Annotated in this window: 450 protein-coding genes, 1 tRNA gene, 3 rRNA genes, 1 other RNA gene, 6 pseudogenes, 6 riboswitches and 3 other annotated features (2 of these 470 running past the window's edge); of the genes and pseudogenes, 115 read left to right on the forward strand and 346 right to left on the reverse strand. The window is 38.9% G+C overall.

Annotated elements, in window-relative coordinates; genetic code table 11:
* The 34 genes from pyrC to KFZ56_RS11900 form a co-directional block, all read right to left on the reverse strand.
* A protein-coding gene (gene pyrC / locus KFZ56_RS11735; RefSeq protein WP_222642108.1) for a dihydroorotase crosses the window boundary here: on the reverse strand, positions 1 to 662 show its 5' portion. The gene continues 643 nt to the left of window position 1, outside the view; 662 of the gene's 1,305 nt are visible here — the first part of the coding sequence; it begins with the start codon at positions 660 to 662; the stop codon falls past the left edge of the window.
* A complete protein-coding gene (locus KFZ56_RS11740) occupies positions 616 to 1,545 on the reverse strand; it encodes an aspartate carbamoyltransferase catalytic subunit (protein ID WP_222642109.1) in 930 nt (309 codons plus the stop codon). Before KFZ56_RS11740 ends, pyrC begins: the two co-directional genes overlap by 47 nt.
* Before the next feature lie 13 nt (positions 1,546 to 1,558).
* Complete coding sequence (locus KFZ56_RS11745; protein ID WP_222642110.1) at positions 1,559 to 2,929, reverse strand: solute carrier family 23 protein; 1,371 nt, start codon at positions 2,927 to 2,929, stop codon at positions 1,559 to 1,561.
* Positions 2,930 to 3,080: 151 nt separating this feature from the next.
* On the reverse strand, positions 3,081 to 3,623 hold the full coding sequence (gene pyrR, locus KFZ56_RS11750; RefSeq protein ID WP_222642111.1) for a bifunctional pyr operon transcriptional regulator/uracil phosphoribosyltransferase PyrR: 543 nt from the start codon (positions 3,621 to 3,623) through the stop codon (positions 3,081 to 3,083).
* 154 nt (positions 3,624 to 3,777) lie between these two features.
* Positions 3,778 to 4,689, reverse strand: coding sequence for an RluA family pseudouridine synthase (locus KFZ56_RS11755; RefSeq protein WP_222642112.1), 912 nt, complete (start codon positions 4,687 to 4,689; stop codon positions 3,778 to 3,780).
* Positions 4,686 to 5,162 carry a signal peptidase II gene (gene lspA / locus KFZ56_RS11760; RefSeq protein ID WP_222642113.1) on the reverse strand — a complete coding sequence of 159 codons (477 nt, stop codon included), beginning with the start codon at positions 5,160 to 5,162 and terminating at the stop codon, positions 4,686 to 4,688. Before lspA ends, KFZ56_RS11755 begins: the two co-directional genes overlap by 4 nt.
* A gap of 404 nt (positions 5,163 to 5,566) precedes the next feature.
* Complete coding sequence (gene ileS / locus KFZ56_RS11765; RefSeq protein WP_222642114.1) at positions 5,567 to 8,323, reverse strand: isoleucine--tRNA ligase; 2,757 nt, start codon at positions 8,321 to 8,323, stop codon at positions 5,567 to 5,569.
* A 48-nt stretch (positions 8,324 to 8,371) separates the two neighbouring features.
* Positions 8,372 to 8,593: a binding site (T-box leader), on the reverse strand.
* A 59-nt stretch (positions 8,594 to 8,652) separates the two neighbouring features.
* Positions 8,653 to 9,156, reverse strand: coding sequence for a DivIVA domain-containing protein (locus KFZ56_RS11770; RefSeq protein WP_222642115.1), 504 nt, complete (start codon positions 9,154 to 9,156; stop codon positions 8,653 to 8,655).
* Between the two features lie 106 nt (positions 9,157 to 9,262).
* Positions 9,263 to 10,036 (reverse strand): YlmH family RNA-binding protein, encoded by a 774-nt coding sequence (locus KFZ56_RS11775; protein ID WP_222642116.1) that lies wholly within the window; start codon positions 10,034 to 10,036, stop codon positions 9,263 to 9,265.
* Positions 10,037 to 10,048: 12 nt separating this feature from the next.
* The gene (locus KFZ56_RS11780; RefSeq protein WP_222642117.1) at positions 10,049 to 10,315 is read right to left on the reverse strand and encodes a YggT family protein; all 267 of its coding nucleotides are present in this window, start codon (positions 10,313 to 10,315) and stop codon (positions 10,049 to 10,051) included.
* Positions 10,316 to 10,321: 6 nt separating this feature from the next.
* Positions 10,322 to 10,750: a cell division protein SepF gene (locus KFZ56_RS11785; protein ID WP_222642118.1), complete on the reverse strand. Its 429-nt coding sequence runs from the start codon at positions 10,748 to 10,750 to the stop codon at positions 10,322 to 10,324.
* Between the two features lie 21 nt (positions 10,751 to 10,771).
* The gene (locus tag KFZ56_RS11790) at positions 10,772 to 11,440 is read right to left on the reverse strand and encodes a YggS family pyridoxal phosphate-dependent enzyme (protein WP_222642119.1); all 669 of its coding nucleotides are present in this window, start codon (positions 11,438 to 11,440) and stop codon (positions 10,772 to 10,774) included.
* Positions 11,441 to 11,464: 24 nt separating this feature from the next.
* The gene (pgeF, locus tag KFZ56_RS11795; RefSeq protein WP_222642120.1) at positions 11,465 to 12,274 is read right to left on the reverse strand and encodes a peptidoglycan editing factor PgeF; all 810 of its coding nucleotides are present in this window, start codon (positions 12,272 to 12,274) and stop codon (positions 11,465 to 11,467) included.
* A 61-nt stretch (positions 12,275 to 12,335) separates the two neighbouring features.
* A complete protein-coding gene (locus KFZ56_RS11800; RefSeq protein ID WP_222642121.1) occupies positions 12,336 to 12,608 on the reverse strand; it encodes a YlmC/YmxH family sporulation protein in 273 nt (90 codons plus the stop codon).
* Between the two features lie 133 nt (positions 12,609 to 12,741).
* A complete protein-coding gene (ltrA, locus tag KFZ56_RS11805; RefSeq protein WP_222640737.1) occupies positions 12,742 to 14,001 on the reverse strand; it encodes a group II intron reverse transcriptase/maturase in 1,260 nt (419 codons plus the stop codon).
* Positions 14,002 to 14,767: 766 nt separating this feature from the next.
* Positions 14,768 to 15,550: an RNA polymerase sporulation sigma factor SigG gene (gene sigG, locus KFZ56_RS11810; protein WP_222642122.1), complete on the reverse strand. Its 783-nt coding sequence runs from the start codon at positions 15,548 to 15,550 to the stop codon at positions 14,768 to 14,770.
* 124 nt (positions 15,551 to 15,674) lie between these two features.
* Entirely contained in the window at positions 15,675 to 16,394 is a 720-nt protein-coding gene (gene sigE / locus KFZ56_RS11815; protein WP_255585128.1) for an RNA polymerase sporulation sigma factor SigE, read from the reverse strand.
* Positions 16,395 to 16,408: 14 nt separating this feature from the next.
* The gene (spoIIGA, locus tag KFZ56_RS11820; protein ID WP_222642124.1) at positions 16,409 to 17,329 is read right to left on the reverse strand and encodes a sigma-E processing peptidase SpoIIGA; all 921 of its coding nucleotides are present in this window, start codon (positions 17,327 to 17,329) and stop codon (positions 16,409 to 16,411) included.
* An 858-nt stretch (positions 17,330 to 18,187) separates the two neighbouring features.
* The gene (ftsZ, locus tag KFZ56_RS11825) at positions 18,188 to 19,330 is read right to left on the reverse strand and encodes a cell division protein FtsZ (protein ID WP_222642125.1); all 1,143 of its coding nucleotides are present in this window, start codon (positions 19,328 to 19,330) and stop codon (positions 18,188 to 18,190) included.
* Between the two features lie 102 nt (positions 19,331 to 19,432).
* Complete coding sequence (gene ftsA, locus KFZ56_RS11830) at positions 19,433 to 20,713, reverse strand: cell division protein FtsA (protein ID WP_222642126.1); 1,281 nt, start codon at positions 20,711 to 20,713, stop codon at positions 19,433 to 19,435.
* Positions 20,714 to 20,962: 249 nt separating this feature from the next.
* Entirely contained in the window at positions 20,963 to 21,721 is a 759-nt protein-coding gene (locus tag KFZ56_RS11835) for a cell division protein FtsQ/DivIB (RefSeq protein WP_222642127.1), read from the reverse strand.
* Between the two features lie 191 nt (positions 21,722 to 21,912).
* Positions 21,913 to 23,025, reverse strand: coding sequence for a stage V sporulation protein E (gene spoVE / locus KFZ56_RS11840; RefSeq protein WP_222642128.1), 1,113 nt, complete (start codon positions 23,023 to 23,025; stop codon positions 21,913 to 21,915).
* Between the two features lie 79 nt (positions 23,026 to 23,104).
* Positions 23,105 to 24,454, reverse strand: a complete 1,350-nt coding sequence (gene murD, locus KFZ56_RS11845; protein ID WP_222642129.1) for a UDP-N-acetylmuramoyl-L-alanine--D-glutamate ligase — start codon at positions 24,452 to 24,454, stop codon at positions 23,105 to 23,107.
* Complete coding sequence (gene mraY, locus KFZ56_RS11850; protein WP_255585339.1) at positions 24,451 to 25,416, reverse strand: phospho-N-acetylmuramoyl-pentapeptide-transferase; 966 nt, start codon at positions 25,414 to 25,416, stop codon at positions 24,451 to 24,453. The genes murD and mraY overlap by 4 nt, the downstream gene beginning before the upstream one ends.
* A 57-nt stretch (positions 25,417 to 25,473) precedes the next feature.
* Positions 25,474 to 26,832 carry a UDP-N-acetylmuramoyl-tripeptide--D-alanyl-D-alanine ligase gene (locus KFZ56_RS11855; protein ID WP_222642131.1) on the reverse strand — a complete coding sequence of 453 codons (1,359 nt, stop codon included), beginning with the start codon at positions 26,830 to 26,832 and terminating at the stop codon, positions 25,474 to 25,476.
* 2 nt (positions 26,833 to 26,834) lie between these two features.
* Positions 26,835 to 28,310, reverse strand: coding sequence for a UDP-N-acetylmuramoyl-L-alanyl-D-glutamate--2,6-diaminopimelate ligase (locus tag KFZ56_RS11860; protein ID WP_222642132.1), 1,476 nt, complete (start codon positions 28,308 to 28,310; stop codon positions 26,835 to 26,837).
* 104 nt (positions 28,311 to 28,414) lie between these two features.
* A complete protein-coding gene (locus tag KFZ56_RS11865; RefSeq protein ID WP_222642133.1) occupies positions 28,415 to 30,352 on the reverse strand; it encodes a stage V sporulation protein D in 1,938 nt (645 codons plus the stop codon).
* 87 nt (positions 30,353 to 30,439) lie between these two features.
* Entirely contained in the window at positions 30,440 to 32,632 is a 2,193-nt protein-coding gene (locus tag KFZ56_RS11870) for a penicillin-binding transpeptidase domain-containing protein (protein WP_222642134.1), read from the reverse strand.
* Between the two features lie 16 nt (positions 32,633 to 32,648).
* Complete coding sequence (gene ftsL / locus KFZ56_RS11875; RefSeq protein WP_222642135.1) at positions 32,649 to 33,026, reverse strand: cell division protein FtsL; 378 nt, start codon at positions 33,024 to 33,026, stop codon at positions 32,649 to 32,651.
* On the reverse strand, positions 33,026 to 34,003 hold the full coding sequence (gene rsmH / locus KFZ56_RS11880; protein WP_222642136.1) for a 16S rRNA (cytosine(1402)-N(4))-methyltransferase RsmH: 978 nt from the start codon (positions 34,001 to 34,003) through the stop codon (positions 33,026 to 33,028). Before rsmH ends, ftsL begins: the two co-directional genes overlap by 1 nt.
* A gap of 54 nt (positions 34,004 to 34,057) precedes the next feature.
* Positions 34,058 to 34,489, reverse strand: coding sequence for a division/cell wall cluster transcriptional repressor MraZ (gene mraZ, locus KFZ56_RS11885; protein WP_222642137.1), 432 nt, complete (start codon positions 34,487 to 34,489; stop codon positions 34,058 to 34,060).
* A 205-nt stretch (positions 34,490 to 34,694) separates the two neighbouring features.
* Positions 34,695 to 36,314: a bacillithiol biosynthesis cysteine-adding enzyme BshC gene (gene bshC, locus KFZ56_RS11890; protein WP_222642138.1), complete on the reverse strand. Its 1,620-nt coding sequence runs from the start codon at positions 36,312 to 36,314 to the stop codon at positions 34,695 to 34,697.
* A 91-nt stretch (positions 36,315 to 36,405) separates the two neighbouring features.
* Positions 36,406 to 36,786 carry a DUF3397 domain-containing protein gene (locus KFZ56_RS20070; RefSeq protein ID WP_222642139.1) on the reverse strand — a complete coding sequence of 127 codons (381 nt, stop codon included), beginning with the start codon at positions 36,784 to 36,786 and terminating at the stop codon, positions 36,406 to 36,408.
* Positions 36,787 to 36,788: 2 nt separating this feature from the next.
* Positions 36,789 to 37,664, reverse strand: coding sequence for a 2-dehydropantoate 2-reductase (locus KFZ56_RS11900; protein WP_222642140.1), 876 nt, complete (start codon positions 37,662 to 37,664; stop codon positions 36,789 to 36,791).
* Between the two features lie 165 nt (positions 37,665 to 37,829).
* Here KFZ56_RS11900 and KFZ56_RS11905 point away from each other — a divergent pair, with 165 nt between their 5' ends.
* The gene (locus tag KFZ56_RS11905) at positions 37,830 to 38,312 is read left to right on the forward strand and encodes an N-acetyltransferase (protein WP_222642141.1); all 483 of its coding nucleotides are present in this window, start codon (positions 37,830 to 37,832) and stop codon (positions 38,310 to 38,312) included.
* Positions 38,313 to 38,420: 108 nt separating this feature from the next.
* Here the strand turns inward: KFZ56_RS11905 and KFZ56_RS11910 are convergent, their stop codons facing one another.
* The 3 genes from KFZ56_RS11910 to KFZ56_RS11920 form a co-directional block, all read right to left on the reverse strand.
* Positions 38,421 to 38,903, reverse strand: coding sequence for an RsfA family transcriptional regulator (locus KFZ56_RS11910; protein ID WP_222642142.1), 483 nt, complete (start codon positions 38,901 to 38,903; stop codon positions 38,421 to 38,423).
* 680 nt (positions 38,904 to 39,583) lie between these two features.
* On the reverse strand, positions 39,584 to 39,757 hold the full coding sequence (rpmF, locus tag KFZ56_RS11915) for a 50S ribosomal protein L32 (protein WP_222642143.1): 174 nt from the start codon (positions 39,755 to 39,757) through the stop codon (positions 39,584 to 39,586).
* 45 nt (positions 39,758 to 39,802) lie between these two features.
* On the reverse strand, positions 39,803 to 40,330 hold the full coding sequence (locus tag KFZ56_RS11920) for a YceD family protein (RefSeq protein WP_222642144.1): 528 nt from the start codon (positions 40,328 to 40,330) through the stop codon (positions 39,803 to 39,805).
* Between the two features lie 196 nt (positions 40,331 to 40,526).
* Here KFZ56_RS11920 and KFZ56_RS11925 point away from each other — a divergent pair, with 196 nt between their 5' ends.
* Positions 40,527 to 41,738, forward strand: a complete 1,212-nt coding sequence (locus KFZ56_RS11925; protein WP_222642145.1) for a nucleotidyltransferase — start codon at positions 40,527 to 40,529, stop codon at positions 41,736 to 41,738.
* 35 nt (positions 41,739 to 41,773) lie between these two features.
* Here the strand turns inward: KFZ56_RS11925 and KFZ56_RS11930 are convergent, their stop codons facing one another.
* A complete protein-coding gene (locus KFZ56_RS11930) occupies positions 41,774 to 42,799 on the reverse strand; it encodes a SepM family pheromone-processing serine protease (protein WP_222642146.1) in 1,026 nt (341 codons plus the stop codon).
* Positions 42,800 to 43,012: 213 nt separating this feature from the next.
* Here KFZ56_RS11930 and KFZ56_RS20170 point away from each other — a divergent pair, with 213 nt between their 5' ends.
* Positions 43,013 to 43,627 carry a nucleoside recognition domain-containing protein gene (locus KFZ56_RS20170; RefSeq protein WP_309228293.1) on the forward strand — a complete coding sequence of 205 codons (615 nt, stop codon included), beginning with the start codon at positions 43,013 to 43,015 and terminating at the stop codon, positions 43,625 to 43,627.
* Positions 43,591 to 44,232, forward strand: coding sequence for a hypothetical protein (locus KFZ56_RS20175; protein ID WP_309228294.1), 642 nt, complete (start codon positions 43,591 to 43,593; stop codon positions 44,230 to 44,232). Before KFZ56_RS20170 ends, KFZ56_RS20175 begins: the two co-directional genes overlap by 37 nt.
* 27 nt (positions 44,233 to 44,259) lie before the next feature.
* Here the strand turns inward: KFZ56_RS20175 and coaD are convergent, their stop codons facing one another.
* From coaD to KFZ56_RS11970, 7 genes are all read right to left on the reverse strand, one after another.
* The gene (gene coaD, locus KFZ56_RS11940; RefSeq protein ID WP_222642147.1) at positions 44,260 to 44,742 is read right to left on the reverse strand and encodes a pantetheine-phosphate adenylyltransferase; all 483 of its coding nucleotides are present in this window, start codon (positions 44,740 to 44,742) and stop codon (positions 44,260 to 44,262) included.
* A 16-nt stretch (positions 44,743 to 44,758) separates the two neighbouring features.
* Complete coding sequence (rsmD, locus tag KFZ56_RS11945) at positions 44,759 to 45,313, reverse strand: 16S rRNA (guanine(966)-N(2))-methyltransferase RsmD (protein WP_222642148.1); 555 nt, start codon at positions 45,311 to 45,313, stop codon at positions 44,759 to 44,761.
* 381 nt (positions 45,314 to 45,694) lie between these two features.
* A complete protein-coding gene (locus tag KFZ56_RS11950; protein ID WP_222642149.1) occupies positions 45,695 to 45,970 on the reverse strand; it encodes a YlbG family protein in 276 nt (91 codons plus the stop codon).
* A gap of 38 nt (positions 45,971 to 46,008) precedes the next feature.
* Positions 46,009 to 46,446, reverse strand: a complete 438-nt coding sequence (locus tag KFZ56_RS11955) for a YlbF/YmcA family competence regulator (protein ID WP_222642150.1) — start codon at positions 46,444 to 46,446, stop codon at positions 46,009 to 46,011.
* A gap of 61 nt (positions 46,447 to 46,507) precedes the next feature.
* Positions 46,508 to 46,741 carry a YlbE-like family protein gene (locus KFZ56_RS11960; RefSeq protein ID WP_222642151.1) on the reverse strand — a complete coding sequence of 78 codons (234 nt, stop codon included), beginning with the start codon at positions 46,739 to 46,741 and terminating at the stop codon, positions 46,508 to 46,510.
* A gap of 11 nt (positions 46,742 to 46,752) precedes the next feature.
* Positions 46,753 to 47,139, reverse strand: a complete 387-nt coding sequence (locus KFZ56_RS11965) for a YlbD family protein (protein WP_222642152.1) — start codon at positions 47,137 to 47,139, stop codon at positions 46,753 to 46,755.
* Between the two features lie 112 nt (positions 47,140 to 47,251).
* Positions 47,252 to 48,307, reverse strand: coding sequence for a CAP domain-containing protein (locus KFZ56_RS11970; RefSeq protein ID WP_222642153.1), 1,056 nt, complete (start codon positions 48,305 to 48,307; stop codon positions 47,252 to 47,254).
* Between the two features lie 313 nt (positions 48,308 to 48,620).
* Between KFZ56_RS11970 and KFZ56_RS11975 the strand changes: the two genes are divergently transcribed.
* Entirely contained in the window at positions 48,621 to 48,986 is a 366-nt protein-coding gene (locus KFZ56_RS11975; protein ID WP_222642154.1) for a YugN family protein, read from the forward strand.
* A gap of 144 nt (positions 48,987 to 49,130) precedes the next feature.
* Positions 49,131 to 50,189 (forward strand): sporulation integral membrane protein YtvI, encoded by a 1,059-nt coding sequence (ytvI, locus tag KFZ56_RS11980; RefSeq protein WP_222642155.1) that lies wholly within the window; start codon positions 49,131 to 49,133, stop codon positions 50,187 to 50,189.
* 38 nt (positions 50,190 to 50,227) lie between these two features.
* On the opposite strand, the gene KFZ56_RS11985 is transcribed toward ytvI (KFZ56_RS11980), so the two are convergent.
* The 7 genes from KFZ56_RS11985 to cyoE all read right to left on the reverse strand — a co-directional run bounded on the left by KFZ56_RS11985 (position 50,228) and on the right by cyoE (position 56,755).
* A complete protein-coding gene (locus KFZ56_RS11985) occupies positions 50,228 to 50,683 on the reverse strand; it encodes a DUF420 domain-containing protein (RefSeq protein WP_222643978.1) in 456 nt (151 codons plus the stop codon).
* A gap of 67 nt (positions 50,684 to 50,750) precedes the next feature.
* Positions 50,751 to 51,647 carry a cytochrome c oxidase assembly factor CtaG gene (gene ctaG, locus KFZ56_RS11990; RefSeq protein ID WP_222642156.1) on the reverse strand — a complete coding sequence of 299 codons (897 nt, stop codon included), beginning with the start codon at positions 51,645 to 51,647 and terminating at the stop codon, positions 50,751 to 50,753.
* Positions 51,648 to 51,857: 210 nt separating this feature from the next.
* A complete protein-coding gene (gene ctaF, locus KFZ56_RS11995) occupies positions 51,858 to 52,175 on the reverse strand; it encodes a cytochrome c oxidase subunit IVB (RefSeq protein WP_222642157.1) in 318 nt (105 codons plus the stop codon).
* Positions 52,176 to 52,178: 3 nt separating this feature from the next.
* Positions 52,179 to 52,799: a cytochrome (ubi)quinol oxidase subunit III gene (locus KFZ56_RS12000; protein ID WP_222642158.1), complete on the reverse strand. Its 621-nt coding sequence runs from the start codon at positions 52,797 to 52,799 to the stop codon at positions 52,179 to 52,181.
* 1 nt (position 52,800) lies between these two features.
* A complete protein-coding gene (gene ctaD / locus KFZ56_RS12005) occupies positions 52,801 to 54,651 on the reverse strand; it encodes a cytochrome c oxidase subunit I (protein WP_222642159.1) in 1,851 nt (616 codons plus the stop codon).
* A gap of 51 nt (positions 54,652 to 54,702) precedes the next feature.
* Positions 54,703 to 55,755 carry a cytochrome c oxidase subunit II gene (coxB, locus tag KFZ56_RS12010; RefSeq protein WP_222642160.1) on the reverse strand — a complete coding sequence of 351 codons (1,053 nt, stop codon included), beginning with the start codon at positions 55,753 to 55,755 and terminating at the stop codon, positions 54,703 to 54,705.
* 61 nt (positions 55,756 to 55,816) lie between these two features.
* A complete protein-coding gene (gene cyoE / locus KFZ56_RS12015; RefSeq protein WP_222642161.1) occupies positions 55,817 to 56,755 on the reverse strand; it encodes a heme o synthase in 939 nt (312 codons plus the stop codon).
* A gap of 424 nt (positions 56,756 to 57,179) precedes the next feature.
* Between cyoE and KFZ56_RS12020 the strand changes: the two genes are divergently transcribed.
* On the forward strand, positions 57,180 to 58,133 hold the full coding sequence (locus tag KFZ56_RS12020) for a COX15/CtaA family protein (protein WP_222642162.1): 954 nt from the start codon (positions 57,180 to 57,182) through the stop codon (positions 58,131 to 58,133).
* Between the two features lie 246 nt (positions 58,134 to 58,379).
* Here KFZ56_RS12020 and pyc read toward each other — a convergent pair whose 3' ends face one another.
* From pyc to KFZ56_RS12035, 3 genes are all read right to left on the reverse strand, one after another.
* A complete protein-coding gene (gene pyc / locus KFZ56_RS12025; RefSeq protein ID WP_222642163.1) occupies positions 58,380 to 61,823 on the reverse strand; it encodes a pyruvate carboxylase in 3,444 nt (1,147 codons plus the stop codon).
* Positions 61,811 to 63,010 carry a putative lipid II flippase FtsW gene (gene ftsW, locus KFZ56_RS12030; protein ID WP_222642164.1) on the reverse strand — a complete coding sequence of 400 codons (1,200 nt, stop codon included), beginning with the start codon at positions 63,008 to 63,010 and terminating at the stop codon, positions 61,811 to 61,813. The genes pyc and ftsW (KFZ56_RS12030) overlap by 13 nt, the downstream gene beginning before the upstream one ends.
* Before the next feature lie 220 nt (positions 63,011 to 63,230).
* Positions 63,231 to 63,512, reverse strand: coding sequence for an Fpa/YlaN family protein (locus tag KFZ56_RS12035; protein WP_222642165.1), 282 nt, complete (start codon positions 63,510 to 63,512; stop codon positions 63,231 to 63,233).
* A 165-nt stretch (positions 63,513 to 63,677) separates the two neighbouring features.
* On the opposite strand from KFZ56_RS12035, the gene KFZ56_RS12040 reads away from it, so the two are divergent.
* A complete protein-coding gene (locus KFZ56_RS12040; RefSeq protein WP_222642166.1) occupies positions 63,678 to 64,157 on the forward strand; it encodes a hypothetical protein in 480 nt (159 codons plus the stop codon).
* A 153-nt stretch (positions 64,158 to 64,310) separates the two neighbouring features.
* Here KFZ56_RS12040 and KFZ56_RS12045 read toward each other — a convergent pair whose 3' ends face one another.
* Together KFZ56_RS12045 and KFZ56_RS12050 are read right to left on the reverse strand one after the other, a co-directional pair.
* Positions 64,311 to 64,922, reverse strand: coding sequence for a YhcN/YlaJ family sporulation lipoprotein (locus KFZ56_RS12045; RefSeq protein ID WP_222642167.1), 612 nt, complete (start codon positions 64,920 to 64,922; stop codon positions 64,311 to 64,313).
* A 307-nt stretch (positions 64,923 to 65,229) separates the two neighbouring features.
* Positions 65,230 to 65,469 (reverse strand): YbyB family protein, encoded by a 240-nt coding sequence (locus tag KFZ56_RS12050; protein ID WP_222642168.1) that lies wholly within the window; start codon positions 65,467 to 65,469, stop codon positions 65,230 to 65,232.
* A gap of 130 nt (positions 65,470 to 65,599) precedes the next feature.
* Here KFZ56_RS12050 and KFZ56_RS12055 point away from each other — a divergent pair, with 130 nt between their 5' ends.
* On the forward strand, positions 65,600 to 65,803 hold the full coding sequence (locus tag KFZ56_RS12055; RefSeq protein ID WP_222642169.1) for a YlaI family protein: 204 nt from the start codon (positions 65,600 to 65,602) through the stop codon (positions 65,801 to 65,803).
* A gap of 14 nt (positions 65,804 to 65,817) precedes the next feature.
* On the opposite strand, the gene KFZ56_RS12060 is transcribed toward KFZ56_RS12055, so the two are convergent.
* The gene (locus KFZ56_RS12060) at positions 65,818 to 66,141 is read right to left on the reverse strand and encodes a YlaH-like family protein (RefSeq protein WP_222642170.1); all 324 of its coding nucleotides are present in this window, start codon (positions 66,139 to 66,141) and stop codon (positions 65,818 to 65,820) included.
* Between the two features lie 170 nt (positions 66,142 to 66,311).
* On the opposite strand from KFZ56_RS12060, the gene KFZ56_RS12065 reads away from it, so the two are divergent.
* The gene (locus tag KFZ56_RS12065; protein WP_222642171.1) at positions 66,312 to 66,491 is read left to right on the forward strand and encodes a DUF5325 family protein; all 180 of its coding nucleotides are present in this window, start codon (positions 66,312 to 66,314) and stop codon (positions 66,489 to 66,491) included.
* A gap of 8 nt (positions 66,492 to 66,499) precedes the next feature.
* Here KFZ56_RS12065 and KFZ56_RS12070 read toward each other — a convergent pair whose 3' ends face one another.
* Both KFZ56_RS12070 and KFZ56_RS12075 read right to left on the reverse strand, forming a co-directional pair.
* Positions 66,500 to 67,309 carry an inositol monophosphatase family protein gene (locus KFZ56_RS12070; RefSeq protein WP_222642172.1) on the reverse strand — a complete coding sequence of 270 codons (810 nt, stop codon included), beginning with the start codon at positions 67,307 to 67,309 and terminating at the stop codon, positions 66,500 to 66,502.
* A 142-nt stretch (positions 67,310 to 67,451) separates the two neighbouring features.
* Positions 67,452 to 67,643 (reverse strand): YkzI domain-containing protein, encoded by a 192-nt coding sequence (locus KFZ56_RS12075; RefSeq protein WP_222642173.1) that lies wholly within the window; start codon positions 67,641 to 67,643, stop codon positions 67,452 to 67,454.
* Positions 67,644 to 67,849: 206 nt separating this feature from the next.
* Here KFZ56_RS12075 and KFZ56_RS12080 point away from each other — a divergent pair, with 206 nt between their 5' ends.
* Positions 67,850 to 68,467, forward strand: coding sequence for a YktB family protein (locus tag KFZ56_RS12080; RefSeq protein ID WP_222642174.1), 618 nt, complete (start codon positions 67,850 to 67,852; stop codon positions 68,465 to 68,467).
* A 32-nt stretch (positions 68,468 to 68,499) separates the two neighbouring features.
* On the opposite strand, the gene KFZ56_RS12085 is transcribed toward KFZ56_RS12080, so the two are convergent.
* The 3 genes from KFZ56_RS12085 to KFZ56_RS12095 form a co-directional block, all read right to left on the reverse strand.
* A complete protein-coding gene (locus tag KFZ56_RS12085) occupies positions 68,500 to 68,769 on the reverse strand; it encodes a UPF0223 family protein (RefSeq protein ID WP_222642175.1) in 270 nt (89 codons plus the stop codon).
* Positions 68,770 to 68,975: 206 nt separating this feature from the next.
* Positions 68,976 to 69,080, reverse strand: coding sequence for a GapA-binding peptide SR1P (locus tag KFZ56_RS12090; RefSeq protein ID WP_222642176.1), 105 nt, complete (start codon positions 69,078 to 69,080; stop codon positions 68,976 to 68,978).
* 163 nt (positions 69,081 to 69,243) lie between these two features.
* Entirely contained in the window at positions 69,244 to 70,101 is an 858-nt protein-coding gene (locus tag KFZ56_RS12095) for a polysaccharide deacetylase family protein (RefSeq protein WP_222642177.1), read from the reverse strand.
* Between the two features lie 446 nt (positions 70,102 to 70,547).
* On the opposite strand from KFZ56_RS12095, the pseudogene KFZ56_RS12100 reads away from it, so the two are divergent.
* Positions 70,548 to 72,139: pseudogene (locus KFZ56_RS12100) on the forward strand (BCCT family transporter).
* A 63-nt stretch (positions 72,140 to 72,202) separates the two neighbouring features.
* Here the strand turns inward: KFZ56_RS12100 and KFZ56_RS12105 are convergent.
* From KFZ56_RS12105 to KFZ56_RS12130, 6 genes are all read right to left on the reverse strand, one after another.
* Entirely contained in the window at positions 72,203 to 73,399 is a 1,197-nt protein-coding gene (locus KFZ56_RS12105; protein ID WP_222642178.1) for a DUF4317 domain-containing protein, read from the reverse strand.
* Positions 73,400 to 73,655: 256 nt separating this feature from the next.
* A complete protein-coding gene (gene lpdA, locus KFZ56_RS12110; protein ID WP_222642179.1) occupies positions 73,656 to 75,062 on the reverse strand; it encodes a dihydrolipoyl dehydrogenase in 1,407 nt (468 codons plus the stop codon).
* 4 nt (positions 75,063 to 75,066) lie between these two features.
* Entirely contained in the window at positions 75,067 to 76,350 is a 1,284-nt protein-coding gene (locus KFZ56_RS12115) for a dihydrolipoamide acetyltransferase family protein (protein WP_222642180.1), read from the reverse strand.
* A 24-nt stretch (positions 76,351 to 76,374) separates the two neighbouring features.
* Entirely contained in the window at positions 76,375 to 77,352 is a 978-nt protein-coding gene (locus KFZ56_RS12120; RefSeq protein ID WP_222642181.1) for an alpha-ketoacid dehydrogenase subunit beta, read from the reverse strand.
* A gap of 3 nt (positions 77,353 to 77,355) precedes the next feature.
* Positions 77,356 to 78,438 carry a pyruvate dehydrogenase (acetyl-transferring) E1 component subunit alpha gene (pdhA, locus tag KFZ56_RS12125; RefSeq protein ID WP_304956687.1) on the reverse strand — a complete coding sequence of 361 codons (1,083 nt, stop codon included), beginning with the start codon at positions 78,436 to 78,438 and terminating at the stop codon, positions 77,356 to 77,358.
* A gap of 390 nt (positions 78,439 to 78,828) precedes the next feature.
* Positions 78,829 to 79,533, reverse strand: coding sequence for a YkyA family protein (locus KFZ56_RS12130; RefSeq protein WP_222642182.1), 705 nt, complete (start codon positions 79,531 to 79,533; stop codon positions 78,829 to 78,831).
* A 166-nt stretch (positions 79,534 to 79,699) separates the two neighbouring features.
* Here KFZ56_RS12130 and def point away from each other — a divergent pair, with 166 nt between their 5' ends.
* Entirely contained in the window at positions 79,700 to 80,257 is a 558-nt protein-coding gene (gene def, locus KFZ56_RS12135; protein WP_222642183.1) for a peptide deformylase, read from the forward strand.
* A 49-nt stretch (positions 80,258 to 80,306) separates the two neighbouring features.
* On the opposite strand, the gene KFZ56_RS12140 is transcribed toward def, so the two are convergent.
* The gene (locus KFZ56_RS12140; RefSeq protein ID WP_222642184.1) at positions 80,307 to 81,080 is read right to left on the reverse strand and encodes a Cof-type HAD-IIB family hydrolase; all 774 of its coding nucleotides are present in this window, start codon (positions 81,078 to 81,080) and stop codon (positions 80,307 to 80,309) included.
* A 493-nt stretch (positions 81,081 to 81,573) separates the two neighbouring features.
* Here KFZ56_RS12140 and KFZ56_RS12145 point away from each other — a divergent pair, with 493 nt between their 5' ends.
* Complete coding sequence (locus KFZ56_RS12145; RefSeq protein ID WP_222642185.1) at positions 81,574 to 81,783, forward strand: DNA-dependent RNA polymerase subunit epsilon; 210 nt, start codon at positions 81,574 to 81,576, stop codon at positions 81,781 to 81,783.
* Between the two features lie 4 nt (positions 81,784 to 81,787).
* A complete protein-coding gene (gene rnjA / locus KFZ56_RS12150; protein ID WP_222642186.1) occupies positions 81,788 to 83,455 on the forward strand; it encodes a ribonuclease J1 in 1,668 nt (555 codons plus the stop codon).
* Between the two features lie 231 nt (positions 83,456 to 83,686).
* Here the strand turns inward: rnjA and KFZ56_RS12155 are convergent, their stop codons facing one another.
* The 5 genes from KFZ56_RS12155 to cbpB form a co-directional block, all read right to left on the reverse strand.
* Complete coding sequence (locus KFZ56_RS12155; protein WP_222642187.1) at positions 83,687 to 84,352, reverse strand: potassium channel family protein; 666 nt, start codon at positions 84,350 to 84,352, stop codon at positions 83,687 to 83,689.
* 83 nt (positions 84,353 to 84,435) lie between these two features.
* The gene (locus tag KFZ56_RS12160; protein WP_222642188.1) at positions 84,436 to 86,265 is read right to left on the reverse strand and encodes an ABC transporter ATP-binding protein; all 1,830 of its coding nucleotides are present in this window, start codon (positions 86,263 to 86,265) and stop codon (positions 84,436 to 84,438) included.
* Positions 86,266 to 86,285: 20 nt separating this feature from the next.
* Entirely contained in the window at positions 86,286 to 88,034 is a 1,749-nt protein-coding gene (locus KFZ56_RS12165; RefSeq protein ID WP_222642189.1) for an ABC transporter ATP-binding protein, read from the reverse strand.
* Positions 88,035 to 88,201: 167 nt separating this feature from the next.
* Positions 88,202 to 88,654, reverse strand: coding sequence for a redoxin domain-containing protein (locus tag KFZ56_RS12170; RefSeq protein ID WP_222642190.1), 453 nt, complete (start codon positions 88,652 to 88,654; stop codon positions 88,202 to 88,204).
* 233 nt (positions 88,655 to 88,887) lie between these two features.
* Positions 88,888 to 89,331 carry a cyclic-di-AMP-binding protein CbpB gene (cbpB, locus tag KFZ56_RS12175; protein WP_222642191.1) on the reverse strand — a complete coding sequence of 148 codons (444 nt, stop codon included), beginning with the start codon at positions 89,329 to 89,331 and terminating at the stop codon, positions 88,888 to 88,890.
* 224 nt (positions 89,332 to 89,555) lie between these two features.
* On the opposite strand from cbpB, the gene KFZ56_RS12180 reads away from it, so the two are divergent.
* The 6 genes from KFZ56_RS12180 to KFZ56_RS12205 all read left to right on the forward strand — a co-directional run bounded on the left by KFZ56_RS12180 (position 89,556) and on the right by KFZ56_RS12205 (position 93,398).
* Complete coding sequence (locus KFZ56_RS12180; RefSeq protein WP_222642192.1) at positions 89,556 to 90,455, forward strand: cation diffusion facilitator family transporter; 900 nt, start codon at positions 89,556 to 89,558, stop codon at positions 90,453 to 90,455.
* Between the two features lie 177 nt (positions 90,456 to 90,632).
* Complete coding sequence (locus tag KFZ56_RS12185; RefSeq protein ID WP_222642193.1) at positions 90,633 to 91,487, forward strand: metallophosphoesterase; 855 nt, start codon at positions 90,633 to 90,635, stop codon at positions 91,485 to 91,487.
* 113 nt (positions 91,488 to 91,600) lie between these two features.
* Entirely contained in the window at positions 91,601 to 92,173 is a 573-nt protein-coding gene (locus KFZ56_RS12190) for an SCO family protein (protein WP_222642194.1), read from the forward strand.
* A gap of 25 nt (positions 92,174 to 92,198) precedes the next feature.
* On the forward strand, positions 92,199 to 92,525 hold the full coding sequence (locus KFZ56_RS12195) for a hypothetical protein (protein ID WP_222642195.1): 327 nt from the start codon (positions 92,199 to 92,201) through the stop codon (positions 92,523 to 92,525).
* Between the two features lie 120 nt (positions 92,526 to 92,645).
* Positions 92,646 to 93,122, forward strand: coding sequence for a YkyB family protein (locus tag KFZ56_RS12200; RefSeq protein WP_222642196.1), 477 nt, complete (start codon positions 92,646 to 92,648; stop codon positions 93,120 to 93,122).
* 60 nt (positions 93,123 to 93,182) lie between these two features.
* A complete protein-coding gene (locus KFZ56_RS12205) occupies positions 93,183 to 93,398 on the forward strand; it encodes a hypothetical protein (RefSeq protein WP_255585130.1) in 216 nt (71 codons plus the stop codon).
* Positions 93,399 to 93,436: 38 nt separating this feature from the next.
* On the opposite strand, the gene KFZ56_RS12210 is transcribed toward KFZ56_RS12205, so the two are convergent.
* Positions 93,437 to 93,775 carry a hypothetical protein gene (locus KFZ56_RS12210; protein WP_222642197.1) on the reverse strand — a complete coding sequence of 113 codons (339 nt, stop codon included), beginning with the start codon at positions 93,773 to 93,775 and terminating at the stop codon, positions 93,437 to 93,439.
* A gap of 142 nt (positions 93,776 to 93,917) precedes the next feature.
* Here KFZ56_RS12210 and KFZ56_RS12215 point away from each other — a divergent pair, with 142 nt between their 5' ends.
* Positions 93,918 to 94,817 carry a DMT family transporter gene (locus tag KFZ56_RS12215; protein ID WP_222642198.1) on the forward strand — a complete coding sequence of 300 codons (900 nt, stop codon included), beginning with the start codon at positions 93,918 to 93,920 and terminating at the stop codon, positions 94,815 to 94,817.
* Here KFZ56_RS12215 and KFZ56_RS12220 read toward each other — a convergent pair.
* Together KFZ56_RS12220 and KFZ56_RS12225 are read right to left on the reverse strand one after the other, a co-directional pair.
* The gene (locus KFZ56_RS12220) at positions 94,814 to 94,960 is read right to left on the reverse strand and encodes an FbpB family small basic protein (protein WP_222642199.1); all 147 of its coding nucleotides are present in this window, start codon (positions 94,958 to 94,960) and stop codon (positions 94,814 to 94,816) included. The genes KFZ56_RS12215 and KFZ56_RS12220 overlap by 4 nt on opposite strands.
* 360 nt (positions 94,961 to 95,320) lie before the next feature.
* On the reverse strand, positions 95,321 to 95,491 hold the full coding sequence (locus KFZ56_RS12225) for an aspartyl-phosphate phosphatase Spo0E family protein (RefSeq protein ID WP_222642200.1): 171 nt from the start codon (positions 95,489 to 95,491) through the stop codon (positions 95,321 to 95,323).
* A 154-nt stretch (positions 95,492 to 95,645) separates the two neighbouring features.
* On the opposite strand from KFZ56_RS12225, the gene lepB reads away from it, so the two are divergent.
* Positions 95,646 to 96,170: a signal peptidase I gene (lepB, locus tag KFZ56_RS12230; protein WP_222642201.1), complete on the forward strand. Its 525-nt coding sequence runs from the start codon at positions 95,646 to 95,648 to the stop codon at positions 96,168 to 96,170.
* A gap of 265 nt (positions 96,171 to 96,435) precedes the next feature.
* Here lepB and KFZ56_RS12235 read toward each other — a convergent pair whose 3' ends face one another.
* Together KFZ56_RS12235 and KFZ56_RS12240 are read right to left on the reverse strand one after the other, a co-directional pair.
* Positions 96,436 to 97,800 (reverse strand): TrkH family potassium uptake protein, encoded by a 1,365-nt coding sequence (locus KFZ56_RS12235; protein WP_222642202.1) that lies wholly within the window; start codon positions 97,798 to 97,800, stop codon positions 96,436 to 96,438.
* Between the two features lie 52 nt (positions 97,801 to 97,852).
* Positions 97,853 to 98,275, reverse strand: coding sequence for a YwpF family protein (locus KFZ56_RS12240; RefSeq protein ID WP_222642203.1), 423 nt, complete (start codon positions 98,273 to 98,275; stop codon positions 97,853 to 97,855).
* A gap of 242 nt (positions 98,276 to 98,517) precedes the next feature.
* Between KFZ56_RS12240 and nfsA the strand changes: the two genes are divergently transcribed.
* The 8 genes from nfsA to KFZ56_RS12280 all read left to right on the forward strand — a co-directional run bounded on the left by nfsA (position 98,518) and on the right by KFZ56_RS12280 (position 103,091).
* Positions 98,518 to 99,261: an oxygen-insensitive NADPH nitroreductase gene (nfsA, locus tag KFZ56_RS12245; RefSeq protein WP_222642204.1), complete on the forward strand. Its 744-nt coding sequence runs from the start codon at positions 98,518 to 98,520 to the stop codon at positions 99,259 to 99,261.
* A 133-nt stretch (positions 99,262 to 99,394) separates the two neighbouring features.
* Entirely contained in the window at positions 99,395 to 99,601 is a 207-nt protein-coding gene (locus tag KFZ56_RS12250; RefSeq protein WP_222642205.1) for a DUF1657 domain-containing protein, read from the forward strand.
* A 77-nt stretch (positions 99,602 to 99,678) separates the two neighbouring features.
* Positions 99,679 to 100,125, forward strand: a complete 447-nt coding sequence (locus KFZ56_RS12255; RefSeq protein ID WP_222642206.1) for a hypothetical protein — start codon at positions 99,679 to 99,681, stop codon at positions 100,123 to 100,125.
* A 19-nt stretch (positions 100,126 to 100,144) separates the two neighbouring features.
* Positions 100,145 to 100,624, forward strand: a complete 480-nt coding sequence (gene spoVAC, locus KFZ56_RS12260) for a stage V sporulation protein AC (protein WP_222642207.1) — start codon at positions 100,145 to 100,147, stop codon at positions 100,622 to 100,624.
* On the forward strand, positions 100,624 to 101,640 hold the full coding sequence (gene spoVAD / locus KFZ56_RS12265) for a stage V sporulation protein AD (protein ID WP_222642208.1): 1,017 nt from the start codon (positions 100,624 to 100,626) through the stop codon (positions 101,638 to 101,640). The genes spoVAC and spoVAD overlap by 1 nt, the downstream gene beginning before the upstream one ends.
* Complete coding sequence (gene spoVAE / locus KFZ56_RS12270; protein WP_222642209.1) at positions 101,637 to 101,987, forward strand: stage V sporulation protein AE; 351 nt, start codon at positions 101,637 to 101,639, stop codon at positions 101,985 to 101,987. The genes spoVAD and spoVAE overlap by 4 nt, the downstream gene beginning before the upstream one ends.
* Positions 101,988 to 102,000: 13 nt before the next feature.
* Positions 102,001 to 102,198 carry a DUF1657 domain-containing protein gene (locus tag KFZ56_RS12275; RefSeq protein ID WP_222642210.1) on the forward strand — a complete coding sequence of 66 codons (198 nt, stop codon included), beginning with the start codon at positions 102,001 to 102,003 and terminating at the stop codon, positions 102,196 to 102,198.
* A 35-nt stretch (positions 102,199 to 102,233) separates the two neighbouring features.
* The gene (locus KFZ56_RS12280; protein WP_222642211.1) at positions 102,234 to 103,091 is read left to right on the forward strand and encodes a DUF421 domain-containing protein; all 858 of its coding nucleotides are present in this window, start codon (positions 102,234 to 102,236) and stop codon (positions 103,089 to 103,091) included.
* 266 nt (positions 103,092 to 103,357) lie between these two features.
* Here the strand turns inward: KFZ56_RS12280 and KFZ56_RS12285 are convergent, their stop codons facing one another.
* From KFZ56_RS12285 to KFZ56_RS12320, 8 genes are all read right to left on the reverse strand, one after another.
* Positions 103,358 to 104,338: a zinc-binding dehydrogenase gene (locus KFZ56_RS12285; protein ID WP_222642212.1), complete on the reverse strand. Its 981-nt coding sequence runs from the start codon at positions 104,336 to 104,338 to the stop codon at positions 103,358 to 103,360.
* A gap of 5 nt (positions 104,339 to 104,343) precedes the next feature.
* Entirely contained in the window at positions 104,344 to 105,276 is a 933-nt protein-coding gene (locus tag KFZ56_RS12290) for an ArsA family ATPase (RefSeq protein WP_222642213.1), read from the reverse strand.
* A 30-nt stretch (positions 105,277 to 105,306) separates the two neighbouring features.
* A complete protein-coding gene (locus KFZ56_RS12295; protein WP_222642214.1) occupies positions 105,307 to 105,564 on the reverse strand; it encodes a cory-CC-star protein in 258 nt (85 codons plus the stop codon).
* Between the two features lie 66 nt (positions 105,565 to 105,630).
* On the reverse strand, positions 105,631 to 107,364 hold the full coding sequence (locus KFZ56_RS12300; protein ID WP_222642215.1) for a carbon starvation CstA family protein: 1,734 nt from the start codon (positions 107,362 to 107,364) through the stop codon (positions 105,631 to 105,633).
* A 211-nt stretch (positions 107,365 to 107,575) separates the two neighbouring features.
* Entirely contained in the window at positions 107,576 to 108,997 is a 1,422-nt protein-coding gene (locus KFZ56_RS12305) for a hypothetical protein (protein WP_222642216.1), read from the reverse strand.
* Positions 108,998 to 109,219: 222 nt separating this feature from the next.
* Positions 109,220 to 109,792 carry an energy-coupled thiamine transporter ThiT gene (gene thiT, locus KFZ56_RS12310; RefSeq protein WP_222642217.1) on the reverse strand — a complete coding sequence of 191 codons (573 nt, stop codon included), beginning with the start codon at positions 109,790 to 109,792 and terminating at the stop codon, positions 109,220 to 109,222.
* A 95-nt stretch (positions 109,793 to 109,887) separates the two neighbouring features.
* Positions 109,888 to 109,989, reverse strand: a riboswitch (TPP riboswitch).
* 75 nt (positions 109,990 to 110,064) lie between these two features.
* Entirely contained in the window at positions 110,065 to 111,849 is a 1,785-nt protein-coding gene (locus KFZ56_RS12315) for a M3 family oligoendopeptidase (RefSeq protein ID WP_222642218.1), read from the reverse strand.
* A gap of 111 nt (positions 111,850 to 111,960) precedes the next feature.
* A complete protein-coding gene (locus KFZ56_RS12320; protein ID WP_222642219.1) occupies positions 111,961 to 112,203 on the reverse strand; it encodes a phage holin in 243 nt (80 codons plus the stop codon).
* A gap of 367 nt (positions 112,204 to 112,570) precedes the next feature.
* On the opposite strand from KFZ56_RS12320, the gene KFZ56_RS12325 reads away from it, so the two are divergent.
* The gene (locus KFZ56_RS12325) at positions 112,571 to 113,107 is read left to right on the forward strand and encodes a YceI family protein (RefSeq protein WP_222642220.1); all 537 of its coding nucleotides are present in this window, start codon (positions 112,571 to 112,573) and stop codon (positions 113,105 to 113,107) included.
* Positions 113,108 to 113,370: 263 nt separating this feature from the next.
* Positions 113,371 to 115,329 (forward strand): aconitate hydratase, encoded by a 1,959-nt coding sequence (locus KFZ56_RS12330; protein WP_222642221.1) that lies wholly within the window; start codon positions 113,371 to 113,373, stop codon positions 115,327 to 115,329.
* A 123-nt stretch (positions 115,330 to 115,452) separates the two neighbouring features.
* Here the strand turns inward: KFZ56_RS12330 and KFZ56_RS12335 are convergent, their stop codons facing one another.
* From KFZ56_RS12335 to KFZ56_RS12350, 4 genes are all read right to left on the reverse strand, one after another.
* Entirely contained in the window at positions 115,453 to 116,328 is an 876-nt protein-coding gene (locus KFZ56_RS12335; RefSeq protein ID WP_222642222.1) for a VanW family protein, read from the reverse strand.
* A 222-nt stretch (positions 116,329 to 116,550) separates the two neighbouring features.
* On the reverse strand, positions 116,551 to 116,799 hold the full coding sequence (locus KFZ56_RS12340; RefSeq protein ID WP_222642223.1) for a hypothetical protein: 249 nt from the start codon (positions 116,797 to 116,799) through the stop codon (positions 116,551 to 116,553).
* A gap of 263 nt (positions 116,800 to 117,062) precedes the next feature.
* Positions 117,063 to 118,277, reverse strand: a complete 1,215-nt coding sequence (locus tag KFZ56_RS12345) for an NAD(P)/FAD-dependent oxidoreductase (RefSeq protein WP_222642224.1) — start codon at positions 118,275 to 118,277, stop codon at positions 117,063 to 117,065.
* Between the two features lie 218 nt (positions 118,278 to 118,495).
* A complete protein-coding gene (locus tag KFZ56_RS12350; RefSeq protein WP_222642225.1) occupies positions 118,496 to 119,200 on the reverse strand; it encodes an SDR family oxidoreductase in 705 nt (234 codons plus the stop codon).
* An 878-nt stretch (positions 119,201 to 120,078) separates the two neighbouring features.
* On the opposite strand from KFZ56_RS12350, the gene KFZ56_RS12355 reads away from it, so the two are divergent.
* Positions 120,079 to 120,579 carry a class I adenylate-forming enzyme family protein gene (locus KFZ56_RS12355; RefSeq protein ID WP_222642226.1) on the forward strand — a complete coding sequence of 167 codons (501 nt, stop codon included), beginning with the start codon at positions 120,079 to 120,081 and terminating at the stop codon, positions 120,577 to 120,579.
* Between the two features lie 277 nt (positions 120,580 to 120,856).
* Here the strand turns inward: KFZ56_RS12355 and KFZ56_RS12360 are convergent, their stop codons facing one another.
* Complete coding sequence (locus KFZ56_RS12360) at positions 120,857 to 123,010, reverse strand: type IA DNA topoisomerase (protein ID WP_222642227.1); 2,154 nt, start codon at positions 123,008 to 123,010, stop codon at positions 120,857 to 120,859.
* A gap of 296 nt (positions 123,011 to 123,306) precedes the next feature.
* Positions 123,307 to 123,771, reverse strand: coding sequence for a flavodoxin domain-containing protein (locus KFZ56_RS12365; protein WP_222642228.1), 465 nt, complete (start codon positions 123,769 to 123,771; stop codon positions 123,307 to 123,309).
* A gap of 204 nt (positions 123,772 to 123,975) precedes the next feature.
* Here KFZ56_RS12365 and KFZ56_RS12370 point away from each other — a divergent pair, with 204 nt between their 5' ends.
* On the forward strand, positions 123,976 to 125,064 hold the full coding sequence (locus KFZ56_RS12370; RefSeq protein WP_222642229.1) for an NADH:flavin oxidoreductase/NADH oxidase: 1,089 nt from the start codon (positions 123,976 to 123,978) through the stop codon (positions 125,062 to 125,064).
* A gap of 75 nt (positions 125,065 to 125,139) precedes the next feature.
* Here the strand turns inward: KFZ56_RS12370 and KFZ56_RS12375 are convergent, their stop codons facing one another.
* The 21 genes from KFZ56_RS12375 to citZ all read right to left on the reverse strand — a co-directional run bounded on the left by KFZ56_RS12375 (position 125,140) and on the right by citZ (position 151,391).
* Positions 125,140 to 126,297 carry an MFS transporter gene (locus KFZ56_RS12375; RefSeq protein WP_222642230.1) on the reverse strand — a complete coding sequence of 386 codons (1,158 nt, stop codon included), beginning with the start codon at positions 126,295 to 126,297 and terminating at the stop codon, positions 125,140 to 125,142.
* A 71-nt stretch (positions 126,298 to 126,368) separates the two neighbouring features.
* Complete coding sequence (locus KFZ56_RS12380) at positions 126,369 to 126,911, reverse strand: TetR/AcrR family transcriptional regulator (RefSeq protein WP_222642231.1); 543 nt, start codon at positions 126,909 to 126,911, stop codon at positions 126,369 to 126,371.
* 137 nt (positions 126,912 to 127,048) lie between these two features.
* Positions 127,049 to 128,530 (reverse strand): Msr family ABC-F type ribosomal protection protein, encoded by a 1,482-nt coding sequence (locus KFZ56_RS12385; protein WP_222642232.1) that lies wholly within the window; start codon positions 128,528 to 128,530, stop codon positions 127,049 to 127,051.
* Between the two features lie 438 nt (positions 128,531 to 128,968).
* Positions 128,969 to 129,013, reverse strand: a complete 45-nt coding sequence (locus KFZ56_RS20080) for an erythromycin resistance leader peptide (protein ID WP_222643981.1) — start codon at positions 129,011 to 129,013, stop codon at positions 128,969 to 128,971.
* A gap of 96 nt (positions 129,014 to 129,109) precedes the next feature.
* The gene (locus KFZ56_RS12395) at positions 129,110 to 130,999 is read right to left on the reverse strand and encodes an ABC transporter permease (RefSeq protein ID WP_222642233.1); all 1,890 of its coding nucleotides are present in this window, start codon (positions 130,997 to 130,999) and stop codon (positions 129,110 to 129,112) included.
* The gene (locus KFZ56_RS12400; RefSeq protein ID WP_222642234.1) at positions 130,974 to 131,738 is read right to left on the reverse strand and encodes an ABC transporter ATP-binding protein; all 765 of its coding nucleotides are present in this window, start codon (positions 131,736 to 131,738) and stop codon (positions 130,974 to 130,976) included. The genes KFZ56_RS12395 and KFZ56_RS12400 overlap by 26 nt, the downstream gene beginning before the upstream one ends.
* A 111-nt stretch (positions 131,739 to 131,849) precedes the next feature.
* Positions 131,850 to 132,851: a sensor histidine kinase gene (locus KFZ56_RS12405; RefSeq protein ID WP_222642235.1), complete on the reverse strand. Its 1,002-nt coding sequence runs from the start codon at positions 132,849 to 132,851 to the stop codon at positions 131,850 to 131,852.
* Positions 132,848 to 133,555, reverse strand: a complete 708-nt coding sequence (locus KFZ56_RS12410) for a response regulator transcription factor (protein WP_222642236.1) — start codon at positions 133,553 to 133,555, stop codon at positions 132,848 to 132,850. The genes KFZ56_RS12405 and KFZ56_RS12410 overlap by 4 nt, the downstream gene beginning before the upstream one ends.
* Before the next feature lie 228 nt (positions 133,556 to 133,783).
* Positions 133,784 to 134,968, reverse strand: coding sequence for a cation:proton antiporter (locus tag KFZ56_RS12415; RefSeq protein WP_222642237.1), 1,185 nt, complete (start codon positions 134,966 to 134,968; stop codon positions 133,784 to 133,786).
* Positions 134,969 to 134,988: 20 nt separating this feature from the next.
* Positions 134,989 to 136,404, reverse strand: a complete 1,416-nt coding sequence (locus tag KFZ56_RS12420; RefSeq protein ID WP_222642238.1) for a sodium/glutamate symporter — start codon at positions 136,402 to 136,404, stop codon at positions 134,989 to 134,991.
* 209 nt (positions 136,405 to 136,613) lie between these two features.
* Positions 136,614 to 138,680 carry a catalase gene (locus KFZ56_RS12425; protein WP_222642239.1) on the reverse strand — a complete coding sequence of 689 codons (2,067 nt, stop codon included), beginning with the start codon at positions 138,678 to 138,680 and terminating at the stop codon, positions 136,614 to 136,616.
* A gap of 259 nt (positions 138,681 to 138,939) precedes the next feature.
* Entirely contained in the window at positions 138,940 to 139,971 is a 1,032-nt protein-coding gene (locus KFZ56_RS12430) for a glyceraldehyde-3-phosphate dehydrogenase (RefSeq protein ID WP_222642240.1), read from the reverse strand.
* A 426-nt stretch (positions 139,972 to 140,397) separates the two neighbouring features.
* Positions 140,398 to 140,997: a dephospho-CoA kinase gene (gene coaE, locus KFZ56_RS12435; protein WP_222642241.1), complete on the reverse strand. Its 600-nt coding sequence runs from the start codon at positions 140,995 to 140,997 to the stop codon at positions 140,398 to 140,400.
* A gap of 14 nt (positions 140,998 to 141,011) precedes the next feature.
* Complete coding sequence (gene mutM, locus KFZ56_RS12440; RefSeq protein ID WP_222642242.1) at positions 141,012 to 141,839, reverse strand: DNA-formamidopyrimidine glycosylase; 828 nt, start codon at positions 141,837 to 141,839, stop codon at positions 141,012 to 141,014.
* A 14-nt stretch (positions 141,840 to 141,853) separates the two neighbouring features.
* A complete protein-coding gene (gene polA, locus KFZ56_RS12445; protein ID WP_222642243.1) occupies positions 141,854 to 144,493 on the reverse strand; it encodes a DNA polymerase I in 2,640 nt (879 codons plus the stop codon).
* Between the two features lie 128 nt (positions 144,494 to 144,621).
* Positions 144,622 to 145,995, reverse strand: coding sequence for a two-component system histidine kinase PnpS (gene pnpS / locus KFZ56_RS12450; RefSeq protein ID WP_222642244.1), 1,374 nt, complete (start codon positions 145,993 to 145,995; stop codon positions 144,622 to 144,624).
* Positions 145,992 to 146,684, reverse strand: a complete 693-nt coding sequence (locus KFZ56_RS12455; protein WP_222642245.1) for a response regulator transcription factor — start codon at positions 146,682 to 146,684, stop codon at positions 145,992 to 145,994. The genes pnpS and KFZ56_RS12455 overlap by 4 nt, the downstream gene beginning before the upstream one ends.
* A gap of 122 nt (positions 146,685 to 146,806) precedes the next feature.
* Positions 146,807 to 147,292, reverse strand: a complete 486-nt coding sequence (locus tag KFZ56_RS12460; RefSeq protein WP_309228295.1) for a MaoC/PaaZ C-terminal domain-containing protein — start codon at positions 147,290 to 147,292, stop codon at positions 146,807 to 146,809.
* Between the two features lie 655 nt (positions 147,293 to 147,947).
* Positions 147,948 to 148,886 (reverse strand): malate dehydrogenase, encoded by a 939-nt coding sequence (gene mdh, locus KFZ56_RS12465; RefSeq protein ID WP_222642247.1) that lies wholly within the window; start codon positions 148,884 to 148,886, stop codon positions 147,948 to 147,950.
* A 22-nt stretch (positions 148,887 to 148,908) separates the two neighbouring features.
* A complete protein-coding gene (gene icd, locus KFZ56_RS12470; protein WP_222642248.1) occupies positions 148,909 to 150,180 on the reverse strand; it encodes an NADP-dependent isocitrate dehydrogenase in 1,272 nt (423 codons plus the stop codon).
* A gap of 92 nt (positions 150,181 to 150,272) precedes the next feature.
* A complete protein-coding gene (citZ, locus tag KFZ56_RS12475; RefSeq protein ID WP_222642249.1) occupies positions 150,273 to 151,391 on the reverse strand; it encodes a citrate synthase in 1,119 nt (372 codons plus the stop codon).
* A 295-nt stretch (positions 151,392 to 151,686) separates the two neighbouring features.
* Here citZ and ytvI (KFZ56_RS12480) point away from each other — a divergent pair, with 295 nt between their 5' ends.
* On the forward strand, positions 151,687 to 152,793 hold the full coding sequence (gene ytvI / locus KFZ56_RS12480; protein ID WP_222642250.1) for a sporulation integral membrane protein YtvI: 1,107 nt from the start codon (positions 151,687 to 151,689) through the stop codon (positions 152,791 to 152,793).
* A gap of 3 nt (positions 152,794 to 152,796) precedes the next feature.
* Here the strand turns inward: ytvI (KFZ56_RS12480) and KFZ56_RS12485 are convergent, their stop codons facing one another.
* The 8 genes from KFZ56_RS12485 to dnaE all read right to left on the reverse strand — a co-directional run bounded on the left by KFZ56_RS12485 (position 152,797) and on the right by dnaE (position 163,447).
* Positions 152,797 to 153,186, reverse strand: coding sequence for an FxsA family protein (locus tag KFZ56_RS12485; protein ID WP_222642251.1), 390 nt, complete (start codon positions 153,184 to 153,186; stop codon positions 152,797 to 152,799).
* 76 nt (positions 153,187 to 153,262) lie between these two features.
* Positions 153,263 to 155,023: a pyruvate kinase gene (gene pyk, locus KFZ56_RS12490; protein ID WP_222642252.1), complete on the reverse strand. Its 1,761-nt coding sequence runs from the start codon at positions 155,021 to 155,023 to the stop codon at positions 153,263 to 153,265.
* A 36-nt stretch (positions 155,024 to 155,059) separates the two neighbouring features.
* On the reverse strand, positions 155,060 to 156,019 hold the full coding sequence (pfkA, locus tag KFZ56_RS12495; RefSeq protein ID WP_222642253.1) for a 6-phosphofructokinase: 960 nt from the start codon (positions 156,017 to 156,019) through the stop codon (positions 155,060 to 155,062).
* 157 nt (positions 156,020 to 156,176) lie between these two features.
* Positions 156,177 to 157,136, reverse strand: coding sequence for an acetyl-CoA carboxylase carboxyl transferase subunit alpha (gene accA, locus KFZ56_RS12500; RefSeq protein WP_222642254.1), 960 nt, complete (start codon positions 157,134 to 157,136; stop codon positions 156,177 to 156,179).
* Positions 157,133 to 157,993, reverse strand: a complete 861-nt coding sequence (accD, locus tag KFZ56_RS12505) for an acetyl-CoA carboxylase, carboxyltransferase subunit beta (protein ID WP_222642255.1) — start codon at positions 157,991 to 157,993, stop codon at positions 157,133 to 157,135. Before accD ends, accA begins: the two co-directional genes overlap by 4 nt.
* A gap of 98 nt (positions 157,994 to 158,091) precedes the next feature.
* Positions 158,092 to 158,724, reverse strand: a complete 633-nt coding sequence (locus KFZ56_RS12510) for a FadR/GntR family transcriptional regulator (protein WP_255585132.1) — start codon at positions 158,722 to 158,724, stop codon at positions 158,092 to 158,094.
* Positions 158,725 to 158,736: 12 nt separating this feature from the next.
* Positions 158,737 to 159,978 (reverse strand): NADP-dependent malic enzyme, encoded by a 1,242-nt coding sequence (gene ystJ / locus KFZ56_RS12515; protein ID WP_222642256.1) that lies wholly within the window; start codon positions 159,976 to 159,978, stop codon positions 158,737 to 158,739.
* 118 nt (positions 159,979 to 160,096) lie between these two features.
* Entirely contained in the window at positions 160,097 to 163,447 is a 3,351-nt protein-coding gene (dnaE, locus tag KFZ56_RS12520; RefSeq protein ID WP_222642257.1) for a DNA polymerase III subunit alpha, read from the reverse strand.
* Between the two features lie 142 nt (positions 163,448 to 163,589).
* Between dnaE and ytrH the strand changes: the two genes are divergently transcribed.
* Together ytrH and ytrI are read left to right on the forward strand one after the other, a co-directional pair.
* Positions 163,590 to 163,925, forward strand: a complete 336-nt coding sequence (ytrH, locus tag KFZ56_RS12525; RefSeq protein WP_222642258.1) for a sporulation membrane protein YtrH — start codon at positions 163,590 to 163,592, stop codon at positions 163,923 to 163,925.
* Positions 163,925 to 164,431, forward strand: a complete 507-nt coding sequence (gene ytrI, locus KFZ56_RS12530; RefSeq protein WP_222642259.1) for a sporulation membrane protein YtrI — start codon at positions 163,925 to 163,927, stop codon at positions 164,429 to 164,431. Before ytrH ends, ytrI begins: the two co-directional genes overlap by 1 nt.
* Positions 164,432 to 164,486: 55 nt before the next feature.
* Here the strand turns inward: ytrI and KFZ56_RS12535 are convergent, their stop codons facing one another.
* Complete coding sequence (locus KFZ56_RS12535; protein WP_222642260.1) at positions 164,487 to 165,434, reverse strand: DHH family phosphoesterase; 948 nt, start codon at positions 165,432 to 165,434, stop codon at positions 164,487 to 164,489.
* Positions 165,435 to 165,526: 92 nt separating this feature from the next.
* Between KFZ56_RS12535 and KFZ56_RS12540 the strand changes: the two genes are divergently transcribed.
* On the forward strand, positions 165,527 to 165,817 hold the full coding sequence (locus KFZ56_RS12540; protein WP_222642261.1) for a YtpI family protein: 291 nt from the start codon (positions 165,527 to 165,529) through the stop codon (positions 165,815 to 165,817).
* Positions 165,818 to 166,124: 307 nt separating this feature from the next.
* Here the strand turns inward: KFZ56_RS12540 and KFZ56_RS12545 are convergent, their stop codons facing one another.
* The 4 genes from KFZ56_RS12545 to KFZ56_RS12560 form a co-directional block, all read right to left on the reverse strand.
* On the reverse strand, positions 166,125 to 167,432 hold the full coding sequence (locus KFZ56_RS12545) for a DRTGG domain-containing protein (RefSeq protein WP_222642262.1): 1,308 nt from the start codon (positions 167,430 to 167,432) through the stop codon (positions 166,125 to 166,127).
* A gap of 72 nt (positions 167,433 to 167,504) precedes the next feature.
* Positions 167,505 to 167,732, reverse strand: coding sequence for a hypothetical protein (locus KFZ56_RS12550; protein WP_222642263.1), 228 nt, complete (start codon positions 167,730 to 167,732; stop codon positions 167,505 to 167,507).
* 73 nt (positions 167,733 to 167,805) lie between these two features.
* The gene (locus tag KFZ56_RS12555; protein ID WP_222642264.1) at positions 167,806 to 168,558 is read right to left on the reverse strand and encodes a prepilin peptidase; all 753 of its coding nucleotides are present in this window, start codon (positions 168,556 to 168,558) and stop codon (positions 167,806 to 167,808) included.
* Between the two features lie 304 nt (positions 168,559 to 168,862).
* On the reverse strand, positions 168,863 to 169,027 hold the full coding sequence (locus KFZ56_RS12560; protein ID WP_255585133.1) for a hypothetical protein: 165 nt from the start codon (positions 169,025 to 169,027) through the stop codon (positions 168,863 to 168,865).
* 295 nt (positions 169,028 to 169,322) lie between these two features.
* On the opposite strand from KFZ56_RS12560, the gene KFZ56_RS12565 reads away from it, so the two are divergent.
* Complete coding sequence (locus KFZ56_RS12565; RefSeq protein WP_222642265.1) at positions 169,323 to 170,723, forward strand: DHA2 family efflux MFS transporter permease subunit; 1,401 nt, start codon at positions 169,323 to 169,325, stop codon at positions 170,721 to 170,723.
* A 70-nt stretch (positions 170,724 to 170,793) separates the two neighbouring features.
* Here KFZ56_RS12565 and KFZ56_RS12570 read toward each other — a convergent pair whose 3' ends face one another.
* Together KFZ56_RS12570 and KFZ56_RS12575 are read right to left on the reverse strand one after the other, a co-directional pair.
* Positions 170,794 to 172,083 (reverse strand): nucleobase:cation symporter-2 family protein, encoded by a 1,290-nt coding sequence (locus KFZ56_RS12570; protein WP_222642266.1) that lies wholly within the window; start codon positions 172,081 to 172,083, stop codon positions 170,794 to 170,796.
* Entirely contained in the window at positions 172,080 to 172,670 is a 591-nt protein-coding gene (locus KFZ56_RS12575; protein ID WP_222642267.1) for a xanthine phosphoribosyltransferase, read from the reverse strand. The genes KFZ56_RS12570 and KFZ56_RS12575 overlap by 4 nt, the downstream gene beginning before the upstream one ends.
* A 196-nt stretch (positions 172,671 to 172,866) precedes the next feature.
* Positions 172,867 to 172,971: riboswitch (purine riboswitch) on the reverse strand.
* Positions 172,972 to 173,141: 170 nt separating this feature from the next.
* On the opposite strand from KFZ56_RS12575, the gene guaC reads away from it, so the two are divergent.
* A complete protein-coding gene (guaC, locus tag KFZ56_RS12580; RefSeq protein WP_304956688.1) occupies positions 173,142 to 174,119 on the forward strand; it encodes a GMP reductase in 978 nt (325 codons plus the stop codon).
* A 50-nt stretch (positions 174,120 to 174,169) separates the two neighbouring features.
* On the opposite strand, the gene KFZ56_RS12585 is transcribed toward guaC, so the two are convergent.
* Positions 174,170 to 174,850: a metal-dependent hydrolase gene (locus tag KFZ56_RS12585; protein WP_222642269.1), complete on the reverse strand. Its 681-nt coding sequence runs from the start codon at positions 174,848 to 174,850 to the stop codon at positions 174,170 to 174,172.
* A 60-nt stretch (positions 174,851 to 174,910) separates the two neighbouring features.
* Entirely contained in the window at positions 174,911 to 175,579 is a 669-nt protein-coding gene (locus KFZ56_RS12590) for a PspA/IM30 family protein (protein ID WP_222642270.1), read from the reverse strand.
* Between the two features lie 130 nt (positions 175,580 to 175,709).
* Between KFZ56_RS12590 and KFZ56_RS12595 the strand changes: the two genes are divergently transcribed.
* Positions 175,710 to 176,807, forward strand: a complete 1,098-nt coding sequence (locus tag KFZ56_RS12595; protein ID WP_222642271.1) for a M24 family metallopeptidase — start codon at positions 175,710 to 175,712, stop codon at positions 176,805 to 176,807.
* 74 nt (positions 176,808 to 176,881) lie between these two features.
* On the opposite strand, the gene ald is transcribed toward KFZ56_RS12595, so the two are convergent.
* On the reverse strand, positions 176,882 to 178,006 hold the full coding sequence (ald, locus tag KFZ56_RS12600; RefSeq protein WP_222642272.1) for an alanine dehydrogenase: 1,125 nt from the start codon (positions 178,004 to 178,006) through the stop codon (positions 176,882 to 176,884).
* A gap of 154 nt (positions 178,007 to 178,160) precedes the next feature.
* Complete coding sequence (locus KFZ56_RS12605; RefSeq protein WP_222642273.1) at positions 178,161 to 178,316, reverse strand: hypothetical protein; 156 nt, start codon at positions 178,314 to 178,316, stop codon at positions 178,161 to 178,163.
* Positions 178,317 to 178,437: 121 nt separating this feature from the next.
* On the opposite strand from KFZ56_RS12605, the gene KFZ56_RS12610 reads away from it, so the two are divergent.
* On the forward strand, positions 178,438 to 178,866 hold the full coding sequence (locus tag KFZ56_RS12610; RefSeq protein ID WP_222642274.1) for a universal stress protein: 429 nt from the start codon (positions 178,438 to 178,440) through the stop codon (positions 178,864 to 178,866).
* A 69-nt stretch (positions 178,867 to 178,935) separates the two neighbouring features.
* Here KFZ56_RS12610 and KFZ56_RS12615 read toward each other — a convergent pair whose 3' ends face one another.
* The 5 genes from KFZ56_RS12615 to KFZ56_RS12635 all read right to left on the reverse strand — a co-directional run bounded on the left by KFZ56_RS12615 (position 178,936) and on the right by KFZ56_RS12635 (position 182,908).
* Positions 178,936 to 180,120, reverse strand: coding sequence for an acetate kinase (locus KFZ56_RS12615; protein WP_222642275.1), 1,185 nt, complete (start codon positions 180,118 to 180,120; stop codon positions 178,936 to 178,938).
* A complete protein-coding gene (locus tag KFZ56_RS12620; RefSeq protein WP_222642276.1) occupies positions 180,113 to 181,120 on the reverse strand; it encodes a class I SAM-dependent methyltransferase in 1,008 nt (335 codons plus the stop codon). The genes KFZ56_RS12615 and KFZ56_RS12620 overlap by 8 nt, the downstream gene beginning before the upstream one ends.
* Positions 181,121 to 181,253: 133 nt before the next feature.
* Positions 181,254 to 181,754, reverse strand: coding sequence for a thiol peroxidase (gene tpx, locus KFZ56_RS12625; protein WP_222642277.1), 501 nt, complete (start codon positions 181,752 to 181,754; stop codon positions 181,254 to 181,256).
* Between the two features lie 108 nt (positions 181,755 to 181,862).
* Positions 181,863 to 182,318 (reverse strand): GerW family sporulation protein, encoded by a 456-nt coding sequence (gene ytfJ, locus KFZ56_RS12630; protein ID WP_222642278.1) that lies wholly within the window; start codon positions 182,316 to 182,318, stop codon positions 181,863 to 181,865.
* 20 nt (positions 182,319 to 182,338) lie between these two features.
* A complete protein-coding gene (locus tag KFZ56_RS12635) occupies positions 182,339 to 182,908 on the reverse strand; it encodes a DUF2953 domain-containing protein (protein WP_222642279.1) in 570 nt (189 codons plus the stop codon).
* A gap of 128 nt (positions 182,909 to 183,036) precedes the next feature.
* Between KFZ56_RS12635 and KFZ56_RS12640 the strand changes: the two genes are divergently transcribed.
* A complete protein-coding gene (locus KFZ56_RS12640) occupies positions 183,037 to 183,837 on the forward strand; it encodes an NAD kinase (RefSeq protein ID WP_222642280.1) in 801 nt (266 codons plus the stop codon).
* Between the two features lie 155 nt (positions 183,838 to 183,992).
* On the opposite strand, the gene KFZ56_RS12645 is transcribed toward KFZ56_RS12640, so the two are convergent.
* The 5 genes from KFZ56_RS12645 to refZ form a co-directional block, all read right to left on the reverse strand.
* Entirely contained in the window at positions 183,993 to 184,196 is a 204-nt protein-coding gene (locus KFZ56_RS12645; RefSeq protein WP_222642281.1) for an alpha/beta-type small acid-soluble spore protein, read from the reverse strand.
* 104 nt (positions 184,197 to 184,300) lie between these two features.
* The gene (gene thiI, locus KFZ56_RS12650) at positions 184,301 to 185,503 is read right to left on the reverse strand and encodes a tRNA uracil 4-sulfurtransferase ThiI (protein ID WP_222642282.1); all 1,203 of its coding nucleotides are present in this window, start codon (positions 185,501 to 185,503) and stop codon (positions 184,301 to 184,303) included.
* Between the two features lie 6 nt (positions 185,504 to 185,509).
* Positions 185,510 to 186,649: a cysteine desulfurase family protein gene (locus KFZ56_RS12655; RefSeq protein WP_222642283.1), complete on the reverse strand. Its 1,140-nt coding sequence runs from the start codon at positions 186,647 to 186,649 to the stop codon at positions 185,510 to 185,512.
* Between the two features lie 106 nt (positions 186,650 to 186,755).
* Entirely contained in the window at positions 186,756 to 188,459 is a 1,704-nt protein-coding gene (gene ezrA / locus KFZ56_RS12660; protein ID WP_222642284.1) for a septation ring formation regulator EzrA, read from the reverse strand.
* 175 nt (positions 188,460 to 188,634) lie between these two features.
* Positions 188,635 to 189,264: a forespore capture DNA-binding protein RefZ gene (refZ, locus tag KFZ56_RS12665; RefSeq protein WP_222642285.1), complete on the reverse strand. Its 630-nt coding sequence runs from the start codon at positions 189,262 to 189,264 to the stop codon at positions 188,635 to 188,637.
* A 276-nt stretch (positions 189,265 to 189,540) separates the two neighbouring features.
* On the opposite strand from refZ, the gene msrC reads away from it, so the two are divergent.
* The 3 genes from msrC to KFZ56_RS12680 all read left to right on the forward strand — a co-directional run bounded on the left by msrC (position 189,541) and on the right by KFZ56_RS12680 (position 191,773).
* Positions 189,541 to 190,026 (forward strand): free L-methionine (R)-S-oxide reductase MsrC, encoded by a 486-nt coding sequence (msrC, locus tag KFZ56_RS12670; RefSeq protein WP_222642286.1) that lies wholly within the window; start codon positions 189,541 to 189,543, stop codon positions 190,024 to 190,026.
* Positions 190,027 to 190,337: 311 nt separating this feature from the next.
* On the forward strand, positions 190,338 to 190,940 hold the full coding sequence (gene rpsD / locus KFZ56_RS12675) for a 30S ribosomal protein S4 (RefSeq protein WP_222642287.1): 603 nt from the start codon (positions 190,338 to 190,340) through the stop codon (positions 190,938 to 190,940).
* Between the two features lie 404 nt (positions 190,941 to 191,344).
* A complete protein-coding gene (locus KFZ56_RS12680; RefSeq protein ID WP_222642288.1) occupies positions 191,345 to 191,773 on the forward strand; it encodes a GlcG/HbpS family heme-binding protein in 429 nt (142 codons plus the stop codon).
* Between the two features lie 534 nt (positions 191,774 to 192,307).
* On the opposite strand, the pseudogene KFZ56_RS12685 reads toward KFZ56_RS12680, so the two are convergent.
* The 3 genes and pseudogenes from KFZ56_RS12685 to tyrS all read right to left on the reverse strand — a co-directional run.
* Positions 192,308 to 192,715: pseudogene (locus tag KFZ56_RS12685) on the reverse strand (PTS transporter subunit EIIC); the annotation flags it as partial.
* A 75-nt stretch (positions 192,716 to 192,790) separates the two neighbouring features.
* Complete coding sequence (locus tag KFZ56_RS12690; protein ID WP_222642289.1) at positions 192,791 to 193,291, reverse strand: PTS sugar transporter subunit IIA; 501 nt, start codon at positions 193,289 to 193,291, stop codon at positions 192,791 to 192,793.
* Positions 193,292 to 193,501: 210 nt separating this feature from the next.
* Positions 193,502 to 194,773, reverse strand: a complete 1,272-nt coding sequence (gene tyrS, locus KFZ56_RS12695; protein ID WP_222642290.1) for a tyrosine--tRNA ligase — start codon at positions 194,771 to 194,773, stop codon at positions 193,502 to 193,504.
* Between the two features lie 56 nt (positions 194,774 to 194,829).
* Positions 194,830 to 195,033, reverse strand: a binding site (T-box leader).
* Positions 195,034 to 195,148: 115 nt separating this feature from the next.
* Here tyrS and KFZ56_RS12700 point away from each other — a divergent pair.
* The 4 genes from KFZ56_RS12700 (at position 195,149) to KFZ56_RS12715 (ending at position 200,339) form a co-directional block, all read left to right on the forward strand.
* Positions 195,149 to 197,737, forward strand: a complete 2,589-nt coding sequence (locus KFZ56_RS12700; protein ID WP_222642291.1) for a transglycosylase domain-containing protein — start codon at positions 195,149 to 195,151, stop codon at positions 197,735 to 197,737.
* A gap of 143 nt (positions 197,738 to 197,880) precedes the next feature.
* Complete coding sequence (locus KFZ56_RS12705) at positions 197,881 to 198,534, forward strand: GNAT family N-acetyltransferase (protein WP_222642292.1); 654 nt, start codon at positions 197,881 to 197,883, stop codon at positions 198,532 to 198,534.
* On the forward strand, positions 198,535 to 199,185 hold the full coding sequence (locus tag KFZ56_RS12710) for an acetoin utilization AcuB family protein (protein WP_222642293.1): 651 nt from the start codon (positions 198,535 to 198,537) through the stop codon (positions 199,183 to 199,185). It abuts the gene before it with no gap.
* Positions 199,182 to 200,339, forward strand: a complete 1,158-nt coding sequence (locus KFZ56_RS12715; protein WP_222642294.1) for an acetoin utilization protein AcuC — start codon at positions 199,182 to 199,184, stop codon at positions 200,337 to 200,339. Before KFZ56_RS12710 ends, KFZ56_RS12715 begins: the two co-directional genes overlap by 4 nt.
* 639 nt (positions 200,340 to 200,978) lie before the next feature.
* On the opposite strand, the gene ccpA is transcribed toward KFZ56_RS12715, so the two are convergent.
* The 10 genes from ccpA to KFZ56_RS12765 form a co-directional block, all read right to left on the reverse strand.
* On the reverse strand, positions 200,979 to 201,974 hold the full coding sequence (gene ccpA, locus KFZ56_RS12720) for a catabolite control protein A (protein ID WP_222642295.1): 996 nt from the start codon (positions 201,972 to 201,974) through the stop codon (positions 200,979 to 200,981).
* 126 nt (positions 201,975 to 202,100) lie between these two features.
* Positions 202,101 to 203,177: a bifunctional 3-deoxy-7-phosphoheptulonate synthase/chorismate mutase gene (locus KFZ56_RS12725; RefSeq protein ID WP_222642296.1), complete on the reverse strand. Its 1,077-nt coding sequence runs from the start codon at positions 203,175 to 203,177 to the stop codon at positions 202,101 to 202,103.
* A gap of 238 nt (positions 203,178 to 203,415) precedes the next feature.
* Positions 203,416 to 203,868, reverse strand: coding sequence for a YtxH domain-containing protein (locus KFZ56_RS12730; protein ID WP_222642297.1), 453 nt, complete (start codon positions 203,866 to 203,868; stop codon positions 203,416 to 203,418).
* Between the two features lie 28 nt (positions 203,869 to 203,896).
* The gene (locus tag KFZ56_RS12735) at positions 203,897 to 204,301 is read right to left on the reverse strand and encodes a DUF948 domain-containing protein (protein WP_222642298.1); all 405 of its coding nucleotides are present in this window, start codon (positions 204,299 to 204,301) and stop codon (positions 203,897 to 203,899) included.
* 278 nt (positions 204,302 to 204,579) lie between these two features.
* A complete protein-coding gene (murC, locus tag KFZ56_RS12740) occupies positions 204,580 to 205,884 on the reverse strand; it encodes a UDP-N-acetylmuramate--L-alanine ligase (RefSeq protein ID WP_222642299.1) in 1,305 nt (434 codons plus the stop codon).
* Positions 205,885 to 206,014: 130 nt separating this feature from the next.
* Positions 206,015 to 207,127, reverse strand: coding sequence for a nicotinate phosphoribosyltransferase (locus KFZ56_RS12745; RefSeq protein WP_222642300.1), 1,113 nt, complete (start codon positions 207,125 to 207,127; stop codon positions 206,015 to 206,017).
* 65 nt (positions 207,128 to 207,192) lie between these two features.
* Positions 207,193 to 209,403 (reverse strand): DNA translocase FtsK, encoded by a 2,211-nt coding sequence (locus tag KFZ56_RS12750; RefSeq protein WP_222642301.1) that lies wholly within the window; start codon positions 209,401 to 209,403, stop codon positions 207,193 to 207,195.
* A gap of 127 nt (positions 209,404 to 209,530) precedes the next feature.
* The gene (gene ytpR, locus KFZ56_RS12755; protein ID WP_222642302.1) at positions 209,531 to 210,136 is read right to left on the reverse strand and encodes a YtpR family tRNA-binding protein; all 606 of its coding nucleotides are present in this window, start codon (positions 210,134 to 210,136) and stop codon (positions 209,531 to 209,533) included.
* Between the two features lie 5 nt (positions 210,137 to 210,141).
* Entirely contained in the window at positions 210,142 to 210,957 is an 816-nt protein-coding gene (locus KFZ56_RS12760) for a DUF1444 domain-containing protein (protein WP_222642303.1), read from the reverse strand.
* Between the two features lie 22 nt (positions 210,958 to 210,979).
* Positions 210,980 to 211,297, reverse strand: coding sequence for a thioredoxin family protein (locus KFZ56_RS12765; RefSeq protein WP_222642304.1), 318 nt, complete (start codon positions 211,295 to 211,297; stop codon positions 210,980 to 210,982).
* Between the two features lie 264 nt (positions 211,298 to 211,561).
* On the opposite strand from KFZ56_RS12765, the gene KFZ56_RS12770 reads away from it, so the two are divergent.
* Positions 211,562 to 212,002 carry a YtoQ family protein gene (locus KFZ56_RS12770; RefSeq protein ID WP_222642305.1) on the forward strand — a complete coding sequence of 147 codons (441 nt, stop codon included), beginning with the start codon at positions 211,562 to 211,564 and terminating at the stop codon, positions 212,000 to 212,002.
* Positions 212,003 to 212,041: 39 nt separating this feature from the next.
* Here KFZ56_RS12770 and KFZ56_RS12775 read toward each other — a convergent pair whose 3' ends face one another.
* The 3 genes from KFZ56_RS12775 to KFZ56_RS12785 all read right to left on the reverse strand — a co-directional run bounded on the left by KFZ56_RS12775 (position 212,042) and on the right by KFZ56_RS12785 (position 215,646).
* Positions 212,042 to 212,545 carry a DUF84 family protein gene (locus tag KFZ56_RS12775; RefSeq protein WP_222642306.1) on the reverse strand — a complete coding sequence of 168 codons (504 nt, stop codon included), beginning with the start codon at positions 212,543 to 212,545 and terminating at the stop codon, positions 212,042 to 212,044.
* Positions 212,546 to 212,797: 252 nt separating this feature from the next.
* The gene (locus KFZ56_RS12780) at positions 212,798 to 214,294 is read right to left on the reverse strand and encodes a peptide MFS transporter (RefSeq protein ID WP_222642307.1); all 1,497 of its coding nucleotides are present in this window, start codon (positions 214,292 to 214,294) and stop codon (positions 212,798 to 212,800) included.
* Positions 214,295 to 214,578: 284 nt separating this feature from the next.
* Positions 214,579 to 215,646 carry a M42 family metallopeptidase gene (locus tag KFZ56_RS12785; protein WP_222642308.1) on the reverse strand — a complete coding sequence of 356 codons (1,068 nt, stop codon included), beginning with the start codon at positions 215,644 to 215,646 and terminating at the stop codon, positions 214,579 to 214,581.
* A gap of 177 nt (positions 215,647 to 215,823) precedes the next feature.
* Between KFZ56_RS12785 and KFZ56_RS12790 the strand changes: the two genes are divergently transcribed.
* Positions 215,824 to 216,138, forward strand: a complete 315-nt coding sequence (locus tag KFZ56_RS12790; RefSeq protein ID WP_222642309.1) for a PepSY domain-containing protein — start codon at positions 215,824 to 215,826, stop codon at positions 216,136 to 216,138.
* Between the two features lie 225 nt (positions 216,139 to 216,363).
* On the opposite strand, the gene trmB is transcribed toward KFZ56_RS12790, so the two are convergent.
* Entirely contained in the window at positions 216,364 to 217,002 is a 639-nt protein-coding gene (trmB, locus tag KFZ56_RS12795; RefSeq protein ID WP_222642310.1) for a tRNA (guanosine(46)-N7)-methyltransferase TrmB, read from the reverse strand.
* 79 nt (positions 217,003 to 217,081) lie between these two features.
* Here trmB and KFZ56_RS12800 point away from each other — a divergent pair, with 79 nt between their 5' ends.
* Positions 217,082 to 217,369, forward strand: a complete 288-nt coding sequence (locus KFZ56_RS12800) for a YtzH-like family protein (protein WP_222642311.1) — start codon at positions 217,082 to 217,084, stop codon at positions 217,367 to 217,369.
* On the opposite strand, the gene KFZ56_RS12805 is transcribed toward KFZ56_RS12800, so the two are convergent.
* From KFZ56_RS12805 to KFZ56_RS12820, 4 genes are all read right to left on the reverse strand, one after another.
* The gene (locus KFZ56_RS12805) at positions 217,356 to 218,174 is read right to left on the reverse strand and encodes a phosphotransferase family protein (protein WP_222642312.1); all 819 of its coding nucleotides are present in this window, start codon (positions 218,172 to 218,174) and stop codon (positions 217,356 to 217,358) included. The genes KFZ56_RS12800 and KFZ56_RS12805 overlap by 14 nt on opposite strands.
* A gap of 235 nt (positions 218,175 to 218,409) precedes the next feature.
* Entirely contained in the window at positions 218,410 to 218,991 is a 582-nt protein-coding gene (gene thpR / locus KFZ56_RS12810; protein ID WP_222642313.1) for an RNA 2',3'-cyclic phosphodiesterase, read from the reverse strand.
* Positions 218,988 to 219,722, reverse strand: a complete 735-nt coding sequence (locus KFZ56_RS12815; protein ID WP_222642314.1) for a pseudouridine synthase — start codon at positions 219,720 to 219,722, stop codon at positions 218,988 to 218,990. The genes thpR and KFZ56_RS12815 overlap by 4 nt, the downstream gene beginning before the upstream one ends.
* A 14-nt stretch (positions 219,723 to 219,736) precedes the next feature.
* The gene (locus KFZ56_RS12820; RefSeq protein ID WP_222642315.1) at positions 219,737 to 221,356 is read right to left on the reverse strand and encodes a putative polysaccharide biosynthesis protein; all 1,620 of its coding nucleotides are present in this window, start codon (positions 221,354 to 221,356) and stop codon (positions 219,737 to 219,739) included.
* Between the two features lie 149 nt (positions 221,357 to 221,505).
* Here KFZ56_RS12820 and KFZ56_RS12825 point away from each other — a divergent pair, with 149 nt between their 5' ends.
* Positions 221,506 to 222,756 (forward strand): BaiN/RdsA family NAD(P)/FAD-dependent oxidoreductase, encoded by a 1,251-nt coding sequence (locus KFZ56_RS12825; RefSeq protein WP_222642316.1) that lies wholly within the window; start codon positions 221,506 to 221,508, stop codon positions 222,754 to 222,756.
* Positions 222,757 to 223,000: 244 nt separating this feature from the next.
* On the opposite strand, the gene KFZ56_RS12830 is transcribed toward KFZ56_RS12825, so the two are convergent.
* Positions 223,001 to 223,558, reverse strand: coding sequence for a GNAT family N-acetyltransferase (locus KFZ56_RS12830; protein WP_222642317.1), 558 nt, complete (start codon positions 223,556 to 223,558; stop codon positions 223,001 to 223,003).
* A 278-nt stretch (positions 223,559 to 223,836) separates the two neighbouring features.
* Between KFZ56_RS12830 and KFZ56_RS12835 the strand changes: the two genes are divergently transcribed.
* Entirely contained in the window at positions 223,837 to 224,025 is a 189-nt protein-coding gene (locus KFZ56_RS12835; RefSeq protein ID WP_222642318.1) for a hypothetical protein, read from the forward strand.
* Positions 224,026 to 224,748: 723 nt separating this feature from the next.
* Here the strand turns inward: KFZ56_RS12835 and rrf are convergent.
* The 4 genes from rrf to KFZ56_RS12855 form a co-directional block, all read right to left on the reverse strand.
* Positions 224,749 to 224,864, reverse strand: a 5S ribosomal RNA gene (rrf, locus tag KFZ56_RS12840).
* A gap of 190 nt (positions 224,865 to 225,054) precedes the next feature.
* A 23S ribosomal RNA gene (locus KFZ56_RS12845) occupies positions 225,055 to 227,973 on the reverse strand.
* Positions 227,974 to 228,147: 174 nt separating this feature from the next.
* Positions 228,148 to 229,719: ribosomal RNA gene (locus KFZ56_RS12850) — 16S ribosomal RNA — on the reverse strand.
* Together the 16S, 23S and 5S rRNA genes form the textbook arrangement of a ribosomal RNA operon.
* A gap of 595 nt (positions 229,720 to 230,314) precedes the next feature.
* Positions 230,315 to 230,623 (reverse strand): rhodanese-like domain-containing protein, encoded by a 309-nt coding sequence (locus KFZ56_RS12855; protein ID WP_222642319.1) that lies wholly within the window; start codon positions 230,621 to 230,623, stop codon positions 230,315 to 230,317.
* 107 nt (positions 230,624 to 230,730) lie between these two features.
* On the opposite strand from KFZ56_RS12855, the gene KFZ56_RS12860 reads away from it, so the two are divergent.
* The gene (locus tag KFZ56_RS12860; protein ID WP_222642320.1) at positions 230,731 to 231,477 is read left to right on the forward strand and encodes a YybI family spore inner coat protein; all 747 of its coding nucleotides are present in this window, start codon (positions 230,731 to 230,733) and stop codon (positions 231,475 to 231,477) included.
* A 50-nt stretch (positions 231,478 to 231,527) separates the two neighbouring features.
* On the opposite strand, the gene leuS is transcribed toward KFZ56_RS12860, so the two are convergent.
* Positions 231,528 to 233,942 (reverse strand): leucine--tRNA ligase, encoded by a 2,415-nt coding sequence (gene leuS / locus KFZ56_RS12865; RefSeq protein ID WP_222642321.1) that lies wholly within the window; start codon positions 233,940 to 233,942, stop codon positions 231,528 to 231,530.
* 45 nt (positions 233,943 to 233,987) lie between these two features.
* Positions 233,988 to 234,203 (reverse strand) — a binding site (T-box leader).
* Between the two features lie 107 nt (positions 234,204 to 234,310).
* Between leuS and mnmM the strand changes: the two genes are divergently transcribed.
* Positions 234,311 to 234,871 carry a tRNA 5-(aminomethyl)-2-thiouridylate-methyltransferase MnmM gene (gene mnmM / locus KFZ56_RS12870; protein WP_222642322.1) on the forward strand — a complete coding sequence of 187 codons (561 nt, stop codon included), beginning with the start codon at positions 234,311 to 234,313 and terminating at the stop codon, positions 234,869 to 234,871.
* Positions 234,872 to 234,952: 81 nt separating this feature from the next.
* Here mnmM and KFZ56_RS12875 read toward each other — a convergent pair whose 3' ends face one another.
* Entirely contained in the window at positions 234,953 to 236,017 is a 1,065-nt protein-coding gene (locus tag KFZ56_RS12875; protein ID WP_304956689.1) for a tetraprenyl-beta-curcumene synthase family protein, read from the reverse strand.
* 71 nt (positions 236,018 to 236,088) lie between these two features.
* Between KFZ56_RS12875 and KFZ56_RS12880 the strand changes: the two genes are divergently transcribed.
* The gene (locus KFZ56_RS12880) at positions 236,089 to 236,604 is read left to right on the forward strand and encodes a gamma carbonic anhydrase (protein WP_222642323.1); all 516 of its coding nucleotides are present in this window, start codon (positions 236,089 to 236,091) and stop codon (positions 236,602 to 236,604) included.
* Positions 236,605 to 236,850: 246 nt separating this feature from the next.
* Here the strand turns inward: KFZ56_RS12880 and KFZ56_RS12885 are convergent, their stop codons facing one another.
* Both KFZ56_RS12885 and metK read right to left on the reverse strand, forming a co-directional pair.
* Positions 236,851 to 237,261: a DnaA N-terminal domain-containing protein gene (locus KFZ56_RS12885; RefSeq protein ID WP_222642324.1), complete on the reverse strand. Its 411-nt coding sequence runs from the start codon at positions 237,259 to 237,261 to the stop codon at positions 236,851 to 236,853.
* A 528-nt stretch (positions 237,262 to 237,789) separates the two neighbouring features.
* The gene (metK, locus tag KFZ56_RS12890; protein ID WP_222642325.1) at positions 237,790 to 239,001 is read right to left on the reverse strand and encodes a methionine adenosyltransferase; all 1,212 of its coding nucleotides are present in this window, start codon (positions 238,999 to 239,001) and stop codon (positions 237,790 to 237,792) included.
* A 206-nt stretch (positions 239,002 to 239,207) separates the two neighbouring features.
* Positions 239,208 to 239,313: riboswitch (SAM riboswitch) on the reverse strand.
* 192 nt (positions 239,314 to 239,505) lie between these two features.
* Between metK and pckA the strand changes: the two genes are divergently transcribed.
* The 4 genes from pckA (at position 239,506) to KFZ56_RS12910 (ending at position 243,985) form a co-directional block, all read left to right on the forward strand.
* Positions 239,506 to 241,092, forward strand: coding sequence for a phosphoenolpyruvate carboxykinase (ATP) (pckA, locus tag KFZ56_RS12895; protein WP_222642326.1), 1,587 nt, complete (start codon positions 239,506 to 239,508; stop codon positions 241,090 to 241,092).
* A gap of 280 nt (positions 241,093 to 241,372) precedes the next feature.
* Positions 241,373 to 242,362 (forward strand): ABC transporter substrate-binding protein, encoded by a 990-nt coding sequence (locus KFZ56_RS12900; RefSeq protein ID WP_222642327.1) that lies wholly within the window; start codon positions 241,373 to 241,375, stop codon positions 242,360 to 242,362.
* Between the two features lie 16 nt (positions 242,363 to 242,378).
* Positions 242,379 to 243,179 (forward strand): ABC transporter ATP-binding protein, encoded by an 801-nt coding sequence (locus KFZ56_RS12905; protein WP_222642328.1) that lies wholly within the window; start codon positions 242,379 to 242,381, stop codon positions 243,177 to 243,179.
* Positions 243,179 to 243,985, forward strand: a complete 807-nt coding sequence (locus tag KFZ56_RS12910; RefSeq protein WP_222642329.1) for an ABC transporter permease — start codon at positions 243,179 to 243,181, stop codon at positions 243,983 to 243,985. Before KFZ56_RS12905 ends, KFZ56_RS12910 begins: the two co-directional genes overlap by 1 nt.
* A gap of 155 nt (positions 243,986 to 244,140) precedes the next feature.
* Here KFZ56_RS12910 and ytkD read toward each other — a convergent pair whose 3' ends face one another.
* The 5 genes from ytkD to KFZ56_RS12935 form a co-directional block, all read right to left on the reverse strand.
* Positions 244,141 to 244,638, reverse strand: a complete 498-nt coding sequence (gene ytkD / locus KFZ56_RS12915; protein WP_222642330.1) for an RNA deprotection pyrophosphohydrolase — start codon at positions 244,636 to 244,638, stop codon at positions 244,141 to 244,143.
* Between the two features lie 18 nt (positions 244,639 to 244,656).
* A complete protein-coding gene (locus KFZ56_RS12920) occupies positions 244,657 to 245,166 on the reverse strand; it encodes a hypothetical protein (protein WP_222642331.1) in 510 nt (169 codons plus the stop codon).
* A 96-nt stretch (positions 245,167 to 245,262) separates the two neighbouring features.
* A complete protein-coding gene (locus KFZ56_RS12925; RefSeq protein WP_309228298.1) occupies positions 245,263 to 245,586 on the reverse strand; it encodes a hydrolase in 324 nt (107 codons plus the stop codon).
* A 348-nt stretch (positions 245,587 to 245,934) separates the two neighbouring features.
* Positions 245,935 to 246,762 (reverse strand): ABC transporter ATP-binding protein, encoded by an 828-nt coding sequence (locus KFZ56_RS12930; protein WP_222642332.1) that lies wholly within the window; start codon positions 246,760 to 246,762, stop codon positions 245,935 to 245,937.
* Between the two features lie 189 nt (positions 246,763 to 246,951).
* Positions 246,952 to 247,902, reverse strand: coding sequence for an iron-hydroxamate ABC transporter substrate-binding protein (locus KFZ56_RS12935; protein WP_222642333.1), 951 nt, complete (start codon positions 247,900 to 247,902; stop codon positions 246,952 to 246,954).
* An 89-nt stretch (positions 247,903 to 247,991) separates the two neighbouring features.
* On the opposite strand from KFZ56_RS12935, the gene KFZ56_RS12940 reads away from it, so the two are divergent.
* From KFZ56_RS12940 to KFZ56_RS12950, 3 genes are read left to right on the forward strand one after another with little or no spacing between them, the layout of a single operon-like run.
* Positions 247,992 to 249,008 carry a FecCD family ABC transporter permease gene (locus KFZ56_RS12940; protein WP_222642334.1) on the forward strand — a complete coding sequence of 339 codons (1,017 nt, stop codon included), beginning with the start codon at positions 247,992 to 247,994 and terminating at the stop codon, positions 249,006 to 249,008.
* On the forward strand, positions 249,005 to 250,030 hold the full coding sequence (locus tag KFZ56_RS12945; RefSeq protein WP_222642335.1) for a FecCD family ABC transporter permease: 1,026 nt from the start codon (positions 249,005 to 249,007) through the stop codon (positions 250,028 to 250,030). The genes KFZ56_RS12940 and KFZ56_RS12945 overlap by 4 nt, the downstream gene beginning before the upstream one ends.
* A 23-nt stretch (positions 250,031 to 250,053) precedes the next feature.
* Positions 250,054 to 251,067, forward strand: a complete 1,014-nt coding sequence (locus tag KFZ56_RS12950) for an NAD(P)/FAD-dependent oxidoreductase (RefSeq protein ID WP_222642336.1) — start codon at positions 250,054 to 250,056, stop codon at positions 251,065 to 251,067.
* 112 nt (positions 251,068 to 251,179) lie between these two features.
* Here the strand turns inward: KFZ56_RS12950 and KFZ56_RS12955 are convergent, their stop codons facing one another.
* The 16 genes and pseudogenes from KFZ56_RS12955 to KFZ56_RS13025 form a co-directional block, all read right to left on the reverse strand.
* Positions 251,180 to 252,106: an aldo/keto reductase gene (locus tag KFZ56_RS12955; protein ID WP_222642337.1), complete on the reverse strand. Its 927-nt coding sequence runs from the start codon at positions 252,104 to 252,106 to the stop codon at positions 251,180 to 251,182.
* 229 nt (positions 252,107 to 252,335) lie between these two features.
* Entirely contained in the window at positions 252,336 to 252,464 is a 129-nt protein-coding gene (locus tag KFZ56_RS19590) for a hypothetical protein (RefSeq protein WP_255585134.1), read from the reverse strand.
* A gap of 53 nt (positions 252,465 to 252,517) precedes the next feature.
* Positions 252,518 to 252,691: a hypothetical protein gene (locus KFZ56_RS12960; RefSeq protein WP_222642338.1), complete on the reverse strand. Its 174-nt coding sequence runs from the start codon at positions 252,689 to 252,691 to the stop codon at positions 252,518 to 252,520.
* A 60-nt stretch (positions 252,692 to 252,751) separates the two neighbouring features.
* Positions 252,752 to 252,943 carry a DUF6366 family protein gene (locus tag KFZ56_RS12965; RefSeq protein ID WP_222642339.1) on the reverse strand — a complete coding sequence of 64 codons (192 nt, stop codon included), beginning with the start codon at positions 252,941 to 252,943 and terminating at the stop codon, positions 252,752 to 252,754.
* Between the two features lie 159 nt (positions 252,944 to 253,102).
* Entirely contained in the window at positions 253,103 to 254,116 is a 1,014-nt protein-coding gene (locus tag KFZ56_RS12970) for a C45 family autoproteolytic acyltransferase/hydrolase (protein ID WP_222642340.1), read from the reverse strand.
* 147 nt (positions 254,117 to 254,263) lie between these two features.
* The gene (locus KFZ56_RS12975; protein ID WP_222642341.1) at positions 254,264 to 254,431 is read right to left on the reverse strand and encodes a hypothetical protein; all 168 of its coding nucleotides are present in this window, start codon (positions 254,429 to 254,431) and stop codon (positions 254,264 to 254,266) included.
* Positions 254,432 to 254,582: 151 nt separating this feature from the next.
* Complete coding sequence (locus KFZ56_RS12980; RefSeq protein WP_309228352.1) at positions 254,583 to 255,449, reverse strand: GNAT family N-acetyltransferase; 867 nt, start codon at positions 255,447 to 255,449, stop codon at positions 254,583 to 254,585.
* A gap of 257 nt (positions 255,450 to 255,706) precedes the next feature.
* Complete coding sequence (locus KFZ56_RS12985) at positions 255,707 to 256,447, reverse strand: class I SAM-dependent methyltransferase (protein ID WP_222642343.1); 741 nt, start codon at positions 256,445 to 256,447, stop codon at positions 255,707 to 255,709.
* A 132-nt stretch (positions 256,448 to 256,579) separates the two neighbouring features.
* A complete protein-coding gene (locus KFZ56_RS12990) occupies positions 256,580 to 257,167 on the reverse strand; it encodes a GNAT family N-acetyltransferase (protein WP_222642344.1) in 588 nt (195 codons plus the stop codon).
* A gap of 152 nt (positions 257,168 to 257,319) precedes the next feature.
* The gene (locus tag KFZ56_RS12995; protein ID WP_222642345.1) at positions 257,320 to 257,673 is read right to left on the reverse strand and encodes a VOC family protein; all 354 of its coding nucleotides are present in this window, start codon (positions 257,671 to 257,673) and stop codon (positions 257,320 to 257,322) included.
* Entirely contained in the window at positions 257,670 to 258,827 is a 1,158-nt protein-coding gene (locus KFZ56_RS13000; protein ID WP_222642346.1) for a trans-sulfuration enzyme family protein, read from the reverse strand. Before KFZ56_RS13000 ends, KFZ56_RS12995 begins: the two co-directional genes overlap by 4 nt.
* Positions 258,828 to 259,044: 217 nt before the next feature.
* Entirely contained in the window at positions 259,045 to 260,490 is a 1,446-nt protein-coding gene (locus tag KFZ56_RS13005) for an o-succinylbenzoate--CoA ligase (RefSeq protein WP_222642347.1), read from the reverse strand.
* A gap of 70 nt (positions 260,491 to 260,560) precedes the next feature.
* Positions 260,561 to 261,379, reverse strand: coding sequence for a 1,4-dihydroxy-2-naphthoyl-CoA synthase (menB, locus tag KFZ56_RS13010; protein WP_222642348.1), 819 nt, complete (start codon positions 261,377 to 261,379; stop codon positions 260,561 to 260,563).
* A 28-nt stretch (positions 261,380 to 261,407) separates the two neighbouring features.
* A complete protein-coding gene (menH, locus tag KFZ56_RS13015) occupies positions 261,408 to 262,214 on the reverse strand; it encodes a 2-succinyl-6-hydroxy-2,4-cyclohexadiene-1-carboxylate synthase (RefSeq protein ID WP_222642349.1) in 807 nt (268 codons plus the stop codon).
* Between the two features lie 4 nt (positions 262,215 to 262,218).
* Positions 262,219 to 263,958, reverse strand: a complete 1,740-nt coding sequence (gene menD, locus KFZ56_RS13020; protein ID WP_222642350.1) for a 2-succinyl-5-enolpyruvyl-6-hydroxy-3-cyclohexene-1-carboxylic-acid synthase — start codon at positions 263,956 to 263,958, stop codon at positions 262,219 to 262,221.
* Positions 263,958 to 265,348 (reverse strand): annotated as a pseudogene (locus KFZ56_RS13025) (isochorismate synthase). Before KFZ56_RS13025 ends, menD begins: the two are co-directional and overlap by 1 nt.
* A 167-nt stretch (positions 265,349 to 265,515) precedes the next feature.
* On the opposite strand from KFZ56_RS13025, the pseudogene KFZ56_RS13030 reads away from it, so the two are divergent.
* The 3 genes and pseudogenes from KFZ56_RS13030 (at position 265,516) to KFZ56_RS13040 (ending at position 267,233) form a co-directional block, all read left to right on the forward strand.
* Positions 265,516 to 266,450 (forward strand): annotated as a pseudogene (locus KFZ56_RS13030) (1,4-dihydroxy-2-naphthoate polyprenyltransferase).
* 15 nt (positions 266,451 to 266,465) lie between these two features.
* Positions 266,466 to 266,852, forward strand: a complete 387-nt coding sequence (locus tag KFZ56_RS13035) for a hotdog fold thioesterase (protein ID WP_222642351.1) — start codon at positions 266,466 to 266,468, stop codon at positions 266,850 to 266,852.
* Between the two features lie 15 nt (positions 266,853 to 266,867).
* Entirely contained in the window at positions 266,868 to 267,233 is a 366-nt protein-coding gene (locus KFZ56_RS13040; protein ID WP_222642352.1) for a TraR/DksA C4-type zinc finger protein, read from the forward strand.
* A gap of 276 nt (positions 267,234 to 267,509) precedes the next feature.
* Here the strand turns inward: KFZ56_RS13040 and KFZ56_RS13045 are convergent.
* The 3 genes and pseudogenes from KFZ56_RS13045 to KFZ56_RS13055 all read right to left on the reverse strand — a co-directional run bounded on the left by KFZ56_RS13045 (position 267,510) and on the right by KFZ56_RS13055 (position 274,770).
* Positions 267,510 to 268,093: pseudogene (locus KFZ56_RS13045) on the reverse strand (ECF transporter S component).
* Positions 268,094 to 268,259: 166 nt separating this feature from the next.
* Positions 268,260 to 268,407: riboswitch (FMN riboswitch) on the reverse strand.
* Between the two features lie 329 nt (positions 268,408 to 268,736).
* Positions 268,737 to 273,125 carry a S8 family peptidase gene (locus KFZ56_RS13050; protein ID WP_304956690.1) on the reverse strand — a complete coding sequence of 1,463 codons (4,389 nt, stop codon included), beginning with the start codon at positions 273,123 to 273,125 and terminating at the stop codon, positions 268,737 to 268,739.
* Between the two features lie 586 nt (positions 273,126 to 273,711).
* A complete protein-coding gene (locus KFZ56_RS13055) occupies positions 273,712 to 274,770 on the reverse strand; it encodes a M20/M25/M40 family metallo-hydrolase (RefSeq protein WP_222642353.1) in 1,059 nt (352 codons plus the stop codon).
* Positions 274,771 to 274,888: 118 nt separating this feature from the next.
* Here KFZ56_RS13055 and KFZ56_RS13060 point away from each other — a divergent pair, with 118 nt between their 5' ends.
* From KFZ56_RS13060 to KFZ56_RS13080, 5 genes are all read left to right on the forward strand, one after another.
* Complete coding sequence (locus tag KFZ56_RS13060) at positions 274,889 to 275,443, forward strand: thioredoxin family protein (protein ID WP_222642354.1); 555 nt, start codon at positions 274,889 to 274,891, stop codon at positions 275,441 to 275,443.
* Positions 275,444 to 275,608: 165 nt separating this feature from the next.
* Positions 275,609 to 276,607, forward strand: a complete 999-nt coding sequence (locus tag KFZ56_RS13065; RefSeq protein ID WP_222642355.1) for a potassium channel family protein — start codon at positions 275,609 to 275,611, stop codon at positions 276,605 to 276,607.
* A 169-nt stretch (positions 276,608 to 276,776) separates the two neighbouring features.
* Positions 276,777 to 277,142 (forward strand): S1 domain-containing post-transcriptional regulator GSP13, encoded by a 366-nt coding sequence (gene yugI, locus KFZ56_RS13070; protein WP_222642356.1) that lies wholly within the window; start codon positions 276,777 to 276,779, stop codon positions 277,140 to 277,142.
* 110 nt (positions 277,143 to 277,252) lie between these two features.
* A complete protein-coding gene (locus tag KFZ56_RS13075) occupies positions 277,253 to 278,599 on the forward strand; it encodes a glucose-6-phosphate isomerase (protein ID WP_222642357.1) in 1,347 nt (448 codons plus the stop codon).
* Between the two features lie 198 nt (positions 278,600 to 278,797).
* The gene (locus KFZ56_RS13080) at positions 278,798 to 279,964 is read left to right on the forward strand and encodes a MalY/PatB family protein (protein ID WP_222642358.1); all 1,167 of its coding nucleotides are present in this window, start codon (positions 278,798 to 278,800) and stop codon (positions 279,962 to 279,964) included.
* 62 nt (positions 279,965 to 280,026) lie between these two features.
* Here the strand turns inward: KFZ56_RS13080 and KFZ56_RS13085 are convergent, their stop codons facing one another.
* Together KFZ56_RS13085 and KFZ56_RS13090 are read right to left on the reverse strand one after the other, a co-directional pair.
* Positions 280,027 to 280,572, reverse strand: coding sequence for a superoxide dismutase family protein (locus KFZ56_RS13085; RefSeq protein WP_255585343.1), 546 nt, complete (start codon positions 280,570 to 280,572; stop codon positions 280,027 to 280,029).
* A 265-nt stretch (positions 280,573 to 280,837) separates the two neighbouring features.
* Positions 280,838 to 281,035 (reverse strand): hypothetical protein, encoded by a 198-nt coding sequence (locus tag KFZ56_RS13090; protein WP_222642359.1) that lies wholly within the window; start codon positions 281,033 to 281,035, stop codon positions 280,838 to 280,840.
* A gap of 124 nt (positions 281,036 to 281,159) precedes the next feature.
* Between KFZ56_RS13090 and kapB the strand changes: the two genes are divergently transcribed.
* The gene (gene kapB / locus KFZ56_RS13095) at positions 281,160 to 281,552 is read left to right on the forward strand and encodes a kinase-associated lipoprotein KapB (protein ID WP_222642360.1); all 393 of its coding nucleotides are present in this window, start codon (positions 281,160 to 281,162) and stop codon (positions 281,550 to 281,552) included.
* Positions 281,553 to 281,714: 162 nt separating this feature from the next.
* On the opposite strand, the gene KFZ56_RS13100 is transcribed toward kapB, so the two are convergent.
* Together KFZ56_RS13100 and KFZ56_RS13105 are read right to left on the reverse strand one after the other, a co-directional pair.
* Complete coding sequence (locus KFZ56_RS13100) at positions 281,715 to 281,978, reverse strand: phosphocarrier protein HPr (protein WP_222642361.1); 264 nt, start codon at positions 281,976 to 281,978, stop codon at positions 281,715 to 281,717.
* Between the two features lie 184 nt (positions 281,979 to 282,162).
* Positions 282,163 to 282,327: a hypothetical protein gene (locus tag KFZ56_RS13105; protein ID WP_222642362.1), complete on the reverse strand. Its 165-nt coding sequence runs from the start codon at positions 282,325 to 282,327 to the stop codon at positions 282,163 to 282,165.
* A 398-nt stretch (positions 282,328 to 282,725) separates the two neighbouring features.
* Between KFZ56_RS13105 and deoD the strand changes: the two genes are divergently transcribed.
* The 3 genes from deoD to KFZ56_RS13120 all read left to right on the forward strand — a co-directional run bounded on the left by deoD (position 282,726) and on the right by KFZ56_RS13120 (position 284,684).
* On the forward strand, positions 282,726 to 283,433 hold the full coding sequence (gene deoD, locus KFZ56_RS13110; protein ID WP_222642363.1) for a purine-nucleoside phosphorylase: 708 nt from the start codon (positions 282,726 to 282,728) through the stop codon (positions 283,431 to 283,433).
* Between the two features lie 82 nt (positions 283,434 to 283,515).
* Positions 283,516 to 284,109: a biotin transporter BioY gene (locus KFZ56_RS13115; protein ID WP_222642364.1), complete on the forward strand. Its 594-nt coding sequence runs from the start codon at positions 283,516 to 283,518 to the stop codon at positions 284,107 to 284,109.
* 101 nt (positions 284,110 to 284,210) lie between these two features.
* Complete coding sequence (locus KFZ56_RS13120) at positions 284,211 to 284,684, forward strand: divergent PAP2 family protein (RefSeq protein ID WP_222642365.1); 474 nt, start codon at positions 284,211 to 284,213, stop codon at positions 284,682 to 284,684.
* Between the two features lie 201 nt (positions 284,685 to 284,885).
* Here the strand turns inward: KFZ56_RS13120 and spsC are convergent, their stop codons facing one another.
* The 3 genes from spsC to KFZ56_RS13135 form a co-directional block, all read right to left on the reverse strand.
* Positions 284,886 to 285,566 (reverse strand): stationary phase survival protein SpsC, encoded by a 681-nt coding sequence (gene spsC, locus KFZ56_RS13125; RefSeq protein ID WP_222642366.1) that lies wholly within the window; start codon positions 285,564 to 285,566, stop codon positions 284,886 to 284,888.
* Between the two features lie 58 nt (positions 285,567 to 285,624).
* Positions 285,625 to 285,936, reverse strand: a complete 312-nt coding sequence (locus KFZ56_RS13130; protein WP_222642367.1) for a YuiB family protein — start codon at positions 285,934 to 285,936, stop codon at positions 285,625 to 285,627.
* A gap of 99 nt (positions 285,937 to 286,035) precedes the next feature.
* Positions 286,036 to 287,253, reverse strand: a complete 1,218-nt coding sequence (locus tag KFZ56_RS13135) for an NAD(P)/FAD-dependent oxidoreductase (RefSeq protein ID WP_222642368.1) — start codon at positions 287,251 to 287,253, stop codon at positions 286,036 to 286,038.
* Between the two features lie 314 nt (positions 287,254 to 287,567).
* On the opposite strand from KFZ56_RS13135, the gene KFZ56_RS13140 reads away from it, so the two are divergent.
* Positions 287,568 to 288,554, forward strand: a complete 987-nt coding sequence (locus KFZ56_RS13140) for an NAD(P)/FAD-dependent oxidoreductase (protein WP_222642369.1) — start codon at positions 287,568 to 287,570, stop codon at positions 288,552 to 288,554.
* Positions 288,555 to 288,714: 160 nt separating this feature from the next.
* On the opposite strand, the gene KFZ56_RS13145 is transcribed toward KFZ56_RS13140, so the two are convergent.
* From KFZ56_RS13145 to KFZ56_RS13190, 10 genes and pseudogenes are all read right to left on the reverse strand, one after another.
* On the reverse strand, positions 288,715 to 289,071 hold the full coding sequence (locus tag KFZ56_RS13145) for a HesB/IscA family protein (RefSeq protein WP_222642370.1): 357 nt from the start codon (positions 289,069 to 289,071) through the stop codon (positions 288,715 to 288,717).
* A 122-nt stretch (positions 289,072 to 289,193) separates the two neighbouring features.
* The gene (locus tag KFZ56_RS13150; RefSeq protein ID WP_222642371.1) at positions 289,194 to 289,802 is read right to left on the reverse strand and encodes a hypothetical protein; all 609 of its coding nucleotides are present in this window, start codon (positions 289,800 to 289,802) and stop codon (positions 289,194 to 289,196) included.
* Positions 289,799 to 290,575, reverse strand: coding sequence for an ABC transporter ATP-binding protein (locus tag KFZ56_RS13155; RefSeq protein WP_222642372.1), 777 nt, complete (start codon positions 290,573 to 290,575; stop codon positions 289,799 to 289,801). Before KFZ56_RS13155 ends, KFZ56_RS13150 begins: the two co-directional genes overlap by 4 nt.
* A gap of 173 nt (positions 290,576 to 290,748) precedes the next feature.
* Complete coding sequence (locus tag KFZ56_RS13160) at positions 290,749 to 290,937, reverse strand: hypothetical protein (RefSeq protein WP_222642373.1); 189 nt, start codon at positions 290,935 to 290,937, stop codon at positions 290,749 to 290,751.
* Positions 290,938 to 291,014: 77 nt separating this feature from the next.
* On the reverse strand, positions 291,015 to 291,281 hold the full coding sequence (locus KFZ56_RS13165) for a TIGR04104 family putative zinc finger protein (RefSeq protein ID WP_309228300.1): 267 nt from the start codon (positions 291,279 to 291,281) through the stop codon (positions 291,015 to 291,017).
* Between the two features lie 97 nt (positions 291,282 to 291,378).
* Positions 291,379 to 292,344 (reverse strand): S66 peptidase family protein, encoded by a 966-nt coding sequence (locus KFZ56_RS13170; RefSeq protein ID WP_255585138.1) that lies wholly within the window; start codon positions 292,342 to 292,344, stop codon positions 291,379 to 291,381.
* A gap of 171 nt (positions 292,345 to 292,515) precedes the next feature.
* Positions 292,516 to 292,911, reverse strand: a pseudogene (locus KFZ56_RS13175) (VOC family protein).
* A gap of 82 nt (positions 292,912 to 292,993) precedes the next feature.
* Positions 292,994 to 293,293 carry a TIGR04104 family putative zinc finger protein gene (locus tag KFZ56_RS13180; RefSeq protein ID WP_222642375.1) on the reverse strand — a complete coding sequence of 100 codons (300 nt, stop codon included), beginning with the start codon at positions 293,291 to 293,293 and terminating at the stop codon, positions 292,994 to 292,996.
* A 676-nt stretch (positions 293,294 to 293,969) separates the two neighbouring features.
* Positions 293,970 to 294,146, reverse strand: a complete 177-nt coding sequence (locus tag KFZ56_RS13185; RefSeq protein WP_222642376.1) for a hypothetical protein — start codon at positions 294,144 to 294,146, stop codon at positions 293,970 to 293,972.
* 326 nt (positions 294,147 to 294,472) lie between these two features.
* On the reverse strand, positions 294,473 to 294,802 hold the full coding sequence (locus tag KFZ56_RS13190; protein ID WP_222642377.1) for a YuzD family protein: 330 nt from the start codon (positions 294,800 to 294,802) through the stop codon (positions 294,473 to 294,475).
* A gap of 151 nt (positions 294,803 to 294,953) precedes the next feature.
* Here KFZ56_RS13190 and KFZ56_RS13195 point away from each other — a divergent pair, with 151 nt between their 5' ends.
* Entirely contained in the window at positions 294,954 to 295,178 is a 225-nt protein-coding gene (locus tag KFZ56_RS13195) for a NifU family protein (protein WP_222642378.1), read from the forward strand.
* Positions 295,179 to 295,263: 85 nt separating this feature from the next.
* Here the strand turns inward: KFZ56_RS13195 and KFZ56_RS13200 are convergent, their stop codons facing one another.
* Both KFZ56_RS13200 and KFZ56_RS13205 read right to left on the reverse strand, forming a co-directional pair.
* Positions 295,264 to 296,226, reverse strand: a complete 963-nt coding sequence (locus KFZ56_RS13200; protein ID WP_222642379.1) for a 2-hydroxyacid dehydrogenase — start codon at positions 296,224 to 296,226, stop codon at positions 295,264 to 295,266.
* 24 nt (positions 296,227 to 296,250) lie between these two features.
* Positions 296,251 to 297,228 (reverse strand): YutH/CotS family kinase-like spore coat protein, encoded by a 978-nt coding sequence (locus KFZ56_RS13205; protein ID WP_255585139.1) that lies wholly within the window; start codon positions 297,226 to 297,228, stop codon positions 296,251 to 296,253.
* Between the two features lie 87 nt (positions 297,229 to 297,315).
* Between KFZ56_RS13205 and KFZ56_RS13210 the strand changes: the two genes are divergently transcribed.
* The gene (locus tag KFZ56_RS13210) at positions 297,316 to 297,828 is read left to right on the forward strand and encodes a phosphatidylglycerophosphatase A family protein (protein ID WP_222642380.1); all 513 of its coding nucleotides are present in this window, start codon (positions 297,316 to 297,318) and stop codon (positions 297,826 to 297,828) included.
* Between the two features lie 32 nt (positions 297,829 to 297,860).
* Here the strand turns inward: KFZ56_RS13210 and nucF are convergent, their stop codons facing one another.
* The 3 genes from nucF to KFZ56_RS13225 form a co-directional block, all read right to left on the reverse strand.
* Positions 297,861 to 298,631 (reverse strand): 5' nucleotidase NucF, encoded by a 771-nt coding sequence (nucF, locus tag KFZ56_RS13215; protein WP_222642381.1) that lies wholly within the window; start codon positions 298,629 to 298,631, stop codon positions 297,861 to 297,863.
* Between the two features lie 409 nt (positions 298,632 to 299,040).
* Positions 299,041 to 299,481: a DUF86 domain-containing protein gene (locus tag KFZ56_RS13220; protein WP_222643988.1), complete on the reverse strand. Its 441-nt coding sequence runs from the start codon at positions 299,479 to 299,481 to the stop codon at positions 299,041 to 299,043.
* Positions 299,482 to 299,730: 249 nt separating this feature from the next.
* Positions 299,731 to 300,231 (reverse strand): hypothetical protein, encoded by a 501-nt coding sequence (locus KFZ56_RS13225; RefSeq protein WP_222642382.1) that lies wholly within the window; start codon positions 300,229 to 300,231, stop codon positions 299,731 to 299,733.
* A gap of 302 nt (positions 300,232 to 300,533) precedes the next feature.
* On the opposite strand from KFZ56_RS13225, the gene KFZ56_RS13230 reads away from it, so the two are divergent.
* Entirely contained in the window at positions 300,534 to 300,809 is a 276-nt protein-coding gene (locus KFZ56_RS13230; protein WP_222642383.1) for a hypothetical protein, read from the forward strand.
* Between the two features lie 28 nt (positions 300,810 to 300,837).
* Here the strand turns inward: KFZ56_RS13230 and KFZ56_RS13235 are convergent, their stop codons facing one another.
* Positions 300,838 to 301,113 carry a YutD family protein gene (locus KFZ56_RS13235; protein ID WP_222642384.1) on the reverse strand — a complete coding sequence of 92 codons (276 nt, stop codon included), beginning with the start codon at positions 301,111 to 301,113 and terminating at the stop codon, positions 300,838 to 300,840.
* A 140-nt stretch (positions 301,114 to 301,253) separates the two neighbouring features.
* On the opposite strand from KFZ56_RS13235, the gene KFZ56_RS13240 reads away from it, so the two are divergent.
* Together KFZ56_RS13240 and KFZ56_RS13245 are read left to right on the forward strand one after the other, a co-directional pair.
* Positions 301,254 to 301,811, forward strand: coding sequence for a YhcN/YlaJ family sporulation lipoprotein (locus tag KFZ56_RS13240; RefSeq protein ID WP_222642385.1), 558 nt, complete (start codon positions 301,254 to 301,256; stop codon positions 301,809 to 301,811).
* Between the two features lie 49 nt (positions 301,812 to 301,860).
* Positions 301,861 to 302,805, forward strand: coding sequence for a M23 family metallopeptidase (locus tag KFZ56_RS13245; protein WP_222643989.1), 945 nt, complete (start codon positions 301,861 to 301,863; stop codon positions 302,803 to 302,805).
* Positions 302,806 to 302,898: 93 nt separating this feature from the next.
* Here the strand turns inward: KFZ56_RS13245 and KFZ56_RS13250 are convergent, their stop codons facing one another.
* The 5 genes from KFZ56_RS13250 to KFZ56_RS13270 form a co-directional block, all read right to left on the reverse strand.
* Positions 302,899 to 304,458, reverse strand: a complete 1,560-nt coding sequence (locus KFZ56_RS13250; RefSeq protein ID WP_222642386.1) for a Na+/H+ antiporter NhaC family protein — start codon at positions 304,456 to 304,458, stop codon at positions 302,899 to 302,901.
* 140 nt (positions 304,459 to 304,598) lie between these two features.
* Positions 304,599 to 304,778, reverse strand: a riboswitch (Lysine riboswitch).
* Between the two features lie 45 nt (positions 304,779 to 304,823).
* Positions 304,824 to 305,600 (reverse strand): sporulation protein YunB, encoded by a 777-nt coding sequence (yunB, locus tag KFZ56_RS13255; protein WP_222642387.1) that lies wholly within the window; start codon positions 305,598 to 305,600, stop codon positions 304,824 to 304,826.
* 102 nt (positions 305,601 to 305,702) lie between these two features.
* Entirely contained in the window at positions 305,703 to 306,014 is a 312-nt protein-coding gene (locus KFZ56_RS13260) for a YunC family protein (RefSeq protein ID WP_222642388.1), read from the reverse strand.
* Positions 306,015 to 306,074: 60 nt separating this feature from the next.
* Positions 306,075 to 307,478, reverse strand: a complete 1,404-nt coding sequence (locus KFZ56_RS13265; protein ID WP_222642389.1) for a bifunctional metallophosphatase/5'-nucleotidase — start codon at positions 307,476 to 307,478, stop codon at positions 306,075 to 306,077.
* Positions 307,479 to 307,490: 12 nt separating this feature from the next.
* The gene (locus tag KFZ56_RS13270) at positions 307,491 to 308,309 is read right to left on the reverse strand and encodes a sulfite exporter TauE/SafE family protein (protein ID WP_222642390.1); all 819 of its coding nucleotides are present in this window, start codon (positions 308,307 to 308,309) and stop codon (positions 307,491 to 307,493) included.
* Positions 308,310 to 308,725: 416 nt separating this feature from the next.
* Here KFZ56_RS13270 and KFZ56_RS13275 point away from each other — a divergent pair, with 416 nt between their 5' ends.
* Together KFZ56_RS13275 and KFZ56_RS13280 are read left to right on the forward strand one after the other, a co-directional pair.
* Positions 308,726 to 309,895, forward strand: a complete 1,170-nt coding sequence (locus KFZ56_RS13275; protein ID WP_222642391.1) for a hypothetical protein — start codon at positions 308,726 to 308,728, stop codon at positions 309,893 to 309,895.
* Positions 309,896 to 309,982: 87 nt separating this feature from the next.
* Positions 309,983 to 311,344 (forward strand): M20/M25/M40 family metallo-hydrolase, encoded by a 1,362-nt coding sequence (locus tag KFZ56_RS13280; RefSeq protein WP_222642392.1) that lies wholly within the window; start codon positions 309,983 to 309,985, stop codon positions 311,342 to 311,344.
* A 485-nt stretch (positions 311,345 to 311,829) separates the two neighbouring features.
* On the opposite strand, the gene KFZ56_RS13285 is transcribed toward KFZ56_RS13280, so the two are convergent.
* The 19 genes from KFZ56_RS13285 to KFZ56_RS13375 form a co-directional block, all read right to left on the reverse strand.
* Complete coding sequence (locus tag KFZ56_RS13285; protein WP_375540700.1) at positions 311,830 to 312,723, reverse strand: macrolide 2'-phosphotransferase; 894 nt, start codon at positions 312,721 to 312,723, stop codon at positions 311,830 to 311,832.
* Positions 312,724 to 313,233: 510 nt separating this feature from the next.
* Entirely contained in the window at positions 313,234 to 314,631 is a 1,398-nt protein-coding gene (sufB, locus tag KFZ56_RS13290) for a Fe-S cluster assembly protein SufB (protein ID WP_222642394.1), read from the reverse strand.
* 64 nt (positions 314,632 to 314,695) lie between these two features.
* A complete protein-coding gene (gene sufU, locus KFZ56_RS13295) occupies positions 314,696 to 315,118 on the reverse strand; it encodes a Fe-S cluster assembly sulfur transfer protein SufU (RefSeq protein ID WP_222642395.1) in 423 nt (140 codons plus the stop codon).
* Entirely contained in the window at positions 315,115 to 316,335 is a 1,221-nt protein-coding gene (locus tag KFZ56_RS13300; RefSeq protein WP_222642396.1) for a cysteine desulfurase, read from the reverse strand. The genes sufU and KFZ56_RS13300 overlap by 4 nt, the downstream gene beginning before the upstream one ends.
* Entirely contained in the window at positions 316,335 to 317,642 is a 1,308-nt protein-coding gene (gene sufD / locus KFZ56_RS13305; protein ID WP_222642397.1) for a Fe-S cluster assembly protein SufD, read from the reverse strand. The genes KFZ56_RS13300 and sufD overlap by 1 nt, the downstream gene beginning before the upstream one ends.
* A gap of 17 nt (positions 317,643 to 317,659) precedes the next feature.
* Complete coding sequence (sufC, locus tag KFZ56_RS13310) at positions 317,660 to 318,451, reverse strand: Fe-S cluster assembly ATPase SufC (protein WP_222642398.1); 792 nt, start codon at positions 318,449 to 318,451, stop codon at positions 317,660 to 317,662.
* A 261-nt stretch (positions 318,452 to 318,712) separates the two neighbouring features.
* Positions 318,713 to 318,877: a YuzK family famiily protein gene (locus KFZ56_RS13315; protein ID WP_222642399.1), complete on the reverse strand. Its 165-nt coding sequence runs from the start codon at positions 318,875 to 318,877 to the stop codon at positions 318,713 to 318,715.
* Positions 318,878 to 319,200: 323 nt separating this feature from the next.
* Complete coding sequence (locus KFZ56_RS13320; RefSeq protein WP_222642400.1) at positions 319,201 to 320,028, reverse strand: MetQ/NlpA family ABC transporter substrate-binding protein; 828 nt, start codon at positions 320,026 to 320,028, stop codon at positions 319,201 to 319,203.
* Positions 320,029 to 320,507: 479 nt separating this feature from the next.
* The gene (locus tag KFZ56_RS13325; protein ID WP_222643990.1) at positions 320,508 to 321,176 is read right to left on the reverse strand and encodes a methionine ABC transporter permease; all 669 of its coding nucleotides are present in this window, start codon (positions 321,174 to 321,176) and stop codon (positions 320,508 to 320,510) included.
* Positions 321,166 to 322,194, reverse strand: a complete 1,029-nt coding sequence (locus tag KFZ56_RS13330) for a methionine ABC transporter ATP-binding protein (RefSeq protein ID WP_222642401.1) — start codon at positions 322,192 to 322,194, stop codon at positions 321,166 to 321,168. The genes KFZ56_RS13325 and KFZ56_RS13330 overlap by 11 nt, the downstream gene beginning before the upstream one ends.
* Before the next feature lie 99 nt (positions 322,195 to 322,293).
* Positions 322,294 to 322,405, reverse strand: a riboswitch (SAM riboswitch).
* A gap of 79 nt (positions 322,406 to 322,484) precedes the next feature.
* Positions 322,485 to 322,799, reverse strand: a complete 315-nt coding sequence (locus KFZ56_RS13335; protein ID WP_222642402.1) for a thioredoxin family protein — start codon at positions 322,797 to 322,799, stop codon at positions 322,485 to 322,487.
* Positions 322,800 to 322,809: 10 nt separating this feature from the next.
* On the reverse strand, positions 322,810 to 323,163 hold the full coding sequence (locus KFZ56_RS13340; RefSeq protein WP_222642403.1) for a toprim domain-containing protein: 354 nt from the start codon (positions 323,161 to 323,163) through the stop codon (positions 322,810 to 322,812).
* A 219-nt stretch (positions 323,164 to 323,382) separates the two neighbouring features.
* Complete coding sequence (gene gcvH, locus KFZ56_RS13345) at positions 323,383 to 323,772, reverse strand: glycine cleavage system protein GcvH (protein ID WP_222642404.1); 390 nt, start codon at positions 323,770 to 323,772, stop codon at positions 323,383 to 323,385.
* An 87-nt stretch (positions 323,773 to 323,859) separates the two neighbouring features.
* Positions 323,860 to 324,216: an arsenate reductase family protein gene (locus KFZ56_RS13350; protein ID WP_222642405.1), complete on the reverse strand. Its 357-nt coding sequence runs from the start codon at positions 324,214 to 324,216 to the stop codon at positions 323,860 to 323,862.
* 293 nt (positions 324,217 to 324,509) lie between these two features.
* The gene (locus KFZ56_RS13355) at positions 324,510 to 326,294 is read right to left on the reverse strand and encodes an acyl-CoA dehydrogenase FadE (protein ID WP_222642406.1); all 1,785 of its coding nucleotides are present in this window, start codon (positions 326,292 to 326,294) and stop codon (positions 324,510 to 324,512) included.
* A gap of 47 nt (positions 326,295 to 326,341) precedes the next feature.
* Positions 326,342 to 327,517 carry an acetyl-CoA C-acetyltransferase gene (locus KFZ56_RS13360; RefSeq protein WP_222642407.1) on the reverse strand — a complete coding sequence of 392 codons (1,176 nt, stop codon included), beginning with the start codon at positions 327,515 to 327,517 and terminating at the stop codon, positions 326,342 to 326,344.
* Between the two features lie 18 nt (positions 327,518 to 327,535).
* Positions 327,536 to 329,935, reverse strand: a complete 2,400-nt coding sequence (locus tag KFZ56_RS13365) for a 3-hydroxyacyl-CoA dehydrogenase/enoyl-CoA hydratase family protein (protein WP_222642408.1) — start codon at positions 329,933 to 329,935, stop codon at positions 327,536 to 327,538.
* A gap of 350 nt (positions 329,936 to 330,285) precedes the next feature.
* Positions 330,286 to 330,492, reverse strand: coding sequence for a copper ion binding protein (locus KFZ56_RS13370; RefSeq protein ID WP_222642409.1), 207 nt, complete (start codon positions 330,490 to 330,492; stop codon positions 330,286 to 330,288).
* Positions 330,493 to 330,563: 71 nt separating this feature from the next.
* A complete protein-coding gene (locus KFZ56_RS13375) occupies positions 330,564 to 330,722 on the reverse strand; it encodes a hypothetical protein (protein WP_222642410.1) in 159 nt (52 codons plus the stop codon).
* Positions 330,723 to 331,227: 505 nt separating this feature from the next.
* Here KFZ56_RS13375 and KFZ56_RS13380 point away from each other — a divergent pair.
* Genes KFZ56_RS13380 through KFZ56_RS13405 form a run of 6 tightly spaced genes read left to right on the forward strand, consistent with a single transcriptional unit; the run spans position 331,228 to position 334,968 of the window.
* Positions 331,228 to 332,187, forward strand: coding sequence for a metal ABC transporter solute-binding protein, Zn/Mn family (locus KFZ56_RS13380; RefSeq protein ID WP_222642411.1), 960 nt, complete (start codon positions 331,228 to 331,230; stop codon positions 332,185 to 332,187).
* Positions 332,188 to 332,200: 13 nt separating this feature from the next.
* Positions 332,201 to 332,956, forward strand: coding sequence for a metal ABC transporter ATP-binding protein (locus KFZ56_RS13385; protein WP_222642412.1), 756 nt, complete (start codon positions 332,201 to 332,203; stop codon positions 332,954 to 332,956).
* Positions 332,957 to 332,970: 14 nt separating this feature from the next.
* On the forward strand, positions 332,971 to 333,822 hold the full coding sequence (locus KFZ56_RS13390) for a metal ABC transporter permease (protein ID WP_222642413.1): 852 nt from the start codon (positions 332,971 to 332,973) through the stop codon (positions 333,820 to 333,822).
* The gene (locus KFZ56_RS13395) at positions 333,819 to 334,232 is read left to right on the forward strand and encodes a Fur family transcriptional regulator (RefSeq protein WP_222642414.1); all 414 of its coding nucleotides are present in this window, start codon (positions 333,819 to 333,821) and stop codon (positions 334,230 to 334,232) included. Before KFZ56_RS13390 ends, KFZ56_RS13395 begins: the two co-directional genes overlap by 4 nt.
* Positions 334,229 to 334,618 carry a fluoride efflux transporter CrcB gene (crcB, locus tag KFZ56_RS13400; RefSeq protein WP_222642415.1) on the forward strand — a complete coding sequence of 130 codons (390 nt, stop codon included), beginning with the start codon at positions 334,229 to 334,231 and terminating at the stop codon, positions 334,616 to 334,618. The genes KFZ56_RS13395 and crcB overlap by 4 nt, the downstream gene beginning before the upstream one ends.
* The gene (locus tag KFZ56_RS13405) at positions 334,615 to 334,968 is read left to right on the forward strand and encodes a fluoride efflux transporter FluC (RefSeq protein ID WP_222642416.1); all 354 of its coding nucleotides are present in this window, start codon (positions 334,615 to 334,617) and stop codon (positions 334,966 to 334,968) included. The genes crcB and KFZ56_RS13405 overlap by 4 nt, the downstream gene beginning before the upstream one ends.
* Before the next feature lie 34 nt (positions 334,969 to 335,002).
* Here the strand turns inward: KFZ56_RS13405 and KFZ56_RS13410 are convergent, their stop codons facing one another.
* A complete protein-coding gene (locus KFZ56_RS13410; RefSeq protein WP_222642417.1) occupies positions 335,003 to 335,791 on the reverse strand; it encodes a VLRF1 family aeRF1-type release factor in 789 nt (262 codons plus the stop codon).
* Positions 335,792 to 336,113: 322 nt separating this feature from the next.
* Between KFZ56_RS13410 and KFZ56_RS13415 the strand changes: the two genes are divergently transcribed.
* Complete coding sequence (locus KFZ56_RS13415) at positions 336,114 to 336,698, forward strand: YitT family protein (RefSeq protein WP_222642418.1); 585 nt, start codon at positions 336,114 to 336,116, stop codon at positions 336,696 to 336,698.
* 407 nt (positions 336,699 to 337,105) lie between these two features.
* On the opposite strand, the gene KFZ56_RS13420 is transcribed toward KFZ56_RS13415, so the two are convergent.
* Together KFZ56_RS13420 and KFZ56_RS13425 are read right to left on the reverse strand one after the other, a co-directional pair.
* Positions 337,106 to 337,966 (reverse strand): EamA family transporter, encoded by an 861-nt coding sequence (locus KFZ56_RS13420; protein WP_222642419.1) that lies wholly within the window; start codon positions 337,964 to 337,966, stop codon positions 337,106 to 337,108.
* 666 nt (positions 337,967 to 338,632) lie between these two features.
* Positions 338,633 to 340,093 carry a C40 family peptidase gene (locus KFZ56_RS13425; protein ID WP_255585141.1) on the reverse strand — a complete coding sequence of 487 codons (1,461 nt, stop codon included), beginning with the start codon at positions 340,091 to 340,093 and terminating at the stop codon, positions 338,633 to 338,635.
* A 403-nt stretch (positions 340,094 to 340,496) separates the two neighbouring features.
* On the opposite strand from KFZ56_RS13425, the gene KFZ56_RS13430 reads away from it, so the two are divergent.
* Entirely contained in the window at positions 340,497 to 341,504 is a 1,008-nt protein-coding gene (locus KFZ56_RS13430) for an aromatic acid exporter family protein (protein ID WP_222642420.1), read from the forward strand.
* A gap of 345 nt (positions 341,505 to 341,849) precedes the next feature.
* Here the strand turns inward: KFZ56_RS13430 and KFZ56_RS13435 are convergent, their stop codons facing one another.
* From KFZ56_RS13435 to KFZ56_RS13465, 7 genes are all read right to left on the reverse strand, one after another.
* Positions 341,850 to 342,482 (reverse strand): response regulator, encoded by a 633-nt coding sequence (locus KFZ56_RS13435; protein WP_222642421.1) that lies wholly within the window; start codon positions 342,480 to 342,482, stop codon positions 341,850 to 341,852.
* A complete protein-coding gene (locus tag KFZ56_RS13440) occupies positions 342,475 to 343,518 on the reverse strand; it encodes a sensor histidine kinase (protein WP_222642422.1) in 1,044 nt (347 codons plus the stop codon). Before KFZ56_RS13440 ends, KFZ56_RS13435 begins: the two co-directional genes overlap by 8 nt.
* Positions 343,515 to 344,246 (reverse strand): cell wall-active antibiotics response protein LiaF, encoded by a 732-nt coding sequence (gene liaF, locus KFZ56_RS13445; RefSeq protein WP_222642423.1) that lies wholly within the window; start codon positions 344,244 to 344,246, stop codon positions 343,515 to 343,517. The genes KFZ56_RS13440 and liaF overlap by 4 nt, the downstream gene beginning before the upstream one ends.
* 91 nt (positions 344,247 to 344,337) lie before the next feature.
* Positions 344,338 to 344,970: a PspA/IM30 family protein gene (locus KFZ56_RS13450; RefSeq protein ID WP_222642424.1), complete on the reverse strand. Its 633-nt coding sequence runs from the start codon at positions 344,968 to 344,970 to the stop codon at positions 344,338 to 344,340.
* 15 nt (positions 344,971 to 344,985) lie between these two features.
* Positions 344,986 to 345,339 carry a lmo0954 family membrane protein gene (locus tag KFZ56_RS13455; RefSeq protein ID WP_222642425.1) on the reverse strand — a complete coding sequence of 118 codons (354 nt, stop codon included), beginning with the start codon at positions 345,337 to 345,339 and terminating at the stop codon, positions 344,986 to 344,988.
* Positions 345,340 to 345,514: 175 nt separating this feature from the next.
* The gene (locus KFZ56_RS13460; RefSeq protein ID WP_222642426.1) at positions 345,515 to 346,516 is read right to left on the reverse strand and encodes an LLM class flavin-dependent oxidoreductase; all 1,002 of its coding nucleotides are present in this window, start codon (positions 346,514 to 346,516) and stop codon (positions 345,515 to 345,517) included.
* A 21-nt stretch (positions 346,517 to 346,537) separates the two neighbouring features.
* Positions 346,538 to 347,116, reverse strand: a complete 579-nt coding sequence (locus tag KFZ56_RS13465) for a DUF1836 domain-containing protein (protein ID WP_222642427.1) — start codon at positions 347,114 to 347,116, stop codon at positions 346,538 to 346,540.
* 139 nt (positions 347,117 to 347,255) lie between these two features.
* Between KFZ56_RS13465 and trhA the strand changes: the two genes are divergently transcribed.
* On the forward strand, positions 347,256 to 347,903 hold the full coding sequence (gene trhA, locus KFZ56_RS13470) for a PAQR family membrane homeostasis protein TrhA (protein ID WP_222642428.1): 648 nt from the start codon (positions 347,256 to 347,258) through the stop codon (positions 347,901 to 347,903).
* A gap of 699 nt (positions 347,904 to 348,602) precedes the next feature.
* Here trhA and KFZ56_RS13475 read toward each other — a convergent pair.
* The 6 genes from KFZ56_RS13475 to pgsB form a co-directional block, all read right to left on the reverse strand.
* Positions 348,603 to 349,739: an ABC transporter permease gene (locus KFZ56_RS13475; RefSeq protein ID WP_222642429.1), complete on the reverse strand. Its 1,137-nt coding sequence runs from the start codon at positions 349,737 to 349,739 to the stop codon at positions 348,603 to 348,605.
* Positions 349,729 to 350,445, reverse strand: a complete 717-nt coding sequence (locus KFZ56_RS13480) for an ABC transporter ATP-binding protein (protein WP_222642430.1) — start codon at positions 350,443 to 350,445, stop codon at positions 349,729 to 349,731. Before KFZ56_RS13480 ends, KFZ56_RS13475 begins: the two co-directional genes overlap by 11 nt.
* A 105-nt stretch (positions 350,446 to 350,550) precedes the next feature.
* The gene (locus tag KFZ56_RS13485; RefSeq protein ID WP_222642431.1) at positions 350,551 to 352,353 is read right to left on the reverse strand and encodes a gamma-glutamyltransferase family protein; all 1,803 of its coding nucleotides are present in this window, start codon (positions 352,351 to 352,353) and stop codon (positions 350,551 to 350,553) included.
* Positions 352,350 to 353,624 (reverse strand): CapA family protein, encoded by a 1,275-nt coding sequence (locus KFZ56_RS13490; RefSeq protein ID WP_222642432.1) that lies wholly within the window; start codon positions 353,622 to 353,624, stop codon positions 352,350 to 352,352. The genes KFZ56_RS13485 and KFZ56_RS13490 overlap by 4 nt, the downstream gene beginning before the upstream one ends.
* Before the next feature lie 160 nt (positions 353,625 to 353,784).
* Positions 353,785 to 354,234, reverse strand: coding sequence for a poly-gamma-glutamate biosynthesis protein PgsC (gene pgsC, locus KFZ56_RS13495; protein ID WP_222642433.1), 450 nt, complete (start codon positions 354,232 to 354,234; stop codon positions 353,785 to 353,787).
* A gap of 138 nt (positions 354,235 to 354,372) precedes the next feature.
* A complete protein-coding gene (pgsB, locus tag KFZ56_RS13500) occupies positions 354,373 to 355,641 on the reverse strand; it encodes a poly-gamma-glutamate synthase PgsB (RefSeq protein ID WP_222642434.1) in 1,269 nt (422 codons plus the stop codon).
* 207 nt (positions 355,642 to 355,848) lie between these two features.
* Between pgsB and KFZ56_RS13505 the strand changes: the two genes are divergently transcribed.
* The gene (locus KFZ56_RS13505) at positions 355,849 to 356,103 is read left to right on the forward strand and encodes a hypothetical protein (protein WP_222642435.1); all 255 of its coding nucleotides are present in this window, start codon (positions 355,849 to 355,851) and stop codon (positions 356,101 to 356,103) included.
* A 178-nt stretch (positions 356,104 to 356,281) separates the two neighbouring features.
* Positions 356,282 to 356,542 (forward strand): hypothetical protein, encoded by a 261-nt coding sequence (locus tag KFZ56_RS13510; RefSeq protein WP_222642436.1) that lies wholly within the window; start codon positions 356,282 to 356,284, stop codon positions 356,540 to 356,542.
* A 146-nt stretch (positions 356,543 to 356,688) separates the two neighbouring features.
* On the opposite strand, the gene KFZ56_RS13515 is transcribed toward KFZ56_RS13510, so the two are convergent.
* Positions 356,689 to 356,817, reverse strand: a complete 129-nt coding sequence (locus KFZ56_RS13515; protein WP_222642437.1) for a sporulation histidine kinase inhibitor Sda — start codon at positions 356,815 to 356,817, stop codon at positions 356,689 to 356,691.
* 553 nt (positions 356,818 to 357,370) lie between these two features.
* Between KFZ56_RS13515 and KFZ56_RS13520 the strand changes: the two genes are divergently transcribed.
* Positions 357,371 to 357,457 (forward strand): YjcZ family sporulation protein, encoded by an 87-nt coding sequence (locus KFZ56_RS13520; protein WP_255585351.1) that lies wholly within the window; start codon positions 357,371 to 357,373, stop codon positions 357,455 to 357,457.
* A gap of 71 nt (positions 357,458 to 357,528) precedes the next feature.
* Here KFZ56_RS13520 and ssrA read toward each other — a convergent pair.
* From ssrA to secG, 6 genes are all read right to left on the reverse strand, one after another.
* Positions 357,529 to 357,896, reverse strand: a transfer-messenger RNA (tmRNA) gene (gene ssrA / locus KFZ56_RS13525).
* 179 nt (positions 357,897 to 358,075) lie between these two features.
* Complete coding sequence (gene smpB / locus KFZ56_RS13530; protein ID WP_222642438.1) at positions 358,076 to 358,540, reverse strand: SsrA-binding protein SmpB; 465 nt, start codon at positions 358,538 to 358,540, stop codon at positions 358,076 to 358,078.
* Positions 358,541 to 358,618: 78 nt separating this feature from the next.
* On the reverse strand, positions 358,619 to 359,422 hold the full coding sequence (zupT, locus tag KFZ56_RS13535) for a zinc transporter ZupT (protein ID WP_222642439.1): 804 nt from the start codon (positions 359,420 to 359,422) through the stop codon (positions 358,619 to 358,621).
* Between the two features lie 172 nt (positions 359,423 to 359,594).
* Complete coding sequence (rnr, locus tag KFZ56_RS13540; RefSeq protein ID WP_222642440.1) at positions 359,595 to 361,784, reverse strand: ribonuclease R; 2,190 nt, start codon at positions 361,782 to 361,784, stop codon at positions 359,595 to 359,597.
* A gap of 37 nt (positions 361,785 to 361,821) precedes the next feature.
* Positions 361,822 to 362,568 carry an alpha/beta hydrolase gene (locus KFZ56_RS13545; protein WP_222642441.1) on the reverse strand — a complete coding sequence of 249 codons (747 nt, stop codon included), beginning with the start codon at positions 362,566 to 362,568 and terminating at the stop codon, positions 361,822 to 361,824.
* Between the two features lie 114 nt (positions 362,569 to 362,682).
* Positions 362,683 to 362,916, reverse strand: coding sequence for a preprotein translocase subunit SecG (gene secG / locus KFZ56_RS13550; RefSeq protein ID WP_222642442.1), 234 nt, complete (start codon positions 362,914 to 362,916; stop codon positions 362,683 to 362,685).
* A 261-nt stretch (positions 362,917 to 363,177) separates the two neighbouring features.
* Between secG and ptsP the strand changes: the two genes are divergently transcribed.
* The 5 genes from ptsP to KFZ56_RS13575 all read left to right on the forward strand — a co-directional run bounded on the left by ptsP (position 363,178) and on the right by KFZ56_RS13575 (position 369,221).
* Complete coding sequence (gene ptsP / locus KFZ56_RS13555) at positions 363,178 to 364,893, forward strand: phosphoenolpyruvate--protein phosphotransferase (protein ID WP_222642443.1); 1,716 nt, start codon at positions 363,178 to 363,180, stop codon at positions 364,891 to 364,893.
* A 156-nt stretch (positions 364,894 to 365,049) separates the two neighbouring features.
* Complete coding sequence (locus KFZ56_RS13560; RefSeq protein WP_222640277.1) at positions 365,050 to 366,276, forward strand: ISL3 family transposase; 1,227 nt, start codon at positions 365,050 to 365,052, stop codon at positions 366,274 to 366,276.
* Positions 366,277 to 366,551: 275 nt separating this feature from the next.
* Positions 366,552 to 367,322, forward strand: coding sequence for a hypothetical protein (locus tag KFZ56_RS13565; RefSeq protein ID WP_222642444.1), 771 nt, complete (start codon positions 366,552 to 366,554; stop codon positions 367,320 to 367,322).
* A 20-nt stretch (positions 367,323 to 367,342) separates the two neighbouring features.
* Entirely contained in the window at positions 367,343 to 367,819 is a 477-nt protein-coding gene (locus KFZ56_RS13570) for a hypothetical protein (protein ID WP_222642445.1), read from the forward strand.
* On the forward strand, positions 367,806 to 369,221 hold the full coding sequence (locus KFZ56_RS13575) for an FMN-binding glutamate synthase family protein (RefSeq protein ID WP_255585143.1): 1,416 nt from the start codon (positions 367,806 to 367,808) through the stop codon (positions 369,219 to 369,221). The genes KFZ56_RS13570 and KFZ56_RS13575 overlap by 14 nt, the downstream gene beginning before the upstream one ends.
* 27 nt (positions 369,222 to 369,248) lie before the next feature.
* Here KFZ56_RS13575 and ftsW (KFZ56_RS13580) read toward each other — a convergent pair whose 3' ends face one another.
* Genes ftsW (KFZ56_RS13580) through KFZ56_RS13590 form a run of 3 tightly spaced genes read right to left on the reverse strand, consistent with a single transcriptional unit; the run spans position 369,249 to position 372,232 of the window.
* A complete protein-coding gene (ftsW, locus tag KFZ56_RS13580; protein ID WP_222642446.1) occupies positions 369,249 to 370,385 on the reverse strand; it encodes a putative lipid II flippase FtsW in 1,137 nt (378 codons plus the stop codon).
* A 22-nt stretch (positions 370,386 to 370,407) separates the two neighbouring features.
* Positions 370,408 to 371,571: a rod shape-determining protein RodA gene (gene rodA, locus KFZ56_RS13585; protein WP_222642447.1), complete on the reverse strand. Its 1,164-nt coding sequence runs from the start codon at positions 371,569 to 371,571 to the stop codon at positions 370,408 to 370,410.
* Between the two features lie 4 nt (positions 371,572 to 371,575).
* Complete coding sequence (locus KFZ56_RS13590) at positions 371,576 to 372,232, reverse strand: helix-turn-helix domain-containing protein (RefSeq protein WP_222642448.1); 657 nt, start codon at positions 372,230 to 372,232, stop codon at positions 371,576 to 371,578.
* Between the two features lie 335 nt (positions 372,233 to 372,567).
* Here KFZ56_RS13590 and KFZ56_RS13595 point away from each other — a divergent pair, with 335 nt between their 5' ends.
* Entirely contained in the window at positions 372,568 to 372,720 is a 153-nt protein-coding gene (locus KFZ56_RS13595) for a hypothetical protein (protein ID WP_222642449.1), read from the forward strand.
* 272 nt (positions 372,721 to 372,992) lie between these two features.
* On the opposite strand, the gene eno is transcribed toward KFZ56_RS13595, so the two are convergent.
* The 9 genes from eno to KFZ56_RS13640 form a co-directional block, all read right to left on the reverse strand.
* Positions 372,993 to 374,279 carry a phosphopyruvate hydratase gene (eno, locus tag KFZ56_RS13600; RefSeq protein WP_222642450.1) on the reverse strand — a complete coding sequence of 429 codons (1,287 nt, stop codon included), beginning with the start codon at positions 374,277 to 374,279 and terminating at the stop codon, positions 372,993 to 372,995.
* Between the two features lie 288 nt (positions 374,280 to 374,567).
* The gene (gpmI, locus tag KFZ56_RS13605) at positions 374,568 to 376,106 is read right to left on the reverse strand and encodes a 2,3-bisphosphoglycerate-independent phosphoglycerate mutase (protein ID WP_222642451.1); all 1,539 of its coding nucleotides are present in this window, start codon (positions 376,104 to 376,106) and stop codon (positions 374,568 to 374,570) included.
* A complete protein-coding gene (tpiA, locus tag KFZ56_RS13610; RefSeq protein ID WP_222642452.1) occupies positions 376,103 to 376,861 on the reverse strand; it encodes a triose-phosphate isomerase in 759 nt (252 codons plus the stop codon). Before tpiA ends, gpmI begins: the two co-directional genes overlap by 4 nt.
* Positions 376,862 to 376,879: 18 nt before the next feature.
* Positions 376,880 to 378,061, reverse strand: a complete 1,182-nt coding sequence (locus tag KFZ56_RS13615; RefSeq protein WP_222642453.1) for a phosphoglycerate kinase — start codon at positions 378,059 to 378,061, stop codon at positions 376,880 to 376,882.
* A 118-nt stretch (positions 378,062 to 378,179) separates the two neighbouring features.
* Positions 378,180 to 379,187, reverse strand: a complete 1,008-nt coding sequence (gene gap / locus KFZ56_RS13620) for a type I glyceraldehyde-3-phosphate dehydrogenase (RefSeq protein ID WP_222642454.1) — start codon at positions 379,185 to 379,187, stop codon at positions 378,180 to 378,182.
* Between the two features lie 32 nt (positions 379,188 to 379,219).
* Positions 379,220 to 380,251, reverse strand: coding sequence for a sugar-binding transcriptional regulator (locus KFZ56_RS13625; RefSeq protein ID WP_222642455.1), 1,032 nt, complete (start codon positions 380,249 to 380,251; stop codon positions 379,220 to 379,222).
* A gap of 263 nt (positions 380,252 to 380,514) precedes the next feature.
* Entirely contained in the window at positions 380,515 to 380,757 is a 243-nt protein-coding gene (locus tag KFZ56_RS13630) for a glutaredoxin family protein (RefSeq protein ID WP_222642456.1), read from the reverse strand.
* Positions 380,758 to 380,770: 13 nt separating this feature from the next.
* Positions 380,771 to 382,048 carry an RNA polymerase factor sigma-54 gene (gene rpoN, locus KFZ56_RS13635; RefSeq protein WP_222642457.1) on the reverse strand — a complete coding sequence of 426 codons (1,278 nt, stop codon included), beginning with the start codon at positions 382,046 to 382,048 and terminating at the stop codon, positions 380,771 to 380,773.
* A 92-nt stretch (positions 382,049 to 382,140) separates the two neighbouring features.
* The gene (locus KFZ56_RS13640) at positions 382,141 to 382,413 is read right to left on the reverse strand and encodes a hypothetical protein (protein WP_309228302.1); all 273 of its coding nucleotides are present in this window, start codon (positions 382,411 to 382,413) and stop codon (positions 382,141 to 382,143) included.
* A 151-nt stretch (positions 382,414 to 382,564) separates the two neighbouring features.
* Here KFZ56_RS13640 and KFZ56_RS13645 point away from each other — a divergent pair, with 151 nt between their 5' ends.
* Positions 382,565 to 382,957 carry an RNase H family protein gene (locus KFZ56_RS13645; protein ID WP_222642458.1) on the forward strand — a complete coding sequence of 131 codons (393 nt, stop codon included), beginning with the start codon at positions 382,565 to 382,567 and terminating at the stop codon, positions 382,955 to 382,957.
* A 406-nt stretch (positions 382,958 to 383,363) separates the two neighbouring features.
* On the opposite strand, the gene KFZ56_RS13650 is transcribed toward KFZ56_RS13645, so the two are convergent.
* Positions 383,364 to 384,302, reverse strand: coding sequence for a fumarylacetoacetate hydrolase family protein (locus KFZ56_RS13650; protein WP_222642459.1), 939 nt, complete (start codon positions 384,300 to 384,302; stop codon positions 383,364 to 383,366).
* Between the two features lie 265 nt (positions 384,303 to 384,567).
* Here KFZ56_RS13650 and KFZ56_RS13655 point away from each other — a divergent pair, with 265 nt between their 5' ends.
* Positions 384,568 to 385,026: a FixH family protein gene (locus KFZ56_RS13655; protein ID WP_222642460.1), complete on the forward strand. Its 459-nt coding sequence runs from the start codon at positions 384,568 to 384,570 to the stop codon at positions 385,024 to 385,026.
* 237 nt (positions 385,027 to 385,263) lie between these two features.
* Here KFZ56_RS13655 and nikC read toward each other — a convergent pair whose 3' ends face one another.
* From nikC to KFZ56_RS13680, 5 genes are all read right to left on the reverse strand, one after another.
* Positions 385,264 to 386,193: a nickel transporter permease gene (nikC, locus tag KFZ56_RS13660; protein ID WP_222642461.1), complete on the reverse strand. Its 930-nt coding sequence runs from the start codon at positions 386,191 to 386,193 to the stop codon at positions 385,264 to 385,266.
* An 11-nt stretch (positions 386,194 to 386,204) separates the two neighbouring features.
* On the reverse strand, positions 386,205 to 387,206 hold the full coding sequence (locus KFZ56_RS13665) for an ABC transporter permease (protein ID WP_222642462.1): 1,002 nt from the start codon (positions 387,204 to 387,206) through the stop codon (positions 386,205 to 386,207).
* A gap of 312 nt (positions 387,207 to 387,518) precedes the next feature.
* Complete coding sequence (locus tag KFZ56_RS13670; RefSeq protein ID WP_222642463.1) at positions 387,519 to 389,219, reverse strand: ABC transporter substrate-binding protein; 1,701 nt, start codon at positions 389,217 to 389,219, stop codon at positions 387,519 to 387,521.
* 34 nt (positions 389,220 to 389,253) lie between these two features.
* Positions 389,254 to 390,231, reverse strand: coding sequence for an ABC transporter ATP-binding protein (locus KFZ56_RS13675; RefSeq protein ID WP_222642464.1), 978 nt, complete (start codon positions 390,229 to 390,231; stop codon positions 389,254 to 389,256).
* Complete coding sequence (locus KFZ56_RS13680; RefSeq protein WP_222642465.1) at positions 390,206 to 391,228, reverse strand: ABC transporter ATP-binding protein; 1,023 nt, start codon at positions 391,226 to 391,228, stop codon at positions 390,206 to 390,208. The genes KFZ56_RS13675 and KFZ56_RS13680 overlap by 26 nt, the downstream gene beginning before the upstream one ends.
* Positions 391,229 to 391,441: 213 nt before the next feature.
* Between KFZ56_RS13680 and KFZ56_RS13685 the strand changes: the two genes are divergently transcribed.
* Positions 391,442 to 391,990, forward strand: coding sequence for a shikimate kinase (locus KFZ56_RS13685; protein WP_375540701.1), 549 nt, complete (start codon positions 391,442 to 391,444; stop codon positions 391,988 to 391,990).
* A 77-nt stretch (positions 391,991 to 392,067) separates the two neighbouring features.
* Here the strand turns inward: KFZ56_RS13685 and KFZ56_RS13690 are convergent, their stop codons facing one another.
* The 6 genes from KFZ56_RS13690 to KFZ56_RS13715 all read right to left on the reverse strand — a co-directional run bounded on the left by KFZ56_RS13690 (position 392,068) and on the right by KFZ56_RS13715 (position 397,927).
* On the reverse strand, positions 392,068 to 392,850 hold the full coding sequence (locus tag KFZ56_RS13690; RefSeq protein WP_222642467.1) for an ABC transporter ATP-binding protein: 783 nt from the start codon (positions 392,848 to 392,850) through the stop codon (positions 392,068 to 392,070).
* Between the two features lie 298 nt (positions 392,851 to 393,148).
* Positions 393,149 to 394,681 (reverse strand): solute symporter family protein, encoded by a 1,533-nt coding sequence (locus tag KFZ56_RS13695; protein WP_222642468.1) that lies wholly within the window; start codon positions 394,679 to 394,681, stop codon positions 393,149 to 393,151.
* A 4-nt stretch (positions 394,682 to 394,685) separates the two neighbouring features.
* The gene (locus tag KFZ56_RS13700; RefSeq protein ID WP_222642469.1) at positions 394,686 to 395,033 is read right to left on the reverse strand and encodes a DUF485 domain-containing protein; all 348 of its coding nucleotides are present in this window, start codon (positions 395,031 to 395,033) and stop codon (positions 394,686 to 394,688) included.
* A 216-nt stretch (positions 395,034 to 395,249) separates the two neighbouring features.
* The gene (locus KFZ56_RS13705) at positions 395,250 to 396,302 is read right to left on the reverse strand and encodes a dipeptide epimerase (RefSeq protein WP_222642470.1); all 1,053 of its coding nucleotides are present in this window, start codon (positions 396,300 to 396,302) and stop codon (positions 395,250 to 395,252) included.
* A gap of 55 nt (positions 396,303 to 396,357) precedes the next feature.
* Entirely contained in the window at positions 396,358 to 397,515 is a 1,158-nt protein-coding gene (locus tag KFZ56_RS13710) for a DUF819 family protein (RefSeq protein ID WP_222643995.1), read from the reverse strand.
* A 79-nt stretch (positions 397,516 to 397,594) separates the two neighbouring features.
* Positions 397,595 to 397,927 (reverse strand): DUF3870 domain-containing protein, encoded by a 333-nt coding sequence (locus KFZ56_RS13715; protein ID WP_222642471.1) that lies wholly within the window; start codon positions 397,925 to 397,927, stop codon positions 397,595 to 397,597.
* Between the two features lie 516 nt (positions 397,928 to 398,443).
* On the opposite strand from KFZ56_RS13715, the gene KFZ56_RS13720 reads away from it, so the two are divergent.
* Entirely contained in the window at positions 398,444 to 398,644 is a 201-nt protein-coding gene (locus KFZ56_RS13720; protein WP_222642472.1) for a hypothetical protein, read from the forward strand.
* A 131-nt stretch (positions 398,645 to 398,775) separates the two neighbouring features.
* On the opposite strand, the gene KFZ56_RS13725 is transcribed toward KFZ56_RS13720, so the two are convergent.
* Positions 398,776 to 398,849, reverse strand: a tRNA-Arg gene (locus KFZ56_RS13725).
* A gap of 216 nt (positions 398,850 to 399,065) precedes the next feature.
* Here KFZ56_RS13725 and clpP point away from each other — a divergent pair.
* Positions 399,066 to 399,662 carry an ATP-dependent Clp endopeptidase proteolytic subunit ClpP gene (gene clpP / locus KFZ56_RS13730; protein WP_222642473.1) on the forward strand — a complete coding sequence of 199 codons (597 nt, stop codon included), beginning with the start codon at positions 399,066 to 399,068 and terminating at the stop codon, positions 399,660 to 399,662.
* Positions 399,663 to 399,696: 34 nt separating this feature from the next.
* Here the strand turns inward: clpP and KFZ56_RS13735 are convergent, their stop codons facing one another.
* The 33 genes from KFZ56_RS13735 to KFZ56_RS13895 all read right to left on the reverse strand — a co-directional run bounded on the left by KFZ56_RS13735 (position 399,697) and on the right by KFZ56_RS13895 (position 437,490).
* Positions 399,697 to 399,951: an HPr family phosphocarrier protein gene (locus tag KFZ56_RS13735; RefSeq protein ID WP_255585145.1), complete on the reverse strand. Its 255-nt coding sequence runs from the start codon at positions 399,949 to 399,951 to the stop codon at positions 399,697 to 399,699.
* A gap of 116 nt (positions 399,952 to 400,067) precedes the next feature.
* The gene (gene whiA / locus KFZ56_RS13740) at positions 400,068 to 401,021 is read right to left on the reverse strand and encodes a DNA-binding protein WhiA (RefSeq protein WP_222642475.1); all 954 of its coding nucleotides are present in this window, start codon (positions 401,019 to 401,021) and stop codon (positions 400,068 to 400,070) included.
* 19 nt (positions 401,022 to 401,040) lie between these two features.
* Complete coding sequence (gene mgfK / locus KFZ56_RS13745; RefSeq protein ID WP_222642476.1) at positions 401,041 to 402,006, reverse strand: gluconeogenesis morphogenetic factor MgfK; 966 nt, start codon at positions 402,004 to 402,006, stop codon at positions 401,041 to 401,043.
* Positions 402,007 to 402,008: 2 nt separating this feature from the next.
* On the reverse strand, positions 402,009 to 402,893 hold the full coding sequence (gene rapZ / locus KFZ56_RS13750) for an RNase adapter RapZ (RefSeq protein ID WP_222642477.1): 885 nt from the start codon (positions 402,891 to 402,893) through the stop codon (positions 402,009 to 402,011).
* 644 nt (positions 402,894 to 403,537) lie between these two features.
* Complete coding sequence (gene trxB / locus KFZ56_RS13755; protein ID WP_222642478.1) at positions 403,538 to 404,491, reverse strand: thioredoxin-disulfide reductase; 954 nt, start codon at positions 404,489 to 404,491, stop codon at positions 403,538 to 403,540.
* 86 nt (positions 404,492 to 404,577) lie between these two features.
* Entirely contained in the window at positions 404,578 to 405,570 is a 993-nt protein-coding gene (locus KFZ56_RS13760) for a tetratricopeptide repeat protein (RefSeq protein ID WP_222642479.1), read from the reverse strand.
* Between the two features lie 96 nt (positions 405,571 to 405,666).
* The gene (locus KFZ56_RS13765; protein ID WP_222642480.1) at positions 405,667 to 407,331 is read right to left on the reverse strand and encodes a glycerol-3-phosphate dehydrogenase/oxidase; all 1,665 of its coding nucleotides are present in this window, start codon (positions 407,329 to 407,331) and stop codon (positions 405,667 to 405,669) included.
* A 208-nt stretch (positions 407,332 to 407,539) separates the two neighbouring features.
* Positions 407,540 to 408,085, reverse strand: a complete 546-nt coding sequence (locus KFZ56_RS13770) for a glycerol-3-phosphate responsive antiterminator (RefSeq protein ID WP_222642481.1) — start codon at positions 408,083 to 408,085, stop codon at positions 407,540 to 407,542.
* 10 nt (positions 408,086 to 408,095) lie between these two features.
* Complete coding sequence (locus KFZ56_RS13775) at positions 408,096 to 408,617, reverse strand: acyltransferase (protein WP_222642482.1); 522 nt, start codon at positions 408,615 to 408,617, stop codon at positions 408,096 to 408,098.
* Positions 408,618 to 409,191: 574 nt separating this feature from the next.
* Positions 409,192 to 409,830 carry a pyrophosphatase PpaX gene (gene ppaX, locus KFZ56_RS13780; RefSeq protein ID WP_222642483.1) on the reverse strand — a complete coding sequence of 213 codons (639 nt, stop codon included), beginning with the start codon at positions 409,828 to 409,830 and terminating at the stop codon, positions 409,192 to 409,194.
* Positions 409,805 to 410,764 carry a nucleoside recognition domain-containing protein gene (locus tag KFZ56_RS13785; protein ID WP_222642484.1) on the reverse strand — a complete coding sequence of 320 codons (960 nt, stop codon included), beginning with the start codon at positions 410,762 to 410,764 and terminating at the stop codon, positions 409,805 to 409,807. The genes ppaX and KFZ56_RS13785 overlap by 26 nt, the downstream gene beginning before the upstream one ends.
* Positions 410,765 to 410,871: 107 nt before the next feature.
* Complete coding sequence (gene lgt, locus KFZ56_RS13790) at positions 410,872 to 411,762, reverse strand: prolipoprotein diacylglyceryl transferase (protein ID WP_222642485.1); 891 nt, start codon at positions 411,760 to 411,762, stop codon at positions 410,872 to 410,874.
* Positions 411,763 to 411,773: 11 nt separating this feature from the next.
* Positions 411,774 to 412,712, reverse strand: coding sequence for an HPr(Ser) kinase/phosphatase (gene hprK, locus KFZ56_RS13795; RefSeq protein ID WP_222642486.1), 939 nt, complete (start codon positions 412,710 to 412,712; stop codon positions 411,774 to 411,776).
* 136 nt (positions 412,713 to 412,848) lie between these two features.
* On the reverse strand, positions 412,849 to 413,205 hold the full coding sequence (locus KFZ56_RS13800; RefSeq protein WP_222642487.1) for a phage holin family protein: 357 nt from the start codon (positions 413,203 to 413,205) through the stop codon (positions 412,849 to 412,851).
* Positions 413,205 to 413,402 (reverse strand): PspC domain-containing protein, encoded by a 198-nt coding sequence (locus KFZ56_RS13805; protein ID WP_222642488.1) that lies wholly within the window; start codon positions 413,400 to 413,402, stop codon positions 413,205 to 413,207. The genes KFZ56_RS13800 and KFZ56_RS13805 overlap by 1 nt, the downstream gene beginning before the upstream one ends.
* A 270-nt stretch (positions 413,403 to 413,672) precedes the next feature.
* Complete coding sequence (gene bshB2, locus KFZ56_RS13810; RefSeq protein ID WP_222642489.1) at positions 413,673 to 414,335, reverse strand: bacillithiol biosynthesis deacetylase BshB2; 663 nt, start codon at positions 414,333 to 414,335, stop codon at positions 413,673 to 413,675.
* A gap of 18 nt (positions 414,336 to 414,353) precedes the next feature.
* The gene (locus KFZ56_RS13815; protein WP_222642490.1) at positions 414,354 to 414,707 is read right to left on the reverse strand and encodes a YojF family protein; all 354 of its coding nucleotides are present in this window, start codon (positions 414,705 to 414,707) and stop codon (positions 414,354 to 414,356) included.
* 144 nt (positions 414,708 to 414,851) lie between these two features.
* Complete coding sequence (gene uvrA / locus KFZ56_RS13820) at positions 414,852 to 417,740, reverse strand: excinuclease ABC subunit UvrA (RefSeq protein WP_222642491.1); 2,889 nt, start codon at positions 417,738 to 417,740, stop codon at positions 414,852 to 414,854.
* 7 nt (positions 417,741 to 417,747) lie between these two features.
* Positions 417,748 to 419,730, reverse strand: a complete 1,983-nt coding sequence (gene uvrB, locus KFZ56_RS13825) for an excinuclease ABC subunit UvrB (protein WP_222642492.1) — start codon at positions 419,728 to 419,730, stop codon at positions 417,748 to 417,750.
* A gap of 220 nt (positions 419,731 to 419,950) precedes the next feature.
* Positions 419,951 to 421,147: a PDZ domain-containing protein gene (locus KFZ56_RS13830; protein ID WP_222642493.1), complete on the reverse strand. Its 1,197-nt coding sequence runs from the start codon at positions 421,145 to 421,147 to the stop codon at positions 419,951 to 419,953.
* A 259-nt stretch (positions 421,148 to 421,406) separates the two neighbouring features.
* Positions 421,407 to 422,870, reverse strand: coding sequence for a S41 family peptidase (locus tag KFZ56_RS13835; protein ID WP_222642494.1), 1,464 nt, complete (start codon positions 422,868 to 422,870; stop codon positions 421,407 to 421,409).
* A gap of 159 nt (positions 422,871 to 423,029) precedes the next feature.
* On the reverse strand, positions 423,030 to 424,484 hold the full coding sequence (locus KFZ56_RS13840) for a murein hydrolase activator EnvC family protein (protein ID WP_222642495.1): 1,455 nt from the start codon (positions 424,482 to 424,484) through the stop codon (positions 423,030 to 423,032).
* 60 nt (positions 424,485 to 424,544) lie between these two features.
* Entirely contained in the window at positions 424,545 to 425,438 is an 894-nt protein-coding gene (ftsX, locus tag KFZ56_RS13845; RefSeq protein WP_222642496.1) for a permease-like cell division protein FtsX, read from the reverse strand.
* Positions 425,428 to 426,114: a cell division ATP-binding protein FtsE gene (gene ftsE / locus KFZ56_RS13850; protein ID WP_222642497.1), complete on the reverse strand. Its 687-nt coding sequence runs from the start codon at positions 426,112 to 426,114 to the stop codon at positions 425,428 to 425,430. The genes ftsX and ftsE overlap by 11 nt, the downstream gene beginning before the upstream one ends.
* A gap of 306 nt (positions 426,115 to 426,420) precedes the next feature.
* Positions 426,421 to 426,750 (reverse strand): cytochrome c551, encoded by a 330-nt coding sequence (cccB, locus tag KFZ56_RS13855; protein ID WP_222642498.1) that lies wholly within the window; start codon positions 426,748 to 426,750, stop codon positions 426,421 to 426,423.
* Positions 426,751 to 426,926: 176 nt separating this feature from the next.
* A protein-coding gene (gene prfB / locus KFZ56_RS13860; protein WP_222642499.1) for a peptide chain release factor 2 occupies positions 426,927 to 428,028 on the reverse strand; the annotation gives its coding sequence in 2 pieces (ribosomal slippage) (positions 426,927 to 427,955 and positions 427,957 to 428,028; 1,101 coding nt in all).
* A gap of 92 nt (positions 428,029 to 428,120) precedes the next feature.
* The gene (gene secA, locus KFZ56_RS13865) at positions 428,121 to 430,634 is read right to left on the reverse strand and encodes a preprotein translocase subunit SecA (RefSeq protein ID WP_222642500.1); all 2,514 of its coding nucleotides are present in this window, start codon (positions 430,632 to 430,634) and stop codon (positions 428,121 to 428,123) included.
* A 178-nt stretch (positions 430,635 to 430,812) separates the two neighbouring features.
* Positions 430,813 to 430,974, reverse strand: a complete 162-nt coding sequence (locus tag KFZ56_RS13870; RefSeq protein WP_222642501.1) for a hypothetical protein — start codon at positions 430,972 to 430,974, stop codon at positions 430,813 to 430,815.
* A 317-nt stretch (positions 430,975 to 431,291) separates the two neighbouring features.
* Complete coding sequence (hpf, locus tag KFZ56_RS13875; protein WP_222642502.1) at positions 431,292 to 431,855, reverse strand: ribosome hibernation-promoting factor, HPF/YfiA family; 564 nt, start codon at positions 431,853 to 431,855, stop codon at positions 431,292 to 431,294.
* 168 nt (positions 431,856 to 432,023) lie between these two features.
* On the reverse strand, positions 432,024 to 434,120 hold the full coding sequence (locus KFZ56_RS13880; protein WP_222642503.1) for a DEAD/DEAH box helicase: 2,097 nt from the start codon (positions 434,118 to 434,120) through the stop codon (positions 432,024 to 432,026).
* Between the two features lie 83 nt (positions 434,121 to 434,203).
* Positions 434,204 to 435,046 (reverse strand): fatty acid kinase binding subunit FakB, encoded by an 843-nt coding sequence (locus KFZ56_RS13885; protein ID WP_222642504.1) that lies wholly within the window; start codon positions 435,044 to 435,046, stop codon positions 434,204 to 434,206.
* A gap of 537 nt (positions 435,047 to 435,583) precedes the next feature.
* Complete coding sequence (locus tag KFZ56_RS13890; protein WP_222642505.1) at positions 435,584 to 436,276, reverse strand: response regulator; 693 nt, start codon at positions 436,274 to 436,276, stop codon at positions 435,584 to 435,586.
* Between the two features lie 77 nt (positions 436,277 to 436,353).
* A complete protein-coding gene (locus KFZ56_RS13895; RefSeq protein ID WP_222642506.1) occupies positions 436,354 to 437,490 on the reverse strand; it encodes a sensor histidine kinase in 1,137 nt (378 codons plus the stop codon).
* Positions 437,491 to 437,624: 134 nt separating this feature from the next.
* Here KFZ56_RS13895 and KFZ56_RS13900 point away from each other — a divergent pair, with 134 nt between their 5' ends.
* Positions 437,625 to 438,275 carry a YigZ family protein gene (locus KFZ56_RS13900; RefSeq protein WP_222642507.1) on the forward strand — a complete coding sequence of 217 codons (651 nt, stop codon included), beginning with the start codon at positions 437,625 to 437,627 and terminating at the stop codon, positions 438,273 to 438,275.
* 135 nt (positions 438,276 to 438,410) lie between these two features.
* On the opposite strand, the gene nagB is transcribed toward KFZ56_RS13900, so the two are convergent.
* Together nagB and nagA are read right to left on the reverse strand one after the other, a co-directional pair.
* Positions 438,411 to 439,136, reverse strand: a complete 726-nt coding sequence (gene nagB / locus KFZ56_RS13905; RefSeq protein ID WP_222642508.1) for a glucosamine-6-phosphate deaminase — start codon at positions 439,134 to 439,136, stop codon at positions 438,411 to 438,413.
* A 6-nt stretch (positions 439,137 to 439,142) separates the two neighbouring features.
* Positions 439,143 to 440,321 carry an N-acetylglucosamine-6-phosphate deacetylase gene (nagA, locus tag KFZ56_RS13910; RefSeq protein ID WP_222642509.1) on the reverse strand — a complete coding sequence of 393 codons (1,179 nt, stop codon included), beginning with the start codon at positions 440,319 to 440,321 and terminating at the stop codon, positions 439,143 to 439,145.
* 156 nt (positions 440,322 to 440,477) lie between these two features.
* Between nagA and KFZ56_RS19600 the strand changes: the two genes are divergently transcribed.
* A complete protein-coding gene (locus KFZ56_RS19600) occupies positions 440,478 to 440,606 on the forward strand; it encodes a hypothetical protein (protein ID WP_255585146.1) in 129 nt (42 codons plus the stop codon).
* 114 nt (positions 440,607 to 440,720) lie between these two features.
* Here KFZ56_RS19600 and KFZ56_RS13915 read toward each other — a convergent pair whose 3' ends face one another.
* The 6 genes from KFZ56_RS13915 to KFZ56_RS13940 all read right to left on the reverse strand — a co-directional run bounded on the left by KFZ56_RS13915 (position 440,721) and on the right by KFZ56_RS13940 (position 444,394).
* Positions 440,721 to 440,885, reverse strand: coding sequence for a hypothetical protein (locus KFZ56_RS13915; RefSeq protein ID WP_222642510.1), 165 nt, complete (start codon positions 440,883 to 440,885; stop codon positions 440,721 to 440,723).
* 306 nt (positions 440,886 to 441,191) lie between these two features.
* Positions 441,192 to 441,515: a helix-turn-helix domain-containing protein gene (locus KFZ56_RS13920; RefSeq protein ID WP_222642511.1), complete on the reverse strand. Its 324-nt coding sequence runs from the start codon at positions 441,513 to 441,515 to the stop codon at positions 441,192 to 441,194.
* 83 nt (positions 441,516 to 441,598) lie between these two features.
* Positions 441,599 to 441,730 (reverse strand): anti-repressor SinI family protein, encoded by a 132-nt coding sequence (locus tag KFZ56_RS13925; RefSeq protein WP_222642512.1) that lies wholly within the window; start codon positions 441,728 to 441,730, stop codon positions 441,599 to 441,601.
* A gap of 324 nt (positions 441,731 to 442,054) precedes the next feature.
* Positions 442,055 to 442,621, reverse strand: a complete 567-nt coding sequence (gene sipW, locus KFZ56_RS13930) for a signal peptidase I SipW (RefSeq protein WP_222642513.1) — start codon at positions 442,619 to 442,621, stop codon at positions 442,055 to 442,057.
* Positions 442,622 to 442,899: 278 nt separating this feature from the next.
* Positions 442,900 to 443,466: a TasA family protein gene (locus tag KFZ56_RS13935; protein WP_222642514.1), complete on the reverse strand. Its 567-nt coding sequence runs from the start codon at positions 443,464 to 443,466 to the stop codon at positions 442,900 to 442,902.
* A 358-nt stretch (positions 443,467 to 443,824) separates the two neighbouring features.
* Positions 443,825 to 444,394 (reverse strand): TasA family protein, encoded by a 570-nt coding sequence (locus KFZ56_RS13940; RefSeq protein ID WP_255585147.1) that lies wholly within the window; start codon positions 444,392 to 444,394, stop codon positions 443,825 to 443,827.
* Positions 444,395 to 445,101: 707 nt separating this feature from the next.
* Here KFZ56_RS13940 and KFZ56_RS13945 point away from each other — a divergent pair.
* Both KFZ56_RS13945 and KFZ56_RS13950 read left to right on the forward strand, forming a co-directional pair.
* Complete coding sequence (locus KFZ56_RS13945) at positions 445,102 to 446,046, forward strand: LCP family glycopolymer transferase (protein WP_222642515.1); 945 nt, start codon at positions 445,102 to 445,104, stop codon at positions 446,044 to 446,046.
* Positions 446,047 to 446,145: 99 nt separating this feature from the next.
* On the forward strand, positions 446,146 to 448,170 hold the full coding sequence (locus KFZ56_RS13950) for a penicillin-binding transpeptidase domain-containing protein (RefSeq protein ID WP_255585148.1): 2,025 nt from the start codon (positions 446,146 to 446,148) through the stop codon (positions 448,168 to 448,170).
* A gap of 65 nt (positions 448,171 to 448,235) precedes the next feature.
* Here the strand turns inward: KFZ56_RS13950 and aldA are convergent, their stop codons facing one another.
* From aldA to KFZ56_RS13985, 7 genes are all read right to left on the reverse strand, one after another.
* The gene (aldA, locus tag KFZ56_RS13955) at positions 448,236 to 449,678 is read right to left on the reverse strand and encodes an aldehyde dehydrogenase (protein WP_222642516.1); all 1,443 of its coding nucleotides are present in this window, start codon (positions 449,676 to 449,678) and stop codon (positions 448,236 to 448,238) included.
* 276 nt (positions 449,679 to 449,954) lie between these two features.
* Positions 449,955 to 450,389: an IDEAL domain-containing protein gene (locus tag KFZ56_RS13960; RefSeq protein ID WP_222642517.1), complete on the reverse strand. Its 435-nt coding sequence runs from the start codon at positions 450,387 to 450,389 to the stop codon at positions 449,955 to 449,957.
* Positions 450,390 to 450,521: 132 nt separating this feature from the next.
* Positions 450,522 to 451,562, reverse strand: coding sequence for a hypothetical protein (locus tag KFZ56_RS13965; RefSeq protein ID WP_222642518.1), 1,041 nt, complete (start codon positions 451,560 to 451,562; stop codon positions 450,522 to 450,524).
* A 408-nt stretch (positions 451,563 to 451,970) separates the two neighbouring features.
* On the reverse strand, positions 451,971 to 452,333 hold the full coding sequence (locus KFZ56_RS13970) for a DUF779 domain-containing protein (protein WP_222642519.1): 363 nt from the start codon (positions 452,331 to 452,333) through the stop codon (positions 451,971 to 451,973).
* 78 nt (positions 452,334 to 452,411) lie between these two features.
* Entirely contained in the window at positions 452,412 to 453,932 is a 1,521-nt protein-coding gene (gene exaC / locus KFZ56_RS13975; protein WP_222642520.1) for an acetaldehyde dehydrogenase ExaC, read from the reverse strand.
* Positions 453,933 to 454,255: 323 nt separating this feature from the next.
* Positions 454,256 to 454,438, reverse strand: a complete 183-nt coding sequence (locus KFZ56_RS13980; protein ID WP_222642521.1) for a cold-shock protein — start codon at positions 454,436 to 454,438, stop codon at positions 454,256 to 454,258.
* A 112-nt stretch (positions 454,439 to 454,550) separates the two neighbouring features.
* A complete protein-coding gene (locus KFZ56_RS13985) occupies positions 454,551 to 455,456 on the reverse strand; it encodes a LysR family transcriptional regulator (RefSeq protein ID WP_222642522.1) in 906 nt (301 codons plus the stop codon).
* Between the two features lie 162 nt (positions 455,457 to 455,618).
* Between KFZ56_RS13985 and KFZ56_RS13990 the strand changes: the two genes are divergently transcribed.
* Positions 455,619 to 456,632: a YeiH family protein gene (locus KFZ56_RS13990; protein ID WP_222642523.1), complete on the forward strand. Its 1,014-nt coding sequence runs from the start codon at positions 455,619 to 455,621 to the stop codon at positions 456,630 to 456,632.
* A gap of 291 nt (positions 456,633 to 456,923) precedes the next feature.
* On the opposite strand, the gene KFZ56_RS13995 is transcribed toward KFZ56_RS13990, so the two are convergent.
* From KFZ56_RS13995 to pxpB, 5 genes are all read right to left on the reverse strand, one after another.
* Positions 456,924 to 457,664 (reverse strand): Cof-type HAD-IIB family hydrolase, encoded by a 741-nt coding sequence (locus tag KFZ56_RS13995; protein WP_222642524.1) that lies wholly within the window; start codon positions 457,662 to 457,664, stop codon positions 456,924 to 456,926.
* A gap of 77 nt (positions 457,665 to 457,741) precedes the next feature.
* Complete coding sequence (locus KFZ56_RS14000) at positions 457,742 to 458,251, reverse strand: DUF1648 domain-containing protein (protein WP_222642525.1); 510 nt, start codon at positions 458,249 to 458,251, stop codon at positions 457,742 to 457,744.
* Between the two features lie 43 nt (positions 458,252 to 458,294).
* A complete protein-coding gene (locus tag KFZ56_RS14005; protein ID WP_222642526.1) occupies positions 458,295 to 459,242 on the reverse strand; it encodes a 5-oxoprolinase subunit C family protein in 948 nt (315 codons plus the stop codon).
* A gap of 51 nt (positions 459,243 to 459,293) precedes the next feature.
* Positions 459,294 to 460,052 (reverse strand): LamB/YcsF family protein, encoded by a 759-nt coding sequence (locus KFZ56_RS14010; RefSeq protein WP_222642527.1) that lies wholly within the window; start codon positions 460,050 to 460,052, stop codon positions 459,294 to 459,296.
* Between the two features lie 33 nt (positions 460,053 to 460,085).
* On the reverse strand, positions 460,086 to 460,775 hold the full coding sequence (gene pxpB / locus KFZ56_RS14015; protein WP_222642528.1) for a 5-oxoprolinase subunit PxpB: 690 nt from the start codon (positions 460,773 to 460,775) through the stop codon (positions 460,086 to 460,088).
* A gap of 175 nt (positions 460,776 to 460,950) precedes the next feature.
* On the opposite strand from pxpB, the gene KFZ56_RS14020 reads away from it, so the two are divergent.
* Positions 460,951 to 461,373 carry the start of an SLC13 family permease gene (locus KFZ56_RS14020; protein ID WP_222642529.1) on the forward strand. 1,227 nt of this gene lie beyond the right edge of the window, so 423 of the gene's 1,650 nt are visible here — the first part of the coding sequence; the start codon lies at positions 460,951 to 460,953; the stop codon falls past the right edge of the window.

Here is a 461,373-nt window from a genome sequence, read left to right on the forward strand (position 1 = left end):
TCAGCAAGTAACGCATCTCGTGCGATTTGTATGGATTCACTTACGGAGGGGATTCCTGGTAATCCTAATTTTTCGCTTACTTTCCCATCATGGACGACACCTCCATAAACAATCGAGTTGTCCTCACAATGTGCTATGATTGGCATATTACAGGCTGCTGCTTGTTTCATCGCTTGCAACATTAAGTCGGCACTTTGGATTCCTACTCCATCATCCGTAAAAGCAAACACTCCCTTGTCAGCGATTTCCGGTATATTCGTTAATGTCTCACCTTGTAAATGGTTCGTAATGGCTGCATAGGGGATCACTCGCACAACAGCATGCTGATTGATTTTTTCCAAAAGTGCTTCTACTGTAGATACATGATCTGGTACTGGATTTGTATTAGGCATTGCACAAACAGTTGTAAAACCACCACGAGCAGCTGCTTTTGTACCAGAAGTAATGGTTTCTTTATGCTCCCCACCAGGTTCACGTAGATGGATGTGTACATCAATAAATCCAGGCACGATCAGATTTTCTTTACAGTCAATCATATTGTCGGCTTCCGCTGGAATAGATGCAGCTATCTGCTTGATTTTCTTTCCTTCAATCAATATGTCACATATTTCCGTTTCACCTGTTGCTAACAGTCGTTTTGCATTCTTCAATATAGTTTTCACTCGTAATCCCCCATTCTTGTAACATGTTCGTGATAAGCGCCATTCTTAAATAAACGCCATTTTCCATTTGCTTAAAAATACGTGATCGCTCACACTCTACTAAATCAGAATCTATTTCAATTCCCCTGTTTACTGGTGCAGGGTGAAGAATAATGGCATGCTTTTTCATTTGTTTTTCCCGATTTTTGGTTAAACCATAGTTTTCCAAGTAGCTCTGGTTTACCGTTGAACTTTCCTGATGCCGTTCATGTTGAATACGTAAAAGCATAAGCGCATCACAACTATTTACAGCTTCGTCGATCGAAATATATGGAAAACCAAGGGAATAATCTTCAAAGCCTGGAGCCGCACTTAACCAGACTGTTGCGCCTAAGGCTTTTAACGCGTATGCATTGGAACGGGCAACACGGCTATGTTTAATATCACCTGCAATAACAACCTGCAAATCGTTGAAACTTTGAAATTCTTGGTAAATGGTTAGCATATCTAACAAACATTGTGTCGGATGTTCCGCTTTTCCTGCCCCCGCATTGATAATTGGTATAGAAATATGATCTCTGAGCTGCTCGAACCAGGTGTCAGAGCAGTCACGAACGGTAATTAAATCTGCACCCAATGCTTCAAAGGTTTTTACCGTGTCATACAACGACTCCCCTTTTTCCGTACTAGAGGTTGTAGCATGAAAATCCAGTACCTCCATTCCAAGTTTCCGCTCAGCTATAATAAAGCTGCTTTTTGTCCTTGTACTTGGTTCGAAAAATAAATTTGCAGCAAATCTCTGTTGCTTCAGCTTATAACCAGTATGACGATACCTATCAGCCGTTTTTAAAAGACGCATCATTTCGTCTGCAGTTAATTGGTTAACCGATATAAAGTGTCGCATCATTACCTCCTTGTTAAGATACATGCTTTTGATCATCCGGAACCTCCGTACTTTCAAACAATGCACCATTACCATATCCACTTTCTCTGCCGGGTAAGATAAGATTTAGAATAACTCCAATGATTGCGGATAAGGCCATCCCGGCAATTTCCAGTCCGTCATATACTTCAATGTAAGCTCCACCAACTCCGATAACCAGTATGACAGAGGCGATAATTAAATTGCGATTGTTCCCTAAATCTATTTGATTATCAATGAGCATTCGCAGTCCATTAGAGGCGATGATACCAAATAATAGAATGGATACCCCTCCCATAACAGCAGTGGGAATGGAACTAATCGTCACTGTAATAATTCCTATAAACCCAAATAATACCGCAAGTACGGCTGCGCCTCCTATAACAAACACACTAAACACTTTAGTAATAGATAATACGCCAATATTTTCACCATACGTTGTGTTTGGTGGCCCTCCGATAAAAGAGGCAATCACTGTCGCCACCCCGTCTCCTAATATAGAGCGATGCAGTCCGGGATTTTTCAAGAAATTGCGCCCTGCAACTTTGGATAAAACCATCTGATCCCCTATATGTTCAGCAATGGTTACTAGTGCTACAGGAACCATTACTGCTACGATTTGCAGATTCATAATATCCAACGGAGTATAGTCAACAAATGGAATGATAAATTCCGGCATTTGAAAAAAGGCTCCCAAAAATTCTCCAACCGAATTCGATGACAGCATGGCATTCCATTCTGCTTGAATTGGTGCCGTATCAACAATCCCCTGTATAAGAGCAAATAGATAACCACCTACAATTCCAATTAATATGGGAATAAGTCCAAAAAAACCTTTAAAGAAAATATTAGCAATAATGGTAATAATCAACGTCACTAACGCTACGGTTACATAGGTCCCACTATAAACCTCGTCATCGAACATAGCCATATCAATCGCAGTGGGAGCTAAACCCAATCCAATTACGATAATGACTGGACCGACTACAACCGGGGGAAGTATCCGCATAAGCCAATTGGTACCAAGGAATGTAATGAGTAAGGCGACCATTCCGTAGACAATTCCTGCTAAGAAGCTTCCTATCATCGCACCAGCCGGGCCTACCCCAGCACTTGCAGCAATAATGGGCGCAATAAATGCGAAACTGGATCCCAGATATGCCGGTATTCTCCCTCTTGTGATTACTAAATACGCCAGTGTACCAGTCCCGCTTGATATTAGTGCCACAGCAGGGGATAAATCGGTAAGAAACGGTACTAAGATCGTAGAGCCAAACATTGCAAATAAATGTTGAATGCTGAGTAAAAGCCATTGTCCGATTTTTGGTACTTCATTAACATCCATTGACATTTTTTTCGTTGTCATTTTTTATACCTCCATGTTTAGAAGACGTTTATGTCCATTAAAAAAGCCTCTTTGCTAAAGGCTGCAAAGAGGCACACGTGTATAGCTTTCTACCCACGTTTCCTTAAACAACCTTGTAAATCTCGCTGGATTTCATTAAAGGTTTTGCTATTTATTTATCATAAATGGATACTTGATCGATCTCGTCGGATTCTGCCAATTGGACCACAACAATTTCTTTTTCAGATGTTGGAATGTTTTTACCTACGTAATCTGCCCGTATCGGTAATTCTCTATGGCCTCTATCAACGAGGACACCCAATTGAATCTGTGATGGCCTTCCAGTATCCATCACCGCATCCATTGCTGCTCGTATGGTCCTGCCGGTATAAAGTACATCATCTATGAGTATCACTTTTTTCCCTGTTACATCTATATCAATTTTTGTGGATTTCAGTTGTGGATCATTACTATTAGTTGCCATTTCCAAATCATCTCGGTATAACGTTATATCCAATTCACCTGTTGGTAGATCCAGTCCTTCAATTTGTTTTATTCTATCCTGTAATCTGTTCGTTAACGGTACTCCCCTCGTTTTCACCCCAACTAAGACCAGATTTTCCCCACCTTTATTTTTTTCAACGATTTCATGAGCAATTCGGGTTAATGCCCGGTTAATTGCCGGCTGATCCAATATGTCTGTTTTCTTTTGCAAGATCTCACCACCAGATATTAAAAATCCCTTCTCTCCGCAAGGAAAAAAGGGACGTTGGACACGTACATTCTCGAATTCCTTTTCAGCCTCGCGGGACTATATTAAAGGGTCACTTGTTTATTTCTTTTAATTATTTCAGAGTCAACGGTTATTGTCAATACAATTTTTCTATATTGGATAAAATCGCCTCAAAATAGGCAGGAGCTTTCACTTCAAATTCCATCCATCTATTCATATTTGGGTGCATAAAACCGAGCACACCGGCATGTAACACTTGGCCATTTGTTTCCATTGTTTTCCGGCGACCATATTTAGGGTCACCAACAAGGGGATAACCAATATATTTCATATGTACACGGATCTGATGTGTTCTTCCTGTCTCTAATTGACATTTTACATATGTATAATCAGGGTAGCTTTTTATCACATTAAAATGTGTCACGGCAGGTTTTCCATCATCGACTATCCCCATTCGCTGGCGATCTTTCGGATCTCTCCCAATCGGGGCATCAATCATCCCCGTTTCATGCGGAATTTTTCCATGAACAATGGCGGTATATACTCGTTTAACTTCTTTTGTTGATAGTTGATCGGATAGATGTGCATGTACTTGATTATTTTTTGCAACAACTAATAACCCACTTGTATCCTTATCAATTCGATGGACAATACCAGGTCGCTGCACACCATTTATACTGGATAGGTGATCACAATGATAAAGAAGTGCGTTAACAAGTGTACCGCTCGTATGTCCTGGAGACGGATGAATGACCATTCCCTTTGGCTTGTTAACTACCAATAAATCGCTGTCCTCATATACAATGGATAACGGTATATCCTCTGCAACGATTTCAAGCGTCTCTTCCTTCGGGATTGACCACTCTATAACATCACCTATCTGACACTTATCATTTGATTTTACGTACTCCTTATTAACGGTTACAAGCCCCTTTACAATCCATGATTGCACCTGTGAACGGGATGCTTCCGGATTTAGTGCAGCAAGTACTTTATCAATTCGTTGTTTTTCCTGCAATTCGTTAACAGTATGATAAAATAACGTCATTTTTCTGCTTTTCCTTTCTTCGCTTTTGTTTCATCGATGATGGTAATGATAAGAATAAATATAACCCCAACTGTTAAAGCAGCATCAGCTATATTAAAAATAGGAAAATTATAATGAAAGATGATAAAATCAAAGAAATCCACGACTTCTTGGTGGAAAAGACGGTCAATAAAGTTACCAATGGCTCCCCCCAGTACCAAGCTTAAGCTAATGGCTAACCCTCTATTTTTCTTTGCATATGCCTGCATGTAATAAATAATCCCTATAACGACAATGACTGTCACAAGATAGAAAATCAGCATCTGCCCCTCCAATATCCCCCACGCAGCACCGCTATTGCGATGTGATGTAAGATAAAAGAAGTTTTCTATAATTGTCATTTGTTCTCCAAGCTCCATTGCTCGGACAACCATCCATTTCGTCACTTGGTCAATGGCAATAATAACTAGTGCAATAATATAGTACACATACATCCCATGTCCCCCGTTTTCTACTCTAAGTCTTATTTATCTTAAACGTTAAAGCAATATTTTTCAAGAACAATGAAAGATCGGTATACATTATTATCAAAAAAACGACTCATGTTCAAGTGAACGTAAGTCGTCTTTTATACAAATCATTGAACTTGTTAAAATGGGCAACACCAAAATCAATGGCTGAAATACATGAATAAATATGGGGACAACTAGGTGCTGTAGATAAAAGTTTCATAATCAAAGGAAATTCCGGACTTGATACTAATTAAAAGCCGCCCGCGGAAAGCGTGGTGTTTTTTCCGCAGCGACGGCTGCCTTTACAATTTTAGCCTAGTTTATCAACCATTAATTTTGGTGAAGATCCGTTAAAACTAATACAATCTTAAGTGTCCTTCAGCTAGTTATGCCGTGTAATGCTCTTTTACAACACTCGCGCAACGGCTACATAATCCAGGATGTTCCGCATCTTCTCCAACTGTTTCCGATGCTACCCAGCAACGTTCACATCTTTCTCCGGGATGTTTCTCGACGAAAACATCCACATACTGATATTCCTTTGCTTCTGAACTACTATCGCGAATAATCGACTCTGATACGATTAAATATTGATGCAGATAATCAAATGTTTGTAATACTTCTTTGGTTTGATCATCTTTTGGCACAAGTGTAACTTTTGCTTCTAGCGATTTCCCGATTACTTTTTCATTCCTTGCTTCTTCCAGTGCTTTTAAAACATCATCACGAATATTCATGAAATGATCCCATTTTGGTTCCAGAACAGCCATACCTGCAATTTCATGTGTATTGGGGATATCTGTTAACTGTACACTCTCTTCTTCTACACCAGGAATATATTCCCATACTTCATCCGTCGTATGCGGAATGATAGGTGTCAATAATTTAACCAGTGTCGTTAAAATTTCATAATAGCCTGTTTGAATACTACGGCGACGCTTATTATCCTTTGCCTCGATATATAGTATATCTTTAGCAAAATCCAAATAGAATGAGCTTAAATCAACCGCACAGAAGTTGTGGATTTGATGGAAAATCGGTGCATATTCAAATTGCTCGTAGTTCTCCTTAACATTACCTAACATCTGCTGTAGGCGATGGATCATATAACGATCCACTTCTTCCATTTCCGCTTCCGGGACTCTGTCCATGTTTGGATCAAAGTCTGCTAAGTTTGCTAACATAAAACGAATCGTATTTCTAATTTTTCGATATGCTTCAGATGTTTGTTTAAGAATTTCCTGCGAAATACGTACATCTCCCTGATAATCAACAGAAGATACCCATAATCGTAAAATATCGGAACCTAATTGCTTTTGCACTTTGGAAGGTATCATGACATTTCCCAGAGATTTACTCATTTTCCGTCCATTACCATCTAATACAAAACCATGGCTAATGACATTTTCAAATGGTGCTTTTCCTGTCACTGCCACAGATGTAGATATGGAGGAATTGAACCAGCCACGGTATTGGTCACTGCCTTCCAAATAAACATCTGCCGGGCGTCTATGATACGGGCGACCTTCCAGTACAGCCTCATGGGATGATCCTGAATCAAACCATACATCCATAATATCTGTTTCTTTTGTGAATATTCCATTTGGACTATGTTCGGAAGTAAAACCTTCAGGCAATAAATCTTTAGCTTCCCATTCAAACCATACATTGGAACCATGTGCTTTAAATAAGTTAGCTACATGCTCAATAGTTTCATCATTAATAATAGGTTTATTATCTTCCCCGTAGAATACAGGCATTGGAACCCCCCACGTACGCTGACGCGAAATACACCAATCTTCCCTATCTCGGACCATGTTGTGAAGACGAGTCTCTCCCCATGATGGATACCAGTTAACGCGACTGATTTCATCCAGAATATCCTGACGAAAATCCTTAATGGATGCAAACCACTGCGATGTCGCTCGGAAAATTGTCGGTTTCTTCGTCCGCCAATCATGTGGATAAGAGTGTGTGATGAACGAAAGCTTGAGCAAAGCTCCTACTTCTTCCAGTTTTTCTGTAATAGACTTGTTCGCTTTATCATAGAATTGTCCTTCAAATCCAGGTGCTTCGTTTGTAAAGACGCCCCTATCATCAACAGGAGACAATGGGTCAATACCATAACTTCGAGCTACAACAAAGTCATCTTCCCCATGTCCTGGTGCTGTATGAACGCAACCAGTACCTGCATCTGTTGTTACATGTTCACCAAGCATAATGAGTGATTCACGATCATAAAATGGATGTTTAACGACAATTCTATCCGCTTCTTTTCCTTTAAATGATTTTATCACTTGTGGGTCTTCCCATTCCAATTCCTCCGCAACAGATTCAAGCAAGGAACGGGCGATAATATATTTTTCCTGGTTCACTTCCACAACCACGTATTCCAGATCAGGATGTAGACTAATTCCCAAGTTAGCCGGGAGGGTCCATGGCGTTGTTGTCCAAATAATAAATTTCTCTCCGCCTTCGAGTAAACCTTTTCCATCTATGACGTCAAAGGCAACGTAAATGGAAGGAGAGCGTTTATCATGATATTCTATTTCAGCCTCAGCTAGGGCAGATTCAGATGATGGTGACCAATAAACTGGCTTTAATCCCTTATAGATATAGCCTTTTTTGGCCATTTCTCCAAAGACCTTGATTTGGGCAGCCTCATAATCCTTTGTTAATGTAACATATGGATGATCCCAATCACCACGAACACCAAGAGATTTAAATTGCCTGCGTTGATTGTCCAATTGGTCCAACGCATATTCAGCACATAACTGTCTGAACGCCGCAATACTCATTTCTTTTCGTTTTACTTTTTTATTTTTCGTTAATGCCGTCTCAACCGGTAATCCATGTGTATCCCAACCTGGAATATATGGCGCATGATAACCAGTCATTGACTTATAACGGGTAATAAAATCCTTCAAAATTTTATTTAATGCATGGCCAATATGCAAATCACCATTTGCATATGGAGGGCCATCATGCAAAATAAACAATGGTCTTCCTTTCGTTCTTTCCTGGACTTTGTCATATAAATTTGCCTCATCCCAATGCTCTTGCCTTTTTGGTTCTTTATTCGGCAAATTACCACGCATTGGAAAGGACGTTTTCGGCATCAACAATGTATCTTTATAATCCATCCATGCTTCCTCCTTCATGTCTCTAAATAAAAAAGTCCCCTACATCCCAAAAGGGACGAGAAGACTCGTGTTACCACCCTTATAAATGCAAACTCACACATGTTTACATTCACTCGATATTCGTAACGGGAATAAATCGTCCATTCCTACTGAAATTCAGAATGGATGCTCAAGAGTGATTTTCTAAAGGCAATACTGTATCGGGCTTTCACCATCCCCCGATTCGCTAATCAGGACAAACCTTTATACTAGCTCTTTCGATGCAGGCATTTATGAATTAGAACTCTATGTGTATGAATTATATGTAAAATTTCACAAGACGTCAAGATCTATGAATTATTTTCTGCCAGATCAAGGTCTTCACCCAATTCTTCATCAAATAAATCTTCCCAATCGTTTGTGTCAATCATATCCAGTTGCGCTTCAACCAACATTTTCAAACGTGTTCGAAATACCTTAGCCTGTTTCTTTAACTCTTCCACATCCATAGATATGCGGCGTGACTTACTTAATGCATCATTAATGATGCGATCGGCATTTTTTTCTGCTTCTTTGATAATTAATTTAGATTCCTTTGTCGCACTCCCTTTCACTTCTTCAGCAGTCTCCTGCGCAACTAAAATGGATTTGTTTAATGTTTCTTCAATATTGGTAAAGTGTCCAAGCTTTTCCTCCAATTGATCCACTTTTTCCTTTGCATCTTTCTTTTCTCTGATTACTGTCTCATAATCTTTAATGATCTGATCTAAGAATTCATTTACTTCGTCTTCATTATATCCTCGAATACTTCTTGTAAACTCTTTATTATGAATATCTAATGGTGTTAATGGCACATTGGCCACCTCCTTAGGGGAAATTATCAACAATAACGTTCATGATGAAAAATACATTAAACACGTATTCGACATAAATCAATTAATTCCTGCATGTGGTAAAAATTTATTTTAATATAGCGGTGGTTATCCGCCACTTGTTCTTTTTTGTTTGTCCATTTACGGATACGAGTTTACTCCTTCCTTTTCCACGGACGGAAAGTAAATCACCCTCCTGTAAAAGGAACTTAGCATCGTCAACCACCTTAAAATTCACTTTAACTTGAAGTTTTTTTATAAATTCCGCAGCATCTTTTCTAGAGATATTATAAATTACTGTTAACACAGCATCTAATCGTAATGAGGATACAGTTTGATCTGTTTCCATCCACGTTATATCCTTTTCCATTAATGCAGTGAAAGGTTTTTCCACAAGCTTTACGTTAGCTTTTTTAATGGCCGTCAGGTTAGCTAATACAAATGGGGCAATTTCTTTGGCCATAACAATTTGAATGACCCCATCCTCAACAATGATATCACCAAGCTTTTTTCGTTTTATTCCCAGCGATAAAAAAGCTCCCATCACGTCACGATGTTCCAATGATATGAACTTGCTTTGAAACGCTGCCTGTACCAACGTAAGCTGAAAGACTTCTTCAGCTATCTCTTCATATGGAGGAAGTATGACAGCACGCTTTCTTTCCGCATACGGGCCGCCACCACATAAATGGATGCTAACATCACTGTTTTCTCCAACTAATAAGTGCATTATTTGCTGTTCTCTTGGATCAAGGAAATCAGTTACTCTCAATTGGTACGTTGCTTCAACCTGCTCCACCCAAGCTAATACCTTGTCAATAAATGGCTGCTCTTCTTTTCGAAAATGTTGATAAATATCCATTCCATTCCCTCCTTAGAAGAACAGCATGAAAAATAATTCACGTAGTCCCATTTTGGCAAATTGTATCACAAAAATAGCTACAATTGGGGATAAATCAATCATACCTAATGGTGGAATAAATCGGCGGAATATTTCCAGGTACGGTTCGCAGATATTTGCTAAAAAGACACCGAAAGATGATTCCCGCGCCCCCGGGAACCATGACATAAAAATATAAATAAGTAAGGCAAAACTGTAAATCGTTAAAGCAGTATCTAATAAATTAAGTAACTGGATCATTGATTACTACCATCCTTTTTCAAATTCATCTTCCTCCACATAACTTTCGGATATTGTTCCGGATACATCGACATTATCAGGGGTGCATAGAAATGTTTCAGATCCGAGTTTTTGAATATCACCGTTCACAGCATAGACGGTGCCACTAAGAAAATCAACCACCCTCTTCGCTTGTGTGCTCTCCAAACGTTGCAGATTAATAACAACAGCTCTCCTATTTACAATATTATCTGCTATTTCCTGTGCTTCATTATAGGTTCTTGGCTCATAAAGCACAACCTTCGATGAGGGCTGTTGCAAGCTTGTTAAATTGACTACATTTTGATTTTTCTGATCCACATTTGGCTTGCCTGCACCATCTACTTCTTCTGTATACTCGTATTCATATTCGTCATCCATCGTAAAATAATTTTTGATTTTATTTTTAATGCTCATATAAGCACCTCACTTCTATTATTATCCTACTAGATTTGAACCGATCCGTATATGCGTCGCTCCCTCTTCAATTGCTACTTCATAATCATTACTCATTCCCATCGATAAAAATTCACAAGGAGCGTTAGCCAAATTTTCCTGTTGAACTGTCTTTCGTAATAACGCTAGTCTTTTAAAAATACCCCTCAAACGTTCGTTATCTTCCAGATGTGGCGCCATTGTCATCAATCCTACAACGCGAACGTAGTTATACTTCTGAACCTCTTTAATAAAAGGGATAACATCTTCCGGTTGCAATCCATGTTTTGATTCTTCTCCACTTACATTCACCTGAACAAAACAATCGATTTGTTTACTTGCCCGCTTATTTATTTCTTTAGCAAGTGATAGGCGATCCAAAGAATGGATAGCATCTACTTTATCGACAACATCTTTTACTTTTCTTGATTGCAACGTACCTATAAAATGCCATTTCACATCACTGTCAATATGATTGTATTTTTCCAGAAATCCTTCCGAACGATTTTCGCCAAGGTTTTTAATCCCTGTATTTATGGCTTCTTTTGTTCGTTCTATTGTAACATATTTCGTAACGCCTATAACTGTTATTTCATTTGGATGTCGATTACTTTTTTCACAAGCTTGTCCAATATTGCTTTGAATCATCGTTAGATTTGTTGCTACATCCATTATTACCAACACTCCTCTTACGTATTAGGTTGTAAATCCTATAAAACCTAACATTCTCCCTGTATTTCCTTTGTCTCGTCGATGTGAAAAAAATAACAAATGATCTTGAAACGTGCAGTAATTTGTTACACCTATATTATTACGTAATACACCACATTGCAAAAGAATTTCTACATTTAGCTGTTTTAAATCTAACAAATAACGATTATTTTCTCTAGATAGGACTGTTTTTTTCTTATCATGTGTCGTTAGATGCCCGATAACATTTTCATCAACTTCATAATACTGTTGAGATATACAAGGACCGATGGCTACTAAAAGATCAGCAGGATTCACTCCCACCGCTTGCAATTCCTGAACCATTTGTTCACCAATACGATTGACGGATCCCTTCCAGCCGGCATGCGCTATCCCAATGTATTCGGATACCGGATCATAAAAGAATAAAGGGACACAATCAGCAAAAAAAGCAGTACATAATATTCCTCGCTCCTTTGTAATTAGACCATCTGTTTTTTTAATAGAACTTTGATAGGAAGCAGCCCCTTTTCCTTTATCTTCAGAATGGACCATTTTCACCATTGTTTGATGTGTCTGTTCTCCTGCCACCCAATTTTTCAAAGGGATCGACAAATGATTGGCTAAAATTTCTCGATTTGCGATGATTTGATCGTATTGGTCCTGTACATGCAATCCACAGTTTAATGTATCAAAAGGAGGCTGGCTTAATCCCCCATTTCTGGTTGTAAATCCAACATGCAGCTTTGGATTTCGTTTTTGCCATTCTTCTATATGTAAATAAGATTCATTTGTTTGTTTAAATGGTTCAGGCATTGCATTACAGCCTCCCTTAAAATTCTACTTGTACCATTTTACCATAATCTGCATTCATTTTTTATTCATTTACAAAAGGTTCCGCATACAATTTTGGCTCTTGGACCTCTTTGACCAGAATGACATCCGAGCCAACCCTTACAATTTGATCCCAATGAATGATCAATTCATCCGGTTTTCCAAACATTCCACCTTTCTTTTCCTTTTCAATAACAATAATAGCAAGTATTTTTCCTTTATCTTTATCAATTTCCAAATCGGATATATGTCCCAGTCGACTTCCATCATCAATAACAATTATTTCTTTTGTTTGCAATTCAGATAATTTTATCATTCCACTCACACCACCTTACTTTATACATATGCGTGAGTTTAAAATTAAAAACAAAAAAATCGAGTAGGAGGAGGTGACTAACCTCCGACCTCTCACACCACCATACGTACGGTTCCGTATACGGCGGTTTCATTTATGTCCAACGCTTCGTTAGATAGCTATTAGTTAGACTCTTCAAGCCTTGTTCTGACCAGTATTGGTCACCAAGTGCTCTATGCAAGATAGGGCTATTGGCGGTTCGCCAATAGCTCTTTCTTGTGTTTGCCCATTCCCACGCTTTTCCTTTCTTGATTCCTTGTTTCACAAGATTCTTGTGTTTCGTTTTCACTTTCTTCCACTCTTTCCAACGTATCATTCGTAGACGTCTTCGAATCCATCCGTCGAGTTCCTTGAATATCGTAGGTGTTTCTGCTAACTGGTAGTATCCCAGCCAGCCTGCGAGATATTGATTCAGTTTCTCGATTCTGTCCCCCATATTCATGGATTTCTTTCGAGACGTTAATTCTCGGATTCGTCGCTTGAAACGTTTGATGCTCTCTTTCGCAATCCGTATCTTGGGATTTTCCTTATGAAAGGTGAATGAGAATCCAAGGAATTTACGTTTCCATGGGCGGTCTACCGCACTTTTCTCTTTATTGACTTCCAATTTCATCTTCTTCTCTATAAAGTTGGTGATACTTTCCATTATTCGGTGTCCTGCCCTTTTCGAACGGACATAAATATGAAAGTCATCCGCATAGCGCACGAAATGGAGTCCTCTTTTCTCTAACTCTTTGTCCAGTTCATCCAGGACAATGTTTGAGAGAAGCGGACTTAACGGTCCGCCCTGAGACGCTCCTTCTGTATTCGGATGTACCACTCCGTCTTCCATGATTCCTGCTTGCAGGAATCTGCGGATAAGCTGAAGGACTTTCGGGTCTTTGACCCTCCGACTTAGCGTCCGCATCAAACGGTCGTGGTTTACTTTATCGAAGAATTTCTCTAAATCCATATCAATCACCCAGCGATATCCGTCCTTCATGTATGCCCTAGCTTTCCTTACAGCGTCGTGACCTCGACGCTTTGGGCGGAAGCCATAGCTATTTTCCGAGAAGGTCGGGTCATATATCGTGGTGAGCACTTGTGCGATGGCTTGTTGGATAAATCGGTCTAACACGGTGGGAATACCCAGTTTCCTCATACCGCCGCCTTCTTTACGGATTTTGTAATGGCGGACAGGCTGAGGATAGTAGGTTCCTGTTTCCAGTTGTTCCCGAATAGAAGCCCAGTGTTCAACGATATGCGCTCGTAAGTTTTGTACGGGCATTCCATCAACTCCGTGACTTCCTTTATTGCGCTCTACACGATGCAGAGCTGTCATTAAGTTTTCCCGTGATAGGATTTGTTCCAACATGTTATCTAACTCCTGCGTGAATTGTCCTTTCTTCTTGTGTGGCAATGTCTCTCAGCCCTTCTAATGTCCCCCGCGGGATTCACCGCTTCTTCCATTAGGAAGGTTTTCATGTTTCTGCTTCTTCGAGTATTGCGTACGCAAAGTGGCAATTCTCCTTAAATGATTCAGCCCTTCCCAGATATTCTAGAAGTATCTGGTACTACGGCTTCGGCTGACTTCTGATAGTTCAGTGAACATTCGCATGTTCAGTTACGGCATGTGTACCGCGTTTCTATCAGACCTCCCAGGGTAAGTACACACTCTTCCTCCCCATATCCCTTCTTCATTTACTCTATGCACCCTTTGGCAGTAAGGGCTTTGACTTGTTATGCAGTCTCACCCAAGTACATCTAGCCTTCTATGAAGTTCGTGTTCCTAAGGGCGGGGATTTGCCGCCGACTTCCTTCAGATTCTGGGTCACCCCAGACACCCTTGTCTTGAGCTAACCACTACTACTGCCTTCGTGATTCGGGACTTTAACCCTAGAGAATGTGCACATGCCTGGCACACATACAAAAGGAATGGTTTTCAAGTACCCATTCCTTTTGTTCTAGATCTTACACTTTTTTCCCTTATTAGCTACGTCCGGCTCCAGCGCCCAGCAACTAGCAAACTTCACATTCCTCCATTACGATAAGTCAACATCGGTTCACTTGTCAGCTCACCGTGTTTCCTTTATCTCACTCCAGTTTGTACGTTGCTAACCGGGCGTTTCCGCCTTTGTTATTTATTCAAACATTTCCTTATTCATCTGACTAATGGCAGCTTTTTCCAGGCGAGATACCTGGGCTTGTGAAATACCTATTTCATCGGCTACTTCCATTTGTGTTTTCCCTTGAAAAAAACGCTTATTTAATATCATCTCTTCTCTTTCGTTTAACTGGTACATCCCTTCCTTTAAGGAAAGTTTATCTGCCCATGTGGAATCCTTATCTTTCTCATCACTAATTTGATCCATTACAAATATGGGATCTCCTCCATCATTATAAATTGGTTCAAATAATGATACCGGATCTTGAATGGCATCCATGGCAAACACAATGTCGGAATGCGGAATTCCCATTTCTTCCGCAATCTCCATCGGTGTAGGTTCTTTCGACGTTTTACTAATTAATTTCTCCCTTACTTGCAGGGCTTTATAAGCTATATCACGTAAGGATCTTGAAACCCGAATCGGATTGTTATCTCTTAAATAACGTCTTATCTCGCCGATAATCATTGGAACAGCATATGTTGAAAATCTAACATTATGTGATAAGTCAAAATTGTCAATGGATTTCATCAAGCCAATACAGCCAACTTGAAATAAATCATCAACATATTCACCACGATTATTAAATCGTTGAATGACACTTAATACGAGACGCAGGTTTCCATTTACCAGTTCCTCACGTGCAGATTCCCCGTCTCCTTCTTGCATTTTCACAAATAACTTACGCATTTCTTCGTTTTTTAATACAGGTAGTTTCGATGTATCAACACCACATATCTCAACCTTATGCCTTGTCATCTATGTTCAACCCTCCCAGTTGGTGATGCTGTTCATGGACAGTATCTCCCCCTGGGAAAATTTTTATGCAGGAAAGTTCATTCGAAAAAAATGTAAAAACGCGTCGATTCTTAGAGAAACAAGGCTAAACCATTTTATTAAATTCTTTTTTTAGTCGCCTGATAATCTTTTTTTCTAAACGTGAAATATATGACTGTGAAATACCTAACATATCCGCTACATCCTTCTGCGTTTTTTCTTCCTCTCCAATCAATCCAAATCGCAATTCCATAATTTGCTTTTCACGAGCATTCAATTGGGACAAGGCATCCTTAAGTAAGCTTTTGTCCACTTTTGTTTCCAGATTTTTGGTAATAATATCCTCATCTGTTCCAAGAACATCTGATAATAATAACTCATTCCCATCCCAGTCTATGTTTAAAGGCTCATCAAAGGATATTTCAGATTTTAATTTATTATTTCTCCGTAGGTACATTAAAATTTCATTCTCAATACATCTGGATGCATACGTAGCCAATTTGATTTTTTTCTCCGGATTAAACGTATTAACACCTTTTATAAGTCCAATGGTACCTATACTTATCAGATCTTCTATGTTTATACCCGTATTTTCAAATTTCCTGGCAATATAAACAACCAGACGTAAATTTCGCTCAATTAACAATGCCCTTGCGGCTTGATCACCTTTAGGTAGTAATTCCAGCAATTCTGCTTCTTCTTCTTTGGAAAGTGGTGGAGGCAAAGCTTCACTTCCGCCTATATAATAAATCTCCTCAGACTTAACACCGAGTTTGATTAGCATATTATACCACTGTAAGCGCAGATGTAATTTCCAAGATTTCAACATTTATCTCTCCCTTATGCAGAATGCACAACTGCCTTTGTAATAATTTGCGGTTGAAGTAAACAATGATAACTGCGATCTTTCGTTAACGCTTCAAACTGAATGCCAATGACGAGTTTCCTTGTTATAATTTTCTGTTCCCCGTAGTATACAATGAGCTGATCAGGCCGTATGGCAAACAAAAAATTATTACCACCTTGTACGCCTCGATATGGCACAATTTGAATAGAATTTTCCCATTTTTTAGGTATTTTTTCCAAATCAAGTTCTTTATGAGCAGTTTTTAGTAAATTCCAGTCGGCTTCCGTAAACCATTGTTTTAAAAAAAGTTCATCACAAATAATGACCGGGTTTTTGGTTAATGGATCAATCAATTGATTTCCACTATCAATATATCCAGTTGTTGAATAACTCCTATTTTTTAATTGAATGGTTACTGGATAGATCTGGTCGTATCGAATTTTATCCACGACATGCTTGTCCATACGTCCTTTCGTAAATAACCACACCAAAGGGAATCCTATAACAACAAAGATCCAGCTTATTGAATCACCATAGCCGCTATTAAACGTTAAAATACCATTTGTAGAGACACCTAACGGACTTTGTAATAGAAAATGTAGTGCTATTAATCCACCTCCTATTGCAAAAGTAGTGAAATAAAATAACAGGAGCATTTTCATTATTCGATAGATACTAAAAAACCCAAACGTGCATAAAATAATAATGACAGAGTATAGAAGCTTTCCAATAACACTGTTAAAAAAAGAATCTGGAAAATAGATGGTTATTGGTACAAGCAGTGAAGCAATAAAAGCTCCAATTATTATTCTGCGTTTCCTTGTGCTGTCTCTTGCTAAAGCTTGTGTGAGCATTAAAAGCATCATGTCCAGAAAAAAATTCAACGTCCAGACAGCATCAAGATAGATGGTCACTACATTCTTCCTTTCCAAAAAATTACTATTAGATTCATAGATAAGATGATGTAAGAGAAGTATATCTAAGTTTATAAGCAAAGTCTGTCACATTTTGTGCGCATATTGGGGCTAATTTTAACTAGTTATTAGGGAGTTTGTCGCAGTAGTTATTTTACAAGAGGTGGAAATTCTATCTTTGTACGCAAAGGATGCTTTCTAAAAGATTGAGACTGTACCAAAGGTTCGTCCTACCAAAACCATTTGTTGTTTTTGACACAACAGATAGAAACTGCGACGTAAGTGTGGAATTCTCTTTGCGAACGATGGTTGAGTGCTTGGATGCCGCTACGGAAACACATTTCGCTTTCCGCGGGGGCTGATGAGCCACCTCGTGCTAGCGCACTTCGGCGTCTCATCTAGGCCTTTGCTCCCGCAGGAGTCTACATGTGTTTCCTCCGCTGGTGGTCCAGTTCCTACCATTAGACTGTATTTGTAAGCCATATTCAACATACCGAAGCGCCTAACCACTTCAGTGTTGAATAAATTTAGCGCCAGAAACTGTAACATTAGCGGAGGAAATACACGGAAACTCCAGCGGGATCAAAGGCATCGGTGAGACCCAGGAGTGCGCACGTCAGGAAGGGGCTCACCAGCCGCCCTAAGGTGCGCGAAGTGTATTTCCGGAGCGGTATCCCTACGCTCAACTATCATTAGAACGAGAACCTTCTCATAAAGTTACTTTCACTACGTCGCAGTTTCTACCAACGGCGACGATGTAAAGGCAACCGTATATGGAAATGATTCTACGCAAAAAAGCAAACAAATAACACAAGGGCTATTTGTTTGCTTTTTTATCAATATAGGATTATTTAACTTTTATCTTCTCCGATTGCGATTTCGTAGAAAGGTAGGTATATCCAACGTTTCTTCCTCTTGTTTTGGACGCTGTTGCTGCTGCTGTTGTTGCTGATTTGGTTCTTTCTGCACGTCATCATTATCCCTGGTAGCTGCTTGCTGTTTGTGATTGATGACAGGACGTTGCTGCTTCCTATCTTCTTTTTGCGTAGTTTCATCAAATCCTGTCGCAATAACTGTTACAATAATTTCATCATTTAAGTTTTCATTAATAACGGAACCGAAGATAACATTGACTTCATTATCTGCTGCAGAGGTTACTAAATCAGCAGCTTCCTGCACTTCATACAGGCTTAGGTTTGTGCCGCCTGTAATATTCATTAAAATACCATGTGCTCCATCAATAGATGTTTCCAATAATGGTGATGAAATTGCTTTTTTCGCAGCTTCAGAGGCTCGTGTTTCTCCAGTTGCAATACCAATTCCCATCAATGCTGACCCTTTATCCGTCATAATTGTTTTTACGTCTGCAAAGTCAACATTAATCAAGCCTGGTTTAGCAATGAGATCGGAAATGCCCTGTACACCTTGCCTAAGGACATTATCGGCTTCACGAAATGCTTCCAACATTGGTGTATTTTTATCAACGATTTCAAGTAGACGATCATTCGGTATTACAATTAATGTATCGACACTGCTTTTCAATTCATCAATTCCAGCAATAGCTTGTGTGGAACGTCTTCTTCCTTCAAAGGAAAATGGTCGTGTTACTACTCCAACTGTCAGGGCTCCCAGATCTTTAGCAATTTGAGCAATCACAGAAGCGCCACCAGTTCCTGTACCTCCTCCCATTCCAGCTGTAACAAAGATCATATCCGCACCTTGTAATACTTCCTCCAGTTGTTCTTTACTTTCTTCAGCAGCTTTTTTCCCAACATCTGGGTTAGCTCCTGCACCTAAACCTCGGGTTAACTTACCGCCTATTTGCACTTTCACTTCCGCTTTTGATAGATTTAAAGCTTGTGAATCTGTATTGACAGCGATAAATTCAACGCCTTCAACGCCATGCTCAATCATACGGTTGACTGCATTATTGCCGCCCCCGCCTACACCGATTACCTTAATTGAAGCTAGTTCTTCCATATTTGTATCAAACTCTAACATATTTCGTTCCTCCTAATATGCAAAATAACAAGAGTACCAGAAGCTAATACGTCAATGACTCAAGGATAAATATATCAATTGAGTCACCATGATTAAACAGGTTTAGTCAAAAAAATATTTAAACAAATTAGCAATTCCGGATTCCTTTTTCTTTTTTTCCTTTGGTTCATTCGATTTTGGTTGTTTTTTGGTTCGTTGCGGTCTCTGTTCATTGGTATTTTCAATAACAGAAGGGAATAATTCTTTACCTTGTATTTTCGCATTACGATAAGCAAATTGCAATATCCCTACCCCAGCTGTAAACTGAGGTTCTCTTACACCAATATAATCTGGGATCGCAATACGTACATTTGATTGAAATAAATCCTGAGCAAGCTCGGAAACACCAGGCATTGCCATTGTACCACCTGTTAGCACATATCCACCAGGTAATTCCTGGTAGCCCATTTTCCGTATTTCTCTTTCTGCAAAAGCATAGATTTCTTCCATTCTTGCTTCAATCATATCAGATATTTGCAGTTGATTATAGGTTTCTCTCGTATTACTTCCAATAATAGATGCTTCAAATGTTTCATCTTCCCTGGCCGTATCATAAAATGCATGTCCATAGTTGAGTTTTATGTCCTCAGCTTCTTCCGTAGATGTTCGCAGGCCAATAGATAAATCTTTCGTTATATTATCCCCACCTAAATTAACAACACTTGTAGACGCTAAATGATCATTTCCAAAGACAGAAACAGTAGAACATCCTCCACCAACATCGATTAATGCCACACCCATATTCTTCTCGTCGTCAGACAAAGCAATTGTTCCTGCTGCAAGGGGCTGCAAGCAAATGTCAGACACTTGTAAATTCGCACGTTCAACACATTTTAATGTATTATGTAAAACTGTTTTAGAACAGGTAATGATCGTGCCTTCCATTTCTAAACGAACGCCGATCATGCCTCTTGGATCATTGATTTCATCCAATCCATCAACGATAAATTGTTTAGGTATGACATCAATAATTTCCCTTTCCGGTGGTATGGACACAACTTGTGCTCCATCTATTACCCTTGTGATATCTTCATCATCAATTTCTCGATTTTCACTTTGAACAGCTACCACCCCATGACAGGATTGCAATTGAATATGGCTTCCATTAATACCTACCACGACACGGTCAATCTGCATTCCTACCATTCGTTCCGCCTGCTCTACTGCATTTCTGATCGAGTGTACTGTTTGGTCAATATCAACAATAGCACCTTTTTTCATACCATTGGACTTGGCAGTACCAACACCAATAATATTCAGTGAATCATTTAAAACTTCTCCAATAATTACTTTGATTTTTGTTGTCCCTATATCAAGACTAACTAGTACGTCACTGTTATTCAAAGAAAGGCACCTCCTAATTCAGCAGCACCTGATTAAATCAGATGTCATTTTTACAATTTCTATGGTTCTACTATAATTAATTATTTTAGAGGAAATTACGTAAAAAAGAAAATATATATAGGTAATTCTACAAAAAACAGTCAATCCCCTTTATTTTATTCCATTTTTACTATAAAATTCGTTATCTTCTTCCCATATATGGCTTTCGTTACTAAATTCATGGTTTGAACTTAATTGTAGTAACAGCCTCTATTCATCTTCATCATCAAATGATTCAAAATAAGCACCAACACCAATATGAATAATCCCTTCACTTTCCGGGTCCAACTGAGAAACAATAGAAGGATAAACCTGCATTTTATCAGCAAAATCTCTGATTGTCCCACTCACCAGGAATCCATCATTCATATAAAGCAGTATTTCATTCTGATTATCATCTGTTGGTTTCCAATGTATTTCCGAAATTAAATTTAAGATAGTATCAGGCAATTCCTGGAGTTCCCCTGTCATCCTATGTAAATATTCTTCTTCCGTAAAGTCTACAATCAGAGGAGCATCACCATTGATATTATCTTGTTCTATCTCTTGTAGCGTTGTTCCATTTCCTAAAATCGGATAGTAATTGTTTTCCTCTTTCACATATCCTACTCTCTCGTATTCCTTCAATTGAATATCTACTGTCCATGGGAGGTTTCTTTTCACCTCAGCAGATTCAATGACCGGATTATCCGTTAATGTTGCTGTTATTTCTGATTTGTTAATGGTCCAAATGTTCGTATTTGTTGTTAACCCACTTTGTTCCATAATTTCTTCATCTTCCAAAAACGAATTTCCTGTTACATGGATTGTTTTAATATGGCTCAAAGGTGATTGCAGATAGACAATAATGGAAATTAAAATGAAAAAAATAGATAAATAGAATATTAAACGTCGATTTGCCTTTTTTTTGCGTGCTTGTTTTAATTTTGGAATACGATCTTCAATTGAAACAACTTTCTTTTTGTTCATCTCCATTTCTTCCCTTATAAAAATATTATCAGAAATAAAAACGGCATAAAATTATGCCGCTATTTTTATGTTATATGAATTATATCATATAATGCACCCTAACATGTAGTACACATTGCATAGTTTATTTAGTTTTTTAGTGGAAAATTTTATAAATATTTACCAGCAGCTAAATTGGGATAAATGATTCGTTAAATTTTTGAATAGTAGCTAATATTCAGTAGAACACCTACCGAACATAATGTTAAGGTTAAAGAGGAACCGCCATAACTTAAAAATGGTAATGTAATCCCAGTTACTGGAATCAATCCAATAACAACACTAATATTTATCATGACCTGAATAATTAACATGGATACAATACCCAGTGCAAGGAAGCGCCCAAATAAGTCAGGTGCATCGAGTGAAATTTTAACACCACGCCATAACAACAAAAGAAATAGCCCAATGACAATCGTTCCGCCAATAAAACCAAGTTCCTCCCCCAATATGGCAAATATAAAATCGGTCTGTGGTTCGGGCAAATAGAAATATTTCTGCAAGCTTTCTCCTAAACCGACTCCCATTAACCCACCTGGTCCGATAGAATAAAGGGATTGAATAATCTGAAATCCATCTCCCAAAGGGTCTTCCCATGGATTTAGATAAGCTGTAATTCGACTGATCCGGTAAGGTGCCGAAATAATAAGAAATACAAATCCGGCAAGTCCTATAGCAGCTAGTCCGAGAAAATGGGATAGTCTTGCCCCAGCGACAAAAATCATAAGCATACATGTAAGTACAAGTACCATCCCTGTCCCTAAATCAGGTTGCAGCATAATTAATCCAAATGCAGTAAATACAAGTATAATAGAAGGAAAAAATCCTTTTTTAAATGATGTGATATATTTTTGGCCTGTAGCTAGATATGCCGCTAAAAAGAAAATTAATCCCAGTTTCATAAATTCGGAAGGCTGAATGCTAAATGCACCAACACCTATCCAGCTCTGTGCTCCTCCACGAACCATGCCGATCCCTGGTACCAACACAAGAAATAATAATATAAAACAACCTATTAACATAACTTTAGCATATTTTTTCCATGTGTTATATGGAATGAGCATGAAAAAAAACATTGCAATCACACCCGCACCTGCAAAAAGTAGTTGTCTTTTTACATAATACAATGAATCTGCAAATTTATATTCCGACCAAACGTAGGAAGCACTATAAACCATAATAATACCTGCAATTAATAAAATAAAAACGACGGCTAATAATATATAATCAGGTTTTTTTTGGTCTTTAACTAACCGTTGAAACAAAAAAACACCCCTTTTCCATTTTTTGGAAGAGGGGCCCTTTGCGTGTCAACATATTTATGACTATTTAAAAACAAGCCCCCTACATTAGTGTATGCACAGCTTGTATAAACATGTCACCTCTCTCTTCAAATGTTCTGTACTGATCCCAGCTCGCACAGGCAGGTGATAATAAAATTACATCTCCTTCTTCTGAGAATTGATAGGCTTTCAATGTTGCACTTGTTACATCTGAGGCATTCTTAATCACTGGGATACCTATACCTTCAGCTAAACTTTTCCATTTATCGGCAGTCTCTCCAAACGTTATCAATCCTTTGACATTTTTGAGAAAAGGGATTAAATCAGTAAATTCATTTCCGCGGTCAAGCCCTCCCGCTAATAGAATGATTGGCTGATGAAAAGAGGAAAGTGCTTTTTGTGTTGCTAATATATTCGTTGCTTTTGAATCATTATAAAAAAATCGACCGTTTAATTTATCAACAAATTGCAATCGGTGTTTTACACCCGAAAACGTTGCTAGTACTTCCTGTATACCCTTATTCGAAGCCCCGCTCAACTTAGCTGCTGCAACAGCTGCCAGAATATTCTCCAGATTATGCGTACCTACCAGTACAACCGATTTTCGATTCATAATTTTTTCATCTTTAAAGTAGATATTTTCATCATCTATCCATGCTCCATCCTCGCATTTTCGATTCACTGAAAATGGAACCTTTTTGGATTTTGCATATTTTACACCATCCATCACATTGGAATCATCAGCATTATAAACCAGATAATCTTCACTTGTTTGGTTCTTAAAAAGAGCATATTTGGCATTTCTATAGTTGTCAAATGTTTTATGATAGTCTATGTGCGCTTCATATATATTTAACAAAACAGCGATTTTGGGCTTAAATTTCTCAATCCCTAGTAATTGAAAGGAAGAAAGCTCTAAAACCAGTTTTTCCTCTTTAGCTAGAGATCCAGCAACATCCGTAGCAACTGTACCAATATTACCGGCCACTTTTACCGGCTGATTACTGGCAGCTAACATTTTTTCGGTAAGTGTTGTCGTTGTCGTTTTACCGTTGGATCCGGTAATTCCAATAATGGATTCCTCCACTAATCTTCCGGCAAGCTCAATCTCGGTAATAATCGGTATATTTCTATTTTGCGCTTCTAAGACAATCGGATTTTCATAGGATATCCCGGGATTTTTAACAATTACTTCAATATCAGCCAGAACGGCAAGCGGGTGGGAGCCAACAACCACTTCTGCTCCGATAGATACCAGCTCTTGCACAATAGCATCGTCCTCACTAGTCTTCATGTCATTTACCCGTACGTTTTTATTATTAGCCAAGAGCAGTTTAGTTGCTGCTGTTCCACTCTTCGCCAATCCCAGAACTAACACATGTGTATAATTGAAATCTGTTAATTTTTTCAACCTAAGCCCACCTCAATATAGATGCCAAGAGCGGCAAAAACGAGTCCGATTAACCAGAATGTTGTTACTACCCGCCATTCAGACCAGCCCATTAATTCATAATGATGATGCAAGGGGCTCATTTTAAACACTCTTTTGCCTGTTGTTTTAAAAGAAATAACCTGAATAATAACAGAAAGTGTTTCCATGACGAAAACTCCACCAACAATCACTAAAATAATTTCCAGTTTTGTTAAAATAGCTATTGCAGCTATAGATCCACCTAACGCAAGCGAACCGGTATCCCCCATAAACACTTTTGCAGGATGTGCATTAAATACGAGAAATCCAAGTAATGCACCAACAGCAGCTAAAGCAAAAATAGTTACTTCAGACGACGCGAGACCATACCAAGCTAAAATGCCGAAAGCTCCAAAAGCAATAGCAGCAGTTCCGGCTAATAACCCATCAAGCCCATCCGTTAAATTAACTGCATTGGATGAGCCAACCAACATTACAATAATGAGTAGTGCATACCCCCATCCGAGCTCCCACCGAAATTCCGTTCCAGGCACTTGAATATAAGTAGGGAAATCCTGACTACGTAAAATAAAATAAAATACAAGTGCAATAACAACCTGTCCAACCAATTTCTGCTTCGATGTTAATCCTAAATTCCGTTTCATTACTACTTTAATAAAATCATCAAGAAACCCTAATGTTCCATATCCAACTAAAACTAATAATAATAACCAAAGCTGATAACCAATCCCATCTTCGCCTGCTTTGCTCACCATGATAATTGATGTAATAATTATGCCAACAACAATGATGAGTCCACCCATGGTAGGAGTACCGGTTTTTTTCAAATGGGATTGCGGTCCTTCTTCCCTAATGCTTTGTCCAAACTTTAAACGTCTTAAAAATGGGATGAATATTGGAGACAAAAGGACGGTAATCAAAAATGCTATAGCGATTGTCATCAATAATACAAATATATTCACGTCTTATCCTCCTTGTACAGTAACCGTCCATAAAGCTTATGAATGAGTTATTTCATTAATAAACGATTCAAATTGTAAACCTCTTGAAGCTTTGAATAAAAGTAATGCGCTGTCTTGCAAATAGGGTTGCAGTGCATGTATGAGATCTTCCTTTTCTGTAAAATGCATGCAATAAACGGCATTGTTATTTTCTTTAACCGCGGTTGATATATATTTAGATTCATTGCCATATGTGAATACCGCTGTAATTGGATCCTCAATTACAGTTGCAATAGATTGGTGCATAACTGGAGAATATTCACCTAGTTCCAGGATATCACCAAGAATCAGTACCCTTTCCGTAAAATTATCCATTTGTTTCACTACTTCAATCGCTGCTTTCATGGAAGTAGGTGAAGCATTATATGCATCATTAATAATAGATACATCATTTATTCCTTTTATCATTTCAAAGCGCATTCCTGTTAGCTCTAAAGAACACAACGCCTGTCTTCTTTTTTCTATATCAATTCCCAGCCGCTCTCCAATCGCAATCGCAAAAGTCGCATTTAACGCATGATGTCTTCCCAATAGCGGAATCGTGTAACTAACACCATCTCCTAATTGAAACTTTGTTTGACGAGGCATAACATCTACATTGTTAATCGTGATATCATTCCCAGGTTGAAAACCGCAGGTGATGCAATTTTGTACATGGACCTGATTTAATAACGCCTCATCACCATCAACGATAATCAGTCCATTTTCCTTCATGCCATTTGTTATTTCCAGCTTAGCTTTTGCTATTCCTTCGCGAGAGCCTAGATATTCAATATGCGATTCACCAATATTGGTAATAATGACGTGATCCGGCCGGGCAATCCTGGATAATAAATCAATTTCTCCAAAGTCACTCATTCCCATTTCAAGCACCAGCATGTCAGTATCTCTTGGCATGGATAGAATGGTTAATGGTAACCCGATATGGTTATTATAATTCCCATCTGTATAATGCGTTCGATACGCTGTCTTTAGCATAGCTGCCACAAGATCTTTGGTCGTTGTTTTTCCGTTTGATCCGGTGATTCCAATGACAGTCGGGGCAATTTCATTTCTGTAATGAGCAGCTAACTGCTGTAGTGCTTCTACCGTATTATCTACAAAAAATACTGGAAAATCTTGCTGCAAAAATGTCGGCAGGCTTTTTTGCCGACTCCATAAAACAGCTGCGGCACCATTTTCAAAAGCCTGCTTAACGTAGTCATGCCCATCAAAATTTTCTCCGACTATCGGAACGAACAAAGCGTTCGTCACTTTTGTACGACTATCAGTAAATACTTCTTCAATTGCAATAGGCTCACCCTTTCCACTAAAGTCAGTGAAAAAATGGGATAACCATTCCGTAGTAAATAACATTCCTATTTCTCCTTAGCTTGGATTGCTTTGCGCGCAATTTTTCGATCATCAAAGTCATATTTCACATGCCCAATCTGCTGATAGGTTTCATGGCCTTTACCAGCGATTAATACAACATCTTCAGCCTGAGCATGTTCTATCGCCTGACAAATCGCCTTTTCCCGATCCACAATCACTTCATATTGTTCTCTACTTCTCTCTAAACCGGCAGTCATATCATCTAAAATGGCCTGCGGGTCTTCTGAACGTGGATTATCTGATGTAAATATTACATGATCCGCGTATTTTAATGCAATACCTGCCATAAGTGGTCGTTTTGTCCGATCGCGATTGCCTCCACACCCAACCACGACATGTACTTGTTTTCGGGCGAATCCTTTCACTGTTTGTAACACATTTTCCAGTGAATCAGGCGTATGCGCATAATCCACGATGACGGCATATGATTGATCACTGGTAACCGCCTCAAATCGTCCGTCTACGCCAGGTATACGCTCAAGTGCATGTTTAATGACATGTAATGGTACATCCCAGGCCATTGCAGCAGTACTTGCCGCTAACATATTATAAACGTTAAACATTCCGATCAGCCTACTCGTGATCGAAACGGTTCCTACGGGTGTCTTTAGCCTGAAAAACGTTCCTTTAGCATCCAGTTTGATATCTTCAGCCATTACCTGAGCCTTATTCTGACAACCATACGTTATAACATGCTGTGCTGTACTTTTTTTAATATATGTGCTTGAAGGTTCATCCTCATTAATAACAGCAAATTTCGGATCACCTTCTTTATAGGTATTCCCTAATTGAGCAAACAAAAGACTTTTTGCACGTAAATAATCATCTATATTTTTATGATAGTCCAAGTGGTCCTGGGAAAGATTCGTAAAAACAGCAACGTCATAATCACAACCATAAACCCTGCCAATATCGAGCGCATGAGAGGAAACCTCCATAATCGCTTGCTCTACATTCTGATCAAGCATCTGTTGAAAGGACTTTTGTAGCCATAATGAATTTGGTGTTGTATTGTTAATCGGATACGTATTTTCCCCTATTTGCATTCTTATAGTGCCAATGACCCCTGTCTTTTTCTTATTTTGCTTAAAAATCGTCTCCAATAAATAGCTTACAGTCGTTTTCCCATTTGTACCAGTAACTCCTATAAGCGGAATTTTATTTGTCGGATTGTTATAAAAATTAACTGCTATCATCGCTAGGGCTCTGGAAGTATCGGAGACAGTAACAACAGGCACAGAAGATGTCACCGTTTTTTGAGTAAGAATTGCAGCTGCACCGTTGGCAATGGCTTGATGTACATAATTATGACCATCCACCGTGAAGCCATCTATACATACAAATAGACTTCCCGATTTAACATTTCGTGAATCAATTTCTATATTCTGGATATCAATGTCTTCTAAAGATGATGCAGTTTCATAGAACGGTATGCCTGAAAGAATATTTGTTAATTTCATGAACAACATCCTATCTATAAGAATATCCGACATATGTACTTTTTTTAAGAGGGTGAAAGAATGCACCCTCTTCTATTTCTTTTACATTATAGCAAACTTTATCTTTATTCACGATCATTTTCATCAGATAAGAAAATTCGCATTGTTGAGCCTTCCTCAACTTTAGTTCCAGGACTTGGCGCTTGATCAATGATATAATCCCCCGATCCATTTGTTTCAATGGATAAATTTGTCATATATTCTGTTAGTTCATCCTTTGATAGTCCGAGCAAATCAGGAACTTCTACTTTCGGTTGTTCTGGCCATTGAACATCCTTTTCCGGGCCACTTGTCCGCGGTTCAACCTCCAACGCGCGCAAGCTATCATCTATAATTGTTCCGGCTATCGGGGCAGCTACCACACCACCGAACTGAACCGTATCTTTAGGATTATCAATAGCAACATATACAACTATTTCTGGATCATCTGCCGGGGCAAAACCCATAAATGATACCACATAATTATTTTCCATATAACCTCCATCAGGACCAACTTTTTGTGCTGTTCCTGTTTTTCCACCCACTCGATATCCATCAACATATGCAGGTCTACCTGTCCCTTGTGCAACAACACTTTCTAATGCATAACGAATTTCTTCTGAAGTGGATTCTGAGATTACCCGTTCTTTTACCTCTGGTTCAAACTCTTCTACTGTTTCTTCCGTTTGCGAATCAACCCATTCCTTGGCAATGTGAGGTTCGTATAAATAACCGCCATTTATGCTGGCTGCTACAGCCATCACTTGCTGAATAGGCGTCACGGAAACTCCCTGACCAAAAGAAGTAGTTGCTAATTCAACCGGACCGATGTCTTCGGGATTGAACAGGATCCCATTTCCTTCACCCTGTAGATCAATACCTGTTTTTTTACCAAAACCAAAGTTTCGAATATAGCTAAACAGTTTTTCTTCTCCAAGTTTTTGTCCTAACGCAACAAAACCAGGGTTAGAGGAATTTCGAACAACTTCTAAGAAGGTTTGCTCCCCATGCCCACCTTTTTTCCATGAATTAATTCTAACGTCATCAACCATAATATAACCTGGATCATAGAATGTATCTTCCTCTAAATCTACAATATTTTCCTCTAAAGCTGCAGCTAAGGTTATAATTTTAAAGGTTGATCCCGGCTCATATGTGCTCCAAATAGGCAAATTTCGATCAAATATAGAAGCATCCACTTCTTGATAGTTTTCTGGATTGAATGTAGGTCTTGACGACATTCCTAAGACTCCACCTGTTTTCGGATTCACAGCAATAGCAAGCGCTTGATCTGGATTGTATTGAGATTCAGCCAAGTCAAGTTCACGCTCGATAATGGTTTGTACCTTTGAGTCAATGGTTGTTTTTAAATTTAAGCCATCTTTGGGTGACGTATAACTATCCGCAAGCTGATCCAATCTTCCACCTTTAGCATCGGAATAATAAGACAAGCTTCCTTCTTCCCCACTTAGGTTATCATCGTAGTAAAGCTCCAGCCCCATCAATCCTTGATTGTCAATACCTGTAAACCCTAAGACATGTGCTAGGTTATCATCATATGGATAATGACGCTTTGAATCTTTGGCTAGATAAATACCATCAATATTAAGTGTTCGAAGTGCTTCTTCCTGAGTTTCGGAAATCTTCCTTCCTTCCGGGTGGATACGAACAATGTTTTCATTTTCCGTAAGATATCCGTAAGCTTCATCTACAGACAAGCCTAAAATGTCTGCCAGTTCCTCTGCTGTTTCTTCCGGGTTCTCTATTTGTCTTGGTACTACCATAACAGAAGGGGCTGACACATTCTCTGCCAAAACATCTCCAGTTCTGTCAAGTATATTACCACGATCAGCCTCAAAAGTTATATCTCTGCTCCATGATTCGTCCGCTTTTTCCATTAGTTCCTCGCCGAGCACAAATTGAACATACCCTAAACGGAAAACAATAACACCTACTAATAATAGACCAAAAAGAAAAACAGTAACGATTCGTTTTTTTACAGTGATAGTGGATACACGCTTCATTCTTCATCCCCTTTTCATAGGTAGGCTTGTATCCACTATATGAATTTTAAAAACGGAATAGAACACTGTTATTACCTGTTACTTTATTTATTCATCGTCACTAGTATCCTCATTCGGGGGAGTTAATTCCACTCCAAGATAGTCGTCTTTTTTAAGTAACGTACCCTCTTCAATATTTTGTGTTTCAACATACCCATTGCCAAATGTTTCTATTTTTAAGTCTGTTAAATCTGCCAGTTCCTGCACTTCTCTCAATGACCAACCCGTTATATTTGGCATTGTCGGTTCATCTGTAACTAAAAGAATACGGTCATTTGGAAGCACCTCATCTCCTTCTTGTACATTGGCAGCTACGACTTCACCTGATCCTATTGTTGTAACCTTTAAGTCTTGATCAGTTAACGCTTCTTCCGTTTGTGAAGCATCTGTCCCTACTATTTGTGGTAGTGTAACATGCTCTACGGAATAATCCTCATCTTTGTCAGGATCGATATTCAAATAGTGTAAACTACTTTCCATAACATTATTAAATACAAACGAAACAGGATCCGTACCTGACTCATCATCCTCCAATTCGGGTTGTTTGACGGATACATACATCATTAGCTCCGGATCGTCTATAGGAGCCATCCCCAAAAATGAAAATACATGATCTTCACGTCCATTTGCATAACCAGACCCATCAGGATTAGGTATCTGCGCAGTACCGGTTTTGCCTCCAACTGTATAATCCTTCAGTTTGTATTTTTCGCCGGTTGCGTCTTCTCCATTCACAGCAGAATCAAGTAAATTTCTAACATGCTCGGAAGTATCCTCAGAGATTGGTTCACCTACAACATCCGGTGATTTCTCTGTAATCACTTCTCCTGTTGATGGATCCACAACTTCTTGAACTACGTATGGTTGAAGCATTTTTCCGCCATTTGCAATGGCTGTTGCAGCTTTCATTTGCTGAATTGGAGTCACAGTACTACCTTGGCCAAACGAGGTGGTGATTTTCTCCAACGGCCAATTATATAGAATTTCACCTGAAACTTCACCGGGTAAATCAATTCCTGTTTCCTTATCCAAATCAAATGCATCTATATAGTCTAAGTACTTTTCTGCTCCAAGCTTCTCCCAGAGTAAATTGGCAGTAGCTACGTTTGATGAACGTCTAAATCCTTCATCATAAGAGATGGTTCCCCATCCCTCCCCGTGGTTGTGATCATGTACCGGAGCTATTTTTTCATTAGGACGGTACGTACCTGACTTATATTCTTCATCCCCGTTATAGACGTCTTCCTCGATTGCGGCAGCCCATGTAAACATTTTAACGGTAGACCCTGGTTCAAACGGATTTGAAACCACATCATTATACCAATTTTCCACATCTGTCGGGTTATTGGGATTATAACTTGGTCGATTACTCATCGCTACAATTTCACCCGTTTTCGGGTCCATCACAACTGCTGTCATACGTTCCGGATCGTACTCCTCCTCTACTTGAGACAACGTATCCTCGAGTAAGGTCTGTATCTTCTGATCAATGGTTAAATAAACATCATCACCATCTTCAGGCTTTTGAATCACCTCGTTTGGATCCAATAGCTTTTTATTATACTTGTCACGGTGATAAGATATATACCCATCTTGGCCACTTAATAATTCATCCATTTCTTTTTCCATACCAACTTCACCGGTGATTTCTCTCACGGTTTCTCCTTCGTCTGTTTCTCTTTCCGCATCTCTGGCAAATCCTATAATATGAGAGGCAAACATTCCATTTGGATAATAACGAAGGGCTTCTTTTTCAAATTTAATTCCCGGTAAATCCATTTCCTCAATCTCATCTTTTTCTTGCTGTGATAGTTCCTTTCCTGCGTTGCCAAACTCTACTTGAAACTGCTCCCCATCTATACCACTTTGCAGCTGGTCTAATACGGTACTCGCCTCCATATCTAATATGGGAGCCAGTAATTCAGCCGTTTTCTGGGGATCTGTTACATGATCCGGAGATTCTAAGTCACTTGAATAAGCTTCATCAACGATTGCGTATAATCGATATGTTGGTCTGTCATAAGCTAAGGTCATTCCATTTTTATCAAAAATTTGTCCTCGTTCTGCTTCTAACAGATAAGCCGATGTTCGCTTTTCATCAGCCCAATCTTCTAATGAAACATCATCAATTTCACCAGTTGCCTGTATATACAAGAACCTGCCTGTTATAACTAGAAAAACGGCAACAAAGAATAGGATTAAAATTCCTGCCATGAGGTGAGTTGTTTTATTTTTTCTCATAACATGTGCCCCTTGATTAATTCGTTGAAGCTGCGTTTGCTTGCATTACTTCCGCATCCTGTATTTGTAATCCATTTTCTTTTGCGATATGTGTAATTCTTTCTGGTCTGCTTAATTCTTTCACCTCAAATAGAAGGGCTTCATTTGTTACTTCTTGGTTTTGCACGGTTTGTTCTAATGTTTGCATTTCTCGATTTAATGTATCCGTAGATGATGAGAAGGAAACCATACCTATCCCGGCAAATATTAAACAAGCAGCTACTACCGAATATATAATTTTTTCACCTTTGGTTATCCATCCTTGTTTTCGTACTTTAACAGCAACCTGCCGTTCTTTATTTGGTGTTTGTATCGGTTCTGTCTGTTCCCAACTTCTGGCTTGATTTGCACTCATCATTTTGTCCACCCTTCCCCATAGGTAAATTCTTCATTCCATTCCTTGACTTTTTCACTAATACGCAATTTTGCCGATCTTGACCGTCGATTCGTTTCCAACTCAGTGTGACTTGCCTCAATGGGCTTCCTGGTAATTTGTTTAAAAGGAGGTTCATGACCCTTAGGGATTACTGGTAAATTTCTTGGCATCTCCTTTGGCGTACTCCATTTTTTAAACGCTTGTTTACACAGTCTATCTTCAAGAGAGTGAAACGTAATGACGACGATTCTTCCATGTATATCAATTGCTTTTGCAGCTTGATGGAGCGCATCATTGAATGCGTTCAATTCATCATTCACTGCAATGCGTAATGCTTGAAAAATGCGTTTTGCAGGATGACCACCTTTCCTTCGTGCCGGAGCAGGTATCCCGTCTTTAATAATCTCCACTAATTGGTATGTGGTATGGATTTGTTCTGTCTTTCTATATGCTTCTATCTTTCGCGCAATTTGTTTCGAAAACTTTTCTTCTCCATATTTAAAAAATATGGATACCAAATCATTATAGGACCAGTAATTTACGATCTCAAAAGCGGTAAGATCCTGAACTTGATTCATTCGCATATCAAGTTTGGCATCATATTGATAACTAAAGCCTCTTATACGTTCATCCAATTGTGGTGAAGATACACCAAGATCAAATAATATTCCATCCACATGACTAATATGGTGCCTGTCCAATTGCTCTTGCAAACATCGAAAATTAGCGTGGATAAAAACAATTCGATTTTGATATGGTTCTAATCTTTTCTTGGCAGCCTCTAATGCCTCCAAATCCTGATCAAATGCAAGCAGTAAACCACTCTCATCCAATTGAGAAGCAATTTGTTCAGCATGACCGCCGCCACCTAATGTGCAATCTACATATGTACCACTTGGATCAATATCCAGCCCTTTTATCGATTCATCTCTTAATACACTATAATGTTCAAACATCCATACACCTACTTCTGATATCTTCCTATCCCTACATTAGATTGCTGTCTGGCTTCAAATATCAAAGTCCATTAAGTTTTCAGCAATCTCAGCGAAAGATTCCTCGGAATCATTGAAGTAATCTTCCCAATTCTCGCTTGCCCAAAATTCAATTCGATTCGATACACCTATGACGACACATTCTTTATCTAGTGCCGCGTAATTTCTAAGGGATTGTGGAATGTTTATTCTTCCCTGTTTATCTACTTCGCATTCCACTGCTCCGGAGAAGAAAAAACGTGTGAATGCCCTAGCATCTTTTTTGGTTAACGGTAGTTTCTTTAGTTTTTCCTCTAGCATTTTCCATTCATTCATCGGATAAGCGAACAGACATTTATCAAGTCCACGGGTCACAACAAAAGACGCACCAAGCTCTTCACGAAACTTGGAAGGGACAATAATTCTACCTTTTGTATCAATGTTATGTTGGAATTCACCCATGAACATATAGTCCGCCCCACTTTCTATTTTTTATGTTACCACATTCCCCCACTATTCACCACCATAAATTCAAAAAAAATAAAATCCATTAATAACCATGTGTTTCAATTTCTTTTTAGAAACATAAAAAAAGCTGTCTTTTCAACGAAAGACAGCTCCTGAAACTATTTTATTAAATTGTGGTGGAAAGTGGGTGCTTTTGAACACACACTCACATATAAACAAGATAATGATCATGTTCAAATGAACAGGATGCGTTTGTTATCTTTTTTATAAAATCAATTCCATATGCATTGACCAGGGGAAAGGGATTCCAGATTCGCTCCTGCAGACCATCATAAGGTCGCAGTACATTATTAATATGATCGAATTCATATAATTCCTTTGCATACTTTTCCTGAAGTGCTTTCAAAATTCGATCTTCAAGGTATTCAATATCACGATAAAGATAATATAAATTCTTATCTGCTAACTCACCTAAATCGGAGCGGGTGTCCCTAGCAATATCTCTTAAGGGAGCATGAGCTTTATCGATAGTGGCTTTGATTTCATTGGCCACTTGTTCAACCGGTGGATTGCACTTTGACGCAAGCCAATGACCTTTTATATCCTTTATACCTTGGTTGACAGCTTCTACTGCAGGAATGTCAAATCGCTTTAAGGACTTTTCTACATTCCTATCGATATATGTCATCGAAAGTCTCGGTAATACAGGAGGCATTTTCATATTTAAAGCATGAAAAGCAGGTTTTAATGCAGCCCAATAGCTTATCTCTCCAGGTCCGCCTATAAACGCTAATGAGGGAAATAGCAATTCCTGCATCAAAGGTCGGGTTACAACATTATTACTCAAGTGCTCAGGATGCGTTTTTGCAATGGTTATTAATTCCTCCGTTGTAAGACGGACTTCATTTTGCTTTCCTACCCATTCCCCGTCATTATTTCGCATAAGCAATATTCGTTCATTATTTTTATGATAAAAAAGATGCCCATCAGTAGGATCTGCATCCAGCGATAGGGAATAACCTTTTTGCTGTAATTGAGAAAAGGCAGTATACACACCTTCACTTATCATGTTTTGGTTTTCAATTAATTGAATAAAATAACTGCTTTCTAATTGACGGACTTTCGGATCTGCAGAATCAATTAGCACTAAACCCTCTTCGGTAAATAATTGATAAATAACACGTGCAAAGAAATCCACATAAGTAGTAGATTTATCCAAACATCCTTTGATTGTTTCATATAACTCTTTCGTATATTGTGTTTCTGTCAATTGCTCAAACAGATCATTTAGCCATGCATTACTCTCCGCCGCATCCATATGTATATGTGATACAGAATGCTTCTCAAACCCGTGTTGAATAAGTTTATGTTTTTTCATTTTTGTTGCTTCCGGCAGGTATATATGATTGATTTCATCTAAATCATGATCCTCTCCAGCAATCCAGAATACGGGAATCACAGGAATATCTAGATTAGCTTCCTGTTGTCTGGCAAATTGGATGATGGAAATAATTTTATTAATCGTATACATCGGCCCTGTCATTAACCCAGCCTGCTGTCCGCCTATAACAACAACGCTATTATCTTCTTTTAATCGTTCTATATTATGATAGGTTGAATCAGGAGCTTCCCACTGCTCATTCATTGCATGTAATACCTCTACTAATCCCACGCGGTCAAAGACGCGATTTTCCAAGTCATTTATTCGCTGTTCACTGCTTCCAAAAGGCATATAGTCAAAAAAATAACTTATTTGACCACTTGTGTTTCGATAATCATATATCAGTTGGTTTTGTTTATATAATTGCACCGGATCGATCCGCATAGAACTCATGCTCCTTCTATTCATAATGTCCACCATGTATTGTACATAAAATCAACTTGAATTTCACCAAATCTGTTTTAAGGAGATTATGCTATACAATAATCCGTTGCACTATCCCTATCAACACAAAACAAATGTAGGAAAACGAGAAGAGTAAAAAACACAACCGCCAAAGGATTTTCAGAGCTTTGGTCAGTATTATCTCTGTTCTCATTTTCCATTGTAGAAAGATAATGCCGGCAAGCATACTTAAAAGCAATATGAGCAAAATGCCAGAAAATTCCCGGTCAAAGATGTTAGATACAAGTATCAGAACAGCTACCATATAGAAAACTGTTGTCCAACTAACGGAAATATGGATCGCCTTCCATGGATGACCATATAATTTTAAGGATATTTTATATATAATCATCGTCGCTAGAAAGGGAAAGGTAATAAAAAAAGCAATGAAATAAATAATAATATTCCCCATACCTAGTTAATTCCTTTCTTCATTTCCAATGCTTTTATACAGTTATAGACAAATGATGTATATGGAAGTTCTTTATCTGTATTCTTTCGTAAATAACCGGATATGGCCTCTATTTCCGTCATCTGGCTTTCCCTTATATCTTTCAGCATGGAAGATATATTTTTCCCTGTGCTGAACGTTATCTTTTCGACTCGATCCCACTGCTCTGAATAATTTAACCCCAATACCAACGCTGCTTCTTTACATAATTCATTGGCAAGTTTACGTATATAGGGATTACGTAATACATCTTCATTTAAACAACCGAATAAAGCTGTTAAAGGGTTGATAACAGCGTTAATTATCAATTTTTCAGCTAGAAGTTGCGACCAATCCTCAGCGATTTCTACGGGGAAACCATTCTGGTTTAATTGGCTTGCAAGCTCATACAGATTTAGACCACAATTAGAAAAAGATGCCAATTTAACTTTACCTTCTCCAGTGTGCTCAACAGTTGTATCACTCAGCCTGCGTGCTCCGTGCTCAATAACTCCAAGAAAAACGGGTTGCGTCCTGTTTTTAATACTATCTATGTGCCCCATCCCATTTTGCAGAAAGATTAAAGGAATACGTGCATTCACAGTAGGTATCAATGAAATAACACCAGAAACATGTGGTTGTTTAACACAAATAATTAGACAGTCTTCGCTTTTCATTTCTTCTATAAGCATTGATTTCACTGGAAAGGATTTATGGTAATGGGAGAAAAACAATCCATTTTTATTTATTTTTTCTTTTTGTTCCTTACGTCGGACATAAATAGTTATATGATGGACCGAACTCAACCATCCACTTATAAATAAACCAATGGACCCTCCACCGATAACACCGATTTTCATTGTTCATTGTACCCCTCTCTTTTTTCTCTGGGTTATATTGTATCAAACAGATTCCCTTTTGGCTTTTCTTTTTATAAATATTAGCTCTTTTATTTCATTCTGCTTTTATTTATAATATAATAAGTGTTAGAGATAATTCTGACATCAAAAGGGGGAAGCGTTACCATGCCAAATGTAAATATTGAAAAGCTTTTAATAAATTATAAAACATTGGAAGAATTTAAGCATTTTAAGGAATACGGAAATCAAGAATTATCCATGGTAGAAGACTTGCAAAATAATATCGTGGAAAATGACAGTGAATCTCCATTTTACGGAATTTACTATGGTAATAATCTTGTAGCTAGAATGAGTTTATATAGGGTTAAGGCCAAATATGATGCTTATTTCGAGCCGCCTCAAGACTACTTAACATTGTGGAAGTTAGAGGTTTTACCTAGTTATCAAGGTAAGGGATACGGGAAAGCATTGGTTGATTTTGCGAAAGACCATAAACTACCTATTAAAACAAACCCTCGTATTAACTCTCATGGTTTCTGGGAGAAAATGGGCTTTCAAAAAGCACATTATGATATGGAAAGAGACCTAGGAGAAAACCCGTTAATTTGGCTTCCGGAAGGCGTTCAAGAACAAGAAACTACCAATTAAAAACGAAAAATGAATGGTAAAAATTAAAGCTTTTGCCAGCCGGCAAAAGCCTTCGTTCCACTGCTGCAAATAAGGAAGTTTTTGACTACTTTCTTATTTGCAAAACTTTCATTCTTTATGGTTCTTCTTCACCCATCCCCATAATTTTCCTATCTCCCCCCAAGCACTATCATAACGCAGAAGTTGCTGTTTTAGCTGTTCGTTCTCCTCTTTTAATTGATTTATTATTTTTCCTTGCTCTTGTTGGATTATGTTATTTTCATCCGGGTAATTTGATTTTATTTTTTCCAATAATCCAATAGCTGTTTCTATCGTATCTCTTTCTTGTGTGTTTGATTCTGTGAAACTCCAGATATCTTTCCTACCATTTTGTTTTCTTTCTTCTTTCGCTAGTTGAACACGGTCCTGATAATGTTTGCGAATAGTTGCATTCCATCTGAATCCACATGCAGCTGATGTACGTGATAGTTGTTCTGCCACTTCTTTAAACGCTTCCAGCTGCGTTTTACCATCCCGGATATAGCGCAATACAGTTTCAGCTAAAATAATATCCTCATCTTTTGTCCAAGCATCCTGACGGGTTGCGTTCATATCATCCCTCCTTATATGTTTGCTATCAATTGTATGCAAAAAATAGGAGTGATAGAATAAAATCTTTATGCTTTTCAATCGAAAATTACTCAGACCACCTTTTTATTTTCAGCACGAAGACTTAGGGACGCCCGGTTAGCAACATGCGAACTGCGCGCAGCGCTGCTGGTGGTTCAGGTGTGCTCAGTAAAGTGGCGATCTTAGTTGAACTTCCCACCAGCAGGTGAGATTAGATGAACTTGACTTATCGCCAGTATTCTTGATGAATCAAAGTGAACCTTATACTTGGAAAGCGAAAAAGAAACATCCACCCCCTGCATCAGGGGATAGTGCGTTGGCCGGCAAAGCCGCTCTTAGTCGGCCTCCCTTTACTAAGTGAGCCGATGCTCGCTTACACTTCAAGGGTATAAATTGAAACTAAGCCTCTGCGAAACCAATCAGTAAGTCTTCTTTATGATAATGAGGAAGTGTGAAGTTTGGGACTGCGCTAAAAGCTCGTCCCACCGAAAGACCTGGGACTGCGCTGATGCTCGTCCCACCGAAAGACCTGCTAGTTGCTGGCGCTGGAGTCAAATGTGGCTACTTTCGGTAATGAACTTATACACAAAGCAAGTAATAACTTCCTATGTAATTAAAAAACAGATCACCTCGTAGTGACCTGTCCCTAAAATATAAATCCATTAGCTACTTACAACTTCCTTACCGTCATAATGTCCGCATGATTTGCAAACATGATGTGGCTTTGTTAATTCACCACAGTTGGAACACTCTACCATACCAGGTACGTGTAATTTTTTATGTGTACGGCGTTGGTTTTTCACTTTTTTAGAAGTTCTTCTTTTTGGTACTGCCATGACTTACACCTCCTTTTATATTGCGAAAGCTTAACATTCAAATCTTCACTCTTGCTTTGTATCATCATCTGTAAGCAAAGATTCCAGCTTTTTCAAACGTGGATCGACCTTCTTTTCATCAGATTCCTGTGAAACAAATTCCCATCCTTCGCCTTTAACAGGAGCTGTTTCCTGGTCAACTTTTGAAAATACTCGAAATGGAACTTCCAACAAAATATTTTCTTTAATATATGGGGTTAAATCAAGTATTTCTCCATCTACCGGATGAATTTCATTTTCCTCTTCTTCCTCCCCATAATATGGTGACGTTGAAAATACCTCAACCACTTTTATCTCAAAGGGATAGGGAACATCCACCAATGTACGAGCACAAGGTAAAATCATTTCTCCTACAATTGTAAAAGTGAAAATGATCTGCTCACCCTGATAGATATAGTTACCATAAACCCGAACAGGCTTTATTTCACGTATATCATTTTTCATTGTTTCCAGTTCAGAAACATCCACCTCATCATCGAAGGGATACGGTTCATCATTAGCATTTTTTCTAATTTGACCTAAAATAAATTTCATTACGATCACCTCAAGGCAACATGAATTATTCTAAAAGAAAAGGAGCGTTTTGTCAACATTTTTCTTTCTTCAGATATACGGATAGCTTTCCCATTCTAGATGACAGTAACCTCTTTTTTTTTTTGATGTAATCGTGCATATAATGGGTTTTTTTGATACAATAATGACCATCTTTACCTAATAGGAGATGGAACCCATGAAGGCTTGTGGTCTAATTGTTGAATACAACCCATTACATAATGGACATCTATACCATATGAAGGATGCAAAAGAAACTTCCGGAGCTGATTGCATCATTGCTGTTATGAGTGGTTCTTTTTTGCAAAGAGGAGAGCCTGCCATTATCGATAAGTTTTATCGTGCGCGTGCTGCACTTCAATCAGGCGTAGACATCGTTTTGGAATTGCCGTACCCTTATGCCGTTCAAAGCAGTGACAACTTTGCAGCGGGAGCTGTTCATACATTGCACCAAATAGGAGTTTCCAGTATTAACTTTGGCAGTGAATCCGGCAATATTTCTCATTTTATAACAAGTTATAAAACCTTTAAAGAAAAAGAAACTATTTTTAAACAAAAACTGAAATCTCAGCTGGACCAAGGTGTATCCTTTCCGGAAGCAAGTAGATCCGCCTATCAGCAAATTGGTTTAACAAGTGGTACGATGGATTTGGCAAAGCCAAACAATATACTCGGGTTCAGCTATGTTAAAACAATCCTGGAAAACAACCTGCCAATTCAGCCATTAACCACACAACGCACAAACAGTGGCTACCATGATCAAACGATTACTAACTCTATTGCAAGTGCCACAAGTATTCGGAAGACATTATTTGAAAATGGGATTATAACATCGAAAGTTGCTAAAACGATTCCCTCGGTAACATATCGACAACTTGAACAATATAAAAGTGAAGCTACTTCATGGCATACATGGGAAAAATATTTTCCACTGATTCATTACCGGGTGATGACGATGACACCAAAAGACCTTGCCGCAATCAGCGGGGTAGATGAAGGACTGGAATATCGAATTAAAAAAACAGCTAAACATGCCACATCTTTTACAACATGGATGGAAGCAATTAAAACAAAAAGATATACATGGACAAGGCTGCAGCGTATGTTTGTCCATATTTTAACAAATACCACCAAAAACGAAATGAAGGATATGCTGGAATCCCCTTGTGTCCCGTACATACGGTTACTTGGGTTAAATCAAACTGGAAGATCCTATATAAATCAGATGAGGAAAAAAGTGGACGTCCCCATTATCGATAAATTAAGTCGAAATACCCATGTCATGTTAACTAACGAAGAAAAGGTCAGCGATGCTTATTACAGCATCCTACCACCAAGACAAAAAAATCAACTTCGCAAACAGGAAATAGAGCCACCAATACGAATATAAAAACAGACCTCCTTATGTATGAAGGTCTGTTTTTCTCATTTGTTTGTGTTGATCTCTTGTAAATAAGTCAATGCATCCTGAAAAGTGTCCACAGGAACAATTTTCATATCTGCATCAATCTCTTCAGCTGCCTCTAATGCAACTTGATAATTGGAATCTTCAGCCCCATTTTCATTTGGAGCAAAGAATATATCAACACCTTCCCGGTCAGCTGCTACAATTTTTTTGTCTATCCCACCTATTCGTAATACATTTCCATCATAATCAACCTCACCTGTACCAGCGACTTCATATCCTTTTGTTATATCAGTTTCCGTCAGTTGATCATATATTTCCAATGAAAACATCAATCCTGCACTTGGCCCGCCAATGCTACCACTGGAGAAGTTCACTTCTGGATCAACCGTAACGTCGCGATCTGTTACTAAGCTAATTCCAATTCCTACTTTGTTATCTGCATCACTAAATTCTTCTAATGTAACATCTTCTGTTAGCGTTTCTTCATCGCGTACAACTTCAAGGGTGATTGTATCATTCGCTTCTTTATCTTCAACATAGTTAATTAGGTCCTCTGCCTCATGCATATCCATACCATCTATTTCAATAATACGATCTCCTATTTGAAGTTTGCCATCCGCTGGCATTCCTTCAACAACGGACACTACATAGATACCATCATAATCAATCGTAATATCTTCATTCGCTGCTTCATAAGCAACAACTGTTGATGCTTCCTGTGAACTTTCCATCATTTGTAGTTGAGCTTGCATATATTCGTCTTCTGTAATACCCTCAGGGCGAACTTGATCAAGTGGTACAATTTCACTATGCGGCAAAATCATCGCCCAAGCATATTGAATAGGTGTCGCCTGTCCACCACTGATTGTAACAAGATGCATGTCTCCCTCGCTCCCATAGCCTCCCTCTACTTCGACAATAGGATTTAAAGCATCTGCTGTACCAGGTTTTTGAATATAGTAGTCAAGCTGATATGCAGCAAGAAAATAAGCCACAATAACAACAACTACCAAAGAAATTATATGTTTTTTTGTAAATCTCATCAGTAAAGGGCCCCTTCCATATCCTACGATGCTCCAACATAAATAATGCAGCTGTAAAAAAAGTGTATGGCATAAATAGGATGTGTATGTGCGTATATTTATAGGGAGTTGTACCAAAAGCACATCAAAATTTAAACTAACAAACTAAAATTATTCTACTACTATCTACTTAAGATGTACAGAGCAAGGGGCACTTACTAGGAGGCTTTACTATTGAAACCAATAATGAAAACGATACTCTTATCGGGGATTACAAGCTTTTTTGCATTTGCTTTGCTAAAGTTTCCTGATCAAGCATTAGAAGCCAGCATTCGCGGATTAAACATATGGTGGGAAAGCGTCTTTCCGTCTTTACTTCCTTTTTTCATTACTGCTGAATTATTGACAGGATTTGGTGTTGTAAAATTTATCGGCGTATTGTTTGAACCAGTCATGCGTCCGTTATTTAATGTTCCGGGGGTGGGGAGTTTCGGATGGATGATGGGAATGTCAAGCGGTTATCCAACCGGAGCCAAAATTGCTGCAAGGCTTCGCGAAAAGAAACAACTCTCACAGATAGAGGCAGAACGACTTGTTTCTTTTACAAATGCGTCGAGCCCGTTATTTATTTTTGGTGCGGTATCCATCGGTTTTTTTCATGATGCTAAATTGGGCGTTTTACTTGCAACATGCCACTATTTGGGCAATGCAATTGTTGGGATCTGCATGCGGTTTTACCGACATAAAGAAGACAAGCAAGTCACACTTGCGAAAGAAAAAATAAAGTATCTGTTGTGCGGGCTTTCAAAGAAATGCATCAAACACGCTTACAAGATGAACGTTCGTTAGGCGAAATTCTCGGCGACGCTGTTCTAAACTCCATTAAGACCTTAATTATGGTTGGTGGTTTTATTGTTCTTTTCTCTGTGATTACAAAATTACTGTTCTTAATTGGTATATCTTCTACCATAGCTACCTGTGTTGGATATGTATTCCAACTACTCACATTACCAGTTGACGCAGCTTTACCTTTTTTATCAGGATTATTCGAGATAACGATCGGAGCACAGGGCCTGTCCCAACTAACAATAGATGCATTCCTACCAGTAGCGATTCTTATAAGTTTTATTTTAGGTTTTAACGGCTTTTCCGTTCAAGCACAAGTTGCAAGCATATTAGCTAAGACGGATATACGCTTTAGCCCATATTTTTTTGCACGGCTTTTACATGGTATTATTTCCAGCATATTGACCATTATTTTGTATAAACCTTTGTATCTGGATAAACAAGCCTTTGAAATGGATGATATCCCTGTTTCACAGGAGGCAAGCCAAAGCTTCTGGGTCACGATCTTAGATATGGCAAAACAAATAGGACCGTTAGTCACAATTGGCTTTTTGGGGATAGCTGTATTTATCATATATAGACGAAGTTTAAAGAACGATGCTACGTAACATGTTACGTAGCATCCGTTCAACCATTTAACGACTAAACTTTTCCTTTAAAGCCTTTCCCACAACATCGGGGACGAGATCGGAAACATTTGCATTATATTTAGCTGCTTCTTTAACAATACTAGAACTCAGGAATGAATACTGATTATTTGTCATCATATAAAATGTCTCAATATCCGGATTAAGCTTTCGATTCATGGATGTTAGTTGCAGTTCATATTCAAAATCACTCACAGCACGCAGACCTCGTATGATTGCATCTGCATTTTTTTCAGTTGCATAATCCATTAATAAATATTCAGAAGAATTCACACTAACATTTGGCAAATCTTTTGTAGCTTCCTCTATCAGTTCCATTCTTTCCTCAACGGTGAATAACGGGGCTTTCGATTGGTTATTAAAAACAATTACTTCTACATGCCCAAATATCTTCGCACCACGTTGAATAATATCTAAATGCCCAAGTGTAATTGGGTCAAAGCTCCCCGGACAAATCGCTAATTTGCTCATGATAGGGCTCCCTTCCTTACATCTTTTTGTAAATGGTAATACCGATTGTTTCGCCATAATTTGTTTGTTTCATTACAGAAAAATACGCATGATGTTTGGGGAGGTTTTCAGAAACATCATGTTCACAATAGATGAAACCGCCTTTTTTTAATAAACGGAGTTGTACAATCTCATTTAAATACGTCTCATAATCTACTGTCTTATAGGGGGGATCCAATAAAATCAGATCAAACTGTAAGCCTCTTTTGGCAGCGGCATGCAATGCACGAAATGCTTCTGTTTTAAAAACCTCCGTTTGTTCCCCCAGTTTCAATGCTCCTACATTCGCATTAATGATATGTATTGCTTTTGGATGCTTATCCACAAAAATCGCCCGGTCCATTCCTCTACTCAATGCTTCAATGCCTAATGATCCGCTTCCTGCAAATAGATCCATGACAGCTCCACCTTGGAAATATGGACCGATAACCTGAAATAAAGCCTCTTTCACTTTATCGGTTGTAGGTCTAGTAGAGTTTCCGGAAACAGCTTTTAATTGTCTACCTTTATATACTCCTGAAATTACACGCATCAATCCACCTCTATTTACGCTACTTGCCATTAATCCTACCATAAAAACAGCAAACTCAGGTAATAAATTGATCAAAAAGTTAGCATGGAATGTATATTATTTTTTTCATTGTACATACTTACCTAATGAGGCAACTAATTATTAGCTTGGTTGTTTCAAAACTCGGAGAAGACTTAAACTTCCCCATAAGTTCTTCCTCCGGTTTCTCCTCTCCCTTTGCCTTTTGTTTTTATAAAAGGGTCCTGCAGAAATTATTTCTGCAGGTATTTTTTTGCCATATGCTAGGTGATAGTTGATTAAAAGGGAATCACCATAATTAGCTTTATACCATATTTCCCATTAAAAAACCTTGCGAATATCTACGCAAGATTCGCAAGGCTATTAAATACCCATTTTATAATCATATTGTTTCGCCTTATCCGGCTTTGTATTTTCATAATTGGTTTGGAGAAAAGGCTTATGCGATCGGTCTACTTTAGAAATAAACGAAAGCTTCAGTAGTTTTTGCTCTATATTTTCCAGTTCCGATTGATCAACATAGATAACTGCATATTTTAATTTTTTTGATGTATAAATCAGGTTTCCATATCGCTTAATTTGCTTAATATTTTTCATATGTTGAAACCAAACGATAATGCCTTGCCGATTCATTCTCATAGCACGCCCTCACTAACGTTTTATTTAGCATTCTATATTTAAGATGCACAACCACAAGTGCCACCGCTTCCACAGCCACAGCCACTATCCGTCAAAGCGGCGCCATCTTTGGGAGCTTTAATATCTTTACTGGTACTTAATGCTACTAACTCACTAATTTCATCCAGTAACTTCTGTAAGTTACGTTCAGCTATTTTAAAAGAAGCAACCTTATCGTTCATATCCATCTCACGCTTGGAAGCACGAACTTGTTTCATTATTTCATTATAATCCGGATGATACCTTCCAAATCGTTGGACATCTTCATAATGACGTTTTATATCGTTAAACTTTTTAATTAGTTTCTGTGCTTCATTATCTTCATTCAGTTCTTTTTGTGAATGGTTATATGCTTTCATGACATCTGAGTCTAATACCATTTTACCCAATAGTTCTGAGTGGTCAAGTATATCTACATATTCCATCGTACCTATCATGATATAAACACCTCCACCATTATCATAGCATTTTATGAATCAGATGAAAATGGAAAAAGTATTAATCTTTCATTTCCTCAGCAAATCGCATAAGCATTCCAAACATTTGTACTTGATTATTTATTTTTTCCAATTGCTGTGGGAACGTTTTTCCGTAAAACTTTTTTGCCTCCTTTTCAATCTCATTAATTCGCTCTGGTTCTCTAGACAAATATCGGTACCAGATTGGGTTATAACGAACAAACATCGCCATTCTAGGATTATTTGCTAAATAGTTATAGCTGGTAGAATCCATTTTTCTCCTCCTTAATCCCGAAACCAATTAAACGGTTCTTTAGGTGTAGAATTTGCCTTTTTATTTTCCTGAAACTGATTAATTCCTCCTTGTATCATGGAAATCGTATTGTTTAAGTGATGTACCTGTTCTTGTACTTTGTCTAAATCCATATTTTTTGTGAGTTTCACCAATTGGTTGAATAATTCCGTATGCTTCTGTTCTTCCTTTGCTTGGGATTTATTAGCGTTCTCACGGTATTGCTCCCAAAAAGGGTCATCTTCACCAAGTAGTACCCATTTTTCATAATACTCCTGCCACGATCTCCCGTTCTTTCTTACTTCCTCAAGTAAAACCGGATGTTTATTCATGAATTCTTTGAATTCTAACACGGTAGGATGCAATTCACCCCTACTCATATGATTCACCTCATCCATATAGTCATTAGTCACTAATTAATTTATGTAAATTTATGCATACCGTGCGAAATCATAGTGAAAAAGCACGCAGGCGAATTCGCTTACGTGCCTTTTACGGTTTTTCCAGGAAATTTTGCGTGTAGTAAAAACGGTAAACGCCAACACCTAAATGGGTATAATCACCATTTAATAACGCTTCACGATGCCCTTCACTATTCAACCAACCTTCCATTGCTGCTGGTGCATCCGGATATTGTGCTGCGATATTTTCTCCTGCTGTAACATATGATATATCATCGAAGGATAATCGTTCCTTTAATCCATCACCATTTTGGCTATAATGAGAAAAATAATCATTTTCCGCCATATCTTTACTATGGGAAAATGCTACTTCACTAACAGTATCTTCCCAAGTCAATTTTGATTGCTCATGCTGATTTCGCATAACATTCGTTATATCAAATAGTTGTTTTTCCATCCCTTCTTCAACCTTTGCCCATTGTTCATCCGTTAGTTCGGGTTCGTCCGGTAGATCACCACGGTATTCCAATTCATATGGGCGATGTCTAAGCAATGTATCAGCTGTTAAAACACGTATGGAAGATAATTTTTCTGTAAATGTATCAAAATAAACTTGCATAAATACATCATCTGAAATTTTGATTAATGGACGTGTTTTCAAGTCATCTTGATTCAATTGGAAAGTATAAGAAGAAAAGCCCGGATTGTATGTTACTTCACTTACAAATGACAATTGTTCATCTACGTCGTCGTATGGTTGTCCTACTTGAATCGGTTCTGTATCCAGCTCACTTCCAGTTGCGTAAACGGTTATAATTTCATTATCCTGTATACCAAATTGGGTATACGTGCTATTATCTGTATATACCCACCATGTGTATTCGTAAGCGCTCAAATCTTTACGCTGTGGTTCACCTAAATTCTCAACTAATGATTGCTGAGACTCGCCTATCCACTGAAATAAACCTTCTTCCATTGGCTGGGGTTCTTTCTCAGGAGCTGTTTTTCTTTCAATCCGGCTTTCCCTTTCTACTACATCACTTGTGCTATCCATTGCTTTCTCAGGAGAGGAAGCATCTAGTTCTAATAAATAGAACCCCCCTATTCCAAGTAAAGCCAGTATAACTATATTTCGAATGACCCGCATAACACTACCCATCCCTTTACATATTTTAGATATATACTTCAACCTATGTTTTCACATAAGTATCCATTCTTTTTTATCTATTATTCCATATGATTTTAAGGCATTAGAAAATTCTTCCAAATTTGCTCCCTTTCCTAGAAACCTATATATGTTAGCATCCAAGTCCTAGTCGAAGCGACTTCGTTGTATTTAAGCAGATATGTATACTTATTTCTTTGTCAAGAAAGAAACAAAGCATATTATCTTTTCAATTGCAAGTTACCTCATTTCGTATTATTATAGGATAGTGAGGATAAATATGCGAGGTGATAAAATGAGATTAGAAAATACTGGGATAGAAGATGTTATAATTGAAGTTAAACCTCTGGATCATATTACCGGATTGCATGCTTTTATTCGTGCTGAGCAATGGGATTATGAACGAGTCACATATGATTATAGAATTGATTCGAAGGAAAAGAACATTACATACTATATTCGTGTCCAAGGATATGCAATCGAAGGAGATGTAGATCGCGGAAACGCTGTAATCAAGCTATTAACTCCGTTACTCGGGAAACACTATTACCCCCACGGTGTTGAATATGGAGAAGATGAAAATTTTCCAGAAAACCTCGTCGAGCGAGCAAACAATTTGGTAACAAAATTAGCAGAAGAAATTGACCAGTATAAGAAATAAGTATACGTATGAAACCAACTGCTGCATCCGTCCATAATCACAAAGCAGTTGGTTTTTTTATCAAGATTATGAAATCCGATCTAATCACTATCATGATTATACATCACATCAGTAAATTACTATGAAAGGAGATATCGTATAAACTTGCTTCGTTCTATTTCAAAACGTCAATGGTCGCTTATTTTTCTATTTATAATACTTTTATTATTTATCATCTTTGTATTGCCCGTATCCATTCCTTTAATTATTGCATTAATCACGGCGCTGGCACTTAATCCGCTTGTTCGGTTCATACAACGAAAAGGGAAAATGAGCCGAAAAATATCCGTAATTATTGTTTTTCTACTTTTTTTGATCATAATGGGAGTAGCAGGAACATTTGCAATAACAAAAGCAACAACCCAGGTTGTAAATTTCGTGGAAAATGTCCCCACCTATTTTAATGAGTTAAATGACATCTATCAGGATTGGGAAAGAAACCTTCAACAATATACCAACAATTTGCCCCCTGAATTTGTTAACCAAGTATCAAACAGCATTGAGGACAACTTAACCGCATTAAGTGAAACCGCAAGAGAAACGATTACATTAGATAATATAGCACAGGTATTTGCTAAGGTTCCATCCTTTTTAATCAGCTTTATTGTATATTTAATTGCTTTATTTTTATTTATGCTTGAATTACCAGTGCTAAAATCAAAGACATATCGTTTATTTACAAAAGAAACGGCCGAAAAAGTTTCCTTTATGAATAAGCGATTAACCGATGTTCTTTTAGGTTTTTTCAAAGCTCAATTTCTTGTGAGCCTTATTATACTTGCAGTCACGTTAATCGGTTTATATCTGATCATTCCGGAAGTAGCATTAATCATGTCATTGATTATATGGATCGTCGACCTTATCCCGATTATTGGTTCGATCGCCATATTAGGACCATGGGCATTATTCATGTTGTTAAGTGGAGACACTACGATGAGCGTACAATTAGCTGTATTGGCAATTATACTGCTTGCTATAAGACGAACAATAGAACCAAAAGTAATGGGACAGCATATAGGTTTATCACCGCTGTCAACATTAATTGCTATGTTTCTCGGCCTGCAGCTACTGGGTTTTCTAGGTTTCATTTTAGGACCCTTGTTTGTTATTGCATTTAATTCAGCAAAGGAAGCCGGCATTATAAAATGGAAAATTAAAATTTAATTCGAAAATGGGTGAGCAGCGATATGCTCACCCTTCTTCTATGTTCCTAATATAGCTTTCATTAAACTTGTTGTTTGTCCCCCATCAAAGAAAACATACAATAACAGATAAACCATAACTCCGGTTATCGCACTGAAAAACCATATAATACTTGTGTACGGCCCCAGTTTCCTATGTTTGATAATTTTTCGTTTAAACGCTAATGTCAACGAAATAACACCAAATACAGCGCCAATTGTTGCTAATGTAATATGAAAAATAAGAAATATCGTATAATAAATCTCTAATTCCTCAGGTCCACCAAAGCTTGTATTTCCAATAAAAATAGTTCTGGATATATAAATAATGAAAAACAAAAGAGCACTAATAGCAGCAGCTATCATCGTTTTCTTATGCGCTTCTGCCTTGCCCTTGCTTATAAATCTCCAACCAAACGCTACCAAAATAGCGCTTAGTAAAATAAAAAAGGTGCTTAATGTCGGTAAAAAAGGCATTTTTTTCTTCACATATCCTTTCTAATTGAGAAAACGTCAACAATGCATGAAACTAACGGTTTTAATATTAATGTATCTCCGCTGGTAGAGGATCTATTTTTTTATTTTCTTTACTAACCCACTTAAAGAAAATACGAGCCAGTAAAATTCCATACGTAATTTCTTGCACGACTTTCATAATAATGCCACCTAGCTGCTGGTCGTTCATGGTACTCAAAGATGTAAACATCTCCGGTCCGGTAAGAGGAGAAGAGAAGCCTTGTAAAACATCTCCAGGTACACATAGAGAAAGTGCCTGCATCCATGCGCCATCTTGTGTGTAAGCCGCGAACAATGGATGGTCTGCGAATATAATTAATGCACAAGCCGGCGTTATTAACACACTATTAGCAAGTATATAACCCATTTTTAAAATGGGGCTCATCGTATCAAATTCTTTAAGTGGTGACAATACTGGAAACCATACGATAAAAGCTGCAATCAATATAATAATGGAAGTGGATGTATGTGCAATCAATGATGATTTCGAAAAGTCAAATACAGCAGGGATATGGTAAAGAGAAAAAAGTGTGTTAAACAGCAACAAAGAAATAATAGGTTTTGTTAAAAGTTTTATAACCGGTTTAACCACCGGCGCATAAACAACCTTGCTCCAAATCCATGCTGGTATTCCCTTAATAATCAACATTGGAAATACAAGGTAATAGATAGCCATTTGAATCATGTGTGCAGTTAAAGTTATGTGTGACAATAAATCAATTGGGGCACCTTTTACAATATATAATAAAAGTAAACCCGAATAAAAGCAGATTTGCTGCCAGCCGCTTGGCTTTTCCGTACCTCCGAATTTATGACGATAAGGACCTGTTATTAAAAAGTAAAGCAAAGCCAAAATCAAAACATATGTTAGAAAATACGGACTCCATAGCGCACGGAATCCAAATATTTGTAGTTCCAGCCACATAATAATCCACCCTTAGAAAAACATGACTTATCACCAATCATTGGCGAAAGCCTCTTCTTATTTTTAACCATTAAACGCTATTTTATCTACTGCCATTCCTTTTTATATTATAACGCAAAACATCAACTTGTACATCTCTATATTGTGACGATTTTAGCAAAAAGTAAACGAAGAAAAAAGACCGGGAAACGTATTCCCGATCTAATCCAATCACCACCAGGTGATAACAAGTAAGGCTGCAAGAATCAGAAAAGTGACGAAAACACCACCATAAATAAATGCTGCTGGCATTTCATTCCCTTTGTCTTTCAGGTGCATAAAGTAATAAAACTGAAAGCCAACTTGAATCACCGCTAAAATAATCAGCACTGGTATGATAAACATACTTTCCATTGCACCTGTTGCAACAAGAGAGAAAGCAATTATCGTAAGACCGATCATTAAGACAAATGAAATTAACTGTTTCTTCATTTCCTCTTTCTTTTTCTGTTTTTGGAAGGTATTCATTTTATTGGTATCCTCTGCCATAAATTACACCATCCCCATTAAGTATACAACTGTGAAAATAAATACCCATACAACATCAATGAAGTGCCAGTATAGACTGAATGTATTAAACTTTGGAGCATTATATAAATTCAAGCCTCTTTTAGCATTACGAACCATTAACGTAATCAGCCAGCTCAAACCAAAGGCTACGTGGCCTCCATGAAATCCAACCAATGCGTAAAAGGCAGAGCCAAAAGCTGACGAACGGAAAGTGAAACCATAATCCGTAATATAATGGGCAAACTCATAGACCTCACATGCCAGGAAACCAATTCCAAGCAGAGCTGTTATTCCCAGCCATAGCTGCATCTTTTTAAAGTTATTATTTTTCATATGATACATTGCATATACACTAGTTAATGAACTTGTTAGTAGCATGACAGTCATAAGGAAAACGAGTTCCAAACCAAATATGTCATGTGAAGACGGCCCATCCGCCGTTGAGTTATTCAACGCGAGATAGGTCCCGAACAAACTTGCGAAAAGAACTGTTTCACCGCCAAGGAAGAACCACAAACCCAAAAATTTATTTCTTCCCTCAAGAGTAGCCTTTTCTGGTTCTTGTGGCATTGTTTCTGGATTTAAGGAATGATCGTGACTCATCTTAGTCAGCCTCCCTTTCTAGTTCTTCTTTTGTAATATGGTGTCCATGATCATCTTTCAACGATCTAAACGCCATAGCGCCAAGTGCTATTGCCATACCAACATAAACCGCACTTAGCCATGCACTATGATCCACTTGATAAATAAATCCGAAACCGGCGATAAAGAATCCAACTGACATAATAAATGGTACTATGGTCGAATTCGGCATATGGATATCATCTAATGGCTCTGCAGCGGTCATTTTACCTTTGCCCTCCATTTTTTCAATCCATAAAGGATCCAGTCCACGGACCAACGGTTCTTGTTTAAAGTTATAGTGTGGCGGTGGCGATGGTATGGACCATTCCAGCGAACGACCATCCCAAGGATCAGCTGGTGCTTTTTTGGATTTTATAGTGTAAAAAATATTAATTAAAAATACAATTACACCAATGGACATTAAAAATGCACCAATCGAACTGACTAAGTTACCAGTGTCTAATCCTTGCTCTTCTAGAAACACCCAATAACGACGAGGCATCCCCATTAATCCAAGGAAATGCTGAACGAAAAATGTCAAATGAAACCCAATAAAGAATGTCCAGAACGTGATTTTGCCCATACCTTCATGCAGAATTCTTCCAAACATTTTAGGCCACCAGTAATGCAGTGCGGACATAATTCCAAATACTGTACCACCAACCATTACATAGTGGAAGTGGGCCACAACAAAGTATGTGTCATGATATTGATAATCTGCTACAGCAGATGCAAGCATAACACCCGTCATACCACCAATCGTAAATGTAGGTATGAACCCTAAAGCCCAAAGCATAGAAGAATTAATTGTAATACTTCCACCCCACATGGTTGCCAACCAGTTAAAGATTTTAATTCCTGTAGGTACTGCAATAGCCATTGTTGCAATCGCAAAAATGGAGTTTGCTACAGGGCCCAATCCAACTGTGAACATATGGTGCGCCCATACCATGAATCCTAAAAATGCAATCAACACTGTCGCAAACACCATTGCTGTATAACCAAATAATCTTTTCTTGGAAAATGTTGAAAATACATCACTGAATAAACCAAACGCAGGTAATATTAGAATATAAACCTCAGGGTGACCAAACAGCCAGAACAAATGCTGCCAAATCACTGTATTTCCACCTAAAGCTACATCAAAGAATGCCGAACCAAACATACGGTCAAACATTAATAGAAATAAGTTAACTGTTAATGCAGGGAACGCAAATAATATTAATACACTTGTAATAAATGTAGCCCAAGTAAATAGTGGCATACGCATATAGGTCATTCCCGGCGCACGCATCGTAACAACCGTAACCAGGAAGTTTATACCACCAATTAATGTTCCTGCACCGGAAAGCTGCAATCCCATTACATAAAAATCAATACCGTGTCCCGGTGATTGTAATGATAACGGAGCATATGCAGTCCATCCCGAATCAGGAGCTCCGCCCAAAAACCAACTACAGTTTAACAACACTCCACCAAATATAAATAACCATAAGCCTAATGAATTTAAAAACGGAAATGCGACATCTCTCGCTCCGATTTGGAGTGGCATAATATAGTTCATTAGACCGATCAATAATGGCATTACTGCCAGGAAAATCATCGTTGTCCCATGCATGGTAAACATTTCATTGTAGAAACCTGCACTGATGAAATCATTTTCCGGTACTAATAGTTGAATACGTACAAACAAAGCTTCCAATCCACCGATCAGGAAAAAGAAACCACCGCCTATTAAATACAATATACCAATTTTTTTATGGTCTACAGTGGTTAAATAATCCCATAGCACAGCACCGAAGCCTCTTTTCTGAGTAGCTGCTATACTCAATACTTAAACCTCCCTTTTTCATCTTCCATCCCAATAATGTAAATTATGAAATTAATCTCCAGCACTTTCCGGTGTTACTTCAGAAGGCTGCAGTTGCATTAAATATTCTGCAATACTATCTGCTTCCTCTTCAGAAAGATCCGGATAATTACCAGTCATTTTGTTTCCAGGCTTAATTGATTCAGGATCCATAATCCAATCAACCAAATTTTCTTTTGTTGGTTCAAGAATACCTGCAATTTGAGAACGATCTCCAAATGCTGTTAAATTTGGTCCTACTTGCGCTGGTGAAGAACCAATTGCGTGACAACCCATGCAACTATTTTCTTCAAATGCAGCTTTTCCATCCTGCGCGACAGAATCTTCCGGCTCTTCATCAGGGTCAACACTTTGCATGTCATCAACCCATTGATCAAACTCTTCAGGACTGACTGCGATTACTTTAAAGTCCATCAATGAATGTGATGGTCCACAAAGTTCAGCACATTTGCCCCAGTAGACGCCTTCCTCATGGGCTTCAATGTACATATTATTTTCGTTTTCAGGGTTTGCATCCATTTTTCCTGAAAGTGATGGAACCCAGAATGAATGGATAACATCAGAGGATACCATATTCAAATGTACTTCTTCACCAACAGGAATGTACATATCCTGACTTGTCTGAATTTCCTGCCCCTCATAGTTAAAATGCCACCAGTATTGATTACCGGTAACTTCTATATTCAAACCATCCTCTGAACCTGTTTCATTCGCTAAATCGAATGTTGCTACTACTGTTGGTACAGCAAGTATTATAACCAAAATGATCGGAATAACCGTCCAAATAGTTTCAAGTGTCTTATTTCCTTCAACTTGTCTCGGTATATAATCTTCTTGCCCCTTCTTTTTACGGAAGCGTGATAAAACTACAACGTATACGAGCATGACAACGATAAACACAAATGTCATAATTATAATGGAAAGAATAATTAAATTCATCGATGAATCGGCACCGTAACCTTTTGGCCTGAGGGCTGATAAATTTTCTTTTCCACAACCGGCCAGAATTAGTGCTAATGAACCTAACAGGAATATAACTTTCGATTTTCCCATCCAACCTTTCATCTATTCATACCTCTCTTTCTCCTTATTGATTTTCTTTAAGCATGTTAGTTGAACTATTTATTTAAGAAAACATGGGTAAGGTTACAACAACCATCATTAGAAAAAGTATCGTTAAGTAATTTATCGAATAAACAAAAATCGTATTTGCCCATTTAAGATTATCTTTTACAAACAGACCTCTTAATCCAATAACGAGCCAACCAATATTAAGTAACGTCGCAATCACAATAAACGTTGTACCAAGCGACGCTAAAAAAAACGGTAACGGTAATAAGCACGCTGTATATACAACAATTTGCCGTTTTGTAAACTCAGATCCATGTACTACAGGTAACATCGGAATCCCAGCAGTTTTATATTCCTTTGTCTTTTTCATTGCTAGTGCCAGAAAATGCGGTGTTTGCCAAATAAACATGATCAAAAACAGCACTAAAGGTACGACATGGAAATGAGGATCAATCGCTGCCCAACCAATTAAAGGTGGTACCGCCCCTGAAAAACTGCCAACAATTGTATTTAACGTATATTTTCGTTTTGACCACATCGTGTATAAAACTACATATACGAACCAGCCAAACAACGCAAGCAATGCGGCTTCCACTGTTGTGAAAAGCAGTAGTAGTAATCCAAGTGCAGTGGCTCCGAGCCCCAGCCCCATAACTGTATGTAGTGAGAGTTTCCCAGTTACAGTAGGTCGATTCTTTGTCCTTGACATCACCTGATCAATATCAGCATCATACCAATTATTTAGTATACACCCACCGGCAATAACAAATGCAACACCTGCCATTGTTAATAAAAATATGTCCCAATGCGTGAACAGTGAAGAATTGGTAAAATAGAGTGCTAACCAAAAGCCCGCAAATGCAGTAATTAAATTAGAATTTATAATACCAATTTTAACCAATGCTTTAAGATCAGAGAATAGTGTTGTTTTTTGTGCTTTCGGGACAGTCTCTCCGTTAACCATTTGTGACGAAGGTGTCTCTATGTTGTCCATCTTGTGTCCCCCCTTCTAATTCCACCGAAAGCATTATAATATCAAGTATACATTTTAACGCTTAAGATTATACGCTTATGCATACTGATAATTATTTTTAATTGTATCATGGAATTGTATTACAATCTAATTAATTACATAACATTATTTTACTATATCGAAGCACTTACCTGACAAAGTAACGCAGATCATAAGGCAAATGTCCCTATATTATTTCTAGCAAACAAAACAGCACAATGCAAGGGTTTTCTATATTTTATACGATCAAAATAGTAATAATCCCTGAGACTCTAACAATTTTGTGTCATTTGTCATATTTTAAAGGTATTTCATTGCATTGTGTCATGGAAAAATACTATTATTAATTTGTCCATTGTACTTGTAAAGAATAATTTTACTTATATACGTGAAGTGAGGATGTATTATGATTAAGATATTAAAATGGTTATCTGTTATCTCCACCATAGGAATGACATTCATTTTACTTGGTGGAGCTTTAGTTACAAAAACAGACTCTGGAGATGGATGTGGCGATAGTTGGCCATTATGTGAGGGGCAGTTTTTACCATCAGCAATTTCGCCTGAACTCGTCATTGAATTAAGTCATAGGTTGGTTAGTGGAACTGTTGGTATTACTGTTCTGGCTTTAGCTATTATTGCGTGGAAATATATTGGACATATTCGTGAAGTGAAATTCCTGTCTCTATTATCTGTTTTCTTTTTGGCTCTGCAAGCCTTTGTAGGAGCAGCTGCGGTAATGTGGGGACAATCTGACTTCGTTTTGGCTGCTCATTTCGGTATTTCGCTGATTTCATTTGCAGCGGTTTTTTTACTAACACTACTCATATTTGAAATCGACAGGAAGTTCGATGCTACATCTCTATTCATTCAAAAAAAACATCGAATCGAAATTTATGCTCTAACTGTATATACGTTGATAGTTGTTTATACTGGAGCTTTAGTACGGCATACCGAAGCAAATTTGGTTTGCGGAGATTGGCCTTTCTGCTCAAATACATCACCATTCGCTTTTGCAGATTATAATTTCGAGCAATGGGTACAGATGGGACATCGCTTAGCTGCGGGCATTCTTTTCATTTGGACGATTGCTTTATTTATAAAAATGATTAAAAATTATAGGCAGCACAGAGTAATGTATTGGGGATGGATTGCTGCATTAGGGTTGATTGCTGCACAGGTATTTTTTGGGGCTATGATTATTTTCACCAGATTAAATTTGGGAGTTGCCTTATTACATGCGTTTATCATCTCCTGCTTCTTTGGAATGCTGAGTTATTTCATTCTCCTATCGTCTAGAAGTTCTAAGTATGAAAAAGAACTGCCTATAAAAGAAGATAAGCCCGTTTCCGGAAAATAATAGAGGCTGGGATGGAACCCGGTATGAATTAGGATTTGCCCTTATTCGTTATAGCAGTGATTCTCGGAGGATCACTGTCTCTACCATCTTTTTTATGTATATATATAATTCCAAAAAAGAGGAACGTCACATCGAGTTTCGATGTGACGTTCCTCTTTTTCTTTCTTTTGGCTAGTTATGTCCCGGTCTCCATGTAGTCTAGAATATTATAGAATCATGCGTATGCGGATAATTCAGTAGCCAACTTTATTCAAATTCAATTAATAAATCATCAACTGCAATGGACTGGCCATTTTCTACATGGATGTCTTTAATGACACCCTCGTATGGTGCTTGAACGGTTGTTTCCATTTTCATCGCCTCAGTTGTGAGGAGATAATCTCCTTTATTTACCTTATCTCCCTTTTTACTAATTACTTCGATTACGGTTCCAGGCATAGTAGCGCCTATATGTTTGTCATTAGATTTATCAACCTTAGGTGTTGTTGCCACCGTTGCTTTAACACTCTCGTCAGTAACGACAACTTCACGGGCCTGACCATTCAATTCAAAATAAACGACACGGGTTCCATCTGCTTTTGCTTCCGATATGGAAACTAATTTTACAATTAATGTTTTCCCTTGTTCGATTTCAACTTCTATTTGCTCACCCAAACTCATACCATAGAAAAATGTCGGTGTATTCAGAACGGACATATCCCCATACATTTCACAAAATTTATGGTGATCCATGAAGACCTTCGGATATAATGCATAGGATATAAGGTCAAAACTTGTTACCTGACGATCTAATGAAGTAAATAAAGTCTCTTTTAATTGGGTGAAATCAACTGGATCCAGTAATTCACCAGGCCGTACCTCAATTGCTTCTTTTCCTTTTAAAATAATTCGTTGTAACTTTTCCGGAAAACCTTGATACGGTTGTCCAATATATCCTTGAGCAAATTCAACAACAGAATCCGGAAAATCTATTGACTCCCCACGTTCATAGATATCATCTTCTGTTAAATTGTTTTGAACCATAAATAGGGTCATATCACCTATAACTTTGGAAGATGGTGTAACCTTCACAACATCTCCGAACATATCATTTACCTGACGATACATTCTTTTCACTTCATTCCATCGATCTCCCAGACCTACAGATTTAGCTTGTTGCTTTAAATTACTATATTGACCACCAGGCATTTCATGTAAGTAGATTTCAGTATGTGGTGCTTTCATGCCACTTTCAAAGTCCTTATAATACTCTCTTATCCCTTCCCAATAATGGGAAAGTTCTTCGTAGGCATCTACATCAATGTTTGGCTGCCGCTTGCCGCCTTCAAGAGCATGATATAATGTCTGTGCACTAGGTTGAGATGTCAGGCCTGCCATTGGACTTGCGGCGACATCCACTGCGTCCACTCCGGCATCAATTGCACGGAAATACGTATGAATACCATTACCACTTGTGTCATGTGTATGGAGATGAATAGGTATATTTATTGTTTCCTTTAAATTAGATATTAACTGATATGCTGCCTCAGGCTTAAGTAGGCCTGCCATATCCTTAATGCCCAGAATATGAGCGCCAGATTGTTCAAGCTGTTTTGCCAGATTTAAATAATAGGACAAATCATACTTCGAACGGCCAATATCCAATATGTTACCTGTGTAACACATAGAAGCTTCAGCGATTTTTTTATTCTCTCTAACAGATTCAATTGCCAGCTGCATTCCTTCAACCCAATTTAGACTATCAAAAATTCGGAAAATATCTATTCCTGCATTAGCACTCTTTTCAACAAATTCCTGTATAACATTATCGGGATAATTTTTATAACCTACAGCATTATTGGACCTAAGTAACATTTGCAGTAGAAGATTAGGCATTTTTTCACGCAATTTTAATAACCTGTCCCATGGATCTTCTTTCAAAAACCGGTATGCCACATCAAATGTTGCTCCACCCCACATTTCCACAGAGAAAAGATTCGGTAACATCCGGGCAGTTGGTTCAGCTATTCGATCCAAATCCTTCGTTCTCACCCTTGTAGCTAATAAGGATTGATGGGCGTCACGAAAAGTTGTATCCGTCAGCATGACTTCCTTTTGTTCCTTGAGCCATTTTGCTAATCCTTCCGGCCCTCGCTTATCTAAAATTTGCTTCGAACCATTAGGAATTTCTGTTAAAATGTCTGTCTTGGGTACAGTAAGAGCTGAAAAATCGGGTTTTTCCTTTTTTTCCACCCCTTCCATACCATTCACTGTTGTATGACCAATGTATGCAAGCATTTTTGTACCGCGATCTTTGCGCTTTGGAAATACGAACAGCTCAGGAGTTTCATCAATAAACGTCGTATTGTATTGCGCAGATAAAAATTTATCATGCAAGATAACGTTTTCTAGAAAAGGTATATTCGTTTTAATTCCGCGAATTCTGAATTCTTTTAAGTTTCGGACCATCTTTTGTGCTGCTTGCTCAAATGTTAGTGCCCATGTAGAAACCTTAACTAGTAATGAATCGTAATGTGGGGAGATTTCTGCACCCTGAAATCCATCTCCGGCATCCAAGCGAACACCAAAACCGCCACCTGTCCGGTAAGCCATTATTCTTCCTGTGTCAGGCATAAAATTGTTTAATGGGTCTTCTGTTGTGACACGAGATTGAATAGCATACCCATTCACAGTGATCTTATCCTGTCTTAAATTGCCGATTGAATTATCAAGTAAACTACGCCCTGCAGCAATTTTCAGCTGTGTTTGAACAATATCCACACCCGTAATCATTTCTGTAATCGTGTGTTCCACCTGTACACGTGGATTCACCTCAATAAAATAATAGGCATCATCCGTTACTAAAAATTCAACCGTACCAGCATTTAGATAGTTTACATTTTTCATTAATTGTACTGCAGCATTACATATTTCCATTCGACGACTGTCCGATAATGATAGACTTGGTGCAACTTCTACAACCTTTTGATGTCTGCGTTGTACAGAACAGTCTCTTTCGTACAAGTGAACAATATTTCCTTCTTCATCACCAATAATTTGAACTTCGATATGTTTTGGATTTTCAATTAATTTTTCCAGATAAATTTCGTCATTGCCAAATGCTGACTTTGCTTCTGATTTCGCCCGATCATAGGCCTCTGGGATTTCTTCTTCACTACGGACGATCCGCATACCACGGCCGCCTCCACCCAAGGATGCTTTAATAATAATTGGAAAACCATGCTTTCTTCCAAAAGCTTCTACTTCACTAGCAGAATGAACAGGTCCATCACTACCAGGTATTACCGGTAAATCAGCATTAACAGCCTGTTCCCTTGCCTTCACTTTGTCGCCAAACATATTCAAATGCTCACTTGTGGGGCCGATAAAAATAATTCCTTCTTCTTCACAGCGCTTTGCAAAATCGATATTTTCCGATAAAAATCCATACCCCGGATGAATGGCATCTACACCCACGCTTTTTGCTAGTTTAATAATCCCTTCGATATCCAGGTAAGCATCTATTGGCTTCTTATCTTCTCCTATCAAATAAGATTCATCTGCTTTATAGCGATGATAGGATCCTGAATCTTCTTTGGAATATATAGCAACTGTACGAATATCAAGTTCCGTACAAGCCCTGAATACCCGAATAGCAATTTCTCCTCGATTAGCAACCAATACCTTGTTTATCTGTTTTAATTCATCCATGTTCTTCCTCCTCTAGCATTAAATATATTTCTTTCAGATATAGATTGTGCGTTTTCTGGTTCTGTTTCTGCTTCTGACTCCCGTTCCTGTTTCTTTACTGACATTGCAATGTTATTTAATATCCCCATCGAAATCAGTAATATAAGCAGGGACGACCCGCCATAACTAACAAATGGTAAAGGAACCCCTGTAATTGGCAAGAGTCCACTTATTGCTCCAAGATTAATAAGTGCTTGTATTCCTACCATTGCAGATATACCTATCGCTAATAAGGCGCCAAAGCTATCTCTTGATTTTCTTGAGATAAAAATCCCTCGTAAAACAATTGTAGCAAGCAATCCTATAACGATGATCACACCTATAAAACCTAGTTCTTCTGCAATAATTGCCATAATAAAATCGGTGTGAGCTTCCATCAAATAACCTAACTTTTGTACACTTTGTCCAAGACCTTCACCAGTCAATCCTCCACCGCCGATAGCAAGGTAAGATTGGATTAATTGATAACCACCTGAATCCGGCGCCTGAAACGGCTGAAAGGCTCCTGTAAACCTTGCAATCCTAATATCTGTAACCATATTTGGAGCAGCAATTGCAAATATTACTACCCCTATAGAGATAAGTATAAATAGGTGTTTAAAACGAATTCCAGCACTAAAAATCACGGTACATGCTATAAGAAAGATAATCGCCGCTGTTCCAATATCCGGCTGCATCACGATTAACCCCAAGATAACCCCGGTCAAAATTAAGGGTGGTAATACACCTTTATTGAACTCACTAATATAGGCTTGCTTTTTTGAATAAACTGAAGCTAAATAAAGGATAAGGCCTAATTTTGCAAATTCAGCAGGTTGTAAACTTATTGGTCCAATCACGAACCATGACTGCGCATTATTAATGTTAATCCCGATAACCAGTACACCAATTAATAGTAAAATTACGCAGAAAATGATAATTTTCATGAACCTCTGGTAATATCTGTATGGAAAGATACTGCAAAATACAAATCCTATCATACCAGTACCAAACCAAGACGCTTGCCTGGTGAGATAATACGTACTTTCATTTCCTTCTACAACAGCAATTACCATACTTGCACTATAGATCATGACTAATCCAAAAGCTGTTAAAAGTATAGGTGTAATCATTAATGTAAAGTCATAATCTTTTAATCTCTTTATCATCTTACTTCTCCCCACTATATGTAAGATAATTACAGATGAAATAGAATTATTAAGTAGTATAACATAGTTTTAGACTAAAAATATTTCAATTTTTCATCTTTGCTCTTTTATAAAACTTTTCCTGTCAAACAAACGTAAACAAAAAAACCTTGCCACCGTAGTATGCAGGCAAAGTTTTTGCTGTGTTACATGACGTCACGAATGCGATCAACATTATGAATCACACAGACTTTTGCGTTGCTTCATGCAGTATATTTAGCTTCATCTCTAAATTTTCGAGAAGTTCTTTACCTTCATTTTCGCTGATCAAATTCAATCGCACAGCAAAGTCGATCTCCCGGGAGAGGCCAAACATTTGTGTATCCAGCACATCTTCATATACAGGACATTGTGGCATTGTTAAATTTTCAATTTGAACTTCTATCAGGCGTAAAATTTTATCAGCATCAGCCTTAAGAAGGGCATGGGCTTCTTCACTATAATTTGCAGTCACCTCAGGCATCAAACTTATCCCCTCCACTAAAAAAAGACTTCTTCTATACTTATAGTATCGTTACCTATAAGAAATTGCAAACATTTTTGTTATAAAAATGTTAATCACTAACAAGTGAAATATTAGATATTGTCTGCTATTCTTAGTGAAGATACATTGTGAGGGGGGAAAATCATGATAATACCAATAATTGGAAATGTCACTTACTCTATTACGTTAGATCCAACTGTCTGGATTTTTGATGACAGGAAAATATTACTAGAAGAAGCATTTACAAGTAAAGAAGATCAAGATGAACCAGAAGATGAGCTGAAAAAGGCTTCCGAAATATGGGATCGTGCTATTGAAAAAGCCCCACCTGTGAATAGAAGTATCTCACGGATGGAGGGGAATCAACTATTAGAAAATTCTTATGTCATGCCAATTCATTACTTTTTGGATAATGCAGAAATAAATCCCAAAGCTGAAACAGCAATACTTGTAACAAATCATGAAGATGTGGAAATACCACTTCAGGATCTTTATAACAGTTATTTCCTATTTTCGGTAGAAGGAAAGCCACTAAAAGAAGATGGTCCTGTTCATCTATACTATATGGATGGTTCCAACAAGGAAGAACCAATCAAAAGTGTTACCAAAATAATTATTAATTAACCGTTAATATTGACGAGCTCATCGCGTATTGGATTGACTTCTACATTGATTATTGATGTAAGTGTTTTTTTGGAAAAATCTTCCCTATAGAGTGTCATTATTACCGAGTTTTTGAACAACCTCTAAAAAGGTGATTCCCCAACCAAACAGGGATCACCTTTTTTCATTGTTCCCTTCTCTTTCAGGGTGGGACTGTTCTTCTTCAATATCTTCTAATTGTTGTTTATCTTCCTCAGGCATGATCTCTTTGTTCTGGTCAGGTTCCTGGGGCTGATCCTCACTTATAGGAAATTCAGGCATATACCTCCCTACAATTGCAGCGACTTCATCTACAACACCATCGACAGGATGACCCTGTCTTATTTTATTTCCCATACCGCGAATTCTTTCCATCACATCTGCATCCGCTACGACAACTGCTGTTTTCCCGTATGGATCATGCTGTAATGCTTCCGTGACAGAATATTTGATGGTGCCAACTCTAGAACGATCTAAATCCTTGTCAACATCAATTCCTACAACTGTGTAAGGCCCTGCAACAACTGCTGCTGAATCATGGACATTGGGTACATCACTTGCTACATTAGCTAAATGATCGGCGATTTCACTATTATTTAAATTTGTTCTTTCTGCTGGATCCGAGTTTTCCACTTGTGTTATTTTATTATTTTGTTCTTGCTCATTTGCTAAAGGTTCTTCTTCCTGTTGGCAGCCAGCGATAATAAATACACTAATTAAAAACAATATAGCTATTCGTACATTCATGCAGTATTCCTCCTAAATAATACTCAACTTAAGATTATTTTGGATGGAATACGAAAAAATATACAAAAAACTCATACAGCATGTTATAACAGCTTTAAAAGAACGTAATTTGCGTTACGAGAGAATATTCAAAAGGTCCATTCGACGCACAAGACGTGCTAATATCAACACTACACACGTTTTCGCTGGGACGAGGATTTACCAGCAATCCGCCACTATTTTGGTGCAACGAGCAATTTAGCACAGTCCTTAGATATAACTACCTTGACCGACGCGGACCTTTTTATCCATCTTTTAAATGATCTTTTTAGTTTGCATTTTCTTCCTGTACTTCATTATAATATTGGACACCAAATTGCGAACCTTCGGAAACCATTTTTGCGTTATCCCGTTGCGCAGGACTACTATTCGCTAATTGATCCGGAATTCCGGCATCTTCTAATAATGTATCCGATTCCTTTTTATTCGTTTTAAATTTACCTGTTAACAAATAACCTGTTACAGCAGCTCCGATGGCTCCTGCTGATAAAATATACCTTTTTTTCATCAAATCGACCTCCCCTATTTATTAATTACTATTTTCCCCTATCAAAACTGTTATAAACATCCATGGATTTTTAAGAAGCGCTTTCTGTGTTATAGTATGTATAGGCATTATAGTTTTGAGGTGAAAATTTATGCAGGTAAAATGCGTTATTTGTGATACAATAGAAACATTAGAAGATCATTCTCCTGAAGCAAAACGGCTAAGAAACCGCAGAGTTCATATGTATTTATGTGAAACATGTTACGAGCGAATTGGATATAAAACGATACAACGCCACTCAACAGGCAACTTTCACTTATATAGAAAGAAAAAACAAAAAAGGGATTTGATTTAAATCTAAAAAACGCCTTATTCAGGCGTTTTTTCATAGCTGTTATTCCTTTTTCTTTGCCTATGCAATCTGAATCGGTAAATCGCAAGCACGAGTGAAATAATTATGAGACTTTCTGTGATTGGCATTTGGAAGATGCTAAATATGGTAATAATGTATGTACCAACTGCAAGCATAACATATACAAAAATCGTTTTTAAAAGTGGTAGTTTTCTTGCAAATCCTAACTTAAAAGCAATAGCTCCAAAAATCAAATTAAGTACATAAAAAATCCAAAACAAATAATTGGGATAATGATTTAATACAAAATCGAAAATAGGACTAACATTGGTGGCATCCATTGGTCTTCCCCCATCGCTGCTGTTAATAATATTACGCTTTCTTCAATTCTTTCACCATCATACTAAATATTTATGCTTCATGCCAGTCATTCATTTGTTCGTCCCTTTGATTAGAACATTAAGTCATTTTGCTATATACTAATCTAAAGAGAGAAAGTAGAGGTGGTTCTATGAAAAACATTAACTTTCCCATGTTATTATTAGCTATACTTGTCATTTCTTTATTTGCTGCTGTAGGAGTTGCTATCGCCCTGCGCAATATTTGGCTAATATTCCTTTTTATCATCGCTGGATCCCTGGTCATGGGATATGGTATATCATTGAAACGAAAAAAAAGTGACTCCGTTTAAAGTGGACGTCACTTTTTTCCTGTTTGTAAATAATCGGCTATGATCCTCTTCTGAATGGTTGGGTTGCAAGTCAGAATGGAGCTCTTATCTAGCATATTCACTGGTACTCCATCTATATCCGAAGTAATGCCGCCTACTTCACCTACAATAACAATACCCGCTGCTACATCCCAAGGGGCAAGATTCATAGATAAGTAACCGTCCATTATTCCTTCCGCTACATACGCTAATTCCAGTGCTGCGGAACCATACGTTCTGGATCCTCGAATTGTTTTCACAAAATCTTGCATCCGTCGCTCATCAACCAAACGGTTTTCACATAACCAAAAATGATTTAAGCCAAATATGGCTTCCTCAAATTTTAAATTCGGATTTAAAGGAGCTAATCTCACATTATTTTTATATGCCCCTTCATTTCTTTTCGCGTAAAACAGGATGTCTGCCATTACATCATATATGATCCCTATTTCACCAATACCATCATGATATATACCTATAGATATAGCAAAGTTTCTTTTCTGATGTACGAAATTCATTGTGCCATCAATTGGATCAATTATCCATACTGTTCCATTTAATGTTGTTAAATGATCACCATATCCCTCCTCACTTAAAATTAAATGTTCAGGGTACGAGGCTCTTATATTTTTTATAAAAAAAGACTCTGTTTCTTTATCCATTGATGTTACAAGATCGTTCGCATCTGATTTTGTACCGATATCTAAAGGGTCATTTATCTTATTTCGAATAGTAGCTCCTGCTTCTAGCACCCATGCTTTAGCCTGATCAAAAAGGCTATCACGAAACGTTTTATTCATATGCTTTCCCCCATTTATTCTGTTTATTACTCATATTATCAGATTGAAAGATCGCAGTCATGAAATATGGATTGCTTTTGTTAATAAATAATCCCCATTAGGTTATTGTTAATATACCTAATGGGGATCGAATGTGCGCTTATTATTCATATGCAGCTTTCTGTAATTGTAATCTTAGTTGCTCTAATCGTTCTTTTGCTTTTATAATTTCTACGTTATCATTCGCTTTTAATGCGTCATGAAGTGTTACAAGTTCATAATCAATTTCCATACGTATAACTGGAAGCTTTTCCTGGGCCTCTTTACGTCTGATTGCCTCCATTACATATTTCAAACCATTCACGCCCTCTCAGAACACTTTTAATATATTTATGTTTATTTTTCCATTTTGGTACAGCACTTAACTTAAAATGAATCATTCATTTATTCTAATTTCCCCGAAGCTCTTAATTTTTAAACATGTTTTTTTCTGTACATTCCTTGACTAAAATGTAATAATTAATATCAATTATATGTCTGACATATGGAAAGGATGGTAACATGTCATTTGAAGGTTTTACGAAGCATGATTTTAACTCATTTTTAATACATGATTTGGACGGGCGAATGGAAGCAATTCAAACACGTATCCAACCAAAATTTCAGGAAATAGGAAGTTACCTTGCTGATTATTTATCTGCTGAACTAGGCAATGAAATGTATTTACATATTGCAAAACATGCGAGAAGAACCGTTAACCCACCAAACGATACATGGTTGGCAATTGCCGATAATAAACGAGGGTATAAAAAGCATCCGCATTTTCAGGTTGGTTTATTTGATGATCATGTTTTCATTTGGCTGGCTTTCATTTATGAACTAGACCATAAACCCGCAATAGCTCAAAGCTTTATAGACGATTTTGAAAATATAAAACGACTTCCTAATAATTATGTCATTTCGCTGGATCATATGAAAAAAGATGCCATAAAACTGAAAGACCTGCAATTAAAGGATGTGGAGCGGTTTCGTGACGTGAAAAAAGCAGAGTTTCTCATAGGCCAGCATTTACCTGTTGATGATCCTCGCCTAACAAATGGTGATACATTTTTAGAGACGGCTAAAGAGACATACCATAAATTATTGCCTTTTTACAAAAAAGCAATGGCAGCTAAATAAAAAGAAGAGGCAGCACGACTGAAGGTGCTGCCTCATTTCATTGAAATGGAATTCGCTTTTGATTCTTTTGCCTTTTTAACTACACGATAGCTTGTATAGCCTGAAGCTGTTTCAAACTCCTTAAATAAGGTTTTTTCTTCACTTTTTGATGGCACAACTTGCTTAAATTTATTATATCCGGCAAGTAATTCATCACGCTTCACTTGCTGCTCATATGCCTGTTCAATTAAACTGAAAAACTGAACGACAGCAACTATTTCCTTTTTCCCCCAACTTTCATCAATGGGATAATGATAATTCATTTATCAATCACCTCACATTTGGACTTGTTGATGATACATTTTATTTGTTCACCACTTATAACATTCGTTAGTAATCATCCACTTAGTCCCTTTCTCTATACCCAATAGGATAAATTAATAAATATATATTATCATTAAATGATGAATGGTGCTATCGATCAGAAATAGAGAAGAGCTACGTCGCAGCTCTTCTCTATTTCTGATCTTTATTTTTCATTACAAGTAGGACATGTTCCATATAGGGTAGTTACTTTTTCTTCATCATATGACTCAATTACTTTATGACAATCCTGACAAATTATCGTTCCCATTGGACCAGCTCCTTTTTATTTTATAATGTGTTATTCTAATTACATTATAATATGACACATTAAAAGTTACAACCCCAAATTAGAATAACATTATTTTAGATATGTTATATTTAAATATTAAAAAACAGCTAACCAATTGGCTAACTGTTCTCTAATTCCCCTTTTACTCTGACTGCTTTTGTATTAAATCCGGATCAACCGGTTCAAATCCTTTATCACGTAATCCATTAACAATATCACTTAAAGCTGCTGCTGTCCATTCCCGGTCATGCATTAATAAATTCGAACCATTGCCTAAAAATTCGGTATTAACCATAATATCTGCAAGTGCATCTTTATCCATATATTGTTCATCCCAATCATAGCCATAAGACCAATTCATTACTGTCATACCTTCATCTTCAACTACCTGTGTAGAGTAATCTGTATTCGCACCATGTGGAGCTCGGAAAAAGGATGGGCGCTCACCAATGATTTCCTCTACGCGATCATTTAAACTTACAATTTCCTCTTTTTGTTCTTCTTCCGATAACTCAGGTAACGTAGCATGACTATATGTATGATTCCCAATTGCAAATCCCATGTCATGAATTTCGTTGAGCATCTCTTCCTCTTCCGTTGTCTCCAAAAAATGCCCATTCACGAAAAAGATTGCATCTGCGTCCATTTCGTCTAATGTTTCAGCCATTTCTAATGCGTGTTCATCCGGTGCATCATCTATCGTTACAAGCACAACTTCTTCATTTGCATCATCTATCGGCACAACAGACCAATCCTCAGAAATTTTATATTCAGGCTCTTCCGATTCGGCAGCAATTTCCTCCTTTTCATCAGCCTCTTCTTGTTCTTCTGTATCTTCTTCCTTATTTTCCTGATTATTATCCTCTGTCTGTTCTTCCCTATTTTCATTTTCCTGCTCGTTAGATGAATCTGTATCCCCAGAAGCAGTTTCATCATTTCCGCCACATGCAGACAAAACGAATAATAGTGCAATGACCATGTAAATTAGCCTTTTTTTCATTTTATGTAATTCCCCCCTTGTACATATATGTCATTATTCATTATAATAGATGAATATAGAAAATCCTACCCTAAATACCAATTTAAGGGTTTAGCTTTATTTTTATCGGGAATCCCAAATATAATAGTGGTTAGAATTTTTGATCTGGTACAAACTAAAGATAATTTACCACCCGAAAATGGTTGAAACACCAAAATAGATACAACGGAAAACATGTTAATGGCTCAAGAAAAATGTTAAGATTAGGGAGGGATCAACCAAAGCCGATGCAAAACGATCATTCAGGGAAATACCTAAGGTAGAAGATGGGCATTATTCATGATTAATCAATGTCGATAAAATTGACATGGTGTCTACTTATGTTACACTATAAGAGTTTTGACAGAAAATTGTAGGGAGGTCTTATTATTAAATTCAAATCAATTACACCTGTTTTTTGGGTGTCTATGGCTCTAGTAACTGTATTTATCATTTGGGGAGCCTTTTTTCCGACAAATGTAGAATATGTATTAGGTTTGATTGATAGTTTTATTTCAGAAACATTTGGCTGGTTTTACCTATTAGTTACGACAGGATTTGTATTACTTGCCTTGTTTTTGATTTTCGGACCATATGGAAAAATCAAGCTTGGAAAGCCTGACGATAAGCCAGAATATAGTTATTTTACCTGGTTTGCTTTTTTGTTCACTGCTGGTATGGGAGTCGGACTCGTATTCTATGGAGTAACAGAACCTTTAACGCATTTTTATACTCCTCCTTCTGCTGATCCCGAAACAACAGCAGCCGCAGAAGAAGCCATGCAGTACACGTTATTCCATTGGGGGCTACATCCATGGGCTACATATGCTGTGCTTGCATTGACTCTAGCTTATTTTAAATTCCGTCACCGGGCACCTGCCTTGATTAGTTCTGCTTTTGCGCCACTTTTTGGCGACCGCGTTAAAGGTCCTTTGGGAATTGGTATTGATACACTCGCCGTTTTTGCTACTGTATTTGGTATTGCGACATCACTTGGTCTCGGCGCAACGCAAATCACTGCCGGGTTGAGCTTTACCTTTGAAGCAATTCCAAATACACTTACAGTTAATTTAATTGTCATTTTCGTTGTCACTGTACTATTTATCCTTTCAGCTACTACTGGAATCAACCGAGGCATTCGTTACCTGAGCTGGGCAAATATTGTTCTTGCCATTGCATTAATGGTCTTTGTATTTATTCTTGGGTCTTCTGTACAGATGATCGAGTCTTTTACAACAACCATGGGTAACTATTTGCAAAATCTTCCAAGTATGACATTAGGTATGAATGCATTTACCGGTGATAGAGAATTTCTTAATGCATGGACACTATTTTACTGGTCTTGGTGGATCGGCTGGTCCCCATTTGTCGGAACCTTTATCGCTCGAGTTTCCAGAGGAAGGACCATTCGAGAATTCGTCATCGGAGTAACTGCTGTGCCAGTTGTATTCAGCGCCCTATGGTTCTCTATTTTTGGTGTTGCCGGACTGGAAATGGATGCAGCTGAAGGCGGCATTATCCATCAGTTAATGAATGAGCTGGGAAATGAGGTAGCTTTATTTGCATTTCTTGAGTCACAGCCTATGGCAGCCGTTGTTATCGGTGTCGCAGTGCTCTTGATTTCCTCCTTCTTTATTACATCTGCTGATTCCGGTACATTTGTGCTTAGTATGTTGACAACCGGAGGGAGATTAAATCCTGGCATGGGGATTAAAGCTGTCTGGGGATTATCCTCGCCGCAATCGCTGCTGTTCTACTGTGGTCCGGGGGATTATCGGCACTTGAAATGGCCATGTTGATTGCTGCTTTCCCATTTGGGATTTTAATGATCTTTATGTGTATTTCCCTTTTCAAAGCACTGAAAAGCGAACATGGTATTTTGCTAATGGAACACAAGCAGCGCGAACATGATCCGAAATTCCGAGAAAAACAGAAAAAAGAACTAAGAAAAATGCGCAAAGGATTTGAAGAAACACTTCCTGATGCTGAAGATGCTGATGAAGAAGAAAGAGAATCTTAATGAGAAAAGCTGTCCAGAAAAAGTGATTGAGTCTCACTCTGGACAGCTTTTTGTTAGTAAATATTAGTTCTCCTCATCATCCGGCGCTTTTTGAAATAAGGCTTCCGGGACCATTTCAAAGCCTTCAATCACTGTGTTTTCTTCTACTTCCATCATCAAGTAACGTTTCCCATTGAAATGGACTTGACGAACATAACTTAAGTCTTGTGGACTTATGGAGATATTTGCTATTTTCGTTTCTATTTTGATCGACTTTGAATTATAGTTTGGTACGATATTATTGGCTTTAAACTCATACTTTTCATCATCAATCACCGTTTTAAAAGCGGATTCTACCTTTTCCGTATTAACCTCTTCTATTCCACTACTTGTTAAGATGTCTTCAACATCTTTATAGTCTAATTTCGGTGTATCCTCTTCTTCATTCTCTTCTGCGACCCGATGAATTTCATCATATACATTCGAAAGTGTGGACGTATTGATTGCCTGATCACCGGCTACTTTTTTCACAACCTCCTCAAAGACCAATTTATCTTGTGCAGCCGTCATGATCTCTTCTGCATTCAAGACTTCTTCTATAAAATGATAATCGGGTTCATTCTTCTTCCCTGACGTATAAAGGACATGATTTACGTCCTGCGCATTATCCGTAATAGAAGGAAATAAAAATCCGGATATAGGAGATTTCAAGTTGATAATAGGATCTACAACAATATTATATTTAAATTCCTTTTCAACATAATCAAACAATAATTCTTTTTTCGGATCCTGCGTTTTATTTATGCTGCATAAAATAAAAGGATGGGAATAAACGGTATCACGTTCACTTTCCTCCGCCTCGTCACTTTTGTTCTTCATCGGTTTCATATATTCTCCCCGAATAAAACTTATAACAATATCCATTTCATATTGTTTATCTTTCAGCATCTTTTCTACAAGCCTAAGCATATACTCCTTCCATTCCTCTGTATCATTACTCAAAAGGCCTTGATGGAGAATGAGTTGACTGCTGTCCTCCACATCACGCTGAAACTTTAATTCAAATAATTTTTCATCCAATTGACCAGATAGTACTTTCTTAAAGTTATCCATAAACAATTCTTGTTGCTCCGTCTCCAGTATTTCAAATCGTGAGCTCTGGTGATGATAAATATCACTGGATTCTTTCATGATATACACATTAAATATTTCATGTATTTTCAATAAATCATTATCCACTTTAAATTGTCTGCGGATAGTTGCTATGTCATTTTTGTCCAAAGTTGTTTCACTCCTAAATTGGGTTATCTGCATGGATTTTTCATACACGCATATTCTATTATTTTATCATAGAATAGAACTTTTTTTCCTATCGTTTAATCATTTGCTACTGTCCTTTAGATTAAATGAGTTATTACTATTTTCTTAATAAATTCTCATTCGAATTAAATACCGATAAAAGAACACTGAAATTCATAAGCATTAAAAAACTCCCTGCTGGTAGATAACCAGCAGGGAGTTTTTTACACAAAACCTTTTACATAGTATGAATTGGGGTTCCTAAAGCTACTTCTGCAGCTTCCATCGTAATCTCACCAAGTGTTGGATGTGCATGAACGGTTAAGGAAATATCTTCAGCAGTCATACCTGCTTCAATCGCCAATCCGACCTCTGCAACCATATCACTTGCATTCGGTCCGGCAATTTGAGCTCCAATCACTAATCCATCCTCTTCACGTGTTACTAGTTTCATGAAACCATCGCTATCATTTAGTGATAAGGCACGTCCGTTGGCTGCAAATGGGAATTTAGATGCTTTTGCTTTATATCCAGCATCTTTCGCTTCTTTTTCAGTATAACCTACAGATGCAAGTTCAGGGTCTGTGAACGCAACAGCAGGCATTCCAATATAGTCAACTTCGGATTTTTCACCACTGATCACTTCAGCTGCTATTTTTCCTTCATAAGAAGCTTTATGCGCAAGCGGTGAGCCTGGTACGATATCACCAATTGCATAGATGTTATCGATATTTGTACGGCTTTGCTTATCCACTTTTACTAAACCTTTGTCGTCAGTTTCAATACCTACTTGCTCTAAACCAATTTCCTCTGTATTTGGACGACGACCTACTGTAACTAATACGTAATCTGCTTCGATCGTTTCTTCTTTACCGTCAACTTCATAGCTAACAGTTACGCCATCTTTGGATTCCTCGGCACCTTTAGCCATTGCTTTCGTGACAACTTTGACATCTTTTTGCTTCAGACGTTTTTTAACAACTTGTTTCATTTGTTTTTCAAAACCACCAAGTATATCGTCAGCACCTTCTAAGATGGTAACGTCTGTCCCGAAGTTCGCATAGGCAGAACCAAGTTCGGTGCCCACATAACCGCCACCGATGACAACCATTTTCTTAGGAACTTCTTTAAGATCAAGCGCACCGGTGGAATCCAGTACACGGTCAGAGAATTTAAAACTAGGAATTTCGATTGGTGATGATCCAGTTGCTATAATACAATTATTAAATTTATAGGTTTGCGAATTCTTTTCATCCATAATTTTTGCCGAATTTTTATCAACAAAATATGCTTCCCCTTTTACAATATCTACTTTATTCCCTTTCAAAAGACTCTCAACACCTGAAGTAAGTTTATTAACTACTTTGCCTTTCCATTCTTGAACTTTGGAAAAGTCTACAGAAACATTTTCCGTTGAAATACCCAGTTCTTCATTGCCGCGAGCATGTTCCGTTAAGTGTCCTGCTTGAATCAATGCTTTTGATGGAATACATCCAACGTTTAGACAAACCCCGCCGAGTGCTCCTTTATCAACAATAGTAACCTTTTGTCCTAATTGCGCTGCACGAATCGCAGCTACATAACCGCCTGGCCCGGCTCCTACAACCAGCGTGTCTACCTCAATTGGAAAGTCTCCTACTACCATAAATCTACGCCTCCATCATAATTAATTGTGGATCACTTAGTACTCGTTTGATTTGATTTAGAGCTAATTGTGCCGTAGCCCCATCAACAATACGGTGATCAAAGCTCAATGATAATGTTAATACTGGTGCAACTACTATCTCTCCATCTCTAACAATTGGCTTTTCAGCAATACGACCGATTCCAAGAATGGCAGCTTCCGGATAGTTAAGGACAGGTGTAAACCATTGTCCACCAGCTGATCCAATATTTGAGATGGTATTTGAAGCACCTTTCATTTCATCTGGTTTCAGTTTACCATCTCTTGCCTTTTCACCCAACTCATTAACCTCTTGAGAAATGGCAAAGATGGATTTACGATCGGCATCTTTGACTACTGGCACCATTAGGCCCCTGTCTGTATCTGCCGCGATACCAATATTATAATAGTGCTTGTGTATTATTTCATCCGTTTCTTCATCGATGGAAGCATTCATAATTGGATACTTTTTCGAAGCAGAAATTAATGCTTTTACAACATAAGGCATATACGTTAATTTAATATCTTGGTCTGCTGCGACCGGTTTAAATTTCTTACGATGTGCCACTAGATCCGTAACATCCACTTCATCGTGTAAGGTGACATGTGGAGCTTTCGTTTTGGAATTAACCATTGATTTGGCAATTGATTTACGAATACCGGACATTTTTTCACGTGTTTGAGGATATTCTGCTTGTGGAGCAGCAGCCGTTTGTTTTTCTTCTTGAACTCCTGTTTCCTCTGTCGTATCAGCTGTGTCCACTTGCTGATCACCACTTAAGAAGTTATCAATATCTTCTTTTAAAATGCGGCCGTTTTTACCGGTGCCATTTACTGCCTGAATCTTCACATCATTATCACGCGCATATTTTCTCACGGATGGCATTGCTATGACACGCTTTTCATCTGCCTCCCCGTCATCGCTTTGAACCGTTTGTTTTTCTTGCTCTTTGGCCTCTTCATCTTTTGAAGTTGTATCCGCTACTTCTTCTCCGCTGTCTTCAGAAGCATCCGCATCATCGGATTCGTATCCTTCTGCATCAAATGTAATTAGTGTATCGCCAACAACTGCTACGTCTTCTTCTTTTGCGTGAATCTGTTTAACCGTTCCTTCTACCGGTGAAGGAATTTCAACAACCGATTTATCATTTTGTACTTCACATAATACGTCGTCTTCTTTTACCTCATCGCCTTCTTTGACAAACCATTTCACGATTTCGCCTTCATGAATTCCTTCACCAATATCAGGCAGTTTAAATTCGTAAGCCATTATTATTTACCTCCTATCACGATTTTAATAATCAATTACGGTATTTACTTTTTCTATGATGTCTTTTTCGTTAGGTAACCATATTTCTTCCGCTTCAGAGAATGCATAAACCGTATCCGGTGCTGTAACACGTAATACAGGGGCTTCCAAGTGCATGATTGCTCTCTCTTGAATTTCAGCAACGACATTTGCAGCGACACCTGCTTGACGTTGTGCTTCCTGAACAACAATTGCATGATTTGTTTTCTTCACAGACTCAATAATTGTTTCGATATCAATCGGTGAGACGGTGCGAAGATCAATAACCTCTGCATCTATATCGTTTTTTTCAAGTTCGTCTGCCGCCTTTAAAGCCGAATGGACCATTGCCCCATAGGCAATAATACTCACGTCTTTTCCTTCGCGTTTTACATCAGCTTTCGTGAGATCAACGGTATATGCCTCTTCTGGTACTTCTCCACGGAAAGAACGATACAGTTTCATATGTTCTAAAAATAGAACCGGATCATTGTCACGAATAGCTGAAATTAATAAGCCTTTCGCATCGTATGGTGTGGAAGGAATAACAACTTTCATACCCGGTTGTTGTGCAATTAATCCTTCTAGTGAATCTGCGTGTAGCTCAGGTGTATGCACACCACCACCAAACGGCGCACGAATAGTTATCGGAGCGTTGTGTGCCCCACCGGTGCGATAACGCATACGAGCCATCTGGCCATTAATAGAGTCCATTGCTTCAAATACGAAGCCGAAGAATTGAATTTCCATTACCGGGCGATAGCCTTGCAAACCAAGACCGATTGAAAGACCGCCAATACCGGATTCAGCTAATGGCGTATCAAATACACGTTCTTCACCAAACTCATCTTGCAGGCCTTCTGTTGCGCGGAATACGCCACCATTTTGGCCAACATCTTCACCAAATACAAGTACATTCTCGTCATTTTTTAATTCCGTCTGCATTGCATTGGTGATTGCTTTAATCATTGTCATTTGTGCCATTGATTACTTCGACTCCTTTTCTTTGTATTCTTCCATTTGTTCTTGCAGGTTTACTGGAAGTTCTTCATACATATTGCCAATAAGATCGGTTACTTTTTGTTTTGGATAATTATCAGCTTCTTTAATTGCTTTTTTAATATCTTCTTTGGCATCTTCTACTACTTTATTTTCTTCCTCTTCGGACCATATTCCCTTTTCCTCCAGGAACTTGCGGAAACGTACAATTGGGTCTCTTTTCTCCCATTCATCATTAAGTTCATCTGTACGGTAGCGCGTTGGGTCATCGCCGGACATGGTATGTGGACCGTAACGGTATGTTAATGTTTCAATAAGCATTGGGCCGTCTCCATTAATGGCATGTTCACGAGCATGCTTCGTTACAGCGTACACTGCTAAAACATCCATTCCGTCCACTTGTATTCCTTCTATTCCGGCAGCAACAGATTTTTGTGCCAATGTTTTTACTGCTGATTGTTTTTCTACAGGTACAGATATAGCAAAATAGTTATTTTGAACAAAGAAAATCGCTGGAGCCCCGTATGCTCCTGCAAAGTTTATTCCTTCATAGAAATCACCTTGAGAGGTCCCGCCATCACCAGTATAGGCAACTGCAACATTCTTCTTACCTCGTAATTTCATACCTAAGGCAACCCCGGCCGTTTGAACATATTGTGCACCTATGATAATTTGTGGGCTTAAAGCCTGTACATTTTCCGGCATTTGATTCCCATGGAAATGTCCTTTTGAGAACAAGAATGCTTGATATAATGGAAGGCCCTGCCAAATAAGTTGTGGCACATCACGATATCCTGGCAGAAGAAAATCATCCTGCTCCAAAGCAAACTGACTTCCTAATTGAGAAGCTTCCTGACCAGCAGTTGGCGCATAGAACCCTAATCGCCCTTGTCGATTTAAGGCAATCGAGCGTTGATCTAATATACGTGTATACACCATTCTGCGCATGAGCTCTTTTAATTCTTCATCCGATAGATCAGGCATATCATCTTTGTTGACAATTTCTCCATTTTCATTCAGAACTTGGAACATTTCGAACTGACTTTCAACACTTTCAAGTACGTGTTTCAAAATAGGTCACCTCTTCCTTTCTTTATCTCCATTTTTATATTTCCTTACTAGCCTTCCCAAATAAGAAAAAAATCTGTACCATTTTTATCCCTTACTTCATGTACCCTTTTCACGTGTTCATTAATCACATAATGGAATGGAATTGTATATATCTGTTACATAATTTAAGTAAATTTTATTGGTACAATTTTTAATCTAGTTAAATTCTAGCCCATAAAGTAAATTTGGTCAAACACTTTGTATTAGATTATTTATTTTTATAAAGTGTTCTATGACAATGTAAGATAAGAAACCTAATCTGTTATACTTACACCCGTAATCTGTATTACTTCTCTCATTAAAAAAGGATGAAATAATCAATCGATTATTTCATCCTTCACAACTACATTTTTATTCAGACGCTTCCTCGTTCTCCCCTTCTTCAGCAGATGTATTCTCTTCATATTCTACATCTAAACCAGCCAACTCATAAAATTCCTGTTTTAATGCATTATATTCAACGGTATATTCATTAAATTGTTCATTCGCTTCAAGTACTTGCTGATAACCTTCGTTAACGGTGTTAATATGATCTGATAATGCCTCCTGCTCTAAATCTTCCTCTTGTAGCATGGAATATAATTCCCTTTCCAATTCGAGAGACTGGGTATACGCATCATACAAATCATTATAAGCACTATAACGATTTTCCATTATTTGATACATTTCCTCTGCCTTTGCTTTAGTCTCTTCTTCAAGATCTTCAATCAAGCCTGAAACTTCATTAAATTCCTCTTGAGATGCATCAATACTCTCTTTTTCCAGCTCTATTTTGTCGGAACGCTGATCAACAGTATTAATTGCCTGTTGGGAATTTTCCTGAATTTGATCCAATTCATCCGCATCTAGTTCAATAATTTCCTTATATAATTCCTGTTCCTGTTTTTCTAAGTTGATGATTTCCTCTTGTTGCTGTTCAAATTCTTCTTCTAAAGAAACAGCTTCTTCCAAATGATTATGTAATTGTTGCTCCGCTGATTCTCCACTGCATGCAGCTAAAACTATACTTAAGCTGATCGCGAGAACAATGATTGATTTCTTTAAAGGATTACGCATACTGACCTCCTACTCTTTCACTCCATCATTAATATCTTTCCTAGTATAACACAAATCAGTATAAAAATAGCATCAATTTTTTAACCTATTGCAGAGAAAATTTGTGAAATCCAAGCTATAGTTATGATAAAATAGAAATTGATGTGAGTATAAGGAGTGACAAGTCATGATAACAATGAAAGATATTGTTCGCGAAGGCCACCCGTCTTTAGTGACATTGGCAGATGAGGTGGAAGTTCCCCTAAGCGATGAAAATAAGCAATTATTAAAAGATATGATTACGTTTTTGAAAAATAGCCAAGATGAAGAAATAGCTGAAAAATATAATTTGAGGGCAGGAGTCGGATTAGCCGCTCCACAACTGGGGATTAATAAAAAACTAGCCGCCATCCACGTTGAAGATTCTAATGGTAAGCTTTACAGTTATGGATTAGTGAATCCGAAGATCATTAGTCATTCAGTGGAGAAATCCTATTTATCAAGTGGAGAAGGATGTCTCTCTGTTGATCGAAATGTCGAGGGATTCGTTCCGCGTCATGCACGTATTACTGTTAGGGCACATGATATGGACGGCAATCCCTTAAAGTTACGGTTAAAAGGATATCCTGCAATCATTTTTCAGCATGAGATTGATCATACAAATGGCATTATGTTTTTCGATCATATTAATAAAGATCAACCATTTGCAATCCCGGATAACGCGAAACCGGTTGATACTGAATAATGAAGAAGAGGTTGGGATAAAAACGTTTTTACCCCAGCCTCTTCTATATCTAGATTAATTCAAGCTTTTTTAATCCCTTTGCAATACCGTCATTTTCAACATCATCTGTGATATAATCGGCTACTTGTTTTAATTCCAGTACCCCATTTCCCATCACAACCCCTGTTCCTATTTCCTGAGTCATTTCCATATCATTCATCGCATCACCAAAACTGTAGGAATCATCTAGATGTAAGCCACTTGCTTTGAGCAGTTTTTTTACACCTACCGCTTTTGATCCCCCACTAGGCAACACATCACAAGAGTATTCATGCCATCTGACAAATTCCAATGATGCGTGATTTTGAATAAAAGGGTGTTCTTGGTTCTCTTCACAAAATAATAAGGCTTGATATATTGTATTCCCTTTAAAGAAGTCAGTATCAACTTCTGGGTAATGAAAGTGCAGACTATCCATACTTTTCGTGATCTGAGGATGTCCGCCTTCGGATGCTCGCATATGTTTATCCCCCATAAAAATCATGGGATAATTCCTTTCCTGAGCGTTCTTATACAGCATTGCAAGCTCTTTCTGTCCTATTGGATTGTTGTAAATGGTTTCCCCTTCAAAAACAACGTATTGACCGTTAAAACTAACAAATGATTCAATTCCCAATTCCTTCCGAATATCTTCAAACATAAACGGCGCCCGGCCCGTTGCTATTGCGACATATACTCCATTTTGTTTCAATTGTTCAACGGCTTTTTTTGTAGATAAAGGAATTTTTTTATTATGATCCAAAAGCGTTCCATCAATATCAAAAAAGACAATCTTTTTATTCATCCGTATTCTCCTAACATCATTTTAGTATAAGAATCATTTCTCTGTAAAAAATAGGTATAACAATAAATTTTTCGTACAAATAAAGTATTATTATTTCAATTTCCCTCAAATCGTACTATACTATAGTTAAGAGGGATTGGATCGGTAGAACGTTTTTTGTTGCTTTTCTTAAATTTTCAGGAAGGAGATGTGTGACCACATGCTAAAACGCCTAAGAGAAAAGCTGAAGAAACGCTGGAAGGACTTTTTAGGCCAAGGACGTGTACCTACAACTTGTGAAAAAGACTACCATTGATAAAACCAATCACAACAACAAGGTACCATAGAATAAATAGCCATGCTACGGAAACACATTGACGGAAATATTTTAAATACGGAATCTTTAAATGAATAATATTCAAATAAACAGTTAACGGGAAGTTTCGTTCTCCTGAGAACAAACTAACTTTTAACCAAATAATACAAAAGAAAATGAATTATAAGGAGAGATGAAATGATTTACAAAGTATTATTTCAAGAATTACCAGATGAAGTTCCTGTTCGTGAACGTACAAAGAGTTTATATATAGTAGCAGAATCTGAACGTGAGGTACGTCATAAACTAAGCGATCGCAATTTAAATATCGAGTATATCCATGTATTAAATGAAGCACATCTTAATTACGAAAAACAATCCGAGAATTTCACAACGGAGAATGTGTAAATAAATGAAGTTTGTGAAAAATGATCAAACAGCTGTTTTTGCGCTAGGTGGACTAGGTGAAATAGGAAAAAACACGTATGCCGTACAATTTCAGGATGAAATCATTTTAATCGATGCAGGTATGAAATTTCCTGAAGATGAGTTACTCGGCATTGACTATGTCATCCCGGACTATAGCTATCTAGTACAAAACCAGGATAAACTAAAAGGATTATTCATCACGCATGGACATGAAGATCACATCGGGGGTATCCCATACCTCTTACGTGAAATTAATGTGCCCATTTATGCTGGAAAACTCGCGCTCGGTTTAATAAGAAATAAATTGGATGAACATGGATTATTAAGAAATGCTAAATTAAACACCATTCAAGAAGATGATGTTATTAAATTCCGTAAAACTTCCGTCAGTTTTTTCCGTACAACACACAGTATTCCCGATTCCTATGGTATCGTTGTTAAAACACCTCCTGGAAATATTGTTCACACAGGTGATTTTAAATTTGATTTCACCCCGGTTGGTGAACCAGCTAATCTGACAAAAATGGCTGAAATAGGCAAAGAAGGCGTACTTTGCTTACTTTCAGATAGTACAAACAGTGAAATACCTGGTTTCACCATGTCCGAAAGAGTAGTTGGGGACAATATTGATGAAATTTTTGGCAGTGTTGATGGCAGGTTAATTTTTGCAACGTTTGCTTCCAATATTTATCGGCTTCAACAGGTGATTGATGCCGCTGTGAAGTATAATCGCAAAGTAGCGGTATTTGGTCGCAGCATGGAATCAGCAATCAATCTTGGCCAGGAGTTGGGTTACATTCAAGCTCCAAAGGATACATTTATTGAGCCAAATCAGATTAACCGTCTCCCTGCTCAAGAAGTAACCATTCTATGTACAGGATCCCAAGGTGAGCCAATGGCAGCTCTTTCCCGTATTGCAAACGGAACGCACAGACAGATACAAATGATACCTGGTGACACCGTTGTATTTTCTTCATCACCAATCCCTGGAAATACGGTTAGTGTTGGTAGGACCATTAATAAATTGTATCGCGCTGGCGCAGAAGTTATTCATGGACCCTTAAGTAATGTTCACACATCGGGACATGGAACGCAAGAAGATCAAAAACTAATGCTGCGTCTTATGCAACCGAAGTACTTCATGCCAATTCATGGAGAATACAGAATGCTAAAAGAACATATAAAACTTTCAGATGCATGCGGTATTGATCCAACCCATTCATTTGTTATGGATAATGGTGATGTACTGGCACTAGGTAAAGACAACGCATTAATAGCAGGGAAAATTCCTTCCGGATCGATATTTGTTGACGGTAGCGGCATTGGTGATATTGGAAATATTGTTCTTCGTGATCGACGTATTTTATCTGAAGAAGGATTGGTTATTGTTGTTGTCAGCATCAATATGAAAGAATTTAAAATTGCTTCAGGTCCGGATATAATCTCACGTGGATTTGTGTATATGCGTGAATCAGAAGACTTGATAAATGAAGCGCAGAAAAAGGTTTCTGCTCACTTGGAAAAAGTGATGGAAAGAAGAACAACCCAGTGGTCAGAAATTAAAAATGAAATAACCGACACAATAGCACCATTTCTGCATGATAAAACAAAACGCAGGCCGATGGTACTGCCAATCATTATGGAGATCTAAAAAAAGACATTGCTGGTAAAATAAATACCAGCAATGTCTTTTTTTGTCGCAAAAGAAATAAACTTGGACGTAGTTGTGCCATTCTTTTTCCAAACATTGGTTGAGCGTAGGATACCGCTACGCTCACAACTATCATTAGAACGAGAGCCTTCTCATAAAGTTACTTTCACTACGCCACAGTATTATATCAACCACGAAGTTTTAAAGCTACAATGGCTTAAGAAAAGCGCCTTAATTATCGATGACAAGGTGTTTCTCAAATCGGGAGATGTCCTTATCTGAACCTATGACAATAAGAATATCATCATTCTTCAATACCTCATCAGCACGTGGAGACACATTAATTTCCTCCCCTTGTCTGATTGCTACTATATTACATCCATAATTTGCCCGAATATTAAGATCGACTAGTGTTTTTCCAGCCATCTTCTTGCCTGCTTTCACTTCCACAATACTATGTTCATCCGATAATTCGATATAGTCCATAATATTATTGGAGAATATATGATGGGCGATACGCTTTCCCATATCCCGTTCAGGATGTACGACCTCATCAATTCCGAGTTTATTTAAAATCTTTTCATGATAATCGTTTTGGGCTTTTACTGTTATTCTTTTTATATCTAAATCCGTTAATATGACTGCAGTTAAAATACTTGCTTGAATATTCTCACCAATCGCTACAATGACATGATCAATATTTTTAATACCAATTTCTTTCAACATAGCTTCATCCGTTGAATCAGCAATAACTGCGTGTGATGCTATATTTTTAAATTCATTCACTTTCTCTTCATCATTATCAATCGCTAGTACTTGCATGCCTTCCCTGCTTAATTCCTGACAGATACTACCACCAAATCGACCTAAGCCAATAACCGCAAAATCCTGTTTCATAACGTTCTCCTCCATCAAATTTACAAACTATGTTTATCATACATGAGAGAATGAAAAAAGAGCAACCACGAAAGTTGCTTCTTTTATATGGCATCAAGCATTTGAAATTGTGATCGGATTAAACCAAAGTATTCTCCTCGTTGCTTCATTAATTCCGCATGATTACCACTTTCCAGAACTTGGCCGTTTTCCAATACATAAATATTATCTGATTCTCTTATGGTTGACAGACGGTGTGCAATTATAATCGCCGTTCTCCCTTTTAAGAGCTTCGCTAAAGCTGCTTGAATTTTCACTTCCGTTTCCGTATCAATACTTGCTGTCGCTTCATCCAATATCAGGATACTAGGATCAGCAAGCAATGCTCTAGCAAAGGACAGTAATTGACGCTCCCCGGCTGATAATACATTTCCCCTCTCTTCCACTTCCGTTTCATATCCAGCCGCAAGTCGCTGAATAAAATCGTCGGCTCCAACGACAATCGCAGCATCCACCACTTCCTGGTCTGTAGCGTCCGGTCTACCGAATCGGATGTTTTCCATAATCGTTCCGGAGAAAATAAATGTATCCTGCAGGACGACACTGATCTTTTGTCGGAGACTGTCTACTTTCACATCCCTTAAGTCATATCCATCAACTTTCACAGAACCTTTCGTTGGATCATAAAAGCGGCTGATTAAATTTGCTATGGTGGACTTCCCACTACCGGTATGTCCAACAAGGGCAATCGTTTGGCCTTGCTGAATATCCAGGGAAATTTCATGCAAGGCAACACGATCCGCATCATAAGAAAATTCCACATGATCAAATTCAATATGACCTTTCATATCTGTAAATGTATATGCATTTTCTTTCTCTTCTACATTTGGCTGTTCATCCAAAAATTCAAATATACGCTCAGATGAAGCCATCGCCATCAATAACTGATTGTACATTTGACCAAGCCTGGAAATCGGCTCCCAGAACATACCAAGAAAGAAAGCAAAAGTTACAAATGTACCTACTTGAATGGAACCACTTAAAATCAAATAGGCTCCATACGCAATAAGAATAATCGTCCCTATGGCATTACATATCTCCACAAGCGGGCCAAACATGGCACTTTTCTTTGTTGCTATTCGGAATCGTTGAAAGTAATCTTCATTGATCCCATTAAAAAATTCAGCATTTTCCTTTTCCTGCGAAAAGGATTGTGTAATACGTATACCCTGAATGCCTTCATTCAAATGTGAGTTTAACCTGGATTGTTGGATACGAACTTCCTGCCACGAACGCCGTATCGTTCTTCTTAATTTTGTAGAAATAAAAAACATAAGCGGCAATACAATTAAAACTGCCAAAGCAAGTTCCGGGCTTAATACAAATAAGACAACCATAATCCCTGTAAGCATCACCGTATCCATCAGTAAATTGATGATCCCATTCGTAAAAAGCTCTTGCAATGAATTAATATCATTCATAATCCGAACTAAAATGGATCCAGCTGAACGTGAATCGAAAAAACGATGTGACAGCCGCTGTACATGTGAAAACAAATGCTGCCGCAAATCGTAAATAACATTCTGTCCCAATAGATTTACCCATTTTATACGAAATGTATTTCCCACATAACTTAGTAAATATAAAATTCCTATCCCCAGAACAAGAAAAGCAAGTAGACCTAAATCCTCATTAAAAATAACAATATCGATGGCAACTTTCCCAATAAGAATAGGTACGATTAAACGCACAGCGGTGGATATTAGCATAGCAATCACCGCACCGGGAAGATAGGTTTTTGAATAAGGTTTTAAATAGTTAAGCAAGCGCACCATTTGTTTCCAATTAAATGGCTTTTCGATTGCCTGATCTACTGTATAATGGAACCTGTGAAGATGGCGGTTTTTTTCCTGCTTTGTTGCTTCATGCCCCATATATATCCCTCCATACCTTATTAATTGGCTCTATCCATAATAGCTTCGCGGTCTTGATATTGAATATTATATATTCGCATGTAGGGTCCATTATTTTGCAATAATTCCGCGTGAGTCCCCCGTTCTGCTACTTCTCCTTCATCTAACACCAGGATTTCATCAGCATGTTTTAATGAAGAAATACGGTGAGCAATAATAAAAGATGTTCTGTCTTTCATAACTTCTTTTAACGCTTTTTGAATGGCGAATTCGGTTTCCATATCTACAGCTGAAGTCGCATCATCCAATATCAAAATGCTTGGATTAATACAAATGGCTCTGGCAATAGCGATCCGCTGTTTTTGTCCTCCGGATAGTCCCATCCCCCGTTCTCCCAGCATGGTGTCATATCCGTCAGGCATCTCCATAATAAAATCATGGGCCTGCGCTCTTTTTGCTGCATCGATAATATTTTCCTCTGACATATCCGAATTTCCATATCTTATATTTTCCCGAATGGATGTGGAAAATAAGAATGGTTCCTGCAGAACAAATCCGATATGTTTTCGTAACGTTGTTAATTTATAATCTGAGACAGGTATTCCATCAACAAGGACTTCTCCTTTGTCCGCTTCATAAAAACGAGTGATTAACTGTGTAATACTAGTTTTCCCGGAACCTGTAGCACCGATTAAACCAACAACTTTTCCAGAAGGTGCGTCAAAACTAATATCCTTTAATGCCGCATCATCATCCGTTGTGTATGTCAATGTCACATTTTTAAATGTCACATGACCTTCTATTGCTCGGTCTGCAGCATTGCTCTTTTCCATAATATCCTCTCTTGCATCCAAAATTTCAAGTAGTCGCTCCCCGGAAGCTTTCGCCTGTGAAAATTGATTTATAATAAAGCCAAGGTTCATAAGTGGATTCATCATATACCAAACCAAACTAAAAAATGCAACTAACTCCCCTAATGCGAGATTTCCATAGATGACAAGATAGCCTCCAAATGCAAGTAAAGCAACCACACAAATATTTCCGATAAACTCCATTAATGGGAAATATTTAGCCCAGATTCCGGATGTCGTTAGATAATTTTGCCGATAATTTTGGTTACTGTCTGAAAACCTGTCAATCTCAAAACCTTCTCTTGATAATGACTTTACCGTGTTCATGCCACTAATATTTTCCTGCACCCGGGTATTTAGTCTTCCGAAAGATTTCCTTATTGATCGAAAAGCCGGATGCACACGCCTGTCAAATCGATATACAACAATAATTAGAAAAGGCATCGCAGCCATTGTCACAAGGGTTAGAGGAATAGAATAAAAAGACATAACGACCAGGCTGCTTACAAACAACAATGCCGCTTGTATTAGATCAGCAAATCCGAATGACAGAAAGTTACGGAACATTTCCACGTCTGCTGTTAAACGTGACATTAAATCACCGGTTTTCGCATTGTCATAATACTTAAATGATAAGATTTGTAGCTTTCCATACAAGGCTTCACGCAACTTATACACTGCTGTAATTCCAAACAGATCTCCTAAATATTGAAAGGAAAAAGAAGAAACAGCTTTAATTGCCATTAACATCAAAAATATAACTGAAATATACGGTATCAAATGATATTGATCAGCTAATACAACATTATCAATCGTTTGCTGTAAGACGATGGGATATACGACTGTAATAGCGGTTACAAAAAGTAAAAAGAATATAGACCAAAAGAAATATCGTATAAATGGCAGGTAAAATCCCTTTAGCCTTTTTAATATATTCATCACATTCCCTCCCCAAATGAGTATTTCAGCACAATTACTAATATAAAGGTTTTGGACATAAATATCCACTTTTTTTCATTAAATTTTTTAAACTTTTTTATTGTTCATATTTAAAAGAGAAAAAAATACACTCAGCTGATTTATGAGTGTATTCGTAAAAGGTTTTTTCAAATTGTACGATCCAGAACCCGATTTATTCGTTTTCGCAATATGTTTATACCGCCACTATTACCGCTTTGATAATATCTTAGTTTTCCTTCATGATCAAACAAATAATATGCAGGAACATATCTAACGCGAAAAGCATTTGTTAATGCATATTCATTGTCTACAATTATGGGCTGGGAAATCCCTTGTTCGTTGGCAACACCTTGTATTTGATCAAGATTAATATCTTCTTCGGAACGTGGCATATGAACTGCTATTATATTCAAGGTATCACTATAAGTATCTCTAAATATATTCACGTTAGACATATCTCTTTTACATGAATCACAACTAACAGACCAAAAATGAATTAATGTAGGTTTCCTTCCGATTATATCTTTTCTTTCCAGTTGTTTGCTATTCAACCATGCCGTTGCCCCGTCTAATTCAGGCATTTGATCCCTTAATTTCATTTTATCCCACCTTATTATTAGAATGTTCGTGATTTTTTCTACCATTAAAAAAGAAGCTAGGGATATACGGATAGACCTTAGCTTCATTATCGTATTCTATTTTAGGCTTTTTGTTCCTTAAACCTAAGATAATTTTCATCCTGGTTTAGATAACATTATACAGCACACTTTAACATCGTGAATCGCTCTATACTCCAAAACTCAGCCAACTTGTTGGTATTGCCAGCTGAATATTAAGTTTTTGATGTATACATATCTCGCTTTAGTTGCTTTAAAATAGCTCTTCTGGTTAGAATCCCATCAAAATATCCATCCCCATCTGCAACACAAACAAATGGATGATTGATAACAGCATTCATTCCTTTCATAAAGGTATCTTCTTTTAATAAACAAGGGATATCATCATTCATTACTTCATCAACTCGGATATCGGACAGCTTTTCAAATTCAATACGTTCCAATCCTAATATTTGATTTAAAATGCTTGTCATTCCAATAGTGCCAACTAATTTATAAGATGCATCCAAAACAGGAACGGCGGAGTAACCAGTTTTAATTAAAACTAATAATGCATGTTCTAAAGGATTATTCACCTGTACATGCGCAACCTTATCCGAAGCGATCATGACATCTTCAACAGCTATATTTGTCAATTGATTGTCTTGTGTTACACTCATATAAAAACGCCTCCTAAATTAAACTCCATATACATGTTCATTCCATTTTATCATTTATAATATCTGAAAAAGAAAACGCTTACCACACACAACTACATAATTATTTTACCATAGATTATAATAAGAAACATCTTCAGGAGTTATTATAGTTGACCCATTTTAAAAGTTTTTATAATATGATCATATGAACATGTAAAGCACACGCTCTAGGAGGTAAATCTTTTATGGAAAGTCATCATAATCATGCTCATCATCCAAGCAATACGCGTGTTCTATTCCTGAGTTTTCTATTCATATTTGCATTTATGATCGTAGAAGCAATTGGCGGCTTTCTAACCAATAGCCTTGCACTACTATCAGATGCTGGACATATGTTAAGTGACGCAGCAGCACTTGGATTGAGCCTACTCGCATTTAAAATTGGCGATAAAAAGGCGACCCAGGATAAAACATACGGGTATAGGCGTTTTGAGATCATTGCTGCCTTTTTGAATGGAGTTACGCTAATAGCCATTTCCCTATATATTTTTTATGAGGCCTTTCACCGATTTTCAAATCCGCCAAATGTGAGTGCGAGTATGATGGTGATTGCCTTTATGGGATTAATTGTTAACATTCTGGTAGCCTGGATGTTAATGCGTGGGGATTCCAAAGAAAATTTAAATATTAGAAGCGCATTACTTCATGTATTTGGTGATCTACTTGGCTCTATTGGCGCACTAATTGCAGGTGCCCTTATTTTCTTATTTAACTGGAATATTGCTGATCCCATTGCAAGCCTTATTGTTGCCTTTCTAATTATTATCTCTGGATTTCGCATTACCAAGGACGCCATCCACATTTTAATGGAAGGAAAACCGGATAATGTGGATATGGGTAAAATCATCGAAAACCTATATACGTTAGATGGTGTGAAAGATGTTCATGATTTGCATATATGGTCTATTACATCTGAATTCCCTGCAATGAGCTGCCATTTAATTGTTGATGACACAGTTGACCGGGATCACTTATTGCAAAAAGCCAATCGCGTATTAAAAACGCATTTTAATATTTCCCATTGCACCATACAAATAGAAGGGTTATATACATCCATCCATAATGAATCAGATTACTGTGATTAGATATTGGCTTTTCAAAATGGATGATACGCGTTTTAGTTTCTATTGTGATAACGATAGTATGATCTGAATAATTTCCCGATAATTATGATTATATTCTTTAACCACTAATTTTTTCTTTATCCGTGCTATAATCTTATTAGTTTCATATACCTGAGGTTATAGAAAGGTTTGACAATAATGAACAGACGATCGTTCTTGAAAAAAACACTCGGTAGTTTTTTAGCATTAGTTGGTTTAAGTGGCAGCACGTACTATTACGCCCGGGAAATTGAACCAGCATTGCTTCATATAAATGAAAATAATATTACTTCCAATAAGATTCCAGCCTCATTTAATAATTTCAAAATCGCGCAATTCTCCGATACACATATCGGTTTTCAATATACATTGGAACAATTTGAAGAATTAGTAGCAACGATTAACGAACTGGAAGCTGACTTGATTATATTTACAGGTGATCTTGTCGATAAACCCCATACATACCATTGGAATGATAATCTTACAAACGCCTTAACGCAATTAAACGCTCCAAAAGGCAAGTACTGGATATATGGAAATCATGACCATGGAGGTTATGGCACTGAAATTGTTCTGGATGTGATGGATCAAGCTGATTTTAAACTATTGAAAAATAGTCATTCTGTTATTGAAAAGGATAACGAACGTATCGTACTAGCTGGTGTGGATGATATCATGCTTGGTCAGCCAGATCTAAACACAACGTTAGATCAAGTGAATGCTGATCTGTTTACGATTTTGCTTGCACATGAGCCAGATTATGCGGATACCACTGTGAATTTCCCTGTAGATATTCAATTATCAGGACATAGCCATGGTGGTCAAGTTCGATTTCCATTTATCGGCCATTTGTACACACCGTCCTATGCGCAAAAATATGTAGCAGGGAAATACACTTTTGATCATGAAGGGCTCTCCCTATATGTCAATCGTGGTATCGGAACAACCAGGCTCCCTTATCGTTTCTTATGCCGACCGGAAATTCATGTATTTACGTTAAACAGTACAGCCTGAAGGAATCAAGTTACCGATAAATTGTCATAGATATGTCGATTTAAAATTATTATCCCAGTGTTATACTGTATTTAAAAGTTAACTTTGGGGTTAGATAGAAAGGCAGGGAGAATATGAAGCGATTTCAGATTTTACTTTTAGGTAGTTTAGTTCTTTTTCTCGCCGCCTGTGGAGAAGATATTGAAACAAATATGTCTGAAGATGTGGCAGACTTTGAGTTTACAACACAGGATAATGAGGCATTGAGTTCAGATGACCTAGATGGAGAATGGTGGGTAGCAGATTTTGTTTTCACAAATTGTACCACTGTTTGTCTCACGATGACACCAAATATGTCCAGATTACAATCAAGCTTGGAGGAAGAGGGTATTGATGCTCAACTCGTTTCATTCAGTGTAGATCCGGATTATGATACACCTGAAGTATTGAAAGAATATGCTGATGAATACGATGCGGATTTAAGTAACTGGTCATTTCTAACAGGGTATGACTTTGAGACCATTAAGGAATTTTCCATCACATCATTTCGTTCAATGGTAGCAGAGCCCCCATCTGATTCAGATCAAGTAACCCATGGAACTAGTTTCTTCCTGATTAATCCGGAAGGGGAAGTGATTAAACAGTATGATGGTTTGGATGTTAATGTAGTTGATCTAATTGTTGAGGATCTACAAGCTGTCATATAGTCATTGCTACAAAAGGAGTTTCCACATGAAAAAGAAAACTTGGATTTTTATCTTAACTTTCATAGGTATCATTCTTATTGCCGGGTTTACGATTCCTAAGGAGACCCATCCTTCTGGCGACACAAGGATTATTCTTGAACATAATAAAAGTACCTATATCGCACCATCTTGTTTTGAGCAATCCAATCCGACAAATTATCTTGAAGATGCCCAGTTGCAAGACGCAGCGGACTTAAACTATGAAGCCAATGGCTCCTGTACAGAGGATGCTTTCGAAAGCGAACAGGATGCATTGATCATTAGTCTCCTTAAAGATATAGGGATTTTAAATAAGAAATGGGATAATAGATAGATCTAAAGAAGAGCAGAAATACGTTTTTCTGTTCTTTTTTATTAAAAACATTTGCACTTGGACAGGCTTTACGATAGGATAAAGGCAAGTAATATATTTGATAGAAAAGGAGGGTAAGCAATGAAGAACAATATCAAGTTAAGTGATCTGGCTAAAGCTTTATTTACCATTAACCGACATGCCAAAACGGCTCCAGAACCTCAACATTTATATTTTATAAAAAAAGAAGCGATTAATCGCCTGCTGAAGGAAAAACAAGCTACAAAAGTAGGGCTACATTTCTCGGATCAACCGAAACTAAGCAATCAGCATTCCACCCTGCTTGTAAAAGTAGATAGTTATTTTTTTCATATACCTCCAGAAAAACAAGACTTCAAAGAGCTTAAACATTTAGGTTCACTTGACCATAATTACCGTAACCCTCAAACGAAGATGTCCTTATCACAAGCTAAGAAAATAGTCTATCGTTATATAGACTGGAAACCAAAGGAGAAAAGACAAACTTCTGTGCCCAGAAAAAGATATACTTCTTCCTATTTCACACCTTCCTCCTTAGGGAAAATGGAATGGCCATCAAAGAAAACACATCGAAATTAATAAAATCACGTTTCACTCTTCCGATAGTAAGGTATTATACCTGTAAAAGGAGGACTTCAAATGATAGAACTTCATGCCTTCATGTCTGAATTAAGAGGTTATGCTGAGCAAACGCATGAGTTAAAAGATCACTATGAAAAGCTGTCAGAAACTGAAAAAAAGCTAGTGATGGATGCAGCACCAGATCATTTAGACTCACCAGAGGAAATATTTCATCCGGTATTTCGCTGGCTGCAGAATTTGCAGAATGAACTGGACATGAAAAACGAAAAATAATATTTTTATAAGCGTATTGCCTCTTGCATACGCTTTTTTCAATTGGTTTTCATCAATCGCCGGTAACTATAAAATAAAATAAGCACAACCCCAAAAACTGCTAAAGTCTGTAATGTGATTTTTAACAAATGAACCCGTAAATGATGAAAGTCTCCTATGAATAGAACTACGATAAAACAACTAATAATAACCAATAAACTGCTGATAATATAGCTTAGTAATTTAGCAGACCGTTTTGCTACAAACCAGGTAATAAACGGTTGGACAACCAAGTAGCTTGTTATGATTCCTATAGCTATAAGCAAAACATAGATATGTTCCTCCCTTACTCCTAAAGGGGTAAACCGTGATAAATTAATCCAGCTGACGTTAAACATATATTGCTTCCCCCTATTCGTTCTGAATGTATGTATTTAAAGTCTCTACACTTATTTCTTCAAATATACATTTCTATGCTCTAATGTTGCCATCTATTTGTTATAATCTTCTTAACGATTTAAAAAAGGATGGTATAATACGTTGAATAAAGCTTTTCTACTCATCATCATCGGTGCTGGTTTATGGGGGACTATTGGCTGGTATGTAAATCATTTATATACATTTGGGTTTACACCTATGGAGGTTGTTACCTTAAGGTCGTGGTCTTCAGCCCTTTTATTATTACTCTATTTAATGATCACTTCACCTAAAAAGTTAAAATTACATACACCAAAAGATATAAAATATTTTTTAGGTACAGGTATTTTAAGCATCATCTTCTTTAATTATTGTTTGTTTACAGCTATCGAATTGTCTACACTCCCTGTTGCAACAGCATTATTGTATACAGCACCGGCTTTTGTAACAATGATGTCTTTTTTCCTATTTAAAGAGCCCCTGACAAGGGTGAAAATCATCTCCCTAGTTGTTACGCTGTTTGGGACTTGCTTCGTTGTTGGGGTAATTCCACTGAATATGCAATCGCTTCCTATTAACAGTATCTTATTTGGATTAGGATCAGGAGTTGGTTATGCACTATACAGCATATTTAGTAAATTCGCATTAGAAAAATATACAAGTTTAAGTATTACAACGTATACATTTATTGTCGCAGCAGTTGCACTAGTACCGTTTTTCCCATACCAAGAAAAAGCATTTTTACTTATGGAACCACTTGTCCTATCCTATGCGTTTGGGCTTGGGTTTTTACCAACTGCATTTGCGTATATTATTTACACCTATGGACTGCAGCAGACAGAAGCCTCGGAAGCTTCCATCTTAACTACAATTGAACCTATTGTAGCAACGTTTATCGGTATTTTTATTTTCCAGGAAGCATTTACGTTTATGCAGATGGTTGGAATGGCTTTGATTATTGGTGCGATTGTAGCCATTCAGGTAAATAGCAAATCTTATAGAAAAAAGTCAGGAGCGACTTAATGCCGCTCCTGACTTTTTTCTCTTGCGTCTGCTTGTTTTTTATCCAGCCTTATTTCTAATTGGGAAAGGCTTTTTTCATCATCTAATAATTCTCTTTTATTTTGTTGAACGAGTTGTTCAAAATTTAGCGATTTTGGTCTCATACATCATACACCCCTTTTTAATCCTTTACTATAAGTATACCCTAGTTTTCTCCCTCATAGTTTATAATTATTTGAACATTTTATGAAATTTTTATATTATACTTAATTTATCGGTCAATCAAGTATAGCATTCGAGTATTTGCTCCCCCCACCTAAGCAATAAGAAAGGAGCATACATCCTAAAATCTTTAGTGCGACAGTCGATTTAGTCGCACTTATACTAGGATTGGTATATATACTTTGGATCTGCCTAAAAAACCAAATTTAAAATGATTGTAAACATAAGGTTGGACATTTATGGAGCATTTACAGAGGGAAAACCTTGGATTAACCATGCATAGAACTGCAGAAAACAGATTATCATCTATTTTGTTCAATTTTTTTCATCGTCTCATAGAGGTTCAATAATTGATCCAATTCCTGACTGAGTTCAATTGAATCAATATGAGTATACCCTTTTTCGGTTGCAACTTCAGCCATTTGTTGGCGCAAAAATTCTATTCGTTTTAAAAGTTTATCGTCGGGATACATTATAATCGAATTGGTACCTCCTCAGGCTTTTCTTTACTTTAGCATAGGTAAATAGACAATGACAAGCTAACGAGTGAAGTTTTATCCCTAGAATACTTGTGTTCACTATGCTATTATACTATTGGAATGTCTTTTTCCAGAAAGGATGGATCTGTTGGCTGAAAAGAAAAAGAAAAACGAATTGCTGGAATGGACAAAGGCTATTATTATTGCTATCATCATAGCTTTCATTTTACGAACCTTTATATTTGCCACTTCGATCGTTGAAGGAGAAAGTATGGAGCCAACGCTGGAAAGCGGTGAACGAGTAATCGTTAATAAAGCAGTTTACTTACTTGATGAACCTGATCGTGGAGATGTAGTTATTATTCAAAGACCTTCGAAAAATTATGTAAAACGTGTCATTGGCTTACCCGGTGAAACCATCGAAATAAGTGACAATACATTATTCATTAACGGAGAAAAATATCAGCAAACATTTTTAAATGAGGAAGACTTACAACGAACCGGAAATTCAGGTCCTATTGAGGTCCCCGATGATTCTTACTTTGTAATGGGAGACAATCGTGGGATAAGTAAAGACAGCAGAAATGGATTGGGATTTATAGCTGAAGATGAGATTATTGGAAGGTCAGAATTTATCATATATCCGTTTAGTGAATGGGGCAAAACCAGGTAAGGATCAGACAACTGTCTGACCCTTACCTTATTCTCTATCAAAAAGGCAGTAACCTACATTCAAAACAATTATTCCTAAACAAACAACGCCGAAAGCTATTTCCCACATGAACGTGAACCTCCTTCATATTAACTATGTACCGTTTAGAAGATCTCTAATAAATATAATACTCCTCCCTACTATCATATCAAGATCCTTCCCCTAAATAAAGTAAAATAGGATGAAAATAATATCAGAGCTAATATACAACTAATAAAGTAAATGATTAGCCAATGATCATTTTTTCTTTTGGATAATGGTAATTTCCGCTTTTCTTATTCGTTTTAAACGAAAATAAAATTGTAATGATACCAACCCTACCAATAAACATTAAGAACATGAGAATAATCTTGCTAAATGCAGATAATTCACTTGTTATACCAGAAGAAAGCCCGACAGTTCCAAAAGCTGATGTGGCTTCAAAGAGCGTTTGACTTAAAGAATATGGTTCTGCAACCGAGATCAGTATGATGGAAATAAATACAAGAATAATCGCCAGCAAAGTTACAGTAACGGCTTTTAACAAGTCTTCCTCATACACCTCCCGATTAAAAATACGAATACTTCTTCTACCTCTGGCAAATGTAATAATAAAAATGACTACAAGCGCAAAGGTTGTTGTTCGAATACCGCCACCTGCACTACTAGGAGAAGCTCCGATAAACATTAAGAAAGACATAAACAGATGATTTTGCTCTGTCAGTTGACTGACATCCATTGTAGCTAAGCCACCGCTTCTAGTAGTCACAGATTGAAAAAACGCATAAAACAATGCTTCATGCCAAGATTTATCCGCAAAAAAATGACCAACATCCAGTATGTAAATAAATAAAGCACCAATGACAATCAGGATAAAAAAAGTAGTTGTCGTTACTTTTGAAAACAGACTAAAGCGCACTTCCCCACGTTTGCCTAATTTTGACAATATATATTCTTTTAACTCGATGAGAACCGGAAAACCAATGGCTCCAAAAATAATTAAGATCATATTTATAAATTGTACAAAGTAATCATCCTTAAATAGAACTAACGACTCACCGGTAATATCAAAACCACCATTTGATACGGCACTTATTGTTGCAAAAAAACCTTGTAAATAAGCTTCTCCAACAGTTGGAAAATACTGCAGGAAATAGGTCCCCAAAATAAAAAAGCTAATCAATTCGACCGTTAATAATAAATAAACGATTTGTTTAATCAAGCGAACCATGCCTTCAAAAGAAGTTTGATTTTGGTCTGTCATAATTAGACGACGCTCTTTCAAACCAATTTTCTTGCCTAAAAGCAGCCAAATAAATGTACCAATTGCCATAACTCCTACTGCACCTAACTGCATAATAAATGCAAGAACGATAATACCACTTGTACTGAGTGTATCCGTAATCACGATGGTACTTAATCCGGTAACACTTAAAGCACTTACTGCTGTAAAAAGGATATCGACAAAGGAGATAGCTACATCGTCCTGATAAATGACAGGCAAAGACATAATTATTGTTGATAAAACAACCGCAATAGAATAAAAAATCAATAGAATTTGCACAGGCGAACGTTTATTTATCCACCAGGAAAAAGGATTTCGATGATTCATACATAATTCTCCTTACAGCTCATCTAATTCATGAAATACATGACCAAATTTTTCAATCTAACTTTTTAGCCACTACATCTTTAAATTTCTTTATTAAATCATTTCCTTGGTACCCTTCATCAATTAAACCAATTAGGATCTCTTCCACTTTATTTTTACGTCGATCAACAATTGACCCTAAAAATAGCACATTCATATGTTCCCCTATTTCGTTGACTCCAATAATGGTCGTGATAAATGTAGCGGGTTCATTACTTTCTTTGGTGATTTTTACCTGGAGCATGATCTCATTTTCTTTCTTTAGTTCATTAAAATAATGCAAGTAGGAATAGTCAATAAAAGCTTCGATAACCCATTGATTATTATCATCTTCCCGGTTAATCGTAAGACCATCTTTTAAGGGAATTTTTTTTGGCATAAGATTATCATCTCTTTGTTCGATAATTTCCAACGATTTCAGCTTAAAGGTTTTCATCTGCTGCTCCCCCCTCTTAATTTCTTCATCATTGTAACAAAAAATCTGGATAATTAATATTTTTATTACTAAAAAAAGCTTTTCACAAAAATCTATCGTTGATAAACGAGGGATAATTATCCATTTTTCAATTGCATATTCCTGTTAACATTTTAAAAATATTGTATAATTGGAGATGTTCGTTTGTATATGAAGAGCCAAATACAACGAATATTATTACGTGTACAAAGGAGCTTTTATTTATGAATACTACAGTAGAAACGATTCTTAATCATCGTTCTATCCGTAAATTTAAATCAGAAAAACTAACAAAAGATCAAATACATACCATCGTAAAGGCTGCTCAACAAGCTTCAACCTCGAGCCATGTTATGGCATATACTATTATAGGAATCACTGACGAAAATCTAAAGGCAGAGTTGTCAGCTGTTTCGGGACAGCCTTATGTAAAAGACAATGGCCACTTATTTGTATTCTGTGGAGACTTAAACCGTATTTATCAACAAGCTTCTATAGAAGAGCAATCACAAATGCAGGAAAGTATGGAAAGTACAGAACAATTTATTGTAACAACAATTGACGCGGCGCTGGCTGCACAAAATGCATCTGTTGCGGCAGAGTCGATGGGACTTGGTATTTGTTTTCTAGGCAGCCTGCGAAATGATATAACACGAGTAAGCAATTTATTGAAACTTCCTGAACACGTCATTCCTTTATTCGGACTAGCAGTGGGCTATCCGGATCAAGATCCTGAAATCAAACCACGTCTCCCGCTTGAAGTTGTTTATCAGGAGAATGAATATGCAACTGACAAGCAACACGCATTAATACGTGACTTTGATAATCAGCTTACATCCTATTATCAAAATCGCTCCAGCAATACACGAACAGATACATGGACCGAGCAAATGATTCGAAAGTACAGTCATCCCATACGAATGGATGTTACACCATTTATGAAGGATAAAAAATTTAATAAAAGATAAATCTAAAGCAGTATATCCATATGGGATGTGCTGCTTTTTTATTCTAATCTCCATAAAGGAAGAATGTAGAAAGTATATTTATACCTCAAAGCTCAAATTATAATTAACAACCTTACTAAAAAGGAGGATTTATATGACGGTAGGTAGCCAATTAAAACAGACCATTGCCGGGCTTAAAAGTGCACAAGCAAGTTTTGAGCAATTTGCATTGCAAACGGAAAATAAACAAGCCAAACAAACGTACGAAAATGCTGCACAACAAACACAAACTGTCTTGCAAAGTGTTGAACCAAGAGTACAGCAAATCGAACAGGAAGAACCACAATACAAAGGTTTTTAGAAGTAAACTTGGGGTTGGTGTTTTGCCAACCTCGCTATAACGCATAAATAGAGAAATGGGTGAAATGGATGAACACCTTGAAATCAATTGTATTTATCAGCTTCGCACTTTTGCTTGTTGGCTGTGGAACGAATTCTGAATCACAGGGAAATAATGATATTGAATTAAACCAGATTTCCACAACTTCAAATGCCATTGATCAAGAACCTGCAAATCAAGCAAAAGAATACTTAAGTAAATACGAAGAAATAACTTCTATAAAAGCTGTTAATACATCCAAGAAGCTGATGATCGCTATTGAAATTCAGCATCACGAACGATTTGGACTCGCAAATTTTCGAGAAGAACGAAAGAAAGAAATGAAAGAAAAATTTCCAAACATGGAAGTCGATATCTCCACAGATAAAAAAATAATTCTGGAACTTGAGCGACTAGAAAAAGCGCTTGAATCAAAAAAAGTATCAAAAAAAGAACTTGAGAAAGCATTGGATAAAATTATTTCCTTATCAAAAGAACAGACTTAGGAGAAAAGAGTGAAATGACATGGCAGATAAAAAGAAAAAAAATTTACCTCCAGAAGCACAATCCTATCAAGCATTTCAAGACAAGCGTGAAGTAAAAAGGCCCTTATTAAAAAACTGTATAAAAGCATTTTTTGTTGGTGGGTTCATCTGTTTTATCGGCCAAGTGATAACGACTTTCTATATTTACTACTTTAATTTTACCGAGCAAACAGCCGGGAGTCCAACAGTAGCCACACTTATTTTCATCACAATGCTATTAACCGGATTTGGTGTTTATGATCGTATCGGGCAATTTTCCGGCGCAGGTTCTGCCGTTCCTGTTACAGGATTTGGAAATGCGGTTATTTCTTCGGCTATCGAATACCGGACAGAGGGGTTTATCTTAGGTGTAGGAAGTAATATGTTAAAGCTCGCCGGTCCGGTTATAGTATATGGCGTGTTTTCTGCATTTATCATCGCACTCTTAAAAACAATTCTTATAAAATGGGGTGGATTATAATGTTGATTGGACATCAGACATGGACCTTCGAAAATAAACCTGTGATTATTTCTACCGGTACAGTAGGTGGGCCATTTGAGGCGAATGGAAACATTCCAAATGATTTTGATATTTTACATGAAGACATGTGGCAAAGGCAGGCATCTTTTGAAAAATCACAGCAAGTAATGATGGAAGAAGCCTGTCAGGTAGCCGTCAAAAAAAGCATCATTGAAAAAGAACAAGTTGAATTTTTTATAAGTGGGGACTTAATCAATCAAATTACTCCTTCTAACTTTGCTGCAAAAACAATGGGAATTCCCTATCTCGGTTTATTCAGTGCCTGTGCTACATCAATGGAAAGTTTAGCATTAGCTGCTTTTTTTATAAATAGTAACGGGGCTAATTATATATTGAGCGGAACGTCCAGTCATAACGCAGCAGCTGAGAAACAATTTCGCTATCCCACAGAATATGGCGGACAGAAACCACCAACGGCACAATGGACAGTTACTGGCGCCGGTTGTGCTTTAGTAGGAAAAGATGGTATAGGCCCAGTCGTCACCTCTTCTACCATTGGCAAGGTTGTCGATATGGGAATAACAGATCCCTTTAATATGGGGGGAGCTATGGCACCAGCAGCTGTAAATACCATTGAGACTCATTTTAAAGAAAGAAATGTGGATCCGGACTTCTATGATTTAATCATCACAGGTGACCTTGGTCATATTGGGAGAGAAGTTTCACTGGATCTTATGAATGAGCGTGGGCTTAATGTCAGAGAGGAGCAATTTGTAGACTGTGGGCTTACCATTTACCGAGAAGATCAGCCTGTTCTAGCTGGTGCAAGTGGACCTGCATGTTCGTCTATCGTGACATATGGACATTTTTTAAATCAAATGAAAAAAGGTGATCTAAAGCGAATTCTTGTTGTTGCCACTGGATCCCTTCATTCGCCAATGAGTATACAGCAAAAAGACCCCATCCCCTGTATCGCTCATGCAGTTTCTATCGAGTCAGGAAGTGAAACCTTATGATATTTTTCTGGGCCTTCGTAGTGGGTGGACTCATCTGTGTCATTGGACAAATTATGCTTGATGTATTTAAATTGAACCCTGCTCACATGTTAACGATTCTGGTGATCTCCGGGGCTGTGCTGGATGGAATAGGTTTATATGAACCATTGATTGATTTTGCTGGAGCAGGCGTTACCGTACCAATCACAAGCTTTGGTAACCAGTTGGTTCACGGTGCAATGCAAGAAGCGGAAACACATGGGCTTATTGGTGTTGTGACAGGTATGTTTGAAGTTACCAGTGCAGGTATTTCTGCTGCCATTATTTTCGGCGTGATTGGGGCAATACTGTTCAAATCAAAAGGATAGGAGTTGAAATGACATGACAGTCGGAGCGCAAGTGAAAAGCTGTTATTCATCGATAAAGAGTATAGAGGCAAGCTTGAATATGATGACAAATAAAGCCCAGGATCAGGAAACAAAGGATACATTTCATCAAGTTCAACAAATCATGAACGAAATAAAAATGGATTTGCAGCAACAGGTTATACATCTTGAAAAAGAAGAACCACAATACTAGCTGCCAACGAAAACAATGAGAAAGGTACGATTCTTATGCCGGATTGGATTACCATTATTTTACAGTCACTTACATTATTAGTTATTTTGTTTTTTATGACAAAATGGCTTGGCGCGAAACAAATGTCACAACTAAATGTTTTTGAATACATTTCTGGCATCGTTTTGGGTGGTATTGTAGCTATTCACACGATAGATCCAAACAGCAATCTCATATATGGAATTTTAGCCATGTTTGTCTGGTTTATTGTGCCTTTTACTGTCGAGTATATTTCGTTAAAAAGTAAATCTTTTCGTAATTTCACGGATGGAAAAAGTACAGTATTTATTCAAGACGGCAAAATTATGGAGGATAACTTAAAAAAAGAAGGATATACCACGGATGACTTACTTGAGAAATTGCGTGACAATAATGTATTCCTTGCTTCTGATGTTGAATTCGCTATATTGGACCCATCCGGAACAGTAAGTGTTCTGCCCAAAAAAGAGAACCGTCCTTTAACGCCAAAGGATCTAGGCTTAAAACTCGCACCGGAAAAAGAACCGCAAACGGTGATTATGGATGGAAAAGTCTTACTCGAACCCTTGGCCAATTTAAATTTGAATACAAATTGGCTGGAAACAGAATTGGATAAAATCAATGTTAGTATTGAAAATGTGTTTCTAGGACAAGCAGACACAAATGGTCAATTAACGGTCGATTTATATGATGATAAGATTGCAGTACCAAGCCCTTCAGAATTGCCTCTTCTACTGGCTACAATGAAAAAATCCCAAGCCGATCTAGAGCTGTTTGCATTGGCTACAGAAGATGAGAACGCCAAACAAATGTATGAAAAAAACAGCAAAAAAATGCAACAAGCGATTGATATGGCTGGTCCCTATTTAAAATAAATAATAACGTTCTTTTCATACGAGTGCTGTTTGCTATAATCACCGGCCAGGTGACCTAAGGGTGGATGCGTCCTTAGGTCACCCGCACTGGTAAGTAACTTCAATATATTGCATATAGATTACAGTTTAGCATGAATAACCGAGATATCAGCGGAGGAAACACATGATACGAGAGGCGAGGCATTGTTAATACACCTCAAATTACATTAGCAATCTTTTTTGCAAGCAGTGCTAGCTTCTCGAAATCACTTGCAGCACGACGAGTTTTAATTCATCCGCACAGCAATCTTTCCGAACTGCTTCCCTTCCTGCAAATACTCAAAAGCTTTCGCTGCTTCGTCCAATGAGAAGGTCTGATCAACGACAGGATGTGTTTTAAAATTTTCTATATGTTCCAGCATTGCGATGAGTTCTTGTCTGCTACCCATGGTTGATCCGAACAGCTGATATTGGCCATAGAAAAATTGGCGTAAATTAAAATCTACTGTATCGTCTGTGGTAGCACCAAATATCACGATTCGTCCACCTTTTTTCAAAACCTCTAATGAACGGTTAAATGTAGCTTGTCCAACACTGTCAATTACTAAATCAACCGTTTCATTTACTAGCTCCTTCGTCCAGTCACTAGCTGTATCCAATATAATGTCTGCTCCCAATTCCTTTGCTTGCCTTTGCTTTTCTACGTTTCGGGAAGTAACGATTACTTTTGCCCCTATATTTTTCGCAAACTGAATGAGATACGTTGCCACACCACTACCTGCTCCAGGAATAAATACCGTGTCTCCTTCTTTCACCTGCCCTTTTGTAAAAAGTGCTCGATATCCTGTTAATGCGCTTAATGCTAAAACACCAGCTTCTTCCCATGTTAAATGTTCCGGCTTTTTCTCGACTTGTGCTGCAGAAAGAACAATTTTTTCAGCGAAAGTGCCATGGTCCGGCATGCCAAGAATATCAAACTCCTTTGGCGGTGCGTCACTATTTTCCTCCCAACGTAGAGAAGGATTAATAATAACATCATCACCCACTTTCACACGTGTAACCCCATCACCTACTGACGCAATGACGCCAGCACCATCTGAACCAAGTACTAATGTATCTTCCGTACGTCCTCTTCGATTTGGAAGACCAACATCACGTCGATTTAAACCTGCTACATGCAAATGAACGACTACCTCTCCGCGCCCTGCAACCGGATCCTGAACATCCTTGACTTTTAATTCTCCATATTCATGTACAAATGCTTTCATTCCTGTCACCCTTTCTCATAATATATACTAAATTCCGCTAATTGATCTGTATTCGTTACATCATGGGAGAATAACGGCACATAAATACGTTCCTGTCTTTGAAATGTTTCTTCAATCATGGACACATACTGTTTTTCATGCTCTCTTCGCTGCAGCAAAAATTCTCCGTCTGCATCATCTGGCAGAACTTTATTCACGATTACAGTTTTTACATGCAAATGATACTGATCCAATAATTCAATCGCCTTTTTCGTTTCTAAAATTGGGAGTCTTTCCGGGTTCAGTACAAAAATAAAACCCGTCTTTTTCCCATCCAGCATAACCTCTCGGGCTTTTGAAAAGCGTTCCTGCCTTTCCCGCAACACATCGTAAATCGGATCCTCAACCGGATCCCCGTCGTTTAATAGCTGGGAATAATTTTCATTCGTTTTCCTTCTTTTTTGCAGCAATCCATTTATCCAAACACCCATTAGTTCAGGAAGTGATAATAATCGTATGGTGTGTCCTGTTGGTGCTGTATCAAAAATCAGCTTATCGAAATGCTTTCGCTCCTCTAAAATAATGGATATTAGCTTATCAAACAACGCAGCTTCATCCGCTCCTGGGGAAGCCTTAGCTGTGTCCAACTGCCGATGAACCTCTTCCATCATACTTGATTGTACAGTATCCTTAATATTTTCTTTTACACTTTTTATATATTTATCTGTTTCTATTTCCGGATCTATTTCCAATGCGGACAAATTATCTGCAACTAGCGTTATTTTCCCACCAATGGACTGCTTAAAAATATCTCCTAAATTATGTGCAGGATCTGTAGACACAAGTAATGTCTTATTTCCGGATTTCGCAGACTTCCAAGCAATCGCAGCAGCAGAAGTAGATTTTCCCACACCGCCTTTACCACCAACAAAAATAATATGCTTTGCTAATACTTCCACATTTTACGCCTCCTTCTTCTTTACGATTGCCTAGCAGCAGCGAATTCCTGTTAGAGGCGATTTATCCATACCCATACGCAAATGCCAATCATGGAAATTCTCGATCATGTATGGATAAAGTTCCAGTGTATAATAATAAATTGGATTTGGTATGCCAATCATCTCAGAATACAACAATAACAGAAACAAATCATCCTCATCCCGTAGTTCACGAGCAATTTCCTGACGATGTGGCATGCTTAATACTTCCTCATAAAATTGAATCATCTTTTTCACATATTCCAACATTGTCCTCACCTCGCTTGAGGGTTTTAAAGAAGAGACCATCCGTTAATGATCTCTTCCCTTCTTCCATTATTCATGATCCATTGGGTTATCATATTTTTTCGTCAGCACATTAAATGCGGTAAGAACAATCCACACTGCAAAAACGAATATGATCGCTCCAAGGACAAATAATAATATATCTGACTCTGTTCCATACCATGCCCATTCAAAGAAAACCTGCTGGAACATGGCGTATAATGTCATAAACATCAAGAAAATCATTGGGATTAATGTAATCGCATAATTACGCCCTTGTCGCTTCAACCAAATAGAGATTAACAATAAACTTATCCCGGCAAGCAATTGATTCGATGTTCCAAATAAAGGCCATATTAGATAACCACCAGAGCCAAAACCTTGTGGCCCTTGGGGAAGCAATACTAATGCCGCACTTGAGACAACAGCTACAGAACTTGCCACATGTTTTTTTGATAATTGAGGAACTTTATATTCAACACCCAATTCCCCAATAATATAGCGTAGCAACCGTACAGAAGTATCCAACGATGTAGCAGCAAAACTTACTACAATGATAGAGACAATCGTTGTAGCGATATCAGGTGGTATTGCTATCCCGGAAGCCAGATTAGCAGCGCCTTCTACAAATACACCGAGACCTGCACCATTTGCTTCTGTAAAGCTACCATACGTTTCAAAAAATGCATCTGCATTTGCAAATAAAGTGCCAGCAGCAATAATCGAAATTAACGCTAATATACCTTCACCGACAGCTCCAAAATAACCAACAAAACGTGCATCGGTATCCTTATCCAGCTGTTTGGATGACGTTCCGGATGAAACCAATCCATGAAAACCGGAAATAGCCCCACATGCGATCGTAATAAATAAAAGCGGGAACCAAGACGTATCTGGATTTGAATTTGTAACAGGTGCAGACATTTCGGGATTTAGGAAAAGTAAGCCCAAATATAGGATGCTGAGCCCTACAACAAGCTGATGTGAATTAATAAAATCTCTTGGTTGCAGCAATTTCCAAACCGGTAATGTGGATGCAAAATAAACATAAACCATTAATATAACAATCCAGATCAGAAATGCGGAGGAAACTGCTCCTAAACCTAATAAACCGGTACTTCCCTCTCCGCCAAAGTATCTAACCAGATCAATCTGGAGAAAATCAACTCTACTTGTTATGATAGCGACTCCGTACATAATCGCAAGCCCAATTAAAGAAGGTCCCAACATCTTTTTATTTCCCTTGTACACAGCGTACCCAATCCAAATTGCAATCGGTATTTGAATAAATACCGGCAATACGCTGGCTGGATACTCGATAAACTGATTCGCAACCACCCATGTAAATACAGCATTAACCATTAATAATAATATTAAGATAATAAATAAAAATAAAATCTTCGCTCGCTGCCCAATTAACCGGTTTGCCAGAGTTCCGATCGATTGCCCTTTATTACGGACGGAAACAACCAGTGTACCAAAATCATGCACCCCTGCAGCAAAAACTGTACCGAGGATAACCCATATAAATGCAGGTAGCCACCCCCAGTATAATGCTACTGCTGGACCCATTATCGGCGCTGCTCCAGCAACAGATGTGAAATGATGCCCCCATAGCACAAATTTATTTGTCGGCACAAAATCCACACCATCTTTGTACTTATGCGCTGGTGTGACATAATCAGGATCCAGACGATAGATCTTTTCTGCCACAAACTTTGAATAATAGCGATACCCTAAGGCTAATATAATAATCCCTATCAGCGCAACTAAAATCCCCGACATTTTTCTCCCCCCCATTTTAGGAATCATCTGACTATTTTTGGATAAAAAAATAGTCAACTTTACCCTAATTAAAGCTATGTTTGTTTGATAATATGTAGTACAACTTTCATTTTATTTAATAATGATATAATTGTAAACAATTTTGAACCTTTTCATGTGGAATAAAAGTAAAAGCCTAAACCTTTGTAACGGCTTAGGCCCTCATAATTCGTTAAAAAATAAGTACAGCAACCAACGTTGATACGAATAATCCGAGAATAACCGGGAAAAAGTTTTTACGAACCAGTGACATAACAGAAACGCCGCAAAAGCCTGCGATTGCAATCAGTGATGACCATGCGACAAGTGTTCCACCACCAGTCCAAATCGATCCCAATTGCCCAATGGCGGCAAGAGTACCAGCATCAATAGTCCCCGTTTCAAGTGAAGCAGCCAATGCGCCTGTGATCGGTAGTCCGGAGAATCCTGAGCCATCAAGCCCGGTAATGATACCGATGATCAATACGCTAAAAGCAGCAAGCAAGGAGCTTTCAGGCAAAAATCCTTGAGTGGATTGCACAAGGTCAAACAATAATGCAGGTGGATTTTCATCTAAACTTAAGATATTCCCGGAAAAATCCGAACTCCCCAGAAAGAAAAAGCCCGCGATTGGAATAACCGGTCCCATTGCTTTAAAAGCAAACACAAACCCATCCGTAATATGGTTTGTAATATAATCCAATGCATGCTCACGTCCAAAAGCTACCGTCGATAATAACAACAGAATCACGGCAACCCCACCAACAAAAGCAGCTCCATCTCCACCTTCAAGTCCACTCATTCTTCCGGAGATAAGCTTTTCGTAAACCATATAAACCACTACCCCAACCAGTACTAATGGGACTATAGTGGCAAATAATTTACTCCACATCGTTAAATGTAACGTTTTTGGATTATTTGTTGATTCCGTTGTAGATTGTAATTTCTGCAGATCAACGTCATTTAATTTATCATCTTTCGTACGAATTGACTTTCGATAAAGAAAATATGCTAAAAGAATCGCAGTTCCTCCAGCTATGAAAGATAGAATCAATGCTTTATCCGCAACCAAAGTCGTATCAATTCCAGCAGAGGTTGCTGACAGACTAGGTGCTACTTGCACCACATAATCAGAGGAAAGCGCCATTCCCTGCCCGGCAATAGCAATCGCAACCGCAGCAGTCATGACCGGTAAGCCTGCCCGTACTGCAGCAGGAACAAGTAGTGCACAGATTAAAGGAACAGCAGGTGTTGGCCAGAAGAAAAGTGAAATCACATAGGTCACGCCAACAAGAACAAAATAAGACACATGCCCATTAATCATCATCTTCTGGATAGGCTGAATCATTTTCCTATCTGCCCCAAGATCACGTAAAGAATAAAGAAGAGCCAACATAAAGGTAATAATTAAAAATATACTAAAAAGTTCTTGAGCTGCTACAAGATTGGCATTGAAAATTGCTGTAAACCCTTCAATTATACTTCCATTGTATACCCAAGCGATTATAAATGTCCCTAACAATGAAGGGAGTACAACACCTCTTCGAAAAATCATAGTACCTATAATCGCAAGTGTAAATAAACCATATAACCAATGAGCTATTGTCAGCTCCATATACGCTTCCTCCCATGATGAATAGTTCTATAGCCTATGCATGGAAGAGGAAAAGCGCTACAAATAAACACGACTCATCGTTTCCTTCTCATAAATGTAAGAGGCCGGGAAAAGTGTTTTTAACAAATAAATTCCAAACATATATCGCTTCCGTAATGTTCGTTTTCTTAGTTAAACACGTTTGCTTTGTCCCAACCTCTTATGTGAGCGAATAATTAATTGTTAAGCAGTTTTCACTAATGTCCTCGGCTGCTTATGAAATAGAAAGAACACGATGGCCGTACACAATATAAATGATGGTAGCATATAAGAAATATTGTACACGAGGGAATAGATCCAAACAGGCTGTCCCTCAATAGCCGACTCAAAAAATACAATACCAGCAACATAATGGGCAATAAAACGTAAACTTGATCCCAAGAGTACTCCTAACGTAATATATGAAAGATAAGCTTTTGTCCTACCTTCTTTAACTGCTTGCTGAACTTGCTTAGCAAAAACACCTGCAAAACCCAAAACGGTAAAAGCAAGCCCATATTCAATCAAGCCTTGCAGTGGGTGCAGAATATAGGACACACCTACAGCAACCTGCATAATCCCCCATAGGAATCCGGATAACAGCCCTCCTTTTAATCCCCAGCGAAATGCAACGATAAATATAGGTATCATGGCAAATGAAATCGAACCACCCATTGCCCATATTTTAAATGATAGACCCGGGATAATATCCAGAAGTAATGCTAGTGCCGTGAAAATTGCAACCTCAACTAAAAATAATATTTTGTTGGAACTCATTTTATTACCTCCCCTTTTTAAAGCAATCTACACAAAAAAAGCAATGCCAAGGGGAAGACTTCCTGATGGAGGAATCCGCTCACATTACTTTTATCCCATCAAAAAACCACCATCCCTACGCTAGTACTAACTAACAGGTTCGAAGGGTCAGAACAAAATTGTTCACTCTCAGCCAAACGGCTCCCCCTGCAGGCTTTTCATTCACTTTTTTTGTTACCTACTATTCTACCTCATATAGCAGACAATGACAATGCATACACCGCATCCGCAGGTTATAGCGCTAAAAATTCTTCGACATCATTCACACATAACTGAATGGCATTTTCCCAGAAATCCGTTTTCGTTATATCTACATTCAGATGTTTGTTTGCGAGATCTTCTACATTCATACTGCCTGTATCCCTTAACAATGCAATATAATCATCTTCAAAGCTACCGCCTTTTTCCTTCGCATATGCATAGATACCGAGACTAAATAAATAACCAAACGTATACGGGAAATTATAAAATGGTACTCCTGTCATGTGGAAATGCAATTTGGATGCCCAAAAGTTTGGATCATAATCCTTAACTGAATCACAATACGCTTCTTTCTGTGCCTCAACCATTAATTCATTTAATCGTTGGACGGAGACCATTCCCTGTTTTCGTTCTTCATAGAAACGATTTTCAAACATAAACCGGGCGTGGATATTCATGAAAAATGCCACACTGCGTTTTATTTTATCTTCCAATAACATCATCTTTTCATCCCTACTCCTCGCACGTTTAACAGACGCATCAGCTACAATCATTTCTGCAAACGTCGAAGCTGTTTCAGCAACATTCATCGCATATCCCTGATTCAATCCATTAACGTCATTCATGACATGTTGATGGTATGCATGCCCAAGTTCATGGGCAAGTGTAGCAATATTGGACGGGGTACCGGAATACGTCATGAAAATACGAGTTTGTTCACTGTCCGGAAAGCTTGTACAAAAACCGCCTGGTCGTTTTCCTGGACGATCTTCTGCTTCGATCCACTGTTTATCAAATGCCATTTGCGCGAAATCGGCCATTTTCGGACTGAACGCACGAAATTGTTCAACAATAAATGTCGCACCTTCTGTATAACTCGACGTTTTAACCGAATCTGTTAATGGTGCTTCCACATCATACATACTTAATTTTTCCAACCCCAACAGTTCTGCCTTCTTCTGCAGATAATCAACAAAATGACTTTTTTTATTCGTGATAGCAGTCCACATCGCATCAAGGGTTTCTTTTTTCATTCGATTAAGGGCTAATGGTTCTTTTAACACACTTTCCCAGTTACGGTGTTTATATTTCTGCAGACGGAAACCAGCCAAATGATTTAATGTCTGACCAAATAAATCAGCTTGACTACTCCATGCCTCATCCAATTGGTTGGATACATATTTACGAACGGATCTATCCGGATTGGTTAGTTTATTGGAAGCCTGTCCAACCGAATATAATTTGATCTCCCCCTTCTCTTCAATCTCTACACTCATATTTCCGACAATCGTTCCATACATCTGATTCCATGCATCATAGCCATCAACAGCAAGATCATTCATTAATATTTCTTCTTTTACGGATAACTGCTCTTTCGCCTGCTGCCTGCTTTCATTTAAAATAAAGGAAAGTTCTGCTAACTCCGGCTGGGTTAACAAGGTATCCCACATGTCATCATCAATGGCGGCTAACTTCTGATTAAAATTTGTTTTTATCCCGCTCATTTCAGCCTTCAGAACATTTCGCTGTCCATCTAAAAGTTTTGCTTTTTCGTCCTTTACATCTTGAGCAGTTAAACAACTGACAAACGCAGAAGCTTCAGTTACTTTTTTCCTCACATCTTCAAGTTGTTGAACAATGTCTATGAGATCTTGAATATTTTCTTCATCCGAGGCTGGCCTATATCTATCTACAGTTGCTGCAAGCCTTTCCATATCATTCCTTAAGTTATGAACATATGTAAAAAATTCCGCAGACTCGCTTCCCCCAGGAAAAATCACATCCAAATCCCATGTTGGATTATACGTTTGTTGCATCCAATCGCTCTCCTTTAATAAAGAATATTTTAACCTATCTTTCCATTATAACGAAAAGTAAAATATTTTCATCCTAAAATAAAGAACAGAAAAGAAGAAATTTCCTGTTCTTTATTTCTTAGGCCGTGTTAAACCTTTCTCCAGTAATGCTTCTTTTTGCCTCTGTCCTTTTTTTGTTACATAATTATTTTTGAACCAGGCGATTAAAGAAGCAATAACCGTAAATAAAACAGAGAAAAATTGTTCCACAAATACACTATCGATTGGCAGTGGTGATTTATCAAATAAAACAAGAATTTGGTTTATAAGAGCTACTAGTAATGCAATGGTACGAATTATTGTACCTTTGTCCATTGTTTCACCTCCTTGTTAACTCGGTATCGGGAAAATCTGTAATAAAGGTTGCCTTGCCTTTACTTCGCTGCACTTACTATCGTAAGCCTCTTCGGTAGGACGGGCATTTAGCGAAGTCCCAGGACCGATAATTTAGCCAATGAACAGTAAGATAGTAGGTATATTTTCTTAACTGCCAGAGGAAAATAACGTATATACTATTATTTTCAATTCATTGCAATATTGGAACGGCGAATCACATAAATCGTTTTTCTGCCTATAAAAGAAAACGAAGAATTTTAATTCTTGACATTATCGGTTTATCATTTTATACTAGGTAACATAAAGTAACCAGCGTGTTACATACTTATATATGGAGGGATTTATAATGACAAAAACAACCTGGAGTGTAGACACTGCACATAGTGAGATTGGATTTTCCGTAAAGCATATGATGATATCAAAAGCAAAAGGGGCGTTTGATAACTTTAGCGCTGAAATCGAAGCTAATGTTGATGATCTCACAGATTCAAAAGTGGAAGTAAAAATCGACGCAAGCAGCATTAATACTCGCCAAGAAGGACGAGACGAGCACTTGCGTTCAGCAGATTTCTTTGATGTTGAAAATCATCCAACCATCACCTTTGTTGCAACTGACATCAAGAAAAAATCAGCTAATAACTATGATATCACAGGAGATTTAACAATAATTGGAACGACCAAACCGGTTACAGTTGATGTTGAATTTGAAGGTCAAAGTAAAGATCCAATGAGCGGTGATATAGTTGCTGGATTCAGCGGTGAAACAACAATCAACCGTAAAGATTTTGGCTTAACCTGGAATACTGCAGTTGAAACTGGTGGCGTTCTGGTTGGAGATGAAGTTAAAATTCATGTAGAAATCGAAGCACACAAAGAAGCATAAATAGAAAAACAGGCTGTATTTTCTAACCGAAAATACAGCTTTTTCATAGTATAACATTACCAGCTCAGTAGTACTGATTGCGATGCCACAGGTGCAGGCAGAAGTAAAGTTGCACTTTGTAGTAAGGAGAAGACTCATATGCTGGCTCCGCCAGAGGCTTATATACTAAGCCCGGCTTTCTAATTTCTAAATATTATTAGTTTTAATTATCTGCGTATGAGGTAAACTATAAGGAGAACTGTTATGAAAGGAAGGAATAATTTATGGGTTTAAATGTGACACAAAAACTGATAAAAGACCATCTTGTATCAGGAGAAATGAAACCGGGAGAGGAAATCGGTCTAAAAATTGACCAAACATTAACACAGGACGCCACAGGTACAATGGTTATGCTCGAGTTAGAGGCAATGGGTTTAGATTATGCAAAAACAGAAGCCTCTGCTCAATATGTGGATCATAATTTAATCCAAGTTGACAGTAAAAATCCGGATGACCATCTATTTCTGGAAAGCTCAGCTAAACGTTTCGGCCTTCACTACAGTAGACCCGGAAATGGTGTAAGTCACCCTGTCCATATGCAGCGATTAGCAAAACCAGGTAAAACACTACTCGGTTCAGACAGCCACACACCTGCAAATGGATCCATGGGTATGTTTGCCATGGGTGCTGGAGGTATTGATGTCGCAATGGCCATCGCAGGTGAACCTATTTACATCACAATGCCTAAAGTATTTGGAGTTAAATTAACCGGTAAACTTCCAGACTGGGTGAGCGCTAAAGATGTTATTCTAGAAATGCTTCGTCGTTATGATGTAAAAGGAGGGGTAGGAAAAGTCATCGAATATTACGGCCCGGGGCTTGATAACCTCTCCGCCATGGATCGCCATGTCATTGCTAATATGGGGGCTGAACTTGGAGCAACCACTACCGTTTTTCCATCAGATAAAGAGGTAAAGAAATTCTTAGCAGAGCAAAACCGTGCAGATGACTGGGAGGAACTGATGGCAGATCAAGATGCCACCTATGATCTCCATGATGAAATTAATCTCTCTGAACTGGAGCCATTAGTCGCAAAACCAACTAGTCCCGGAAATGTAGTCTCGGTTAGCGAAGTTGCAGGCACACCCATTTACCAATCCTATATTGGTTCATCAGCAAATCCCGGTTATAGAGATTTTGCAATAGCTGCTGAAATTGTTAAAGATAGAACAATAGCACCAGGTCTTTCATTTGATATCAATCCGACGTCCCGTCAAATGTTAACCAATCTTGTAAAGGAACTTCATATTGCAAGTCTCTTGCAAGCTGGAGGCAGATTACATCAGGCTGGTTGTAATGGTTGTATTGGTATGGGGCAGGCACCTGCTTCAGGCAGAAATAGCTTACGAACAACGCCTAGGAATTTCCCAGGAAGATCAGGTACGAAAGAAGACAGTGTCTTTCTCACTGGTCCAGAAGTCGCTGCAGCCTCTGCTTTAACGGGAAAAATCACAGATCCAAGAACGCTTGATTTCCCTTATCCAAAAGTAAAGGAAGCTAAAAATGCAACTGTAGACGAAGGGTTATTGAATGCGCCGCTTCCTATTGAAGAAGCAAGACAAGTAACGTTAACAAAAGGAGCAAATATCGTGTCCATTCCTGAAATGGATGCACTTCCGGATACATTGGAAATACCCGTATTATTAAAGGTCGGCGACAACATATCCACAGATGAAATTCTTGCAGGTGGAGCGCGTGTCCTTCCATTTCGAAGTAATCTTCCGGAAATCAGCAAATTCACCTTTGAATCGGTAGACCCTACCTACGTTGAGCGGGGACTCAACAGCAAGGAAAAAGGCGGCCATGCGATTGTCGGCGGATATAATTACGGTCAAGGATCCAGTCGGGAACACGCCGCCCTTGCACCAAGATATCTTGGTTTACGTGCTGTTTTAGTTAAAGACTTTGCAAGGATTCATTGGCAAAATCTGATTAACTTTGGTATATTACCACTTACATTTACGGATGAAGCGGATTACGATAAATTAGCAGAAGGTGACGTACTTACATTTAATGACGTACGAAACCAAATGAAGCAAAGTGATCATTTAATTGCTAAACTACAAGGAAATGGAGAAGAAATTAAAGTAGAGCACGCCCTCTCCCCTCGCCAAAAAGATATTGTTTTACATGGTGGGCTAATTAACTGGATTAAAGCAAGACAAAAGCAACAACAAAACTAACGAAGAGACTGGGACAAAACAAACGTGTTTAACTAAAAAACGAATATTTCCAAACTTAGCGTAGGGAATATTCGTAGACCTCAACGGGAAGATTAAAACACGTTTGTCCCAGTCTCTTGTCATTTAAGAATCCTGATCATTTGAAGTGTTTTCAATCGTATCAGAAGCATATACCCTAACAACCATGTTCCCATTTTCTGCTTTTGCACGCAGCAAAATGGGCTGATTATACGTATTTTTAAATGCAAAATCCGGCCCCCACCAGCTAACCGTTGCATCACGTCCTGGCGGGACATATGGAACCGATCTGCTGTGTTCATACCGCTCTACAATTTCAATTCCTTCCAAATCAACAGCATTATAAAGCGTCGAAGATACCTGACATATCCCTCCGCCAACATCTTCTGCCAGTTCTCCTTTTACAATCACAGGTGCACGCATATACCCTCTTTCCTCTGTTCGCTCCCCTACTACCTCATTAAAAGAAAATGTTTTTCCAGAAAAAACGACAACGTTATTAATAGCCTCTGCGGCAAGTTCAATATTATGTGAGCGTTCGGCATTACCTTCCTTAAAAGTGGTAACATAGCTTCCTATCTCTTGGTTACTGATCTCAGCCAGCAGTTCACTATCTACATTGGGATAGATTTTTCTTTTTGGCACCTTTAATCTTTCGTTATTATCTGTATAAAAAAATTTCCGAAATAAGCTATGAAATTTCTCCTTATCTAAAGCAAAACCAGGCTCCCCCTCCATGATTTCACCTCTTTCATCCAACGTTGCATCAACCGGCGCTTGATATACTTTTTCCTCCAGATTTTCGATAAGGGTATTGAGTTTTTTCGTATCAATGAAAAGCTTACCTGAAAATGGAAGCGCATATTGTTCGATTTCAGCTTTTTCCAGCGCTATATCGTTGGTCGTGACATCTTCATTCGCCGAAATATGCATTACTGGGATAAGTAGTATAAGAATAGATAAAATTATGGTTTTCTTCATCAACTATACCTCCTCATCCTAGTATTAGAAAAAGGTTAAAAAAATAATCAGGAATTCTTGTTTTCAGTAATACAAGAGAACGTAATAACGAAAGGAAGTGCTTAACCGTAAAAGATTTATGACAAAATGTTAGAAAAATGACTAAAGGTTACGGCGACTAAGATTTACAACAGTGCTGCATAAAACAATAGCCATAAGGACGTGGATACACTGTCCTTATGGCTAAAAAATATAAATGGCAAATGCAATTAACGCTGCGAGAATGGTAATTGTATAAATCCAGATTTGTGTAGTAATATTGGATTTAGAAGTTGTTTCATAATCGAGCGATCGTTTTAATTCTTGTTCCACAGTTTCTCCCTCTTCTTCATATTTTTTCATTTTATTTTCTTCCTGTCTAAAAGCAAAAAATGTCCCACCGATAGCTCCGATAAATAAAATAATTAATATTATAATTAGTCCCACGCTCATATAAATACCTCCCAGTCAAATAATACCTCAAACATGAGTTGTTGTCAGTTATTTATATTTAAAAATTGACCATCCGGCACTTACGCTAAATGGTCAATTTTCCTTACATTTATCTATATTCCCTTGTATCCTCTAAACAGTCACTTGCAAGTCTATATCCTACCAATGAAATGAGGACAAGTACTATCCCCATAAGGCTCCTTTTTTCATTGAAAATTTACCTCCTCTAATTATAGCTTATATACGTAACAAATTTAAAATGATTAAAATGGACGTATTTTTCCTTTTTTCAGGACTAATTTCGCTCCGCCTACAAGGAATAAGGAACGATTATCAACTACTTTTTTCATTGCAGCCGCTGATTTCCCACGAAGTTTGTAATCATCAAATACCGTTCCAATCCCGTCTGTTACACCTAATGACGCTACCGTACCTTTACTTTTGAATACAAAGTTTTCTAATGGGCGATTCGTAAGCAGTGCTTTTACATTATTTGCTGCAACATCAGCTTCCTGTGTTGCTAACTGGGCAGTTGGCCCATACGGGCGATCTGCTTCTTTGTCCCATACCCATGAACAATCTCCTAAAACGAATATATTCTCTTCGCCAGGCAATCGAAGATCGGCATCCACATTTACTTTACCTTTTGTTAATTCAAATCCAGATTTTTCAAGGACGGAACTTCCTTTTACGCCGCCCGTCCAGACAACGGTTCCTGCTTTAATTAATTCCTTGTCATCGCCTACGATAAATCCTTCCGGAGTACATTCAGAAATAGGAGTACCAATTCTAAATTCTACCCCACGATCTTCTAACGACTTTCTTGCATAGTCTACAAGGTCTTTATCAAACATAGGGAGAATAGATGGTGCTGCTTCCACACTGATAATACGAACTTTACTTCGATCGATATCAAATTTTTTACATAGCTCCGGAACTTTTTCTACGAGTTCACCCAGCAGTTCGATACCGGTGAATCCAGCACCACCAACCATAATATGCAAACTGTCATCATCCGCATTCTCATCCATTTTATATTTTGCAAATTGATATTCCATATGTTCACTGATTAAGCGGCTGGAATCAATATCCTCAATCGCAAATGCATGTTCATCCATTCCCTTAATCCCAAAGTCATTTGACTCAAATCCAAGTGCGAAAACAAGATAATCATATGTGATCTCGTTATTTTCGAGTACAACGCGCTGTTCTTCTTTTTTCACTTCAACAACGGAATCATAAATGAGACGAACTCGATTTGGATTAACAATATCGCTAATCATAACACGAGCCTGATTTGGATTAATTGTACCCGCAGCTACTTCATGAAGCCATGTCGATTCATAATGATAATTATGTTTATTAACGAGTATAATCTCCGCTTCTTCCGGATGCAATTTCTGCATGAGTCGTTTCGTTGTTGTCAACCCCGCATAGCCTGCCCCGAGCACTACAATTTTTGGCTTACTGGTATTCATAAAATATTCCCCTTCCATTTTGTTATAACCCCAATTATTCTGTTATGTAATAAGCAATTTTAAAAAATGAATCATTTCACAAAGTTGTATTTACTAAAAACCGCTTATTGAAAAATAACTATGACATATTTCACACCAATGATACCAAAGTTCCAATAATTAAGCGAATGATTTAATTAATAGCTGTAAAAGATGAAAATACTGGCAGTTATTTTTTATCACACCGGCCTTACGGTTATCTCATTTACATTCACATAATCAGGTTGTGTTACTGCATATACAACAGCTTTAGCGATATCATCTGTTTCCAATGGTTTTCGGTCTTTCGGTTTATTGCCTGCCGTCTGATCTGTATCTACCATACCAGGTGATAGGTTTGTTACACGTACTCCTGTCCGTGCAAGTTCCTTTTCCATCCCCATTGACAAAGCCCGTGCTGCAAATTTCGTTGCACTGTATACGGTGCTTGATTTTGTTACTTCTTGTCCTGAGACCGAAGATATATTTACAATATGCCCTTGCGAACACTCTATCATTCTTGGCAAAACTGCATTAATTCCATATAAAACACCTTTGATATTGACATCAATCATATCTTCCCAATCTTCTACATAACCCTCTTGCACAACAGAACGTAACATTAAACCAGCATTATTTACATAAATGTCAATATCCCCGTAGGCATTTGTTGCTTGTTTCACTAAATTTTCCACATCGGAGCGATTGGAAACATCTACTTGGACAGCTAATGCTTCCCCCCCGTCTTTAGCATTTATATTATTCGCAACGGAAGTAAGCTTTTCCTTCCTTCTGGCTGCAAGTACAACATTTGCCCCCTCATTTGCAAGGTGTTCTGCTATCGTAGCACCTATCCCGCTGCTTGCTCCTGTAATAATTGCTGTTTTTCCTGTTAGATTTTGCATGTAACTTCCTCCCTCCCTCAATAAATTGAGGTTTTCGTCGTTTTTCTCCAATTTCTCCAACACCAATTTAGAAATAGTATAAGCGGAGTTGAATATGGAGTATTCTAACGCCCCTTAACAAATTTTAGCACCTATTCCTATTGTAAGCTTATATTGCTATTCTTTTCAATTACATTTGTAAATTTTCTTTCACATCGTACATCATTTTGTATCATAATGTCCCTTCCTTCCATATAGCTAAAATGCTGTTACAGCTATACTAGACAAATAGAAACAGTTCTTTAGATCCGTTTTGAAGTGTTCGGGGATAGTTCCTTATGGTTTAAAAGCTCATAAACTTAATACACATAACTCTTCCCCGCTTTTCCATCAAATCAAATGATGAAGCAATACTTTCTCTGGCAGATGATCACAAATATAAATAACAACTATCATTAGAATAAGTGATATTGGTGCTACGATAATTGGTTCAGCGTTCGTTGGGAGGAGTTGAAGAAAAACAAAAATCAGGAATGTCTGCTTTAAAAACACTCCTCCTTTGAAATTATTATCCCAATGAGAGTATTATGTTAGTAACTCCTTTAAAAAAGTTTCTGATATCATCGTCCATATCTAGAAGTTATTAAGAAAATCGCATGCATAATTGAAAATTGAAATTTATTTTAATTTATCATATATACGTTGTTTCTTCAAATGCTAATTCGTCTGCCAGTACGTAATATAACAATCTACTTTCATATTGTGAATTTCTTTCATTATAGGTTTATCGTATAATTTCATCATAATGAAAAGAAACTTTTAATGAAACGCTTACATACATTATGTTATACTTGTTATAGTTAATTTTAAACTTTATGTGAAGATAAAGGTGGGATACAATGGTCGATACAGAGGTGCGTGTTGTAAATAAGCACGGAAAAGACGTGGCACCAAATGGAATGGAAATTGGCGAAATCATTGTGAAAGGCAATGGGTTTACAGAGGATAGAAAAGAAGCAAATCAAGATGGATGGTTGTACACTGGTGATATGGGAACCAAGGATGAGCAGGGACGTATTACCATCGTAGAACATAAAAATGATCCAATAAATAATAATGAATACAATATATCAGCCCTTGAGGTTGAACGTATATTATATGAACATTCGGCAGTACAGGAGGTTGCAGTCATTGTTTCCCCGCATGAAGAATGGGGAGAGATTTCTCATGCGTTCGTCGTACCGTATACTAAATCTACGGTTACAGAAGAAGAATTAATAGAATTCTCAAGGGGGAAATTGGAAAATTTTAAATGTCCACAAACCATTACTTTTATGGAGGAGCTACCTAAGACTGTCAGCGGAAAGATTTTAAAAGTGAAATTAAAGGATATGAACTAACAACGAGCAAGCACAAAAAGTAAAGAGGTTGAGACAAAAGCTTTTTAACAAATAAATTCCGATCATACATCGCTTCGGAAATATTCGTTTTTTAGTTAAACACGTTTGTTTTGTCTCAGCCTCTAGTCCTCATCTTTTCTTCTCTCTTTAGAGGTGTATTAGTATCATACGATCATTTTTACCATTTTATCTGTTTGTTGAATTATTCTTTCCTCTATGTAGGATGTTTTAAGCATTTATATATAGAAAATGCATGTTGACCCCAAGTTTATCCTAGCTATTTCTTAAATTCCATCTTCCAGCTATAATAATCATTATCCGGGTTTTTCTCATACCGTAAATATGCATTGAACTTTTTGCCCTTTTTGCTTGTAAGCCCCTTTACATAGGCCCTTTTATTTTTTAATAGATTTTTCACAAGCGTTTTTGTTGGTTTTTTCTTCATGGATGCCAGATACTTGTCATTCTTCCAAATCATAAATTTGCAACCACTTTTCCAATTGCTGCAGCCAAAACCTTTATAACCTTCTATAATCTTACCACCACAAGCTGGGCAGCTGCCTAGCTCTTCATTTGTTTTCCCGGTTGCCGCAACTTCATTAATAATTTCATCTTTTCCACGCTTTATCGTTTCCACAGATTCATTCGTAAACGAAAAAATGAAATGTAAAAATTCCTTCTTGCTGACATTTCCATTTTGTATATCTGATAAAACTTTTTCTAAGCGGCCGGTAAACTCCAAGTCAAAGAGGTCTGTAACCGGAAAGGTTTCTACAAGCTTTCGACCCAACTGCGTACATAACAGATTTTTACCTTGCGTGGAAATATAGCCTACATCTTTTAATTTCTTGATTGTTTCAGCCCTTGTTGCAGGGGTTCCAATACTGAATCCTGCCAAAATACTTCCCGCTAATTCCTCGCTCTCATCTTCTTTAAAATGCTTACCACATGTTTCCATCAATCGTAATAAGGTTCGCTCCGTATGATGTTTTGGGGGTTTGGTTACATGGGACGTGACCGCTGCATCTAAAAGATAAACAGTCTCTTTGACTTGAACAGAAGGTAAAACAATCTCTTTGGATTCGATATTCTCAACCTTTTTCCACCCCTCAATGAGCTGCACCCTTCCTTTTGAGACAAACTCTCCTTTTACATCTCCTATTTTCGTCGTTAGTTTTGTCTCTTCATATACAGCCACCGGCATAAATTGCATGATGAAACGGTTTTTAATAGCTGTATAAACGATTTGTTCATCGTTTGTGAGACGTTTGGGTTTTAAATAGGTTGGAGTGATAGCACTATGGCTTTCCACTTTGGCGTTATTAAATACGCTTTTCGTTTTCATGAACTTGATTTCATCTTTATATGGAAGATCTTCTGCATGGGTTTCCAGTACCTTAGCTGTTTTTCCAACAAGGCTCTCATCTATGGCAGTACTGGGTGTACGTGGATACGTAATAAACTTTTTCTCATAAAGGGATTGGGCAACTTTTAGAACCTTATCAGATGTCCATCCTTTATATTTATTCGTAATATAACCTTGCAAATTGGAAAGGTTGAATAAAATAGGAGCAAATTCTTTCTTTTCTTTCATCTGCTTATCAATAATGTTTCCATGTTCATATTGAATAGCATTATAGATGATTTCCAAGTCTTCTTTCTTTTTGAATTTCTCATTGTTTTCTTCGACATATGTACCCTGATACTGCTGTTCATCCTCTGTTTGAAAAGTTGCGTTTAGCTTAAAATAGTCTTCCGGAACAAAATTTTCGATTTCCTTATCCCGATCATAAATAATTTTTAGTGTAGGAAGTAGCACCCTACCGATATTAAGGGCTTTCCCCTTCCCTTTCTGGTATTTTAATGTAGCAACAGAGGTTAAATTTATTCCAATCACCCAGTCAGCCCATTGCCTGCTGACACCCGCATCTCTTAACGGTTTCATCGTTTCATTGGTAATTAACTTTTCAAGTCCTTGAAGAACCTCTGCCTGCGTCCATTCATTTAATAATAATCGATACACTTCTTTGTTCGGCTTTTTCCCGCCACGATAAATGATACTGTCACCAATGATCTGGCCTTCCCGATCATAATCACAAGCAGAAATAATCATATCAACATCCTGCCGTTTCATTAAAAAATGGATCGTTTTTAATTGTTTGGCTGCACCACCATTTAATTGTTGCCTATTTCGTGGATTACTTTTTACTTTATATTTAAAATCAGAAGGAATAAATGGGAAGTTGTCCATTTTCCAGCGTGCCATTTTACTATCATAATCTTTCGCATCATAAAGCTGTACTAAATGCCCAAATGCCCATGTAATAATATAGTTATTTCCTTCAAAATAACCATCTTGCTTAGATTTAATCTTCAATGCATCGGCAATATTCTTGGCCACGGAAGGCTTTTCAGCTAATATTAATCTCATTTTTTTCACTCATTTTCATTCGTCTTTTTTATAGTATACCATGTTTCATGCAATATTGGAACAAATGTTCTTTATAAAATTAAAAATGCGATTCGACTGGGGACGTACGCCGAAACGAATGGCATGAATACCGAAGTACGTATATTAATGCCGAAACGAGTGACGTGAATGCCGAAGTAACTGCATTAAAGCCGAAACAAGTGACACGAATGCCGAAGTAAGTACATAAATGTACGATTACATTCAATAGCTTAGCGCAAGTGTATTCATTAATGGGCATCGTGCTTCCCCCATTTTTACTTTTCAGCCTTTTGCCTAATCATTTCACATGCTGTATCTGCCAAGCTTTTACATCTTTCTAATTCCTCCGAATTTGGCTCTAGATCTACTATTATTCTATCTGGAATCATGCTAGCACCTAATATTTCCAATTGCTCATAGACCATGCCAACTGCAGTGCCATATTGCTCATAAGAGGTGTCTGCTGAGCCAAACACGCCACAAATTTTTCCGCTTAAATCCATATCATATAATTTGTCATAAAAATCCTCTGCTTCGAGTGGTAAGTCACCATCGACCCATGTATAAACACCAATGAATATGGCATCATAATCTAAAATTTCATTCGGCTCTATTTCGTTATCTTCAAATAATTTGGTAACTACTTGATGATTATATTGTTCCAATTGTTTTAGTATTGCTTCTGCCATCCATTCCGTATTTCCGGTTAGACTGGTGTAAAGCATTAAAACCTTGCTCATCTCTAATCCCTCTTTCACTATGATGTCACCTAACCTTCACTTTACTGATAGTGATAATCATTTGCAAACAAAGAGGTCTATTTGTAGCCTAGATGCTAATAGACAATTATCTCCTGAGGCAGTTCCATTGACCAGAGAAACATAGTTGAATTATGATATTGCTGTAATAAGAAAAGGATACTATAAAAAATAGGAGGCTTTTTCATGCCACATCTTTTTTCTCCATTAACAATTAAGGATATAACGTTACGAAACAGAATCGGGGTCTCCCCCATGTGTCAATATAGTGCTGATGACGGGATTCCGAATGATTGGCATCTTGTTCACCTTGGTTCACGTGCCGTTGGCGGTGCAGGACTTGTCATTGTAGAAGCTACATCTGTTGAACCACGGGGACGAATTTCTCCTGAAGATCTAGGTATTTATTCCGAAAAACATGTAGAACCTTTCGAACGAATGACACGATTTATCAAAGATCAAGGAGCTGTTCCGGGGATTCAGCTGGCACACGCAGGAAGAAAAGCATCTACATATGCTCCCTGGAAACAAAAGGAGTACGGTGTCGATGTACCTGACCATCAAGGTGGGTGGGAAATTATCGGACCAAGTGCTATTCCCTTTTCCGAGAAAAATCGAACACCAAAAGCATTGTCGCTTGAAGACATCCAACAGATTCAAGAAGCATTTCGTCAAGCAACAATCAGAGCACGGGAAGCGGGATTTCAATGGGTTGAATTTCATGCCGCACACGGCTATTTAGCGCACAGTTTCTATTCACCTCTAAGTAACGAACGTACAGATCAATATGGAGGCAGTTTTGACAACCGGATTCGATTTGTGATAGAAACAGTTCGATTAATGCGCCAAGAGTGGCCGGACAATTTACCGTTCACTGTTCGCATATCTAGCACCGATTGGGTAGATGGCGGTTGGACTATTGAAGATTCCATCGAACTTTCCAAACGCTTAAAAAAAGAAGGAGTAGATCTTATTGATTGTAGTACGGGAGGAAATACACCAAATCCATCGATTAATGTTGGACCAAGTTATCAAGTTCCATTTTCAGAAAAAATCCGTCATGCAGCAGATATTGCAACAGCTGCCGTTGGATTAATTAACCAAGGCATGCAAGCAGACGATCACATTCGTAATGAGCGTGCTGACATCGTTCTCATGGGAAGAGAAATGTTACGAAATCCCTACTTCCCGTTAAAAGCTTCTCAGGATGTCCATCAGAAAGACAAGCTGGATATTCCAGTTCAATATGAACGTGGATGGACAGGTTGGAATTAAGGGTTGAAAAGAATAATTTCAAAGATTGGATCCCATAGAAACTAATTTACTATGGGATTCTTTTAGGCTAACAATTCACCCCCTATATTTCGATACCCTATTCTTAATCTCTCTTGGTCCAAGAATCATTGCGAGAATACCCATGAGGCCATAGATTGCGAATGTAAAAGCAAATCCGACAAGATCAATAAGCATACCTGCAAATAAGGAACCGATGACTTGCCCAACAGCAAGAAGTAAAAAAGGAGTGCCAATCCCTAAAGAAGCATTGGTAATAAATATCCTTATGCCCCAAACCATTAAAACACCTGTGATAAAGATATATGCAATCCCAAATAAAGCAGCTGAAATGTATGCCGCAACCCATTGTTCCGGGAGCCAAGCAAGTAAGATAGAAGCAGCACCAATGACGAGACTCGCCCATTTGTAAGCCCATGGAAGCCCGAAACGTTCAATAAGTGACCCAGAGAAGCCTCCTAATATACCAAAAACACCGATGATTATCCAAAACAGAGGTAACTGCCAGCCACTATAGGATCCCGTTGTTCCAATAAAATCAATGGAGAAGGTCCAAAAAGCCGCCGTCGATATGCCAAGTACTGTTGAACAAATGATCAAGGGCACAGCGCCTTTCACCCCTCTAAAAGAAAATTCCCCTTTATGAAATTTCACGTTGGGATCAGAACTGATTGGTGGGATCACCTTTGCATTCCATACAAGTGCAAACAGCGCAATAAACGCATAGATAAGATAGGTTAACCTCCACTCTGAAGCAAGCATAAGCGCCCCTGCCCCCGCGAGGACAATACCGATACTAGTACCGGAGTTAATCCATGTATTGGCTTTTCCTTGTTTTTTATGTTCAATCCAAAGGGAAACCGATGCGCCGTATGGCGGTGATACAAGCCCAGTGCTTGCGCCGGCAAATAGGACACCTAACCCTAATAGCCATACATTAGGAGATGTTCCCATGATTAATAAACCAAGAAAAGCAGAAGTACCGGCAGCAAGAATCATGATACGAGGCCCCTTATCGGTCGTTAGAACAGTAGAGAGTATGATTGCAAAACAATAAGCAAGATAGAAAAGGGAAGAGATTATACCGGAAACAAACGAGGACATTTCCAAACTATTATTGATATTTGGAAGCAACAACCCGTAGCTAAATCTTGCAAGTCCATACGTAACAGCGATCATCGTGATTCCTGGTATGACCAATCTTGAAAACTTCATGACACCTCTCTCCAATCATCAGTATATAGAACGACCTTTATAGTTTATATATAAAAAAGGAACGATGGCAGCTAAATAATCTTCTTGGCCATCGCCACAGAATATTCCGTCGCTTTTTCTGCTCCTATCAATGTAGTCATCGAAGTTGCTCCTTCAAGCAACAGTGTAAAATAATGAGCTAGATCTTTGTAACTTTCTTCACCATTTTGTTTCGCCAAAATTTGAAAATAACGCAGAAGTTTTGATTTATGTGAACGGGCAATACTTTCAATGTCATTATTGGTCCCCGCATAATCTTCTATCGCTCGTAAAAACATATCCCCTTGATAGGACTCTTCTTCCAGCCATTTTCCATGAGCTTCCACCGCCGTAAGAAAAGGAGAATCGCTCTCTCCCTGCTTAAAATTATCTAAGTACGACCAATATCTTTCTTCCCTTTGCTTTAAAACCTCTTCCACTAAATGATCTTTTGATGAAAAATGATTATAAAGCGTCATTGTCGCTACATCGGCCTCACTGATAATCTGCTTGAGGCCAACACCTCGAAAGCCATGTTCATAAAATAGTCTTTCTGCCACATTTAAGAGCGCCTCTTTTTTTACTGATGTATGCATACCATACCCCTTTTTAGATAGAATGACCTTTCTATTTATAAAACTAACATATTTTATAATCATCATCAACCGAATAGTCGTATAAACATTTAAATGACCACCCTAAAGAGGTGGTCATTTAAATGTTTGGTTTTTTATTACTCCATATCGTGTTCATTTGAAATCACGTTGGATTCCATTTTTTTCTCAAAAATATGATAGTTTATATCTGCTACATTCTTAATGAATGCTCGGTCATGGGTAACAAAAAGAATCGTTCCTTTATAGCCTGTTATAAACTGTTCTAATGCTTCGATAGCTTGAATATCTAAAAAATTAGTAGGTTCGTCTAATAATAAAATATTATATTCCCCTAAGAACAGCTGACAAAGTTGAAGACGAATAGCCTCACCTCCACTTAGTGACGTCACCTTTTTTTGTATATCTGTACCAACAAACTGCATTGAATGTAAAACACTTCGTAAAAATCCTTCATCATAGTCGGAAACGCTTTTCACGTGTTCAAGCACCGTTTTATCAGTTGTAAATTGATAACTCATTTGTTGAAAGTAACCAATTTTAGCTTTTGGTGAGATCGTCAATCCCTCTCTATTATTTGCAATATGATGAAGCAATGTACTTTTGCCACTGCCATTCGCGCCTGTAATTGCAATTTTTTTCCCGAGTGGAAATTGAAAACTTACCTTATCTAATAAGACGTTGCTCTCTATTTGAAGTGTGAATCGGTCTGCCATAATCGGGAATTTATTATGCAATTCCAATGCTTTGGACTGTCGGAATACGATTTGTCTTTCTTCTTGCAAAGCTTCGACTTCCTCAAGGTTTTCCAGTCGAGATTCAATCGCTTTTGCCGCACGTTGAACGCTCTTTTGGCTAGATCCTTTTGATTTCGTCATGAACGATTTATCCGGTTTTGCATTTGCTTCTTTTTTGGACATACGTCCAGCTTGAGCAACTTTTTCCGCTTTTTTCATCTTTTCCTGTGCAGCTTTTTCAAGCCGGCTTTTTTCCTTAAGAAATTGTTCATGCGCCTGACTTTGTTGTTCTCGCTCCAGCTGCTTTTGCTCCATATACGCGCTGTAATTCCCTGCATAAACACGTACCGTGCCTTCATGTACTTCCCAGATTGTTGTAACGAGTTCGTCGAGTACAGCGCGGTCATGACTAATTAACACAAGTGCTCCATAATAATAGCGTAATTGATCAAGTACAAATTCTATACCGGCTTGATCCAAGTGGGTTGTCGGCTCATCCATTAGTAATGCTTCGTGATAATGTGTAAACAGTTGTGCCATTTTAAGTCTTGTTTGCTCTCCGCCGCTTCGCCACTCAGAATGTTGTGCAGTAGCTAATTTTCCAAGTAACGCGGGGTCAGTCTCTCTGTCTACAGGCGCCTCCACTTGTTCAAAATAACCAGACTCTGCATGGATATTCACGTTCCCTTTTGATGGTTGAATAATACCGGCAAGTAGTTTTAATAACGTGCTTTTTCCTGCACCATTTTTCCCAACGATCCCAATGCGGTCAAATTGATGTACAGCTAACCGATCAATCTTTACTATCTCTTTATCTAAATACGTGACTTCGACATTTTCTAATTCAAAACATAATGGTTCCATCTTTGCTACCCCCCGAAATGTTGTAATTTCGTACCGATAGCCAGGATCGATACGAGCTTTTATTGCTATTTGAGCTCGTATCAGAAGAATAGTAAGAATTGCATCCTTCAATTTCCTCCTTCACCGTTTTACTGACTCCATTTAAAAAGTCACAAGCATCTGCTTGTGACTGAGAGTAAAGGGAAAGATACCGAAACCATCCTTATGAAAAGAAAGCGCTAGTAGATAAACCTGTCTTTAACATATGAAGGGAAATTTGACATAAAGAAAGAAAGGCAGAACAATCCACCTTTCTAACCATTGCATATTTTTATACATACATCACCTTTGTCAATCTGGTCGAAATGTATTTATCTAAAATATGAAATGAAGATTATTAAAAAAGGACAGACCAAACCCGTTTACTCTGATACAAACAGAGCCTTTGAACATATTCAATTACTGGTTCAAAGCTGAGAAACGTAGTCTCATCGCATGTGTCATTTTTAATAATCCTCCTTGTCCTTTAAAAGTATAATTTCATTATATGTTTTTGGCGAGAATAAGTCAACTTTTTTCGGGCATTCGATGGTTCATAACCTAGTAAATAGCTTCTCGTATTTGTTTCGTATAAAAATACCTTACTATCCCAAAATACACAACCTGAATCAATGCAAAACTGCCAAGCACAAGCGTCGACTCCTGTAGAAGGTTATAATCAAACATGTGTGAGAGCGCCGTTAGTGCTACTGCTCCATGAACAAGTGCAACAACAATCGGTGCGAAAAATAAAATTGCTGTTTGTCGGTTGATCACTTTTTTCAATTCGGAATTCGTCAACCCCATTTTCGCAATCGTCTTGAATTTTTCCTTATCATCATCAAGATCGGTATAAAGACGGAAATACAGAAAGCTTCCAGCGGAAACAAAGAACACGATCCCGATGAATAATCCAATAAACATGATAGGACCATATGCTTTATTAATTTGATAAATGGTGTGGTCGATTGCTAAAAAGTTATAGCCACCTATTTCATTAAATATATCTTCCCCTACCTGTACAAGTGTATCATGCTGTGCATTATCCGCAATCCATGCTACATTCGTCTCCGTGGAAGTAGGTTGTGGTAACTGTTCATACCTATCATCACTGATAATGTAATAGGAAAACATCTCCGGCAGCACATGAGCTTCCATCATCCTGCTTGGTTCTATGGTTGTACCATCTGCCAATTCAATCGGAACATTCATCAATCTATCCGATTCACTGCCAGGCATTAACACTCTATCGCTATCTGCTACAACAATCGCTTCATCATCTTCTACCTGAACCTTTTTTTCACCAATCAGTGCTGCCACTTGATTATAGTCAGATTCGTTGGTAATTAACACATCTTCATCATTCTGGTTAAAATAATTCATGTCAACGACACGTGCGTCTGTTTGAATATGATATGCATCCATTGTTTTTTCAATGATGCCAATATCTTTTTCCATATCGCCTTCCTGATCATCCGGATTGGAATTATACGAAAATGTGAACGGATGCATCTCCTCCAGCCCTCTTGTCGCATACGACTGGAAACCATATAAGGAACCAATGGCGCTAAAAGCAACAGTTGAAATAATGGCCACCATAAAAAATGTTCGTGCGTTATCCTTCATTCGGAATGATAAATCAGAAAAAAGCACCATATTTGTTTTACGCCAAAAAAATCGCTTGCTTCGTTTCAAACGTCGGATGACATAGACACTTAATTGGGTAAATAGCAAATATGTTCCAATAGTGACAACAATAATCACTGGCATCATGGCAACAACGACCTGTATTCCTTCTACAGATAGAGCCGTGCCATAGCCGACGATAAGTAGAATTGCAGCAATAATTGTAAGTATAATGGATGCTTTTGGCTCACCTTTTGATCGCACATCCCCTTTGATTAAGTCGATCAATTTTCGTGTACGGAGAATAAATGACACGAATAGTGAAATACATATAAACAAAATAATAAACGATACAAATGTTAAGATCATCGCCGCTGTCGGAAAATAAAAATTAAGTGTTTCATCAATAACGAGGACATTTTCCGCAAGCAGTAATATCGCCTTGGCAAAGACAAGACCAAGTATAATACCGCCCAATGTAGCAAGAAAACCGATCAGCATATTTTCCATAAATACCATTAGACGGATTTGTTTCGTGGACATCCCCTGCATCATCAGCAGTCCGAACTCTCTCTTGCGCGACTGCAAAAACGAACTCATGGAGTACAAGACAAAAAAGAAAGAAAACACATAAATGATTCCCCCGGCAATCGCCATGCCGTACAATATTTCACCTCGAATCGATCCATCCATAAAAGCCGGATGAAAGGCAAAGATGGCGAATGCAAAGAAAACCATCACGGTGAACAGGCTACTCAAGAAATAAGCAGCATACAACCGTTTGTTGCGGATGACATTATTAAACGCGAACTGACGAAAAGTCACTGTCATCCCCTCCCATCAGGGAAAGCGTATCAATAATTTTTTGGAAAAAGGTTTGCCGGCTCTCCCCACGGTGAATTTCCGAATAAAATTTCCCATCACGAATGAAAACAACCCGATCAGAATAGCTCGCTGCCTGCGGATCATGGGTAACAAGCATCATCGTTGTCCCATCCTCTTTATTGATGGCTTCAAACATTTCCATCACATCTTTAGAAGCTTTGGAATCTAAGTTTCCTGTCGGTTCATCCGCAAGTAGTAATTTGGGCTGATGGATCATTGCTCTGGCAGTAGCTGCGCGCTGTGCTTGACCACCGGATATTTCATAGGTACGCTTATCCATGATCTGGGAAATACCAAGTTTTTTCGCTATAACCTCTGCTTTATTTTTCATATCCTTGACACGTGCTCCATCCAACGTAAGTGGCAAAACAATATTTTCCTCAACTGTCAATGTGTGCAAGAGGTTAAATTCTTGAAACACAAATCCTAATTCTCGTCTCCTGAATTTGGCAAGCTCATTCTTATTCAACTTATGTGGATTTTTCCTTTCAATCAGAACTTCCCCCGATGTAGGTTCATCGATGGTAGCAATCATATTGAGAAGGGTCGTCTTCCCGCTTCCGGATGGTCCCATAATTGCGACGAACTCACCCTTTTCAATTTCCAGATCAATCGCTGACAAAGCCTTATAGGCAATTTTTCCTTCGTACACTTTACTAGCATTTTTTATTTGTAACATAATGGTCTCCTTTCACGGATGGCAAACTTAAATAATTGCCCCATACATATTTGCTACTATCAGTGTATCGCCCTTAGCCTTGTCACACCATGGATCATTCTTTCATTTTCCTTACAGTGATGTAATGTTTTGTGCAGATGAAAATACAATGCGAAATTTTGTCCCTTCACCGATTGTACTTTCCACCTCAATAGCATGTCCCAGATAATCGGACACCTCTTTGACAAGATACAGCCCCATACCGGTTGATTCTCGGAACTTACGCCCATTTTCACCAGTATAAAATGCATGAAAGATTCGCTTACGATCAGCTTCCGGAATCCCTATTCCAAAGTCCTTCACTTCAAAAACAGCCGCCCCCTTACGTTCATAAAGAGAAAGAATGATTTGCTTGCTTCTTCCTGCCGAATATTTCACCGCATTTTGGATGAGCTGTGTCATGATAAACAACAGCCACTTCTCATCTGATTCTACGACGATCCTGGATTTGTCTTTTTCCAATTTTGGATAGACTTCATTCCGGATAAAAAAACGTTTATTATCCTGGTTAATTTCATGAACAAGCTCCTCTACATCTACTGGTTTAATCTGGAAATCCTGCTCAATCGTCCTAAGGCGCGCCATATACAAAACCGTATTCAAGCCTGTCTTTATCTGCTCGGTTTCTTCTCGAATATTCGATGATTCCGGTTCATCGAGATTTTGAGCAGTCAATTCAATTACTGAAAGCGGTGTTTTCATTTGATGCACCCATCGATCGATAAACGTAAAATGTTCTTCTTTACTGGAATCAATTTCGCTAAGTTGTGCTGTGTATAACTTGTACTGCGATTTCAACAAATGATCGAGCGCTTTTGCAATCGGAACAGATTCCGTTTTTTGCAATGATTCATCAAGTGACTCCAACGGTTTCTCAAGCCGTTGGTAATATTTTCTTCTAGTAAAATAATGATAGACAAGATAACAGCCAAATAAGAAAAATCCAAGAAAAACCACATAGCTTATCGTTTGAATCTCACGGTATCCATCCAACCATAGAACGAAAAAAACCATGAGAAACTGAAAACATTGCAATCCGATCAATAATTTATTTTCATTCATGAATAACTTCATAGTGGAGTCGCCTCATCCCATGTCACATGAAGCCGGTAGCCTGCACCTCTAACCGTTTCCACAGCATCATTGATTCCAAGCTCTTGGAATTTTTTCCGAACACGGGTAATATTTACATTCAGTGTATTTTCATCGACAAACGTTTGATCATCCCATAATTTTTCCAGTAAGTCTTCCCTACCGGCCACCCTTGGATGTCTGTCCATCAAGCTTTCGATGATATCTGTCTCTTTCTTGGTGAGCGCAACTGTATTACTGGCAAATTTGAGCTCAAATCGTTCTGGAAAAAGCTTGAGCCCATGCTTTTGAAGGATTCTCTCCTCATGTTTCGCCGCATATTCCCCATAAGCCCGGCGCAATTGACTGCGTATTTTTGCCATGACAATATCCGGATGAAAGGGCTTTGTAATAAAATCGTCCCCGCCATTTTCCAGCGCCATCACCTGATCCATTTCCCCAGTCCGAGCAGAAATAAAAATAACGGGACAGATCGATTCAAGACGAATTTGTCTACACCAATAGAATCCATCAAAACTAGGAAGGTTGATATCAAGTAAAACAAGATCCGGAAGATAACTACGAAACGTAGTCATCAAGTTTTCAAAGTCATCGGCTATAACAACATCATAGCTGTATTTTTCTATAAAGGTATACAAATGATTCGCAATTTTTATGTCATCTTCGACAATCATTATTTTCTCCATGGTCAAGCCCTCGTTTCAAGTATACTGCAGTTTGATTATAACATTTCAAGTGCAAATCCAGAGTACTAAACTAGGACGGCGTAAACATCTCTTAATTAAATTTTACCACAAAAGCACCCCCAATGTACTGTTGCATACAATTATCGTTATTAAGAAAGGTCCCTTTTTTCAAGATTACCCTTCTTTATCATACAATCGAAAACAATCTGTCATTGGAGGTGTTACATTCTAAATTTTTAATCGTTTTGTTAACGGATATACACCTACACTTTGAACGACTAATGAAAGCAGAATCACAGCGAAAGTTAGAGAGATGAGGATATCATCATTACTAGCTGCTGCTTCAAGTCCCATAAGTAACGCTACAGACATCGTTCCCTTTATACCTGCCCATGTAATCAGCGAACTATCTTTTAAAGTGAATTCGCTTCTCCATGCGGGTATGATTTGAGTTAATCCCGTGAATGCCAACCAGCGAGTGACTAACGATAAAATAAAAATGATAACCGCCAGTGTCCACTGAGAAAAGACTAAATAGTCTGCTGCCTGGATGCCGATTAGCAAAAACAGCAAGGCTAACAGAGATGGCTCTACAATGTTCCAAAATCCGTCCAGAGAATCTCGAAAATGAGCCTCTTTGATATTTTTTCCGAATTCCCAGGAGAGCATCATTCCTGCTGTCACCGTGGATAGTACACCGGAAACGCCTACTAATTCACCAAGGTAAAAACTGCCATAGGCAACAATCAAACTTAACATTACTTGATAGGTTCGGTGTGATGAATAATGCACTGCTTTACTCATTAGCCATCCAAACGTAACACCAAGGGCAACACCACCGATAGATACAAATAAAAATTCTCCGAGGAATGCGCCGATAGAAAAGCTTGTTTCTTGGACAAACATCCCGAAAAATATAGAGAAAAGTACAATGCTCGTACCATCATTTAATAACGATTCGCTTTCTACAACATCGGCTATTTTTTCATTACTTAATGCGCTTTTTAAAATAGAAACGACAGAAACCGGATCCGTAGGCGAAAGTATGGAGGCCATCAATAATGCTCCTACAAACGACATTTGTATAAAAGTAGCACTGACAACATAAATAGCTGACCCTAGCAATATGACGGTTAATAGCAAACCAAGCGTACCAAGACAGATGACTATCCATTTATTTTTTCGCAAATAATCAAGCGGAAAGTTATAGGCGGAAGTAAATAACAACGCAGGCAAAAACACATTAAATAACAATTCTTTAGAAATCGTTATATCATCAAAATAAGGTACAAAAGCAAGGGCTAAACCTACTATCACTAAAACAACGGGTACCGGAAAATAGGTTTGTTTTTTATCCATAGAGAATACGATATATCCAATGAACAGCAAAAGCAGTACTTGATGGGAACTCAATGATCTCTCCCTTCCTTCATTTATGATTTCTTTTTACCAAAATATAATAACCCGGTTAATGCACCAATGACACACATAACCACTGCAAAAATAAAGAATGGTATCGCCCCAAGTTGATAGATTAGCGGTATCGATAAGGCGGTTACCAATCCGCCACCAAGAAATGGCTCATATATCAATTGCTTGTAACCAAAACCTTCAAATGCAGGTGATTCATTTTTGGGATCTGCTATTCGCATCAATAATAAACCTGTAGCTGTTATGCCCATCGATTGTCCGAAATCTCCGATACCACGTTCAAACCAGTAGGATGGGATCATTCGTGGTGCTAAATAAAGAATGCCAAATACGTTCCATGCTATTCCTGCTGCTGCCAATAGCAGAAATGGAATAATATACTGACCAATAATATCAAGGGAAACCGTAGCAATCGCTGTCAGAATTAATATATCAAGGGAAAATCCTTGGATTCGATTCATCATTTGCCGATCGATAATCTCTGTATTATCTATTTTATTAAAGAAAATCTGCAGGAGGATACCACCAATCATTGCTAATGGGAATAAGGGAATGTATGTCATGAATTCAGAACCTGTAAAGGCTCCCCATGTTGCTCCTTCCAGCCAAATTAAGAATTGCAGTATTACATACCCCACCAAAACAGCCAGTCCAACAACTGCAAAATGTAAGGAAAGGGGTTCAATCGATTCTGGACGAACCGTCATTGTAGCTGCATGATCTCGCTTTTCAAATTCCATTATTCCTTGCTTTCTTAAAGTGGAAAATCCTTTGACATCCTTAATCACATTTGTCTTTTCTTTACGTATTGCCCAATTAATTAAGATAATCCCTACAATTACACCGGATAGAATACCGACAGTGGCTAAACCAATAGCAAGATCATATCCTTCAGAAAACCCGAGTTCTTCAAATGTACCTTGCATTCCTGCAGCGGTACCATGCCCGCCTTCAAATGCTACTTCAATTAAAGCGCCTGTCATTGGTGGCAGTCCAAAGAACGGAGATAGAACGAAGATAGCAAGTAAAATACCAATGACATATTGCCCCCAGCCGATCGTCCAGCCAAATGAAAGCTGCGGGCCACCTATTTTCCATATTTTAGATAATGATGGGATCGTTGCTCCTAGGAATAATGTTGCAAAGACCACATTGATCATCAACCCAGGCAAGGCTTCCCAGACTTCCATCACTTCCGGCGTCATAACTCCAGTAGCCCAAAATGAATCTTCACCAACAAAATTCTCCATGATCTTCCCGAGAACCTGAGGCCCTAATAGCAACGCTAAAAAACCTCCAATGACGGAGGATGGAAGAAATAAATTTTGCAGCCAATTCACACGTACACGAATCCATTTTCCAATGAGAAGAAATACCCCTAAATATAATAATGTAAACCCTATTTGATCAGGTGTCATATAAAAAACTCCTTTTCATGTATGTGTTTATATCATCTTTTAATTTTTATTCCCTGAATTTTTATTTTCAAACGAAAGTAGGATAGATTTTAAATCTATCCCGATTCATGATCCTTTATGAAGTAAACATCTCTCTTTTTTAAAAATTTTATTATATAGACTCACATAAACAGAGGCTTAACCAATGAAGTGATTAAGCCGGTTCTTTTCTATTTTCTGTTCCAAAAGCGTTGCTGCGCGATAGCTGAAACAAAATCCTCTCTAAAGTTTTCATTGTTTTTAGCAAAAACCACGCCAGCAAAATTATTTTTACTCGACCTATGCATATATGCTTCTCCAGTCGTTGCAACTCCAATCGGTTTATAGTGTTTATATGCTTGACTTACATAAGTCATGATATCCTGGCTAAATTTTTCCTCATTTTTTGAACGCCCACCAACGATGTAAAGTGCATCATACAGATAAGGACTCCTTGTAATGAATATGGCATCAACGTTAAGACTTGTGCCATCTGATCCTGTAACCGTACCAAGTTGTTCACTTACAATTTCAAGAAATACTCCGGATTGCTGTAAATAGTCAAGTACACTTGTTACCTCATTTGTATCAAAATCATCGCCAATTAGTACACCTACTTTTTGCGTATAAGCATATTTTGGTGTATGGTACTGGCTAAGCGAAGGGTAACTTGTGGAAACGGGGACATTGGATCCACTTGGTTGTTCTACACCGATATTATCAGCAATAATGCAAGCCATTTCCTTATCCACATTGACTAGTAAATTAGCATTTTGCTGGCGAACCGATTTACTTTTTACCTTGCCAAGTTGATAACTAAACCCTTCAATGGTATGCTGCTTTTCAATAGGGGTCATGCTGTTCCAAAGTATCCTTGGTTGTGTAAAGTAATCTTTGAACGAATCGCTTCTGGCTCTAATTTTGTATCCTTCTACTTTGCCTGGATAACTTACATAACCGCCTTCTTCCGGGGGGACCGTGTATGGTGTATTATTTGCGAGTGAATTTTGATGATAGTTTACTGGATCAACATCGATTCGCTCCTTCATATAACCTCGTCGCTGATTATTATGAAATGGGCAGAGTGGTCGATTAATTGGTAAGTTTGCGTAATTAGAGCTGCCAAGTCGATGTTGTTGTGTATCTCGATACGCCAGTAATCTTCCTTGCAAGACAGGGTCATTGGAAAAATCGATTCCCGGAACGACGTTGGCAGGATTAAATGCGACTTGTTCAGACTCTGTAAAGTAATTATCAATATTTCGATTTAATGTCATCTTACCAACCTTGCGAACCGGGACAAGCTCTTCTGGCCAAAACTTGGCAGGATCGAGAACATCAAAATCAAATTTAAATTCATCCTCCATCGAAATCAACTGGACGCCCAATTCATATTCCGGATACGCTCCTTGATCAATCGCCTCTCGCAAGTCTTTGCGATGGAAGTCTGGATCGATACCACCAAGGTTTATGGCCTCATCTTGAAGCAGAGAGTGAACACCCAGTACAGGCTTCCACACAAAACGAACAAAAGTTGCGACTCCTTGCTCATTGACGAACAAGTACGTATTAATAGACCACGATTCCATCATTCGATAACTTCTCAAAATCCCCCGATCGGTCATGATCCACTGTACCATATGAAGTGCTTCGGGATTATTGGCTACATAATCCCAGAATCTATCATGTGCACCAGTAGCTGTTGGTATATCACTTGCTTGCTTCGATTGATACGAATGCATCGCATCCGGAAACTTCATCGCGTCTTGATTAATTAATACAGGCATGGCAATTGTTGTTAAATCATAATTTCCTTCTTCTGTATACATCTTTACACCGAGGCAACGTAAATCTCGTGCCGTATCATACGACCCTTTAGGTCCCTGTACAGTAGAAAATCGAACCGTTAATGGCGTTGTTTTACCTGCTTCTTGTAAAAATCCCGCCTTTGTCACATCTTTCATAGATTGATAACATTCAAACTCACCATACGCACTATAACCCCTAGCATGAACTACTCTTTCCGGAATCTCTTCATGGTCAAACCGTGACATTTTTTCAAAAAACTCATAGTCTTGACGTAATGAGGGGCCGCGTACGCCTGCTTTCAATTGATCCGTATCTTGTGATCTTTTTTTCCCTTCATCTGTCGTCATTGGCTCTCCAGCATTATTAATGCGATACTGATTTAGTTGCTCCTGTTTCGCATTTTGACCTACATGCCGATTGTTTTCTGAAGATGATGACTTCTCATCCATGTAACTTTACACCCCAATCTCAAATAGTTAAACCCTACACATACATATGCATTTTTTCTGGATTTAGAACGTGAATGACTCATCACTTAAGTAATTTTACAATATTCATTCACTATTTGAAGATTCTAAGGGGGAGTATCCGATATGACTTTTTAGAAGCATTTAACTCCCTTTTTCTATTTGAAATTAGACTATTAGCTATGATTGCTATTTCGAAAAAAAGCATCTACCGCAATCGATAGATACTTTTTATTATTTATTATGAAATTTGCACCTGCTCCTGGTGTAAATAGTTTCCTACATAATTTGTTAAATCAAGCACACGCCTAGAATAACCCCATTCATTATCATACCATGCCAGAACTTTGAGTTTATTATCTTCCAAAACAATAGTGGATAATCCATCAATAATTGCTGAATAATCAGTTGTGGTATAATCAATGGATACGAGTGGATCATCGCTATACTCCACAATTCCTTTCAAATTATTTTCAGACGCTCTTTTAAATGCATGATTTATCACATCAACCGTGATAGATTCTCTAACATCTACTACTAAATCTACCAAAGATACATTTGGTGTGGGCACCCTTAATGCCATACCGTGTAGTTTTCCATCTAAGTGAGGCATTACCTCACCTATAGCCTTTGCCGCACCAGTTGAAGTTGGAATAATAGATTGGGTGCACCCGCGTGCCCTGCGCAAATCTTTATGCGGATTATCTAAATTCTTTTGATCGTTTGTAATCGCATGCACTGTTGTCATCATACCACTGGTTACGGTAAAGTTATCATCCAATACCTTCATTACTGGTGCTAAACAATTTGTTGTACAAGAAGCATTGGAAATCACATCATCTTTTTGTGGATGATAGGTAGCTTCATTTACACCCATTACGATTGTCTTATCTACTTGTTTACCAGGGGCTGTAATAATCACTTTCTTTGCACCAGCCTGAAGATGCAGACCCGCGCTTTCCCTCGTTTTAAATTTACCTGTAGCTTCGACGACTACATCAATATCCAGCTGCCTCCACGGAAGTTTATCCGGTTCACGTGCGTTTACAATTTTAACTTCTTTATGATTAACAGTTAGTGTATCATGAAACGCTTTCACTTCTTCGTTAAAAATGCCATGAACACTATCGTATTTTATTAAATGTGCAAGTGTGGCTGAAGGATAGCTCGCATTAATTGCAACGACCTCTAGGTTGTCATCCATAACCGCCTGACGAAAGACCATTCGCCCAATCCGGCCAAATCCATTTATAGCAATTCGGATCCTGTTCATCAATAATCCCCCTAATTACGTTATACTATTTTTTGGTTTTATACAATTAGTATAACATATTTAAGCTAAAATGTGTTACCCAATTATTTATTTTAACTGTTTGTTTAGAGATGATTATTTTTGAATAAAAGGTATAAACTTCGATATTATGATAATTCCTTTGCAAACACTCATTGAGAGCAAGGATTCACTCCGGAAAACACACTTCGCTAATAGTGTGGCAGCTGCCGCCTTCCTCGCCAGTTTGGGGTAGCGAAGAGCGGTGACTCTTGCGGAAATAGCACGTGTCCGAAGCTCCGCAGCGGCATTTTTTCCGCGAGGAGGCTGAAGCCGTGCCCTAAGGATACGCATCCGCCTTCGCTGACCTGAATGGCGATTATAGCAAATAATATTTACGTCACAGTTATCAACTGTGGAAATAATATGTTATACGTCTTTCCATTCTTTTACCAATTGTTCCAACTGTTGATAGGATTCGTATTTGTCACCATTATTATTGATAATAGCATCTGCTTTTTCCGCTTTTTCCTTAATAGGGATCTGAGCACGGATACGCTGGTATGCTTCTTCTTCTGTATAGCCGTCCCGATTTATTAAACGTTGCAGTTGTACTTTCTCCTCTACATAGACAACTACTACCTTATCAACAAAATGGGTTAACTTACTCTCAAATAATAAAGGTATATCGAGAACAACTAAAGGCTCTTCTGCTTGTACATAAGCATCTCGTTGCTCAAGCATTTTTTCTCTGACTGCAGGATGCACAATACGGTTTAATGTTTTTCGCCTTTCTTCATCAGCAAAGACAATAGAACCTAACTTTTCCCGATCCAGCGTATTATCCTCCCGTAAAATATCCTCACCAAATGCATGAATAATGTTATCATAAGCTTTTTCACCGGGTTTTACGACTTCCCTTGAGATTTTATCTGCATCAATTACGGGTATATTCAAGTCATCGAACATTAAGGAAACAGTACTTTTTCCACTTGCGATACTGCCTGTTAATCCGATAATCAGCGTCATCTTTCTATCTCCTTTTATAGTTTTTGACAGGTATTACATATATGGGTCCCCCGGCCGCCAACTTTTATTTTGACGATAGGGCTTCCACATTTTTGACAGGCTTTATCTTCTTGGCCGTAAACAAACAACTCCTGCTGGAACATACCCATGTCACCTTGCACATTCACATAGGAACGAATAGTAGTACCTCCCTGTTTAACAGCATCGGCCAAGGTTGCTATAATTTGCTTTTGAATTGCTTTTATTTCGTTTTTCGTTAATTTACTGGATTGTTTTAATGGATGGACATTTGCTTTATATAACGTTTCATCAACATAAATGTTCCCAAGCCCACTTATAATAGATTGATCCAATAAAACAACTTTAATCACACGGTCTGTGCTTTTTAATTTATTATAAAGATAATCAAGGGTAAAAGTTTCATCAAAAGGATCAGGCCCCAGTTTGTTCAACGGTTTTTGAGATCCTTCTTCCCCTCTTTTATAAAGATGCATGGTACCAAATTTACGTACATCGTTATAGCGAAGTTCTCCACCATCTGTAAACGTAAAAATTACATGTGTATGTTTTTTTACAGGCTCTGAAGCTTGGTGAACACTATACTTTCCCTCCATACGCAAATGAGAAACTAACACGTAATCATCCAACTGAAATAGTAGGAATTTTCCTTTTCGTGTGAGATCCCGAATTGTTTGTCCTGCTAAGAGTGTTTTAAAACGCTCTACGTCATCGGGCTCCTTGACTATATTCGGCCAATAGATAGCTACGTCCTCGATTGTTTTATGCATAACGAGATGCTTTAATGTTTCTTTTATTGTTTCTACCTCTGGTAATTCCGGCATGTAAATGATTCTCCTTATTTTGCATCAAACCAGCTGTTTCCATATGCATAATCGACCTTAAGTGGTACATTTAAGTCGACTGTTTGTTCCATCGTCGCTGGCACTATTTCTTTTAACTGCTCCACTTCTTCTTTTGGAGCTTCAATAATTAATTCATCATGTACTTGCAGCAGCATACGAGACTGCAGACCTGCTTCTTTTAATTGACCATCAAGATCAATCATTGCCTTCTTAATAATATCTGCAGCACTGCCCTGTATAGGTGTATTCATCGCAGTACGTTCAGCAAAACTGCGCAAATTGAAATTTCGACTCGTAATCTCAGGCAGGTATCTTCGACGTTTCATTAATGTCGTAACATAACCATGCTGTTTAGCTTCTTGGACAATCTCTTCCATGTAGGTTTTTACATCCGGATAACTTGCAAAATAACGTTCAATAAATGATTTTGCTTCTTTTCTGGTTATTCCTAGACTTTGCGAAAGACCATAGTCACTTATTCCGTATACAATACCAAAATTAACAGCTTTTGCCTGGCGACGCATATTCGCTGTTATTTGTTCTTTATCTACATGAAAAACATCGATTGCTGTTTGTGTATGAATATCCACATCATTGTTAAAAGCAGCAACCAACTTTTCGTCATTTGCTATATGTGCTAACACACGCAACTCAATTTGTGAATAATCAGCAGAGAACATGATCCAGTCCTTTTTCGCTGGTATAAATGCTTGTCTAATTTTTCTTCCTTCCTCTAAACGAATAGGTATATTTTGCAGATTTGGTTCCATGGAACTTAATCTACCTGTTTGCGTTAATGCCTGATTAAAACGTGTATGAATTTTATCTGTATACTTATCTACAACTTTCAGCAATCCTTCGATATAGGTTGACTGAAGCTTGCCTAACTGCCTGTATAAAAGCAGCTTCGGTATAATTTCATGTTCCTGTTTCAATTCTTCCAAAACATCTGCTGCTGTTGAATAACCTGTCTTTGTTTTCTTTATTACAGGTAGCTTGAGCTTCTCAAACAGAATGGGACCAAGCTGTTTCGGGGAATTCAAATTAAACTCCTCACCAGCAAGATCATACACTTCCTTTTCCAAATCAGATAATCGCTGTTTGAGATTATTTCCTATCTCTTTTAAGTGTTCAACATCAATCTGTACACCCACATATTCCATTTCCCCTAAGATGAGAGTGAGTGGCATCTCCAAATCTATAAACAATTCATATTGCTCATTTGTTTTCAGACGGGCTTCCATGTGTTCTTTCGAGGAAAATAGTATATTCGTCTTCCGTGCAATATGTTCAGCCAAAATAGGCTCCTCAGGCACTTTTAATTTTGCGCCTTTGCCATAGACTTCTTCATCAAACAGAACTTCAGTTTCCCCTATTCTATTACCAATGGCGGGAATATCATGATTGTTTTCAGACGGATTAATCAAATAGGAAGCGAGGAACATATCAAATGTAATGCCTTGAAGATGGATGCCCCGATTTAATAAGGCGACTAACGATTTCTTGGCATCGAAAACACTTTTTAATTTAGTCACGTCTTCTGCCCATTGTTTAAACACTTCTGATTCAAGAGCTACGTCAGTCGGTACATAGTAAGCATGTTTTTCATTTACAATTCCAATCCCTTCGATCGCAGCCTTGTGGTAGTTTTCATCAATCATTTCTACTACTAATGCCTCATTGCCTGTGAACATATCAGACGTGACTTCATTGACCATTGAAAAGTCAAGGTCTGCTAATTCATTACTATTATCTTTCGTTCCTATGGATTCTCCATCTATTTTATTTAATAGGGACTGAAATCCCAGGTCTTTAAACAGACTACTAACGGTTGACACTTGGTATCCTTCAAAGATAAGGTCATCAAGCTTCACGGTTATAGGGGAATCCCTTTTAATTGTAACAAGTTCTTTACTCATAAATGCGTTCTCTTTGTATGTTTCTAATTTTTCCTTTAGTTTCTTCCCACTGACGTCATCAATATGATTGTACACTGCTTCTAGTGTTTTATGTTGTTTCAATAATTTTATAGCGGTTTTCTGGCCAATTCCAGGAACTCCAGGAATATTATCCGAGCTATCCCCCATCAAAGCTTTTAAATCAATAATCTGTTCTGGTGATATCTCCATTTTTTCCTTCATATAACTGGGCGTATATTTTTCCACCTCACTGATTCCCTTTTTCGTTAAATGAACCGTTACATCGTCGGACACCAATTGTAATAAATCTCTATCTCCTGATATAACCGTTACATCAAAGTCCCTGTCTTTTCCTTGTGTAGAAAGAGTTCCAATAATATCATCCGCTTCATAGTTCTCTAATTGATAATGTGTTATTTGAAATCCATCAAGTACTTCCTTTAAGAGCGGAAACTGTTCCGATAATTCCGGAGGTGTTTTCTGACGACCTCCTTTATATTCTTTGTATGTTTCATGGCGAAATGTCGTTTTCCCAGCATCAAAGGCGACAAGCATATGTGTTGGTTTTTCCTCTTCTAAGATTCGAAGAAGCATTGTTGTAAATCCGTAAACTCCGTTCGTATATACACCTTTATCATTGTTTAGCAAAGGCAACGCAAAAAAAGCACGGTAAATAATACTGTTTCCATCGATTAAAACGAGTTTGTTTGACATATGTACGCTTCCTCCTATGTTATTGCTCACTGTACCTATTTTATCATTATTGTATCAGTAAAGGAAAACTAATCTATTATTTGAGTAAGTATAACAAAACATCCTCAGGTTAGTGAGGATGTTTGTCGTTATTTATCAGGCGTTTTGGGTAAATGAACATGAACGGTCGTTCCTTTATTCAATTCACTATCAATTGTTATTTCTCCATGATGAACTTCAACAATATGCTTGACAATCGCCAACCCTAAACCAGTTCCTCCCGTATTTCTGCTCCGTGCTTTGTCAACACGATAAAATCGTTCAAATATACGTGTAAGTAACTTTTGATCAATACCTATTCCGGTATCCGCAACTTCAATACGCACATATTCTTCTGTCTCATCTACGTTTAACGTTACTTCACCATTTTCCGGTGTGTAGTGAATAGCATTATCCAAAAGGTTAATAAATACTTGCTTAATCCTTTCCCTGTCAGCAATAAAGGAAATATCCTCAGTATGAGATCGGAATTTAAGCTGTTTTTGTTTTGCTTTAAACGCAAGCGCGGGTACAACTTCATCAACTAACGGTTTCGTATTCACTTCTGATAAGTCAAGTTGAAAATCCTCCCGCTCTAATTTGGATAATGTCAATAAATCCTCAATGAGCAGTTGAAGGCGGTGGCTCTCATTGAAGATAAGCCTTGTAAATTCGGCTCTTGTTTTCTCATCATCAAATCCACTGTCCATAAGAGTTTCAGCAAATCCTTTGATCGACGTAATAGGTGTTTTAAGTTCATGCGATACATTGGCAACAAAGTCTTTGCGCATCAATTCCAGTTTTTTCATCTCTGTTATATCATATAACATCAGCACAGCGCCTTTTAACATATTTCGTTCATCAAATATGGGCGCACCAACGATCTCTAAATAATGTTTATGAACACCTCGAAAATGCGTAAAGGATTCTTTCATATTTTTTTCGTATAAAAACGTGTTTTGCACTGCTTCATGAATGATTTCATTGTCCAGTACCTCATAATAAAGATACCCGACGTAATCTCTGGATGTTTTCCCAAACAAAGAAATAAATTTACGATTTACCAGATGAATATAGCCTTTTTCATCAATAAGTACTAATCCACTTTCTGTATTATCAATGACAGAAGTCAATTGATCCGAATACATTTGCTCTTGGATAGAAAGCTCACTCAAATTACGTGCAAGTTGATTCACTCGATTACTTAATTCACCGATATCGCCATCTTCCGTGTGATAAAACCTCGCTCGGTAATTCCCTTTGACCATTTCATCAACGGTTTTGGTTACCTTTTTGATCGGTTTTATATACTTATCATAAATATGACGCATCAGGATCACTAAGATTATATATAATGTCAATAGCACCGCAAATAACATAATATAATTGTCAGTCAGCGGACTCAAGACGAATCCTGTCCCTGTAATTAAAATGAATATACCTAATACATAATTAAATAATGGTTTTGTAAATAACGCCTTCATGTTAGTGGCTCCTCCATCTTATAGCCAAGCCCTCGTATCGTTTTAATATACGTGGGCTTTTTTGTTGTTGGTTCAATTTTATCTCGCAGGTGACTTATGTGTACATCGACAATCCTCGTGTCTCCAATAAAGTCATAATTCCAAATCCGATTGAGCAACTGATCTCTCGATATAACCTTCCCCTTATGTTTAGCGAGATAGAATAAAAGTTCAAATTCTTTTCGTGTAAAGGTTATTATCTCATTATTCATTTCTACCTCATATCGTTCGGGAAAAATGACTAAATTACCTATGCGCAACGTTTTATTAACAGGTTGCTCGCCGTTTGTTCTTCTTAAAATTGCCTTTATTCGGGCGACAACCTCTTTAGGGCTGAACGGTTTGGTTAAATAATCGTCCGCTCCAAGTTCCAAGCCCAATATTTTGTCAAATTCATCATCTTTGGCAGTAAGCATTAGTATTGGGGTACTAATTTTATTGCTTCGTAAATGTTTACATACTTCCATCCCATCCATTCCCGGCAGCATTAAATCAAGTATAATAAGATCATAATCATTTTCTTCAGCCTTCTTCATTGCTTCTAGCCCATCATAGGCTACATCCGTTTGAAATCCCGCCATCTTCACATTATAGTCCACCAATGTAACGATAGAGGATTCATCATCAACAATTAGAACTTTTTGCTTCATTAATGTATATCCCCATTTCCTTATGAGCCCTTTGTTACTTTCATTCTACAATGTAGAAAGGAAAAAGTGAATATATGAAGCAGTTTGTAAAGAAAAATTTACAATTTATTGCATTCACTATTCTAGAAGAAATTATCCAATGAGTTTGCCGTTAACGTATTTGGGTAGCTGGGAGGGGATACATATAGTTTTCCACTTACAATGTCAAATCCATTTTTATCAAAGCCAATGACGGATACAGCTACTTTATGGTTATCTTCATCAATGGCGATAATTTCAATTGTAAGCGTCACCTCTGTATCATGCAACACTGGATTTGGAAAAATCATTTCATGCTGCGTAATATGACTTCCTGGACCAGGCAAATGCATGGAGATAATAGAAGAAACCATTCCAAATACCATCACAGAAGGTACAATAGGTTGCTTGTAAGGTGTTTGTGATGCATAATCATGTTGAATATAAAGCGGATTCGCATCGTCCGTTAATCCTAAGTACAACAGCAAATCTTTATCCTCGATTTTTTTAATTGCCCTATAGGTATCGCCTATCTGCAATTCACCCATTGCTTTACCTAGCTTTCGTTTTTTACCGATCAAGATAACCACCTCCGAATATGTAAGCGGTTTCTATTATAACAAAAATTTGCAGATTTTACTATATGGCTGTTTCTAAAAAATCGGGATTGCACCAAAGGTTCGTCTCACCGAAAACATTTGTGGTTTTTGACATAAAAGAAATAAACTGCGACGTAAATACTTTTTGCTATAAGTATTTGCTATGATCGCCGTTCGGGTGAGCGAAGGGTGGATGCGCATCCTTAGGGCACGGCCTCAGCCTCCCCGAGAAGACCACTCTGCGGAGTCTTCGGACACGTGCTATCCCCACAGGAGTCACCACCCTTCATTCAGCCGAACTGGTAAGGGACTTCGATTTTTTAATAGTGATTATGAACAATTAAGCATCAGTGATCAGAAAACCAGCGGAGGAAATACACGGAGACTCCTGTGGGAGCTAAAGGCCTAGGTGAGACCCCGCAGTGCGTCAGCACGAGGAGGCTCATCAGCCGCCCGCGGAAAGCGAAGTGTATTTCCGGAGCGGTATCCCTGCTCTCAACCAGTGTTGCAAAAGAATTTTCACTACGTCGCATTTTCTATCAACTGCGAAGCTTTAAAAGCAACAATACTTGCGAAATGAGTTTACTATATAAATAAAAAGCTTCTTACAACACGGTGTGCTATAAGAAGCTTGCATATCAAGAATTTATTTTAGTACATCAAGAACGTTTTTCACAGATGTTGCTGATTTATCCAGCTGCTCTTTTTCTTCATTGGTTAAGTCTAATTCAATGATCTCTTCAATTCCTTTTCCACCCAGTACAGTTGGAACACCGAGGTAGATATCGGAATAACCGTATTCTCCCTCTAGATAAGCGATAGATGGGAGTACACGTCGCTGATCTTTCAGAATCGCTTCTGCCATAACAGTAAGCGATGCAGCAGGTGCATAGTATGCACTACCATTTCCGAGAAGTCCAACGATTTCTCCACCGCCTTTTCGTGTGCGTTCAACAATTTCATCCAAACGATCTTTCGAGATCCATTTTTCCAGCGGAATTCCTCCGGCATAGGAATAACGAATTAGTGGAACCATATCATCTCCATGTCCACCTAACACAAAACCTGTAATGTCTTTAACAGATAGATTAAGTTCTTGTGCTACAAATGAACGGAAACGGGAAGTATCCAGTACCCCCGATTGCCCGATAACGCGCTCTTTCGGAAAACCTGATTCTTTAAACACCGTATATGTCATGGCATCAACTGGATTTGTCAGAACCACAATAAACGTTTCAGGTGAATATTTTACAATTTCGCTTGTAACAGATTTCATGATTTTTGCATTTGTGTTAACAAGGTCATCACGAGTCATACCTGGCTTACGAGCAATACCAGCCGTAATAATGACTAAATCAGAATCCTTTGTGTCCGCATAATTGGAAGTCCCTTGAACAATAGCGTCAAATCCTTGAGCAGGGCTGGCCTCTAACATATCCAGCGCTTTGCCTTTTGTTGGATCTTCCATATCCGGGACATCTACCAGTACAACGTCTCCCAGTTCTTTTTGAGCCATCATTAATGCCGTAGTAGCACCGGTGAACCCTGACCCGATTACTGAAATTTTATTTCTTTTTATTGCCATTGTACGTCAGTCTCCTATCCAATTAGTCCATGTTTTTAATTAATTCATTACCAAATTCAGATGTTTTAACTTCCGTAGCACCATCCATCAACCTTGCAAAATCGTATGTTACAACTTTGGAAGCAATCGTTTTATCCATTGCTTTTGTAATTAAATCTGCAGCTTCTCTCCATTCGAGATGTTCCAACATTAGCACTGCTGAGAGTACAACAGATGAAGGATTTACTTTATCCATTCCTGCATATTTTGGCGCGGTTCCATGGGTTGCCTCAAAAATGGCATGGCCTGTATCATAGTTAATATTCGCTCCAGGTGCGATTCCGATTCCACCAACTTGAGCTGCCAAAGCATCAGAAATATAGTCCCCATTCAGGTTCATAGAAGCAACGACATCAAATTCTTTCGGGCGTGTTAAAATTTGTTGCAGGAAAATATCTGCAATGGCATCTTTAACAAGAATTTTCCCTGCGGCTACTGCCTCATCCTGAGCTTTATTCGCTGCCTCTTTCCCATCACGCTCAACAATACGATCGTATTCTGCCCATGTAAATGTTTTATCACCATATTCTTCTTCAGCCACTTCATAGCCCCATGCTTTAAACGCACCTTCTGTATATTTCATGATGTTACCCTTATGTACTAAAGTAACACTCTTACGACCTTCGTTTAAGGCATAATCAATACTGGCGCGTACTAAACGTTTGGTCCCTTCTTCAGATACCGGTTTCACGCCAATACCAGACGTTTCAGGAAAACGAATATTCGTTACATCCATTTCATTTTTAAGAAAGTCAATTACTTTTTTGACTTCAGCGGAACCCTTTTGCCATTCGATACCAGCGTAAATGTCCTCTGTGTTTTCGCGGAAAATAACCATATCAACTTCTTCCGGACGTTTAACCGGGGATGGAACACCACTGAAATAACGAACAGGACGCAGGCATGTGAATAAGTCCAATTCCTGACGTAATGCAACGTTCAGGGAACGAATACCACCCCCGATCGGAGTTGTGAGTGGACCTTTTATCGCGATTTTGTATTCATTAATGATATCCAGCGTCTCCTGAGGTAGCCATTCCCCTGTTTTATCATATGCTTTTTGCCCGGCTAGCACCTCGGTCCAATCAATTTTTTTCTTGCCATTGTACGCTTTTTCTACGGATGCTTCGATAACATTTCTTGCCGCTGCCCAGATATCCGGGCCAGTTCCATCTCCTTCAATAAAAGGAATAACCGGATTGTCCGGTACTTGCATTTTCCCATTTTCAACAATAATCTTTTCTCCCTGTGCCATAAAAAATACCTCCTAATTATTTCTCGCATCGTTAGTTTAACATATATTCGTTTTTCAGTACGACCGCCTGTCCCAATACAGTTGATAACTTTTTACTTGCGGTCTTCCATCTTGATATATTTCTGTGTTTTTGGCCCTACATATTCAGCACGCGGACGAATGAGACGATTATTATTATATTGTTCCAGAATATGAGCTAACCAGCCGGACATACGGCTCACTGTGAATAGCGGTGTAAACAAATCATGGTCAATTCCCAAGCTGTGGTAAACAGAAGCAGAATAAAAGTCCACATTTGCCGGCAGGCCTTTCTGCTCTTTAATATAGTCCTCAATCTTTACAGACATGTTGTACCATTTATCTTCTCGGATAACTTTTGATAGTTCTTTCGACATTCTTCTTAGATGCTTGGCACGTGGATCACCATTTTCATATACACGATGTCCCATCCCCATAATTTTTTCTTTATTTTTAAATTTTTCGTCGATGTAAGGGATTGCATTTTCTATTTCACCAATGTCAGTGAGCATTTCCATAACACGCTCATTTGCTCCGCCGTGCAGAGGACCTTTTAGCGCTCCAATTGCAGCTGTTACACCGGAATAGATATCTGATAATGTTGCAACACATACCCTGGCGGTAAATGTTGAAGCATTTAATTCGTGATCAGCATGAAGTACCAATGCCTTATTAATAGCTTCCACTTCGATATCTTTTGGATCTTCACCATTAAGCATGTATAGAAAGTTCTTGGCATATCCGTAATCCTTTTTCGGTTTCACTGGATCTTTGCCTTGTCGAATTCTTGCGAATGCAGTCACAACTGCGGAAACTTTTGCCTGTATACGGAGGGCTTTTTGTTTGTTCGCCTGCTCCTCCATTACATCTGCCTGATCGTCATACAATCCAAGCAGTGAAACGGCGGTACGTACTCCTGCCATCGGATGAACGGTTGATAAATCATAGGAACGCAAGTGATCAATAATAGCCCCAGGAAGTTCCATGTTCGCGGCAAGCTCTGCTTTAAATGTATCTAATTCCGACTTATTCGGTAGCTTTTGATTCCATAATAAATAAACTACTTCTTCAAAACTAGAATTCTCAGCTAAATCGTCAATCTTATACCCAACATATGTCAGTTGATCATCAATAATAGAGCTGATAGACGATTGAGTTGCTACAACCCCTTCTAAACCTTTGGTTGATGTCATAACAAACCCTCTCCTTTTTCTTATATTATGATTATAAAATAATGTAAACCAAATGCGACAATATTCTACAATCCCTTCCCCCTCTAGAACAATTATAATGTATTTTGAAAGTGATGTGAATTGAAATCGATTAATTTTATCGAGAAAAATAAATTACTTTTTAAAAAGAACCTATCATTCCATTAATATGACAAAATACCAAGCTATGTAATTGTCTTTTAAACGAGACGTCTATTTCCCTTCTTTTCATCATATAAAACATAATACAAGCCTTTTAAAAAAATGGGGGAAATACATGTCCAAATCCTTCTTGTTTAAAATACTAAGGGTTCTATTTCTCATTGGCACGCTACTTATCAGTTATCTGCTGATTTCATATACATTCCCAATCCTTTATCCAATTATAGTGGCAGTGATTATCTCCTATCTCATTAATCCATTTGTAACCATTTTGGAAAACAAGCTTAAATTTCCCAGACCAATTGCTGTATTCACTGTTATCTGCACAATGTTTTCCTTTGTCCTAAGTACGGTATTCCTGATTATTGCAGAAATCATTCAGGGAACAGCCTTTTTAGCAGATAAAGTCCCTGAACATTTCCATGCATTGATTACGCTTATGGAGGATTTTTTTAATACAACAATCCTTCCAGCCTACGAAAAGCTGATGTCTTTTTTTCATATGCTGGATGCGTCACATCAAGTAACGATTACGGAGCATATACAACAATTTGCTAGTCATATTGCCACAACTGGTGCAGCATACCTGCAGGATTTTTTATTGAAAATACCAGCTGTTTTATCCATGCTTCCAAATTCGCTGACTGTATTTGTATTTATTGTCTTAGCAACTTTTCTAATCACAAACGACTGGAATAGGCTAGTGAAATCTGCGAAACGAATAATTCCATCTTCTGTAAAAACATCTACAGGAGAAGTACTAAATCACCTTAAAAAGGCAATATTTGGATTCGCTAAAGCACAAGTGATACTCATTTCCATTACAGCAGGAATTATTTTTATTGGATTATTATTTTTTCAAGTTGAACATGCTTTAACCATTGCATTACTAGCTGCTGCGGCTGATCTATTACCATATGTTGGGACAGGCATTATATTTATACCATGGATTATCTATCTGTTCATCACAGCTGAGTATTCAATGACAATCAGCCTGATCCTTTTATACATGTTCATCATCGTCCTGCGTCAAGTGCTGGAACCAAAAATTCTATCCACCAGCATTGGATTACATCCGCTTGCTGTGTTAGTGGCGTTATTTATCGGTATACAGGTGTGGGGATTTGTAGGAATAATTGTCGCCCCTATTCTCTTGGTCGTATTTAACGCAGTTCATCAGGCTGGGATTACAAAGCAACTATGGCTATTTATTAAAGGATAAAAATCACCATCTCCGATAAATGATGGTGTTTTTATCCATCATTCGTTTGATCACTTTCCATATACTGTTTTTAAACAGTTTTCTGGTGACTGGGATAACGAGGAGGAATCCAACCGCATCGGTAATAAATCCCGGTGTAAATAAAAACACTGCACCAATAAAAATACAAATGCCATCGATAATATATGCGGTGGGAGCTTCTCCGTTATTCATGGAAAAACTTGCACGCCTCCAGACTTCTATACCCTGTTGTTTCGCAAACATAACACCGATAATCCCTGTTAAAACAATGATTACGACCACCCACCATGGGCCAATCATGTCGCCAATCCAAATAAAAACTCCAATTTCCAGTGCGGACAGTACTAATAATGTTAACAGTAGCCACCTCATCGTATTCACCCTTACGTTATATACTTCATCCATCAAAGGTTATCACTGATCATGTGGTACCTTTTTGGACTACCTCTTACAAAACGCGCGTGTGACCTTTATAAATATCACCTTTCGAACCATCCAATGTAATAACTTGACCGTCCTTTATGACATCGAAAACATCCTTCACTCCGACAATTACAGGAATTCCCAAACTTAAACCAACTACGGCAGCATGTGATGTTAAACCACCTTCTTCCGTAATAATTCCGCTGACTTTCTCCAATGCCGGCATCATGTCTCTTTCTGTTCCATAAGTGACAAGAATATCTTCTTCATTCACCTTCTCGATGGCTTCTTTTGCTGTAGTGGCTACTACAGCCTTACCATAAGCGCTACGTTTACCGATTCCCTGTCCTTTCGCAACAACATCGCCAATGACATGCACCTTCAATAAGTTCGTTGTTCCACTTTCACCAACAGGTACACCTGCCGTGATAATTACCCTGCTTCCACGATCGAATAGATTCGTACTTAATCCACAATCAATGGCAACATCAAGCATTTCATCCGTTGTACTGGCTTTTTTGCCTGCCACCGCATGAACTCCCCAAACTAAGGATAACTGGCGCTCTACGCTGTTCGAAGAAGTAACTGCTACAATAGGTGCCTTTGGTCTATATTTGGAAATCATTCTTGCCGTATGACCACTTTCTGTTGGAGTAATAATGGCGCTTACGGAAAGATTTTTTGCCGTATGCGTTACTGATTGACTAATCGCATCTGTGATCGTCATATCAACATTTTTAGAACGTATTTCTAAAATAGCTTTATGATCCAATGCTGACTCTGCTTTTAGTGAAATATTACTCATCGTTTGTACAGCTTCTACAGGATAGTCTCCTGCAGCTGTTTCTCCGGATAACATAACAGCATCGGAACCATCAAAAATGGCATTAGCAACATCTGACGCTTCTGCTCTTGTTGGCCTAGGATTCTGTTGCATCGAATCAAGCATCTGTGTTGCCGTAATAACTGGTTTCCCTGCTGTATTACATCGCTTTATTAAATCTTTTTGAACAAGAGGCACGTCTTCTGAAGGAATTTCTACACCTAAGTCGCCACGAGCAACCATTAGCCCATCACTTACTTCTAAGATACGTTCAATATTGTCGACGCCTTCCTGATTTTCGATTTTAGGTATAATGTGAATGTGATTAGCATTATGCTCTTCAAGTAAGGCCTGTACCTCCATGATATCTGACGGACGACGAACGAAAGAAGCAGCAATAAAATCGACATCATGCTCAATACCAAATGTAATATCATTTGCATCCTTGTCCGTAATACCTGGTAAATTGACAGATACATTCGGCACATTAACACCTTTTTTATTTTTGATAATTCCGGAGTTTAACGCAATTGTTTTAAGCTCATTTTTATGTTTGTCAATTTCTGTTACTTCTAATTCAATGAGACCATCATCTAATAAAATCTTTGATCCTTCGTGAACGTCGTTAATTAAGTCATCATACGTAATGGAAAATCGCTCCGCAGTACCCTCAATATCCTCCATCTGAACATAAACAACCATTCCTTGAATAATTTCAGCTTGTCCATCTTTGAAATCTGCGGTCCTTATTTCAGGGCCTTTTGTATCTAATAGTATAGCAACTGTTTTTCCTGTATTCTCAGCCGCCTTTCGTATGTTTTTGATTCGTGCTTCATGTTCCTCGTAATTACCGTGGGAAAAATTCAATCGTGCAACATTCATCCCCGATTCAATCAATTGCTCCAGTTTTTCAATCGATTCAGAAGCAGGACCGATTGTACACACAATTTTTGTATTTCGCATGATTATTTCCTCCTTGTATATGCTTTGAACAACCTTTTATATTGAAAGTTCTTGTGATAAACGATACATATCATTATTAATTTGATGCTCTTCTGCCAGGATTTCCAAAATATCTCGAGCAACTAGTTGATTATTTTGAATACCCACCATTTTTCCAGCTTTACCTGCCTGTAACGCTTCTACGGCGCTCGCACCTAACCGACTCGCTAGTACTCGGTCCGATGCTGTGGGTGATCCACCACGCTGAATATGCCCAAGTACCGTTACTCGTGTCTCCAGTGCAGTAGCCTCTTGAATTCGTTCACCATAGTCAAACCCACTGCCAACACCTTCAGCAACAATAATAATACTGTGTTTTTTCCCGCGTTCGTGACCACGTTTCAGGCGCTGCACAATATCAGAGAAGTCTTCTTTTTTTTCAGGGATGATAATACTTTCAGCTCCACCAGATAACCCTGCCCATAGAGCAAGATCACCTGCATCCCTACCCATTACTTCAATGATATACGTTCGTTCATGAGATGTAGCTGTATCACGAATCTTATCAATTGCTTCAATAACCGTATTTAATGCTGTATCAAATCCAATGGTGAAGTCCGTCCCAGCAATATCGTTATCGATTGTAGCCGGAATACCAATGCATGGGTAACCTTGTTCCGTTAGCTTCTGTGCCCCATGAAAGCTACCATCTCCACCAATGATAATCAAACCTTCAATCCCATATTGATTTAATTGTTCCATTGCTTTTTGGCGGCCTTCTGCTGTTTTAAATTCATCACTTCTTGCAGATAATAATACTGTACCGCCCCGCTGTATAATATCACCGACTGAACCGATCTTCATCAACTCAATATTACCTTCTATTAATCCTTGAAAACCATTTTTAATGCCAAATACTTCAATATCTTGAAAAATGGCTTTTCTAATAACGGCGCGGATAGCTGCATTCATTCCAGGAGCATCGCCGCCACTTGTTAAAACACCAATTCTTTTCATCGTTCTTTCCACCTTTAAACTAATTTCATTATATTTTCATCCTCTTTAACGATAATGCGAAAAAGCAAAAATAGCAATTAATTACACGTATATAGAAGTATTTTTTTGATTTCGAAAAAATAATCAGAGACTGACAAATTGTCAGCCTCTCCTAACGTTACCCTAAAATTTCATAATTACCAATTTGTTTGTATTTTTCCCATCTTTTTTCCAGTAATTCTTCCTTTTTACATGCAGAAAGATCCGTCAAGGACTGTTCGATAACTTTCTCCATATACGCCGCTTGCTGGGCTAAATCCTCATGCGCCCCACCCTTTGGTTCAGGAATAATTGTATCTATAACGTCTAATTGTTTCAAATCATAGGAAGTTATTTTCATTGTTTCAGCTGCTTTTTGAGCTAAGCCCGAATCTTTCCACAACAGAGCAGCAGCTCCTTCTGGGGAGATAACAGAATATGTAGCATTCTCCAGCATATGAATATGATCTCCTATACCTATGGCTAAAGCTCCCCCGCTTCCTCCTTCACCTATAACAATGCAAATAATGGGAACGGTAAGCCCAGCCATTTCCATTAAATTACGGGCAATCGCTTCACTTTGTCCACGTTCTTCGGCAGCTTTACCTGGATAAGCACCCTTCGTATCAATAAACGAAATAATCGGGCGATGAAACTTCTCTGCCTGCTTCATATGTCGCAAAGCTTTACGATATCCTTCAGGATGTGGCATGCCGAAATTTCGCCGAATATTTTCTTTCGTGTCTTTTCCCCGCTGATGACCAATAATGGTTACAGGGGTATCTTTATAATACGCTATTCCAGCTACAATGGCTTTATCATCACCATACAGGCGATCACCATGAAATTCCATAAAATTGGTAAATATTTTATCAATATAATCAAGTGTTGTTGGTCGTTCTTGATGCCTTGCCATTTGAACACGATCCCAAGGTTTTAAATTCCCGTAAATATCAGCTTCCAATTCTGCCAGCCTTTTTTCCAATGTACTAATTTCTTCTGATAGGTCAATATCACCCTCTTCGGTAAAACGTTTCAATTCGGCTATCTTTTCTTTTAAATTTACAATCGGTTTCTCAAATTCCAATATTTGCTTCATGAGGTCGCACCACCCTTCTGATGAAATTCGAGTAATGTTGCGAGAAAACTATTCATCTCATGCCGATGGACGACCTGATCCAGCTGACCATGTTTTAATTGAAACTCAGCCGTTTGGAAATCCTCCGGTAACTTTTCACGGATTGTTTGTTCTATAATGCGTCTCCCTGCAAAACCTATCAAAGCACCGGGCTCAGCAAAATTATAATCTCCAAGTGATGCAAAACTTGCAGATACGCCTCCTGTAGTCGGGTTGGTCATAATAGAAATCATCAGTCCCCCTGATCCACTGAAACGCTGAATAGCTACAGAGGTTTTTGACATTTGCATAAGGCTTAGAACGCCTTCCTGCATTCTAGCACCACCGGAAGCAGTGAAGATGATAAAGGGCAATGATTCATCTTTAGCATTTTCAATCGCACGAGCAATTTTCTCACCCATTACGGAACCCATACTTCCCATTCTAAACCTTGCATCCATTACACTAAAAGCCACAGCCTGACCGTCTATCATTCCCTTGCCGGTTACCACACCTTCGTTAAGCCCTGTTTTTTCTCGATCACGGGCTATTTTCTCTTCGTATTCCGGAAATTCAAGTGGGTTACCAGTAATGAGCTGCTTGTCCCACTCCTGGAAAGTCCCTTCATCACATATTTGTTCAATTCGTTCCCAAGCCGTTAGTGGATGGTGAAAACCGCAGTTTGGACACACATTAAGATTCTTTTTCATTTCCTTACGATAATAAATTTTATGGCATTCCTTGCATTTTTGCATTAAACCTTCAGGAATATCCTGTTTGGCTTGTTCACTTGGCATGGTTGCATATTTCCTTCGCTTGCCAAAAAAATCCTTAAGCAAGGTAACACCTCCTTTTTCTACAAACCATGGCACATTCATTTAATACTATAAAGCATTCCATTTAAAAAAGGCGTCTAAAACTGTCGACAAGCCAATTATTATTCCATATTCGATAAAACAGCGCTGGCGAATAATTTCTCAATGGATTGATACTTTTTCTCTACATATAATTGAATTAAATCCATATAAAATGTCTTATCATAATATTGGTTGTTCAATGTATGAGAAAATTCTTCCATTAACTGCCATACTTTTGCTAACAAAAGATTCTCCGTTTTTTTACATAAGTAGTGAAAAAATGAGATATGTTTATCATATGGGGGAATTTCAACATTATTTATAATCCGTTGCAATTCTATTATATCCACTTCAGTTATATGATCAAAAGCTAATTTTGCTGCTTCTTTCTCTAAAAGATTCTTCGTTTGTATTAAGTCATGTTTTATACTATTTTCTTGTAAAATAAATGATGATAATAGCTCAACTGTTTGAAAGGGTTGATATATACTTAAAAATGTCCCTTCCCCATGCCTTGTTTCAATAAGCCCCAATAATTCCATTGCCCGTAGCGCTTCCCTGATAGAAGATCTACCTGCTTGTAATTTATCAGATAGCTCCCTTTCAGAAGGGAGCTTATCACCTGGTTTTAAATCATTGTGATCTATAAATTTTCGTATTTCTTGTAATACTTCCTGATATACTTTCTGTTTTAGTGACATGGACACAGCCATGATTCACTCCTTTTAACCCTCATTCTCTTTCATTATTAAATTTCTTGTATTTTCAGCAACCGTATCCGGGTCAACTTCGATTCTGGCCACACCTGATTCCATTGCTGCTTTGGCAACACCGGCGGCTACATGTGGGGCAACACGAGCGTCAAACGGATTCGGAATCACGTAATCTTCATTGAGCTCCTCATCTGTAATAAGTGCTGCAATAGCATTTGCCGCTGCCACCTTCATCCTCTCATTTATTCTGGTAGCCCGTACATCCAAGGCACCACGGAAAATGCCTGGAAATGCCAATACATTATTAACCTGGTTAGGAAAATCAGATCTACCCGTCCCAATTACTTTCGCACCGGATACTTTGGCATCATCCGGTGTAATTTCAGGATCCGGATTTGCCATAGCAAAAATAATCGCGTCATCACTCATTTTTTCAACCATGTCTTTCGATAACGCTCCAGCAACGGATACACCAAGAAATACATCTGCATCTTCAATCATTTCCTCCAGTGAACCTTCTTTTTTGGCATTATTGGTGAACTTGGCAACATTATCCTTTACCTCATTCATTCCATAAGATCTACCTTCAAAAATAGCTCCCTTGGAATCACACATTACCATCTCACGGACACCAAAATTATATAATAACTTAACAATTGCAATGCCAGCTGCCCCTGCACCATTTGCTACCACCTTAATATCGGAAAAAGATTTTCCAACTAGTTTTAATGCATTGATTAATCCAGCAACTGTTACAATAGCTGTTCCATGTTGATCATCATGAAAAATAGGGATATTCGTTTCTTTTTTTAAACGCTCCTCAATAATAAAGCAGTTCGGTGCTGCAATATCTTCTAAATTAACACCACCAAAAGTTGGCTCCATTAACTTTACCGTGCGTACAATTTCTTCTACATCATTTGTATCTAAACAAATGGGAAAAGAATCCACACCGGCAAAATTTTTAAACAACACGGATTTGCCCTCCATAACAGGTAGAGCTGCTTCAGGGCCGATATTACCCAGTCCTAGAACCGCGGATCCATCACTTACGACTCCAACCATATTTCCTTTCATCGTATAGTCATATACGGTTTCTTTACGATCATATATTTCTTTACAAGGTTCTGCAACACCAGGTGAATAAGCTAAACTTAAATCCTTGGCATTACGTACAGGAACTCTTGATTGCATTGTTAATTTCCCTTTGTTTTCTTTATGCATTTGCAAGGCTTCATCTCTCAAGCTGGCCATATTTTTAAATCGCTCCTTTTGAAGTAGAAATAATAGCATGTATAAGTCCGGGGGGTGGTCAGACCACCCTTAACTCCTTTATTATAACAGATGGGGTTTCACTGTAAAGGAAGAAAATTCACTTTTCCAAAACAACATTTACTTTCCCGAAATACGTTGACAGTGATTTTATACATTCCGAGTTCGGGTTAATGGAATAGTTATCTGCCAATTTATACGTCTTTTTGCTTCCTTCATGATGAATAATAATCGATGTACTTCCAGGATAAAGACTTGCGATTCGATGAATTTCCTGAAGTGCATGTTCATTATTTTCACCTGTTAACTTTATAAATAAATGCTTGTTATCACCCGATTTCAATTCATATTCATCAAATGGTTGAATTTCTGACAGTTGCCATTGAATACGATTATTTCTGGATTCGACTTTCCCCTTTAACAGGATGATCATTTCTTCTTGAAGCCATGTACTGGAATCTCGATATAATTCCGGGAAAACGACAGCTTCCATGTCACCTGTCTCATCTCCAATCGTGATAAAAGCCATTGGGTCCCCTCGTTTAGTACGGATTATTTTCATTGTTTGCACAATCGCTGCGCTTTTTATATGCCGTCTTCCAACTAACCTTCTGGCATGATTAATCGAAATATAACCATTTGCCCGTAGCTTGTTTCTATACGCTGTTAATGGGTGGCTGGACACATATATACCAAGAAGTTCTTTTTCGTCTGCTAATTTTTTCACTACGCTGAAATCCTTGGCAGCTTCATAGCTTGTCTCAAGCTCAATTTGTTCCTGAAATGAAGCCGGCTGATCATTGAATTCGCCAAACAGTTCCCCTTGTTCTATAGCATGATCAATGGATGCCACGAGACTTGCTCTATTTGGGTATAGTTCATCGAAGGCACCTGCCGTGATAAGAAGCTCCAATGCACCCCGATTAACGGTTTTTAATGAAACACGCAAACAGAAGTCGAATAAATTTTTAAACGGACCTTGCTTACGTACCGTAATAATTTCTTTCATTACCTGGTTCCCGATTCCCTTGATGCTTAAAAGCCCCATCCGAATACCCTTTCCTTCTACCGAAAACGTCCCATAACTTGCATTAATGGATGGTGGAAGCGGGCTGATATTGAATTCTTTCACCTCTTTCATATACGCGTTTACCTTATCCTGCTGATTTGCAACAGAGCTAAGCAGGGCAGCAAAGAAGTGAGACGGATAATGTGCTTTTAAATAACTGAGTTGATATGAAATTTTGCTATAAGCTACAGCATGACTTCGATTAAAACCATAATTGGAGAATTTTACTATCCAGGCAAAAATCTCTTCCGCTATGGACTTTTCATAGCCATTTTGCATACAGCCATTTACGAAGGCGGTCCTTTGTTCATCCATTACGTCTTGCTGTTTTTTACTAACAGCACGTCGCAGTATATCCGCTTTTCCAAGTGAAAAGCCGGCAATTTTACTAGCAATCTGCATGATTTGTTCTTGATAGACCAAAACACCGTAAGTACGCTCCAAAATTGGCTTCAAATCTGGATGTGGATAAGTAATTCTTTCCCGTTCATATTTACGATTGATATAGGTTGAAATAAAATCCATCGGACCGGGGCGAAACAAAGCATTAACCGCTACAATATCTTCAAATGTAGAGGGGCTTAATTGTTTAAGGACATTTTTCATACCTTGTGATTCCAGTTGAAAAACACCATTTGTCTTGCCGGTTTGCAAGAGGGCAAACGTTTTCTGATCGTTTCCTGGAATCATATCCAGTGATAGCTTTTTATTCCCTGTATGATTTATCGATCGGATAATTCGCTCTAATAATGTCAAGTTGCGCAGACCAAGAAAATCGATTTTTAATAAACCCAGTTCCTCCAGATCGTTCATGGGGTATTGTGTTAAATTCGTATTGTTTGCTCCAAGCGTTAGTGGAATATGTTCCATCAAAGGTCGCTCGCTAATCACAACGCCTGCTGCATGCGTAGAGATATGTCTTGGCAATCCTTCCAGCTTTGTAGCTACCCGAAATAAAGCCTTCAATTTTTCTGATTGCTTCAAATAATACGTTAAGTCCTCAGACTGCTTAACAAGGTCTGTAATCCGTTTGTTCTGAGAAAGTGGGATGTGTTTTAATATAAAAGCAGCATCCCGCTCATCAACATCCATTGTTTTCATTAACTCACGAAGTATGGACCGGGCAGCAAACGTACCAAATGTGATAATTTGCGCAACATGTTCTTCCCCGTACTTACTTCGAACATAGTCAATCACCTCATCACGTCTATCATCCGAAAAATCAATATCTATATCAGGCATGGTTAGTCGCTCCGGATTAAGAAAACGTTCAAATAACAAATCATATTTAATTGGATCCACATCCGTTATTCCCAGTACATACGCCACAAGCGAGCCCGCTGCGGAACCTCTTCCTGGTCCAACCAGTATATGATTCTCTTTTGCATAACCAATAAAATCGGCAACAATCAAAAAGTAATCACTAAACTGCATGGATTGAATAACTTTTAGTTCATAATGTAGGCGATCTTCAACCTTTTCTGCATTTCCTTCGTATTTTTGATGTAGATGTTCCCAACATTTTTTCTTCAAGTAAGCATGTGCATCCATTTCTTCCGGTACAGGATAAGTTGGAATCATATGTTGATTGAAATCGAATGTTACATGGCATTTTTCAGCAATAGCCTCTGTCTCTTTTACTACTTGCGGCCAAGAGGAAAATAATTGTTCCATTTCAAAAGGGGGGCGCAAATAATTCTGGCCCGCCCCTGCATCCGTATTCCGCATATCCCAATGATCTCCATTTTTCATTGCTTGCAGGCAATCATACGCGATATCATCCTTTTCATTTAAATACCGAACGTCATTAATCGCAACAACAGGAATGTTATACGTTTCCTGAAAAGCTTGTAATGGTTGTTGCATACGCTGTTCATGTTCCATTCCATGATCCTGAACTCCTAAATAAAAATCACCTGCTTGAGTTAGGTTTTTCCATGTGTTTAAATAAGCCAACACTTTATCATGGTTTTGAGTTTCCAATAAGTTCGCGAGCTTCTCATTACTTGCTGGTAAAATACAAATAAGCTCTTCCATATAATCATACAATTCTTCTGCTTTGACACTTGTCACTTTCAGACGCTGTATATATGTACTGATTTTAACAAGTGAACGATATCCTTTATTTGATTTTGCCAAAAGAACACAAGTTTGAATATCTTCCTGATCATCCATAGTATGTACAATCATCCCAATGATTGGCTCTATTCCATTACTTTTACAAGCTTTATAAAAAGGTATCACACCATACAGCACCTGTTCATCTGTAAGTGCCAGTGCTTCGAGTTTTAATTCTTTCGCTTTCTCTACTAATTTTTCGATTGTAATCGTGCTATTCATTAGGCTATAGCCACTTCTGATCTGCAAATGTGTATATGCCATCGTATCCCGCCTTTTTCGTCTATTTCTATTATAACAATCTACTCAAGCCGTGCACATGGATTGCTTCTTCAAAAACTATCATAACTCGTCCACTACGTTCATAAAATGTAAGGAATAAGCCTCTGGAAGGGGTAATGAACATATGGTCGATGAACGTTTTTTCGCTTCTTTTATTCATTGTTACTTTATTGCATTCGGTGTCATTATTGGTGGAGCTATCATCGGCAGTATTGGAGAATTTGCTACAGGCAATGCGCCGCTAACCTCTATTGGACGAATTGCTAAAAACTTACGCATATGGGCGATTGTTGCAGCAATTGGAGGCACATTTGATGCCATTGCTAATTTTGAAAGAGGCCTCTTTGACGGTTCAACAATGGATATATTTAAACAGGCATTTTTAATATTATCAGCAATGGGTGGCGTTAAAACAGCAATCACATTACTGGAATGGCTCATCCAGGAGGATATCACTTAATGCATATTCCTCCTTATCATAAAAAAGCAACATGGCAACGTTTTTTTATCGGAACTGTTATTGGTGCCATTCTATCCTATGGTATTTATCTCTATATGTATGGCTCCTTATATGAACAACTCTTGGAAGAAAACCTTGAACTGGAAGCGGAAGTGACAGAATTAGAAAAACAAAACGAAGCATTAACACAGGATAAAGAAGATTTAGATGAACAAAAAGAGCAGGAAATAACCGTGGAAACAATTGAAATAACCATTACAAACGAGAATGAGTTACGCCTTGATAGACTCATTGTCCATCAATTGGAGGAACTAATTAATGAGGAAATCAATCATCTGATCGGAGAGAATGTTACCATCATTGACGAGAGCAGTCAGCTATTACGCTCAAGTATTGAAAACAAAGGATTTTCCGTTGATGACTTTACGTATTACTTTGATGTAACACAACTAACGATTTCACGAAACATGATACTAACAGTTGAAGCAAAGCTGACGGACGAGTAGTTGGATAAATACAGAACTGCTGATTCCAAGCCTTAAGGGTTGGATCAGCATTCTTTTATTTGGTGAACATTCTACAAACCTCATCTAAATCTTTGATAACAGCTTCTGTCTCCTCCCATGTTTCAACAGACGCTCCTGAAGCCATTGGATGTCCTCCACCATTGTATTTTGCAGCGATTTTATTTATGGCCGGACCTTTGGATCGCAGGCGTACGCGTATCACATTTTCTTCCTCCACAAAAATAACCCACGCACAAATGCCTTCAACATCTCCCAATGAACCAACCAACTGTCCAGTTTCTGCTGGTTTTAATCCATATTCATCTAAAATTTCCTTCGTCAATGTAACAGAACTCATTCCAGATGGCGATAGCGTAAAATGCTGCATGATGTACCCTTTAAGTCTCACAATATTATCTTTCATACTATAAATGCCATCATACAGAGCTGGACGATCAAATTCAAATGACACCAATTCTGATGCATATTGGAATGTCTTTTGCGTTGTGCTTGGAAATAGGAATCTTCCTGTATCTCCTACAATTCCAGCATACAGAAGACGTGCACTTTCATTATTCAGCTTAAACCCCGCTTCCTTACCATGGAGATATAATTCATAAATCATCTCACTTGTTGAACTTGCATCTGTATCCACCCACAATAAATCTCCAAACGGATCTACATTTGGATGATGATCGATTTTAATCAGTTTCGTACCCAGATGGTAGCGTTCGTCTGAAATTCGTGGAGCATTTGCGGTATCACAAGCTATAATGAGCGCATTTTCATATATCTGGTCGTCTATCTGATCCATCCTTATCAAAAATGATAAACTGGGCTCTTCTTCTCCAACTACATACACATTTTTATTTGGAAATGAATACTTAATCAGTTCCTTCAAGCCACCTTGAGACCCTAACGCATCCGGGTCCGGACGAACATGCCTGTGTATAATAATCGTATCATACATTTTAATTGAATGAATAATTTGTCGAATGCTCATTATTATTCCCCTTATTCTTTTTAAATTGCTAGCTAAAACGATAAAAACAAGTTACAATAAAGACGAATGTCACTAGTTTTAGGAGAGATAAGATGTTTATTTTCCCAATTATTATCGTGCTTTCAGCTGTTTTATATGTATATTATAAAGTTGCTATTCTTAAAAGTGAAGACGGACTAACACAAGCCTATTTTAACGGAAAATCCCGTTTATGTCTTGGAAGTTTAGTTTTCTTTTTCGGTATAAATCAATACATTTTCTACCAGACAAGAATCTCTTTATTTATCGGTATCATTTTCGTTCTACTTGGTGGCTTCCTTCTTTATGACGCTGTCAAAGAAGTGAAGCATTACCGGAACGAATGGAAACGCCTAAATGCATAAAATATTTCAATCTGATTGATCACAGTTTCTTAAAGGGGCTGGGACAAAAGTGTTTTTAACGAATAAATTCCGAATATACATCGCTTCGGAAATACACTTCGCGCACCTAAGGGCGGCTGGTGAGCCCCCTTCGTGGCGCGCGCACTTGCAAGATTCACTTAGGCCTTGCCTCTCATCTTCGTGTGTTTCCTCCGCCGGTAGTAGGTTTGAAATATCACAACCCCTCGCCAGTTCGGGCAGCAAAGGGCGGTTACAGCAAATCATCACGACGTCGCAGTTTATATCCTTTGTGCTAAAAGCAATGGGCCTACCGGTAAATCAGTTGGGCCATGATTAAACCCTTTCCTACAATTCTTCGCTCATTGTATACTTCTACATCCATTTTAGCATACATACGGCCAGCTTCCAGAATTTTTGGCTTAATGGTCAAATGGCTATCTATTTGCACTGGTTTAATAAAAAATACCGTTAAGTTTTCAACAACCATATCTCCCTTTTTTCGATAAGCTAATAATCTGCTGCTGGCTTCTGTTATCAGGGATGTGAATACCCCGTTTGATAAGGTGCCCAGTTGGTTTGTCATTTGCGGGCTTACCACTGTTTGGAAGATTGTTTCTTCATCCTCTGAAGCGACAAGATTTGCTGCAACAATGTCGTCTATTGTCTCCCCGATTTGTGGTTGGCGTTGAACTTGCTGCAGGGCTTTTAACACATCTTGTCTTGTAATAATTCCAAGCAACTTATCTGCTTGTTCAACAACTGGAACCATTTCAATTCCTTCCCAAACCATCATATGTGCTACAGATGCAAGCGACGTCTTTTCTTGAACAGCTAGGGGAGCTTTACTCATTACCTTTTCGATGAGGACATCACTGTCCTTACCAATAATATCTTTGGACGTTACCATGCCAATCACTTGTTTTTTTTCATCTACAACAGGAAATCTTGTATGTGTTGACTGCTCATTAAGCTCATACCATTGTTTAATGGTATCTTTGGCATTTAAATAAAAAGCTTCCTCAAAGGGGGTGAAAATATCTCCCACAAAAACGATTTCCTTTTTGATTAATTGATCATAGATGGCACGGTTTATCATTGTCGCAACCGTAAAGGAATCGTAACTAGTTGATAAAATTGGCAATTTCCTCTCATCAGCCAAACGTTTTATGTGATCTTCTGTATCAAATCCACCAGTAATTAAAACTGCTGCGCCCTCGTTCAGTGCTAATTCATGTGCTTTTACGCGGTTTCCAACAATTAATAGCGAATCCGCTTCCGTATAGCGCATCATCGCATCCAGTTCCATCGCACCAATGACAAATTTATTTAACGTTTTATGCAGCCCTTCCCTTCCACCTAACACTTGTCCATCAATAATATTTATCACTTCAGCAAATGTTAATCGTTCGAAATTCTCTTTCTTTTTTTGTTCAATTCGAATGGTACCAACACGTTCTATTGTACTAACAATTCCTTGGTTTTCTGCTTCTTTAATTGCCCGATATGCTGTGCCATCACTAACATGTAAGCTTTTCGCAATTTGTCTTACAGATATTTTATTTCCTACCGGAAGAGCAATAATATGTTGAATAATTTGTTCATGTTTCGTTGCCAATTGTTGCCACCAACTTTCAAACTGTACTAGTATATGAATTACCATTTATTATACAGTTGAGTTGGTATAAACTCAATTATTATCGGTTTGTCTTCGCCTCGCATTTTCCTGTTCCATCACAGGAGGCTTTGTCATTTGTAAAAGTGTAGCAAAATTTGCACCAATTACTAGTACAAAAAACAGAAGCCACCCTCCCCAAAACGTTAACTCAAGCGTTGTTGCTGCTTCAGGTATTCTTGGCCAAGCAAAATAGAGGAAAAACCCAGCTAATAATAGTCGTAAAATGGCATAATGACGCATTGTAACCCCTCCTTCTTTGTTATTTTATGAAAAGGGAGCTATTTTCAGAACGATGACCTTGTGACTTACGTCTCTAAAAAAAGGTAAAATACCAATTTAATAGAGAATCACCGTGGAAATAGGTAAGAAATGCAGCTACAACGATATACGGTCCAAAAGGAACTTGTTGCTTACGGTCAATGATCTTAAATAAAAGTAGGATGACCCCAATAACCGCACCGATTATACATGATAGAAAAAAAGCTAATAATACTTTTTCTATACCCAAAATGATACCTAATAAGCCAAATAGCTTCATATCCCCAGCACCCATGCCACCACGACTAACAAGAATGATGAGGGCAATGATTATAAAACCAAGCAATCCCCCGGCAAGCGCTGACCACCAGGGATCAAGCGGTTGAATAATCCGCATTAGAATAATCAGTGGTAGAAAGAATAACAATATTTTGTTTGGAATCAGCATGTATTTGATATCCGAAACCAAAATGATTATAAGCATGGAAACTAGTAATAACGCTGTAATTAATTCCAATTGCAATCCAATCATCATGTAGCTATACATAAACAAAAATCCTGTGGTTATTTCCATGATCGGGTAGATAGGTGTTATTTCACCCCTACAATGTCTACATTTCCCAAGTTGAATGACATAGGAAATAACAGGGATTAATTCATACCAGGATAAGATATGCCTGCACCCTGGACAGATAGATCTGTCCATGATGAAAGTCTGATTCTTTGGTATGCGCAGACCTAATACATTGAAGAATGAACCAAAGATGAGACCGAATAAGAAAAAGAGTACGATAAAAAAGATATCCATGTTCCTGCTCCTTGAGATGAATTTAGGTTGTTTTGATTGTTTGGTACTTTTATCCTATTGTATCATTTTTGTTGTGTAAAAACATGAAAGGTTTAAAAATTGAAGGTATCGGGGTGTGGTATTAGCGAATAGTTGCACAAAAGATATTATTACAAACTACATATATTTGACGGTAAGAGAATCTATTTTAATAAAATTGATATCATCATAGACTCTTTTTTAGTAGACTTATTGTTGTTAAATCCCCTTAGTGAACAAGTTACATTCTATTTTTTGGAGGACATCTGAATTTCGGAGTAACGCATTATGATTCCTCGCCATCCCAAGCTGATATTACATCTAATGACTGTAATATGGCCTGATGAAGAATTTCTAGATCTTCCGTATAAGCATACCACTGTACATCGTTATACAATTTTTCTAATTGCTCTACCTCTATATTTTTTCTACTATTAAAATGTATAGCCATTTACTTTTCGTCTCTCCACTTTTTATCTCTACATACCTGTCATTCTTATTATACATTATATCCCGATTAAAAAAATAGAGAACGTTGGATTTGTACTATTATTTTGAAATTTGATAGTATCAACATCAAGTCCATGAATACAGATACTACTACAGCTTCGTTTTGTTATTCAATATTATCACTTCAATTACGTTTGCGGGAAATTGACAACACTATTAATAAAGCGTAGTGTCTAGATGGAGTATACATAACGTCAATCCGCTTGCTGCAGCTAATGAGAAAGGGAGGTTAAACAATGACGCAGGCAAATTTATCACTTAGACATAGACGTTTAATTGTTGCGATCGCACTGTCGGCTTCATTTCTATCCGTCCTTACGCAATTTCTCCTGATCACAGCCTTTCCAAAAATCATGGCTGAATTTGAGATTAACGCGAGTGAAGTACAATGGTTAACGATTGGCTATATGTTGGCGCTAGCCATACTTATTCCCATGACTGCGTATTTGATTGATCGTTTTAAAACAAGAACATTAATGATGGGCGCCATGATTTTGTTTTCATTAGGAACATTACTCGGGTTATTTTCTCTTTCCTTTGAAATGTTACTTGCCGGACGTATCATTCAAGGGGTAGGTTCCGGAATGATGATGCCGTTGATGCAAACATTACTTTTTCTCGTGTATCCACGGGAAAAGAGAGGCTATGCAATGGGCTTAGCCGGGCTTGTTATCAATGTTGCCCCTGCCATTGGCCCTCCAATATCCGGTGTATTGCTTAATTATTTCCAGTGGCGCTCCTTGTTTCTTTTAACGCTTCCGATTGCGGCGATAATTTTGTTGTTGATTTACCTATTTATGCGCAATGTTACCCAGCAACGAGAGACAGAAATTGACATTCTCTCGATACTCCTATCCAGTATTGGTTTTGGCGGGATTCTTTATGGATTTAATGTCATAGAGGCAACTGGAGTATCTGAAGCAAGTACGATCATTAGTATTGGTATAGGTGTATTGTCCCTTTGTTTATTTATAATAAGACAGCTGCGGTTAAAGAAACCAATCCTGGAACTGCGTGTTTTCAAAGTTCCGGTTTTTGCGCTCGTTGCGATCATCTCAATAATGTCTTTCAGCTTGTTAATTTCAATTGAAACGATTTTACCGATGTACGTCCAAAGCGCGCAACAATTGTCAGCTTTAAACGCGGGGCTTGTCGTGACACCTGGGGCGTTAACACTTGCTCTAATGTCACTTTTTGCAGGAACATTGTTCGATAAATACGGTGGCAAAATGATAACGATTATTGGTTTTGTTTTGCTTTCAATCAGTACGCTTTCGTATCATTTGATCCTTGGGTTAAACACATCTCTCATTATCGCATCGATCTTATTCATGCTAGCCATGGCCGGTGTTGCTTTGATTAATATGCCAATTATGACGGCAGGTATAAACGCACTGCCCGATACCTTAGTTGCACATGGGACGGCAATTATCAATACCGTTCGGCAATTTGGGGGATCCATAGGCTTAACATTTATTATCTCTTTTATCAGTAGTGAAGCGGCTGAATCTGGTACTACAGATGCGTTTAACTTCCTAACTGGTGTAAGAACTGCCTTCTTTGTCGCTTTTCTTTTTGCCATTACAGGACTCTTGCTTTCACTACTATTGAAAAAAGAAGAGAAATCTACCAGATAAATAAGAATGAATGCGAAGAAAGCCCAATTTCCCTATAAAGGGTAACTGGGCTTTCTGACAAAATGATTCTTCACACACCTTCCTGATGTATCGTGGTTGTCTGTTGCATTCGCTTTGGTTTCATATTGAAGACGATATTTAGGACAATAGCTGTTATGCTTCCTGCAACAATTCCATTACTTGTCAAAATTTGAACCCCCGATGGGAAGTACTGAAACAATTCCGGTACAACCGTTACCCCCATGCCCATGCCAATGGAACAAGCAATGATCATTCCGTTACCCGGAGATTCTGAAATGACCCCACTCAGCATTTTTATTCCTTGAGCAATAACCATCCCGAACATGGAAATCATAGCTCCACCCAACACTGCAGTCGGAATAATCGTTGTTATTGCAGCTATTTTCGGAATCAGCCCAAGCGTAACAAGCATCACACCAGTAATCATGATGACACGAACCGATTTGACACCTGTCATTTGCATCAGACCAACGTTCTGTGAAAAAGCTGTATACGGAAAAGCATTAAAAACACCACCGAGCAAAATGGCCAAACCTTCTGCACGATATCCGTTAGAAAGGTCCTCTTCTTTCAAATCTTTTTCCAAAATATCTCCCGTGGCAAAATAAACACCTGTTGATTCAACAAGAGATACCATCGCTACCAAAATCATGGTGAGTATGGCAGACCACTCGAATGTCGGCATGCCAAAATAAAACGGCTGAACCATATGGAACAAAGATGCTTCCTGAACAGCCGAAAAATCGACTTTACCCATAAACATCGCTGCTACTGTACCCACTATTAAACCGATTAGAATCGCAATTGATCGAGTGAATCCTTTTGTGAAACGATATATCAAAATAATGCATACGAGCGTTCCAAACGCCAATGAAAGATTTGCCATTGAGCCGAAATCAGCAGCATCTTCTCCCCCACCCATATTGGTTATAGCTGTAGGAATCAATGTCAAACCAATAATCATAACAACCGTTCCTGTCACGATCGGTGGAAAAAAGCGTACCAGTTTGCCAAAAAACTGACTGATACCAAAAACGACAATACCAGAGACAATAATGGCACCATATATGGCCGTTATCCCAAATTCGCTGCCAATGGCAATCATCGGTCCAACTGCAGTAAATGTACAACCAAGCACAACTGGCAAACCGATGCCAAAATAACGATTGCGGACAACCTGTAAAATCGTCGCTACGCCGCACATAAGGATATCAATGGACACGAGATATGTTAACTGCTCGGATGTCAGTCCTAATGCTTCTCCCACAATCAAAGGTACTAAAATCGCTCCAGCATACATTGCTAACAAATGCTGAAAACTTAAGGCAGCTGTTTTCATTCGGACAAAGCCTCCTTCGTTTGAAACGTGACATGTCCATCAGCTAGTGATTCTATAGAAGCCAATGTCTCTACGTGAATCCCTCGTTTACGCAATGCCTCTCTGCCTTCCTGAAATCCCTTCTCAATGACGACGCCGATTCCTTCTAGCGCAGCACCAGCTTGATCGATAATATTAACCATTCCTAACGCCGCCTGACCGTTTGCCAAGATATCATCAATAATCAGTACCCTATCATGAGCATCTATATAATCCTTCGAAACAGCTATATTATTTGCTTCCTGCTTCGTATACGAATAAACTTCAGCTGAATACATCTGTTCATGCAGTGTGAGCGATTGGCGCTTTCTTGCAAATACCACCGGCACTCCCAAACTTAACCCCGTCATAACAGCCGGTGCAATCCCGGATGATTCTAGGGTCAGAACTTTTGTGATCCCGGAACCTGTAAAAAGTTTAGAAAATTCCTCCCCAATTGATTGCATAAATACTGGGTCCACCTGATGATTCAGGAATGTATCAACCTTGATGACCGAATCAGATAAAACTTTACCTTCTTCTAAAATTTTTTGTTTGAGTGAATTCATGCTGATCCCCTTTCCAAATATAAAAACCCGAAAAACAAGCTTCCACTCAAACTAGGAGGAAAGCAATGTTTTCCGGGTTCTATCAACGCGCAACCCTAAACTCAAAGCATCAATAGCAGACGCTCCATTGAGCACGTCACGTTCAATCAAAATCCGAACATTATACAAAAGAAATTAACCAATTATCTGTTGATAACCTTCTGCTGCTTCCTTCCATAGTCGGTTCATTTATGGTGGCGAACCGGTAGAAACTTGCAGGCCATATTCCTGCGATTATATGAAAATAGCTATTTAATTGGTGTCCATTATAGCATTCTTCACAAAAAATACAACCCCTAAAATTTAAAAATTGGTTTTTATCCTGTTCCTCTGTTTATCTAATTGACATATCGATCAGAATCATGTAAATTAAACAATATACGAACATTTTTTTAATATGAATGATTAATATTCGTTTTTAGGAGTGTAATGATGGAAAATGTATTTGATTACGAAGATATTCAATTAATACCAGCCAAAGCAGTAGTCAGCAGCCGTTCTGAGTGCGATACAACTGTCAATTTTGGTAATTATACGTTTAACCTGCCTGTTGTACCAGCGAACATGCAGACGATCATCGATGAAAGCCTTGCTCAGAAATTAGCGGAAAGCGGCTATTTCTATGTCATGCACCGTTTCGCACCGGAAAAGCGAATCAATTTCGTACGGCATATGCAAAATCAAGGATTGATCGCATCAATAAGTGTCGGGGTCAAGGAAGAAGAGTATCATTTTATACAACAATTGGCTAATGAGCAACTCAGTCCAGAATTCATAACCATCGACATCGCACATGGGCATTCCGACGCTGTCATCCATATGATTCAACATATTAAAAAATATTCACCTACAAGTTTTGTGATTGCAGGCAATGTTGGGACACCTGAAGCAGTCAGGGAACTGGAACATGCTGGTGCAGATGCTACCAAAGTCGGCATCGGACCAGGAAAAGTATGTATCACTAAATTAAAAACTGGATTTGGAACAGGGGGATGGCAGCTTGCTGCACTCAAATGGTGTGCCAAAGCAGCAAGTAAGCCGATCATCGCTGACGGTGGCATCCGTACGCATGGGGATATTGCTAAATCTATCCGATTCGGCGCATCCATGGTCATGATAGGCTCCTTATTTGCTGGCCATGAAGAATCACCTGGTGAAACGATTGAGAAAAATGGAAACCGGTATAAGGAATATTTCGGTTCAGCTTCCGAATATCAAAAAGGGGAAAAGAAAAATGTGGAAGGTAAAAAAATGTATGTCGAGCATAAAGGGTCACTAAAAGATACATTGACCGAAATGAAGCAGGACCTTCAATCTTCCATTTCCTATGCTGGTGGTAGGGAATTGGAATCCATCCGCTATGTTGATTATGTCGTTGTGAAAAATTCCATTTTCAACGATAATGTCTAGGCCACCCATCATACAAAAACCCGTGAAGCAAACAGCCCACGGGTTTTATCTTACAACTCCATCTCTTCTCCAATTTCCATTGCTTTTCCTTGACCTGTTTTTACTTTTGCCGCAAAGTCTTCAGCATCCTGTTCGATCAGAGGGAATGTATTATAATGAACCGGAACAACATACTTCGCATCAATCCAATCTGCCGCAATTAATGCATCTTCCGGACCCATTGTAAAATTATCACCAATTGGAACGAATGCTACATCAATTTCATTCATTTCACCAATTAATCTCAAATCAGAGAACAGACCAGTATCTCCTACATGATAAATGGTTCTGTTATCAACCGTCAGTAATATCCCTGCTGGCATCCCTGTATAGACAATTGTTCCATCGTCTTCTGTAAAGGATGAACCATGAAATGCCTGTGTGAATTTCACACGACCAAAGTCAAAATCATGCTTTCCACCAATATGCATCGCATGCGTATTTAAACCTTTTGCTCCAAGATAATTAGCCAGTTCATTAGGTGCTACAACCAAAGCATCGTTTCGCTTGGCAATTTCCACCGTGTCACCAACATGGTCATTATGTCCATGTGTCAGCAAAATAACATCCGCTTTTTCCATGTCAGCATCTAAATCGCATGACCCGGTTCCTGAGATAAATGGATCAATTAATATCGTATGATGATTTGTTTCAATTTTTACTATAGAATGTCCATGATAGGATAGTTTCATGTTATCTCTCCTTATTAATTGCTTACGCTATGCTATACCCGATTTCTTTTACATGTATGCCTAATTTTTATGCTTTTTCTTTTTAAGTTCAGCTAACTCCTGGTCTACTTTACTTTCTTCAAGTGACTCAAATTCATCATCCAGCGTACGGGCGGCCTGCGATAAGTCTTTTGATGTTTCTGCTTCTGCCTCATATTCAAGAACTTTTTCCTCCATTCGCTCAAATCCCTGCCTTGATTCATCACTGCCGATCGCTGACATTGTTCGATTCATTTTCGTTTTTGTTTGCGCTGTTTCGGCACGTGCTTTAAGGGAATCTTTTTTCAGTTTCATTTGGTTATATTCTTTTTTCATTTCATCCAGTTTTTCTTTAATTTCATCACAGTCATTTTTGGCATTGGCCCATGATTCTTCCAATACTTCAAATTGCTGTTCATTTTCCGCTTTATCTTCAAGTGCCCTTCTTGCTAAATCGTCATTTCCAGCTTCCACGGCCTGTTCTGCTTGCATTTGCCTTTTATCCACCAAGGCTTTAGCATCATTGGCCTTACGCTTAAGCATTTTCTCATTCGCCATTTGCTGGGCAACAGCACTTTCTGCTTCTTGAATATCTTCTTCCATATCCCGCATGAACTGATCCAGCATTTTCACAGGGTCTTCTGCCTTATCCAGCATTGCATTCAATTCAGAGCCGACAACTGTCTTGATACGTCTGAAAAATGTGAACATATGACTTCCTCCTTATATGGATGGTGCAATTTCTATGTATTACGGCGATTCCCTTCAAAAGGTTTCAGTAAATACCCTAGATTCTGTTATAATCGTAATATACATAAATTATGAGTGAGGTGTCTTACGTATGTCAAATCGAATAGAAACACTAATGAAAGAAATGGAACGGAACCATTTAGATGGGATGCTCGTTACATCAACCGCCAATTTTTATTATTTGAGTGGTTACTACACAGATCCACATGAACGTTTAATTGCGGTTTATATAAGTACTTCGCTTGATCCGTTATTAATAGTACCCGCTATGGAAGTTGACGATGCGAAGAAAGCCGGCTGGAGCTTTACAATAATTGGCTATCACGATCACGAGAACCCATGGCAGTTGTTCGCAGAGACCTTACAAAGCAACGGGAAAGTTCCAAAGTCACTTGGTATTGAGTATGATCATATTACACTTGAGCGTTATGAATCCATAAAAGATAATCTCCCTGATACAGCTATTTCAAACGCACAAGAAATAGTGGCCAACTTGCGTGTTATGAAAAATAAAAAAGAATATACTTTGTTAAAACAAGCGGCGGAACTGGCTGATTTAGGTATAGATACAGGGATTAAAGCCATTAAAGAAGGAGTTAGTGAACTGGACGTTATCGCTCAAATCGAATTTGAATTAAAGAAACACGGTGTACAACAAATGTCCTTTCAGACAATGGCACTATCAGGAATTCAAACAGCCTCTCCACATGGAACCCCGTCCATGAAAAAAATTAGTGCAGGCGATTTAATCCTGTTTGATCTTGGTGTTGTTTTTGAGGGATATTGTTCTGATATTTCAAGAACAGTTGCCTATAAAACCATAACAGAAGAGCAAGAAAAAATTTATAACACAGTGTTAGCTGCCCAAGAAAAAGCAATTAAAGCGTCACAACCCCTAACACCCGTCGGCAACATTGATAAAGCGGCAAGAGATCATATCGACAAATCTGGTTATGGCGATTACTTCACACATCGGATCGGGCATGGATTAGGCATTCAAACACATGAATATCCTTCGATGCATGGGAATAATAAGTTGTCACTGAAGCCAGGAATGTGCTATACCATCGAACCGGGCATCTACGTCCCTGAAGCAGGCGGTGTTCGTATTGAAGATATGATCTTCATGACGGAAAAAGGCCCCGAAATCTTAACCAAATCGTCCAAGAAATTACAGATTATAGAATGATGAACAAGAGCACACAGGTACTGACCCCCAAAGAAATTTAACTTTGGAGGTCAATACCGTAAAAGTGCTCTTGTTCATGCCTTATTTTTTAATAATGCCTTTACATCTTCAAATTCCACATTATGGGCCTCTGCGACAGCTTTATGGGTCACATATCCATCTAATGTATTAATCCCTTTTAACAAGGATTCATTATCCAGACAAGCCTGAAGGTAGCCTTTGTTAGCTAATTGCAGTGCATAAGGAACCGTTACATTAGCTAATCCAATCGTTGCTGTTTGAGGTACTGCCCCTGGAATATTTGATACACAGTAGTGCAGAACGCCATGTTTTGTAAATGTAGGATCATCATGTGTTGTAATGTGATCGCTTGTTTCGAAATTTCCACCCTGATCAATGGCTACATCTACAATGACAGAGCCATCTCTCATTTCTTTTATCATTTCTTCCGTTACCAATTGCGGTGCTTTTGCGCCGGGAATTAATACAGAACCAATGACAAGATCTGATTCTGCCACAGCCTCACTAATATTCATCGGATTTGACATTAATGTATTAATCGAAGAACCAAAAAGATCATCTAGTTGGCGTAATCGTTCCGGATTTAAATCAATGATAGTTACATCCGCACCTAAACCGACCGCAATTTTGGCCGTATTCGTCCCAACTACACCGCCACCAATGATGGTTACTTTACTTCGCTTAACGCCTGGAATCGCGGCTAGCAGTGCCCCTTTTCCACCTTTAGACTTTTCTAAAAATTGCGCTCCAATTTGAGCAGCCATACGTCCAGCAACTTCACTCATAGGGGTTAACAATGGTAAAGAGCCATCTGCTAACTGTACGGTTTCATATGCTATACCGATAACTTTTTTATCAGCCATCACCTTCGTAAGTTTCGGTTCAGCCGCTAAATGTAAGTACGTAAATAAAATAAGACCTTCATAAAAATAATCGTATTCCGATTCCAGCGGTTCTTTTACCTTCATCACCATTTCCATTGACCATATTTCTTTTGCTGTTGACATCATTTTAGCTCCAGCATTTTCATACTGTTCGTCTGTAAAACCGGAGCCAAGTCCTGCTCCTGTTTCTATATAGACGTCATTGCCCGCTTCTTTTAGCGTAAAAACGCCAGACGGGGCAATTGCTACCCTGTTTTCATTGTTTTTAATCTCTCTTGGCACACCTATTTTCAAGTGCTATACCTCCTTTAACGTTATGTATATTTTCGATATTGAACATTGTAACCATTTTCATTATAGCAAATGTCTTTTTAAAAAGCACGACTATCATTTCATAAATGATCAAAGAAAAAATGATCCACCCTTTGGCAGGATGGATCATGAGGAATTAATTTTTTCGGTTATTATACGTGTATATATGCTTATTATTATTTAACTGTTCGATGACACCACTTTGGTAACTTTCATTCAGTTGATTTTGAACAGTGGCAATACCTTTTTTATCTTCCATAAGATTTTCTCGTTTGGTATCCTTTTTAGACAAAAAATCACCTCCTTTTATAGTGTGTCCAAAAATCTGTAACCATGTCTTGATTTATTTTTCCAAAAACGGATTGTCGTACATAAAAAAAGGGTATATACTTTAATGAGAGGGGGAATTCAAAATGGAATACAACCATATTGTTGTTGCTGTTGATGGTTCTGAAGCTTCTGAAAAGGCATTCAATAAGTCATTGGATATCGTCAAACGTAATAATGCACGACTTATTCTTGCCCATGTTGTTGATTCTCGCACATTTGCCACGGCAGAAGCATATGACCGCACATTGGCAGAGCGCTCTGAGAATCATGCGAAAGAACTGCTGGATAGTTACGTAGATAATGCCAAAACGGCAGGTGTAGAAAATATTGTTAAATGTATTGAGTACGGATCACCTAAAATTAAAATAGCAAAGGACATTGCCGGGAATTTTGATGCAGACCTGATTATATGTGGAGCAACTGGTATGAATGCTGTAGAGCGATTTCTAATTGGTAGTGTTTCTGAAAGTATAACCAGATATGCAACATGTGATGTGTTAGTTATACGTTAGGTTGAACGATTGCTTTTTCTAAAATCAAAAAGGTTTTGCAGGCGGCAAACCCAAGCAAAACCTTTTCGTTTATGAGGACAATCTTACTGTATCTCTTGCTATCATTACCTCTTCATTCGTTGGGATTACAATGACTTTGACTGGCGAATGCGGGTAATTAATGAATTGCTCTCTTCCTCGGATTTGATTTAATTTGGGATCCCAGTAGATCCCCATAAATTCCAACCCATTTAATACCTTTTCTCGAATCGTGGTACTATTTTCACCAACACCTGCTGTGAAGATAATGGCATCAACACCTGACATTTTGGCAGCGTAGGATCCGATATATTTATGGATTCTACCTGCAAAAACATCCAATGCAAGTTCTGCCCGATCATTTTCCCCGGATTGCAATTCAATATCGCGCAGATCACTCGAGAATCCGGACAATGCGAGCATTCCACTCCTTTTGTTAAGCACATCGATTACTTCTTCAGCAGAGTTGCCTGTCTTTTCCATAATATATGGAATCAAGGCCGGATCTATATTTCCGGAGCGCGTCCCCATTGTGACCCCCGCTAATGGAGTGAAGCCCATAGATGTATCGATCGATTCTCCATCCTTGATTGCAGCAATACTAGCCCCATTTCCTAAATGACATGAGATTAATCGTAGTTGATTTAATGGGAGACCAATGAGTTCTGCTGCACGCTGAGATACATATTTATGGGACGTCCCATGAAACCCGTATTTACGAATGCCATAATCCTTATAATATTCATATGGTAAACTGTATAAATAGGATGATTCAGGCATTGTTTGATGAAATGCCGTATCAAACACCGCAACCATTGGAACATTTGGCAGGATTTCTTTAAATGCGCGAATACCTGTTAAATTTGCTGGATTGTGTAATGGTGCTAATTCGGAAACTTTTTCGATCTTTTGAATAACTTCATCTGTCAATTTTACGGAATCGCTAAAGTACTCCCCACCATGGACAATGCGATGTCCGACTGCATCAACCTCATCAAGTGATTCAATTACCCCGGAAGACTTTAATCCCTGCAGTAGTTTTGTTACTGCAACCTCGTGATTAGGAATGTCCTCTACTACTTCTTCTTCATTGTCATTTACTTCCAGTGTAAACACGGAATCATTCAAGCCAATTCGTTCAATCAGTCCTTTAGCTGAAACTTCCTCTTCTGGCATTTGGATTAATTGAAATTTCAATGATGAACTGCCTGCATTTATTGCTAGTATATTACTCATCGTTGTTCAACTCCCTGTTGTTATACTTTGAAAACCACGTATTCATTTGTTCCAATATATCACTCATTGCTGCAGTATTTTTAAATGATGGCATTTGTACAAGCAATGGTTGTTTTGGCGCGGATGTACCTTCTCCTGCCTTTTGAAGAATTAGGATGCTTTTCATATTTTTTTCTGATTTAAAGGCACTCTCAGGTAACCGCACAACACCAACAATATGCGCATATTGTTGCATAAAGCTATGAAGCTTGTCTGACTGATCACTGTTAAATAGAAAATCAGGAATAACAAAAATTAAATATCCACCCGTATTCGTATAATTCAGTGCTTGTTCAATGAACAAATGGTGGGAATACGAATGACCTTCATCCGCTTTTAATTCAAAATCATTTGCCCTAATATCATCGGGATAATAGCCAACCGGCAAATCGGCAACTACTAAATCTACAGGATCCAGTAAAAAGGGGCGCAAACTATCCTGATGGAAGAATTCTATTTCTTTTTGTTGTAAATTAGCATTTAACATACCCAACTGAATTAGTGTAGGATCTACCTCTCCCGCATATGCTTCTACTACCTGCCTATCCAACTGGTTCATAACTGTAGTGAGAAGGTTGGCTGTTCCACTAACAGGATCAAAAAGGCTTACCTTTTTCTTGCCTACTGTTATTTTCTCTGCAAAATACCCTACTAATAATGCCACCGTTTCGGGAGTCATTAAATGCTGTTGTTGCGTCGAATCCTTCATACCTTTCAGTATAGCTAGTTGGATTCCTTTACGGATATCTTCTACTTTATACCCACCAAAATCAACTTCCTTTAAAGCATTTTGTACTTTATAGGATAAAATGTCATCCATCGCTTTCGGAACATCTTGATAAAAGAGTACTTCCATTGTCGTTGTCAGGCTATCCAAGTATGATTCCTCTTCATGCTTTTGTATTATTTCTACTGTCTGATCTAACCACTCATATAACATTTCCACATTTGATTTCTCCATTACAAATCCTCCGCTTCTTCCTATAAGCCGTATTTATTGTACCAAATTATAACCATCTATGTACAAACTTACACATGGAAGATCCATTCACAGAAAAAGACTCCCCCGCTGCACGCGAGAGAGAATCACGAATTTATTTTGCCGCTTGAGCTGCCTTTAAAGCAGCATCATAATCGGGATGATTGGTCACCTCGTTCACATATTCCACATAAGTAACGTTATCATTGGAGTCAACAACAAAGATCGATCTGGATAATAAACGTAATTCTTTGATTAAAACCCCGTATTTTTCACCGAAGTCTGCATATCGGTGATCCGATAATGTATCAAGTTTTTTAATACCATTGGCGGCACACCAGCGCTGTTGAGCAAAAGGAAGATCCATGCTGATGGTTAATACTTGAACATTATCCATTTTATCCGCTTCCTCATTAAAACGTTTCGTTTGCTCTGAACAAACGCCTGTATCAATAGAGGGTACGACACTAATTAACTTTATCTTCCCTTTGTAATCATTTAGTGAAACGTCCTTCAAATCATTGGATACAACAGTAAAGTCTTGTGCCTGATCACCTACTTGAATTTCTGTCCCTAGCAGAGTAACAGGTTCTTGATTGAATGTAATAGTAGCCATATAATCACTTCCCCTTATCGTTTACTTCTTTTATTATGACTATAATATCAGCGCTTGTCCAACAATACAAATCATTTAAACGGAATCCATTTACATATTTACGAAGCCCTAAATATCATACTTGGAGGCTTTTTTCGTTTGTTGCTTTTCCTTATCTTCCGGCATCTTTACTTTTCCTGCATCTTTAATAATTTCCTGCACCTTTTCCACAACCTGTGGTGCGAAGTCCAACATTTTCTCATATATATGTGTACTTTGATCTAAGTGAACCATCTTAATACCTTGCTCACTCACAATTAAAAATGCCACAGGAGTAATAGAGACGCCTCCTCCACTACCACCACCAAATGGAAGCGTATCCTCCGAGGCATCAGAACTACTACTGTAAGAATTGTTAAACTCGCTCCCTCCTGCAGCAAATCCAAATCCCAGTTTTGAAACCGGTATAATTAAACTGCCATCCGGAGATTTAACCGGATCTCCAATGATAGTATTAACCTCAATCATGTCTTTTAAATTTTCCATCGCTGTTGTCATTAATCCTTCGATAGGATGTTCACTCATGATGATCCTCCTTACGTTTTTTAACTGAATACCTTTTCTTTCCGGGAAAATACCCGCATTGCTTTAAAAAGTGCGTACATAGCTTTTCCTAACTTCAGTGACACCATACATTCAAATGTGGATAAAAAAAATGGCTGTTGAAAATGTGGAGATACGTGGATAACAGGTTGGCTTTTTAAATTACTTTTTTCCCCGATTATTCCAATAAGAATTCCCTTTATCGCCCATACACCTCCAGTTGCTACTCCAGTAGTACCTGCATCTCCGGTTCCGCCTTTAGTGATCCATTTTAGTTTATGGAAGTACGTGTTTTTTAGTATGTAATTTACAAGAGGATTTAATTCCTGTAATAAGTGAACGGCTAGACGCAAATCCCCCTGAAACGAATCAAAATTTATCTCCTTATGAGTTTCATGATCCATCGTGATAGCTGCCTTCTTTTGATACAAACGAATACGATACATGGAAACAGCAATTGAAAAAGACTGCTCACGTTGCGTATACGTAATCGTAGATGTAAAAGTTATCCGTGAAGATAATAGAATTAAAATGATAAGCATGAGGGCAACACTTAATAAGATCCATAGCATTACGCAACTCCTCCTACACTTATTTTGCTACAACTTTCCAATTTTAATCCATTAATCTCACTTTCATGGGATAATTTCGATAAAAATGCTAAAATATAGACAACCCTAATGAATGTGGAGGTAATGGTATGCCAAATAGAAGAAATATGTTTTTTTATTATCACAAGGATGAAACGATTGAAGATAAATTACAAACTTTATTCGATCTAGCAAAGGAAAATAATTTCAATGTGGTAGACAATGCAAATGACGCCAGTATTATCGTAAGTATTGGTGGAGACGGAGCTTTCCTGCAAGCTGTAAGAAAAACAGGATTTCGTCAGGATTGTTTATATACGGGAATAACTTATTCTGATGAATCAGGTTTATATTGTGATTTTAACATGGACAACTTTCAGCAAATGCTTGATACTATGTTATATGCAGAAATGGAAGTGCGCCGCTTCCCAGTTATAAAGGTAGTTATAAACGGCGAATCTGCGTTTTATTGCCTTAATGAATTAAGTGTACGATCAACGATTATTAAATCCATCGCTATTGATGTACATATAGATGACCTTCATTTTGAAACCTTCCGTGGAGATGGTTTAATTGTAGCAACCCCTACTGGTAGTACAGGGTATAATAAGTCAACAAACGGGGCAGTTATTGATCCATTAATTCCCAGCTTTCAAGTATCGGAGCTTGCATCCCTGAATAATAACCGGTACCGTACACTCGGCTCATCATTTGTTCTAAGCAAAGATCGCAAGTTAGGATTGGATGTCATTCAAGACGGAAATGATTATCCAATTATTGGATTGGACAATGAAGCATACTCTATTCGAAATATCAAAGATATAACCATCACATTAAGTGATAAGATAATTAAAACTGTTAAATTGAAAAATAACTCTTACTGGGATCGTGTGAAACGTACGTTTCTTTAGACATCCAATATCAGAAGTCATGTTGGTATAAATTAGAAAATATCTGATTTCCATTATCTTAATCTTTTCCGTTCATTTTTTCCCTATTTCATTGCAAATATAAAGATAAAGGGTTATTCCTATAATAGGAATAACCCTTAGCCATTCATATTTATTTAATATTGTTGACCACCAAATTGTTGTTCAGCCATTTGAACCAGACGTTTTGTGATTTCTCCCCCAACAGAACCGTTCGAACGAGAAGTTGAATCAGCACCAAGTTGCACGCCAAATTCTTGTGCAATCTCTGTTTTCATTTGGTCCAATGCTTGTTGAACACCAGGTACTACTAATTGGTTTGAGTTATTATTATTTGCCATGTTAGTTCACCTCCTTGCTTGGTACTTATAGAATGTGTCACAAGAAGGAAAACCATGCATGATTTTAATTGGTAGATGTTGTTAGATTAGCTTTTTTTACCATGTTATAATAAGTCATCAAATACGGACGCTGACTCTCTTTGGTCACTCACTTTAACGACTTCTGCTTGGTTTACTGCTTCTTCAATCAAATTTGTAAAATCTTTGTTGGATTCAAATTGATTTACTTTTTCACGAGTCGGCCTGGTTTTAGGTGATTTCGGAACAAATATCGTGCAACAGTCTTCATAAGGCAGAATGGAGGTATCATATGTGTCAATTTCCTGTGCAATCTTTATGATTTCCTGTTTATCCATGGTGATTAATGGCCTTAGGATTGGATAATTAGTGACTTCATTAATCGTGTGCATACTTTCCATCGTTTGGCTGGCAACCTGACCAAGATTTTCACCTGTTGTTATCGATAAGATCGATTCGCTTTCGCTGATTTTTTCACTGATACGCATCATGATACGGCGCATAATTGTCATTGCATAGCCATCAGGCATTTCACGAAAAATTTCCTGTTGCAGTTTTGTAAATGGTACCACATGAATCTTGATCGAATTTCCGTATTTCGTCAACGTTTCCGCCAAATCAATTACTTTCTGTTTAGCCCGCTCACTAGTAAATGGTGGGGAGTGAAAGTGGATTGCCTCAATCTGGACACCACGCTTCATTGCTAAATACCCTGCCACTGGACTATCAATTCCACCAGACAGCATCAAAAGTGATTTTCCTGATGTTCCCACAGGTAGTCCACCAAGTCCTGGTATCACTTGTGATGTAATATAAGTGGCTTCTGACCGAATTTCCACGTTGATTTCCATATCGGGCTGATGCACATCCACAGCATAGCCATCTGTATTTGACAGCAGGTGACCTCCTAACACTTGATTCATCTCTTGGGATCCTATAGGAAAATCTTTATTTACCCGTTTTACAGTTACCTTAAATTGATGAACATCAACACTGTTTGTCAATGCATACAATGCTCCGTCCTTAATTGCATCAACATCATTCTCTACCTTTATCGCCAGACTCAAGCTTTGAATACCGAAGACATTCTTACATTTGTCTATAACTTGTTCCGGGTCATGTCCATGTAATAAAACGAACATTCTCCCCTGTGTACGTTTCACCTTTATATGTGCAAATTCTTTTAATTTATGCTGGATATTTTCCTGTAATCGGCTAATAAATTTATTCATGTTTTTTCCTTTTAAAGCCATTTCGCCATAGCGGATTAAAATATGATCATATTGCATCGTTATCTACTCCATTACTTCTTTAAATTGGTTAATTGCTTTTTCTATAGCTTGAAGAAATACGGTAATATCATCCCTTGTTGTTTGATAGGATAAGCTAACGCGCAACGCGGAAGTTGAACGTGCTTTATCAAATCCACAAGCAGTAAGCACTTTGCTCTCATCCTTTTGTTTTGAAGAGCAAGCGGATTTGGTTGAAATAAAGATATTTTCCTCCCCAAGCATATGAATAATTACTTCCGGTTTCGCGCCCACGACTGAAAAATTGATAATGTGTGGAGCTGCATGATCTGCCGTATTTACCTCAACACTAGTCAATTGCTGCAATTCACTTTTTAGATAATCACTTAATTCATACAAACGATGGACTTCCTTTTTCTCCCTCTCTTTAATGAAACGAAGTGCTTTAACCATTGCTACAGCACCAGCTAGATTTTCAGTTCCTGAGCGAATACCCTGTTCCTGACTTCCCCCATGTAATAAGGGAAATAATTTTGTACGATTTCCTACATATAAAATACCCGTTCCTTTTAATCCATGAATTTTATGAGCCGAAAATGTACATAGATCAATACCGCTATCTCTTAATGGAAGCGGTACTTTCCCTATCCCTTGTACATCATCTACATGGAAAAAAAGTTTTGGATGCCGCTTGGCTATTTCTCCAATCTCTTTAATCGGTTGTATCGAACCCAGTTCATTATTTACATGCATCAAACTAATTAGAATCGTGTCATGCTTAATTGCGTTTTCCACATCTTCTACAGTGATTACACCGGCCTGATTAACGGGCAAATAGGTGATGTCAAATCCCAACGATTCTAAACTTTGACATGCATCGTGAACAGATGGATGCTCAATTTCTGAGGTAATAATATGCTTCCCTCTCTCCTGATGTTCCAATGCAATTCCTTTAATGGCTGTATTATTTCCTTCTGTTCCTCCGGATGTAAATACAATTTCATCGGGACTGACTTTTAGGATAGATGCAGCTTGTTTTTTAGCTTGTTTTAATAATTTTTCTGTTTCACCGCCAAGCTGATGAATGGATGACGGATTTGCAAAATATTGACTGGAAACCCGTTCAAAACTTTTCAGCACAGCTGGATCTGGTTTGGTTGTTGCGCTATTATCTAAGTAAATCATTGTTGAAAACTCCTTCATTCTATGCGAAAAAATACGAAAAAGGCAAGGCTGACCTTAGGAAAAGAATAATATTATTCTTTTCCTAAAGACAGCCTTTAGTCCTTGTTTATGATGAATGGGTTACTTCTACTTCCTGGTATGCTTCTATTCGTTTAAGGGCGCCCGGTTCTATTTCTTCTACAGCCTTTGCTGCTTTTTCTAGAGCTAATTCATATTCATAAGATCTAAACAAGCGCTCAGACTCACTGAGTTGGGCTGCAAGAAGTGGATACTGACTACGATATCTATTTGCATATTGAATAACCTGTTCTGTTAAATATGCCTGTTCTAACATCATATCCGTTTGCTCTATCACATTATCAATCGCTTTTTTGGATTCGTTCAAAGCGTGTTGAACTTCAGCCATATCCAATGGTTGTTTTTCCAATGCCTTCACAACACGGCTGTTTTTCTCTGAGGCGGTCTCTATCATATTCCAGATGAAAGTTGGAACACCAGGGATATTGCTTTTTTTCAACTTTCGACTTGTGTCGTAAAGCTCTCCCCTCATTTCCCGTAATTTCTCTTTTGCCTCTATTTCATCCTTACGCAAATTTTGAATTCGCTTTTTGAATTCTTCATGATTCTGTTGCAGTTCTTCTATTTGAACAAATCCGTTTTCAAGCTCTTCCCGTAACTGGGAATGAGATATATCCGCGGTTTCCATATCATTGGATAACTCTTCCAATTGACTTTTTAACGAACTAATTCTTTTATCCAAGGCTAAATAACTTTCCATATCACTGTCTTCAAAGTAATAGGTTTGTTTTAATTGTTCTACTTCTGTTTTCGTGTCTTGGAATGTATTGCTTAATTGATCTACTGAATCTCGAAAGCTTGGCATTTGACTTTCTACATAGTTCTTCGCAATTGCTTCTTTTTCCAAGAGCTGATACATCTCTTTAACTCTTTCATCAATTTCCGTAACCATTTCTTCAATTCCGGATGTATCCCCACTTTCCAACTTATTGACAGTATCTAAAAGTTGCTCCTTATACGCACGTATCTCCTTTTCAAAGGCAAGATGGTCCACACGATATCCATCCTTTTTCATCTCTTTTAGGCCGGCGTATAATTCATCAAGTTGCGTGGGCAATTCGTGTCTGCACATCTTATAAATAGCCGGAAACTCATCAATCTGTTGTTCTAGCCCTTCCAAACTAACCTTAAGGTCATCAATGGTTTGCTTCGCTTCATAATAATCTCCGGTTGACACTAAATCATAATATGTCGCCAGTTTTTCTTCTAATTCATCAATTTTTAGATCAAAATAACGTTCTGCTTTCCCGTATTGATATCGATTTTGGGAGAGAGCCTTACGTAAAGCTTTTATATTTGGCTCTATGTTTGTTGCCTCGGTTCGGCTTGTTTCTTCAGATTCAAGGAGATCATCGACTTCCTTCAACATTTTTTCAATATCATTTTCAATCGAATATAATACCTTCTCTGTATTATTTAATGTTTTTTTCGCTTTGGAAAACCGATAGCGATCTGCCGCTTCTTCTGCATCAAACAAATGTTCTTCGATATCCGGTAATTCTTTTGTTAGGATGAATTCTAATCGCTCTTTCCAAGCTTCGAATTTTTCCTGCGTTTCCCCTGATAAATTCAGACTTTTAATACGTCCAAGCTGCGAAGCAATGTTCCGGTCCATAATGTCCATTTTCCAGGCTTCATATTTATCCACAACATCATATACCCTCTTGCGTAAGATAAGTCCAATAATAATTAATGCGATAATAACTAGTATAATTCCAATGATGTATGCCATATCCAGATGCCTCCTAAAGATACTTCTATATAAGAGGGTGAAGCCTCTTGAAGAAAGAACAGGTAGTAGTATAAGATCGTAATTACATAATATAGTATCTATGATACCATGTTAAGAGCAATTTTGGCTAAAAAAATACAAATTAATTAAGAATTCGTGCCTTTTTTTATGATTTTTATTTCATTTCAGCAGTTACATCTTTTTGATCCATAATAAAATCCAACCAATAATGGATTGTTTTTACATATTTTTTTGCGAATACGTTATGGGAGTATTCACCCACCACTTGATCTTTCCATTCATTCTGCAGAACATACGGAGTGAGCAACATTCCCTTAAGCTGCATTAATAAAAACTGTCTGTCCACTTCGCTTTTCTCAGGCACATGTAACGCATCGAAAAACGTATTACTGATAATATGATTTTCCTTTGCCAGATAAGTCACAGCCATTTCTCTTACAAAAATGGAATCAAGCGATAATTCCCTGTGAATAAAACTGGAAAATTGATGATTATGCTGTTTATATTGTATAATGACAGAGATTAATTCTTTTAATTTTTCCAATGGAGTTAACGATTCTGTTTCCTCTAATGTCTCTTCCATGATTCGTAAATATGCTTCATAATACTGAGTGACCGCATATTCCAAAAGGCCTTGCTTACTCTTAAAATAATAGCTGATCAATGATACGTTTACATCGGCCTTTTCAGCGATATCTCTTACAGATGTGCCGCTGAACCCTTTTTGAAAAAACAGGGAAGAAGCAGCATCGATAACTTTTTGTTTAGATGGATTCTTTTTCATATCTACTCAACTCCTTAGTGGGGTGTTCAAAAAGGAGAATAAAAAAGACCGAGAAGTTCGAGGCGGCATAGCTTTAAAGCGCAACGGAACGTATACAATTAATACGTGAGTAGCGAAAAAGCAACCTTTCGTGCGAAATTCGTTGTCATTTTTTACCGGACTTTTTGAACATCCTCTTACATTATCCATTACGACAAAGAGACTAATTATCCTGCATTTTTTTCTCGACAAATCTCTCTGGATTGTCGAAATAGTTATAAGAAAAGAGGAAGATTTATGGTTCAAACAACTACGTATGCTGAAAACAAAATGAAAGACTATGAATTAATGATCAAACAGCTGGATGCACTTAGTAACGACGAGATGGATCACATTGCGCTGCTGTCCAATGCATCTGCATTACTAAACCAATTCTTAACAGAAATTAATTGGGTTGGTTTTTACATTTGGAGAAATCATGAGTTAGTTCTCGGCCCTTTCCAAGGACTACCTGCATGTATTCGAATCGCGTATGGCAAGGGTGTCTGCGGTACTGCCATGAAAGAGCGTGAAACGCAGCGTGTCGCTGATGTAAACCAATTTCCTGGACATATTGCTTGTGACGCCGCTAGTCAATCCGAAATTGTTGTGCCAATTTCCTTAGAGGATAATCTTTATGGTGTACTCGATATTGATAGCCCAATTATAGATCGGTTTGATGAAATGGATCAACATTATCTTGAAAAATTCGTTCGTGTGTTAGAAAGACATTTAAACAAATGACACGTTTTGTGACGAATAAATTTCTTTCTTCATTGTAACATGGAATACGAGATTGACAGGCATAAATAAATAGTTGACTTTTCGCTGTATAACTTATATACTATTTTTTGTGTAAAATAATAAAAGTAGCCTATGTGAATTTGCGCTTGAACCCATTGTGTTCCTCGTTTTACTGGATTTTTAAGCACAGATAAAGAGGTGTATCGTGTAACTCTCTGCTGCTGGAGCGATGGTACATGAAAACATAATGGACAACGTAGTGTTCACGCGCGTTTATTTTATGCAAAATAAACTAAGAAGGAGAAATTTATATGTCACGCTATACTGGATCCGTATGGAAGAAGTCACGTCGGTTTGGCATTTCATTAACGGGAACTGGTAAGGAATTGGATAAACGCCCTTACGCTCCTGGTCAACATGGTCCTAACCAAAGAAAGAAAATGTCTGAATATGGCCTACAACTACAAGAAAAGCAAAAATTGCGCTTCACTTACGGATTAAATGAACGTCAATTCGTTAACTTGTTTGAAAAGGCTGGAAACATGAAAGGTATCCATGGTGAAAATTTCATGATTCTACTTGACTCACGCCTTGATAACATGGTTTACCGCATGGGGCTCGCCCGTACACGTAAACAAGCACGTCAGCTAGTTAATCATGGTCATGTTACAGTAGATGGTAAACGTGTTGATATTCCATCTTATACCTTAGTACCAGGGCAAGTTGTCGGTTTACGTGAAAGATCGAAAAATCTCGACATCATTAAAGAGGCTCTTGAAGTAAACAACTTTGTACCGGAGTATATAACATTTGATGAAGATAAAATGGAAGGAACATACACGCGTTATCCTGAGCGTTCCGAACTTCCAGCTGAGATTAATGAAGCGCTAATTGTTGAATTCTACTCTCGTTAAAATTAATCGGATTTTAAACCCTAGAAATGAGGTCACACCATTTCTAGGGTTTTTTATGCATTCTACACTTGCGGGTATAAGCTATTTTCTTTTCCATAATCCAAACGGAAGACCTCCCTATTTTTATTTCCTTCATACATTTACAACTCAGTCACACATTAACACAGACATTCTCATACACCCCCATAATAGAACCAGCTTTTTAATAGTGAAGCGCATATGGCTTGCGTCGTATAAACAGGAGAAAAATTTTATTTAAAAAAATCTGTTCCAAAAAATTGAATACGGAAATAAAGAATGCTATAATATGAATTAATTTAATTATTTGAATAAAAATAATTAATACTTCAATTCATTATTTTGAAACAAGAACATGTAATTTCTATGAAAGGGAGGAATGTTCAATGGGAAAAATGAATCTAGAAATTGCTACGAAAATTATGGAACAAGCTGAGGCCGAAGCATCAAAGCTAGGCGTCCAAATGGTTATTTCCGTTTTAGATGAAGGTGGTAACCTCGTTGCAACGCACCGTATGGATGATGCTTGGTTGGCAAGTATTGACATCGCTCAGAATAAAGCATGGACGTCTGTAGCTTTAAAAATGCCTACTTCTAACCTCGAAGAAGCTACAGTACCGCATGCGGAACTGTATGGACTTAATACAACCAACCAGGGACGTATTGTCGTATTTGGTGGTGGTTTTCCACTTGAGAAAGATGGAAAAGTTGTAGGTGCAATTGGGGTGAGTGGGAGTACGGTTCCCAACGATGTAAAAGTAGCAGAAGCAGGTGTTAATGCATTCAATGAGCTTCATTTAGAAAACATGAGATAACGACAAAGAAGGAATATGTCGATAACAAAAGCTCGATGAGGCTGGAACAAAAGTGATTTTAACAAATAAATTCCGGACATATATCGCTTCGGAAATGTTCGTTTTCTTAGTTAAAACCGTTTGTTTGTCCCAGTCTCTCTTTTCCGGTACGTAACGAAATTCAACGAGCCCGAAAAGGGACCAGGACCCATGGTATGTATGAAAATAGCAAATGTGCTCATTCGTGTAGAATAAAATAATTCTATGGTACATCGTTTTGCATAATGTGCTCATTCATGTAGGATAGAAGGGTTCTATGAGGCTGTAGTTAGTCGACCTACCTTTCCAAGCAATCCGACATGTGCTTTCACTCGCAAGCTAACGTTTAGACCAAGCTTTTGCCGAAACCATCCGTAATTTTACCCACGGGGCAAAGTTAATACTTTACTTCTGTCTATGGCCCGCAATCAGCAAGTCTTCTTTATCATGTGGGGTGTGCTCCAGTTTGGAGAATCGCGACCCTAACAGAATTTTCTAATGTTGTTGTATCATCTGCTGATTGGCAATCGGCACACCCAAACTGAGCGTGTAGTCAACCAAGCCGGCACTGAAACTAAATCCGGCGGTCCACTCAAACATTGCTGCAATAAATAAAGATAGACCTGTCAATGCTGCGTGTACCACATACAATACAGGAGCCAGGAACATGAATGAGAATTCAAGCGCCTCTGTAACACCGGTAAAGAATGATGCGAACGCAGCTGCCATTAAGAGAGAAGCAGCTTGCTTTTTCCGCTTCGTTTTGGCCGTATGATACATTGCCAGCGCTGCTGCTGGTAATCCAAACATCATAATCGGGTAAAAACCTGCCTGATAACGACCGGTAATACCTTGTTCCCCTTCACTGGCCCAGAAGTTAGCAATATCATTGATACCTGCAACGTCAAACCAGAAAATGGAATTGAATCCGCTTACAAAATAATATAAAGATAATACCTATTGATATAGGCATCATGCATTTATTTCATGTGCTGGTTATCACCTTTTAGAGACTGTGATGATAATCGTTTCTCCTAGCTTTCCTTCTTTTTCATCCGTCATTTTGAACGCTTTGTCTATTTCCTTTTCATTCGTGATAACAATAGGGGTAATATCACTTTCTGCATTATTTTGGATGTATTCCAAATCGAAATCCATCAATGGCTGACCAACAGATACCTCATCTCCGGTATTGACATGAACATTAAAGCTTTTTCCGTTAAGTGTGACTGTCTCCAGTCCTATATGAATCAGAATTTCAATTCCATCCTCCGTGCGCAGTCCGATAGCATGTTTGGTTTCCGGGATCTGAGCAATTTTACCATTAACCGGAGAATAAATATTTCCTTCTGACGGCTTGATAGCTATACCATCTCCCATCATTTTTTGACTAAAAACCGGATCAGGTACTTCCTCTAATGGAATAATTTCACCGGTAATAGGTGCATAAATTTCTGCAGTCTGCCCCTCCTTTTCCTTTTTGAACCAATTTTTGAACATGGCAGATATCTCCTTTCTTATAGTAACTGTGGATCTTCTTTAATACGAGGCATTTGTTTGAAAAGGCATGGGAGGCATTACTTTCAAAGACCACCATGCCTGATACAATTAATATTTATTTTATCCAAATATAGCTTATCATGTAAGATGTCTAACGACAATAAATCTGGTTTTTCACCTAATGTTTGTAGAATCCCCCTTTATGTGTTTTTATTCAAAACGTATTAAGAAGTATTTTTTCTTTCCGCGACGAATAATAGTAAATCTATCTTCCACACGATCAGCAGCAGTTAGCTTGTACGCTAGATCTTGCTGTCTTTCCCCGTTAATATAAATCGCGCCATTGTTGATATCTTCCCTAGCTTGCCTTTTGGAGGAGGAAATGGAGGCATTTACTAACAAATCAATCAAACCTGTTTCCTCATGTGATGCCTGGTAGGTAGGAACATCTTTAAAACCTTGTTCAATATCACTGGCTGAGAGTTGCTTCAAGTCGTCACTAAATAGGGCGTGAGATATTTTTTGCGCTTGCTCTAGCGCTGATTGACTATGAACATCCCTTGTCATCTCTTCAGCTAAACGTTTTTGTGCCGCACGGTTTTCCGGTTGGTTGATCAATTCATCTTCCAGTTGCTGTATTTCTTCTTCAGAAATAAAGGTGAAGTAACGCAAGAATTTCAACACGTCACGATCATCTGTATTAAACCAGAATTGATAAAATTCATAGGGAGTTGTTTTTTCCGGATCTAGCCAAATAGCGCCGCCTGCAGTTTTCCCAAATTTCGTACCATCTGCTTTTGTAATTAAAGGGACAGTTAAACCAAAAACTTCTGTGTCCGTATTCTCATTTTCCCTTGAACGTCGAATTAATTCCATCCCTGCTGTAATGTTTCCCCACTGGTCACTACCACCAATTTGTAATGTACAATTCTCCTGTTCATACAGTTTGAGATAATCAAGTGATTGTAAAATCATATAACTAAATTCTGTAAATGTAATTCCCTGTTCAATACGTGCTGAAACCGATTCTTTTGACAGCATATAATTGATACCGAAATGTTTACCAGCATCACGCAGAAAATCAATGACCGTCATACTTGCCAGCCAATCATGATTATTTCTGGCAACAACAGGATTTTCACCTTTATCAGATTCAACCAGTCTGGCAATTTGCCGCTCTACTTTTTCACTGTATTCTTTAACGACACTGTCTTCATTTAAAGATCGCTCACTCGTGCGCCCACTGGGATCACCAATCATGCCTGTGCCGCCACCAACAAGTGCAATCGGTTTATGGCCAGCTTTTTGAAATCGCTTCAGCATCGTAATTGGCACCAAATGACCTATATGCAGGCTATCTGCAGTTGGATCAAACCCACAATACAATGTTACCTGATTGGCTGATAAATGTTGTTTTAACCCCTCAAAGTCTGTTGTCTGTTGAATTAAACCACGCGTTTCTAAATCTTGCAAAATATCCATTCTCTTCACACTCCATTCTAATTGTTTTAGTCAATATAAAAAACTCCTCCCTGAAAATAAGGGACGAGTTTACACGCGGTACCACCCTTGTTGCACATAAGTGCCACTTGGGGTTGTTAACGATGTTTATCACCGTTTCTTTAAGGATAAAGAAAATGCTCCAGATTGTAATTCGCCTGCAAATATATACCAGCTTGCACCCGCCGCCGGCTCTCTATAATAGGGAAATGCATAACTACTAATTCTTTCTACGCACGGTTTAGTTATTATTTATATTCATACCATATTCCCATCTGAAAAGCAATACTTACTCCCCTATATACCAAAATACAATTATGCTATAATTTAACCATGGTATGATAGGAGGTTTTTCAGTTGGACGTTAAGCAATTATATCATAAATATAAGAAAAAAATAAAGAAAGCCTGGATTACCGGCGATATCCAACGCTCATCACGGGTTACATATGATGTAACTTGGAATGTTATCTTGTTCTTTCTTATTATAGGATTCATTGGCTTATTTTTTGCTGGTGGTATTGGTGCAGGATATTTCGCTTCCCTTGTAAAGGATGAACCTGTATTAAGCTATGAATCTATGGAACAGGATATATATAATTATGAAGAAACATCGGAATTATATTTTGCAGATGAGCAGTCTCTTGGTGATATTCGTTCAGATCTCCATCGCGAAGAAGTTGATTTGGAAAACATCTCTGAAACATTAATTCACGCGGTAATCGCTACCGAGGATGAATATTTCAATGAACATGAAGGCGTTGTTCCAAAAGCAATTCTCCGTGCAGTCGTACAGGAAGCAACAAATGCAGATAATCAGTCAGGTGGCAGTACGTTAACCCAACAACTTATTAAAAATCAGGTTTTAACAGATGAGGTTTCCTTTGAACGAAAAGCAAAGGAAATACTGCTGGCACTTCGTTTGGAACGATTTTTTGATAAAGGTGAAATTCTGGAGGCTTATTTAAATATCGTTCCATATGGCCGTGATGCCTCTGGTAGAAATATTGCCGGAATACAAACGGCCGCAAAAGGGATATTCAACCTTAACGCAGATGAGGTTAACTTACCACAAGCCGCTTACTTAGCAGGGCTTCCTCAAAGTCCTTCATCCTACACCCCTTTTTCCAATCAAGGTGATCTAAAAGATGAAGACGATTTAAAGGCTGGGCTGAACCGTATGAAATCTGTGCTACAACGGATGTATGACGAAGGATACATTACAAACAGCGAGTACGAAGAAGCACTTGATTATGACATTGTTGGAGATTTCGCTGATAAATTTCAATCACCGATCGAACAATATCCATCCCTTACCTTTGAATTACAGGATAGAGCAACAGATATTATTATGAAACATATTGCGAATGAAGATGGTTATACCTCTGAGGATCTGAATAATGATGCAGATCTTAGGAAGGAATATGAGGAATTAGCGGAGCGTGACCTGCGACGTAGTGGATATCAAATTCACTCCACGATCGATAAGGATATTTTTGATACCATGCAAGAAATCACGGAGAAATTTGATAACTTTGGACCTGATACAGTAACAACGGTTGAACTAGAAAACGGGGAAGAGACTGAGATCACACAACAAGTGCAAGCAAGCGGTATATTAATAGAAAATAGCTCAGGCAAAATTATTAGTTTTGTTGGGGGCCGCGAATACAATGAAGATAACCAGCTAAATTATGCTACTAATGCAGTTAGATCAAATGGCAGTACGATTAAACCACTGCTGGTTTATGCTCCAGCAATGGAAAAGGGTATCATTCAGCCGGGATCACCAATTGCTGATGTCGATCTGCCAATTGGTCCACAAGAATGGGAACCAAGCAACTACAGCGGTGCACATTATGGTATAATTCCGGCGCGAAAAGCATTATCTAATTCCTATAATGTTTCCACAGCCAGGATTTATTCTCAAATGATAGAAGATGACCCAGGTGAATATATTAAAAAGATGGGAATTACAACCATAGCAGATGAGGAATTCGAGAATCCATCATTATCAATCGGAGGCACTACCACTGGTGTAACCTTAGAGGAAAATACAAATGCCTTTGCCACTTTTGGAAACAATGGACAATTCGCTGATGCCTATATGATTGATAAAATAACAACGAAAGATGGAGAAACCATTTATGAACACGAAAATGAAACAGAAGATGTATTCTCTCCGGAAACAAATTATTTAACGATAGATATTTTAAGAGATGTTATGGACGATGGAACAGGAACTCATGTTAACAGCCAACTGGCAAACACGAGCGTTGATTGGGCTGGCAAAACTGGTACTTCACAAGATTGGGAGAATGCTTGGTTTGTAGCAACGAATCCAAATGTAACGTTTGGAACATGGATGGGCTATGACATACCGGATTCCCTATACCGTTCATCAGACCCTCAGGGCTATAGCTACAGGGTACAACAATTTTGGGCAGAGCTGATAAATGGTGCTGCAGAAAGAAATCCAGATTTAATTAATCCTTCATCATCCTTCGAGCAGCCTGATGGTGTCGTTGAACAAAGTTATTGTTTAATATCCGGAATGCTCCCTTCAGACCTCTGTGAAGAAGTTGGCCTTGTTCAAACCGATTTATTTAATAAAAAATTTGTACCGGAAGAAACCGACGATAGTCTGATAAGAGCTGGAAGCAATGTAACGGTAAATGAAAATGACTCAGATACATCCAGTGAGTTTGTTGAAGGTAATGGAATTACTTTCAATCCTGAATTCCTAGAACAAAATAACTACGACCGGCTAAATGATATTACAGAACTTTATCCACGTACAAATCGAGAGCGATGGGAAAAAATCGGTTTTCCTACCGGGGAGAATTTGATTGAGGAAGATCAAATTGAAGATGAAAACGATAATAACGATGACGATGGGAACAATGACGATGATGATAATGATGAAGATGATGAAGACGATGAATAAAAGTAAAATGGGAGGCAAGGCCGATTTCCAGGCCCCTCCCCTTCTTTTTTATTTTATTTTTTTCTCGAATCACTAAAATTTCAATCAAATATGCTGTATAATGAATGTGAAAGCGCATTAATTCCTCTACAGGTGGTGAAATAATGAAGCATACAAAGACCTACCATTCTTTAATACGTGAAACTGCTAGTGAACGGATTACAATGGAGGGCCCATTGAATCGGGAAACATTAAAAAAGTATGATTTTCATGAAGATCTCATTGCATTCCGCCCTGCAAAGAAGCAATTTGAGGCATTGTTAAACATTGCTGATCTCCCGGAAGGACGCATTATCATTGCGAGAACAGAGGATACGATTATTGGATATGTTACATATATACACCCGGATCCTTTAGAAAGATGGTCAACATTTCGCATGGATGATTTACTTGAATTAGGAGCTATTGAGGTCATTGCTGACTACCGTGGCGCAGGGATTGCTTCTGGATTGTTAAACGTTTCTATGAGAGATGATTACATGGAAAATTATATCGTTATCTCAACAGAATATTACTGGCACTGGGACTTGGAACAAACCAAATTAAGCATTTGGGACTATCGTAAAGTGATGGAAAAAATGATGGCTGCAGGAGGGCTTTCACCGGCACCTACCGATGACCCTGAAATCATATCTCATCCAGCAAACTGTCTGATGGTGCGAATTGGAGAAAATGTATCAGAAGAATCAATCAAGCAATTTGATCAACTTCGATTTCTAGGGAGAGAGCAAAACCGACATATGAGGGAGGGGTTTTAAATGCTAGTGGAAGAAATTATGAAAACACAAATCATTACCTTATCACCTACGGCATCAATAGCTGAGGCATTACAGCTATTACAGAAACACCGGATCAGACATATTCCTATTGTAAATGAGACATTTAACATTGTAGGTATTGTCTCTGACAGGGATGTACGTGATGCCAGTCCTTCCATTTTTTATAGAGATGCGGATAAAAGTGAACTGGAAAATGATATCCAATCCATCATGAGCAGCCCGGTTGTAACCATTCATCCACTTGACTTTGTAGAGGAAATTGCTCGTATATTTTATGACGAGGAATTTGCTGCGCTCCCTGTTGTTAAAGAAAATATCCTTGTAGGAATGGTTACTGAAAAAGATATGCTGGATACATTAATACAATTGACGGGAACCAACGTACAAGGCTCCCATATAGAAGTAAAAGTTCCACACCAGCCTGGTATATTGCCTGAAGTAACATCTATCATAGGGGGAAGAAAAGCAAATATTATTTCTGTATTGGTCTATCCATGTACAGATGATCCAAGGTTTAAAATACTGGTATTTCGTATTCAAACAATGAATCCAATGCCTGTCATACACGATTTAAGAAATGCTGGATTTGAATTAATGTGGCCAAATAATATCTCGGAGCCAAAACTATGACAGGTAAGGCTGCTTTTATTTACTCAGACGCATTACTAAACTATCATTTTCATCCGGATCATCCTTTTGATCAGAAACGGGTCATATTAACAAAAGAATTAGTAGAGGCTGCAAATCAATTACATCCAAATGAGATTGTAGAACCTCGAATGGCCACAGAAAATGAATTGGCCCTTTTTCATGATCGCGCATATATTGAAGCCCTTAAAAAAGCCAGTAAGGGCCATTTAAGCGAAAATGAAGGATTGGAGTTCGGATTAGGAACTGAAGATACACCGATGTTTTTAGGGATGCATGAAGCATCTGCTTATTTGGTTGGTGGCAGCTTGACAGCGGTGGATACTGTATTGGAAGGAGATTTCTACCATGCTGTCAATGTGGGAGGTGGTCTCCACCATGGATTTAATCGACGAGCGTCTGGCTTTTGTATCTATAATGACGGTGCAGTAGCTATTAAATACATTCGAAAAAAATATGATTTGAAAGTTTTATATGTTGATACAGATGCCCATCATGGAGATGGAGTGCAATGGGCTTTCTATGATGACCCGAATGTTTGCACATTTTCAATACACGAAACCGGGAGATATCTCTTTCCCGGAACAGGAAATGTCAATGAACGAGGTATTAAAGAAGGTCATGGTTATGCATTTAACCTACCTATTGACGCTTTCACTGAAAATGAATCTTTCTTGCAGGGATATGAAACTGCCTTTAAAGAGATTGCAGCATTTTTCAAACCGGACGTAATCATAACGCAAAATGGTGCGGATGCCCATTGTTTTGATCCATTAACCCATTTATGCGCAACCATGGATATCTATGAAAGGATACCAGCATTAGCCCATGAATTAGCCCATCAGTACTGTAATGGAAAATGGATTGCATTAGGCGGCGGAGGTTATGATATTTGGAGAGTAGTCCCCCGTGCATGGGCGCAGGTTTGGAATGTGATGAAAACTGGAAAACCAGCGAAAGGAAATATCCCTGTGACCTGGTTAAAAAAATGGCAAGAGAAATCGCCCGTTACATTACCAGCAAAATGGCAAGACCATAGCGATATCGTTCCAACGATTCCAAGAAAAGCGGACATAACCGAAAAAAACGGGAAGCTCCTGCAAAATTTGCTCAAGTATACAAATCCTATTAAATAAATGCAAAGACGCCAGCTCAGACGGAAGGGCTATAGGATGTATGGTCAGTGCAGAATTGCGACAAATGACTTCGGTGGGATGAGCATTTATGCGCAATCCCAAATGGCTTCGGTAGGGGGAGCATTTATGCGTAGTCCCTAGACGTCGCAATCTTAGCCAGACTTCCTTGCTATAACAAGAGGGGACTACTGAGTGTCAGCCCCTTTCTCTGTACCTCTTCCATGATCTAATATCACAATCTCGACTATGCTATTTTGACCTTTTATTCTCTGAATGAGTATTTATATAAGTTCCTGCAGTACTAATCGCTCTGTTCTGTCCGTGGATATCAAATTATTTAGATCATGTTCATCTAAGTATTTTTCAATATCGTCCATTAATGTTTGTATATGTTTTCTTAATTTTGCGTATCATCACTATGATCCAGTAATGCTGTTGAAGCGTCACATTCATTTGAAGTTTCTCATTTTCCATATGGTTTGAACAATGACCTTTCATTCCTCGTACAGGTGCTTATTCACCGACCACGATCATAAACATAATAAGATCTAACGTAATGCCGACAGGAGTCAATATATCTATTTTCTTCATATATATTTCTCCCCTATAAAGAAGTTACTCTTTATATCGGCATTACATTTATTTTGTTGAGTTTCTTTTTTCAATTCGATGCGGTAAAACGACTTTTTTGTCAGTAACTTCCTCTTTATTCATATATTTTGTTAATAACCGCATGGCTACTGCTCCGATATCGTACATTGGCTGAACGATTGTAGATAACGTTGGACGTACCATCGAAGCCAACCTTGTATTATCAAACCCTACTACTTCAACATCATCTGGTACGTTATACCCCATATCTTGTGCTCCGTGGATTACACCTAATGCCATTTCATCAGATGCCACAAATATGGCGGTGGGTTTGTTTGGTGAATTTAAAAGCTCCTGTGCCGCTTCTATACCGGAATCATACGTGTATTCGCCTTTAATAATCAGATCTTCGTTAATTACAGCCGATGACTCTTCTATTGCACGCATATAGCCGTTATATTTTTGCTGATTAATTTGTGTATCTGCTTGTCCGGAAATAAATGCCGGGTGCTCATTTCCATTATCAATCAGGAATTTTGTTGCTTCATATGCTGCTTCTTGATAATCAATGTTTACCGACGGAATGGCCCCACTCTCATCATATGTGGCTGCTAGTACAACAGGTACGGAAGAACTTTGGAATTGGTTTACATGTTCCTCTGTTATATTACCTCCCATGAACAAAATACCATCCACTTGTTTTTCAAGCATCGCATTGATCAGCTGCAATTCCTTGTCTTTGTTTTGATCCGAATTGCTCAAAATCATATTGTATTTATACATTGTTGCAATATCTTCTATCCCTCTCGCTAATTCCGCAAAAAAGATACTGGATATATCAGGAATAATCGCCCCTACTGTCGTGGTTTTCTTACTTGCCAACCCTCTTGCTACTGCATTTGGACGATATCCTAATTGCTCGATTGTATTTAACACTTTCTTACGAGTCGTGGGTTTTACGTTCGGGTTTCCATTAACCACCCGTGAGACTGTTGCCATTGATACGTTTGCTTCTCTTGCTACATCATATATTGTTATTGTCATTTTACTTTTCCTCCTATAATATTTATTTCCTAAAGTTAACGTCTCCATTTTCTATATGATACGCTATCAAAGGAAAAATTACAAAAAATTTAAGGCTGATACATCCTAGGATGACCAGCCTTACCCCTATTTTAAACGTTGCTGCATATTATTTAAAGCCTCAATAAACGTATTGAACGTTGGAATATCCATTTGCTGTGCTGAATCTGAAAGAGCAACTGCCGGATCCGGATGAACCTCAGCCATAATACCATCTGCTCCGATTGCCAGTGCGGCCTTAGCAGTAGGAAGTAATAAATCCCGTCTTCCTGTTGAATGCGTCACATCAACCATAACCGGCAAATGAGTTTCTTGTTTTAAGACAGGTACAGCAGAAATGTCTAATGTATTTCTGGTCGCTTTTTCATACGTTCGAATACCTCGTTCACATAAAATGATATTTTTGTTTCCACGGGAGATAATGTACTCTGCAGCATTGATAAATTCAGATATCGTAGCTGAAAGACCTCGTTTCAGTAAAACTGGCTTATCTACATCTCCTGCGGCTCTTAGCAATTCAAAGTTCTGCATATTGCGCGCGCCAATTTGAATAACATCCACATAGTCCAGTGCTTGTTCGATATGTGCAGGATTTATAATTTCACTAACAACAGCTAAATCATGCTCATCTGCAGCACGCTTTAAGATTTCCAGTCCTTCTACTCCCAGCCCTTGGAAATCATATGGCGATGTTCTTGGTTTAAAGGCTCCACCGCGTAATAATTTAATTCCTTGCTCACTTACAGCCTCTGCAACACTTGATACCTGTTCGTAACTTTCAACAGAACATGGCCCCATAACAAATTGGGTGCTGCCATTTCCAATTTGAACACCTTTTACGTCAACGACTGTATCTTCTGGCTTCTTCTTCCTTGAGACAAGCAATGCTTTACGGTGATCATCCATTTGCAACTCCAAACCTGCTTTAAAAATCTCCTTAAAAATATGTTCAATTGTTGAGTTTTCAAAAGGTCCATCATTATGTGTGGTTATTTGATTTAACATCGTTCTTTCCCGTACCGGGTCAAATCGATTCATGCTTTGTTTACTTTTCACCTGGCCGATATCCTGCACAAGCTTTGCACGACGATTGATCAGTTCCAATATTTCCAGATTTACATCATCCAACTGTTCTCTTAATAGATCCATTTCATTTTGGCTCATTTTCCTATACCCCCTGTTTCAAATTTTTTAATAATAGTCACTATTATATAGAAAAATTGCTTGGTTGTCATCAAAAATTTTAAAATTTGTCGATTTAACTATTAGAAAACTTGGCATTTGCCACGCTTTGAGCAAATGCCTTAGTTGCACTTATGCAGTAAGAAGGTAGTTATACTTTCTTAACTGTCAAAAAAACAGGCACCGTGTTATGCACCGCTGCCTGTCCTAATTTTATTTTTTATTTTTCTTCTAACTCCTTAGCAGCATCTTCCACTGCTTCTGCAACATTTTCAGCAGCTTGTAAAGCTTCATCTTCTTTATTACGTTTTTCTTGTAATTTTCCCTGTACAGATTCTGTTAACTCTTTTGTTTTTTTAGAGGCATTTTTTGTTAGTTCCGATGTTGTATCCATCGCCTTTCTTTTTAAATCAGAACCAGTCGTGTAGGCTTTTTCTTTCCAATCTGCACCTTTTTCCTGTGCGATATCTTTAATATCGTAGGCACGGTCCTTCACCTGATGAGTTACTTGTTGTGCCCCTTCGTTAATATCTCCTCTTAATTCTCTTCCAGATTTCGGTGCAAATACTAAAGCTATAGCTGCGCCTACGACACCACCTATCAGCGTACCAATCATAAAGTCCTTGCTGTTAATATTTGTGTCATTATTATTGCTATTGTTATTCTCTCCCATTTCAAATTCCTCCTTATATTATTTTTATCTATTTCTTTTTCTTATTCCATAAGTCCATGATTGCAGATCCCCACTTGACTGCCTGCGATACTTTCTCCTGATTTTGCGCGGATGTTTGTGATATACTATTTGAAAGTTGTTTTAATGAATCATTAAAATCTTTTAGCGTCTCACCAATACCTTTTGCACCATCAAAAAGTCCATTTAGTTTCGTGGATTTTTGATTGACATCATCCGCTAATTGATTCGTTTTTGTTAATAATTCTGTCGTTTCTGTGGTGATTCCTTGCATTTGCTTTTCAAGACCTTGTAATGTATGTGACACGTCATTTAAGGTGCTTTTTGTCGCTTTTAAGGTAATTGCTAAATATACAACTAGTACCACAAAAGCTACTGCAGCAATCAATGCCGCAATATATAGCATGATTTCCATTTTCAATTATCACTCCTTATATTATCGTATTTTTGTAATTAGTGCAAAAAGGGGTAACATAAAATAAACGTCATATGTATCATAACATAGATGTTTGTACTAATAATACCCATTATATACGAACATAAACATATGTAGGAAATATTATAGTAATAATTCGACAAAATACTGTAAAATCCTTTATTTTTTCTATAAAAATATGTAGTTCCATGAAAACGCTTTTCTTTCATAGCAGATAGGTAAGCACAAGACTCCCCTACCTGCACGTTCAGCAGTGTCTATTTATTAATTTTGATTTTCTCTTCATAGGCATTCTGGAATTTCTGAATATCACCAGCACCCATAAAAATTAAAACACTATCGACATATTCCTGCAATATATCCGGATAGGACAACTCTAATATCGAACTATCAGGAACTAACTTTTGCAAATCAATAATAGTCATTTTCCCAGAATTTTCTCTGGCAGAACCGAAAATATCACATAAAAACACCGCATCTGCAAGATTTAGACTATCAGCAAACTCTTGCAAGAATGTTTTTGTCCTGCTAAACGTATGTGGTTGAAAAATAGCAACAACCTCTTTTTCCGGGTATTTCTTTCGAGCCGATTCAATGGTTGCCATAATTTCTTTGGGATGATGTGCATAATCATCAACTAAAATCTGGCTTCCCACTTTTTTCTCTGTAAATCGGCGTTTAACTCCTTGAAATGTACGGAGACTCTGTATATCTTCCGCTTTTATGCCTTCATAATGGCAAATCGCTATTGTTGCTAAGGCATTAAGAACGTTATGATTGCCATACATCGGAATCATAAATGTATAATAGTAAGTATTTCTTACAAAAACATCAAATTCCGTTCCATGCTCTGTTTCTACTACATTTTGTGCTTGAAAATCATTGGTAGCCGCAAATCCATAATAAACAACAGGAACTTTCGCCTGTATTTGCTGCAGCTGCTCATCATCACCACATGCGATAATTCCTTTCTTAACGCGATCTGCCATGGATTGGAATGCGTTGAACACATCATCGATACTCGTAAAATAATCCGGATGGTCAAAGTCAATATTGGTCATGATCGCATAATCTGGTTCATAACTCAAGAAATGGCGACGATACTCACATGCTTCAAATACAAAATACTCACTATCCACATGTCCATTACCAGTCCCATCACCGATTAGATAAGAAATCGGAAACGTATCATTTAGCACATGTGCCAGTAACCCTGTTGTAGATGTCTTTCCATGAGTTCCTGTGATCGCGATACTAGTATATTGCTTCAACCATTCTCCAAGAAATTCATGGTACCTGTAAAAGGTTAATCCTTTTCTTTTGGCTTCTTTAATTTCAATATGATCATCTGAAAATGCATTGCCTGCAATAATCGTATAATTATCTTTGATATTTGTCTCTGAAAAAGGAAAAATGGGAATGTTTTTTTCTTCTAACGCATCCTGTGTGAAAAAATGTTTCTCAATATCAGAGCCCAGCACTTTTTCCCCAGAATCATGAAGTATTTGTGCCAGTGCGCTCATTCCAGTTCCCTTAATACCAATAAAATGGTAAGTTGTCATAAAAAGAACCTCCAAAATTCGCCTGAAAGGAGGATTAGCCTCCCTGAGTTTCATGCTTTCATTATTAAAATCCGTAATATTTAACCATTATAGCAAACCTACATACATATGAAAATAATATGTTTCTTACCTAAGATTTTGCGAAATATTCAACTTCTTTCAATCTAGGGTTTGGACGGTACCTTCGCCCTTCTTTTGCTGAATGTGTACCATTCAGCAAAACATTGTCACCCGTAAAACCAATGTTAATCCGTAGTAGACTTCGACCTACACCATACATATCTACAGGCACACCCATTTTTTCATAATAGGTAATACGATCCTCTGTGAATCCACCGCTAGCCATAATCTTAACATGGGAATAGCCTTCATCGTTCAAGGCCTTTCTAAGCGCAAAAAGGAGCTCCGGGTTCACACCTCTTGGATCGAATGTACCCATCAAATGGTGGTTTCTCAGAAAATACTTATCAACAAGATTTCCTGATGTATCAACTCTTACAGATTTTAACTCTTTTCCAAATTCCCGAGCTACTTTTAATGAATCCGTGATAACATCATTATTGTAATCTACAAGTGCTGCAATATCATCCTCGGGATACATTTCGTGATAGGCTTTCGTTGCCGCTACAATGTCCCCACGAAACATTTGAATAAGCGCATGCGGCATGGTTCCCATGCCTTCTTTTCCCCACCATTCATTCATTGCATGTGTCGCTTGGGCAGTGGAACCACCGATAAAAGCTGCATACCCATCTCCTGCCTGTTGTGTATAATGGTCATCGCGATCACCCATGAAAATAACCGGTTTTTGTTTGCCGGAAGTTCGAGCTGCTTTTACGACATTGTATACATTCGTCGCTACCGATGTTCTTCTTCCCAATATTCCATCAATAATTCCTTCCAAAAAACCAAACTGCTGATAAGCACCGGATATTGTCAGTACAGATTCATATGGACGGATCTTATCCCCATCTTTTAGTGAATGTATCTCCAATGTTTCCGGGCTATCTGCAAAGGTGTGCAGTAAGGCAATGGCTTCATCCGTTCCGCATAATACCGCATCGGATTTTTGGAAAAATTGCATGGTTACATGATTGGAGCCTAATTTTTTTTCAACGATTTCTTTTGTCTTGAGAAAATAAACAGCTGAAAACCAGCCTTCTTTTATACGTTCATCAAATTTGAAGGTTTTATTTGTTAGACGCTCTATTTTTCCTGCCAGCTTTTGATCGATTTCTTTCATAGTAAGTTTCTCCCTTAATATTCTTTTCCCTATCATATATAAATTCTATAGAGGAAACAAGATTTTCACATTTCTTCAAGCTGTGTTTTGGCTACAAGAACCTCTCTTGGTTTGCTCCCATTTTGACCAGAGATGATCCCCCTGTCTTCTAATGAATCGATAAGCCGTGCAGCTCGGTTATATCCGATTTTAAAATGGCGCTGCAGAAGGGAGGTACTTGCATTATTTTGTTCTAAAACAAAAGCTATTGCTTCCTGTAATAGACTATCTTCTTCTTCATCCATGGTTACCTGTTCGAGTAACTGTTCCTGCTCAAACAAATAATGTGGTGTATCAATCGTTCTTGCATGATTGGTTACCCGTTCTATTTCATCATCGGAAACAAAAGGTCCCTGCAGCCTGATACTTTTTCCTGCGCCATTTTCAACAAACAGCATATCCCCTTTTCCTAAAAGCTTCTCGGCACCACTTGTATCAATTATTGTTCGTGAATCTACCTGTGACGATACGCTAAAGGCAATTCTTGTAGGAATGTTTGCTTTAATCAAGCCTGTTATCACATCAACAGAAGGACGTTGTGTTGCGACAAGCAAATGGATGCCACATGCACGCGCTTTTTGAGCAATTCGACTTATCGCATCTTCCACATCCTGTGGAGCAACCATCATTAAATCTGCTAATTCATCGATTACAATAACGATGAAAGGCATTTTTTCATTGACGCGTCCTTGATTTTTGATTTGTTGATTATAACGTTCAATATCACGTACACCTTCCTGCACAAATTTCTCATAACGATCTTCCATTTCTGCAACAGCCCATTTTAATGCGGCTGTTGCAGCTTTAACATCCGTAATAACAGGTGAAACTAAATGTGGTATGCCATTATAGGGAGCCAGTTCTACCATTTTAGGATCAATCAATAAAAATTTCACATCCTCGTGATTTGCTTTATATATTAAACTGATCAAAATCGTATTGATACATACACTTTTTCCGGATCCAGTTGCACCTGCAATTAATCCATGAGGCATCTTTTGAACATTCGTAACCAGTGGCGATCCTTCGATACTTAAACCTAAAGCAATACTTAAAGGTGATTTACTGTCTTTAAATTGTTCTGTTTCAAAAATCCCTTGTAGGCCAACCATTTGCGCCTTCGGATTAGGCACTTCAATCCCAATTGTATTTTTACCAGGGATGGGGGCTTCAATCCGAATATCCTTGGCAGCCATATTTAGTTTTAAATCATCACTTAAGTTTTTCACTTTACTAACCTTAACACCTAATTCAGGATGTACCTCAAATCGTGTAACAGAAGGCCCTTGTGTCGCCTTGACTACACTTGCTCGTACATTAAAATGTTTTAATGTTTGTTCCAATAATTGCTGCTGATGCTGTACCCATTTGTGATCTTCATTGCTTTTTTGCTGTGGATCATCCAACAGATGATATGGAATACTTTCTTGATGTTTTTCCTGATGAGGCGTGGGTGTATTCACCGCTGCTTTTTCTTTTTCTAATCTATTCTTTTTATCTCTAGGTGTCATGATGACATTGTAAGGGATCTGGCTTGCATTTTCCTTCTCCCTGTCCACCTTTTTGTTGTGTTTCTGCCTAGAAGAAGTAGGCTTATTCTCTTCAATTGATTGCGTGTTTTGATTTTCTTTGCTTTTATCTAAATGGAAACCAGATTCTGGAACTTCCTGATTCGACTGCTCTACTTCTTCCACCGTGTTATCCACTTCACTATGTACGATTTCATTGGTAGCTGCTGACTGCGCCTCCCCTTCATCTACTTGACTTGGTTGCTCCTCTGTATCTATCACTTGTGACGTAATTTTTTCATCTGTCTTCTGTTCTTTTCGTGTAAATGCCGGTATATTTTCGATGTTTTTTTCTTGATTCTTTCGATGATATCCATAAATAGGGGAAGGTACCTCCGTAGGCTGAAAAGGCACATCCTCATTCTTTTTATATACTTTATTATTCTGCTCTTGTTCATTTTTTAAAGGCTGAGTTTGCTTTCTTTCCTGTTCTCTGCCCGTATTTTTCTTTCGCCTAAAGGCGGGAGTATCGAAAGTTATTTCTGTTTTTTCCTCCTGATCCGGAATTACCGGAAACCTGAATGCCTTCTTGTCCGGATACTGATACATCATTTTGGCCTGTAGATCCTGCTTTTTAGGTCTAGGTCTCAGTTCAGGTTTTTCTTCCTCTTGTTCATACTCTACTTCCTCTACTTCACGAGTAAAAAAATCCTTTATTTTCTCCCACACATGTCTTCACTCATTTCTATCCATCTGATCATTGCTTCTATTTTAACAGGTATCAGCGAAAATGGTAGCTTTTCCTGAATAAAAGAAAAACAACCCGCTTATAAAAAACTTAGGCTGTTTTTTCTGTTTACACATTAAATGCTTCTCCCACAGTATAAGAATCCTCAAGAATCAAGATACCTTTTTCTTTCGAGGCATGTGGTAACCCTAATTCTTTTCGGGAACACATCATACCATTCGACGCGATTCCTCTTAATTCTGTCGGTTTAATTTTTAATCCACTTGGCATTATCGCTCCTACTTTTGCGACAACCACCTTTTGATTTTCTTCTACGTTCGGGGCACCACACACAATTTGCAGTTGCTCCGAATCTCCCACATCAACTTGGCATACACTGAGATTATCAGCGTTGTCATGCGCTGCTTTATGTGTAACATAGCCTACAACAAATTTGGGGCTTAAATCAAAATCAAGGTCATCATCTAAATTACTTTTTTGAAATAACACTTTGATTTGGTTCAACAATTCCTCCGTCAGTATTATTTTTCCTTCCTCATTGAATGTAAGATGTTTGGACGCATCGAAAATATTATACCCAAGAACTTCATGTTTGCTATTCATTATTGTTGTAATAGGGCCTGTTGTTTCATGTATTAAGTCATACCGGTCGCCATCCTTCAATGGTATAATCAACACATCACCAATACCCGTTGCATTATAGAAAACGAACATATCGATCACTCTTTTCTACTTTTTTTCGGACGATTTTTTGCAAGAATAAAAATTGGCGTTAATTGTCTATCCTCATAAATAAATGCAAGGGATGTAATAGGAATTCGTCCTTCTGCAAAAAACTTCATCGTCATCTGTGCTAATATATCATATCCTGTTTTGTTTTCGATGTCAGCTAGTATAAGTACATCCTGATGCGGTACAGCTACAGCTAATTCACCTTTCGCATTTGCTTTCATTTCCTCCAAAAACGCCTCATTGAGAATGTGGCTTGCGTCATAACCATCTTGTTTGGCTACAAAATAAAAATCATTTTCCGCCACACGGTCCTTTTTATAATCCATGTCCAGAGAACGGAGATTAAATGTAGCAATTTCATCAATTCTACTTAAAGTCCAACCTTCGTCTTCCAATAATTTTTCATCAATTAATTGATAGGATTTCCCTAAGTCAAGTGCATAATAGACACGTGTTTCCGCTGTATGTTCCTTCGATACTAGATTGAGTCCCGATTTTGTCTCTGTTGGAAAAGATGTGGCACGGATAACTGGGAAAATGCTCTTTTCCCTTCCCGTTAATTGCAGATCTTTATTCATAATTCGAAGGGCTTCTATGATATGATCGACCAATTCGTCAATCGCTTTTTCCCCACGTTCATTATATTTTGATATCACATTTGGTAGTGTAATCGTCATCCCTTGCTTTGATTCTTTCCATTCAATACGAAATGTGTCCTTGTCTCTATTATAAGATGTCTGATAATCCTCATGGGAAAGCCTATCTTCCAGGATTTTTTTCAGTTTTAAACTAGTCATCTCCATTTCCCAGCCCTCCTTGCGTAGTTCAGTTGCTAAGTCCTTGAATAAACTGCTCGATTTCTTCTCTTGTCTTTCTATCCTTACTGACAAACCTTCCTGCTTCTTGTCCATCTCGGAAGGCTAGAAAGCTCGGTATACCAAATATATCATATTCCTGACACAGCGCAATAAACTGGTCACGATTAACTTCTACAAATGTATATTCCGAAAATTCCGCCTCGATCTCAGGTAATTCCGGTTCAATCACACGACAATCGGGACACCAGTCTGCCGTAAATATCATAATTACTTGTTCATTATTTTTAAGGTTATTAAATTGTTCAACCGTCTCCAGTAATTTCATTTTATATCATCTCCAACCTTATCATAGTTTTCTTCTTATTTCATTTCAATTATCAAGGATTATACGCAAGGAAGCAAGAAAAAGAGACAGGTCCGAAGCCCCAACCAACCAGCACAGATTATGAAATGTCGTAGCGCCTTATTCCTGTCTCTTATTATACAGATAACACTAAAATTCGCGTCATAATAGTTCCATTTCTTTGCAGGTTATCCTGTAATTGTTTACAATAGGTAGTAGAAGCTAAAAAGTGCTGGAGGGATTGTCATGGAGTTAACAGTATATTTAGCTGGTCAAATTCACGATGACTGGCGAAATCAACTACAACAAAAGGCAAAAGAAAAAAATCTTCCATTATCATTTGTTGCACCACAAACCAACCATGATCGCTCAGATGACATTGGAGAAGCCATTTTAGGAAAGCAGCCTGAAAATGTATATCGGGATGATGCGGCTTCAAGTATCAATAATTTTAGAACGCAGGTTTTAATGCAAAAATCGGATGTTGTTATTGCTTTATTCGGCGAACAATACAAGCAATGGAACACCGCAATGGACGCAAGTGCGGCAATCACCATGAATAAACCTACGATTCTCATACGACCAGAGTCCTTAATTCATCCGCTAAAAGAGCTCTCCAATAAAGCCAATGTGACTGTAGAAACGGTAGATCAGGCATTGGATGTATTACATTATATATTTGAGTAAAATGGCAGCAGCGAAGACGAATAAGCTTCGCTGCTATTTTTATGCCCAATATTCCCATTGCCCTCGCAACAATCTTACAACATGGGCAAACATTTCATGTCTTGAAATAAGCCCACCAGTAAAAATGCCGATAGCGCCTTCCTTCTTCCGTACGCCAATCTTTTTTGCATACCGATCCATCATATCGCCCAGTTCCATCCCGTTCTTCAATGGTTCCGCAAATTCCTGCGGTAAAATAATCCTTGCACCACTGGCTGTGTAAATAGCGCCATTTGGTGAAACTAGAGCTCCCCAATTGCTTAAATATAGTTGATTGTCCACATCCATCACGCCGCCCTCCAAGCCAATTCCGATTACATTTTTCGGGTTAGACGTCGCACATTGTAATGCTCGATTAATGGCTCCTTCTCTCGTTTCTTCATCCGAAAATGGCTGTGGAGATACCTTCGATAGTACATGTTTGGGTGTGATTGAATAACTCGGAAAAACGTCTTGTGCTGCTTTTATTTTTGCAGGGTTCATTGAACCGACTAGTATATTCATCTTTAAACACTCCTTGAATAATCTGTCTATATATCATAAAGAATCGCTAACATACTTGATTATACTGATTTTTTCCACGTATCAAACAGAGGCTTGGACAAAACAAACGTGTTTAACTAAAAAAACGAATATTTCCAAACTCAACGTAGGAAATATTCGTAGACCGACGAGAGAAAAGGCATCGGTGAGACATTTAAAAACACTTTTGTCTCAGTCTCTAGATGTTCCTCTTGTTTTCAACTATGCATAAATCTAATTAATACCTCTCATGAACTTCTTCAGTTTTGGCGAGATAATTAACAATATAATTCCAAGTAATATGGCAACTCCACCAATAACGCCAAAGTATAGCGCTTCTGTTTCTTCCGAATAAAATCGAACAACCTGCGCATTAATGGCCTGTGCGGAAGCATTAGATAAATTCCAAAGGCTCATCATCTGTGCAGCGAAAGCAGCTGGTGCGAGCTTTGTTGACGCCGAGAGACCAACAGGTGACAAGAGCAGTTCCCCAATAACGACAAGAAAGAAGCTAAGTACGAGCCAAAGTGGGCTTACTAAACTTTGTGTTCCATTAAGCACCGCCGGGAAAATCATAACGATAAATGAAAGTCCCGCAAACATTAAACCCAGGGAAAACTTCTGTGGTGTACTTGGTTGACGATCTCCAAGCTTCACCCAAAGCCAAGCGAAAACAGGTGCAAATGCAACAATGAACAATGGGTTTAATGACTGAAACCAGGATGATTGAAGTTCAAACCCAAGAAAGGACAGTTGCGTCCGTTCATTCGCATATGTGGCAAGTATATTTGATCCCTGCTCTTGTATAGCCCAGAACATCATTGCCGCTATAAATAATGGAATATACGCAAGTAAACGAGAACGCTCGTCTGCTGTCGACTTTTTACTACGGTACATCGTGATGAAATATATCGCTGGAATAATTACCCCAAGAATACTTATGAAAAAGATAACTCGTTCAATCGTTAACCAGCCGCTAGAAGTTCCAATCCAGAGGATAACAGCAAGGATCACTACTGAAGGGATAATTATCTTTCCTATTTTCTTTTTATTTGCTGATGTCAGTGGATTTGGCACGGTAGTACCAGCAAGTCCAAAATATTTTTTCCGTGTACCTAGATACACAACCAATCCAATGAACATACCAACCGCTGCAAGCGCAAAACCCAGATGGAAATTATACGTTTGTCCAACTGTTCCCACAATTAATGGTGCAATAAATCCACCCATGTTAATTCCCATATAATAAATACTGAAACCAGAATCTCGGCGCAGATCCTTTTGGCTATATAACTGACCGACCATACCTGCAACATTTGGCTTTAGTAGTCCTGTACCGATAATAATAAATAACATGGAAGTAAGTAATCCTGTAAGTTGACTGCCCGGCAGGGATAAAATGATATGACCAATCATAATTAAAACTCCGCCATAGAATACAGTACGATTCATTCCAAGAACACGGTCAGCAATCCATCCCCCGATAATTCCCGACATGTATACGAGTGATCCATAAATAGCCATAATAGAGTTGGCAGTTGTTCGGTCCAGCCCCAAACCTCCATTTGTAACTTCGTAGTACATATAGTAAAGTAGAATAGCACGCATTCCGTAATACGAGAAACGTTCCCAAAACTCTGTAAAAAACAGTGTAGATAAACCTTTTGGATGCCCGAAAAATCCTCTTTGTGGGACGGTTTTCAGTATGTCATCCCTGTCTCCTGAACTCATTGATGTTAATCCTCCTCTAAGATGTCGAATGATAAACTCGAATATAATTTTTCCATTATTCTATTAGAATGGTGTAATAAATGATGAAAAAATTATATCAAATATGTTTCCTATAATAAAATGATTGATCTTTCCAATTTAACGATAATCAACCAGCATTTTACATTTATCAGCTTGATTACAGGGGCTAAAGTGATTGTTTATCACCTATATGATCATGTAATCTCTCTCTTAAATGGCAATTATAAAAAGTAGCTGTCACCATAGATAACAGCTACTTTCGATTAACTGGATTTTCGAATCTGCTCCACTGTGTTCTGATCGGTTTCTTTTACAAGCTTCACAATTAATTCTTTTGCCGCCATGTAGTCATCTACATGAATGATCGAAGCAGAGGTATGAATATAACGAGAACAAATACCAACAACTGCTGAAGGGACACCATCGCCTGAGGTATGGACACGGCCCGCATCCGTGCCGCCTTGCGAAATGAAATATTGGTATGGGATATTATTTGACTCTGCTGTATCAAGAACAAAATCCCGCATGCCGTGATGGGTTATCATCGATCGATCAAAGATGCGCAGTAGAGCTCCCTTCCCTAATTGTCCAAATGCTTCCTCATCTCCATCAGCATCATTTGCTGGCGATGCATCCAACGCGTAAAAGATATCCGGTTGAATCATATTTGCCGCAACAGTCGCTCCCCGTAAACCAACTTCTTCTTGTACTGTTGCTCCGGAAAATAGCTGATTTGGAACAGTTTCACTTTGCAATTCCTTTAATAATTCAATCGCAAGACCACAACCATAACGATTATCCCATGCCTTTGCTAGAATTTTTTTACTGTTGGCCATTGGCGTAAATGGAGTAATCGGTACGATAAACTGTCCAGGTTTTACACCGATCGTTTCTGCATCTTCTTTATCATCTGCTCCAATATCGATGACCATGTTTTTTATTTCCATTGGCTTCTTGCGTTGTTCTTCTGTTAGATTATGAGGTGGAACAGATCCAATAACGCCGATGACCGGTCCATTATCCGTTATAATTTGCATTCGCTGTGCCAATAAGACCTGATTCCACCAGCCGCCCAGTGGTTGAAAACGGATCATCCCATTTTTTGTGATCTTTGTAATCATAAAGCCAACTTCGTCCATATGACCAGCTACCATAACTTTCGGTCCATTCCCCTGTTTCACCCCGAACACGCCACCAAGATTATCCTGTATAATCTCCTCGGAGTACTTTTCTAATTCTTTTTTCATAAAGGACCTGACCAAATGTTCGTTTCCTGGTGCTCCCTGTAATTCTGTCAGATTTTTAAATAAATCAAGCGTGTCTTGTTTCATTTTTTTCCCTCCACCAATATATGTACTATATTTAGTATACGGAATGTGTTTTTCTATTTCCAGCATTGGCTTGAATTTTAGTTGTTTGATTTTATATTTTGTCCAATTTCAGTTATACTGTACATGAGAAGAGTATGATATGGTAGCATTAAAACTAGAGAGTAAGAGGTGAAGATAATGGGTACAAAAAGAGTAATTCTAGCTGCAGGACTTGGCATAGCTGCAGGTTATTTAGCTAAACAGCAAGTGGATACGTATCAAAAAGTAACACCGGAAAAAGCACTAAAACAAGCCAAAGAATCATTTAAGAAAAAAGGCCCGATAAGCGGTTCGTGGATCTATATGAAACCAGAGGAAATTGAAAAAAATGGCTTACTTTATAACGCATACCGAGGTGGCGTAACCCGAAATATAGACGGGGAAAATAAACAATATGAATTTTATGTTGATGTAGATACTGGCGCTGTAGTCGATGCAGTCCAAACTACATAATCTTTATTGGCCAGCTTAGAAGAAATCGGCGAGATAGTTGACCTACTACAAAAAAAGCCGCTCCCATGGAGCAGCTTTTTTTGCTATACTCGTTACGTTCACATTTTACTTGATCGACCTTCCCCAAAACAATTATACTTCTGTACGGGCAATCAATTATGGATCCGGAACAAAACGTTCGATAATGAACGAACAATTATGAATTCATACCAACAAATAGGCCTTTTATACAAATTCTGTGCGACAACGATAAATTGACTGCCCTTTAGCGGAAAACTTCTCTTCGTATTCTGTCATTACATTATATGGATCCTGCAAATCATGCAAATCCAAATTAACTTCCAGCAATGTCATACCAAACTTGGAAAAACTAACTAAAGAATATTCGAATAATCCCTTATTATCCGTTTTAAAAACAATCTCACCAGAAGGTTCTAAGATGGCGCGATACAAATCAAGGAATGTATGATAAGTCAATCTTCTCTTTTCATGCCTATTTTTAGGCCATGGATCCGAAAAGTTTAAATAAATACCGGACACTTCCTTATCGACAAAAACTTCCCTCAAATGAGCTGCATCTTCCTTTATCAGTACTATATTTTCCAATCCTGAATCCGCCACTTTTTGTCCCGCAGTAACAATAATATTTTTTTCAATTTCAATTCCAATAAAGTTACAATTTGGAAATTGCCTTGCCATTCCTGTAATAAACTGACCTTTTCCGGTACCAATTTCTATATAAATCGGATTATTATTTCCGAATATGGATTGCCAATCCCCTTTATGTTCAGCTGGATTTGGAATGATAATATGACGGTGGCTCTTTAAAAAATCATCAGCCCATGGCTTGTGACGTTGACGCATAGCTTATACTACACCTTTCTAATGTTAATAATGGAATAGAATTTTTATAAAGACAGAAACTAGTTCTTGAGGTGATACAATGGCTCTTACCATAAATAATCAATTACTATTATTACACGATATTTTAGAAGAACAAACAACAGACAGTATTGGCAGTGTCTCTGAATACCAGCAAATTAAACGCTTAGTACAAAAACTAACAGAAGATAACAGGATAACCGATGAACAATTACTCCAATTACTACCGGAAATTTATAATTATGGAGAACAAGGCGAAATGAACCAGCATCATTCCGATCATATTACAACAAATAAGCAAAATATCGAAAATTGGTTGCATGCAATACAACGAACTACCTTAGAATAGTTGTACCGATATGCGCATTAAAATCTTGTATATTCTCCAGTCGTTCCTCCATTTTCACTTGTTCTCTGCGTTCACTATGCCAGCTTAAATAATGGAGGGAATCCAGTAAAAGATACCAGTACATGCGTTCAATTAAATATTTATCCTTGTCTACGCCATAATTCAAAAGCCAAGTGTCCCAATCTTCTTGTGGTATATATGATTTCATCACCATGCCAAAATCTGTAACAGGGTCGGCAATGATCGCATTATCCCAATCAATCAAAAATAAATTTCCTTCATTTGTCAGGACTAAATTATTATGGTTCAAATCACCATGACAAACAACCTGTTTCTGTTCTCTCGTAATTGGCAATAACCGTTTTAAATAAGTTAATGCTAAATGGATATCATTATACGATGATAGAAGTCCCGACGCATGTAAACGCTGCTGTATAGTGACAAAACTATCATCTGACGTGACAGGTTTTTTCCCTAAACGCATAAGCATATGTAACAATTCAGTGGAATGGTGAATCTTGTGCAGGATTTCAGCTACTTGAGGCTGTTGCATTTCGGCCGGTTTCAGTTCTCGTCCTTCCAGCCATTCCTGTGCCGTAATTACATCACCATTATCCATTCGCTTTGTCCAAACAAGCTTCGGAACAATTCCTTCTGCTGATAATACAGCCAGAAATGGAGATGAATTCCGTTTGAGAAACAATCGCTTATTATCTTTTTCTGCAACATATGCATCCCCAGTTAATCCGCCGGCCGGGGTTACTTTCCAACCCTTGCCTAATACTTTTTCAAACCAATCCACCATAATTCCCCACATCTTTCGAAAATTAACGTTCAATTATACATTTTATAGCTATCCCAAGAAAAATACAACTATACCATTAATCCAATATGGTTACACCTTGTCACGAATTGGAGACGGAAGTAGAGATGAGCTTACGTTTTTGGTAAAACCACATATTGTAGTTTTTGTATTGGAAAAATAGCATCCTTCCTGGACAACATCGTTTTCTAAACAGGAGACCATAATCCTGCATTTATCAACTGTATGTTTTCTTTCTCTTCTTGCACAATCTAAAATTTGCGACTACTTCATACTTCACTGACCTTCTTGGATGAATTTGATATAAAACCACTTCTTCTACAGCCATTGTTTGTACATGCGAAAATTGTTTTTTCATATCTTCCAGAAAAATAGTAGACGATCCACCTGCCCATTTCTTGGCTAGTGTTATATGCGGGCGGTAAACTCGAGTTTCTTTTGAAAATCCTAAGTTGGACGCTAGATCCTCTACTTTTTGCTGAAGGCTAGTTAGAAGCGCTGTTTTATCAACACCCGCCCATAAGACGCGTGGTTTTTCAGGATTTCCGAAAGTTCCTAATCCACCCACCTCTATGGAGAATGTTTGTGTGTGTTCAATTATTTTCAGTTTTCTCCTCAATTGCTGTATCTTACTATCATCAACCGCACCTAGGAATTTCAGGGTAATGTGTAAATCCTCATAATGCGGCCATTGCTTATAAGCTAAATGCGTTTTTAGCCTGTCTTGCCAGTAGGACAAATACTCCTTTAATGGCGCTTGTAGTGGTATAGCAATGAAATAATGAGGATTTGTTGTCACTTAAAGCCCTCCATTTCGTTGTTAGTGGGACGTAAATAGTATAACTCATTCTCGGTTAATTCTCGGTATGTTCCTAATTGAAGTGTTTCGTCTAAAATTAATCCACCCATGCTTATCCTTCTTAAGTACATTACTTTTTTGCCGACAGCCTCAAACATGCGTTTCACTTGATGATATTTCCCCTCCGTTATCGATACCTCAACTTCTGAAATAGCATCACGTTTAAGAATACGCAATTGGGCTGGTTTGGTCTTATACCCATCATCCAATACTACTCCTTTTGTAAACGCCTCTGTATCTCCTTCTGTTACGTTTCCTTGAACCTGCGCATAGTATACTTTTTCAATATCTTTTTTTGGTGAAGTTAATTGATGCGCAAGCTCTCCGTCATTCGTAATTAACAATAGCCCCTCTGTGTCCTTGTCTAATCTGCCAACAGGGAAGGCCTTAAATCGTTGCAGATCCGTTGTTAAAAGATCTATAACTGTCTTATCTTTCATGTCCTCCGTTGCGGAGATAACCCCTTTTGGTTTGTTCATCATGAGATAAATATACTTTTGATAGTGTACAGCATGATCCCCGACTTTTATAAAGTCTATCTCAGGATCCACGTGGACACTACTGTCTTTTACAACAGAATCATTAACGGTTACTCGTTTTTGCTTCAACAGTGATTTTACATCTTTTCTACTTCCATAGCCGGAATTTGCTAATAACTTATCAAGACGCATGGCAATCCAATCCCCTATCTACGAAAAATCTTATCAAGCACTCGTACACGATCTCCAAGTGTTCTCTCCAACAATGTTGATTCGTACGCAAGCCATATATATACGACCCCACCTGATCCAACACCTAAGGTGAGCATGACAATGGCTGCCCATCTTTCCTCTTCATATGGGATAAACATACCAAACACGGCTTTTACAATCCAAATGACAATACACATGATAAAGGCGAAAATAATGATCAACATGGTACGTTTGATCAGTTGTTTATACGGAAAGTGTATCGCACTTTTAACACGCCATAAATTTAATGTTACCGCAGTACCCACGGCAAGGGCAGTTCCCAGTATTGCTCCCTTTGATCCGAACATATGAATTAACTGTATATTTAATAATATTTTCAAAAGGAGGCCTGCAGATAAACTGATAACCGCAAACCGCTGCTGGTTGATTCCCTGCAGCAGTGAAGAAGAAACGGTAAATAAAGCAAAAAGCAGCCCGACTGGAGCGTACCAGCTTAAGAGAGATCCTGTTATTTCAATATTTTCCAGGCCATATAATGCCCCGTAAGCTTCATTCGATAAAAAGGATAAACCAACAACAGCTGGTATGACAAGTACCATCACAATTTGCAATGCCTGATTAATTTGCTCATACAATAATGAACGATTATTTTGTGTAAATGACTCGGTTAAAGCGGGTAGAATAGCTAAGGACAACCCTATCGCTAATGTTACCGGTATAATAACAAGTTTATGTCCATAAAAGTTAATAGCAGAAAAGGCAATATTCCAGATATCTCCATTACCTGCAGCCACCATTGCCCGCTCAAAGGTAAATTGATCTACTAATTGATACAGCGATGTGGCAAGCCCTACTAAAACAAAAGGACCCGCATAACTGAGTAATTCCATAAATAAGTCTTTCATCGGTATATTATTTGTATAGGTTTGCTCCTGTACATATAGATCAAGATGTGTTTTTCGTTTCCGCCAGTATACCCATAATACAATTACAGAAGCTATTCCACCAATAAAGGCAGCAAATGTTGCAAAACCGACCGCTGTAACAATATCGCCATCCAAGACAACCATAACGATAAATGCTGCAGTTAACAAAAACATAATGCGCACAATCTGTTCCACAACCTGGGAAACCGCTGTTGGCCCCATTGAATGATACCCTTGGAAAAAGCCCCGTACAATGCTCATGGCAGGAATAATAAGAAGAGCAAAACTAACCATACGAATAACATATGTCACGTCCCCTACGGCTATACTACCTGCATCCTCATTCGTTACATAATTACCAGCCAACCATTCAGCTCCAAAAAACAAAGCTAAAAAGGCTATAACCCCGGTAATCATCAACAATGTAATTCCAGCTTTAAACATGCGTCTTCCCGTTTCATAGTCACCCAACGCATTGTATTTGGAAACAAATTTTGAAACAGCCATCGGAACACCTATGGTCGAAATACTAAGTATTATATTATACGGGGTATAAGCAAAACTGAATAACGTCCCTCCCGTTTCACCAACCATTGCATTAAACGGGATAACATAAATCATCCCTAAAAATTTTGATAAAAATGAAGCTGTCGTCAGCAACATTGCTCCTCTTACGATATTCGACATTTTTTCACCTGCATTTGATCACTATTTATATACACAGTCATTATTTTATCATAGATGATCTCCATAAGTATTACAAAATGTATTACAAAATTATTAATGGGATTTTCCGATAGATAATGATAAGATACATATGAAAGGACTGAAGAAATTTGAACTATGATGTAGTCGTTATAGGTGGGGGACCATCCGGTCTAATGGCCGCTATCGCTGCTGCAGAGCGCGGGAGAAACACCATGTTAATAGAAAAAGGGAGAAAATTAGGGAAAAAACTGGCTATCTCCGGGGGTGGTCGATGCAATGTAACAAATCGCCTTCCGCAAGAAGAAGTCATCCGACATATACCAGGTAATGGGAAATTTTTATATAGTCCATTTTCTGTATTTAATAACTATGATATCATCGATTACTTTGAAAACTTAGGTGTTGCATTGAAGGAAGAAGACCATGGAAGAATGTTCCCTGCATCCAATTCTGCCAAAACAGTTGTTAACGCATTAATCAATCAATTAGATGAATATAAGGTAGACGTACATTTAAATACCACTGTGAAAACAGTGAATTACGACGAAACCGGACATACGATAACGTTAAATACTTCAGAAGAGATCACTACGAAAGCCATTGTTATTGCAGTTGGAGGCAAAGCAGTCCCACATACCGGATCAACGGGGGACGGTTACGCCTGGGCGCAAAAAGCAGGCCATACAATAACTAAACTATATCCGACCGAAGTAGCCCTTACATCTGAAGAAAGCTTTATCATAAATAAGAGCCTACAAGGATTGTCACTAAGAGATGTCGCTTTAACCGTCTTAAATAAAAAGAATAAACCCATTATTACTCATCAAATGGACATGATTTTTACCCATTTTGGAATATCCGGCCCTGCCGTATTACGTACCTCACAATTTGTTGTGAAAGAACTTATGAAAGGAGCCCATAACGTTCCAATGGCCTTAGATGTATTGCCAAATGAGCCAGAAGATACATTGTACAAAAGAATACATCAATTAATAGAGAAAAGCCCCAGAAAAGCAATTAAAAATATCATGAAAGGAATCGTTCCAGAACGTTTTTTAGATTATATATTATCAATAAATAATATTCATGAAGAACAAAAAGCGGCAACCATTTCCAAAGAGACAGTCCGCCTTATTATTCATTCCATTAAACATTTTACATTTTCCGTGCATGGTTCCCTCCCACTTGATAAAGCGTTCGTAACTGGAGGGGGTGTATCCATCAAAGAAATTGTTCCAAACACCATGCAATCTAAATTCATGCCGGGGCTTTATTTTTCCGGAGAAATTTTGGATATCCATGGGTATACCGGCGGATACAATATTACATCAGCCCTCGTTACCGGCCGAGTCGCAGGGATGCATGCAAGCCATCATTGAACAAAGCTTATAATAGTCCGTCAAGCCGCATTTCCCTTTTGAAAAATGCGGCTGTTAGAAAGGGGAGGTTCCTTTCGTAGGAGCGCTGAACGCATCGGGCTATTACGCCGAACCTTCCCCTATTTCGAAATAAAGGGGAGTCCTACAGCTAGTTACATTGCGATATAAAGTCCTTAAAATGCCGTTAATGTACCTGGGTTACGCTCTCCTATTTCCCTCATCTGAACTCACCTAAATCACACCCTTATACCTGTTCATTGCTTAACGTAAACGAGCGACGGGAAGCATGAAATAGCACATGCTGACGTAACCAACTATCTTGATGAACGTTTGGGTGCTCGAATGTTTTCATAAAGTTCATTCCTATTTTTTGCATTACGCTTTTCGACGGGGCATTGACTTCGGCCGTAAAGCTATAAACATCCTGCAAATTTAATGCTGTAAAACCATATTGCAAGCAGGCTGTTGCCCCTTCTGTTGCATAGCCTTTGCCCCAAACTTCTTTTTTCAATCGCCATCCTATTTCTATACACGGTGTAAAGTCTGCCTCAAATTGTGCATGTTGAAATCCGATAAAACCAATAAATGCCCCGCTTTGCTTTTCTTCTACCGCATATAAGCCAAATCCATATTCATGAAACGCTGTTCTAATGGTTTTATACAACGCATAGGTTTCTTCGGGCAATAACGTTTTAGGAAAATATCTCATCACTTGCTCATCCGCATTTAATCGAACAAATGGATCTATATCTGTTGCTTTCCAATCACGTAATTGCAATCTTGCTGTTTCTATATATATCATTGATCGTCTTCCTCTCCTCGCATTTATTTCGATTCACACATGTGACCATGAGCACATACATATGTACGGGCCAATGGTAACGACGATAGATCGTTGATTACTGCCGGATATCATCTATATCCATGTATAAGCGCTTTTTACAGAGATCTCATGTAGATACTTCCAGATTATGGTGCACGGAAACACCTCATGATATTGGTAGATGATCCCTTGTATGAATCCAAACGTTTGTATCATCCTAATACTGTCTGGAAGCACTAGAGAAAGGGTTGATTTGTATGCAAATGAACGGAATGTGGTTACCGTTAGTTGCCTCGGTCGGCATGGGAGCGGCAACTTATTATGCAATGACCAAAAATAACCAAAATTTTGGACAAGCCATGCAAAAAATGATTCCGGTTGTAGCTCAAATGAATGGGAATCAAAGTGGAAGAGGAAGTAATCCGCAGCAACTCGACATGAGCTAACAGACAGTGAAAAAGCGCATCTATCATAGATGCGTTTTTCTACATACGAAAGGCTACTCAAATGACACCGTTCAGTTATCAAGTGCAACAAGTCAATCAGGTTCTCTGTCAAATGTAGTGGTGACGAATGAACGCCATCCTCTTTTTGAAAAGATAAGAAAGTATAGAATTTGGGTGGTACTAATCTTACGAATAGCGTAAGCCACGTCCGGCTCCAGCGCCCAGCAACTAGCAAACTTCACACTCCTCCACTACGATAAGTCAACATCGGCTCACTTGACAAAGGAAGGCCAACTAAGAACGGCCTTGCCGGCCAACGTCGGCATACCCCTGATGCAGGGGGCATGTTTCCTTTATCTCATTACAGAGTGCTCCAGTTTGTACGTTGCTACCCGGGCGCTTGCGCCTTTGTTCTGAAGCTGTTTTTGCCTTTTTGTTGCCCGTACCACCGCAGCTTGGCATACCCTACACTTTTTCGCGGTGACCTGTAAGCCTTCTCAAACGGTCGTTCTACGAGATTCTGCACGTGTTCTCTCTCTTTTGCCTTTTTGTTGTGTCCCAACTTTAGAATATCAATTAGCGTGCATGTTTTATATTCTGCTGAACACGGGAAAACCACGACATTTATGATAGAGGCAAACATCGTTGGTGATAATATACACTATATTTTCCATACAGAAAAGAGCTGGAATGCGATTTGCTACATTCCAGCTCTTTTCGTAAGCCTGGCGGCGTCCTACTCTTGCAGGGGCAAAGCCCCAACTACCATCGGCGCTGGAGAGCTTAACTTCTGTGTTCGGCATGGGAACAGGTGTGACCTCTCCGCTATAACTACCAGACCTAATGTCCTTAAGTGGTTCTGTGTCGTTGCAAAGCATGAACCATTTGAACAGAACTTCTTTATTAAATTTAGTGACAACCAATATTATAATGGTTTCCAGAAAAAAATCAAGTATTTTTCATAAATATGTATGAATTTATACCCTAAAAACTAAATAAGAGTGTTCGTAACGTACATCTAAAAGCCATTTAGTTAAGTCCTCGATCGATTAGTATTCGTCAGCTGCACGTGTCACCACGCTTCCACCTCGAACCTATCTACCTCATCGTCTCTGAGGGATCTTACTCACTTGATGTGATGGGAAGTCTCATCTAGAGGGTGGCTTCATGCTTAGATGCTTTCAGCACTTATCCGTGCCACACGTAGCTACCCAGCCATGCTCCTGGCGGAACAACTGGTACACCAGCGGTGTGTCCATCCCGGTCCTCTCGTACTAAGGACAGCTCCTCTCAAACTTCCAACGCCCACGACGGATAGGGACCGAACTGTCTCACGACGTTCTGAACCCAGCTCGCGTACCGCTTTAATGGGCGAACAGCCCAACCCTTGGGACCGACTACAGCCCCAGGATGCGATGAGCCGACATCGAGGTGCCAAACCTCCCCGTCGATGTGAACTCTTGGGGGAGATAAGCCTGTTATCCCCGGGGTAGCTTTTATCCGTTGAGCGATGGCCCTTCCATACGGAACCACCGGATCACTAAGCCCGACTTTCGTCCCTGCTCGACTTGTAGGTCTCGCAGTCAAGCTCCCTTCTGCCTTTACACGCTACGAATGATTTCCAACCATTCTGAGGGAACCTTTGGGCGCCTCCGTTACACTTTAGGAGGCGACCGCCCCAGTCAAACTGCCTACCTGACACTGTCTCCGAACCGGATCACGGTTCTGGGTTAGAAGGTGCGTGCAGCCAGGGTGGTATCCCACGGGTGCCTCCTCGTAAGCTAGCGCTCACGATTCTAAGGCTCCCACCTATCCTGTACAAGCTGCACGAACATTCAATATCAGGCTACAGTAAAGCTCCACGGGGTCTTTCCGTCCTGTCGCGGGTAATGCGCATCTTCACGCATAGTATAATTTCACCGGGTCTCTCGTTGAGACAGTGCCCAAGTCGTTGCACCTTTCGTGCGGGTCGGAACTTACCCGACAAGGAATTTCGCTACCTTAGGACCGTTATAGTTACGGCCGCCGTTTACTGGGGCTTCGGTTCTACGCTTCGCCCAAAAGCTAACGTTTCCCCTTAACCTTCCAGCACCGGGCAGGTGTCAGCCCCTATACTTCGCCTTGCGGCTTCGCAGAGACCTGTGTTTTTGATAAACAGTCGCTTGGGCCTATTCACTGCGGCTCACTACTCGTGAGCACCCCTTCTCCCGAAGTTACGGGGTCATTTTGCCGAGTTCCTTAACGAGAGTTCTCCCGCTCACCTTAGGATTCTCTCCTCGCCTACCTGTGTCGGTTTGCGGTACGGGCACCTATGACCTCACTAGAGGCTTTTCTTGGCAGTGTGAAATCAGGAACTTCGGTACTTTATTTCCCTCCCCATCACAAGTCACGTTAGCGTTGGACGGGTTTGCCTATCCAACTCGCTCCCTGCTTGGGCGCACCATTCCATCGGTGCGCTTTCCTTATCCTCCTGCGTCCCCCCATCATTCTAACAGTCATGAGGTGGTACAGGAATATCTACCTGTTGGCCATCGCCTACGCCTTTCGGCCTCGGCTTAGGTCCCGACTAACCCTGAGAGGACGAGCCTTCCTCAGGAAACCTTAGGCTTTCGGTGAAAGAGATTCTCACTCTTTTTTCGCTACTCATACCGGCATTCTCACTTCCAAGCGCTCCACCAGTCCTCACGGTCTGACTTCCCAGCACTTGGAACGCTCTCCTACCATTGTTCGAAGAACAATCCGCAGCTTCGGTGATACGTTTAGCCCCGGTACATTTTCGGCGCAGCGTCACTCGACCAGTGAGCTATTACGCACTCTTTCAATGATGGCTGCTTCTAAGCCAACATCCTGGTTGTCTGAGCAACGCCACATCCTTTTCCACTTAACGTATACTTAGGGACCTTAGCTGGCGGTCTGGGCTGTTTCCCTTTCGACTATGAACCTTATCACCCATAGTCTGACTCCCAAGGTCAAGTAACTGGCATTCGGAGTTTGACTGAATTCGGTAACCCGGTGAGGGCCCCTCGTCCAATCAGTGCTCTACCTCCAGTACTCATCCCTTGAGGCTAGCCCTAAAGCTATTTCGGAGAGAACCAGCTATCTCCGTGTTCGATTGGCATTTCACCCCTACCCACACCTCATCCCCGCATTTTTCAACATACGTGGGTTCGGGCCTCCAGTCAGTGTTACCTGACCTTCACCCTGGACATGGGTAGATCACACGGTTTCGGGTCTACGACCACATACTCGCATACGCCCTGTTCAGACTCGCTTTCGCTGCGGCTCCGTGTCTTCCACTTAACCTCGCATGGGATCGTAACTCGCCGGTCCATTCTACAAAAGGTACGCCGTCACCCATTAACGGGCTTCGACTACTTGTAAGCGCACGGTTTCAGGTTCTCTTTCACTCCCCTTCCGGGGTACTTTTCACCTTTCCCTCACGGTACTGGTTCACTATCGGTCACGAGGGAGTATTTAGCCTTGGGAGATGGTCCTCCCGGATTCCGACGGAATTTCTCGTGTTCCGCCGTACTCAGGATACACTCCGGAGAAAATGCTCTTTCGATTACAGGGCTCTTACCTCCTATGGCTGATCGTTCCAGATCGATTCATCTAAAGCACTTTTTGGTAACTCCGTAGGAGTGTCCTACAACCCCGAAAAGCAAGCTTTTCGGTTTGGGCTGATTCCGTTTCGCTCGCCGCTACTTGGGAAATCGCTTTTGCTTTCTGTTCCTCCGGGTACTGAGATGTTTCAGTTCCCCGGGTGTGCCTCATCTATCCTATGTATTCAGATAGACGTCCTGTTCCATTACGAACAGGGGGTTTCCCCATTCGGAAATTCCCGGATCAACGTTTACTTACAACTCCCCGGGACATATCGGCGTTAGTCCCGTCCTTCTTCGGCTCCTCGTACCTAGGCATCCACCGTGCGCTCTTGTTCACTTAACTAAATCTTGCTTTGTTTCAAAAGCACATTCATGTTTTGATGTCGTTCGTACTCTTATTTAGTTTTCAAGGTACAAATAGAGAGATTTGCTCTCTCAAAACTGAACCAAACAACCACGTATGTCTCCACCAAAAGATCTGAAATAGATCGCTCGGCGTTTCCGTTTCTATCCTTAGAAAGGAGGTGATCCAGCCGCACCTTCCGATACGGCTACCTTGTTACGACTTCACCCCAATCATTGGCCCCACCTTCGGCGGCTGGCTCACGCAAAGCGTGTTACCTCACCGACTTCGGGTGTTGCTAACTCTCGTGGTGTGACGGGCGGTGTGTACAAGGCCCGGGAACGTATTCACCGCGGCATGCTGATCCGCGATTACTAGCGATTCCGGCTTCATGCAGGCGAGTTGCAGCCTGCAATCCGAACTGAGAATGGTTTTATGGGATTTGCTTAGCGTTGCCGCTTCGCTGCCCTTTGTTCCATCCATTGTAGCACGTGTGTAGCCCAGGTCATAAGGGGCATGATGATTTGACGTCATCCCCACCTTCCTCCGGTTTGTCACCGGCAGTCAAATTAGAGTGCCCAACTCAATGCTGGCAACTAATCTCAAGGGTTGCGCTCGTTACGGGACTTAACCCAACATCTCACGACACGAGCTGACGACAACCATGCACCACCTGTCACTCTGTCCCCGAAGGGAACTCGGTATCTCTACCGATCGCAGAGGATGTCAAGACCTGGTAAGGTTCTTCGCGTTGCTTCGAATTAAACCACATGCTCCACCGCTTGTGCGGGCCCCCGTCAATTCTTTTGAGTTTCAGCCTTGCGGCCGTACTCCCCAGGCGGAGTGCTTAATGCGTTAACTTCAGCACGAAGGGGCGGAAACCCCCTAACACCTAGCACTCATCGTTTACGGCGTGGACTACCAGGGTATCTAATCCTGTTCGCTCCCCACGCTTTCGCTCCTCAGCGTCAGTTACAGACCAGAGAGTCGCCTTCGCCACTGGTGTTCCTCCACATCTCTACGCATTTCACCGCTACACGTGGAATTCCACTCTCCTCTTCTGTACTCAAGTCCTCCAGTTTCCAATGACCGCTCACGGTTGAGCCGCAAGATTTCACATCAGACTTAAAAGACCGCCTGCGAGCGCTTTACGCCCAATAATTCCGGACAACGCTTGCCCCCTACGTATTACCGCGGCTGCTGGCACGTAGTTAGCCGGGGCTTTCTGGTTAGGTACCGTCAAGGTACCGCCTTATTCAAACGATACTTGTTCTTCCCTAACAACAGAGTTTTACGATTCGAAAACCTTCATCACTCACGCGGCGTTGCACCGTCAGACTTTCGTCCATTGCGGATGATTCCCTACTGCTGCCTCCCGTAGGAGTCTGGGCCGTGTCTCAGTCCCAGTGTGGCCGATCACCCTCTCAGGTCGGCTACGCATCGTCGCCTTGGTGAGCTCTTATCTCACCAACTAGCTAATGCGCCGCGGGCCCATCTGAAAGTGGCAGCATAAAAGCCGCCTTTCAACTTCTCATTAGGTAATCAAAAGTGTTATCCGGTATTAGCTCGCGTTTCCGCGAGTTATCCCCGTCTCTCAGGTAGGTTGCCCACGTGTTACTCACCCGTCCGCCGCTCGTTCCACAAGCGCAAACCCCGAAGGGTTATTGCCTGCTTCCCGCGCTCGACTTGCATGTATTAGGCACGCCGCCAGCGTTCGTCCTGAGCCAAGATCAAACTCTTCATAGAAAACTCACTTTTGGTTCTTTCAAAAGTGTAGTTGTACTTGTGCAAATAAGAACTCGTTCGTATTTGCCATAAAATAATGAAGTTTGTCTATCATTGACACCGATCAATGATATATCTTCGCTTTTCACATGGTTTCAAGGGGTGAAATCGACCGTCCAGATGAACCATCGGACTTCGTGATTTCTTTCCTCTACCATCTGTTTGACATACTGGTTGTTTTGTTCAGTTTTCAAAGAGCAAATGCATATGTTGCGTTAAATTTGCAACTTTTTAATTATACCAAATCCAACTCACGAAAGTCAATAACTTTTTGTTCTTCGTTTAAAAGCTCACCATTTATTAGAAAACGTCAAAACATAAAGTGTGAATAAAAATATGAAATTCGACATTTCCTTAACTAATGGAAAGTTATTATAGCATTTTCATGAATGCTTGTCAATAACGCGATACTATAGATTTTCTACGAATAAGTGCCTTAGCCTACATGTACAAAACAATAGGTGTGTTTCAGACAGCAAGATCCATAATACAATCACATTATCAGCATGTCAACAGTATTTTTTACGATAATTTTATTTTTTCTAGGATAAAACGATTATACAACAACTTCCCCTTCCCATTTAAGCATGCCTCCAGCCATATTTGAAACCCGATAACCTTGTTCATCCATAAAAGAGGCTGCTTTCATACTTCTTCTCCCTGATCTGCATACAAAAACATAATGTTTACTTTGATCTAAATCATCCTTTAACTCAGGAATTTTAGCTAATGGAATATGTTTTGCATTATCAATCATTCCCTGAGCAACTTCTTCATCTTCTCGTACATCGATCACAACTAAATCATTTTCCTTTTTCATACGATTTTCCAATTCATTTGGTATGATCTCATTTATATGTCCCATATATAAACCATCCTTATTATCTGTTTACATCAATCATACTTTTTAAAAGAATAGTATGCAACCTTCTAACACAAAATAACAAGTACTAAACAAGAGGAGCGTTTATCATGAAATTTGTTATCTACTTCACTTTATTCCTGTTATTCATCATGCATCCAAACGCAGTGGGAGCTGAAAGTAATACAGAGCCTGTCCTTATCGAAACCTATGAAGCAGATGTCACAGGTGATGGCCAAAGCGAGATTATCGAATTAAAAGGAATTTTATTTTCCAGTGACACGAATTATTATCGAGAAGTATGGATTGATATCACAAGTGTACATGACGAACAGTGGACAATTACGTATGAAGGTGGATATGATCCGGCCATTCAATTTATTGATTTAAATCATGATGAGGTGCAGGATATTTTTTACCAAAGTGCTACCGGCGGAAGTGGTGGGCTGTATAATTACCAGCTGCATACACTAAAAAATGAAAAGGTAAAAGAGATTCCATTACCTGAACAGCTACATCTTAGAGGAAAATTTATGGATGACTTTAAAATTGAGATCCAGCTCTCTCCAGATAGTGAACCATATATTGTAGATGTTCGTGATCGATCAGAAGAATATATACAACTTGACATTTACGATGATGAAGGAAGGTTACTGGAGGCTACTTCGGTCATGATAGATCCAATCGCCTTTTTCGAGCCTGTTTTGCTAAGTAAAAGTAAAGGGTATGGCTTAAAAAGTTATCAACAAATCAGTGGTGCTTACCATGCGGATCAACTAGGAACGGTGGAGACGCTATGGTATTACGAAAATGATGAATGGATTATTTTACAGACCGAATGGGTGCCATCAAAATAGAATGAAAAAAGGATCTCCTCTTATTAAGTAAGAAGAAATCCTTTTCCCATTTAGTTTGCTACAATATTTACCAGTTTTCCGGGAACAACAATTACTTTTCGGATTGTTGTTCCATCGGTTAGCTCTTGAATTTTTTCGTCTGCAAGTGCTTGCTTTTCCAGTTCATCTTTGGTGATATCTTTGGCTACATTTATTTTGGATCGGACTTTACCCATAATTTGTACGGCGATTTCAACTTCATCTTCTACCAATTTCGATTCATCAAAGGTTGGCCAAGGCTCGTAGCTAATCGTTCCCGGATTTCCAAGACGAGACCACAATTCTTCGGAAATATGTGGTGCAACTGGAGACAGCATCTTAACAAAACCTTCTATATAATTCTTTGGAAGTACGTCTACTTTATTTCCTTCATTTACGAAAATCATCATTTGTGAAATACCTGTATTGAAATGCAGATTTTCAAAGTCCTCTGTTACCTTTTTCACTGTTTCATTATACACTTTATCTAAAGATGGATTACTCCCCTCCACTACTTTATCAACAAGTGTACCATCGTCATTTATAATCATGCGCCATACACGATCAAGAAAACGCCTTGCACCATCAAGTCCATTTGTTGACCAGGCAACTGCAGCATCAAGTGGCCCCATAAACATTTCATAGAGGCGCAGTGTATCTGCACCATGAGAAGCAATGATATCATCCGGATTCACAACATTTCCCTTGGATTTACTCATTTTTTCATTGCCTTCACCGAGTATCATGCCTTGATTATACAATTTCATAAATGGTTCTTTCGTTGGCACAACGCCAATATCATACAAGAATTTATGCCAAAAACGTGCATATAGTAAATGGAGTACAGCATGTTCTGCACCGCCAATGTAGATATCAATTGGAAGCCATTCTTCCATTGCTTTCGGATCGGCCAGTTGCTCTGTATTATGCGGGTCAATAAATCTTAAGAAATACCAGCAGCTCCCGGCCCATTGTGGCATTGTACTTGTTTCCCGGCGTCCTTTCATCCCCGTGTTTGGATCTGTCACATTAACCCAGTCCTTATTATTGGCAAGTGGAGATTCCCCTGTCCCAGATGGTTTTATCTCTGACATGACAGGTAGCTCTAGTGGAAGCTCCTCTTCTGGAATAGCTGAAGTTGTTCCATCCTCCCAATGAATAATTGGGATGGGCTCACCCCAATAACGTTGTCTGGCAAATAACCAATCACGCAACCGATACGTAACTTTCCTTTCCCCATGTTTATTTGCTTCGAGCCATTCAATCATTTTTACTATGGCATCATCGGTATACAACCCATTGATGAAACCAGAGTTAACATGCTCTCCATCATCAACATATGCTTCTTTGGAAATGTCTCCACCTGCAACAACTTCTAAAATCGGAAGCTCAAACTTCGTAGCGAATTCATAATCCCGTTCATCATGAGCTGGAACGGCCATAATTGCTCCAGATCCATAACTCATCAGTACATAATCAGCAATCCAAATCGGTATTTTTGATTTATTGACCGGGTTAATCGCATACGCCCCCGTAAATACGCCTGTTTTATCTTTGGCAAGATCTGTACGTTCCAGATCAGATTTGGTTTGGACTTGATCCAAATAGGCATCAACGGCTTCTTTCTGTTCCTGGCTCACTATTTTTTCTACAAATGGATGCTCTGGCGCTAATACGGCATAGCTTGCACCGAATAATGTATCTGGTCGTGTTGTAAATACTGTAAATTCCTCATGATATCCATCAATGGTAAACGTCACTTCAGCTCCTTCTGAACGACCGATCCAGTTTCGCTGCATATCTTTAATGCTCTCCGGCCAATCGACTTCTTCCAGATCTTTCAGCAAACGATCGGCATATGCAGTGATTTTTAACATCCACTGTTTCATCGGCTTACGAACAACCGGATGTCCGCCACGCTCACTTTTTCCATCAATCACTTCTTCATTGGCAAGTACCGTGCCAAGCGCTGGACACCAATTAACCGCTACTTCGTCCATATAGGCTAACCCTTTTTCATATAATTTGGTGAAAATCCATTGTGTCCACTTATAGTAATTTGGATCTGTTGTACTTATTTCGCGATCCCAATCATAGGAAAAACCAAGTTCTTGAATTTGTCGCTTAAATGTTGCTATGTTTTGCTCCGTGAATGCCGCGGGGCTGTTCCCAGTATCAATCGCATATTGCTCGGCAGGAAGCCCGAAAGCATCCCAACCCATGGGGTGCAACACCTCAAAACCTTGCATACGCTTCATTCGGGAAAAAATATCTGTTGCCGTATACCCTTCCGGATGTCCCACATGCAGACCAGCTCCAGATGGGTATGGAAACATATCCAGTGCATATACCTTCGTTTTTTTCGAATACGTATCTGTTTTAAATGTTTTATTTTCTTCCCAATACGCTTGCCATTTGTTTTCGATTTCTTGATGATTAAAACTCATTCCAGCGTCCTCCTTTGTTATCATAAAAAAAACCACTCATCCCTAGAAAGGGACGAGAAGCTTATATCTCCCGCGGTACCACCCAAATTAACGCATATCTGCGATCACTTATATCCTTAACGTGGATTTACGGCAGGAACTACCTAATTCATCCCTGCAACATTAAAGGTGAGTTCATACATTTTTCAGGGGCAATTTCCACCAACCATTGCCTCTCTATACCTGAAGTAACCTATTACTAATCCTTTGCAAAGTCGTTACATTATTTATATAGAATAGTAATGAATGACGCGCGCTTTGTCAAGGCAATTCCTTTCTTTATCTGGTAAAATAAGCATATTCTCATTTGTAAGGAGCAGATCTCAAACATGCTAAAAGGAATACTAAACGTTGCACATGATCTATTGGAAGCTTCCATCCAAAAAGGGGAAACCGTTATTGATGCCACTTGCGGAAATGGCAATGACACGTTGTTTTTAAGTCAAATCACTGGTAAAAGCGGTCACGTACTTGCTTTTGATATTCAAGATCAAGCCATAAAAAAGACAAAGCAGTTACTAAACGAAAATGACCGGAGCAATGTGACACTTATTCATGACAGCCATGCTAACATTTCGAATTATCTAGCTGCAGACGAACAAGTTGGTGGGGCTATATTTAATCTCGGTTATTTACCCAGAAGTGATAAATCTATTATCACAAAAGGAGAGTCCACAATAACTGCTCTCAACACGGGTTTACACCATCTTAAAAAAGACGGGCTTATCGTCATTGTAGTATACCATGGCCATGATGGAGGCAAACAGGAAAAAGACAGTTTATTAAAACATGTCGCCCACCTTAATCAAAAAGCATATACTGTTTTACAACACGGATTCATTAACCAACAAAATGATCCCCCTTTTATTTTGGCCATCCAGAAAAAATAGAAAACGCTCAGATTCCTGCCCTATGATATGCTTCTTTTAACCTGTCAACATCAAAGAGAGCATATCACTATCCGGGCATATTTATCGTTTATATTTATAGTACAGCCTTGTATTCCAATGGAAAAATCGAGCCTGATAGCCACTTGCTCTCAACAAGTCCCTAGTTATACTAATTCCATTATCCAATTTTTTCACCTTTGGGTCGCCCAAATACAAGCCAACCAAACCTTGATAGATCATTTTATGAAATGAACGATTCGATAAGCCATCAATATGTTTATCCGACTGTTCGATAAAATAATGCAGCCGTTTTCTCATCATTTCCTCATTCGAATAATAGCTACAAAAATTTAAATCTGCTTCCTCTATATCCTCCTGCTGATCAATATAATAATCCAGTAAAATATGTAGGCCCTGCATATATGGGAAATACCCAGTATAAATTTCCTGCGCTAGATTATCATTCATATTATCTCCAAGTGCATACGAAACAAGGCAAAAAATTCCGAGTGTCGACCCTGCAGCAGCGGAGAATTCATACCAGCTTAACCCGGGGGCACAAGCTTTATACCAGTCATACCAGCTTGTTAGACGTGGAATTCGCTCTTCTACTTTGACATGTTTATGCACTTGTAGATCAGCATATAATCCCTCTAACTTCATCACGTAATCTTCTATGACAGAATAATGATCAAGCTTTCGCAACATTTTTTGACATGTCCGAACAAGATCAGCCAAGTATTCCCCATCTCGTTGCTCATTCCGCCGTTCATAATAATTTTTAATCGGATCTCCTGGTGTCAAAGCATCATGCATAGCCTCATGTAATAACCGAAAATCTTCTGGATCCATCGATGTGCTCCGGTCACATAAGTTATCTAAGTAATCACTTATCGTTTGATAGGCCACAATAAAGCGGATGGCTTCTCTCTCATTATGATCCGCAAGCAATGCATACACAGCTCCTCCCTGACAGTGGAACCTTTTCGCTTCTATACTTGCTAGTGCCTGCGTCCGAAGCTCCGCGTTTGGGATTTGAATCGCGCGATTTTTCCAATGGGACAATTCCTCATCCACGGCTGGAAGAATTCTCCGATATACAGCGTTCATTAAAGACACTGCCGTTGTAGGTATACGCTTTGCCAAAGTCATTCTCTCCATTCATGGAACTTTTTGTTATACTATATATATCACCATACTACCCTAGGAGGATTCAAATGATAAGCCATTATAAACATATAACCCCTTCCATTCATGAAACAGCATTTATCGCAAAAGATGCGATGATAAATGGCGATGTAACCATTGACGAAGCGTCTAGTATATGGTTTAAAACTGTTATTCGCGGAGATGTTGCACCAACACGAATAGGAAAAAGAGTTAGTGTTCAGGATCTATCCATGCTTCATCAAAGTCCAAATAGTCCCTTAATTATTGAAGATGATGTAACCATTGGCCATCAGGTTACTTTACATTCCGCAACCATCCGTAAAAACGCATTAGTCGGTATGGGGTCAATTATTTTGGACGGGGCTGAGGTGGAGGAACATGCATTTATTGGTGCAGGAAGTCTGGTTCCTCCAGGGAAAAAGATCCCTGCATACACATTAGCGATGGGTAGACCCGCAAAAGTTGTACGTGATTTATCGGAAGAGGATTATACTGAAATGGAGCGGATAAGAAAATCATATGTAGAAAAAGGACAGTATTATAGGAATTATACGGATTTATAGGGCGTTGGCTTAGTGCGGGTTGTCTTCCAGTTTGGAGTGAGTCTCTCCCGTTTCGGAGTGCCTCACTCCCGATTTAGCGGGGGATGTCCCGGTTTGAAGAGGTCCCCTCCCGTTTCGGAGTCCTCCCCTCCCGATTTGAAACGGCCGTCTCCCGTTTTGAAATGCTTCTCTCCCGGTCGTGGAGTTCGCTACCTAAATTTCCGGATTCAGCATTTATGATCGACACATTTTCATTTATCGTCATTCTTAATTTGAATTGCGTTCTAACATATTCATAATTTTATCTAATTTTGTTTTTATATTTTCTATTTCTTTTTCCAAGCGATCTAAACGAACAGATTCACTATACTCGGATCGGTTTCGATTATATAGGCTGGTTGTTCTATTACCTGCATGAAATGACCTCACAGGCTTTTCTTCAACGATTAATTTTACTTCGGGCAGTTCATTTGTTGTTTCATAGATGGCATCCTTGATGAGAGATTGATAGTTCGACGCTACCCATTCCTTAGCAAATTCATTTGACAAAATTATATTCCAGCCATCTTTTTCAATCTTTAACCTACTAGTTTTAATCCAAGTATCAAAAGATGGCAGGCTAATTTGCTCCCTAATATAATCCAGTACCTCATTCCAAATATAAATTTCATTTTTCATTTCATAATCTCCCTTGTACTTGGCTGTTTTTATACACTTTATTACTATAATGCTAGACTTTCCTTTTTACCGCTTTCTTTCCCCCTCTCAATTCCCTTCTGCTCATAGGAAATTAGGATCTACATAATTTTATCCGCTTCGGCCATTTATTTGATTTCATCCATCAATGCGGTCTCCTCCTCTTCATTCAGTTTTAAATATATTTCAAGAAAACATTGATAAGCCGTTGTTTCGCGGGATCTAGTTCCATTGTCACTAACATCCTCAAGAATTCTATTTTCACCTGTAGTATCCATTCCTTGAATAGTTGGTCATGTCGGATATAATCTGTAGGCTTTCCTTGACCAGAAGCTAGGGGTATATTAGCACCTCCCTCATAGTTTTATATGGGGTTTTCCGAGGTGTATTTCTGACTGTAGTATACTAAAAAGTAAGATAATTAAAAATCGCTTATATTATGGTATCTAGATTCCTCGTTCCTTACCTAAAAGTTATACCATACGGCCCCAACAGCCGTATGGTATTATTCTAAACGTTGTTATATTTTTCCGCCAATGCCTTTAATTCCGCAATCTTATCTGTTTTTTCCCAAGGAAAATATATATCTGTTCTGCCAAAATGGCCATAGGCAGCTGTACTTCTGAAAATTGGCTTTTGCAAGTCAAGCATACGAATAATCCCGGCAGGTCGTAAGTCAAATATCTCCCGAATAGCTGCCACGAAGTTTTCTTCGCTGACAAGGCCGGTACCAAATGTATTGACCGCAATAGAAACGGGCTCCGCAACACCTATAGCATAGGCGAGCTGTACCTCACACGTTTTAGCCAAGTCAGCCGCAACAATATTTTTGGCCACATAACGAGCTGCATATGCTGCCGAACGATCTACTTTCGTTGCATCTTTCCCACTGAATGCTCCTCCTCCATGACGGGCGTATCCACCGTATGTGTCTACCATAATTTTACGACCTGTTAATCCTGCGTCCCCTTGAGGCCCTCCAATCACAAAGCGCCCTGTTGGATTGATGAAATAATTCGTGGTTTCATCCAATAAATGCCCAGGAACAACCGGGCGAATTACATGTTCAATGATATCTTTTTCAATTTGATCTCCTGTAATGTCTTGGTGATGTTGTGTTGAAATAACAATCGTATCCACCTTAATTGGGTTATCTTTTTCATCGTATTCAACGGTTACTTGTGTTTTTCCGTCCGGGCGCAGATAGGCAAGAACTTCTTCTTTTCTCATGTCTGACAGGCGTTTAGCTAACTTATGTGCAAGAGAAATTGGTAATGGCATTAGCTCCTCGGTCTCATCACATGCATAACCAAACATTAGCCCTTGGTCTCCTGCACCAATGGAAGCTATCTCTTCTTCACTTATTTTCCCCTGGCGTGCCTCTAGTGCAGTATCAACGCCACCTGCAATATCTGGTGATTGTTCATCGATTGCGGTTAATACCGCACAAGTTTCAGCATCAAATCCATACTTTGCTCTCGTATACCCTATATCTTTAATCGTTTGACGAACAATAGCCGGAATATCTGCATACGTACTGGTTGTGATTTCTCCTGATACTAACACAAGTCCTGTCGTCACTGTTGTCTCACAAGCAACACGTGCATGTGGATCATTTTTTAATATTTCATCCAGAATCGCATCTGACACTTGATCAGAGATCTTATCCGGATGCCCTTCTGTTACAGATTCAGATGTAAATAAACGACGATTTGCAGCCATACGGCTAAATCCTCCCTTTAATGATGTTACGGAACTCTGTTTATCATTCTATGCATATTATTATTCAAAGTACCAAACGAACAAAGGCGCAGGGCGCCCGCGCATCACGAGTGGCTCAATGTTGCCACGCAAAGTGGCGGTTTTACCTTCTTATCTTATAAAAAAGCCCTTCCTACAATCATGAGGAAAGGGTATGTATCCTTTCGCTCTTATTGTTCAAGGAGTGTCCTTGCATCAGGTGAGCACCTTTTCACCGCAGTGATGGTTGCTGGGTTTCATCGGGGCTGTCCCTCCACCAACTCTGAATAAGAGAGTATCCGTTCGCAATTTAGCTTATCGAAAGAGATCTTTTCTGTCAACTAGATAGTCTCAAGGAGGAGAAGTAAAATTTTCGAAAAAAACTCTTGAATAGTATGGACTAATTTAATAAATGTGTTATACTATTTGTGAATTGATGCATATGATAATGTTATATTAAAAAACATCGGAAGGCGGGTATTTCATATGAAAACGTTAGAGAACACATTATTCAAAACTATATCCTCTCATAAAAACCTGAAGCAAAATGCAGCTGTTTCACAATTGGTCGAGAATATATTATCACGAAATGAAGGTGTTCTTACTGAAACTGGAGCTGTTCGCGCAACAACAGGAACCTATACTGGACGTTCACCAAAAGATAAATTTATTGTTAAGGATGAAATTTGTGAAGACTTTATTGATTGGGGACCCGTTAATCAAGCAATCGACGAGGAATCCTTTAATAAGCTTTATGAAAAAGTATGCATGTATTTAGAGAAAAAAGAGGTGTTATATCAATTCAAGGGATTTGCTGGAGCGGATCCTGCTTACCGTCTACCGATTCAAGTCATTAATGAATATGCATGGCATAATTTATTTTCCCGCCAACTGTTCATTAACCCGACTGACGAGGAACTTGCCTCACATCAAGCGGAATTCACAGTAGTATCAGCACCGGATTTCAAGGCAGATCCAGCAATTGACGGCACCAATTCAGAGACGTTTATAATTATTTCCTTTAAAAAACGTGTCGTTTTAATCGGTGGAACGGAATATGCTGGGGAGATAAAAAAATCTATTTTTTCGGTTATGAATTATTTATTGCCAAGGCAAAATATTTTATCAATGCATTGTTCAGCGAATGTTGGACCAGAAGGCGATGTTGCTTTATTCTTTGGCCTCTCGGGAACTGGAAAAACAACATTATCTGCTGATCCATACCGCAGGCTAATCGGTGATGATGAACATGGGTGGAGTCCAAACGGTGTATTTAATATTGAGGGCGGCTGTTATGCAAAGTGTATTAATCTATCTGAGAAGAAGGAACCTCAAATTTTTAATGCGATCCGATTTGGATCCGTATTGGAAAATGTAGCGATCGATGAAGCAACACGGTGCTTGGACTATGATAATGTATCCTTAACAGAAAACACACGAGCAGCATATCCATTGGACAATATCGATAATATTATCGAGCCAAGCGTGGCTGGTCATCCGAATACGATTATTTTTTTAACAGCAGATGCCTCCGGGACCTTGCCGCCGGTTAGTAAATTAACAAAAGAACAGGCCATGTACCACTTTTTAAGTGGATACACAAGTAAATTAGCAGGTACAGAGCGCGGAGTGACAGAACCTCAAGCTACATTCTCAGCATGCTTTGGGGCGCCATTCCTTCCTCTGGCACCATCCACTTATGCAGAAATGTTGGGAGAAAAAATTGACCACCATCGTTCTAATGTCTTTTTAGTCAATACTGGCTGGACCGGCGGGCCCTATGGTATTGGAACACGAATGAAATTATCGCACACCCGTGCCATGATTCATTCCGCTTTAGAGGGCGAATTGAACAATGTTGAAACAACAAAAGATACGATTTTCGGTCTTGAAATTCCCCTACACGTACCAGGGGTACCTGATGACGTACTTGTTCCAAAAACAACATGGGAAGATAAAAATGCTTATACAGCTGCCGCTCAATCACTTGCCATGAAATTTCATGAGAACTTCGCGAAATTCTCACAGGCAAGTAACGCTATTAAGCAGGCAGGACCAATCTATAAAGCATAAAACGTATTGTTTCCTTATCCCAAAGGATTTTATTTATATATGAAACAGCGCAGCGTGCAAAACCGCTTGCGACAACCGATCTCCCTAATGGAGTTCGGTTTTTTTCTATTTCTGCTCCCAAGTTGATTTCTAACTCCAGTCAACTCCCATATTCTCCGGTTGATATTTCCCTGATTCTCTTAGAGAATTTTCATCTCTCAAACTAGGCATTCACACATTTTTTCCGAAAATCATAAACTGTTTTGACATATCATTACTGAAATTGAAAGGGTCGAACTGTATGAAAAAAACAAAGCTTATCGCTGTTATTTCAATTATGCTGCTCCTTTTCCTTTCCGCATGTAATTCAAATGGAAATACGTCTATTCAACTTGCCGAAGTCACCCGTTCCGTTTTCTATGCACCGCAGTATGTTGCCATTGAAAAAGGATTCTTTGAAGAAGAAGGGTTGGATGTGGAATTGCAGACTACATGGGGTGGTGATACAACAATGACAGCTCTGTTATCAGATGGTGCTGATATTGCCCTTGTCGGTTCGGAAACTTCTATGTACGTATATGGGCAAGATTCCAAGGATTATGCTGTTAACTTTGCACAATTAACAGCTACAGATGGAACATTTCTTGTTGCCAAGGAACCTAATCCTGACTTTACATGGGATGAACTTAGAGGAAGCGAATTTTTAGGACAGCGTACAGGTGGTATGCCGCAGATGGTTGGTGAATTTGTATTAAAAAGTCACGATATTGATCCACATACTGATTTGAATTTAAACCAGAATATTGATTTTGCCAATATCCCAGGAGCATTTTCATCAGGTGACTATGAATATGTCCAATTATTCGAGCCAACAGCAAGTGTTTTTGAAGAAGAAGGGAACGGCCATATTGTTGCTTCCTTCGGGGAAGAGTCCGGGAAAGTACCTTACACTTCCTATATGGCGAAAGAAAGTTACTTCGATGAGAATGAAGAGGTACTCAGCAAGTTTACAAGTGCAATCTATCAAGCACAGCAGTGGGTACAGGAAAATAATGCTGAGGACATCGCAGAAGTCATCCAGCCTTATTTCGAGGATACCGAAGTGGATATGTTAGCGCAAGCAATCGATCGTTATAAAAATCAGGATTCCTTTTCGACAGATCCAACCATGGATGAAGAAGAATGGGATAACCTAAAGGCTATTATGGAAGAAGCAGACGAACTCCCAGCAGATGTACCATACCAGGAGCTGGTAAATACGGAAATTGCCGAGGAAGTCACTACTAACTAAGGAAGGGGGTTTTATTTTGTCTTTTCTAACCTTAGATCAAGTAACGCATCATTACTTTTCTAAACATAGCTTTACAAAAGCATTGGATAATATCTCACTATCTGTGAAAGAAGGTGAATTCGTAGCTCTGCTCGGCCCAAGCGGTTGTGGGAAATCAACAATCCTATCGATAATTGCAGGTATTATGAAGCAAACTTCCGGGCATGTACTTTTGCAGCAGAAACCGATAAGTGATTCCGAATTAGCAATTGGCTACATGCTACAGCAGGACTATTTATTTCCATGGAAAACAATCATGAGCAATGTATTATTAGGACCTAAAATCAACAACGACAACACCGCGGAAACGAAAGAAAAAGCATTAGAATTACTTAACAACGTTGGTCTTCCAAACGTCGCAGATGCTTACCCTAGCGCACTTTCAGGTGGAATGCGTCAACGGGTTGCACTTGTTCGAACATTAATTAATGACCCGAAAATATTTCTATTAGATGAACCATTTTCAGCTCTGGATTATCAAACAAAACTCAAATTGGAGGATCAAGTATCCGATTTACTAAACATGTATCATAAAACAACGGTTCTCGTTACACATGATATAGGAGAAGCAATTGCCATGGCTGACCGTATTTGTATTATGAAGGCCAATCCAGGGGGTATTGATAAAATTTTCGAAGTTCCTATTGAATTGCGTGATGAAAAACCATTTAGCGTACGCAGACATCCCAAATATCAAATCCTCTTCGATAAAATATGGGAAACCTTGGAACATGAGGATACAGATCCATCCGAATCAAAGGTGGTGTCAAGAAAATAATGGAAACGAAATCCGATTACCATCTTTATGAATCCTACAAAAATCAGTTAAAGCGTGAAAAGAAAGTTGTTTTTGCTTGGCAAATCAGTATATTAGTCATTTTTATTGCCCTTTGGGAAATTGCTAGCAGATTATATTGGATTGACCCCTTGATATTCAGTTCGCCAACCAAAATTGTTCATATATTAGTTGATCGATTTACAGGTGGTTCCATGGTTACGCATATCCAGGTAACATTGTTTGAAACAGTGCTTGGTTTCATTATTGGAACAGTTCTGGGTATCGTCATGGCCACATTACTTTGGTCATCAACCCGATTTTCCAAAATCATGGATCCCTATCTTGTTATTATGAATGCAATGCCCAAAGTAGCACTTGGCCCCATTATTATTGTCGCCATTGGGCCTGGTTATTTTTCAATTATTACGATGGGAGCCATCATTTCCGTGATCATTACGACACTTGTTGTGTACGCGGCTTTCAATGAAGTTGATCCTAACTATGAAAAAGTCCTAATAAGCTTCGGTGCCACGAGGTGGCAGCGTTTTAAGGAAGCTATTTTTCCGGCAACACTTCCGGTAATGATTTCTACATTAAAAGTAAATGTAGGACTCTCATGGGTTGGTGTCATCGTTGGTGAGTTTCTTGTTTCCAAACAAGGGTTAGGTTATTTAATCATTTATGGATTCCAAGTATTTGATTTTTCACTGGTTATGTCTAGCTTAGTTCTCATCGCCATATTTGCTGCGATTATGTATAAAATCGTAGAAAAGATTGAAAAATGGTTGATTAAACATTCCACGTAAGAAAAACCCCACAGAAAAAATCGCCTATAAGCTAAAATAGGCGATTTTTTCTAAGTTCATAGCTCTTTTTGTTCGTATTGCTACTTTTCATCTTCGCGGTTTACACCCTTTTGTGCCGCAAACACCAATTTTGATAAAACAGCTTATATAAGAAATTAATGCTTTCGTGATTTTGCTCCCGCGATAAGCCACGTATTTCGAATATGTTTCATACAATAATCCAAGACGCCGTCCTTCATAATAAAACTATATAAATGATTATCCTTTACGTTGGACGGGATTGTTTTTAACAAGAATGGCCCATTTGTTTCAAAATAGGTGTCCCGCTGGATGAGTTGATCAATTTGAGCGAAATAAACATTTTTAATAATGGTTTCCGTTTTTCCGGCGACATAATATTGGCCTATATAATGGATATCTTCCACTTTTCCACCGGTCTCTTCCATGACTTCTCGAATAGCAGCCTGTCTAGCTGTTTCACCCTCCTCCACATTACCTCCGGGGAATTCATAGCCTCTCCCTTTATGCTTCGTTAAAAGCCAATCATCCTTGTACCGGCAAACAACCCATACATGTTTTGGCGAAGTCGAAAACGGATGGTTATCGAAAGAAAGTTTCACTTCATTGTTATAGTAATCTCTGAATGTATACATGTTGTCAACTGCCTTTACTTAACTAATGCTTATATTTGTTATCTTCCATTTGTTCTCAAAAGTAAACTCTATTTCAATTTCATATTCATCATAGAAAAAGCTTTGATTCTCCTGGATGAGTTTTACTTGTGTTTCATTCAATTGTATCATATCATATGCGTTTTCTTCCATGAACCACGGTGGTGTTTCCGTTGGAAGAATGTATAAACCATCTGCTTCTTCTCTATAAAAATAATCAACATAAGGTTTAGCAGTTTCCCTAGTCGTTACATCTTCAAAAGCCTGAAGCAATTCCTCTTTTGTATCATAGTTTACCACTTTATAATTTTCATCTACATCTTGTACCAGCATTTCCATAAACGCATCCGTCAAAGAAATAACCGCTTCATGTGGAATATGTTCTTCTTTTTGCTGATCCTCTTCTGCGCCCACGATTTTCAGATCATTGGTGTTAATCAATGTAAATAATAATAAAATAATTCCCAGCCCTAAAATCCAATGCTTTTTCTTGAAACGTTTGCTTCCCATTTGAAATAGCCCCCTTATGTATAACTATTCCTCTAAACCTGGAAAGATAAACCAAAAATAGGAATAGAACATAATTTCATTCTATTCCTATCTTTTTCATATATGATTGTCCCTTAAAATTCCCATCTCTTTAATATGCGATTTTGCTCGCTCATCACCACAGTCATATAACATCTGGAATGTTTCCATCATATTGCTGTCATAATCATCATTTGGTTTATCGTGATGGTAAGGCATAATTGGTACATGGGCCCGCCAAAATGAATGGAAGCTTGCATCATGCAAATTCTCCAGCTTGGAACGTAATAAGCTGACCTCATCATCTGTTGCGTGAATGACAAATTCCTCATTGTTATCATATTTAATTTGAGAAATTTCTCCAGATCCGATATTTACGTAATACTTTTTCTTTTCCAACACTGCACACCTCCTAAGCTTAATTTGCCTAAAAAGTATAAAAAGCATGCATGAAAATTCGTTTAAAAAAGAGGCTGGGACAAAAGTATTTTTAACAAATAAAATCCGAACATACATCGCTTCGGAAATATACTTCGCGCACCTTAGGGCGGCTGGTGATCCCCCTTGTGCTCGTCGTATTGCAAGCGACTTCGAGGGGAAGCACTCCTCGCAAAAAAGATTGCTATCGCACTTCGGTGTCTCACCTATGCCTTTTCTCCCGCTGGAGTCTCCGCATATTTCCTACGCTAAGTTTGATAATGTTCGTCTTTTTAATGAAACACGTTTGTTTTGTCCCAACCTCAAATCTCATTAGGAAGTTATTGCTGTTTGTTGATTTTGGTTGGCAAATACACAGCGCCCTTTACCATGTGGAATACACATTGGTGTCCCAAACCTTGGATCATAAGTTACATCACATTTCATTTGAAAAACATCATGAACTAAATTACATGTAACAATTTCCTCCGGTTTTCCTTTTGCATAAACCTGTTTATCTTTAATGGAAACAACATGGTGCGCGTAGCGGCATGCAAGATTTAAATCATGCAATACCATGATGATCGTACGTCCGTCTTTTTCATTCAAATCAAATAATAAATCAAGTACATCAATTTGATGCGCCATATCTAAATAAGTTGTCGGTTCATCAAGTAGGATCGCATCCGTCTCCTGCGCCAATGTCATGGCAATCCAAGCACGCTGACGCTGACCACCGGATAAGGAATCAACAGGGCGATCCTTTAAATCAAGCATGTTTGTTGATTCAAGTGCGTGATGAACAGCATCTTCATCTTCTTTAGACCATTGTTTTAGGAAACCGCGATGCGGATGTCTCCCTTGTTTGACAAGTTCCATTACAGATAAACCTTCAGGAGTAACAGGGCCTTGCGGTAAGATAGATAGCTCCTTTGCAACTTCTTTTGTCCCCATCTTCGCGATATTTTCACCATCTAAAATAACGTTACCGCCTTTTGGCTTTAGCAACCTAGCCAACGATCGTAATAATGTAGATTTTCCACTTCCATTAGCGCCAATTAAGACAGTAATTTCGCCTTTAGGTATTGCTATATCTAAATCATCTATTATAATATTTTCCCCGTAACCAAGGGTTAAATCAGTTGCGGATAGTGTTTGCATCGGAATCGCTCCTCTACATTCATGCATAAAAGCACACACACACATATCTATGTATATGTTCAAATTTTTCCAAAATGCCTATTCTAACTATCTCTATTGTATTTGCTGTTCCGTGATTAGTCAATGATAATCGTTTTCATTTAGAAGCGACAGTTTTGTGAATAACACGTGTAGTGACAGTCAGTTTATTTAACTACCCAACGCGTTTAAAACGTCATCGATGGTTTCTTCCGAAGCTATTACTCCCGTATTTGTCCAATTACTTGGATCATCGATAGTATAAACATTGTCGTTTTTGGCAGCAGGAGTTTGTTGCCATACAGAACTGTTTTCTAGGGTTTCTACCCCCTGTTCTCCTTCTTCAGCAAGTAAAAATACATGGTCTGCTTCCAGCTCAGAAAGCGCCTCAAGTGAGATCGGATTCCATTGTGTTTCTGCATTACCTAGGTCTTCAACAAGTGATGGAGCATTTATACCCACTTCAGAGTAAAGTACTTCTGCACTGTGTCGGTCTTCTTCAAATAAAAAGAATTGATCTCCTGTGGTCCAAATGGCAGCAATGGTTTCATCACTAATTGCTTCGTCTAATTGTTCACTAGCATCGTTCACTTTTTCCTCGTATTCCTTTAGCACCGATTCAGCTTCGCTTTCTTTCCCCAACATTTTTCCAAACGTTTCAATCTGATTACGCCAGTCTTTCGTAGTTTCTTCGGTCATGACATACGTTGGAGCAATTTCACTGTAATCTTCATAACTTCCTTCATAGCTTTCCATATCATTTTCCAATATGATAAGATTAGGTTCATAGCTAAGGACTTGTTCCAAAGGTAGATCCCATTCCATGCTTGGTACATCTTCCAGATCAACCTCTAGGTAGTCTTGAATCTGTTGGCCGATTGACCATTTAGCTATAGGCGTAACATCTAGTGCGAGTAAAGCATCTTCATGAAAAGGAGCTAAAACGTTATTCGGATCTTCTGGAATGCTAACTTTCCCCATTTCCGAATCAAGTGTCACTTCCCCACTAGCATCGTTTTCAGGTTCCGAAGTAGCATCATTATTTCCACATGCAGATATAAACAGTACTAGTCCCATTACCATTACGATAAAATTTAGGTGAATTTTATAATTTGAATACATATGTATGGCTCCTTTATGTTATAATTGACATCTAATGGTAATGATAATCATTTTCAATTATAAAGTCAATTACAATTCAGGGGAAAACGATGCTATCAACAATCAACCACTCAAACTTATTAAGAACAATTATAAATATTTCTGCCATCCTTGCATTACTCTTTTCAATCGGGATATCCGTATCGTACGGTACTACTGATATTGATCTCCTAACTGTTTGGCAGGCCATTTTTCATTTTAATCCGGATTTGACAACACACCAGATTATACAGGAATTACGTCTACCTCGAGCATTTACTGCACTTTTCGTTGGTGCGTTTCTTGCAGTGTCTGGTGCCATCATGCAAGGAATGACTCGAAATCCATTGGCTTCCCCATCCATTATGGGTGTTACAGACGGGGCTGCTTTTGCACTTGTGATCATGCTCGCATTTTTCCCAACTGTCTCAAACTCGGGTATAACGGTAGCTTCCCTTATTGGTGCTGGTCTGGCTGTAACACTTATATTTATGATAGGTTCCTTCTCTAAAGGAGGATTAACACCTGTTAAATTGGCACTGGCGGGTGTTGCCATTGGCACAATGCTAAGTTCGATATCCTCTATGATTTCATTGCATTTTCAATTAGAAAAAGAAATGGGCTTTTGGCTGGCAGGTGAACTTGCTGGAGCGAATTGGACCTCCGTTCAGATTCTCTTGATTGCAGGAACTATAGGAATGGTTCTAGCACTTGCTATCGCGAAATCCATTACAGTGCTCAGTCTAGGCGAAGATATATCTACCGGTTTAGGTCAAAATAATATCCTGACAAAAATACTAGGAATATTCGCTGTACTGGTCTTAACAGGCGCAGCTGTTTCCATTGCCGGAGCAGTGGGTTTTGTCGGGCTTATCATACCACATATTACCCGCTTTATTATGGGGACGGATTATCGATGGATCATCCCATCATCCGCAATATTTGGAGGACTTTTACTTGTGTTGTCTGACGTTGTTGCAAGGGGTATTAATGCTCCTTTTGAGACACCCGTAGGAGCTATTACTTCCCTTATCGGTGTTCCTTTCTTCCTTTACTTAGCACGTGGAAGTGGAGGTGGAAAATCATGAATACAAATGGGGAAACATCAAAGCGAAAAAAATTCTTGTGGATTATGATCCTGTTAATCACACTGTTGATTGTCCTATTTTTTATTAGTTTACGCACAGGTGTCATTCAAATCACACCAGGGGAAGTTTTACAAACACTATTGAATAATGGAACAAATAAACAAGAACTCATCCTGTTTGATTTTCGCTTGCCACAGATCCTGTTAGCATTATTAATAGGGGCAGGGCTGGCGATATCCGGGGTTATCCTGCAAGGAGTCACTCAAAATGAACTCGCGGATCCAGGGATTTTAGGGATAAACACAGGTGCTGGGCTCGCAGTTGTATTATTTATATTCTTTTTCCGGGATAGCCTTGATACCACAGGCTCACTGTCTATTTTTATGATGCCTATATTTGCATTAGTCGGAGCAATGGGTGCAGCATTTTTAATTTATGTATTAGCATGGAAAAAGGGAGTAAATCCGATACGGCTTATTTTGGTAGGTATCGGAGTGAATGCAGGGTTTAGTGCTTTTCTTGTGATTTTCCAGTTACAAATGGATCCGCAGGATTTCAGACAGGCTCATGTGTGGCTATCTGGGGATATATGGAACGCAAATTGGGCTTTCGTGCTTGCCTTGTTACCTTGGATACTCATTCTTATACCAATTGCATTGCATAAAGCAAGTGCGCTAAATGTATTAAACTTAGGGGATGAAGTAGCATCCGGCTTAGGGTCAAATGTAGAAAGGGAAAGGCGCCTGTTATTGTTCATTGCCGTTGCACTAGCAGGTGCATCGGTAGCAGCTGGCGGTGGAATTGCCTTTTTAGGATTAGTCGTTCCACACATCGCACGAAAAATAATCGGACCATTGCATCAATATATTATCCCAATCTCGACATTAATTGGCGCATTACTCTTAATGGTGGCAGATACAATCGGCCAAAATTTACTGGCTCCAACAGAAATCCCCGTTGGGATCATTGTAGCAATCTTGAGTGCACCATATTTTGTCTATTTATTAATGAAAACAAAGTAATACCTATCAAGGAGGGCTTTCTCATGCCGGACAAATTCGAATTATACGACGTCACCATCATAGGTGGAGGGCCTGTTGGATTATTCACTGCTTTTTATAGTGGGATGCGGGAGATGAAAACAAAAGTTATTGAATATTTACCATTCCTTGGCGGTAAAGTCCCCTACTTCTATCCAGAAAAAATCATTCGGGATGTAGGTGGGATTCCTCAATTATCCGGTGAGCAGTTAACCGAAAATCTAATTGAACAGGCGAAAACATTTGATCCAACGATTGTGTTAGAAGAGCAGGTAACCGAAGTGAAAAAATGTGAAGATGGAACCTTTCTCTTAACAAGTAGTAATGGCGCGAGACATCATACAAAGGCCATTATCTTGGCCACTGGATTTGGTATATTAAAATCCGTTAAATTAGACCTTCCCGGCGCCGAAGAATATGAAGAAAAAAGCCTTTATTACACGATTCGAAAGTTGGATCATTTTAAAGGAAAACAGGTGCTAGTATCCGGTGGCGGAAATTCAGCAGTTGATTGGGCGAATGAACTGGAATCCATTGCAGAAAAAGTTACAGTGGTATATCGTAGACCATCATTCTCCGGAATAGAAAGCAATATAACAAAAATGATGAATTCTTCTGTTGACATTCTTCAGCCATATGAACTGGTGGAACTAAAAGGAAAGAATGGACAGATTTCTAGTACTATAACTAAACATACCGATACACATAATCAAAAAGAAATCCCCGTAGATAATATCATTGTGAATCATGGATTTCACATTGATCTAGGAGCTATAGAACAATGGGGCATGCAAATGAATAATGGCTCCATTCAGGTAGATGATCAGATGTCTACATCCATCCCGGGCATATTTGCTGTTGGTGATATAGCAAGCTTTCCCGGTAAATTGAATTTAATAGCTGGTGGTTTTAATGAAGGACCAATTGCTGTTAACAATGCGAAATTGCATTCATCGCCAGAGGCTCAGCTGGAAACGATATATTCTACGAACTATGAACCGTTGATAAAAGAAGATTAAATCGACAATAAAGGACGATACACACGCAACTACTAGGTATCGTCCTTTTACTTCTTATTCGAAATCGCTACTGTGATAATGATAAAGTAGGCTTTTTTCGCGTTAACAACTTTTATGGCACTATATTGCCTGCTGCTTTATAAAGCTCATACCATTCAGCTCGTGTAAGTGGAATTTCCGATCCTGCGCTCATCTTTTGCAGACGATCCATTTTCGTTGTACCACTAACGACTTGGATATTCGCCGGGTGACGTGTGATCCACGCAACTGCAATGGCCTCAGACGCTACATCATATTTTTCGGCAAGCCTATCCAGCACCTTATTCAGTTCAGGAAAACGATTATAATCTCCAACGAATACGCCTTCAAAGAATCCGGCTTGAAAAGGCGACCATGCTTGTAAAGTGATATCTTTAAGACGGGAATACTCAAGTGTACTGCTATCGCGATTAACCGACTGATCATTGGTCATATTCAATGCAATTCCTGAGTCGATGAGCGGCGTATGCGCGATCGAAAGCTGCATTTGATTAACGACAAGTTTTTGTGATAATGTGCTTTGAAGCATTTCTATCTGCATTGGATTATGATTGGAAACACCAAAATAACGAACCTTCCCACTATTTTCTAGTTCGTCAAATGCTTGACTCACCTCATCTGGTTCCATCAACGGATCCGGCCGGTGCAACAGCAAAATATCCAAATAATCCGTCTGCAGGCGTGACAACGTTCCTTCGACAGACCTTAAAATATGTTCTTTAGAGAAATCATAATAGCCACCCTTTTTTTGAATCCCGCACTTACTCTGAATAATCATTTTTTCCCTCATGGAAGCATCCATAGAAATCGCTTTGGAAAAGAGTGATTCGCATTCCCCATCACCATAAATATCGGCATGGTCGAAGAAATTAATTCCCGCTTCTTGAGCCGATTTCACAAGTTGATCAATTTCCTGGAGAGAAAGGGAGTTGATGCGCATATTTCCCATAATAATATTGGATGCAGACAAATCTGTTCCGGGTAATGTCGTGTATTTCATGATATGTATGACCTCCTGATTCTTATTATATTCTATATTCATTTTCCCTTTTTAGTAACGTTTAAACCATATCCGTATGCAATAACCCAACTTCAAAAATTACTTTTTTCACTATTGCCTAACATCCACCCATTTTTTCTCAATGATATTAGGCCCCTTCCGGCGATTATGAAGAACATATAATTCCCGTCTAGGGTCTTCTTGATATACTTTCATAGCATCTGGAGAATTAGAAAACGTTTTTTAAAGGAGCGATCTCATCTAAAATACGCTCTCTTTTCTCATCTGTATGTGCTCGAACAGCTTCTATCAAAACCCATTGTTCCGGAAAAGCCTGGCGTACATTTTCCAACTTCATTTGAGTCACCTCCAAGTGTGTAATGGCAATAAAGTTGTCTAAAAAGCAATACATTATGCCACAATCGCGCCATCATTGCATTGGGAACAGAGTATTTTATGATTATTTGCCCAGCTTTTTAAATTTGTTAAACCATTTAATTCCTTTGCTTGAACTATAATTGCTATCTTATCATCATCTTTTATTTCTTTATTACAGTTACTACATTTTAAGTTTGGAGAAAACATATAATTCAAATCCTCCTTTTCAGTTAAATGGCCCTATTCTGGCACAACAACTGCGCTTTGTTAACGAAAGAAAACAGCGTATATTATAAAACCGACTACAAGAACAAGAATTATTATTCCAGTTCCCTTCCAACCCAAACTACCTACAAGATCAGTAAGTCCACTTCCATGAATGCTACTGGAAGGATTTTTTAATTCTTCTTGCCTTAGTCTTTCTCTTTTTTCTTCGGGCGTTTCTTTATTTTCGCCCATTTTTCCACCCCCAAAAGTTTAATTTCACAAAATGGTCCGTTTGTTGCAGTGTCACAATTCAAGCATTAACGCAATTGTATCCAACTTTTTTAATCAGTTATCGGATTTTATTAAACCACTCAACACCAAGATTATTTGCTCATGCTCCCTGATCAAAAGTTAAGAATAATTCAGATAACCATTTAATGCATGTTGTCTAACATTTTTTCCTTTAACCCATTCAGTAAAATCTATTTCCAGCACTTCTCCACCAGGTATCGCAGTTAGAATTTTATCCTCTTCAAACAGGTATGCAAAAGTATGCATCGTTCCGAAAAACGCATCGTACGCTTCGTTATACAGCGGAGTCGTTGCGTCTCTGAAACGATTAAAAGCTTCTTGTCCATTGAGCTTTCTCAAGTTGCTTTGTGATAAATAGTCTAATCGCCCCTGAGTACCTTCCAAATTTTCGCGGTTCAGGTTGTTCATTTCTTGTTTCTGGAAGTGATTCGTGCAAAATAAAATATCATTGTCTCTTCTTACCTTGATATCGAATGGCGATTCCTCGACAACTACTGTATGACCTTCAGCATCGCCTATTGAAAAATTATAACTCCAGGAATGAGGCAATTGTCGGATCATCGTTATAGCCTCATCTGTATTTTTGCATGTATCGAGTACTATTCTTATGACACTTCCCGCAGTGAGTCCTTTCTGTGTATCTTTGTCATTAATAAAATGCAAAGCGACAGCTAACCCATTTTCGTTAGCACCTTCCGTACGTCCCAGCATATGCAAACTATGACCTACACTTGCATACCCTTCTTTTGGCTGTACAAAAACAAGACGGGAATCATATAGTTCGGGCGAAAAATCATAGTTCCTGACAAGCATCTTATCATTTACAACGGAAGAACAACCCATACCTTGAATTTCCGGGGTGCCATAGCCACTGAACAGTGCAGCTTTGTTAAAAGATATATCCATGGAATCAGCAAGCCCAGACAACTCCTCTAGTAAATGGGGTGCATACAAATGATATAAATCTTTTAACTCATCCAGATTAATTCCATCAACGTCTACGATATTTGAATACATATTTATCAACGACTGATCCACTTGTTTACCTTGTTGGTAGCCAATATCGTATGAAGACCCTCGATACTGTTCTATAGATATTTGGAAATCCTTCATGTATCTATTTCCTCTCTGAAATAATTTTTCAAATACTGATATTCCATGACTTAGCCCTTCCATGCTGCACTGTTCTTTATTTGGGAATAACATATGGCTCACTATATTTCTATTACTGAAGAAAAGCTACGCTCATCTGCTGACCTTTCATTGTCTTATACCATTGCATTGGGAACAAAGTACTTTATGTTTTTTGGCAAAGCTTTTTAAATTTGTTATGCCGTTTAATTCTTTCGCTTGAACTACAATTGCTATCTTATCAGTCTCCTCTACTTCTCTATTGCAATTACTACATGTTAATTTTGATGAAAACATATACTCTCCCCCTTGATTATCTGGCGAAAATGGCCTATTATTCACCAACGGCTTGTAGAAGTTTGATTCTAAGATTCATATCTCATTTTCCAAAAGCGAATTGTGCGTAGTTGTAGATTAATAGTCTTTTATAATGGTAAATTTATTCTGTTCAAGCGTTGTCAACACGGTAACTTATTAAAACATCTTTCGGTTTAAAGCCAGCTTTCATATAAATGTGATTGGCTTGACTATTTGTATTATCTACAGTTAATGTGATCTCATTTATTTGTGGATATGAAAATATTTCTGAAAGCGCCTCTTTTAGCATCATGGTACCCAAACCCTTATTTTGGAATTCATCTGAAATACCAATATATTCTAAGGATGCCTCTTCCATTTCCGTATCAATTTCAAAGTAGGCGTAGCCTTGCAACTCGTTAGATTTGGTTTTGAGCACTCTTAAAACATTTTCATTATTAAGTCTCTCTTTAATCGTTTTTGCGTCATAGTATGTATTCGGAAACGTTTTGTTATGCAATTCTTCAAATGCTTGAAAATCACTTTGTACAAACGGTGTGCTTTTTATTTCACGAACTCCATCAATATCTTGCTCTTTCATTTCCAAATTTAGGTGCTCGCCGGTCTTTTCTGCTTTTATTTCTTCCATAAACATGTTTTGCTGGGTATTTTCCTTATTAATGAAGAATTCAAAGGTTTGAACTGTTGGATTCGCATTTAATATATTTTTCCATAGTTCATGCTGCAAATTAACAGAGGGTGTTTGATTAAAGGGTCCCCATACTTCAGCAGTAGTTTCATCTATATCTAAGCCAATAGCTGCCACTATTTCTCCTGAATTATTTCTTGCGATAAAAAATGTAACATCACCATCATCACCTATAAAATCTTCCTTTAGTGTCTGGTGGATTTCCGCAGGCTTTTCTCCACAAAAGCCAATGTGAGAATTTTTATGCTTATTGATATCAGATAAAAAAAGGGATAGTTCCTGGAAATCTACAACTTTTTCTATTGTCACATCCAATTATATCACCATACTTTTATATTTTTCCCCTAGCTTAATAAGAATTATGTCACATTTCTGTCATTTTAACAATGAGTTATTCCTCGATTTTCTCACTGTTTTGTTCCTTTTGTATTATTTTAGGCCAGCATTCGCCCCATCGACATAAGCCATCAGTTTTAAAGATCTGAATCTATCCGACCTTTATCAAATTGCTTTTTGATTCTGGAATATTTCACAAAAACATAAGCACTCTATAACGGAAAATTTCATTAATTTTGCTTTTTGGACTTAATGATAATAAAAGAAGGTCTCCGCTTTTCATTTATTAACTTTGGCATTTGCTTTAGCCCAGCTGAAGTTGATTGTGGTTCGATAATTTCATCTAACACGAGACCACTTTCAATAAGTGTATTTATCAAAGTAGATATGGTTCTATGATAGACAACCACTCCGTCGACGTACCAATCATGTTCTCTCATGCCCTCTTCTTGGTAATTATCGAATGCCCAATGTAATTTATGACCTTCCTTCGTTTTTATCCAATGATTGTTTCCTTTTCGGGCTGTTACAATCGGATGTTCCGTTGAAAAGATAAATTCGCCGTTGGTTTTTAATAGCCTATTAATCTTCCGGACCAGTTCTGCATAATCTTCTACATAATGTATGGATAAAGAGCTTATGATTAGATCAAACTTTTGATTGCTTAATTTCAAGTCTTCCATTGGCATACACAAAAATTCTATATGATTGTCCTTATTTATCCTTTTAGCACGGTCGATCATATTATTTGAGATATCTACACCTATTACACTTTCTGCGCCATTTTCTATACAATATTTTGAAAAGTGACCATCCCCACAACCCAAGTCTAATACCGACTTTCCCTTCAAGCTTGAAATTATCGATTTAATTGCTGGCTGTTCAACAAAATTATTATAGTTTATACCACTTGCACGTAATGCCGTATAATTCTTAAAAAAGGTTGCATTATCATAAATATTTTGCTTCATTTATTTGTCCCCTCGCCCTACCATTAAACCTTCACTATTTTATTTTCGGACAGATAAATATTGGCAGTATTTCCTTTTGCTATTAGATTACCTAAATCCATTGAAATCATCTTCCTAATTTCCCGAAAATAGTTAATATAACTTCTTTTCATAACAGGGGAATTCATGAACTCGGTTGAATGCATTTCTGATTGTTGCTTTTTCATCCCCCATATAATGCCCAAAAACCTGAATGGGATAGAAATCAGAAAGCTCACTTTTTAAGATCCCCTTCATTTCTGAGGCACCGTCCATAAATACGTGTAAGTAAGAGTCAACATTTGAAAATGTATTTTTTTCATACCATTTATTTACCCAATCATCATCTCTTGTCCATGCTTCAAGACGATTTAATCCCTTATCTTTTGCTATATTTTCTGCCTCTATGAAAAGCTTATTCCCAATACCTTGTCTGCGGAAATCTGGATGTACAGCGATATGCCATATCATTCCTCCAAGACCCTTTCCTCTTGAACAAACCGTACCCTCCTTAACTTCATATTCAATATCTATCAATCCAATTACTTTATCATCATATACTGCTACTAACTCAATTGCAGGGTTTTCATACTTTTCTTTTTCTTTTAAAACGTTATCATAATAGGAGGTATCTAAAAAAGCTAATACTCGACAACGCACCCATCCCTCACAATCATCGTCTCTGTATTTTCTGATCAACATACATCCACCCCACCCTTTTCAGTTTGTGAATATAATTAAAAAATCGAGCTTACTGTTTTGAGGAATCCTGCTTATTTAAGAAAATGTATCCTTTATTCCAAATAGGTGTCCGTTAGCTGAAGAAAGTTAATAAACACATTTCGTTTATTCATTTATAAGTCATCTTGTACAAATCCTAATTCGTTTCCATCTATATCACAGATGGTGAATTTTCTACTTCCATAAGGGGTAGAAAATAATGCTTCAACAACATCAACGTTGTCCTTTAATTCTTCCCATAGGCGATCGACATCATCAACATAGAAATTAAAACGTCCAAAAGATGGAGAATGTTCCGATTCCATTAAACCAAACATTGCTCCTCCTTCATGTGCAAAGTGAACATAATTTGGTCTTTCAGGAGGCCATGAGGCTACAACGGTATATCCTAATACTGCTTCATACCATTTTACTGCCTTTTTTAAATCTTTTACGTTCGCACGCACATGTGAAAGTCTTGTTTTCATTTTGGATCCCCCTTTAACACAGATGCATTTAATGCATATTCAAAAGCGGCGATAATATCAGCTGCGTCCTCTATGCCCACCGAAATTCGTACTAGCCCTTCTGTGATGCCAAGTTCCTTCCTGGAATCTTCAGGAACCGCACGATGCGAAGTGGATATGGGATAGGAAACAGACGTCTCCACACCTGCCAACGTAGGAACGATTTTTATCCAGTCTAGTGATTTGAAAAAGTCGACTATATCACATTTCTCAGTGATATCAATGGTGACAATCGCGCCGTTTCCTTTCGATGACACATTTTCGGGATAATAAACATGTTGCACCGCTTGATTTTCTTTTAATGCACTGGCTAAAGCTTGAGCGTTCTTGGCATGACGCTCCATTCGTACACTTAACGTTTTTAAACCGCGACAAGCCAGCCATGCTTCAAAAGGACTCAAATTACTGCCTAAATGAACCACTTTTGATTTCGCTTTGGCAACCAGGTCTTCCCTACCAACTAGCACGCCTGCAGTAACATCACTGTGCCCGCCAATGTATTTCGTTGCACTATGCACAACGAAGTCAACGCCCGCTTCAAATGGCGTACAGAAATAAGGGGTTGCGAACGTATTATCAACCATTGTATAAAGATTATGGTTCTTAGCAATAGCAACTAATGTGGACAAATCCTCTACCCGCAGTAATGGATTCGTGATAGATTCTGAATAAATCAGTGTCGTAGTAGATTTGATAGCTTTAGAGATTTTTTGCTGGTTCGTGAAATCAACGAATGAAACTTCAATCCCAAAATCCGGCAAATCATTTGCTAATAGTTCATATGTACCACCATAGATATCCTTAGAAGCAACAATATGGTCACCATTTTTCGCAACACTCAATACTCCTGCTAAAATTGCCGATAATCCTGAAGAAGTCGCCACACCATGCCGGGCACCTTCCAACTGTGCAACTGCTTCGCCTAATTCATCTGGATTTGGATTACCAACCCGGGTGTACAAATAATCATTCTCTCCGTTAAAATACTCTTCTAGATCATCAAGATCGGTAAACGTAAAGGCAGAGGTCTGGTAGATTGGCGTGACCTTACTTGTAAATGATTTCTTTTCTTTATTGGATAGATGAACTGCTCTTGTATCAAAATTTTGTGTCATTTCGCCTTCTCCCTTATCTTTCATAATAATACTATCTACTTTAACGCACTAAAAAGAAAAATACCAACATATGATATCATATAACCGTTTTAATCGGACAAATGCCCTTATTTAAATAATAACATAAGACTCATTATCATAAATTAGACCAAAAAACAAACCTCCTGACAATTCGTAGAGGTTTGTTTTAAAAAAATATGCGCTCACTTTTCCACCACTATTCCACCAAATCCAACAAACGCTCTCTAACCAACTTATTGGAAGCGTTCCGTGGTAGCTCTTCAATAAAATAAATTTGCTTTGGTACCTTGTATTTGGCCAGACATTTCACCGCATAATCGATGATTTCTTCTTCTGTTACGGCACTATTTTTTACAATACATGCTACGGGTGTCTCCCCCCATGTATCATCTTTTTTCCCGACGACCCCGATTTCTTTGATCTGTTCCATCCTTGATAGGACACTTTCCACTTCGGATGGGTAGATATTTTCCCCACCGGAAATAATAAGGTCATTTCTTCGGTCTGCTACATATAAAAAACCTTCCTCGTCAAGGTAACCCAAATCACCTGTAGCCAACCATCCATTTGACAATGTTTTCTCCGTTGCTTCTTGATTATTAAAATAACCTTTTGTCACCATTGGCCCTTTTACATAAATTTCTCCGACCATATCTTCATTCGTATGATTGATCTTTAATTGTGCCGGGACTAATGGCTTTCCTGCTGAACCAATTTTACGTAAAGCATCCTCTGGACTCAATGTTACTATTTGCGAAGCTGTTTCTGTCATCCCGTACGACTGAAAAACAGGGATATTGCGCTCTTTCGCCTGTTCTAATAGCGGTCTTGGTGCAGGGCCACCGCCTAGAAGCATGCAACGAAATGATGCAGGATAATGGCCTTCTCCAAGACGTGTAACAAGCCGAGATAACATGACGGTTACCACAGAAACGATCGTTACATCTTTGGTAGTGATTGCTTCATGAACGGTATTTTCATCGAATTTTTCCAGTAAATAAACAGGTATTCCATAAATGACACTACGAAGAAAAATCGAAAGGCCACTTACATGAAAAATGGGTAATGCAGCAAGCCACTTATCTTTCTTATTGATGCCAAGATTCAAGGCAGACCCTATGGCACTCCACCAGTGATTGCCATACGTGTGGATAACTCCTTTCGGAAACCCTGTTGTTCCTGATGTATACATAATCGTAAAGGCATCGTCCAAATGGATTTCCTCTTTCAGGTTGATTTCATATTCCGGTAGTCTGTCCATTTCTGAAAATGGCTTTACAGGAACAGATAACCCCATTTGTGTTACCGCTGATTCATCATCCGTTAATAGAATCGAAACCTTTCCATCCCTCAGTTGATAATTTAATTCCTCTTTTGTTAATTTTATATTTAGCATCACAGCAACGGCACCAAGATAGCTTAATGCATGGATAGCAATAACCATGGATACGTTATTTGTTGAAAAAATACCAACATGCGAATCCTTCGTTACACCAATGCCCGCCAATTTTTTCGCAAAGCGTTGGCTTCTTTCCTTCAGCTCTAAAAAGGTTATTCGATCTTCATCTTCCGTTTCAATCGCTAATTGCTCAGGTGCGAGATTTGCTTGTTTGGTTAACCAGTGCGGGATCTTCTCCGACATAGTCATTCCTCCTATTCATGTCAGATAAAAACCTTTGCTGCGATGAGCAAAGGTTTTTCTTAAAAATCAATCACGGAAAGCGTGGGAACTGCTTGAAATCCGGTTTTCTTTTTTCTTTAAACGCGTCTCTTCCTTCTTTTGCTTCATCGGTTGTATAATAAAGAAGTGTCGCATCTCCACCCATTTGTTGTAGACCAGCTAATCCATCCGTATCTGCGTTAAACGAAGCTTTCAGGAATCGTAAGGCAGTAGGAGATTTTTCCAACATTTCCTCGCACCATTGTAACGTTTCTTCTTCTAATTTATCTACGGGAACAACGGTATTGACGAGTCCCATGTCATAGGCTTCTTCCGCGCTGTATTGACGGCAAAGATACCAAATTTCACGTGCGCGCTTATGGCCAACCATGCGTGCCAATAATCCAGCACCATAACCGGCATCAAAGCTCCCTACCTTTGGTCCGGTTTGCCCGAATACGGCATTATCTGCTGCGATGGTTAAATCACAAACAATATGCAATACATGTCCGCCGCCGATAGCATAACCGGAGACCATGGCAATGACAGGTTTCGGTATGGTACGGATTAAACGTTGTAAGTCAAGAACGTTTAAACGAGGAACCTGATCCTCGCCAACATAACCGCCATGCCCACGAACCGATTGGTCTCCACCGGAACAAAATGCTTTATCTCCAGCCCCGGCTAAAATAATGACACCAACAGACGAATCGTCACGTGCATCAGCAAACGCATCAATCATTTCATTGACGGTCAGCGGTGTGAATGCATTACGCTTTTGCGGACGGTTGATCGTCACCTTGGCGATACCATCCTGTTTTTCATAAATTATTTCCTCATATGCTTTTGCTTGTTCCCATTGTGTTGTCATACGTAATTCCTCCTTGTGTAAATACTTACTAATGGCTAAAAATAAAACTCGCCAGCCGTTCACCAAATATGTTGGGTTGTTCGACGTGAACAGCATGTCCCGCATTTTCGATGATATCTAAATGACTAGTGCCAAGACAATTATTCATTCGTCTATTGATCGCAAGAAATTTTTCATCATATATGCCGGTAATGAGTAAAACCGGTTTACGGAAATGTTCCATCTCATTCCACCACGAGGATTGAGACCCTGTCCCCATGTAGCGAAGCGATTGTGCGAGACCATGAGCGGATTGAGCTAATCGCTCTTGTCGAACGCTCGCTTGTATATCGAGCGGTAAATGCTTTTGTGTTTGAAACAACGGAATGTTTTCCCAAAAATCAACAAAGGCTGACATACCCTCGTTTTCTATTTTTTGTGCAAGCTGCTCGTCTTTTGCCATCCGCTGATCACGTTCATACTTGGTGTCTAAACCCGGAGAAGCACTTTCCAGCATTAACGATTGGATATACCAGGGGTAAGTTATCGCAAAGGATAAAGCCGTTCTACCACCCATGGAATAACCTGCCAAATGAAATTCTTTAAGTTGTAAATATTGAACGAATGCTGCTAAATCCGCGCAACATTGTTCCATTGTTTTTGGTGATGGCGTTGTCGTTTTACCATGGCCAGGTAAGTCAATCGTAATAATGCGTAGCTCATTTTTCCAGTTTGCGATAAATTCATTCCACGTGGACGTACTTCCGGTGAATCCGTGTAACATGACGAGAGAAGGACCCTTAGGCTTTCCATGTATTTCATACCAATAGGAAGCATCATCAATTGAAAAATACAATCAATCATTCCCCCTTTATAAGGAGTTCCTGCTCAATTGCTTGCCACTTTTCGCGATGCCAATCTGCATTTGCTCGTCGTTCCGTTTGCACCTCAACGACAGATAGACCTTGCTGCCCGTAGCTTGCTGAAAGTGCATGTTTAAGCTCGGACTTATTGGTAACGATCTGGTGACTACCACCATACATCGAAACCGCTTGTCCCAACTCGATATCTACAGGCGTGCCGAATAAAGCTTCAAAATGCTTTGGATCATTTGCTTGACCTAAGAAGGAAAAAATGCCTCCCCCATTATTGTTGATTAACAAAATGGTAAGATTTAACTTGTAATGTTTTGCTGCCAATAAGCCGTTCATATCATGAAAAAATGATAGGTCGCCGAGCAGTAAAGTTGTCGGTCTACCCGGAGTAGCTGCACCTAGTCCGCTTGAGACCATGCCGTCAATCCCGTTCGCACCACGATTGGCAAGTATAGAAATACGCTTTTCTGTTGTCATGAAAAAGGTATCCACATCTCTAACTGCCATGCTGTTTCCAACATACAGGTTGCTATTATCAGGAATAACTTCCATCAGCCCGCTTACAGCTTCTCCTTCGGTGATTTGTGTTTCCACCCCGGAAAGCAAATGTCTCTTCGCCACATTATTCATTTCTTGCCATGTTTTCAACCATTCATTATGAACATGACTCGTTGTCGATTTCGAAATAAGCTCTTCACAAAGCAACATGGGATCCGCGAAAATAAATTCACTTGCATTACCAGTAGGTTCCCGGTATCCTGCATGATTTTCCACAATAAATTGCATTGCGTCCTTATGCTCTTTCGCGTAGAACAGATAGGCTTTCGAAACAGGCATGGCACCAAAACGAAGTATAAAGTCCGGTTTTAGAGATTCGCGAATTACTTCACTTCTTAGTATGGCGTCATAACCTTCGATGACATGCGTCTTATCATGATCTCCTGCTCTAAGCTGAGACAGAGGGTCTGCAAGAATAGGCAATCCCCATGCTGCTGCAAGCTTCGTAATAACTGCTGCAAGAGCTTCATCTACCTGTGGACCACAAACGATAAGGCCCTTATGCTTGTTTCGCCAATGATCCAGAATTTGATTTGTATGTTTCTCTGGCAATCGCTTCTCACCAACAAATGTTGGATGATGGGATCGCTCGCTCTGAACGCCCCAAACATTTTCCAGTGAAAAATCCGTATGAAGTGGTTCTCGAAATGGAAAATTTAAATGGACGGGTCCGTGATTGCCTTCCCATGCCTCATAAACAGCACGCGCTGCTTTACTCCTTACATAACCTAGCATAGTAGGCGTGGCCTCAGGCAGTGCCATTTCATGAAACCACTTCACATAGTCCCCGTATAACTTTATCTGTTCAATGGCTTGTGGGGCACCGACATCACGTAGTTCATGTGGACGATCTGCAGTGAGAACGATTAGTGGTACCCTGCTATAATGCGCCTCAACAATGGCAGGAAAATAATTAGCAGCTGCTGTGCCGGAAGTACATACAAGTGCTACCGGACGTTTTGTTGCTTTGGCAATGCCAAGTGCAAAGAAGGCCGCAGATCGTTCATCAAGAATGATCCACGACTTTATCTGTTCATGTTCGGCAATTGTTAATGCAAGTGGTGTCGATCTCGACCCTGGTGAAATAACTGCATCTGTTATTCCACTTTTGGTAAGTTCATCAATAAAATTAGCTGTATAGCGTGTTAAAACTTCTATATGATCCATTAGTATTCTCCTAGAACAGAAAGCATTGGTTGAAATTTAATCATGGTTTCCTCATATTCTGCTTCCGGCTTGGAATCTTTAACAATCCCCCTCCGGCAAATAAAGAGGCTTCATCTCCTTGTATAAGTCCGGAGCGGATCGCAACAGCAAATTCGCCATTTTGATTACTATCCAGCCATCCAATAGGGGCCCCGTACCAGCCCCGGTCCAACAACTCATGGTTCCGGATAAATGCAAGCGACTCCTCACGCGGTGTACCACCAAGCGCAGGTGTTGGATGGAGCTGTTTAATAATATCAAAGATGCTATATCCGTTTTTCAAGTGCGCTGTTACCGGTGTATATAAATGCTGTAAATTCTGAAGCGGATAAATAACTGGTGCTTCTGGTATATCAACTTTCGTGCAATAATTAGCCATAGCCTGTTTGATCATTTGAACGACAAAATTATGTTCCTGACGATTTTTCACGTCATGAAGCAATTCCTGGCTAATTTTCACATCTTCCTCTTTTGTTTCCCCTCTTGGTGCAGTACCAGCTAAACATGTCGATAAAAGGGCATCTCCTTCAAGTTTCACTAATCGCTCCGGGCTTGCACCAACGAAACAGTCCTCTCCCTTTTCAAAAGCAAAAATATAACTGTTAGCTTGTTTAGCCATTAATTTTTCTAAAATGGTTGCAATGTCGGCTTTTTTATTAAATTTCAAACGCATCTCGCGTGCGAGGACGATTTTATCTGCTTTATTTGCTCGAATTTGTTCTCTCGCCTGTCGAACTGTTTCTTTCCATTTATCTGGTTCGATGTCTATTTTTTCTTCGATTGTTACATGGTCAGAAGGATTAGCAATATGCCTAAAAAGATTGGCTTCCATTTGATTTATTTCCGCTGCCATCTGAACGGGATGATCCTCCCTAGTTACTTTCACATTTATGGTAAAATAATAGTTATTATTATTTTTCGTTAACATAAATTCCGGCACGATAAATTGGCTAGGGCTAAACTTTTTCCATAAAGTTGTTTGATCTTTTTTCGGATCAAATGCCATACCTCCCAGTGCCGTAATTCCAGTGCCAGCTTCCTTATATGGATTGTAAATGATTGCGTTAGCTAATATACGGTTCCATAATGCTTCCGTTTCTTCAAAACGGGCCTCAGCCTTTGTCGCCATTTCATATGCCTTCCCAATTCCAACAACAAAAAAGTCATCTTTCGTACTTGCCCAGAAAATACGATTTTTATGAAGTTCCTTAGCCCCTTCAAAAAAATGGAGGGGAGTCGTCTCTGTTATTTTTTTGGTTATACTGACAAGTTGAAAATCTTCATCAGGTTGCATGTCTTGCATTGCTTTATTTATTAATTCTTCTATTGGTTTTTCCTTTGTTTCAATCATCTGATAAACCTCCGTTAAACTTACGATGGCAAACTTTATTTCTATTTTATTCTCTTTTTATTTGTTTCTCAAGGAAAGGGACTGTTTTTTTCGCATTCCGACAATTGACACGTTTAAACTATTTCCTTATATTAATGATATTGATATATTTCAGGGGGAAGCATCTAATGCAATCAACAGATAAAATAAATGTAAAGCAGGCTTTAAATGAAAAAGAAGGATTTCAAATTTGGTGGCGTCTTATGCGCCCACATACATTAACAGCCTCATTTGTACCAGTTTTTGTGGGTTCCATGTTTGCTTTTACAGAGGGTTCTATCAATATAATCGTCTTTCTTGCGATGTTAATAGCATCCATGCTCATCCAAGCTGCAACAAATATGTTTAATGAATATTATGATTTTGTTCGCGGTCTGGATACGGAGGAATCCGTTGGCATCGGTGGTACAATTGTACGAGATGGTATCAAACCGAAAAAAATATTAAATCTAGCCTTTACTTTCTTCGGTATCGCGATTTTACTTGGCATATATATATGCATCGCATCCAGCTGGTGGATTGCGGCCATTGGTTTAGTATGTATGATAATCGGTTATTTATATACTGGGGGCCTTACCCAATTGCATATACACCATTTGGTGAACTATTTTCCGGGTTCCTGATGGGAACTGTCATTATAGGGATTAGTTATTTTGTCCAAACACAAACAATAACTGCAAATGTTATCTGGGTATCCATTCCGGTAGCCATCTTCATTGGAAGTATTATGTTATCAAATAACATTCGGGATTTGGATGGTGACAAGGAAAACGGTCGTAAAACAATCGCCATTTTACTTGGCAGGAAAAACGCCGTTACCTTCCTGGCAGCATTATTTATCACGTCTTATGGTCTAACAGCTGTTTACATTATAACAGGAATACTACCATTATGGTCGATTGTCACATGTATTAGTATTAAAAAAGCAGTAGAGGTTATTAAAAAATTCCGCGGCAAGACGACTCCAATTGAAATGATGCCTGCAATGGCCGCCACAGGGAAAACAAATACATTCTATGGCTTTTTACTTGGGCTATCTTTATTCATTAGTGCGTTTGTGTAAAAAGGAGTTATTATAATGGCAATAGAAAATACGCTCATCGAAGCGCTTGGGATTGAAGTAGTATCATTAGATAAAAATTTAGTTGTCTTGACCATGCCTGTTGATAAACGAACCCATCAACCAGCAGGCTTTTTACATGGTGGAGCGAGTGCAGCACTTGCAGAAACCGCCGCCAGTATCGGTGCAACTGCACATATCGACACGCAAGAATCAAGTGTATTCGGCATGGAAATTAACGCGAATCATATAAAAAGCAAACGTAACGGCATGGTAACAGCTAAGGCAAGTCCTCTTCATATAGGAAAAACAACAATGGTTTGGGAGATAAAAATAGTGGATGAACAGGAAAATCTTATATCTGTATCAAGATGTACAATCAGAGTCGTTCCAAAACGGAAATAAAGAAAGGTGATTCAAATGGCCAAACATGAGGAACTGACAGATGAAAAGATAACCTATTTCAAAAGGCGCCTGCAAAAATGGAGAGAAGAAAATGAAGAAGAGATTGAGTCAAATCAAGGAACCAGCCCAAACGATGAGACACAAGAACTAGCGGACTATGATAACCACCCAGGTGATATAGGAACAGAACAATTTGAACAGGAGCGTGATGCCGGAATTAACCTTATTCGAGAAGATCGTCTTCAGGATATCGATGATGCCTTGGAACGCATTGAAAACGGCACGTATGGCCTAAGTGAAAAATCAGGTAAACCGATACCACTGGAACGATTAGAAGCCCGTCCGGAAGCACGAAATTTAGTTGAGGAAGAAGAAGAATAAAGTCCGCCCTCTTTTTACAAGAGGGCGGACTTTATACAATAGACAAGTTTTCAATCGACTAAAGGAACCATTCTGGTTTGATTTCTCCCGATTTGATATGGGGCTCTCCCATTTAAGCCGTGGGCTCTCCCGATTTGATGTGAGGCTCTCCTATTTAAGGCGTGTGCTCTCCCGATTTGATATGGGTACCGTTCTGACTACTTTTTGCTAGCTTTCACTCGCTAAGCCCTCATCCAAAAATAAAGCCAACCCAAAACGGATTAGCTTTATTCTATCTTATATTATCTTTGCTTGCTGCTGTTCTATCCAACTTCGCATTTTCACAAATAGAGGAACAAACAGTAACCCTACAACAATCCCTTTAACAATATTAAATGGCAGTACACCTGCAATGACGGAAACCCATTTCACCTGTTCTGTCATATCCCAGCCCATGAACCATGCATATGCTGGTAAAACAAAAAAGTAATTTAATACGCTCATCCCGACAGCCATAATAACCGTTCCTGTTACCAATCCGGACACAATACTTTTTACCCCTTTGAATTTATGGTATAACAAGGAAACAGGTACAACAAACATAAGTCCTGCTAAGAAATTTGCAGCTACCCTATCGGATCACCCGCTCCGGAAACAAGAAAATAAAGAATATTTTTGATAGCTACGACAATAATTCCCGCAACAGGTGAAAATATAAGTGCTGCAATCAATGCTGGTACCTCACTAAAATCAATTTTTAAGTAAGCAGGTAAAAATGGCAAAGGGAAATTCAAGAAAAATAGTACCAGCGAAATAGTTCCAAGTAATGCTAGAATGATAAGTCTTAAAAGCTTTGATGATTGTATATTCTTTGTTTGCATCATCATTCTCCTCCTTCATCTTTAATCGATTCCTATCTCGTTCGATGAAGGATGAACCTTTCTCCTATTTTACAAAATACATATAAAAACCCTAAAGCCTAATGGGGCTTTAGGGTAATAGATTATTCATAGGAAAATTAAAGCACATAATGTACTATAATTGGCTCGACATCTTCTCCCATCCAGACTATACTGTCGGTCCCGGAGTTTCACCAGGTCAACCACATTGCAATATGCGTTGTGGGTCACGGACTTAGAGCACTTACAAGCTCCTTACCGTCGGTCGGGAATTTCACCCTGCCCCGAAGATATGGAATCGATTATTTATTTTATTATTACTTTGTATTATACATCATTTCGCCACATTTGCAAGTAATTTATTTCAAATTAAAAGAAAGGACTTATTGTCAGTCTTGCCGCCTTTAAATCTCCTCCGTTGATGACACTGCGACGTATCTAAGTATGCTTGTTAACCCACCGCTACGGCGTTGCGATTATGGCACACTACGTCGCAATTTCTATTTTTTGTGTCAAAAACAACATGCTATTTAAAAATAATCAAAAGGAAAAGGTGCAGAAGTGATCACTTCTACACCTTTAAACGAGATATGATCTAAATTATTAGCTATAAGCGATTAAATCATTACTCTGCATTAATAAATAAATTACCTTCTGCCTGTTGGCGTGTTTCGTTACCAAAGTCATCCACAATTTTCACCTCAATAACAGCACCTTCAGCCTCTATATTTGTTCCTGTCCACCATCCTTCATAATGGCCTTCTGACGTTTCCATCATCGGAAGCTCTGTCGCGTTGGCAACACTGTTTCGTTCATTTGTTAGCGGCATATGGATAAAGAATGTGGCTCTTTGCCCTGGCTCACTATCAAATTCGATATGCACACTTTCACCAGCATTGATATATACATCTTCCGTTGGTGTCAGATTAGCTATATCAGGTGCAGTGAAGTCCACTTCAAGACTAACCGACTCTGTTTGACTATTTCCAGCTAAATCCGCTGCAACAACTTCGATTTCATTTTCTCCGTTATCCAGCAAAATTCGCTTGGAATACGTACCATCTGAAACATCTGCCTCTTGGCCGTTTACTTCCACATAATCAAGGTTAGAATCTGATACAGTTCCTTCAACCGTCACTGTTTCTTGATTCGATTTTTCCCCATCTTGTGGATTATCGATGGTTAATTCAGGTTCTTCAGTATCCAGCGTTACGGTAACAGGATCAGATTCTCCTATAGAAGTCCCATCAATGACAGATACTGCTGTAAGTTCATTTTCACCTTCTGTTAAATCGGCTGGTATCGAAAACTCCCCATCATCTCCAATTTCTTGCGTACCAACTTCTTCCCCATTATTCATCAATTGAACAGTGGTTGTAGGTGAAGCGGTACCCTCTACGCTAAGATCTGCTTCATTTGTAATAAGATCTTCTGCTGGTGTGGTAATAACAGGTTCCTCTGCCTCGTAGCTGACACGAGCACGGATCATATAGTTTCCTTCTATAGCAGGGGACGGTGACCATGCTCCATCAACGAATTGATAGCTACGCTCAGCATTTGGACTATTTTCATCTGTTGCCATCCCTGGAGCTTCTGTATTGGCTTGTGTTTGAATATATACCATATAGAAATCTCCATCCACTGTAATTCCATGCTCGGATAAGTCAACGACTGTCCATTCATCCGCATCACGTACCGCTTCTGCTTCAATTGGACCAGCGATTTTCTCACCAGGATCTCCATTAGGACCCGACGCGTCCCATACTTCTACCGCAAATTCCGTTCCACCAGGAACCGGGAACTCTTCATCCCAGAATTTAAATACACCATCGGTTACGACAGCAGATTCTTCATCCTCTGGCAAGGACATTTTCACTGCCCAGCCATTTCCTGCATCGTAGAAAGCGCGCGCATTTTCGGGCGTACCGTCATCATACCCGATTTCGCCACCTGGAACCGTGTAAAATGGTTCAAGTGCTACATCTGCTTCCGCGTCTTCTTCTAGGTTAACTTCCATCTCTGTTGCATGATAACCACTTGCTATTACACGTAATGTGTACGTTCCTTCGTATGCAGATAGATCATAATTACCGTCTGCATCTGTTTCTACAGGGGCAATGTTTGCGTCTTCGGCAAGTAGAACAGTAGCACCCTCTATTGGTTCACCTGTTGCTTCATCTGTAACTGTTCCACTTACGGTATACTGATCAATTTCATCTAATGTGAAATTCGTTTCCGTCGTTTCATCATTCTCGATTGTTACGGTCTGTTCATCCGAATGAAATCCATAAGCTTCAGCTTTCACTGTAAATTCTCCTGCACCATGAAGCAAAGAATAGGTGCCATCAGCCGGATCTGTATTTACAGATCGACCGGTTTCAAGCACACTAACCTGTGCACCTATAGGCAGAACAGCCGGATTAACGACTTCTTCCTCAATCGGAGGGTTTTCATTAGGCGTTACCGGCACAATATCCGCTGGATTCACTTTCTCTTTCAAAGCTGCTTTATCATCGCTTTTTTCTACTCCAAGCTCATTGTTTGCCGTGGTTAATGCGTTCACAGTTAGACGATCATTTAACAACCCAACAGTCTTACTATTATCAGAAGCGACCTCCAATGATACAGTATCGCTTTCCGGTGCATCAGATAGCGCTACATCATCAATATACCAACCATCTTTAGTGACACTAAGATCAGAAGTAAGATTGAAACCAATATATATTCTTTCACCACTATAGTCAGATAAATCTACTTCTGCACTTTCCCATCCATCTGTTAGACCTTGCATTCTAGTAAGCTGTGTCCATTCCTCTTGATCTGTTGATACAAAAACATGACCAAAATCATATGCGCCACCTGTTTCATAGGCTTCCAAATCATGCCATTGTTCAAACTGCAAGTAAGTATCCCCTTCTGGCAGATCAATAGGCGGCATCATAAGTGTTGCATTGGCATTATTATCATATTCACCATCCAGATTAGTTGCATACACATTATCACCGGATGCAGCTTCCCCAGGTCCGGATGTTGGCTCACCCCATTCCCAGTTGTTGTTTTCACCAAATGAAGTCCAACCAGCCGGACTAGATTCAAAGTCTTCGAAATATCCTGTTGTAATACCTTGTTCAACGACCACATTGTACTCATCGCTCGTTACTTCATTATCTCCGAAGTCCTTCACTGTCCAGTAATATGTCAAAGAATCTCCTTCGATGTCTTCCCCAGGAATAGTCGCAATATACTCGCCATCTGTAAAATCACCAGAGGTTCGAGAGGCTTCTACCGTTTGCCAATCATCATCATTGTCCTGATAGCTTAATGCCACAGTAGCGACACTGACGTTATCACTAGCCTGAATGGTTAAATCCATATCCATACCAGCGTACGTTTCTGCTGGAGCTTCATGTTCAAAAGTCGGTGCTTCGGTATCGTCACCTTCTTTTGTAACTTGTCCTTCCAATGTTCCAAGTCCATCTACAAGCGATGCTACCGCATCATGGGCATTAACTAATCCATATCCGTATCCATTATTTGGAGCGTCCGGATATTCGTCATCCGTCAATACATTAGCAGTAGAGGTTAAAATTTCTTCCATCTCATCAATAGATAAACTCGCATCCACATCTTTTAACAGTGCTGCTACACCAGCTACAGAAGGCCCGGCCATGGATGTTCCATTCCAGCCACCTTCATATCCGCCTCCAGGTACAGTAGACCGAATATTGACACCAGGAGCAGATATATCGGGTTTCACTTCATCATATGGGGAAGGCCCACGTAATGAAAAATCTGCAACCACGTCATCGATGTCTGTTGCTCCAGTAGCAAATGATTCCGGATAATTTGCCGGGACTGCTATTGACTCAGGTCCCCCTGGATTGGTAAGTGTTGTATTTCCAGCCGAAAATTCCGGAAAGATATCCGCTGCTCTCCAGTTCTGAACAACGTCACGATACCACTCATCAAGACCGGGACCGCCGCCCCATGAGTTATTAACGACATCTGGAGCCATATCCACATCCGTATTCCCTTCTGCATCCATTGGTGCTAAAATCCATTCTGCAGCTGCTAATAAATCTGCATCAGCTGCTGTTCCATCTTCTCCAAATGCCTTAACAGAAATCCACTGAGCACTTGGAGCTACACCGACTTGATTCGATCCGTCCGGTTCACTTCCTACCATCGTTCCTGTCACATGTGTACCATGACCTTGGGGATCATAAGGTTCACTTTCTCCATCTGCAGGATCATACCAGTTAAAATCATGATCGACTTCATCCGTCTGCGCGTCGTAACCACGATATTTTTCCTTCAATGCAGGATGATCCCACTCGGCACCTGTATCGATACTTGCTACAACCGTCCCTGAACCATCAGCACCCATGTCCCAGGCTTGTGGAGCACCTACACGTTCCACGTTCCACTCCACATTTGCAATTTCGGATTCAGGTGTTTCCGCGTCTTCTGTGACTGTTGTAAACAATTCACGCGTTTCGTTCGGTAAAATTTTTTCAACTTCCGCAAAGGCAGCGACTTTTTCTGCAACTTCTTGTGTAGCCGTTACCGCCATACCATTAACGATATAATAGGATTTGATATCTTCCACATTCCCATTTTCAACTTCTTGTTCCAGGTATTGTTTTACTTGTTGCTGTGAGGTTATGGAAGTTGATTTTAATTCAGATACAACAGCCGATCGCTGTATATGTTCTTGTTTTTGCGCCGATAGATTTGCTTGATTCGCATTTAATTTCGCATCTTCAGCTATTTTCGCTGTATCCGCCTTCTCATTAAATTTAATTAAAAATGTTGCTTTATCGTTTTCATTAAACTCCTCCTGAAGACGATCAGTCACCTTTGCTTGTGCTACCTTTTGAGAATCATTTACAGATTGATGTAACTTATCGTTTGTTTCCGCATGTGCCATTCCTGGTGCTATTAAAGAAAAAGTCATTAGAAACGATGCTGCAATACGAAACGCTTTAACTTGACCTTTTTTCTTTTGCCTCAAAAGCTTGTCCTCCTCTCAATTTAAAAAAGCCATCTTTTGAACATGTTACAAATCCTACCCCCCTTTGCTGAAAAACTTAGTGTTATTTAACGGCTGTTCATGGTGATGTTTGTAGAATCTGAGTTGTTGATGTGAGTATAATAGATTTCAGGAAGAAATGGTGTCGTAATTTGTCGATTTTCAATTGAATTTTCAAAATTGATAGATTAGTATTATTTTTTATAAATTTACTTCATGGGTTAAAGGCCCGATTCGTAACGTTTATTTTTACAAATCATTGGTGTAGAAGTGTTCTATAACTCAAACATCGTAATATAATTCCCCTACGTTACAAAAAATGAATAAATAGACCTGCTAAAATAACAATTATTACAAAAATTTTTCATATAAGTGGAAATTCTATTCCATATGACCTAGGTAAAATTACAATGCAAGATTCAATTATCGATAATTTGAAATAGTATACGAATTACTCCATCCTTAAGTCCTACTAGCTGTAATAATGACATCTCCTTGTAAAATAAAAAAGAGCTTCATACCTGACTTGACTAGCGTCCCGGCATAAAGCTCTATTTTCTGTTTCGAATTAATCTTCCAATGGATTCAAACTCTCTTCTCCTGTCAATGTTGAAATCATTGTTACCAGCAATTCTATTTCTTCATCAATATCCTTCAGACTCACTGTCTCTACAGGTGAGTGCATATAGCGCAGTGGTAAAGATACCAGGGATATCGGGACACCCGGACCAGTTAAACGCATCCGATCTGCATCTGTTCCTGTTGCCCTTGGAGTTAGTTCATACTGGATATTCATGTTTAATTTTTGCGCCACATTCTCAAACAGTTTATTGATTTTTCTATTAATCGGTGCGCCTTTAGCTAAAACCGGGCCACTTTCGAGGCGAATATCACCATGTTTGTTTTTATTAACACCCGGATAATCTGTTGCAAATGTGACATCAACTGCAATAGCCATAGTAGGTTCAACACCTGCAGCAGCAAAATAGGCTCCACCCATGTTTGTCTCTTCATTAACCGTACTCGCGGCATAAACACCAACACTACAGCCTTTTTCTGCCAACCGCTTGAACACTTCTGCTACGATAAACGCTCCTGTTCGATTATCCAATGCACGCCCGGACATGTACCGATCCATCAGGATTTCAGGTTCTGTCTTATACACGCCAAGGTCGCCAATTTGAACATGTTCCTCTGCTTCCTTTTTTGTTTTATACCCGCAATCGATAAATAAATCCTCCAGATTAAAGTCATCTTTTAAGCCGCCATGATGCTGTGCATTCACACCAATGACTCCTATAACGGTCCGGTTATAGCCGAGCACCGTTACTTTCATACCGACCGCAGCCTTTGGATTAATACCGCCCATCTTATCAAAATGCAGAAATCCGTTTTCATCAATACGGTTGATCACAAGTCCAATTTCATCACTATGTCCTGCCAGTAATACTTTAAAGGGTGCTTCCGGATTCAATACCCCAATAACATTCCCGGCATTATCTGTTCTTATTTCATCCGCGAAACCTTTTACATGATTCATCCATTTCTTTTGGATTTCCATTTCGTTACTTGACGGTGATGGCGTCTGCAAGAGCTCTACTAAGAAATCCTTATTTATTTGTGACATGCTATTCCTCCTTTATCATTCAATCATAGCAAATTTTTGTACAAAGAGCATATTAATTTACGGTTATCACACATCTAGGTAAAATAAACTATAACAATGTGAAAAGGGGCGGTTAACCATGAACTTAAATCAATGGTATGAAAAAGCAATGACACCTGATACATATATTGAATCCATGAAAGAACATAAGGAAAATCTTTTGCATATTTACGATCATTTTACCTTACCAGACGATGAAGCTTTTTTTCAGGAAATAAAGCGTAAAAATCTCCGTGCTATTGTTTTAACAGAGGATTGGTGTGGGGATGCGATGATGAATATTCCGATTTTGCTGCGTATAGCAGAAAAGACGGATATAGAAGTCAGGATGCTGCTTCGGGATCAAAACCTGGAACTAATGGATCAATACTTAACAAATGGAAAAGCACGTTCCATCCCTATTTTCATATTTATAGATGAAGACGGGAACGAAGTGGCAAAATGGGGCCCTCGTTCTAATAAGGTCCAGCAATTTAGCGACGAAGCCCGACAGTCACTTCCTGACAAAGACGCAGATGATTACAAGGAAAAGATGAAAGAAGTGCTTGTATTTATGACAAAATCATTCCGTGACAATACAGATTTCTGGAATGATGTGTATACCAGTATGAAAGAAACTTTATTAGAAAATTAGGAGTTCCTTTCGTTGCACGTACACAAGCAAGGACGCTTTTATACTTGAACTTACCTGAAAATAGCTAAATTCCGCAGAGAGACTGAGGCATATTGCATCAGCCTCTTTTTGTATAGCCTGATAAACCTTTTGTCCATACTAATGAGACATAAGGAGATGAACGGAATGAGTATAAAATTAATTAAAAATATCTATTACCGGCTTCCTATCATAATCAGGCTATTAATCACGATTCTACTATTGATGGTTATCTTTGGCTTTATTATCTACCTTGTAGAGCCTAAACAGTTTCCAACTATCTTCGACGGCATATGGTGGGCCTTTGTAACAGCTGCTACAGTAGGTTATGGGGATTATATTCCCCTAACTACTCCAGGTAAAATGGTCGCTATCCTGTTAATCTTAACAGGTGGAGGATTAATCGCTTTTTATATCACTACCTTTGCTTCCGTTTCAATTAAGCATGAACGAGATTTGGAAAGCGGAAAAATTGTTTTTAAAAGCAGTGGTCATCTTATCTTTATCGGTTGGAATGAACGAACAAGACAATTACTTGATATCACGATAGACAACGACCCAGATGTTCGTATCGTTCTCATTGACCGTTCACTGGATCATTTAGCATTCCAACATTATCCTGTCCATTTCATTCACGGGGATCCTACAGAAGATGGGACGTTAAAGCAAGCAAATATCACACAGGCAAAATGTGTCATAATAACTGCTGACATCAATAAAAATGAACGCCAATCAGATAACAACACGATATTAACCACTGTTGCTATTCGAGGGAACAACAAAGACATCCCGATCATCGCTGAAATATTATCAAAAATACAGATTGAAAATGCCTTGCGTGCGGGAGCATCTACGATTATTAAAACCAATGATTTCATGAGTGCATTGTTTTATCATGAACTTTCAAGTACAGAGAATGCAATGCCATTTGATACGGTTCTACATGTATTAAAAAAACAACAATTCAACCAATTCAAACTTCCTGAATCACTCATAGATAACTCATTCCTACAAGCTTCCATGTATTTATTAAAAGAAAAATACCTCTTGCTCGGTCTGATCCGAAATGAAGAATGGTATATCAATCCAGAGGCGGATTTCATGCTTGAGGAAGAGGATATTTTACTAACGATGATTGCTTGGTAATTTAATCATTTTTGCCTGATGAAAAAACTTATGATAAAATATTTCATTGACAGTAAGAAAATATAATTACTCCCTACTGCATAAGGGTAACAAAGGCATATATCTAAATGCTGGTATACGCCACGTTTTTAATGTCAAGAAATGAATACAGGTATAGGAGTTGTTCAACATGACGAACAAGTTTGAGGTAGGTCAAATTGTTGAAGGAAGAGTTACAGGCATACAGCCATATGGGGCATTTGTCGCTTTAGATGAAGAAGTTCAAGGGTTAGTCCATATTTCTGAAGTAACACATGGATTTGTGAACGATATTAATGACTATTTAACCGTTGGAGATGACGTGCACGTTAAAATATTAAACGTAGATGAGGCCAATAACAAATTTTCATTATCCATTCGAGCTACAGAAGAAGCTCCAGCAAAATCGGCAACAACCCAAAAAAGCAGTACGAATAAACAGCAAGATACGGAAGAAGCCGGCTTCAACACATTAAAAGATAAACTCGAGGAGTGGATTAAACAGTCCAAGAAATAAGAAGGGAGGTATATGCAGGTGGTACTTGCGTGTGCCTCTTTTTCTTGATTTCAAGACATTACTTGGGTAAAGTTAAATTGTATGAAAAGACTTCAAAGGAGGTAACGAGAGTGACACATGTTTCGTTTAACTATGATAAGGCATTACGTTTTTTTAACCAGGAAGAATTAACTAACATGAATAGTTTCATACAAACAGCTCATAACGCGCTACATAATCAAACAGGGGCAGGTAATGACTTTTTGGGATGGATGGATTTACCTGAGAACTACGATAAAGAGGAATATGCCCGAATTAAAGCGAGCGCGGAGAAAATCAGACAAGATACAGATATTCTACTCGTTATCGGTATTGGTGGATCCTATTTAGGGGCCCGCGCTGCCCTCGATATGCTAAACCATTCGTTTCAAGATCTGTTATCCAAAGAAGAAAGAAAAGCGCCACAGATTATTTTTGTTGGTCATCACTTAAGTTCCACCTACATGCGTGACTTGTTTGATGTGTTGGACGGTAAAGATGTCTCGATCAATGTTATTTCAAAAAGTGGGACAACCACTGAGCCTGCAGTAGCTTTTCGTATCTTTAAGAAATATCTGGAAGAAAAGTATGGAGCCAAAGAAGCAAAAAATCGTATTTATGCAACAACAGATAAGGAAAAAGGGGCACTTAAAACAAGTGCAGATCAGGCAGGCTATGAAACATTCGTCATCCCGGATGATGTCGGTGGACGTTATTCGGTTTTAACAGCAGTAGGTCTGTTGCCTATTGCCGTAAGTGGTATTTCCATTGATAACATGATGCAGGGAGCTAGTAAGGCCATGCATGACTTTGCTGAACCGGAACTTGGCAAAAATGCAGCTTACCAGTACGCAGCTGTTAGAAATATTTTGTACAATAAAGGCAAAGTAACAGAAATGCTTATTAGTTACGAACCAAGTTTAAGCTATTTTGCTGAATGGTGGAAACAGTTATTTGGAGAAAGTGAAGGAAAGGATCAGAAAGGGATTTATCCATCATCCGCTAATTTCACAACAGATCTCCATTCCTTGGGTCAGTATGTACAAGAAGGTCGCAGAAACATTTTTGAGACCGTACTCCATGTTGGAAAGGCCAACAAGGAAATGACATTAGAGGCAGAAGAGTCGAATTCAGATGGACTTAATTACCTAGCAGGGAAAACTATCCATGAAATTAATGATAAAGCTTTTCAAGGTACCTTATTAGCACATACGGACGGGGATGTCCCTAACTTAATTGTCGAGGTACCTGAACTTGATGCTTATACATTCGGTTATTTGGTTTATTTCTTTGAAAAAGCCTGTGCAATCAGCGGTTACCTGCTTGGTGTAAATCCATTTGATCAGCCCGGTGTGGAAGCATATAAGAAAAATATGTTTGCACTACTTGGTAAACCTGGATTTGAGGAAGCGAAAGAAGAACTAGAAAAGCGACTATAAAAAGTGGAAGAAAAAAATATTAAAATGATGTTTATATTTTTATCTATAGGGTATACTAATAAATGTAAGACTTTCTCGTATTCCCCCTGTAAGCAAGGCGTTATTACGCTTTGCTTTTTTTTGGCCAAAATGCTTTTCTACATATATTTTCACATTGTTTGTTATAATGGTATTACGAATGCATAGGAGGCTTTTTTTATGAGTATATTTGAGGAATTACACGATCGAAAAAATACACGTTCTGTTAAATGGGATATGCTAAAATCCGTTTTTCAATCAGAAGATGTTTTACCAATGTGGGTTGCTGATATGGATTTTAAAGCACCTGAAGCCGTAAATAACGCATTAGTAAAACGCGCCCGTCACGGGATTTATGGTTACACTGTTATTGATGATGATGTTACAGATTCGATTATGAATTGGATTGAAAAGCGCCATAACTGGACAATTGATAAAGAATGGCTATCGTTTAGTCCAGGTGTGGTCACAAGCCTGCACCTGGCTATTCAGGCGTTTACAGAACCAGACGATAAAATAATCATTCAAACCCCTGTATATACGCCCTTTTATAATGTAATTGAACAACACGATAGAGAAGTCGTTAAAAATCCGCTTGTACTGGAGAATGGTTCTTATACCGTTGACTTCAGCGACTTTGAGGAAAAATTAAAACAAGGTGTAAAGGCATTTCTTTTATGTTCCCCACATAATCCGACTGGGCGTGTGTGGAAGCGAGAGGAACTAGAGGAAATAGCTAGGTTATGTTGCAAATATGATGTAATAATTTTATCTGATGAAATTCATGCAGATCTCATTTATCCAGGTGAGCAGCATACTCCAATAGCTTCCCTTTCCGAAGAAATTGCAGATCGAACAATCACTTGCATGGCTCCATCCAAGACATTTAATTTAGCCGGATTGCAAGCTTCATATGTTATTACAACGAATAAGGAGAAACGCGCTAGATTTAATGAACATCTAAGCAAGCAAGGGCACGGTATGTTGAATACAATGGGAAATACAGCTCTAGAGGCAGCATATGTACATGGAGAAGCATGGCTTGATGAACTGATGACAGTTATAAAATCCAATCAGGAATATGTTACGGAAATGCTCGAAAAACATACAGATCTTAAGGTCACCCGTCCAGAGGGAACGTATTTATTGTGGATAGATTGCAGTGCATTAAATTTGGAGAAAAGTGACCTGAATAAATTTATGATCGAAAAAGCCAAAGTGGGACTTAATGCGGGAGCCTCTTACGGCGATGATGGTGCGAACTTTATGCGGATGAATATCGCCTGTCCGAAATCAACTGTCAAAGAAGGCGTAAAGCGTATTATAGATGCGCTAAATGCTACATAATTTCTTAGGTTGATGTTGAAAAGAGCCATGTGTTTATGGACGCATGGCTCTTTTTATTTTTATTACTCCTCTAGATCTTCATTAAATTCAGTAGGGTCTGTAGGTTGCTCTCCTGAGTCTTCTCCTGCTTTTATCTCACCACAAGCAATACGAGGCCCTCCATCTCCTCCTGGCTGGCTCACCCCATCATCTTGCCCTTCTTGAATAACTAATGAGGTCCCATCCCCACTAAGGATAGACATTCTTCCATCTAGAAGTGTTGCATTATCCAGTGTTAATTCAGCTTCCACTAGACCGTCTTCATCTGCCTCAATATTGGGTAAATCCCCCAAATGTGACCCTTCCGGATGCATGAGACCATGTTCGTTGCCCTCCGGATTAAAATGACTTCCGGCACTTTCAAAATCGGGAGCCTCACACTTCGGATATTCATGCACATGAATCCCGTGAAATCCCGGTTCCAGTCCTTCTAAGCTCAATTCCACCTGAACACCATCCGGTTGTTCGGATAACGCAGCAGTACCAATTATGTCTCCTGAAGCATTGTACATATCCACCGATCTCGAACTCGGATCATTACTTTGACACGAAACTAAAAAAAGAATCATGATAATTAGAATACCCAGCAAGCACCAGCTCTTCTGAAGACTATCATTAAAGCCTGTACCGATGTGGAAAGAAAATATATTTTCACCTGGAAAAAATAAACGCATGTACTTTCTCCTTTTAAATGCTTTTCTTACCAGTATCAACAAATATACATCTGAATAAACATAAATAAAATTTGACACTTTATTTGGTTAACGATGGAGGTATGCCTTCATCAAGAGCTCATAAGAGGAGAAACAAAGCATTTATTTTAGGTGTTTTCATTTAATCGATCGAATCACTTTCCTCATTTTTATCAGGCTTATTTAGCTCGTATTTTTCATTAAAAATTCGTTCTTCTTTTTTTGATTTTTTATATAGGAGGTACATTGTTCCAAAAGCTAATATCATAAAAATGACCAACATGATAACAGCTGGAATATATTCCGTTTTATCTTCCGGAAAATACAGGAATTCCATCATAGGTGACCACTTCCTTTTACGATCAATTATAACAAAGTTTCTACTTTTACTAAACGGAAATGTTAAATATTCGCTTATTCCTTATACTTTTGGGACAATGAAAGAGAAGGAGGAGGATGAAAATATGGCAGATGTAGCTATTGGTACCACTGTACGCGCACATTACAACTCAGGCACTTACATAGGGGAGGTGAAAGAAGATCGTGGAGAACGTTACTTGATCGAAGTACTTGCCGTTGATAAACACCCGATTCAAGGTGATCTGCATAACCCCGGCCAAGTGGAAGATGTGTTTTTCCATGAACGAAAAGCATTAGCGCATCATGAAAAAATGAATGTAAAGAAACCTGCAGTACGTCCATTTGATGAAACCATTCCCCCGTACAGTGAGTCTCTAAAGCAAGCGGTGGACAACTATAAAGAAAAACTAAAAGCAGAAGATACAGCATTCAATAAAAAAGCATTGCACACTTTAGAAGGGCTTGAAGACAAATACTATATAAAAAGTTATTATTAAGTTAATGCCCCTATGAAGCTTCCTTGACTATCTGAACCACGTTACATAGTCTTGGACGCCATACATCTGAATACGAAATAAATTGGGCATACATTCCGTTAATAGAATAAACGTGAAAAACGCTCAGAAATAATCTGAGCGTTTTTGTTTAGGTTGTGAATGTTATTCACCCAAATGTTCTTTTAATACTTCTTCTACACCTTGGATAGCTTCTTCTTCATCACTGCCGTTTGTCGTAATAGAGATTTCTGCTCCTTTTGGAATTCCTAGTGACATAACACCCATGATTGATTTCAGGTTAACCTTCTTGTCGTTATAGGAAATCTCAACATCTGATTGAAATTGTCCTGCTTTATTTACCAGCAACGTAGCTGGGCGTGCATGTACCCCAGTATCAGCTGTAATTGTAAACTTTTTTTCCTGCATTTTCTTACATCCTTTCAAATCGATTTTATAATGTAATACTATCCACTATATAGTGAAATATAGAACCTACTTTATTATATACAAAAATAGGCGGTTTTGAAACAAAAACCTACTACAAACCTAGAATTTATTAAAGAAATTGACATTCTTCACCTGTATTCAACAATCGTTGGTTATAGTAACACTAATTATTTTTCTGCTTATCCTCTAGCATCTCTTTCAACGCATGCTGTTCTTTTCGTAGTGATACAACTTCCTGCTCCAATATATTTAATTTATCGGTTATAGGAGTTAATGCCTCTTGTAGCATTTTTTGTAAACGTAGTGATTTTTCGTTTCCTTCCTCCATAAGCTTGGCTCCTCCTTTGTCCAATGTCTATTTAATGACTCAATATAGATAGGATAAACCATCAACAAATATATTTATTATAGCTTAAGCAGTATGAATATTGCTTCAGGATCTTCAATACTGTAAAATTCATGTAGTGTCACTCTAAGAGAGTACCATAATTGCCTTTGTAGAGTCAAACGCCTATTCCCTGCACCGCAAATTACATTGTGGTTTACAAATATAAACATATTTCAGTAAATGGAAACAATAAAATAACAATCCTGAACGATGGTTAAAACAAGCATGCACTTTACTCGAATGAAATACAACCTGCTCCCATTAAGATAATTGCCTTTACCCAACTGTTATGATACCGTTATTTTGAAAGATCCACTTTTTGTTGGGGAGGAATAGGTATGAGTGTACATATTGGAGCTAAACAAGGAGAAATTGCTGATAAAATTTTATTACCAGGAGACCCACTAAGGGCTAAATTTATTGCAGAAACATTTTTGGAAAACGTCACACAGTATAATCAGGTTCGTGGCATGTATGGGTATACCGGCACCTATAAAGGGGAACGGGTTTCCGTACAAGGGACCGGAATGGGAGTTCCCTCTATTTCCATCTATGTAAATGAATTGATTCAAAGCTATGATGTACAAAAGTTCATTCGCGTTGGAACATGCGGGGCTATTCAAAAAGACGTGAAAGTTCGCGATGTTATTCTAGCACAAGGGTCGACGACAGATTCACAACTTAATCGTATGGTATTTAACGGTATTGACTATGCACCACTCGCTGATTTTGATCTTCTGAAAAATGCGTACGATGTTGGTGTCGAAAAAGGAATGAACCTGCAAGTAGGAAATGTATTTACAAGTGATACATTCTATCGTGACAATGCGAAAGAAATCAATGAACTATTGGCAAAATATAAAGTGCTTGCCATTGAAATGGAAACATCAGCACTGTATACATTAGCAGCTAAATTTGATCGGCAAGCACTATCCGTCTTAACCGTTTCCGACCATATTTTGACTGGAGAAGAAACCACATCGCAGGAGCGCCAAACAACGTTTAATGAGATGATAGAAGTTGCATTGGACGCAGCACTGAAATAAGCCAAAATTGTCAACTTGTTTTAAAATAGGTTGACAATAATCCCCCTTTACCTTATTATCAACGTAGAGGGGGGATGTTTTTATGAAGGGGTTACGTCCAATTGATTTAACATTTAGTGCCGTATTTGTCTGTTTAATGGCAATTGGTGCTAATATTACAGTTTGGTTTCCATTCCTGGCTGTCCCAATAGGAGGGACATCTGTCCCTTTATCTTTGCAGACATTCTTTGCTATTTTGGCAGGGTTGATGCTTGGAAAAAAGCTTGGGACCATATCGATGATGATCTATACACTTGTTGGAATAGCGGGGGTTCCCATCTTTGCAGGACTTAAAGCAGGACCTATGATGTTAATCACCCCTACAGGCGGATTTATTCTTTCATTTATGTTTGTCGCCTTCTTTACTGGTTTAATCGCAGAACGTAGCAAAAGTAATTCTGTATTTACGTACGGTACTGCGTCCTTCATTGGTTTCATTGTTAATTATGGAATTGGCGTTTCTTATATGTACATGATCATGAATACATGGTTGGAACTTGATATCTCCTACTGGCTTGCTTGGGCTGGAATGCTGCCTTTTCTCATAAAAGACGCTGTGCTATCTTGTTTAGCTGCTACATTTATGGTCCATATAGCCAAGCGTATTCCTGCACGCTGGTTAGGTGCGAAAATATAAATCATTGCTTTACATGCGGACTAAATGTGATAAAATAATGGGAATCACAAGAAATGCAGCCCTATTCAGGATACATAGCAGGAAGGATGTTTTTACATTATATGGAGTTGTTTTTAAATTTTCCATTATTAGCCGCAGTAACTGCCATTATTTTTGCACAGGTTGTGAAAGTTCCTATTAGACTCCTTTTGTCAAAAGAGTTTAAACCAAGCTTAGCGTTCAGCAGTGGTGGTATGCCCAGCAGTCATTCTGCGGCAGTAACAGCATTAACTACCGGTATAGGTATCGTCGAAGGTGTAACTTCCAGCATATTCGCTGTTTCCTTCGTTTTCAGTATTATTACCATGTACGACGCAACTGGCGTACGCAGACACGCGGGCGAACAAGCTGTAGTTTTGAACAAATTGATCAATGACTTTCAACACTTCATTGATGGAGCAAAGGATTGGAATCAAAAAGCGGAATATGAAAAGAGGAAAGAGTTAAAAGAGATTCTAGGGCATCAACCAATTGAAGTATTTTTTGGCAGTTTAACCGGTGTTGGCATCGCATTTCTGCTATTTCCGTTTTATTAAGAAAAATAGAACCCGTCTTTCTAATAATCATATGTCGGAAATCAAATTGGTAGAAACCTGTGAAATTACTGCTTTTATGTTTTTCTTATACGTGGAACTTTACCATTTTTCCTATGCCGAAATTCTTCAACGCTCTAATTTTATACTTTCCTACAGTTAGAAAGACAGGCTTCCTAACTAAAAGCCTGTCTTTTTTAATTATTAATTATCTGGTGATTGCTCTCTAAATACCTGTAAAGCTTCATTTTCATTCAGTTCCATAAGGGCTTCTTCGGTTAAATTCCCATCACCCATTTCAACGATGTACACTTCTACTTCTTTTTTACCCCAATTATCATAGACGTCTTCTACTGTCGGGTAGTACAGATCAATATCATTTCCGGTAATAGCGCTTCCCTTGTCAGCTACAACCCCGTAACCATAATCCGGAATATACATGATTGTTCCGATTGGGTAGACATCTAAATCAGCTGCAATAGTAGAATACAAGTCTCGTTTTACTTGTACACCAGAAAAAGTAATGCCATATTGTGGATGATCCGGCGTTTTATCTGTAGACTCTACGCCAGCTGTATACCCTGTTGCTGATACTGTAGCGGTTGGATACTGTTCAAAATCAATTGCTTCTTCCAATGTTTTCGGACCTTCTATTTCATCACTAGAAATATACGTTGTCTTCTCATTTATGGTGCTTAATCCTTTTTCCTCTAGCGCTGTATGTTTATACTCCGAAGCACTTGCTGAACGATCGGATATTTCCGCTTCTCCCCCTACCTGAATATCTGTCAATGTGACATTTGAAATAGTAGTTACAGTTACATAAAAAGCACCTGCAAACAACAGAATCATTCCGGTTCTTCGAATAAAATTTTTGATTTTCATAATAACACCTCTCTCATGTCATCATTACCAATCTTTAAAATTTTATTCATTAATAATTTTAAAACATTTGATATCCACTCTTGCGCAAAATTTTAATAACAATTCCAGAAACAATCGTACCAGCAAACCCGGATAACAGGATAGTTATATCAACTGGTGTAATTTCCGTAAACCGCTTGATTGCTGTTGAAAAAGCCTCCCCCGGATTTGTAAAATATTCCCAAGTCGATATGTTATCCACGATCATAACCACGATGATCGGATATAAAAAAGACATTAACCACGTTCGTCTCAATAGCATATTTAAAATAAAAGCGATACCGAAAAAAATAACGAAATACAATAACACAGAAACGATTAATTGAATCAATGCTGCAGCTCCTTTACTGACGAATCTTATCTACAAACCTCATCCTCATTTTATTATAAATCATAGAAAAAGCAAAGACAGAGTCTGCCTTTGCTACATTTAATTAAAAACATTAAACTTACCTTTCTTCAATAACAAGCCAATTCCACCTAATTTAAACAGGTAGCGATTGTCGATTATTTTTTTCATCATGGCTGCTTTCCAACCAAATAGTTTCCAATTATTCATCACAACAGCTATGGCGTCATTATTCCCTAAAGAGGCAACAGACCCTGCGATGTTCGGTTTGAATATTTCCATTTTTCCATTACTAGCTAGCGACTTTATATTGTTTGCAACTACATCCGATTGTTGAATAGCAATCTGTGCGGTCGGCGGATAAGGAATACCGCTCTTTGGATCTAAAACCTTCGCACAATCTCCAATAACAAATACATCATCATAATTAGGTGCGCGCATGTCCGGACGTACTTCTACCTTGCCTCGATTTGTTTCTATTTGGGACTTTTCCACGATGCAGTTAGCACGCACCCCAGCTGCCCATAGAAAAGTCATTGTTGGTATTTCTACTTGTTTCCCGTCTTTTTCGTACACGATGCTTTCCGGCTTGCATTCTTTTATCATCGCACCGGTTATAAATTCAACACCTCTGGATTCCAATGAAGTCATCGCATATTCAACGAGATGGGGGTCAAAACCAGGCAATATTGTTTCTGAACCTTCTATGTTAATAATCCGAACCTGCACCTTTTCAATATCATATTCCTCACATAACGCTGGAATACGATTAGCTAACTCACCTGCAAATTCGACACCTGTAAATCCGCCACCACCAACAACAATGTTCAGACGCCCTTTTTTCTTATCTTTTTCATTATGATATAAAGCAAAATTGTATTCCAAATGCTCTCTCAGCAAACGAGCACTGTTAATGTTACCTATTACATGAGCATGTTCTTCCAGTCCCGGAATGCCAAATGTAGCGGATTCAAATCCGAGGCCCACAACAAGGATATCATAATCTAATTCTCTATTTTCAAGCTTGACCTTTTTTTCATCAGGCTTAATGGAAATTACTCTATCCTGAATAAAGTTTACTTTTTCCCTATTGATAACTTCTCTAATCGGAATTTGAGTGCGATCATGGTGCAGTGTGCCCGCAGCATTTTCATGTAGCCAAGTTGCTTGATAATGATAATCGTTTATATTAACAAGTGTCAAATTTGCCTCGTTTATTTTCATGGATCTCTGTAATTTAATGGTCGTCATCATGCCACCGTAACCTGCGCCTAGAATGACTATATTTGGTTTGTTCATAACAAATCACTTCCAATTGTGTATTTCTTTATGTACTTATTCCTATGTGACGTTTTTCACTTAAATGACATTCGTGTATTCATCAATCTTAATGAAAATAATAGAATTATAATCTGTTTGTAACATAAATGTAATATGTACATTGATAATAGTAGACTTTTTATCGTAAATTTTCAACCCTTGATTTAACTTCATACGAATGTTGTATTATTCATAACCTTTTCACCTTAGGCTTTGTTAGTACACAGTGCATATTTATTTATGATAATATAGGAATGCTGTACAATTTAATATGAGAATTGGGGGGATTTTCCTTGGCAGATAAAGTTTTTGATGTCACTATAATTGGCGCTGGTCCAACTGGTTTATTTACTGCTTTTTATGGTGGCATGCGGCAAGCCAGTGTAAAAATAATTGAAAGTTTACCACATACTGGAGGGCAATTGACAGCCCTTTATCCAGAGAAAGATATATATGATGTAGCAGGATTTCCGAAAGTTCGCGCACAGGAGTTAGTCGATAATCTGGAGGAGCAGGCAAATTTGTTTGACCCAACCATCGTTTTAGAACAAGCAATAGAAAAGGTCGAACGCCTAGAGGATGATGTATTAAAACTCATTTCCAACACAGGGGAGGCTCACTATACAAAGACGATTATTATCACAGCAGGTAATGGTGCATTTCAGCCACGTCGTCTGAATATAGGGGAGTGTGATGAATTTGAAGGTGTAAATCTGCATTATCATGTAAAAGACATGAACCAATATAGCGGACAAAATGTTGCACTATTAGGTGGCGGTGACTCTGCGGTTGACTGGGCATTAATGCTGGAGCCAATCGCAGAAAAAGTCACACTTATTCATCGGCGGGACAAGTTCCGAGCACATGAACACAGTGTTGAGAAGCTTATGTCCTCAAGCGTAAATATTTTAACACCTTATACACCTAAAGATATCGTTACAAGTGACAAGATTGATCAATTAATTTTAGAAGAGGTTAAGGGAGATAAAGAGATAGAACTCGAAGTCGATTCCGTCTTATGTAATTATGGATTTGTCTCCACCCTTGGACCAATCAAAGACTGGGGACTGGAAATCGAGAAAAACAGTATTGTAGTTAATACGAAAATGGAAACAAACATTCCCGGCATTTACGCAGCTGGTGATATTTGTACCTATGATGGAAAAGTTAAACTAATCGCAACCGGCTTTGGTGAAGGTCCTACAGCCATTAATAATGCCAAACAATACATTGATCCAAAAGCCCGAATTCAACCAAAACATTCAACAGCAATGTTCTAAACGAAGAGCGTAGTTGACTGGTCAGAGACAGAGCTAGACAGCGAAGTCTAGACGATAAAAAAGCTAGAGACTGGAATTTATGCCACCGTCTCTAGCTGCTTATCTTTCACCCTACCAAAAAAGCTAGAACACCCTACAAGCATTCTAGCCCATCTCATACTTAGCAGTCACTTGGTGTTCCTGCTCTATCTTTTGCTTTAAACGAAGAACCGCACCCGCACGATACAATCGCGTTTGGATTATCAATGCTGAATCCGCCGCCCATCATATTTTGTTTAAAGTCGATCGTCGTACCTTCGATGATCGGGATATCCTGATTATTCATGACAACAGGAATTCCATTAATTTCTTCAACTTTATCAAGCTCTTCATTGATCTCACTCTCGAATCCCAATGCATATGATAATCCGCTACATCCACCGCCCTTAACTCCAAAGCGTAGACGAACATTGTCTGCTTCATCTTTCATCATTTCTTTAATTTGTTCACCAGCACTATCTGTAATCGAAATAGACATACCACGGATCCTCCTCTTTCCATTAAATTATGTTCTTGTTACCTATAATTATACAAACCAGCATGAAACTGTTCAATCATTTGATACTATTTTTCAGAAAGAACCTTAGGGTTTATTATTGTTTAAACAAGATCAACCCGCATCCGAATCTTGTTCGCAATCCATAAAATGAGCCAGCATACGCCTACAGCGAGAAAGAGGTAAACAACATTAAAAACATATCCTAATAAACCTAAATATGTGAAACTCGTTATGAAAAGTCCCAACATCCCTCCGACCATAATAATAATCATATAGACCAAAAACGTTAATCCCCACTTTAAGACAGGGTGATTTAGTAATGTAAACATGGCAATAGTGATAGGTGCAAGCACCATCATGGTTGCAAACTGTGTGGTCACGTGCATGAAAATATCCCCTAAAGAGGCGTCACCAATTCCGATTATTCTACCGAACGCTTCAAAAATCAACCAGAACGCACCGATAAAAATCAAAAAGAACGTTCTTGCTTGGAAAAATGTTTTCAGTGGCAGTGGTAAGGACAACATGAACCTTCTCGTTTGTTGTTTTTCATCCATTTGCGTCAATGACACACCCATGATAAAAATCAATATCAACCCAGTCACCGAAGCGTCTGTGTAAAACAAAGCCCCTGCAAACGGTGCAAAAATCAACATAAAAAGCATAGCCCAGCGCATCAGCCAAAAATCCAGCTTCATCAGTGATATCATTCCGCGTCACCACTCAAGTAATAATCATGCAACTCCTCCAACGTGGCCTGTCTCATACCTTCCTTAGCCGCTGCTTCTTTATGTATGGTACCATCTTCAGCCACAGCATGATTCGCCTGTAGGTCATCCACATCCCCATGAAGGAGGATTTCCCCTTTATCCATCAGCCAAACTGAAGTAGCGAGCTGCTCCATATCGGATAGAATATGAGATGAAAAAATAATCGTCGTCCCGTTCGTTTCATGCTCCTTTTGCAAGCGTGTAATCATTTGTTTTCTAGATTTGGTGTCCAAACCGGATGTCGGTTCATCAAGTAGTAACAGATTCGGATGGTGGGCAAGAGCTACTGCAATACCAGCTTTCATACGCATACCCCGAGAGAATTTTTTAATCTTTTTCTTTGTATCCACATCAAATTTTTCCAATAAGGAAAAGTAATAGGCATCATCCCAATCCGGGTAGACCTCACCCAAAAATGAAGCAAGTTTCGTTAAATGCATGTCCTCATACACGGATAAATCATCAAACACAAAACCTACATCATGCTTCCAATCTTTTAATGACGGCGCCAAATCACCGTCTATATACCGATTAATCGTACCGCTCGTAGGCTGAATCAATCCGAGCACCAGCTGAATCATCGTAGATTTTCCAGCACCGTTATTCCCAATAACACCTAGAATCTCGCCCTTTTCTATTGTCATTTCGGGAATACTCAGCATAAATGCATCCCTTTGCTTTGTCACTTCTTCAAACTGCAAATTCACAGGCATACGTTCACCTCTTCTTTTCCTATATATATGTATTAGACTAATTAAAGTAAATTACGAAGTATTTAAAATATTTCTTCTGCGTTGTATATAAATCTATTTTCTCTTTAACATTTTCTTCTCATTTTATCCTCCATTCTCTCCCTTAAAGGCTTTGCATCTATGAATGAAATTAATTATCTTTCGTTATCATTTTCATCTTCTTCCGGCGGTAGCTTTTCCAACATCACTAGTATAAATGTTGCTATCGGGCCAAAAAACAAAGATAGGAAAAACCAATTAAGACCCGATCTGTTTTTTCCTTGAGCTAATCCGGCGTTAATAAGGGTTAGCGTTCCCCAACCAACAAAATATTGCTCTTCCACGCTAATCCTCCTTTGAATCTATATTCTTGAAACTTACTATTTAAAAAAGTTGATATACTTCTCTCTGCTGCTTATCTTTATAAAAAAGGATAAAGTAATGTAACGACACAGAACAAAACAGGAAACAAACTAAGCAGGAGTATGGGAGTAATATCAAAAAAGATGCTGATAAGGAGCGGTGACAAGACGATAAAAGTTAATAAACTGTTTCTGATTCTTGATTTAGGTGTTTCATATTGTTTTTCCCCGCAATCAGGACATATCATTGCCGGATCCAGCGTGAAAGACGTTTTCAACATTTGCTTCCAGGTCCGAATATGGCCACAGTTTTCACAAGTTGGCATCTTTTAATCTCCCTTGTTTTCTATGCTATCAGATTGACCCGCTCTTTTTAAGAACAAAATGCTAGTTCTCTTTTTAGACCCTATTTTAAAAACGAATCTACAACACACTGGGTTCCATAAGCATTATTCGCTTTTCCTCACAATTTACTTCAACTGGAACCCCTAATGGAAGAATTGACATTGGATCTGTATGTCCGAAATCAAAATTACTAATTATAGGTAGATCATATTGATTAAATTCCTGTTGAATAACACTTGTTATTACATTATCTAATTGATCCCTTTCTTGAGGTGAGTAATCTCTAGCCCTGCCGAAAATAAGTCCTCGTATACGTTCAAAAATTCTTTGAACACCATAATTTCTTAGCATCCGTTTTATTTGATTAACTGTAGTTGTTCCTTCGCCATTCTCTAAAAAAAGAACCTTATCATCAAAGAATTCATCTTCAGGAAAATATGTTGTACCTTTCATCATTTCAAAAACTTCAATATTACCTCCGAACAATCTTCCGCTTTTTATACCGTCACCTTGTAACCATTTCCATCCCTCGGTATTTTGGTTTTTTTCATTGATTTTTCCTATATTATCTGTATTAGACCAGTCCGGGTAACCTTGCGACCAATAATCGAAAGGAGAGTATTCATACTTATGATGTGGCTGAAACAACAAATCTACAACGTGTCTTTTATAAAGAGGATCCAAGTTTCTAATTTGAGAAATTCCTGCCATAACAGTAGGTCCATAAAAGGTAACTAATCCTAATTGATTTAAATATGCTAGAAATGTTGTATTATCCGATGAACCAATAACAACTTTGGGATTTCTAAGTATAAGTTCCTTGTCTAAATAAGGAAGTATTCTTATGGCATCATCCCCACCGATTGAACAAAAGATACCTTTGATGTTTGGATCTGCAAAAGCTTGATTGAGATCTTCTGCCCTTTGTTTTGGATTATTATAAAGCCGTTCCGGAGCCGCGCGTACAGTACTCATTTCTTTAACGTTCAAATTAAATTCTTCCTGCAAAACACTTATTCCATAATTGAAAATATGTGGAAACAAATTAGGTAAACCTGTTTAGGGAGATATTACTGCAACTGTATCTCCTGGAATTAAACGTTGTGGAGTGGTAAACTTCATTTTTAATCATCCTTTTATCAATAATTAATATTCGGTGTGACCGGTTCAAGAACGGAATAATTCACACACCAAAATTGCCCCTCCGTTAAATTGTTAAGGTGCTACAAGTTCCACCTTTATCCTATCAGGGTCTTCAAAGTAAACTGCGTAATGGTCATCTCCCCCAGCGAATGGGTGATCATTTGTATAAAGGATCGTAATTCCTTTATCTACCAATTTCTTTGTTATATTATCGACGTGTTGCCGTGAGTCTGCGAAAAATGCTAGGTGATTAAGACCGACTCGACGTCTATGATATGAAACATCCAAAAACTTTTCCTCCGTTTGTACAAAGACGATATAGGTATCTCCTAACTTCCAGCTTTGCCCACCATCCCATTTCTAAAATGTGTTATATCCAAGTTCTTCGAGGAACCATCCCCACAATTCAGTTGACTTTTTTAGATCTGAAACGTATATTTCAATGTGATGCAGTAATCCTTTAGGCAAGAATCAACCTCCTTATTACGTTTCAAAGTAATCTCCCAAAAGAAGCGCATTTATTCCATCCATTGCGCATGATTAGAAACAATCACCAAAGCGGTTCTTCTTTATTAGATAGTTCAATAAAAAAAGGATACGTCACGAGAAAAAGTGGTAATACACTTATTATAACAAAGAAAAAAATGTATGAAGGTCCAAAGAAAAGATTACTAAGCATGAATAATGCGATTATGATAAAAGTAATTATTGTACTTCTTGTTCTTGTACGCGGAGTAATATATTGTTTTTCCTCACAATAGGGACACGTCATCCCACCACCTAGTGTAAAAGATTTCTTAAAGGTTTGTTTCCAACTCCATTTATGATGACAATTCTGACAGGTTGGCATGTTAATACCCCTTTCCTTAAAAGGTTAATATGAAGTATATAACTCATCTTTTCTCCAGACTTTTAATAAGTCGTATAAGCCAATATAATACGATCCAAGGTAGAATAAATTTTGTCGCCCTTCTATCAAACTTGGAACTACAGTTGATGTGTTTACTCCGATAAATTCCAGAACAAACCAAAGTACCAATATAAGTGCTATATCAATGATTATATTTATAATTGACCTCTTATCAATTTATTTAGAATGTTTAGTCATAACGCGAAAAACCGACACAATTAATACAATGGTTAAAATTAGAACCGCAAAATAACAAGTTGGAGTATCATATCGCCCCAAATGATTTCATTCATATATAACAACCCCCTCGTCTGTCATGTTCACTTAACATCTCAATTTCTCGAATAATTTTCTCCGGCATAGACATGTCATTCACCTCCATTAAGATATAATCTCATAATATCTTATAATTGCGTCAACATAAATTGTTCAATAGCTCTGATAACCGAGGGTCTGATAGCGCAACTTTCATATCAAATGATTTTTCGTAGCTGAGTCATCAAAAGCACAAGTCACACTTGCTGATATCGACAACCATGTGAATATTGTTTGGGTGTTAATAAAGTTTCACAGCTTACCCATTAGGATGAATGTAGCTGCTAAACTAAAATGCATCTTAATTTGCCTGTCCAAATGCTTTTGTTTTAATATTTTTCTTATCAAGAAAATCTACTATTTTTGCCTGTCCCTTTCCATTCTCCACATCAGCTTGATCCATTGTGGATGTAATGTTTATTTCAGGAAATTCACCTTTACTTGCATCTTTCATAAAATCATTAAACATCTCGTCCATTTCATAAAGCATCTCATTTAAAGTGGTAATGTACTAGCTAATTCTTTCAGATTCTACTCGAAACTCTTCAGGCAACGTATTATTTGAGATATAGTCAGAAAAATTTTTCTCGTCATTTTCTTTAGTAAGTTCGGTGATTTTAACCTTTCTAATTCATTCTCATTTAATTCTTTCTCTTCATACATAGCAACTTGAAATAAATAATTTACTCAACTGGCGGACTTTTTCACCGGATTTCTGAATATCCAAAAATTGTAAGGAACTGTTTCAATCCCTTACATCATAAACCTTATAACTTCTAAATTTGTTCATTCCATGCATCCCTATTAATCCTGCAACCCAACACCATGTTTATCTAGCTCTTTGTAGATCGTTTTCAATCGTGGTATTCCCTCTGCAACCATTTCTTCATTCACAAATACGATTGGATAAAATAAGTCTTCTTCCACAATCCGTGCCACAAATTGTTGATGTTTCTCTTCGTTTGGAGGATGATCAATATCAACATATTCATATTCGATTACATCGTCATCATACTTTCGTCCAATGGCAGCTTGAAGCCATTCATAGGTATCTTTTGAACCTGGCGCACCGACACAGCTCGCGCAGATTTGCTCTGCACCATATATGGTAATCACAACTTTCGTCTTTCCCATTTTGAACTCCCCCTTTTTAGTTACTTTTATTTTACATAATCTTTATAAAGAGGTAAAATATAATTAACTGGAGTATATGTTATTTAAGTATTAGATAGATTTTTCTACAAATATCCTTTATAATTAGTATCTGGAAGGGAGAAGATGAATAATGGAAGAACAAGTACAAGAGGTAATCACCAAGCTTCGTCCATTCTTACTGCGTGATGGTGGGGATGTAGAATTAGTTGATGTTGATGATGATGGCATTGTTCTTATTCGTCTCATGGGTGCCTGTGGTAATTGCCCAAGTTCTACAATTACGTTAAAAGCTGGAATTGAGCGTGCACTAATGTCTGAAGTACCTGGCGTTAAGGAAATCGAACAAGTATTTTAATAGTAGAAAACCTAGTTTATCAACAAAGCATAACACATATAAATAAAGCAGACAGTTTTTAGAAAAACTGTCTGCTTTTTGTTTTTTACACAGGCGTCTTCGGAGCATTTCCAGAAAAAACTGCTGCAATATTATCCAGGCACAGATTTAGCATCGCTGATCGGGTTTCTCCTGTAGATGAACCGATATGTGGTAGACATACAGTATTATCCAATTGAACGAGGGAATGATTTGCTTGGATCGGTTCTTCTGTATAGACATCAAGCCCAGCTGCTTGTATCTGATTTGTCTGTAATGCCTCAAATAACGCGTCTTCATCAACCGTAGCACCACGTGATGCATTAATGAAAATAGCGGATGATTTCATTTGCTCAAATGCGTAGCGGTCAAATATTTGTTCTGTTTCCTTCGTCAATGGCACGAGGGAAAGAACAAAATCAGATACCGTCAACAGTTCGTTGAAATCAGCATAGGTTGCCTGCAGCTCTTTTTCCGTTTCATAATGCCGTGAACGATTATGATATAATATCGACATGCCAAAACCCTTCGCACGTCTGGCAACTGCTTCACCAATTCTTCCCATCCCGACGATTCCGATTGTTTTATGATGAATATCAGATCCTGCAAGTAAATAAGGTGCCCAATTTTTCCATAAATCTTTTTTAATATAGCTGTCTGCCTCCACGATACGTCTTGCAGTCGCCATCAATAAAGCAAATGTTAAGTCGGCAGTTGTTTCCGTTAACACATCCGGTGTATTCGTCACAGTGATACCGCGGTCTTTGGCTGCTGCCACATCAATATTGTCGTAACCAACTGCCAAGTTTGCAACAACTTTCATTTGGTTTGCAACATTCAAAAGCGCTTCATCAATGTTATCGCTTAACATGCACAACAAACCATCTGCACGTTCGACTTCTTTTAGCAAAATATCCCTTGGTACTGGTTCATCTGCTTTTTCCCACATTTTAAAATCAAATTGGTCTGCATATGGATGGATGATTGCATCTGGGATTTTTCTCGTAATATAAATGTATGGCTTCGTCATTTTTGAACACCCCTCAAACGTTTGTTACAGCCAGTGTAACACAGGAATATGTAGTGAATCTGTTTCAATGTTCGCCATCTGAAAGAAATGGCTTAATCTTTCCTCATAAATTGCTTGCTTGTCGAGAAGCGCTGTCATCTCTTCATGGAGTTGTTCTGCGGGGATCTGCTGGAGGAATCCTTTGCTGATCGGATCAAATAAATGGATGGGGAAAATCAACCTTGCATACAAGAGACGCCAACTAAAAACCGATAGTGGCCGAATGGATTGATAGTCATTTAGAAATGTAACAATATCTTGTTCATCCTTACTTTCAAGCATTAACTGACGAATATATTCAGCCAAATCTCTTGTTGGATGATCATATACCAAATCATTCATCCATAACACCGGATTCACTAAATTACCTGTATATCTCCGAAAAGCAATCGTACCTTGATCAGCATCATGGAATCGATAGTCCTTCTCACTCTCACCTATATATTGAATCGCATTCTCGCTGATCCCTATAATGTATGGCAACACATCCATCAGCAAGCGCGAATAATTTGATGAATGTTCCATGGCGTCTTGCTCAATTTTCGTTTCAAATACGGTTAATTTATCAATCCACAATTGCTTCCATCCGCCATAGCTGGAAATAGCCTGTGGTTCATAGCTATATGCAGCACCTATATGATGAAAATTGGCCAGAACCTCCCCATTTGGTAAATCATTTTCCTGCTGAGTATACTGAACCTGTAAAACGATATACTTCTTTTCTTGGTATGGGCTAAACCATTCACCATGAACGTTGGGAACTGGAATAGCAAGATGGTGATATCCATTTTCCACCAAGTAATAGGCAAGTGCCGCCTGCTCCATATAGATAATTTCCTTATTATCGGCAGAAATGGTAAAATAAACATATTCGCCCTGTCTATAGCCTTCCTTACCATCCAGCATCAATTTCTCTTCTGTTTGGATAGCGTAATGTGTAGTAAGTAATTCTCTCAAAGGCAACATTATCTCCCCCCATTGCTTTTATCATTAGTGTATGAGCAAATCAGGCGATTCTTAACTTAAATTCGAAAAGAAAAGGTGATTATAGTGGAGAAAAATACAAATAAAAGTGAATTAGAATTAAAAGCAAGACAATGGTTAACTGAGCGCGGCGTTCAAATAGAGGATATTGCGGAGCTTGTCTATTACTTGCAATCCAACTATCATGACAATTTAAGTATGGATGAATGCAGATACAATGTTGATCGTGTATTAACAAAAAGAGAAGTTCAAAATGCTATTTTAACAGGTATACAATTGGATGAATTAGCCGAGAAGAACATGCTGGAGCAACCACTACAGAAAACAATTGATACAGATGAGGGGTTATATGGCATTGATGAAGTAATTGCCTTGTCCATTGTGAATGTGTATGGATCCATTGGTTTTACGAATTATGGTTATATTGACAAACAAAAACCAGGAATATTAAAAAAGCTAAATGATAAATCGACAGGTGAGGTTCATACGTTTCTGGATGATATTGTAGGAGCTATAGCAGCATCAGCTTCAAGCAGACTCGCTCATAGTAATGTCGATGATGAGGATATCGATGATTAGAAACAAGTAGGAAGAGCTTCCCCGAGCTCTTCCTATATATTTTCAGTCCATTCCATTAGACGCTGCACATGATAGGTCGGCTTTTTTTCCAAATGAGGAAGTTCTTCATAGGGCGTTACCCCGGTAAAAACCATTAGTGTATCAATACCTGCATGAATCCCGGCAAGAATATCCGTATGATAATTATCCCCAACCATTAAGGTATCTCGCCTTGGGAGGTTTAATATCTGCAATGCCTGTTCCATGATGACTGCTTCCGGCTTTCCGATAAAAATCGGCGTCCTTCCTGTACTCACCGTAATCACAGAGGTCAGTGCACCATTTCCCGGCAAAAGCCCACGCTCTGTCGGAATAGAAACATCGCTGTTTGTAGAAATAAATGTAGCGCCATTTCGAATAGCTAAGCAGGCCTTTGCAAATTTTTCATAAGTGACATGTCGATCAATGCCAACGACAACAAAATCACAATCCTCCTCCGTAATGGTAAGACCTTGTTCCTGCAACGCTTGATGAATACCCTCTTCCCCAATGACATATACCCGTGCATTCGCTTTTTTCTGTTTAATATACGTGGCTGTTGCCAAACTTGTCGTAACCACATTGTCAGGGGTCGACCTAATGCCCATCGCATTTAGCTTATCCGAAACATCTTCTTGCGTTTTCGACGAATTATTAGTTAAAAATAAATAGGGAATACCATCATCATGCAAAGCATCGACAAAATCAGCAGCTCCTTCAATAGGATCAGTCCCTTGATACATTGTTCCATCCAAATCAATCAAATAACCTTTATATCGTTTCACCTTATACCCTCATTTCACTGCGACTTTAGAAAACTAGGCTTAAAGGGATTCTTATGAAAGCGTTCTGTGCAGTTTTAGAAACCCTTATGCTTTGGAATGCATGCTCCTTACGCAAAAGCCTTAGTTGCACTTATACAATGAGGCTGGGACAAAAGTATTTTTAACAAATAAAATCCGAACATACATCGCTTCGGAAATATACTTCGCGCACCTTAGGGCGGCTGGTGAGCCCCTTGTGCTCGTCGTGTTGCAAGCGACTTCGAGGAGCAGCACTCCTCGCAAAAAAGATTGCTATCGCACTTCGGTGTCTCACCTATGCCTTTTCTCCCGCTGGAGTCTCCGCATATTTCCTACGCTAAGCTTGATAATGTTCGTCTTTTTAATGAAACACGTTTGTTTTGTCCCAACCTCAACTGCCATTTGTAAATGCGTTCGCAACTCCTAGTTCATTATCTACATATGTTCTTATATGGGTGCTATACATTTCAAAAATAGTTTGATTTCCAATCATCGTTTCTTTTAATTTGTTATGATCGATGCTCATGTAGTCATGTACAATCATTTTGCGCAGTCGAATCATCGCCTTGTAGGCCTCCTCCTCATCCTTCGGTAGCACCTTCTCATCGATTAAAATAGTAATGATATCTTCATATCCACCCGGATCACGCATAATAAATCCATCAATCATCATATTCCCTACATCAAGTGTAGATTCAATGAAAACATGAACCATTCTTTCCAAACTTAATTTTTCCAGGAAAGAATCATAGGTATGCTTGTTTATTTCCTGTATTATTTCATCCATATATACAAGCTTTTGCTCCATTTTACTTCGATCAACAAAATACATTGGTAAACCTCCGATCATTATTACTACCTCTTTAGCATACCATATTATGAATAGATAATAGAAGAAACCTGATATGGTTAGTGAAATAAAAACGAAGCAATACATTATATGATTTATAAAACGGTCGTCATGAATGCTTCTTGACGACCGTTTCTCCGCTCATTACCTGTTTACTATGGTACTATCGTTTTGGTGTAGCACGACACGCTTACTTGTCGACTGCCCTCATTCGAATTTGATCCAGTTTCACTACTCCTCCTCAAATTCCAAGTTATATTCTTCTACCAGTTCTCCCAGTTTCTGTTCTACTTCCATTCCTATTTCATCGGACTCATCAAGTTTCTCGTCTGATTGTGCAATAAGTTCATCTACCTCTTGGTCACTCTCATTATTTGCCATTTTTTCTAATGCTTCGAATCTCAAATCAAAAGCCTCTTCCCATATACTCATTTCTTCTGCCCTCATATCATGATATTCCTTCACATCATCTGTTTCCGGTTCCTGATCGTCTATGTATTCTCCTATTTCACTAACCATTGGCATAACTTCATTTTCTTGCATCTCTATCATTTCTTCCATAGTTTGAGCTTCTAATGATTCCTGAAACTTTTGATCAACCTCTTCAGTCTTGTTCACCACGTTTTCAACATAACCATTTTGGTAATCGACCAGTTCGTCTCCTTCTGCAGAGCTACATGCTGTAAAAAGACCTATCAATACGAATCCTATAGGTAAAAGCAATTTCTTCATTTTCTAATATCCCCTTTTCAGTTTTCTTAATTAATTCCAATGTATGGGTCTTGTTTCTACATCAAACTTCTATTCATTTCAAACTTACACTCCCTTCTTCTTGTACGGTAATGATTTATATGAATATTCATGCATTGGCTGAACTATTCCTTTACCAAGCTTGACTACATCTATCCATTTCACAATGCACAAATATGATTATATGAATTACATCATGTCAATAAACATGGAATGAACGAGTAAAAAAACAAAACATATATTTATCTCTTTTGGTGAAAAATAAGCATAGAAAGGATGATCCCATGAAAAAAAAGCCCAAAAAAGATTACTCTGATTTTTCCAATGTAGACAGTATGAGAAACGTGTTAATACCGGAAGAATATCCGGAAGGTGCATTTGGATCAGCTGTTAATAAAGATGAACAAGTCGAAAGTAAATCAACTCCATGGAAAGAAGGGCAAAAGCGCGATAGTGCCTTTGTCTTTCCTGACAAGAAATTGCATAACGACCTCCCCAGACAAACCCCGGGTGCACATCCTATCCACGATGAGCCGGGCAACCCCAAAGAGAGTGAGTAGTAGTTCCTAATCAGAACTACTGCCCCTTCTATTTATCCACCTTTTTTAAAACAAAATAGGCACAGCCGAAGTTACAGTACTCATACAAATAATCGTCCAGGGCAGCTATTTTCATATCAGCAGGTGCTTTTTTATTGTAATCATCATAAAAGCCCTTAAGCCTCAATTGTTCGTAACCCCAATCACCTACAATATAGTCGTATTTGGACAAGATATCTGAATAACGCTCTTTAAAAGCCTCTTCTTCAAATCCCTTTTTTATGTTCTCCATAATTTCGTAATGATTTCCGTGCAATTCAATCAAAGCTACTCACCTCGTTTAAGCTATCTATAGTTTATCATAATTCACATGCGGGCGACTAGAAATAATTTCATGCATGAATTAGCGTATCTGTACAGACACTATGAAGGAAAATTAACCAATCTACCTGGAGGAGGGACATAATGTATCCGAAACTTTTTATACCAATTGTTCTAATTGCACTTTTTGCATTAACTGGCTGCGGAAGTACCGACAATGCCGGAGATGATCCAAATGATGCTGAACCTTTAAATCCAACTAGAGAACAGCAACAAGCACCTGTAGATGAAGAATTAGACGAAAAGCTGGGCTACGTTCGTTATACGAATGATCAAGTAGATAATGACCAGGAAGGAAACCGTAATATAACCATAGACCGTAACGAAATGGCCAATATGATTACACGTGTTATTTTACGAAACGATGGCTTTGAGGAAGTAGCAACGCTTGTTACAGATGGAGAAGTTCTCATTGCTTATGAAAAAGAGCAAGATATGGATGGTGCTACCGCAGCGGACATTGCGAAGAAAACAGCAATGTCAATCATGCCGAGATTTTTTGAAATATATGTTTCAGAAAACGAAGTATTAATGGAAGATATAGAAAGTCTGTCGAATTCAACCACTGAAAACCGGAATTACGATAACACCATTGATCGCATTATTGAAGAAATGAAAAAATCACCACAAGGAAATGAATAAACCAATAGGCGGACCGAACAGGGGGTGAAATATATTGTTCTACAAACAAATGCTCATCGGTTTAATTCTAATAACGACTATTTTCACGTACGCCGGGACTGTCTATGCGGATGAAGATATTTATGATAAGCGGATGGCACTTTTTAAAAAAACAGAAGCATTAACACAAATTCCATGGTATTACTTGGCAGCCATTGATAATTTTGAACGAAACATCAAGGAAGACCCCGATGATGAACAGGTCATTTCCATAGATATCCCACCAGAAATTTGGTTTGGAATTGGAAATAGTTCGATGATAAAAGATGAACGGATCATTGAATTTTTTAGCGGGAAAGGGAAAGACGGAAATGGCGATGGTAAAGCGGACCCGGAAAACGCGGAAGATGTATTGTACACGATGGCTAATATCCTGCTTGAATACGGACAGGTAGAAGACGATATAAAGATCGCACTGTGGAATTACTACAAACGAGATCTCACCGTACAAACCATTATGAACACTTCCAAAGTATTTAGACAGTTTCAAGAAATCAACTTAACCGACCGAGACTTTCCTGTTTCCACCCAATATAATTACAGCTACAATAGCACATGGGGAGACAAGCGCGGATTTGGCGGTTTACGGATCCATGAAGGAACGGATATATTCGCTGACTACGGAACGCCGGTAAAATCTACAACCTATGGAGTTGTTGAAATGATGGGATGGAATTTATACGGCGGCTGGCGCATCGGCATACGTGATATTTTTAACGTCTACCATTATTACGCGCATATGAGCGGATATAGCGATGACTTAGAAGTAGGCCAAGTCGTACAGCCTGGAGATGAACTAGGAAGCGTTGGTTCTACCGGTTATGGTCCACCCGGAACTTCCGGAAAATTCCCTCCACATCTGCATTATGGGATGTATCAAGATAACGGAGATCGTGAATGGTCATTTGACCCTTATCCTTTCTTGAAGAGATGGGAACGAATGATAAACGAATGAAGAAGCCTCTACCCACACGGTAGAAGCTTTTTTCTTCTCTTGTACGTTAGAAAAGGTTAAGAAGTAACATCAAATTCTAAGGGTAATGCAGTACTACGCCTTCTTCACTTTTGATTTCGTTATAAAACCAACGAATATGCCTACACCAATAATGACAAAGAATGTAACGAGCAGGGCTAATAATATTTGATTAGTGAAACCGATAATCAGATAACCAACACTTGCAGCGACTGCGGCTATAATAGCATATGGTACTTGGGTTACAACATGATCAATATGATTCGCACCTGCTCCGGTTGACGAGAGAATCGTTGTATCAGAAATTGGGGTACAGTGATCACCGAATACAGAGCCAGCCAATACTGCAGCTAATGTGGGAAGAAGCATATGGATATCCGCAATAACCGTTACTTCAGCAGCAATTGGTAACATAATCCCAAATGTTCCCCAAGAGGTCCCTGTAGCAACTGCCATAACCCCCGCAATGATGAAAAACAGGAATGGCAGCATAGACGCACTGATTGAAGCGTCACTAACCAACTGCGCTAAATACTCCCCAGTCTCCAGGGTCCCGATAATAGAACCGATCATCCATGCCAATACTAATATATAAATTGCCGGCAACATTGTTTTTATACCTTCGCTACATATTTTAATTATATGTGCTCTGGGTTTCTGTTGCTGGAAGTGAAATACGAAAGAAGTTAATACGGCTATTAACCCACCGCTGAATAAGGATAGATTCACATCTGTATTAGCAAACATAGTTAGTATTGTAACATCGCCTTCGCTCGCATTTGCTCCTGTTATGAGCATGGACACAACCGTTGCTGCAATAAGCACACCAATAGGTACTAATAAATGGTATACTTTCCCCCCTTTATGCGAGTCTAACGTATTCCCTAAATCACCAGGTACATGATGCTGCTTAGGATCAAGGAGCTCTCCTTTTTCAACAGCTCGCTCCTCATGTGATCGCATTGCTCCGATATCCATTTTAAAATAAGCTACCAAAAAAACAAGGAGAATAGCAGCCAGCGCGTACAAATTTAAGGGAATCATTTGAATAAATGCAGTTATTGGTTGAATATCTGTAACACCATTAACGGCAAATAGACCTCCAAGAATACCAATAATATAAGCACCCCAGCTTGAAATTGGTGAAAGTACAGTTACCGGAGCCGACGTTGAATCAATAAAATACGCAAGTTTCGCCCTAGAAATCTTATGACGATCTGTTAATGGTCTAGCAATTTGACCGACAGCCAGACTGTTAAAATAATCATCTATAAAAATTATCAAACCAAGAATTGGAGTTACAATCTGAGCTCCGGTTCTCGTCTTCACATGCTTGACCATCCATTCACCAAACGCTCTACTTCCCCCCGATGCTTGCAGGAAGGCCGTCATAATACCGAGTAATAACAGGAAACTAATAAGTAAGATATTTCCCGTGTTCCATGCTCCATCCAAGACAAATATTTCATAAAACACCACACCTATTTCTTTTAGGCTGCTTCCGATCGCAAAATGATGAATAAATAATGCGCCAATCAGAATCCCTAGACCTAATGAAATTAATACTTTTCTCGTTAACAAAACAAGAACGAGCATAACAACAGGCGGAATAATTGAATAAATAGTCCCTTCCATTACGCTTACCTCCAATAATTTTTATGATTATGCATGGAGATAAAGTCACGCAGAGCATTGTGCTTCTTAAAAAAAGCCATAAAAAAGACAATGATAGAAAATAACCTACCATTGTCCTGCAATATACGTTATCCTCCATTTCGATCGATAGTTCTCCATGCAGATGATATTCAAACATGACAGTACATCCCTTATTCAAAGATATACCAGCAATAATAAGATTGACGCTTATTATGCTTCGGCAAACAATCCTTTCGTCAACAATCACAGTTGTCATTCTCCTGTTGACTACTTCTATTATTTGCACCTCTACCTCACCGATCTGAGGTTCATTATGAAATTTGTAATTATATTATACTAAACTTTTATTCATCCTGCAATTCATCTTTTGGTACCGCGATCGACGGGCCATCACCATCTCCTCCATAGAATTCCGGAACATCTCCAATAATAGTCCCCGAGTCGATATGAATTCTTGTACTTACCTCTTTCACCTCGGTTATAAAAGGGATAACAATTTGCACGTCTGCTTCGACCATTAAATAAAGATTAACCAACGCACCATTAATACCGAATGGCTCTATTTCATGAATGACATCGGTTCTAACACTTCCCACAAGATCAAGATTAACGGGAACTGTCGGACCTAAATTGGCAAGAATGGTATTACCGGTCGCTTGCCCGATGGGAATATCTACTACAGTTGGATCCAGTTCAACATAGGTAGATTCTTCATCTTCATCAAGTGGTTCTTCCAGTGGATTGTCAAACGTAAGTGGCTCTCCTCTATTCATCCTGTAAAAAAATTCTTCCACACGATCCGTTGATACCCGGTTTATTTCATTTATAACGTTGGAGTTCCAGCCATATATTGTTACGTTTCCTTCATTATCCGTGTTAATTTCGGCAACTTCCTCAAAATCATAATCCTCCGAAAATCGAACAGCAGAATTGATAGCACGTGTTGCAAATTCTTCTGTTTTTGTATCTGCTATTTCCATTAATGCTGGTGTAATTCCCCTATTAATAAACCATATGCTCAAGCTTACAACGAAAACGAAGACAATCATTGTAATAACAAGTAAATTTTTACCTGGAGGTGGTGTTCTATTTTTACGAAATCCCATCCGATGCCTCAACATAAAAACCCCCTTAAAACAAACTTATGCTTGTTTTTAAAGGGTTAGAATTTAAAATATTTTTTAAGCAAAAATGCCTCCCACAACCAGAGAGGCACCATCTATCTATGATATTTTAACCAAAGCATCCTTCCCCGTCATGCCTTCTTCCCATCCATATATCTCTTTTGAAGCATCTGTAATTTTTGCCAGTGGAGCATTTAGTAATTCGTCAATGGTACGTACACCTTCCGCTCGACCAGCGATCACCTCACGCTTTCTCAATTTTTCATTTTCATTAAAGAAATCCACATCCAAGGCCGCACACATAATATACCCTACATCATTCGAAATCATTAATAAATTTGTCTTCGGCAGTTCTACCCGGACAGCTGTAAAAATAATCCCCTCTACTTCTAACGGATTTACTGTAATCATTTAAATGAGATGCCTCCTTCGTGATAACACTATAAGTGTATGCACAGGTAACCCAAAGTGTCACGATTCATCTCCAAACTTATCTCGCAACGTATCAGCCAATAAATCACGCAAAAATTCAGGTAAAAAATAGCGCTTTGTTTCCGATTTAGCTATCTCAGGCAGCAAACGCCCAAAGGTGAATGTATCTGCGGTTGCAACCGAGTAGATATGGTCGGATTCCAACGGATAACCTTGAAACGTCACGTCTCGAACATACTCTTCCCCAGTCTCACGCATATCCGTTTCCACCTGTAACCCGGCGAATAACATTCGTCCAAGAACTTCGCCGCGGAAGCCAAACCCTTTTAACTTCAATTCCATGAAATCCTTTGTGAAGGCCGCGCGAATCACCTCCAGTAATTCATCTCCTGTAAGCTCAACGACCACTGGATTGATGGGATGTGGACAAATACGATGAATATCCTTGTACGTAACATCACCTGCAGGAAGTTGATCCAATAGCAATCCTGAATTTAACATAGCACAATCCGCTTTCGTCCAGTCTTTCACCGTATTTGTGAGTTCCTGCATAATTCTCGTATCCGTAAACCATCTTATTTCTATCGGAGATGTAATGTGAACAATCTTCTTCTCTAAAATCTCGTCTGCACGTTCCTCAAGTTCGTATAAATTTTGCTCGGTTTGCATATCTTTGGCAATATGGGTAATGTCTGTCGTATATGCTTCCTTTTTAACAAGTTCTTGACGCGTATGATCCCATGTTAACATAACCTCTCCGACAAAGGCGCAGTGCTTACCAGCAGCTGTTATCACCGTATTATTGATGTGTTCTCCGGTGCGCAACAAATGATGGGTATGTCCACCAATAATGACATCAATGGCTTTAAACCTGCGAGCAATCTCCTGATCCTCGTTAAGCCCTAAATGGGACAACAAAATAATAATATCTGTTGTCTGTTTGAGCTGATTCACATACTTTTCCAGTGTTTTATATGGAGGAGCTACATGCCAGTTAAGCAACTCATAAAAAGCATTAAACGGGGCTGTTAACCCAATCACGCCTACTTTCACTCCACCAACGGAATGGATGTTTACCGTTGGCTGAAGCCAGTCAGGTTCATCATTATTCATACTGTGTAAATTTGCACATACCACTTGGAATGTAGCATCATCATATAAATGAAAAAGCTCATCATGTCCTAATGTAATTCCTTCATTATTGCCGAGCGTTACTAAATCATAGCCAACATCATTCATTAAAGCGACATTCGCCCTTCCCATAAAGGCTTCTGCAATTGGATGAACACGATCAACATGATCCCCAATATCAATTAACCAGCAGGATTCATTTGTTTCTGCCCTACTTGCCTTTGCCTCTTTTAAAAAGCTAGCAACACGCGGCCACTGGTCAAAATTACTATGTAAATCATTGGTATAATAGAAATAGAGTTTCTCCTGCATATGTCATGCTCCTCAACCTAGACCTTGAAAAATCATTCGTACTCCGATAAAAATCAATAAAATACGTAATATCCATACAAGCGCCTGTCCTGTCAGTTTTTGATTTACAATCACACCAAGTTTAGCCCCAATCCATGCACCAGGAATAAAAAGGAAAACATATTCCCAGGCAATGTGACCAAGCGCAATATGTGTACTGGCACCTATAATACTTACAAATAGAATCATAAACATGGAAATCCCTGTCGCAATATGTATTGGTATTCCAAATAGTAATATCATAGCAGGCACCATAATTGCTCCGCCACCAATTCCAAATAACCCTGATAATGTACCAACAAATAACGATATGAAGAAAGCAAGCCAGATAGAGACACTGTATATGGAAGTTACGCCATTCACATGAAATTCTCTTTTCATTTGTCCCTTAATCGCAACAGATTGTTCCCTTGGCTTCGGTTTTACAAAAAACAAGAAGGACATCAGAATCATAACCAAACCGAAATAGAGTAAAAAATTATCCGTATTAAAAAATTGATTTAACCAAGATCCCAATATACTACCTGGAATACTACCTGATAAAAATAACAAACCGGTTTTATAATCTAACCGCCCTATTTTATGATAAGCAATCGTTGATGATAATCCTGTAAAAATCATGGTCACCAGCGAGATACCTACAATAGTTTGGGGTGTTGCCCACGCAAAGGAATCCATTATACTACTAAAAAATAATAAACTGGGTATGAGGATCATTCCTCCACCAAGCCCCATTAAACTGCCTAAAAAGGCAGTCAGTACGCCGATCAAAATACATATGATAAAAACCAATAGTCAACCCTTCCATCTTTCATATACTTCCTACCCTATATTAGCATTGATTATTTATAATTCCTATTCAGAAACATTTTACTTTGTTTAAAAAACAAAATAGCCCTCAACGTAAGACTATTTATTTATAAAAATAGACAATTAAAGCTCTGCATTACAAATACGGCTAGTCCACCATGACACATAGCCAACTCTCCCCTTGTACTCAAATATGCCGGTTGAAACTCATCTTATCATTAATTCACAACGCACTACTGTTTGAAAAATGATAAAAGTGTGTTGACAATACTTTTATAAACGAATAAACTGAAATTTATACATAAATACAACATAAGTGTAAATACGTGTAGCCTTAGGCATATAGGCTGAAACACCAATAGACACAACAACTACGATGGGGAAATGAGGGAAACAAAATGTTAAATGAACCCGTATTTGCAGCTATGTTGCTGATTGCATTATTGGCAGTAGGAGAATTGTTATCAATTATATCAAGAGCAAGAATTCCAATGCTTCTTGTTGCTTTGTTCGGCTATTTAATTTTGATCTGGACAGGCGTTTTTCCAAAAGATCTTATTGATCAATCCAATCTCGCAGCCTTCGGTAATGTGATGGTGGCACCGCTCGTTGTCCATATGGGAACAATGGTGCCTTTTCGATTGATAAAAAGCCAGGGAAAAGCGATACTCATTGCCCTTTTCGGCATGATTTGTTCGACTATTCTCATCATTCTTGTAGCTACTCCGCTTTTCGGCTATGAAGCGGCTGTTTCTGGTGCGGGGCCGCTATCAGGTGGCCTTGTTGCAACCCTTATTACGTTTGAAAAGCTTGAAGAGGTAGGATTAGCAGCCATGGTGACGGTTCCGGCACTCGTATATGGTTGCCAAAAATTGTTAGGTATGCCGGTTGCCAGTAATTTTTTGCGTCGTTACGCCAATAAGCTTCAGGCTTCGATCGATGCAGGCACATTCACTTTTTCCGATAAAGCGAAGAATGATACAGCAACAGAAAATAAAAAGGGCTGGATTCCAGAAAAATACCAAACAAACATTATCTTATTATTCCAATTATTTATTGGTGGAGCACTTGCCGTTTGGCTTGAAAGTCTAACAACCATTCACTACAGTCTTTGGGCATTGATTCTTGGAGTTGCTGGAACCTATGTTGGTTTTTATCAGACCAAAATGATGCAGCGTGCAAACACATTTGGCATTTCTATGGTTGGGCTCCTTTTTGTCATTATATCAGCAATGAACGATATTACGGTTGATATGTTTGTCGATTATCTTCCGACCGTTCTCGTAATTCTTGCCCTAGGAGCAATCGGTATTTTTGCTGGGGGATTCCTTGCTTCAAAACTATTGAAATGGGACCCGTTTTTAGGGGTTCCGGTAGCACTTACAGCTATGTTTGGATTTCCAGCAGACTACATCCTGGCAGAAGAAGTAAGCCGTAGTGCTGGTAGGAACGAAAAAGAACAACAAGCCATTCTCGATGAGATTTTAACACCAATGCTTGTCGGTGGTTTCACCACAGTAACAACAGCTTCAATTATTATTGCAACAATACTTATGGGAACACTTTAAACCAGCACCATTGATATAGAATCATGCACAAGCTCTATAATAATGAATGGGAAACAATTATTGCTGATACGGAAAGAAGGAAATACAATGTTTTCACCTGAAATATCAAATTTGATTACACAGCGCAAAGACCAATATTTGCAGCAATTATTCACATTGTTGCGACAAAAAAGCATCAGTGCTCAAAACATCGGTGTCAGAGAATGTTCAAGCTTATTAAAAAACATGATGGAAGATATAGGCATTAATACCCGCCTGATTGAAACAGACGGGCACCCGGTGGTCTACGGGGAAGTCATAAAAGATCCTGAAGCTTTTACCTTATTAATTTATGGACATTATGATGTTCAACCGCCGGATCCGCTTGATGAGTGGTTATCTCCACCATTTGAGCCAACCATTCGTGACGGGAAAATTTTTTGTCGCGGTGCCGGTGATAATAAAGGTCAATTGATGGCACAGATTTTAGCAATTAAAACTTATTTAGACACGTACGGCGAATTACCAATTAATGTAAAAATGGTATTTGAAGGTGAAGAAGAAAGTGCCAGCGCCAATCTTTCTTCATTCGTTGAGAAAAACAAAGATCTTTTAAATGCGGATCTTGTATATACCTCGGATGGCCCGATGCATGACAGTGGTGCACCGTTCGTTTTACTCGGCGTAAGAGGAATGTTATATGTGGAATTGACTGCAAAAGGGGCTAAATGGGAAAACCATTCGGGCAATAAAGGAAATATTGTTCCGAATCCCGCATGGAAATTGATTGATTTGCTAAGAACGATGCGCGATGAAAACGGACGAGTATTAATCGAAGGATTTTATGATAATATCCGTGAACCAACGGAGAATGAAAAAGAGATTATAAAAGGGTTACCTTTTGATAGAGAGCAAGTGGCTGAAAAAATCGGCTATGAACAATTAAACATGAATACAGAAGAATATTATCATAATTTAACGATGGAACCGACATTTAATATTGCCGGATTTACAAGCGGATACGGCGGTGAGGGGTCAAAAACGATTATTCCCGCACAGGCTACATTAAAAATGGATATGCGCCTTGTTGTCGATCAAGACCCAGATGATATCTACAAGAAATTTTGTGATCATGTGCAAAAGTATGCACCTGATATTGAAGTGAACCATCTTGGAGATATGCAACCTTCTAGAACGCCAGCTGACCAGGAGATTGTCAATGTCGTTACAAAAGCAGTAGGTGAATCCTTCAATCAAAATCCAGTTCTACAACCAAGTCTTGGCGGAAGTCTTCCAGATTATGTATGGACGAAAATATTAGGTTTGCCATCTGTTATCGTTCCCTACGCAAACTTTGATGAAGGTAATCATTCTCCAAATGAAAATATTGGAGTAGACAACTTTTTCGATGGGATTAGATGCACATGTCAAGTTATTCATAGACTGGGAGAATATTCGAAACAGCGGTAAATGGTAAGCGCATATAAACGGAACGATTGTAATACATCTTTGAATCAATAGCTGCATATTTTTTTCTTATCCAGGGGGAAAGGAACCTGGCCTTTTGAAGCCTCGGCGGCGGACTTTGTTAGTGCCAATTCCAGAAGCGTATGCATGAAAATCAGTAATGTAAAGAAGCTGGGACAAAACAAACGTGTTTAACTAAAAAACGACCATTTCCGAAGCAATGTATATTTGGAAGTTATTTGTTAAAAACACGTTTAGCCCAGCTTCTTTTTAACAATTATTCGATGGACATTTCCAGCTTAACGTTGATTAAACAATGTATAAAGAAAATCAAATCGTGTTCAAAAGTCTCTAATCCTTAACAAGAAGTGTAAAGCATGTATTCTCTATAAGTATCCCTTTCAAAAAGACCAGGCAATTATTTTGCTCTTATGCTCCGTTCGCAACATTTAAATCACTGAATTTTCACACATAACAGTAGTATGCATTCACCTCAGCGCTTCTCTCGCCATCTGTTCATACGCTTCCAACCCTGAGGCTATCGCAAACTCAGCAACAGCAACCGGGTATGCCGCACTAAGCTCAATGATATGTTCTTTCATGGCAGGCCAGTAGATCCCCCCTGCTTGCCGATAATAGCTAATCAGTTTCTCTAAAGCTGTTTCGCCGAATGCTTGGTATTGGAAAACGAAATCATTTGATACATCTGTTACTTTTGCTTCAGTCCAGTCGATTAGACCAGTTACGTTCGTATCTTTATCAATCAACGTATGGCCTGCATGAATATCCCCATGAGTCAGACCTGTTCTCAGAGGCCACAATTCCTTATTATTCACCCATAACATCCAACGGTTCCACAGAGATTCGCCTACACCAAACTTCGCTTTAACCTTTTCCATACGCTCAATCATTAATAATCTTGCTCCCTCTGCTGTCTGAACAGAAAGACCAGCTTTATGAGCCTCTGCTCTCGGAAGGGTGTGCAGCGAGGCCAAAGCTTTGGCTAGTGTCTGATGAAATGATTCAGGCACATTTTCATGATTCATCTTCCACACATAGTTATGCATCTCTGGATCGATCGTGCCGGCTGGTATGCCTGTTAATTTTTTATAAGCAATAAGATGATCCTCATAAATAGACCAAACCGGGACTTGAAAAGGGACATATTTATGGATGAAATCCAATGCTTTCTTCTCAACAACTGCCCTGGGCATTACATCGTCCCGTCTAGGAAGTCTCAGCACCCATTCTGTTCCCTTATCGTCTTTTGCATAAGCGACTAGAAAATCTAAACCAGACTCGTTAAATGAGATCGAATCCTCTTTTACTTTTAAGCCATATTTCCGTGCTGTTTCCACCACTTGCTGTTTGTTCAAAATGATCACTTCCCTTTCCTCATTTACTGATTAATGGAGCAATGCTACACAGGCTAACATCTATTTCAAAATAACAAAAGCGAGTCATTTTAAAAATTTTCGATTTTTTATCTTTAAAATCATACAGAGATATTTCGTAATATAGAACAAACAACAGGAGTAATCGAACCGTTAAACTTTATTTTAACACAAAAAAGCAAACCGCACCCTGAAAATAATGCGGCTAATCAGAAAACTAATATCCAGTAACAGCACCAACCTTCCAGCATTATCACCACCATGCGTTACGCCATACGACGGTGCATCTCCTGGAAAGCTGGTGCAAATTTATAAATAGAGGTCTCCGAAAAACCCAGCCACGCTATTATAAAGATAACAGGGGGTACCTTTATTACACATTATGAAAAAATCGAAGATGACACTTTATCCCTTCCTATGAAATATGTCCCATTTTCGTAACCGGGCATAAATCGGGCAAGTGTCACCTTCGATTATTCAATCTCTATAAAACAAGGGTTAACCTATACTACCTTCCATTTCATGTTTGATCAGACGATTCATTTCTACTGCATATTCCATTGGAAGCTCTTTTGTAAATGGCTCAATAAAGCCCATTACAATCATGTCCGTTGCCTCTTGTTCACTAAGACCTCTACTCATTAGGTAGAAGAGCTGTTCTTCAGAGACTTTAGATACTTTTGCTTCGTGTTCCAATGAAATATTGTCATTGTATATTTCATTGTATGGAATCGTATCCGATGTTGATGAATTATCCATAATTAACGTGTCACACTCAATATTTGAGCGGGCACCTTCAGCTTTACGTCCGAATTGAACCATTCCACGGTAGGATACTTTACCACCTTTTTTGGAAATGGACTTCGAAACTATGGAAGATGACGTGTTTGGCGCCAAGTGATACATTTTTGCTCCAGCATCTTGGTGCTGACCTTTACCAGCAAGTGCAATAGAAAGTGTCATCCCACGTGCACCTTCTCCTCTTAAAAGCACAGATGGATATTTCATGGTAAGTTTGGATCCCATATTTCCATCGACCCACTCCATTGTGGCATTCGCACCGCAAGTTGCTCGTTTGGTAACCAAGTTATACACGTTGTTTGCCCAGTTCTGGATCGTTGTATAACGACAATAGGCATCTTTTTTAATGAAAATTTCTACAACTGCACTATGCAGAGAATTTGTTGTAAATACCGGTGCCGTACAACCTTCTACATAATGAACAGAGGCACCTTCATCGACAATGATCAATGTTCTTTCAAATTGTCCCATATTTTCCGAGTTTATCCGGAAATAAGCCTGTAATGGGGAAGATGTATGAACCCCTTTTGGTACATAAATGAAAGATCCACCAGACCATACTGCCGTGTTTAATGCCGCAAACTTATTATCAGCAGCTGGAATTACTTTACCGAAATATTCTTTGAATAACGCTTCATTTTCTTTCAGTGCTGTATCTGTATCTTTAAAGATAATCCCTTGTTCTTCTAATTCTTTTTCCAAGCTGTGATACACAACTTCTGATTCATATTGAGCTGATACACCAGCTAAATATTTCTGTTCGGCTTCTGGAATTCCCAGCTTATCAAATGTTTCTTTGATTTCTGCTGGAACTTCATCCCACGTTCTTCCTTGTGATTCGGAAGGTTTCACATAATAAACAATCTCATCGAAATCAAGTTCTGATAAGTCGCCTCCCCATTGAGGCATTGGTTTACTATAGAAAACATCCAGCGCTTTTAGCCGTTTATCCAGCATCCACTCCGGTTCTTCTTTTCTTTTTGAGATTTCCTCAACGACTGACTTCGTTAAGCCTCTCTCTGTGCGGAAAACCGAAACATCCTTGTCATGGAACCCATATTCATATCCTTCCATTTCAGGTATTTCTTTAGCCATAATTAAAAACCTCCTATTAGATATTCGTACTCTTTATGCTTACGTACGCTAATCCTTTGGCTTCCTACTCTCCATGAACACCTTTCTCCATTGCCTTCCATGGAAGTGTAGCACATTTAATACGCGCCGGGAATTTAGACACTCCCTGCAAGGCAGCAATATCTTCCAAGCTTTCCGTATCAACATCTTTCCCAATCATCATTTCTGAAAATACATGTGACATATCCAAGGCATCATCAAGTTTCATACCCTTTATTGCAGAAGTCATCATAGAGGCGGAAGACATACTGATGGAGCAGCCTTCCCCTTCAAATTTCACATCTTTGACACGATTATCTTCAATTTGCAATTGTAACTGTATTCGATCCCCGCATGTCGGATTATTCATGTCAACAGTTAATGTATCACCATCGATAGCTCCCTTATTGCGGGGATTCTTATAATGGTCCATAATTACCTGCCGATAAAGTGTATCTAAGTTATTCATAGGACATCACCGAAATACTCCTTCGTCTTTAAAAGTCCTTCTACCAAACGATCAACATCTTCCTTCGTATTATACAGATAAAAACTGGCTCGTGCTGTTGCTGTTACATCCAACCAGTGCATCAGTGGTTGTGCACAATGATGACCAGCACGAACAGCTATCCCTTCTGCATCGAGTACCGTCGCGGTATCATGGGGGTGAACGTCACCTAAATTAAACGTAACCAAGGCCGCTCGGTTCTCCGGGCCATATATGGTTAAACCATCAATGGTTTTCATTTGTTCCATGGCATATGAAGCTAATACTTTCTCATGATTGGTAATAGCATCCATTCCAACATCATTTAAAAAGTCTATCGCCACGCCAAGACCAATAGCCCCAGCGATAACCGGTGTTCCACCTTCAAACTTCCAAGGGAGCTCTTTCCATGTTGAATCATATAAGTTAACGAAATCAATCATTTCGCCTCCGAATTCAACTGGCTCCATTGCATCCAAATACTGTTTCTTTCCATATAGTACGCCAATCCCTGTTGGTCCACACATTTTATGACCGGAGAACGTATAGAAATCACAATCCAAGTCCTCGACATCCACCTTCATATGTGGAGCCCCCTGTGCTCCATCAACAAGAATAACGGCACCATTTTCATGTGCAATTTTTGCAACGTCCTTTATAGGGTTAACAGTACCAAGCACATTAGAAACATGGCTAATGGCCACAATTTTAGTATTGGAAGTAACCGTTTCGCGTACATCTTCAAGTGAAACGGTACCATCCCTTTGTAGGGGTATATATTTCAATGTTGCCCCAGTGGCTTTTGCTGTCTGTTGCCATGGAATAATGTTACTGTGATGTTCCATTGGCGTGATCACAATTTCATCCCCGGGGCCTGTATTTTCACGTCCATAGCTGTAAGCAACGGTATTAATTCCTGTTGTTGTTCCACGGTTGAAAATAACTTCAGCAGTACTCCCCGCGTTAATAAAGCGGCGTACTTTATCGCGGGCGCCTTCATACTTATCTGTTGCCCTTGAGCCCAGTGTGTGAACCCCCCGGTGCACATTCGAATTGTCCTCACGATAATATGCATCAACCGCACGAATGACAGATTCAGGCTTCTGGGAAGTCGCGGATGAATCTAAATATACTAAAGGATGTCCATTAACTTCCTGATCTAATATCGGAAATTGCTGCCTGATGGCTCCTACATCCATTAGTATACCTTCCTTTCAATGAGTTGAGTTAATTGCTCTCGAACAGATTCAATCGGCAATTGATTAACAACTGGTGCAAGGAATCCAAAAATAACCAAACGCTCTGCTTCCGCTCTCGAAATCCCACGGCTCATTAAATAATACAATTGTACCGGATCAACGCGACCAACAGATGCTGCGTGACCAGCTTCAACATCATCTTCATCAATTAAAAGAATGGGGTTTGCGTCACCACGTGCTTTTTCACTCAGCATTAACACTCGTGATTCCTGTTCCGCGTTAGACCTTGATGCTCCATGCTCAATTTTCCCGATTCCATTAAAAATGGATGAGGCTTTATCTTTCATTACACCGTGCTGTAATATATGAGCTTCTGTATCTTTTCCAAAATGAACACTTTTCGTTGTAATATTCTGGATTAGACTTCCGCGACCTACGGTAACGGTTTTCGTATGACCTGTTGAATTGTCACCAATTAAGTGTGTAATATTTTCAAAAACCGTATTTCCATCGTTCATTTCACCTATTGCCCAATCGATAGATGCATCCCGGTATGCTGCCCCGCGACGGTTCGTGTAGGTTGTTGTTCCAGCTGCAAAATTATCGACACCACCAAATGAAACCTTAGCATTGTCTAGGGCGATAACTTCTGTAACTACATTAGCGATTGTTTCCTGTTCATGATTATGGGAGATATAATTCTCTACATAAGTTAACGAACTACTCTGTTCCGCTACAATCAGTACATGGTTAAACAAGGCCACCTCTGGATCTTCCTGCCAAAAGATTGTCTGTATAGGGGCTTCTATTTCAACGTTTTTTGGAACATAAACAAAGATTCCACCATTCATCAATGCAGCATGCAATGCAGTCAAACGATGCTCATCAACGGAAACAGCATCTTTCATATAATATTTTTTCACTAAGTCTCCATGTTGTTGGAGTGCTGTGAAAATATCGGTAAAAATTACCCCTTTATCTTTTAATTCCTGGTTGAGAGACGCATATGCAACCGAGTTATTACGCTGAATGAATAAGTTTTCCGGTGCATTATCCTGATCAAGAAAATCCTGTATTTCGGATGGCAAATCATTAATGGATGAAATGGATTCACCTTCTGCCGTATGTTTAAAGCGACTGAAATTCCATTTGCCTATCTTTGTTTTTTCAGGTTTAGGCATTTCAAGCGTATCTGTCAGTTCTAGAGCTTGAAGGCGTAAGGAACGCATCCATTCCGGTTCATTTCTAGCTTGAGAAAACTGTTCAATATAGTCTTTGTCATATGGTCGTTTTGTTTCTACAGTCATCTTACCCCTCCTAACGTTTAAGCTTCTTGGCCTTCGCCTACGGTTTCGTCTTCAATGCCTAGTTCTTCTTTAATCCACTCATAACCTTCAGATTCCAATCGCTGCGCAAGTTCTGGTCCACCTGATTTAACAACGCGACCTTGCATCATAACGTGTACCTGATCCGGTGTGATATAATTTAACAAACGTTGATAGTGTGTAATGATTAAGCAACCGAAATTATCATCACGTAGTTTATTAATCCCTTTGGAAACGACTTTTAATGCGTCAATATCCAGTCCTGAGTCAATTTCATCCAAAATGGCAATTTCCGGTTTCAATAACATTAATTGAAGAATTTCATTACGTTTCTTTTCTCCGCCTGAGAATCCCTCGTTTAAATAACGTTGTGCCATGTTTCTGTCGATTTCAAGGAAATCCAACGCATTGTCCATTTCTTTAATAAATTTCATTAAAGGAATTTCGTCACCTTCCGCGCGACGTGAATTAATCGAAGAGCGTAAGAAATCAGATGTTGTTACACCACTGATCTCACTTGGATACTGCATACCTAGAAATAAACCTGCACGAGCACGCTCATCTACCTCCATAGCCAGTACGTCTTCCCCATCAAGGTGTACACTTCCTTCTGTGATTTCAAATTTCGGGTGTCCCATAATTGCAGACGCGAGTGTCGATTTCCCGGTACCATTCGGTCCCATTACTGCGTGAAATTCGCCACCATTTATCGTAAGGTTTACACCTTTTAATATCTCGTTACCTTCAATGGTTACATGAAGATTCTTGATTTCCAGTGTTGATCCTGCCATTGTGATACCTCCAACTACTATTATTTTTATTTCGAATGGGTATGTATTCCATTCTCAATCTATTCTCATTACAATCTTATATCATTTTGAATTTAATATCAACTCTTTTAGGCTATCAAGTTAATGAGCGTAAGCAACTTTAAAAGGTCCATATCTTCTACAATTGTATCGCTTTTCATTTAGAAGTACAAAAAATACAAATACTGATGCTCGAATGATAAGAGCATCAGTATCCAATGGTACCATTATAAGTTACTATTTTTAAAGTTGGCTTTCGAATTCAGCGGACAAATGTTTACATTGAACATATTCTTGTTCTCTACGTTTCTCAACTGCAATGCGTTTATCTAACCTTCTCTCGTATTCGGCATAACCAATTTTATTCGACTGCTGCATTGCTTTCTCCATTTCTGGAGTATAATTCATCCTTATTCCACTATTAATAGTGAACCATCCTTTCGCTTGATTACAAAAACTAGTTTAACACAAGGACAGTTTCAAAAACAAAGGGTGAATAGACGCGTCAGTAATAATTATTTTGTATATAAAAGGCTGAAAATATGTTAGTCACCTTTCTCCATTAACATGTTTCTAATTGCTGGCTTATTCTATAAAATGCTCCAGATTTGCTACAAGATGTTTTAAGATCACCGAAAGATCAACGAAACGAAGTCCAAAGGTGTGACGAACTCAACCAACATGGTCCTTTTTATTCTTCTTTTGAATACATACTTATAATGCACCTAAAATTAATTATCTCCGCCAACCGGAACCACGGCTCCATCGTATGTTTCTAAGATATAGTCTTGTATCTCATCTGATTGCAATACGTCAACCAGTGTGTTCAATGTTTCATCTTCTACATCTTCCGAACGGACTGCAATCACATTCACATATGGAGATTCATCACCTTCAATAAAAAGCGCATCCTCTAATGGATTTAAATCCGCATCAATGGCATAGTTTGTATTGATCGCAATCAGTGCATCTTCTTCAGCAAAATATTGTTCTGGTAAAAGTGCCGCATCAACATCTGCTGAAAACGTCAGGTCATGCGGGTTTTCCTCAATATCGCTTACTTCTGCTTCCACTTTATCTACATCTTCATCCAGTGTAATCAATCCTTGTTCTTCAAATAATGCCAGAACGCGACCATGGTCAGCGACAGAACGACTTAAAATTACCTCTGTTCCATCTTCAATGTCATCAATACTGGAAATGTTTTGCGAGTAAAGACCCATCGGTTCAATATGAATGCCGTCAATGTAGTCAAAGTCATACCCGATTTCTTCTATTTGATTCTCTAAATAAGGAATATGCTGGAAGTAATTTGCGTCCAGATCCCCGCTTTCCAAATCATCATTAGGCAGTACATAATCTTGATACTCTTCAATAGTAAGGTTTATTCCTTCTTCTTCAAGAAGTGGCTTTGCTTCTTCTAAAATTTCTGCATGTGGTGTACTATTTGCTCCAATAGTAATTTCTGTCGTTTCAGAATCACCCGATGAATCTCCACCACCACAAGCTGCCAATACAAGCACTACTAATACAGATAGAAACAGTAAAGTCTTTTTCATAATAAAAATCTCTCCTTTTTTCTTAACCCTTTTCGTACGTTTTATTGCTTTTAAATCTTCACAATTGATATAAACTGCGACGTAGTGTGCAATATTTGCCACCGTCCGGGATCGTTACGGGCAATCGCGGACCTTAGGGCACGGCCTCAGCCTCCTCGGAAGAAAACTGCTTCCTGCGGGGTCTTCGGACACGTGCTATTCCCGCAGGAGTCGATTGCCCTCCACTCACCCGGACTACTGACAGCATGAAACTGCTTCGTTAATAATACAGTAAACTCACTGCCAGCGGAGGAAATACATGTAGACTCCTGCGGGAGGCAAGGCCTAGGTGAGACCTCGAAGTGCGTTAGCATGAGAGGGCTCACCAGCCGCCCGCGGAAAGCGAAATGTATTACCGGAGCGGGGGCATCATACTTCAAGTTACGTCGCAGTTTATATATTTTGTAGTATAAAGAAACAATTTTTTAGAAAAACAGCCTTTATCTTTTATCTAATTTATTGGAAATAAAGTCTCCAATGAATTGGAAAATGAATACAATGATTACAATTAAAATGGTACAAACTAACACTACATCAAAATCACGTCGCTGAAACCCAAAAAAGTATGCATAATCGCCTAAACCTCCAGCACCGATTACGCCGGCCATAGCCGTATAACCAATTAAGGCTATTCCAGTAACCGTAATTCCTGACACCAATGCTGGCATCGATTCCGGCAAGAGAACACGAAAAATAATAGTCCGTGTTTTCGCTCCCATGGATTTCGCTGCTTCAATCACTCCTTTATCCACTTCTTTGAGTGCGATTTCCACGAGCCTACCATAAAATGGTGCGGAACCAATAATCAATGCAGGCAACGCAGCAGAAGGGCCACGAATGGTTCCAATGAGGAAGTCAGTGAATGGGAATAACAATAAAATTAAGATAATAAATGGAATGGCTCGAAACACATTCACAATCGTAGAAACGATAAAATGAAAAACCGTATTTTGCCACATTCCATCTTGTGCTGTCAGATATAAGAGTAATCCTAAGATGATTCCTAAAATGACCGTTCCTGCCAGCGCAATCAATGTCATATAAAACGTTTCATAAGTTGCAACCACCAAATCCTGAATATCCAGATTCGAAAAGAAATCAGTTAGCATCACGTACAACCTCCACTTCTACCGAGGTTTCATCACGAATATAAGTTGTAGCCTTATCCGTTTCGACTGTATCTCCCACAACCTGTACGAATAACGTCCCGTATGCACCAGCTTGCGTCTGTGTTATTTTACCTTGGAGTATATTTATGTCGAGATCGAATTTCCTAGCAAGTTGACTTATCAAAGCCTGATTTGTCGTCTCACCAATAAAATGAAGCCGTATTATCCTTCCTTGCTCATACGTATGGATTAAATGAGAGATGCTATCATCCTCATTCGCACCCATAACCTGTTCTACGAATTTCTTTGTCACAGGTTGTTTTGGATGCAGGAACACGTTTAATACATCTCCTTGTTCCACAATTTTCCCTTCGTCCATCACCGCAACTTGTTTGCAGATTTTGCGTATAACATGCATTTCATGAGTGATCAGGATAATGGTCAGGCCCAGTCGCTGATTAATATCAACCAGTAAGTCGAGGATGGAATTGGTCGTTTCCGGATCCAGTGCGGAAGTTGCTTCATCGCAAAGTAACACTTTCGGATTGTTTGCTAAAGCACGAGCAATGCCTACACGCTGTTTCTGCCCCCCGCTTAGCTGAGATGGATATGCATTTTCTCTTCCAGAGAGTCCTACCAAATCAATGAGTTCCCGTACACGTTCCTCGCGTTCCCCCTTTGCAACACCAGCTATTTCTAGTGGAAATACAATATTATCCGTCACCGTACATGACCAAAGCAAATTGAAATGCTGAAAAATCATTCCAATCTCCTGCCGAGCCAAGCGAAGCTCTTTGGCATTTAATTCCGTTATTTCCCTATTTTCAATTTCTACGCTACCACGGGAAGGATCTTCCAAACGATTAAGCAAACGAACGAATGTACTTTTTCCGGCCCCACTATAGCCGATTACGCCGAATATTTCGCCTTCTTTTATGGTAAGGGTCAGATCATCCACAGCTGTTATTTTCTTATTGTTTGTTGTAAAGTATTTACTCAAACCCTTAATTGAAATCACGTCTCATCCTCCTTTTGATACAAGTTTCGAATGCCTTGCTAAACATAAATAACGTCCTTCTGTAAGAGAACAGAAGGACGTTATAATTTTACCTTCGTTCCCTCATCTATCAAAGAATTACACTTTGCAGGAATTGGCACCTTTCAGACATAAAAATGTCGAGGTTGCCGCGGGTTCGTAGGGCCAGTCCCTCCACCGCTCAAGATAAGAGATACATTTTCATTTTATTCATCAATGATATAGATCGTAGCATGCTATGCTTTTTATGTCAATTCTATTTTCTCTCTCAGTCAACTCTTCACAAATAACTCAGGCTTATAATCCGTTAGATACGTATAGATATTTGCAATAGAGTGAAAAGCATAGATTTTTTCTTTTATCTCATTGCCTTCCTTAATTAAGAGACATGGAACACTCTCAATTTGCTGTTCTTGCATAAAAGTAGCATGTAGGGATGCATTCATCTTATAAAAAATGTCTTCTTTATGCACGGATTCTATTTTCGTTAACATTGTTTGTGCCAGATGACATGTGCCACAAAAAGGGGTGTAAACAAATAATAGATAACGTTCTTGCTTTAACAGCTCATTTGTTATTTCTTGCAAAACTACCACCCTAAACTAAAAAAATTGGATTCACCGCAAATCCCGTACGCACCAGAGCAGCAGCAAGCATGTGTCCAGGAGTTGTTGCTACTTCGCGGTATTCACTACTGACATATAAATGTTTGGCAAGTGGAAGCTCCCGCCTCAATTGTTTCCGTAATTTTATGCCTGCAGGGTCTTCATCAACCATGATAAAGACATCTTTATTATCCAAATCATAGGTTTCCAGAAGATCATCAAAACGCTCAACACCAAGTGTACCATTTGTGCATAGAATCGTGACATCTTCTGTAAGAACCTTCTTGATTTCTCTTTTATCGGTCAATCCTTCAACAATAATAACTTTATTTGTTTCATGATCCATGATCCCACAACACCCCTGATAAAATCAACCAAAAAAGCTTCTATACATGTGTTTATGATCAAGCTATTTCTAAACGATCCTTGCTTTTACACCGTCGCAGTTTCGATCATTTGTGTAAAAGCTACAATACGTGAAAAAAGCTGTGATACAAATAAGGCTGACTATACAACTATTTTCATTGTTGTAAATCAGCCTGTCTTTCGTAACTATAAGCACGAATTAGCTTTCATCTTCGTCCGTAATCGCATTATATTGTTCAGACGTTAATAGGCGATCAAGCTCCGATTCATCAGATGGTTCAACAACAACCATCCATGCTTTATCATACGGAGAATCATTTACGAATTCTGGACTATCCTCCAAATCTTCGTTTACTTCCACAACTTTCCCGCTTAACGGCGCGTATAGTTCAGAAACCGTTTTAACAGACTCAACGCTTCCGAAAGGCTCATCTAATTCAATTTCGTCCCCTACCTCCGGAAGTTCCACAAATACAATATCTCCCAGTTCATCCTGTGCAAAATCTGTAATCCCAATACGCACTTTATCGTCTTCTTGTTTTACCCATTCATGTTCTTCTGAATACAATAAATCCGTTGGTACACCCACATAAATCCCTCCATGATATATTATAATTGCACCATAACTATACAAGACTATACAAGTTATGTACATATTTTTCTAGTATTCCGTTTTTTACAGCCAATTTTCATTAAACGCTTCTTCTGTGAATCCCACAGTGACCTTTTCACCGTCTGTTACGATTGGCCTTTTAATCAGCATTCCGTCAGAGGCTAGAAGTTCTGCCATTTCCTCTGTACTTGCATCTTTAATTTTATCCTTCATATTCAACTCACGGTACTTTTTCCCACTCGTATTGAAAAATTTCTTCGCAGGCAAACCACTTTTAGCGATCAGATCTAACAGTGTTTCTTTTTTTGGTGGTGTGTTTACGATATGTATGGTTCTATAATTGATTTTATTCTCATCCAACCACTTTTTCGCTTTTTTACATGTCCCACAATTCGGATACCAATAAAATGTTACCGCCATTTACAACCCTCCCTTTCCGATCTATTTATATTTCATTTTACCATGACTCGTGGTAATTATTCATTGTTTTTGCAGGGAAATATGTAAACATTTGAAACTATATTCAACTCCACGTCTTGTTTGTGTTCCTTTTACAATAACGCAAATAATAGATAATATCCACTGATATCAAAGAATAACAATAAAGCTGGGACAAATAGTGTCTTTAACAAATAAATTCCAAATAAACATTGCTTCGGAACATATTCGTTTGTGATTTAAACACTTTCATTTTGTCCCAGCCTTGGTAATAGTTATACGAGATACTTTTCTTCTTCAATGATCGTTGCAGCTATTTCTCGTTTTTTCGCAATCACATTTGTTGGTGTATGACGTGTTAGTTTTCTTAGTGATGACAGCATCGTGCGCAATGTATCACCTTCTTCCACCGCAATTAATGTTTCTTTTGCATGTGCTTCAATACGATTGAATGCTTCCTGTACATATACTTGTGTATAAAGCAGCTTTTGTTTATTTGACTTCTCCCCTGACGTATTGATTGCTTTTTCTGTGCGGAGAATAGTTGCTTCTATGTTGTATACTTCGGCAACCATGTCAGCAAGATTCACTAAAATTTCCTGTTCGTTTTCAATCTGCTGCATGTATTTCTGTGCAGCAAGGCCTGCACCAAGCAGGACAATTTTCTTTGCATTTTTCAATAGGTGTTTTTCTTGTAATAACGTTTCGTCATCAACTTCCTCATGATTCATCATCATTAATTCTTCTTGCAGGCTTTGTGCTTTTTGCAGCAATGGAAGTTCACCCTTCATTGCCTTTTTCAGCAATGTGCCCGGAACAAGCAAGCGATTGATTTCATTTGTTCCTTCAAAAATGCGGTTGATCCGTGAATCGCGATAGATCCGCTCCACCTCATACTCCTGCATGAATCCATAACCGCCATGCATTTGGAGCGCTTCATCGGCCGTATAATCCAGTAATTCTGTAGCCATATATTTTGTCATGGAACACTCAATTTGATATTCGGCAATGGCACGCGCTACCTCACGCCCGTCTTTTAGTTGTTCGTCTGTTAATGCCCCCATACGTTGCTCAAACAAACCAACCGTACGATAAACGGAACTTTCATTCGCATATATCCCCGCAGCCATCGTTGCCAATTTTTCCTGTGTTAATGAAAAGCTCGAAATGGGTGTGTTAAACTGTTTACGCTGATTGACATATTTGGTCGCTAACTCCAATGCACGTTTGGAACTACCAACACCCCCAACCGCAAGCTTATAACGACCGATATTTAGAATATTAAAGGCAATAATATGACCGCGGCCTTTTTGGCCTAATAGATTTTCCACAGGTACTTCCGCGTCTTCCAATACAAGCGTTCGGGTTGAAGAACTCTTAATCCCCATTTTTTTCTCTTCCGGACCAGTAGATACGCCTGGGAATTCACGCTCAACGATGAATGCTGAGAAGTGCTCCCCATCAATTTTCGCATATACAATAAACACATCTGCAAATGCTGAGTTTGTGATCCACTGTTTTTCTCCATTTAAAAGATAATGCGTTCCGGCTTCATTTAATGTAGCCGTGGTCTTTGCGCTCATCGCGTCAGAACCGGAGCTTGGTTCTGTTAGTGCATACGCAGCTAAAAGCTCTCCTGTCGCAAGTTTTGGCAAATATTTCTCCTTCTGGGCATCATTACCGAAAAATACAATTGGAAGGGATCCAATTCCCACATGCCCTCCATGCGTTACCGAAAAGCCACCTGCGCGTGAAAATTTTTCCGTAATTAAAGATGAACTAATTTTATCCAGTCCCAGACCACCATATTCTTCCGGGACATCGGCTCCCAACAATCCTATTTCACCAGCTTTTTTCAATAAAGCCACGGAATGCTCAAACTCATGATTTTCTAAGTTATCAATCTTTGGTACTACTTCACCTAACACAAAATCTTCCGTCGTTTTAGCAATCATTTTATGCTCTTCTGTAAAATCTTCTGGTGTAATTACATCATCTGCCGTCAAATCTTCCGTTAAAAATGCCCCACCTTGGAAAATCTTTTCCTTTGTTTCACTCATCTGAATCTCCCTTTCCAGTTTGGAATTATTTTTTAAAGCACATGGAGTTATAAAAGTTCAAATACGCCTGCAGCCCCCATTCCGCCACCAATACACATCGTAACAACACCATACTGCTCCCTGCGGCGTTTCATTTCATGGATGAGGCTCAGCGTTAATTTTGTCCCTGTCATCCCAAGCGGATGGCCAAGTGCGATTGCCCCTCCATTGACATTCACTTTATTTATATCCAGGTCCAATGCTTGAATGACGCGCACAGATTGAGATGCAAATGCCTCATTTAATTCAAATAGGCCTATGTCTGAAAGTTCAAGACCAGCTATTTTCAATGCTTTTGGTACAGCTTCAACAGGGCCTACGCCCATAATTTCCGGTTCCACACCAGCTACTGCAAATGAACGGAATTTAACAAGGGATGCTAATCCTTCTGCTTCTGCCTTTTCTCGATCCATGACGAGAACAGAAGCTGCTCCATCACTCATTTGCGATGCATTTCCAGCAGTAACAGATCCCTTTATGTTAAAAGCTGGTCGAAGCTTCGCAAGCACTTCTGTCGTTGTCTCCGGACGCACTCCTTCGTCTGTTGTGAACTGAAATGTTTTTTCTTCCACTTTATGCTTCTTCCCAACAACACGATTTGTTACGTTCACTGGTACGATTTCTTCCTCAAATTTCCCTTCTTTCATGGCTTTTGCTGCACGCTCATGGCTTTGGACTGCAAATGCATCCTGATCCTCTCGTGAAATATGGAAGCGATTCGCTACTTCTTCTGCGGTATGCCCCATTTCCATATAATAGCCAGGAGCATTTTGAACCAACCTAGGGTTTGGCTTAATAACATGGCCACCCATTGGAATGAGACTCATCGACTCCGCTCCACCTGCAATGATCGTATCACTGGCGCCAATCATAATCCGCTCTGCGGCAAAGGCTATACTCTGTAAGCCTGATGCACAATAGCGGTTAATTGTAATCCCCGGTACATCGTTTCTTAAACCGGCAAGCCCTGCGATATTACGAGCCATATTCATGCCCTGTTCTGCTTCCGGCATGGCATTTCCAATAATCACGTCATCAATATTTCCATCATAATTTCCTGCACGCTTAAGCGTATCTTTAATGGTCAATGCCGCTAAATCATCCGGGCGACTATTTGCGAGTGATCCTTTATTGGCTTTTCCTACAGGGGTTCTTGCACCTGCAACAATTACTGCTTCCTTCACATTTTCTCCCCCTATCATTTAGTTACGTAGTGGTTTTCCCTTTACAAGCATATGCTGCATCCTGGCTTGAGTCAGTGGTTCCTGGATTAAGCTCAGGAATGCTTCACGTTCTAAATCAAGCATGACCTGCTCATCAATCATGGTTCCTTCCTTCATTCGTCCGCCTGATAACACATACGCTAATTTTTCAGCTATTTTCACGTCATGATCAGATGCATATCCACCGAATCGCAGCGATTTTGCACCAAGCAGCATCGCCCCGTATCCTGCATCCCCTACGACAGGAATTTTTTCACGCTTCGGTGCCCGATAACCGGCTTTTACCAAAGCCAATACCTTCTCTTTTGCATCATAAAGCAAGTGATCCGGATTTGTGCTTATACTATCCTGATTATTCAAAAATCCATTCTCACGCGCTTGGACAGCTGATGTAGAGACTTTGGCCATCGCTATTTTTTCAAATACATCATTCGCTACTTTCGTCAGATCAAAATGAACACCTTCAGGCAAGTTGCGAAGCGCTTTTAAGTAAAGTTCCTTCGTTCCACCACCGCCGGGGATTAAGCCAACGCCAAATTCAACCAAACCCATATACGTCTCCGGGGATGCTTGAATAGCTGCAGCCGGCAGAGAAACTTCTGCTCCTCCCCCGACAGCCATATTAAACGGCGCTGCTACAACGGGTTTGTCAGAATACTTAATGTCCATCCCCATGTTCTGAAATTGACGAATAACCATATCCAATTCAAAGATGTTATCGTCTTGTGCTTCCATTAACATCATGGCAAGGTTTGCCCCAACAGAGAAATGTTTCCCCTGATTTCCAATAACAAGCCCTTTATAGTTTTTCTGCACTTCTTTAAGTGCAGAATGAACCATTTGAATAATGTCCAGACCAATCGCATTGCTCTTCGAATGAAATTCAAGTCCTAAAACGTCGTCCCCTAAATCTATTAAACTTGCGCCGGGATTCTTTTTAATCACCCCGTTTACGTCTTTTAGCTTTTGAAGATGGATCTCTTTTTTATTAAATGTTTGCTCCTTGTACTCGCCTTGATCATAGTAATAGACAATGCCATTCTTCTGTTTATAAAAAGACTCCCGCCCCTCTTTACGCATTTTTTGTATCCATTCTGGAATACGCTCGCCTTCCTCCTGCATACGTTGCACTGATTGTTGCAGCCCAATCACATCCCATGTTTCAAATGGGCCAATCTCCCAGCCAAATCCCCATTTCATTGCTTGGTCGATAGAAACGATATCATCAGCAATATCTCCAAGTAGCTCTGCTGAATAGATTAGTACCGGCTTCAGCACTGACCATACGAGGTCTCCAGCTCTATCTCCCTCCGATTTTACAAGCGCTTTCAATTTACGGCGTGGTCCTTTTTCCTGTTTCGCCATTTCCGTCGCAGCTGTATTTAATGTTTTGCGATCCTCGTATTCTAGTGTTTCCGGATTTAATTCATAAATGGTACTTCCATCTTTGCCTTTCTTCTTCAGGAAAAATCCTTGAGCCCTTTTTGCACCTAACCAGCCTTTTTCCTGCATTTTTTTCATAAAATCAGGTACGTCAAAAACTTCTTTTTCCGCACCTTCCACTTGATCATGGACATTTTTTGCTACATGGATGAACGTATCTAAACCAACGACATCCAATGTTCGGAAGGTCGCACTCTTTGGTCTGCCGATCATCGGACCTGTGACAGAATCTACTTCACCGACAGTGTATCCGCCTTTTAACATCGCTTTAACCGTTACAAGCAAACCGTAAGTTCCGATGCGATTGGCAATAAAGTTTGGTGTATCCTTTGCTTCAACAACTCCTTTGCCTAATACATTTTCACCAACTTTTTTCATAAATTCGAACACTTTCGGATCTGTATCTTTGGTCGGAATTACCTCAAGCAATTTTAAATAACGGGGTGGATTAAAAAAATGGGTTCCGAGAAAGTGCCTCCTAAAATCTTCTGAACAACCTGCAGCCATGTCCTCCACTGAAATTCCAGATGTATTTGAACTTACAATCGTCCCTTCCTCGCGGTATTTTTCAACACTAGCAAATACTTTTCTTTTCACATCCAGGTTTTCAACAACGACTTCAATAATCCAATCTACATTCGCAAGCTTCTCCATATCATCCTCCATATTACCAACCTCGATTAAATCAAGGCTTTTCTTTGAGGTAATGGGAGATGGGTTTTGTTTGATAAGTGCTTTCTTGCTTTGTGTTGCCATCCGGTTACGTACAATCGGATCCTCGAGTGTCAATCCCTTTTGCTCCTCTTCCTTCGTTAGCTCCTGTGGTACAATATCAAGCATAATCGTTGGTATTCCTACATTAGCCAAGTGGGCAGCAATGCCAGAGCCCATCACACCCGATCCAAGCACTGCAGCACGCTTGATTGATTGCTTCATGTTTTGTCCCCCAATCGTTATTTGAATGAATACTCATTCATTTTTTGAGAAAAAAGAAAAGATAGTCGCCTATCTGTCTAATCTTTAGTATAAATTATAATCAGATATTTCGCAATAAAAATGTTCCTATTTTTTATAAAAGGGGCAGGTCCTTTGCCTCAGAAAGCCTCTCCGTAAAAAGAGCTCTTTGATCAATAGATCCAATAATTAAGGAAGAAATTCAGATAATGAAATCGGCCAGCCCTATGTTCTAGATCCGACACTCACGCTTTGGGATTCGTTATTAATTAGCATCTATTCAAGCCGATATACACCATCTGCCTCTCTTGAAAAACCACGCAAATTCTTTCCTATACTACAACATCATAACCTTGATCTTCCACCGCCTCGCGCATATCCGCTACCGTAACCTGTACATCATCATAGGTAACATCCACTTTTCCAGTACCTATGTTTACCTCTACACTGGTTACACCATTTAGCTCTCCTAAAGCATCTTTCACCACTGATTCACAATGACCACTTGTCATCCCTACTACATCTAGTGTTGTTTGCATTTATAATTTCCCCTTTCGTATTTTTTGGTAACTAACACCTATATCAGCAATTGTTCGTATAGGCGCGTTATTTATACTATCACTAACCATTGCAACTTTTTTGCCTTGTCATTTACTATATCCTTTTTTTCCTCTAGTAAAACCTGTGAAAGCACGGGAACGTTTTGTTCACTTTCCCAATAACCAATTAGAAGGGAGCGCTTACCGACCACTGTATTTTTCCCCTCCATATGATCCTCTCTCTAGTACATCATTTCCCTAATTTTTGCCCGTCCATGTACTTGAGTGCTTCTCTCTGATACATCGCTACCCTTATTTTGCTCATCCATGTACTTGAGAACTTCTCTCTAATACATCGCTACCCTTATTTTGCTCATCCATGTACTTGAGAACTTCTCTCTAATACATCGCTACCCTTATTTTGCTCATCCATGTACTTGAGTGCTTCTCTCTGGTACATCGCTACCCTTATTTTGCTCATCCATGTACTTGAGTGCTTCTCTCTGGTATATCGCTACCCTATTGCTCATCCATGTACTTGAGTGCTTCTCTGTACAGTTGAGTGCAATATGTTCATTGTCTCTTGCCAACACAATAGTTTCCATATCCAAACAACACCATTTGCTTCGGATACGATCACACATCTTTTTTATAAAATCGTAATCATTCTTGTTTACAAAACGTAACCATTACGATATGATATGTAACGTATTACATGAAATGAGGGAATGATACGTGAGAATAATTCAAGGTCTTATTATTTTAATTACAATAGGAATAGTTGCTGTTGGATGTTCATCATCCGATGGAGCATCTGATGATAATGAAGGACTTAAACTATATGCCTCCGTTTATCCGATCCAATATGCGATTGAACGGATTGGAGGACAAACCGTTACTGTGGAGTCGGTGTATCCGCCAGGGGTAGATGCACACACCTATGAGCCTACTTCAAAAGACATGACCTCTATTGCCAACAGCGATGCATTTATGTATATGGGTGCTGGGATGGAAGGTTTTGCAGAAACGGCAGCAGAGGCACTAGCCACGCAGGACGTACGTTTAGTAGAAATAGGACAACAAGAAGAACTATTTCATACCGATGAACCGGAAAAAGACGGCAACGCCGATGAATCAGATAACCACTCACACGATGGGCACAATCACGGTGATCATGATCCACATATATGGATTGACCCGCAGCGAATGATTGATATGGCAGCTATTATTAGAGATGAATTAATCGATTTAAATCCCGATCAAGCAGAACTTTACAACGATAATTTTAACACACTAGAAAAAGATTTAATCGAACTGGATGAAAACTATAACGAAACATTACAAGCAAATGATAATAAAAAAATCTTAGTTTCTCATGCAGCATATGGCTACTGGGAGGAACGATACGGAATTGAACAGATTGCAATCAATGGATTATCATCAAGCAATGAGCCCTCTCAGAAAGAATTGACACAAATCATTGATCAAGCCGAAAAGCATAACCTGGATTATATTATTTTTGAACAAAATAGTTCCAATCGTGTTTCAGAAATTATCCAGGAACAAATCGGTACAGAGAGCTTAACCATTCATAACTTATCGGTTTTAACAGACACCGATATCGAAAATAATGAAGACTATCTTTCCTTAATGGAGAAAAATCTAGAAATACTGAACAAAGCAACGAGTAAATGAAAGGAGTGAGGAGATGGCAGAGCCAGTCGTTTCCATGAAAAATATAAGTTATGCCTATGAACAAAGTAATGTATTGCAACATGTTAATTTTGAAATCCCTCGTGGTGCATTCATGGGATTATTAGGTCCTAACGGAGGTGGAAAAACAACCCTGGTTAAACTCATTCTTGGAGTTTTGAAACCAGACAGCGGATCCATCCAACTTCTGAATCAACCGATAGAGAGATTCAAAGAATGGGATAAATTCGGATTTGTTTCTCAAAAGGCCAATTCCTTTAATAAAGGATTCCCTGCTACCGTGTATGAAGTTGTTTCCATGGGGCTTACAGCTAAAGTAGGCTACTTGAGGTTTTTCAAAAAACAACATAAAGAAAAAATTCTTCAAGCCATTGATCAAGTAGGGATGCTTGATTATGCTTATAAAAACGTTGGAAACTTATCCGGGGGGCAGCAACAACGTGTATTTATTGCGCGTTCATTAGTAAATGAACCGGAGCTCTTAATATTAGATGAGCCAACAGTAGGTGTGGACAATGAAAACGTCCGCCGCTTTTACGATCTGCTGCATCAACTCAACGAAGAACGTAACATCACCCTACTACTCGTCACGCATGACACAAGTACTATGACAAAGCATGCAACAGATATTGTTTGTTTAAATAAAACACTGCATTTTCATGGGAATCCGGATGAATATACGTCCTTATCTGAAAAAGACCTATCCGGATTTTATGGTTACCCCGTAAACATTGTCACACACGCAAATTAGTTGGAGGAACGCTTATGTTAACAGATTTTTTTGAATATGATTTTCTACGATATACATTTTTAACAGGCCTACTGATCGGGATTATCGCTCCGTTACTTGGTACATTTATCGTTGTAAGGAGGCTCTCACTTATTGCAGATGCCTTGTCCCATGTTACATTAGCAGGAATTGCATTTGGTTTAATGTTGGAAAAGTTCGCGATCACATTTTTCGCACCTTTATATAGTGGAATGTTTTTTTCCGTCATCGGTTCGATATTAATTGAGAAATTACGAAATGTGTACAAAGCCTATCAGGAGCTGGCGATTCCAATTATTCTATCTAGTGGCGTCGGATTAAGCGTCATTTTCATTTCTGTTGCTGATGGATTTAATACAGAGTTATTCAATTATCTCTTTGGATCGGTTTCGGCTGTTAGCCAGAATGATTTCTTTACAATATTGGGTATTTCTATCTTTATCATCTTTGCTGTTATACTATTTTATAAGGAACTTTTTACCCTATCCTTTGATGAAGAACATGCAACAATATCCGGTATTCATGCCAAACGCATCCATATGCTTTTTATTGTTTTAACAGCATTGGTTATTGCAGCTTCCATGAGTATCGTTGGTGTGCTGCTCGTATCAGCATTGATGACATTACCTGTTGCTGCAAGTATGCGACTTGCTAAAGGATTCAAGCAAATGATGTTCTTATCTATTGTATTTGGTGAACTCGCTGTTATTATAGGATTAATAACCGGTTATTATTTAAGTATCCCACCGGGTGGTACAATTGTTATGGTAGCCATTATTATTTTATTAGCCTCCATTGGTGTCAAACAATTTAATTTTAAATTTAAGAAAGGCAGGGAAGCGAAATGAATGTAAATGAAGCAGTCGATCGTTTAAAAGAAAAAGGATATAAAACAACCGGGAAGCGAAAAGACATTTTAGAATACTTTGAAGAAGCGAATGGATATCGTACGGCTAAGGATTTAATTCAACATATGGAATCCAACTACGAGGGGATAAGTTTTGACACAGTTTATCGCAATCTCCATTTGTACGATGAAATAGGAATATTAGAAGCAACCGAATTAAATGGTGAAAAACAATTTCGTCTGAATTGCACCGACCATCACCATCATCATTTTATTTGTAACGATTGTGGAAAAACAAAAGAAATAGAAGTTTGTCCCATGGATGAAATAGAAAACACGCTCACTAATTATGCGATTGAAGGACATAAATTTGAAATTTATGGTTTGTGTCCGATGTGTCAAAGCAGATGAACGTAAAGGTTTATATTTTCGTTGGAATCGGTGGAATGATTGGAGCTGTAATTCGTTATAGTATTTCCACCTTGCTTATGTCGCAACATGGGTTTCCATATGCTACGCTAGTAACTAATTTAATCGGTTGTTTTTTACTTAGCTTCATCGTAAATCATGAAATACTAAAGCGAAAACTGTCACCGGAACTCTTTACAGCGCTTAACGTCGGACTGATTGGGGCTTTCACTACCTTCTCTACATTCGCTGTTGAAACTATGGAATTATGGAGTTCCAATCGCTTTATAACAATGAGCTATATTTTAACCAGTGTAGTTGGGGGAATCATATGCTGTTATATGGGGTTTAGATTCGCAACGAAAAAGCAAAGGCAGACTTCTATATGATAATTTTATGGATTGCCTTAGGTGGATTTGCTGGAAGTATTGCACGATTTTATATTTCCGTAAAAACGAATAAACACGTCATCGGCACATGGACTGCTAACGTTACAGGTTCTATTTTGTTGGCCTTATTATTCTATTTTCACATGACAGATTCTATCTCAGAATGGATTTGGTTCTTTTTGGGTATTGGATTTAGTGGTGCCTATACAACTTTCTCCACCTTTGGAAATGAAACCTTACAGTTCATTCTCAATAGAAAATATGTACATGCAGCAAGTTATGTTACCGCCTCTCTTACTATCTCCCTTTTCGTTGTTTTTATTGTGTTTTCTTTATTTACATCATCGTAGAGCTTGAGACTTAGCCTCAAGCTCTACGACTGCCTTAGCCAAATACTTCCTGCAATACATTCGACTCCTCATGATCCAGCATATTCTTTTGAATCACTTCATAGACAGGTTTATTCATCTGTTCTTTCAATTCATTTGCGGGATCGGATTCACCGATTATATAAATCTTCTCCCAACCTTTGTCTTTTGCTTGCTTATCCAATTTCGGAGCAATTTTTTTATACCAACGCTGCTGATTTGCCTCAATTCTATCTTTGAATTTATCCGTATATTGATTAGTCGATGAAGCCCCTATATCTGTAGTCGTTTTTTCACGCCAATTATCTGTATCAATATCCAACTCATAAGAATAGGTATTTTTTATTTCGTTTAAATAAACATCGATGACTTTTATCTCATTTTGTTGGACGAGTATGATTCCTGAATTCGGATATTTGGCGCTCAATTGCTTCAATTGTTCTAATTGTGGTGTCTCTTGCCAATAAAATGCTGTCTCTAGTGGCATTTGTACCCGCGTTGCAAACCATACTTCTCCGTCCGCTGTAGCAAATAGTACAATCCCCTTTAAAAAGTTCTGTTCATTGCCCTTGACGAATCTTTCCACCTTTTCTTTAACCGCTTGAAAATTCTTCTGTTCTTCCTTATCATCATCTTCATTCAGATAGTTTTCAAAGTTACGTAATCCGTTTTTTAGATGAATTTTCCATTCTCCACCCTGCTGGTCAGGATCAGATGGATCAGTGTTTAAATACATCGTAAATACTTTGTTGGAATTATCATTTCTTACAGTCTCTAATTTTTGAATTTCCTTATTTAAATCCATAGTAGACCTCACTCCTGTACAAGATTATTCCTTTGCCTAGTAGTATATGTCCTTTACGCCTTTGATTTAAACATACCATTGCAGTAATTTGTGGTTATATATCGGATTTCAAGAAGTATCGGCCATTATTCTGGATCCATTTTATACCTCGTATGAACACTTTTCTCTTGCTACAACTTTATATAATATCATCAAATCTAACGATATTTGTGATTTATATCCTATTTCAAGCAAGAGGAAGCGAAGGTTTCGGTACCGATTCATTATTTTTTATCGATCATCATACATTGTAAAGGAAGTATTGGGACAAGGTGGTTAACATGTGATTAAAAAAATGATTGTCATCATAGCAGGTAGTTTCTTGATTGCAATTGGCATTAATTATTTTGTTATCCCACATCAATTATTGGATGGTGGAATCATTGGTCTCGGATTAATAGGAAAATATGCATTTGGGCTGCAGCCAGGGCTCATGATTATTTTGCTGAGCATTCCTTTATACGTGATTGCCTTTCTCTGCAATCGGAAATTCTTTTACAATGGTATACATGGACTTTTACTATCTTCATTCTTTATTGATATCATGCACCCACTAGTTTCATTTGAAGGAACACCACTACTGATTAGTTCATTAATTGGCGGTATCCTTATCGGCACAGGAATGGGACTCATGCTATTAACAGAGACAAGTACAGACGGGATAGAATTGTTTGCATTAATGCTCTCGAAACTAACTGCCATTAATGTTGGCGTTTTGATTTTTATGATCGATGGTATCGTCCTATGGTTTGGCTGGGTTGTAATTCCAGACATAGCAATGATTTATTCCATTTTATTGATTTTTATGATTGGGCTGACGACGTCTATCATTACAAGTGTATGGGACAGACGTAGAAAAGGCAGCTAAGGATGATCGTCTTTCACTGCCTATATTGTTATTTCCATTTCACATGTAGACGTTATTTCATACATAGTCTAAAGCAAGTTTATACAAACGTTTTTTATCATCTTCATTAAAACTTGAGGAGCATCCTAGTATGAAGATCAATTCCAATGGTTCTTCCCAAGTGTCGGCGGATATACAACCATTATGGAAGAAGTAGGTTTTCGAGTAATCTTTGCAAATCACTTTGGTAGAAGATCGACACCATTAGTTGAAAATAATTTTAAAAAACCATGTTTAACGAAACTAAGGGGATTGCAGATTATAAAAGAATCAGCGTTATCGAAAAGAAGGTGTGAAACAAGGAGATCCCTATATTTCCCTGCTTCACGCTTAGACTTTTATCATGAAAATTCACTAGCTGTAGTTGATTAAGAAATAGCTATGGCAATTACTCCAATTACCATAATCGCCGCAGCAATAATTCGTCGTCTTCCAAAATTCTCGTTGAAGAAAACGACTCCAAGTACTGCGCCAATTAAAATACTCAACTCTCTTACCGGCGAAACATAACTCACCGGGGTAGTCACCATTGCCATTAATATCAAAATATAAGCCAATGGATTCAAAAAACCTACACCAATCGTCTCCAGCTTCAGCTGCTTCCAGTCTTGACGGACTTCCTGCCAATGTTTTTTAGCAAATGGAATAAGTAAAAGTACTTGTCCAAGAATACTACCATAACTGAGTAAGATTGGATGGATTACCGTCACACTGACAATATATTTGTCCAAAAGAGAATAACTCGCAATTATGCATCCAATCAAGAGCCCATACAAAATCGCAGGAAGCACATTTTTTTCTTGTAAAATCCGTAAGCCCCCAGTAAATATAAACACACTGAAAATAATAAGTAAAATACCTATCTGCCCCACTCGATTCAGCTCTTCTCCCAATAAGAAAAACGCTGATATCGCAATCAGCATTGGACCAATTCCACGGGCAATCGGATAGATCAATGAAAAATCTCCTACTCGGTATCCCTTTTGTAAGGCTACTGCATAAAGCATATGTAAAACAGCACTTGCCAAAATTAATGTGAGTTCTAACCATCCAAACTTCATATCAGATAATACGATAATAACAGCAGCAAGGGGGCTATAAATTACAGCACTCACAACCATATAGAGCCATACAAAAGCAGTACCCCCTGATGACTTTTTTGCTAAGAAATTCCACATTGCATGAATAACAGCGGAAATTACGACAATAATTAATGCCCAAGTCGCCATTTGGTGCTCCTCCTTCACCCAACAAGCTTCATACGCTATCAAATTAAGATCATTCATTTTCTTATCTATGTATTCATCCTATCACTTTTTGCTCCGTAAATCATACTACATTAACAATCAGATAACAGTTTTAACATTTGTTACTTATTTCCCTTGTTATTGGGCTGGGACAAAGGCGTTTTCAACAAATAAATTCCGAACAGACATCGCTTCTAAAATTATCCTTCGCGCACCTTAGGGCGGCTGGTGAGGCCTCTTGTGCGCTTCGTGTTGCAAGTGACTTCGAGGGGGCAGCACTCCTCGCAAAAAAGATTGCTATCGCACTTCGGTGTCTCACCTATGCCTTCCCTCCCACTGGAGTCTCCGCATATTTCCTACGCTAAGTTTGATAATATTCGTCTTTTTAATAAAACACGTTTGGTTTGTCCCAGCCTCATCTATTTCTCTGCTAGAAAAGCGAAGAAAGTTATACGTTCTAATCCATTAAAACGTCCCCTTGCCTTTTTGTAGACAAGGGGATAATAACAATAATATAGTAATAGCCTCCAATGAGTTAGCTCCCAGGATCGTATCATACGGTTCTGGTTGTGATTTATAAATTAAAATTGCCAATATAGAAAAAGCCTACTCTTCTAATCTCAAAAGAGTAGGTTTCTAGATTTACAATTAATTAACACGACGTACATGACCGTTAAATGCACCACTCCAATATGAACTGTTCATATCAGCTACGGCTAATCCTGTAGAATTTTGTGAACCAATAAATTTATCGCCACCGAGATAGATGCCTACATGAGTATTTGATCCAGCAGTGTCGAAAAATACCAAATCACCGGGTTGTGCTTCACTGTAAGATACTTTCTTGCCTGTACCTGCTAATGCTCCTGTCGTGGATGGAATAGAATATCCTCCTTGTGCGAATGCCCATGATACAAATCCGGAGCAATCAAAACCACTTGGGGTCTTCCCACCCCAGCGATATGGGGTACCAAGATGTGGATTCCCTGCATTTATTACAGCGCTCATGCCGCTACCACTTGGAGTTGATGGTTGCTTTGGTTTGTCACTGCTATCATTATTGTTGGTATCACTGTTATTGCTCGTATCGTTGCTATCATGATTACTGTTGCTATTCGTACTATTGTTATCATGATTACTGCTACTCGTATTAGTAGCATCATGATTACTGTTGCTACTGTTATCGTCCGTATTACTGCTATCATTATTATTGTCACTACTGTTACTGTTCGTACCGTTGCTGCTATTTTCTTCACTGCTTACAGTCGTAACATTAGCATCTGATTCTTCATCAGCCGATTCAGAAGCCAATTCAACATCTTGTGATGAAGGTTCTGGTTGATTTTCTTCCGCAATGCCCTTCTTGACTTTATCTTCAAGTGCTGCTAACTGGCTATCTTCCATTTCCAGTCCTTCTTTTAGTTCTTCTAAATCACTCTGTCTGGTCAATAATTCTTCTTTGGATTCCTCGTTTTGTTGTTTCTGATCTTCAATTAATACAGTCATTTCGTCAAGCTCTGACTTTTTATTTTTTAATTCTTCTAAATTAGCTAGTACTTCTGCTTGTTTTTCTTCCACTTGCTGCTTATCATTTTTCTGTTCTTCTACCAAGGCTGCATCGGAATCTGTAATCTTGTTAACCGCTGAAACACGGTTGACAAGATCCCCAAAACTTTTGGAACCAAATATTACTTCCAAATAATTTACATCCCCACCATTTTGTTGATAGGAAACAAGTCTTTCTTTTAAAATCTCGAACCGTTTTTCGATTTTTTCCTCTAATTTACTAATTTCTTCTTCTAATGAATCTACTTTATCTTGCTTTTTTGCAATATCTTCTTCTGCTTCATCCATTTTGCTCTGGTTATGTTCCAATGCTTCATCAACTTGTTCGATTTCCTCATTTAATTCTTCTAGGTCGAATAACACGTCTGCAATTTCGGATTCTGCTTCTGATAGATTTGCTTTTAAGTCCGAGCGATTATTTTCGATTTGCGATTGTTGGTGTTGTAACTCGTCTATGGGCTCTGCATAAGCTGAAGCACCAAAAAACGCACTACCTATACCAACGGTGGCCACTGTTGAAACAGCTACTATTGTTTTTTTCAATTTTCTCCCCCGTTTCACCACATCTGCAAACCATGCTTTTATGTATTATCATGTATGTTTATGTCATCTTTCTTTTAGGTATACAGTAATGTGATCGTTAATATTTTTTATGTAATCTATTTAACTAGGCAATTTGTAGTATATCAGAGAAAAATGACAATTATGTAATAGTAATATTACAATTATATTTCAAATTCGACATTAGTAGCATATAGATTAGGGCTTAACTTTTTCCATCCTATTTTGAACAAGCAGCTTAAAAGAATATATTTTCCATTATGACGCACTTTATATCATAACTTCATTTAATTAAAGGAATAATGATGATATCCCCTTTTTTTAAAATGTTGTAAACGTGTTATACTAGTAAATATGTATCAGACTGTTAGAGGGGATCAGAAACGTGAGACGATTTCATTTTGTGGGTAGCCGTGTTGCCAAAACGGGGGTATCTATTTTCCTTACGGCATGGATTTGTGAATTACTAGGCTGGCCCCCGGTATTTGCGGTTATTACAGCAATTGTTACCATAGAGCCTACTGTGTCGGATTCTATAAAAAAAGGAATCGTTCGTCTTCCTGCGTCTGCTATTGGATCGGCATATGCTGTACTATTTATTGCTTTATTTGGTAATTCTCCGCTAACGTATACGCTCGCAGCCGTTTTTACAATAACTACATGCTTCAGATTGAAATTGCATGCGGGCTTACTTGTTGCAACACTTACAGCTGTTGCTATGGTCGAGGTTATTCATAGCAATTATTTCATTTCATTTGTTATTCGACTCGGAACAACAACAGTAGGAATATTGGTTTCCACCGTGGTAAATATGTTTGTATTTCCACCAGATTACACGGAAGACATCATGAAAAATATTCGTGCAATGGGCAAGCGAACGGGAAAAATCACAGGCCTTGTTTTCCGGGGTATCCTAGAAGATAAACAGAACGTCGCTGAAAAGGATATGGTGGATCAGCTTGAAAAAAAGATGATGCAAACCGAAACCTTAATCCGTTTTCAAAAAGAAGAAGCCAAATATCATCCGCTTGTAGGAAGTGAAAAACTTCAGTTTGATCATGCACAGAATCAAATGGTGCAATTACGTTTAATCCATTACCATATCGATAACTTAATCAACACACCATTAACGACGAACAATTGGTCAAAAGAGGAAAAATCTATCATATTACACGCTGTGACGAAGCTGTCTAAAGCATTGGAAGACGAATCATACTACAATCCAGTAAAACACCAACAGGAGCTGCGGCAAATAACGGAAATCTTTTGGGAGGATAATGAAGAAATCACAAGGAGCAGCAAACAATACCCGACGAATTTCCCACCGGAGTTGATTATCTTGTACGAATTGCTATCGATTTACAATCTTGTTACAAAATTTTACAGGAAATAGATTACAAAGAGGCTGGGACAAAACAAAAGTGTTTAATTAAAAAGACGAACATTATCAAACTTAGCGTAGGAAATATGCGGAGACTCCAGCGGGAGGGAAGGCATAGGTGAGACTCCGAAGTGCGATAGCAATCTTTTTTGCGAGGAGTGCTGCCCCTCGAAGTCGCTTGCAACACGAAGCGCACAAGGGGGCTCACCAGCCGCCCTAAGGTGCGCGAAGTATATTTCCGAAGCGATGTATGTTCGAAATTTATTTGTTAAAAACACTTTTGTCCCAGCCTCTTTATAACATACACTTAGGTTAATATTTCTACTTTAAGGTTGATTCCCACGTTTTTCAACTAAATCACTGAATCAAATCATGCTTAAACGCATAAATCACAGCCTGTGTCCGGTCCTGGACTTCCAATTTTCCTAAAATATTGCTCACATGTACTTTTACCGTTTTTAATGCGATATATAATTCATCCGCAATTTCCTGATTTATTTTCCCCTGAGCGACTAATAGCAAAATTTCCATTTCACGATCTGTCAATTGTTCATGCAGATCCTCAGCAGGTTTTTCCCGCATGCGATTCATGATTTTCCCTGTGACTTCAGGTTCCAAAATCGATTGCCCTTCATACGTAGCACGGACTGCTTTAGCAATTTCGCTTGCCTTTGATGTTTTCAACATATAGCTTGTTGCTCCAGCTTCCAGTGCCGGATAAACTTTTTCATCATCAAGAAAACTGGTGACAATAATAATCCTCGCTTCCGGCCACTGTGCAATAATATGACTTGTTGCTTCAATTCCGTCCATTTCTTTCATTACAAGATCCATCAAAATAATATCCGGTTTTAACGCCAATGCCTTTTCAACTGCAGGCCCACCATCATCTGCTTCAGCAACAACCTCCATATCAGGTTGAGCAGAAAGGTATGATGACACACCAATCCGTACCATTTCATGATCATCGGCGAATAGAATTTTAATCATTAGGCTCAACCTCTTTTCTTAGGTTCGGGACTTTTACCTCTAACTGTGTACCTTCATTAGGTACACTTATAACTTTAAAGAAACCTCCTACTTCATAAGCACGTTCACGCATATTTTGCAGACCGTAAGAACCCGTTCTACTATTTTCCATATCAAAGCCCTTTCCATTATCAACTGTTCGTAAAATCACTGTCTCATCACGTTCAATTAACATAACATGAAACGTGACAGCTTCTGCATGTCGAAGTGTATTCGACATAGACTCTTGCAGAATGCGAAAAAGTTGATCCTCGACACCTTTATCAGCCCTGAATTCCTCAATCTTCCAATCAATCTCCATTGGCACTTTTTGCGTCATCTCAATCAGTAGTTCCTCGACACCTTTCTGTAAGGATTTCCCTTTTAACGCGGCCGGACGTAGATGAAGTAATAATGCACGCATTTCAAGTTGAGATTGATGAATCATGTTTTCCACCATTTGCATTTGTTTCTTTATCGAATCGTGTTCCGGTGGATTCGATTCATTTATAGCTGACATCATCATCGATGCGGCAAACAGCTGCTGACTAACCGAGTCATGCAGCTCCCTTGCTAGTCGATTTCTTTCCTGGACTACAATTTCCTGAAGGCTTTGCTCCCGTTCGTTGGCTCTTTCTGTAGCCAACCGCTGTGAATATTCCGTCTGGTTCCTAAGCTTCTCTTGGAGCTGCTCCATCCGCATCTCGATGTTGCCTAATTCTTTGTAGGTCACGTCTCCTGTTGTGAATTTTTGACCTTTAACCATTTCATCCAGTCTATGTTCAATCTGATGAAGTCGTTGCTTCCAATACCGTCCTATGGATAGGCCAAGTATCGTACCCAATGTGATTGATATTCCTATCACCAGTAGTAGAAATGATACATTACCAATTTCCTTTTTTAAAATAAGTGACCAATCGTCTAAAGGAAAAATTAGCAGCGTTAAACCTACTAATATCAATGCCAGGAATAAACTAAATAGGACTGCGGTGAAAACATGACGTATCATTGTACTCATATTCGTTTCACCTCAATATCCCCGGAAAATATAGACGTAATGATTTTTACACGTGGGTATGTACCACCATAGTTTGATGTTTGATACAAAAGTGATTTATTCATTAATTTCCAGTGATGGTTTCCAAAAATATATGCCCGACCAAAAACAGAACTGTGATGGATACTCACTTCCACTTCGTAGGGGACGTAAATTTCAATATTTCCCATTATATGCCGGATGGAAATGATTGCAGTATCCTTAGGCAGAACTGTGTTGCTCAGATCAATCATACGATCCCCAAAAGCTCCATGAATATTTACATCTCGCCATTGGTATGCAGTATTCTCTGTTTCCTGATCTTCAAATAATTTATGATCAAATAATGGTTTCATTTCTATTATTGAATCCATCGTTTCTTCATCAACATCAGGAAACATCGGGTTTATGTGTTCTGTCTCTTTTTTGGACTTTGAATAATTAAGGATGAATAAAACAATTGCTGCAATTATCAAGAAGCGAACCGCAAGTAAGTTCAATACAGCAAATACCAGACCAACTAATGAAATCCAAAATAAAATTTTCCCCCATAGTTGGTCAAATTTTTTCCAGCCAATATACATAAAAAAACCGGAGAACAGTGCCGGGATGATAGTACCTCCAAAAAAGAAGACAATTTCAAAAATAAAGAGGACCACTCCAATGATCAGGATCCAGTTATACGTATCTGTTGTCAACCGTTTAAACATGAGAGTGAGCCCCCTTTCTAATTATGTAAAACAGGCGCAGCGGGCCGCACCTGTTCTTAGTATATCACTTTTTCCTTAAACATTGGATAGACTAATTTGCTTTATCGTCCATTTCCTGCTCAAGCTTGGCAATTTTACTATCAAATGTGCTTCGATAGTAGGAGCTATTTACTTTATACTCCAAGCCCTCGATATATTGTTCCATCTCCTCGAAGCGGGAAAAGGGTTTGTCAGCCGTTTCTTCGGTGACTTTATTTATCTGATGGTTCGCATGTGCAATATTCTCACGTCCCATTAATTCCATGCGACGCAGATGCATATCTTTTAGCTTATGCTTCATTTCTTCATATTTTTGTTCCAGTGTTTCCAATTGTTCCACCGCTTCTTCTCGGGAAGCCTTCATACGCTCAGCACGTACTTGATATTCCTCATGTTCCTTCATCGCAAATTCACGCATTTGTTCTTCGCCGGCTTTTTCTGCAATATTTGCCTGCTTTCGTCGCTTATCTGCAAGATCCTGTGCCATATGATACTCTCTCGTGAATTCATCTTTCAATTTGTACTGACGATCTACTAATTTTCGAACTTTATCTTTTTCCTGTTCACTTTGACGCAGGTATTGATTTAAAGCAGCTATTGGGTTTTTCTGTTCCTTTTGATCCATCATATTGTGCAGATCTGCTGAAATCGAATCTTTCATCCGTGTAAATATGTTTGTAGCCATTGAAATTCTCCTTTTTTAATTATTTATTTCCGACCATTGTCTTTCAAAATTGGTAAACGGGTCATCATCATGTACCACATGTACAACCGGGTCACTGTCATCCTTTTTCCAACCGACATAAATTAAATACAGTGCATATGCTGCCACTAAGCCAATAACCGCAAATATATTGGATAGAGCGACGCTAAGTACAATCAAACCAACAATGACCCATCCAATTTTTGCTGCTGTTGAATCACTCTTAACGAATTGCTTAAAAGCGACATACAGTAGCCAGACACTAAGGGCTAAAAAAACCATTGGTCCGAGGTTAGCTAATAAGATGATCAAAGCAACTAACCCACCGACAAACAACATAAATTTCTTCATTACTTCCGCCTCCTTTCTTTATCCTGACTTTCATTTTACCGAGGAAACGGGGTATCAGTAATGAGCCTGCGCCATATTTTAGACTAGGGCTTCAGACGTAGGTGGATGTCGTTTTTTTAAAAGAAAAGAATAAAAAAGCCATTAAAGGGAAGCTGTTAATCCCTTTAATGGCTCTTTAAAATGTATAGCCGAATTCTGCTGCAATCAATTCATACGATTTTTTCCTTGCCTCATAACTATGGGTGATTGTGACAATCATGAATTCTTCTGTCCCGTAACGCATTTGTAGTTCTTCTAGCTGTTGCCTCACCTCAACGGGGTTTCCGATGATCGTATTATTTCGCATATCCCGTATGGTTTCTGTCTCTTTCTCAGAAAAGTCATATCCCTTCGCTTCCTCAATACTAGGAACACCATCTTTTCCCCCACCTTTTCCCTGTTGAACTTTCCAAAGCAAGTGACTTAATGCGAGCTCTTGTGCTGCTTTAGTGGTTTCAGCACAAATAACAGATACCGCAATAATTGCCTTTTTCTCATGCTCCACCGTCACATTTTCATGATATTTCTTCACAATACTGGGTCCGGCCTTGTCCGTCATGAAATGGCCAAACGCATACGGTATCCCTTCTTCTGCTGCTAAAATGGCGCTTTTTTCACTTGTACCGAGTAACCAAACTTCAGGTGAAGCGGATGGAACTGGGGCCGGCGTAATCTTGGAATACATATGATCTTTTGGAAAATCCCGATCATGGTATAAAAAGGTTAACAGCTCCGTTAACGATTCAGGCATTTTACGAACCTGCTCTAAAAAATTATCCGATAATGCCATGGTAACTTCTGCAGATCCACCTGGTGCTCGCCCAATACCCAAATCCACCCGACCGGGAAATAGTGTGGTCAGCATGTTGTACCTTTCGGCAACGTTATACGGTTTATAATGTGGCAATAATACAGCTCCTGCGCCGATTCGAATCCGCTTCGTTTGTGAACCAATAAGCCCCAGCATGATATCCGGAGCAGGTGACGCCAGTCCTGACAAATCATGATGCTCGGCAACCCAATACCGAGTGTAGCCTAATTCATCAGCTCTCTTCGCAAGTTCAACTGTAGCCGTTAATGCTTCTTGAGGGGTTTTCCCAGATGAAATAGGTGATTGGTCTAATATACTAAGTTTCATGATGTCATCCCTTCTTTCTTGCTATTCTTCTCCCTTTTTCCCAATTTCATCCACGATTTTCTCTGCTGCTCTGCGGTAAAAATTACTCATACTTGTAAGGGTTGCTACCATCAACAACTGTTGCAAGTATTCCGCATCGGTATCTTCCAATTCTACTATCTCTTTGTTAACCTCCTGTTTATGGGTTTGAAGGTCCTCCTTAAACATATCCACATTCGTTTCCGAAAGCTTAACATAATGCTTGTACAGATGTTGTAAATCAAAGTCATCTTCCGTCAATTTTGTATTTAATTTATCCAAGGTCGTTTTCACATCATTGATCGATAACGCACCCTTCATCTGATAAATCATGCTTATAAGAATCAGATGGTCTTTGGAGTATTTTTTATTTTGAACGGGAAAAAACAATTTACCCTTGGCATAATTGTTGATCATCGTTTTCGTCAAAACCTTTTCATCATCATTGCGCTTGGAATCCGCAAATTTATTTTCAAATAATTGTATAACCTGATCCATGTACAAATCAATATCCGGTATTTCTTCGAAGGATAAATGGTTATCCAAGTCCAACGCTTCTAGTAAATCATCCATATTCTTCATAACGAAAACTCCATTTTTTTCATTTGAATCTATTATAGTGCAAACATTTTTTAAAGTAAATATTGACTACTTAATGATATGCATATATGATGGTAATATAGTTTTAAAAACTACATAGTAAAATAAGGGTGTTGATAAATTGGGGATATATATACGTGAACCAGTAAACGGGTTTACACATTTATTTGGAGCTGTTTTATCGTTTTTCGGTTTACTTGCATTGGTTATTAAAGCTTCCATAACCACAGAATCGATGCTTGCAATCAGTGCAGTAATTATTTTTGGTGTCAGTATGATCTTGTTATACACGGCATCAGCCACCTATCATATGGTGGTTGCCAAAGATCATGTCATTGCTTTTCTAAGACGGATGGACCATTCCATGATTTTTGTATTAATTGCCGGAACCTATACACCGTTATGTTTAATCAGTTTAAATGGCGTAACGGGATGGGTGCTTTTCGCCGTGATAAGTGTGATCGCCATTATGGGGGTTATATTTAAACTGGTCTGGTTCCATTCACCGAGGTTGTTGTCAACTAGTCTCTATGTAGCAATGGGGTGGCTTGTTGTTTTTTTTACTCCTACGCTCTCCCCAATCTTAGGTGCTGGTGGAATGACACTCCTTATTACCGGTGGTCTGTTTTACACGGTCGGAGCTGTCATTTATTGGCTTAAACCGAAGTTTCTATCATTTAAACATTTCGGCTTTCACGAGATTTTCCATGTGTTTATATTATTCGGCAGCCTGTTTCATTTTTATTGTGTGTATGGGTATGTGCTTTAGCTTTGAGGTTCTTAAAGGGAAAATCAACTGGCTGGAAATTACCCTCGTCTGTGAGCGTCATACCCCTCACAGCATGTAGGATTGTGGATCGCACATAACCGTTTGTGCGTGTCTTGAAACAGGGTAGCAGGGATTACGCAACCTATGCATACTGGACACTGCAACGGTGTGAGTTGGTTTACATAGGAAGAGGTTACTGGATTACTCGGAAAAGTGTGGACATGTAGACAAATCATATCTCTCTGGTACATGGTTGTGTCGATTCTAGGCCTTGCATGTACCATAGAACCATTCTCAAACTCATGATTTGCCTGAAAAAGCTCATCCATGTACCGTAGAACCGTTCTCAAACTCATGATTTGTCTGAAAAAGCTCATCCGTGTACCGTAGAACCGTTCTCAAACTCATGATTTATCTGAAAAAGCTCATCCGTGTACCGTAGAACCGTTCTTCATGCACATGGTTCGTCTGAAAAGCATAGGATACTCATTTTTCCTTCCCCATTGAGAGATATATAGCGACAAGTGCTTTCTTTTGATTCTTGCAGAATTCTTTCAAGAGGCCAGATCCAGATCCTGCTCAGCTTTTGTCCATAGTGCAACATCATCTGCAAAATGGATAAAACGCCATATAACCACCTTTTATTCCTAAATGTTTCCACGCCTATATCAGGAACAATAATTCGTATCCAATCAATGCTTAGAAAAATGCTTTAACACTCAGTACCAAACTCACTCCAGCCACAAAAACAATAGAAGGACCAACAATCCATCTTCGAAATCGCGGCCAGACAGCATAGGTTACCTCTTCACCTCCATAAGGGACAACGACAAAAAAAGGGCTTTCTATCAATTTTAAGTAAATACTCTTTGTCCAGGTATTTAAAAAAAAGACAAAACAGATGCATAACATCCACTTCAACCAAACGGGCAGAACAATGACTCCAAATATCGTAAGACCGACTATCTGGCTTAAACTTACCATGTATCCTTTATGACGCAAAAAAGCTTTTAATAAAAATTCAAGCAACCCATTTTCTTTATTCCGCTTCTGAAACATGTGCTTGGAATTCGGAAAAAGCATGGGAAGTTTACGTTGCTTGACGGGAGCTTGCTCCACTTCCTGGGAGAACATTAAAATAAATTTAATATAGCGCACACGCTCCGTTTGCTCAATCACTAATTCCTGTAGAAAATAGCGATTGGTTCTGACAAACCGGGTCACATGAAAATAGCAAACACCACCGATAACCACGACGCTTGCAGCAGCCAACAACACACCATTCACATGTAAAATCAGCATATAAGTCACCATAAAAACAACAGGAAAAATCATCCATCTTGTTATCACACGCGTGATTACTTTTTTTAATGTTAACATAGAAAAACGACATGCATTTACTACTATGAATAAAAACAGAATATCCATCACGACAAAATCATACATGAATAGAAGAATTGGTAGTATAACTATAAATATAACAGCCGTACTTAAAATAATTTGACAAATAGAGTAAAGAAAACCCGATAATTTCAGTTGATAAAGGACTTGCTTTCGTTGCATGAGAAACAGCATATCTGCTTCCAAGAGAAAGGTCCGGAAATTCCCAATAATGGACAGCATTAGTATGATTCCAATTAATATAGATAATGGAATTTCTTCACTCCAATAGATGTGAATATCCTGCCACATCTCCATATACACCAAAGGAGCAACGATAAATGCTGGTACGACGGCATATAAAATAATAGACCAATCAAAAACAGAACGCAAAACCTTCCATTGAAACTTCCATTCTTCCACAAACCGCCTGCGAAAAAGCTGTCTACCAGTCATAGGAAATCACGCTAGTTAGAACATCGAAGCAATCAAATAATGATCCCTGTGCTAACCCGCTATCCGTTTGAATTTGTGCAAGTGTCCCTTGCGAAAGCACCTTTCCATTTGAAATCAGGATAAAACGATCGCAAACCTTTTCAGCTGTATCAAGTACATGTGTGGACATAAGCACCCCTGCACCACGCTCTTTTTCCTGATGGATCATTTCCAATAACTTATTAATGGCAGTTGGGTCTAACCCCATGAAAGGTTCGTCAATGATATATAAACAAGGCTGCTTCAATAAAGCAAGCACAATCATCCCTTTTTGCTGCATTCCTTTTGAGAAATTTTCCGGATAATGGTTAACGACATGAGACAGTTGAAACGCCTTCAATAGATCCCGGGCTAGAGGGATAAATTGCTGTTCATCCACTTCAGTAATAGATAATAAAAAATCAATGTGTTCCCACAAAGTTAGTCCATCATAAAAAATCGGTCTTTCGGGAATATAAGCGTATTCAGTTACATGAATATCTCCATTTATATAATTTAAAATTCCGAGTATTGCTTTAATAGTTGTGCTTTTACCAGCCCCATTGGGACCTATCAACCCGACAATTTCACCTTTATCCACAGAAAAGGAAATATCTTGGAGTACCTTAGCATCTGTTGTATACCCACCTTCTATAAGGTTAGCTGATAATACATTACTTTGGTTCATTTATTGAATTACCTCCATTTAGCCCGTTCATAATAAAATTATAACATAAAGAAGATATACAAAAATGCCCTCATATAAATATGAAAGCATTTTGCATGAATTGCTTTATTCTCCCTCTTCAATTTGCCAGGAACCATTTCTGCGTGGATCTCCCCCACCATACATTCCTTGTGTTTGCCCTTGTTCATTAAGAATAACCCCAAGGCCTTGTATACCTCCATAGAATAGTGGAGAATCATGTCCGATAACAGAATACCCCATATCCCGGAGTTTTTGCATCGTTTCTTCGGGAAGCGCTTCTTCCACATAGATAACTTCTTCTTCATTGTAAAAGCGTGATGCCTCAATGGCCTCTTGCAGACTAACCCTTTCATCCTCTTCGTTAAAAGCATACTGGTACTGCATAATTGCCTGAAAGAGCATAGCCGGAATACGTTTTCCACCGGGAGTCCCTATTCCAAGAACGGGTTGACCACTATCTTCAAAAATCAATGGTGATACGAATGACCTCGGCCTTTTTCCAGGTTCATATCGGTTTAAGGATTCATCATCCGGACTGAAGTTGTCCATTTGATTATTGAGGAAGAATCCATTTGTATACCTTCCCGATCCATAAAACTCCCCTAACGAATGTGTAGCTGAGACCATCCTTCCCTCTTTGTCTACAATAACAAAGTGTGTAGTATGTCTGGAATCTGCTTCTTCGGAAGGTGAATCAAATAGCGTAGATGTATCTGCTTCTGTTATTTCTTCATACGAAATTTCATCAAACATCTCATCAATATAAGCATCACTAGTAAAAGATTCATGATCAATTTGATCAAATTCCGGATCACCTAACGTATCAATACGGTGACGGTACGTAATTTTTGTGATCTCGTTCATAAGATGCATATAAACATGTTCGAGTTCATCATGGTTCACCAAGTCTCCAAAATCAAGGTTCTCCGGTATATCCTCATCAGGAAACATTTCCGTGAGGTCTATTTTGTCAGCTAATTTTAATGCCTGAAGTACAACCGTTGCTGATGAAGGTGAAGCACCACCATAAACGATCTGATCTCCAACTTCTGCCTTAACCGGTTCGGATACTTGTGGTTCATATGTTTCTAAGTCTTGTGCTGTAAAACCTAATTCCTCCTGAAGCGATTCTCCGATCGGTCCGCTATAAAATCCCTCTGATCGGTTTTCCTGGATAAGCCTTAATGTTTCTGCCAGCTCATCTTGCACAAGGGACTCATTAACGGCTAATGCCTGGCCTCCAGGGAAAAATAATTCCCTTTCCTGTGGATCCAACTGAAGATAACGATCAGCACTACTTGTCTGCTGGTTAAAAATCTCCCCAACCTGAAACCCTTCCTCAGCTATTTCAATCGCAGGCTCTAAAAGGTCTTCCCAAGCCATCTCCCCATAATTTTCATGAATGGAGTCCATCCCTTTGACAAGGCCGGGAACGGCAACACCCCTATCCGGCTGCTCACCACTAATGGGAGCGGCCTCTCGGTAATCATAGCTGACAGCCCCTTCTTGCGGATCATGGTAAAGCATAATGCCACCACCGCCTATACCTGATCCATATGGTTCAACAACATTGAGCATAAATGAGACGGCCACAGCCGCGTCGATCGCATTTCCCCCATCTTCAATGATTTCCATACCGACATCTGCAGCTAGCGGATGAAGAGAACTGGTCCCGTAAACTTCTACACGTGGCTCTTCTGCATCACTTGCATCCGCCTCACTTTGACCTCCAACCGATTCCACTTGCCTATCCGTATAATCATCACCGGAATAAGGCTCTCTAAACGGGTCAAATTCATCTTCAAAATAATAATTCCAGCCAATTAATCCAATCAAGACAATTCCCGCAAAAATATAGGTGATTTTTAAATAACGTTTGACATTCATGATGTAATTTGCACTCCTTCAAGGACACCTGCTTTATCCAGGTCAATGTTTAGACGTCCATCTTCCACAGTCCACCATTCATTGTCCAACTCTTTCCTTAGGGTCCTAAAAATGCGGTAGTCTCGATAGAACTTCGTCCATCCAGCTGTTTCCCTCGGGCTGGTATTTTCAATATACATTGGTACAAACGAAAGTTGTTTAGAACCGTCATCCAGGAAATCGAATTGCGCCATGGCAGATTCCTTTGTACGGGTCCAGCCCTGATCGAAAACGAAATTTCCCATACCGTTCATAACAATGGCGCGATTCCCATCTGCCCCTTCTACAACAGTGACAGGTTCCAGCACGTGGGAATGATGACCAATAATAATATCTGCGCCATAATTAGCTAAGTATTGTGCCAGTTCTTCCTGCCGATCGTTGGAGCCAACCTGGTATTCATCCCCCCAATGGATATGGACAATAACGATATCTGCCCCGCCACCATCTTCTTCCTCCGGGACTTTTGCCTGAAGCAGGCGATTTCTTAACTCCATCATTCCTTGATTTTGTGGTGTGAATACGCCTCCTACATAGTCCTGAGCACTGAATCCTTCCACAAAAACATCCGTAAAGCCAATGATGCCTGCACGAACATCCTCATTGATATCAAAATAGGACATTTCAGCAGCATCCGTTGCTCCTTCTTCCTTTTCTTCTTCCGAAAGATTCATGGCATCACCAATTCCTACCGTATCAAATGGTGCATCTTCTGTATGAGCCAACGTCTGCTGAAGCGATAAATCACCAAAGTCAAGGGCATGATTATTGGCAAAGTTAACAGAATCGAATCCCGCAGAATCGAGCGCATCAATGGCCCATGGTTCTGAATAAATATGGATATCTTTATTGTGTAATTCCGCATCATCCATCATTGCTTCTACTTCCTCATCATCAACATCTAGTATCGGGTTCTCAAAATTTCCGGTAACATAATCCGATTCTTCAAAAAAAGGGTGAACATAGTCAAAGACACGCTCCATCGATTCACCACTTCTTACAGCAGCATCATGCACATGACGCCCCATCATCATATCACCGACAATGGACATTCGGTATTCTACATTATCCGGCCTGGTATCAGACGGCGGAGAAGCGGAAAAGAACAACTGATGACCAAAGAAAGGAATTGCCAATACAATAAGCGCAATGATCGAATGACGTAAAGCTCTGTTACGATGACGAATCGTCTTCAATTTTAATCTTTCTTTAAAGGATAATTCTTTAGCCATTTTCTAACGCACCTACTTTTGAAACTTGACTTTGTTAAGGGGGTTCTTAGAAAGCATTCTTTGCTTTATTAGAAACCTTTAAAATTTGGAGTGCAAACCTTTATGGTAAAGCCAAAGCTCGCACTTAGATAGATAAGAAAGGTTAACCTTTCTTATCTACTTAAAATAAATGATAAATCGTAATAATGATAAATGTACAAAAAGCAATAATGAATGTGGATGAGAAAGTAGGAAGAACTCCCTGTTTATGAATGGAATTGGCAATCAATCCTGGCACAATAACACCGATCCCCCTTAACTCCATAACTGGAAAAGGGGTTAATGGATAGAGAAAATCCATTCCCATTTTCAGCAAGACCCCTATGGTTAACATTGCAGCAAACTTGCGCCGTCCATATAATACAGTTACTCGACCTATTACCTGTGTGACAATAAGGTACGTCAGTAAACTGATCACCGCTACAACGACAATATACATAAACTGATCAAAAATGAGGGCAATATATCCCGGTACAACCAATCCTGCTGGGACAATCCCAGTTTTTTCAGCATAAATTAGTGAAAGCAGAACACCAATAATAATAGCAATATATAAATCTGTACCAAACACGTTTGTGCCAACTCCTTTATGCAAACCCTGCTCATATGTCTCCGAATCTCTATTAGAAAACTTGGCATTTGCCAAGCCTTAGGCAAATGCCTTAGTTGCACTTATACAGTAAGAGGGTAGTCATACTTTCTTAACTGCCTAAGAAAGAGATTCGGCAAAAGTTTTTTCTTTATGGCGTGATTGTTTGTTATTTTGTTTCTTTGTTTCTTTCGGCTCGGAAACATTTAATTTTTCCAATTCCAGTTGCTCTATAGCGTCCGCTAGTTCCTGACCGCCTCCGTGGATATTTCCAATTCCGTAAATCGAACTTTTCTCGGGTAACCCCCTAATATATGCCAACACTCGCTCTGTTGATTGTTTTTCAAGATTAATAAGCTTATTTACAGGCAGTTTTCCATTCTCATAAGCTTGTACAATCGGTGTAACACTTTTCCCTGTCAAAATAAGAGTATCAGCGTCTAATTCGGGTAGCACCTCTTCGGCAAATTGAATGGTTCGGTCGACACGGTCATCCCGACAGTTCATGATCACCACATTATTATCAACGGGATAATCTTGTTCCTGAATTTTATTCCAAATATTAATGGTAGAAGTCATATCATTTGCTGCAAAGCCATTAAAGAAAAAGCTCGGGGCTGTTTCCCTGCCAAATGCATGAACCCGCATTGCGCCAGGATCTACAGGGGCATTAAGCATGCCTCGGAGCGCAACATCCCGGTCAATCTCAAGGATATCAGCAACAGCTAAACCTATCGCAGCATTTTCAGCAAACATCATAAACGGAAATTCGGTTAGATATGCATCATCGATGAGATCTGTATTTGCAACAACTACTTCACTACCACGACGGCCAGCTATCTCAGCGAAATATCGATAATAGTGTGTAGGAGGAATAACAACATAACCATTGTGGGGAATGGTTCGGCCAAACGCTTCTGCAATCTGGTCAATGGTCGGCCCCATGGTATCTAAATGATCTTCCATGACATTCGTAATAATCGTGATCGTTGCTTTTACAAAACGTTCCTGAAAAACATGCTGATATTCGGGGTTCACAGCCATACACTCTGTTACAAATGCATCCACCCCACGTCTAGCAACTTTATTAACCATCACCTTTTGCTCGGAAATATTAGGACCTTGCAAGCTCCTGGTAATGGATTCCTCTTCTTCTTTGTCCCAATAAAATAAGCGAGGGGAGGTACCGGTTGTTTTACCAGCTACACGTTTCCGGTCTTCTTTGATAATTCCCATCACTAACCGTGTTACTGTTGATTTACCTCTGATCCCGTTCACAAGGATCCTTGTAGGAATTCGATTTATATTTCTATCCAATTTTTTTCTCTCACGTATCCCTATGTACAACACAATGACGGCAAATATTGTCAAATAAATCAACTCATTCATGTTAAACCTCCTAGTAATCTATGAAATTATACTACTTTCAACAAAAATCAACAACCCTTATGTCACTTTTGTAATATTAAAAATAAAATTCTTAGATTTCTGTTATCCACGCTTAAAATATACTTCTATCTTAATATACTTGCCGCTTCGACAAGCTTCAAATTCACGTATAGTATTATATGTCAAAGAAGGGAAGGAGGAAATACGATGGGATGGAGACAACGAAAAAGCAAGCATTCACAATCGAATGCGGATGCAAAAGGACATGTTGACTTTGATAGTGAAATCGAACTAGATAACGACAACGATAACGATAATGATTTAAAAAACAAAAATCGTAATATTAACCTCGCCAAACTAAAAGAAAGCGGAAATTCTTATGTTAAGGTCAATGTTTATCTTGACGATGATCAAAAAACAAGAGTCCACTCAGATGTAGACTTTGATAACAAATGCCATTAAGAATAAATACAAGACCGAAAAAAACGTATAACGAACACAATGAACCTATCGAATATAGCCGCTTCGATATTCTTTGTAGTTACAGGTCATCATCATATGTCAAAGAAATAAAGGAGTGCGTACTATGGGGAAATGTAGAAAAAGAAATTTTAATGAGCATGGCAATCAGGAGTTTTATATGTCAAGATCAAATGCGGATGCAAAAGCGAATGTTGACTTTGATAATGAAATCAACTTAGATAACGACAATGATAACGATAATGATTTAAAAAACAGGAACCGTAATATTAATATTGCCAAAGTAAAAGAAAGCGGAAATTCTTATGTTAATGTTGATGTTTATATTGACGCTGACCATAAAACAAAATCCCATTCAGATGTAGATAATGATGAAAAAAAGTGTCAAAAACAGGAACAAAATCGAAAAAAGCATAAATAATGAAGTGAGGAAGCTATCCCATTTCAATCTGTAAAAAGCGGGCAGCGTAAACGCTGCCCGAATCATTGTTAACAACAATGAATTTGCTACATATCCTTGCCTCTGCTATTAAAAGCACAACATGTCCATAGACAATTTCTGCGCCTTTAAAAGGAAAGCTCGAGCTTTCTTCTTACCAACTCTCTTTCCAAAATTCGAATGAAATCTTGATTTAAACCAAGATCCATTGCTTTTTTATACGAGTCAACCAAAAGCTCGTCGGATAAATATTCCATACTGCACCTCCTCCCAGAATCTATTTGAAAAAGTAGTTTCCGCATCACCTCCTTTCATCAAATAGCGAAATGAGAAGATTCTATGATCGTTTCTCAATTAGAAAACGCTACTTTTGTCATCCCCTTATAGCAAAATATAAATTGTATTTATGTACATAGATTTTTTACTTTTCCATTTGCCAAGAAAAAAAGCATATCAGAAAGAATAGGGTCAAGTTTATCCGTTTACAACTTGGCCTGATCCCTTGATATGCTAGAGATATAGAGTAATTCTTTGCATACGGGTAGCGATTTAATACACCAATTTTCTCAAAATCAGCCACTTCGCGCAAATTTTACAACATATTCCTATGTTCGACAGTGGGTCATGTTTTAAATGACTTTGAGTACCGAAAAAATAAAGGGACAGCTTCCCTGTCCCTCGTTCCACTATTATGGGAAAATTAATACAGAAGCATGCTTAGCCTTTGCTGGAAAGAAATCTGAATTAAAATTATAGATAAGTGTTTTTTATGGAATTTGTAATTTTTAGCTGGGGGGTGCCAATAACCGGTTGTACAACCTGGGGCTTGGTTGTGGAGGTTTTACATTAATCATTGTATTATTTATCCTTCTCATCATTGTTGCTGCGGAAGGATAGAGAGAGCATTTGGGACAATGGACCTGTCCCCTTGTCCCACAAACACAAAAAAGCCCACCAACATTATGTATTGGTGGAGACGGTGGGAATCGAACCCACGTCCAGAGATATCGCCACTCAGGCTTCTACACGCATAGTTGGTATATTATGATTCGCTGACACTAAAGCCTACCAACAGGCTCTAAAGAGCAGCTAGTCTGATTGGTTTCAACTATTATCCTCAGATGGTGGATAATAGTCAGAGCCCGCTTCATTTGAGACCCTTCAATCTGCCACACGGGCGATAGCAGGAAGGATCGCTTTAGTCAGCTTATGCAGCTGCTAAAGCTGGTGAATTGTTTTCTTTGCCAGTTATATTTAGGCGAGTAACGTTTTACGAGCCGTAACCTCGACGCGCAACCTGAGCTCAACCTATCCCTGTCGAATCCGTAACGTCCCCATTTAAAGAGGCGCTCAGGAACTATATTGAGCATATTCATATTTTTATCATCTAACATCATTTATTATATCATAAATTCCATTGAAGTCAAGCGAGTGACTGTTTATTCAGCGCATGCTGTACTTGTTTTGTACCCTAGTTTTTATCCAGCCCTCGCGCGTTCAGAACGTCTACATTTATCACTTCGCATGCTCTTTAATAGCACGATCCGCATCCCGTTTCATTTGTTTTCGTTTCAAATCTTCACGTTTGTCGTATTTCTTCTTTCCTTTTCCAAGTCCAATTAATACCTTTGCCACACCATTCTTAATATAAATTTTCAGTGGCACAAGTGCATATCCCTGTTGCTGGGTGCGTCCAATTAATTTGTCAATTTCTTTCCGGTGCAACAGCAATTTTCTTGTACGTGTTGGATCATGATTGAAACGATTTCCCTGTTCATATTCGGCAATATGCAAATTAATGAGTTTAACTTCTCCACGATCAATTCTTGCATGGGAGTCCTTGATATTCACTCTTCCCGCACGAATCGATTTTATTTCCGTCCCCTGTAAAACAATACCTGCTTCATAGGTTTCTTCAATAGAGAAATCATGGGACGCTCTCCTATTCTGTGCAATTGTATTAGCCTTTCCCTTTGGCATGGCGTTTCCTCCTACTACTCCGACGCGTAAAATTAATTCTACCAAATATAGACGACGATTCCAAGACCAACCCGTTCACTATAACAGCAGTAAACTTAACGCCATTATAGCCATCCCAATGATAACGCCATAAATGGAAGTATGGGATTCATCGTATTTTTTCGCAGCAGGTAATAACTGATCCAATGAAATAAACACCATAATCCCTGCCACCATAGCAAATATTATACCAAACATAACGCCATTTAGAAACGGCATAAGAATCAAAAAAGCAAGAAGGGCACCAGCAGGTTCAGCCAAACCGGACAAAAACGATAGTTTGAACGCCCTTTTTTTATCCCCTGTTGCATAATAAATAGGAACAGACACTGCAATCCCCTCTGGTATATTATGAATGGCAATTGCAATGGCAATAGCAACGCCAAGGGTAGGATCCTGTAATGTTGACATAAATGTTGCGATCCCTTCAGGAAAATTGTGAATCCCAATAGCTAATGCTGTGAATACACCCATTTTCAACAATGAAGGGTCATTGATGGCTGCCCCAGGTTTATCCATGTCTTCAACCTTCTTTACTTCATGCGGGTTGGAATGTTTCGGAATGAATCGGTCAATGAGTGCAATTAACACCATTCCTGCAAAAAAAGCGATTACCGTTAACCAGCTACCTGCTTGTTCCCCCACATCAGTAATCAAAGCATCCTGCGCTTCGAAAAATATGTCAATTAGTGAGACATAAACCATAACTCCTGCAGACAACCCTAATGCAAAGGATAAAAATTTCGTATTCGTTGTTTTGGCAAAAAATGCAAGTAAGCTCCCTATCCCTGTAGCAAGACCAGCAAATAACGTGAGTAAAAATGCTAATAAAATGTCATTCATCAATATAATTCCACCTTCCATCCAGAGCATGAGAACCATCATCCTATAGTACACGTCAAAATAATGTCTATTCACACCAACTTTTATGTAATTAATTCATATATATAAACCATCATTAACAACCATTTAAAAGGATGAGCCAATACGATTATCCAGCTCATCCTCGATTACTTTATCTTTTCTTCTTCTTCCGATTTTTTGTGGCTGTTGGCTTATTTTTTTTCTTACGTTGTTTTGGCTTTTGAGACTGAACTAGTTCAAAGTCTACAGTACGTTCATCGGTATTAACACTGGCTACTTTTATCTCTACTTCGTCACCAATACGATAAACATTAGCTGTTCGCTCACCAACTAGTGCAAGACTTTTTTCATCATAATGATAGTAATCATCTGTTAGATAACTGACATGGATAAGCCCTTCAACGGTATTTTCCAATTCCACAAACATACCAAAACTTGTTACGGAACTGATAACGCCAGTGAATTCTTCGCCAATTTTGTCCTGCATATACTCCGCTTTTTTCAAATCATCTGTCTCCCGTTCAGCATCCACAGCTGTTCGTTCCTTTTCAGATGTATGTCTTGCAATTTCCGGCAAACTTTCTTTCCAATATCGGATGGTATCCTTATCCATCTGTTTATTGATTAAATAGGTTCTGATTAAACGATGGACAACTAAATCAGGGTATCTCCGAATTGGTGATGTAAAATGGGTATAAAATTCAGTTGCTAAACCAAAATGACCAATGCTTTGTGGATCATATTTCGCTTGCTTCATGGAACGTAACATGAGCTTAGATACAATCATTTCTTCGGGCTCACCTTGTACCTTTTCTATTACTTTTTGCAAAGCTTGTGGGTGAACCTCGTTAGCTGTACCTTTAACGGTAAGCCCAAGACTTCCAAGGAATTCGAAGAAGCTTTGTAGCTTCCCTTCATCTGGATCTTCATGGATACGATGGATAAATGGTACATCCATCCAATGAAAATGCTCAGCAACGGTTTCATTTGCTGCTAGCATAAATTCTTCAATTAAACGTTCTCCAACAGAACGTTCCCGTATCACGACATCCTCTGGTTTGCCTTTTTCATCCACTAAGACTTGTGCTTCTTTAAAATCAAAGTCAATAGCCCCTCGCCCCATACGTTTGCCGCGTAATATCGATGCTAATTCTTCCATTTGTTCAAACATAGGTACCAAGGAGCTATATTTTGCTCTGGTTTCCTCGTCATGGTCGGCTAAGATTTTGTTTACATCCGTATATGTCATGCGCTCAGCCGTCTTTATCACACTTTGGAAAATCTCATGACGGATGACTTCCCCTTTTGATGTGATTTCCATCTCACAGCCAAGTGTTAAACGATCCACTTGAGGATTTAAAGAGCAAATCCCATTGGAAAGTCGATGGGGAATCATCGGAATTACTCTATCTACCAAATATACACTTGTCCCTCGCTCGAACGCTTCTTTATCCATCGGTGTGCTTTGTTCTACATAATACGTGACATCAGCGATATATACACCAAGCTTGTAATTCCCATTATCACATTTTTTAACCATAACCGCATCATCCAAATCTTTTGCATCCGCACCGTCAATCGTAACGATGACCTCATCACGCAGATCACGCCGGTTTTGAATCTCGCTTTCAGAAATACACTCCGGTGCATTAGCAGCCTGATCGAGCACTTCATCAGGGAAGTCTACTGTAATACCATGCTTATGAATGATGGAAATAATATCAATACCCGGATCATTTTTATGTCCAAGGATATGAATAATTTCGCCTTCCGCACTCTTACGTCCTTCCGGGTATTTCGTAATATGGGCAATGACTTTATGCCCGCTCACTGCACCATTGGTCCTGTTTTTCGGAATAAAAATATCATTTGGAATGCGTTTATCATCCGCTATCACAAAACCAAATGCGCGGTTATCCTCAAACGTACCGACAACCTGCAAAGTAGCACGTTCCAGAATTCGTATCACACTTCCTTCCGGGCGTTTATCACTATCGTCTTTCCTTTCCATTCGAACCAGCACTTTATCCTTATTCATTGCTGAGCCGAGATCAGCGGGGTTAATAAAGACATCTGTCTGATCTTCATCATCCGGAATGAGGAAAGCGAACCCTTTCGCATGCATTTGAATTCTTCCACGAATAAGGTTCATCTTCTCAGGTAAGCCGAATCGATTTTTCCGTGTTCGAACAAGCTCTCCTTCTTCCTCCAGCGCATTCAGTGCTTTGACAAATTCCTTAAAATGACTTGTATCATCAATTTCTAATGCTTCTTCGATTTCATCAACCGCCAAAGGCTTCGTGCCTGATTCCTTAAAAAATGTAAGGATATCATCTTTCATTTACTCACCTTCTTTACTCATTATAATTTCCTATCTCCTATTCTTTCCAATTTAAGGATTCTAAAAACTGATAAATATCTTCAAACAGCTGATCCTTTTCCTTATCCAGCGTGATCACATGCCCCGATTCCTCATACCATTTCATGTCTTTCTTATCTGCTTCTACATTTTCATAAATATACGAGGCGCTACTGGTGTTTATCATCTGATCCTTCCTTGCCTGCACGACGTAGGTCGGTGTATAAATCGTATCAATATTTGATCTCACTTCATCAATAAAAGCGGCAAGTCCCTCAAACACAGCAGTCGAATTTTCCATTAAATCTGACACTTCCTGCTCGATTTCTTCTTCCTCTTTCCCTTCCAGTTGCTTATATTCCTTTGAAAAGCTTTGAAACCCTTTGGTTAATTGTGTCGTATTATCAAAAAACATCGGGGTACACATTGGTATGATTGCTTTTGTCTTCTCGGAATAAGCAAGTTTTAATCCTAAAACACCACCAAGCGATAAACCTGCCACAGCTATCTCCTCATAACCCAGATCCTGTAAGTGGTTGTAAGCTTTCTTTACATCTTCCCACCATTCATCTGAATTTGTTTGGATTAATTCTTCCGGTGGCAGGCCATGGCCACGATAAATTGGTGCATGACTTGTATAGCCTTTCTTTTCAAGAAACCTTCCAAGCATTCGAACATCCGCAGAATGACCTGTGAATCCATGTAACAACAATACAGCACGCGGACCAGCTTCAAATGTAAAAGGTTCTGGTTGTTTTACCTTCAAAATAACGACTCTCCTTACTATTACTGATTCTTTACTATACCCACTTTCCATCATTATACAACATATTAGAAAGTAAAAACCCCTACCACGCTTTTGTGATAAGGGATCAGACACCTATGATATAATATATGCACTTAAAAACGCCAATACAAAAAACAATACGGCAGTAACAATCGTTCCACGGTGGAGGAAGTAATCCATTCCCCGTGCTTTTTGCTTCCCAAATAACTGTTCCGCCCCGCCGGATATTGCACCGGATAGACCTGCACTTTGACCTGACTGTAATAATACGAACACAACCATAATAATCGCATCTATGATTAATAGTATATGAATAACGCTAGCCATATTACACGGACACCCCCTATACGGACAACTTCTGTTCTTACTGTAGCACAATATCCATTTACATAGCAAGAAAATTTTTTGAAATTGGACGTTCTGCCTCTTTCCGTTTATCATTATAATAGAGATTCGCTAGAAATGAACAAAGCCGTTTGCATTTGAGCTTCCGAATGACATGTAAAGAAGGTTTACTTGATTACATTCGTGTAACACTATAAAATAAAGTAGAGTATATTTTTAACATAGAAAGGTCGGTCATTTATTATGACAACAACAATCCAAGGAATTGCTGCATCACCAGGCATTGCCATCGCAAAAGCCTATCATCTGACAACACCTGATTTAACGTATGAAAAAAGAGCCATTCATAATCCAAACGAAGAAAAAGAAAGACTGGATAAAGCATTGGAGATTTCCAAGCAAGAACTTGAAAAAATTAAAGCACATACGAAAAAGGAAATGGGCGATGAGCATGCAGAAATTTTCTCTGCACATCTGCTTGTATTAGGAGATCCGGAACTTATCAATCCAATGAAGGATAAAATAAGCTCAGAAAATGTCATGGCAGAAACGGCCTTAGAAGAAACAGCGAATATGTTTATTGATATGTTTAAAAACATGGACAATGAATATATGCGTGAGCGTGCCGCAGACATTCAGGATGTTACCAAGCGGGTTTTGGCACATTTAATCGGAGCAACTTTTCCGGATCCGGCATTAATCGATGAAGAAGTTATTGTTATTGCAAATGATTTAACCCCTTCTGATACGGCGCAATTAAATCGCCAATTCGTAAAAGGCTTTGCAACCAATGTTGGCGGACGCACATCCCACTCGGCTATCATGGCTCGATCTCTTGAAATTCCAGCGATCGTTGGATCCAAAGAGATTACAGATGCTGCTTCACAAAACGACATGATCATTGTCGACGGAAACGATGGGGTTGTTCTTGTTAACCCAACAGATAAAGAACTTGAAACATACCGTAAGAAACAGGAAACATTTGAAAAACAAAAAGAAGAATGGGCAAAGTTAAAAGATGAACCTACTTTTTCCGAGGACGGGGAGCAGGTTGAACTCGTAGCTAATATTGGCACACCAGAGGATGTCACAGGCGCATTAAGTAACGGTGGCGAAGGAATCGGGCTATATCGTACAGAATTTTTATACATGGGTAAATCAGAATTGCCTACAGAAGAAGAACAATATGACGCTTATAAAGCTGTCCTCGAACAGATGGATGAAAAACCGGTGGTTGTTCGTACATTAGACGTTGGTGGAGATAAGGAACTGAATTATTTAGATTTACCGAAAGAACTGAATCCATTCTTAGGCTTTCGCGCTATCCGCTTTTGCTTGGAAAATGAAAATGTGTTCAGACCCCAATTACGTGCGTTGCTACGTGCAAGCGCATATGGAAACTTAAAAATTATGTTCCCGATGATCGCAACATTGGAAGAATTCCGCCAAGCCAAAGCCATTCTTATGGATGAAAAAGAAAATCTAAAGCGTGAAGGTATCAAGGTTTCCGATGATATTGAGGTTGGCATTATGGTTGAAATCCCATCAACTGCTGTAATTGCCAAACAGTTTGCTAGAGAGGTCGATTTCTTCAGCATCGGAACGAATGATTTAATTCAATATACCATGGCCGCAGATCGGATGAATGAAAAAGTTTCCTATTTATACCAACCATATCATCCGGCTATATTGAACCTTGTAAACAATGTGATTGAAGCAGCACATCGTGAAAATAAATGGGTTGGTATGTGTGGAGAAATGGCAGGAGACCCGATTGCGATTCCGCTTTTACTCGGGCTTGGATTGGACGAATTCAGCATGAGTGCAACATCCATTTTACCAGCACGTACGCAAATAAGTAGACTTTCCAAAGCGAAATTGGTTTCCTATAAAGAGAAACTCTTATCGATGGAAACCGCAGAAGAAGTTGTAGAATTTATTAAGGAAAAAACCGAATAGAGTTGGATAAAAGAAGCACTCGGGCTGTTATCCGGGTGCTTCTTTTGGTTCTACAATATATGTTGGGGTGTGAATCATTTTCTGAATAATATAAAGCACGCGAGCTCCTTATTTGTTAAACTGAAGTTAGCGAAAAAACAGATACAAAAGGAGTGCGTGCAATTGAATTCTAACATTCATTTACCAGGATTTGAAGCCTTTACGATCCAAAAGTCAGAAGAAGTTGACGGCATCTATTATCTTCATGTTGATAGGGAAGTAAAAAACCATCGTTGTCCGGCTTGTGGTGCTTATACATCAAATGTCCATGATTACCGGGTACAAAAGATTCAACATACCCGTATATTTGGCAGACAGGTTTATGTTTTCTATCGTAAGCGACGCTATGTTTGCCGATCCGGTTGCGGGAAGCGTTTTTATGAGGATAACCCCTTAGTGGAGCGTTATCAGCGACAGTCCATGGAGATGAAACAGGCCGTAGCGATGGAGCTTATTCACGGAAAAAGTTTCAGGGATGTTGCTCATCGATTTGATACATCCCCAACCACCGTTATTCGACGGTTCGATTATATTACGGCCCCGCTGTTGGATGAAACACAAACATTACCGGATGTGATTGCCATTGATGAATACAAAGGGGATGCCGGTGGAGAAACATATCAGACGATTATTGCCGATCCCGTAAATAGAAAACCGTTGGAAATACTGGCAGACCGTAGGAAAGAAACGGTAAAGAATTATTTACGGAAACATGGTGAACGCGTAAAGATGGTCGTGATGGATATGAGCCATTCGTTTAAGGCCGCTGTTGATCAAGCTTTGGGGCATCCTATTATCATCGCGGATCGCTTCCATTTTTGTCGGTATATCTATTGGGCTTTAGAAAGGGTCAGAAGACAGGAACAAAATGCTTTTGATGATTATGATCGCAAAAAATGTAAACGGATGAAACATGTATTTTATAAACAGCCGGAGACATTAACAGACAAACAAGCCTGGTATCTGGAACGATACTTACAAAAATCCGCCTATTTGAAACGGGCTTACCAACTTAAAGAGGCTTATCGATTATGGTTTGAGACAGCTAAAGAGAATGGCTCGAAACACTTGGGTGCAACGAAAGCGCATCTTTATGAATTCTATGACCTAGTTCGAGAATCGGGTGTTACGGAATTTGAACAGGCCATCGGGACCCTGCAGAATTGGCAGAAGGAAATTATGAATACGTTTGGTTTTGAACTGCATAACGGCTATATTGAGGGGATTAATAACCAAACCAAGGTTCTTAAGCGTAATGCATTTGGCTTTAAACGATTTGATCGCTTTCGGGCGAAGGTATTACTGCATCATCAATATAAAAAGCTGGATATTCGGGTGGCATAATAATAAGGAGTGAGCATACGCTCACCCCAACATTTGACAGAGAACCCTTCTTTTATGAACAAAATGGACGCTTCCAAAGATGGAGATATTTATTTACTTAGTATAAGAAATCCAATTTCAAACAAACTATTAGCACATTAGGATAATTTATATGGTAAGAACTGTCGTACGTTTCTTGATTGTATTCTGTACAATGCAGTTTTTATATGCCTAAAAAGGGATACAGGAAATACCTTCCAATTTACGCTTAGGATTAATAAAAGGTGGTGCGACTATTGCAACCTACTACATCTACAAAAAACTATCGCAGCATCATCGGCTCTATCAGTCCGTCCATGGTCAATAATATCGATATAAAAAACCCCAAAGTGATCGCGTGGTGGTCTGCCGCATTTCCCGGTTATGGGCATCTAATCTTGGGTAATTATTTCATCGGAATTATTCTATTAATTCATGAAGGAGTGATTAATGCATTTAGCGGTTTAAACTTAGCCATATATTATTCATTTATCGGTGAGTTTGCTCAAGCGCTGCAATCGATTGATACAACTTGGTTGTTAGCATATATTCCTCCTTATATCTTCGCAATCTGGAACAGCTATCAACAGACCAAACAGCTGAATGAAGATTATATAATTGCTCGTCAACGAGGGTTTGACATATATTTGAGCAGTATGTCGCTATATAGCTTTAACAGACTGGAAGAGAAAAATCCATATGTCGCTGTTTTTTGGTCACTCTTGGCTCCGGGGCTTGGTCATATCTATATAAATAGAATTCTTATGGTTCTATTGGTTCCCTTTCTTATTCTTATCTTACATAATTCCGAGTTGCTTCCAGCTGTCCATTTTACCATGATCGGAGACTTTGAATCAGCTCGTAACGCAACGAATCCTCAATGGTTAATGAACCTCCCTTCGATTTATGGGTTTATGGTTTATGATGCGTACGTAAAAACGGTAGAGTACAACAAATTATACAAAATGTATCAACAGCGCTACTTGGAAAAAACATATCAACACCATCAATTTCAAATGCCTATTTAATGAGAAGGGAAGGAAATGCCATGTATGTCCTTGCTTCTTTTAAACTAAATAAAGACTTAGAAAGGGTTATCGCTGAATTGGAATATCTAGACATCAGCAGAAAGAACATCCTTGCTCTCCCGTTGGCAAAAACAGTGGGACAAGAAACACAAACATGCTACCATCAGAGATCATTTGAAATCATGCCCATACTGGGAACCATTATCATGTTGTTCGGTACCATTTATGGATTTATTTTATACTGGGGGCCTATCTTGTGGGGGCTTATTGGATTAGGCGTAGGAGTCCTCATTGGTAGCTTCATGGATATGCTTAGAATCAAAAGAATGAGAAGTATACATAAAAAAAATGATACATTAACAGAAGTATTTCTTTTGATTCATTGTTCGAATAAAGACCAGGCGCAGCAAGTAAAAAGGGTAATTTGGAAGTGGTCTCCGGTCGGGGTTGCAACATATACAAAGCAAACGGAGGATGATCGCAATGATCACCATTGATTGGATGCTTTTTCTCATGAATACGCTAGTTGTAACGAGCTTATCTCTAATCCTCAGCGTCTTATATGTTATTATTTTTGCTAGACCACTCATCAAATGGATATTCGCTCGACTAATAAAGCGATTCATGTCCAAAAAATATGAAGAAAATCTGTGGGAGTTGATCTCCGGCCTTACACGAGTAGGTCCAACAACAATTATGGAAAACAGCTTACGGGCTGCTTCGGGAACGATTATCAATCGTCCTTTTGGTAGCCCTCGCAAATTCCTTCATTTTGATGGGCTGGTTTTTTCTCCTGCTCAGTTATCAAAGTCACCCGCAAATAGCTGTGACCCCATCAACATGAAGACTACTATCGGTCCTAATGCGAAACATCCCCTCGTTATTGATATTCCATTAATGGTTGCCGGAATGGGATATGGCGTTGCACTTAGCGCAAAGGTGAAAAGGGCAATAGCCAGGGCTGCAACCGCAACAGGAACGGCAACCAACTCAGGAGAAGGAGCATACCTACCGGAAGAAAGGGAGCTGGCAGAACATTTCATCTTGCAATACGGACCCGGTCACTGGTCAAAATCTCCGGAAATTCTCAATCAAGCCAATGCGATTGAAGTTCATATCGGGCAAGGAGCTTCAGCTGCTTCTACAAAAACCTTTTCTCCTGAAGATTTGCCTGGGAACATACGAGAAATATTTCAGTTATCCCCTGATGAAACGCTTGTCATCCCTCCCGCAGTTGAAGAACTCAAAGAACCGGATGGCCTGAAAAGAATGGTAGATAGACTTCGAACAGAAACAGATGGCATTCCGATTGGCGTAAAAATGGTGGCAGGAAGTGAATTGGAGGCAGATTTAAAAATCGCGATAAAAGCGAACGTTGATTTTATCGCGATAGATGGTGGTCAGGCAGGAACAAAAGGGGATACGCCGATTTTTGAGGATGATTTTGGCCTACCAACCGTATATGCCCTTGCCCGTGCTGCAGCATATTTAAGAAAAAAAGGGGTCAAGAATAAAATAAGCCTGCTTGTTGGAGGTGGCTTTACGTCTCCTGGCGAATGTTTAAAGGCCATAGCTTTAGGTGCAGATGCCGTCTATATGGGTACTGCATTGATTTGGGCGATGTCCCATGATCAAGTCACCAAATCACTGCCTTGGGATGCTCCAACATCTCTTGTTTTCTATGCCAAAAAAAGAGTAGAAAAATTTGATGAAACAAAAGCCAGTTACCATTTAGAAAACTTTATCAATGCCTGCACGGAAGAAATGAAAACAGCTATTCATGCACTGGGTAAGCACTCCATTAAAGAAGTGAATAGAAGAGATCTTATCGCGCTTGATCAATTAACCAGTAACATTACAAACGTACCGCTTGGATATAAGAGAAATGAAGGGGAGTAATGCTTAACCTCTTCCTTTAACTCAGCTTCAACTTGCCTTTCCATTAGTAAGATTATTTTTCGCGGAAATCTGCAGCAATATTCCCAACGAAATCATCGAAACTAATGTAGACGAACCTCCGTAACTGATTAACGGAAGAGGAATGCCAGTTATCGGAAGCAACCCGGATACGGCTCCTAAATTAAAAATAACCTGCAGTATAATTTGAAAAGTAATTCCAATAGCCAACAATTTTGGAAACATACTGGTACACGCTTTAGCAATAGCAATTCCTCTAAACATAATAAAAATATAGGCACCGATTACCAAGATAAGTCCAAATGCCCCTAGCTCTTCTAAGATAACAGCCATAATAAAATCTGTATGTGCTTCTGGTAAAAAACCAAGTTTTTGAACACTGCCTCCGAGCCCATTTCCTGCAAATCCTCCTGTTCCAATAGCGATATAACTATTGAGTAACTGATAGCCATCTCCAAGTGGATTATCAAAAGGATTGGCGAAAGAAGTTAATCGTTCTAACCGATATGGGGAGGAATAGATAAAATAGCTTATACCTAAAATTCCGATACTTCCTAGCATCAAGAGATGTCTTTGCTTCACACCAGAGCAGAGGACAATCATCCCGCAGGCAATTAATATCAAAGCTGCTGATCCCAAATCAGGTTGCTGTAAAATCAATAAAAAAACTACTGCCAAAATAAGTAAAGGGGGAAGAACACCGTATTGAAATTGATTAATGATCTTTTGTTTTTTTGAATAAAAGTGAGCAAAATAAATGAGCATAAATAGCTTGATAAATTCACTTGGTTGAAACAAAAAAGATCCTAATTGGATCCATCGCTGTGAATTATTTCTTTCTACACCTATACCAGGGAGCAAAACCAAAATTAATAAAGCAATGGATATGAAAACAAATATAGGACTTAATTTACTGTATAAGTGATACGGGAGAATGGCAGCAATAGCCAGAAAAAACATACCTACCAGTAACCATTGCAACTGTTTCATAAAAAAGTGATTCGTTGTATCAAAGTTAAGATAAGAAAGCGTGCTACTGCTACTATAAATCATCATTAATCCAAATATCGAAAGAAAAAGAATGATAATCAGTAATGGATAATCTATGTTTTTTATTTTTTGTCGTACTGTGGAAATTGTATCCATAAACAACATATCACTCTTTCTGTTACGATATGATATCGTCTTTGCTAAACATAAACTGTTTGGAGCGCATTTGGACACTAAGTACTAACCCAAGCGCAATAAAATTGGTTAGAAGTGCGCTACCGCCATAACTAACAAGAGGGAGAGCTAATCCGGTAATTGGCATGACACCAATCGTCATGCCAATATTTTGAAAGACTTGTAAACTAATCAGTCCAATGGTCCCAACACAAATATAAGCACCAAATAGATTGTTTGCTTGCAGGGAAATGTGGATGATTCGATAAATCAGCAAGAGGTAAATCAACACTAAAAGGCTCGTTCCAATAAAGCCAAATTCTTCCCCAATAACGGCAAATATAAAGTCTGTGTGTGCTTCAGGAACCTTACCGCTCTGTACTTGTACCCCTTCATTAAAACCTTTCCCTGTTAATTGGCCCGATCCGATCCCCGTTATTGCTTGTTGTAATTGATATCCATAATCGGAACCATATTGTACGGGATCCAGCCATCCATAGATTCGTGATAATTGGTGTGGTTTAAAAACTTTTGTAAATAGATCATGATGAAAATAAAAGAAATAAGCAAAAAGTCCTAGAAGCGTTGTTGCAACCGAAAAAAGAGCTAGTAGTGCCTTGGTTGAAATATTAGAAACGAGTATTAAAGCTACCGCTATTCCCAGTATAACTAGCGCAGAACCGAGATCAGGTTGAGCAAATATAAGAATGAAAGGAATGAGAGAATAAAGTGCAACTTTACACACAACTGGGATACTATTTTTGAAAGTTAATGAAGACTTTCCCACCTTACTTAAAATAAATGATATATAAAGGATAAGAAATATTTTCATGAATTCAGAAGGCTGAATTTCGAAAAACCCAAAGCTGAGCCAACGCTGAGAGCCATTTTTTTCTGTACCAAAAAAATGAACAGCTAATAAAAGAATGACACCACCAATATATAAATATACTGCCCATTTCTCCAGCAGTTCATAGTCAAATTTTGCAACAAGAAACATTAACCCCGCTCCAATGAGATACCATACAATTTGCCGAATAAGAAAATAAAATGGTTCTTCCTGCACATATTGTCCAGAACCGCTATAAACGGCCAACAAACTATAAATAAATAAGCTGAAAATTAAAATTAAAAGTAATTGATCAGCTTTATGTAAATTTGATTGCATTTTTTCACCCTTCCAAGACACTAAAACCTTTTTTGCTTTCGATATGTTGGGAAATTACCTGAATGATTAATGCATCATCCAAAAATCCAATTGGTAATAAATAATCCGGTAGTAAATCCGTCGTTATAATAAAATAAAGTAAAGCCGCCCCCATTAAAGTAAGCTCACGAATAGTGCCTTGTTTAGTACAAAACCGTGAAAACATAACTCGTAACTTTACGATGTATGGGCCGAGAGCACCTGTCTTATCAAGTTTAGCTTGAAATTCTTGAAGAATCGTCTCCCTACCTTCATCTGACTGACTATAATTCTGATAATAAGCTATTTCTTGTTCTATTTGCTCTAATGTAAACGCCCCATCATATGTATTGGTTGTTTTCAATATTTTTTGTATCATCTCGATAGAATCTTGTATCTCTACATCTTTCTTCTTGTTGAATTCTGTCGTATAGCCTGCAGCTTCCATTAATGTCATTAATTCAACATCAAGACTCCTCGACAATTTTTGCAGATGTGCTATATTTATTTTCCGTTTTCCATGCATGATTTTCGAAATCGTAGCATGATCGATCCCTGAGATTTTACCTAGTTTTCTTATAGATAATGCTTTTTCTTCCATTAAATGACCTAAAAGTTCTCGTAATGTATCATGATTATTCATCTATCAAACAACCTACCTTGTATGATTGAATTCATGTAGCAATATACAGAAGTGGTGACAAAATGTCAACACAAATGAAGACAAGATATTAAACGAAGAAGCACATATAATCAGGCAAATAAGCCCATCATATCCTCATGCAGCTACCTGCACTAAGTTATTGTTCCTTTTATCAGTAGGCACTGTCTTATAAGAAACCAACATGAGTCACTTAAGAGAACCATCCAATTTCTTCTAGGTATCACCATGCTGAAGCATTTATCCCCGCAAGCTCCAAAAGCAGAACAAAGGCGCAGGGCGCCCGGTTAGCAACGTACAAACTGGAACACTTCGCAGTGAGATTAGATGAACTTGACTTATCACCAGTAGTGGTGAAAGTCAAAGTGAATCTTATGCTTGGAAAGCGAAAAGGAAACATGCCCCTGCATCAGGGGAGCCGTGCGTTGGCCGGCAAGGCCGTTCCTAGTCGGCCTTCCTTTGTCAAGTGAGCCGATGTTGACTTTCACCCCAAGGGTATAAGTGCGACTAAGCCTCTGGCAGAGCCAATCGGCAAGTCTTCTTTATCGTAATGGAGAAGTGTGAAGTTTGGGACTGCGCTAAAGCTCGTCCCACCAAAAGACTTGCTAGTTGCTGGGTGCTGGAGCCGGATGTGGCTACGTTTGGAAATCAAGTTATCCACAAGCAAATAATTTTATAATTTCCTAGCCAACAAAAAAAGAGGCAGCTTACACTGCCCCTCCATGATCTTTCCCTATACTATTTATTGCTTCAAATTATAAAATGCGTTCACCCCAGCATATTCGCCCATACCAGCTAATTCATCCTCAATGCGTAACAGCTGGTTGTATTTGGCAACACGGTCTGTACGTGATGGTGCACCAGTTTTAATTTGGCCTGCGTTTGTTGCTACTGCAATATCCGCAATTGTTGCATCTTCTGTCTCACCAGATCGGTGGGAGATGATTGCCGTATAGCCAGCACGTTTTGCCATTTCGACTGCCTCGAATGTTTCGGTAAGTGTTCCGATTTGGTTTACTTTAACAAGAATGGAGTTACCTATACCTTGCTCGATACCTCGCGCAAGTTTCACGGTGTTGGTGACAAATAGATCGTCCCCTACAAGTTGCATGCGATCACCCAGACGGTCAGTTAACATTTTAAAACCTTCCCAATCATTTTCGTCCAACCCGTCTTCCATGGAAATAATAGGATACTTGTTAATCATATCTTCGTACCAGTCAACCATTTCCGCCGATGTACGAACAACACCTTCACCTTTTAGATTGTATTTACCATCTTCATATATTTCAGATGCGGCAACATCCATTGCCAATTTAACCTCTTCTCCTGCTTTATAGCCGGCTGCTTCGATCGCTTCCACGATAGTTTGCAGCGCTTCTTCATTAGAGCTTAAACTTGGTGCGAATCCACCTTCGTCACCAACACCTGTATCGTAGCCTTTCGATTTCAATACTTTTTTCAACGAATGGAAAATTTCCGCCCCTGTACGAAGTGCTTCTTGGAAGGTAGATGCAGCTACAGGCATGATCATGAATTCCTGTATATCTACATTATTATCAGCATGCTCCCCACCATTTAAAATGTTCATCATTGGTGTTGGGAGTGTTTTGGCATTAAATCCGCCTAAATAGTTATATAATGGAAGCTCAAGAAAGCTTGAAGCTGCATGCGCTACTGCCATGGAAACACCTAAAATAGCATTGGCACCTAGGTTCGCTTTATTTTCCGTACCATCAAGCTCGATTAGAAGGCGATCAATAACATTTTGTCTCGTAACATCCAATCCGATTAATTCAGGCGCAATAATTTCATTAACATTATTCACCGCATTTAATACACCTTTACCTAAATAGCGTTCAGCGTCACCATCACGTAATTCCACTGCTTCATATTCACCCGTGGACGCCCCACTTGGCACTAATGCTGCTCCAAATGCTCCTGATTCTGTAAAAATTTCCACCTCTACGGTTGGGTTACCGCGGGAGTCTAATACCTCGCGCGCATAAACATCTGTAATATATGGCATAATACTCTCTCCTTTTGTATTTATTATGGAATTTCCATACTATTGTTGCTTTTAAAACTTCAGCATTGATAGAAACTGGCGTAATTACTGATGCAATTTAGCTATAGTAACCACACTAGCAGCGGAGGAAATACATGTAGACTCCTGGGGGAGCTAAAGGCTACGGTGAGACCTCGAAGTGCGCCAGCACGAGGGGGCTCACCAGCCGCCCGCGGAAAGCGGAATGTATTTCCGTAGCGGTGTGTGTCATGTCGCAGTTTATATCTAGTGTCAAAACAACAACCTTAGTTATTTACGTATTAACGATTCACCAGTCATCTCGTCCGGTTTAGCTATATCTAATAAATCTAGCAATGTCGGGGATAAATCAGCTAAGATTCCACCATCACGCAAACTAACATCCTCTTTTGTTACAATGACAGGCACCGGATTAGTGGTATGGGAAGTCATTGGCTTCCCTTCTGGCGTAACCACTTCATCCGAATTACCGTGATCAGCCGTAATAATCGCATGACCACCTAATTCGAGGATCTTATCAACAATTTCTCCCAAACACTCATCAACAGCTTCAATGGCTTGGATCGTAGGCTCTAATTTTCCAGAGTGTCCAACCATATCCGGATTGGCAAAGTTTAAAATCATGGCATTATGCTCGCCCGATTCCAGTTCTTCCAAAACAGAATCCTTCACCTTGTAGGCACTCATTTCCGGTTGCAAATCATAAGTGGCTACTTTGGGTGAGTTGATCAGCACACGTTTTTCACCTGGAAATTCGGCTTCCCGTCCCCCACTCATAAAAAATGTAACATGAGGATATTTCTCTGTTTCTGCAATACGAAGTTGATTCATATCGTGTTGCGCGAGAACTTCCCCCACCGTGTTATCTAGATTGACAGGCGCATATGCGACATACCCATCTACCGTTTCACTAAAATTCGTCAACATCACGAAATCTAAATCTTTAGGTGCATGTTCGCCACGATCGAAGTCTTGAAAATCTTCATTCGCAAACGTTCGTGATATTTGAATTGCGCGATCGGGACGGAAATTATAGAAAATAATGGAATCCTGATCCTGCACTTCCCCAACTGGGGCACCGTTATCATCCGTGATCACAGAAGGGATAACGAATTCATCATAGATGCCGTTCGCATACGAATCATCAATGACTTCATAAGGATCCGAATACGCTGGCCCTTTACCATAAACCATGGCATCATAAGCTTTCTTTACACGGTCCCAGCGTTTGTCCCGGTCCATCGAATAATAACGACCGGAAATCGTCGCAAACTGGCCAACACCGTATTCCTTCATCTTTTCTTCCGTTTGCTCAATGTACGTTTTAGCCGTTTGCGGTCCAACATCACGGCCATCCAGAAACGCATGTACATAAACTTTTTCCAAGCCCTGGTCTTTTGCTAATTTCAACAGCGCAAACAAATGTTTAATATGACTGTGGACACCGCCATCAGACAATAAGCCAAAAATATGCAATGCTTTATCATTTTCTTTTGCATGGGCCATCGATTTTAAAAATGCTTCTACTTCAAAGAATTCGCCATCCTCAATGGATAAGTTCACGCGTGTCAAGCTTTGATAAACAATTCGTCCTGCACCAATATTTAAATGGCCCACTTCGGAATTACCCATCTGTCCACTTGGCAGCCCAACCGATTCACCACTGGCCGTCAATTGATTATGAGGAAATTGATTCCAGTAGCGGTCAAAATTTGGTGTACAAGCTTGTTTCACCGCATTGCCTTTTTCCTCATTCCGGATACCAAATCCATCTAAAATAATTAATGCACCTAATCTATTTTCATTCATTTTGTACCTGCCTCCACGAGCTGCAGATAGGACTTTGCTTCAACACTTGCTCCACCAACCAATGCTCCATCAATATCCGATTTAGCGAGCAATTCATCAATGTTTGCCGGTTTTACACTGCCGCCGTATTGAATCACTACCTGTTCAGCAATTTCTTCAGAAGTAATAGCTCTAATAACATTTCGAATATGGCTGCATACTTCATTCGCTTCCTCACTCGATGCTGTTTTACCCGTACCGATTGCCCAGATTGGTTCATAAGCAATAATTGTATCAGCCACTTGTTCATTGGACAGGCCATCCAATGCCTTTTTTATTTGACTTTCTACATGGGGCATCGTTTCATTTGCTTCCCGCTGTTTAAGTGTTTCACCGACACATACAATAGGTGTTAATTTATGATTAAATGCTGCATGAGTTTTCTTATTGACCGACTCATCTGTTTCAGCAAAATGTTCACGACGCTCCGAGTGCCCAATAACGACATGTGTTACGCCAAGATCATGTAGCATAACAGGACTAACTTCTCCCGTAAAAGCTCCGCTGTCTTCAAAGTACATGTTTTGGGCACCAATATGAATTCCAGTGCCTTTGGTTTTTTCAGTAAGTGAAGCTAAAAAAGGAAATGGAGCACATACAATTGTTTCAACTGCACTCGTTGTAGGTGCTTTTTTTACAACCTCGTCAATGAAATCATTTGCTTCAGATAACGTCTTATTCATTTTCCAATTTCCTGCAATTACTTTTTTACGCATTCATTTCACCTCTCACGTTTATTTATCGTTTAAAGCTTGTACACCTGGAAGTACTTTCCCTTCCATAAATTCTAAGGAAGCACCGCCGCCTGTAGATACGTGATCCATATCTTCAGCAAAGTCGAATTTCTCAACTGCCGCTGCCGAATCGCCTCCTCCAATGATCGTATATCCTTCTGCATGAGCCAGACTTTCCGCAACTGATCTCGTTCCACCAGCAAAGGTATTCATTTCAAAAACGCCCATCGGCCCATTCCAGATAATAAGCTTCGAATCTTCTACAACACTGCTATATACTTCACGCGTTTTGGGCCCGATGTCCAGCGCTTCCCAATCAGCAGGGATTTGATCAATTGCGGTAATCTTCGTGTTCGCTGTTTCTGAAAAGTCATCTGCTACAACAACATCTTGAGGTAGAAGGAATTGAACACCTTTTTCTTCTGCTTTTTTCATGAAATCTTTGGCTAAATCAAGTTTGTCTTCTTCCAGCAATGACTTTCCGACTTCATGGCCTTGTGCTTTGACGAATGTGTAGGCCAATCCTCCACCAATAATCAAGTTATCTACTTTGTCCAATAAATGATCAATCACATTTATTTTATCTTTCACCTTTGCGCCACCGATAATGGCAGTAAAGGGGCGATCCGGATCTTCCAAGGCCTTGCCTAATACTTCTATCTCTTTTTCCATGAGATACCCTGCAACTGCAGGTAACTTCTCCGCGACACCAGTTGTAGAAGCATGGGCCCGGTGTGCTGCACCAAATGCATCATTCACATAGATATCAGCCATATCCGCAAAAGCTTGTACTAATTCGGGATCATTTTTCTCTTCGCCAGCCTCAAAACGCACATTTTCCAGTAATAAAATATCTCCATCATTCAATTCAGAAATAGCTTTATCTACTTCCGGGCCATAAACGGAATCGGTTTTTATAACATCCTTACCGATTAGGTTGCTTAAACTTCTAGCAACGGGGTCTAGGCGTAACTCATCCACAGCTTCACCTTTGGGACGACCAAGGTGACTTGCCAAAATCACTTTTGCCCCCTGTTTAGCTAAATAATCAATGGTAGGATGTGCTGCTTTAATACGTGTTTCATCGGTGACTTCACCGTTTTCCATCGGTACGTTAAAATCAACGCGGCAAAAGACCTTTTTGCCTCCTACATCAATGTCTTGAAGTGTTTGTTTATTCATTTTTACAGCCTCCCTATCTATTTATGTACCATATTAGGTTTTCCCTGAATTTGGGTCTACTAATCATAAAATAGGTAACGGAGGAGGAACCTTCTCCTCCTCCGTCGTTATTGTTATCTTAAATACCTTGTTTTTTAATATATGTGGCCATGTCTACACAGCGTGCAGAGTATGCCATCTCGTTGTCATACCAAGAAACAACTTTAACCATATTATCTTCAAGAATCATCGTAGATAGCGCGTCATAAATCGTTGAGTTTGTGTTACCAACGATATCTGAAGAAACGATCGGATCTTCTGTATATTCTAAGATACCTTTAAGTTCACCTTCAGCAGCTTCTTCAAATGCTTTGTTTACTTCATCAGCTGAAACATTTTTATCCAACTCTACAACTAAATCAATTAATGAACCATCTGATGTTGGCACACGAACCGCCATTCCATTTAGTTTACCATTTAGCTCAGGTAATACCTTACCAACTACTTTAGCAGCGCCTGTTGATGTTGGAATAATATTTTGTGCTGCTGCACGCGCACGGCGATAGTCTTTATGCGGCAGGTCAAGAATTTGCTGATCATTGGTATAAGAGTGAACAGTTGTCATTAACCCGCGTTTTAGACCAAATTTCTCATGAAGTACTTTGGCAAGTGGTGCGATGCCGTTAGTCGTACATGATGCATTGGATATTACATGATGTTTGCTTGGATCGTAATCCTGTTCGTTTACTCCCATAACCATGGTTAGATCTTCTTCTTTAGCAGGTGCTGAAATAATTACTTTTTTCGCTCCAGCATCAATATGCTTCTTCGCATCATCACGTTGTGTAAAGCGACCAGTAGATTCGATAACAACCTCTACGCCAAGATCTCCCCAACCTAGATTTGCAGGATCACGCTCGGATAATACATTGATTTCACTTCCATCAACGACGAGATTCGAACCGTTTACCGTTACCTCATCTTCCAATCTGCCATGGACAGAGTCATATTTCAATAAATGTGCCAGCATATTAGCATCTGTTAAATCATTTACTGCAACAACCTCTACATCATCATTTTTTAATGCTTGACGGAACACATTACGTCCAATTCTTCCGAAACCGTTAATACCTATTTTTACTGTCATGTAAATTCCTCCATGTGTTAAAATATTTATATTTAAAGAGGTAATGTACCCCTTAAAATCTCTTCTGCAGCTGCTTCATCTGTAATGAGCAGATTGCTACTCCCTTGCTGAAAATAAGATGCTATTGCCTGTCCCTTTGATTTGCCACCAGCTATTGTGATGACGTAATCAATTGAGGTTAGATCTTCTAATTGAATACCAACTGTTCTCACCTTATGAACCACATTTCCATCTTTATCAAAATAATAACCAAATGCTTCACTCGAAGCGTTGTTTAATTTTAATTTTGCAGTAACTTCCTCTTTTGTTTTTCTTCGCGCCGCCATTGTCAATGCATCACCAATACCATGTAATACAATGTCTGCACCTCTTATTTGCTGCAATGTTTCATTGATGGAGGGTTCATTGATGATCGTCTGATACGCAGATTCGCTTAAAGGATCCGGGACATAAAGGAGTCGATAATCGCCATTTGTTTTCCTCGCCATCTCCGCAGCAATGGTGTTTGCTTGAATTTCTACCTTTTCGCCAATGCCACCACGAGCTGGAACAAATAAGTAATTATTTTCCTTATTTAACGAGGGCATCACATTTGCCAGTGCAGCCATGGTTGTACCACCTGTCACTGCAATCGTACTGCTTGGCTGGACGATTTTTTTTAGAAAAGCAGCGCAGCATTTCCCCATTTCCTGCTTTATCCAATCATAATGATCGCTGTTTCCAGGAACAATAATAACATTCCCTACTTGTAATTTATCCTTGAGTTGTGATTCTAAAACACTTAAGCCCATTACCTCATTCATAAATTCAGCTAATTGTTCCAGGCTTAACTTGCCCTCTTTCGTCATATACATACCTTTACCTGTCACTTGGATAAGGCCTTGATCTTGCAAAAAGTCGACCTCTCCACGTACAGTACGCTCTGTTAAGTTTGTATTTTCCGCAAGCCCCCTTCTCCCAATTGGTTGAAAAAGATCTACACTATGCAGAATAGAATACCTTTGTTGCATAACATCTAACAGATCAGGTACTAATTTTTTCTGCAAATCAATCAAGTCTCTCATGAAAAGACTCCTTTTTATCGGTAGGACATAATCGTCCCGGATGGTTATATTATGTCCCAGTGCGGCTAAAAAAATTTACCTTCTTGCTATACTTTTATTATAACATAATGTGGGAAATAGACAACTATTAAGCAGTGGGATTTTTGAAGTTGATGATGAGGAGGATTGTGGTTGGTTTAGGGCTGATGTTTCGGGTTGTTTTTGTTCTACTTTAATTCATTTATCTCTATGTAAGACGCTTCTCCCTCCCACAACTCCTTCTATTATACATTTTCTCTTATTGCTTTCTCCAATGTGTCAATATTCAATTGCTCACCATCCAATTCCGTTTCAATTATTTTTACATATGGAATTAAAAGCTGATATTCTTCCAGCCAAGTATCATTTGTATAGATGTCTCGTTCTTCTACCGTAAAGGCATAATCATGTTGAAGCAATGTTAGCAATGCATTTGCTTCATCGCAAAGGGAGCAATTGTCTTTCCTATAATAAATCACATTTAACATTCTATTTCCTCCATTATTTTCGTTTTGTGGATGATGGAAGGTTTAATTGTTCACGATATTTCATCACTGTTCTACGCGCCACTTTAATACCAAACGCCTTATCTAATTTCTTTTTAATCTGCTCATCTGACAGAGGTTTTGTTTTATTTTCATATTGAATACATTCATGTATTAATTGCTTAATCACAAAAGAAGCGGTTTGCTTCCCGTTTATTTGTTTAACTCCAGGCTGCAGGAAAAATTTAATCGGTGTGACACCTTGATTGGTTTGCACATATTTATGGCTAATTGCCCGGCTCACTGTTGATATATGCATGCCCAGGTCACTCGCAATTTCGCGTAGGGTCAATGGTTGAAGCATAAATGCACCATGTTCGAAATACATATACTGCTTCTCCACTATATTTTTAACAATAAGTTCTAGTGTATTGGAACGATATTTAATAGCCTGCTTAAGGAAGTCTACTTGTTTATATTTTTCTTTTAAGTACATGGCTGCTTCTTTTTCTACTTTTAAATCCATGTACGTTCGGTTGATTTCAATTGTTGGTGAATTCCATTTATAAAAAGATACTTTCCACATTCCATCATCCTTATAAATAGTTGCTTCCGGAATAATATATTCAGGCTTTTCCGTTTCTAATAATTTTCCAGGTTTCGGATGACATGACTGAATATGTTTAATGATTTTTGCCGCCGTCTCTTCAGTTATTTGATAATGAGCTGCGATGCTTTCCGTATTTTCCTCAGCTATCCAGTCGAGGTGTTCTTTTAGTAAGTGCTCCATAAATGGTTGGTGGATATCCATTTGTTCTAATTGTAATAAAATGCATTCGTCAAGTGTTCTAGCACCGATGCCAACGGGATCTAACTTCTGGATCATGCCTAAAGCCTGTTCTACCATATTCTTTGTTGTATTACACTGCTGAGCCCAGATATCTAAGTCGACAGCTAAATAACCATCATCATTGAGAGAATCAATGCCAAATAGAATAATTGGCTCTAGTTCCTCCGATATCTCCAACGTATACAGCTGATTCTTTAAATGATCATACATGGTCAACTCAGTTTGGTTCATTTCGCCTATTTCAGGGGAGTTGGCATTCTCAGTTCTGTATTGTGCCATATTGTAATCATAATGAACCTCTTCTATCAGCGGATTTTCCTTAGCCACCTCTTTGATATAATCAATTAGTTCAACACTATCAAACTGAAGAATATGAATCGCTTGCAAAAGCGATTGATTCATTTTCCATTGTAATTTCTGTTCTTGGACAAGACTTGGCTTCATTTTATCACCCCTAATAAAGCGCCCTCACCCCTATTATCCCACACATGCACCGCCCTGTCACTGATGAAAAAAGATAAAATATGATCCAAGTCCTAATCTTCAGGTTTCAACGCATCTACATATTGCTTTCCTTCTACAAGTGATAGTCCTAATGCTTCTCTCGCCTCTTTAACAGCTCGTACCTCTTCTCCTTCTTTGATGAGTTCACGTAATTCATCGTTGATTGGGGGTTCAGGTACATCTACTTGTTTTGCCACCTGATCCAACCTATATCGCATCCCTTTGATACGACCTTCTAATTTATCTATTCGGTGCAGTAGATACATGATAACGATCAATAATAGTACTGGAAAAGTAAATTCCACCTAAACTCACTCCTTAACATCTAACGAATAAAAATAACAATTTAAAAATATCGCAAATTTAGCGGTATTTCAAGATGATTTTCTTTCAATTATAATAGTGATAAGATTATCTTTACATATTATTCTTGTATCATGAAGGAGCGTCACACAATTGATTGAAGTATACACAGATGGGGCATCGCGTGGGAATCCTGGTTTAAGCGGAGCGGGGATTTTTATAAAAGCTGGCAAACATAATTATGAATATTCCTTTCCACTAGGGAATTTATCAAATCATGAGGCTGAATTTCATGCGGTTATAAAAGCGCTTGACGTTTGCAAAGAGATATTTCCCAGTGAAATATTATCCTTTCGCTCTGATTCTAGAACAGTTGTGGACATCATTGAAAATGGCTTTACAAGAAACAATACATTTCTTCCATTGCTGGAAAAAGTACGCAAAGACGCAAGTACATTTCCGTATTTCTTTATGAAATGGATCCCGGAAAAGCAAAATAAACATGCAGATAGACTAGCTAGAGCAGCAATTAATATGAATGAGTAACAGCCGGTGAATACATTCAAGAACGAATACCTGATTCAAAATTAATAGCTTTTGAAAATAGGGCTCTTCACCAAAATCTGTGGTTGCCAAATCAGAAAGTGGCCGCTCCGGAAAAACACTACGCTTCCGCGGGCTCCGAGCTCATCTCCTCGGAAAAGTGAGTTCACTTTTTCCCTGCTCAGGCCTGCTCTTCGCTTTTCCGTAGGAGTCTTCGTGTTTTTCCTCCGCTAGCCAGTTGTCCTTACCATATTTATTCATATATTTTAGCCATAGATTTTGGTGTTGACCCGAAAATAGCAGTCATCTTTTATGTTTAGAGGAAACAGAGAAGTTCAATTGGGAATTAGATGTGTTTATCAGTAGTTTATAAAAGGAGGAGGCTCATCCAATGACGAGCCCTCTCCCTCTATTCTTTCATTTTCTTAACCATATTCTCCATCTGTCCTATTCCTTCAATTTCCATCGTAACGACATCGCCATCATTTAAAAATTGGGGTGGATCCATAGCGAATCCCACGCCATCGGGAGTTCCTGTTAAAATGATATCTCCTGGTTTCAAGGTCATTAAATTCGAAATAAATTCAATTAAATAAGGAACATCGAAAATGAAATGACGGGTATTGGAGGATTGACGTTCCTCTCCGTTTACATAGGAGCGAACAGTTAAGTCAGAAGGATCTGCAACCTCTTCAGGAGTAACTACCCATGGTCCAATGGGAGTACTTCGATCTAACGTTTTTCCCTGCAGCCACTGAGGCGTCCTTTTCTGCAAATCACGAGCAGAAATATCATTTCCAATTGTATAGCCGGCGACATAATCCAACGCGTTTTCTTTGCTAACACGCGTTGCCTCTTTGCCAATAACAACAGCTAACTCGACTTCATAATCCAGTTTGTTTGTAGCAGCCGGTTTTTCAATCATATCTTCCGGACCAATAAGCGCATTGTTAAACTTAGCAAAAAGCACAGGAAACTCTGGTACTTCTCCTTTCATTTCAGCAACATGATCCCCGTAGTTCTTCCCAACACATATGACCTTTGATGGGCTTGAGATCGGAGTGGAGAAACACAGCTCTTCTTGATGAAGAAAGTGGAAGGGACGATCGCTTACCATAATATAATGATAAGCTTCTGTTGCCCTGTCAATAGCCCGCTTTCCAATCGAGAAAAAATCATCTGGATCTGCTGGTAGAATGGTATCAATTTGGTTCACTAGATCCTTCTCCTGTTTATAAATCAATAATTGACGATAAGCTTCCTGTATATCATACACGCTATCGTTTACGATCCACCCTACTCTAAAATGTCCCGGGTCTTGCTTGAATTTGTAGCTTACTAGTTTCATCATAACGCCCCCTTGTATTAATCCTATTATGGAAATTTTACCAAAGAACCATTCGAAAATATAGAATGAGGACAAATTTAATTCGAAAACCGCTCAGCGTAAACCTTTTAATATGAATGTCCCCTATACACTTATACAGGTCGGATAATTTTAATTCTTCTTATCTTCTCATAAAGTTCACGTATTGTTCACCACGCATCGAAATTCACATGTTATACTGTACCTAGGTTTGTATGAAATATAAATAAAATTGGGGGAGATAGAGATGATACATATATCTAAAAAAATCTGGTTACTAACGGTAATATTAGCATTCACCCTTCTTTCTGCATGTGGGAGTGATGATAGCACGGAAGAAGCTGTCGAAGGAGACTCTGAAGAAGAATTACATGAACTAAAAGTAGAATTTGACGTTCCCGAAACTGCTGATGTGGATGAAACAATCGAAATGAAAGCAAACGTCACCTATGGCGAAGAAGACGTGGCAGATGCTGATGAAGTTGTATTTGAATTTTGGGAAGCTGGAAATGAAGAGGACAGTACAATGCTAGAAGCTGAAAATAACGAGGATGGAACCTATACAGCAGAAACAGCTTTTGAACAAGATGGCGTTTATGAAATGTATGCACATGTAACCGCAAGAACACAGCATACCATGCCAAAGAAAGAAGTTACAGTGGGAGAAGGAGCAAGTGAAGAGGAACAAGCGGAAAGTGAAAATTAGGCAAGGAACTTCCTTTATCCACTCAGGTAATTAAGCTAGTCAGCTGTCCATAAAGCCACGAAACTGGAGACGCATTAATCATTGTATCCCATATATGCGTGGCCCGGACAAAAGGATTTTTAACAGGGAAGGGAGTGCAGTTAATACTCCCCAATCCTCTTTCTTCTACGCTAATAATGTTCGTTTTTTAGTTAACCACTTTTTTATCCCAGCCCTATTATCTATTTCCCCATCTACTCAACGCTTCATCTTTGGATCAAGCGCATCTCTCAACCCATCCCCTATTAAATTAAACCCTAGCACCACTAACATAATAGCCACTCCGGGCACAATTAACGTCCATGGAGCCAGCTGGATAAAGTCACGGGAGTCTGCAAGCATTTTCCCCCATTCTGGTGTAGGTGGCTGAGCTCCGAGCCCAAGAAAACCTAAAGCTGCAGCATCCAGAATCGCTGTACCAAATCCAAGCGTTGATTGGACAATAATAGGTGCGGCACTGTTTGGCAATATATGATGAAAAATAATTCGCCCATTCTTCATTCCTTGCGCTTTTGCCGCCATGATGTATTCTTCCTCACGAAGACTAATTACTTTCGAACGAACAAGCCTTCCAAAAATAGGAATATTAATAATGGCGATCGCTATTAATGCATTTTGTAGAGAAGCACCTAAAATAGCTACAATGGCAATTGCCAGTAGAATACTAGGAAACGCGAGTAATATATCAAATACTCGTGATATCAACATATCAACCCAGCGGCCGAAGTACCCTGCTATTATTCCCAGTAATGTTCCGAACACAAGTGCACCTGTTACTGCGAAGAATCCAACTTGAAGTGAAACCCTCGCCCCATAGGCAATTCTTGTAAAAATATCTCTGCCAAGGTCATCTGTTCCCAGCCAATGTTGTGCGGATGGTGGTTGCAATCGATTGACAAGATTCTGTTCTGCCATACCATGAGAGGTGAAAAGTGGTGCAAACAAACCTAATACGATAAACAATACAATAATAATTAACCCCGCAAACGCAAAACGATTTTTCCTCAAGAGTTTCAATGTATCTTTCCAGGGAGAAATCGCCTCTATTTCCTCTGTATCAAATTGCTGATTACTTTCGGGGGTTGCTACCTGCTGCTCCAATTGTTTTTCCTTTTCCTTAGCTTCCATCCTAACACCCCTTAATAGTTAATCCTTGGATCAATAAATTTATAAAGTAAATCAACAATTAGATTAATGATGACAAAGATAAATGCAATGACGAGTATACCTGATTGAATAACCGGATAATCACGATAATTGATCGCTTCATACACATACCTTCCAATACCAGGCCAGCTAAAAATGGTTTCCGTTAAAATTGCCCCACCCAAAAGAACTCCCGTTTGCAAGCCAATGACAGTTAGTACAGGAATGATGGCATTTTTCAATGCATGCTTGTAAATAACCAAAAATTGCCCTGACCCTTTTGCACGAACCGTTCGGATATAGTCCGAATTCATCACCTCAAGCATACTGGAACGTGTCATTCTAGCTATAATGGCCATTGGAATCGTACCTAAGGCAATACTTGGCAGTACCAAATGTTTTAAAATCGTAAGCGTTCGTCCGAAGTCCAAATGGATGAGAGAGTCTAACACATAAAAATTCGTAATCGATGCCATTGGATCCTTACTGTTTTCCCGACCATATGCTGGTAGCCAACTAAGTTCCTGGGCAAAAACCCATTGCTCCATTAATGCCAACCAAAAAATCGGCATCGAAACGCCTACAAGCGCAAACAGCATCGCGAGAAAATCAAACCAGGAATTCTGCTTCCAAGCACTTATAATTCCGGCATTTACGCCAATAACGATGGCAAATATCATCGCAAATACGGTTAACTCAAAGGTAGCGGCAATGTATGGCCATATTTCTTTTGATATCTCTGCTTTTGACCTTAGTGAAGTGCCTAAATCCCCTTGGAGAAGGTCTGTTACATAAATACTATACTGAACAAGGTAGGCTTCATTTAACCCCATACTTTCTTCTAAATCCTCAATGGCTGCTGCAGTTGCCGTCTCCCCTAATATAACTTGCGCGGGATTTCCGGGTATAAGATGTACGATGGAAAATGTGATTAACGTCATTCCAATTAATACCGGAATAAGCATAAGTAAGCGACGCATAATATAGGCAAACATCATTTCACCCCAATTCTATGTATCTAACATGAACACGTATAAACAGCACAGAGGCTAGGACAAAAGTGTTTTAATAAATCCCGAACATACATCGCTTCTAAAAATATACGTCGCGCACCTTAGGGCGGCTGGTAAGCCTCCTTGTGCGCATCGTGATTTTGCGAAGTAGCACTCTTCGCAAAAAAGATTGCTAACGTGTCTTTAGATGCTTCACCTATGCCCACTGGAGTATTCGAATATTTCCTACGCTTCATTTGAAAACATTCGTTTTTTAGTTAAACACTTTTGTTTTGTCCCAGCCTCCTACCATTTTTAATTTGCTAGTTCAACTTCTGCCAACGATTCACTCGTTGATGGATGTGGTACATAATTTGATATGTCACTGGTTGTTGCTAAAACAGGAGTTGAATGCACTAATGTTACCATTGGTGAATCTTCTGAAATAAGCGCTTGTGCTTCTTGATACAATGCTGCACGCTCATCCTGTTCCACTGATCTTTTGGCCTGATCCAGCAACTCGTCAACTTCATCATTTTCATAAAATTCCCTGTTGCTGCTTCCTGCATTATCTCCATGCAATAAACTGCTTAGGAAATAATCAGGATCGCCATTTGTTCCTGACCAGCCTAGCATATACATTTGATGATCGCCTTGCATTGTCTTTTCTAAATAAGGAGCCCATTCTTCACGTACGACCGTAACTTCAATTCCGATTTCTGCTAAATTACTCTGGACAATTTCAGAAACTGTCTCCGGATCCGGCATATACGGTCTGGCTACAGGCATTGTCCATAATTCAATTTCCAGTCCATCTTCATAACCCGCTTCGGCTAATAATTCCTTCGCCTTATCCAAATCATAATCATATGCTTCCGTATCTTCGTTGTATCCCATATAGCTAGGTGGTAATGGATTTTTAGCTACATTTGCATACCCAGCATATAAGGCATCAGCAATTGCTTGTTTATCAATTGCATAATTAATGGCTTGACGTAATTCCTTATTATCTGTTGGTTCTTTTTGAGTGTTGAAACCTAAGTAACCAAAATTATTCTCTGCTCGCGTATACAATTGGAGCCCTTCTTCTGATTCAATCCCTGCTGCATCATCCGGATTTAATCCATCCATAATATCGATTTCACCGGAGCGAAGCGCAATTAAACGAGCCGCATTATCTGGTATCACTTCGAAAACGACTTGATCCAATTTCGGCAGACCATCTACACGATAATCTTCAAATTTCTCCAGGATAATGGAATCATCCTTGCTCCAGCTGACAAATTGAAACGGACCGGTTCCTATTGGGTTTTCGTTAATCTCAGCGCCATACTCTTCAAACGCTGCTGGTGACGTAATTCCAAAATAAGTCATTGCCATATTTTGTAGGAAAAAACCTAATGGCTGTGATAAAACGAATTCGATTTCATGATCACCTACGACATTAATTTCATCAATAACATGTCCATCATCTCCTTGATAACCACCAAACATCGTTCCATACATGGAATACACATAATTATCATCTGTAAAGGCATATTCATGTTCCGGATCAGCCCAACGCTCGAAGTTCGTCTTTACAGCTTCTGCATTAAAATCCGTTCCATCATGGAAAGTGACTCCTTCCTCCAAATAGAAAGTATAGTTTAATCCGTCATCAGAGACCTCCCAATCATGTGCTAACCCTGGTTTTAACTCAAATGAGTCTTCCTCAAAATTCAGTAAAGTTTCCAAAACCTGTTTCGTTACGCGGGACGATTCACCGTCTTCCGTACTTCCCGGATCTAAACTTTCGGAATCCCCTCCCCGTGCGAATACAAGAACCTGTTCTCCATCTGCTCCGGTGCCCCCTTCAACCCCTTCTTCCTGGGCGCTATCACCATTTTCCTCAGCGGCACCTGCTTCCCCTTCTTCTTCCGAAGAAGCTGAGTCTGCTCCCCCATCACCACTACATGCCGCAAGCACCAAGAAAAATGCAAACATCAGTGCAAGCAAAAACGAAAATTTTACTTTCATACCTTTTCCCCCTTGTTTCTATAATTGATAAATCTCATTGCACGTCCCTATAGAGATGACATGCAACAAAATGATTATCCTCAATTTCCTCAAACGATGGCCTAACTTTTTTGCAAATATCCATCGCATGTGGACACCTGGTATGGAATGAACAGCCAGCAGGCGGACTAGAAGGACTTGGTACGTCTCCTTCCAGTATAATCCGATCTCTTGGTATATCCGGATCCGGTGAAGGTACTGCCGATAAAAGCGCCCGAGTATATGGATGTTTCGGATCATCATATAAGGCATCCTTCGCAGTTAACTCAACCATCCTACCTAAATACATCACTCCAACCCGGTCACTAATATGCTTTACAACACTTAGATCATGCGCGATAAAAACATACGTTAACTGAAACGTGTTACGAAGTTCTTCCATTAAATTCAGAATTTGGGACTGAACAGATACATCCAAAGCAGAAACAGGTTCATCACAAATGATCAATTTCGGATTATTCGCCAATGCACGTGCAATCCCGATTCGCTGCCTCTGTCCTCCACTAAATTGATGAGGGTACCTGGAAGCATGATACGGGCTCAAACCAACTACCTCTAGCAAATCTCTCACACGCTCGTTCCGCTCTTTAGCAGAAGTAACCCCATGGATTAATAAGGGTTCACTTATTATTTTTTCCACTGTATGCCTTGGATTCAGAGAAGCATAAGGATCCTGGAAGATAATCTGCATATTACGTCTTAATTGACGCATTTCCTCCATGTTTAAACCGGTTATGTCCCGGTCTTCGAATGTGACTTCCCCTTCTGTTGGTTCAATTAATCTTAGGATCGATTTACCTGTGGTTGATTTCCCGCAACCGGATTCACCAACAATACCTAAAATCTCCCCCTCCTTGACAGAAAATGAAACATCGTCCACCGCTTTTACTTCCCCGATTTTTCTTCCAAAAACGCCACCTTTAATATCAAAGTATTTTTTCAGTGATTTAACTTCCAATAATGGACGTGTCATCGCTCATTTCACCTGCTTTCTTTTCGTCATATAAAAAGCAACGGCTCGCTCTGGCATTTCCTAAAGCATACAGCTCCGGACTTTCCTGGAAACAACGATCAAAAGCAAATTCACAGCGTGCGGCAAAGCGGCAACCGACCCGATCCATCTTTGGCTTTGGCACAGTGCCTGGAATGGAATATAGCTTTTGCTCCCTTTCGTGAATTTTAGGCAAGGAGCGGATTAGCCCTTTGGAATAGGGATGCTTAGGATCTTTCAAAATTTCTCTCGTCGTGCCCTCTTCCACAACCTGACCGGCATACATAACAACAACTCTGTCACAAATTTCCGCTACAACACCTAAATCATGAGTAATTAATAAAATGGATGTATCTTTTTCATTATTTAAATTCCGCATTAAATCCAAAATTTGTGCCTGAATCGTGACATCCAGTGCTGTCGTTGGCTCATCCGCAATTAACAATTCGGGATCTTGTGACATCGCCATCGCGATCATAACACGCTGTCTCATCCCTCCAGACAATTGATGTGGATACTCATCAATAACAGCGTCCGGTCTTGGTATACCAACAAGCTTCAACATATCAATGGATCTTTTCCGCGCCTCTTTTTTGCTGATTTTTTCGTGAATCCGAATCGCTTCACGCATTTGATTTCCAATCGTAAATAATGGATCCAGTGATGTCATTGGTTCCTGAAAAATCATCGATATTTCATTACCGCGCACTTTTTTCATACGTGATTCTGAAGCGCTTACAAGATTCTCACCTTTAAAATTAATCTCACCATCAACAATCTTCCCCGGCGGACTTGGAATTAGTTGCATCACGGATAAAGACGTTACACTTTTTCCACATCCGGACTCACCTACAATTCCCACCACTTCTCCTTTATGTATGTTAATACTAACGCCATCTACAGCTGGAATCTCGCCATTATCTGTAAAAAAATGGGTATGTAAGTGACGTAACGCTAAAACAACATCTGTGTCTGACATGATTTACCCCCTTTGAAAAACCTTGTACTATTTTTATGAAAATTAAGTAATATTATGTGTTATTAATATACTGAATTTTAATAAATATTGCAAGGAATTATTTACTCGTGTTTGAGGTAAATTGAATATTTACACCAATATCCTTTTTACAAACTACTAAAATTAGCTTATACTATTTTCAATCAGTATAATAGAAAGAGGCTTAAGATGGGTATGAATGAAGTTCCACTTAGAGAGAAAAGTATTGTCTTAATTGGGTTTATGGGTGTTGGTAAGACTTCAATTGGAAGAGCTGTTGCCAGGAGATTATATCGCGACTTTGTTGATATCGATGAAGTAATTGAACAAGAGTATGGCATGCCAACTTCTGATATATTTCAAACGATCGGTGAAGAAGCTTTTCGTGAAAAAGAGAAAGAGACAATCATAGACTATTGCAAGCAAAAACTAAAAATTATTTCCGTTGGCGGAGGGGCTTTCCTCCAGGAGGAAATTAGAGACACCTGCTTATCAGAATGTATTGTATTTTTCTTGGATCTATCCTGGGAACATTGGCAGGAGCGAATTAGCTTACTGATTGACAGTCGACCAGTTTTGCAGGGGAAAAATATCGATGAGATCAAAGAGCTTTTTCATAAGAGACAACCAATTTATGAAAAACATCATTCCAAGGTGGAAACAGATAATTTGATCATCGACGAAGTTGCTGAATTTATCACAGATTCTCTAAAAACAGCATGGGATATTTATGAGCCTAATTAAGCATAAGACAAGGGGTACGAAGATGAGCCCTTGTCTTTTTAACATAGAAAAATGCAACATGAAAAGAAAACACGTCCCTAATCCTGCAATGTCATCCAAGCCCTATTTCTATGCCACTGAACATGGACAGATGTATCGAAAAATTCCGACAAACATGGGCTTGTCAACAAAGCGGATCTTTCTCCTTTATCAAAGACCTTTCCTTGACGAAGTAGTAGTGTATGAGAGAAAACCGGCAATATTTCTTCAATGTGATGCGTCACAAAAATAATGCTTGGTGCATCTTTTTGAATTGCCAAATGATCGATAGTAGATAATAATTCCTCTCTGGATATAAAATCAAGTCCGTTCGTCGGCTCATCTAATATGAGTAAATCAGGAGACCCCATTAGTCCACGTGCAATCAGAAGCTTTTGTTTTTCACCTTGGGAACAGGTTTGATATGTACGTTCTGCCAAACGCCTGCAGCCAACCTGCTCCATAATCTGATAAGCTCTCTTGTAGTCTTCTTCAATCGGACCTTCGTATAATCCAATGGATGCATATTTGCCACTAACAACAACATCTTCGGCAAACTCCCTCCCCTTTATTCTTTCCTGTATAGATGAACTCACCCAGCCAATTGATTTTCGTAATTCTCTAATGTCCGTCTTTCCAAATTGCTGATCCAACACACTGATATTTCCGGTTGTTGGCCAAATATAACCGTTTACCATATTAAGCAATGTGGTCTTTCCCGAACCATTTAGCCCAAGTACCGCCCAGTGTTCTCCCTTAGATACGTTCCAATTCACATCGGATAGGATCGTTTCTCCTTGCCTTTGCCAAGAAACACCCTGCATATTAATAATATTCGTCAAAACTTCTCGCCTCTTTCTTTTTCATTTAAAAATTCTGTTCTCTTTACATTACAAGATTATCAATCTACTTTCCATAAATCAATCCAATAATAAAGCGCAATCACCATCAAAAGCTCTGAGACTGCGCTAAAATTCGTCCCACCCAAAAAACTGCTAGTTACTGGGCACTGAATCCGGACGTGGCTTGTTTGGCTACGAAATAACCACAATCACAAAAATTATATAATTTATGATGCTACAAAAAAAGCAGAAGGATGTAAATCTCCCCCTGCCTCATTCTTTTTTGTAGAACGTCTTCCTAACTACCTCTATACCCTGTATTCGCTCTTACCTTTACTTCAGCATAGCGTTCGATATCCTGATCTTTCGAAAGTATCGTTCCCAGATATCCTCCAATGAACCCTAATGGAACAGAAATGATAGCAGGGTTCGTTAATGGGAAAATCGGATCTCCAACAAAAATGGCCGCGCCTTCTGTTGGCGAAAAAACATTGGGACTCATAGAAACAAGAATTAGTGCTGATAGTAACCCAAGGAACATCGCCGTTATGGCTCCTGTAGTGTTAAAGCGTCTCCAGTAAATCGTATACAAAATTACTGGCAAGTTAGCACTTGCAGCTACACAAAAGGCCAAGGAAACCAGAAAGGCAACATTCATCGTCTGCGCCATTAAAGCTAGTAAAATGGAAAAAACAGATACCCCTAATGAAGCATACCGTGCTGCTAACATTTGCTGCCGATCAGAAGCCTTTCCTTTCTTTATGATTTGGCCATAAATATCGTGAGCAAATGCCGAAGCACCTGATAAGACAAGTCCTGCTACAACTGCCAAAATAGTAGCAAATGCCACAGCGGAAACAAAAGAAAATAGGAAATCGCCGCCAAGTGCTTCCGCCAACAATGGTGCCGCCATATTTCCAGCCGGATTTGCTGCTAAAATTTGGCTTTCCCCTACAAATGCAGCTGCACCAAAGCCGAGGAAAACGGTTAGAATATAAAAAATTCCAACTACCCATGTTGCTGTTACAACGGAGGTCCTTGCCATTTTAGCATTTTTTACCGTGAAGAAACGCATCAAAATATGTGGCAGGCCTGCTGTTCCCAATACAAGTGCCAGCATGAGTGAAATAGTATCTAAAGGAACTGTATATTGCAAGCCAGGGTTAAGATAATCCGCACCATGACTTGTCGCTGTTTTTACTTCACTGAACATATGCATAATATTAAAATCAAATCGTTGAAAGACCAGAAATGCAATGATCAATGTACCGATCATGAGTAGAACAGCTTTTATAATTTGCACCCAACTTGTCGCTGTCATTCCTCCAAACAATACGTATATTGTCATCATGACACCAACGATCAATACAGCGATCCAATAATCTATACCAAATAATAATTGTATGAGCGCACCTGCACCAACGAGTTGTGCAATCATATAAAATATGACAATCGTTATGGTACTTAACGCTGCCGCACCCCTAACCTTTTTAGCATCAAAACGTGCATTAATCATATCAGCAATGGTATATTTTCCAAGATTTCTCAAAGGCTCCGCTACTAAAAACATCACAACTAAATAAGCAATAAGAAAACCAATACTGTAAAAGAACCCATCAAATCCATACAATGCAATGGCCCCGGCAATTCCGAGAAATGAAGCAGCTGATAAATAATCACCTGCAATGGCCAGCCCATTTTGCCAGCCTGTTAAACCTCCCCCTGCTGTATAAAAGTCCCCAGTTGTTTGTGTTCGTTTAGCTGCATAATAGGTTATAATCAATGTTGCCAATACGATAATAAGAAATAAAACAATGACCGTTAGATTCATGCCGCTACTCCTCCTTCTTTAACTGTTCTTCAATAATTTGGTTTGACTGCTTGTCAAAGGAAGCAGATTTTTTTACATAAACAATGCAAAGAATCCAGGTCATCACAAATTGCGCAAAAGCATAAATCCACGCCCATGATATGTCGCCAATTGCCATGGCATTCATGAATGTCGTATAGGAAGTCAAAACAGGCAACATAAAATAAAAGATGAAGAAAAAGATCGTTAATGGGACAATGAATTTCTTCCTTGCTTTAATCAATTGTTTAAAGCTACTACTTTTAGCTACTTTCACAAAATCTGTTTTTTTCTCTGCTTCATATTCCATTTTGTAATCGCTTTCAATACTCATTATTAGCCTCCTTCCCATTTCTGACATTGTATAGATACTAAAATTCAGTAATGTAATACTATATCATCAATAAAAAAATTCAATCATTTATTGTTAAAATGAATCGAAAGTCATATAAAAATCAAATAAGCGCCCTCTCTTCCCGTTGCAGGAGAGGGCGCTTACCTAAATTAATGCGATAAGAAAGCTAGAATCCTGAGCAATTTTATTTTACCTTCATCTTTCCAAACAAGAAATCCGCGGCCCATTGTAGGAAATCATACCATCTACCAATGTATCTTCCAACTTTTCCAACCAAAGCGGAGCGTCCATATCAGCATAAATAATGTTACGATGTCCACAGGCTAGATGTACGGCTGCTGAAACAGAAATCGGCGATTCCATCATACTGCCGATCATACATGGAATGCCGGCAGCCTCAGCAATATCTGCTATTACAATTGCTTCGCGAATCCCACCAGTTTTCATCAGTTTAATATTAAATAAATCACAGGCAGCCATTTGAACCAGCCTAAGTGCATCTGCTGCAGAAAAGAGACTTTCGTCTGCCATAATTGGTGTATGGACAGCGTTTGTTACATAGGCTAATCCTTTAAAATCGGCAGCCTTCACCGGTTGTTCAATAAATTCAATATCAAGCTGTTCCTCCTCAAGCATCCGGATAAAACGGACGGCAGTCTTCGCATCCCAGCTCTGATTTGCGTCAATTCGCAACTGAATGGATTCACCAACTGTCTGGCGCAACCGCCTCATTCGTGATAAATCCTCCTGAAACTCCCCTCCAAGTTTTACCTTTAATGCGCTAAATCCTTGCTGTACTAATGACTTCGCTTTTGCAGCCATTTCAGCTTCTTCTCCGATACTCAGTGTCATATCTGTCGTAATTTCTCTTTGATATCCACCTAAGAGTTGATACATCGGAAGTTGATATTTTCTGGAAAACAAATCATACAAAGCGATATCAACTGCTGCCTTTGCACTTGTATTACCAACACAGGCATCTCTCACCTTTGTAACTAAATGTTCCAAAGACTTTAGCGGTGTACCGATAATTGCTTGTTTAATTGGACCTCTGACAGCACTCTGTATACTTTCTAAGGAATCGCCAGTTATTTTTAAAGTTGGCGATGCTGCTCCAACTCCATAAAACCCATCATCGGTTTCAACTGTTATGGTAAGTGTTTCTATTTCATCTACGCTCCGAATCGCAGTAATGAATGGCTCTTTTAGCTTATTTCTCGTATGTGTTACTGTTACATCTGTAATCATCGTTAACCTCCTGTAAAGACACTTGAATGTAGATGGGGTGATTGTGTGTTAACGTTTATATCATGGAAAGGATTTGGGAAACAAAAAGACCTATATAGGTGCCAAGGAATGACCCCAGTAGTGCCATGATAACACCAACGGGAATAAGGGCACGATTATAGTAACCGGCAAGCATTGGCGCAGATGCCATGCCGCCAATATTAGCAAGACTTGCAATTCCTAATGTAAACAAATCAAGCTTGAAAACTTTGCCTAATAATACCATTACTACTAAATGAATAAATAAAATTAGAAATCCGCTGATAATATAGATTGGTGCTTGGAATAATTGGCTGAAATCTGCATTGGATGCAATCAATGCAATGATGATATACAACATTACATTAGCAATATCCATGGATCCAGCCATTTTGGAAAATCGAGTCGTTGCTAATACAAGCCCAATGACAGCAGCAATCGTAATGGTCCAGGTAGTAGCATTAATCACGGTACCTATTTCTGGTAAAGCCTCTCCAATTCTAGCACCAATTGCTGAAACTAGTAGCCCAAATGCAAGCATAACCATCATTTCTTTAAAACCAACGGAGTTGTTCGTATTATCTTCTTCCAGTTCGACTTGCACCTGATCAAGATGGTCCGTCCTTGCACCTGTCCACTTATTAATCTTTGATGCAAATGGGACAAGCCAGAATAAAAACATCACCCAAACAGAGTAATTGACCGTATCCATAATCAAAGCATATCCAAATATATTTTCAGGGACATCCAGTATACCCTGGATGGCGACCATATTTGCAGAACCGCCAGTCCAGCTCCCGGACAACGCACCAAAAGCCTGCCATGTATCCGGAGCATACCAATTGCTGAAAATAGTGTAAACAGCGGTAAAACCCACCACAATACTAATGGCAGCCGTTGCATATCCAAGGAGCATCTTTCCCCCCAATTTACGGAGTTTACGCAGGTCACAATTGATCAGCATAAGAACAATCATAGCAGGAAGCAGGATATCCCTAAGATTCGAATTGGCCTCACTCATCACCTCCGTATCCCCAAACACGCCAAATGTCCGAAGTAGCGCGGCAGTAAGATATAGTAGGACAATACCTGGAACATACTTAAAAAATTTACTCGATGTTGACTTTTCTATCCAAACGATCACTGCTGCTAATGCAATTAGTACACTGATGTATAAAAACGTATCCTGTATCACTTGCAGCATTCCTCCTCTTTCATGAAGAAACCCAGTATATAACAAATGTGTACATTTGTTATATACTGGGTTTCACTTGTTAATGTAGTGAAGCAGTATCCGAAATGATTTGTTTATATTTCTTCAATGCATCTTTATACGCCACGATTATTCCTTTTTGGGATGAGCCGAAATATCGGGATTCTATCTTGTTAACAATCGTGGTAGTATCTGTCATGTTTTCTTTTATAAACAAAGACCTGAGAAAACGAACGGTTAATTCAATCGTAGCCGAACAATCAAAATCTACAATTTCATGTGTTTCTTTATTAATGACCAATCCAATAAAAAAGCCATTATATTGCTTTGTAATAGGATTATTGGAGGGAGCTTTAGCATCTCCAATAATGTAAATCATGTGGTCCCCATACATATCATTTAACCCCACCTACTATGTATGCGATTTCAACTATTTTAATAGTTTAACCTAATATGGAATAGTTGTCAAGGGAGATGTCCTTTCCGAGGCTTCGATTCCGATCACCTCCTCGTTTATTTGCTGCAATTATAGAATGAACAGCCATCTTCCCGAACACGTATAAGAACAGTAAAGAGGGCATTAATCCGGTCTGTAAATTTCCTCCAAAACAAGAGCTTGGTTGGTTTATTTTAATCTATATCAGCTATGCTATAATGTAATTAAGAAGGCAAAAGGAAGAAACTAGTGCTTAAAAGACTTGAGGCGTCACTTCAATTCGGTTTAACATCCTATAAGATTCAACCATTAACAGGCATCAATCGTTGGATAGTTACAAGGCTAAAGAATGGCGATAGAGAAGTTAAAAACCTTTCTTTAGCATGCGTTAAAATTATAGTCTATATAAACAGGATTTACAATATTTAAGCGTAGCTATCGATGGTAGACACAAATTTAAAGCAGGTGATAAAAGTGAAGGTAAAAAAACCAAAGTCCCCTATTTCAAAAGCTAAATCTAGTGTGAAGAGGAAAGTAAAAAAATCCATTACACCTGGATACGGTAAAGGTGGAGTGACAGCTATAACTAATCCGAAGAAATACGTGAAGAAAAAAGCGCTAGGACAGCCGATTTTAAAAAAGAAGAAAAAAAGATTTTGTTCATTGTTTAAATAAAATACTAATATCTTTAATTAAGAAAGAAAGAAACTTGACGTTTGCGATTTATTTGCAATCCGCTACTTTTATACACAAATGACAAGGGAATAAAAGTACTAACCCCTTGCCATTACTGATTTTATTCTTAGTGCGCCCAGAGGGATTCGAACCCCCGACTCCTGGTACCGGAAACCAGTGCTCTATCCAGCTGAGCTATGGGCGCATGTGATTTAAATTTGTCACAAAAAATATTATAACCTTTCTATCTAATTTATACAAGTCCTACGAAAATAGTCAGACAGGTTTATTTTTTTATCAGATGGGTATGCTGGAATGTAGTATTTTGGCAAATCAATTTGTTGAACGTTTTTGTTTGACCTTTATTGACCATTTAGGTATGATGAATATAGACGTTATGAATAAGGGAGGATTTTTAAAAATGAATTTAATACCTACAGTAATTGAACAAACAAATCGTGGAGAGCGTGCCTACGATATTTACTCACGCTTATTAAAGGATCGTATTATTATGCTTGGTAGTGGAATCGATGATAATGTAGCCAACACCATTGTAGCACAACTATTATTCTTGGAAGCAGAAGATCCGGATAAAGACATCTCACTTTACATTAACTCACCGGGTGGCTCCATTACAGCTGGTATGGCCATATTTGATACAATGCAATTCATTAAACCTGATGTATCAACTATCTGTACTGGAATGGCAGCATCAATGGGTGCCTTCCTGTTGGCAGCTGGTGAAAAAGGAAAACGATATGCTCTTCCAAATAGTGAAGTGATGATTCACCAACCACTAGGTGGTACACAAGGTCAAGCAACGGATATCGAAATCCATGCAAAACGCATTATTGAAATGAAACGAAAAATGAACGTGATTCTTTCTGAACGTACCGGACAACCAATAGAAGTTGTTGAACGTGATACAGAACGCGATAACTTTATGACTGCTGAAAAATCCGTAGACTATGGATTGATTGACAAAATTCTAGAACGTAATCCAAACGCAGATAAATAACATTTTAGGGTGCCTCAAATGAGACACCCTTTTATTATGTTTCCGAAACAAAACGTACTAAGTGATCTAGTGCAATTTCTTCATCATCACCATCTGCAATAATCATAATGTCCTCTCCACGGGTTATGGCCAAGCTCATTAGACCCATAATGCTTTTCGCATTGACTCTTTTACCTTCTTTTTCAAGAAACAAATGTGCACCATATCTGTTTGCCTCCTGCACAAATAGTGCAGCTGGTCTTGCTTGCAGACCTGATTCCAATTCTACTGTAACCGTTCGATCAACCAACATTCATCCCCCTCTACGTAAACGCTATCATTTTTATTCAATGATAACCGACAGCAACATATATAGCTACTGTCGATTTCGTATATTCTATTTCGATTATACCATAAATCCAATTTCTATTTTTGCTGTAATACTTCCCTATTTTTAAGTTTTTCGGCAAATTCATCAATTTTTTTCAAGCGATGGTTAATACCGGATTTGGAGATTTTCCCACTCGTTACTAATTCTCCTAATTCTTTTAACGAAACCTCCTGATGCTGGACGCGTAAAATGGCAATCTCTTGAAGCTTTTCCGGTAATTGATCGATTCCTACGGTATTCTCAATGAATTTAATGTTTTCAATTTGTCGGAATGCTGCACCAATCGTTTTATTTAAATTAGCTGTTTCACAATTCACAAGGCGGTTTACTGAGTTGCGCATATCACGGACGATACGAACGTCTTCAAATTTAAACAACGCATTATGGGCACCAATTAAACTAAGGAACTCCGTCATTTTCTCCGCTTCCTTAATATATACAATGTAACCATTCTTGCGTTGCAACGTCCGTGCTCGAAGGTTAAATTCATTTAACAAATCACATAATGAATCATTATGTTCCTGATGAAAATTAAAGATCTCTAGATGATAAGATGACGTTTCAGGATTATTAATCGAACCACCTGCTAAAAATGCACCGCGTAAGTAGGCTTTTCTGGAGTCGGTCTTCTCTATATACTTCCTTGAAATAGAACGCACTAATGTATATGGTTCCTGCAGTATATCCAAGTCTGATAAAAGGGTACGAACTTCTTCCTTTAAGCGGACGATATAGACATTATTTTTCTTCAGTTTCATTTTTTTGCGGACTAATAATTCGACTGGAAATCCGTAGAGCGACTTCATTAATGTATATATTCTGCGGGCAATAGCTGCATTTTCTGTTTGTATATCAAGCACATATTCATCTCTTGATACAGAAACAGCTCCATTCATACGAATCAATGCTGCCAGTTCTGATTCTACACATTGCAGGTCTTCTACCTCGATCCCTGTTAATTCTTTCTTTATTTCTGAAGCAAAAGACAATATGAACCCTCCTTTCTAATCATTGAGACGTCTCAATGATTGAATACAGTAATTTCGCCACTTTGATTGTGTCATGCCTTAGTGCCGCCTTTTCATAGTCAATAATATCTCCTTCAATAATCTCAAGCCCCATCTCGAGCAGGCGATCCGTATCATAAACAACCGGTTCTGCTTTTTCTTCGGCATAAATCGCACGAACTGTTTGTGCAATCGGCTCATTATGTACAACAATCGCATCCACACATCCATCTCCCACATGTTTAGTGATCGCTTGGACATGCTCAGAAGCGGTATATCCTGTTGTTTCACCGTCCTGGGTCATTACATTACACACATAGACTACGCTTCCGGCGGTATTTCTTATCGCTTCATCAACTTTGGGTGTGATCATTGCAGGTAAAATACTTGTATACAAACTGCCGGGAGCAATGACAACTAAATCTGCATTTTCAATTGCCCGAATGGCATTTGGTAGTGGCTCAACAGGTTGTGGACTTAAGAATACCTTTTCTATTTGCTTATTGGAAAGAGGGATATTGGATTCTCCTGATACAATGGATCCATCTGTCATTTTCGCATGCAAAGCCATATTATCATTAGAGATGGGATATATTTTTCCTTTTACATTTAAAACACGGGAAATTTCTTTGATCCCCATATTAAAATTACCGGTAACGGATGTCATGGCTGCAAGTAACAGGTTGCCCATGGAGTGTCCCGATAGTCCGTTTCCGACCGCAAAGCGATGCTGAAAAAGCTCCAGCAGCATAGGTTCAGCTTCAGATTGAGCTGCGATTACATTGCGTATATCGCCTGGTGCCGGGATTTCCATTTCATCCCGTAATCTCCCTGTGCTTCCGCCATCATCAGCCACGGTAACAAGTGATGTTAAGTGAATCGGCAAGTCTTTTAATCCACGTAATAGAACTGGCATACCAGTACCACCGCCTATAACAACGACGCGTGGTTGCTTCGTTTGAGTCATAATTAATTACCCTTTCTGTTATCAATATCACGATGACTGACGTGTGTTATATAAGTAAGCGATAGTTCTTTCGCAAAATATTCAGCGAGTGTTACAGAACGATGCTGTCCTCCCGTGCACCCTATTGCAATAACAAGCTGTGATTTTCCCTCTTTTCTATATTGCGGAAGCATGAACTGCAATAAATCGAGTACTTTTTCATTAAATTTTATTGTATCCGGCCATTTAAAGACATAGGAAGAAACTTCTTTATTCAATCCTGTCAATGGCTGCAAATGAGATACATAGTGCGGATTTGGCAAAAACCTGACATCAAATACTAAATCTGCATCAATCGGCAGACCGTACTTAAATCCGAATGAAACCATGTGAACAGAGAATATTTCCTGATTATCTTCAGTATATTTATTTATAATTTTTTCCCGTAATTCTTTCGGTTCTACATTCGTTGTATCAATAACTCGTTGCGCCCTTCCCCGTAATTCATCCAAAATTTCGCGTTCCTGCTGTATGCCATTTAATGGGAGCCCCTCAACAGCTAGCGGATGGGAACGTCTTGTTTCTTTATATCTGCTTACAAGCGATTCATCCGTTGCGTCAAGGAAAAGAATATGCTCTTGCAACCAATTTTCTTTCCCTAATAAATCCAAAGCTTCAACCAAGGAATCAAAAAACTCACGACCACGTAAGTCCATGACTAACGCTACTTTTCGAATATTATTTGTCGAATCTTTCATCAATTCAAGAAATTTCGGCAGCAATGTAGGCGGCAAGTTATCTACGCAATAATAGCCCAAATCTTCAAAGCTTTGAACGGCAACCGTCTTTCCAGCCCCTGACATTCCTGTAATAATGACTAGCTTTGTTTCCTGTTCTTCGTTGTTCATTGAAAATCTCCCCTTTGAAACCATTAAATGGAAGGAACTAGAAACATGTAAAATTGGTGCTTGAATTAATAATTAGGCTGTTTCCAAGAGATTATTGCATTTGACATGTAAAATATAAACTGTGTCGTGTGAGATCTCGACGCGCCAGCAATCTTTTTCGCAAGGAGTGATATACCCTAGAAATCACTTGCAACACGACGAGCACGAGAGGACCCACCAGCCGCCTAAGGTCCGCGTAGTGTATTTCTGAAGCGATAGGTTACGTCTTATTTTATATCAACTGAGCAACAACTCACAAAAGCCACTAATTATATCTATTACTATGCTGTGAAGCACTCACTACATAACTTATTATTATAATACTTCCATTATAATAGAAAACTTGTTATTTCGCCACGTTCTTGGTTCACTTGCGATGCAAAGGATATGCCAACGATAAATATAAAAGTAACAAAATGCGACTTCTACGCTAAAGAATGACACGATTGGACAAGATATGGCGAATACGAAAAAAATAGCACAGGTGACAAGCACCTGTGCAAAAAACTAATTTATTTATTAAAAGGGGGTCAATTAGTTATTCTCTATTATACCCCAAATATATTGCATGCGTGTTACAACAGCGTTAAAATGTTATTTCATTATTATGCTTCTTGCGCTTTTAAATCTTCCATCAAATCTTCCACATACTTAATTGCCGCTTCTGCTGCAATACTTCCATCACCTGTAGCTGTCACAATTTGTCGAAGGTTTTTTTCAAGAATGTCTCCAGCTGCAAAAATCCCTGGAACTCTTGTTTCCATTTGTTCATTTGTTGGAATATAACCCTCTTCATTTGTAATTCCAAGTGATTGGAAAGGCTCGCTTAATGGAACCATACCAATATAAATAAACACCCCATCAATTGGATGGTCATATTCTTCACCGTTTTTCACATTTTTGAGTGAAACACTATTCACTTTTCCTTCAGGACCATTGATTTTCGTTGCAACCGTATCCCAAATAAAATTAATTTTGTCATTATCAAATGCTCGATCCTGGATGATTCGTTGCGCCCGCAATTCATCACGTCTGTGCACGATTGTTACACTATCAGCAAAGCGGGTCAAATAAATACCTTCTTCTACCGCAGAGTCTCCCCCACCGATAACGACAAGATTTCTATTTTTGAAAAAGGCTCCATCACAAACAGCACAATAAGATACACCACGACCGCCGAGCTCTTCCTCACCGGCAACACCCAGCTTCTTGAATTGTGCGCCTGTCGTAATGATCAATGCCCTTGTATTAAATTCCTTTTTACCGGCAACGATTGTTTTGTAGTCACCATGATCGACCACTTCTTTTATATCACCATATGCGTATTCCGCACCAAATTTCTTAGCATGCTCGAACATTTTATTCGATAAATCTGGTCCCAATACATTTTCAAATCCAGGGAAGTTTTCCACATCTTCCGTGTTTGCCATTTGGCCTCCCGGAATGCCGCGTTCAATCATTAATGTATCTAAGTTAGCACGTGAAGCATAAAGTGCTGCGGTCATTCCTGCTGGTCCGGCGCCTGCAATAATAACATCAAACATACGATCTTCGGACATCATATCGCCCCTTTTTTCTTCAATTATAATTAAGCCATATATAGCTTATTAAAATCCATGCGATTCGTCTATTTTTTTGCTTATATTTATACCCAGGGATACACTTCATCCGATAGGCTTGGATGCTTTCTGCAGCCTTCTGTCCACAAAGCATATGCTTCTTCTTGCTTCCCGATGCGATATGCGGCTATACTGTACCCTCGGTAATAGGAAATATGGCTATTTACCAAACTTTTTGTCAGTGAGCGAAAACGGATATAAGCATCCTGATCATACCCTGTTCGTACTAACGTCACAGCTATTCGTAGTTTTTGCTGTTCATGAATAGGATATACATTTAATAATGTCTGAATATGCTTTTCATATGCTTGTTTTCGATTTAATTCATACTGAAATAACGCTAAATTCGTATGGCTGTATAAAGAAGCAGGGTCTTCCTCCAATATGTCTAATTCCATTTGGATTGCATCCTCTTTATGGCCAAAAAAGAATAGTGCCTGTGCATAGTCATGTTTTGCCGTTGGATGCCCCGGAAATAGTGTTATCATTTCTTCAATAAGCGGAAGTGCTTTTTCCCACTGTTTGTTTTCCATATGGTAAAAAACCGTCTCCTGATAGATAAGAAGTTCATCTTCTTCGTCTAAATCCCAGTTATCATCTTCCATATCTACTTCATCGATATCGATTAAATGAAGCAAGCTTTTGGCTTCCTCTGTAAAATCGCCTTCAGGCTCTTTATCAAGATATGTGTTCACATACTTTTTTGCATCATTTAAGAGGCCTAAATGGGCGTAATTATTCGCGATCAAATAATAGCAATCCGTATATTCTGTTGATTTTAAAAGATCGGTTAGTATCTGATTTGCTGTATGAAACGAACCAATTTCTGTATATATAATAGACATTTGACATTGATATAATGGTTCTCCGGGTCTTGCTTCCACCGCTTTTTTTAACCATTTCAATGCCATGTCAAATTTTCTCTTTTGAAAAGCTTCTACGCCTTTTGTGAAATAAAAATCACCTTCCGGAATAAAAGGGACAATATTGTCACCAGCTTTATCCTTCACTTGCTGCATTCGTAAGCCCCCCTTCATTCATTGCACACCACGCAAGTATAACATAAGGAAAGGGGGATTTATACGATAATTCATCAAAGATCAGTTATGAAATTCTTATTTCACCGGAGTTACAGCTTCTTGTAATAGTTGATCAAGCTCTTGTTTGTAGCTTTCTTTTTGGTTATCGCTCCAATTTAATGCTTGTGCCATATAATGGATCACGTTTTCTTTATGTGCTCTTACCCACTCAATTTCAAAGAACAATGCTCCCGTTCGACGGACAAAGAAATCCACTGGTTTGTAAGCTGATTCGTATTCCATGGCATAAATAAGCTCTGCAAAAACAATACTGTCAATACCCGCTTTTTCTGCTTCTTCCTGTTTATGTTGATAGATATCAAAAACAGTATCGCTATTTGCCCCATATGACTGAATAAGTTTCATCGCCGTCGCTTCTGTAAGCCCAATTTCTTTTCCTTCCTTTAGCTTATCTTGTTTAAATTGTTCAAATCCGTCCGAACCACCTACTTCTCCTCCGGAAATCGGTAAATGTTTCGTTGCAGAATTGGAGTAAAGAATTTCTTCTTCCTCTTTGAATTGCTTAACAATCAAATCAACTGTTTCTTTTGCCATTTTCCGATAGCCTGTCAGCTTTCCTCCAGCCATCGAAATAAGTCCAGAATCAGAAATAAAAATTTCATCCTTTCGGGATATCTCTCCCGGATTATCTTTTCCTTCTTCTGCGATTAATGGACGTAATCCTGCCCAGCTTGATTCCACATGTTCTGCTTTCATATTGACACTTGGGAACATATAATTGATAGCATCCAACAAGTAATCCCGATCAGCTTCCGTCATTTTTGGATGTGCAATATTTCCTTCATACGTAGTATCTGTTGTACCTACATATGCTTTATTACCACGAGGTATTGCAAAAATCATCCGTCCATCAGGTGCATCGAAGTAAATGGCTTGTTGTAATGGAAACACATCTTTTGAAAATACGAGGTGGACACCTTTCGTCAATATAAGGGATTTCCCTTGTTTCGACCCATCCACTTCGCGTAATTCGTCAACCCAAGGCCCTGCAGCATTAATAATTTTCTTCGCAAATATCTGATAGGTTGCACCACTTATATCATCTTTGACAACGACACCAGAAATCATGCCAGAATCCGCATAAATAAAGTCAATTATTTTCGCATAGTTAAGCGCATTTGCTCCTTTTTCTACTGCTTTTTTGAGTACTTCAATTGTTAAACGTGCATCATCTGTTTTATATTCAACGTAAAAGCCTGCACCTCTAAGATCTTCTTTTTTAATTAATGGTTCTCTTTTCAGTGCTCTTTCCGGCTTGAACATCTGGCGGCGTTCATCTTTTTTAACACCTGCTAAGAAATCATATACGCGTAATCCGACATTTGTTGTAAAAGGACCGAATGTACCTCCTTTATGAAATGGAAGCATCATCCATTCCGGTGTGGTTACATGTGGCCCGTTTTCATATACAATTGCGCGTTCTTTTCCAACATCTGCAACCATTTTAATCTCAAATTGCTGCAAGTAGCGCAATCCGCCATGAACCAACTTTGTCGAACGGCTGGAGGTCCCCGCGGCAAAGTCCTGCATTTCAAATACCGCCGTATTCATCCCTCTCATGGTGGCATCAAGGGAGATACCTGCACCTGTAATGCCTCCACCAATCACTAGTACATCCAGTTTTTCATTTTCCAGTTTTTTAAAAGCCGCATCCCGATTATAGCTTGAAAAATTAGACATTATTCCAACACTCCTCTTCACTATTTTCTATACCTATATCTTCCCTCATTATGCTTAACTCATGTGTTGAAAACGGACAAATAAAAAACCGCAAAATAGACTAATGTTTTTGACACTAGCTATCTGCGGTTTCTCCAATTCTCCGTCCAAACTTATTAACTTATCTTTAGTATAACATAGCATTCCTTCTTACGTATAGCAGATGAGCTTAATATTTCCATAAATTCATGTTTGATGTAGAAACAGCAATTGCACCAGCATCCAAAGCTGCTGTTATCTGCTCCTCTTTTGTTATCAGTCCACCTGCTATAACTGGTATGTTCATCCGCACCAGTACTTCTTCAATAATAGTTGGCATCAAACCGGGTAGTACTTCCACACAGTCAGGCTGAAACCGTTCAATCAACTTAAAATTATGATCGAGAGCTTGGCTATCCAGTAAAAATAAACGCTGAATGGCTACTAAGTTATGTTTCTTCGCCAAACTGATTACGTTTCCGCGTGTTGATAGAATGCCATCTGGTTTCACTTCCCGGATTAAAAATTCCATTCCATATTCATCTGCTTTCAGCCCCTGAATTAAATCAGCATGAATGAATGCTTTCTTATTCGCCCGTTTCGCATAATCCACAAGGCTTTTTAACTGGGAAAGGCGTGTTTCCAAAAGCACAATTATCTCATGAGAAGTCTCAAGTGCCTTATCAAAATCTTTCATTTTTCGTATTGCCGGGAGTATCCCTGATTGAATTTCCACTTCATTTCACCTACTTATCTGAAAGAGTTCGTTCACGCTTTTCCATTTCTTCCTTTGTATAAATAACCTTCATTGGATTGCCGCCGACAAAAGTTCCCGGTGCTACATCTTTATGCACCAATGTTGCAGCAGAAACAATCGCCCTATCTCCGATCGTCACACCTGGCAATATCGTCGTATTTGCTCCAATTAAAGCCTCGTCCCCAATCCGAACTTCCCCGATTCGATACTCCTCGATCAAGTATTCATGTGCTAAAATCGTCGTATTATATCCAATAATACTATTTTTACCAACCGTTATTTTTTCCGGGAACATGATATCTGGCATCGCCATTAGTGCAAAAGCTGTTTGATCACCAACGTGCATACGCAGAAAAGTACGATATAGCCAATTTTTCACACGTAAAAAAGGCGTATACCTTGCAAGTTGGATAACACTAAAATTTTTAGCGACTTTGAAGAAAGATACCGTCTTATAAATCTGCCACAGTGAATTTGCATTTTCTACGGGAAATCGCTTTGTCTTTCGCATTGGCTACACCTCAGTGATTTAGCTCTTCTCATACCTATTATTACTTTTAACATTTCGCGATTGATAGAAACTGCGACGTAGTGAAAGTAACTTTATGAGAAGGCTCTCGTTCTAATGATAGTTGAGCGTAGGCATTCGCTACGGAAACACATTCCGCGCACCTTAGGGGGCTGATGAGCCTCCTTGTGCTAACCGCACTTCGGCGTCTCATCTAGGCCTTTGCTCCCGCAGGAGTCTTCATGTGTTTTCTCCGCTGGTGGTCCCATTCCTATCGTTAAACTGCATTTGTAAGCATATCAAACATATCGAGGCCCTCTTACCAGTTCGGTGTTGAATACGAATGAAATTTAGCGACAGAAACTGTGACATTAGCGGAGGAAATACACGGAGCTCCGGCGGGAAGAAAGGCATCGGTGAGACCCAGGAGTGCGCACGTCAGGAAGGGGCTCACCAGCCGCCCTAAGGTGCGCGAAGTGTATTTCCGTAGCGGTATCCAAGCACTCAACCATCGGTCGCAAAGAGAATTCTACACTTACGTCGCAGTTTATATCTTCTGTATCAAAAGCAAAATCTTTTAAAAAGCAGCCGTGATTTTCAACAAATCATGCATTTCCTCAAGCATGTAGGTTGGATTGTATTCCAGAAGCCTTCTTTTGCCTTTATGCGTCCAAGCTACCCCGGCTGTCTGTATGCCCGCATTTTTGCCTGATTCAATATCATGATAATTATCACCAACCATTAATGTCGAAGCATGCTCTGCGTGTAATTTCTCCATTGCTTTGATAACGGGTTCAGGATGTGGTTTTGAATGCGTCACATCATCCAATGTAATCACCGTATCAAAAAAGGGGTCCAGTCCTGTTAACGTTAGCCCCATCGTAACAGCCTTGCTCATCTTTGTCGTAACGATCCCAAGCTTTACGCCATTATTCGTTAACTGCTCGATCGTATCAACAACTTGTGGAAAAGCTTTGACATAGTTATCGTGGTTAGCAAGATTATGAACGCGATATGTTTCTATCATTTGATCCGTCCGCTTTGGGTCTATTTTTCGAAATGTATCGACTAATGGTGGGCCATTGAACTCAATTATTTCTTCTTTCGTAAAGTCTAAATTATATTGCTTAAATGTATGATTGAAGGAAGCGATAATTAAATCATTTGTGTCAATCAATGTCCCATCAAGATCAAAGAGTATTGTACGAATGCTCATGGATTACTTCATCCCCCTTCTTGGAATCAAGCCGCTTCCATATAAATGCGATCGTCATCGTTAATATTGTAGCTGTAACCAATCGAATAAGAAGCAGCGGCCATACTGGAATACCCAACGGTAGAAAAATCAACGTGTCTTCAACGACCGCATGACAAGATACTAAGAATATGAGTGCAAGAGACATATCTCTTTTGGACACTCCATCTTCTTTCACCGCCTGGATCATTAACCCTGCTCCATAGGCTAAACCAATCGTTAATCCTGCCACAAGGGTCATGGATGTATTTTTTTCCATTCCCAGCAATTTTGTAAATGGGGCTAATTTAGTGGAGAGTGCAGTCAACCACCCTTTCTCCCGTAAAAATTGCATAATAATCATTAACGGAATAACAATCGCTGCCAGCTGGGCGACTGCGACAACTGCTGTTTGTATACCCTGGAAAGTAATTTCACCCCAACCTGCCGGTACCACTTCAGACGACGAAATAAGACCATATTCTGCTAGTTCCGCACCACCGTTCCACATCAAATTAATGATCAAGGCGGCAATTAACGCCAAACCAATACGTATTCCGGATATGAGCCACCAGCTTACACCTACTTTCGATGCCACTGCTGATTCAATAAATAAATTATGAGAAAATGAAAGCATTACCGCTAGTATAAATACTTCTTTTATCGTAAACTCAAAGGATACAATCGCGGCAATTCCTGCATATAAATTCAAGGCATTACCTAACACCAGGGGAACCGCAGCTTCCCCTGATAACCCAAGCAGCCCCATCACAGGCGTTATTTTGTCAATTATCCATGGCAGCACAGGTGTATATTGTAAAATAGTTACAATTAGTGTAATCGGGAAAATGATTTTGCCTAATGCCCAGGTTGTTTTTAAGCCTTGTTGCAGGCCACGATACATAATTGCAGACATATTTTTTTAAAACCTCTTTTCTATGTTAAAAACTTACACTCCAACGAATACATTTCTAACAAGCAAAGAATAGCTTAAGAAATTTCTTTCACAAAACCAAGCGAATGTTATTTATTTTTTTTCTTATTTTGTTTCTTTTTCTTATTCTGATTGACGTTCTTTTTACCAGGAAGCTTAACATCATTATACCGTTTTGTATCACTTGTTCGACGACGATAAATGAAAAGGATAATAGCCCCAACAATTAATACAATCGAAATCACTTGCGCCATACGAAGTCCACCATCGACAAATACATATAGACTATCCGTTCGCATCCCCTCAATAAAGAAGCGACCAATCGAATACGTAATCAAATACGTTAAGAAAACTTCACCACGTAATGGATTGTATCGCCTGAGTACAAGTAGGAAAATGAATACAAGTATGTTCCAACATGATTCATATAAAAATGTCGGATGGTACATGACCCCATCAATAGTCATTTGGTTCATAATGAAATCAGGTAGATACTGATGAAAATGCTCATATGTAGATTGGGCAATTTCTCCGCCATGGGCTTCCTGGTTCATAAAGTTCCCCCAACGTCCAATTGCCTGCCCAAGTATAAGACCAGGTGCAGCGATATCTGCTAATTGCCAGAAAGATTCCTTTTTCACACGTGCATAAACAATAGCTGTAAGAACGGCACCTATTAATGCACCATGTATCGCAATACCACCTTCCCAGACTGCAAAAACATTCCACCATGGACCGTTGGCATAACGTTCCCATTCAAAGATAACGTAATAGATACGAGCAAAGATAATGGCAACAGGAGCCGCAAACACTACTAAATCAATCATGATATCTTTTTGCATACCGAGACGATCTGCCTCTTTGGTTGCTACATACAAGCCAAGGAATAAACCGGCTGCTATAATTACGCCATACCAGTAGATGGGTAATGGACCAAGTTGAATAAATACAGGATCAAGCGCTGATGCACTGTCTGGCATTACAATCACTCCTATTCGATATCATCTGTTTCTTGTCTTTCGATCATTGTCGTTAATCGATCCGTGAATTCCTGTGCCGTGTTTATCCCCATTCGTTTCAGGCGATAATTCATTGCTGCAACTTCAATAATGACGGCAAGATTTCTTCCAGGACGAACCGGAATGGTAACTTTTGGTAAATGGACATCCATAATCTTCATGGTTTCTTCTTCGATACCAAGGCGATCATACTGCTTTTTCTGATCCCATATTTCCAGACTTACAATCAGCGAAATCTTTTTATAACTTCTGATTGACCCTGCTCCAAATAGCGTCATCACATTTATAATACCTAAGCCACGGATCTCCAATAAATGCTTAATAAGCGGCGGCGAATTGCCGATTAATGTATCATAGTCTTCTTGGCTGATTTCCACACTATCATCCGCCACAAGCCTATGTCCCCGTTTTACAATTTCAAGTGCTGCCTCACTTTTTCCAACCCCGCTTTGCCCTGTTATGAGTACACCGACACCATTGATATCAACAAGTACACCGTGAATAGCAGTCGTTGGAGCAAAGGCTGTCTCCAGGTAATTGGTTAATCTGCTTATGACACGCGTTGTCTTTCTCGGTGATTTCAAAATGGGCACGCCTGATTCATTTGCAGCCTCAATCATGACTTGAGGAATATCCATCCCTCTTGATATAACAATCCCCGGGGTAATATCTGTACAAAGATGTTCAACACGGTGCTTTTTTTGTTCTTCCGTAAGTTCCAGGAAATAGGCCATTTCTGTTTTACCAATTAACTGCAAACGCTCTTTTGGATAGTATTTGAAGTATCCTGTCATCTCTATACCCGGACGCGATATGTCACTCGTAATAATTTCTCTATGTATCCCATCTTTCCCTGCAACCAAGGTCAAATTGAAATTGTCCAGCAATTCTTTTGTCTGAACCTTTGACATCATGTACACCTCCTAAATTCGATGTATATAACTGTTTTTTATTGTAGCATATTTTTAAATAAAAAACGCTATTACATGATTGATTGGCAACATGCTTTTCCAAAAATAAAAAACGTAGGCAGGTTACCTACGCATGTTATCTTACCGTATCTTTAACTAGACTGTTTAAAAGCAAATTGATAATTGAAATGACAATAGAAGCTATAACCGCTGTACCAAATCCTTCTATCACAAAAGAAGCATCCATTAATGCCTGTGTGATCATCAGCGTGATGGCATTGATCACAAATAGAAATAAACCAAGTGTGAAAATAGTTATCGGTAATGTAAAGAGAACCAAAATCGGCTTTACAATAACATTTAAAATGGACAGAATGAAACTTGCCAATAGCGCTGTACCAAACCCTTCCAATTGAAAAGAATCAAATAGCTGCGCTACAGCAATAAGTGCCACCGCATTTAAAACAATTGAAATAATCCAGCGTAACAGCATTAATAAATCTCCCTCTCATTCGGTATGATGAAAATAGCCACTATATAGGCCAGTAAAAGCGGGAAAAATCCTGTCATAAATAATAAAACAACATATAATAACCGAATAATAGTTGCATCTATATTAAAATACTCTGCAACACCACCAATAACCCCTGCAACCATTCTGTTTGAATTTGATCGATAAAGTTTTTTCATAGGAACTCACCTCCTTCCCTTTTGTCTTTTCCCTTAAATTGTCGTCTTATAACTTTCCTAACCAGTATATGTTAGGTTGCGTAGGAATGGTTCTTTTTAACCGGAGATAGAGGGGTGAATTTGGGATTCACTTGGCGAGCTTACTGAAGTGAAGTCTGTCTCCCAATTGGGGAATTCGCTCTTCCAACTTGATACCGGTCTCTACCGGTTTGACGTTGTTGGCTCCTATTTCAGTGGTGCTCGCTTTCCCTACTCCCTCTCGCATTCCAATCAATCTCTAAATTCCCAAATAAAGAATTCCTCCGTACTAAATCTTCTTTTAATATCTTCATCAATATTTTGCTCTTCTGGTTCAAATTGACGCAGGATTCCACTAGCCTGAGAACTATGGGCTCTTATCGCACCCATTTTTGTATCAAAATAATCGGAAATATCATTCGTAATTTCAGGCTTCCCTATGTCCGCTTCATAATTATTTGAAATTGCTTGAGCCCAAACAACCGGGCGTTTCCGGACGTCCATTAACCGTACAGCCTCAACTGCTGCTGATCCTAATGCATTATGATCAGGATGTACAGCATAATCTGGATAATGTGTAATGACAAGACTTGGCTCGATTTCTTCCAGCATACCTTTTAGATGTGAGGCAACTTCAGCACGATCTTCATATTCTATTGTTTTATCCCGATAGCCAAGCATTTTCAAATCTACATCAAGCACATTACACGCGTTTACCAGTTCTTCCCTGCGAATCTCAGGCAATGTTTCCCGATTGGCAAATGGCGGCATCCCCATATTTCTCCCCATTTCCCCTAATGTTCCGCATAAATAGGTCACTGGAACGCCTTGCTTACGAAATTGCGTAATGGTTCCTGCCGCACCAAAAGACTCATCATCCGGATGCGGATAAATAACGACAACATGTTTTTCCACTTCTATCACCGTCCTGTTCTAATAATTAAAAGGAGTTTCACTTAGTTCCAACGCTACCATTAAGCGGCCTTCACGATCATGGCCTGCAAGTAGAAGCTTGTTATCTTCGGTCATTTCCCAATCTGTTAAGCCTTCTGCATAAATCCAGCCCATTTCCAGTTTTAGTCCCACGCGATGGATATTTCCGTCTTTAACTATTTTTGCTTGGTTAAAAGACACTTGTGCATTTCGTATGTATGCACCAACATTATATGCCTTTTTATTCAGATGACTTGCATAAGCCCCATTCGTTGTTTCCAAATGAACATATACCTGCTTATCTATAAAGTAGTCTAAGTTTTCCTGTACATGATTCATGTCAATTGGTTTCATTAATAGTTCCTCCCAACACACTTCTTTATTTACCTTACCGAATAGAAAGGAGCACGTCAAAAATTACGTTTCTAGGTTGCATTCCTGAATTCGGAAGAAAAACATCAAAAGATAGCAAGCACCCCTGCCTGCTATCTTCATTTCTTATTTCTTGGCGGATCCAGAACCAACCTTTTCCTTTTTGGCAAGGTCTTCTTCCATTCGTTTCCGATCTCGCTCCAAAACAGACTTTAAGTAATGTCCTGTATACGATGCTTTGTTATCAGCAATTTGTTCCGGAGTTCCAGTTGCGATAATTTCGCCACCTCGATCTCCCCCTTCAGGGCCTAGGTCAATAATATGGTCAGCTGTTTTCACAATATCCATATCGTGTTCAATAATTAAGACGCTATTGCCTTTATCAACCAGACGCTGCAACACACTTAAAAGGCGTTTTATATCGTCGACATGTAACCCAGTGGTTGGTTCATCTAAAATATAAAATGATTTACCAGTTGACTGTTTTTGTAGTTCACTTGCTAATTTTACACGTTGCGCTTCTCCGCCGGATAATGTTGTTGCCGTTTGACCGAGTCTAATATAGCCTAGACCAACATCATATATCGTTTGTAGTTTCCGTTTGATTTTTGGAATCGGAGCAAAAAAATCCAGCGCTTCTTCAATTCGCATATCTAGCACGTCAGCAATACTTTTCCCTTTATATTTCACTTCTAATGTTTCCCGATTGTATCGTTTTCCATGACATACATCACAAGGAACATACACGTCAGGAAGAAAATGCATGGCAATTTTAATGATCCCATCACCGCGACATGCTTCACAACGGCCGCCCTTCACGTTAAAACTAAAACGTCCCTTTGTATAGCCGCGTACCTTCGCATCATTCGTTTGAGCAAATACATCTCGAATATTATCGAACACACCTGTATATGTTGCAGGATTGGATCGTGGTGTCCGTCCAATTGGCGATTGATTAATGTCGATGATTTTATCTATCTGATCCAGACCTTTTACTTTTTTATGTTTTCCCGGTTTATATTTGGCTCGATATAGTTGCCTTGCCAGTGATTTATATAAAATATCATTCACCAATGTACTTTTTCCTGAACCGGAAACGCCGGTTACAACGGTTAGCAATCCTAATGGAAATTTGGCAGTCACATTTTTTAAATTATTTTCCGCCGCTCCGACGATTTCGATCTTAGATTTATTCGGCTTACGACGTTTTGTCGGTACGGGAACAAAATTTTCACCGGATAAATACTTCCCTGTCAATGAATTTTTATTTTCCATCACTTCTTGAGGTGTTCCACTGGCGACTACTTCACCACCATGTTCCCCCGCACCAGGGCCGATATCAACTAACCAATCCGCCCCGAGCATAGTGTCTTCATCATGTTCGACAACAATCAGTGTATTATCCAGGTCACGCATACGCTTCAATGTAGCAATTAACCGATTATTGTCCCGCTGATGAAGCCCAATGGATGGTTCATCAAGCACATATAGCACTCCAGTTAATGCAGATCCGATCTGTGTAGCAAGGCGAATCCGTTGCGCTTCTCCGCCGGAAAGCGTCCCAGCTGCTCGTGATAATGTTAAATAATCCAAACCAACATTATTCAAAAAAGCAAGGCGGTTGTCAATTTCCTTTAAAATCATCGAAGCAATTTGCTGATCTTTTTCAGTTAAATCAAGGCTCCGAAAAAAATCACTCGCCTCTACGATGGAGTAATCCGTTACCTCACTGATATGCTTTCCATCAATCAATACAGCCAGTGCTTCTTCTTTCAAACGGTGTCCTTTACAAGTGGGACAATTTTTATGAGCCATATACTTTTCCAAGGTCTCCCGGGTAAAATCGGAGGATGTTTCCCGGTAACGCCTATCAATATTATGCAAGACACCTTCAAAATAGATCATATTATCCCTGACTTTGCCAAAGTCATTTTCAAAGTAAAAATGGATTTTTTCTTTTCCGCTGCCATATAAAATTTTATCCATTTGATCTTTCGGAAGCTTATTAACAGGGATGTCCATATTAATATCATAATGCGTACAAACACTTTTTAGCAATTGTGGATAATACTTAGAACTAATCGGCTCCCACGCTGCAATCGCATGCTCATTTAAGGTGAGGTTCCAATCCGGAATCACCAGGTCAAGATCGACTTCTAAGTTTGTCCCTAACCCATCGCATGTCGGGCAGGCACCAAATGGGCTGTTGAAAGAAAATAAGCGCGGCTCTAATTCCCCAATGGAAAAACCACAAATTGGACAAGAATGGTTTTCACTAAATAATAATTCTTCCTGTCCGATAACATCCACCATTAATTTCCCTTCTCCAAGTCGCAGCGCTGTTTCGATTGAATCACTCAAGCGGCCCTCCACACCTTCTTTTACGACAATACGGTCAATCACTACCTCAATCGAATGTTTTTTATTCTTCTCAAGCTGAATATCTTCCGTCACTTCGTGCATTTCATGATCCACGCGCATGCGAACATAGCCTTCCCGCCTCAGCTTCTCAAAGGTTTTTACGTGTTGTCCTTTGCGTCCGGAAATAATAGGTGCTAAGATTTGCATTTTGGTTCGTTCCGGATATTCCAAGATACGATCCACCATTTGCTGTACCGTTTGTGAGCTGATCTCAATCCCATGATTCGGACAAGTCGGATGCCCAATACGTGCATAAAGCAAGCGCAAATAATCATATATTTCGGTTACTGTTCCAACAGTAGAGCGTGGATTTCTGCTTGTTGTTTTTTGATCAATGGAAATGGCTGGTGATAACCCTTCAATGGCATCGACATCCGGCTTATCCATTTGACCTAAAAATTGACGCGCATAGGCGGAAAGCGATTCAACGTATCGGCGTTGTCCCTCTGCATAAATGGTATCAAATGCCAGAGAAGATTTTCCCGACCCGGATAAGCCTGTCATGACAGTCATTTTATTTTTTGGAATGGTTACATCAACATCTTTTAAATTGTGTGCTCTTGCGCCTTGTACACTAATCGATTTACTAGGCATATCCTAATCACGCTCCTGCTTTAAGCTCAAGTAAAATATCACGAAGCTCTGCTGCTTTCTCAAAGTCAAGCGCTTTTGCAGCTTCCTTCATTTCTTTTTCCATTTGTTCGATGGCATTTGTTTTCTCTTCTCCAGATAGTTCGCTCACATTCTTTGTCTTTTCATTGTATTCTTCCTGATCCTCTGCTGCAACTGTTGCACGTATGACATCACGGACTTCTTTCTTGATGGTCGTTGGTGTGATATTATGCTGTTCATTATACGTCATTTGTACACGCCGACGTCGATTCGTTTCATCTATTGCTGCCTGCATCGAATCAGTGATTTTATCAGCATACATGACCGCTTGACCATGTTCATTTCGAGCGGCCCTTCCCATGGTTTGAATTAAAGAGCGTTCAGAGCGCAGGAAGCCTTCTTTATCGGCGTCCAATATGGCGACAAGTGACACTTCGGGAATATCCAGTCCTTCCCGTAATAGGTTAATTCCCACAAGTACATCATACTTCCCAACCCTCAGGTCACGGATAACCTCAATACGCTCCAGTGTTTTAATCTCAGAATGGAGGTAGGCAACTTTAAATCCGAGTTCTTTTAAATAATCCGTAAGATCCTCTGACATTTTCTTCGTTAATGTCGTAATAAGAACTCGTTCGTTTTTGTCATTTCGTTCATTGATTTCACCGATCAAATCATCAATCTGCCCATCGATAGGGCGTACATCGATCTTTGGATCCAGTAAGCCAGTAGGACGAATAATTTGTTCTGTCACTTCCGGAGCATGCTCCATTTCGTAAGGTCCAGGAGTTGCCGAAACGTATATAAGTTGATTTGTTTTCTCTTCAAATTCTTCAAATTTTAATGGGCGGTTATCCAAGGCTGAAGGGAGCCGAAATCCATGGTCAACAAGTACCTGTTTCCGTGCCCGGTCACCATTGTACATCCCTCTGACTTGCGGCAAGGTCGCATGTGATTCATCCACCACAACTAGGAAGTCATCGGGAAAATAATCAAACAATGTATACGGGGTTGCACCCTCCTCCCGAAGTGTTAAATGTCTGGAATAGTTTTCGATACCCGAACAAAAACCCATTTCCTGCAACATTTCAATATCATAATGTGTCCGTTGTTCAATTCGTTGCGCTTCCAAGAGTTTATTTTCCTCTCGCAGTACTTTTAAACGTTCTTCTAATTCTTTTTCAATATTGGCGATTGCCATTTTTAGTTTCTCTTGTCTGGTAACATAGTGAGATGCTGGGAAAATAGCAACATGTTCCCTGTCACCAATAATTTCTCCTGTTAAAACATCCACTTCCCGGATTCGGTCTATTTCATCACCAAAAAATTCAAATCGAATACAATGCTCCTCTCTGGAAGCAGGAATAACTTCAACTGAGTCACCGCGCACACGAAATGTCCCACGCTTGAAATCAATATCATTTCGTGCGTATTGAATATCGACAAGATCACGCAGCAGACGATCCCGGTCTTTCTCCATTCCCATCCTTAGGGAAAGCACCTGGCTGTTGTATTCTTCCGGTGAACCTAACCCGTATATGCATGAGACACTAGCAACAATTAATACATCATTTCTTTCAAAAAGGGATGATGTTGCCGAGTGACGTAGCTTATCTATTTCATCATTTATACTTGCATCTTTCTCGATAAATGTATCTGTGGAAGGTACATATGCTTCAGGCTGATAATAGTCGTAAAAACTGACAAAATACTCCACAGCATTGTTCGGGAAATATTCCTTAAACTCACTATATAATTGGCCGGCTAGTGTTTTATTATGGGCAATAACTAATGTCGGTCGATTAATTTCCTGTATGACATTGGACATCGTAAAGGTTTTACCTGTCCCTGTTGCACCAAGCAATGTCTGATGTCGCTGTCCGGCCTGAACCTTTTCAACTATTTCTTTAATTGCCGTTGGCTGATCACCAGATGGCTCATAGTGCGACACAAGCTCAAATTTATTTTCCATAATGCAAGCCTCCGTTCTTAGATCTATCTACAGTTTACCACACTCATGTAACATTTTAACATAATCGCGAACGAATATTCGACCTTTTTGCTTTAACATCCATATTACCCTTCACACCGATAAATTCCCCATGTGTTTCCTTCGCTGGTACTTCGGTTACTACCGTTAATATGCATTTGTAAGCCCAAATGACGACGAAAAAAGAAACAACAGCAACACATCAGTGCGTTGCTGTCCTCTGAGCATCTTTCCGATAGGGTTCTGTCGTAAAAATAATCCCTAATTCATGATGTTCCCCTTCATATAAGACATTTTGAACAAATCGGATTTCACCAGCATCATCCAGTAAACCCAACGTAAATGATGCACCAGTTGCTTGCAGAGCTTGATAAAATTCATCGTGATTGCTTATATTTTTTCCATTCACTTTTACAATGGTTTCACCTACATACATATCAAGTCGCTCTGCGGGTGTTCCTGGCATTAACCCCAACACTTTTAACCCTTTATCCTTTTGATGGAAATAAGCGCGGCCCGTTCGATCTTTTATACGATGACGATAATTTATATATTCCTTGCCTAAAATAGCGATTAAAACCGCCACCAATGATAACCAGGAAACAAAAATACTCAAGACGGCTAAAACGGTAATGATTAGACCTAAAAGCAAAACGGATTTTCCAAGCTTAACAGCTATTTTTTGCGGAAGGTTACCTCTCACCGTAAAGTCAAACCCAATGATAAATGGGACGAGCAATATACTATAAGACTCCCCACCTAGAGAAAAATATGGCCAAAATGGCGCAAAAGGGGTAATCATTCCAGCAGGAACCAGAGTAAAGAAAGGAATAATACTTAGCTTTTTCACATGATGTTGACCAATCCATCCCCCTCGGCTCCCCATAACAAGCTCAGGAAAGGTTTCATTACGCCTAATCCTACCAAGAAATATGGCTTCACCTATTAAAAATAGCCCTAATAAAATGCTTAAACCAGTAAAATTGACATTCGAAAATAAATTCCCATCAACATATGATTGATTTTCTATTAGGAATGGCAAAAATAAAAGTAGTAAATATGTAATTCCTATCGTATAACTTGCAGATAACATCGTAAATCGTAACGTCAGACTCAACACAATCATCATAATACTTAACAGCAGAATTGTTTCATATGAAAAAACAATCCCAACAACTAATGTAATCAGGGAAATAACAATACCTATCATGATTGAAGCCAGCCATGTATGGTTCCACTCTGAAAAAATATCAAATACTTTTGATCCAAAATCCATCCGTTCCCTTTTAATCCGTTTATATCCCGCTAACACGATCAATAATAAAGACCAATATACAAGCGGGTTCAGGAAAAAAATTCCAATCCCTTTTGCAATTTCAATGAACCATGCTTCTGTCATTCCTATCCCCTTCCAGCAAAAACCTATATTACTTTTAGTATTCGATATTTGTCGAATCATTTCCTGCTTTATTTACCGAAAATTATGTAACGAATGATACAGGGAAACGTAATCAGTGGGGATTCCTCCTCCCCACCAAATGTTAGTTGAACAAAACAGAAACTTACAGGTTTTCCATCCCTCCTCACGTGGTACCCACAGAGAAGGCATTACAGCCATAATGCGTGATAAGATCCGCGGGAGCAACCCGCGGACCCACTTATTCATATAATTTGTTTAATGCCTCTTCCAGCTGCTGATCATCTTCACCGTTACGGATATTTTCTACTACAATTGTCTCGATCATGCCAGCCGTTTCTTCGTCAACTTCCCCTGTTGCTTCCAGATCATTATCTGTCTGAAACTCCGTTACTGCTTCTTCGGTTTCTTCATTAAAATAACCATCCGTACGTCCGGTATCATAGCCTAAACCTGTTAGCATCACTTGAATATTTCCGATTTTTTCATCGGTCTGATCATAGGTGAAAGGCTCTTCAACCTGGACTGGATTCGTATAAAAGTAATCAGGTTGGGAAACATCGATCGTCGGTTCTACGCCAGTTTCATTAATCCATTCCCCGTTTGGAGAAAGCCATTTATCCGTTGTTAACTTAATCGTACTTCCATCACCCATTGGTACAGCTTGCTGAACCGTTCCTTTTCCGAAGCTCGGTTGTCCAACAACATCATAGCCCATTTCCTTCATAGCAACCGCAAGAATTTCAGATGCTGAGGCGCTACCTTCATCAACAACTACACTTATTGGATATTCCTTTGTTTCCTCTAATTGTGAATAATATGGGGTAACCTCACCATTATTATCTTCTATTTGCAAGTATGGTGTATCTTCAGGTACAAACAGGGACGCCATTTCTTCAACCACATCAAGGAGTCCACCTGGATTTCCACGTACATCAATAACTAGCCCTTCAATGCCTTCATCTTCCAGCATTTCTAGTTGCTCATTAAATTCTGTAGCTGTATTCTCAGAAAAATTGGTTACTTCCAACACTCCAGTCTTTTTTCCATCAACGGTTTCTATATCATTATATACCGTTTCAACTGGAATCTCATCACGAACAAGCGTCACTTCAAAAGGATCAGATCCTGATCGCTGAATTTCAAGCACAACTTCCGATCCTTTTTCCCCGCGTATATGTGCAACCGCTTCATTTAGATTCAATCCGTCCAAGTTTTCACCATCAACACTTAAAACTTGGTCATTGGCGCGTAAACCAGCCTCTTCGGCAGGTGAATCCTTTATAGGAGAAACAATGGTTACAATATCATTCACCATACTTACTTCAGCACCAATTCCCTCAAAGGATGATTCGATCTGTTCATTGAATTGTTCCATCATTTCAACGTCCATATACGAACTATGCGGATCTTCAAGGGTAGCGAGCATACCTTCAATGGCACCTTCAATTAACTGCTGGTCTTCCACATCTTCTAGATAATTTTGCTGAATTAAATTGAAAGCCTGGTCTACTTTTTGCATATCATCAGATTGACTCTCGCCTGACTCTCCACCTGCTGCACCTTGTAATACTTCGGCAATTTCCTGCTTTTCTGATTCCGCGCTATCGGCTTGTGCATATTTTACACCTGCATAGCCACCACCAAAACCTAATACGAGTGCAGCAACCAAAAGAATGATTATATGTGATTTTTTCAGATTCATTTTCCCACCTCTTATAACTTTGAAATCATAAACATATTATGAAAAAGGATATCATGATCTCTCCTTCATGACTATGGTTTTGACTTTTACTTTATGTAATTATTTCTTTTTTACTATTGTAAAAAGGCATCACACCATAATGGTAGATGCCTTTTATTATCATTTCATAAGAGGTAGCGGATCAATTGGATTACCATAACCACCTTTATGTACTTCAAAATGCAAATGTGGTCCAGTAGAGTTACCACTGTTACCTGTTGCTCCAATTGTTTCCCCTTCACTGACTGTTTGTCCAGAAGATACAGAAATACTGCTCAAGTGCCCATATACTGTTGTATAGGTTTGCCCATCAATGGAATGGGAGATCGTAATCGTATTCCCAAGTCCCCCCATGCTTCCAGCTGTTGAAACAACACCATCAGCTGCTGCACTTAAAGTCGTACCAGGAGAAGTACCAAAATCAATCCCGTTATGCATCCGTGCATCTCCGAATATGGGGTGAGAATCTCTCATTCCAAAGGTATCGGTTATAGATCCTGGTGCTGGTGCGCTAAATTTACCATTTGAGCTTGAGCTTGTTGTAGCTACCTTACCACTGGGACTGGGACTGGAATCAGAATTTGATTCCGGTTCGGAATTTGATTCCGATTTTGATTCCGATTTACTGTTTGAATCGGATTCTTCCTTCGCTTCCTCTTTTTCGGCCTGTGCAGCCCTTTCCCGTTCTCTTTCCCGTTCTTTTTCTTTTTCTAATTGCTCCTGTTCTAATTCACTTTTTTCATTCTGTGCCAATTCAATTGCTTTTTGATTTGCTTCTTCCTCAGCATATAATATTTCTTGTTCTTCATCCTTGGTAAGCATTTCTTCTTCTAATTCACCATACTCTTCTTCCAAGTCTGCCATCATTGTTTCCCGCTCATCCAATTGGTCATCCAATTGACTTTTTAACGCTACAAGTTCTTCCTTTTGGTTTTCCAATGCAACCTTTTTATTCTCTACCTCTACCCTGCTGTCTTCAACTTCCTGCTTATTATCTTCCAATGCTTTTTTATCTGCAGTATGTTCTTCCATGATCGATTTATCCTGATCCATAATGGTGTTTACTGCAGAAGACCGGTTAATAAAATCACCAAAGCTTTGGGACCCTAAAATAACCTCCAGATACTTCATGCCACCACCGTTTTGCTGGATGGAGACGAGACGATTTTTCAATAGTTCTTCTCGTTCTTCAATACGATCTTCCAAGACTACAATCTCTTCTTTTAATTCTTCGATTCGATTATTTAAATCTTCAATCTCCTGATTTGTATTATCAATCTCTGTTTCCTTTGTTTGGATATCATTTTGTGTAGTCGTTAGTTCCTCATCAATCGTGTTTATTTCCTGTTCAACCGAACTTTGTTGGTTCTCGTTTTCATTCATCTCATCTTCTGTTTTTTCCTTATCACTTTCGAGATTGCCTTTCTTACTTTCAAGATCATTTTGTTCTTCTTCGAGTTCGTTTACTTTTTTCTCTAATTCGTCAACGGATTCTGCAGAAACGTTATCTGTATTTACGAAACCAATTGTTGTAGCTAAAACAGCTACAAACACACCTAAGTAAACCTTCTTCATTCCCGTTTCCCCTTTCAGTCCAAAAATCATTCTTTCTATATCGTTAGACAAATTTCTCTATTATACTTTTAGGAATTTCCGTACACTCATGACACTTCCCCAAACACCAATGAGTGCTCCTATCCCTAAAATAATGAGCGAAAGTTGCCATGCAAATGGATAAAATGGTAAAAATTCCACAAAACCGTAATTAATTTGTCCACTAACATTCGTATCTATATAGTAGTATCCGGCCAGAATTGCTGCAATTGGAATAATTGAGCCTAACACGCCCAACAGTAACCCTTCGACAAAAAATGGCCATCTGATAAATCCATTTGTTGCACCAACCAGTTTTTGAATACCTATCTCTGTACTTCGGGCCATGATGGTGATTTTTATGGTGTTGGAAATAAGGAAAATCGCTGTGAACACTAGTCCAAGTATTAAAACCAGTCCAATTGTCCGGGCATATTGATTAAATTCGAACAATCGTTGAACAACATCCTGGCCATATTCTACTTCCTGTACACCTTGGAGATCTGTAATCTCTTCGGCTATCCGCATCGTTTCATCCGGATTTACCGCGTTCACAACATAAGCGTGATTTAATGGATTGTCTTGCTCAAACAACTGCCATGACTGCCCCTCATCGCCCATACTATCTATTAGCTGTTCTAATTGCTCATCCTTAGAGGAGAAAACAACGGAATCCACTCCATCAATTTTCTTAATATCGTCGCCTAAAGTGGTTGCTTCTTCCTCGTTTATGGTTGGATCAATGAATGCACTTATTTCGACATCATCTTCAATATTGTTGGCCATTTGATTTAAGTTGAGCACTAATGCAAGGAATACGCCAACTAAAATCAATGTTGTTGTTACTGCCCCAATAGAAGCTACCGTCATCCAACCATTACGTCCAATATTTTTAATCCCTTCACGTAGATGTCGCATTATCGTTCTAAATTTCATAGCCGTATCCACCTTGATCTTCATCTCGAACAATCATGCCATCTTCAATAGCAATAACACGGTGCTTAATCGTGTTTACGATTTCCTTGCTGTGGGTGGCCATGATAACAGTTGTACCTCTTGCATTAATTTCTTCAAATGTTTTCATGATGTCCCATGAGGTATCCGGATCTAAGTTACCTGTAGGCTCATCTGCAATCACTATTTTGGGATTATTTACAATGGCACGTGCAATTGATACGCGCTGTTGTTCACCACCTGATAATTCATCAGGAATGAATCGAGCTTTGTTTTTTAATCCAACAATTTCCAGTACATCCATCGCACGTTTACGGATATTTCGAGGGGATTCTTCAATAACTTCTAAAGCAAAAGCTATATTTTCATAGACAGATAGTTTGGGAAGCAGCTTAAAATCCTGGAAAATCACACCAACATCCCTGCGTAAATAAGGAATTCGTCGTTCTTTTAATTTACTAAGATCAATTTCATTGATAAAAATGGAGCCATCTGTAGGTTTAACTTCTCGATAGATTAATCGTATAAATGTTGACTTCCCGGCACCACTTTGGCCGACAAGATATACAAATTCACCCTGTTTTATATCAATATTAATGCCTTTTAGAGCAATAACCCCGTTGGCATATGTTTTATTTACATCTTTCATGAATATCATATATAAATATCACCTTTTTATTTATCTTTGTTCATATGTCATTCGTGGTTGGTTTCCACCACGAATCCCTAAAAAAACATTTATTGATTTTTATGTAGTCGATATGGACATTCCCATAATTACTTTTACAGTATAACATTTTTCTACACGATTTTTAGACACAATTATATTACAATTATATTTCAAAAATAATGGCTTTGTAATAAAAAAGAGCGCGTTGTTCTTTTTTGCGGATATAAAACACGAAAAAAAGCCTGACTCATGGAATGTTCCAATGAACCAGGCTTTTTATAAAAAATCACGATGTTATTGCATATCTGCTAACCAATTGGAAAGTGTATCAAGGTCTTCGCCGGATACATCTTGTGGAGGCATGCCACCTTGACCATTTTCAATAATATCAGCAATTTCATCTGCTGAATGGTCAGCACCAACTGAAGTTAAGTCTGGGCCTTGACCCCCAGAGAGGTCTGCACCATGACAAGCAGTACAATTGCTTTCATAGATCTCTTCAGCTGCAGCAGTGTCTACAGAATCGCCACCGTCAGAAGATTCCTCAGTATCACCATCATCTCCACCACATGCTCCAAGCACGAGTGCTGTACTGAATAATAGTGTAAGTAACCATTTCTTCATATATAACCCCCCCTTAAATTTTAATTAAAGGTTACCAGTGATAGTATACCCCATTTTTCCATTTTTTAATACCCTATTTCAAATAGTATAAAGGACCTTTCAAAGGAAAAATGCAGATGTCCCAACGCTTTTGACAATTTATTACATTTTTATTATTTTTTTGCAGAAGCTGGTTCTCAACTAATTTTTGCACGTAAATATGCATCAATAAACGGGCTTAAATCCCCATCCATGACAGCTTGTGTATTACCTATTTCGACATTTGTCCGATGGTCTTTGATCATGGAATATGGATGAAAAACGTAGGAACGGATTTGGCTTCCCCAACCGATTTCTTTTTGTTCTCCACGGATATCATCTATCTCCTGTTGCTGACGTTCAATTTCCTGTTGATATAACTTTGATTTCATCATTTTCATGGCAACTTCACGGTTTTTTATTTGGGAACGTTCATTCTGACAAGTTACGATAAAACCTGTTGGCAAGTGAGTAATTCTAACGGCTGAATCAGTCGTATTGACATGCTGCCCACCTGCACCACTTGCACGATAGGTGTCGATTTTCAGATCTTCTGCATTCAATTCAATCTCCACATCATCCGTTATTTCCGGCAAAACATCACATGACGCAAAAGAAGTATGGCGCCGGCCGGATGAGTCAAATGGCGATATACGCACCAATCGATGGACCCCTTTTTCAGCTTTCAAATACCCGTATGCATTATGCCCTTTAATCAACAATGTAACACTTTTTACACCTGCTTCATCACCAGGTAAATAATCGAGTGTCTCCACATTGAAATCTTTACTTTCCGCCCAACGTTGATACATACGCAGCAGCATGCTTGCCCAATCCTGTGATTCGGTACCACCTGCACCAGGATGGAGTTCAAGTATGGCATTATTTGCATCATAAGGCTCACTCAGTAGCATTTGTAACTCGAATGCATTAATATCCTTCATAACGTCTTTTATTTCTTTATTAAGCTCCTCAAATAATTCCGGATCCTGTTCTTCTTTTACAAGTTCATAGGATACTTCCAAATCATTCAAGTGGCTTTCTATCGCTTCGAATGTATGAACATAACTCTTTAGTCCATTGACTTCATTTATTACCTTTTGCGCATGCTCCTGATCATTCCAAAAATCCGGATCTGTCATTTGTAGATCTAATTCTTCAATCCGAGGCTTCTTATCAGCTAAGTCAAAGAGACCCCCTAAAGTCTTCCATACGTGCCTTCATTTTATCCAATTCGTTTCTAATCTCTACCAATTCCATCTTTTCACCTCTGTTTTCATTCCTAAAAATTGATAAAGAAATCGGCTAATCACCGATTTCTCATTAAGCTAGGCACTTACCTGACATCTATTCTACGCTCCGTGACAGTTTTTGAATTTTTTCCCACTACCGCATGGGCAAGGATCATTTCGTCCTACATTGTATTTCTTCACATAAGGTTTACGGGACTTTTTCTTTTCTTCCTGTCCTCCAGAAACTGCTTGTGTATCTTTTGCTACTTCTTCCCGTTGCAGGTTGTCACGAATTTGGGCTTTCATCACATATTTCGCAACTTCCTCTTCGATATCTTCAACCATCACTTCAAACATGGAATAGCCTTCAAGCTGATACTCGCGCAATGGATCATTTTGTCCATATGCCCGTAAGTGGATACCCTGGCGCAATTGTTCCATTTGGTCAATATGATCCATCCATTTTGTATCCACGGTACGGAGCACAATAACTTTTTCAAATTCACGCATTTGCTCAGGTGAAAGCTCTTCCTCTTTTTCATCATACTTCCTGCGAACTTTTTCCATGATTAACTCATTTATCTCTTCAGGTTCTTTGCCTTTAATAGCATTTATTGTAATATCTTCCGGATCTAACAAGTTACCATGGACATATTCGATAATTGCCTGTAAGTCCCAATTATCTTCATCATCATCCTGAGTGTGGGTAGCCACAACTCGGTTAAGTGTGGATACAATCATATTTTCAACGATTTCACGAAGGTTGTCTTCTGCTTCAATGACATCAAAGCGCTGTTTATAAATAATTTCTCGTTGTTCACGAAGAACATCATCATAGGATAATACTTGTTTACGTGCGTCAAAATTATTACCTTCTACACGCTTTTGTGCAGATTCCACCGCACGGGAGACCATTTTACTTTCAATTGGCTGGTCATCATCCATCCCTAATCGTTCCATCATGGACCTTAAATTATCCGACCCGAAACGACGCATTAATTCATCTTCCATCGATAAATAAAATTGCGTCAAGCCAGGGTCACCTTGACGACCGGAACGACCACGTAACTGATTATCAATACGGCGTGACTCATGTCTTTCCGTACCGATAACAGCAAGACCGCCTACGTCTTTAACACCAGGACCTAGTTTAATGTCCGTACCACGACCAGCCATGTTTGTTGCGATCGTAACCGCAGCTTTTTGGCCTGCATGCTCGATGATTTCAGCCTCACTAAAATGATTTTTCGCATTTAACACATTATGCTTTACACCAGACTTTTTCAGCAATTTTGAAATGATCTCAGACGTTTCAACGGCAACGGTCCCAACGAGTACAGGTTGTCCTACATTGTAACGTTCTTTAATATCTTCTACAACTGCCCGGAACTTACCTTCCATTGTTTTATAAATCATATCTGCCCTGTCATCACGTATGATCGGTTGATTGGTTGGGATAGCAATTACATCCATGTTATAGATATTTCGAAATTCTTCTTCTTCTGTTTTCGCTGTACCTGTCATCCCCGAAAGCTTATTATACATCCGGAAAAAGTTCTGGAACGTGATGGATGCAAGTGTCATACTTTCATTTTGAATTTGCAATCCTTCTTTTGCTTCAATGGCTTGGTGCAGCCCATCACTATAACGACGACCTTTCATGAGGCGTCCTGTGAACTGGTCTACGATTACCACCTCATCCTCTTCTACCACATAATCTGTATCACGATGCATGGATACATGCGCTTTTAATGCCTGATTAATATGGTGAATGAGGGAAACATTTTCCAGGTCAAATAAGTTTTCAACTTTAAAATAACGCTCTGCTTTATTAATCCCTTCTTCGGTAAGCTGCACCCCTTTTGTCTTTTCATCATACGTATAATCGCCCTCACGACCAAGTGTACTTACAAAACCATTGGCCTGTTGATAGAGAGAGGCAGATTTCTTTGCTGATCCAGAAATGATTAATGGTGTTCTTGCTTCATCAATCAAAATGGAGTCAACCTCATCAATAATGGCGAAATTCAGAGGACGCTGCACCATCTGCTCTTTGTATAACACCATGTTATCACGCAGGTAATCAAACCCATATTCATTGTTTGTACCATAGGTGATATCCCTATAATAGGCTTCGCGTTTCTCTTCTTTGGATAATCCATTACTATTTAGGCCAACAGTCAACCCCAAGAATTCATAAAGTTCTCCCATTTCTCTAGAGTCCCGATCAGCCAAATAATCATTCACTGTAATGATATGCACACCTTCTCCGGAAATCGCATTTAAATATGCCGGCATCGTGGATGCAAGTGTTTTACCTTCCCCTGTTTTCATTTCAGCAATATTACCTTCATGAAGCGCTACTGCACCTAACAGCTGTACAGGAAATGGCCGCATATCTAATACACGCTTGGCAGCTTCACGTACAACCGCGTACGCCTCGACAAGCATATCATCCAAGGTTTCCCCATTGGCATACCGTTCTTTAAATTCCTCTGTTTTTTGCTGCAATTCTGTATTGGATATCTTTTCAATTTCTGGTTCCATCGCTTCTATTTGATCCACTTTTTTTTGTAACCGATTAAGCTGTTTTTGGTTTCCATCACCAAATATTTTTGTCAATAATCCAGCCATAGCAAACGCTCCTCAATATATCTCAAAATTATCCATTTAAATTTATAGTCCATAATTAATAATAACACTATACAAACACAGATGACAACTACGCAACTAAAAAGGAGTAGCCTGAGGATAGGCTACCCTTGACTTTGGGGATATTGGAGATAATATGTAGCTACTTGTTGCGTGGAGATCATTTATGTAAGACTTGCTCACTGCTGTGTGACCCATCAACGATGTCTGTGATTCTTCTATTAGTAGCTGCGACAATTTTCACCAATTGGGTGATAGTATCTTCATGCTGCTGTACTTTTTTTACTAAATCATTAAATGCTACACGCTCACTTTCTTTCATAGTTGTTACACCCCCCTAGTTCTATTGCCTTATTTATAACACGAAAATAGGACTATAGTCTATTTTCTGTTTTTGAATTTTAGGTTGTAATTCGACAATATTTTTAATAAAAAATAAAATTTTTGAACCTCTTTTATGTCTTATTTCACAATTTTAAAGCAATTTATGATGCCAAATTTAAATTTTGGCATTTCTATCTACAAAATTCGACATTATTTGTAATAGTTGGGAGAACATCGGTCTTATGAAGTTCCAAAGCAAATGGAAGAGACGACCCCATTGCGGGATCGTCTCTGTTATCTGTGTATGATGTATAGTTATACATTAGGTTCAATCAAACCGTATTTTCCATCTTTACGTCGATAAACAACATTTGTGTCATTTGTCTCGGCATTTGTAAAGACATAAAATGCGTGGCCTAACATGTCCATTTGTAAAACGGCTTCCTCTGAATCCATCGGTTTCAGGTTAAATCTCTTTTGTCGTACAATTTCAATTTCATCATCTTCGTCTTCTTCTTCAGTTGCAACACTGTTTGCTTCCTGCTCCAGTTCGGCAAATACATGTTTTGGCGAACCTGCTTGGCGAAACTTACGATTTACTTTCGTTTTATATTTACGAATTTGCCTCTCTAGTTTATCAATAACTAAATCTATAGCAGCATATAGGTCGACGTGCTGTTCCTCTCCCCGTAATAATAGATCTGTCATTGGAATGGTTACTTCAATTCGTTGTTCATCATTATAGACACTTAAATTTACATGTACTTCAGATGTCGGCGGTGTATCAAAATATCTTTCCAGTTTATTAATCTTTTTCTCGGTATAATCTCTTATTGCCGCAGTCACCTCAAGGTTTTCCCCACGAATATTATATTTCATGAAAGTGTCCTCCTTTTTTTCCTTTGTATTTAGTATACTATATTTCCCGTCAGATTTCCTGCTTAAACTAGATAATTCGTTTAATAAAAATGCATACGTATATTAAAACTTGTTCCGATAGTGCTTATGACAACAAATAAAATTTTTACTATCCAGCACATTCAACATCTATCCTCGAATTAAAGTATATGCGTAAACCTTGGGACAGCCATGCCCCTGCAACAACACCCCTGCATGGCGTAAGGTAGTACCTGTTGTATATATATCATCGACAAGGATGACCGGTTTGTTAATAGATTTTGTTATTACGAATGGATTTTTTGTACCAATTCTCTCACGGCGGGTTTTCTTGGATTGTTTTTCTGTATGCGTACGTGTAATGATCTCTTCCGTTTCAACTGGCAAAAAATCCGCTAGCATCTTTGCTTGATTAAATCCACGTTCTAATAGCCTTTCTTTACTTAACGGAATTGGCACCGCGATGGCGTCTTTTTTCAAAAATGAAAATGTATCATGAAAGGATCGCCGGAAAATGGGTTTAAACGCATTCCCCAAATGATAATCTCCACGGTATTTCCATTTCGCAATCATATCTTGCATCTGGAGATTATATGAAAAAACAGAGAAATTAAATGTAATCGGGTCACTTGAGAAATGCCTGTCCCACCATTTGCAATCCGAACATAGCTCATCCTCATCGACACGGCTGCAACACCTACAACGCTTTCCCTGTAATATTTCCAATTCTCCTTCACATGCTTGACATAACCATTTCGGCTTGGTTAATAGAAATAGATTTCCCCAGCTTACTTCAGGAATAATTTGGGTGTTACACCATAAACAATACATTTCATAGCTCCCCCGTTTATTCATTTGACGAATGGATTGCACCGCTCGCATCATCGCCTCTGTTTTCCCATCATGAAAAAATATAACCTCTCCTGTTGGATCATCGGGACTTCTGCCGGCTCTTCCTGCAATTTGTACGAGGGCTGCTTCATCAAATACCTCATGACCTGTATCCAGAATAGCGACATCTACCGACGGGAAGGTAACACCTCTTTCCAGTATGGTTGTTGTAAGCAATGTGTCTATTTTCCTGTCTCTAAAAAGCTGCACCTTCTCTTCACGATTCGGATCAGATGCATGAACAGCTTGTGCCTTCTCTATTGCTTTAATCAGTCCTACATTAAGCAAGCAATCCGCTACTTTATCTTTCATTGTTTCAGCTAGTTGAATCGTAGGAACAAAAATTAATAATTGCCTATCTGGATTTTCTCTGTTTTTTATCCACTTCATAAAAGCTTGTGGGACTTTTTTGTTTACCAGTTCTCTTTTCAAAGAAAAGCTCATTTTTAGTTTTGGAACAGGTAGAGGGTGGCCGTGAAATCGAATCGGAACAAAAATATGAACAAGTTTTTTCTGCATGATCTGCTTGTGAAGATTCTTTCGTGGTGTAGCTGTTAGGTAGATCGTTGTACTGGTATTCGATTTTGCCCGATTCGTAACATAAGGTAAAGTAGGATCAGCATGAAAGGGAAAGGCATCGATTTCATCAATAATCAATACATCGAAAGCGGATTTATATCTGAGAAGTTGATGAGTTGTGGCAATTATGATTTGAGCGGTACCTTCTTTCTTCTCACTTCCTCCATATAACCCTTGAACCTCTATCGAACGAAAGGCTTTCTGAATACGTGGCAAAAGCTCGCGAACAACGTCTGCTCGTGGTGTAGCGATGCAGACACGTTTGCCAAGGTGAAGTGCTTCAGTTATGCCAGGAAAGAGCATTTCCGTTTTTCCGGATCCACAAACTGCCCAAATTAATAGCTCCTTTTCTTCCGTATTTATAGCCCTGGTAATGCGTTCAGCCGCACGTTGTTGGACTAACGTGAGCTCTCCTTCCCATGAACACGGGGTTTCATGTGGGGGCCAATGCGGCTCTTCTCCTGACCAATAATATAGCGGTTCACATTCCATTACTCGCCCCATTTCAATACAATTACGACAATAAGCGTGAGTCGTTCCACAAGACGCGCACGGCATCTGGGCAAATAAAGATCGCTGCTGGTTCCCGCAACGTTGACATTGATAGGTGAAATTTTTTCGTTTCATAGAAACAATAGGTGTGAAGTTTTTTGTAGAAAGCTGATGTTGAAAGGTAGGCTCGTCTAATGGTATTTCATTGCGAAGAAGTAATTTCCCTGAAAATAGATATGGAAAAATGGATGGTTCGTGGACAACTGGCCGCTCTGATAGGGGCATTAACGCACACACTCCTTTGGATTTTAGAATAGAAAGCTACCAACCAAAAGTGGCCGATAGCAAATATTAAATACTTAAAATTGCTATTTCATATACCAACAAATGCCAACTGAACCTTCTCCCAAATGAGTTCCAATCACTGGGCCAAAGTAGCCGATAGATGTATCCGCGGATGGGTATTTTTCCAAGAAATCATCACGCAGATTTATTGCAGCCGTTTCGTTATTTGCATGAATAAATACAACCTTCATATCTTTTCCTTTGCTGGCATCTTCCTCCAGTAATCCGCTGATACGATTCATTGCTCTTTTTCGAGTACGGATTTTTTCAAACGGAACGATCACCTTATCAACAAAATGTAAAATTGGCTTCACCTGTAAAATGCTTCCAACTAATGCTTGTGCACCATTTAATCGTCCGCCGCGTTGCAAATTACTTAAGTCATCCACCATGAAATACGCGCGTATGCTTTGCTTTATTTCATCAAAACGTGCGATAATCTCAGTTGGTGATTTACCTTCTTTCACCATTTCTACGGCTTCCAATACATAAAATCCCTGTCCCATGCAACTGAGTTCAGAATCATAGGCATATACATCAATTCCTTCAACCATTTCTCCAGCACTGTGCACCGCCTCATATGTACCGCTAATCCCACTTGAAAGGTGAATGGAGATAACAGCATCATAAGCTTTGGCTAATTCCTCTAACTTATTTGTAATATAGCCAAGCGAAGGCTGCGACGTTTTGGGCAGATTTTCTACCTCTTTCACCTTCTGATAAAATTCTTCTGTTGTAATATCAACTTCCTCTTGATAGGACTCATCCTCAAATACAACACTAAGCGGGACCATATGAATATGATGCTTGTCTCGAATCTCAGCAGGAATATACGCCGTACTATCTGTCATTACAGCAACTTTCATGATGAACCTTCTCCTCTATTCAATATCATCTTTCGTCATTCCTTATTTTACATGAAGAAGTAAAAAAATGCACGATGGAATACAAAGAAAAAATACGCTAATACATTCATGCATTAGCGTATTTCAAAAAGGTACTTTTATGGTTTATAAGGGGATTTTCATAACTAATATTGCTTTGAAACCTTCGCTCCTCCGAACTGGTAAGGGGCTCCTATATGTTGAATATCGCTTACAAATGCATATTAACGGTAGTAACCGAAGGACCAGTGAAGGAAACACATGGAGACTCCTGCGGGAGCTAAAAGCCACGGTGAGCCCCCGGAGTGCGCGGCTAGGGGGCTCATCGGCCGCCCTAAGGTGCGCGGAATGTGTTTCCGTAGCGGTATCCAAGCACTCAACTATCATTAGAACAACAAACGTTACCTGAAAGAGAGTTGTCTCTACGTCGCAGTTTCGATCTTTTGTATCACTATACAACAGACATTCCTTTAGTCTGCTTAATCTATTTCGTGTTTTGAAATAACATGAACGTAAGCGCTATACTACTTCTACCCAGCCTTTTTTAATGGCGGAAACAACGGCCTGTGTGCGGTCATTACAATCCATTTTTTGTAAAATATTACTAACGTGATTTTTTACCGTTTTTTCACTTATGGTCAGTGTTTCGGAAACAGCGCGATTACTTTTCCCTTCCGCTAATAATTGCAATACCTGGCTCTCTCTCTTTGTAAGTATATGAAATGGTGTATGATATGCTACGCCTCTTTCCGTTATCGTCGGCATTGTTTCTTTTGACAGACGGCGATATTCTTGAACCAGATTATGCGTTACCCTCGGATGAAGATAGGATCCCCCTTCACTGACAACTTTAATCGCTTCAATTAACGAGTCCGAATCCATCTCTTTCAATAAATAACCTTGCGCTCCGGTTTTCAACGCATGTGTCACATAGCTTTCATCATCATGGATGGAAAGGATAATAACATTTGTCTTCGGAAAATAGCGAACTAGATCCTTGGTAGCCTGTACCCCATTCATGTTAGGCATATTGATGTCCATTAAAACAACGTCAGGTTTGTTTTCTTTTACGAGTTTCCCAGCAACATTGCCATCATCGCCTTCTGCAACAATTTCAAATGTTGGTTCAAACTCTAAAATACGTTTGACCCCTTCGCGAAATAATTTATGATCATCAATTAAAACAATTCTGGTACGCTTCTCTGTAGTCATATATTCTTTCTCCTCCTGCACCATTTCTGTTTATTTTATTTACCCTATTACAACGTCTGTATATCTATCTCTACTTTCTAAATCGTATACGGGACTTTAATAAAAATGGTAGTGCCTTCCCCTTTTGCTGACTTGATATTTAACTCACCATCCAGCATTTCAACCCGTTCTCGCATGCCAATCAGTCCAAAAGATTTGTCTTTTTTCGTAGAAGGGTCGAAACCCTTTCCATTGTCTTTGATCACCATTGTCAAAAACTCTGTACAAATTTCTAATTTGACTTGTATTAAGGGAGCTTCAGCATGTTTCACCGCATTTTGTACTGCCTCCTGTACCAAGCGAAAAAAAGCGATTTCATACTTTTGATTTAAACGCTTGTCCTCCCCAATGGAAGAAAAATCAATTTGAACTCCGTTGTAATCTTCAATCGTGGAAACATATTTTTTAATGGTTGGTATAAGACCTAAGTCATCGAGTGCCATTGGGCGCAGATCATAAATAATTCGTCTTACTTCATATAAGGATGTTCGGATCATTTTACGGACATCTTTCATTTCATTTAAAGCTTCGCTCATGCTTTTTTCGCGAATCGTTTTATCTACTAGATCTGATCGAAGTAAAATATTAGCTAACATTTGCGCGGGGCCATCATGAATTTCCCGGGAAATTTTTCTACGCTCTTCTTCTTGTGCTTCAATTATTTTTAGACCAAATTCCTGTTTTTCCTTGGCTTCTTCAATCATTTCGTTTACTTGCCTAAAATCATCCTGCAAGTATGTTAGTATGACGGCAATTTTGGAAGCTAATCCTTCTGCATGTTCAATGGTCTGGCTTAATGCTATTAATCTTCTTTCAATCTCATCACGCTTTTCACGCAAGATTTTTTCCTCTTGTTGCATGATAGCTAAGCTTGTTTGCAGTTCATGTGTTTTCTCGTATACTCTACGAATCTCGTCTTCCGTGTATCGATCAAAATATTTACTTACCTCTGCTAAACGCCTTCTGGAAAACCTGACCTTCTGTTCAAGTTGATTACCATCCGTAATATGCTGAATTACTTTTTCTTTGGTCTCTTTCAGTTCATGTACAAGATGATCATGCTCCATACGAGACTCTTCACTAATATTAAATATCTCGTCTTTACTATTCTCCACTACATCAATCATCTCATTAATGACATAATCCAGCGCTTTTTCACTTAATTTTTGTGCCATCGTCTTCCACCAACCTATTATGCTATAATTATACGTGGATAATAAAACTTTTTATAGGGTCTTTTAGCATATTTTCAGGAAATTATATCCTTATTATATACTATATTTCACATTTAGACAGGGGGAAATTGTAAATGTTAGCAAATTATTTTACCGTAAAAAAAGAAGGAACTGACCAATTAATCATTCAAAAGTCCCGGTTTATTGGATATGTTAGGCGTGTAGAATCAGAGGAAGCAGCTCAAGACTTTATTCAAGAAATAAAGAAAAAGCATCATGACGCTACCCATAATTGTTCAGCGTACTTAATCGGGGAACATGACCAGATCCAAAAGGCGAATGATGACGGTGAACCTAGTGGTACCGCTGGTGTTCCCATGTTGGAGGTATTAAAAAAGCAAGGGTTAAAGGATACAGCCATTGTCGTAACGAGGTATTTCGGCGGGATTAAACTAGGTGCAGGCGGCTTAATCCGTGCATATGGAAGCACGACCTCGCAGGCTATTCAAACAACAGGAATCGTAAAAAGACAACGCATGCAAGGCTTCTCCATAACCGTGGATTATACACTGCTTGGGAAGCTTGAAAATGTGTTGCGGAATTCCGATCATATTCTTGAATCGATCCACTATCTGGAAAATGTAGCTTTCATTGTTTATGTAAAAAATGGGGAAGAGAGCAATTTTCGCGAGTGGATCATTGACCTGACAAGTGGCCAGGCAGAAATCACAGAAAAGGGTACCACGTATGTGGAAATTGATGTTGACTCTACTTCTTCGGATTGAAATGTTACCCCACTGTTAAAGAGCGGCTTTTTTCGGTGGGGTCTGATTGTTGTAGAGGAGAAGTTACTTTGTTCACTTTTATAATCTATGCTGGTTGTCCCCTCTACAACACATTCATCTTCTTGCTACGCATCTTCACACTTTCCCAAGCGCGGCTTCGTCCCCAATAATTGTTACATGTTCATGTTTTTGTAAAATAGAAGCAGGGAAAGCTTCCGAAACGTCACCATTCATTAACCTTGCAACCGCTTCGGCCTTCCCCTCACCGGAAACGAATAGAATAATGGATTTACTCTCCATAATTGTTTCAATGCCCATTGTTACTGCCTTTGTTGGAACATGATTTATGGAAGTGAAAAATCTCGCATTTGCTTTTCGAGTCGACTCATCCAGTTCAACGACATGCGTTCTGCTTGAGAAAGGGGTTCCAGGCTCATTAAATCCGATATGCCCATTTAAACCCAAACCTAGAATTTGTACATCCGCGCCTTTTGCCTCCCGGATTAGCTGTTCATAATCACGACATTCCTTTTGTAAATCGCCTGCCATACCATTTGGCACGTGCGCATTTTTGCTATCGATATCAATATGCTTAAATAATTTTTGATTCATATAATAACGATAGCTATTTGGATCCGTTTTTTCCAAACCGACATATTCATCTAAATTAAACGTTGATACATTTTGAAATGACACTTCATGCTGCTGATTTTTTTTAATCAATTCGGCATATAACCCCTCTGGTGTGGATCCAGTCGCTAATCCTAACACGGGATTTTCCAAATGCTGCATTTTGTTAATGAGTAAGGAACAACCCTTCTTACTCATTTCATCATAGGTTTTAGTTTTAATCATTTCCATGTCTAACTACTCCTCCTCAAACGTTAACATACCACGGCAGATCGTGTATTTTATATTTAAAGCATCATCAACAAGTAAAACGTCCGCATCTTTATATAATGCGATACTTCCCTTTTTAGAAAAAATTCCGAGCTGTTTTGCCGGATTAACAGAAGCCATTTCAATAACGTTATCTATGGAAACATCAGCTAATTGCAGCATCTGCTGTGCTCCTTGCTGCATTTTCAAAATACTTCCAGCTAATGTACCATTCTCTAAAACTGCACGATCATTGGTAACCGTAACCGGTTGGCCCCCAAGCTCGTAGTCTCCAGCCTGTAAGCATTTAGCACGCATCGCATCTGTGATTAGAATTAAACGTTCACTTCCCATATTGTTATAAATCAATTGAAGCATTTCCGGGGAAACATGAATACCATCTGCAATTAATTCTGCACGTATTTCCTTCAATTCAAAGGCAGCACCTACAGCGCCAATATCCCTATGATGAATCCCGTTCATTGCATTACATAGATGTGTCACCTGCCGTACACCTTGGGAAATAGCTTTCTTCATACCTGCAAAATGGATATCCGTATGCCCCGCAGAAACGTTAACACCCGAATCATATAAGTACGAAATAAATGAACCATCCCTATCATGCTCGGGCGCCATTGTGATCGTTTTAATTTTATTATTGGACAAACGCTGCCATCTGTTGAATTGCTCAATGGATGGTTCCATAATATATTCCAGTGGCTGTGCACCTTTTTTACCTGCCTCTATAAATGGACCTTCTAAATGAACACCAATGACTTCAGCCTGTCCTTGTTTATTTTGATAAGCGGCTACATTCTTTAGTGCGTGTTCAATATTTTCTGGAGACTGCGTTATAGTCGTTGCCAGGAAACTAGTTGTTCCCTCTTTCGGTAAGGCAGATGCCATTGTATCTAACGCCGATTCAGTCGCATCCATCACATCTGCGCCATTAGCACCGTGGATATGCTCATCAATAAACCCTGGAATAACATGTAAGTTGGTTCCATCTATTATTTTTAATCGGCTGGGGTAACTTTTTAATGATTCATTTTCTTGTAGAATCGTGTCTATTTTACCATCTTTTATTAGCATAGACCCGTTTATAATCGTTTCTTGTTCGGTGAAAATAGTTGCATTTTTAATATATAAAGCGGTCTGACTGCTCATATTTATAATCTCCTTTCTAAAAGTATTATTCCGTATTACCATCGTACAAGTATCATTCGTTTACGTAAATTTTATGTAACATAATAAAAAAGCCACATCCCTAGAACAAAGGCGCATGGCGCCCAGTTAGCAACGTACAAACTGGAACACTTCGCAGTGAGATTAGATGAACTTGACTTATCACCAGTAGTGGTGAAAGCCAAAGTGAATCTTATGCTTGGAAAGCGAAAAGGAAACACGACGAGGTACGAGCCGATGTTGACTTATCGTAATGGAGAAGTGTGAAGTTTGCTAGTTGCTGGGCGCTAGAGCCGGATGTAGCTACTTTTGGAAATCAAGTTATCCATAAGCAAATAATTTTATAATTTCCTAGCCAATAAAAAATGCAGCTTTACACCATTATTTTGCTAATGTTTGCGTCGTGCTATTCGTTTTTCCGCTTGTATGATGTGTTAATTCGTTAACGAGCGATTGGACTAATTCTTTAGAGGAACGAATTTTATGACTTTCTGTTTCGTCAATCAATTTTTTTAACATATTTTTATATTTCTCTTGCTCACTCATCACTTTCCCACCTTTACATATAGCATCAGATAGACCCTCGGATAAAATAATAGAAACTGCTGTCGAAATTCACCTTATTACATTGTATCATACAAAAGCTGATTATTCGTCATATATTTCGACATAATTGTTACATTTCTGACGGACCTCTTCTTTATTTCCGAACTTGAACTGTAATTGTTAGCTAAATGAAAGTCTCCCTCCGCCAAACCTGTAATAGCATATGCAAAAAGGAGGAAAAATGGAATGATAGGGTTATCGTGATCATTGGCAAACAGAAAAAACCGCAAGCCCACCACTCTACGGTCATTGTTTGTTTCGCCATTTATTAAATGCAAGGTACTCCCTGAATTGTTCTTTCGTCACACCAGAATCCATAGCTTCTTGAACAATATCTAACCACTCATCATCCAAACGCTTTGTTTGTTCCGAATGATCTTCCAGGATCAGATCATTTACAGAAACATCTAATACTGCACTAATCTTCTCGATAAATTGTATGGATGGATTACGTTGAATATTTCGCTCTATCGAACTTAGATAAGATTTCGCTACATTTGCTCTTTCAGCTAATTCGGAAAGAGACATTTTCTTCTCTTGACGTAAATGCTTTATTTTTTCACCGATCAAGCCTTCTCACCCTCTTTCCCTGGAAATTATAACATAAACCGAGTGAGAAGTTCTATATTGAGCACAGGACAGATTTCCTTCATTCATTTTTGCTTGTTTCTAGCCGTTTTCAAAAAAAGACGGATTTCATCTTCCGTTATTCCTAAACGCTTTGCTTGCTTGATTAGTTCAACCCATTCTATATCAATTGCAATCTTATCAGCCGTATTCTTCATTTACCCGTCCCCCATTTTCATATCGCGCAAATACGAGCGTCTTAAAAAAGAGACTTCTCACCCTCATTTTTCCGCAAATGTTTTCATACCCAAGACTATTATACTATAAAAGATAACTTAATAGGGTGTCTTGTTTTGTCGGAAAAAAACTAGTTTTGTATTGTCATTAACTAATGGAGTTGATCCCCATTTCATCATGCCGTTGTATATTCAACAACCTTACCACTATCATAAGTTTGACAGTGATTGCTGAAGAAGGGAATAAGTAGGATATCCAGATTAACATTTTTTTCATAACCATTTTCCTCTTTTTTATGGAAGTTATCATTTTGCTTCCACATTTTGTTTTTTCTCTAGGGTATTTAATGTTCTCCAAATTGTAAAGATAGAATAGCCAAATAGGAAAATCCCAGGCAAGATAAGCAATAATGCACTTCCTTCAGGAGACTGGGCGAAATTTATGAAATAACCTATATAAGGAATGGTGAATCCGTTATATACACCTACAACATTATCAGCTAACACCGGATTAGCGTCTACTGCATTATTATTATCGCCTTTTGTGGTATAAAGAACGCCGTTGTTCGTTGTTGTAACCTCTACTATCCGATGCGTAATTAACGTATTATCTTCTTCTATAAACGTGATAACATCTCCACTTTTAAAATCTGTACGCTCGTCATCAACAGATCTGACCGCAATCATCGAACCTGTTTGAATACCAGGCTCCATTGAACCTGATAAAACCGCCTTCAGCTGATGGCCAAAAACTTCCGGATCTTCTTCTGATAATTTTGTAAAGACAACTATGGCAGCCACACTGATTAACAAAACCATTAAGACCGTAGATACAATCCGATTTATCCATTTCCATACATTGTGTTTTTTCATCCTTCGTCACCTTCCTCTTCCCTCATGTTATTACGGGGATTTTCTTTCGTATCATTTTCTCTTGATGCACCATTGTCTTCATCATTCTTTGCCTTTGTATTCTCTGTCTGAAGATCCTTACTCTATCATGTTGTATATCTCCGTCACCCATATTAAGTCCCTACAGTAATCATTCCATTAGCATTCTTTCCATTGTTAAAGTAGGCAGAGGTGTTTGAAGTGAAGAAATAAACAAACTGGAGATTGGGAAGAGTGGATCCCCTCCCCAGTCTCTTTTTTTAGTTAAAGTTTGATCTACCTTCTCTTTGTTCAGCTACAAATTCCCAATTTAATTTCAATATATCTCCTTGAAAGTGATTTTGATCTTCCCCATTATCAACAAATTCAAATCGAACGGTGAATGGTTCCGGTTTACTACCAGCAGGAAATTCATCTAATACTTTTACAGGATTCTCCGCCAATTCAGAAAGCGTTACTTCCGAGATTACTGTTCCATCCCCATTCGTTCGAGACAAAAATTTCACTTGAATATGATCCCCTAGATCATCACCATCATTCACCTTATTGTTATCAATAATGTCGTAGGAAGAATGTAAAACAACCTCACTCATATCCACTGTACCATCATTTGTTAACTCAAAATTGCCGTTAGCCGTATCTCCCGGAATGATATCCTCCATTTCAATGATTGTTTCCTTGTTTAAACCTACATCAATCTCTCCTGTTGCAAAGGTATTCCGTGTAGATTCCGTATCATTAAAATAAGCATAGGTTCCTCCGCCTATTAACCCCAAACCCAGCACAGCAGTTGCAACGCATATCATGATTCTATTTTTGATATCCATATCTCCCCTCCTAAAAGTTATGAATCTATTTCATGCTCTCGTTGAAATAAATAGTTATGTATTAGGATTTAAAACATATAAATGTATATAGAGCTGGGACAAACGTATTTTTAATAAGTAAATGTTTTCGAATGTTTTCTGCTTCTAAAATATACGTCGCACACCTTAGGGCAGTTGGTTAGTCCCCGTTGCAAGTGATTTCGAGAGGCAGCACGCTTCGCAAAAAAGATTGCTACTGCACTTCGATGTCTCACCTATGCCTTTGCTCCCACTGGAGTCTCCACATATTTTCTGTTATAATTATGAAAATGTTCAGATTTTTAAATGATTTTCTTTTACCCCAGCCTTATTATTTTATTTATTTTCTTTCCCCATCTCCCTGTTTCCCTTCAAAGGTCCACTCAAGTTCTAACGAATCACCTTGGAAAATGTTTTGATCTTTACCGTTGTCAACAAATTCAAACTGTACGTAAAACCTATCTGAATCACCTGGCCCAAGATTTTCGCTTGTTTCAGCTAATACTTCAATCATATCCGGAGACATATTCTTTAAATCTGAGAGCGTCTCACTCCAAATCACAAGATCCTCGTCCGTTTGATTCATTAAGAAATTAACTTGAATATGATCACCAAAATCTTGCCCTTCATTGCTTTCTTCCGTTGAAACGTTATAATCCGTTTTCAAATTTATTTCAGCAATCTCTAATGACCCATCATTTGTCAAATGAAAAGGCCGCAGCATCGTATCTCCTGGCTTCATGTTTTCTATATCAATAATCGTAGTAGGATTTGTACTTAAGTCCAGTGTACCTGCTGTAAAGTCACTCGTTGCTTCTGCTGTATCATTAAAATAAGCAAACGTTCCTCCGCCGATTAATCCTAGTCCTAATACCGCTGTTGCCAAACTCATCCCTAATTTCTTCTTCATCCCTATTTTGTTTCCTCCCTCTATTATTTTGTGTTCCTGCACATTCTAAAATTTTCAATGCTCTTAAATCTCTGTACTAGTACACTATTTTCTACGACAATCCTTCTAGGCTTACCAAGGTAAGCTTAAAGCAGCAATCCCCCTTCTTACACGTATGATGGTAATCAATCGTTCTTTAAAAGATTTATAATTGTATCTAATAACGAACAATTAATAATAGTATAGGCCCTTTTCCTCAGGATGGAAACCCTCAAAACGGCGCATATATTCTATATAAAGAACAATTTTCTCTTTTTTACTGCGCGATGCTTTTATTTTCTTATTATTTCATTTTTCTTATTTTAATTTGTTTTATATAAAAAACAATGAGCGTCTTTGCAACAATGAATTTGCTTATTTTTTTAAATAAATTCAAATAAGCCTTTCAAATTATCTAAAAGTTTTATATACTATAGATAGAAAAAATATGAGGAGTTTGACCTATGAAATAGTTTTCTATTCTGTTGATCATGCCGGAATAGTGATTATGCTTTGGAGAGTATGAGTTACTGCAGCCCCATGCTCTTGACCGTTGCATGATTACCCCACTTCCGGTTACAGAAAATAACTGAAAGGAATAGACGAATCATATTTAATTCGATATAATTTATCTATGCTTTTTAAAATTGCCTTATTCAAACGAAATAGGGGCACAGAGGAGAATATGAGTGAGTTCAAGACGTAATAAAAGACAAAATCAAAAAAGACGCAAATGGCCTTTTTGGCTCGGCGGAATTATTCTTGTTTTACTTTTAGCTGTTGGCGGTTTCGCTTATTATGTGTATGATCAAATTGGTGATACTGTTGCAACAATGCATGATCCTTTGGAACGCGACAGCAGTCCGGAACGTCAGGAAGAGATAGATAAACTTTTTAATGATAGCGATTCGCTTAATATCCTATTACTTGGAGTAGATGAACGCGAGGGTGATCAAGGACGCTCCGACACGATGATTCTGATGTCATTAAATCCAAGAACGAATGCGATGGATATGTTAAGTATTCCAAGAGATACCTATGTTAATATTCCCGGAAATGGAATGGATAAGATTAACCATGCTTATGCATTTGGTGGCGTAGAATTAGCTGTTCAAACAGTGGAAGAGGCCTTCGATTTGCCGGTCCATTTTTACGCCAGTGTAAATATGGATGGATTTGAACAAGGGATTGACGCGATTGGTGGTGTGACCGTTACAAACGACCTTGCATTCTCACAAGACGGTTCCGATTTTCCAGAAGGAGAGGTTCGTCTTAATGGTGCAGAGGCCTTGGATTATATTCGCATGCGTAAAGAAGATCCACGTGGTGATATGGGTCGTAATGAGCGTCAAAGAGATGTAGTTACAGCTGCAATAGATAAAGCAGCAAGTTTCTCAAGTATTACAAAAGTAGGCGAAATTCTTGATATCCTTGGTGGGAATGTGAAAACGGACTTGGATATGGATCAAATGCAGACATTATTCAGCGATTACCGTGGTGTTCGTCACAATATAGAGACACTGGAGCTGGATGGCAATGGGGAAACCATTAATAGCATTTGGTACTATGTCGCACCTGATTCAGAATATAATCGAATATCAAATGAAATCACAGAACATATGGAAGCAAGTTAAAGCGAAAACAAAAAGCCACCTGGATTATTCAGCGTGGCTTTCCTTGATGCCAAATTTAAATAAAAATGATAGTCTATAGAAACTAGAGGGGGATCCATTTTGAAAAAAGGAATAGCATTTATTGTATGTATTGTTGCTGTATTACTCACAGCCTGTTCTAGCAACGAACCAACACCGAATGAACGTCTTGCTAGCTACATTGAGCAATGGAAAAACCAAGAGTTCGAAGAGATGCATGAAATGATTTCGTCCCAAGCAGCAAAAGCCTATCCAAAAGAAGAATTTGTTGACAGATATAGTAAAATATATCAAGATCTTGATATATCTGAGCTAAATGTAACGTTTGAAGAACTGGATGAAGAAGAAGTGGATACTGCAATAGAACAAGGTGAAGCAACCATCCCTTTTTCGGTCGAAATGGAAACAATTGCAGAACCAATCCAATTTGATTATGAAGCAACGTTAATTAAGGAAAATAAAGGTGAAGAAGAGGAAGAAAATTGGTATGTACAATGGGACTCCGGATTTATTTTCCCAGAAATGAAAGATGGTGGACAAGTCAGTTTAGAAACAGAAACACCTACTCGAGGTGAGATTCTCGACCGCAACCAAATACCGTTAGCGATGAACGATATCGTTTATGAAGTTGGTATTATTCCGGAAGAATTAGGAGAAAATCCGGAGCAGGCGAAGGAATCAATCGCTGAATCACTCCACATGAACGTTGAGGCTATCGATACTGCTTTAAATGCAGACTGGGTTGAACCCACTCTATTCGTCCCGTTAAAAGAAGTTCCTCAAACAGATGAAGATGTTTTAGATGAACTATGGGAAATACCCGGGGCGGCTGGACGCGAAATAACTGGACGTGTTTATCCATCAGATGAAGCAGCAGGACACCTCATCGGCAATATCAAGCAAGTCACAGCTGATGACCTGGAAGAACAGGAATCAGGTGAATACGATGAAAATGACATGATTGGAGCGCGCGGACTCGAATTATTATATGAAGATCGCCTTAAAGGGAAAAAAGGAATTAAAATTGTTGTTTCAAACGAAGATGATGAGGAAGATGTGGTGCTAGCAGAGCAGCCTGTTGAAGATGGCGAAAATATATCACTTACGATTGATGTAAATGTTCAAGAAGAAATTTATGATGCCTTCGATGGGGACGCAGGCACCTCAGCAGCAATTGATCCGAAATCCGGGGAGACGTTAGCACTTGTAAGCAGCCCATCGTTTGATCCCAATGACCTGTTATATGATAATTCCCAGGATCTATGGGATGATCTGCAAAACGATGAACAATCGCCGTTGACCAACCGGTTTAATGCCACCTATGCTCCTGGCTCTGTCATCAAACCTATAACAGCAGCGATTGGTTTAGAAAGTGGAAGTCTTGACCCGAATGAGGGGATAGAAATCGATGGACTAACCTGGAGCAATGGAGAAGGTTGGGGAGATTATGAAGTAAGGCGTGTATCAGAATCCGACGGTCCGGTTGATTTAAATGATGCATTAGTTCGCTCAGACAACATTTACTTTGCAATGCAGGGAATTGAAATGGGCAGCGAAACACTAACTGATGGTTTTGAACAATTTGGATTTGCAGAAGAAATTCCGTATGAATACCCGATTGAGACATCTACAATAGCTACAGACGAAACGATTGACGATGAAGTTTTACTAGCAAATACAAGCTATGGACAAGGTGAAATTGAAATGAGTGCACTTCATTTAGCGGCAACATATACCTCGTTATTAAATGAAGGTGATATGATTAAGCCCACACTTCTCACATCAGAAGATACGGAGCAAATATGGCGGGAGGATTTGATTTCTCCTGAGGATGCTACTCTAATCAGTGATGCTTTAAGAGATGTCGTAACAGATGGTACTGCCCAAGAAGCGCAGGAAGCAGATTTTCCTATTTCAGGGAAAACCGGAACTGCGGAATTAAAACTTACAACTGACGATGAAGAAGGAGAGATTAACAGCTGGTTCGTTGGTTATCCAACCGAAGAGCAAGATATTCTAATATCCATGATGATGGAACAAACACAGGATAAAGAAAGTGGCTATACTGTTGAAGTTGCTACCGATATCTTGACAGAACTGGAATAATTCATTAGAAAGAGGCTGGGACAGACTTAAAGTGTTTAATTGTCCCAGTCTCTTTCTATATCTATTCATGTTTTATATTGCATATACACCGTTTGCGTGATGAGAAAGTCTTCCACACCGTGTTTGCCATCTGTACCGCCTAATCCTGATTTACGTATGCCAGCATGATAGCCTTGCACTGCTTCAAAATTTTCTCGATTCACGTACGTTTCTCCGAATTTCAATTCATTCACTACCCGCATCGCTTCATGGAGATCGTCCGTATAAACGGATGATGATAATCCATATTCCGTGTCATTTCCATATGCAATTGCTTCATCTAGTGTAGTGAACGTCATAACAGGTACAACCGGGCCGAAAATCTCTTCCTGAATTATTTTACTGTCCTGCTTTACGTCCTTTATAATTGTAGGTTCCAGGAAATATCCTTGATCGACAGATGGGCGATTTCCGCCGGTCACAACTTCTCCTCCTGCATTGACTGCTTCCTGAACCATGTTCTCTACTTCTTCCAGGCGATCCCGACTAATAAGGGGTCCCATATCTGCAAATTCATTTTCACGAGGATCAGCGATGGATGTTGCTTCAAAAGCAGCTTTTAGCTTTTCAATAAATCTATCAGCGATCGATTCCTGAACATAAATACGCTCTGCATTGGTACAGGCTTGTCCATTGTTCGCTAGCCTTGATGTTTTAATATTTTCTACAGCCAAATCAATATCTGCGTTTTCAGTTACAATAGCTGGTGCCTTTCCACCTAACTCCAAATTTACTTTTGTAATGCTTTGTGCAGCAGCTTCCATCACTTTTGTACCTGCATGAATACTGCCTGTCATAGAAATCATATCCACATTTGGATGAGATGCGAGCGCATTTCCTAATTTGCCACCAGTTCCAGTAATCAAATTATAAACACCGGCTGGAACTTCATCCATGTCATCTAGCAATCTTGTAAATTTGGCCGCTGTGTTTGGCGTTTTTTGACTTGGCTTTAATACGATAGAACAACCGGTCACCAGTGCAGTAGCTACTTTACGTGCTAGAATGAAGACCGGAAAATTCCATGGAACTATTCCTCCAACAACACCGATTGGTTTTTTGAACATAAGAATATTCTCATTAGCACGGTCACTTGGAACAATCTCCCCTTCCATTCGACGTGCCCATTCCGACATATACTCAAAATAATCAATTGCTAAGTCAACTTCACCACTGGCTAAACCATAATCTTTCCCTTGCTCTTCTTGGAGAAGATCAATAAATGCTTCCCTATTTTCCCCTATTTTTTCACCAAGTCTGCGTACGATTTTGCCTCGTTCAATGGCAGGTTTCTGTTCCCAGCCGATTTGTGCTTGCTTCGCAGCATTAACTGCTTTATGAACATCTTCTTCTGTTCCATTTTGTATTTTAGAAATTACTTCTTCTGTTGATGGGTTAATGATGTCGATGGTTTCACGAGATGTTGAATCTGTATATTCACCATTAATATAAAGTTGTTGTGTTTGCATGTTTAACCTCCTTAAAACATTCATCTATTCATTCTTTTCCACTTTCTTGTCGTGATTAAACAAAGAGATGTTAAGAACAAAAATACAGGAACGCCTGCTTAAAAACCTAGAGAAGAAAGCGGCGTAATTCGGATTAGAGGGACGTGACTTATCGCAGTAATCTTGATAAGTCAATGTAAATCTATCTATAAATCGTTATCCACAAGCAAATAACTTTATAGTTCCCTATGTAATAAAAAGAAGCATTCCAAAGACTGGAAATGCTTCTTTTTATTATTATAAATATTTTACGAGTGTATGGAATGCTTCTTTGTCTTGTTCATCCAGCGCTTTATCGATCAATCGTTTCACATTTTCATGTTCTAATTCGCGAACAATGATGGCGCTTTCATTTTTTTGATCAATAGCAGTTTCATTTATATAATAAGGTTCGGCGATGGAATGCAGTTGATCAACGAAATCCGGAAGTAACATTAATTCCGAGACTGTCATATATATGACTTCTTTTCCTTTTTGAAAAGCAAATTTTGCTTCGACGTTTTCAACTTTTCCTGTCCGACGATGGATGCGTATTTCTTTCGCTTCAACTGGAATAAATTGGTATATTTTTTGATTAATTAATACGGAAAAATATTGGTATGCTAGAATAATACGTAAATAATTATCTTCAGCTTTAATGTAGTATGGCTTGAGCATATTAACGGTTACCACTAGTCCCACCCCCATGAATAATAAATTTTCAGTTAATTAATTCTATACTATTTTTGTGTAAAACACAAGTAAAAGATGAAAAATTCATATGGCAAAGGCAACCTCCCTTAATTGGAGATTGCCTATTGCATACTATATTAATTTTCTAGCTATATCATTCATAATATCTTGCAAATCATTTTCTGTAAACGCATATTCCTTTTCCAGTAATTCCAAATTGTCACCTGCTTTTTTTAATTCTTGAACCCCTTTTTTCATGTAAAGCTTATAGGCACTATGGAGTCTGTTAATTTCTTCCGCATATTTTTCATCTGTTCCGGAAGAAACAGTTTCATATAGATCAATGATAGACTCCCCTTCCCGTTCTGGGAAAAATTCATGTGGGTCTGTACTATCAAACATACAGAAATCGAGTTCACGAACGAGCACCATATCAATACTGTTTGGATCGAAGCTACAGTGATACAGTTCTACATCAAAGCAGTGATCCTCACAAGCTTTTGCGATTTTCTTCATGAACGTGGATTTGCCTGTGCCGGCACGACCTTTAATAAAATATACATGTGATAGATTTTCCTTTAAATGGGGAACTATATTTACTACGCCATCCTGCGTATTTGTACCAAATAAGCGATGGTACGTATGCGATCTTTCTTTATTTTGGGGCGAATCTTTTAAGAGATTTGTAATAAATCGTTTAGCAATCTGATCTGCCTTCTCAAAATCCATCTCATTGATATAGATCTCCTCGAGATCATCATGAATCTTCAGACCTGTGGCGAAGTTATCGTATGAAGCTTGTGTATACCTATGATACTGATTGTTTATTTCCAGTAAATCGTCTGTTACTGATTTTTCGTTTATAAATAGACTCAAGTCGACCTCTATAGCCCCTGAGGTTTCAAGTGGGGAAATTTGGTCGCTTACCACAGCAAGTGACAGTCCACGTATGATAACCCCGTCTAAAAATTTATGACCTAATGTACTGTATAGGATTTCAAGATTAAAATCCGCTTCATATTTATTTATTAGTTGTTTTATAACTGCTGTTTTTAATGTATGTGAAGAATGTTTCAAAATGATAACCTGTTTGATATCGTTAATATTGGAATCTAAATAATTGATAAAACCTTCCGCCGTATTACCAGCCACATAATAATACTGATTAGACAAGGAGACACTTCCTTTTTAAAATTATTATCTTGCATTTTATGTATATATCGATTGTAGGTGCATTATTCTACATGAACATCATTTTATATCAGAAGTGCATATGAAAAGATTCAAATCGAAAAGCCGAGGCTGGGACAAAAACAAACGAGTTTCCTTAAAAAGACGAACGTTATCAAACTTAGCGTAGGAAATATGCGGAGACTCCAGCAAGAGGAAAGGCATAGGTGAGCCACCTAAAGACGCGGGTAGCAATCTTTTTTGCGAAGCGTGCTGCCCCTCGAAGTCACTTGCAGCACGACGACCACAAGAGGGCTCACCAGCCGCCCTAAGGTGCGTGAAGTATATTTTTAGAAGCGATGTATGTTCGGAACTTATTTGTTAAAAACACTTTTGTCCAAGCCTCACTATTTATCCATTCTCTGTCAACATCGCTTTTTCCTCCTCTGTAAAGACCCGTGATCTTGTCAGAAAACGTTTCCCCTCTGGCCCTTCCAATGAAAACATACCGCCACGGCCGTCAACAGCATCAATGATTAGCTGCGTATGTTTCCAGTATTCGTATTGGTCCTTTGCTATATAAAATTGCGTTCCTGCAATTTCACCTAGTAAAATATCCGAATCACCTGTATGCAACTCGCCTCGAGGATAGCACATTGGTGAACTCCCATCACAGCAACCTCCTGACTGATGAAACATCAACGGCCCATGTATAGCTTTTAATGTATGGATCAAGGCATAGGCCTCATCTGTTACAGTTACGCGTTCAACCATTTTCATTATCCTTTCTATATATGGTATGCGAAAAAGGAGTCGGGTTCAGTTTCATTCCAACTCCTCTTTTTCCCCTAATTAAAATAAGCCTGCTGTGTCTTCACTATAGCTGATCAGTAAATTTTTCGTTTGCTGGTAATGACCAAGCATCATGAGATGGTTTTCGCGCCCAATACCTGATTTCTTATAGCCTCCAAATGCCGCATGGGCAGGATACTGGTGATAACAATTTGTCCACACACGACCAGCCTGAATGCCACGTCCAAAACGATAGGCTGTATTAATATCCCGTGTCCATACACCCGCACCTAACCCGTAAAGGGTGTCATTTGCGATTGCCATCGCTTCTTCTTTATCTTTAAATGTCGTTACAGCAAGCACAGGACCAAATATTTCCTCTTGGAAAATACGCATTTTATTATTACCTTCAAAAATAGTGGGCTCTACGTAATACCCGCCGCCGAGTTCTCCATCCAGTTTATTCACATTTCCTCCAACAAGCACATTAGCGCCTTCTTGTTTTCCTATATCAAGATAAGAGATTATTTTTTCCATTTGTTCCTGAGAAGCCTGAGCTCCCATCATGGTTTCTGAATCAAGTGGATGACCTATTTTAATTTGTTTGACCCGCTCCATGACGCGCTCCATAAATATATCATAAATGGATGCTTGCACAAGTGCTCGGGATGGACATGTACAAACCTCCCCTTGGTTTAGGGCAAACATAACAAAACCTTCAACCGCTTTATCCAAAAACCCATCATCCGCATCCATCACATCCTCAAAGAAAATATTTGGAGATTTTCCACCAAGTTCTAGTGTTACTGGGATAATATTTTCCGAAGCATACTGCATAATCAGGCGTCCCGTCGTTGTCTCCCCCGTAAACGCTACCTTCGAAATTCGACTGTTGGAAGCCAGTGGTTTTCCCGCCTCTACTCCAAATCCGTTCACAATATTAACGACACCAGGCGGAAGAAGATCCTGAATAAGATCCATCAGCACATGAATCGATGCAGGTGTTTGTTCCGCTGGTTTTAATACTACACAGTTTCCGGCAGCTAAAGCAGGCGCCAATTTCCATGTTGCCATTAAAATGGGGAAGTTCCAGGGGATAATTTGTCCTACAACACCAAGCGGTTCATGAAAATGATAGGCGACTGTATCATCATCAATCTGACTTAGTCCACCCTCCTGTGCACGAATCGCCCCTGCAAAATAGCGGTAATGATCTGCCGCGAGAGGAATATCTGCAGCCAATCCTTCACGTACCGCTTTCCCGTTATCCCATGTTTCCGCAACAGCTAGCATTTCCACATTTTCTTCTATGCGATCAGCTATTTTATTAAGTATGTTTGCTCGTTCGCTGGCGGCTGTCTTTCCCCAGGATTCCTTAACGGCATCTGCGGCATCAATGGCAGCTTCCACATCTTCCTTCGTCGATCGTGCCATTTCGCAAAATACCTCGCCAGTTACCGGACTTACATTATTAAAATATTTTCCGTTTGTTGGTGGCCGGTATTCTCCACCCATAAAATTATCGTACTTTGCTTTAAAACTGACGAGTGAACCTTCTGTATTTGGATTTTTATACCTCATGAAATTCCTCCTTTTTCATTTTTGTAAACGCTTACAATTAGATGGAAAATACAGCTGTTTTGTTACTAAGTATACCAGTATCTTCAGAATAATTTCAACTATTAGATACCAACTTTCACCAAAAGCCTGACTTAGGCAGATCAACGTGTTTGTGCTAAGACTGGTTTTCTTCAATAAATACAGGACGCTGAATCTCGCCCAGCGCCCTGTTTAATACATTCATTTTCCCGGAAGAATATAAATATATCACTCCCGGGTTTTATCTATGGATATGATGTAAACTAAAAAACTTCTATACACTTCAAGGTTCCAGCAACTACGCTTTATTTTACTTCTGGAAGTACGCGTACTTCCAAAACCATGGTAGCTTGACAAAGTGGACATTTCGGCTCTTCCTCAAAGCTGTACGACTCCCTCATCCAGCCTTGACAATCATCGCTACTACAGGACCACACATTTGTTTCTACTTCTGGAATTGGCTCTTTTGGCCCACGAGAAAATGACATAATTGCATCCCCTTTCTTGGTACACTTCCTATTATACTCCTTTCTTGACAACAAAGAAAGGCTTCTTAGCAAAATCATTACTACTATAATGAGGATTGCCTATTAAAAGAACTTATATACATTTACCTGCATACGGAGATTGGATCACCTTTTTGACAACCTGTTCAAACACATGCAACGCTTTCGGATGAAACTCCTGGTGATTTTTTATAATGGAAAAGTTACGCTGCATCGGTGTATCTTCCACCTCAAGCTTTTGAATTAAATCCAGCTGTAATTCTTTTTTCAGTGTTAATTCCGATAGGAGACTAATGCCTAGCCCGGAAGCCACTCCTTCCTTAATAACTTGCGTGCTTCCAAATGTCAGGACACGTTCCGGTTTAATCTCATGTTTGGTAAAAAAATCTTCGAGCATTTTACGCGTTCCTGATCCCTCTTCACGAATAATCCATGTATGTCCCTCTAAATCAGCAGTCATAATTGTATCTTTCTTCATCAAAGCATGATTTCTACCAGCAATAACATACATGTCATCAATAGCAAAATGCTCTACAGCAAGTTGCCGATGGGAAAATTCACCCTCAACCAAGCCGATATCAATCTCATGATTGACCAATTTCTGGCCAATATCCTCTGTATTACCAATCGAAACTGTTGGTAAAATTCGTGTATAGTCACGTTGCAAATGTGCCAGAATCTGCGGAAGTAAATATTCGCCTATCGTGTAACTGGCGCCAATCCTTAATTCTCCGCCTGGCACATTTTTCAAATCAGAAACAAGTACCTCCATCTGCTTATAACTTCGCAAAATTTCCTTTGCATACTGGTAAACGATTTCTCCAGCTCTATTCTTTCTGACAAATTTATTGTTTCGCTCTAACAACTGAACACCAAACGCTTTCTCAAGAGCAGCAATATACTGACTAACTGCAGGTTGAGACATATGCAGGGACTCAGCCGTTCTGGAAAAATTCCCTCGTTCCACTACCTCTACAAATACAACTAAATGCTGGTCCAATTTGGTTATCTCCTTCCGTAAACACGCGTTATACCGTCATTTTTATAGTACATCTATTATTACGATAAGTAAAACTTATTGTATATATTATATTTATTTATTTTTCTTATCATAAAACGAGCTTTATAATAAACAATAGACATAGAAGGAGAGGCGCATCTTATGACATCATCCAGACAGGAAAAAAATTATTGGAATAAACTTATTCTAGGGATTGGCTTTACATTTATCATCGCCATCATCGGCTACTTGCTCGCATTAGTACCAGGTTTCAATCGAGTTGGTCCGCTCGCGAGTGCCATTATCTTGGCCATTATTTACCGGCAACTCTTAGGGTATCCGGAATTTCTACGTACGGGGATTCAATTTTCTTCAAAATATTTGCTTCGATTTGCGATTATTTTGTATGGATTAAAATTAAACATAGACGTGATTTTCGAGGACGGACTTGGACTTCTTGCCCAAGGAGCGTTAGCAATTACATTCGCGCTTCTTTTAACCGTTTCTTTAGCCAAACTTTTTAAAGCAAATCAGCAGCTTGCATTACTACTAGGTGTTGGAACTGGTGTATGCGGGGCAGCGGCGATTGCGGCTGTGTCACCAGTTATCAAAGCAAAAGAGGAAGATACAGCCATCGGTGTTGGTATCATTGCACTGGTTGGAACGATATTTTCCATTATATATGCCATTTTGCAGCCAATACTGCCATTAACAGACATAGAATACGGAACATGGGCTGGACTTAGTTTGCATGAGCTTGCCCATGTCGCACTAGCAGCAGAACCGGCTGGTGAAGATGCACTCGCCATTGCGTTATTAGCCAAGCTGGGGCGCGTTTTCTTGCTTGTTCCCCTCTGCTTTGTATTGATTTTTTGGATGAAAAATCGAAAGACTGCAGATGACAAGACGAAGGTGGGTTTCCCATGGTTCTTACTCGGATTTATTGCGATGAGTCTCTTTGGAAGTTATGTACTAGGAACTTATATCCCAGTTTCAGAAGGTGTTATGGATGGCATCGACGCTATGACAACATTTATCCTAACTTCTGCCATGGTTGGTCTCGGGTTAAATGTCAGCTTGAAGGATGTAAAAAATAAAGCACTCCGCCCGCTTCTGGCCATGCTTATTACCTCCGTATTGCTTTCCGGGATTATGTTTTGGATTGCAACACTATAAAGGTAGAGACTGGGACAAAAGTGTTTTTAACAAATAAATTTCGAACAGACATCGCTTCTAAAAATATACGTCGCGCACCTTAGAGCGGCTGGTGAGCCCCCTTGTGCGCTTCGTGTTGCAAGTGACTTCGAGGGGCAGCACTCCTCGCAAAAAAGATTGCTATCGCACTTCGGTGTCTCACCTATGCCTTCCCTCCCGCTGGAGTCTCCGCATATTTCCTACGCTAGTTTTGATAATGTCCGTCTTTTTAATGAAACACGTTTGTTTTGTCCCAGCCTCTCCTCTTTCTCTTTATAACGCAAACCGTTCAATTGCCTTTGCGACGCCATCTTGATCATTCGTATCTGTCACATAATCAGCAACATTTTTAATCGCTTTCTGCGCATTTTCCATCGCCACACCGATTCCTGCCTCTTGGATCATTTTAATATCGTTTAAACTATCACCAATGGCCATAATCTCATCCATCGTAATGCCAATTTCCCTGCATACAAAATGGAGTGCGGCCGCCTTACTAACACCTGCAGGATTTGCTTCCACGTTTGTCGGTAAGGAGTTCGTCAGCTCCAGCCCTTCAAAATAGGAAAGTTCCTCAATCATTGCATCAAGTTTACGCTTATCAAGCGAGCTGCAACCATATTTGAGCCAGTCATGATCATAAAAATTAGCCGGGCGAGAATCCCGATAAATTCCAGTTGTAGATACCATCCATTGTTGTACGCCCATTTCTTCCCCCATTTCCCACATGTTTTTTATTTTTTCCGTATCCAATAAATGTTGATCCAATAATGTTTTATCCATGGTAAAAATTTCTCCGCCATTGGATGTAACAAGATAAGATGTTAGATTTAGCAACGCTGCATAAGGATAACAGGTTCCCAGCGATCGACCTGTGCTTAACACGACATGTATGTCACCCGCCAACGCTTTTGCAATAACAGCTTGTGTCGGCTCAGAGATCTCAAGCGCATTATTCAGTAACGTTCCATCCATATCCAGTGCAATTAATTTTATGTTTTTCTTTTCTGCCATGAAAATGTGCCTCCAAGTCAATTATGTTTAGAGTCTCTTATGTTAGTTTATTATACTTCGATTAGGGTTACAATGGCTCAACAATCCCATTCCTTTTTCAATCGATTCATGCGCAGCAAAAAATAGCCAACGGTAACTAAAGGAACGATCGTGCTGAGGATAATCATCCATACCCCAAGTGTCCCATTCCCCTGTGCCGATTGAGCCATCTCCCAGGTAAGGAAAGTAAAAATTACAGCCACTTCAACATTTATTGTCGCCAACAACAACCGGGATTCCCTGTACAGCTTCGGCGCATTCCCCTTCGTCACTTTCACCGGATAATTATGGACATGTGGAGCTTTTCCTAAAAAGAATAACACCATGAACATGGGAATGGATATAAGTGGAAGTGTAAAAATAGCCCCCTTTCCACCCCAATTATCAGCCTCACCGGCAGCATTAAAATGGATGGGAACTTCATCCGGAAGCTGACTATACATGAAAATCGCATAGACAACCATCATAATCATTAATATAAATGCGACGAAATGAAAAAACTTCTCCCACATACTTGCCGGCACGTTTATATTCGGCTGATCTTTCATGTAGCATCACCTCCTATATACATGAAATCGAAGCACACACCTGCTATAAAGCTTTTCTAAAAATATCCACTTCACGTAAAAATTTTTCCATTTTTATAGCGCGTTCTTGTGCCACCTCAACAGATATAGGCTTAAATGTAATTTCTCCCTTTGGCACAAGCTGGGCTATTTTATGCAGATCGCTTGAAATAACCGTCCCTATGCGTGGATAGCCGCCAGTCGTTTGCCGATCAGCCATCAAAATAATTGGCTGCCCATTACTTGGAATTTGAACGCCACCAAACGGAACAGCGTCTGAGAAAATTTCCGCATCCTTTTTCACTTCAACTTTATTTGATGTAAGCCGGTACCCCATTCGATTCGAATTCGCATCAACGGTATGGATGGAGCTGAAAAAATGATCGTGCCCTTCTTTCGTAAACAGATGTGTGTGCGGACCTTCAACCACAGCTACTTCGATTGCTTTTTTATAAGTGGGGATAAACCTTTTCTGCAACCCGATACCACTTGGTGCGTCGACTGGGAACCCGTAGATATGCTCAGACCGTTCGATCGGTGCACCAAATCCTGCCTTCACATCTGTAGCCATACTTCCAAATACACCCGGAGCCTCAAATCCTCCTGCAACTGCAATATATGCGCGAACGCCGGATTGATGCTTTCCAAAAGTGAGCTTATCTCCTTTATGCATACTTACAGTTGTCCACAATGGAATGTTTCTTTCATTTACTTTTGCTTCCAGGTCAGCACCGGTTATCGCAATTGTAAGCGTCGTACATGCCTTAAGTACCGGACCAAGCAATGTTATCTCCAGGCATGCCGCACTCCGCGAATTACCTACGAGGATGTTTGCCAACTGGAGTGCGAATCTATCCATCGCTCCAGAGACGGGTACACCATATTGTTGATAGCCTGAACGTCCCATATCCTGGAACGTTGTAAGAATCCCCGGCCTAATCACATGGAATAGGAGTTGACTTTGCACTTGCATTGGGTTACCTCCTTTGCTTTTGTCTGATTGGGAGTGCTACCGCTCGGTCAATTACTTCCTAATCCTTGCTACTTCTACTCCTGCTTCCTCCAGCGCCTTCCGCAGTTTTTCCACAAAACACACAGCATTCGTACCATCCCCATGCACACATATTGTATCTGCTTCTATCTGCACAAGCTCCTCATTAGCCGCTTTTACCAGCCCTTCACGTATGATACGCTCCACCTGTTGAACCGCTACATCCACATCCTCAATGACTGCATCTGCTTGCCGCCTTGATGTTAAACTACCATCCGGCTGATAGGTTCGATCTGCGAAAACCTCAGCTGCGACACGTAAACCCTTATTACGCCCCGCCACTAAAAGCTCACTTCCAGCTAATCCATACAAAATTAAGTTAGAATCAAGATCGTAAACAGCACGTGCAATTGCAACAGCTACCTCCCGGTTATAGCTGGCTAAATTATACAACGCACCGTGTGGCTTCACATGCTGCATACTTACATTATGAATTTTACAAATTGCTTGTAAAGCTCCAATTTGAAAGACAACCAAACGATAAATTTCATCAGGGGAAAAATCAATCATTCGTCGGCCGAACCCTGCAATATCAGGGAAACCTGGATGTGCACCCACCGCTACGTGGTATTTTTTAGCCAAAGCGACCGTTTTATCCATCACATGTGGATCACCAGCATGGGATCCGCATGCAATGTTCGCTGAAGTAATATGTTTCAATAATCCTTCATCCGCGCCAATCGTATAGGCCCCAAAACTTTCTCCCATATCACTATTAAGATCAATGCGCATGTTTCAATCATCCTTGTCCATTTGTATTTCAAATTATCCGTTTTCCGTTTGCGTTATTATTTGTTCAAATTCCGTCTTCGACACACGATAAAAACGAATTCGATCACCTGCTTGGAATAAGAAAGCATCTTCAGCGTTTTTATCAAAGATGGGAATAGGCGTTTTTCCAATGATATTCCATCCCCCAGGTGATTCGACAGGATAAATACCTGTTTGTTCATGGGCGATGCCAACAGATCCGGCAGCCATCGATTTACGCGGCTCTTTCAGACGTGGCGTTGCAATTCTTCTATCAAGACCGCCAAGGTATGGAAAACCAGGTAAAAAGCCGATCATATAAACAAGGTACTCCGGCTTTTGATGCATTTCCACTACATCCGATATATCCAGTTTATTGAAAGCTGCAACACGTTCCAAATCAGGCCCATACTCATTACCATAGAAAACCGGAACATGAAAAATACGCGACTTTGCAGTTTTCTCAGGCAACGAATTTTCACGTAAACCCTTCACCTTTTCCGCAATCGCTTTATACTTTATTTTGTGTGGTTCATAATAAATCGTCACCGAATCAAATGCTGGCACCCATTCCACAACTCCAACAATTGCTAATTCCTCTAGTTTCATACAGAACCCTTGTATTTCAGCATTCAATTCCGGAGAAACCACACCGGGAAAATTCACCTTAAGTGCGGAATCACCAACAGCCTGCAATGAAAACATTCCGATCGACCCCCTCCTCTAAAAAAGAGTTACTACTCATATCATAGCACAATTCTGCTAGATTCTTCAGCATCATTAACATACCCGTGCGATGAAACCGCATTCTTTTTTCTTGCTGATTTTGTAAAATATTTGTATGATAGACGCACTTCATAGAATACAAGGAGGGAGATATATGTTATCAACCACTTGGAATTGGTTATGGGAGAAACATGATCAAGTAAAAGATCTATTTATCTTCTTTGTCAAACCGAATGCATCAGATATTGGAACTGGAAATTTGGATTCAGACAACCAATCAGGAGCCAATCATGGAAATGGAGGAAACAATCGCAATTACACGCCTGCACAATTAATCGGACTATTTGTAGGGCCATTATTGTTTCTTATCACCTACTTCTTCGTCTCTCCTGAGGGCTTGTCAGACGAAGGTATTGCTATACTGGCAAGTACTATCTGGATTGCAATTTGGTGGATGACAGAAGCGATTCCGATCCCGGCAACTTCTCTTTTACCCATCATTTTATTTCCCATGACTTCCGGATTGGATGTTGACGCAACAACGTCTGCTTATGGAAATGATACCATCTTTTTATTT

It is taken from the genome of Virgibacillus sp. NKC19-3, from assembly GCF_019837165.1.
GTDB classification, from domain to species: Bacteria; Bacillota; Bacilli; order Bacillales; family Amphibacillaceae; genus Virgibacillus_L; species Virgibacillus_L saliphilus.

Bases quoted from the DNA above. Each gene is read 5' to 3' on its own strand.
- KFZ56_RS11740 (WP_222642109.1), bottom strand. From the start codon at position 1,545: ATGCGACACTTTATATCGGTTAACCAATTAACTGCAGACGAAATGATG.
- KFZ56_RS11745 (WP_222642110.1), bottom strand. From the start codon at position 2,929: ATGACAACGAAAAAAATGTCAATGGATGTTAATGAAGTACCAAAAATC.
- KFZ56_RS11755 (WP_222642112.1), bottom strand. From the start codon at position 4,689: ATGACGTTATTTTATCATACTGTTAACGAATTGCAGGAAAAACAACGA.
- lspA (WP_222642113.1), bottom strand. From the start codon at position 5,162: ATGTATGTGTACTATATTATTGCACTAGTTATTATTGCCATTGACCAA.
- ileS (WP_222642114.1), bottom strand. From the start codon at position 8,323: ATGGATTATAAAGATACATTGTTGATGCCGAAAACGTCCTTTCCAATG.
- KFZ56_RS11775 (WP_222642116.1), bottom strand. From the start codon at position 10,036: ATGGATATTTATCAACATTTTCGAAAAGAAGAGCAGCCATTTATTGAC.
- KFZ56_RS11780 (WP_222642117.1), bottom strand. From the start codon at position 10,315: ATGATCCAGTTACTTAATTTATTAGATACTGCTTTAACGATTTACAGT.
- KFZ56_RS11785 (WP_222642118.1), bottom strand. From the start codon at position 10,750: ATGAGCATTAAAAATAAAATCAAAAATTATTTTACGATGGATGACGAA.
- KFZ56_RS11790 (WP_222642119.1), bottom strand. From the start codon at position 11,440: ATGGATGTAGCAACAAATCTAACGATGATTCAAAGCAATATTGGACAA.
- pgeF (WP_222642120.1), bottom strand. From the start codon at position 12,274: ATGCCTGAACCATTTAAACAAACAAATGAATCTTATTTACATATAGAA.
- KFZ56_RS11800 (WP_222642121.1), bottom strand. From the start codon at position 12,608: ATGATAAAATTATCTGAATTGCAAACAAAAGAAATAATTGTTATTGAT.
- ltrA (WP_222640737.1), bottom strand. From the start codon at position 14,001: ATGTTGGAACAAATCCTATCACGGGAAAACTTAATGACAGCTCTGCAT.
- sigG (WP_222642122.1), bottom strand. From the start codon at position 15,550: ATGACAAGGCATAAGGTTGAGATATGTGGTGTTGATACATCGAAACTA.
- ftsZ (WP_222642125.1), bottom strand. From the start codon at position 19,330: ATGTTAGAGTTTGATACAAATATGGAAGAACTAGCTTCAATTAAGGTA.
- KFZ56_RS11835 (WP_222642127.1), bottom strand. From the start codon at position 21,721: ATGAACAAAAAGAAAGTTGTTTCAATTGAAGATCGTATTCCAAAATTA.
- mraY (WP_255585339.1), bottom strand. From the start codon at position 25,416: ATGACAATCGCTATAGCATTTTTGATTACCGTCCTTTTGTCTCCAATA.
- KFZ56_RS11855 (WP_222642131.1), bottom strand. From the start codon at position 26,832: ATGTTATTTACTACGGAATGGTTATCCCATTTTTTCACTGACTTTAGT.
- KFZ56_RS11860 (WP_222642132.1), bottom strand. From the start codon at position 28,310: ATGAAATTAACAAATATTCTTTCAGGCATACCGTTCTATGAAACTGCA.
- KFZ56_RS11865 (WP_222642133.1), bottom strand. From the start codon at position 30,352: ATGAAGCGTGTATCCACTATCACTGTAAAAAAACGAATCGTTACTGTT.
- KFZ56_RS11870 (WP_222642134.1), bottom strand. From the start codon at position 32,632: ATGAGAAAAAATAAAACAACTCACCTCATGGCAGGAATTTTAATCCTA.
- ftsL (WP_222642135.1), bottom strand. From the start codon at position 33,026: ATGAGTGCAAATCAAGCCAGAAGTTGGGAACAGACAGAACCGATACAA.
- rsmH (WP_222642136.1), bottom strand. From the start codon at position 34,003: ATGTTTGAACATTATAGTGTATTAAGAGATGAATCGATAAAAGGGCTG.
- mraZ (WP_222642137.1), bottom strand. From the start codon at position 34,489: ATGTTCATGGGTGAATTCCAACATAACATTGATACAAAAGGTAGAATT.
- bshC (WP_222642138.1), bottom strand. From the start codon at position 36,314: ATGCGGATCGATCCGGTGCAATTATATAAACAAAACCAACTGATATAT.
- KFZ56_RS20070 (WP_222642139.1), bottom strand. From the start codon at position 36,786: ATGGGGAATATTATTATTTATTTCATTGCTTTTTTTATTACCTTTCCC.
- KFZ56_RS11900 (WP_222642140.1), bottom strand. From the start codon at position 37,664: ATGAAAATCGGTGTTATCGGTGGAGGGTCCATTGGTTTATTTATAAGT.
- KFZ56_RS11905 (WP_222642141.1), top strand. From the start codon at position 37,830: ATGCCAAATGTAAATATTGAAAAGCTTTTAATAAATTATAAAACATTG.
- KFZ56_RS11910 (WP_222642142.1), bottom strand. From the start codon at position 38,903: ATGAACGCAACCCGTCAGGATGCTTGGACAAAAGATGAGGATATTATT.
- rpmF (WP_222642143.1), bottom strand. From the start codon at position 39,757: ATGGCAGTACCAAAAAGAAGAACTTCTAAAAAAGTGAAAAACCAACGC.
- KFZ56_RS11920 (WP_222642144.1), bottom strand. From the start codon at position 40,330: ATGAAATTTATTTTAGGTCAAATTAGAAAAAATGCTAATGATGAACCG.
- KFZ56_RS11925 (WP_222642145.1), top strand. From the start codon at position 40,527: ATGAAGGCTTGTGGTCTAATTGTTGAATACAACCCATTACATAATGGA.
- KFZ56_RS11930 (WP_222642146.1), bottom strand. From the start codon at position 42,799: ATGAGATTTACAAAAAAACATATAATTTCTTTGGTAGTTGTTGTTATT.
- KFZ56_RS20175 (WP_309228294.1), top strand. From the start codon at position 43,591: ATGCATCAAACACGCTTACAAGATGAACGTTCGTTAGGCGAAATTCTC.
- coaD (WP_222642147.1), bottom strand. From the start codon at position 44,742: ATGAGCAAATTAGCGATTTGTCCGGGGAGCTTTGACCCAATTACACTT.
- rsmD (WP_222642148.1), bottom strand. From the start codon at position 45,313: ATGCGTGTAATTTCAGGAGTATATAAAGGTAGACAATTAAAAGCTGTT.
- KFZ56_RS11950 (WP_222642149.1), bottom strand. From the start codon at position 45,970: ATGAGAATGAATCGGCAAGGCATTATCGTTTGGTTTCAACATATGAAA.
- KFZ56_RS11955 (WP_222642150.1), bottom strand. From the start codon at position 46,446: ATGATAGGTACGATGGAATATGTAGATATACTTGACCACTCAGAACTA.
- KFZ56_RS11960 (WP_222642151.1), bottom strand. From the start codon at position 46,741: ATGGATTCTACCAGCTATAACTATTTAGCAAATAATCCTAGAATGGCG.
- KFZ56_RS11965 (WP_222642152.1), bottom strand. From the start codon at position 47,139: ATGAGTAGGGGTGAATTGCATCCTACCGTGTTAGAATTCAAAGAATTC.
- KFZ56_RS11970 (WP_222642153.1), bottom strand. From the start codon at position 48,307: ATGCGGGTCATTCGAAATATAGTTATACTGGCTTTACTTGGAATAGGG.
- KFZ56_RS11975 (WP_222642154.1), top strand. From the start codon at position 48,621: ATGAGATTAGAAAATACTGGGATAGAAGATGTTATAATTGAAGTTAAA.
- KFZ56_RS11985 (WP_222643978.1), bottom strand. From the start codon at position 50,683: ATGCCTTTTTTACCGACATTAAGCACCTTTTTTATTTTACTAAGCGCT.
- ctaG (WP_222642156.1), bottom strand. From the start codon at position 51,647: ATGTGGCTGGAACTACAAATATTTGGATTCCGTGCGCTATGGAGTCCG.
- ctaF (WP_222642157.1), bottom strand. From the start codon at position 52,175: ATGGCAGAGGATACCAATAAAATGAATACCTTCCAAAAACAGAAAAAG.
- KFZ56_RS12000 (WP_222642158.1), bottom strand. From the start codon at position 52,799: ATGAGTCACGATCATTCCTTAAATCCAGAAACAATGCCACAAGAACCA.
- coxB (WP_222642160.1), bottom strand. From the start codon at position 55,755: ATGAAAGGTTGGATGGGAAAATCGAAAGTTATATTCCTGTTAGGTTCA.
- cyoE (WP_222642161.1), bottom strand. From the start codon at position 56,755: ATGGACAACATAGAGACACCTTCGTCACAAATGGTTAACGGAGAGACT.
- KFZ56_RS12020 (WP_222642162.1), top strand. From the start codon at position 57,180: ATGATTAAGATATTAAAATGGTTATCTGTTATCTCCACCATAGGAATG.
- pyc (WP_222642163.1), bottom strand. From the start codon at position 61,823: ATGGATGAATTAAAACAGATAAACAAGGTATTGGTTGCTAATCGAGGA.
- ftsW (WP_222642164.1), bottom strand. From the start codon at position 63,010: ATGATAAAGAGATTAAAAGATTATGACTTTACATTAATGATTACACCT.
- KFZ56_RS12035 (WP_222642165.1), bottom strand. From the start codon at position 63,512: ATGCCTGAGGTGACTGCAAATTATAGTGAAGAAGCCCATGCCCTTCTT.
- KFZ56_RS12040 (WP_222642166.1), top strand. From the start codon at position 63,678: ATGATAATACCAATAATTGGAAATGTCACTTACTCTATTACGTTAGAT.
- KFZ56_RS12045 (WP_222642167.1), bottom strand. From the start codon at position 64,922: ATGAATGTACGAATAGCTATATTGTTTTTAATTAGTGTATTTATTATC.
- KFZ56_RS12050 (WP_222642168.1), bottom strand. From the start codon at position 65,469: ATGAAAAAAAGGTATATTTTATCAGCAGGAGCCATCGGAGCTGCTGTA.
- KFZ56_RS12055 (WP_222642169.1), top strand. From the start codon at position 65,600: ATGCAGGTAAAATGCGTTATTTGTGATACAATAGAAACATTAGAAGAT.
- KFZ56_RS12060 (WP_222642170.1), bottom strand. From the start codon at position 66,141: ATGGATGCCACCAATGTTAGTCCTATTTTCGATTTTGTATTAAATCAT.
- KFZ56_RS12065 (WP_222642171.1), top strand. From the start codon at position 66,312: ATGAAAAACATTAACTTTCCCATGTTATTATTAGCTATACTTGTCATT.
- KFZ56_RS12070 (WP_222642172.1), bottom strand. From the start codon at position 67,309: ATGAATAAAACGTTTCGTGATAGCCTTTTTGATCAGGCTAAAGCATGG.
- KFZ56_RS12080 (WP_222642174.1), top strand. From the start codon at position 67,850: ATGTCATTTGAAGGTTTTACGAAGCATGATTTTAACTCATTTTTAATA.
- KFZ56_RS12085 (WP_222642175.1), bottom strand. From the start codon at position 68,769: ATGAATTATCATTATCCCATTGATGAAAGTTGGGGGAAAAAGGAAATA.
- KFZ56_RS12090 (WP_222642176.1), bottom strand. From the start codon at position 69,080: ATGGGAACGATAATTTGTCAGGATTGTCATAAAGTAATTGAGTCATAT.
- KFZ56_RS12095 (WP_222642177.1), bottom strand. From the start codon at position 70,101: ATGAAAAAAAGGCTAATTTACATGGTCATTGCACTATTATTCGTTTTG.
- lpdA (WP_222642179.1), bottom strand. From the start codon at position 75,062: ATGGTAGTAGGAGACTTTCCAATTGAGGTAGACACGCTGGTTGTAGGA.
- KFZ56_RS12115 (WP_222642180.1), bottom strand. From the start codon at position 76,350: ATGGCTTACGAATTTAAACTGCCTGATATTGGTGAAGGAATTCATGAA.
- KFZ56_RS12120 (WP_222642181.1), bottom strand. From the start codon at position 77,352: ATGGCACAAATGACAATGATTAAAGCAATCACCAATGCAATGCAGACG.
- KFZ56_RS12130 (WP_222642182.1), bottom strand. From the start codon at position 79,533: ATGCGTAATCCTTTAAAGAAATCAATCATTGTTCTCGCGATCAGCTTA.
- def (WP_222642183.1), top strand. From the start codon at position 79,700: ATGATAACAATGAAAGATATTGTTCGCGAAGGCCACCCGTCTTTAGTG.
- KFZ56_RS12140 (WP_222642184.1), bottom strand. From the start codon at position 81,080: ATGAATAAAAAGATTGTCTTTTTTGATATTGATGGAACGCTTTTGGAT.
- KFZ56_RS12145 (WP_222642185.1), top strand. From the start codon at position 81,574: ATGATTTACAAAGTATTATTTCAAGAATTACCAGATGAAGTTCCTGTT.
- rnjA (WP_222642186.1), top strand. From the start codon at position 81,788: ATGAAGTTTGTGAAAAATGATCAAACAGCTGTTTTTGCGCTAGGTGGA.
- KFZ56_RS12155 (WP_222642187.1), bottom strand. From the start codon at position 84,352: ATGAAACAGGATTTTGCGGTTATTGGCTTAGGTCGATTTGGTGGTAGT.
- KFZ56_RS12160 (WP_222642188.1), bottom strand. From the start codon at position 86,265: ATGGGGCATGAAGCAACAAAGCAGGAAAAAAACCGCCATCTTCACAGG.
- KFZ56_RS12165 (WP_222642189.1), bottom strand. From the start codon at position 88,034: ATGAATATATTAAAAAGGCTAAAGGGATTTTACCTGCCATTTATACGA.
- KFZ56_RS12170 (WP_222642190.1), bottom strand. From the start codon at position 88,654: ATGAAATTAAGGGATCAAATGCCTGAATTAGACGGGGCAACGGCATGG.
- cbpB (WP_222642191.1), bottom strand. From the start codon at position 89,331: ATGAGTGTAACACAAGACAATCAATTGACAAATATAGCTGTTGAAGAT.
- KFZ56_RS12180 (WP_222642192.1), top strand. From the start codon at position 89,556: ATGGAAAGTCATCATAATCATGCTCATCATCCAAGCAATACGCGTGTT.
- KFZ56_RS12185 (WP_222642193.1), top strand. From the start codon at position 90,633: ATGAACAGACGATCGTTCTTGAAAAAAACACTCGGTAGTTTTTTAGCA.
- KFZ56_RS12190 (WP_222642194.1), top strand. From the start codon at position 91,601: ATGAAGCGATTTCAGATTTTACTTTTAGGTAGTTTAGTTCTTTTTCTC.
- KFZ56_RS12195 (WP_222642195.1), top strand. From the start codon at position 92,199: ATGAAAAAGAAAACTTGGATTTTTATCTTAACTTTCATAGGTATCATT.
- KFZ56_RS12200 (WP_222642196.1), top strand. From the start codon at position 92,646: ATGAAGAACAATATCAAGTTAAGTGATCTGGCTAAAGCTTTATTTACC.
- KFZ56_RS12205 (WP_255585130.1), top strand. From the start codon at position 93,183: ATGATAGAACTTCATGCCTTCATGTCTGAATTAAGAGGTTATGCTGAG.
- KFZ56_RS12210 (WP_222642197.1), bottom strand. From the start codon at position 93,775: ATGTTTAACGTCAGCTGGATTAATTTATCACGGTTTACCCCTTTAGGA.
- KFZ56_RS12220 (WP_222642199.1), bottom strand. From the start codon at position 94,960: ATGAGACCAAAATCGCTAAATTTTGAACAACTCGTTCAACAAAATAAA.
- KFZ56_RS12225 (WP_222642200.1), bottom strand. From the start codon at position 95,491: ATGTATCCCGACGATAAACTTTTAAAACGAATAGAATTTTTGCGCCAA.
- KFZ56_RS12235 (WP_222642202.1), bottom strand. From the start codon at position 97,800: ATGAATCATCGAAATCCTTTTTCCTGGTGGATAAATAAACGTTCGCCT.
- KFZ56_RS12240 (WP_222642203.1), bottom strand. From the start codon at position 98,275: ATGAAAACCTTTAAGCTGAAATCGTTGGAAATTATCGAACAAAGAGAT.
- nfsA (WP_222642204.1), top strand. From the start codon at position 98,518: ATGAATACTACAGTAGAAACGATTCTTAATCATCGTTCTATCCGTAAA.
- KFZ56_RS12250 (WP_222642205.1), top strand. From the start codon at position 99,395: ATGACGGTAGGTAGCCAATTAAAACAGACCATTGCCGGGCTTAAAAGT.
- spoVAC (WP_222642207.1), top strand. From the start codon at position 100,145: ATGGCAGATAAAAAGAAAAAAAATTTACCTCCAGAAGCACAATCCTAT.
- spoVAD (WP_222642208.1), top strand. From the start codon at position 100,624: ATGTTGATTGGACATCAGACATGGACCTTCGAAAATAAACCTGTGATT.
- spoVAE (WP_222642209.1), top strand. From the start codon at position 101,637: ATGATATTTTTCTGGGCCTTCGTAGTGGGTGGACTCATCTGTGTCATT.
- KFZ56_RS12275 (WP_222642210.1), top strand. From the start codon at position 102,001: ATGACAGTCGGAGCGCAAGTGAAAAGCTGTTATTCATCGATAAAGAGT.
- KFZ56_RS12280 (WP_222642211.1), top strand. From the start codon at position 102,234: ATGCCGGATTGGATTACCATTATTTTACAGTCACTTACATTATTAGTT.
- KFZ56_RS12285 (WP_222642212.1), bottom strand. From the start codon at position 104,338: ATGAAAGCATTTGTACATGAATATGGAGAATTAAAAGTCAAGGATGTT.
- KFZ56_RS12295 (WP_222642214.1), bottom strand. From the start codon at position 105,564: ATGTTGGAATATGTGAAAAAGATGATTCAATTTTATGAGGAAGTATTA.
- KFZ56_RS12300 (WP_222642215.1), bottom strand. From the start codon at position 107,364: ATGTCGGGGATTTTAGTTGCGCTGATAGGGATTATTATATTAGCCTTA.
- KFZ56_RS12305 (WP_222642216.1), bottom strand. From the start codon at position 108,997: ATGGAGCTGACAATAGCTCATTGGTTATATGGTTTATTTACACTTGCG.
- thiT (WP_222642217.1), bottom strand. From the start codon at position 109,792: ATGAGTTCCAACAAAATATTATTTTTAGTTGAGGTTGCAATTTTCACG.
- KFZ56_RS12315 (WP_222642218.1), bottom strand. From the start codon at position 111,849: ATGCAACAAACGTATAATCCAACATGGGATTTGGATGTGATTTTTCCT.
- KFZ56_RS12320 (WP_222642219.1), bottom strand. From the start codon at position 112,203: ATGGACAAAGGTACAATAATTCGTACCATTGCATTACTAGTAGCTCTT.
- KFZ56_RS12325 (WP_222642220.1), top strand. From the start codon at position 112,571: ATGACAAAAACAACCTGGAGTGTAGACACTGCACATAGTGAGATTGGA.
- KFZ56_RS12330 (WP_222642221.1), top strand. From the start codon at position 113,371: ATGGGTTTAAATGTGACACAAAAACTGATAAAAGACCATCTTGTATCA.
- KFZ56_RS12335 (WP_222642222.1), bottom strand. From the start codon at position 116,328: ATGAAGAAAACCATAATTTTATCTATTCTTATACTACTTATCCCAGTA.
- KFZ56_RS12340 (WP_222642223.1), bottom strand. From the start codon at position 116,799: ATGAGCGTGGGACTAATTATAATATTAATTATTTTATTTATCGGAGCT.
- KFZ56_RS12345 (WP_222642224.1), bottom strand. From the start codon at position 118,277: ATGAATACCAGTAAGCCAAAAATTGTAGTGCTCGGGGCAGGCTATGCG.
- KFZ56_RS12350 (WP_222642225.1), bottom strand. From the start codon at position 119,200: ATGCAAAATCTAACAGGAAAAACAGCAATTATTACAGGAGCAAGCAGC.
- KFZ56_RS12355 (WP_222642226.1), top strand. From the start codon at position 120,079: ATGGTCGATACAGAGGTGCGTGTTGTAAATAAGCACGGAAAAGACGTG.
- KFZ56_RS12360 (WP_222642227.1), bottom strand. From the start codon at position 123,010: ATGAGATTAATATTAGCTGAAAAGCCTTCCGTGGCCAAGAATATTGCC.
- KFZ56_RS12365 (WP_222642228.1), bottom strand. From the start codon at position 123,771: ATGAGCAAGGTTTTAATGCTTTACACCAGTCTAACCGGAAATACGGAA.
- KFZ56_RS12370 (WP_222642229.1), top strand. From the start codon at position 123,976: ATGCCACATCTTTTTTCTCCATTAACAATTAAGGATATAACGTTACGA.
- KFZ56_RS12375 (WP_222642230.1), bottom strand. From the start codon at position 126,297: ATGAAGTTTTCAAGATTGGTCATACCAGGAATCACGATGATCGCTGTT.
- KFZ56_RS12380 (WP_222642231.1), bottom strand. From the start codon at position 126,911: ATGCATACATCAGTAAAAAAAGAGGCGCTCTTAAATGTGGCAGAAAGA.
- KFZ56_RS12385 (WP_222642232.1), bottom strand. From the start codon at position 128,530: ATGGAACCATTATGTTTTGAATTAGAAAATGTCGAAGTCACGTATTTA.
- KFZ56_RS12400 (WP_222642234.1), bottom strand. From the start codon at position 131,738: ATGTTACAAATAAAAAATGCTAGTAAAGTGTACGAAGGAAAAATTGCC.
- KFZ56_RS12405 (WP_222642235.1), bottom strand. From the start codon at position 132,851: ATGAAGTTATTCATGAATGAAAATAAATTATTGATCGGATTGCAATGT.
- KFZ56_RS12410 (WP_222642236.1), bottom strand. From the start codon at position 133,555: ATGGAGAAAATAATGATTGTCGAAGATGACATAAAAATTGCGAATCAT.
- KFZ56_RS12420 (WP_222642238.1), bottom strand. From the start codon at position 136,404: ATGACACCTGATCAAATAGGGTTTACATTATTATATTTAGGGGTATTT.
- KFZ56_RS12425 (WP_222642239.1), bottom strand. From the start codon at position 138,680: ATGGATGAGAAGTCATCATCTTCAGAAAACAATCGGCATGTAGGTCAA.
- KFZ56_RS12430 (WP_222642240.1), bottom strand. From the start codon at position 139,971: ATGAACAGGATCCGAATTGCTATAAATGGATTTGGCCGGATTGGGCGA.
- coaE (WP_222642241.1), bottom strand. From the start codon at position 140,997: ATGACGCTGATTATCGGATTAACAGGCAGTATCGCAAGTGGAAAAAGT.
- mutM (WP_222642242.1), bottom strand. From the start codon at position 141,839: ATGCCGGAATTACCAGAGGTAGAAACAATAAAAGAAACATTAAAGCAT.
- polA (WP_222642243.1), bottom strand. From the start codon at position 144,493: ATGTCAAACAAACTCGTTTTAATCGATGGAAACAGTATTATTTACCGT.
- pnpS (WP_222642244.1), bottom strand. From the start codon at position 145,995: ATGAAGGCGTTATTTACAAAACCATTATTTAATTATGTATTAGGTATA.
- KFZ56_RS12455 (WP_222642245.1), bottom strand. From the start codon at position 146,684: ATGAAGCAAAAAGTTCTAATTGTTGATGATGAATCCTCTATCGTTACA.
- mdh (WP_222642247.1), bottom strand. From the start codon at position 148,886: ATGGCAATAAAAAGAAATAAAATTTCAGTAATCGGGTCAGGGTTCACC.
- icd (WP_222642248.1), bottom strand. From the start codon at position 150,180: ATGGCACAGGGAGAAAAGATTATTGTTGAAAATGGGAAAATGCAAGTA.
- citZ (WP_222642249.1), bottom strand. From the start codon at position 151,391: ATGACATCAACCAAAGGTTTAGAAGGGGTTGTAGCAACTCAATCGTCT.
- ytvI (WP_222642250.1), top strand. From the start codon at position 151,687: ATGTCCAAATCCTTCTTGTTTAAAATACTAAGGGTTCTATTTCTCATT.
- KFZ56_RS12485 (WP_222642251.1), bottom strand. From the start codon at position 153,186: ATGAGGTGGCTACTGTTAACATTATTAGTACTGTCCGCACTGGAAATT.
- pyk (WP_222642252.1), bottom strand. From the start codon at position 155,023: ATGCGAAATACAAAAATTGTGTGTACAATCGGTCCTGCTTCTGAATCG.
- pfkA (WP_222642253.1), bottom strand. From the start codon at position 156,019: ATGAAAAGAATTGGTGTTTTAACAAGTGGCGGCGATGCTCCTGGAATG.
- accA (WP_222642254.1), bottom strand. From the start codon at position 157,136: ATGAAGCAAATATTGGAATTTGAGAAACCGATTGTAAATTTAAAAGAA.
- KFZ56_RS12510 (WP_255585132.1), bottom strand. From the start codon at position 158,724: ATGGCTGTGTCCATGTCACTAAAACAGAAAGTATATCAGGAAGTATTA.
- ystJ (WP_222642256.1), bottom strand. From the start codon at position 159,978: ATGGCCAGCTTGAGAGATGAAGCCTTGCAAATGCATAAAGAAAACAAA.
- dnaE (WP_222642257.1), bottom strand. From the start codon at position 163,447: ATGGCATATACACATTTGCAGATCAGAAGTGGCTATAGCCTAATGAAT.
- ytrH (WP_222642258.1), top strand. From the start codon at position 163,590: ATGGTCGATGAACGTTTTTTCGCTTCTTTTATTCATTGTTACTTTATT.
- ytrI (WP_222642259.1), top strand. From the start codon at position 163,925: ATGCATATTCCTCCTTATCATAAAAAAGCAACATGGCAACGTTTTTTT.
- KFZ56_RS12535 (WP_222642260.1), bottom strand. From the start codon at position 165,434: ATGAGCATTCGACAAATTATTCATTCAATTAAAATGTATGATACGATT.
- KFZ56_RS12540 (WP_222642261.1), top strand. From the start codon at position 165,527: ATGTTTATTTTCCCAATTATTATCGTGCTTTCAGCTGTTTTATATGTA.
- KFZ56_RS12550 (WP_222642263.1), bottom strand. From the start codon at position 167,732: ATGCGTCATTATGCCATTTTACGACTATTATTAGCTGGGTTTTTCCTC.
- KFZ56_RS12555 (WP_222642264.1), bottom strand. From the start codon at position 168,558: ATGGATATCTTTTTTATCGTACTCTTTTTCTTATTCGGTCTCATCTTT.
- KFZ56_RS12560 (WP_255585133.1), bottom strand. From the start codon at position 169,027: ATGGCTATACATTTTAATAGTAGAAAAAATATAGAGGTAGAGCAATTA.
- KFZ56_RS12565 (WP_222642265.1), top strand. From the start codon at position 169,323: ATGACGCAGGCAAATTTATCACTTAGACATAGACGTTTAATTGTTGCG.
- KFZ56_RS12570 (WP_222642266.1), bottom strand. From the start codon at position 172,083: ATGAAAACAGCTGCCTTAAGTTTTCAGCATTTGTTAGCAATGTATGCT.
- KFZ56_RS12575 (WP_222642267.1), bottom strand. From the start codon at position 172,670: ATGAATTCACTCAAACAAAAAATTTTAGAAGAAGGTAAAGTTTTATCT.
- guaC (WP_304956688.1), top strand. From the start codon at position 173,142: ATGGAAAATGTATTTGATTACGAAGATATTCAATTAATACCAGCCAAA.
- KFZ56_RS12585 (WP_222642269.1), bottom strand. From the start codon at position 174,850: ATGAAACTATCCTATCATGGACATTCTATAGTAAAAATTGAAACAAAT.
- KFZ56_RS12590 (WP_222642270.1), bottom strand. From the start codon at position 175,579: ATGTTCACATTTTTCAGACGTATCAAGACAGTTGTCGGCTCTGAATTG.
- KFZ56_RS12595 (WP_222642271.1), top strand. From the start codon at position 175,710: ATGTCAAATCGAATAGAAACACTAATGAAAGAAATGGAACGGAACCAT.
- KFZ56_RS12610 (WP_222642274.1), top strand. From the start codon at position 178,438: ATGGAATACAACCATATTGTTGTTGCTGTTGATGGTTCTGAAGCTTCT.
- KFZ56_RS12615 (WP_222642275.1), bottom strand. From the start codon at position 180,120: ATGAGTAATATACTAGCAATAAATGCAGGCAGTTCATCATTGAAATTT.
- KFZ56_RS12620 (WP_222642276.1), bottom strand. From the start codon at position 181,120: ATGGAGAAATCAAATGTGGAAATGTTATATGAGTGGTTAGATCAGACA.
- tpx (WP_222642277.1), bottom strand. From the start codon at position 181,754: ATGGCTACTATTACATTCAATCAAGAACCTGTTACTCTGCTAGGGACA.
- ytfJ (WP_222642278.1), bottom strand. From the start codon at position 182,318: ATGAGTGAACATCCTATCGAAGGATTAATGACAACAGCGATGGAAAAT.
- KFZ56_RS12635 (WP_222642279.1), bottom strand. From the start codon at position 182,908: ATGCTATGGATCTTATTAAGTGTTGCCCTCATGCTTATCATTTTAATT.
- KFZ56_RS12640 (WP_222642280.1), top strand. From the start codon at position 183,037: ATGCCAAATAGAAGAAATATGTTTTTTTATTATCACAAGGATGAAACG.
- KFZ56_RS12645 (WP_222642281.1), bottom strand. From the start codon at position 184,196: ATGGCAAATAATAATAACTCAAACCAATTAGTAGTACCTGGTGTTCAA.
- thiI (WP_222642282.1), bottom strand. From the start codon at position 185,503: ATGCAATATGATCATATTTTAATCCGCTATGGCGAAATGGCTTTAAAA.
- KFZ56_RS12655 (WP_222642283.1), bottom strand. From the start codon at position 186,649: ATGATTTACTTAGATAATAGCGCAACAACCAAACCAGATCCAGCTGTG.
- ezrA (WP_222642284.1), bottom strand. From the start codon at position 188,459: ATGGCATACATCATTGGAATTATACTAGTTATTATCGCATTAATTATT.
- refZ (WP_222642285.1), bottom strand. From the start codon at position 189,264: ATGAAAAAGAATCCATCTAAACAAAAAGTTATCGATGCTGCTTCTTCC.
- msrC (WP_222642286.1), top strand. From the start codon at position 189,541: ATGGTTCAAACAACTACGTATGCTGAAAACAAAATGAAAGACTATGAA.
- rpsD (WP_222642287.1), top strand. From the start codon at position 190,338: ATGTCACGCTATACTGGATCCGTATGGAAGAAGTCACGTCGGTTTGGC.
- KFZ56_RS12680 (WP_222642288.1), top strand. From the start codon at position 191,345: ATGGGAAAAATGAATCTAGAAATTGCTACGAAAATTATGGAACAAGCT.
- KFZ56_RS12690 (WP_222642289.1), bottom strand. From the start codon at position 193,291: ATGTTCAAAAATTGGTTCAAAAAGGAAAAGGAGGGGCAGACTGCAGAA.
- tyrS (WP_222642290.1), bottom strand. From the start codon at position 194,773: ATGGATATTTTGCAAGATTTAGAAACGCGTGGTTTAATTCAACAGACA.
- KFZ56_RS12705 (WP_222642292.1), top strand. From the start codon at position 197,881: ATGAAGCATACAAAGACCTACCATTCTTTAATACGTGAAACTGCTAGT.
- KFZ56_RS12710 (WP_222642293.1), top strand. From the start codon at position 198,535: ATGCTAGTGGAAGAAATTATGAAAACACAAATCATTACCTTATCACCT.
- KFZ56_RS12715 (WP_222642294.1), top strand. From the start codon at position 199,182: ATGACAGGTAAGGCTGCTTTTATTTACTCAGACGCATTACTAAACTAT.
- ccpA (WP_222642295.1), bottom strand. From the start codon at position 201,974: ATGACAATAACAATATATGATGTAGCAAGAGAAGCAAACGTATCAATG.
- KFZ56_RS12725 (WP_222642296.1), bottom strand. From the start codon at position 203,177: ATGAGCCAAAATGAAATGGATCTATTAAGAGAACAGTTGGATGATGTA.
- KFZ56_RS12730 (WP_222642297.1), bottom strand. From the start codon at position 203,868: ATGGGAGAGAATAACAATAGCAATAATAATGACACAAATATTAACAGC.
- KFZ56_RS12735 (WP_222642298.1), bottom strand. From the start codon at position 204,301: ATGGAAATCATGCTATATATTGCGGCATTGATTGCTGCAGTAGCTTTT.
- murC (WP_222642299.1), bottom strand. From the start codon at position 205,884: ATGACAACTTACCATTTTATTGGTATTAAGGGAACTGGAATGAGCGCA.
- KFZ56_RS12745 (WP_222642300.1), bottom strand. From the start codon at position 207,127: ATGAAAGAAATCGATCAAAAGCTGGCAGGAAAAATAGAGCGTCTAACA.
- ytpR (WP_222642302.1), bottom strand. From the start codon at position 210,136: ATGTTCGTTTTCTATAATGCAACGGGTATTGGTGATGTGTTGATTATA.
- KFZ56_RS12760 (WP_222642303.1), bottom strand. From the start codon at position 210,957: ATGGAGATGACTAGTTTAAAACTGAAAAAAATCCTGGAAGATAGGCTT.
- KFZ56_RS12765 (WP_222642304.1), bottom strand. From the start codon at position 211,297: ATGAAATTACTGGAGACGGTTGAACAATTTAATAACCTTAAAAATAAT.
- KFZ56_RS12770 (WP_222642305.1), top strand. From the start codon at position 211,562: ATGGAGTTAACAGTATATTTAGCTGGTCAAATTCACGATGACTGGCGA.
- KFZ56_RS12775 (WP_222642306.1), bottom strand. From the start codon at position 212,545: ATGAATATACTAGTCGGTTCAATGAACCCTGCAAAAATAAAAGCAGCA.
- KFZ56_RS12780 (WP_222642307.1), bottom strand. From the start codon at position 214,294: ATGAGTTCAGGAGACAGGGATGACATACTGAAAACCGTCCCACAAAGA.
- KFZ56_RS12785 (WP_222642308.1), bottom strand. From the start codon at position 215,646: ATGAAACAAGACACGCTTGATTTATTTAAAAATCTGACAGAATTACAG.
- KFZ56_RS12790 (WP_222642309.1), top strand. From the start codon at position 215,824: ATGGGTACAAAAAGAGTAATTCTAGCTGCAGGACTTGGCATAGCTGCA.
- trmB (WP_222642310.1), bottom strand. From the start codon at position 217,002: ATGCGTCAACGTCACAAGCCATGGGCTGATGATTTTTTAAAGAGCCAC.
- KFZ56_RS12800 (WP_222642311.1), top strand. From the start codon at position 217,082: ATGGCTCTTACCATAAATAATCAATTACTATTATTACACGATATTTTA.
- KFZ56_RS12805 (WP_222642312.1), bottom strand. From the start codon at position 218,174: ATGGTGGATTGGTTTGAAAAAGTATTAGGCAAGGGTTGGAAAGTAACC.
- KFZ56_RS12815 (WP_222642314.1), bottom strand. From the start codon at position 219,722: ATGCGTCTTGATAAGTTATTAGCAAATTCCGGCTATGGAAGTAGAAAA.
- KFZ56_RS12820 (WP_222642315.1), bottom strand. From the start codon at position 221,356: ATGTCGAATATCGTAAGAGGAGCAATGTTGCTGACGACAGCTTCATTT.
- KFZ56_RS12830 (WP_222642317.1), bottom strand. From the start codon at position 223,558: ATGATATATATAGAAACAGCAAGATTGCAATTACGTGATTGGAAAGCA.
- KFZ56_RS12835 (WP_222642318.1), top strand. From the start codon at position 223,837: ATGCAAATGAACGGAATGTGGTTACCGTTAGTTGCCTCGGTCGGCATG.
- KFZ56_RS12855 (WP_222642319.1), bottom strand. From the start codon at position 230,623: ATGGGACATATAAATGAGATCATACCAAATGAATTGGAAAATCGTATG.
- KFZ56_RS12860 (WP_222642320.1), top strand. From the start codon at position 230,731: ATGAAATTTGTTATCTACTTCACTTTATTCCTGTTATTCATCATGCAT.
- leuS (WP_222642321.1), bottom strand. From the start codon at position 233,942: ATGAGTTTTAATCATCAAGAAATCGAAAACAAATGGCAAGCGTATTGG.
- mnmM (WP_222642322.1), top strand. From the start codon at position 234,311: ATGCTAAAAGGAATACTAAACGTTGCACATGATCTATTGGAAGCTTCC.
- KFZ56_RS12880 (WP_222642323.1), top strand. From the start codon at position 236,089: ATGATAAGCCATTATAAACATATAACCCCTTCCATTCATGAAACAGCA.
- KFZ56_RS12885 (WP_222642324.1), bottom strand. From the start codon at position 237,261: ATGAAAAATGAAATTTATATTTGGAATGAGGTACTGGATTATATTAGG.
- metK (WP_222642325.1), bottom strand. From the start codon at position 239,001: ATGGCTGCAAATCGTCGTTTATTTACATCTGAATCTGTAACAGAAGGG.
- pckA (WP_222642326.1), top strand. From the start codon at position 239,506: ATGAAAACGTTAGAGAACACATTATTCAAAACTATATCCTCTCATAAA.
- KFZ56_RS12900 (WP_222642327.1), top strand. From the start codon at position 241,373: ATGAAAAAAACAAAGCTTATCGCTGTTATTTCAATTATGCTGCTCCTT.
- KFZ56_RS12910 (WP_222642329.1), top strand. From the start codon at position 243,179: ATGGAAACGAAATCCGATTACCATCTTTATGAATCCTACAAAAATCAG.
- ytkD (WP_222642330.1), bottom strand. From the start codon at position 244,638: ATGTATACATTCAGAGATTACTATAACAATGAAGTGAAACTTTCTTTC.
- KFZ56_RS12920 (WP_222642331.1), bottom strand. From the start codon at position 245,166: ATGGGAAGCAAACGTTTCAAGAAAAAGCATTGGATTTTAGGGCTGGGA.
- KFZ56_RS12930 (WP_222642332.1), bottom strand. From the start codon at position 246,762: ATGCAAACACTATCCGCAACTGATTTAACCCTTGGTTACGGGGAAAAT.
- KFZ56_RS12935 (WP_222642333.1), bottom strand. From the start codon at position 247,902: ATGTATTCAAATTATAAAATTCACCTAAATTTTATCGTAATGGTAATG.
- KFZ56_RS12940 (WP_222642334.1), top strand. From the start codon at position 247,992: ATGCTATCAACAATCAACCACTCAAACTTATTAAGAACAATTATAAAT.
- KFZ56_RS12945 (WP_222642335.1), top strand. From the start codon at position 249,005: ATGAATACAAATGGGGAAACATCAAAGCGAAAAAAATTCTTGTGGATT.
- KFZ56_RS12950 (WP_222642336.1), top strand. From the start codon at position 250,054: ATGCCGGACAAATTCGAATTATACGACGTCACCATCATAGGTGGAGGG.
- KFZ56_RS12955 (WP_222642337.1), bottom strand. From the start codon at position 252,106: ATGAAATACACGACATTACCCGGAACAGATTTGTCTGCATCCAATATT.
- KFZ56_RS19590 (WP_255585134.1), bottom strand. From the start codon at position 252,464: ATGAAGTTGGAAAATGTACGCCAGGCTTTTCCGGAACAATGGGTTTTG.
- KFZ56_RS12960 (WP_222642338.1), bottom strand. From the start codon at position 252,691: ATGTTTTCTCCAAACTTAAAATGTAGTAACTGTAATAAAGAAATAAAA.
- KFZ56_RS12965 (WP_222642339.1), bottom strand. From the start codon at position 252,943: ATGGGCGAAAATAAAGAAACGCCCGAAGAAAAAAGAGAAAGACTAAGG.
- KFZ56_RS12970 (WP_222642340.1), bottom strand. From the start codon at position 254,116: ATGAAGGATTTCCAAATATCTATAGAACAGTATCGAGGGTCTTCATAC.
- KFZ56_RS12975 (WP_222642341.1), bottom strand. From the start codon at position 254,431: ATGTTTTCATCAAAATTAACATGTAGTAATTGCAATAGAGAAGTAGAG.
- KFZ56_RS12985 (WP_222642343.1), bottom strand. From the start codon at position 256,447: ATGAAGCAAAATATTTATGATAATGCAACCTTTTTTAAGAATTATACG.
- KFZ56_RS12990 (WP_222642344.1), bottom strand. From the start codon at position 257,167: ATGTTGATCAGAAAATACAGAGACGATGATTGTGAGGGATGGGTGCGT.
- KFZ56_RS12995 (WP_222642345.1), bottom strand. From the start codon at position 257,673: ATGAAAACAAGACTTTCACATGTGCGTGCGAACGTAAAAGATTTAAAA.
- KFZ56_RS13000 (WP_222642346.1), bottom strand. From the start codon at position 258,827: ATGACACAAAATTTTGATACAAGAGCAGTTCATCTATCCAATAAAGAA.
- KFZ56_RS13005 (WP_222642347.1), bottom strand. From the start codon at position 260,490: ATGTCGGAGAAGATCCCGCACTGGTTAACCAAACAAGCAAATCTCGCA.
- menB (WP_222642348.1), bottom strand. From the start codon at position 261,379: ATGACAACACAATGGGAACAAGCAAAAGCATATGAGGAAATAATTTAT.
- menD (WP_222642350.1), bottom strand. From the start codon at position 263,958: ATGGATCATATAGAAGTTTTAACACGCTATACAGCTAATTTTATTGAT.
- KFZ56_RS13035 (WP_222642351.1), top strand. From the start codon at position 266,466: ATGGCAATAGAAAATACGCTCATCGAAGCGCTTGGGATTGAAGTAGTA.
- KFZ56_RS13040 (WP_222642352.1), top strand. From the start codon at position 266,868: ATGGCCAAACATGAGGAACTGACAGATGAAAAGATAACCTATTTCAAA.
- KFZ56_RS13055 (WP_222642353.1), bottom strand. From the start codon at position 274,770: ATGTCACAAATAAATAAGGATTTCTTAGTAGAGCTCTTGCAGACGCCA.
- KFZ56_RS13060 (WP_222642354.1), top strand. From the start codon at position 274,889: ATGAACTTAAATCAATGGTATGAAAAAGCAATGACACCTGATACATAT.
- KFZ56_RS13065 (WP_222642355.1), top strand. From the start codon at position 275,609: ATGAGTATAAAATTAATTAAAAATATCTATTACCGGCTTCCTATCATA.
- yugI (WP_222642356.1), top strand. From the start codon at position 276,777: ATGACGAACAAGTTTGAGGTAGGTCAAATTGTTGAAGGAAGAGTTACA.
- KFZ56_RS13080 (WP_222642358.1), top strand. From the start codon at position 278,798: ATGAGTATATTTGAGGAATTACACGATCGAAAAAATACACGTTCTGTT.
- KFZ56_RS13085 (WP_255585343.1), bottom strand. From the start codon at position 280,572: ATGATTCTTTTTTTAGTTTCGTGTCAAAGTAATGATCCGAGTTCGAGA.
- KFZ56_RS13090 (WP_222642359.1), bottom strand. From the start codon at position 281,035: ATGATGGAATTCCTGTATTTTCCGGAAGATAAAACGGAATATATTCCA.
- kapB (WP_222642360.1), top strand. From the start codon at position 281,160: ATGGCAGATGTAGCTATTGGTACCACTGTACGCGCACATTACAACTCA.
- KFZ56_RS13100 (WP_222642361.1), bottom strand. From the start codon at position 281,978: ATGCAGGAAAAAAAGTTTACAATTACAGCTGATACTGGGGTACATGCA.
- KFZ56_RS13105 (WP_222642362.1), bottom strand. From the start codon at position 282,327: ATGGAGGAAGGAAACGAAAAATCACTACGTTTACAAAAAATGCTACAA.
- deoD (WP_222642363.1), top strand. From the start codon at position 282,726: ATGAGTGTACATATTGGAGCTAAACAAGGAGAAATTGCTGATAAAATT.
- KFZ56_RS13115 (WP_222642364.1), top strand. From the start codon at position 283,516: ATGAAGGGGTTACGTCCAATTGATTTAACATTTAGTGCCGTATTTGTC.
- KFZ56_RS13120 (WP_222642365.1), top strand. From the start codon at position 284,211: ATGGAGTTGTTTTTAAATTTTCCATTATTAGCCGCAGTAACTGCCATT.
- spsC (WP_222642366.1), bottom strand. From the start codon at position 285,566: ATGAAAATCAAAAATTTTATTCGAAGAACCGGAATGATTCTGTTGTTT.
- KFZ56_RS13135 (WP_222642368.1), bottom strand. From the start codon at position 287,253: ATGAACAAACCAAATATAGTCATTCTAGGCGCAGGTTACGGTGGCATG.
- KFZ56_RS13145 (WP_222642370.1), bottom strand. From the start codon at position 289,071: ATGTCTATTTCGATTACAGATAGTGCTGGTGAACAAATTAAAGAAATG.
- KFZ56_RS13150 (WP_222642371.1), bottom strand. From the start codon at position 289,802: ATGATATCACTGATGAAGCTGGATTTTTGGCTGATGCGCTGGGCTATG.
- KFZ56_RS13155 (WP_222642372.1), bottom strand. From the start codon at position 290,575: ATGCCTGTGAATTTGCAGTTTGAAGAAGTGACAAAGCAAAGGGATGCA.
- KFZ56_RS13165 (WP_309228300.1), bottom strand. From the start codon at position 291,281: ATGCCAACTTGTGAAAACTGTGGCCATATTCGGACCTGGAAGCAAATG.
- KFZ56_RS13180 (WP_222642375.1), bottom strand. From the start codon at position 293,293: ATGCCAACCTGTCAGAATTGTCATCATAAATGGAGTTGGAAACAAACC.
- KFZ56_RS13185 (WP_222642376.1), bottom strand. From the start codon at position 294,146: ATGGACGAGATGTTTAATGATTTTATGAAAGATGCAAGTAAAGGTGAA.
- KFZ56_RS13190 (WP_222642377.1), bottom strand. From the start codon at position 294,802: ATGGGAAAGACGAAAGTTGTGATTACCATATATGGTGCAGAGCAAATC.
- KFZ56_RS13195 (WP_222642378.1), top strand. From the start codon at position 294,954: ATGGAAGAACAAGTACAAGAGGTAATCACCAAGCTTCGTCCATTCTTA.
- KFZ56_RS13200 (WP_222642379.1), bottom strand. From the start codon at position 296,226: ATGACGAAGCCATACATTTATATTACGAGAAAAATCCCAGATGCAATC.
- KFZ56_RS13220 (WP_222643988.1), bottom strand. From the start codon at position 299,481: ATGTATTTTGTTGATCGAAGTAAAATGGAGCAAAAGCTTGTATATATG.
- KFZ56_RS13225 (WP_222642382.1), bottom strand. From the start codon at position 300,231: ATGAAGAAATTGCTTTTACCTATAGGATTCGTATTGATAGGTCTTTTT.
- KFZ56_RS13230 (WP_222642383.1), top strand. From the start codon at position 300,534: ATGAAAAAAAAGCCCAAAAAAGATTACTCTGATTTTTCCAATGTAGAC.
- KFZ56_RS13240 (WP_222642385.1), top strand. From the start codon at position 301,254: ATGTATCCGAAACTTTTTATACCAATTGTTCTAATTGCACTTTTTGCA.
- KFZ56_RS13245 (WP_222643989.1), top strand. From the start codon at position 301,861: ATGCTCATCGGTTTAATTCTAATAACGACTATTTTCACGTACGCCGGG.
- KFZ56_RS13250 (WP_222642386.1), bottom strand. From the start codon at position 304,458: ATGGAAGGGACTATTTATTCAATTATTCCGCCTGTTGTTATGCTCGTT.
- yunB (WP_222642387.1), bottom strand. From the start codon at position 305,600: ATGTTGAGGCATCGGATGGGATTTCGTAAAAATAGAACACCACCTCCA.
- KFZ56_RS13260 (WP_222642388.1), bottom strand. From the start codon at position 306,014: ATGATTACAGTAAATCCGTTAGAAGTAGAGGGGATTATTTTTACAGCT.
- KFZ56_RS13265 (WP_222642389.1), bottom strand. From the start codon at position 307,478: ATGCAGGAGAAACTCTATTTCTATTATACCAATGATTTACATAGTAAT.
- KFZ56_RS13275 (WP_222642391.1), top strand. From the start codon at position 308,726: ATGTTAAATGAACCCGTATTTGCAGCTATGTTGCTGATTGCATTATTG.
- KFZ56_RS13280 (WP_222642392.1), top strand. From the start codon at position 309,983: ATGTTTTCACCTGAAATATCAAATTTGATTACACAGCGCAAAGACCAA.
- sufB (WP_222642394.1), bottom strand. From the start codon at position 314,631: ATGGCTAAAGAAATACCTGAAATGGAAGGATATGAATATGGGTTCCAT.
- sufU (WP_222642395.1), bottom strand. From the start codon at position 315,118: ATGAATAACTTAGATACACTTTATCGGCAGGTAATTATGGACCATTAT.
- KFZ56_RS13300 (WP_222642396.1), bottom strand. From the start codon at position 316,335: ATGGATGTAGGAGCCATCAGGCAGCAATTTCCGATATTAGATCAGGAA.
- sufD (WP_222642397.1), bottom strand. From the start codon at position 317,642: ATGACTGTAGAAACAAAACGACCATATGACAAAGACTATATTGAACAG.
- sufC (WP_222642398.1), bottom strand. From the start codon at position 318,451: ATGGCAGGATCAACACTGGAAATCAAGAATCTTCATGTAACCATTGAA.
- KFZ56_RS13315 (WP_222642399.1), bottom strand. From the start codon at position 318,877: ATGAATTATACTCCAGAAATGGAGAAAGCAATGCAGCAGTCGAATAAA.
- KFZ56_RS13320 (WP_222642400.1), bottom strand. From the start codon at position 320,028: ATGAAAAAGACTTTACTGTTTCTATCTGTATTAGTAGTGCTTGTATTG.
- KFZ56_RS13325 (WP_222643990.1), bottom strand. From the start codon at position 321,176: ATGCTAACTGATTTCTTTTCGAATCTGGATATTCAGGATTTGGTGGTT.
- KFZ56_RS13340 (WP_222642403.1), bottom strand. From the start codon at position 323,163: ATGGATCATGAAACAAATAAAGTTATTATTGTTGAAGGATTGACCGAT.
- KFZ56_RS13350 (WP_222642405.1), bottom strand. From the start codon at position 324,216: ATGGCGGTAACATTTTATTGGTATCCGAATTGTGGGACATGTAAAAAA.
- KFZ56_RS13355 (WP_222642406.1), bottom strand. From the start codon at position 326,294: ATGAGTGAAACAAAGGAAAAGATTTTCCAAGGTGGGGCATTTTTAACG.
- KFZ56_RS13365 (WP_222642408.1), bottom strand. From the start codon at position 329,935: ATGAAGCAATCAATCAAGCGTGCTGCAGTGCTTGGATCGGGTGTGATG.
- KFZ56_RS13370 (WP_222642409.1), bottom strand. From the start codon at position 330,492: ATGCAAACAACACTAGATGTAGTAGGGATGACAAGTGGTCATTGTGAA.
- KFZ56_RS13375 (WP_222642410.1), bottom strand. From the start codon at position 330,722: ATGGAGGGGAAAAATACAGTGGTCGGTAAGCGCTCCCTTCTAATTGGT.
- KFZ56_RS13385 (WP_222642412.1), top strand. From the start codon at position 332,201: ATGGCAGAGCCAGTCGTTTCCATGAAAAATATAAGTTATGCCTATGAA.
- KFZ56_RS13390 (WP_222642413.1), top strand. From the start codon at position 332,971: ATGTTAACAGATTTTTTTGAATATGATTTTCTACGATATACATTTTTA.
- KFZ56_RS13395 (WP_222642414.1), top strand. From the start codon at position 333,819: ATGAATGTAAATGAAGCAGTCGATCGTTTAAAAGAAAAAGGATATAAA.
- crcB (WP_222642415.1), top strand. From the start codon at position 334,229: ATGAACGTAAAGGTTTATATTTTCGTTGGAATCGGTGGAATGATTGGA.
- KFZ56_RS13405 (WP_222642416.1), top strand. From the start codon at position 334,615: ATGATAATTTTATGGATTGCCTTAGGTGGATTTGCTGGAAGTATTGCA.
- KFZ56_RS13410 (WP_222642417.1), bottom strand. From the start codon at position 335,791: ATGGATTTAAATAAGGAAATTCAAAAATTAGAGACTGTAAGAAATGAT.
- KFZ56_RS13420 (WP_222642419.1), bottom strand. From the start codon at position 337,966: ATGGCGACTTGGGCATTAATTATTGTCGTAATTTCCGCTGTTATTCAT.
- KFZ56_RS13435 (WP_222642421.1), bottom strand. From the start codon at position 342,482: ATGATTAAAATTCTATTCGCCGATGATCATGAAATGGTACGGATTGGT.
- KFZ56_RS13440 (WP_222642422.1), bottom strand. From the start codon at position 343,518: ATGAGTACAATGATACGTCATGTTTTCACCGCAGTCCTATTTAGTTTA.
- liaF (WP_222642423.1), bottom strand. From the start codon at position 344,246: ATGTTTAAACGGTTGACAACAGATACGTATAACTGGATCCTGATCATT.
- KFZ56_RS13450 (WP_222642424.1), bottom strand. From the start codon at position 344,970: ATGGCTACAAACATATTTACACGGATGAAAGATTCGATTTCAGCAGAT.
- KFZ56_RS13455 (WP_222642425.1), bottom strand. From the start codon at position 345,339: ATGAAGAAATTTATGTTGTTTGTCGGTGGGTTAGTTGCTTTGATCATC.
- KFZ56_RS13460 (WP_222642426.1), bottom strand. From the start codon at position 346,516: ATGAAACTTAGTATATTAGACCAATCACCTATTTCATCTGGGAAAACC.
- KFZ56_RS13465 (WP_222642427.1), bottom strand. From the start codon at position 347,116: ATGAAGAATATGGATGATTTACTAGAAGCGTTGGACTTGGATAACCAT.
- KFZ56_RS13475 (WP_222642429.1), bottom strand. From the start codon at position 349,739: ATGACTGGTAGACAGCTTTTTCGCAGGCGGTTTGTGGAAGAATGGAAG.
- KFZ56_RS13480 (WP_222642430.1), bottom strand. From the start codon at position 350,445: ATGAACCAAAGTAATGTATTATCAGCTAACCTTATAGAAGGTGGGTAT.
- KFZ56_RS13485 (WP_222642431.1), bottom strand. From the start codon at position 352,353: ATGAATGTCAAACGTTATTTAAAAATCACCTATATTTTTGCGGGAATT.
- KFZ56_RS13490 (WP_222642432.1), bottom strand. From the start codon at position 353,624: ATGGCTAAAGAATTATCCTTTAAAGAAAGATTAAAATTGAAGACGATT.
- pgsB (WP_222642434.1), bottom strand. From the start codon at position 355,641: ATGAATGAGTTGATTTATTTGACAATATTTGCCGTCATTGTGTTGTAC.
- KFZ56_RS13505 (WP_222642435.1), top strand. From the start codon at position 355,849: ATGGGATGGAGACAACGAAAAAGCAAGCATTCACAATCGAATGCGGAT.
- KFZ56_RS13510 (WP_222642436.1), top strand. From the start codon at position 356,282: ATGTCAAGATCAAATGCGGATGCAAAAGCGAATGTTGACTTTGATAAT.
- KFZ56_RS13515 (WP_222642437.1), bottom strand. From the start codon at position 356,817: ATGGAATATTTATCCGACGAGCTTTTGGTTGACTCGTATAAAAAAGCA.
- smpB (WP_222642438.1), bottom strand. From the start codon at position 358,540: ATGCCAAAGGGAAAGGCTAATACAATTGCACAGAATAGGAGAGCGTCC.
- zupT (WP_222642439.1), bottom strand. From the start codon at position 359,422: ATGAATGACATTTTATTAGCATTTTTACTCACGTTATTTGCTGGTCTT.
- rnr (WP_222642440.1), bottom strand. From the start codon at position 361,784: ATGAAAGATGATATCCTTACATTTTTTAAGGAATCAGGCACGAAGCCT.
- secG (WP_222642442.1), bottom strand. From the start codon at position 362,916: ATGGCTAGCGTTATTCATATACTATTAATCATAGATGCGATTATTATG.
- ptsP (WP_222642443.1), top strand. From the start codon at position 363,178: ATGACAACAACAATCCAAGGAATTGCTGCATCACCAGGCATTGCCATC.
- KFZ56_RS13570 (WP_222642445.1), top strand. From the start codon at position 367,343: ATGTATGTCCTTGCTTCTTTTAAACTAAATAAAGACTTAGAAAGGGTT.
- KFZ56_RS13575 (WP_255585143.1), top strand. From the start codon at position 367,806: ATGATCACCATTGATTGGATGCTTTTTCTCATGAATACGCTAGTTGTA.
- ftsW (WP_222642446.1), bottom strand. From the start codon at position 370,385: ATGGATACAATTTCCACAGTACGACAAAAAATAAAAAACATAGATTAT.
- rodA (WP_222642447.1), bottom strand. From the start codon at position 371,571: ATGCAATCAAATTTACATAAAGCTGATCAATTACTTTTAATTTTAATT.
- KFZ56_RS13590 (WP_222642448.1), bottom strand. From the start codon at position 372,232: ATGAATAATCATGATACATTACGAGAACTTTTAGGTCATTTAATGGAA.
- eno (WP_222642450.1), bottom strand. From the start codon at position 374,279: ATGCCATATATTACAGATGTTTATGCGCGCGAGGTATTAGACTCCCGC.
- gpmI (WP_222642451.1), bottom strand. From the start codon at position 376,106: ATGAATGAAAATAGATTAGGTGCATTAATTATTTTAGATGGATTTGGT.
- tpiA (WP_222642452.1), bottom strand. From the start codon at position 376,861: ATGCGTAAAAAAGTAATTGCAGGAAATTGGAAAATGAATAAGACGTTA.
- KFZ56_RS13615 (WP_222642453.1), bottom strand. From the start codon at position 378,061: ATGAATAAACAAACACTTCAAGACATTGATGTAGGAGGCAAAAAGGTC.
- gap (WP_222642454.1), bottom strand. From the start codon at position 379,187: ATGACAGTAAAAATAGGTATTAACGGTTTCGGAAGAATTGGACGTAAT.
- KFZ56_RS13625 (WP_222642455.1), bottom strand. From the start codon at position 380,251: ATGAGAGACTTGATTGATTTGCAGAAAAAATTAGTACCTGATCTGTTA.
- KFZ56_RS13630 (WP_222642456.1), bottom strand. From the start codon at position 380,757: ATGTTAAATGTGATTTATTATAGGAAAGACAATTGCTCCCTTTGCGAT.
- rpoN (WP_222642457.1), bottom strand. From the start codon at position 382,048: ATGAAGCCAAGTCTTGTCCAAGAACAGAAATTACAATGGAAAATGAAT.
- KFZ56_RS13650 (WP_222642459.1), bottom strand. From the start codon at position 384,302: ATGAAACTAGTAAGCTACAAATTCAAGCAAGACCCGGGACATTTTAGA.
- KFZ56_RS13655 (WP_222642460.1), top strand. From the start codon at position 384,568: ATGATACATATATCTAAAAAAATCTGGTTACTAACGGTAATATTAGCA.
- nikC (WP_222642461.1), bottom strand. From the start codon at position 386,193: ATGGAAGCTAAGGAAAAGGAAAAACAATTGGAGCAGCAGGTAGCAACC.
- KFZ56_RS13665 (WP_222642462.1), bottom strand. From the start codon at position 387,206: ATGTTTGCCTATATTATGCGTCGCTTACTTATGCTTATTCCGGTATTA.
- KFZ56_RS13670 (WP_222642463.1), bottom strand. From the start codon at position 389,219: ATGAAAGTAAAATTTTCGTTTTTGCTTGCACTGATGTTTGCATTTTTC.
- KFZ56_RS13675 (WP_222642464.1), bottom strand. From the start codon at position 390,231: ATGACACGTCCATTATTGGAAGTTAAATCACTGAAAAAATACTTTGAT.
- KFZ56_RS13680 (WP_222642465.1), bottom strand. From the start codon at position 391,228: ATGTCAGACACAGATGTTGTTTTAGCGTTACGTCACTTACATACCCAT.
- KFZ56_RS13685 (WP_375540701.1), top strand. From the start codon at position 391,442: ATGAATGAAGTTCCACTTAGAGAGAAAAGTATTGTCTTAATTGGGTTT.
- KFZ56_RS13695 (WP_222642468.1), bottom strand. From the start codon at position 394,681: ATGAATCTAACGGTCATTGTTTTATTTCTTATTATCGTATTGGCAACA.
- KFZ56_RS13700 (WP_222642469.1), bottom strand. From the start codon at position 395,033: ATGAGTATTGAAAGCGATTACAAAATGGAATATGAAGCAGAGAAAAAA.
- KFZ56_RS13705 (WP_222642470.1), bottom strand. From the start codon at position 396,302: ATGATTACAGATGTAACAGTAACACATACGAGAAATAAGCTAAAAGAG.
- KFZ56_RS13715 (WP_222642471.1), bottom strand. From the start codon at position 397,927: ATGTATGGGGACCACATGATTTACATTATTGGAGATGCTAAAGCTCCC.
- clpP (WP_222642473.1), top strand. From the start codon at position 399,066: ATGAATTTAATACCTACAGTAATTGAACAAACAAATCGTGGAGAGCGT.
- mgfK (WP_222642476.1), bottom strand. From the start codon at position 402,006: ATGACTCAAACGAAGCAACCACGCGTCGTTGTTATAGGCGGTGGTACT.
- rapZ (WP_222642477.1), bottom strand. From the start codon at position 402,893: ATGAACAACGAAGAACAGGAAACAAAGCTAGTCATTATTACAGGAATG.
- trxB (WP_222642478.1), bottom strand. From the start codon at position 404,491: ATGTCCGAAGATCGTATGTTTGATGTTATTATTGCAGGCGCCGGACCA.
- KFZ56_RS13760 (WP_222642479.1), bottom strand. From the start codon at position 405,570: ATGCAGCAAGTGAAGGATAAAGCTGGTGACAATATTGTCCCTTTTATT.
- KFZ56_RS13765 (WP_222642480.1), bottom strand. From the start codon at position 407,331: ATGTCTAATTTTTCAAGCTATAATCGGGATGCGGCTTTTAAAAAACTG.
- KFZ56_RS13775 (WP_222642482.1), bottom strand. From the start codon at position 408,617: ATGCGAAAGACAAAGCGATTTCCCGTAGAAAATGCAAATTCACTGTGG.
- ppaX (WP_222642483.1), bottom strand. From the start codon at position 409,830: ATGAGCATTCGTACAATACTCTTTGATCTTGATGGGACATTGATTGAC.
- KFZ56_RS13785 (WP_222642484.1), bottom strand. From the start codon at position 410,764: ATGTCTGCAATTATGTATCGTGGCCTGCAACAAGGCTTAAAAACAACC.
- lgt (WP_222642485.1), bottom strand. From the start codon at position 411,762: ATGCCAGACAGTGCATCAGCGCTTGATCCTGTATTTATTCAACTTGGT.
- hprK (WP_222642486.1), bottom strand. From the start codon at position 412,712: ATGTCAAAGGTTCAGACAAAAGAATTGCTGGACAATTTCAATTTGACC.
- KFZ56_RS13800 (WP_222642487.1), bottom strand. From the start codon at position 413,205: ATGCTGTTACGCTGGATTATTTCAATTGTTTTAAATGCGGTGGCACTT.
- KFZ56_RS13805 (WP_222642488.1), bottom strand. From the start codon at position 413,402: ATGAAAAAACTTTATCGATCAAATTCAAACAGAATGGTTGCAGGGGTT.
- KFZ56_RS13815 (WP_222642490.1), bottom strand. From the start codon at position 414,707: ATGAAACCAATTGACATGAATCATGTACAGGAAAACTTAGACTACTTT.
- uvrA (WP_222642491.1), bottom strand. From the start codon at position 417,740: ATGCCTAGTAAATCGATTAGTGTACAAGGCGCAAGAGCACACAATTTA.
- uvrB (WP_222642492.1), bottom strand. From the start codon at position 419,730: ATGGAAAATAAATTTGAGCTTGTGTCGCACTATGAGCCATCTGGTGAT.
- KFZ56_RS13830 (WP_222642493.1), bottom strand. From the start codon at position 421,147: ATGACAGAAGCATGGTTCATTGAAATTGCAAAAGGGATTGGAATTTTT.
- KFZ56_RS13835 (WP_222642494.1), bottom strand. From the start codon at position 422,870: ATGAATCTGAAAAAATCACATATAATCATTCTTTTGGTTGCTGCACTC.
- KFZ56_RS13840 (WP_222642495.1), bottom strand. From the start codon at position 424,484: ATGAAGAAGGTTTACTTAGGTGTGTTTGTAGCTGTTTTAGCTACAACA.
- ftsX (WP_222642496.1), bottom strand. From the start codon at position 425,438: ATGAAATTTAGAACGATAATGCGACATCTACGTGAAGGGATTAAAAAT.
- ftsE (WP_222642497.1), bottom strand. From the start codon at position 426,114: ATGATATTCATGAAAGATGTAAATAAAACATATGCCAACGGGGTTATT.
- cccB (WP_222642498.1), bottom strand. From the start codon at position 426,750: ATGAAGAAATGGTTACTTACACTATTATTCAGTACAGCACTCGTGCTT.
- secA (WP_222642500.1), bottom strand. From the start codon at position 430,634: ATGGCTGGATTATTGACAAAAATATTTGGTGATGGAAACCAAAAACAG.
- KFZ56_RS13870 (WP_222642501.1), bottom strand. From the start codon at position 430,974: ATGAAAGAAAGTGAGCGTGTAGCATTTAATGATTTAGTAAAAAAAGTA.
- hpf (WP_222642502.1), bottom strand. From the start codon at position 431,855: ATGAAATATAATATTCGTGGGGAAAACCTTGAGGTGACTGCGGCAATA.
- KFZ56_RS13880 (WP_222642503.1), bottom strand. From the start codon at position 434,120: ATGCCCCTATCAGAGCGGCCAGTTGTCCACGAACCATCCATTTTTCCA.
- KFZ56_RS13885 (WP_222642504.1), bottom strand. From the start codon at position 435,046: ATGAAAGTTGCTGTAATGACAGATAGTACGGCGTATATTCCTGCTGAG.
- KFZ56_RS13890 (WP_222642505.1), bottom strand. From the start codon at position 436,276: ATGACTACAGAGAAGCGTACCAGAATTGTTTTAATTGATGATCATAAA.
- KFZ56_RS13895 (WP_222642506.1), bottom strand. From the start codon at position 437,490: ATGGCACAAAAATTAAGTGAAAAAGCGCTGGATTATGTCATTAATGAG.
- KFZ56_RS13900 (WP_222642507.1), top strand. From the start codon at position 437,625: ATGTTAGCAAATTATTTTACCGTAAAAAAAGAAGGAACTGACCAATTA.
- nagB (WP_222642508.1), bottom strand. From the start codon at position 439,136: ATGGAAATGATTAAAACTAAAACCTATGATGAAATGAGTAAGAAGGGT.
- nagA (WP_222642509.1), bottom strand. From the start codon at position 440,321: ATGAGCAGTCAGACCGCTTTATATATTAAAAATGCAACTATTTTCACC.
- KFZ56_RS13915 (WP_222642510.1), bottom strand. From the start codon at position 440,885: ATGAGTGAGCAAGAGAAATATAAAAATATGTTAAAAAAATTGATTGAC.
- KFZ56_RS13925 (WP_222642512.1), bottom strand. From the start codon at position 441,730: ATGAAGAATACGGCTGATAAGATTGCAATTGATATAGAATGGGTTGAA.
- sipW (WP_222642513.1), bottom strand. From the start codon at position 442,621: ATGAAAAAACACAATGTATGGAAATGGATAAATCGGATTGTATCTACG.
- KFZ56_RS13935 (WP_222642514.1), bottom strand. From the start codon at position 443,466: ATGGATATCAAAAATAGAATCATGATATGCGTTGCAACTGCTGTGCTG.
- KFZ56_RS13940 (WP_255585147.1), bottom strand. From the start codon at position 444,394: ATGAAGAAGAAATTAGGGATGAGTTTGGCAACAGCGGTATTAGGACTA.
- aldA (WP_222642516.1), bottom strand. From the start codon at position 449,678: ATGCAAACACAACAACTTTATATTAATGGTGAATATACAGATTCAACA.
- KFZ56_RS13970 (WP_222642519.1), bottom strand. From the start codon at position 452,333: ATGGTTGAACGCGTAACTGTAACAGATGAGGCCTATGCCTTGATCCAT.
- exaC (WP_222642520.1), bottom strand. From the start codon at position 453,932: ATGAGGTATAAAAATCCAAATACAGAAGGTTCACTCGTCAGTTTTAAA.
- KFZ56_RS13980 (WP_222642521.1), bottom strand. From the start codon at position 454,438: ATGTCATTTTCTCGTGGGCCAAAAGAGCCAATTCCAGAAGTAGAAACA.
- KFZ56_RS13990 (WP_222642523.1), top strand. From the start codon at position 455,619: ATGACATCATCCAGACAGGAAAAAAATTATTGGAATAAACTTATTCTA.
- KFZ56_RS13995 (WP_222642524.1), bottom strand. From the start codon at position 457,664: ATGGCAGAAAAGAAAAACATAAAATTAATTGCACTGGATATGGATGGA.
- KFZ56_RS14000 (WP_222642525.1), bottom strand. From the start codon at position 458,251: ATGAAAGATCAGCCGAATATAAACGTGCCGGCAAGTATGTGGGAGAAG.
- KFZ56_RS14005 (WP_222642526.1), bottom strand. From the start codon at position 459,242: ATGCAAGTGCAAAGTCAACTCCTATTCCATGTGATTAGGCCGGGGATT.
- KFZ56_RS14010 (WP_222642527.1), bottom strand. From the start codon at position 460,052: ATGCGCATTGATCTTAATAGTGATATGGGAGAAAGTTTTGGGGCCTAT.
- pxpB (WP_222642528.1), bottom strand. From the start codon at position 460,775: ATGTTTTCATTGCAGGCTGTTGGTGATTCCGCACTTAAGGTGAATTTT.